The sequence below is a fragment of the Mesorhizobium opportunistum WSM2075 genome, from assembly GCF_000176035.2.
Taxonomy (GTDB): Bacteria; Pseudomonadota; Alphaproteobacteria; order Rhizobiales; family Rhizobiaceae; genus Mesorhizobium; species Mesorhizobium opportunistum.
Genome location: NC_015675.1, coordinates 399,492 through 849,293, shown reverse-complemented (window position 1 = coordinate 849,293; position 449,802 = coordinate 399,492). Strand labels below are relative to the sequence as shown.

The window sequence follows — 449,802 nt, the reverse complement described above, 5'->3', positions numbered from 1 at the left end:
CCGGTCGACCAGGAGCGCTTTGCCGCCGCCTTCGAGGCGGAACTGGCGACGATGCGCCAGCGCACCGGCCCGCGTGAGGTGACAAGCATCTTTTTCGGCGGCGGCACGCCCTCGTTGATGAAGCCGGAAACCGTGGCCAGGGTTCTGGACGCCGTGGCCAGGAACTGGACCGTGCCTGACGGCATCGAGGTGACGCTGGAGGCCAATCCGTCCTCGGTCGAGGCCGAACGGTTTCGCGGCTACCGGACGGCCGGCGTCAACCGCGTCTCGCTCGGCGTGCAGGCGCTGAACGACAAGGATTTGCGCTTCCTCGGACGCCTGCACAATGTCGAGGAAGCCTTGCACGCCATCGGGCTGGCGCGGGAAATATTCCCAAGGCTCTCCTTCGATCTCATTTACGCCCGGCCCGGCCAGACGCCGGAGGCCTGGGCATCCGAGCTCGAACAGGCGATCGGCCATGCTGCCGACCATCTGTCGCTCTACCAGCTGACGATCGAGGAAGGCACGCCCTTCCACGCGCTGCACGCGGCGAAGAAATTCATCATCCCCGACAACGACCACGCCGCCGACCTCTATGCGTTGACACAGGAGATCACCACGGCGCATGGTTTGCCGGCTTATGAGATTTCCAACCACGCCCGGCCGGGCGCCGAAAGCCGCCACAATTTGACCTACTGGCGCTACGGCGAATATGTCGGTGTCGGTCCCGGCGCGCATGGCCGCTTCGTCGAGCATGGCCGCCGCACGGTGACGATCGCCGAGCGGATGCCGGAGACCTGGGCCAATCTGGTCGAGGCCAAGGGCCACGGCATCACCGGCGGCGAGATCCTGACGCGCTCGGAGGAGGCCGACGAGTTCCTGCTGATGGGGCTGAGGCTGGCCGAAGGCATCGACCTGTCGCGCTACGAGGCGTTTTCCGGCCGCGGCCTGTCGAGCGCGCGGCTGTCGGTGTTGCAGGGCGAAGGACTGGTGGCGCCGATCGGCAATACGCGGCTGCGCGCCACACCGGCCGGCATGATCGTGCTCGACGCCGTGGTGGCGGATTTGGCGCGCTAACTTTGAAAAACGTCCTCTTCGTCTGCAGCCAGAACCGCTTGCGCAGTCCCACGGCCGAACAGGTGTTTTCCAAGCGCCAGGATATCGAAGTCGCGTCGGCGGGAACCAACCACGACGTCGATACGCCGCTGACGCATGAGCTGGTCGCCTGGGCCGACATCATCTTCGTCATGGAAAAGGTGCACCGCACCAAGCTGCAGAAGAAATTCAAGGCCAGCCTGACGAAGGCTCGGGTCATCTGCCTCGATATACCCGATAACTACGAGTTCATGGATCTGGAGTTGATCGAGCTTCTTAAGGCGCGCGTTTCACGCTATCTCGGTTGAAACCCTCACGCGCGAGGCCGCCCAAATGAACCTGACCTTCTCCTCCTGGCAATTATGGGCGCTGCTGTCCGCGGCTTTCGCGGCGCTGACGGCGATCTTCGCCAAGGTCGGCATCGAGAACATCAGTTCCGACTTCGCCACCTTCATCCGCACGGTCATCATCCTGGCCGTGCTCGGGGCGATCCTGCTGGCCAGCGGCCAGTTCCAATCTCCGGCCACGATCTCGGCAAAGACCTGGCTGTTCCTCGGCCTCTCCGGTCTGGCGACCGGGGCCTCCTGGCTCTGCTATTTCCGCGCGCTGAAGATCGGCAATGCGGCGCAGGTGGCGCCCATCGACAAGCTAAGCGTCGTGCTTGTGGCGGTGTTTGGCGCGATCTTTCTCGGCGAGCGCCTCTCCGGAGCGAACTGGCTTGGCGTCGCCCTTATCGCGGCGGGTGCTGTGCTGGTCGCCTATCGGGGGTAGCGGCACGCCATGGCGTGCGCTCTTCGTTTCAAGACGGGTGATGAAGATATCGAAGCGATTGGGCATCGTCCGGTCAGTGCTCCGTCGTGCTGTGGGGTTCGGTGTCGGAATGCCTGATGGTTGTCGGCACGGTGCTCATCGGCAAGCCGCGTGCGGGCCGCTTGGTCAGGCTGGCGTCGGTCTCGGCAGGCAGCCGCTTGTCCTTGGCCACGCAGTTGCGGCCGGCATAGTAGGGCTCGAAAGCATCCTGTATCTTAAGGCTGTCCATCATCTCCTCCCGGGGAATTAGGGACTAAATCTGCCAAACCCGGTTTCGTTCCCTACTGTGGCAAAGGAATGGCGATTGCCTTACATCGACGTGAGTTTTGCAAGCCCGCGCCAGCCATGCCAAACAAGGATTTGGCAGGCCAAACAGGGCCGAACGGAGAGTTGATCTGTGACCGGTGAGACGGGCAAGCGCAGCTATGTGGTCGGGCAGGCCGAGATCGCGGCCCGGCCGCTGGAGCCGGCGCTCTATCTGGTGGCGACGCCCATCGGCAATCTCGCCGACGTCACGCTGCGCGCGCTGGAGACGCTGGCCGCCGCCGACATCGTCGCCTGCGAGGACACGCGGGTGTCGCGCGTGCTGCTCGACCGCTACGGCATCCGCCGCCGCACCACGGCCTATCATGAGCACAATGCCGGCGAGGCCGGGCCGAAGCTGATATCGGCGCTTCAGGCCGGGCAGAGCGTGGCGCTGATTTCCGATGCCGGCACGCCACTGGTGTCCGATCCAGGCTACCGGCTGGTCGGCGAGGCGCTCGACCAGGGCATCCGCGTCGTGCCGATCCCCGGTCCGTCGGCACCGCTTGCCGCGCTGACGGCATCGGGCCTGCCGTCGGACGCCTTTTTGTTCGCGGGCTTTTTGCCGGTCAAATCAGGCCAGCGGCTGACACGGTTGGAAGCCTTGAAAGCGGTGCCGGCAACGTTGATCTTCTTTGAATCGCCGCGCCGGCTGGCTGAGTCGCTCGGCGCCATGGTTGAAGCCCTCGGCGGCGAACGCAAGGCCGCTATCGGCCGCGAATTGACCAAGACGTTCGAGGAGATGCGCACCGGCACGCTGCAAGCGCTGGCCGATTACTATGCGGCTGCCGATACGCCGAAGGGCGAGATCGTCGTCTGTATCGGCCCCGCCGAAGCCAAGGCGGACGAGCCCAAGGATATCGACCGTCTGCTGTTGTCGCTCGCCGCTGAAATGCCGGCCTCCAAGGCAGCGGCGGAGGCCGCGAAAATGACTGGCGGTCAGAAGCAGACGCTTTACCGGCGGCTGCTCGAACTCAAGGATGCCTCTGGAGAAGGCGACGGTGGCTGAGCGTCCGAGCGCCAGTCGCCAAAAAGCCTATCGGCGCGGCCATCGCGGCGAATGGCTGGCCGCAGTGGCGCTGATGCTGAAGGGCTACCGGATCCTGGCGCGCCGCCACCGCACCCGCTTCGGCGAGATCGACCTCATCGCGCGGCGCGGCGACCTCGTGCTGTTCGTCGAGGTCAAGGCGCGCCGCACGCTGATGGAGGCTATGGAGGCTATCGGCCACGAATCGGAGCGCCGCATCGAGGGGGCGGCCGACATCTGGCTGTCGCGGCAGGCGGATTATGGCAAGCTGTCGATGCGGTTTGACATGGTCGCCGTGCTGCCTTGGCGCTGGCCGGTGCATGTCGAGAACGTGTTTTATGGGAGGAGTTAGAGGGTTACTTGCCGGCGTTGCTCGCCCTTCGCGGGCTCAGGGCGTTCGTCGTTCGGAAAGCCAAGCAATTGGCTTTCCGTCCGCTACGCGGACCACTCCTCACCCCCAGATCATCAACGCCACCAGCCCGACGCCGCCGACCACCAGCCGCCACCAGCCGAACAGCGAGTAGCCGTTGCGTGAGACGTAATCGAGCAGGAAGCGCACCACGATGAGCGCCGTGACGAAGGCGGCGACGAAGCCGATGGCGATGATCGGCAGGTCGGCACTGCTCAGCACGTTGCGGTTCTTGAACAGGTCGAAGGCGAAGGCGCCGACCATGGTCGGGATGGCGAGGAAGAACGAAAATTCCGCCGCCGCCCGCTTGTCGACGCCCAAAAGCAGCGCGCCGACGATGGTCGAGCCCGAGCGCGAGGTGCCGGGGATCAGCGACAGGCACTGGAACAGGCCGATCTGCAGGTAAAGCCGGGTCGGAAACCGCTCGACGTCGCGATAGACCGGCTTGAGGTTCATGCGGTCCACCGCCAGCAGCACGATGCCGCCGATGATCAGCATGATGCAGATCAGCCTTGGCGATTCGAACAGCACCGTCTTGATGAAATCATGCGCCAGCGCGCCGATGATCGCCGCCGGCAGGAAGGCGATGAGGATGCCGATGACGAAATGCCTGGTCAGTCGGTCGTGCGGCAGTTCGAGCAGCATTTTCCAGAGGCGGCGGAAATAAACGCTGAGGATCGCCAGGATAGCGCCGAGCTGGATCAGGATCTCGAAGGCCTTGCCGGTCGAGTGGAAGCCGAGGAAATGGCCGGCGAGCAGGATATGGCCGGTCGAGGACACCGGTATGAACTCGGTCAGCCCCTCCAGCAGGCCGAGCAGCAGGGCTTCGACGAAGGTCTGGCTTTCCATGGCTACCTCGGCATTTGCGTGATGGCTGACAGAACGGCTTGCTTGTCATGGCTTGCAAGTCCCCCTATAGGTCGCAACACCCTGACGGCCCGCTAACCGGGCGGCCAAGACTTACCGGTGCGCCCTGCGATTCGCCAGTGTGGCAATCCGGAATTCGCCACAGCTGGGACGAGCGCGATGCGCGAATTCCGGATTCTGAGCCACACTGCCAACTTAAGTTCTGGTGTGGTTTGGATTTGAAGTTCCTGAACGCGGATGCCGTTGAGGGGACAGGAACTTCAAATCCGAACCACACCAGTGCGCTTTATCATCGCGGAACCATGCTGACGCTTTTCCACCATCCCATGTTCGCCACCTGCCGCTTTGTCCGCCTCGCCTTTGGCGAGTATGGCGAGGAGCTGGCGCTGATCGAGGAGAAGCCGTGGACCCGGCGCAAGGAGTTCCTGGCGCTGAACCCGGCCGGCACGCTGCCGATCCTTTTGGCCGAAGGCGACGTACCGATCGTCGGCGCAACGGTCATCTCGGAATATCTCGATGAGACGCGCGGGGTCTTGAAGCGCGACAAGCGGCTGTTCGCCGAGGATCCGATGCAGCGCGCCGAAATCCGCCGGCTGATCGACTGGTATCTCAACAAGGCCGAAAGCGAGGTCACAAGGCATCTGGTGCGCGAGCGCGTGCTGAAGCCGATCATGCCGGAAACGGCGGGCGGCGGCTCACCCGATTCAGGCGCGATCCGTGCCGCGCGCGCCAACATCCGCCAGCATATGAAATACACCAACTGGCTGGCCGGCACCCGCCATTGGCTGGCCGGCTCCAGGGTCACCTATGCCGATCTCGCCGCCGCCGCGACGCTGTCGGTGCTCGACTATCTCGGCGAGATCGACTGGCGCGAACATACTGCTGCGCGCGAGTGGTACACGCGGGTGAAGTCGCGGCCCTCCTTCCGGCCGCTTTTGACCGACCGAGTGCGCGGCCTGTCGCCGGTGTCGCATTATGCGGACCTCGACTTCTGACGCCGCGAAACTGCGCGCGCTGATCGACGCGGAGGCGCGTCGCGCCGGCTTCGACGCCGTCGCCGTCACCTCTCCCGATGCGATCCCGTTGGCACCGGCGCGGCTGGCCGAATTCGTCGCCGATGGTTTTCACGGCTCGATGGACTGGATCGCCGAGACGCTTGCGCGGCGCAGTGAGCCTTCCACGCTCTGGCCTGAAGTGCGCTCTATCATCGTGCTGGCGATGAACTACGGACCGGACCACGATCCGCGCGACCTGCTGGCCAGGCGCGACCGGGGCGCGATCTCGGTCTATGCGCAAAACCGCGACTATCACGAGGTGATGAAGGGGCGGCTGAAGGAGATCGCCGGCAAGATCGTCGCGCGCGCCGGCGGCGACGTCAAAGTCTTCGTCGACACAGCACCGGTCATGGAAAAGCCGCTGGCGGAAGCCGCGGGCCTGGGCTGGCAGGGAAAGCACACCAATCTGGTCAGCCGCGAACACGGTTCCTGGCTGTTCCTCGGCACCATCTTCACCACTGCGGAGCTTGTCCCCGACAGCGCCGAGATCGACCATTGCGGCTCTTGCCGCGCATGCCTCGATGCCTGCCCGACCGATGCCTTCCCGGCGCCCTATCGGCTCGATGCACGGCGCTGCATCTCCTATCTCACCATTGAGAACAAGGGGCCGATCCCGCATGAATTCCGCGAGGCGATAGGCAACCGCATCTATGGTTGCGACGATTGTCTGGCCGCTTGCCCCTGGAACAAGTTCGCCCGGGTGGCTTCCGAGGCAAAACTCGCCGCGCGCGACGATCTGCGCGAACCGGCGATCGCCGACCTGCTCGAACTGGACGATGCGGCCTTCCGTGCCTTCTTCTCGGGCTCGCCGATAAAGCGCATCGGCCGCGACCGCTTCGTCCGCAACGTGCTGATCGCAGCCGGCAATTCCGGCGATGCCGCGCTTGCCGGCGCCGTGCGTGGACTGCTGGACGATGCCTCGCCGCTGGTGCGGGGCGCGGCAATATGGGCGCTGGCGCGGCTTGTGCCCGAGACCGAATATGCCGAACGGGCCGCCATCGGCCTGGCAACCGAGAACGATGCGGCGGTGCGCGAGGAATGGCGCCTGGCGCGGCCAAACAGGGCACAGGCATGAGCGAAAGACAGGTCTTGATCTTCGGCGCCGGCTACTCTGGCAAGGCCTTTGCCCGCGCCAACAAGGATGCCACCGCGATCGTCGGCACCACGCGCTCTGAAGAAAAATTCGAGGCGCTGCGCCAGGCCGGCATTGAACCGCTGTTGTTCGACGGCGCGCTGACCGCTGAAGTCGGCGAGGCGCTGAAGAAAACGACGCATCTGGTGGTCTCGGTCGCCCCGGACGACGCCGGCGATCCCGTGCTGAATGCCGCCCGCGCGACGATCGCTCGCATGCCGGCGCTGGAATGGATCGGCTATCTCTCCACCGTCGGCGTCTATGGCGACTATGGCGGCGCCTGGGTCGATGAAACAGCCGAATGCCGGCCGGTGTCGAAGCGCTCGGTGATGCGGGTCGCGGCGGAACAGGATTGGCTGAAGCTCGGCCGGGACATCGACCGGCCGGTGGCGATCCTGCGGCTATCCGGCATTTACGGTCCGGGCCGCAACGCTTTGGTCAATCTGGAAAACGGCACGGCAAGGCGGCTGGTCAAGCCGGACCAGGTGTTCAACCGCATCCATTGCGACGACATTGCCGGTGCGCTCTGGCAGCTCATCGGGAGCAACAAAGGCGGCATCTTCAACGTCACCGACGATGAGCCGGCGCCGCCGCAGGATGTCGTCGCCTATGCCGCGTCGCTGATGGGCGTCGAGCCGCCGCCCGAAATTCCTTTCGACACCGCCCAACTTTCGCCCCTGGCGCGGTCTTTCTATGGCGAGAACAAACGGGTCGCCAACGCGGCGATCAAGGCAACGGGTTATCGCTTTCGCTTCCCGGATTACCGCACCGCCTTCGACCATATGTGGGCTGACGGCAACTGGCGCGACGGCGAGGCGCGCAGCCCGATGAAGCGCTGACTGTTGCGTGCTATGATTCGGTCTTGGGATTGCGTTGGGGATCCGGTTTCATGAACATGGCGATGCGGCTGGGCAAGAAATCACTGCTGGCGGCAGCATTTGGCCTGTTCGCTCTCGCCGCGCAGCCTGCAATGGCCGAGGAGCGGGCCAAGGACTTGTTCGGCGCCAAGAAACTGCCGGCGGCGACCGCGGCGCAGTCGATCGGCTTCTACTCCAAGGGCTGCTTTGCCGGCGGCGTCGCCATTCCCATGGACGGCCCGACCTGGGAGGTGATGCGCCCCTCGCGCAACCGCCGCTGGGGCCATCCGGCGATGATCGCGGTGATCGAAAAATTGTCGCGCGACGCTGCCGCCGATGGCTGGCCCGGCCTTTTGATCGGCGACATTTCGCAGCCGCGCGGCGGCCCGATGATGACCGGCCATGCCTCGCACCAGATCGGCCTCGACGCCGACATCTGGCTGACGCCGATGCCCAGCCGGCCGCTGTCGGCGGCGCAGCGCGAATCGATGAGCGCCACCTTGATGGTCGACGAGAAGACCCATCTGGTGAAGGACGCATTGTGGACGCCGCAGCATACGGCGCTTCTGAAACGGGCGGCGAGCTATCCACAAGTCGAGCGCATCCTGGTCAATCCGGGCATCAAGAAAAAGCTCTGCGACACCGTCAAGGGCGATCGAACCTGGCTGCGCAAGGTCAGGCCGTTCTGGGGCCACGACTATCATTTCCATATGCGCATCGGCTGCCAGCCGGGTTCGCCCAACTGCAAGGCGCAGGAGGCGACGCCGGATGATGATGGTTGCGGCAAGCCATTGGCCTGGTGGTTCACGCAGGAGCCGTGGCGGCCCAACAAGAACCCCGATGCGCCGAAAGCCCGCGACGTGATGACGATGGCGAACCTGCCCGGCGAATGCCGCGCCGTGCTCGATGCGCCGGGGCCGGCCTCGGCCGAAGCCGCGACCTACCATGGCGGCGCTGTGCCTGTCGCCGTCGTCGCGCCCGAACCGGAAGCGCCGGCACAGCCCGTCACCGCGGTCGGCGGCGCTGGCGATTTGCCAAGCGCGGCCAATGCGTTCGCGGCCACCCCCAGAATGGGCGCTCCGGTGCCGCGGCCACGACCGCCGGCAAACTGACTGCCGCGCACAATGACAGCGTCCCTCGCCCCGTTTACGGGGAGAGCATGCCGGCAGGCAGGTGAGGGGCGGCGTCAGCGCTTGAAAACTGGCACTGAAGCGGCTTTCCCTTTGCGGGACCATGCGCTAGTCAACGACGAGGCGGTGAGAAGCTGCCGAGAACGAGGCGGACGAAGAGCATGGCAGGCGATGACGACACTTTGCTGCGGTTTCCGATCCTGATCGGCGACATCGGCGGCACCAATGCGCGCTTTTCGATCGTGCTCGACGCCAATTCCGAACCTACCGAGCCGCAAATCGTCCAGACCGCCAACTACAACACCATCGACGAGGCGATCCAGGCGGCCGTGCTCGACCGCTCGTCGGTGCGGCCCAATTCGGCGGTGCTGGCGGTGGCCGGGCCAGTCGATGGCGACGAGATCGAACTCACCAACTGCCCCTGGGTGGTCAAGCCCAAGCAGATGTTCGCCAATCTTGGCCTGAGCGATATCGTCGTGCTCAACGATTTCGAGGCGCAGGCGCTGGCCGTCGTCGCGCTCGGCGAAGAGCACATGGAAAAGATCGGCGGCGGCACGCCGGAGCCCAATGCCGGGCGTGTGGTGCTCGGACCCGGGACCGGCCTCGGCGTTGCCGGGCTGGTCCATGCGCTGCGCCACTGGATCCCGGTGCCCGGCGAGGGCGGCCATATGGACATAGGCCCACGCACGCCACGCGATTTCGAGGTTTTCCCGCATATCGAGAAGCTCGAGGGCCGCATTTCGGGCGAACAGATCCTGTGCGGACGCGGTCTCGTCAACGTCTACCGGGCGGTGGCCAAGGCCGACGGCAAGCCCGCGCCGTTCACCACGCCGGCCGAGGTCACCGGCGCGGCATTGGCCAAGACCGATCCGGTGGCGCAGGAAGCGCTGGAAACCTTCGTCACCTGCCTCGGGCGCACCGCCGGCGACCTTGCCCTGGTGTTCATGAGCCGTGGCGGTGTGTTCCTCACCGGCGGCATCGCGCAGAAGATCGTGCCGGCGCTGAAGCAAGGCAATTTCCGCGCTGCCTTCGAGGACAAGGCACCGCACAGTGCGCTGATGCGCACCATGCCGGTCTATGTCATCACCCATCCGCTGGCCGCACTTCTGGGCCTTGCCGCCTATGCCAGGAACCCCTCGCTGTTCGGCGTCCAGACGGCAGGCCGGCGCTGGCAGGCCTGAAGCTCAGGGGTCGCGATCCGCTTGGGCGCCCGCGACGAAGTTAATCAGCCGCGGCCATAGGCAAGCCGGCCGCATGGCGCTAAGAGGGGTGCCGAATTTGCAGCCCGGTCCTACGAGGCGGAAAACCACGAAGCGCTCCCGATTTGACCCTTCAAGCCCCACACAAACAGAAAGTCCGGCCCAGCGAGGTCACGGCGGTGCTCCGCCGCATCCTCGCTGAAAACGGCAATGAGTATCGCTGGACCTATGTCGTTGCCGTCACCTGCCTGCTGATTGTTTCCGGCACCACTGCCTTCACGGCGTGGATCATGGCCCCGATGATCAACCAGATTTTCTACGAACGGCGCGGCGATATGATCGTCTGGATCTGCGCCGGTTTCATGGGCGCCTCCGTGCTGCGCGGCTTCGCCGGCTATGGCCAGGCCGTCGCGCTGGCCAAGATCGGCAACAATCTGGTCGCGCGCTACCAGAAGCGCAGCTTCGACCATCTGATGAAGCTCGGCGTCGACTTCTTCAACGATACGCGTTCCGGTCGGCTGGCGGCACAGGTCAACGAGAATGTCGGCGGCGTTCGCGATCTGCTGTCGCTGACACTGACCTCCATCAGCCGCGACGCGGTCACGCTGGTCGCTCTCGTCGGCGTTATGATCTACCAGGATCCGGTGTTGTCGCTCAGCTCGCTGCTGATCGGCCCGCCGCTGATCTGGGCCGTCGTCTACATCACCCGCCGGTTGCGGCGTATCAACCGGGAATCCGTGCTGATCAATTCGCGGCTGAACGGTTCCGTGCAGGAGGCCACGCAGGGCATCGCCATCGTCAAGGCCTTCACCCTGGAGGAGGAGCTGGCGCGCCGCATCGGCATCATGGCCGATACGGCCGAGCAGCGTAACAACAAGATCGCCCGCGTCTCGGAACGGCTGTCGCCGATTTCCGAGATTCTGGGCGGTCTCGCCATTACCTCCGTGCTTGCCTATTCCGGCTACCGGGCGTTGGTGCTGGGGCAACCGCCGGGCGCGGTGTTTTCCTTCATCACCGCGCTGATCATGGCCTACGACCCGGCAAGACGCCTGGCGCGCACACAGGTGGGCATGGAACGTGCGCTGGTCAACGCGCGCATGATCTACGAGCTGCTGGACCTGGAGCCGAAACAGGGCGACGCGCCCGATGCCGTCGAGGCCAGGGTCACCACCGGCGAGGTGCGCTTCGACAATGTGACGTTCGGCTACAGCGCCGACCTGCCGGTGCTAAGGGATCTGAGCTTTACCGCCGCCGCCGGCAAGGTGACGGCGATCGTCGGTGCGTCGGGCGCCGGCAAATCGACGCTGGTGGCGCTCCTGCAGCGCTTCTACGACGTCGACCAGGGCACCATCGAGGTCGATGGCCAGGATATCTCGAAGGTGACCAAGCATTCGCTGCGGCAGTCGATCGCCTATGTGGCGCAGGCACCCTATCTGTTCGAAGGCACGATCCGCGACAACATCCGCTATGGTCGTCTGTCGGCCACCGACGCCGAGATCGAGCAGGCGGCGAAACAGGCGGCGGCCGACGAGTTCATCCGCCAGCAGCCGCAAGGTTACGACACGCCGGTCGGCGAAGGCGGCTCGACCCTTTCCGGCGGCCAGCGCCAGCGCGTCTCGATCGCCCGCGCCATCGTGCGCCAGGCACCGATCCTGCTGCTCGACGAGGCGACCTCGGCCCTCGACAACGAGGCCGAGGCGCGCGTCCAGGAGGCGCTGACCCATGTCATGCAAGGGCGCACGACGATCGTCATCGCGCACCGGCTGTCGACGGTGATCAATGCCGACCACATCATCGTGCTGGAAGAGGGACGGCTGGTCGAGGAAGGCACGCACGCGACGCTGATGGCCGACCCGGACAGCATCTATGCCCGCTTCCACCGCATACAGGGCGTCAAGGGCCTGGGGCTTGTCGACGACAGCGCGCCGATCCAAACTTCGGGTCGAGACCTAGAGACGCAGAACATCGCCGGGAGCACGGCATGAGCGAGACATCGGCAACGACCGGCAAGCCTGCAAGCGATGGCGAGCCTACGAGCGATATGGGCCTCGTGGTGGTGGGCGCGGCCGGCCGCATGGGCCAGACGCTGATCCGCGCCATCCATACCATTCCGGGCGCGCGCGTCATCGGCGCCGTCGAGCGGGCGGATTCGCCGCATCTGGGCAAGGATGCCGGCGAGCTGGCGGGCATCGGCATCATCAATGTGCCGATATCAGACGATCCGCTGCCGGCCTTCGCCAAGGCCGACGGCGTGCTCGATTTCACCACGTCGGCCTCGACGGTCGAATTCGCCGGCTACGCGGCGCAGGCGCGCATCGTCCATGTCATCGGCACCACCGGCTGCTCGGCGCAAGACAATGCGAAAATCGCTGCCGCCGCGCGCCACGCGACGATCGTCAAGTCGGGCAATATGAGCCTCGGCGTCAACCTCCTGGCGGTGCTGGTCGAACAGGCGGCGCGCGCGCTCGATGCCGACGATTTCGACATCGAGATCCTCGAAATGCACCACAGGCACAAGGTCGACGCGCCCTCGGGCACGGCACTGCTGCTCGGCGAGGCCGCCGCCGCCGGACGCGATATCGCGTTGGCCGGCAATGACGTGCGTTCACGCGACGGCCACACAGGCGTGCGAAAAACCGGCTCGATCGGCTTTGCCACGCTGCGCGGCGGCTCTGTCGTCGGCGACCACAGCGTGATCCTGGCCGGCACTGGCGAGCGCATCACGCTGTCCCACCATGCCGAGGACCGTGCCATCTTCGCCCGCGGCGCCGTCAAGGCGGCGCTTTGGGCACGCGGCAAGAAGCCGGGGCTGTATTCGATGCGGGACGTGCTCGGCTTAAGCTGAGCCAGACCGTCACATCTAGTAGGGATTGTAGGGAGCAAACATGTCGAGAACCCTCGTGCTCGTGCGCCACGGCCAGAGCGAATGGAATTTGAAGAACCTGTTCACCGGCTGGCGCGATGTCGATCTGACCGAGCAGGGCCACGCCGAGGCCAAGGCGGCCGGCCAGAAACTCAAGGCGCGCGGCCTGAAGTTCGACATCGCCTTCACCTCCGCCCTGATCCGGGCGCAGAAGACCTGCCAGCACATTCTCGACGCCGTCGGCCAGAGCGACCTCGAGACCATCCGCGACCAGGCGCTCAACGAGCGCGACTATGGCGACCTTTCCGGCCTCAACAAGGACGATGCCCGCAAGAAGTGGGGCGAGGACCAGGTGCATGTCTGGCGCCGCTCCTACGACGTGCCGCCGCCCGGCGGCGAAAGCCTCAAGGACACTGGCGCGCGCGTCTGGCCCTATTACCTGCATGACATGCAGTCGCACGTGCTGCGCGGCGGCACAGTGCTGGTCGCCGCCCATGGCAACTCGCTGCGCGCGCTGATCATGGCGCTGGACGGCAAGTCGGGCGAGGAGATCGTCAAGCTGGAGCTCGGCACCGGCGTGCCTGTCATCTACCAGCTCAACGCCGATTCCACCGTCGCGTCGAAGGAAGTCCTGGAGGGCTGAGCCGGCAAGCAGCGAACCGCTTTGAAAAAAGCGCGTTGACAGCAATCACTTGCCCGCTTACATGAGCCCGCACCAGCCCAGATGGCGGAATTGGTAGACGCGCACGGTTCAGGTCCGTGTTCCGCAAGGAGTGGAGGTTCGAGTCCTCTTCTGGGCACCAAATTCCCGTTTCGAACCGTTTTGTATGGTTCAGACGTTTAGACAAAAAGCCCGGTTCGTCCGGGCTTTTTGTTATTCCGCGGCAGCAAGCTGTCGGCCCTGAGATGGGCGGTGAAGTTGTCGCGACCTGGTCGGTCCCCACGCGGATCGCTACTCCTTTCGATATCCAAAACCCGACGATCGCCGACAAACGGACGATGCCCCTAAGCCAATATAGGAGATAGGAGATGCCACTGGATATGTGGTCAGGCAGTGCCCCGCAATATACGCTCGCCTTCTTCTACTAGGATCTATCAGACTGATGTGGTGACAGACACAAGCGCGGCAAAGGAGGTTTTCAGATGGACGGGAACGACGGCAAAGAAGACCCGAATGCGCATTCGCAGTTGGCACGACGTGATTTCATCAAAGGAGTCGGAAAATTTTCGGTTCTGACACCTCCAGCAGTGACCTTGCTGCTGGATGTGAGCATGAATTCCCAAGCCGTGGCGGCGTCGGGAGGTCTCTCGGGTGGCAAGCCCGCTGAAACTGGGGGCAAGGCCGGGAGGGGCGGCTAGCCCGGGTCCAAAAAACTTCGCTTCGGCATCGACACCCCACAACCACCCGGGGGCCGGCACCGATAGAAAGAGCATCCGTGTTGACCGAAATCCAAAACATTGATGCACCCACCGCGGATGTCGGCCCAGTTTTCGAGACCTTACGATCGGGATCCAGTTTTCAACTTGTTTGCGCCGCTCTCACGGTCGGCATGGTGCATCCGCTCCAGTGGGATGCGGTTATCGTGGAAGCGAACCGGCACCTCATACTTCCAGCTTTGTATGTTTTCTTGCGGGATCGCGATCTCCTCCGTTTTGCTCCGACCGACGTGGAGAAGTATCTCGGTTTTATCCACCACCTGAACGAGTTGCGAAACCTTCGCTTGCGGCAACAAGTCTTGGAATTGGTCAAAGCGCTGAATAGCGTCGGCATCGAGCCACTTCTGATCAAGGGAGCAGCGCTTCTTCTGGCGCTCCCGGAGAGTCGCTTAGGTGCAAGGATGGTCAGTGACCTGGACGTTGTGGTTGACAATGAGGTTATCGAGACTTGCGTAGCGCAGCTTGTCAACCTCGGTTACAGGCCGCTTGCGGGTGACCCTGGTGTCCATGCCTACGGGAAATTCTATCGACCATCCGATGCAGGATCCTTGGACCTGCATCTACGACCGCCGGGGCCTGTGGCGCTCTTTTCTACAGATGGAGCCGTCCGCAGCCGGGTCGTTGAAGTGGCCGGGGCGCGGTTGAGGCTGCCTAGCCCGGAGGAATGGGTGACGCACCTTATTGTGCACGACATGATTCAAGACCGAAGGTTACGCACGGGTGAAGTCGATTTGAGGCGGTTGCTCGACTGCCGTGAACTCCTGGCTCTCGGTTACGATATCGATTGGAGTGCCGTTTGTCGAAGACTGCCCTCAGGGCGGCTAGCACTTGGCCGTGAAGTTTTCATGTTGAACCTACAACGCCTAATCGATGTGAAGATCGAGGGGCACGTCAGTGGCATCTTACCGCGAATTCTTTATCGCCGTCAGATCGCGATCAAGCACAACGTGTCATATCGACGATTGGATCGGCTCGGACTTTCTGTAGCTCGAAGTGCTTGGAGGATTATAAGGCTTCACAAGGTTCAGCGGCGGTGGGAACGCGCTTGACCTCACGGCGGGCGCTCGGTCCGTGGGTGGGGACCGTGCCCATTACTCCGGCGTTTGGCGCCGTGGCCCATAAGCTCGATTCCGACGTTGTCATGTTTTCGGAGTCGCAGCAGCGTATATACCGCCTGGACAAAGACTCTGGATCCGTCTGGTTTGACATTGTTGCTGGAACCCAGCCCGACACGGTGACACAAAATTTTGCGAGGCGGGTTAAATGTGCGCCTGACGAGGCGAGCGGCTATGTCTCGAATTGCGTGGCGCAATGGCTAGCCATGGGCTTCTTGTGCCACTGGCCACAACAAGGGTCGCTTCCATCCGTCCTGCCCCTCAGGCAAACCAGCGCAGCAAAGGCAGGGGATATTTACAGCATCGCAGGTGCTCGGATTGCGATTTCCTTTGCCGATGCGCGATCAAAAAAAGCCTGGGAAGCGCTCGCGGGTCATCTCCGAAAACAAGCGGCCGGTTCGTCCAAAACGCAAGTCGTGGAGGCCAATCTATCGGTCGACCAGTACCGAGACGGCTACAGGATACGAGGCCTATCAAGTGACTTTACTGAATATGCCGATCCTGCGGCGGTGGCTGTTGGACTGAAGGAAGCCGTGATGCACGTCGTACTTGATCGACAGCCGTATTGGATCGCGCTGCATTCGGCTGCGCTCCGTGCGGATGCAGGGGCGGTTCTGCTGGCCGGCGCTTCCGGCCGTGGCAAGACGACCTTGGCTGCGCTGCTAAACGCGTTAGGGATGTCGGCCTTCTCTGACGATGTCACCTTGGTGTCTTCGCGGCGGCCGCGCATATGGGGTATGCCCTTCAGTTTTGCCGTGAAACCAGGGAGCTGGGATCGGCTGCGGTCATCGGTTCCGTCCCTGGATCGGTTGCCTGAATTCCGGCGTCCGGACGGCCGCACGGTTAAATATCTGAAGCCATTTCGCCACTGCGAAACGGCCGATAAAGTCTCCGCCATCATCTTTCCGCACTTTTCTGGCGGGAGTTCTCTCCAGATCTCAACCTTACCCAAAATGACGGGGCTGCTTGCTCTCTTACAGGAGGCAATCAGTGGCAGTCGTCAGTTGAGTGCCGCTGTATTCGGTTCCATTTGCCAACTGCTGAACGACGCGGAAGTTATCGAAATGACCTATGGTGACGGCATTGCGGCCGCAGAATGGGTAACAATGCACTTCAAGCCCTGTTCTTAGCACCATGGTCGATGACTGCGCCTGCGGCCGGGTGGCTGAATGCCGGGTCGTCGGAACTTTGGCGGATCGGAGATGCACAGCCCCTTTGGCCTTGGGGTGAAGTGTCCAATCCGCGTGGGCTCTCTGCTCGGCGGCCAGCCAAATGTCAGCTGCAGCACGTTTTTCCATCAATTGCCGGTGCACAACATGAGGCGTTGGCCTTCTGTTGCTCCTCGAGCCATCGGTCGCGCGGCTTGCAGCTCGCTGGTCGCGGTGACAAGTCGACACGCACGGTGCCCGCGACTAGTTCGGGCACGGCCGCGCTGTAGAGTTGCATGGGCCGCACGCCGTCGCTGACCTCGAAGGTCAGCTTGGCCGAATGGTCGAGCCCGACATGCTCGGTTACCTTGCGGATGATGGCCGAGAACCTGGCCGCCGGCATATGCGTGCGCTCGGCCTCATCCACATCCAAAAGCTGCACAAAGATCTCCGACCAGGATTCGGGATTGGCACCGCAATCGAGGGCGGCGAACTGGCCGGCCTTCACCTCGGTCACGTGGTAGCCAGATCGCACCGCGCGTCCGTCATAGACAAACACCAGGGCCTTTTCCCCGTGGGCAGACAGGAACCCAAGCAAGCCGTCTATGGTGATGTCGGCCGAGCCGGGCGGCAGGACATGGTCAAATTCGGTGTTGTCAAATTCAGTGTTGTCAGGGGCGAGCATCTGCGATAAATCCTTATTTTGATATTTTTAGGATTATTGAAATATGGATGAACGTCAAGCCCTTTCCGCATTCGGGGCGCTGTCGCAGGAAACGCGTCTGAGGCTTTTGCGGCGGCTGGTCATTGCGGGACCAGAGGGCATCGCCGCCGGCGTCCTGGCAGAGCAGATGGAGGTCTCGCCCTCCAATGTCAGCTTTCACCTGAAGGAACTTGAACGCGCCGGCCTGGTTGCCGCGCGGCGAGATTCCAGGTCGATCGTCTATAGCGCCGAGTATGACGCGCTGACCGGCCTTATCCGGTTTTTGATGGAGGATTGCTGCTCCGGCCGGCCGGAAATCTGTTCGCCGGCGCTCAACCCGACATGCTGCGTCCCGAACAATGGAAGCCATGCCGATGCCTGAATACAGCGTGCCGCGCCGTGTCGCGGCCGAAGCGCTCGGTACTGCTTTCCTCGTCGCCACGGTGGTCGGCTCCGGCATCATGGCCGAGACGCTGACGCCGGACAAAGCTGTTGCGTTGCTCGGCAATACGCTGCCGACAGGCGCCATTCTTGTGGTCCTCATCACCATCCTGGCGCCCATCTGCAGAGCGCATTTCAATCCGGCGGTCACGCTGGTCTTCACGGTCCTGCGGCAGCTGCCGATGCGCTTGGCTGGACTGTACATCGTGGCCCAGACCCTCGGCGGCATTGCCGGCACGGTGACGGCGCACGCAATGTTCGGCCAGCCGTTCGTGCAGGCCTCAACGCACATACGCACCGGCGGCGCTCAATGGCTGTCTGAAGGTGTCGCGACCTTCGGCCTGGTCGCCGTCATCCTGGCGGGCGTGCGGTTCGAGCGGAAAGCCGTTCCCTGGCTGGTCGGTCTCTACATCACCGCCGCTTACTGGTTCACGGCATCGACGTCGTTCGCCAACCCCGCGGTTGCCGTGGCGCGTTCGCTGTCCAACAGCTTTTCCGGCATTCGGCCTGCCGACCTTCCCGGGTTCATCGTCGCCGAACTGGCCGGCGCACTCATCGCCGCCGGTACAATGAGCTGGCTGCTTTCGCCAGCCTCGACCGTCGCACACACCGAAAGGGCAGCGCCATGACTGTCACCATCTATCACAACCCGGCTTGCGGCACGTCACGCAACACGCTGGCTCTCATCGAAGCGAGCGGCGAAACGCCTGACGTCATAGAGTACCTGAAAAATCCACCCTCGCGCTCTCGCCTTGTCGGCCTGCTCAAGGCCATGGACATGCCCGCGCGGGCGCTGCTGCGTGAGAAGGGCACGCCCTATACCGAGTTGGGCCTCGCCGACGCAAAATGGAGCGAGGACGAGTTGATCGACCAGATGCTCGCTCATCCAATTCTTATGAACCGGCCGATTGTCGAGACACCGCGCGGCACGCGGCTTTGCCGGCCGTCGGAACTGGTGCTGGACTTGCTCGACCACCCTGTGGCCAGCTTCACCAAGGAGGATGGTGAAGCGGTGACCTATCCGGCCCGTTGATGAGCCGAGACCAATCGACGCCGGACCGTCGCGTCATCGTCACGACGCTCGGGCTCACGCAAATCATGGCGTGGGGCTCTTCCTACTACCTGCCGGCCGTGATTGGCCCCGCCGTGTCGGCTCGAACCGGCTGGCCGTTTCCCTGGGTGATCGGCAGCCTGTCGCTCGGGCTGCTGGTCGCGGGCCTGATATCGCCGCATGTCGGCGCGGCAATCGAACGCCATGGCGGCCGCATGACGCTCGCCTTCAGCGCCGTTTGCCTCGGCATCGGCCAGGCGGTGCTTGCCGCGTCGCCGAACCTGCCCGTCTTCGTCACCGGCTGGCTCATCATGGGTTTCGGAATGGGCGCCGGCCTTTACGATGCGGCCTTCGGCACGCTCGGACGGCTGTATGGGCGCGGCGCCCGTTCGACGATCACCAGCCTGACGCTGTTTGGCGGCTTCGCCAGCACGGTGTGCTGGCCGATTTCGGCGCTTCTGCTCGATGCGTTCGGCTGGCGCGGCGTGTGCCTGGCGTATGCGGCAATCCAGCTCCTGGTGGCATTGCCCGCCTATCTGCTCGTGCTGCCGCGTGGCGTTCCCGCCGAACCCCCGGTCGCGGCGGCCACCGGCCCGGAAGCCGGCCTGGCACCGCGCGGCCTGCCCCTGATGGCCACGCTGGCGGCAAGCATCACGCTGTCGGCGGTCATATCGTCGACATTGTCGGTGCATCTGCTGACCGTGCTGCAGTCGACTGGCCTCGCACTCGCTGCCGCGGTTGGCCTCGGCGCGCTGGTCGGCCCTTCGCAGGTCGGTGCCCGAGCCGTCGAGATGGCCATTGCCCGCTATCATCATCCGATATGGACCAAGCTGGCCTCGGTGACATTTGTGATCTTCGGCGTTGCCGCGCTGTGGACCGGACTGCCGATGCTGCCGGTCGCCCTTGCGCTCTACGGCGCCGGCATCGGTCTGGAATCCATCGCGCGTGGCACGTTGCCTCTGGCGCTGTTCGGCGCCCCCGGTTACGCGAAACTGATGGGACGGCTTGCCATGCCAAGCTTGATTGCCCAGGCTGCCGCGCCTTCGCTCGGCGCTCTCTTGCTGGAGCATGTCGGCGCGTCGGGCCTGCTGTCGGTGCTGCTTGGGCTCGCCCTTGTCAATGTCCTATTGGTCGCCGCCCTGCTCGCTTTTAAACGCAACTCCTCCCGACCTGTCCGAACCATCGTACCATCCTAGTCTAGATCGGATATACCGGTCGCGTACCACTATTGCACGATAGCATACCTTCACCGGCCGCTTTTTTTTGCTGGTCGGCAACGTATGTTGCTCGCCACGTTCAATATTGAGTCCATGGACAGGGTGGGAATGAGTGGTTTTCGCATCCGCATCGATTGGTTATCATCGTTTCGGACTCGGGCCGCGATCCCGCGATCTGTCTCTATTGGATGGCGATCCACGCACTGTTCTTCTCAATGAGCTGGATGAACCGGACATAGCCCTCCTTACTGGCGGAGATCTCCTGTCCGCCGCCGAAATCATCACGCAACGACATCGCCAGGACCGGCTTCCGCGCGGCTATCTCGCGGCGGCGATCCGCCGCCTCACCTTCTTCGTGCCGATCGATCGCCGGGTGCTCGAAGCGGAAGTCAGGGCCCGGATAGACCGCGCCCTGATTGCCAGGACAGGGCTCGCCGAGCGGCTGGTGACATTCTGGATGAACCATTTCGTCGTCGAAACCAGTGCCAATGGCACTGTCCGGCGCACCGCGGCGGCATTCGAGCGGGAAGCCATCCGGCCTTTCGTGCTCGGGCGGTTCGAAGACATGCTTGTCGCTGTAACCCGGCACCCGGCGATGCTTTCCTACTTCAACAGCGCCAATTCGGTCGGGCCGAATTCGGTGATCGGGCGCCGGTCCGGGCGCGGCTGCAATGAAAACCACGCGCGCGAGTTGCTGGAATTGCACACGGTCGGGGTCGAGGCGGGCTATTCGCAGGCAGATGTCAGCGCGCTGTCGAAAGTGCTGACCGGCTGGAGTTACAGGGGCGCCAGCGAGGACGATGAACTCGCCGATGATTATGGGCGCTTTTATTTCACCGCGGATGCACACGAGCCTGGCGGCCAGGTGGTCATGGATGTCGACTATCCGCAAACCGGCCTGGATCAGGGCGAAGCGGTTCTGTCCGCCCTGGCGGGCCATGAAGCAACGGCAAGGCGGATCGCCTGGAAGCTCGTCCGTCACTTCATCAACGATGATCCCGCGCCCGACATTGCCGAAACGATCGCGGCAATCTTCCTGGAGAGTGCCGGGGATCTCAAAGCGTGCGTACGAATGCTGCTTCTCCACGACAAGGCGTGGGGGCCGGCGGTGAAGATCAAGAGCCCCAGCGAATTCCTGTGGTCGGCTCTCAGGGCACTGGACCTGCGCATCGATGTCGCGCAGGTCGCGCGCGTGTTGAGTGCGCTTGGGCAGCCATTGTGGAATCCGAACGCCCCCAATGGCTTTCCTGATCACGCCGATAGCTGGCTGGCGGGCAATGCGATGACCGATCGCCTCGATTTCGCCGAAGAGCTGGCGGCGCGCGCCCGTGTCGACCTGGATCCGCTGGCCCTCGTCGATGCGGTGCTGGGCATGGCTTGTTCCGCAACCACGCGGGAGCATATCGCCCACGCCCGAAGCAGATCCCAGGCGCTGACTTTGTTGCTCATGAGCCCGGAGTTCCAACGCAGATGACGGGGATACCCCCCATGCCTGCCTCAAACGGCAGTTTCGTCGCCTGGTCGAGAATGCCACGCATGGCCCACGCGGCGCCGCGCGATCCACGGATGGTGGTCGTGATCCTGCGCGGAGCCTTGGATGGCCTGGCCGTTGCGCCACCCATCGGGGACCCGGATTACGCGCGGTTGCGGGGCGAGCTTGCGATTGGCGTGGCCGGCATCGGCCGGGTCCTGTCATTGGACGGGTTTTTCGGCTTGCATGATGCGATGCGGACATTGCACGACCACTACGTCGCCGGCGACACCCTGATCGTCCATGCCGCCGCCACGCCCTACAGGGATCGATCCCATTTCGACGGCCAGGATGTCCTGGAAAGCGGCATGCCAGGACCGAGAGATACAGCATCCGGCTGGCTCAATCGTGCGGTGCTGGAACTTCCGGTCGGCGACCGGATCGAGGTCGCCCGGCCGGTCGGGTTGGCCGTCAGTCCCACCGTTCCGCTGATTTTCCGCGGTGCCGCACCGACATTGACATGGACGCCGCCAAATTTCCGGTCGGCCTCCCCGGACACGCAAGATCGCCTTATGGGGCTTTATGGCGAAATCGATCCGGCGCTCTTGCGTGCCTTTATCGAGGGCCGCGAGATAGACAGCCTGTCCGGTCATGGCGGCGATCCGGTGCCGCGCACACAGATGGCAGCGCCTTCCTTTCGCGAGGCTGCGGAGGGCGCGGCGAAATTGCTTGCGGCCGAGTCCGGCCCGCGCATTGCCGCACTCAGCTTCGACGGCTGGGACACGCACGCGAAAGAGGGCGCCAAGGACGGGAAGCTGGCAAGGCTGCTGGCGGCCCTGGACAGCGCTTTGGAGGGTTTGGTCAGCGGCCTGAAGTCCGTCTGGCACGATACCGTGATCGTGGTCATCACCGAGTTCGGGCGCACGGCGCGGATCAACGGCAATGAGGGGACCGATCATGGTACCGCCACGACGGCCTTCCTGATGGGTGGCGCCGTCAAGGGCGGACGGGTGGTGGCGGACTGGCCGGGACTTGGAACCTCCCAATTGTATCAAGGCCGGGACCTGATGCCGACCACCGATCTTCGGGCGGTGCTGAAGGGCCTTCTGCGCGACCATCTCGGCATCTCGGAGCTCGCTTTGTCGCAGCGTGTATTCCCGTCCAGCATCGCCGTCAGGCCTTTGAACGGGCTGATCGGGTAGCGCGCTGAACATCTGCGCCCGACGCCGTCTCTCGGCACCTCGTGTCGCCAGCCTCGCCTCCCGGCTAGGCACCAAACAAACCGCTTCAAACCCGGCGCCCGCTTCGTTACGCTCAAAACCATGTCTCGATCCAGCATGTCTCAATCCAGCACCGCGATCTTCGGCGCCCGTCGCGACCAGGCCTTTCCGACGCTGGCCGAGGCGGACATAGACCGTATGCGCCGGTTCGGCGAGGCAAGCGCCTATGCCGCCGGCGAGCACATCATCAAGGCCGGCGATGTGGCGCCAGGCCTGATCCTCGTGCTGTCGGGCAAGGTCGATATCACACAGGATGGCGGGCTCGGCCGGCGCGAGACCATCGTCACCCATGGACCCGGCAGCTTCGTCGGCGAACTGGCGCAGCTTTCGGCCCGCCCCTCGCTGGTCAATGCTCAGGCCGCCGAGCCGGTCGAGGCGTTCGTCATCCCCTCGCAGCGTGTGCGCGACCTGATGGTGCAGGAGGCCAATCTCGGCGAGCGGATCATGCGGGCGCTGATCCTGCGCCGTGTCGGGCTCCTGGAAAGCGCCACCAGCGGGCCGATCATCATCGGACCATCAGACAATGCCGACGTGTTGCGGCTGCAGGGCTTCCTGGCCCGCAGCGGCCAGCCGCACCGCGTGCTCGATTCCGCCAGTGACCCCTGCGCGAAAACCCTGGTCGAGCGCTTCGACATCGATCCCCACCATCTGCCGGTCGTGCTGTGTCCGAACGGCAGGCTGTTGCGCAACCCCACCGAGAAGGACCTTGCCCGCTGCATCGGCCTGCTCAGGCCGATCGATGCCGATACGCTGTATGACGTCGCCATTGTCGGCGCCGGACCGGCCGGGCTGGCGGCCGCGGTCTATGCGGCGTCCGAAGGGCTGTCGACCATCGTGCTCGATTGCCGGGCCTTCGGCGGGCAGGCCGGCGCCTCCTCGCGCATCGAGAACTATCTCGGTTTCCCGACAGGCATTACCGGCATGGCGCTGATGGCGCGCGCCTACAACCAGGCGCAGAAATTCGGCGTCGAAATGGTGATTCCCGACGAGGCCAAGCTGTTGAGCGCCGCGACCGACAATTCAGGCGCCCGCTATTTGCTCGATGTCGGCGACGGCGAGATGGTGCGCACGCGCAGCGTGGTCATCGCCAGCGGCGCGCGCTATCGCCGCCTCGATGTCGCCAATTTGGCGCAGTTCGAGGGCACCTCCGTGCATTATTGGGCCTCGCCCATCGAAGGGCGGCTTTGCGCCGGCCAGGAAGTGGCGCTGGTCGGCGCCGGCAATTCGGCGGGCCAAGCGGCGGTTTACCTCGCCAGTCATGCGCACAAGGTGGTGCTCTTGGCGCGTGGTGGCAGCCTCGAAGCCTCGATGTCGCGCTATCTGGTCGAGCGCATCAGGGCGCAGCCGAACATCGAAGTGCTGACCGGGACCGAAATCGAGGCGCTGGAGGGCGAGGGCGGCAATCTTGCTACGGTGCGTTGGCGCAACGGCGTCAGCGGCGAGGAAACGACACGCCCGATCCGCCATCTCTTCCTGTTCATCGGCGCCGACCCCAACACCGACTGGCTCGCGCAGTGCAACGTGACGCTGGACGCCAAGGGGTTCATCCGCACCGGATCGGAGCTGGGACCGGCGCACGGCCTGATGGAGACCAGCCTCGGCGGCGTGTTTGCCATTGGCGACGTGCGCTGCGGCTCGGTCAAGCGCGTCGCGGCGGCTGTCGGCGAGGGTGCCCAGGTGGTCGCGGCATTGCATGCCTATCTTGCGCAAACGAAGAGTTGAGCCTCAACTGGAAGGGAGAGTGCGATGGCGGATGAATGCAAGCATGCGGCCGGGATCAAGGACGTGACCCCGAGCGCACTCGGCTGCGAGGAGTGCCTGAAGAGCGGCTCGTGGTGGGTGCATCTGCGGCTCTGCCGCACCTGCGGCCATGTCGGCTGCTGCGACGACTCGCCCAACCGCCATGCGACAAAACATTTTCATGCCACCAGCCACCCGGTCATCGAGGGCTACGATCCGCCGGAGGGCTGGGGATGGTGCTATGTCGACGAGGTCTTTCTCGACCTCGGCGACCGCACGACGCCGCAGAAGGGACCGATCCCGCGATTTTATTGAGCCGGCTTCGGCGGCGACGGTTCGGCCGGACCTATCGCACCGACCCGGTGACCGTCCGGTCGACATCGGGAACGGATTTGCGGTCGTTGCCGGCAAGGGCGGCGATGGCGAGCAGGCTGGCAACCACCGGAACGAACAGGATGGCGACGCGGGCCTGTACATAAAGAATGGCGCGCCATTCGCTGCGCTTGTCGGGGCTGTCGCTCATCATACTCACTTTGCCATGGACCCCCCTGGGCGTCACATAGCCATGAACGGTTAAACAACTCCTTCCGGCTTCGTTAACCGGTGGCGGCGCGCACGGCTTTCAGTTCAGGCCGATCCGCCTGGCGCCTTGCCGGAACAGCGCCTCGGCATCCGGCTCGAAGCGGAAGGTGCCGATGAAATCGTCGGCGCGGTAATCGGGCATTGTCTTGCGGATGGCGGCGGCGAAACCGTGCGCCTCGTCCAGTCGTCCGGCCAGCGCCAGGCAATGCGCAGCGATCGCCAGGATGATGGCATGGGCGTTGGGCCGCGCCGCCGCCTTCAGCGCCCATTCGGCCGCCTCCTCGAACTGGCCGAGCCGGACATGCGACATCGCCCGCGCGCCCAGCATGCCGAACAGCAGCGGGTCGAAGGGGCTGAGATGCCGCGAATGGTCGGACGAACTTATCGCTGCCTGCGGGTCGCCAGACTGGGAATGCACGAAGGACAGCGCGTAGTGGCCGAGCGCGAAATTCGGGCTGAGGTCGACCGCGCGTTCGAGTTCGGAGAGCGATCCGTCCTGCTCGCCGCGCAGCCACAGCGCCCGTCCCATCGCCCAGTGCGCGGCGGGATTGTGGTCGTCGACCAGCACGCTCTGGCCGGCGCTTTCGAAGGCCAGAGCGCTTTCGCGGTCGCGGTCGCCCCAGCGCTGGAAGGCGGCCTGCCAATGGGTGAAGGAAAGGCCGGCATGGGCGCGGGCAAAGGTCGGGTCGAGTTCGACGGCCGTGGCAAAGAAGTTCCGCGCCTGCTCGTTTTCCGCATGCGTGAAACGGTACATGTGCCAGAGGCCGCGATGATAGGCCTCCCAGGCATTGAGCGAATTGGGCGCCTTCAGCATGGCGCGGTTGCGCTCGACGGTTTCGATCTCGGCCGAGATCGACGAGACAATGCTGTCGCCGATATCGTCGAGCACGGCGAAAATGTCGTCGGGCCGGCGTTCGAAGGTCTCGGCCCAGACGATCCTGGCCGTGCGCACCTCGATGAGCTCGACGCTGACGATCAGGCGGCCGGCCTGGCTGCGCACCGTGCCGGTGGCGACATAGTCGACATTCAGTTTTCTGCCGGCTTCGTCCGGCGCGATGTTCATCTGCGCCAGCGCGAACACCGATCCGCGCGCGATGACGAAGAAATCCCTGAGCTTGGCGAGGCGGGTGATGATGTCGTGGGTGAAACCATCGGCAAGCCCACCGCGCGTGCCGCCGGCTTCCTCGATAAACGGCATCACCGCCAGCGAAGCGTGGCTTGGTTCGACCGCGCTGGCATCGCCCGATGGCGCCACCGGCTGCGACAGCGCGGGCACCGGCGGCGCCCGAAGCGAGACCGCCGGCGCCTGATCGCGGATCGTCCGCCAGGCGGCGCGAAGCGGTGCGAAATCCAGATCCTCCGACTGGAACAACTGTTGCGCCGCCGCCAGATGCCGCTCGGCCGCGCCGACCTCGCCGCGCCGGACCATGCTCGCCAGCAGCGCGGCGTGCGCGCGCCCGTCGAACGGCGCCAGCTCCACCCATTTGTCGAGATGGCCGATTGCCTCGTCGCAATCCGCAGGCAATCTTTCGACAAGCTGCTCCAGCACCGCCGCATGGCAAGCGCCGAGGCGGCGCCGCTGGGCGATCAGCCAACTGTCGAAAAGCGGGCTGCGCTCGAGCTCCAGCCCGTCGAGGAACGCGCCGGCGAACAGCCCGGCCAGCGTTCGCAACGGCTCCAATTCAAGCGTTTCGATCCCCTGTGTCGCGGCGTGGTTCACCTCCAGCGCGTCGACAGGACAATCGTCGAGATCGAGTGCGACCGTGTCGCCCTGCGTCAGGACCCGGCGCCGGTCCGGCGTGTCGAGCACGCCGCGCAGCTTGCTGAGGCACCAGCGCAATTCGCCACGCGGGTCGTTCGGCACATCCCACAGCATTTCGCACAGGCGACCGCGCCCGACCGGATGCGGCGCCAGTGCCAGATAGGCAAGCAATGCGCGCACCTTGCGCGACGCCGGCAGCACCACCGGCACGCCATCGCGCACGACCGCCAGCGATCCGAGCGTGCGCACGGAGAGGATCGGCATGGCGCGATCCAGTCTCGATGGTGCGGATTCCACGGCTCTTCCCACGCCTGCTCCCACGCTGGCCTGTCGGCCCCTGCTGTATCATCGAACACGATACGGCATCCGGCAGCGCGTTTTCGCGCCGGCTGCGGCATTGCCGCAGTGCCGTCAGGTCAGTCCTAGCGCGGCAAGGTCTCCAAACCTCGCCGCCCAAACCGCCGGTTTGTAACCAGCCTGTGAAGACAGACACGACGACGAGACACAACGATCGAGGAGAACAAGGATGTTGAACAAACAAAAGATCAGGACCACCGCCGGGCGCGGCCGCCTGTTCGACAGCATTCTGGATACCGTCGGCGACACGCCGGCGGTGCGCATCAACAATCTCGGACCGGCTCATGCGACCATCTACGTCAAGGCCGAGTTCTTCAACCCGGGCGCCTCGGTGAAGGACCGCCTGGCGCTCAACATCATCGAGGAAGGCGAACGCAGCGGCTCACTGAAGCCCGGCCAGACGGTGGTCGAGGCGACGAGCGGCAACACCGGCATCGGGCTCGCCATGGTCTGTGCGCAGAAAGGCTACCCGCTGGTCGTCACCATGGCCGATAGCTTTTCCGTCGAGCGCCGCAAGCTGATGCGCATGCTGGGCGCCAAGGTGGTGCTGACGCCGCGCGCCGAAAAAGGCTTCGGCATGTACAAGAAGGCGGTGGAACTGGCCGAGGCCAATGGCTGGTTCCTCGCCCGCCAGTTCGAGACGGCGGCCAACGCCGCCATCCACGAGGCGACCACCGCGCGCGAGATCATCAACGATTTCGCCGGCTCGCGGCTCGACGGCTTCGTCACCGGCTATGGCACCGGCGGCACCGTCGTCGGCGTGGCGCGCGTGCTGCGCCGCGAGCGGCCGGACACCCGCATCGTGCTCGCCGAACCGGCCAACGCGCAGCTCATCGGCAGCGGCAAGGCGCAGCAGCGCGGTGCCGACGGCGCGCCCGCCGCCAGCCATCCGGCCTTCGAGCCGCATCCGGTGCAAGGCTGGACGCCGGACTTCATCCCCAATGTCCTGCAGGAGGCGATCGACACCAGCCTCTATGACGAGGTGATGCCGATCGCCGGGCCCGAGGGCATCAAATGGGCCAAGGCGCTGGCACGCCAGGAAGGCATCTTCACCGGCATTTCCGGCGGCGCCACCTTCGCCGTGGCGCGTCAGGTCGCGGAGAATGCGGCGGCCGGCGCAGTGATCCTGTGCATGCTGCCCGACACCGGCGAACGCTACATGTCGACGCCGCTCTTCGACGGCATCGAGGCCGAGATGGACGCCGGCGAGACGGCGCTGTCGCATTCGACGCCGGGCTGCCAATTCCCCGTGGCTTGACGGGAGGAGGCTGTCATGGACGTCGCACCGGAAACCCTCGGCATGGTCGCCGAGGAAACGCTTGACCCCTTGGACTGGGCCGACGTCCAGGCCCTGTCGCATCGGGTCATCGACGAGGCCGTCGACTATCTGCGCGACGTGCGCGGCCGCCCGGTCTGGCGGGAGATGCCGGCTGATATGAGAGAGGCTTTCGCGGCACCCCTGCCGCGATCGCCGGTGCCGCTGGACGCGGTCTATGGCGAGGTCTCCCGCACGGTGATGTCCTATCCGATGGGCAACGTCCATCCGCGCTTCTGGGCCTGGTACATGGGGTCGAGCAATTTCACCGGCGCGCTTGGCGATTTCCTGGCGGCGATTCAGGGCTCCAATCTTGGCGGCGGCAACCATGCCGCCGGGCTGATGGATAACCAGGTGGTCAACTGGTGCAAGGAGATGCTGGGCTTCCCGGCTTCCGCCTCCGGCACGCTGGTCAGCGGTGGCTCGATGGCCAACATCGTCGGGCTGACGGTGGCGCGCAACACCAAGGCCGGCATCGACGTGCGCGAACACGGCGTCGCCGCCATTGAAAAGCCGCTGCGCTTCTATGGCTCGGACCAGATCCATTCCTGCCACCGCAAGGCGATGGAAGCGCTTGGCCTCGGCAATCGCGCGCTGCGACGGATCCCGTCCGACGCCGGGCTGCGCATCGACATATCGGCCTTGCGGGCAGCGATATCGGAAGACCGCACGGCCGGCTTCAAACCGGCCTGCGTGATCGGCAATGCCGGCACGGTGAACACCGGCGCGATCGATGACCTGCGGGCACTTGCCAAACTCGCGCATGAGGAAGACCTCTGGTTCCATGTCGATGGCTGCATCGGCGCGCTGATTGCGATTGCGCCGGACAATGCGCATCGCGTTGCCGGCATCGAATGGGCGGATTCGATCGCGCTCGACCCGCACAAATGGCTGCATGCGCCGTTCGAGGCCGGCTGTGCCTTGGTCAGGGATGCCATCGCGCATCGCCGGACTTTCGCGGTGACGCCGGAATATCTGGAATCGACGCCGCGCGGCCTTGCCTCGGGCGACTGGCTCCACGATTACGGCCTGCAGACCTCGCGTGGCTTTCGCGCGCTGAAAGTATGGATGGCGCTGAAACAGCACGGCATCGACAAGTTCGGCCGCCTGATCGACCAGAACATCGCACAGGCCTCCTATCTCGCCGGGCTGGTCGAGGCCGAGCCGTCGCTGCAACTGGCCATGGCGCCCACCATCAACATCGTCTGCTTCCGTTACCAGCCCGGCGTCAGCGGCGAGGCGTTGAAGGCGCTCAACACCGAGATCATGCTGCGGCTGCAGGAGCAGGGCATTGCCACCCTCTCCGACACCACGGTGCATGGCGAGCACTGGCTGCGCGTGGCGATCGCCAACCATCGCACAAGGCGCGACGACCTCGACCTTCTGGTGCGGGAAACAATACGGGTGGGACGGGAGATCGCGGGTTCAGCGTCTTCCTAGTTCCTGGCAGGCATGCGATTCTGCCGCGATGATTCGGGGAGGTCCGGCGGTGACGCTGTTTCGCATGGCAGCATTTGCGGCATTGGTCTTCGCCACTTCGGCGCAGGCCGCCGACATGGCCTTCTTCGTCAAGAACCTGCGCAAGGAAGCGGTTGCAGTCGAGCTGTTCAGCCGCGACCGCGAGACGGTCTGGCCGGGCAACGACAAGGTGTTCCTGATCGATCCGGGCTCGCAGAAATCGGTGCCGCTCACCTGCAATCAGGGTGAGCACATCTGCTACGGCGCCTGGGTCGACGGCAATGATCAGATCTCCGCCGGCGTCGGACCTGATAACGACCAACCTTGCGACAATTGCTGCTTCATCTGCGTGGAACACTCGACCGAAACGATCGATCTGGTGCCGTGACCGGCGCTTCTGAACCTGCACGGGAGATCGCGCCGGCGGATCAATCCGGAAGGCCGGCCTTGCGGAAGCCGTCGACGAAATGCTCGAGCATCGCGTCGTCGCGGAAAGGCTCGGTCCAGACCCAGTGGCTGGTCGTGAAATGCGGATTGCTGACGAGGAACAGTTCGACCTCGGCGCGCGCCTCGTCGAGCCGGCCGAGCTGGGCCAGGCTTGCCGCCAGGAAACGGCGTGAACTCGTGCGATAGGTCTCGTCCCGGCGCAGGGTCTCGACCGCGGCTTCGTAATCGCGCGCCGCATATTGCGCCTGGCCGAGGGTGAGATAGTACCAGTTTGCCGGAAACGGATTGAGCCGAAACGCCTTGCGGATATGCTCGAGGCCCTCCTCGACCCGCCCAGCCAGTGTAGCGATGTCGGCCAGTGTTGCCCAGGCGTCTGCCTCGTTCGGGTCGAGCTCGAAAGTCCTGGCGAATTCGGCATCCGCCTGTTCGAAACTGCGCTCATAGGCAAGCAGATTGCCGAGCACCCAGCGGCAGCCGGCATCATTGGGATCGATCGCCACGGCCTTGCGCGCCAGCTCCAGGGCGACGCGGCGGTTGGGCTCTACGGGTTCGCCCCAATGCACCCACCCCATCCAATGGTTCATGGCCAGCCAGCGGTAGGCTTCGGCATAGTCCGGATCGAGCGCAATCGCGCGCGTCAGCATCAGATGCGCTTCCCGCGCCGTCTGCGGCGTGTCGTCGATCAGCTTGCGCGCCCGCACGCAGAGATCGTAGGCCTCGAGACTGCTGGGCCGGTTGCGCGGCGGCGGCGCGCGCAGCCGGCCGAGCAGCGCCTCGACGATCTTGGCGATCACCTCGTCCTGTACGGCAAAGATATCGTCCATCCGGCGATCGAAGCGTTCCGCCCACAGGTGTTCGCCGCTCATCGCGTCGACCAGCTGGGCATTGATGCGCACGCGGTCCGCGGCGCGCCGTGCGCTGCCTTCCAGCAAATAGCGCACGCCAAGCTCCCTGGCGATCTCGCGCACGTCCATCGCCTTTCCCTTGTAGGCAAAGGTCGAGTTTCGCGCGATGACGAACAGGCCGGAGGCCCGCGACAGGTCGGTGATCAGGTCTTCGGTCAGCCCGTCCGCGAAGGCTTCCTGCCCGGGATCGTTGCTGAGATTGACGAAGGGAAGGACGGCGATCGATGGTTTGTCGGGCAGCGGCAAGAGTTTTCGCTTCGCGCCGGCAAGCTGTTCGATGGCCCCGGTAAAGCGGTAGCCGACGCGCGGAACCGTGGTGATCCATTCACCGCCATCGCTGGCCGGACCAAGCAGCTTGCGCAGCTGCGCGATCTGGACGGTGAGGTTGCCTTCCTCGACGGCCGTGCCCGGCCACGCTGCATCCATCAACGCCGCCTTGGCCAGGATTTCCCCCGGCCGTTCGACGAACGCCGCAAGCAGCTTCAGCCCGCGGTAGCCGACGGCAACGGGCTCGTCGTTCCGAAGCAGCGTCCCTGCGTCCGGATCAAGCACGAACGGACCGAAGGCAAAGCGCGATCCCTGCATGGAGCGCATCTATAGAGCAATTTCGGGAAAAGTACGAAGCGCTTTTCCGGGCGGAAGCGGGGTACATTTTCCCAGGGAGAACTGCATCGAAAACAAAGAGTTAGAGCCCGTTTGGAACTTTTGAGAACTATTTGGGAGGCTTTAATTACGGCGTCGTCCGTATCCTGCAGAATTCAACCTCATTCATTCAGGTCGAGGGTCTCCCAACCCTTGGAGCCCCCAACTCTTGGAACCCTATGGAGGTTGTCATGAACAATACCCTTGCATCGGTCCGGCATCAGGCAGCGCGGCCTGCCGGGCGGACGTCGCGCCGGCACTACAGCCTGGCGAGCCTGCGCAGCGCGATCGCGGCCTGGCGGAACCGAGCCCGCTTTCGCTGGGAGCTCAAGCAGATGTCGCTGGCCAATCCCCATTTGATCGACGACATCGGCCTGACGAAACGGCAAGCCGAGGCGGAGATCGCCAAGCTGCCCTTCTGGCAACGATGATAGCTGAAAGCATGAGGGATCCTTGAGGTCCGGGGTCGGATTATTGAAGGGATTGTCGCCGTCGTCCCTTTAGCGATCGCCCGCATCATGCCATGATCCCGGGGTCGGCCGTGGGGCCGATTCTTCATCGGGGGTTTTCATGTCTTTCACTTTCGCGCGCCGGTTCGCCGCCGCGTTTTCGCTTGCCGTCCTTGTCGCACCAGCCGCCCATGCCGGCGACGTCACCTTTGCCATCAAGAACAGCCATCCCAACGCCATGCGCGTCGAGCTCTACAGCCAGGACCGCGACTATATCTGGCCCGGCGGTGGCAAGGACTTCTATCTCGACGACGGCGAGACCAAGCAGCTGCCGATCTCCTGCAACGAGGGCGAATCGATCTGCTACGGCGCCTGGGTCGATGGCGACGAGGAGACCTACTGGGGCGTTGGCCCCGGCAACAAGGAAAAATGCGAGGATTGCTGCTACACCTGCAGCGGCGGCGAGACCGAGGAGATCAATCTGGTCCCCTGACCGGCTTGCCAGCTTGACGTTTTTCCCGCCGACGCCCTAGCCTGCGTCGAGACGATCACCCAGAGCGCGCCGTACAGCTCCCTTTTGAGATGTGGCGTGCTCCAGGCAGCAGGAGCACGGCAATGGCGGGCACAGTCGAGGGCGAGAAGATCGACGTCGGGTTCTCCGGCAAGCGCTGCATCCACTCACGCAACTGCGTGCTCGGCGATCCGCATGTCTTCGTGCCCAACGCGCCGGGCCAATGGATCCATCCCGAGGCGGCCAGCGTCGAGAAGATCGTCGCCATCGCCGAAAGCTGCCCGTCCGGCGCCATCACCTACACCAGGAAGGATGGCGGGCCGCAGGAACAGCCGCCGGTGGTCAACACCGTTCGGCTGCGCGAAAACGGCCCGCTCGCCGTTCACGCCGAGATCGTGCTCGCCGGCGAGACCTTCCACCGCGCCACGCTCTGCCGTTGCGGCGCTTCGGAAAACAAGCCGTTCTGCGACGGCAGCCATGCCAAGGCCGGATTCACCGCCACCGGCGAACCGGCGCTGAAGGATACGCCGGCGCTCGACGCGAGGAATGGTCCGCTGACGGTGACACCGACGACGAACGGCCCGCTCAAGCTCGAGGGCAATCTCGAGATCGTCACCGGCACCGGCCATACCGTCGACCGCACCCAACGCACCTTCCTCTGCCGCTGCGGCCATTCCGCCAACAAGCCGTTTTGCGATGGGTCGCATAAGAGGGTTGGGTTTGTGGGGTAGCCGTTTGGTCGGCAGGACAGAGGGGGGTGCTGGCCCGCCGACGTTGCTTGTTCGCCAACAACAATCTCTCTTCCTTGGCCCAGCGCTCGCGGCTTTATCGGCCGTCCACTATCGGCTAAGGGCAGGGCAAATAAATTCTGCCATCGGACCGCCACCAAAAATGACCGCCAAGACCAAGCCAAAACCGCTGTTCCTCGGGATCGATACCGGCGGCACTTATACCGATGCCGTGCTGTGGTCCGAGACCGAAGGCCCGCAGCAGGGGCCGAACAAGGGCAAGGTGCTGGCCAAGGCCAAGGCGCTGACCACGCGGCACGATCTTGCCGTCGGCATTTCCGGCGCCGTCGATGCGGTGCTACACAAGGCCGGCACCGATCCGGCTGCGATCAAACTGGTCTCGATGTCGACGACGCTCGCCACCAACGCGCTGGTCGAGGGGCAGGGCGGCCGGGTGGCGCTGGTCATGATCGGCTTTTCCGAGGCAGACCTTGCCCGCGACGGGCTGAAGGCCGCGCTCGGCACCGATCCGGTGGTGTTTTGTCCGGGCGGCCACGATGTCCACGGCAATGCCGCCAAGCTCGATCTTTCCGGGCTTGAGGCCGCCTTGCCGGAACTCGGCGCCTCGGTGTCCGGCTTTGCCGTCTGCGCCTATTTCGCCACCCGCAATCCGGCACATGAGGTCGCTGCCCGCGAGTTGATCCGGGAAAAAACCGGCCTGCCGGTCACATCGAGCCACGAGCTGTCGGCCAAGCTCGGCGGCCCACGCCGGGCGCTGACCACCTTGCTCAATGCCAGGCTTATCTCGATGATCGACCGGCTGGTGGCGGCAACCGAGGGCTTTCTCGCGGAGCGCAACATCGCCGCCCCCTTGATGGTGGTGCGCGGCGACGGCGCGCTGGTCTCGGCGGCATTCGCCCGCCAGCGGCCGATCGAGACGATCCTCTCCGGGCCTGCCGCCAGCCTGGTAGGTGCCCGCCACATGACCGGGCTCGACAATGCCGTGGTCTCCGACATCGGCGGCACCACCACCGACGTCGCCGTGCTCGATGGAGGTCGTCCACGCCTCGATCCGGAAGGCGCCACCGTCGGCGGCTTCCGCACCATGGTCGAGGCCGTCGCCATGCGCACCTTCGGCCTTGGCGGCGATTCCGAAGTGGCGCTGGAGGATGGCGCGCTCAACCCGAGGATCCTGCTCGGCCCGCGCCGCCTGGTGCCGCTGGCGCTGGCCGGCATGGCGCATGGTGACGCAGTGAGATCGGAACTCGAGCGACAGCTGCGCGCACCCAATACCGGCCGCATGGATGGCCGCTTCGCGGTGCGCACAGGCGTGCCGGACAGGCTCGCCGCCGGGCTGACCGCTCCGGAGGCGCGGCTTTACGAGGCGATCGGCGCGACCCCGCTTGCCCTCGACAGGCTGCTGACGTCGAATGCCCAGAACGCCACCTTGAACCGGCTGGTCTCGCGCGGGCTGGTGCACATTTGCGGCTTCACCCCCTCGGACGCGGCGCATGTGCAGGGCAAGCAGTCAAACTGGGATGCCGCCGCCGCCCGCCTCGGCGCCGAGCTGTTTGCCCGCAAGCGCGACGGTCGTGGCCAGCCCATCGCCGCGTCGCCCGAAGTGATCTCGGAGCGGGTGCTGGTGACACTGACGCGCTGGTCGGCCGAATACATTCTCGAAACCGCCTTTGCCGAGGACGGGCTCGACGGCGCGGCCACGGTCGCACATGCGCTGGTGCAGCGCGCCGTCGACGCGCATCCCGGCATCGCCCGCCTCAGCGTCGCGCTCGACCGTCCGGTCATCGGCCTCGGCGCCTCGGCGCCGCTGCACTATGCCGGCCTCGCGCCCCTGGTCGGCAATGAGTGCGTTGTGCCCGATGATACCGATGTCGCCAACGCGCTCGGCGCCGTCGTCGGTCAAGTCAGGGTCTCGGCCGAGGCGCGGGTCAGCCAGCCCAAGGAAGGGCTGTTTCGCCTTGCCTCGGGCGAAACCGTGCGCGATTTCCTCGACGAGGCGGCAGCGCTCGCGGCCGCCGAGGCCGATGTGCGCGCCATCGTCGCCCAGCGCGCCAGGGATGCCGGCACCGACAGCGCCGAGATCGACGTCGCAACAGAATTCAAGGTTTCCACAGTCGAAGCCCAGCGCATGTTCATCGAGGCGCACGTGGTCGCGGTGGCCTCGGGACGGCCAAGGATCGCGGTGTGAAGAGCGATCTCCCCCCTTGAGGGGGAGATGTCGCCGAAGGCGACAGAGGGGGTCGCCGGACATAAGGCGCTTGCCTCTTCTGTTCAAAGCAGGAGGTCGCATCCAGTCGAACCGACCCCCTCTGGCCTGCCGGCCATCTCCCCCCTCAAGGAGGGAGATCGGCAGCGTCACCGCTCGCCAAAACGCTCGCCTTCAACCTAAGCTGAATTGACCCTGCAACCCCAACATGTCAAACGCCCCGCAAAGCCTTTCATCTGGAGCAGCCTGATGACCGATCGCGTCGAAATCGCCGGATTGCGGATTGCCCGCGAGCTGCATGATTTTGTGGCTGGCGAGGCGTTGCCCGGCACCGGCATCGAAGCGGCGGCTTTCTGGAACGGTTTTTCTGCCATCGTCCACGACCTCGCGCCGAAGAACCGGGCGCTGCTGGCAAAACGCGACGCCATGCAGGAGAAGCTCGACGGCTGGTATCGCGACAACGGCGCCCCCATCGACATGGAGGCCTACAAGGGCTTCCTCAAGGAGATCGGCTATCTCGTGCCCGAGGGGCCGGCCTTCAGCGTGTCGACGGACAAAGTCGACCCCGAGATCGCCGTCGTCGCCGGTCCGCAGCTGGTCGTGCCGGTGATGAATGCCCGCTATGCGCTCAACGCCGCCAATGCGCGCTGGGGCTCGCTCTACGATGCGCTCTACGGCACCGATGCCATCCCCGAGACCGACGGCGCCGGGAAGGGCAAGGGCTTCAATCCCGCGCGCGGCGCCAAGGTCATCGCCTGGGCCAAGGACTTTCTCGACGAGTCCGCGCCGCTGACCACGGGAAAATGGGCTGGCGTCAACGGCCTCTCGGTGGCGCACGGCGCGCTGAAACTGGGTGAGGGCGCCGGCATCACCACGCTCGCCGATCCCAAGCAGTTCGTCGGCTATCGCGGCGACGCCGCCAACCCGCAAGCCGTGCTGCTGGTCAGGAACGGCCTGCATGTCGAGATCGTGATCGACCGCGACAATCAGATCGGCCGCACCGATCCGGCTGGCATTGCCGATGTCATGCTGGAGTCGGCGCTGACCACCATCCAGGACTGCGAGGATTCGGTCGCCGCGGTCGATGCCGAAGACAAGGTCGTGGTCTACCGCAACTGGCTCGGCCTGATGAAAGGCGATCTGGCCGAAGAGATCACCAAGGGCGGCAAGAGCTTTGTCCGCAAACTCAATCCGGATCGCTCTTACACCGCACCCGTCGGCGGCACGCTGACCGTGCCCGGCCGTTCGCTGATGCTGGTGCGCAACGTAGGTCACCTGATGACCAACCCGGCGATCCTGGACCGCGACGGCAACGAAGTGCCAGAAGGCATCATGGACGCCGCGATGACGGCGCTGATCGCGCTGCACGATGTCGGGCCGAGCGGGCGGCGGATGAATTCGCGCGCGGGCTCGATGTATGTGGTGAAGCCCAAAATGCACGGGCCGGAGGAAGTCGCCTTCGCCGTCGAGATTTTCGACCGCGTCGAAGCCCTGCTCGGCATGCCCGGGAATACCATCAAGATGGGCATCATGGACGAGGAGCGGCGTACCACCGTCAACCTCAGGGAAGCGATCCGCGCTGCGAAAGATCGGGTGGTGTTCATCAACACCGGTTTCCTCGACCGCACCGGCGACGAGATACACACCTCGATGGAAGCCGGCCCGATGATCCGCAAGGGCGACATGAAGCAGGCCGCCTGGATTTCCGCCTACGAGGCCTGGAATGTCGACACCGGGCTCGAATGCGGTCTGGCCGGCCACGCCCAGATCGGCAAGGGCATGTGGGCGATGCCGGACCTGATGGCGGCGATGCTGGCCGAGAAGATCGCCCATCCCAAGGCCGGCGCCAACACCGCCTGGGTGCCGTCGCCGACGGCGGCGACGCTGCATGCCACGCATTACCACAAGGTCGATGTCCACGCAGTGCAGGCGGCGCTGAAGAGCCGCCCGAAGGCGAAGCTCGACGACATCCTCTCGGTGCCGGTGGCCGTGCGTCCGAACTGGACGCCCGACGAGATCCAGCGCGAGCTCGACAACAACGCGCAGGGGATTCTGGGCTATGTCGTGCGCTGGATCGACCAGGGCGTCGGCTGCTCCAAAGTGCCCGACATCAACGATGTCGGCCTGATGGAAGACCGCGCCACGCTGCGCATCTCCTCGCAGCACATCGCCAACTGGTTGCGCCACAAGGTGTGCTCGCAAATCCAGGTGCGGGATTCGCTGCAACGCATGGCGGCCATCGTCGACCGCCAGAATGTAGGCGACCCGCTCTACCGGCCGATGGCGCCCGATTTCGACGGCTCGATCGCCTTCCAGGCCGCCTGCGACCTGGTGTTCAAGGGCACCAGCCAACCCAACGGCTACACCGAGCCGGTGCTGCACGCGCGGCGGCTAGAGCTGAAGGCAAAAGCGACGGCCTGAAAACGCACCCCGTTTCACGGAACGGCGAACCGCTCTATCTCCTTGTTCTAACGCAATTCCCAAGGGAAAGCGCTATATGCGCTTTTCCCGGGAAAACCGTTCCACACTTTTCCTGGAATTGCTCTACGCCGCCTGCGCCATCCGCTCCGAGCTCATGCGATAAGAAATCGCCTCGGCCAAATGGATGCGGCCGACGGTTTCGCTGGCGTCGAGGTCGGCGAGCGTGCGCGCCACTTTCAGCACCCGGTGGTAGGCGCGCGCCGAAAAGGCGAGCTTTTCGCTGGCGTCCTTGAGCAGCGACAGCCCGGCGGCATCCGGCATGGCGATCTCCTCGATCATCGCCGGCGCGCAATGCGCGTTGGTGGTGGCGCGGGTGGCGCCGAGCCGTTCGAAGCGTTCGCGCTGGATGGTGCGCGCCCGGGCAACGCGCAGTGCGACCGCCGCGCTTTTTTCCGCCCGGTCGGGCCGGATCAGGTCACTCGCCGAGACCGCCGGCACTTCGATCCTGAGATCGATGCGGTCGAGCAGCGGGCCCGAAATGCGCGCCTGGTAGTCGGTGCGGCAGCGTTCGCCGCGCAGGCAGCGATAGCCCGGCTCGCCGGCCATGCCGCAGCGGCACGGGTTCATCGCCGCCACCAGCTGGATGCGCGCCGGATAGGTGACGCGATGGTTGGCGCGCGCGATCATGCAGTCGCCGGTCTCCAGCGGCTGGCGCAGCGCATCGAGCGTCTGCGGCGTGAATTCCGGAAACTCGTCCAGGAACAGCACGCCGTGATGGGCCAGCGATACTTCGCCCGGCCGTGCGCGCATGCCGCCGCCGACCATCGCCGCCATCGACGCCGAATGATGCGGCGCGCGGAACGGCCGCCGGTCGGTCAGCTTGCCTTCGCCGAGTTCGCCCGCCACCGAGGCGATCATCGAGACTTCGAGCAATTCCTTCGGCGCCAGCGGCGGCAGGATCGACGGCAGCCGCTGCGCCAGCATCGATTTGCCCGATCCGGGCGGGCCGACCATCAGCAGATTGTGTCCGCCGGCCGCCGCCACCTCCAGCGCCCGCTTGGCGGTCTCCTGGCCCTTGATGTCGGCGAGGTCAGGCAGGTCCAGCGCCGAGGCGTGGATGCCGGCCTCCGGCCGCGACAGCACCTGCGTGCCGCGGAAATGGTTGGCGATGGCAATCAGGCTGCGCGGCGCCAGAATGTCGAATTCCCGCCCCGCCCAGGCGGCTTCCGGTCCGCAGGCGAACGGGCAGATCAGCCCCTTGCCCTCGGCATTGGCGCCGATCGCCGCCGGCAACGCACCGGCCACGGCGGTGATCGTGCCGTCGAGCGAGAGCTCGCCGAGCACGACATAGCCGGCCAGCATGTCGCCGGGAATAGCGCCAAGGGCGGCCATCAGGCCGAGCGCGATCGGCAGATCGTAATGGCTTCCTTCCTTGGGCAGGTCGGCGGGCGCCAGGTTGATGGTCACCTTCTTCGACGGCATCGACAGGCCGGACGCATGCAGCGCCGCCTGCACCCGCTCGCGGCTTTCGGCCACCGCCTTGTCGGGCAGACCGACGATGTGCATGTTGACCTTGCCAGGCGCGATCATCACCTGCACGTCGACCGGCACGGCCTCGATGCCCTGGAAAGCGACCGTGCGAACCCGCGCCACCATTTTCAAGCCCCCGGGCCGTAACCCCTGCGATTGGCCAAGAATGACCCCTCGCGGAGACAATCACAATTCTTCGGCCATATCAAGAACATTACGAGAACAGGCAAACGCTATGGTTGCAGGCGGATTGTGCCTGGCTGCAAAAGCGGAACATGGTTAAGACAAAATGAAAACGGCCGCTTCAGCTTGCCGTCTAAGCGGTGATGAAGGCATCGACCGCACCTGAAAGCGATCGATCGATTGCGATCTGGGGTGGAAGCCACTCCATGACAGGATATCGGAAAGGCCAAGGCATGGCGATCCGGCGCAAAGAGCCGCTTTCCAGGAGAATCTCATTTACAAGGTCTATGAACCGCCCGCGGTCCCGTTCAACTCGTTTCAAAGTTTGCGAACGAATATAGGTCCGGGGGATTCGTCGCTCCTTTAGCGCCAAGACAGCCTCCGCGATGGATCGAGGATCGGGTGGAACCGTAAGGCAATAGTCGTCATCCAGATAAAGGTCTCGGCCACCATGGTTCGGCGTCGTGACCACAGGAAGCCCCGCGAGAAGATATTCCGTGCTGGCGAACATTGGCCCCTCCACTTCGGAGAGACAAATTCCCACGGCTGCACGGTTTAGATGCATGTTCACTTGAGCCGGCGCCAATCGGACGGGCTTGCCGGTGCTGTCGAACTCATTGACAAACACGTGGCCCGGCGCGAGCTCCTTGTGCCGATTTATTCGTGCTCTTTCCGACTCCGCCGTGGATGACTCGATTGAATCGCGATAAAAGACAAATGCGCAACGCTGGATGCCAAGCGACAGGTCGTGGCGTTTCCACGAAGCCAGTTGCGCATTGTAGATTGCATCAAATTCCACAGCGATGTCGTCGAGCGGCCTGAATATGTATTCGGAGGTGGTCGAGGTCTTGTTGTGCAGGAAAGCGGCCTCACCGGACTGGTTCAACAGATCCACCTCGGCTTGTGTGTTGCACAGGAAGATCAGCGAGTGACGGGGGTTCCTAAGCCTATGCAGAACGGCATAGGTCCGGATCGCTTTGACGCTGGAATTGTTTTCGATGGACCAGGTTGGCGAGATGAGAAACCAGGCGCGATGGCTGCGTGGAAGGTGAGGCATATGACTTGCCAATCCGAGGGGCGTACCGGACATTCCCGAATAGGATATGAACGGATCGTCCGACAGCAAGCTTGCCTGAAGAGCAGGTTGCGCCTTCGCGGAAGGATGCCCTTTCCGGAGGTTGCGGCGATGGCGCAACATAGCTCCGACAATCTCGAATCCGGTAGGATGGCGATACCCGTGCTGTAGAGTCAACATGCGGCGATTACGCGGCCGACTTCCGCCGCTTCCCCTCGACGGCATCCCAGAACAGGCTGGCGATGTCGGCGCCGCCGAAGCGCTGCACTTCGCGTACGCCGGTCGGCGAGGTCACGTTGATCTCGGTCATGTAGTCGCCGATGACGTCGATGCCGACCAGGATGAAGCCGCGTTCCTTCAGCGACGGTCCGATGCGGGCGCAGATCTCGCGCTCGCGTTCGGTCAGTTCGGTCTTCTCGGCGCGGCCGCCGACATGCATGTTGGAGCGGGAATCGTGTTCCGCCGGCACGCGGTTGATGGCGCCGACCGGCTCGCCGTCGATCAGGATGATGCGCTTGTCGCCCTTGCGCACGTCCTTCAGGTAGCGCTGCACGATATAGGGTTCGCGGAACATCTGGCCGAACATTTCGAGCAGCGAGGCGAGGTTGCGGTCAGCCTCCAGCATGTGGAAGATGCCGGCGCCGCCATTGCCGTACAGCGGCTTGATGATGATGTCGCCGAACTCCTTGCGGAAGGCGGCGACTTCGAGCGGATCCTTGGTGATCAGCGTGTCCGGCATCAGGTCGGGAAACTCGGTGACGAAGATCTTTTCCGGACTGTTGCGCACCCAGGCCGGATCGTTGACGACCAGCGTCCCGGGGTGGATGCGTTCAAGGATGTGCGTGGTGGTGATGTAATTCATGTCGAAGGGCGGATCCTGGCGCAGCAGGATCACATCCATCTCCGAGAGGTCGGTGCGCACCTTCTCGCCCAGCGAATAGTGGTTGCCCTTCTCGTCGCGCACCTGCATCGCCTCGATGCGGGCAAACACCTTGCCGTCGCGCATCGACAGCCGGTCGGGCGTGTAGTGGAAAAGCTGGTGGCCACGCCGCTGCGCCTCCAGCGACAGCGCGAACGAGGTGTCGCCGGTGATCGACACGGTGGAGATGTGGTCCATCTGGACGGCGATTTTCAGCTTCATGGCAAGTCCCCAACACAGTCGACGAGAGCGATATAAGGGTCCCGGCGCCTTCTGCCAATCGTCACATCCGGAAGATCGGCAACAGCAAGACGCAAACCCAGCACGCCCGATTGCGACAAGGACCGCGACAGGTATCGCGACAAGGCAAGTGCCTGCGTCATCGTTTTCTTAAGCCTTCCCATACAAGATAGGCCTCGAATATCCCAACGGCAGGCGCCGGACGGGGATTCCCGATGGAACAACGACCATGAACGCGCTCACCGCCATCCGCGCCGCCTCGACCAAACAGCTTGAACTCACCATCCTGATGCCGTGCCTCAACGAGGCCGAGACATTGGCTGTCTGCATCGGGAAGGCCAGGGCCTTCCTCGACAAGGCCGGGATCCTGGGTGAGGTGCTGATAGCCGACAATGGCAGCACCGATGGTTCGCAGGAGATCGCGGCCCAAGGCGGCGCCCGTGTCGTACCGGTGACGCAGAAGGGCTATGGCGCCGCGCTTCTGGGCGGCATCGGCGCCGCCAGGGGGCGCTTCATCATCATGGGCGATGCCGACGACAGCTACGATTTCGGCGCGCTGGATGCCTTCATGGCGCGTTTGCGCGACGGCGCCGACCTGGTGATGGGCAATCGCTTCCAGGGCGGCATCGAAACCGGCGCCATGCCGCCGCTGCATCGTTATCTCGGCAATCCGGTGCTGAGCTTCGTCGGCCGCCTGTTTTTCCGCATCAGGACCGGTGACTTCCACTGCGGCCTGCGCGGTTTCAACGCCGACAGCATCCGCAAGCTCGACCTGCAGACCACGGGCATGGAATTCGCCAGCGAAATGGTGGTGCGCAGCGCGCTCGCCGGTCTGCGCATCGAGGAAGTGCCGACCACGCTCAAGCCCGACGGCCGCAGCCGGCCGCCGCACCTGAGGACCTGGCGTGACGGCTGGCGGCATCTCAAATTCCTGCTGGTCTACAATCCGCGCTGGATGTTCTTCATACCGGGCACGGTGCTCGCAAGCCTTGGGCTATTGTTTGCGGCTCTGCTGGTGTTCGGGCCGTTGCGGGTGATCAACAATCTCTCGCTCGACCTCAACACCTTCGTCGCCGCCTGCTTCATGATCATCACCGGTATCCAGCTCATCACCTTCGGCGCCATATCGCGATACTATGCCGAGATCACCGGCATCCTGCCGCGCAGCCGCGGCTCCGATTGGCTGACCAGGACCATCAGCACCGATCGTCTTGCCGCCAATGCCGGCATCTGCTTCGCCGGTGGCGTGCTGTTCGTCGGCTATGCCGTGCTGCGTTGGGCACATCTTGGCTTCGGCCCGCTGAACGATTCCGAAATCCCGCGCATCGTCGTGCTGGGCTTGAGCCTGATCGTCATTTCGTTCCAGGCCTTCTTTTCGGCATTCCTGCTCGGTGTCCTGGAGATCCCGGTCAAGCGGCTGAAAGCCGGCCAACCCACCGGATCAGGCGAATCCGTCGCGACTGCTGAAAAATGAACCAACTCCTGCGAAAATTCGCCGCGGTACGGCTTATCCGCTTCGCCGTCGTCGGCATTGGCGCCGCGCTGCTGTTCTTCGTACTGTCGTGGGCCCTGGTGTCGGCCGGCATGCCGCCGTTTGTCGGCAGCGTGATCGCCTATATGCTGGCCTTTGTCGTGGCCTATTCGGCACAGCGTGGCTGGACGTTCGAGGGACAGCACGACCATCGCCGTGCATTGCCACGTTACCTCGTCAGCCAGTTGGCCTGCGCAGTGTTTGCGGGCCTGTTGGCCCATGTCGCGGTGTCGGTATTTTCCGAGCCGCCGCTGGTGATGTCGGCCGTCATCACGGTCGCTGCGGGCGCGGCGAGCTATGTGCTTTCATCGGTTTGGGTTTTTCGCGACGAAAAAAGAGCCGCGTGAGAGCGTTCGATCGCGGTCCGCGCGTTAGAGCAATTCCAGGAAAAGTGTGAAACGGTTTTCTGGGGAAAAGCGCCTAGCGCTTTCCCTTGGGAATTGCGCCAAAACAAAGAGTTAAAGAGGTTCGACGTTTCCGTGAAACGGTGAACCGCTCTAGCGAAGCGACGCGACGAAGTGCAGGCCCCTGTCGAACAGCAGGTTTGCCGGAAACGGATACAGCGACAGGTTTTCTCGCCAGCTTTGGGCTTTGAGCCCGATCCCGCCGAAAATCGCGTCCCATTCCTGCCTGGACAGATAGTTGTAGGGCAGCCTCACATCGTGGCCCTTGTTTCCCACCCAGTCCATGAACCGGAGCGTGCCGTAGGCGAAGAGCCCGTCGCGCAGGTGATCCTTGATGACAACGCCCTTGCGGGCGACCCTTGCGGCTTCGGCGACAAGATGGCCGGGATTGTCCGTGTGGTGGAGGACGTCGACTATGGTCACCCAGTCGAACGATTTGGACGCGGCCGGAATCGTAACACCGTCGAAGATCTCTACGGGAATGGCCGTGCGCGGCCGGACAAAAACATCGATCCCGCGAAACGTCAGCCCCGGTTTCCGTTCCATCACCGCCTTGGCGAGCGAGCCATCGCCGCAGCCGAGGTCGAGAACGGTGCCGTCGGCGCCCAGCGCGGCGCCGATATGGTCGGAGAGGACCCGGATGCGGCGTTGAAACACCGCCCGGCCGTGGGCGGCATTCAGTATCTTTTTTTCGATCGCCACAACGCTCATGCCCAAGGTCCAGACCGAATTGCCCATTCATTCCCTGGTCCGGGACCATATTTGCGAATAACAAACAAAGCGTTTCGCGACATCGGGTTGCCGGTGCAACACCGGTTTAAGGTTTGCGCAGTGAGTTCGCGATAGGTTTCCTTCGCCAAAGAGAGCGCCAGAGGCCGTCCCGTGACTCCCGCCGACACCACGATTTCCGTCAAGGCCGCGCAGCCTGCGTCACGGCGCAACGACCTCGCGGTTGCGTTGATTGCCACGCTGGCGATGGTTGCCGTCAACGCGCTCGGCGGTTTCCCAGGCTTGACCGATACCGGCGGCGACAATGACAGTCTGCTGCGTCTGGTCGAGGTTCGGGATATGCTGGCAGGCCAGGGCTGGTTCGACCTGCATCAGTACCGGATGGGCGTTGAAGGCGGCTTCGTCATGCACTGGTCGCGACTGGTCGACGCGCCGCTCGCCGCCATCATCCTCGTGGCCTCGGCACTGACCGGCAGCATGGCCATGGCCGAGACCGTCGCCGAGGTGCTCTGGCCGGCGCTGCTCTTTTGCCTGGCTCTGCTCTTTACCGTCCGCGCGGCGCGCAGTTTTGCCGGCGCGGGCGCTGTGCTGCCGGCTGCCGTCATCGGTGCCGCGGCGTTGCACTTCATCGGCATCTTTTCGCCCGGCGCGCTCGATCACCACAATGTCCAGCTGACGCTGACCATGGCCAGCTTGAGCCTGCTGCTCGAGGCGCCCGTGCGGCGATGGGCCGCCCTACTTGCGGGCCTGTGCGCGGCGCTGACGCTGGCGGTCGGCATGGAAACGGCGCCCTATGTCGCCACCATCGGCGTCTGCGTCTCTCTGCTGTTTGTCGCCGACCCCAGCGGCGAGCGACAGATCGCCAGGGATTTCGGCCTCGGCTTTGCCGGCGTTTCAGCGCTGGTCTTCCTCACAACCATCGCCCCATCGGCCTGGGGCCAGCCGCAATGCGATGCCTTTTCGACCGTGCAGTTCGTGGTGGCCGCTCTCGCCGGATGCGGCCTCGCCGCCGCGGCCTCGCTCGACATGGCCAACTCCACGCTCCGCCGGCGCCTGATGGCGCTCGGCCTGCTTGCGCTCGTACTGGCGGCTGTCATGGTGTTCTTGTTCCCGCAATGCCTGGCTGCGCCCTATGCCGAGATCGACCCGCGCCTGAGCCAAATTTGGCTCGGCCATATCGAAGAGGCGCAATCGATCATCCAGCTTGTCTTGGATGATCCGGCCATGGTGGTGGCGCGTTTTGCCACGCCGCTTGTGGCGATCGTGCTGATGGCGCTTCACTTCAGCCATGGCGGCTGGCGGCGGCAGGACAGCCTCGTCGGCGCGCTGCTGGTTGTGGCGGTCCTGGTCAGTGCCTGGGAAGTGCGCGGCTCGACCTTCTCCATTGCCTTGGCGGTGATCCCGCTTTGTGCCTGGATCGCCAAGTGGCGGCAACGGGCCGAAGCCAGCCCGTCGCGCAACTCCGTGCTCAGGATGGCCGCGGCCTGGCTGATCTCGGTCAACGCGGTCTGGTCGGGCGCGGCCGGGGCGGCATCGAGCGCCTTCGAAACCGGGGCGGCGGCCAAGGACGCCGGCAGCGATGCGCTTTGCCATGGCAAGGCGTCGTTCGCTGCGCTCGGCCCCATGCCGGCGACCACGGTTCTCAGTATCTCCAATCTCGGCTCGCCGATCCTTGCCTTCACGGGCCATCGCGCGCTCGCCAGCCTCTATCACCGCAACGTCGCCGGCAACGTGCTCGCATTGGACGCCTTGCTGGGGTCGGAGGCCGAAGCGAAGGCCATCCTCCAAAGCCGGCATGTCGGCCTTGTCGCGCTCTGCCGTGGCAATCCGGAAAGCCGGCTTTTCGCGGCCACCGCGCCCGACGGCTTTCTCGGCGGGCTGATGCGCGGCAGCGTGCCGGATTGGCTGGAGCCGGTGGCGGAGACCCGTGGCGCCCCGCTGGAGCTCTATCGCGTCCGTCCCACCGATTGAGCCGGTTGAAAATCGGCGTGAAGAACCGATTGAAATCGGCGTGAAGAAAAGGCCTTTTCAAGCGCCACGGACACTTCGCGGAGGCAATGCATTTTAGCCGCGAAAAAATCGATTTTCAGGATACGTTTCCTAAAGGGTTTGCTGCCAGTCTCGAACATAAATTCCGACGTCGAGAAAACAGGGACACCGATGCAAACTCCGTTTGGCACCGGTCAGGCAAACAGGGAGAGCACGGATCTGGCATTTACAGATCCGTTGACCGGGCTTGGCAACCATCGCCGCTTCTTCGACAAGGTCGATCGCCTGATCAGCGACCGTGCCGACGATCCCGCGCCCTTCACCGTAGGCATCCTCGACCTTGATGGCTTCAAGCCGATCAACGATTTGTTCGGCCACAAGGCCGGTGACGACATCCTGATCCAGGTCGCGATGCGGCTGCGCGCCTCGATGGACGACCACTCGACGGTCTGCCGCATCGGTGCCGATGAATTCGCCTTCCTCTATCCGCTGGTGTTCTCGGAGGAAGCAGCGGCCGAGAAATCCCGCATGCTGATCGAGATCCTGTCGGCGCCCTACGATGTCGGCGAACGCACCGCCAGGCTGTCGGCCTCGGTCGGTTGCTCGCTGTTTTATTCGGGCGACGAGACTACCGAGATCCTGATCAACAAGGCCGAAACGGCGCTCTACCACGCCAAGCGGTCCGGCCGTGGCCGGGTCGTTGTCTACACCCGCGAGATGGAAGAGGCGGCCAAGCGCGTCACCCGCATCGAGCAGGCGCTGCGCCGTGCCGTCTCGGCCGGCGAGGTGGAGCCGCATTTCCAGCCCATCGTCGATCTCAACACGCGCCAGACCATCGGCTTCGAGACACTGGCGCGCTGGACCGACCGCGACCTCGGCGCGGTGCCGCCGACCGTCTTCATTCCCATCGCCGAGGAGCGCGGCATCATCGGCCCGCTTTCGCAGCTGGTGCTGCGCAAGGCGACGGAGGCGGCCCGCAGCTGGCCGAAGGACCTGTTCCTGTCGTTCAACCTGTCGCCTTCGCAGCTCGTCGACCAGAACACCGGCCTGCACATATTGGCGATCCTCGACCGCACCGGCTTCGACCCGCGCCGGCTGGAGATCGAGATCACCGAGACCGGCCTTATGAACGACCCGGCTTCGGCCGCGCAGATCGTCGAGGACCTGCGCCGCGTCGGCATCCGCGTCTCGCTCGACGATTTCGGCACCGGCCAGTCCTCGCTCGGGCGTCTGCGCGAATTCCATTTCGACAAGCTCAAGATCGACCGCGCCTTCGTCTCCTCCATTCTCGACGACCGGCCGTCCGAACACATCATCCGCGCCATTCTCGCCATGTGCGAGGGGCTCGGCATGGATGTGGTCGCCGAAGGCATCGAAGAGGAGGCGCAGGCCGACCGTCTGGTCCAGTTCGGCTGCGCCGGCGGGCAGGGCTATCTGTTCGGCAAGCCGGTCGACGCCGACGCCACGCTCGGCTATCTCCGCGATTCCTTCCGCGGCGCCTTGCGCGCCAAGGCGATCTGACCGGCGCTAGCGGCATTCCCACCATGCGACGATGCCGCTTCGCGGTCCCGTCGCCTTTTTGTCCGACATAAGCCCTTAAATCCGCCTTTTCGCCCTTGCCCACGCGACGTCTCTGGCTAGGATGCGCGCCGGTTGAGCGCGGAGAGAAAAGACATGATGCCATCGGCGGATTTTGCCGACCTCAAGGGCGCCTCGGTGCTGATCACCGGCGGCGGTTCCGGGATCGGCGCGGCCCTGACCGAGGGTTTCGTGCGCCAGGGCGCCAACGTCGCCTTCATCGACATCGCCGATGAGCCCAGCATCGCGCTTGCCGACCGTATCGAGAGGGATTTCGGCCGGCGGCCGCTCTATCTCAGGACCGACCTGCGCGATGTCGAGGCGCTGCGGGCTTCGGCTGCGCAGGCCGCGGACGCGCATGGCGATGTCACCGTGCTCATCAACAATGCCGCGTGGGACGAACGCCACGCCGTCGAAGACGTGACGGTGGAGTTCTGGGACAACAACCAGGCTATCAATCTCAGGCCGCATTTCTTCACCGCGCAGGCCGTGGCGCCGGGCATGAAGCGGGCCGGCGGCGGCTCGATCATCAACTTCACCTCGACATCCTATCTGATCAACCATCCCGACATGCCGGCCTACACCGCCGCCAAGGCGGGCATCCTCGGTCTCACCAAGGGCCTGGCCGGCAAGCTTGGGCCCGACCGCATCCGCGTCAACGCCGTCGCGCCCGGCTGGGTCATCACCGAGCGGCAGCAGCAGCGCTGGGTGACCGAAGAGGCGCTTGCCGCCCATGTCGCGAAGCAGTGCATCAAGGATGTCATGCGGCCTGACGACATGGTCGGCACCGTGCTGTTCCTGGCCTCGGATGCCTCGCGCATGCTGACCGCGCAAATGCTGATTGTCGATGGAGGTTTCCTGTGAGCCCGGAGTTTGTCGGCAACGCGCCGGCGGTAGCGGCGATCGATTGGGGCACGACCCGGCTTCGGGCATGGCTGATCGACGGCAGCGGCAAGCTGCTTGCAGAACGTCGCGGCGACGATGGGCTGATCACGGCGCGCGAAAAAGGGTTTTCGAACGTGCTGGAAGGCCACTTGGCCGCCATGGGCGCGCCCGACGCGCTGCCCGTCATCATCTGCGGCATGGCCGGCTCTCGCCAGGGCTGGATCGAAGCGTCCTATGTGAGCGTGCCCGCGCCGATCGGCGCCATCCTGCGCGGCGCGGCGCGCATCGAGGGCGAGCGCCGCGACATCCGCATCGTGCCGGGCCTTGCCCAGCGCCTGCCCGACGCGCCGGATGTCATGCGCGGCGAGGAAACACAGCTTGCCGGCGCCGGTTTTCCGGCAAAGGGGCGGCATCTCGCCTGCATGCCGGGCACGCACTCGAAATGGGTCGTGGTCGAGGATGGCGCCGTTGCCGGCTTCGGCACATGGCCGACCGGCGAGTTGTTCTCGGTGCTGGCCGCGCATTCGATCCTCAAGCATTCGCTGGGCGAGCATCCGGCTCCGGTGGCAGCGGACAGTCCGTTCTTCCGGCAATGGTGCGAACGGGCACTTGGCGAGGGCGGCGATGTCACTTCGAAACTGTTTGCCATCCGCGCCGCCGGGCTCCTGCAGGACCTGAAGTCGGAGGATGCGGCGGCCTGCCTGTCCGGGCTTTTGATCGGCGGCGAGATCGCCTCGGCGAAGCGACGCTATGGCTCCGGCGGTGCATCCGTCGTGCTGATCGCTTCCGGCGCGCTCGCTTCGCTTTATTCGGCTGCACTTGGGCTTGCAGGGCTTGCCTTCCGCGCCGTCGACGCCGACGAAGCTGTGCGCGCCGGCCTCATCGAAGCCGCACGCGAAAACGGCATGATCGCCAGAACCGGAGCCTTGGCATGACCGAGACCGCAGCCTTTCCAAAACTCAAGCGCGGGCTGGTCGCCATCCTGCGCGGCCTGAAACCGGCTGAAGCCATCGCCATGGGCCAGGCCCTGTTCGACGCCGGCATCGAGGCGATCGAGGTGCCGCTCAATTCGCCGCAGCCATTCTCGTCGATCGCCAGGATTGTCCAGGTGCTGCCGAAAACGGCCCTGGTCGGTGCCGGCACGGTGCTGACGCCGGCCGATGTCGACGGCCTGCACCAGGCCGGCGGGCAGCTGCTGGTCAGCCCCAACATCGATGCCGAGGTGATGGCGCGCGCGATGCATTACGGCATGGTCACCATGCCCGGCGTCTTCACGCCCACCGAGGCCTTCCAGGCGATCCGGCTGGGAGCTTCGGCGTTGAAATTCTTCCCGGCAAGCGTGCTGGGGGCCTCAGGCATTTCCGCGATCCGGGCGGTGCTGCCGGCGCAGACGCTGGTCGGCGCCGTCGGCGGCGTTTCGGAGAAGGACTTTGCCGGCTACAAGGCTGTCGGCGTGACGGTCTTCGGCCTCGGCTCCAGCCTGTTCAAGCCGGGCATGAGCGTCGACGAGGTGGCGGTGCGTGCGCATGCCGCGGTCGCGGCCTGGGACGCGGTGTTCGGAGACGCATGATGAGCGAAGCGATCGTTTCGGTTTTTTCCGATCACGTCTGCCAGCTCGGCGAAGGCCCGAGCTACGATCCCACCACCGACACGCTGTTCTGGTTCGACATCGTCAACGGCCAATTGCTGGAAAAGCGCCTGTCCGGTGGCGCGACCATCGTCCACCAGCTTGGCCAGATGGCCAGCGCCATCGCCATCATCGACGACAAGCGCCAGCTGATCGCCACCGAGACGGGCCTTCATGTCCGTGACGTCGCGACCGGCAAGCTGACGCTGCACACGCCGATTGAAGCCGACAATCCGGTCACCCGCTCCAACGATTCGCGGGTCCATCCCTGCGGTGCCTTGTGGATGGGCACGATGGGCAAGGGCGAGGAAAAGGGTGCTGGCTCCATATACTGGTTTTTCAAGGGCGATCTGCGCCGCCTGTTCTCGGACATCACCGTCACCAATTCGATCTGTTTTTCGCAAGATGGCGCGCTCGCCTATTACACGGACACCTCGACCGGATTGCTGATGCGCGTCGCCTGCGATCCGGCCACCGGCCTGCCTGCCGGCGAGCCGAAGATCTTCGTCGATCACCGCTCGGCCAAGGGCTATATCGACGGGTCGGTGCTCGATCGCGACGGCATCCTGTGGAACGCCTGCTGGGGCGGCAGCGTCGTCGAGGCCTATGGTCCCGACGGCAAGCTTGTCCGCACCGTCGCCATGCCGGTGACCCAGCCCTCCTGTCCGGCCTTCGTCGGCAAGAACGCCGACCGGCTGGCGGTCACCTCCGCCTGGTCGGGCAAGAGCGAGAAGCAGCGGCTGCTGGACCTGCAGGGCGGCATGACCTTCCTGCTCGACATTCCCGTCAACGGCCGTTTCGAGCCGCGCGTTCTGATCGCCTGAGCAAGCCCCGGCGATTGGGCGTTTGATTTCCACTGTCACCCAGGCGTCCGTCCCGGGTCGGTTTCGCGAAAGCCATTCGCGGCTGAAGTGCGATGGTGGGCGATCCTACCGCCGGGAAGCGTCCATCCTATGTCGAGCACCAAGCCCAAGTTGATCCTTGTCCATGAGCCGGAAAAGGCCTGCTTCGACCGCCTCGTTGCCGATGGTCATGCGAGCGAGCGCGCCGCCGAAATCGCTTCCTACCTGGCGCAGTCGACGGACCTTGGCCAGGAATTCGATGCGCTGGACGAGGCCTGCCGGGTGCGCGGCCTGTCCTTCACGCCGGTGCTGCTCGACGATACCGCGCATGTGCTTGCCGGCGAGGATCCCGCCACAACGCTGGTCTGGACGCTGACCGACGGCATCGCCTATTTTCGTGGCGGTGCCGCCCCCGCTTTGGCGAGGCTGGGCGGGTTCAAGACGATCGGCGCCGACGATGCCCTGTTCGCGCTCTGCCAGGACAAGTTCCGCTCCGGCGCCGTGCTTGGCGCGTTGGGCCTGCCGGTGCCGCAGGCCGGTCTCGCGCGTAATGGCCAATGGCTGGTCGAGCCGCCGGCTTCCGCCGCCGGTTGGTTCGTCAAGCCCAACCGGCTCGGCGCCAAGATCGGCATCTGGCCGGATTCGCGCAGCAGCGATCTCGGCCACGCGCTGGAGCTTAGCCGGCGTGTTTTCGCCGCCTATCGCGACGATGTCGTGGTCCAGCCCTATGTCGCCGGCCGCAACGTGCGCGCCTCCTTCCTCGGGCTGACGCCGGAAGTTGGCGTCGAGGCGCTCGGCATTGTCTTTGTCGATTCAGGCGCCGATTTCCAGACCATGGCGGACAGCCTGGCGCTTTACGGCGAAACCGGCGCGGCGGCGAAGGCGGCGGGGCTCTATGCCGAACCGGAACTCGTCGCCGTTGCCGACGTCCAGCCGGCTGCCGACGCCGGGATCCGTGCGATCGCCGCGCGGCTGATGAGCGGGCTCGGCCTGCGCGACGTCTTTTCCATCGACCTGCGGGTCGAGGCCGACGACACGCTCCACCTGATCGAATTCGAGGTCTGCCCCGGCCTGCCCTGCTTCGATTTCCGCGCCTATTGCCGGTCGCAATGGGGCCTGGGTCTTGCCGATGCCATGGCCGAAACCGCCGCCAGCCGGCTGGCCAGTTAGTATCTCAGCGCATGAGTTTGACGATCGCTTGGATTGACAGATCTCGTGCATTGGCGATTGGCAGAAACATCCATCGCTTCGTCATCCACGGGCGGAGCAAGGAGCGAAGCGACGCAGTGCAGACCCGAGGATCCATGCCGCGACTTCAAGGCGCCACCGCGGTGCAGAATTCCGCTCCGTAGCGCTTCACGACTAAGGTCCCGGCATGGATCCCAGGGTCTCCGCGACGGAGCTTTGCTCCTGCTTCGCCCAGGGATGACGAAGTTTAGAGGCTTCGGCCAATATCGAATGTCAGTGATTACACCGCTGAAAAGACCGATGAAGTCTTGCCGCCGACAGGCTCCTCCTGTGCGGCGCTGGTGGTTTACTTGGGCTCGGACGTCGATTGCTCGATAGGCCGCGCGCCGGCCATGTAGCGGATGTTGTCGAACGGCTCCGGCCGCTTGTCGGCAAGGCTCCACAGCTGCCGGCTGGTGCCCGGCAGATCGCCCAGATAGACGTGCAGGGCTCCGGAGCGGGTGCTGCCTGTATTGGCGACCGAGTGAATGGTGCTGGAAGGCATGTGCACCAGCGCCGGCGCCGAAAAATCCTGCCGCTCGGGCTCATCGACCCGGTCGCCGGCGAGCGGGTAGATGAAGTTGGTCTCGCCACCCCAATAGATGCCGACCAGCGCATCCATCAAATGATTGTGCGGCGGATACTGCACGCCGGGCGAAAGGGTGATGTGGTAGATCGTCAGCTTCGGACTCGCGTGCAGCAACAGCTCGTCGTCGTCCTCTTCGTGAACGAGCCCGCCGAGCGCGTGGAAGCGCTTGGTGTAGTCCCCGAGCACGGCCTTGACCTGACCGAAGGCATCGGCACCTGCCGCCGCGTTGACGATATCGCTGATGGCGGGGTAGAGAGAAGAGTCGGCGGATAGAGGCATTCCACAGCTCCTGTCTGAGATGCTCAGAAACAATAGCTAAGATGGTCTATCCGAGTCAATGCCGACGCGACGCGAGAAAAGCATGAAGCCGACCAAAGCCAAGCCACCGAAATCGATCTCACCGCCAAGCGGGGCAACTGCGCCGTCGACGGCGGATTTGCTGCGCAGCGAGCAGGCCTACGAGCAGTTGAAGAGCGACATCGTCGCTTGCGTCCTGTCGCCCGGCGAGGCGCTGACCGAGAAACAGATCGAGGCCCGCTACGGGATCAAGAAGGCGACGATCCGCTCGGCACTCGCCCGCCTCATGCAGGAAGGCTTGGTCAGGAGCGAGCCGCGCCGTGGCTATGTCATCACGACGCTGACCTTGCGCGACGTCAACGAGATCTTCGACGTCCGCGGCCTGATCGAACCCGAAGTGTTCCGGGTCGCCACCACGGGGATCACCGAGCGCGGGCTGGACGAGATCCGGCTGGCGGCCAGAAAAGTGCTGAAGCCCGAGACGCTGCGCAGCCCGGTTGCCTTCCTCGCCGCCGACCGCGCCTTTCGCCTGGCGATCGCCGAACTGTCGGGCAATTTGCGGCTGGCGCAGCTGCTCAGCCAGATTCTCGACCAGTCGGAACGAGCGCTCCATCTCGGCTTCAAGTCGCGCGATTTCATGCCGCTGATCATCGAACAGCAGAAACGGTTGCTGCAGGCTTGCGAGAAGAGCGACGTTCCGGGCATCGCCAAGCTTGCCCGTTCGCACTGCCTCGCCCTCAAGCACCAGCTGATCGGGGCCTTGCTCGGCGGGTCGAAGCTGCGGGAAGCGAACCTGCAGGACTTCGTCTGAGAAAGCGTCAGCTTCTGCTTCGCGACGCTCTCAGGCCCCTTCGACCAGCACGATCTCGCCGTCGGCGACCTTCTGGCGGATGGCGACCGCGCGCTGGTATTCCGGCGAGTGATAGCAGTCGTGCGCGGCCGCCAGCGATTCGAACTCGATGATGACGTTGCGAGCGCGGCCCGGCCCTTCGGCAAGCTCATGCGCCCCGCCACGCGCCAGGAATTTCGCCCCGAACCGCTCGAAGGCGGGTTTGGCGGCGGCGACATAGTCCTTGTAGCCTTCGGCGTCGCGCACATCGACGCGGGCGATCCAATATCCCTTGGGCATTCTTCTACTCCCTGCTTCTTGTGCCTAGAGCATTTCACCGTTTAACGGAAACGGCGAACCGCTCCATCTCTTTGTTTTTACGCAATTCCCAAGGGAAAGCGCTACGCGCTTTTCCCGGGAAAACCGTGTCACACTTTTCCTGGAATTGCTCTAGGCCGAGCGCATCTCTTCCAGAATGGCTTCCGCCGCCGCGCGCCTGTCGCCTGCCGCGACGATTGGCCTGCCGACGACGAGATGGCTGGAGCCATTGCGGATCGCCTGCGCCGGCGTCACGACGCGCTTCTGATCGCCATGTTCACTGCCCGCCGGCCGTATTCCCGGCGTCACCACCGCCATGTTGGGCCCGACGATGCGGCGCACCGCTTCAGCCTCTTCGGCCGAGCAGACGACGCCGCCCATGCCGGCATGCAGCGCCTGTTCGGCGCGCCTGAGCACCAGTGTGTGCGGGTCGTATTCATAGCCGGCGTCGATCACGTCCTGCTCGTCCATCGAGGTCAGCACGCTGACGGCGAGAAGACAAAGGTCACTGCCGCGTGCCGCTTCCACTGCCGCCTGCATCGCTTTGGGATAGGCGTGGATGGTCAGCATGGTCATGCCCATCCTGACGATGTTCTCGACACCCTTGGCCACCGTGTGGTCGATGTCGAGCAGCTTCATGTCGAGGAAGACTTTTGCCCCGCCGCTGGCCAGTTCCCTGGCGAAGTCGAGCCCGCCGGCGAAGGCCAGCTGATAGCCGATCTTGTAGAAGGAGACGACGCCATCCAGCTCGCGCACCGCCTGTTCGGCCTCTTTTAGCGTTGGCACGTCGAGGCCGACAATCAATCTTTCCTGAATGGATTTGGCCTGCATGGTTTTAGCCTGCATGGATACGGCGGTCACGCTTCGATCCGGGTGGACAGCATGCGCGAGGTTTCGATCAGCGTGCGGCATAGATGCTCCATCGATGTGTGCAGTCTTTCGTCACGGAAATGGCCGTCCTCGCCGAAGGCGTCGCCGCCCTCCGGCACCGAGCATTCCGGCGTCACCACCTCCATCTGGCAGCGCACCAGTACGGCGCGCAGATGGTTGATGCAGCGGATGCCGGCAAAATGACCATTGGACGACGAGCATAGGCCGACAACCTTGCCGGCAAGCGGCCTGACCGGCCGGCTATTGTCCCTGCGCACGCGGCTCACCCAGTCGATCGTGTTCTTGAGCAGCGGCGGGATAGAGCCGTTATATTCCGGCGTGGCGATCAGCAGCCCGTCATGCGCGATGATCAGGCGGCCGAGCCTGACGGCATTTTCGGGAACGCCCTTTTCCTTCTCCAGATCTTCGTCGAGGATCGGCAGGGGATAGTCGCCGAGCGAAATGCGCGTCACTTCGGCGCCCTGCACCGCAAGTTCCTTCTGCGCCACGTCGGCGGTCCTGCCGCTATAGGCGCCGCCGCGCACCGAGCCGGCGAAGACGAGAATTTTCGGGATCACTGCCATTGCTTCGCAAAGGGAGTAGGCAGTGGGGAATAGGCAGTAGGAGATGAGCAATTCCTGACTATTCCCTACTGCCTATTCCCCTATCCTTCCCTTCGGTAGATCCACAGCTGCGTCGGCGGGATGTTGCGGAAGATGAAATCGAAATGCTTGACCGTGTAGTCGCCACGCCCGGCCGGGATCGGCGACATCGGGCCGTAGGTCAGCTGCACGATCGGGCGGCCCGCCGGGATGCGGTCGAGCAGGCTCTCGATATAGGCGATGCGCTGGGCGACCGGGAAGTTGAGCAACGGCACGCCGGAAACGACGGAATCGAAGATCATCCCGCTCCTCTCGCCAAGCGTGGCGTTGAGGTTGAAGGCGTCACCCTCGATGACGTTGACCCCGGGATAGAGCTGGCGCAAATGGCGCACGAAATCGGTGGAATATTCGACCGCGTAGAGGTTTTCGGGACGCACGCCCTGGGCGAGGATGGCGCGGGTGATGACGCCGGTGCCTGGGCCGACCTCGAGCACCGGCAGGCCGGACTTGGGATTGACGATCGAGGCCATCTTGCGGGCGGTGATCGAACTGGTCGGAACGATCGAGCCGACCGTCTTCGGCTTGTCGATCCAGCCCTTGAAGAATTTGAGCTCGTCGTCGAACTTTTCGGCCAGCGCCTTCCGCAGTCCGGGACCACGTGTCATGCAAGCTCTCCTCAGCGCTTCCCTCGCAAGCTACTTAACACCTGAGCGGCGCAAGGCAAGGCGCCGCAACACGCATGGCGTGGATAAGATAGCTTTTGTCGCCTATCAACGCTCGCCGAAGGACTCGAAGAAATCCTTCATGCGGGCAAAAAAGCCGCTCGATTGGGGCGAATTGTCCTGCGAGGAGAGTTGTTCGAACTCCTCCAGCAGTTCGCGCTGGCGGCGCGACAGGTTCTGCGGCGTCTCGACCGCGGTCTGGATGTAGAGGTCGCCGACATTGGGCTGGCGCAGCACTGGCATGCCCTTGCCCTTGAGGCGGAATTGACGTCCGTTCTGGGTGCCTTCCGGCACCTTCACTTTGGTCTGCGTGCCGTCCAGCGTCGTCACTTCGAAGGAACCGCCAAGGGCGGCCGTCGTCATCGAGATCGGCACCTTGCAATAGAGATCGGCGCCGTCGCGCTGGAAGAACTCGTGCGGCTTCACCGCCAGGAAGATATAGAGGTCGCCGGACGGCCCGCCGCGCAAGCCGGCTTCGCCCTCATTGGCAAGGCGGATACGGGTGCCGTCCTCAATGCCGGCCGGGATGTTGACCGACAGCGACCGTTCCTCGGTGACGCGGCCCTGGCCGACGCATTTCGGGCACGGGTCCTTGATCGTCTGGCCACGCCCCTGGCATTGCGGGCAGGTGCGTTCGATCGAGAAGAAGCCTTGCGTGGCGCGCACCTTGCCGTGGCCGTTGCACATCGAGCAGGTGACGGGCTGGGTGCCCGGCTTGGCACCGCTGCCGGAGCATTCCGAACACGAGATCGAGGCCGGCACGCGAATCTGCGCCGTCTTTCCCGCGAAGGCTTCTTCCAGCGAGATTTCCATGTTGTAGCGCAGGTCGGCGCCACGCTCGCGGCCACCCGACGAGCGGCGCTGGCGGCCACCCATCATGTCGCCGAAAATGTCTTCGAAGATATCGGCGAAACCGCCGGCCCCAAAGCCTTGCGCCCCGCCATTCATGCCGCCCTGTTCGAAGGCGGCGTGGCCGAAGCGGTCGTAGGCCGCGCGCTTCTGCGGGTCCTTCAGCGTCTCGTAGGCTTCGTTGATTTCCTTGAACTTGTGCTCGCAGGAATGATCGCCGGGATTGCGGTCGGGATGGAACTGCATGGCGAGCTTGCGAAAAGCGCTCTTGAGTTCCTTCTCATCGGCGCCTTTCTGGACGCCCAGCGTTTCGTAGAAATCAGCTTTCATTTTTTCCCGCAGTCCGGATATTCAACGTCTTGAGGCATATGTTGCGTCGTTTGCCGGCACGTTGCCTCGATTTAGGAGCGGTGCTGCCCGGATGCTAGGGTCGGCGTGCGCCTGTCCGGGTTTTTCTGTCATTTTTTCAGCAGGGCCCCGCACTTTTTCAGCGAGGGTTGCAAAAAAGCCCGGCTTTGCGCCGGGCTTTCCGCATTATCTTGCCGTCAGGCGGCTCAGGCCGACTTCTTCTTGTCGTCGTCTTCGTCGATTTCCTCGAAATCGGCATCGACCACGTCACTGTCCTTGGCGGCATCCGCCTTGGCGTCGGCTTCCGCGGCTTCCTTCTGCGAAGCCTCGTACATGGCCTGGCCAAGCTTCATCGAAGCCTCGGCGAGCACTTGGCTCTTGGCCTCGATGTCGGCCGCGTCGTCGCCCTCGGCAGCGGTCTTCAGCGCCGCGATCGCGTCCGATATCGCCGTGCGTTCGGCTTCCGAGACCTTGTCGCCATATTCCTTCAGCGACTTCTCGGAAGAATGCACCAGCGCCTCGGCCTGGTTGCGGGCCTCGACCACGGCGCGACGCTTCTTGTCGGCATCGGCATTGGCCTCGGCGTCCTTCACCATCTTCTCGATGTCGGCGTCCGAAAGGCCACCCGAGGCCTGGATGCGGATCTGGTGCTCCTTGCCGGTGCCCTTGTCCTTGGCCGAAACGTTGACGATGCCGTTGGCGTCGATGTCGAAGGTGACCTCGATCTGCGGCACGCCGCGCGGGGCCGGCGGAATGCCGACCAGGTCGAACTGGCCGAGCGGCTTGTTGTCGGCGGCCATTTCACGCTCACCCTGGAAGACGCGGATGGTCACCGCCGACTGCGAATCCTCGGCGGTCGAGAACACCTGGCTCTTCTTGGTCGGGATCGTCGTGTTGCGTTCGATCAGCCGCGTGAACACGCCACCCAGCGTCTCGATGCCGAGCGACAGCGGCGTCACGTCGAGCAAGAGCACGTCCTTGACGTCGCCCTGCAGCACGCCGGCCTGGATGGCGGCGCCCAAGGCGACGACCTCATCCGGATTGACGCCCTTGTGCGGCTCCTTGCCGAAGAACTGCTTCACGATCTCCTGGATCTTGGGCATGCGGGTCATGCCGCCGACCAGGACCACTTCGTCGATCTCGCCAGCCTTCAGGCCGGCATCCTTGAGCGCCGCCTTGCAGGGCTCGATGGTGCGCTGAACGAGATCCTCGACCAGGCTTTCGAACTTGGCGCGGGTCAGCTTCAGCGTCAGGTGCTTCGGGCCGGTCGCGTCGGCGGTGATGAAGGGCAGGTTGATTTCGGTCTGCGTCGTCGACGACAGCTCGATCTTGGCCTTTTCAGCCGCCTCCTTGAGGCGCTGCAGGGCAAGCTTGTCGTTCTTCAGGTCGATGCCCTGTTCCTTCTTGAACTCGGCCGCCAGATATTCGACCAGCCGCATGTCGAAGTCCTCGCCGCCGAGGAAGGTGTCGCCGTTGGTCGACTTCACCTCGAACACGCCGTCGCCGATCTCGAGCACCGAAATGTCGAACGTGCCGCCGCCAAGGTCATAGACGGCAATGGTCTTGCCTTCCTTCTTGTCGAGGCCGTAGGCAAGTGCCGCGGCCGTAGGCTCGTTGATGATGCGCAGCACTTCGAGGCCGGCGATCTTGCCGGCGTCCTTGGTGGCCTGGCGCTGGGCGTCGTTGAAATAGGCCGGAACGGTGATGACCGCCTTCTCGACCTTCTCGCCGAGATAGGCTTCCGCCGTTTCCTTCATCTTCTGCAGGATCATGGCCGAGATCTGGCTGGGCGACTGCTTCTTGCCGCCGGCCTCGACCCAGGCATCGCCATTGTCGCCCTTGACGATCTTGTAGGGGACAAGCTTCTTGTCCTTCTCCGTCACCGGATCGTCATAGCGGCGGCCGATCAGGCGCTTGACCGCGAAGATGGTGTTTTCTGGATTGGTGACCGCCTGGCGCTTGGCCGGCTGGCCGACCAGACGTTCGCCGTCGCCCGAGATGGCGACGATGGAAGGCGTCGTGCGCGCGCCTTCCGCATTCTCGATTACCTTCGGCTCCTTGCCATCCATGATGGCGATGCAGGAGTTGGTGGTGCCGAGATCGATACCGATTACTTTTGCCATTTTTCTAGTCTCTCCGCTAAGCAGGCTCTCAGGACCCGGTAAGGCGTTCCGACGAAAGCCCCTGTTCACAAGAAATCCCGTTCCGGCAACCGGCATTCCGGCGCCGAACGGCTTGGCGCGTATATAAGAACAGGCAGCATCGCGCGCAAGCATTCTGCGCAAGGCTTCCACGATCGTCGCAGGCGGAGGCAAAACGATCGCCCCGGCCGGCCGGGAGCGGACACGGCGCGCCGCCCGTGTCGAAGGCCGCCGGGCCGAGGTCGCGCGCCCAACCGCCGATCGGCCCCGGCCGAGCCGGGCTCCCCGATTGCCGTGGGCTCAACCGCGCACGAATTCAATCAGCGCTTCGACCATGCGGTCGTTGAATTCCTGGCGGAATCGGTTCTTCTTCAGCCATTCCGGGTTGGAGCCGACCGTCTTGTTGGCGTCGACCACGATGCCCTTGCCGTCGACAATAAAATAGTCGATCGCGCCGAAATCGAGACGCAGCCGCTCCCTGACTGCCCTCACCTCGGGCGGAACGGCGCCGCCGACCTCATTGCTGATGATCTCCGATCCCTTGCAGAGAACGTCGTTATAGGTCTGCCGCATGTTCACTTCGGCACCGAGAAGGAACATGTAGCGGTGCTTGACGATCGGCAGGTCGAGGCTGTCGAAGGCGAATTTCTCGACCATCAGGCGCTCGTCCCCCCAGGCCTCGGGCGGAACCTGCGCCAAAGTGTCGTAGACGCGGTAGCGCGGGCACAGCCGTTCCTTGTAGCCGGGATCGGCGGTTTTGCGGACGAAATGCATCGCCCGCGTCCATCCGTTGCGATACTGCCGCCAGCGCAGTTCGGGCCGGCCCCTGCTGTTGAGAACGGTCTTGACGATGACCGGGCCGGAATGGCCGTCGCCGGCACGGATCCTGAGCGATGAATAGAGCTGCCGGTGGATGGACAGGGCATGGCCGTTGATGGTGCGCGCGTAGCGCCGCGCGATGTCGTGGTAAAGGCGTGGCACATCGGTCAGGTCGACGTGCAGCAGAGCCGCCGGCGCCAGATGCTCCCGTGCCGGACGATCGAGCACGCGCACCGTCATCCCTGCCTGCTCCAGGCGCGGCAGCAGCGACTGGATGGAATACTCCTCTCCCGAACGAAAATTGCCCAGGCTCTCCACATAGACATCGAGATCGGCGACATCGAGACCGGCTCGCATGGCTGCGCCGCTATTCGCTGATGTCGACATTCGAGAAGTCGTGATGGTCGAACGGGTCCATGACGTAACCCTGGACCCGTTCGCGCATCGGTATCGACACCACGGAATGGGCAATGACCACCCATGGCGTCTGTTCCCGGAAGATCCCCTGTGCCTGCGCATAGAGCTTCATGCGGGCATCGAGGTCGACGCTCCCGGCTGCCTGCCGGAGCAGATCGTCGAAGGCAGGAAAACACCAGTTGGCGCGGTTGGTGGCGCCGACACCGGCGCAGCCGAGCGGCACCGAGAGGAAATTGTCGGGGTCGCCATTGTCGCCGGTGAAACCGAACAGCATGGCGCCATCGCGGTCGACCGGTTTGGAGCGGGCAAGATATTCGGCCCATTCATAGGTCACGATATCCACGGTGACGCCGATCCGCGCCAGGTCCGACTGGATCATCTCCGCCATGCGCTGGGCATTGGGATTGTACGGGCGCTGCACCGGCATCGCCCAGACCTTCATGTGCAGATCCTTGATGCCGGCATCAGTCAATGCCTGCCTGGCGGCATCGGGATCGAAAACAGGATCTGGCGTGGTCTTGTCATAAGCCCAGGAGGTCGGCGGCAGCGGATTGCGCGCGATCTCACCGGTGCCCCGGAAGATGACGTCGACAAGCGCCTTCCTGTCGATGGCCATGTCGATCGCCTTTCTGACCCTGGGATCGTTGAACGGCTTCTGCAACGTGTTGAAGGCGAGGTATCCGGTGTTGAGGCCTTCCTGCTGCATGACCTTGATGCCGGGCGCCGTCTTGATCGCCGCCAGATCGGCCGGATTGGGATAGGGCATGACATCGCACTCGCCGGCGCGCAGCTTCTCCAGCCGGACGCTGGCATCGGTGGTGATGGCGAAGATGAGGTCGTCGATCCTCGGCCGGCCGCGCCAATAATCGGGATTGGCCTTGTAGCGGATGACCGCATCCTGCTGGTAGTCGACAAGCTGGAACGGACCCGTGCCGACCGGTTTCGTCGCCAGGTCGAGCGGCCGCTTTTCAGCCAGCAGCCTGTCGGCATATTCCCTGGAAACAACAGAGGCAAAGTCCATCGCCAGATTGGCAAGCATCGGCGCATGAGGCGCCTTGAGCGTCATGACGACGGTGTAGTTGTCGAGCTTGCGCCAACTGGCGACGAGGCGTGGCATGCCCATGCCGTCGAAATAGCCATAGGGGCGGCTGGCATAGTTGTGGAACGGGTTCTGCGCGTCTGCCTGGCGCTCGAAGGTGAACAGCACGTCGTCGGCATTGAAATCGCGGCTTGGCGTGAAGCCATCGACGGTGTGAAACTTCACGCCGTGCCTGAGGTGGAAGGTGTAGGTGAGGCTGTCGTCCGAAATCTCCCATTTCTCGGCCAGGCCAGGACGCACCTTGGTGGTGCCGGGTTCGAACTCGACAATGCGGTTGTAGAGCGCCGTGGCGGAGGCGTCACGGGTGCCGGAAGCGAGAGCCGGGTCGAACGTGTCCGGACTGGCCTCCGTGCAATAGACCAAGGTCTTGGCCATGGAATCATGAACTGGCAACGCGAAAAGAGAAAGCGTCGCCAGGAGCAGAACAGAGCGCTTGCTTGTCATGATGCCCCCCAAGGCATGCCCAAAGGGCTGGGCGGATGCTATCAGAAGACAGCAGCGCCGGTAAGCCGGCCCGCCGACGATGAACCTTTCCGCTTCCGCCCGCGACTGATGTCCAGGCGCCGCATGGTGCGGCCCGGAAAGGAAGCCTTCCATGACCAACAACCCCGAGGCTCCGAGGTCCGCGGGAACAACAGGAGCTCGGCGCGACCACCGCCTTCGGGATGGGGTCGATGCGCTGGGCTTCCCGCTGATTCCGTTGACCCCGCGTAAGAGCGGTAGTAACGTAACCGTGAGGAAAGCAGACAATTCGATCAGGGAAGAACGTGCCGGACCACCGCGCCTTGCCCTGATTTGCGCGGCAACGCCGGATGTTTCTCCCGTGGCTAACGGGGGTAGCTTCATGTCTCGCGTCCGCGGCACGCGCGTGTCTTCTTTGATGTATTCTCCTTTGACATATTCTCTTGAGGGCCGTTTGCGCCGCGCCATCCACGCAGGCGGCTTGCTGGCGCTGGCGCTCGGTGCGGGCCTATGGTTTGGCGGTGCCGCAAAAGCGCAGGAAACCCAGATCATCTATCCCGGTTCGATGGCGGTTACCGGATTTTCCGGCACCGTCATTCCCAATTTCGACCCCCCTGATTCCGAAAAAGGGGGCCTGCCGCCCGGCGTCGATCCCGTCGATGAAACCTTCATCGACACCACGCGCGCCACCTTGCGCGTGTTCGACGTTTCGCATCTCGGCGGGCCGGCTTCGGGCCAACTCGTCTTCACGCCGCCGCCTTTCGAGGTGACATCAGGCCAGATCGGCCAGGTGTTCGGCCTCACCTATGATGACGGCGTGCGCGATGGCGTCCCGTCGGGAATCCCGAACCTCTATGCCGGCGCCAGTTCGCTGCACGGCATCCGCATCGTCACGCCCGATGCCGACGAGGATGGCAGGCCGGAGCGGCAGCGCCGCGGCATGGCGGGCGCCACCTTCATGGAGGGCCAGTTCGGCGCCGAGAACGGCGGCGGGCCAGGCACCATCTGGAAGATCGACGGCATCACCGGCCAGGTCGCCAAATTCGCCGACATCGACACCAACAGCGGTCCCGGCATCGGCAATCTCACCTTCGATCCCAACCACCGCCAGTTCTTCGCCTCCGACCTCGATACCGGCCTCGTCCATCGCATCGACGCCGGTGGCAGGCTGATCGACACCTTCGACCATGGTGCCGCCGGGCGCCCCGCGCACGGGCTGGCTCCCGTCGCCGACGATGGCGCGGTGATGGACATACAAGGTGCCGCCTTCGACAGCGAAGACCCTGAAACCTGGGGCTACACGCAGGACGAACGCCGCGTCTGGGCCGTCTCCTATCATGGCGGTCGGCTCTACTACTCGGTTGGCGAAAAGGCCGAAATCTGGTCGGTGGGCATTGCCCGCGACGGCAGCTTCGCCGGCGACCCGCGCTGGGAACTGACGGTCAAGGCCGACAAGGACTACGCTGTCACCGACATCGCCTTCGACAACAGCGGCTTCATGTATCTGGCCCAGCGCGGCCCGGTCGAAAACCGCTACGATTACAGCCAGTTCGCCGATTCCGGCAAAGGCGAGGTCATCCGTTACTGGCGCGAAAACCCCGACGATCCGGGGACGGAATCGGTCTGGGTGGAAGCGCCGCGGGAATATGCGGTCGGTTTCCCACAGGCCAACCGGCAGTCCGCCGGCGGCCTCGACCTGCAATATGGCTATGACGCCGACGGCAATCTCGACACCTCGGTCTGCACCCAGACGCTGGTCAACACAGGCGACAAATTGCGCGACAATCCGGCCCTTGCCGAGAAACTCGCCGCAGGCGGACCGCTCGCCGTGCACGGCGTGCAGATCACGCCCAAGGAACTGGTCAAGCCGGCCAATGTGCCGCCCTTCGGCTCCTGGTTCGTCGACTTCGACGGCTATTTCGAGGATCCCGAAGTGGAAGGCCATGTCGGCGACGTCGCGGTCTGGCATCCTTGCGATGGCCGCGCCGGCTATTATGAGGAAATCCCGGGCGGCTACCTGCCCCCCTTCTATCCGCCGGACTTCCCACCGCCCGGCAACCTGCCTCCCTGTCTCGATGTCGAGGACGTGCAGTATTTCTGCACGCCGCGCGGGCTCGAGGCCGATCTCTATCTCCATGACCATGCCGGCTTCGGCGGCGATTCGATCAAGGCCCAATCCAGGACGCCGGGCGTCGGGGTGACATCACCCCAGTCGCATGCGCCGGGCAAGCCGTACACGATCGACATCACCGGCCATTATCCGGGCGACAGAGTGGATGTCGGGCTTTGCTTCTACAGGCAATCCGACAAGGACAAGGGTGGCTACTACCCTTGCTGCAAGATGACCTTGCCGCTCCGTACCCCAGCCGTCAGCTGCGAACGTTGAGGAGGGGAAGATGAACATTCTTGCCCCGTCCTCACCCGCGACCCCTCAAAAAACCGTCATGGAGACGATCATGAAACCCCTGTCACTCGCCAGGCGCGGTGCGCGCTGGCTGATGGCGGCCGGTATCGCGGTCGCCACCCTGACCCCGTTGCCCAGCCTTGCGGAAGACTCCGCCCCGATCACCCCGGAGTTGAGGCTCGACCTCGACAGTTCTCGCATCATCAATCCGCGGCCGGACCGGATCGTGCCCTTCTTCACCAAGACAGGCACGCAAAGAGGCTGCGACTATGTCGTCTATTCGCTGAGCTTCGGCTTGCGCGGCGATCCGCAGGGCTTTGCCGATCCAGGTCTCGCGGCCAGGCTGAGCAAGCTCAGGATCGAGTTCAAGGACCAGCTCCCGCACGGTCTCGCCATCGTCAACGTCAACGTGTCCGGCGACGGCACGGATTCCTCCGGCGGACCGCTGCCGGGCGCCACGATCAGCAATTCGGCGGGTCCCAACGACACGGCGACGGTTTCCGATTTCCGGATTTCCGCCTCCGACCTAGACGGCTCCGGCGCGCCGAATGAACGCGTCATCACCTTCAAGATCACGGCCAAGATCGACCATGCGGCGTTTCCTTCGCCGACCATCGTCGACAACCAGGGTCTGATCAAGGTGACCAACGGAACCGGCACCGGGACCATCATCCCGTCGCAGGATCCGGGCAAACCCGACGATGGCGACTACAAGACCGGCGCCAAGACGTCGATCAAGATCGATCTCACCAAATGCAACCCGCCACCGCCACCTCCCGGCAAGGAATGCTTCAAGGTGGAACGCGGCACGGTCGACTGCGTGCCCGGCGGCGGCGCCTTCATCTATCATATGCCGGTAGGCCCGGAGATGGGCGGCAAGTGGGTCCAGGTCTCGACGGCCACGCCCGGCATCACCATCATTCCCGATACGCAACTGGTGCCGGCGGGGGGCGGGGTGCTCAACTGGAAGATCGTCGGCGCATCGCCCGGCGACGTCATCCACCTCACCGTCACCGGCATCGAAACCTATGCCGGCCCGAAGGAGGGTTGGGGGCTGTGCTGCACGCAGACCATCGACATCGTCATTCCGCGTGACCAGAAGTGCCCGCCCAGGGACAAGGAGCCGGACCTCAAGGTCGAGAAACGCGCCGATGTGACCCGTTGCACGATGGGTGGCGGCTGCGACTTCACCATCAGGGTCACCAATGTCGGCACCGCGCCCTATAACGGCAAGATCGTGCTCGACGAGGTGACGCTGCCGGCCGGTTCGACGCTGAGTTCAGGGCCCAATCCGCCCTGGGTCTGCGCACCCGGCACCACCCCGATGATTTGCACCCATCCGGTGACCACGCTCAATCCGGGCGCCTCCGTCGATCTCAAGCTCGGCTTCAAGCCGGCTGGAGGCTGGCAAGGCAGCAGCTTACGCAACTGCGCCACCTACAATTATGGCGCCAGCGGCAAGCCGCTGTTCGGCAGCCAGTCGAACGACCGTGGCTGCGCCTCGATCCCGATCTGCCGCCGTGGCGATCGCGACCGCGACTGCCAGCCGCCGGTGGAGAAGAAGGTCGACCTGATCCTGAAGAAGCGTGCCCGCGTCCCGGTCTGCACGGCCGACGGCATCTGCTACTTCGTGATCGACATCATCAACAACGGCAGCGCCACCTACAATGGACCGCTGACGGTCATCGACAACTACCCAGGCGGCGCGCCGGCCTCCTCGACCTTCGGGCCGAGCCCGCCCTGGACATGCGGACCGAACGGTCCTGGCCAGTTCCGCTGCGACAATGCAGGCATCTCGCTGCCTCCAGGCGCCTCGACGCCGATCGTCGTCAAGGCGGTGATGCCGGCCGGTTACCAGTCGGACACGGTCGAGAACTGCGCGGCGGTAAAGCCCATCCCCGGTGAGGTCGACCTCACCAACAACAGGGCCTGCGCCAAGGAACGCTTCCGTCATCCCAATGGCGGCAAGCCGACCCTGCGCATCACCAAGGTCTGCAATGGCTCGCTCGCCGGTGCCGCGCTCGTCTCGTGCCGCATCACCGTCATCAGCCTTGGCACCGCTGCCCCCACCGGTCCGGTGCGGGTCAACGATGCCGCCACGCTGGTGGCGGGTGGCACGCCCGTCCAGATCCAGACCGTCACTCCCGACGGCGCGGAATGGGCATGCGGACCGGTGCCTGCCAATGCGCTGTACTGCAAGATTCCAGGTGCCGTCATGACACCCGGAACATCCAGGCACTTCGACGTGACGGTCTCGGCGAATGGCGAGTTCGAGAACTGCGCGCGCGGCTCCTACGGGCCGGCGCCCGGCGACGACGTCGTCTATCCGATCGGCCAAGCCTGCGCCAAGGGCGGCGGCTCTTCGACCATCCGCGTCGAAAAGACCGGCGACCGCGAATGCAGGCTCGGCCAGCCCTGCTCGTTCGACATCACCATATCAAATGATGGGACGAGCCCCTTCTCCGGTCCGGTCCGCATCGGTGATGCGATCGGCGTGGAAGGGCTCGGCCGGTTGGACGGTGTCGAGATCACCTCGATCGATCCGCCTTTCGGCTGTTCGCCCGAGCCGGCAACCTTGCCGCTGTCCTGCATCGCCAACCTGTCGCTCGGCGCCGGTGAAAGCCAGTCGCACCATGTCACCGTGGTCATTCCCGACGACGGCCGCCTGGCCAACCTGCAGGGCGACGTCAATGGCCAGAACTGCGTCGGCGTGCTGTCTCCCGACACGCGGGTTGAAGGCGGCGGCGACGTCTTGTCCAAGGATGCGGCCAATGCGCAGGGCGATCGCGGCAAGGCCTATGCGTGCCACCCCTTCATCATCACGCATGAGGTGAAGAAGGAGTGCTCGCCGGGCTTCGTCATGAACGATGCGGGCCGCTGCGTCTGCCCGGAAGGCACCACCTTCCGCAACGGCCAGTGCACCGGCGGCGGTACCAACGTTCTGCCGACGCCACCGCCGCCGAAGCGCTGCGTGCTGCTCGAAGGCCAGATCCGCACCGAGGACGGGCGTTGCGTCTGCCCGCGCGGCACGGCGCTCGAGAACGGAAAATGCGTCAGGATCGACAAGCCCGAGCAGTGCACCATCCGCGGCCAGGTCCACGACGCGGATGGAGACTGTGTCTGCCCGAGAGGGACCGAGGTACGCAATGGCGCCTGCCGTCCGATCCGGCCGAAGCCCGAGCAGTGCACCATCCGTGGCCAGGTCCACGATGCCGATGGCGACTGCGTCTGCCCGAGAGGAACCGAAGTGCGCAACGGTGCCTGCCGTCCGATCCGGCCGGAGCCCGAGCAGTGCACTATCCGTGGCCAGGTCCACGACGCCGACGGCAATTGTGTCTGCCCGCGGGGTACCGAGGTGCAAGGCAATGCCTGCCGGCGCAAGCAGCCGCAGTTGGAGCAGTGCGACATCCGCGGCCAGGTCCACAACAAGCGCGGCGAGTGCGTCTGTCCGCGAGGGACTGAGGTGATCGACGGTGCATGCCGCAAGCCCAGGCAACAGACGGAATGCGCGCCGGGCTCGCAGATGATCGATGGCCAGTGCCAACCGATCATCAGGCGGCGCTGCCCGGAAGGCACGATCGGGCGGTATCCGAACTGCCGGCCGATACGCGGGCAGCCGTCGCTGGAGCTCAACCCTGGACTTCTCCTGCAGCAGGTACTGCCACGGCTCAGGCCGCAGGCCGAACAGCAGCAGGATCCGGCTGCAAACAGGATCCTGAAACTCCAGCAGCAATAACCATCTGCTCGATGCCAGACCAGAAACCCGCCGGAGCGATCCGGCGGGTTTTTCGTCACGGCGCCGGGCAGCGGAAATTAGCCGTAACGCCACCCGAGCCCGTGGAGCCGCCGTGCCGGCACCCTCGACAAGTCGTCCGCCGCGCATTAGGCAGTCGATCCAGGGTGGCCGGCATGAAAAAAGGCGCCCGGAAAGGCCGCGAGATGAGCAAAAAGACCTTGATCGCACCTTCGGTGCTGGCTTCGGACTTTTCCAGGCTTGGCGACGAAGTCGAGGCCGTCGCGGCCGCTGGCGCCGACTGGATACATCTCGATGTCATGGATGGCCATTTCGTCCCCAACATCACCTTCGGCCCGCCGGTCATCAAGGCGATCCGCAGCCGCACCAAGGCCTTCTTCGACTGCCATCTGATGATCGCGCCGGCCGATCCCTATCTCGCCGCCTTCGCCGACGCCGGCTGTGACGGCATGACGGTGCACGCCGAGGCCGGGCCGCATCTCGACCGCTCGCTGCAGACCATCAGGAATCTCGGCAAGAAAGCCGGTGTCTCGCTCAACCCGGCGACGCCGGAAAGCGCTGTCGAATACGTGCTCGACCGTCTTGACCTGATCCTGATCATGACCGTCAATCCGGGTTTCGGCGGTCAGGCCTTCATTCCAGGGATCGTCGACAAGGTGAGACGAGTCAAGGCACTGATCGGCGATCGGCCGATCCGCATCGAGATCGACGGTGGCATTTCGGCTGAAACAGCGCCCCTGGTCACCGCTGCCGGCGCCGACGTGCTGGTCGCCGGCGCCGCCATCTTCAAGGGCGGCAGCGTCGAAGCCTACCGGGCCAACATCGAGGCGATCCGGACGGCGGCCGACAAGGCCGCCGGCTAAATGCGGCGCGATCATCCATTTCAATTGCAAAAGGCCGGCTAAGGAGCGTGCGGACGCCCTCCGGGTCCGGCCCGGCCGAATCAGTTTCGCCAAGGCCGCCCGATAGCTGCGCGCGCCTCGTTGTCTTTGCGCGCGACAGAAAAGATGCTCGCACAAGCACGCAGGAATAGATGATCCTGCGTGCATACAAAACATGTTAAGCTTCCACTGGTTGTAGCCGCGTGAAATCTGCACGATCCGGCGGCGGATTGGCGTATATTTCTTTGTTCTAAAGTACAATAACGCGATCTTCTGCTTGAGCGTCCAAAGGTAGGCGTTATAGGGTACATGTACGGAGAGGGACTGTTTCCGGACTCGAATTGCCCAAATTCAGAATTGGGGACAAAGGAGTCGTCTTTTGACCTACGGAGCTGCCAATCTGAACGACGACGGCACAGGATCCAAAAGCACGCTTGCCAGTACGGTCTATCATCAGCTGCGCGATGATCTTCTCGGCGGCGCTCTCGAAACTGAAAGCAAGCTGCGGGTCGAGTGGGTTGTTTCCAAGTATGGCGCCGGCGCCTCTCCGGTTCGGGAAGCCCTCAACCGCCTTGCCTCCGAAGGGCTTCTTGGCCGCCACGACCAGCGCGGCTTCTTCATCATGCCGGTCACCGCGACGGAGCTCGAGGAGCTGACGCGCACCCGCTGCTGGCTCGAGGAACGCGCCCTTCGCGAATCCATTGCCCACCGCACCGCCGAATGGGAAGAACAGCTGGTGCTGGCGCTGCATCGCCTGGGGCGCGCGTCACGGCATGATCTCCCGTCGATCAATCCGGATTGGGAGAAATTGCACCGCACCTTCCATCGGGTGCTGATCTCGGCCTGCCGGTCGCACTGGCTGGTGGGTTTCTGCGATCAGCTTTCCGATCACGCCTACCGCTACCGGCAAATGGCCAATGACGGCGAAGGCATCCAGCGCGACGGTTTCGCCGAACACCGGCTGATCGCCGAATGCGCGCTGGATGGCAATGCCGACGGTGCCGTCCAGGCACTGATCGATCACTACCAGCTGACCGCTTCCATGTGCATGGAGCGCTTCAAGCAGAACGAAACGGCCGCCGCCCCGGCCGAACGCGCCCGACGCTAGCGAGGCCTCGATCGTCGGGCCGCCGCCGATCATTCCAATCATTCGCGACCGACGTTGCGGGCGGGATCGCCGTTTGCGGTCTTGACGGCACGGCCAGGAAACGCGAACGCTTCGCCGCCGACGCATGCGGCCAGAAGCGTGTGCCCGGCGCCGCCATTGCCGTCACCGCAGGAAGAGTTCATGAGCAATCATCTGTTCGATGCGTTCCGGTCCCGGATGCCGGTGCCCGGGCATCTGTTGATGGAAACCGACGATGGCCGCTCGCTCACCCATGGCGACATGCTGGCGCGGTCGGGACAGCTCGCGCATGCGCTGCTGCAATTGGGTGTCGAGCCCGGCGATCGGGTGGCCGTGCAGGTCGAGAAGAGCCCGGAGGCGGTCCTGCTCTATCTCGCCTGCGTGCGCGCCGGTGCCGTCTTCCTGCCGCTCAACACCGCCTATACGCTGACCGAACTTGGCTATTTCTTCGACGACGCTGCACCTCGGGTCATCGTCTGCGATCCTGCAAGGGCTGCGGATGTCGCTGCGATGGTTGAGCCGTCCGGCGCCGTCGTGGTCACGCTCGACCGCAACGGCCAGGGATCGCTGGCGGACCAGGCATCGCGGCAATCGTCCGACTTCCATGATGTCGTGCGGGGCGGGGACGATCTTGCCGCGATCCTCTACACGTCGGGAACGACCGGTCGCTCGAAAGGCGCCATGCTCAGCCACGAAAATCTGGCCTCGAACGCTCGGGTGCTGGTCGATCAATGGCGCTTCACGGCGGACGATGTGCTGATCCACGCGCTGCCGATCTTCCACACCCATGGCCTGTTCGTCGCCACCAACGTTGTCCTGATGGCCGGCGCCTCGATGCTGTTCGAACAGAAATTCGACGCGGGCCGCATCGTCTCGCTGCTGTCGCGCGCAACAGTGCTGATGGGCGTGCCGACCTTCTACGTACGCCTGCTGCAGCAGGATGGCCTGGACCGCGAGGCGACGAAGACAATCCGCCTGTTCGTGTCGGGCTCGGCGCCGCTGCTGGCCGAGACGCACAGGGCCTGGCGCGAGCGCACCGGCCACGCCATCCTCGAACGCTACGGCATGACCGAAACCAACATGAACACGTCGAACCCGTATGAGGGCGAACGGCGCGCAGGCACCGTCGGTTTCCCCTTGCCCGGCGTGTCGCTGCGCATCGCCGATCCCGACAGCGGCAGGACGCTGGCCCAAAGCGAGGTCGGCATGATCGAGGTGAAGGGTCCAAACGTGTTCGGCGGCTACTGGCGCATGCCGGATAAGACCAAGGCGGAATTCCGTGCCGACGGCTTCTTCATCACAGGCGATCTCGGCATGATCGACGCCGACGGCTATGTCCACATTGTCGGCCGGGGCAAGGACCTGATCATTTCGGGCGGCTACAACATCTATCCGAAGGAACTCGAAAGCGAGATCGACGCGCTCGACGGGGTCTTGGAAAGCGCCGTCATCGGCGTCGCCCATCCAGATTTCGGCGAAGGCGTCACCGCGGTCGTCGTGCGGGCGCCGGCGTCGCGGATCACCGGCGCCGAAATCCTCCGCGCCATCGCCGGGCGCGTGGCGAAGTACAAGCATCCGAAGCAGGTGATCTTCGTCGACGAACTGCCGCGCAACACGATGGGCAAGGTCCAGAAGAATCTTCTGCGCGACGCCTACAAGGACCTCTACGCATCCTGATCAGGCCAGGCCTTTTTTCGGAAACAGGATGAACCGCTCTAACCACGGTTGGAAGCGCCGGAGCCGGAGCCCCACAAGGCACGCTTCAGCAAGCTGCGTTTGCGCTTGCGCGGGACGAGGTCGATATCGCTGACGAGCTTGGCGCCGCCCTCACGCCTTTCCAGGGTGATCTTGCGGCTGTGAAAGGCTTCGAGCTCCGCGCGATGCGCCACGCTGATGATGGTGACATCAGGCAGTTCGCGGATCACCGTCATCATCATCGTGTCCTGGCTCTTCTCGTCGAGCGCCGAGGTCGCCTCATCCAGCACCACGATATCGGGGCGATGCAGCAGCAGGCGCGCGAAGGCGAGGCGCTGCTTTTCGCCACCCGACAGCGTCTGGTCCCATGGCGCCTCTTCCTTGATCCTGTCGGTGAGATAGCCGAGCCCCACCTTGTCGAGGGCAGCCTTGATCTGCTTGATCGTCCACTTGTCCGCCGCCGCGGGATAGGCGACCGCGCGGCGAAGCGTGCCGGTGGGGATGTAGGGGCGTTGCGGCAGCATGAACAGGCGCCTGCCGGCGTGGAAATTGACGTTGCCACCGCCCCATGGCCACAGGCCCGCAACGGCCCGCACCAAGGTCGACTTGCCCGAACCGGATTCGCCGGCCACCAGCACCCGCTCTCCCGGTTCGATTTCGACCTTCGTTTCCTTGACCACGGAGGAGCCGTCGTCGAGCGTCACGGAGAGATTGTCGAGGCTGAGCATCGCGCCGTTGCCGGTCTCGCCACGCTTGATACGCCCCAGCTCGTCGCTCTGCTCGGCGCGCTCCAGCCCATCGAGCGACATCATCAGCGAGGCGATGCGGCGTGCGGAGGCGTTCCAGTCGGCAAGACGTGGATAATTGTCGACCAGCCACCCGAAGGCGCTCTGCACGATGGCGAAGGCCGAGGCCGCCTGCATGACCTGGCCGAGCGACATCGAGCCTTCGAGAAATTTTGGCGCGCACAGCAGCACCGGCACGACCGGCGCGAACAGGCTCGAGCCCTGCGAGACCAGTGCCGTGCGCATATGCTGTCCGGTCAGTTGTGCCCATCGCTTCAGCACGCCGGCAAAGGTCCTGTCGATGCCGCTGCGCTCCTCCTCCTCGCCGCCGAGCAAGGCAATGCTCTCGCCGTTTTCGCGCACGCGGGTCAGCACGTAGCGGAACTCGGCTTCCGACTGGTTCTTTTCCTCGGACAGCCGGACGAAATCGCGGCCGATGATGACCATCGAGGTGGAGGTGATCGCGGCATAGATCACGGCCGTGATGACGAGGAAACCGGGCACGGTGAAGGTCGAGCCTCCCAATGTGAAGCTCAAGGCTCCGCCGATCGTCCACAGCACCACGATGAAGGTCGAGGCCGACAGTGTGGCGATGATCACGCCGGAGATGAAATCGACGGGCGACTCGGTGGCGATCCGCAGATCCTCGGTGAGGCGGGCTTCGGGGTTCGAATGGTCGCCCGCGACGAGGTTCAACTGATAGTAGCGGCCATTGGTAAGCCAGCGCGCTATGACCGACGTCGTGAGCCAGGATCGCCAGCGGCGCTGCATCGTCATGCGCAGATAAACCTGCGCGATGACAAGGCTCGCGCTTCCGGCAACGAGGGGCAGGAATATAGCGCTGAGCACATAGACGGTGTGGACGTTGCGTTGCTCGATGGCGTCGAAGAACGCGCGGTTCCAGACGTTGATCCCGTACTGGAAGCCGACATTGATGACGATCAGGATCAACAGCCCGATTGTGAGCGGCCAGGCGAGCTTGTCGCCCTGCCGTCCCCAATAGCCGCGTCCGCCGATCCAGAAACGCCGCAGCAGGTATTTCTTGCGCGCCTGCTCGGCCTCCTCGGGCGTCAGCTGCGGATCGGGTTCGATAGCTTCCGGTGGCGGCCCCGCCTGGCCGTCGACCTCCGGCGCTGCGTCGGCGGGCGTTGGCTTTTCTTCGCCCGGCTCGCCTGACGTCTGGTCACGCGGCCCTTGCCGTCGCGACTTTCCTCGACGCGGCTTCGGGTTGCCGCGCGGTCTGATGCCGTCGGCCGGTGTCGATTTGGGTTTCGCCTCGGACATACGCTGCGACAACGGACTCAAAATCAAAAGGTTTCATGACGTCTGTTCGGGATGACAAACTCCCAACGGCACCGGTCATTCCGGGTACAGCAGCGCGACGACATGATCGGCGATCGCCAGGCTTGCCGTCAGGCCGGGGCTCTCTATGCCGAACAGGTTGACGATCCGGCCGAGGCCATGATCGCCCGGACCCTGGATCATGAAGTCGGCCGCCGGCTGGCCGGGACCCGACAGTTTCGGCCTGATGCCGGCATAGGCCGGTTGCAGGGCGCCATCGCCAAGGTCGGGCCAATAACGGCGGATCGCTTCGTAGAAGACGGCGCTCCGGCCTGGATCGACCGTGTAATCCACATGGTCGATCCATTCGACATCAGGCCCAAAGCGCGCGCTGCCGCTGAGATCGTGCGTCAGGTGGACACCGAGGCCGCCTTCGACCGGAACCGGGTAGATCAGCCGCGAAAACGGCGACCGGCCTGGAAGCGCGAAATAATTTCCGCGCGCCAGCCACTGCCGGGGGATGAGGCTTTGCGGGAACCCCTCGATCCGGCCGGCCATGGCCTGCGCGTCGAGGCCCGCGGCGTTGACGAAGGCGCGGGCCTCCAAAGCGAAGGTCTCGCCATCGGCATCGCGCGTGTCGACACGGATCCCGTCGGCGTCGATCGTCGCGCCGGCCACGCAGGTCAGGAAAGCGAAGGCCGCGCCGGCCGCCTCGGCGTCGCCGCGCAGCGACAGCATCAAGGCATGGCTGTCGACGATGCCGGTCGACGGCGACAGCAGCGCGCCGGCGCATGTCAGCGCCGGCTCCAGGCTTTCGGCTTCGCCGCGTGTCAAAAGCTCGAGATCCTCGACCCCGCAGCGGCGCGCATTGGCCTGGATCGTCCGCAACCCGTCCATCTGCCCTGGCTCGCTGGCGACGATCAGCTTGCCGGTCCGTGCATGGGCGACGCCGTGCTCGGCGCAGTAGGCGTAGAGGAGCCGGCGGCCTTCGACGCAGAGCCGGGCCTTCAGGCTGCCCGGCGCATAATGGAGCCCGGCGTGGATGACTTCGGAATTGCGCGAACTGGTGACGGTGCCGATCGCATCGGCTTGCTCGATGACCACCACCTCGCGGCCCGACAAGGCAAGCGCCCTGGCGACGGCAAGCCCGACGACGCCTGCTCCGGCGACAACACAGTCGATTGCCTGCATGGGCCCGCTTCCAGGATTACGCGCCGGCTGAAAAAACCTCGTCGCCGCCGATCCAGACGCTTCCTATGCCGAGATCGTCCGACAGCGCAACGATATCCGCCGCCGTGCCGTTGGCAAGGCGGCCAAGCCGGTGCGACTGGCCGATCGCCTGCGCCGGATAGAGCGAGGCCATACGCAAGGCTTCGGAAAGGTCGAGCCCGACGACGCGGTGCATGAACCGGATGGCCGAGATCATGTCGAGGTCGGCGCCGGCCAGCGTCCCGTCGGCAAGCCTGAGACTCCCGTCCTTGCGATAGATGGTGCGGCCGTTGAGCGTGAACGAGGTCGTGTCGGTGCCGATCGTCGCCATCGCGTCGGTGACCAGCACGATCTTGCCAGGCCCCTGCTTGGCCTCGAGTGCGATCCTGATGGTCGCCGGATGGACGTGGATACCGTCGGCGATCAGCCCCGCGGACAAGGTGCCGATGTCGATCGCCGTGCCCGCCAGCCCCGGCTCGCGGTTGCCGATCTGGCTCATCGCGTTGAACAGGTGGGTGACCACGCTGGCTCCCGCCTCGGCGAAGGCATTTGCCGTGGCATAGCCGGTGTCCGAATGGCCGAGGCTGACGATGATGCCGGCTCTGGTCAATGCCGTGACGCGGGCCGGCTCGACGGATTCGGGCGCTATCGTGGTGAGCAGCACCGGCAGCTTCCGCCGCGCCGCGATCAGCATCGCCTGGTCGGCGTCCGTCATCGGCCGGATCAGCGCCGGATCATGCGCGCCCTTGCGCGCGATCGACAGATGCGGCCCTTCGAGATGCAGGCCGAGGAAGCCCGGCACCTTCCGCAGCGTCGCTGCTTCGCCGGCGGCAATCGCTGCGGCGGTGATGTCAGGCGTGTCGGTGATCAGCGTCGGCAGCAGCGCGGTCGTGCCGAACGGCGCGTGCGCCCGGCATATGGTCTCGATCGAGGCGACGTCGGGGTGGTCGTTGAGCATGACGCCGCCGCCGCCATTGACCTGGATGTCGACGAAGCCCGGCACCAGCATGCCGCCGCCGGTGTCGACGACGCGGACGTCCGAAGGGATGGCGCCGGTGGGCAAAATAGCCTCGACGAGGCCGTCGCGCACGACGAGCGCCGCGCCTTCATGCCAGTCGTCGCCGTCGAAAATCCGGGCGCCAGTCAGGGCAAAACGATCGCTCATACGGTCTCCGTCACCTTGCGAAGGTTGCGCGGCGTGTCCGGATCGAGGCCGCGATGGCGCGCGAAGGCCTCGACGAACATGTAGAAGGAGACGATCAGCGTCAGCGGGTCGGTCAGCGGGTGGCCGGTGGCGACATGCGGCAGGCGCGTGGCACGGTTGGCAAGCGCGGAGGTGACGAACACCGGCGCGCCCTTGGCTGCCAGGCTGTCGGCGGCTTCGGCGACCGACGGTTCGGACGCATCGCGCGCGGCCAGCGCCAGCACCGGAAAATCCGGGCCGATCAGCGCCAGCGGGCCGTGCATGACTTCGGCCGCGCTGTAGGCCTCGGCATGCATGCCGCAGGTCTCCTTGAATTTCAGCGCCGCCTCGTTGGCCATCGCCGCGGACGGCCCGCGGCCGAGGATGAACAGCGACTTCTGCTTTTCGATCGTTTCGGCCAGCACGCTCATCCAGTCGCAGGCGATCGCCTTGCCGAAATGTTCGGGCAGGCGCGCAAGTGCGGCAAGCAGTGCGGCGTCGCCGGTGGAATGCGCCATCAAGGCGAGGCCGGCAACGGCGGAATTGATGAAGGTCTTGGTCGCCGCGACGCTGCGCTCGGGCCCGGCCAGGATGTCGATTGCATAATCCGAGGCCCGCGCCAGCGGCGAATCGGCGGTGTTGGTGATGGCGATGGTCAGGGCGCCGCCGGTCCGTGCGGTTTCGGCCATGGCGACGATGTCGGGGCTCTTGCCCGACTGCGAGATCGCCAGGCACGCCGATCCGGTGAGCCGGAGTTTGCGGCCATAGATCGAAGCGATGGAAGGGCCAACCGAGGCGACGGCAAGGCCCGCGGTCAGTTCGACGGCATATTTCATGAAGGTGGCGGCATGGTCGGACGAGCCGCGCGCCACGGTGACGACGAAATGCGGGTCGCGTCCCTTGATGCCGCGTCCGGCTTCCTCGATCACGGTGCCGGAGCCGTCGAGCAGGCGGGTGACGGCCTGCGGGATCTCCTCGATCTCGCGCCGCATATGGGTGATTTCAGTCATGGTCGGCCCTCTTCGCTCGGCCCTGTCAGCCGCAGTTCGGCGACGAAGTCGTAGGCGTCGCCCCGGTAGATCGAGCGGGTGAATTCGATCACCTTGCCGCTCGCCAGATAGGAAATACGTTCGATATGCAGGCCGGCAATGCCCGGCGGCACTTCGAGCAGGCGCGCGTCGCTGTCGCCGAGATTGGCGGCCGAAATGCGCTGCACAGCCCGCACCGGCCGGTTGCCCGTCATTTCCAGGGCGGCGTAGAGCGAGGAGCCTATGGCAGCCGGGTCGGGCAGCACGCTGGCCGACAGCGATGCGCGTTCGATCGCCAGCGGCGTGTCGTTGGCGATGCGCAGGCGCGCCACCCGCGCCACCAGTTCGCTCGACGACAGGCCAAGCACCATCATCTCGCCGGGCGAGGGCGCGTAGAGGCCGCGGTCGAGCCATGCCGAACGCACCGCCATGCCGCGCCGCGCCATGTCTTCGGTGAACGAGGTGAGCCGCGACAGCGACTGCTCGACGCGCTCCATGCGTGGCGCCACGAAGGTGCCGGAGCCATGGCGCTGCACCAGGATGCCGCCCTTGACCAGGTCCTGCACCGCCTTGCGCACGGTGACCCGCGAAATGTCGGCCTTGGTGGCGATGTCGCGCTCGGAAGGCAGCGCGTCGCCCGGCCCGATCAGGCCGCGGTTGACTGCGTCCTCGATGCTCTTGCGAAGCTGCAGATAGAGCGGCGCGCCGCTCTGCGCCGACTGCTTCAGCGTGGCGAAGATCTGGTCGGCGGCGTCGCTCATCGAGCCGGCCCCGCATGCCCTGCGAAAAGCCGCACCGCCATCTGCACGGCGCCGCCTAGCGCGCCGTCGAGCGGCGGCTTCAGCAGCGCCCGGTAACGCGCCGACAGGCGCGGCGCGTAAAGCGGCGCCAGGCCGCCGAGCAGACAGAGCGGCGCGCCTTCGGCGAGATCGAGCGCGCCAAGCGAGGCTTCGACATCGGCAACCGCCCTGTCCAGGATCCAATTGGCGACGCTGTCGCCTTTTTCGGCGTGTTCGAACACCTTGGGCGCGAAACCGCCGAAATCGCCGGGCTTGGCATTGGTGGTGAACTCGACCACGTCCTCCGGATTGTTGCGGAAAACCGCCATCATGCTGTCGGTCAGCGGCGAACCCTCGCGCACGCCGTCATAGGCAAGCAGCGTCTGTTCGAGCAGGTCGCGGCCGATGCGCGCGCCGCTGCCCTGGTCGCCGACCTGGAATCCCCAGCCGCCGATGGCGCGCGACTTGCCTTGTTTGCGCGCCATGTAGGCGGTGCCGGTGCCGAGGATCGCCATGGCGCCGTCGCCTGATCCGACGGCGCCTTCCAGCGCGATCTCGGCATCGGTCTCGACGCGGCTGACGCTGAACGGCAGAACCGCTTCGAGCTGCTGCCGGTAGGTGCCGACATTGGCGCCGGCAAGGCCCAGAATGGCCGGTGTCTGCGGGATCAACTCCGGGTCCTGCCCGGCGGCGATGAACGCCTGCCGCGCCGCCTCGACGATGTTCGACCGGGCGCCGGTAAGATCGGTGCGGATGTTGGCGGCGCCGCTTTTGGCACGGCCGAGGACCATGCCGTCCGCATTTGCCAGGGCGGCCCTGCAGCTGGTGCCACCGCCATCGATACCGAGCACGAAATTCACGTGATTTCTCCTCCGGCCGGATAATACCAATAAAATACCAATAGCCAAGGGTTAATTTCCGTTTCAAAAAGATTAAGGTGTATTTTATTGAAAATCCTGGGCATTTCGCCGGCTCAGCGATTTCCAGGCTGCGAATTCGTTAATGCTTGTGGACAAGTGGTATTTTTTTGGTATTGTTCTGGTATTGGAGGACCCGGGATGGCCGAAACGCGCACCGAAGCGCTTCACAGGAATGCCGAGGGGCTGGATATCCAGGCCCCGGAAGCCATCCTTGCTTCGCTGGCCGATGCGCAGGTCGAGGCCGCCAAGGCCGTCCGCAACGCCATTCCGTCCATCGCCAAGGCAGCCGAGATCATCGCCGACAGGCTGAATGGCGGCGGCAGGCTTGCCTATGCCGCGGCCGGCAGTTCCGGCCTGATGGCGCTGGCCGATGCGTTGGAATTGCCCGGCACCTTCGGCATAGAACGCGACCGTATCGCCATCCTGATCGCCGGCGGAGACGAGGCTTTCCACACGCTGGCCGGTGGACCCGAGGACGACACCGAGGAGGCCGCTGCGGCGGTCGCCAGTGCGGGCATCGGCAAGGGCGACTGCCTGATCGCCGTTTCGGCCAGCGGCACGACACCCTATGCCGTGCACGCCCTCCAGGAAGCGGCCCGCCGCGGAGCGGCCACCATCGGCATCGCCAACAACCGGAATTCGGCCCTGCTCCAGCAGGCTGGAACCGCCATCCTGCTCGAAACGCCACCGGAAGTGATCGCCGGCTCGACGCGCATGGGTGCTGGCACCGCCCAGAAGATCGCGCTCAACATGCTGTCGACCTTGACCGCCGTCCATCTCGGCCACGTGCATGACGGCTACATGGTCAACCTCATGGCCGACAACATCAAGCTGCGCGACCGCGCCGCGCGCATTGTCGCCGCCGTCAGCGGACGCGGCAGGGACGAAGCCGCCCAACTGCTCGAGAAGAGTGGCGGCGCGGTCAAGACCGCCATTCTGCTAGCCGCCGGCGCCGACAATGCCGATGCGGCGCGGAAGATACTGGAGGGGACCGGCCAGAAGCTGAGGCCAGCCCTTTCCGCGCTGGAGCATGATCCCGAAAAGTGGAACCCACTTTTCGGAAAAGATCGTGCTCGAACAAAGAAGTAGGGCTTGTTTCATCCCGATTTCCATCGGGGTGAAACGGGCTTACGAGGGGAGCAAGGGGTCAAAAGCCCCTGTTCTCATCAAAACCGAACCTGAAAAAGGTCAACAGGGAGACTGAGCATGACAACGAAACTACTGACGGCACTGCTTCTGGGCACCAGCATTCTCGGCTCGGCCGGGTTGGCTCACGCCGCCGACGTAACCCTCAACATCGAAAGCTGGCGCGGCGACGACCTTGCCATCTGGAAGGACAAGCTGATCCCGGCCTTCGAAGCCAAGAACCCAGGCATCAAGGTGGTGTTCGCGCCATCGGCTCCGACCGAGTATGACGCAGCACTCGGCGCCAAGCTCGCCGCCGGCTCGGCGGGCGACCTGATCACTTGCCGCCCGTTCGACAAGTCGCTCGAACTGTTCAAGAAGGGCAACCTCGCCGACCTCTCCGCGCTGCCCGGCATGGAGAATTTCTCGCCGGTGGCCAAGTCCGCCTGGCAGACCGATGACGGCAAGGCGAGCTTCTGCGTGCCGATGGCCTCGGTCATCCACGGCTTCATCTACAACAAGGACGCCTTCGACAAGCTCGGCATCAAGGTGCCGCAGACCCGCGACGAGTTCTTTGCAGCACTCGACAAGATCAAGGCCGACGGCACCTACATCCCGATGGCGATGGGCACCAAGGACCTCTGGGAAGCCGCGACCATGGGCTACCAGAACATCGGCCCCAACTACTGGAAGGGCGAAGACGGCCGTGCGGCGCTGATCAAGGGCGATCAGAAGCTGACCGACAAGGACTGGGTTGCCCCGTATGAGGAACTGGCCAAGTGGAAGCCGTATCTCGGCGACGGCTTCGAGGCGCAGACCTATCCGGACAGCCAGAACCTGTTCACGCTCGGCCGCGCCGCCATCTACCCGGCCGGCTCGTGGGAAATCGGCCTGTTCAACACCCAGGCCCAGTTCAAGATGGGCGCCTTCCCGCCGCCGGTCGAGAAGGCCGGCGACACCTGCTACATCTCGGACCATACCGATATCGGCATGGGCCTGAACGCAGCGTCGAAGAATGCCGATGCGGCCAAGACGTTCTTGTCCTGGGTCGCCTCGCCCGACTTCGCCACCATCTACGCCAACGCGCTGCCGGGCTTCTTCAGCCTGAACTCCGCGCCGGTGAAGATGGAAGACCCGCTGGCGCAGGAATTCGTCTCCTGGCGCGGCAAGTGCAAGTCGACGATCCGCTCGACCTACCAGATCCTGTCGCGCGGCACGCCGAACCTCGAGAACGAGACCTGGGTTGAATCGGCCAACGTCATCAACGGCACCGATACGCCCGAAGCAGCGGCCAAGAAGCTGCAGACCGGCCTCGACAGCTGGTACAAGCCGGCGAAGTAAGAGCTCAGGCAACGGAGCCGGTCGGGCGCAAGCCTGGCCGGTTCCGGATACCCCTGGTCTGCATCCGCAGAGATAGCGATTGTCGGCACCGCCTCGCGGCCTTACCCTTGCACGTCTTGGGGAAGGCTGGCTGATCAGTCGCAGGCCTTTGTTCTTGCCGCATCGGGCAAGAATGTCGGGCCATGCATCGAGGCATCATCTAGCATCGAGACGATTTGGAACCGAGAGACGGCGGGGACCGAACTCATGGCCGCAGAAATACGACCCAAAAGACCTGTTCGCTGGCACATCGGCATCTTCCTGGCGCCGGCGGTGCTCGTCTACACGGCGATCATGATCCTGCCGCTCGCCGGCACCTTGCAGCTGTCGCTGTTCCGCAACGTCAGCGAGTCCCAGGTCTTTGTCGGGTTGGAGAATTTCCGCACCCTGTTCGGCGATCCCAACTGGTCGGTGGGTTTCTGGAACGCACTCAGGAACAACACCTGGTTCTTCATCATCCACATGCTGGTGCAGAACCCGATCGGCGTCATGCTGGCGGCATTGCTGTCCAGCCCGCGACTGAGATTTGCCGCCTTCTACCGCACGGCGATCTTCGTGCCGACCATCCTGTCCTTTGTCATCGTCGGCTTCGCCTGGAAGCTCATCCTGTCGCCGTTGTGGGGCGTGGCGCCGCATATGATGGACCTGGTCGGCTTGAAAAGCCTGTTCACGCCCTGGCTCGGCAAGGAACAATATGCGCTGACCGCGCTCAGCCTGATTTCGGTATGGCAGTTCGTCGGCATCCCGATGATGCTGATCTACGCGGCGCTGCTGTCGATCCCCGAAGAGGTGATCGAGGCGGCTGAATGCGATGGCATCACCGGCCTGTCGCAGTTCTGGAAGATCAAGCTGCCGCTGATCCTGCCGTCGATCGGCATCATCTCGATCCTCACCTTCGTCGGCAATTTCAACGCCTTCGACCTGATCTACACCGCGCAGGGCGCGCTCGCTGGGCCGAACTATTCGACCGACATTCTCGGCACCTTCCTCTACCGCGCCTTCTTCGGCTTCCAGCTGCAAGTCGGCGACCCCAACATGGGCGCGGCGATCGCCACGATGATGTTCCTGATCATCCTAGGCGGCGTCTGCGTCTACCTCTTCCTCGTCCAGACGCGCCTGCGTCGCTATCAGTTCTGAGGGGTGGATATGTTACGGCTAAACACCCCCCTCTGGCCTGCCGGCCATCTCCCCCGCAAGGGGGGAGATCGGATGTCACGAAGGCTTTCGCCAATCTTCCACGTCGCAGGAGAAGCGCCGAGCCCGAAGCTGCCAATCTCCCCCCTTGCGGGGGAGATGGCCGGCAGGCCAGAGGGGGGTGCCTGGGCGCCATTGTTTGGAAGTGTGCGTCAGGAGACCTCCCAATGAGCACCGCCACCCGATCACTCCCCCGCACCATCGGCGCTCACGCGATCCTGTTGACCTACACGGCGATCGCGCTGTTTCCGGTGATCCTGGTCATCATGAATTCGTTCAAATCCCGCGCCGGCATCTTCGGCGCGCCGCTGACACCGCCGACGCCGAAAACCTTCGACCTGATCGGCTACACCACGGTCATCGGCCAGGGCGATTTCATCCACTATTTCCAGAACAGCCTCGTCGTCACCGTCGCTTCGCTGTTCTTCGTGCTGCTGTTCGGCGCCATGGCTGCTTTCGCGCTGTCGGAATACCGCTTCCGCGGCAATTCGCTGATGGGCCTCTACCTAGCGCTCGGCATCATGATCCCGATCCGCCTCGGCACCGTCGCCATCCTGCAATTGATGGTGGCGAGCGGGCTGGTCAACACGCTGACGGCGTTGATCCTGGTCTACACGGCGCAAGGCCTGCCGCTCGCTGTCTTCATCCTGTCGGAATTCATGAAGCAGGTGTCCGACGATTTGAAGAACGCCGGCCGCATCGACGGCCTGTCCGAATACACCATCTTCTTCCGCCTGGTGCTGCCGCTGGTCAGGCCATCGATGGCCACGGTCGCCGTCTTTACCATGATCCCGATCTGGAACGATCTGTGGTTCCCGCTGATCCTGGCGCCGTCGGAAGAGACCAAGACGGTGACGCTCGGTGCCCAGCTCTTCCTCGGCCAGTTCGTCACCAACTGGAACGCCATCCTCGCGGCGCTCTCGCTGGCGATCATGCCGGTGCTCATCCTCTACGTCATCTTCTCGCGGCAGCTGATCCGCGGCATCACGTCGGGAGCCGTCAAGTGAGCGGAGCCCTGCAATTCTCCGCCGGCGCCATCACCCCACCCGGCGCTTCGCGCCGACCTCCCCATCAAGGGGAGGTAGAAGGTCGCCGTTTCATTCGACGGGTCGGAGGTTCAATTCGGAGCAGCTGCGCCGACAGCGGGAAGTTCACGCCAACGCCCCACCTCCCCTCGATGGGGAGGTCGGCGCGCAGCGCCGGGTGGGGTGACACCCTCTCCGCGAGAGCAACCAAAACATTTGGAGTTGATTAGGTGAACTCTAAACCACCCCTTCGTGTCGTCGTCGCCGGCCTTGGCAATATGGGCCGCAGCCATGCGCTGGCCTACCATACCAATCCGGGTTTCCAGATCGCGGCCTTGGTCAATCGCTCCGACGTGCCGCTACCTGACGGACTGACGGGCTACGGCATCAGGCGTTCCTTCGACGAGGCGCTGCGCGACGAAAAACCCGATGTCGCCTGCATCGCCACCTATTCCGACAGCCATGCCGACTATGCGGTCAGGGCGTTCGAGGCCGGCTGCCATGTCTTTGTCGAAAAGCCGCTGGCAACGACGGTGGCCGATGCAAAACGCGTCGTCGCGGCCGCCAAGGCCAACGGTAGGAAACTGGTGATCGGCTACATCCTGCGGCATCATCCGTCCTGGATCAGGCTGATCGCCGAGGCGCGCAAGCTCGGCGGCCCTTACGTGTTCCGCATGAACCTCAACCAGCAATCCTCCGGCCATACCTGGGAGACGCACAAGCAGCTGATGCAGACGACGTCGCCGATCGTCGATTGCGGCGTCCACTATCTCGACGTCATGCTGCAGATCACCGACGCCAAACCGGTCGAGGTGCGCGGCATGGGCGTGCGGCTGACTGAGGAGGTGGCGCCGTCCATGTACAATTACGGGCACCTGCAGGTGCTGTTCGATGACGGTTCGGTCGGCTGGTACGAAGCCGGCTGGGGGCCGATGATTTCCGAGACCGCTTTCTTCGTGAAGGACGTCATCTCGCCCAACGGCTGCGTGTCGATCGTCATGAAGGAAGGTGTCAGGTCCGACGACATCGACACCCACACCAAGACCTCGACCATCCGCCTGCACAGTGCCGCGACCGGCGCTGACGGCAAGTTCGCCAAGCCTGACGAAATGCTGTCGATGGAAGGCGAACCCGGCCATCAGGATCTCTGCGATCTCGAGCAGGCCTTCGTCCTGAAAGCGATCCGCGAGGATCTGGATCTCACCAAACATATGGACGACGCAGTGAAATCGCTCGCCGTCTGCTTTGCCGCCGACGAGAGCGTGCGCAGCGGAAAGGCGGTGCGATTGTGACAAGGGCATTGTCGTCGGGGGTGGCGCTGGCGCCCACTCATCAATTTGGAGGATCGCCGTGGGCTCGCTGAAGATCGAGAATGTAAAGAAGGCCTTCGGGCCGGTCGAGGTGCTGAAGGGCATCGACCTCGAAGTGACCGATGGCGAATTCGTCGTCTTCGTCGGCCCATCGGGCTGCGGCAAGTCGACCTTGCTGCGGGTCATCGCCGGGCTGGAGGATTCGACCTCGGGCCGCGTGGTCATCGATGGTGCGGATGTTTCCGCCACGCCACCGGCCAAGCGCGGCATTGCCATGGTGTTCCAGACCTATGCGCTCTACCCGCATCTGACGGTGAAGAACAATATGGGTCTTGGCCTGAAGCAAGCCGGCACGCCGACGGCCGAGATCGACCGCCGCATCGGCATTGCGTCCTCGATGCTATCGCTGGAGCCCTATCTTGAAAGGCGGCCGGCCGAACTCTCCGGCGGCCAGCGCCAGCGTGTCGCCATCGGCCGCGCCGTGGTCCGCGAGCCAAAACTGTTCCTGTTCGATGAGCCGCTGTCGAACCTCGACGCGGCGCTGCGCGTCAACACGCGGCTGGAGATCGCGCAGCTGCATCGCCGTCTGAAGGCGACGATGATCTACGTCACCCACGACCAGGTCGAGGCGATGACGCTGGCCGACAAGATTGTGGTGCTGAACGCCGGCAGGATCGAACAGATCGGCGGCCCGATGGAGCTTTACAATTCGCCGGCCAACGAGTTCGTCGCCGGCTTCATCGGCTCACCGAAGATGAACTTCATCGACGGGGCGAGACTGGGCGATACGGCCAAGACCATCGGCGTGCGGCCGGAGCATCTGACGGTCGCCCCAAAGTCCGGCAGCTGGAAGGGCACGGTCGTGCATGCCGAGCATCTCGGCGCCGACACTAACCTCTATCTCGACTGCGAGAAAGCGGGGCTGATCACGGTGCGCATTTTCGGCGTGTATGACGCCGAGCCGGGTGCGACGCTTTACGCGACGCCGGATCCGGCGAAGACCTATCGGTTTGGCGCCGATGGGAAAGTGCTGAAGTAGCGCGGCACCGACGCTCCTTTCCTCTCCCTCCGGAGGGGGGAGAGGTGGCGCCGCGAAGCGGCGACGGAGTGGGGGAAGCCCGTGCCCCAAGCGCAGTCGCCGAAAAGCAGGCACGACCCAGTGAGCGTCTAGTCTTTCGTGGAGCAGTCGACCCCCACTCCGTCGAGCTTCGCTCGACACCTCTCCCCCGATCGACGGGGGAGAGGAAAGGCGCGAAACCGTCTCCTCCTTCCGAACGACCATAAGAAGAGGACGGAAAAGTCGGCGGCCTACTCGTCCGCCTTGAACGTCTGCTTCTGCTGGCCGAGCCCCTCGATGCCCAGTTCCACCACGTCACCAGCCTTCAGGAACACCGGCGGCTTCATGCCCAGCCCGACGCCGGGCGGGGTGCCTGTCGAAATAATGTCGCCGGGGTGCAGCGACATGAACTGGCTGAGATAGGCGACGAGGTAGGCGACGCCATAGACCATGGTCCTGGTCGAGCCGTTCTGCATCGTCTTGCCGTTGACGGTCAGCCACATTTTGAGGTTCTGCGGGTCGGCCACTTCGTCCTTGGTCACCAGCCATGGGCCGGTCGGACCGAACGTGTCGCAGCTCTTGCCCTTGGTCCACTGGCCCTGCCGCTCGGCCTGGAAGGCGCGTTCGGACACGTCGTGCGAGACGCAATAGCCGGCGACATAGTCGAGCGCATCGGCTTCGCTGACATATTTCGCGGTCTTGCCGATGACCACGCCGAGCTCGACTTCCCAGTCGGTCTTCTCGGAGCCGCGCGGGATCAGCACGTCGTCGTCGGGCCCGACAATGGCCGAGCTTGCCTTCATGAAGATGATCGGCTCCGGCGGCACGGTGGCGCCGGTCTCGGCGGCGTGGTCGGAATAGTTGAGGCCGATGCAGATGAATTTGCCGGTGCCGGCGACGCAGGCGCCGAGCCGAGGTTTGCCGGAAACCGCCGGTAGCGATTTCGCGTCGAGCTTAGCCAGCATGTCCAGCGAGGCCGGATGCAGCGTGGTGCCGGCAATGTCGGCGACATGGGCGGAGAGATCGCGGATCGTTCCATCCGCATCGAGCAGGCCGGGACGTTCGTTCCCAACCTCGCCATAGCGCAGCAGTTTCATTTAAACCCTTCTCCTGGTTGCGGCCGCATGGCCCTTTGCAAACTCTCCGCCGAGGCGACGGCGGACCCTACTGATCGACCTGGTTCCGGGCAAGCGCGAGACTCGTGCCGGGCAAGCCGGCGCGCCGGATTTTCAGACTTCACGATCTCCCGAACAAACGCGGCCAAGAATCCCGATCTTCCCGTCTGTCCCGATTTCAGAGCTTCAGATCGACCAGCCGCCATCGATATTATAGGCCTGCCCGGACGTGTAGGTGGCGCCGGCCAGGTAGACGGCGAGATCGGCGATTTCCTCCGGCGTGCCGAGCCGGCCCATCGGCTGGCGGGCGATGAAGGCGGCCCGTGCCGCTTCATAGTCGCCTTGCGCATGCATGCGGTCCTGCAGCGACGGGCTCTCGACCGTGCCGGGGCAGATGGCGTTGCAGCGTATGCCCTTGCCGACATAGTCGGCGGCGACCGCCTTGGTCAGGCCGATCACGGCAGCCTTGGTGACGCCATAGGCGAAACGGTTCGGCACGCCCTTGGTGGAGCTGGCCAGCGAGGCCATGTTGATGATCGACCCGTCGCCGCGCTCCAGCATGCCGGGCAGCACGGCGCGGATGGTGCGGATCATGGCGCGCACGTTGAGATTGAAGGCGAAATCGAGATCGCTATCCTTCATCTCGAGGATCGAGCCGGAATGGACGAAACCGGCGCAGTTGAACAGCACGTCGACGCGGCCGATCTCGGCAAAGGCGGTGTTGACCGCCTCGTCGTTGAGCACGTCCAGCCTGCGGGCCTTGATCCCCGTCATCTTGGCGAGTTCGGCGAGGAGCGTCTCGTTGATATCGGTGGCGTAGACCGTGGCTCCAGCCTTGGCGAAGGCCAGTGCGCTCGCCTTGCCGATGCCTTGCGCCGCTGCCGTGACGACAACGATCTTGCCTGTCAGATCCGCCATGCTCTTCTCCTCGTCCGCTAGGATCATCCGCCTTTATCGGCAGCCGGCCAAAGCGTCATGTGCCAGTCACGAGCCATCGTGCGGCCTGCGCCGTGTCGGTTCACAGATAAAAATGTTTTTTCTCGTTAAAGAACATAGGCCCGGGCGTCAAGCCCGAACACGATCACCATTGTGGCTGTCCAAAGGCTCAGTCGCCGTAGGGCACCCAGACATTCTTCACCTCGATGGCGCGGCGCAGCAAGGCATCGCCGGCCGCCTCGTCGGACGCCCAGTCCAGGCTGCGGCCATTGCCGCTCCAGACGCGCTTGAGGTTACCGATGGACGAGGCTTCTGCCTTGGCGCAGGTCTCGGCATCGGCGAACACCCAGAGCCCATCGACATCGTCATGCTTGGCGAGCACCCCGGCAAGTTCCGCCGTGCGGCCGGTGACGATGTTGATGGCGCCGGCCGGAACGTCGGAATATTCGATCACCTGGTAGAGATCGGTGGCGAGCAGCGGGTAGCGTTCGGACGGCACGGCAACCACTGTGTTGCCCATGGCAAGCGCCGGCGCGATGAGCGAGATCAGGCCAAGCAGCGGCGAAGCATCCGGCGCGACGATGCCGACGACGCCGACCGGCTCGTGTAGCGCCAGCGTCACGGCACGCGCCGGCGGCTGGTGCATGCGGCCTTCGAACTTGTCGGCGAGGCCGGCATAGAGGAACAGGCGTTCGATCGACTGGTCGACTTCTTCCCGTGCGGCCTTGGGCGTTGCGCCGGTCAATTCGGTCAGACGAGCCGCGAATTCGCTGGCGCGGCCGGAAAGGTTTTCGGCCAGATAGTAGAGCACTTGGCTGCGGTTGTAGGCGGTCGCCTCCGGCCATGCCTTGCACGCGCGGGCAGCCGACACGGCATCGCGGATATCCTTGCGGTTGCCAAAACCGACTTCGCCGGCGAGCTTGCCCTTGGCGGTGGCGACGGCCAACGAATAATTGCTGTCCGGGCGTACCTGTTTGCCGCCGATGAACAGCTTGGCCGTGCGGTCGATGGCCGAGCCATCGGCCTGCTCGACCGGTTGCGCCGAGATCGTCGCCGGCTTGATGGCCGGACCGAGCGGCAGTTTTGCCGCGAGATACTCGAACATGCCCTCACGCCCGCCCTCGCGGCCGAAGCCGCTTTCGCGGTAGCCTCCGAAGCCGCAGGCGGCGTCGAACATGTTGGTGCCATTGACCCAGACGACGCCGGCCTTCAATTGCGGCGCGACATGCAAAGCCAGGTTGACGTTCTCGCTCCACACGCTCGCCGCCAGCCCATAGCGCGTGTTGTTGGCAAGCTCGATCGCTTCCTCGGTGTTGCGGAAGGTCATGGTCGCCAGCACCGGACCGAACACCTCTTCCTGGGCAAGAATGTTAGCCGGCGAAACACCGGTGGCAAGTGTTGGCAGGTGATAGTAACCCGAGGACGGCAGCGCCGCGTCCGGCTGCCAGCAGACGGCGCCTTGTCTGGCGCCTTCGGCGACCAGTCCCTTGACCCGGTCGAGCTGCGTGGCGTCGACCAGCGGGCCGATATCGGTGTTCTTGTCGAGCGGGCTGCCGACGCGCAGCCGGCTCATCCGCGTCTTGACCTTGGCGATCAAGGCCTCGGCGATGCCTTCCTGCACCAGGAGCCGCGAGCCGGCGCAGCAGACCTGGCCCTGGTTGAACCAGATGCCATCGACCAGGCCTTCGACGGCGCTGTCGAGATCGGCATCCTCGAAAACGATGAAGGCCGACTTGCCGCCAAGCTCCAGCGATAGTTTCTTGCCCGAGCCGGCGGTTGCCTTGCGGATGATCTTGCCGACTTCCGAAGAGCCCGTGAAGGCGATCTTCTGGATACCGGGGTGGTTGACGATGGCTCCGCCCGCTTCCGGGCCGCCCTGGACGATGTTGACGACGCCCTTCGGCACGCCGGCGCGCTCGCAGATCTCGGCGAACAGGATTGACGTCAGCGGCGTGAACTCGGCCGGCTTCAGCACCACCGTGCAGCCGGCGGCAAGTGCGGGCGCGACCTTCCACGCCAGCATCAGCAGCGGGAAATTCCATGGGATGATCTGGCCGACGACGCCGACGCCCTTGTGGCCGGGAAAATCCTTGTCCAGCGCCTGCGCCCAGCCGGCGTGATGGATGAAGTGGCGGATCGCCAAGGGCACGTCGATGTCGCGGCTTTCGCGGATCGGCTTGCCATTGTCGATTGTCTCAAGCACCGCGAACAGGCGTTGGTGCCGCTGCATGGCGCGGCCAATGGCATAAAGTACTTTTGCGCGCTGGTAGCCCGAGGATGCCGACCATTTCGGCAGTGCCTTGGTGGCTGCGGCGACGGCTGCGTCGATATCGGCGGCTCCGGCATCGGAGATCTTGGCCAGCAGCTTGCCGGAAGACGGCTCGCTGGTCTCGAAGGTCTTGCCGCCGCCAGCCGCCTTCCAGGCTCCGTCGATGAACAGCGCCTTGGAAAAATCGCGCCCGGCAAGCCAAGCGTCGGCCTCGTTGCGCGCTTCCGGCGCCGGTCCGTATTCCATGGCGTGGTAGCGTTCGAGAATATTCATGGATGGCTCCAGATAATTGTCTCAGGAGGCGTTCTTTCGCGCCCCCCTCTGTCCTGCCGGACATCTCCCCCACAAGGGGGGAGATCGGATTTTACGTCTGTCAGCCGCCATTTTGCAGCGGTGGCGATTGGCGAAATCGCCGATGCCAGCCAATCTCCCCACAAGTGGGAGAGATGTCCGGCAGGACAGAGGGGGGCGCCGTAGAGCTCCACGTTCAAAAACCTAATCCGATCCTCAAGCCATTGCGTGGCGGTGATTGGCCGAATAGTGGCCGGTCAGGTGATGCTCGAGCTGGCGCTCGATGTCGGTCAAAAGGCTCGACGCGCCGAAGCGGAACAGCTCGGGCTCCAGCCAGGGCCGGCCGAGCTCTTCCTTCATCAGCACCAGCCAGTCGAGCGAGGCCTTTGCCGTGGAAATGCCGCCGGCCGGCTTGAAGCCAATAAGGTGGCCGGTCTCCTCGAAATAGGCCCTGATGGCGCGGACCATGGCCAACCCAACCGGCAGCGTCGCGTTGACACTCTCCTTGCCGGTCGAGGTCTTGATGAAGTCGGCACCCGCCATCATCGCCACCATCGAGGCCAGCATGACATTGCGCAGCGTGGCGAGGTCGCCGGTGCCGAGAATGACCTTCAGATGCGCATCGCCGCAGGCGGCGCGCATCGAGACGATCTCGTTATAGAGTTCCCGCCATTTGGCGCCGAACACCAGCCCGCGCGGGATGACGACGTCGATCTCGTCGGCGCCGTCGCGCACCGAGGCCTCGATTTCCTGCAGCCGGGTCGACAGCGGCGCAAGCCCGTGCGGAAAGGCGGTGGAGACGGCGGCGACATGGATGCCGGTGCCGCGCACGACGTCGACCGCCGTGGCGACGAAGGGATGGTAGACGCAGACCGCGGCCGGCCGGATGGTTTCGCCCGCAATGCCGAGCCCCTCGACGATGTCGCGCCGGAACGGGTTGATCGCCTTGGCGCAGAGCCGGCGCACGCGCTCCTCGGTGTCGTTGGAGTTCAGCGTCGTCAGATCCATGCAGGCCACCGCGCGCAGCAGCCAGGCCGCCTGATTGTCGGCCTTGATCGAGCGCCGCTTGGTCAGGCTGGCGACGCGCCGTTCCAGCGCCGAACGGTTGACGCTGCGCACCGATTCCATGAAGCCGAGATCGAGCTTCATGCCGGGATTGCGCGCGATACGATGGTCCAGCGGGACGGCGCTATTGGCGGCGGCACGCGCGGGCAGCGGCGTCACCTTGGTGCCAAGGTCGGCTTCGCGGATTGTGCTGCTCATCTCCTGCCCTTTCATTCAGCGACGCACGCTTATGTCTTGGTGCGTATTGTCTATCGTCGCCCAAACCGCTCGACTGTTAGGGCGACACGCACGAAGATAGCCCGCGAAGCCATGCTTCACGAGTCCTCAAGCAAGGGATAGCCGAAAAAGGCCGCGAAAGCAGCTAGTTTTTGACCGGAAGGTCAAAATCCGATTCTTGAAGCCCGATTTTGGCAGAGGTCTCAACCGACGAAGGCGCGCTCGACCACGAATGTCGCCGGATGGCTGAGCGAGCCTTCCTGGAACCCGAGGCTCTCGGCCAGCTCCTTGACGTCCTTGAGCATGTGCATCGAGCCGCAGATCATGATGCGGTCGGTCTCAGGATTGAGCTTTTCGATGCCGAGATCGCTGTAGAACTTGCCCGAGCCAATCAGCGCGGTGATGCGGCCCATGCAGGCAGACTCCTCGCGGGTCGTCGAATTGTAGAGCGTGACGCGCCCAGTGGTCAGTTCGCCGATCAGCGGATCGCTCTCCAGCGCCGCCACCAGTTCCTGGCCATAGGTCAATTCGGCAATGTCGCGGCAGGTGTGGGTCAGGATCAGCTGGTCGAATTTCTCGTAGGTGTCGGGGTCGCGCAGCAGGCTGGCGAAGGGCGCGATGCCGGTGCCTGTCGAAATCATGAACAGCCGCTTGGCCGGCGTCAGCGCGTCGACCACCAGCGTGCCGGTCGACTTCTGGCGCATGATGACGGTGTCGCCCACCTGGATCTTCTGCAGTTCCGAAGTCAGCGGGCCGTCCGGCACCTTGATCGAGAAGAATTCCAGCTCTTCGTCCCAGGCCGGGCTCGCCACCGAATAGGCGCGGTATACCGGCTTCTCGGCATTGGGCAGGCCGATCATGACGAACTCGCCGGAGCGGAAGCGCAGCGACTGCGGACGGGTGATGCGGAACGAGAACAGCCGGTCGGTGTAGTGCTTCACCGAGACGACGGTTTCGGCATAGACATTGGCCGGGATGGGGAACTGCAGAGGGCGGGCGCCGTCGGTGCTGAACGCGGATGTGGTGTTCATCAAATCCAACTTTCTGGCTCAATTCACGGACGCGGGCGCCAAACCTTTTCCTGCACGCCCGGACCGTTCAGGTCCCGGCGTGCTGCTCGCACACTCCGAGTTGGTAAGCTCTTGTGTCCGGAATTTATTAGTATACAAACGATATTTGCGTCAAGATGGTGCCGCGAAACACCTTTCCAAACTGTGACATATCCGTAGTCCCAGCATTTCGGGTTTCGACTATGAAAGAGAATTTTTCGGTGCAGCAGCCGGATTCCCTGGGCAGCGTGGTTGCCGGCATCGATGTCGGCGGAACCTTCACGGACCTACTTCTGATCGACGGCAAGGACGGCGGCAAGGTGCATATCGCCAAGACCCCGACCACGGTCGACAACCAGGCCTTCGGTGTGGTTTCGGCGCTCGGCGACACCGGCTTTCCGATCGACGGCATCGACCTCATCGTGCACGGCACGACCACCACCACCAACGCGGTGCTGGAACGCCGGCTGGCCAAGACCGGCATGATCACCACGCGCGGCTTTCGCGACGTGATCGAGCTTGGCCGGCGCACGCGGCCACAAGCCTATGGAATGACCGGCACCTTCGTGCCCGTCATTCCCCGCAATCTCAGGCTCGAAGTGTCGGAGCGCGTCGAGGCGTCGGGCACGGTGCGCACGCCGCTCGACGAGGCCGAGATGCGCGCGGCGGTGAAGGCGCTGATCGACGCCGGCTGCGAATCCCTGGTCATCCACTTCCTGCACTCCTACGCCAACCCTTTGCACGAGCGGCGCGCCGCCGAGATCGCCGCCGAGCTCTGGCCGAACGGCTACATCACCACGGGCCACGCGCTGCTGTCGGAGGCGCGCGAATTCGAGCGCGGCGTCACCGCCTCGGTCAACGCTTCCGTGCAGCCGATCCTCGAGCGCTATGTCGAGCGGCTGCGCAAGGAATTGGCGGACAAGGGCTATGCCCGCGACTTCCTGATCATGAACGGCAATGGCGGCATGATCTCGGCCCGCTTCGTCACACGTGAATCGGCCAAGACGGTGATGTCGGGCCCAGCCTCCGGCGTCATCGCCGCCGCCTATACGGGCAAGCGTGCCGGCTTCGAGAACCTCGTCACCTACGATATGGGCGGCACCTCGACCGACGTGGCGCTGATCCGCAACGCCGAGCCGGCGGTGTCGAACGAGATCGAGATCGAATATGCGATGCCCATCCATGTGCCGATGGTGGCCGTGCACACGGTCGGCGCCGGCGGCGGCTCGATCGCCCGCGTCGATGCGGCCGGCCTGATCCAGATCGGACCGGAAAGTGCCGGCGCCAATCCCGGCCCGATCTGCTACGGCCGCGGCGGCCTGGAGCCGACCATCACCGATGCCAATCTGGTGCTCGGCCGGCTGGCGCCGAAGAAGCTGCTGGCGGTCGAGAATCCGGTCACGTCAGAGCGTGTCACTGGCATCTTCGCGGACAGGATCGGCAAGGCCACCGGCCTCTCCGGCGTCGAGGCGGCGGGTGCGGTGCTCAGGCTCGGCAACATGAAGATGGCCGGCGCCATCCGCATGGTTTCGGTGTCGCGCGGCCATGACCCCCGCGATTTCGCGCTGTTCGCCTTCGGCGGCGCCGGGCCGCTGCATGCCACGGCATTGGCGCGCGAGCTCGGCCTGCCCAAGGTGCTGGTGCCGGCTCGGCCCGGCATCACCAACGCGCTCGGCTGCGTCGTCGCCGACCTGCGCCACGATTTCGTCAACACCGTCAACCAGCCGGTCGCCATTCTCGATGAAACCCAACTCCACGACCTATTGGAACGGCACCGAAACGAAGGCGAGGAGCTGATCGGCAAGGAAGCGGTGAAGCCGGAGACGATCCGGGTCACCCACTCCGCCGATATGCAGTTCGTCGGCCAGACCCATATCATCAACGTGCCCCTGCCATCCTCGTCGGTGACCCGGCAGGAATTGCAGGCGCTGTTCGAGAAAGCCTACTTTGCCCGCTTCAAGGTCGAGCTGCCGGAGATCCGCGCCAACCTTGTCAACCTCAACACCTCGGTCACCGGGGTGCGGCCGGCGATCGATCTGTCGCGCCTGATCGACCCGGCCGGACGGGCAAAAACGCTCGACGAGGCGCGGCGCGAGATCCGGCCGGTCTGGTACAGCGGCCGCTGGCACGACACGCCAGTCTACGTACGCGAAAAACTGCCGCTCGACGCCATCATCGAAGGGCCGGCGATCCTCGAACAGATGGATGCGACCACAGTGCTCGAACCCGGCGACCGCGCGCGCTCGGATGCCGACGGCAACATCATCATCGACATCGGCGAGGCCTGAGATGCCCAATATGGATATGGCAAAGCTCGACGCCATCACGCTCTCGGTTTTGCAGGCCGCCTTGCAGCAGGTCTGCGACGAGATGGACCTGACCTTCTCCCGCGCCGCCTTCTCGCCCGTCATCGCCGAGGCCAATGATCGCTCGGACGGCATCTATTCGGCGGTCGACGGCTCGCTGATCGCGCAGGGGTCGCAGGGCCTGCCGGTGTTCGTCGGCGTCATGCAATATTCGACCAGGACGGTGATCGGGATGATCGCCGACGGCCGCTGCCTGGCCCCGGAGCCGGGCGACATCTACATCGTCAACGACCCTTATCTCGGCGGCACGCATCTGATGGATGTGCGCTTCGTCATGCCTGTCTACCGGGCGGGAGAAATCTTCTGCTGGCTGTCCAACACCGGCCATTGGCCCGACATTGGCGGCTCCGTGCCCGGCGGCTTCTCGGCTTCGGCCACTGCCGTCGAACAGGAAGGCCTGCGGCTGCCGCCCGTAAAACTGTTCAAGAAAGGCGTGCTCGATCCCGAGATCTACGCCATCATTTGCTCCAACATCCGCGTCGCCGACCAGCGCATCGGCGACATCCGGGCCCAGGCCGCGGCATTGCTGATCGGCCAGGACCGGCTCAACGGAATCCTGGATCGTTACGGTGACGAAACCGTTGTCGAGGCGATCGCCGAGCTGCGCCGCCGTGCCGCCGAACAGATGCGCGCCAACATAGCGGCCATTCCCGACGGTACCTACCGCTCCAGGGCCTTCGTTGATTCTGATGGGGTGGTCAACGAACCGCTGACCATCGCGCTCGCGGTCGAGAAGAAGGGCGATACGCTGACCTTCGATTTCGCCGGCTCGTCACAGCCGTGCGCCGGGCCGATGAACAGCGTTCTGGCGACGACGTTGTCCTCGGTCTATCTCGCCATGCGCCACATTTTCCCCGACGTGCCGATCAGTGCCGGCGCCTTCGAGCCGCTGATCGTCAAGCGGCCGGAAGGCACCTTCCTCGACGCCAGATATCCGCGCCCCGTGTCGGGCTGTGCGGCCGAAGTGTCGCAGCGTATCGCCGAGGCAGTGTTCGCCGCCATGGTGCAGGCGCTGCCGGACAAGGTGACGGCGGCTCCCGCCGGCTCGAGCGGCAATTTCGCGCTCGGCGGCAACGACCCGGCACGCGGCCGCGACTACGTCATGTACCAGATCTCCGGCGGCGGCTATGGCGGCAATTCAGGCCATGACGGCCTGACCAATGGCTGCTCGACCATCGGCATTTCCAAGTCGCCTCCGGTCGAGATCATGGAACAGGCGTTTCCGGTGCTCTACCGCCACTATGCCTTGCGTGAAGGCTCGGGCGGCGCCGGCAAGCATCGCGGCGGTTTCGGCCTCGCCTATGAGGTCGAGATCCTGCGCGGCGACGCGCGCGCCTCCTTCGTCATGGATCACGGCCGTTTCGGCCCGCAAGGCGCGCTCGGCGGCAGCGACGGCGAGCCCAACACGGTAACCGTGTTCCGCAATGGCGAGGAACATGTGCCGCCGCATTTGTCCAAGGAGCAGGATATCCCGCTGAAGGCCGGTGACCGCGTGCGCGTCGGCACTCCGGGCGGTGGCGGCTATGGCGATCCATTCCAGCGCGACGCCGATCAGGTGCAACGCGATGTGGCGCTGGGATATTATACACCGAAGGAAGCCAGCCAAAAATTCGGCGTGGCGCTGTCGGCGAACGACCTTTCCGTTGACCGCAAGGCGACGGAAGCACAGCGCGCGGGCTAGCCAACCCAAAGCCTTCAGTCCTCGCGAGGACAGCCTGCCGCGCCGTGATCGCCGCATCAGATGTCGTTTCCGTCTCCGCCGCGCGCATGAAAGCCCGTAGACTTCGCCAGTCAACGGGGATCTGGACCATGCGTCTTTTCGGTCGTTTCGTGCTTGCCGCTTCCGTCGCTCTCACCCTCGCCGCGGGCGCCGCTTCCGCCCAGGACAACAAACTCAGGATCGGTACCGAGGGCGCCTATCCGCCCTTCAACTATGCCAATGCCGACGGCACGCTCGGCGGCTTCGACATCGATCTAGGCAAGGCGCTGTGCGCCGAGATGAAAGCCGATTGCGAATTCACGGTGCAGGATTTCGACGGCTCGATTCCCGCGCTCCAGGCCGGCAAGTTCGACGCCATCATCAACATCACCATCACGCCCGAGCGGGCCGAGAAGGTCGAGTTCACCCGCAAATACTACCAGACGCCGCCGGCCATCGCGGTGCCGAAGGATTCGCCCATCGCGGGCACCTCGCCCGAAGATCTGAGAGGCAAGGCGCTCGGCGTGCAGACCGCCACCATCCATCAGAAATTCGCCGAGCAGAAATACGCAGGCTCGACCGTCAAGGCCTATCCGACCGGCGACGACGCCCGCACCGACATGGCCAACGGCCGGCTCGACGCGATGATGGATGGCTCGATCATCCTGACCGAATGGCTGAAGAAGCCCGACGGCGCCTGCTGCAAGCTGCTCGGCACGCTGACAGCCGATCCGGCCATTCACGGACCCGGCGTCGGCATCGCGTTGCAGAAGGGCAACAAGGAGTTGGCCGACAAGTTCAATGCAGCCATCGACGCGCTGCGCGCCGCCGGAAAGTACAAGGAAATCAACGACAAGTACTTTTCGTTCGACGTCTACGGGAATTGAGGCTGACACCAAATGCGTTCCGGCAGCGCCGCTTGGCGCTGCCGTTTTCATGAATGGAGACTTTCTTGGCTGAGCGGCGCTCCCCCTTCTACAGCAGCATCGTCGGATTGGGCGCGACTATGGGTCGGGTCGGTGGCGATTTCATCTCGGCCAAATATTATTCCGGCATCGCCGACGAGCACCTGAACACACGCAAGAATGTCGGCGTGCAGGATCTCAGCACCATGGGCAAGATGGACATCAAGGGGCCGGACGCCGAGGCGCTGGTCAACCATGTCATCGTCAACGATGCCGCGGCCATGAAGCCGGGCCAGGTGCGCTACTCCACGGTCTGCCGCGAGGATGGCGGCATCCTGGACGACCTCACCGTGTTCCGACTGGGGACCGAGCATTTCATGCTGGTGACCGGCTCGGTCAACCGGTTGAAGATGCTGCCCTGGCTGCTGCATCATGCCGAAGGACGCAAGGCCTATGTCACCGATATCACCGCAGCGGTCCCCTTCCCGACTATCCAGGGCCCACGCTCACGCGACCTGTTGAAAGCGCTGGTTAGGGATGCCGATCTGGACGGGCTGAAGCGCTGGGCGTTCACCTCGGGGCGCGTCGGGGAGACCAAGGTGCTGATCTCGCGCACCGGAGTCACCGGCGAACTCGGCTTCGAACTCTTCGTGCCGGCCGACGAGGCGGCCTCGGTCTGGGAAAGGCTGATGCAGGCCGGGCGGGACTTCGGCCTGAAACCCTATGGCGTGCTGGCGATGTTCACGCTCGGTCTGGAAAAGGCCTATCCGGCGCATGGCATCGACATGGATGAGAGCCGCACGCCGTTCCATGTCGGCCTCGACCGCTGGATCAAGTTCGACAAGGGCGATTTCATCGGCCGCGAGGCCCTGCTCAAGGTCCGAGACAAGGGCCTCGACGAACGCTGGACCGGATTGGTCCTCGATGGGGATAAGCCAGCCACGACGGATGCCAGGGTGATGGCCGATGGCGAGGACGCCGGCATCGTCACCTACAGCGATCATGGCTATTCCCTCGGCAAGGTACTGGCGACGGCGCATCTGCGGCTGCCCTTCACCGCCATCGGCACCGAACTGAGCATCGAGATAGAGGGCAAGCCGACGCGCGCGGTGGTGGCGCCGATGCCTTTCTTCGATCCGGAAGGGGCGAGGCTGAGGGGCTAGTCCAACTTGCCACGGAAATCGCTTTGGCCCCCCTCCCAAGGTTGTGATACGATCTCGAAATGAAGTCTCCCAGTTCAAGAACCATCCGTTCGGCCAAGACCGGCCAGTTCGTTCTGACGAGCGGGCGCGGCGAGAAAATTAGCGCCGTCGAAGGCATGAAGCTGTCGCCCCGCATGGCTAAGGTACTAAACCACAGTGCGCGGCACGGACTATCCGGTGATGAGCGGCGTTCGCTCATCAAGGAAGAAATCGGCAAAAAGAAATAGACGTTGGCCTACGTCGCCGAGTTCGATCCGCTCTGCTATCCCGGCACGACGGTGCTCATCAATTTGCTGGACATTCGTGACCAGACCGAACTCGATGAGGTCGAGCTCGCTCCGTTCTTGACACGCGCTGACGAACCTCTTCCGGCAGGCGAACTGGACTATCCTCATTATCGCAGTCTGCACCGGCATCTGTTCCAGGACGTGTATGCCTGGGCCGGTCAGCCGCGCACCATCCGCATCGGAAAGGGCGGCAGCTGGTTCTGTTATCCCGAGCACATCGCGACTGAGATGGCGCGGGTGTTCGGCGAACTCGGCAATCCCGACCGTTTAGCCGACCTAGACAGCGTCGGCTTTTCCGGGCACGCCGCCCACATCGTCGCGGAGATCAATGCCGTGCATCCGTTTCGAAGGCAACGGCCGAACCCAACTCACCTTCCTCGCGATGCTCGCCGAGCACGCGGGCCTGACATTCAATGCAGACATCCTTGAACGGGATCGCGTCATTCAAGCCATGATCGACAGTTTCAGCGGTTCCGAAGCGCCCTTGCAAGCACTGATAGAAGACATCATCGCCTAGTTCGTCAGCCGGTCTCATCCCCGCCGATCCAGCCGCGCCACCAGCCGGTCGCCCGCCCACTGGATGCCGCATACCAGGATGATCAGCACGATGACCACGGCGATCATCACCGAAGTCTCGAACCGCTGGTAGCCGTAGCGGATAGCGAGGTCGCCGAGGCCGCCGGCACCGATGGCTCCGGCCATCGCCGAGGCGCCGATCAGCGTCACCAAGGTCACCGTGAAACCGGCGACGATGCCGGGCAGGGCTTCGGGCACCAGCACCTCGCGGATGATCGTCCAGCGGTTACCGCCCATGGCGCGGGCCGCCTCGATCAGGCCATGGTCGACTTCGCGCAGCGACACTTCGGCGATGCGCGCATAGTAGGGCGTGGCCGCGATCGACAGCGGCACGATGGCCGCCCATGTGCCGATCGAGGTGCCGACGATCAGCCGGGTCAGCGGGATCAGCGCCACCAGAAGGATGATGAAGGGCACCGAGCGGAAACCGTTGATGACGGCGCCGAGCACGCGGTTGACCCACAGGCTTTCGGCGAGGCCGCCGCGTTCGGTGGCGATCAAGGCCAGCCCCAGCGGCAGGCCGAACACCAGCGAGATCAGGCCGGAGGCGGCCGTCATCAGCACCGTCTCCCAGATCGACCGCAGCAGAAGCTCAAACAGGATCGGCGACATGGCCAAGCACCTCCACCCGCGCCTGGCGGGATTTCAGAAATGTGATCACCTCGGCGAGATGCCCTGCATCATTGCCGGGGACGGAAAGGAACAGCGTGCCGACGGGCTGCTGCTGGACATGGTCGATGCCGCCGTGGATAAGACGGAACGCACCTGGCACCGTTGCCGCGAGATCGGACAGCAACGGCCCGCGTGCGGCGTCGCCGGCGACATCGACGCGCAGGATGGTGTCGGCGCCGGCTGACGGAAGCAGTCGCGCTGCGAGTTCGGCCGGCAATTGCGGCCGGATCGCGCCAAGCAGGCTTCTTGTGATGTCCGAGCGCGGATCGGCGAACACCGACCAGACCGGCCCTTCCTCGACGATGCGCCCGGCGTCGATCACCGCCACGCGGTCGGCGATCGAGCGGATCACCTCCATCTCATGGGTGATCAAAAGGATGGTCAGGCCAAGCTGCCGGTTGATGTCCTTGAGCAGCGCGAGAATGGAGCGTGTCGTTTCCGGGTCGAGCGCCGAGGTGGCTTCGTCCGACAACAGCAGCGCCGGCCGTGCGGCCAGCGCCCGGGCGATGCCGACGCGCTGCTTCTGTCCGCCCGACAGCGACGCCGGATAGGCTTTGGCCTTTTCCGACAGGCCGACGAGGTCGAGCAGTTCGGCCGCTCGCGCGAGCCGTTCCGCTTTCGAGCGGCCCTCGATCTTCAGCGGCAGCGCGACATTGTCCTCGACGGTCTTGGCTGACAAAAGGTTGAAATGCTGGAAGATCATGCCGATACGCCGGCGCAGCGGCTGCAGGTCGCGCTCGCCGAGCCGGCTGATCTCGCGGCCTTCGATGAACACTTGACCGGAATCGGGCCGCTCCAGACCGTTCAGGCAGCGGATCAGTGTCGATTTGCCGGCGCCGCTGCGGCCGATGATGCCGAGGATCTCGCCCTTGCGTACCGTCAGTGAGATGCCGTCGAGCGCCGCCGTGGCACCGAAACGGCGCTTCAGGTCGACAAGACGCACCACGTCCTGCGGCGGTGCGCCAGGTCGATCCATGGCCTCGGTGGTTTCGGTGAAATGCTGGTTCATACGCGGATCCTGAAAATACGATTGCGGCCCGCGCAATGCGCGGACCGCCTTCCTGTCGGAGCTGATAAGTCAGTGCCCGATGGTGTCAATAAGCGCTGAGGCCGGTGCCCTTGTAGACCTTGTCGAACTCGGATTTCACGGCCTCGTTCTGGTAGGAGGCGACCAGCGTCTTCACCCAGGCCTCGTTCTCATTGCCGACCTTGACCGCGATGAAGTTGCGGTACGGGTTGTCGGCGATCGGCTCTTGCGCAATGCGGTTTTCCGGCGTCAGGCCGCTTTTCAGCGCCCAGTCGGTGTTGACCACGGCCGCGTCGAGATCCTCGACCGAGCGGCCGACGATGCCGGCGTCAAGCTCCTTGATCTCGACCTTCTTGGGGTTTTCCGCGATGTCGGCGGTGGTGGCGAGAATGCCGGTGCCGTCCTTCAGCTTGATCACGCCCTCGTTCTGCAGCACCCGCAGCGCGCGGCCTTCATTGGACGGGTCGTTCGGCACGCCGATGACCGCGCCTTCGGGCAGGTCGGCGACCGCTTTGTACTTCTTGGAATAAAGGCCGATCGGCCAGACGCCGGTATAGCCGACGCGCACGATATGGTAGCCCTGGGTCTTGATCTGGTTGTCGAGATAGGGCTGGTGCTGGAAGGCGTTGGCGTCGATCTCGCCGCGCTCCAGCGCCTCGTTGGGCTGGGTATAGTCGTTGAACACCACGGTCTCGATGGTGAGGCCCTTTTCGGCGGCCTGGGCGACGACGACGCGCCAGACATCCTCGTCCTCGCCGCTGATGATGCCGACCTTGATCGCCTTCTTGTCCTCGGCGAAGGAGGCATGGGGAGCCATCAGGCCGCCGATCGCCACCGCCGATGCGAACAGCAGAGCAAGGCCATTGCGCCGGTTGAGGGTTGACCAAGGGGAAGCTGGCGAAGTGTTGTTGACGTCGGACATGATTGATCTCTGCGATTGTGAAGTCATGGCAGCAAGGCGGATTGCCTAGGCTTGGTCACATCGTCACAAATTTATCGATCTTATCAACGAACGTGTTTCGCCGATCTCGCCGAAGCCGGGAATATTCTCTCAAAAATCCTGAGGTAGCGAGCACAAGACGCCGCCGGCCGGCCGCAGGGAATCGCGATGCGACCCTGAGCGCCGCTGCAGGCGCTCAGATTCTCAAGGAGAGCCGGCAGGATCTCAAAGCGCGATCCAGGCGGTCTTCAACTCGAGATATTTCTCCAGCGCGTGCAGCGACTTGTCGCGGCCGAAGCCGGATTGCTTGACGCCGCCGAGCGGTACGGTGATGTCGGCGCCGCCATAGGTGTTGACGTGGACGACGCCGGCATTGATGGCGCGCACCATGCGATGCGCGGTGGAAAGATTTGATGTCCACACGGCCGAGGCAAGCCCGTAGACGGTCGAATTGGCAAGCCGCACCGCCTCCTCCTCGGTCTCGAATCGCATCACGCCGAGCACCGGTCCGAACACTTCCTCGCGGGCAAGCTGCATGTCCTGTGTCACATTCTCGAAGATCGTCGGCGCCATGTAGCTGCCTCCGGTCTCGGTCAGTATGCGCTCGCCGCCGGTGACCAGCCGGGCGCCTTCTTCGGCGGCCTTGGCGACGAAGCCGAGGTTCTTGTCCAATTGCTCGGCGCTCGACACCGCGCCGACGTCGCTTGCGAGATCGAGCGGATCGCCGACCCTAAGCCGCGTGGTTGCCGAGAGAAGTTCGTCCATGAAGCGGTCATAGACCGACGCCTGGACGAGCAGGCGCGAGCCGGCGACGCACACCTGGCCGGAATTGCGGAAGATGCCGTTGGCAGAGACCACCGCCGCCTGTTTCAGGTCGGGGGCATCGGCAAAGACGATGTTGGGCGACTTGCCGCCGAGTTCGAGGAAGACACGCTTGAGGTTGGAACGGGCGGAATAGTCGAGCAGCCGCCGGCCGACCGGCCCGGAGCCGGTGAAGGCGATGGCGTCGACATCCATATGCAGGCCGAGCGCTTCGCCGGCAGCCGCGCCACGGCCGGTCACGACGTTGAGCACGCCGGCGGGCAAGCCGGCCTCGGCGGCCAGTTCCGCCAGCCGTAGCAGCGTCAGCGACGCGATCTCCGGCGGCTTGACCACCACGCAATTGCCGGCGGCGAGCGCCGGGGCGATCTTCCAGGCGCCGATCATCAGCGGGAAATTCCACGGCACGATGACACCGACGACGCCGAGCGGCTCCTTGTGGATCAGCCCCAGCACATTCTCGGCCGTCGGCGCGATCTCGCCATAGACCTTGTCGATCGCCTCGGCGTAATAGCGGATGGTCCCGGCCGCCGACAGCGGTTCGGCCTTGTAGGCCATGCCGATTTCGGTGCCATTGTCGCGCACGCCGAGCACAGCCAGTTCATCGATGTGCTTTTCGACCAGCTCGGCGAGCCTGGTCAGCACTTTCTTGCGAAAGGCGGGTGCCGCGCGCGACCAGGAGCCCTTCTCGAATGCTTTGCGCGCCGCCTGGACCGCGCGATCGACATCGGCGGCATTGCCGTCGGCGATGCTGGCAAAAGGCCGGCCGTCGATCGGCGATATCACGGGCAGGGTCGCGCCGCCTGTCGCCTCGGCCTGCGCGCCATCGATGAACAGGCCACGCGCGCCGATCTCGGCCTTGCGCAGGATATCGATGGCATTCTGGGTGATCATTTGGGACCGACTCCGAAACTGACATGCAATGTGGTGGGCGCCCGGAATTCCCAGCCGCGGAACACCGGCTCCTTGCCGGGCACCAGTCTGAGATCGGGAAAGCGCTCGAGCAGCAGCCGTACCGCAAGGCACATCTGCTCGCGCGCGAAAAACCGGCCGGAGCAGAAATGATGGCCGAAGCCGAAGGCGGCGTGGTTGCCTTCGTCGCGATCGATGTCGAAACGGTCGGGGTCGGCAAATCGCCTCTCGTCGCGGCTGGCCGAGGAGACAAGTGCCGCCACTGGTGCGCCGGCGGGGATAGTCGCTCCGCCGATCTCGACCGCGCGGGTCGTTTCGCGTGTCTGCGTGCCGATCGGCGCCACCCAGCGCAGGCCCTCGTCGACGGCCTTGGGCACGAAGGTCTCGGGATCGTCGAGCACCTTGCGCAACTGGTCGGGGCTCCTCAGCAGGCCGACAAGGATCGAGCCGGCGCCGTGGCCCGGCTCCTGCATGCCGCCGAGCAGGATCACCTTGACGGTCGGCATCAGGAACTCGATCGGTCGCGTTTTGCCTTCCGGCATGCCGTCATGCAGCATGTGCGACAACGCCGAATCGTCGGGCTCACGGACCAGCCTTTCCAGCGTCGGCGTCACGGCATCGCCGACCTCGGCGCCGATCGCATCGGCGATTTCCTGCCGCTTAGGGTCCTTCTCGAAATTGATGGCGCCTTGGGCGAGGCCGTAGAACCAGCGGCGCAGCGTCGGCATGTCGATGTCGGCAAGGCCGAGCGAGCGTGCCAGGCAGAGCGTCGACACAGGCTCGAAATAATCGGCCATCAGTTCGGCCGAACCTTGGCTGGCGATCCGGTCGAGATAAGGCTCGGCGATCGAGCGCACGAGATCGCCGGCATAGGAGGCGACGGTGCGTGGCCGGTATCTCGGGTCGACGCCCTGGCGAAGGTGCTTGTGGATCTCGCCGTCGGTGGTCAGGATCGTCGGCTTGCCGAAGGAGCGCTCGACCGGCGATACGCCGGCCTTGACGATTGCGGAGAAGATGTCGGGCGACTTCGCCACCAGTTCGACATCCTTCCAGCGGGTGACAAACCAGAGATTGACCGAGGGCACGAAGGCGACCGGCGCACTGCGCCTGAGCTCGGCATAGATCGGATAGGGATCGGCCTCCAGCGCCTCGACGGTGATGTTTTCGGCAAAGCTCAAGGCCGCCACTCCCTTTGTGGTGGAAGGGGCGGCGTCACGCCGCCCCGCTACGTCTCTCGATCCGGTCAATCCTTCAGGGGCAGACCGAGGCTTTCGAAGGCCACCGGATCGCGGCTCTTCAAGGCGCCGGCCAGCAGCAGGCCGACCACCGCGGCGATCAGCACCAGCCCCGGCAGGAACACGCCGAGAAAGCCGCCGGCTCCCGACAGGCTGCCGAAATTGATGACGATCAGATAGATGATGACGACGAAGGCGATGAAGGTCAGCCCGGGCAGGATGGTCGTCTTCAGGGCATTTTCCTGCGCCGACGGATTGGCGCGGAAATACATGACCACGGCGAGCGAGGCCACCGCCATCATCACGATGACGCCGAGCGTCGCGACATTGGTCAGCCAGGAAAACAGCGCCAGCACCGGATCGAGGCCGAGCACGGCGAACAGACCGACGACGACGGCCGCCAGCACGCTCTGGATCACCGAGGCGACATGCGGGCTCTGGTGCGCCGAATGCGTCACGCCGATCGACTGCGGCAAAAGCTTCTCGCGGCCCGAGACATAGATGTAGCGCGCGACCGCATTGTGAAACGCCAGCACGCCGGCGAACAGGCTCGACACGAACAGGATGCTCATCGCCTGCGACAGCATCGTGCCTGCGTAGCGGTCGGACAGGCCGAACAGGAACGTCGTCGGATCCTGCAAGCCCTGCAGTGCCGGCAGCAATTTGTCGACACCGGCGCCGACCGCCATCAGCCAGGCGGTCACCATGTAGAAGACGCCGATCAACACCACGGAGATATAGGTGGCGCGCGGTATCGTGACCTTGGGATCGCGTGCCTCCTCGGCATAGATCGTCGTTGCCTCGAAGCCGATGAACGCCGCGAAGCAGAACAGGATGGCGATCGCCGGCGCACCGCTGGTGATCTGGCTCCAGCTGAAGGGTGCGGCCGACAGTCCGCTGTCGCCGCCGGTCTTGAGGATAGCGATGTCGAGGATCAGCACCACGGCGTATTCGCAGAGAACCAGCACCGTCAGGATCTTGGCCGATAGGTCGACCTGGCGGTAACCGAGCACGGCGACGAGCGCGATGGCGATGAAGCTCCACACCCACCAGGGCAGGTTGATGCCCCAGCCGGCGAACAGTCCGGCGGTAGCGGCACCCAAAAGGCCCATGACGCCGATCTGCATGGCGTTGTAGGACAGGATCGCGATCAGCGCCGTGGCGCCGCCGGCATGGCCGCCGAGCCCGCGCGCCGCGTAGGCATAGAAGGCGCCGGCATTGCCGACATGCCGCGACATGGCGACATAGCCGACCGCGAACAACAACAGCAGCACCGTCACGATGAGATAGGTGCCGGCAAAGCCGGCGCCATTGCCCATCAGCATGCCGAGCGGCGTGCCGCCGGCCACCGCCGTGAGCGGAGCCGCCGCCGAAATCACCATGAAGGTGATGGCGCCCACGCCAAGGCTGTTCTTGCGCAGCCTGTTGGCTGGCGCCTGTTCCAAAACTGCTGTCATTGGTCCCTCCTGTTTGCAAACCAAGATCGGTTTGCTGGCCGCATGGCCTGTCCCATATCGCTCTGGCGGTTCGGTTCATTATTTGAACCATTATTTTGAATATAGACTTGCAAACAAACCGGCTTCCTGTCAAGTTAATTCACACGTTAAATGATTGCCTCTGAATGGATGGCAATGCCGGGAGGTAAATTTGGGTACGGTTGGAAAAGCGATCTCGCTTCTGGAGCTGTTCACCGTGGCGGAGCCCGAACTCGGCCTGTCCGATCTGGCGCGCCGGTCGGGCTTCGACAAGGCGACGACGCGGCGGCTGCTGGTTGCGCTGACCGCCCATGGCTTCGTCGAGCAGGATGGCGGTACGCGGCACTACCGCCTCGGCGCCGGCCTGTCGCGGCTGGCGCGCATCCGCGAGGCCCGCTTCCCCTTCCTCCAGACGGCTGTGCCGCTGGTGCGGGATCTGGCAAGTGCCACGGCGGAGACGGTGCATCTGTCGGAATTCGGCATCGACAGGCTGGTCACCGTCCATGTCGAGCATCCCACGCGGGCAAACCGGGTCAACGTCGATATCGGCCAGCTCCTGCCGCTTCATTCGACCGCCTCCGGCATCGCCTATCTGTCCTTCGCCAGGGAGGAGACCGTCAAGGCATGCCTGGCGGGTCCCCTCGAGGCGTTCACCGCGCACACGCTGACCGAGCCGGCCGCCATCTCCCGCTCCCTGGATGAGGCGCGCGGGCGCGGCTACTCGATCTGCGATCAGGGCCTGGAAGAAGGCGTCATCGGCGTGGCGGCGGCAATCCTCGCTGCGGACGGCTTCGCGCTCGGCACCATCGCGGTGGCCGCGCCGAAGGCCAGGACGACGGCAGCCGACATCGCGGCACGAGGGCTTGCGGCCGTCGCCGCGGCGCGGGAAATTTCGATGCGTCTCAATGGCGAGAATCTGCAAACCCTGAGGAGGCAGGCCTGATGCCCGTGGATCCCGCGCCCCGCATCCTGGTCATCGGCACCGGCGACACCAAGGCCGATGAGCTGCTGTTCATGAAAGCCTGCATCGAGGCATCGGGCGGCCGCGCCGTCATGATGGATGTCAGCGTGCTCGGCGATCCGCCCTACAGCCCCGATCACGACAAGCATGCCGTGGCCCGCGCTGTCGATGTGACGATCGCCGAGATCGTGTCGAGCGGCGACGAAAACACCGCCATGACACTGATGGCCGGTGGCGCGGTGCAACTGGTGCGCCAACTCCATCAGCGCGGCGAGATCGACGCCTTCATCGCCATCGGCGGTTCGATGGGCACCGATCTGGCGCTCGACGTCGCGCTCAGCCTGCCACTCGGCGTGCCCAAATTCGTCGTCTCGACCATCGCCTATTCGCACCTGATTCCACCCGAGCGCGTCGCGCCCGACCTGATGATGATCCTCTGGGCGGGAGGGCTCTACGGCCTCAACAACATCTGCAAGCTGGTCCTGTCGCAGGCCTGCGGCGCGGTCGTCGGCGCGGCCAGGATCGTGCTTGCGTCACGCGCGTCGGCGCCTGCACTCGGGCCGACCATCGGCATGACCTCGCTCGGCGGCAGTTGCCTGCGCTACATGAAGACGCTGAAACCGGCGCTGGAACGGCGCGGCTATGACGTCGCCGTCTTTCACACCACCGGAATGGGCGGCCGTGCCTTCGAATCGATTGCCGGCCAGGGTCATTTCTGCGCGGTATTCGACTTCAGCCTGCAGGAAATCACCAACCATCTTGCCGGCTCCGTCGTCAGCTCCGGCGCCGACCGGCTGGAGAACGCCGGCGCCCGTGGCATCCCGCAGATCGCGGCACCAGGCGCCGTGGATATGGTCGACCTGCCGACCTGGCAGGATTTGCCGGCAAAGTTTTCGCAGCGGCCGTTTCACGCCCATAACAGGCTGATTGCCTCCGTCACCGTCGATGCCGATGATCGCCGCCAGGTCGCCAGGACCATCGCCGCCAAGCTCGGCGCGTCGAAGGGCCGCTCCGCCTTCATCCTGCCATCCGGCGGCATCCAGGAGTGGGACATGCAGGGCGAACCGCTCTACGAACCCGAGGCCCTTGCCGCCTTCGTCGACGAAATGCGCAAGGCTATACCCGCCGGGGTCGAGTTCCACGAGATCGACGCCCACATCAATAGCGACGCCTTCGTCGGCAAGGCGCTCGAGATATTCGACCGCTGGGTCGAGGAAGGCGTTGTCCCGCGCGGTACCCCTGCCAAGGGAGTGGCCGCGTGAGCGCTGTCCTGGCAAAGGCGCTTGTCCTTGATTTCGGCGGCGTTGTCACGCGAACGCTGTTCGAAACCCATGCCTTGACCGAGCAGGCGCTCGGCCTGAAGCCCGGAACGCTGCAATGGCGCGGGCCGTTCGATCCGGCGAGTGATCCGCTGTGGCGTACGATGCAGGCCGACGAGATCAGCGAGCGCGATTATTGGCGCACCCGCACCAGCGAGGTCGGCCGGCTCGTCGGCGAGGACTGGCAGGCGATGGAAACTTTCGTCCAGCGCGCCCGCGGCGCCGAGCCGGAAAAGGTGGTGCGGCCCGAGGCCGACAGCGCCATCCGCGCCGTCCATGCGGCCGGCTTCCGCCTGGCGATCCTGTCCAACGAGCTCGATCTGTTCTATGGCGCCGGCTTCCGCCAAAAACTGCCGCTGCTCGGCTTGTTCGATGTGATCGTCGACGCCACCCATACCGGCATCCTCAAGCCCGACCCACGCGCCTATGCCTTCGTCACCGAAGCGCTCGGCCTGCCCGCCGGCGCTTGCGTATTCGTCGACGACCAGCAGCGCAATATCGATGGCGGCCGTGCCGCCGGCATGCGCACGGTTCATTTCGACGTTGCCCGGCCGGCATTTTCCTACGCCGAGGCACTCGGCCATTTCGACCTCGTCCCCGCCGTCTGAGAACCATTTTCGGAGCCTGTCATGCGCGACATCAATTTCCTCACCGAGACGAACGCCAAGCCGATCTGGCATCCGATGGCGCACCCGGCCGAGATGCGGGCCAATCCGCCAAAGGTGATCATGAAGGGCGAGGGCGTCACCGTCACCGACATCGACGGCAACAGCGTGCTCGATGCCGTCGGCGGCCTGTGGAACGTCAACCTCGGCTACAGCTGCGATCCCATCAAGAAGGCGATCGCCGACCAGCTCGGCGCGCTGCCCTACTATTCGGGCTTTCGCGGCACCTCGACCGGACCGTCTATCGAGCTCGCCTACGAACTCTCTGAATGGTTCGCGCCGGAAGGCATGGTGCGGACCTTCTTCACCTCGGGCGGTTCGGATTCGGTCGAGACGGCGCTGCGGCTCGCCCGGCAATACTGGAAGATCCGCGGCCAGGGCGACCGCACGAAATTCCTTGCCCTGAAGAAGGGCTATCACGGCACGCATTTCGGTGCCGCCTCGGTCAACGGCAATGCCAATTTCCGCCGCAACTACGAGCCGCTGCTGCCCGGCGTCTTCCACATTCCCGCACCCTGGACCTTCCGCAACCCGTTCGACGAGACCGATCCCGCACGGCTGGCGAAACTGTGCGCCAAGGCGCTGGAGGACGAGATCGCTTTCCAGGGCGGCGACACCATCGCCGCCTTCATCATGGAGCCGGTGCTCGGCGCCGGCGGCGTCATCGTTCCGCATGAGAGCTTCATGCCGTTGGTGCGCGAGATCTGCGACCGCCACGAAATCCTGCTGATCGCCGACGAGGTGGTCACCGGCTTCGGCCGCACCGGCGCCTGGGCGGGCTCGCGGCTGTCGGGCGTGAAGCCGGATTTCATGACCATCGCCAAGGCGATCACCTCAGGCTATTTCCCGCTCGGTGCCACGCTGATCGGTGGCAAGGTCGCCGATGTCTTCGAGGCCGACAAGACCAGCTTCGGCGCGATCGGCCACGGCTACACCTATTCCGGCCATCCTGTCGGCTGTGCGGCCGGACTGGCGGCGCTTGCCGAAACCAAACGGCTTCGCCTGAACGAGAACGCCGCAGCGCGCGGCGTCGAACTTGCGGCCGTGCTCGAAGGCCTGAAGGCGAAGCACGAGATCGTTGGCGATGTCAGGTACAAGGGCTTGATGGCAGCGGTCGAGCTGGTCTCGGATCGCGCGACGAAAAAGCCATCCGACAAGAAGACCATGGCCGTGGTCTCGGAGGCGGCCCATGAGGCCGGCGTCATGCTGCGCGTGTCCGGCAACAACATCATCCTGTCGCCGCCGCTGATCATCAGCGCCGCCGACGTCGCCAAAATCGGCGAGGCAATCGACGCAGGCCTGTCGAAGCTCTGACGGACAATTGCATACAACGAGGCTTTGGGACCGACAGATGACTCAATCGCAGAAGAAGATCACCGAGGAAACTTTGGTTGGCCGGCGCGGCCGCCTGCTCGGCGCCAAGTCGCAATTGTTCTACGACGAGCCCGTGCATCTCGTGCGCGGCGAAGGCGTCTGGCTCTACGACGCCGACGGCCGCAAATATCTCGATGCTTACAACAATGTCGCCCATGTCGGCCACTGCCACCCGCATGTTGTCGAGGCGCTGTGCCGGCAGGCGAGCCTGCTCAACACCCACAGCCGCTATCTGCACACCGCCATCCTCGATTATGTCGAGCGGTTGACGGCGACGTTCGATGCAAGCCTTTCCACCGCCATCCTGACCTGCACCGGCAGCGAGGCCAACGACATCGCGCTGCGCATGGCGCAGGCGGCATCGGGCCAGATGGGCATCATCGCCACCGACGCCACCTATCACGGCAACACCACGGCGGTTTCGCAGCTCTCGACCCGCATGCCGCCGGTCGGCGGCCGCGCCCGTCACGTCAGGCTGGTGCCGGCCCCCGACAGCTATCGCCATCCCGATACGATGGCTAACGGCAAGGCCTTTGGCGACGCGGTGCGTGAGGCCATTGCCTCACTGGCGAAGGACGGCATTGGCCTGTCCGGCATGATCCTGTGTCCATTGCTCGCCAATGAAGGCTTCCCGACACTGCCCAGCGGCTTTTTCGATGATGCCGTGGCGGCGGTGCGCGACGCCGGCGGCCTGGTCATCGCCGATGAAGTACAGCCCGGCTTCGGCCGCACCGGCAGCCATTTCTGGGGCCATCAGCGCGCCGGCTTCACCCCCGACATCGTCACCATGGGCAAGCCAATGGGCAACGGCCACCCGGTCGCCGCCGTTGTCACCACTGGGCAAATCCTTGCGACCTTCCGCGACGCCTTCCGTTACTTCAACACCTTTGGCGGCAATCCGGTTTCCTGCGCCGTGGCCAGCGCGGTGCTCGATGTCATCGAGCAGGAGAACCTCGTCGGCAATGCGTGCGACGTCGGCGCCCATGCACTCGGGCTGCTGCGCCCGCTGGCGGACCGCCGCGAATGCATCGGCGAGGTCAGGGGCGCGGGTCGTCTAATCGCTCGACCGTCAAGGGGGTGAGTGCAAGGCCGTCGTCCTTTCTGTCGATTCTCGTTCGTCCGAATGCCGGGTACAGGGTCGTCTACGCGGTCGACGCGATGATCGCCGCAGGATGAGTTTCGCAGGTGAGATCTTCCTATGTTCGTTGCGCAATCTGCTTACCGAGGCAGTTGCTTCCCGCTTCGCGGAATGATCTCAGCCACGTCCCGGCAGGGACAGCTTGATGCGTCTGTAAGAACGCTGTTGGTGGAATGGTATGGCGGAATCGTCGCAGGCGAGCGACCGAGGTATCAGACAGCGGCTTGCGTTCCTCCGTGCGGATCAAACAGCTCGCCCGTCCGAAGCATCGCATGCATGATCACCGCCAGCTTGCGCGCCAACGCTACGGCCGCTCGCTTGAAGCCGATCCGATCTTTCAGCTCCAACGCCCAGGTTCGCAGGCTGCTGGTATCCGTCGACCGGTTCAGGATAACCGCGGCCGCCTCATATAGCAGTCCGCGCAACTGATTGTCGCCACGGCGCGAGATATGACCATCATTATCGACCTCGCCGGACTGGTAGCGCCTCGGGGTCAGGCCTACCCATGCGCCCACGGCGCGCGAGTTCCTGAAGTTGGCCGGATCCTCCACCGCTGCGGCAAAGGCAGTGGCTGTGACGGTGCCTACACCGGGCACTGACATGAGCAGACGGCAGTGCTGGTCCTCACGCGCCGTCGCGGCCAGCTGCTTGCTCAGCTCTGCGATTTGGTATCGGATACCACTCCATGCCTGAAGCATTGGCACAACAATGCGCGCCAGCTTTTCTTCACCCTGCAGAAGGTCGCGAACGTTGCGTTCGAACACGCTTCCGGCGCCCTTGGGCACGACAAGGCCGAACGTCTTCATCAACCCACGGATTTGATTGGATATCTGCAAACGCATCTTAAGAAGTTGGCGCCGTGCGGTGATCAGCGTGCGGATCAGCATGCTGTCGAAACCTTTGACCCGGACCTCTCGGTAGAAGCCGACCTCGGCCAGATGTGCCAGGCCATCGGCATCGTTCGCATCGGTCTTGTTCGCGGCCATGTCGAGCGCGGCTTTGGCATGCCGCGCGTCGATGCAGATCACCGGCAGGCCCTCTGCCGTCAACGCATGGTAGAACCACACCGACAGCGGCCCCGTTTCGAACACGACCCGCCGGACATGCGGTGCGCGCTTGCGGATCACCGCCGCAAGCAGTTGCGGATCGGACGCGCACTTGCCCCGCCAAATCCTCTTACCGTTCTGCCGGATCGATATTGCCGTCTCTTTCATGGATACGTCGAGACCGATATAGTGTTCCATGGCTGTCCTCCGTTCGGTGGCTGGGCCCGGTGTCGATCGAGAGCCCGTTCTTCATCCTATCGGAGGACAGCCAGCCGGCCAGATGTTCGAACATCGCCGCCACATCTCAGGTGGCCACCGCTTCCGCGATTACTTCATGTTTGTTCTTCGGCGCCGAGCTGGTCCATGACCGTGAGACCCGCGAGCCCGCGCCTGACATTGCCGGGCGTGTCATCAACGCAATGCGCCATCGCGGCGTGCTGATGGGCAAGACCGGCATTCATGGCAATGTGCTGAAGATACGCCCGCCAATGCCGTTTTCGCGCGACAATGCCGATCTCTTGATCGCAACCCTGAACGAAGTGCTTGAAGAAGTCGGCGGGGTTACGGCGTGAGCGCTGTTTTCGCGCAATCGGAGCCCGAGACGGAAGCGGATGTCACCGCGCTTGCCAGGCGTGCGCTCGAACATTGGGGCGTTCGCGACGGTGAACCGGAACTGCTGAAATACCGCGAGAATGCGGTCTTCCGCATTCGCTTGCCCGATGGCCAGCCGGCCGCCATGCGCATCCACAGGCCGGGCTATCACTCGGATGCCGCGCTGTCTTCGGAATTGCAGTGGATGGGCTTCCTGCAATCGGCCGGGGTCGCCACGCCGTCCCCGGTGCCGACGTTGAACGGCGATCTGTTCGTGCCGGTCGGCACCGGCACAGCGGCGCCGCGTCAGGTCGATTGTCTGAGCTGGCTGGAAGGCCGCGCTGTCGGCGCGCGCGGCGTGCCGCTCGGCTATGCGCCCGAACAGGCAAGGCGGGTATTCACGGCCATCGGGCGAACCATCGCCCGCATGCACAATGCCGCCGCCGGCTGGGCGACGCCGCCGGGCTTTGCCCGTCACAGCTGGGATTTCGAAGGCTTTTTCGGTGCGACCCCCATATGGGGCCGTTTCGAAACCTGCCCGTTTCTCGACGATATCAGCCGCGAACTGGTGTTCCGTGCCCACGAGAAGGCGGTCGCGGCGCTATCGCGGCATGAGCGTAGCGCGCGCAATTTCGGCCTGATCCATGCCGATCTGGTGCGCGAGAACGTTCTGCTCGACGGCGACGCCATCCAGATCATCGACTTCGACGATTGCGGCCATGGCTGGCACGTCTACGATCTTGCCGTGGCACTCTACCAGAACCGCGACGAAGCGATCTATCCGCTGATCGAGGCGTCGCTGCTCGATGGCTACCGCCAGGAGCGAGACCTGACGCCAGAGGACATCGCGTCCTTGCCGCTGTTTTCAGCGCTACGCGCCTTTGCTTTCCTCGGCTGGGTGCAGAGCCGCGTCGAGGGTGACATCAACAGGAATGCCGGCATGCGCATCTCGACCATCGCCGCCGACGTGGTAGTGGCTTACCTGCGGGGCACGTGAGCGCTGCTGGCGACCGCGCCGTCAGCTCTTCGCGAAATGGATGCTGACCGTTCCCGAACTGCCGAAATCGGCAACGATGGTATCGCCGGGTCGCGCTTCGACCGGCCGCACGAACGAGCCCGACAGCACCACCTCGCCAGCGGCGATCGACATGCCGTAGCGGGCGAGCCGGTCCGCCAGCCAGGCGATGCCCATCGCCGGATGGTTGAGCACGCCGGCGCCAAGCCCGGTCTCCTCGACCTCGGCATTGCGCGAGACGATGGCGCCGATCCAGCGCATGTCGGCTTCATCGGGCCGCTGGGGCCGGCCGCCGATGACGATGCCGGCATTGGCGGCATTGTCGGAAATCGTGTCGAAAAAGGTGCGTACCTTCTTGGTCTCGGCATTGACACGCTCGATGCGCGTGTCGAGGATTTCGAGCGCCGGCGTGATGTAGTCGGTGGCGTTGAGTACGTCGAAGAGGGTCACGCCGGGCCCCTTCAGCGGCGCCTTCATGACGAAGGCGATCTCGGCCTCGACGCGCGGCTGGATGAAACGGCCGGCCGGAACCGCAGCGCCGTCGCTGAAGAACATATCGTCGAACAGCACGCCCGAATCCGGCGTGTCGATGGCCAGCGCATATTGCATCGCCTTGGAGGTCAGGCCGATCTTCCAGCCCTTCGGCTTCAGCCCGGCGCCGATCTTGCGCGCCACGAGCGCCGCCTGGACGCGGTAGGCGTCCTCCATCGTTGCCTCGGGAAAATCGAGGCTGAGTAGCCGCATCTGCCGGCGCGACCGCTCGGCCTCGAACAGCCGCGCCGCGGCGTCTTCGACTTGCTCGGGGGTCATACGCTTGCCTCGTCGACGACACCGTTGCGAAGCAGGCCGATACCGTCGGCCTCGACCTCGATCACATCGCCCGGCTTCAGCCAGATCGGCGGATCGAAACGGGCGCCGGCGCCGGTCGGCGTACCGGTGACGATGATATCGCCCGGCACCAGCGTGGTGAAGGTCGAGATGTAGTTGATGATCTTGCGGAAGGGAAAGATCATCCGGCTGGTTCGATCCTGCTGGCGGATCTCGCCATTGACGCGGGTGGAGAGCGCGATATCGGCGATCTGCGCCTCATCCGTGAACGGCACCAGCCATGGGCCGATCGAGCCCGTGCGGTCGAAATTCTTGCCTTGCGTGACGTTGAACTTGGCATGCCGCACCCAGTCGCGGATGGTGCCTTCATTGCACAGCGACAGCGCCGCAATGTGGCCGAGCGCATCGGTCTCGGCGATGCGCCGGCCGCCCTTGCCGATCACGATGACGATCTCGCCCTCATAGTCGAGTTGCGGCGATTCCGGCGGCCGTACCAGTGGCGCGTCATGGCCGACGAAGGAGCGCGGAAAGCGGATGAACAGCGAGGGGTTCGAAGGCGCCGCCTGGCCGTCCTTGTACTCCTCGTTGCGATCCGGATAATTGACGCCGACGCAGATGATCTTCTCCGGCGATGGGATCGGGATGTCGTAGGCGATGGCTTCGAGCGGGAAATCGACGGCGAACGCCTCGGCCTCTTCCGCCAGCCGCCGCAAGGCGCCGGTCTCGATCACTTCGCGCAATGTCGGCCACTGGGCGTAGCGGGCCGACAGGTCGACGACGCCCTGGCCGGTGACCGCGCCATAGCGCGTCTTGCCGTCGGCGGTGAAGGTGGCGAGCCGGGGCGGGGTCATGCTGCGGCTCCGGTGGTGGCGATGGATGTCTGCAGGGACAGAGTTCTACGGCGCCCCCCTCTGTCCTGCCGGACATCTCCCCCTCTTGGGGGGAGATTGGATTTTGTCACTGCTTTCGCCAACTTCCAGCGTTGCGAGAAGATCGCGGGCCGGAAGGCCAGCCAATCTCCCCCCTTGAGGGGGAGATGTCCGGCAGGACAGAGGGGGGCGCCGTAGAACTCTGACATCTCTAAAATCCCGTCACGGCGCGATGATCGGCGACGCCGTCAAATCCGGCTGGCGTGCCGCCGCGCCGGCGAAGGTGCTACCCTCCTCGAACCAGCTTTTCGGCGCCGGTGCGCCCCACAGCGTCTGGCGCTGCGGATCCTTGAGGTCCCACTTGATCGGCTCGAGATCGGGATCGACCGTCTGGTAGTCCGAGCAGTAGATCTCGATGCGGTGGTTGTCCGGGTCGCGGACATAGAGGAAAAACGCATTGGAAATGCCGTGGCGGCCGGGGCCGCGCTCGATGTTCGGCAGATAGCCGGTCGTCGCCATGAGGTCGAGCAGGTCGATGATGTTGAGCGGCGTCGGCACCCAGAAGGCGACGTGATGCAGGCGCGGGCCGATGCCATTGGTGAAGGCGATGTCGTGGACGCCGCCCTTGCGGTGCGTCCAGGCCGCCCACAGCTTCCCGGTTGCCGCATCCTCGGTGTATTCGGTGACCCGGAAGCCGAGCTCGTTGTAGAAGCCGACGGACTCGTCGACATTGGGCGAGAAACAATTGAAGTGGTCGATGCGCAGCGGCTTGACGCCCTTGTAGAGCGCATATTTCTGGTGGATCGGCGGCAGCCTTTCCATCTGGGCATAGAACTCCAGCGGAATGCCGTGCGGGTCGCGGGTGCGGAAGGTGCGCGACTGGTAGGGCCGCTCGACCCATTCCACCGGCAGGCCCTTGCCCTTGAAGAAATGCACCGCCTTGTCGAGATCCTCGTCGGAAAAGACCTTGAAGCCGAGATCGCGCGCTTCCGGCGTCGTCGCCTTGCGAAGCACGATGCAATGATGGCCACGCTCCTCCATGGCGCGCAGGTAGATGGCGCCCGATGTCTCGTCGGTGACCTGCAGGCCGAGCGTGTCGACATAGAACGCGCGCGATCTGGCGAGGTCAGTGACGGCCAGCTCGACATGGCTGAGGCGCACGATGTTGAAGGCGGGATAGAGGTTGGGCTTGGGCAAGGGCATCTGATTTCCTCCGTCAGCCGCCGAGTTTCTGGATCGCGTGCGCTGAAGTGGCGAAGGCGATGTTCTTCGTCTCCATGTAGAAATCGAAGGAATGGTCACCGCCGTCGCGGCCGATGCCGGAGTTCTTGACGCCGCCGAACGGCGTCGGCAGATGCCGCACATTCTCCGAATTGACCCAGATCATGCCGGCGTCCAGCGCATCGGTGAAGCGGAAGGCGCGGGTCACGTCCGAGGTCCAGAGATAGCCGGTCAGGCCGTACTGCGTGTCGTTGGCGAGCGCCAGCGCCTCCGCCTCGTCCTTGAAGGCGATTGCCGTCAGCACCGGCCCGAAAATCTCCTCCTGGGCGATGCGCATTGTGTTGGTGGCGCCGGTAAACAGCGTCGGGCTGACATAGCAGCCGCCACCCGGTCCGGCGAACTTGCCGCCGCCGGCGGCGACCACCGCGCCCTCCGATTTGCCGATCTCGATATAGGACAGCACCTTTTCCTCGTGCACCGGATGGATCAGCGGTCCGACAACGGTCTTGGGGTCGAGCGGATGGCCTATTGTGATGCGCTTTGCCTTTTCCGCCACCAGATCGGTGAACTTGTCGTACACGGAAGCTTCGACCAGCAGTCGTGACGACGAGGTGCAGCGCTCGCCGTTGAGCGAGTAGATCATGAACACCGCCGCATCCGCGGCACGTTCGAGATCGGCGTCGGCGAAGACGATCACCGGGTTCTTGCCGCCAAGTTCGAAATGCACGCGCTTCAGCGTGTCGGCGCCCTGTTTCATGATCATCGAGCCGGTGCGGCTTTCGCCGACGAAGCCGATCGCCTTGATGTCGGGATGCTCGGTCAGCGCCTTGCCGGCATGCTCGCCGAGGCCATTGACCAGGTTCCACACACCCTTCGGCAAGCCGGCCTCCTCGGCAATCTCGACCAGCAGCCGTGCGGTCAGCGGCGAAAACTCAGCCGGCTTATGAACGACGGTGCAGCCGGCGGCCAGCGCCGGCGCGATCTTCCAGGTCGACAGCATGAACGGCGTGTTCCACGGCGTGATGACGCCGACCGGACCGATCGGCACGCGCGTGGTGATGTTGACCTGGCCTGTCGTCCGCAGCGTCTCGCCGTCACGCGCTTCCGGCGCACGATCGGCGAAGAAGCGGAAGTTCTCCGCGCCGCGCAACGCTGCCTTGGCCATGAACTTCAGCGCCTGGCCGGTATCCATGCATTCGACGAGAGCGATCTCCTCGGCGCGTGCCTCGATGGCGTCGGCGATTTTGTGCAGCAGCTTCTTGCGCGCTTCGCCGGGCATGGCGGCCCAGGCTGGGAACGCAGCCTTCGCCGCCTTGGCGGCGCGGTCGATATCGGCGGCACTGCCGCGCGCGACCTTGGCCAGCGGCTTCAAATCGACCGGCGACATGGTCTCGAAGCTCGAGCCGTCGGCTGCCGGCACCGCCTCGCCGCCGATCTGGTTCAGCACACCGTCGCGCTTGAAGCGGGCCAGATAGGCTTCGGCCTTTTTCAGATTGCCTTCGAGATCGGACATATCAGCTTCCGTCACTTGCCGCGCAGCCGCGGGTGGATTGCGTTTTTCTTCCAGCTCAGCACTGGGTCGATTTCCCTGATCTCCAGCGACAAGGCGAAATGCGGGCTCTCGAACAGCACCGCCAGATATTCGCTTACGGCCGTGAAGACGGCCTCTCCCGTCCGTTTCTTGTCCTCGGCGCTCCGGCCGGTCCCGATGCGAAACGACATGTCGAGGAAGGCGTTTTCCGGCAGCCTGTCGGCAATGGCATACGCGTCGGCGCGAAAGGCCCGCACCCTCACGGCGCCGGTCTCGAACAGCCCGGTGTCCAGCAGCGTGCGCAACACCAGCCCGCATAATTCGCCCATATCGACCTTGGCATCGAGATTGGCCGAATACTCGATGGAGAAGTGAGGCACCGCGTCTCGTTCCCTGGAACATTGCTTTGTTATAATTAACGCGTTAATTACATGCGATCCCGCCGAAGTCAAGTCTTGCATCGGGCTTGGCACGACGATACGGGATGACGGTGACGGCGCTGAGGGCCAGCGCTGCTGGGCAAAGCCCGCTACCGATCGCAAGCCAGCGTTGGAGAGAATTTCACTTGCTGCCGGAAAATACTCGTCGCTCCCTGCCGATGGCATTGCTTCACGCCCGTGAAGTGGTGATGGCGCGGTTTCGTCCTATGCTTGCCGCCCATGACGTGACCGAACAGCAATGGCGCGTGCTGCGCGTGCTGAGCGAAGCCGGCCCGGTCGAGGCGACGGAGCTGGCCGACCGCGCCTCGGTGCTGCCGCCCAGCCTGACACGCATCATCAAGGCGCTCGAGGGACGCAAATTCATCACCCGCAACAAGGCGGAAGGCGACGGCCGCCGCGTCGTCCTGACCATCGCCCCGGCGGGTTCCGCCCTGATCGATGCTCTCTCGCCCGAACGCCGCGTCATTTACGACGACATCGAACGCCGCTTTGGCCATGAGCGGCTGGAGCAGCTGCTCGATCTCCTGGAAACCCTGATCGACGGCGAGAGCTGAGGCTCACCCGCCAAAACTGCCCAACCGCGTCGGCTGCGTGTAATTCCGGTCGACATAGAGCAGCGCCGAGCCGCCGCTGCCGTGCCTGACGTCGATGACGCGGCCGATCATCACATTGTGCGTGCCGACGATATGCACGTCCTCGATCTCGCAGTCGAAATTGACGATCGCGTCCGACAGCGCCGGCGTGCCCGACGTCAGCGTCTGCCAGCGCGCCGCCGAATAGCGTGCTTCCATGTCCTTGGTCGCGCCGGCGAACTTTCCCGCCAGATGCATATGGTCATGCGTCAGCACGTTGACGCAGAAGCGCCGGTTGGCGAGGAACATGGCGGCCTGCGCCGAACGTCCGTTCATGCACACCAGCAGCGTCGGCGGCTCGTCGGAGACGCTGCACATGGCGGTGGCGGTGAAGCCGCCGCGCCCCGCCGGGCCATCGGTGGTGACGATGTTGACCGGAGCGCAGACCCTTGCCATGGCGTCGCGGAAATCGGCCTTCGAAATCTGCGTGGCCATCGGCGTTCACCCGGCCGAGGCGGGAACCGGATTGAGCCAGGTATCGCCCGTCCAGCCGTTCTCGTCATAGTCGGCCATGCAGGTGTCGACCAGTTCCTCCATCGCCTTCAGCCGGCCTCCGCGTTCGGCGCCCTTCAGAACCTGCAGCCGCACCTCTTCCGGCGCGCCGGCATAGTTCAGCTCATAGAGCGCGTGGCGGCCGCCGAATTCGGTGCCGGTCGCGTCCCACAGCAGCTTCATGATCTTGATGCGCTCGACATGGCCCATGTCGTTGGAGCCGCGCACATACTGCGCCAGATATTTGTCGATCTCGGGATTGTTGAAGTCGCGCACCGACGACGGCAGGTAGATCAGCCCGGACGCGATCACCCGGCGCACGGTGTCGATGACGCGCGGATAAGCTTCCGACATGAAGGTGCGGTAGGCCAATGCGGCTTCCAGATTGGGCAGCACCGCGCCATTCGCCCACGGGATCGGATTGTAGGCCATGGCGTTGGAAAAGCTCCAGAACATGTGCCGGAGCGCGATAACCTCGCCCAGTGCCGCCTGGTTGCCGCGGAAGGCATCGCCGCCGGTGGCGCGCAGCGCCTTGGCCAGCAGGCCGGCGAGGAAGTCGAGCTTGACGGCAAAGCGCGTGCAGCCCTGGAAGCAGTAGCCATGCATGAAGCCCGACGCCGGATGGAACGATAGGATCTTTTGCGCGTCACGCAGCACCAGCACGTCCTCCCAGGGGATGAACACATTGTCGAGCACCAGGATCGCATCGTTTTCGTCGAAGCGCGACGACAGCGGATAGTCGAACGGTGCCGCCGCCGTGTTGGCCGTCTGCTCATAGGAGACGCGGCAGAACATCTTTATCCCCGGCGCGTTCATCGGCACGATGAACATCACCGACAGCGAAGGATCCTCGGTGACGGTCGCCGAGCTTTGCGCCAGGAAATTGTAATGTGTCAGCGCCGAGGACGTCGCCACCACCTTGGCGCCGGAGACGTAGATGCCGGCATCGGTCTCCTTGGTGATGTGGACGAAAACGTCCTTCACCTGCTCTGCCGGCTTGTGGCGGTCGATCGGCGGGTTGACGATGGCGTGGTTCATGAATAGCACGGCTTCCTGGGCTCTGCTGTGCCAGGCGAGCGCATTGGCCTTGAACGGTCCGTACCAGTCGGCATTGGCGCCGAGCGTGTTCATCAGCGCCGCCTTGTAGTCGGGCGTGCGGCCCATCCAGCCATAGGACATGCGCGACCACTCGGCGATCGCCGTCTGCTGGGCGGCGAGTTCGCCGGAGGATTTCGCGACACGGAAATATTTGTGGGTGTAGCCGCCCGATCCGGTGTCGGTGGCCGTGGTCAGCGTCTCGCGCCGCTTGGGGTCATGCAGCGCGTCGTAGAGGCGTGCCAGCGACCGCGCCGAGTTGCGCATCGCCGGATGCGTGGTGACGTCGGCGATGCGTTCGCCGTTGATAAAGACCTCACGGCCGTCGCGCAGGCTCTCCAGATATTCGGCGCCCGTGAACGGGCGCGCTCTGTCGGCACGGAAATCTTCTGACCGCATGATGTTCCTCCACTTGGTATGCGATCCTAGCGTCCGGGCCGAGGATCAGCTATGGACGGAACCGCAAAACCGATTGGACTTTTTCCGGCGCCATGAGCCAGAACTCCATCCCCGATTTCTTCGTCTATGGCGAGCCCGTGCGGCCGCTCGATGTCGGTTTCCTGCATGTCGAGACAGTGCTTGCGCGTAGCAATATCCATCTCGGCCAGGTCGCCGCGCACAAGCATCCGCAGATGGGCCAGATCACCTACTGGACCAGCGGCTCCGGCACCTATCGCATCGAGGACCAATCCTGGGACTTTTCGGCGCCAGCCGTCAGCTTCGTGCCGAGCAATGTCGTGCATGGCTTCTCGATCGGCCCCGGCACCGACGCGATCGTCGTTTCAGTCGCCGACGATGCGCTCGCGGCAATAGAAGCGCACAGCCTGCTGCCGCTGGACAGGCCGGTCTTCGCCGACGGCCTGCCGCAGCACGCCGCCTGGAAACGGCTGGCGGCGGTGCTGGACATGATCGCCGCCGAATACACCGAAGCGCAGGCCGGCAACGACAAGACCTTGCCGTCGCTGATCGCCGTCGCGCTCTCCCATATCGCGCGTCTCGGCCCCGAGGTGAAGGACGCCGCAGGCTCATCCGAAGCCTCGCTGGCGCAGGGCCTGCGCCGTCTCGTCGATGCCCATTTCCGCGACAACTGGCCGGTTGACCGCTACGTCGAAGCGCTGGCCACGACGCCGCATCTCCTCGACAAGGCCAGCCGCGCGGTGCTGGGCAGCGGCGTCAAGCGCGTCGTCGGCGAGCGGCGGCTGCTGGAGGCCAAGCGGCTGCTTCTGTTCACCGTCCGCACCGTCGAGGACATCACCTACGAGATCGGCTTCGACGATCCGGCCTACTTCTCACGCTTCTTCCGCGAACGGGTCGGCGAAGCGCCTGCCGCCTGGCGGCGGCGGCAGTTGCAGGGGCATTGATTTGGTGCGGCGCCACGTCTCGTGACGCGCAATCCTTGATGTTGCAGCCTCGGCCACTTTTTCGTGAAGCTGCACGGGTTGATCCGCTCGCCTGCTTGCCTAGGTAGAGGGAGCGGCCGGGCGCCACGCAAAATCCCACAACAGGGCAAATCCGAAAATCGGTATGACATTTTCCTGTATTAGAAAGCTTGCCCTTCCTATTCTTGTCGTCGGCGTCCAGTCATCCTGCGTCATTCCCGACGATACATCGCGCATCGCCAAGGTTGATCCCACGACGGCGGCGGCTCGCAAAGAGATGGTCGGCCTCAGCGAAGCCGATGTTCGAATGTGCGCGGGCTTTCCGACCGCCACCGCGGACGCTGGCGGGTCTGGCCAGATCTGGACCTACAAGCGCGTCGTTCAGCGCGGCAATCTCAGCATTGTCGTCCCAACACTGGCGCTAGGTGCGATCCCGACGGTCGGCGGCTCCGTCAATGTCGCTCCCGGCGGCTATTGCGACACGCAAATACGCATGGTCGACGGCCGCGTCGCCGAAGTCGCCTATGCCGGCGACAACAATTTGCCGAACAGTCGCGATGCGCTCTGTGTCAGCACGGTGGACGCCTGTGTGTCCTATGCCCGCCAACACAGCCAAAGAGCGACAGCCAGATAGCCGTCACGGCCGATTGGCGAGCCGTGGCGTTGCGTGTCGCGCTGGTAAGGGCTTGACTGACCCGCCGGACGGAATACGCTAAGGCGAAATACCGGCCCTGATCGCCGGGCGGCAAACATGCCTCGTATGCCTCGCCCTTCCGGGCGCAGGCTGCGGGGCATTGTCATTTCTGGGGTCCTGTTTGAAACGGCGCATCGAGATCGGCATCCTTTATTCCCGTTCGGGGAGCTACCAACTCGTCTCCGATGCGTGCCGCATGGGCGCCATGCGCGCCATAGCCGACATCAATGCGGATCGCGGCCATGGTATCGAGCTGGTGCCGATCGAGCGCGATCCGCAAAGCAATGCGGATCGCTACGCGACGCTCTGCGAGGACATCTTCAAGACCAGCAGCGCCCGCCATGTCGTCGGCTGCGTCACCTCCTGGAGCCGCAAGGAGACGATCCCGGTGCTCGAGAAGGCGGGCGGCATGCTCTGGTACGCCTGCCCCTATGAAGGGTTCGAGGCCAACGAGCATGTTGTCTACATGCACGCTTGCCCCAACCAGCATTTGGTGCCGCTGATGGCCCATGTCGCGCCGCGCTTCGGCGCCAACGGCTTCCTGCTCGGCTCGAACTACATCTGGGGCTGGGAGATGAACCGCGTCGCCCGCGACCTGATCGCGGATGCCGGCGGCAAGGTGCTGGGCGAACGCTATCTGCGCATCGGCGAGACCGACGTGACGCGCCTGATCGCGGAAATCCGGGCGACGCGGCCGAGCTTCATCCTCAACAATTTGATCGGCACCTCATCCTACGCCTTCCTGGCCGCCTATCGCGACTTGGGCAGGGACGATTCCGCCTTCAGTCCGGAAACCTGCCCCGTCATCTCCTGCAACCTCACCGAGGGCGAGCTGCCGGCGATCGGCGAATCCGGTAAGGGGCATCTGTCGGTCGGGCCCTATTTCGCGCCACGGCCGGCCGCCTTCGCCTCGTCCTTCGAGGCCTCCGCCTATGCCTCCGTGCAGGTGATGGCCGACGTGCTCTCGCGCGATCCCGACGCCGGTCCGGCGGAATTTTCCAAGGCCTTCGCCGAACGCCGCTTCTCCACCCGGCTCGGGCCGATTGCCATCGACGCCCATTCCCAGCACGCGACACTGCCGGTGATCATCGGGCGGATCGCGGACGGCTTCTTCGAGGTCGTCAGCCGCGAGGACGAGGTCGCACCGGACCCCTATCTGTCGCGCTACGACCCGGCAAAAACGTTCGGCCGCCCGCGCCTGAGGGTGGTGTCGTGACGAGAATCTCCCGCATCCCCAATCTCGGCGGCGCCAGGGCTTTCATCCTGCATCGCCCGCATCCGACTGTGCAGGCAATCACCAGGCAGTTGTCGGCAATCGGCCTGGTCACGCTGGACTGCTGGCCGGAACTGCCGCCCGAGGTGCTGGCCGCCGATTTTGTCTTCTTCGACGCCGATCTCGGCTTCGACGAGCAATTCCCGTGGAAACCGGGCGAAGCGTCGATGCCGCTGGTGGCGCTGATCGGCTCCGAGGCGCCAGGCCGCATCGAATGGGCTTTGTCGCACAACGCCGACGCGCAGCTCTTGAAGCCGGTCGGCAATGCCGGCGTCTACAGCGCGCTGCTGATTGCCCGCCAAAGTTTCGAGGCGCGCAAACACCTGGCCAGCGAGATTGCCTCGCTCCGCCAGCGTGTCGCCGAGCGCCAGACCATCGTGCGCGCGGTGGCGGCGCTGTCGAAAGGCACCGACGACGAGCGCGCCTATGCGCAGCTGCGTTCCCTGGCGATGAGCTGGCAGATCAGCGTCGAGGATGCCGCACGCCGCATCGTGGCGATGACAAGTGCCGAAGCAACGGGTGAGGAAGCAACAGACGAGGAAGGCGGCGATGACCAGTCCCATCGCGCCTGATCTTGCGGCCCCGTCGCGCATGCCGGCCAAGCCGCGTCCCGGCGTCTGGCGCCGGCTGGTCAAACGCCGTCTGGCGCTGCTCGGCCTGGTCATCGTTGCCGTCGTTGTTGCCGGCGCAGTGCTGGCGCCATGGCTGACCGGCTACGATCCCAACGAACAGATGTTCGACGGCCTGACCATCGAAGGCTCGCCCTTGCCGCCGGATGCCAAATTCTGGCTCGGAACCGACCTGCTCGGCCGCGATTTGTTGACCCGCATCCTCTACGGCGCCCGCACCTCGCTGATCATCGGCATCGTCGCCAATGGCGTGGCGCTGTTGATCGGCACTTTTGTCGGCGTCACCGCCGGCTATTTCCGCGGCTGGATCGGCGGCGCGCTGATGCGCTTCACCGACCTGATGATGGCCTTTCCGGCACTGCTGCTCGCCATTTGCCTGGCGGCGGTGTTCCAGCCCAGCCTGTGGATCGTCGCCATGGTCATCGCCCTGGTCAACTGGGTGCAGACCGCGCGCGTCATCTACACCGAAACCTCCTCGCTCGCCGAGCGTGAGTTCATCGATGCCGAACGCACCATCGGCGCCGGCGCGCCGCGCATCCTGTTCCGCCACATCCTGCCGCATCTGCTGCCGACCATTATCGTCTGGGGCACGCTCGGCATCTCCACCACCGTGCTGCTCGAGGCGACGCTCTCCTTCCTCGGCATCGGCGTCCAGCCGCCGACCGCGTCCTGGGGCAACATCATTTTCGAGAACCAGACCTACTTCCAGGCGGCACCCTGGCTGGTGTTCTTCCCCGGTGCCGCGATCCTGGCGCTGGCGCTCGCCTTCAACCTGATCGGTGACGCGCTGCGCGACATCCTCGATCCGACGCAAAGAGGCCGGGCATGATCGCCTATCTCGGCCGCCGCCTGATCCAGTCGCTGCTCATCCTGCTCGGCGTCTCGCTGATCACCTTCGCGCTGCTCTATCTCCTGCCGGCCGATCCGGTGCGCCAGATCGCCGGCCGCAGCGCCACGCCGCAGACGGTCGAGAACATCCGCCAGCAGCTCGGCCTCGACCAGCCCTTCGTCGTCCAGTACTGGCGCTATCTCACGAAGCTCGCCAGCGGCGATCTCGGCCGTTCCTACATCCAGCGCTCCGAGGTCACCGAGCTGATCGTCTCGCGGCTGCCGGCGAGCCTGCTTTTGATGGTCGGCGCCATCCTGTGCGAGCTGCTGATCGGGCTCTCCATGGGCCTGATCGCCGCCGTCAAGCGCGGCACCGCCGCCGACCAGACCTTGATGGTCGCTTCCTTCGTCGGCGTCTCGGCGCCGCAATTCGTCGTCGGCCTGTTGCTGCTCTACGTCTTTGCCGTGCGGCTAAGCTGGTTTCCGATCGGCGGCTACGGCACCTGGCGCCATCTCGTGCTGCCGTCGCTGACCATGGGCATCCTCGGCGCCGGCTGGTACGCCCGCATGATGCGCTCGTCGATGATCGACGTGCTGCGCCAGGATTATGTGCGCACCGCGCGTGCCAAGGGCCTGGCCCGCAGCGCCATCATCTTCCGCCATGCACTGCCCAACGCCATTCTGCCGGTCATCGCCATGATCGGCATCGACATCGGCATCTTCATGGGCGGCATCGTCGTCGTCGAAAGCGTGTTCGGCTGGCCCGGCATCGGCCAATTGGCATGGCAGGCCATCCAGCGCGTCGACATTCCGATCATCATGGGCGTCACGCTGGTGTCGGCCTTCGCCATCGTGCTCGGCAATCTCCTGGCCGACATCATCGCGCCCTTCATCGACCCCCGCATCAAGCTCGATTGACAATCAGGATATGACCGAAAACAAACAGAGAAAGGGAACATAACAATGAAAAAGTTTCTCGCATCCACGGTAGCGGCATCGGCCTTGGCGCTGATGCTCGGCATGACCAGCGTCCGCGCCGAGGACGCTGTCGATCCCAACGCCAAGCAGGGCGGCGCCATCACCATCACCTACAAGGACGACGTCGCCACCCTCGATCCGGCGATCGGCTACGACTGGCAGAACTGGTCGATGATCAAGAGCCTGTTCGACGGGCTGATGGACTATGAGCCCGGCACCACCAACCTCAAGCCCGACCTGGCCGAGAGCTACGAGATTTCGCCCGACGGCAAGACCTTCACCTTCAAGCTGCGCCACGGCGTGAAATTCCACAATGGCCGCGAGATGACGGCCGACGACGTGAAGTATTCGCTCGACCGCGTCACCAATCCGAAGACGCAGAGCCCCGGCGCCGGCTTCTTCGGCTCGATCAAGGGCTATGACGATGTCGCCGCCGGCAAGGCGACAAGCCTCTCCGGTATCACCGTGGTCGATCCCTATACCGTCAAGTTCGAACTGACCCGGCCCGACGCCACCTTCCTGCATGTCATGGCCATCAACTTCTCCCATGTCGTGCCGAAGGAAGAGGTCGAGAAATACGGTGCCGATTTCGGCAAGCATCCGGTCGGCACCGGCGCCTTCAAGCTGGCCGAATGGACGCTCGGCCAGCGCATCGTCTTCGAACGCAATGCGGATTATTGGCACAAGGGCCTGCCGCATCTGGACAAGATCACCTTCGAGATCGGCCAGGAGCCGATCGTGGCGTTGCTGCGCCTGCAGAAGGGCGAGATCGACGTGCCCGGCGACGGCATTCCGCCGGCCAAGTTCCAGGAGGTGATGGCCGATCCCGAGCAGAAGGCCCGCGTCGTCGAAGGCGGTCAGCTGCACACCGGCTATATCACCATGAACATCACCATGGCGCCGTTCGACAATGTGAAGGTGCGCCAGGCCGTCAACATGGCGATCAACAAGGCGCGCATCATCCAGATCATCAACGGCCGCGCCGTGCCGGCCAACCAGCCGCTGCCGCCGTCGATGCCGGGCTACGACAAGGAATACAAGGGCTATCCCTATGACGTCGCCAAGGCCAAGGCGCTGCTTGCCGAGGCCGGCCATCCCGACGGGTTCGAGACGCAGCTCTTCGCGATGAACACCGATCCCAACCCGCGCATCGCCCAGGCGATCCAGCAGGACCTGGCGGCGATCGGCATCAAGGCCGGCATCCAGTCGCTGGCGCAGGCCAATGTCATCGCCGCCGGCGGCGACAAGGCAGGCGCGCCGATGATCTGGTCCGGCGGCATGGCCTGGATCGCCGACTTCCCGGATCCCTCCAACTTCTACGGCCCGATCCTCGGCTGTGCCGGCGCCGTGCCGGGTGGCTGGAACTGGTCGTGGTATTGCAACAAGGACCTCGACGCCAAGGCGGCCGAGGCCGACTCGGTGGTCGATCCCGCCAAGGCTGCCGAGCGCGACAAGATGTGGAGCGCCATCTACGACAAGGTGATGGAGGACGCACCCTGGGCGCCGGTCTTCAACGAGCAGCGCTTCACCATGAAATCAGCCCGCATGGGCGGCGCCGACAACCTCTATGTCGACCCGGTCCATATCCCGATCAACTACGACAATGTGTATGTAAAAGATGTGCAATAACTGCGACTACACCATCCACGGGCGCCATCATCATTTCGGCTGGGACAATTCCTTTGTCCCGGCCGAGCGGGTGGCGCCCGGCTCGACCATCGAGTTCCAGTGCCTTGATGCCGGCGGCGGTCAGTTGCAGGCCGACAGCACCGTCGCCGATGTCGCCAGGATGGACTTCGCCAGGGTCAACCCGGTCACCGGTCCGATCTTCGTCGAGGGAGCCGAACCGGGCGACGCGCTGAAGGTGACGATCGAGCTGTTCAAACCGTCCGGCTTCGGCTGGACGGCCAACATTCCGGGTTTCGGCCTGCTCGCCGACGACTTCAAGGAGCCGGCGCTCAACATCTGGAAATACGATGCCGCCTCGCTGGAGCCGGCGCTGTTCGGCAAGAACGCCCGTGTGCCGCTGAAGCCGTTCGCCGGCACCATCGGCAACGCGCCTGCCGAGAAAGGCTTGCACTCGGTGGTGCCGCCACGGCGCGTCGGCGGCAATCTCGATATCCGCGACCTCGCCGCCGGCACCACGCTCTATCTGCCGGTGGAGGTGGCGGGCGCGCTGTTCTCGGTCGGCGACACGCATGCCGCGCAAGGCGACGGCGAGGTCTGCGGCACTGCGATCGAAAGCCCGATGGATGTCGCGCTCAAGCTCGACCTGGTCAAGGACGCCAGGCTGAAGACGCCGCGCTTCACCACGCCGGGCCCGGTGACGCGCCATCTCGACGCCAAGGGCTATGAGGTGACGACCGGAATTGGGCCGTACCTGATGGCGGGTGCCAGGGAGGCGGTCGCCCAGATGGTCGACCTGCTCGCCGGCCGCTACAGAATAGACCCCGTCGAGGCCTACATGCTGGCCTCCGTCTGCGGCGATCTCCGCATCAGCGAGATCGTCGACATACCGAACTGGGTGGTATCGTTCTACTTCCCGCGCTGCGTGTTTGAATGACGCTACGTCGGCGCCAAGGCACCCCCCTCTGTCCTGCCGGACATCTCCCCCGCAAGGGGGGAGATTGGCGGTTTGTCCGCTGCGCCTCTTCTCAAGCGGTGGTGATTGGCGAAAGCCGGAGTGATCATCGATCTCCCCCCTTGCGGGGGAGATGGCCGGCAGGCCAGAGGGGGGTGTGCCGGAGTAAATTCCTCCCCGGGCTACACTCCCAATGACCTCAAACCCCGAAATAATCCTCGACATCGCCAATCTCTCGGTCAGCGTGCGCGGCGAGGATGGCGAGCGCGACGTCGTCTCCAACCTGTCGCTGACGCTTTCGCGGGGCGAGACGCTGTGCATTGCCGGCGAATCCGGCTCCGGCAAATCGATGACCGCGCTGGCGATCATGCAGCTTTTGCCACAGCCTGCCGCGCGCATAGCGTCAGGCAAAATCCGGCTTCGTGGAGGGGATATGGGCGACACCGATCTTGCAACCCTCGACGAGCGCCAGATGCGCCGCATTCGTGGCGACCGCATCGCCATGATTTTCCAGGAGCCGATGACCTCGCTCAACCCGGTGCTGTCGATCGGCCGGCAGCTCACCGAATCCATCGAGGCGCACACCAGCCTGTCGCAGGCCGAGGCCCGCCAGCGCGCCGTCGAGGCGCTGAAGGCGGTGCGCATTTCGGAAGCCGAAAGCCGGCTAAAGCAATTTCCGCACGAGCTCTCCGGCGGCATGCGGCAGCGGGTGATGATCGCCATGGCGCTGGCGCTCGAGCCCGACGTGCTTATCGCCGACGAGCCGACGACGGCACTCGACGTCACCGTGCAGGGCGAGGTGCTGGAACTGCTGCGCGACCTGCAGCGACAGCATGGCACCAGCGTCATCCTGATCACCCACGACATGGGCGTGGTCGCCGAAATGGCCGACCGCGTCATCATCATGCGGCATGGCCGCATGGTCGAGGAGGGCAAGACATCGGACATCTTCGCCCGCCCGCAAGCCGACTACACGCGCGAGCTGCTCGCCGCCGTGCCGCGCATCGGCAGCGGTATCGGCCGCCAGCAATCCAGGGATGTCGAGGTGGCGAAGCCGGCCGACGTCGCTGTGGTCAACGACCTGCATGTCCGCTTCGATTTGCGCGGCGGGTTCTTCGGCCAGGTCACCCGTCGCGTTCATGCCGTCGAGGGCGTCAGCTTCTCGATCGCGCCCAACGAGACGCTGGCGCTGGTCGGCGAATCCGGCTGCGGCAAGTCGACCACCGCCAAGGCGCTGGCCGGGCTGGTGCCGTACAGCGGCGACATCGTCATTGGCGGGCGCAATCTGTCGGGCTTAGGCCGCGACGAGCGCAAGGCGGTGCGCCGCGACGTGCAGATGATCTTCCAGGATCCCTTCGCCTCGCTCGATCCGCGCATGCGTGTCGGCGATCTCGTCGCCGAGCCTCTTGTCATCCACGGCATAGCTTCGAAGGAAGAACGCCTGGACCGTGTGGCGGCGCTGTTCGAGCGCGTCGGCCTGTCATCAGATCAGATGGAGCTCTACCCGCATGAATTCTCGGGCGGCCAGCGCCAGCGTGTCTGCATTGCCCGGGCGCTCGCCTTGCGACCGAAACTGATCGTCGCCGACGAAAGCGTCTCGGCGCTCGACGTCTCGGTGCAGGCGCGTGTGCTCGACTTGTTGAAGGAGTTGCAGCGCGAATTCGGCGTCGCCTATCTCTTCATCTCGCACGACATGGCGGTGGTCGAGAATATCTCCGACCGCGTCGCCGTCATGTATCTCGGCCAGATCGTCGAAATGGGTACGCGCGACCAGGTCTTTTCCAACCCGCGCCACCCCTACACGAAACGGCTGATCGAAGCCGTGCCGGTGCCCGACCCGGCGCAGCGCAGAAGCCGCTTCGCCCGCCTCGACCAGGAAATCCCGAGCGCGACCCGCAAGATCGGCGAGGCGCCACGAAAACTGATCCTGAGCGACGTCGGTGGCGGACATCTTGTTGCCGCCGGAAGTTCGGATCGGTGAGTGAAATTGTCCTCGCCGGTCAATTCTTGACGAGACCCTCATAGGGCGGCGTATTCAGGATATAGGCCACCTCTGTCCGGTTCCGGGCGCGAAGTTTTTTCATGATATTGCGAACATGCACCTTGACCGTGCTCTCGCACATGTTGAGTTCATAGGCGATGATCTTGTTCGCTTTCCCGCGACGCAGCGCTTCGATGACCGAAATCTGGCGCGACGTGAAAAAATTGTCTTCTTGCGCCTGCGATTTGGTGGCCTGGTGGCCGTCCCTGGCGTTTTTCGCCGATTGGAAAAGCACACTTGGCGGGATGAAAATTCCCCCTGCCGCGACGAGATGAATTGCCTTGGCTGCGATTTGCAGGCTGACGCTCGTCGGAACATAGCCGCATGCGCCATTGTCGATCGCTTTGTGAACATCGTCGAAATTTTCGATATCGGCCAGGATGATGGTGCTCACCCAGGGTCTGGTAACCTTGAGGTGGGCGATCCGGGCAAGATGGTGGTCTGCCTCGGAGTTTGACCACACGGCGCACATCAGCACCGTCGAGATGCGTTGGGTCTCCTCCAGGTCTGCCGCGTCGAAGGTTTCGATGCTCGAGAAGTGCTGGAAACGAAATGCCGGTTCGATTTCCGCAAGACCTCTTGCCAGGCAGTCGCACATCAGCGATCGATCATCGATAATCGCGATCTCGATATCCGCCGCAACGAAGGCGGGTGGGCTGTCAGGATCGATATCAAAAGCACACAGGCTTGCCTGGGCCGCCTCAAATGTTTGAATTGCTGTCATAGCTGCTCCTCTTGCCCCCTCGCTCGCATCTGGGGCGTGGCTACTGCTCCACGGTTCTCAACTCCGCCTCAGTAATCCGTGGATTCGAGCCAGATGTATGTGAAGCACAGCACACGACGGAGTGAAGCCGATCTCGGCAACGGGCCATCGCGTCGTCGCCGAGGACTGAGGCGTTTGCCGATCCGGCGGCGGACACCCATGGCCGACCGGGGCTCCGGCAAACTGCCAGGCGGTTCACACGGTTGTGTTCCATCTCCGGCGCGCTCATGGGTGGCTTTTTGCCACCGAAGTGCGCCGCTTCGGACATGAAATCGGCAACGGCCCCTTGCCGATCATCCCATTTTCCTCATGTTTATTGCTTTGAAGATGATCGATCGTAGGGGGCGGCCGGATTCATCGTAATGGGAGGAAATACCATGAAGGCATGCTATTTCGTTTCTGCCGCATTTCTCGCCGCATCGGCGATCCCGGCCTCGGCCGCCGAAATTTCCGATGGCAAGGTCAAGATCGGCATCCTCAACGACCAGTCCGGCGTCTATGCCGATTTCGGCGGCAAGTGGTCGGTCGAGGCCGCCAAGATGGCGGTCGAGGATTTCGGCGGCAAGGTGCAGGGCGCACCGATCGAGATCATCAGCGCCGATCACCAGAACAAGCCGGACATCGCCTCCAACATCGCGCGGCAGTGGTATGACACCGAACAGGTCGATGCCATCATGGAGCTGACGACCTCTTCGGTCGCGCTCGCCGTCCAGGGCATTTCCAAGGAAAAGAAGAAGATCGACATCGTCACCGGCGCGGCGACCACCGAACTCACCGGCAAGCAGTGCTCGCCCTACGGTTTCCACTGGGCCTACGACACCCATTCGCAGGCGGTGGGAACCGGCGGCTCTCTGGTGCAGCAGGGCGGCGACAGCTGGTTCTTCGTCACCGTCGATTATGCCTTCGGCTATTCGCTCAAGGAGCAGACCGCCAAGTTCGTCGAAGCCCATGGCGGCAAGGTGTTGGGCGAAGTGCGCTATCCCCTGGGGGCGACCGACTATTCATCCTTCCTGCTGCAGGCGCAGTCTTCGGGCGCCAAGGTCATCGGACTGGCGAATGCCGGCCTCGACACCTCCAATTCCATCAAGCAGGCGGCCGAATTCGGCATCGTCCAGGGCGGCCAGCGCCTTGCGGCCCTTCTGTTCACGCTGGCCGAGGTGCATGGGCTGGGTCTCCAGGCCGCGCAGGGCGTCGTGCTGACCGAGGGCTACTACTGGGATCGCGACGACAAGAGCCGCGCGTTCGGGCAGCGCTTCTTCAAGCGCACCAACCGCATGCCGAACATGATCCAGGCCGCGACCTATTCGGCGGTGACGCAGTATCTGAAGGCGATCGACAAGGCCGGCACCGACGAGACCGAGGCCGTCGCCAAGCAATTGCATTCGTTGCCGGTGGACGACGCCGTGATGACCAATGGCAAGGTGCAGGCGGACGGCAACATGGTTCATGACATGTATCTCTACCAGGTCAAGGCGCCCAGCGAGAGCAGCAAGGACTGGGACTATTACAAATACCTCGCCACCATCCCCGGCAAGGAGGCCTTCCTGAGCGAGAAGGAAAGCGGCTGTCCAACGGCGGCCCAGTGATCGGCGCGGCCATGGCGCCGCCCGACCCCAACGGAAACGAGCCGCCTGTCGTGCTTTCCGCTCGCGGGCTGCGGCGCGATTTCGCCGGCTTCGTCGCCGTCAAGAACGTCGACCTCGATGTCCGCCATGGCAACATCCATGCCCTGATCGGACCCAACGGCGCCGGCAAGACCACCGTTTTCAACCTGCTGACCAAGTTCCTGGCGCCGACCAGCGGCAGGATCGAACTGCTCGGCCACGACATCACCCGCACCTCGCCGGCGAGAGTGGCGCGGATGGGGCTGGTGCGCTCGTTCCAGATATCGGCGATCTTTCCGCATCTCAGCGTGCTCGACAATGTGCGCGTCGCGCTGCAGCGGCCGGGTGGGCTTGGCGTCCAGTTCTGGCGCTCGCTGGCGGCACTCGACCGGTTGACGCCGCGTGCGATGGAGCTGTTGCGCTCCGTCGGTCTCGACGATGCCAAGAACAGGCTGGCCGGCGATCTCTCCTATGGCAGGAAACGCGTGCTCGAGATCGCCACGACGCTGGCGCTCGATCCGAAAGTGCTGCTGCTGGACGAGCCGATGGCCGGCATGGGGCATGAGGACGTGGCCACGGTTTCCGACCTCATCCGTTCGGTGGCGAGTGACCGCGCTGTGCTGATGGTCGAGCACAATCTGACGGTCGTGGCCGATCTCTGCGACTGGATAACCGTCATGCAGCGCGGCGAGGTGCTTGCGGCCGGCGACTACGCCACCGTCAGCCGCGACGAGCGGGTGAAGGTCGCCTATATGGGCACCGCCGATGACTAGTGCCGCACCCCTGCTTGCGGTCCGCGGCCTCAACGCCTGGTATGGCGAGGGCCATGCGCTGCACGGCGTCGATCTGGAAGTATTTGCCGGCGAGACGGTCACGCTGCTCGGCCGCAACGGCGTCGGCAAGACGACGACGCTGCGCGCCATCATGGGGCTGATCCGCAAGCGAACCGGCAAGGTCGTATTCGACGGCGCGGACCTGATGCGGCTGCCGCTCCACAAGACCGCGCATCAGGGCATCGGCTTCGTGCCGGAGGAGCGTGGCATCTTCGCCACGCTGACGGTCGACGAGAACCTGGTGCTGCCGCCGGTCGTTGCCAAGGGCGGCATGAGCGTCGAGGAGATATTCGATCTCTTCCCCAATCTGAAGGAGCGGCGCAACAGCCCCGGCACGCGGCTGTCGGGCGGCGAACAGCAGATGCTGGCGATCGCGCGCATGCTGCGAACCGGCGTGAAGATGCTGCTTCTCGACGAGCCGACCGAGGGCCTTGCTCCCGTCATCGTGCAGCGCATCGGCGAGCTGCTGGCGACGCTGAAAAAGCGCGGCATGACGATCCTGCTGGTCGAGCAGAATTTCCGCTTCGCCAGCCGTGTCGCGGATCGTTTCTACCTGATGGAGCACGGCAAGATCGTCGCCGGGTTCCCGACCGGCGAGCTGGCGGACCGCATGAGCCTGCTCCACGACGTTCTGGGTGTATGAGGACGCCATGACGATGATCTTCGGAATTCCCGTCCAGGCATTCCTCGGCCAATTGCTGGTCGGGCTGATCAACGGCTCCTTCTACGCCATGCTGAGCCTGGGGCTGGCTGTCATTTTCGGCCTGCTGCGCGTCATCAATTTCGCCCATGGCGCCCAGTACATGCTGGGCGCCTTCGTCGGCTATCTGCTGCTCACCTATCTCGGCGTCGGCTACTGGCCGGCCCTGGTCCTTGCACCGCTGATCGTCGGCGTCTTCGGCGTCGTCGTCGAACGCCTGGCGCTGTCGCGGCTTTACGACACCGATCCGCTCTATGGCCTGCTCTTCACCTTCGGCCTCGCGCTCGTGCTCGAAGGCATATTCCGCTACTACTACGGCGTGTCGGGAAATGCCTACGCCGTGCCGCCACTGCTTTCGGGAGGCACCAATCTCGGTTTCATGTTCCTGCCCAACTATCGCGGCTGGGTGGTCGTCGCCTCGCTGATCGTCTGCTTCGGAACCTGGGCGCTGATCGAGAAGACAAGGCTCGGCTCCTATCTGCGCGCGGCGACCGAGAATCCCCGTCTCGTCCAGGCCTTCGGCGTCAACGTGCCGCTGCTGCTGACCCTGACCTATGGCCTCGGCTCCGCCCTTGCCGGGCTTGCCGGAATTCTAGCCGCACCGATCTATCAGGTGAGCCCGCTGATGGGCTCGGATCTCATCATCGTCGTCTTCGCTGTGGTCGTGGTCGGCGGCATGGGATCGATCCTCGGCGCGATCGTCACCGGTTACATGCTTGGCCTTGCCGAGGGGCTGACCAAGGTCTTCTACCCCGAGGCCTCCAACCTCGTGGTCTTCGTCATCATGGCGATCGTGCTTCTGGTCCGACCGGCCGGCCTGTTCGGAAAGGACGCCTGACATGTGGAAGGGACATCCGAGATGGCCGAACTGACGCTTCGCGAGACATCGGCCGGAAAAACCCCGGCATGGCTCGAATGGACGCTGGTCGGGCTCGGCATACTGGGGCTGCTGGTGGCGCCCTTCCTCGTCTACCCGGTCTTCCTGATGAAGATGCTCTGCTTCGCGCTGTTTGCCTGCGCGTTCAATCTGCTGCTCGGCTACACCGGCCTGCTGTCGTTCGGCCACGCCACCTTCTTTGGCGGCGCCGCCTACTTCACCGCCCACGCCGTCAAGGTCTGGGGCTGGCCGCCGGAGGCGGGCATCCTGCTCGGCATGGCAGGCGCGGCGCTGCTTGGCCTCGTCATGGGGTTCTTCGCCATTCGAAGGCAAGGCATCTATTTCGCCATGATCACGCTGGCGCTGTCGCAGATGTTCTTCTTCTTCTGCGTGCAGGCGCCCTTCACCGAAGGTGAGGACGGCATTCAGGGCGTGCCGCGCGGCGTGCTGCTCGGCGTCCTCGACCTGAACGTCTCGCTGAACATGTATTACTTCGTGCTGGCGGTGTTTCTGGTCGGCGTCTTCTCCGTTTGGCGCATCGTCAATTCGCCCTTCGGCATGATCCTGCGCTCGATTCGCGAAAACGAGGGCCGCGCCATTTCGCTGGGCTATTCCGTCGCCAAGTACAAACTCGCCGCTTTCGTCATGTCTGCGGCGCTGGCCGGGCTGGCGGGCTCCCTCAAGGCCATCGTCTTCCAGTTCGCCACGCTTACCGACGTCACCTGGCAGATGTCGGGCGAGGTGATCCTGATGACGCTTCTGGGCGGCATCGGCACGATGGTTGGGCCGGTCATCGGCGCCAGCCTTGTGGTCGGACTGGAAAACACGCTTGCCACCTCCGGCTTCCCGGTGACCATCGCCACCGGGCTGATCTTCATGGTCTGCGTGCTGATTTTTCGGCGTGGTATTGTGGGAGAGCTCTATGCGCGGGGGCTCGGGCGGACCGGGAAGGGCTGAAGGGCACCAGATCGACCGCGCGCGATTGAACGGTCCGAGCAGCTGCGCTCGCCACGGCACATCCGTCCATTCCGCGTCGAAAAGACGTTCGGTCTCCTCAGAACTTAATTTACCAAGTCTATCGTCACATGCGCGAGTGCTGATAAATCAACCGCCCGTAAACCAACACTCGATCATATGCCGTATCAGTCGAGGGGCGGGTCATGGTCATCAATAAGTTCTGGCGGTCGGAAAGCGGCAATTTCGCGTTGCTGTTTGCGTTGGCGGCGCCTGCGATCCTGGCGGCCGTCGGTTTTGCAGCAGACGTATCCAGCGTCATGCGGGCAAAGGTCAACCTGCAGAACTCTTTGGACGCCGCGACCCTATCCTCGTCGCACCTGTCGGACGACGAAGCGGCCCGCAGACTTGCATTTGATGGCTATTTCCAGGCCAACGTCGCAAATCACCCGGAACTCACCAACGCGAAATTGACCCTGTCGGTCGACAAGGGTTTCAACTACGTCAAGACCAAGGCCATCGCTTCCGCGGACGTGAACCTCTATTTTGCTTTCCTGTTCGGCGACAACCAGCACATCGAAGTGGATGCCGGTGGTGTAGAAGCGACGAACAACCTCGAAGTCGTGCTCGTGCTGGACAATACGGGCTCGATGGCCGGTGCCAAAATCAAGGCTCTCAGGGACGCTACCAAGGTACTTCTTGATAATCTGGATGGAGCAAAGTCACCTGATCGGAAGGTGACCGCCGCGATTGTGCCATTCGTCACCGCTGTCAACATAAATGGCGATAAATTTGACCCTTCATGGATAGACATGGCAGGCAAATCGCCCAACAACGGCGCGAACTTTCCCCTGCTGCCAGATGGCAAGCGCGTAAACCACATGGACCTGTTCAGGGATCTGGCACAGGGAACCGGTTGGCAAGGGACGGGGTGGAAGGGCTGCGTCGAGGCGCGCCCTGGAAGCGCTGCCATTTCTGACGTAGCGCCGGATCAAGCTGACGCCAACACCTTGTTCGTGCCCTATTTCGCTCCAGATGACCCCGGTGATGCAACCGGTCCATCGGCGAGCTATGGCAACGACGCCAAGGTCTACAACAACTCCTATCTTTCCGATGACGTTCAGGACGGCACGGACACCAAGGGAAAAGATAAAAAGATCGCCAAGTATGAAAACCCCAAGGCGAAAAAGATCAACGACAAATATGCCCCTCTGACAGTCGGCCCCAACCGGGCCTGCCCGACTCCGGTCGTGCCGCTGACCGCTGACTTGGACAAGTTGCGGACGGCTGCTGCCCAGATGCAAGAGTGGAACGGGTCTGGCACCAATGTCTCCGAAGGGCTCTCCTGGGGCATGCGGGTGCTTTCACCGGCCCCGCCGTACACCGATGGCGCGCCCTGGAAGACTCCGAATACGAGCAAAATCGTCGTTCTGCTCACCGACGGCGAGAATGTCGTTTACGGAGCGAGCGCCGAACCGGAAAAGTCGGACTACACTTCCTATGGCTACCTTTCGTCTGGCCGGTTCGGGACGAGTAACCAGACAGACGCCGCACGCTCCGTGGATCGATGGACGCTCGACGTTTGCGATAAATTGAAGGCGCAGCAGGTTCAGATCTACACCATTACCCTGCAATCCGACACGGCCGCGAACCGGACACTTTACGGCAAATGCGCGACAAATCCGGCTGACTACTATGCTGTCAACGATCCCAGCAAATTGCCGAATGTGTTCCAAACCATCGCTGGAAAGTTCACGACACTCCAACTGGTTGATTAGTCCACCCCAAGGAAGGGGCGTTGCGATTGCGGGACAAAGGGCAATTGCCGCTCAAGGCTAACACAGTGTAGTGGTGGGACAGAACTGGTCCCCACAAAACATGCCCGCCCTCTCGGTCGTTCTTCCCGCCTACAACGAGCAAAGTAACCTCGCCGACGCCGTCGACGAGGTTCTGAAGCACGTGGCGTCTGTCGTGCCCGATCTGGAAATCATCGTCGTCAACGACGGGAGCACTGATCAAACCCAGACGATCCTGGCAGCTTTGGCGTCTCGGCACCCGGAGGTGGTTGCTGTGCACCAAGCCAACGCCGGTCATGGCCAGGCCCTGAGTAATGGCGTGAGAAAGGCAACCGGAGGCTACCTTCTCCTGCTCGACAGCGATCGACAGGTGTCGCTGGAGGATTTCGCAGTACACTGGCGGATGATGGCGGATTGCGACGTGCTCCTTGGATGCCGATGGCCGCGAGCAGATCCGCTGCATCGCATGATCGTATCGAACTCGTTGCGGTTGCTGCTGGCTGCCAAGTTCGGATTGGCTGCGAAGGATGCGAATGCCCCTTATAAGCTTCTCGGACGTCAGGTTTGGCACGAGGCTTTCGATAGGATGCGCACCGGATCCGTCATTCCGTCGGCATTGTTGGCCGCTCGTGCGCTGCAGCGAACTGATATTCGTGTCCTGCAAGTGAGTGTAGCGTACCGCGACCGTCCCCATGGCCCGTCCTCGTTGAACTTGAGGCGCCTTGCGAGCCTCTGTGCCAAAGCCGTCGCTGACATTTTCTTTTTCCGAACCAGCTCACGCGGCCATGCTTGATCCAGCGAGCTTGGAATCCCTTGTCGCAATGTGGCTCGCCATTTTGGTCACCGGTTTACTCGCTGTGCCGATTACAGGGCGACTTTTTCCCGGCGAGACCGCAACGCACTACTTCACGGGCAAGATTCTCGGTTGGTTGATCTGCACGTACATGGCCTGGCTCCTCAGCGCCTTCAAGCTGATCTCGTTTGAGCGCTCCGGCGTCGTTGTCGGCCTGGCTTCCTTGGCGGCAATTTCCGCTCTCTGTTCCCTTGGGAGCAAGACGATGCCAAGGCTACGCGACGTCCTGCGATGGGAGATGGTTTTCTTTCTTGTTTATTTTGCCGGCGTCACGCTGCGTGCAGAGAATCCCGATATCAGGAACCTGGAAAAGTTCATGGACTTCGGCTTCGTCAACGCCGCATTGCGAGCCGACTATATGCCTCCGCCCGACCCATGGTGGGCGGGCGAGCCGATCAATTACTACTACTTCGGCCATGTCGCGGCAGCCTGGCTGACAAAACTTTCCGGGGTACCATCCGACCACGGCTACAACCTCATGATCGGCGTGCTTTTCGCCTTCACTGCAATCATGGCGTTTTGCATCGTTCGGGACGGGCTGCGGCCGGCCAAGCCGGCAATCTCCATGGCATTAGCTGTTTCCGCAGCAGCGCTTGTCACCCTTGGGGGAAACTTCCACAGCGTTCTTTATGGTCCACTCCGCGGGCTCTCCCCGACGACACTAGGCAGGGAATTTCGCTTCCCCGATTCGACGCGCTATGTGGGTTTCGACCCTCCAACGACCGATAAGGTGTTTACGGAAATGCCCGCCTACGGTTTTACCGTGGGCGACCTGCATGCGCATTTGCTGAACCTGCCTGCCGGCTTGCTTATTCTCTTGATACTTTTTCGCCTTGTCGGGCGACGCCTCGCTGACCGATCCTCTGCAGGTGCCAGTCCAGCCGAGATATTGGCTCTCGGTTTCCTGTTCGCGGTCAGCGCCATGACAAATAGTTGGGACGCGGTCTCATATGGCATGCTGATGGGGCTCGCTGGTTTGTTCATATGGCTGCAGCCGAGCCAGATCGACGCAAAAAGTTTGACCTGGTTGGTGTTGCGAGGCGTCGCGGTGATTGCCATTGCTTGCCTATTGGCAAGTCCCTTTCTCGCCGCCTTCAAGCCGTTCGCCTCCAACCTTAGGCTCGCCAAAGCACATACACCGATTTGGCAACTCGCGATCGTCTACGGCCACGTGGCCGTCCCCTGCCTGGTACTTCTGATCGGGCTATTCCTTTGGGCGCGTGATGATGCGGCTTGGAAAAGTGCCGCAATGTTGGCCGCCCTGGCGTTGCTGCTGGTCGCCTTGCCTGAGCTAGTCTACGTCGAGGACATTTATGGCGGCGAATATGTTCGCGCAAACACCATGTTCAAATTCAGCTTCGCCGCCCAACCAGTGGCGATGCTGGCAAGCGTGCTTTTCATCGGACTTCTGCTGAGCAGGGGTGGCCTCAAGATGGGGGCCTTGGCAGCGGTCCTGGCCATTCCGCTATTCGCGACATTGTCCTACTTCTGGGCTACCCATGCTGGTATCGGCAAGGCTCTAGCCTCAAATGCGCTGACACTGGACGGCCTTGGCTCCATAGATCGAGATCGTGCCGCCGATCGGCCATTGCTGGATTGGCTGAGAGCTCAGGGAGCCGGTCAGCGGATCCTGCTTGTTGAAGCTTCGGGCGATAGCTACACCGACGCTGGCAGGCTCTCGGCTATGAGTGGTGTGCCCACTGTTATGGGTTGGCAAAATCACGAATGGCTCTGGCGCGGCGACTATGGTGCGACGGTCATTCGAGCCGAGGACGTTGCAAGCTTCTACTCGTCGAAAACGCCCGCCAATGCCTGCAGAATCTTGACAAAATACGGTATCACTCACATCGCCATCGGCACGGTGGAACGGGAGAAATATGCAGCATTAGATGAAAGCCTCTTTCGAGGGCTGGGAACTGTCATTGTTAATAGCGGACCTTCGATCCTGGTTCGTTTCGACGCATCAACCTGCCCAAATGGGAAGTCGACGGACAGGATGGACTGAGAATTAATGGTACATTGCGATAGGATGGGGCGGTGCTATCATCACCGCCGATATTTGGGGACGCCACGTGAAACGCACCTATGCCCGGCCCACGCTAGCTAAGTCACATATTTTGCCGCACCATTTGGCGGCGGCAACTGCTTTGTCACGTTCCCATGGAACGACGCCTCCAAGCCTGACTCCAACTCCAGCTCCGACATCAACACCAACGCCAACACCAACACCAACGCCGACGCCAACACCGACACCAACACCAACGCCGACGCCAACACCGACACCAACGCCAACGCCAACGCCGACACCAACTCCAACTCCGACACCGACTCCGACACCGACGCCAACGCCAACGCTGACACCAACTCCGACACCGACGCCGCCACCATAGGTTGCGGCTCGATCTATCCCCTGGCCAGCTGTCCCATCACTAGCTTTGATCGCTGTTCACAGTCTCAACAGTGGAGGTCGGTTTTGAGTTCAAGACGTGGCGGCTGATGCCATCACCGAAGCGGCCACCGTGCATCATCGTCAGACCCGTCGCGCCAATGCTCAACTCGCAAAAGCCGTCACCCATAACACCCGCGCTCCAACGCCAGCCGCCGCACCAGCGCCAGCACCGCGTCGACGGTCGGTGTCGGCTTGTCCGTTAGCCGGCCAAGCTCCTGCACCGCGCTTACCAGCGCGTCGATCTCCATCGGGCGGCCGCGCTCCAGATCCTGCAGCATCGACGTCTTGTGCTCGCCGACATCGCCCGCACCCTTGATGCGGCGGTCGACCCCGATCGGAAAGCGCACGCCGAGGCTTTCGCCGATCGCCTGCGCCTCCAGCATCATGGTGCGGGCAAGCGCGCGGGTGCCCTCGTCGGCGACGATCGCGGCCAGCGTGCTGCCGGTCAGCGCCGAGATCGGGTTGAAGGAGAGGTTGCCCCACAGCTTCACCCAGATTTCGCCGCGGATGTCGTCGCGCACCGGCGCCTGCAGCCCGGCCTTGACCATCTCCTCCGCCAGCTGCGTCACCCGTTCGCTGCGGTCGCCCGAGGGCTCGCCGAGCGAGAAGCGCTTGCCCTCGACATGGCGGATGAGACCGGGCGCGTCGACCTCGACGGCGGGATAGACGACCGCGCCGATGACGCGCTGCGGCCCGATCCGCTGCCAGATCGCACCGCCGGGATCGACCGCGTTCAGCCTGGTGCCCTCGAGCGGCCCCCTCACCCCATGGAAGTACCACCACGGCACGCCGTTCTGCATGGTGACGACCGATGTTTTCGGCCCAAGCAGCGGCGCGATCTGGTCCAGGGCAGGGGTCAGCGAATGGGCCTTCAAGGCCAGCACCACAGTATCCTGCACGCCGAGCTCCTCGGCCTTGGCGGCGGCCCGGACAGGCGCTAGCGTTTCTTGGCCATCCTCGATCAGGCGCAGGCCATCTGCCTTGATCGCTTCGAGATGGGCGCCGCGCGCGACGATCGACAGATCGGTGCGGCCGGCGATCGCCAGCTTGGCGGCGAGATAGCCGCCGATCGCGCCGGCGCCGAAGATGGTGATCTTCATCGTCAAAGCCCGAGCTTGGCGGCGAGGCCGATGCGCTGCAGCTTGCCGGTCGCGCCCTTGGGGATCTCGTCCAGGATCACGACCTTGCGCGGCACCTTGAAGTCGGCGAGCCGTGTCGCGGCATAGGTGCGGATATCGTTTTCGGTGGCGCCCATGCCTTCGCGCAGCACCACGGCCGCGGCCACCTCCTCGCCAAGCTTGTCATGCGGCATGGCGAAGGTGACCACCTGCGCCACCGCCGGATGATCCATCAGCACGTCGTCGACCTCGAGCGGCGAGATCTTCTCGCCGCCGCGGTTGATGATTTCCTTGAGCCGGCCGGTGACCCGGAGATAGCTATCCTCGTCGAGCACGCCCTGGTCGCCGGTGTGGAACCAGCCATGCGCGAAGGCCGTGGCGTTGGCCTCCGGGTTCTTCTCGTAGCCCGCCGTCACATTGGGTCCGCGAATGACGATCTCGCCGGTCTCGCCGGCCTTGAGCAGCCGGCCGTCCGGCGCCATCACTGCTACTTCCGGACCGGCGCCGGCGCCGACGCTGCCGGGCTTTCGCAGCCCCGGCGGCAGCCGGTTCGACGCCATCTGGTGCGCGGCCTCGGTCATTCCGTAGGATTCGATCACCGGACAGCCGAAGGTCGCTTCCAGTTCGGCCATCACTTGCGCCGGCAGCGATGCCGAGGACGAGCGGATGAAGCGCAGGCGCGCGCCCGCCAGCGCTTCGGTGTTGCGCGCCGCCCGGGCCAGGATCGCCTGGTGCATGGTCGGCACCGCCGTGTACCAGCTCGGCCGCGCCTCGCCCAGCCACTGGAAGAAGCGCAGCGCGTTGAAGCCTGGCGTGCAGTAGATGCTGCCGCCCGATGCCAGCGACGACAGCACGGCCGCGATCAGCCCATGAATGTGGAACAGTGGCATGATGTTGAGGCAGCGGTCGTCGGCTGTCAGGCCAAGCGTCGCCCCGATATGGGCTGCCGAGGCCGCGATATTGGCATGGCTGAGCGGCACCAGTTTTGGACGCGATGTCGTGCCCGACGTGTGCAGCAGAAGCGCGATGTCGCCATCCCCTGCTATATCGGGCGCCGCTTGCGGACCGACCGCCGCGCCCTCGATGGTGAAACTGCCGGCAGCCGGCGAAACGACAAGCCTGAGCACGCCGATGCCGAGCCGCTCGGCCACCGCAACCGCAGGGCCGGCCTCGTTTTCGGCAACAAGGATAGCCTTGGCGCCGATGTCGGTGAGATAAAAATCGAGCTCGTCCGCGCGATAGGCGGGATTGAGCGGCGCCGTCGAGGCGGTTGCGGCCACCGCGACGAAGGCTGTGGCCATCTCCGGCCCGTTAGGCAGCACGATCGCCATCCGGTCGCCGCGCCCGATGCCGAGCGCACGCAGCCGCTCGGCCGTGGCCTTGATCAGGCTGCGCAGCTCGCCATGGGTGAGTGTAGCCCTGTCCGGCGCCAGGATTGCCGGAGCATCATCGGTGCCGGCGACGAGGCGGCGGGAAAGGTCTTTTGAATTCGTGCTCATGGTCACCAACTATGTTTCAAACGACTGGTGATGGAAGCCCAACAGACGGTGGCGCCGCGACGGGGAGAAAGGGCTGGCCGCAACGCCGGTCTTTCTTTTCAACCTTGGCGATTGGCGAAACCATCGACAACAGCGCCCCTCTCCCCGTCACTATACGGGAGAGGATGCCGGCAGGCAGGTGGGGGGCAGCGCCAACTCTTGGAATGTGATTCTCCACCTCAATATCCAAGCGCCATCCCATCCTTACGCGGATCGGAGGCGCCGGTGAGCGTGCCTTTCTCCCAGTCGATCAGCACCGCCTGTCCGCCGCCAAGCGGATGCTGCGGCTCGGCTAAGCGATGGCCGCGCCGGCGCAACCCTTCGAGCGCCTCGGCCGGAACGTTGCGTTCAGCCTCCACCATGCCGTCATTATAGAACACCCTTGGCGCGTCGAGCGCCTGCTGCGGGTCCATGCCGAAATCGATCATGTTGGTCAAAAGATGCACATGCCCGAATGGCTGGTAGCCGCCGCCCATGACGCCGAACGGCATCACCACGCGGCCGTTCCTGGTCGCCATGCCGGGCATAATCGTGTGCATCGGCCGCTTGCCGGGCGCGATGGCGTTCGGATGCGTTGGGTCGAGGCGGAAGCTCGAGCCACGGTTCTGCAGCACGACCCCGCTCTTCGGACCGACGACGCCGCTGCCGAACGAATAATAGGTCGAGTTGATGAAGGAGACGGCGTTGCGGTCGCGGTCGACGATCGAGATGTAGACTGTGTCGCTGCCCGGCAGGTCCAGGCGCGGCAGATGCGTCATGGCGCGGTCCCGGTCGATCTCGGCGCGCAGCCGGTCGGCATAGGCGCCGGAAAGGAGCTGTTTTGTGGGCACATGAACCTGGTCCTGGTCGCCGACGTAGCGGTCGCGGTCCTGATAGGCGAGGCGCCCGGCCTCGATCTCCAGATGCAGCCGCTCGGCGCCATTGGGATCGAGCCCGCCGAGCTTGAAGCCCGACAGCACGTTCAGCATGAGCAGAGCCGTCAGCCCCTGGTTGTTCGGCGGCATCTGGTGGATATCGTAGCCGCCATAGGTGGTGCTGACCGGCGCCACATAGTCGCCCTTGGTCGCCGCGAAATCCTCGTACGAATGCAGCCCGCCCAGTTCATTGAGCCGGCGCACCATGTCGTCGGCGACCGCCCCTTCGTAGAAGCCGGCGCGGCCGTGCTTGGCGATTGTCCGCAAGGTGGCGGCGAGTTCCGGCTGGCGGTGGATGTCGCCGGGCCTCGGCGCCTTGCCGCCCGGCAGGAAGATGCGCGCGGCATGCTCGTCCGCCGATAGGTCGATCTCCGGCTCGGCCCAGTCGAAGGCGACGCGGTCATGCACGACATAGCCGTTTTCGGCATAGTGGATGGCCGGCGCCAGCGCCTCGGCCAGGCTTTTGCGGCCATGGTCTTCCAGGAGCCGGCTCCAGGCATCGACGGCGCCCGGCACGGTCACCGCGTGTGGTCCCTGCTTCGGAAGCTCGTCGAAGCCCTTGTCGAGATACCAGTCGACGGTGGCGCCCGCAGGGGCGCGGCCCGAACCGTTGAAGGCCAGCACGTCGCCTTGCCCCTTCGGGCAGTAGAGCACAAAGCAATCGCCGCCAATGCCGGTCGACTGCGGCTCGACCACGCCCTGCACGGCGGCTGCGCAGACGGCGGCGTCCATGGCATTGCCGCCGGCGCGCAGCATGTCGATCGCGGCAAGGGTCGCAAGCGGATGCGAGGTCGCGGCAACCGCTTGGGTGGCACGAACCGGTGAGCGGCCGGGAAACTGGAAATCACGCATTCTGTCTTTGTATCCCCTGGTCTGATGGATGCGACGCTGCCGCCATGACGTAGCACGACACCGCAACGGATCGCTTCGGCTTCTCGACACTGCGCATTTCGCCAATTCTCCTCGTTACGTCAGACGCGTATCAGGGTCGGACCCGATAAGGCGTGAGCCAGGTTTCCAGCGCGTTCAGTGCAGAGATGATCGTGAAATTGATGGTGAGATAGATCGCGCCCGCGGCCACGAAAACCTCTATGGCGCGATAAGTCTGAGAAATAAGCCCCTGGGCGATGCCGGTTACTTCCATCAGGGTGACGATCGATGCAAGCGACGTACCCTTCACCATGAGGATGATCTCGTTGCTGTAGCTCGGTATGGCTTGGCGCAGCGCCAAAGGCAGAACGACGAGGCGCAGGGTCTGGAGCCGTGTCATGCCGAAGGCAGAGGCCGCCTCGACAAGGCCGCGCGGCACACCCTGTATCGCACCCCGCAGGATTTCGCTGCCATAGGCGGCGGTATTGAGACTGAGCGCGATGATGGCGCACCAATAGGGCTCGCGAAACAGCCACCAGAGCCCAACTGACTGAAGTGTGGGGCGGAACTGGCCGAGGCCGTAATAGATGAGGAATATCTGGACGAGCAATGGCGTGCCGCGAAAGACGGCAACGAAGGAGCGTATGGGCCAGACCAGCATCCGATGGTTTCCCTGCTGCGCCAGTGCGAGCAACAGAGCCAAGGCAAAGCCTATTCCGATCGACAACCCCGCAAGTTGCAAGGTCAACGGCAAGCCGGAGAGAAGGGTGGGAATGATCTCTACAAAGAAGGCCAAGTCGATCATGCGTGGACCATGCCTCGCCACGCCCGTGCCTCGCCGTAGCGGAAGACCGATCCGGTCACGGCAGCGATGAGGAAATACAGCGTCGCGGCTGCTACGTAGAAGACGAAGGGCTCCCGCATCGATCCCGCGCCGATCTGAGATTGCCGCATCAATTCCACCAAGCCGATCACGGAGATCAAGGCCGAATCCTTGAGCACGAGCTGCCAGACATTTCCGAGGCCCGGCAGGGCGTGCCGCATCAGTTGAGGCACGATGACGAGACGCAGCGATTGGAACCGGGACAGGCCGAGCGCCTTGCTAGCCTCAAACTGGCCGAGATCGACGGCGAGATAGGCTCCGCGATAGACCTCGGCTTGATAGGCGCCCGAAATGATACCGATCGCCAGGACGCCGGTCGCAAATGTCGGCAGCCCGACGAAGCCTGCGCTGCCGAAGAATTTGCCGATCTCAGTCAATGCTATGCTGCCGCCGTAGTAGAGCAGGTAGATCGTCAACAGATCGGGTACACCCCTGAACACCGTGCCATAGCCCTTGGCGACCCAGGACGGTAAAGCTCTCGTGGAGAGCCGGCCTCCTGCTGCAACCGCGCCGAAGAGAGCGCCGAGCAGGAAGCCGAGGACTGACAGCGCAAATGTCACGCCAGCTGCCAGCAGCAAGGCTCCGCCCCAACCGCCCTTGCCCAGGGAAAGGATATGGAGTGTGTCCGTCATGTGAAACCTGATCGTTCAGCACGGCATCCGGCCGATCGGTTGATGCCAACCGGCCGGACAGAATACACGTGGCTACTTGACCGGCGTCACGTCCGTTTTCACCCATTTTTCCGAGATGCGTTTAATGGTCCCGTCGGCAATGGCGGCGCTGATCGCGTCGTTCAGCATTTCCTTGAGCTTGGCGTCTTCCTTCCTGAGTCCCGCACCCGTTCCGGCGCCGAACAAGCCGCCGACAAAGCCCGGACCTGCAACCGTGAAGCCCGAGAATTCGGGTTTTGCGAGCGTCGCGGCGAGTGCTGTCTTCTGAGCGAATATTGCATCGATGCGGCCTGCGGCCAGATCGAGATCGTGCTGCTCGGTCGTCTTGTACTCGCGGATCTCCACCGTGTCGCCGAAGTATTTCTTGACGAATTCGAGCATGGCCGTGGCCGCCTGGACACCGACCACCTTGCCCTTCAGCAGGGGCTTCAACTTGTCGACCGCGGCCTGGGAAGCAGCCTCATCGTCCAGTTTGAATTTCTCGGTCGAAGCGCCGAGCTTCCCGAGATCGCTATCCTTGGCGGCTGCGAACCCGCCCGGGTCGATCGCATAAGGCTGGGTGAAGTCGATGGTCTCGAGGCGTTTCGGCGTGATGAACATGCTGGCCATGATCACATCGAACTTGCCGACCTTCAGCGAAGGAATAAGTCCGTCCCAGTCCTGAGCGATGATGGTGCATTTGACCTTCATCCGCTCGCAAAGATTGTTGGCGAGTTCGATCTCCAGTCCGTCGAGCTTGCCGTCCGCGTTGGTGAAGTTCCACGGAGCGTAGGCACCCTCCGTGGCGATGGTTATGGCCTTGGGCGCGTCCTCGGCCAATGCGGTGTGCATGAAGCCGAACATGCTGAGTGCGGCCGCAACTGCGGCCAAACGACAAACTTTCATGTGGTTCCCCTTTTTTGATAGGCTGATCGAGCTGTTCCTACGTCCGGCCGCATTGCCGGTTCGAGGCCATTCCTGTCCGGCCGGCGTTCGTCACCGGCTCGGACTCACGCACTCGGCCAGCATCGGTGCTGTGCTGAGAATGTGATCCTGCATCACCTTTTCCGCTTGAAGTTCGTCGCCTGAACGCAAGGCCGCGATCACGGCGGCATGCTCCTCGCGCGCAGAATGCGGCTTGTCACAATCGTCGAACCAGATGCGCATGTAGGGCTCTATCACCACATGCAGCGCCGCTATCTGGTGGATAAGCTTGGGCCTCCGGCTTAGCGCACAGATACGGCCATGGAATTCCTGGTGGCGGACCACCCAGTCGCTGCTTCCGCTCTGGCCCGCGCGTTCCATGCGCTCGAGCAGGCGCTCGAATTCCTCGAACTCCTCCTCATCGATCCGGGGCATCGCCAGCCTCACGGCCAGTCCCTCCAGAACCGACCGAATTTCGAAAATCTCGTAAAGCTCATCGACCGTCAGGCCTGCGACCACGCATCCCCGATTGGGCCGCAAAACCACCAGCCCGTCGGAGGCCAGGCGCCGAAAGGCTTCCCGCACCGGCATTCGACTCATGCCGATCTCGGCGGCAATCTCCTCCGGAATAAGCCTGTCGCCCGGTTTGTAGCGGCCGAGGCGAAGGGCTCTCTGAACGTGCCTGTACGCCTCTTCCTCCGCGGTGGCGGGCATCTGTGGCTCTGCCGAAAAGGCTGCTGGCATGGGGGCACCTAGAAAGTATTTTTGTATCCACGTATCATAAAATCCGCATTTTATTGCATCGTCAATAGCCTGTGACGACGTTCAGGACGGAACAAGAGCTCGAAGTCGGCATCGACCTGCACCGCGTCATCGCCGAAATCAGCGGCAATGCGATGCTGCACGGCATGCTGTGCGGCATCCTCGACAAGTGCCAGCACTATGTCTGGACCGAGCTGTTGTGGCTCGACGAATGGAAGATCGCCCGCAACGAGCATGCCGAGATCGTCGAGGCGATCTGCGCCGGCGATGCCGCCCGAGCCGGCACGCTGGCCCGCGCCCACGTAAGGGGCTCGCGCGACAATGTACTGCGCCTGCTGCAGGCGAAATCGGACTACCAGAGTTTTCTGGCCAAGGCGTCCTGAGCGGCGCTGGTGGCGGCGTCAGATGGTCCGAGCGGCCATGGATATCGCTATCGACGGCACTACTATATGTCTCACGAACTGCGACGAGGACGGTCCAGTGCTTCCCTCGACAGGGCTCGATCGGTTGAGCGCATTTTCGGATGGCGTGTTCGCCGTCCTCATCACGGTGCTGGTCCTCGACTTGCGCCCGCCGGAGTTGCCGACGTTCAAGGCGCTTCTGGAGCTCTGGCCGACATGGCTGAGCTACAGCGTCAGCTATCTCTTCATCGCCATCGTCTGGGCGAACCATCATCATCTGTTACGCCACGCCAGGGAGGCGACAGCCAGCCTGATGTGGTACAATTTCGCGCATCTGTTCTCGGTTTCGCTGCTGCCGCTGGCGACCGCGTGGATGGCGGTCAGCGAGCTGGCGCCGCAGCCGGTCGCCTTCTATGCCGCCGTCTTCTTCCTGGTGAACCTGACCTACATTCTTCTGATCCGCGAACTCATCGACCCGATGCCGGAGAACGCGGTTCCGCTCGCGGTGCGCAAGCGCATGCGCATCCGGTCGCTCGCGACGCTCTGCCTATTCGCGCTGGCGGGGCTGGTCGCCCTGAAATATCCAGTCGCGGGCTTGGCGATCTGTTGCTGCTGCTTGGCCGTCTATCTCAGGCCGGAAGCGCCGGGGGCAGGCAAAAGCTCAGGCAAAGGCTGAATTCTCGCACCCGACGCGTTGGACGGCTTCAGCCCTTGCGCTCCTGCAGGCTGTTGCCGCCGTCGACCACCAGCAGGGCGCCGTTGACATAGCTGGCGCCTTCCGATGCCAGGAACGCGACCGCCGCAGCAACCTCATCGGGCCTTCCCGCCCGCGCCGGCGGCGTTTGCAGGGCCGCCATCCGCTCCATCTCGCTCGACGCGCCGGTTTCGATCCAGCCGGGAGCCACGGCATTGACGGTCACGCCGCTCTTCGCCACTTCGAGCGCTAGCGTGCGCATCAGGCCGACCATGCCGGCCTTGGCGGCGGAATAGGCAGATGTGCCCTCGAACGACACCACCGGCCCGGTGACCGACGCCACATTGACGATGCGCCCGTAACCCGCCTCGATCATCGCCGGCAGAAATGCGCGGGTGACCAGGAAGGCGGTCTTCAGGCTGACGTCGATGCCTCGGTCCCAGTCGGCTTCGGTCATGGCGAGAAACGCTTTGTCGACCGACGGCGATGCCAATGAGCCCATGCCGGCATTGTTGACCAGGATGTCGACCGCGCCGGCGGTTGCCCGCAGCCGCTCGACCTCCGCTGCGCTGGTGAGATCGGCGACCGCCGCGTTGGCGTCGATGCCCTCGGCGCGGAGCTCCGCCGCGCGATCGAGGACGCGTGCGCTGGCGCCGGTCAGGAACACGGCATGGCCAGCATGGCCGAGTTGCCGGGCAATGGCAAAGCCGATGCCGTCGGCGGCTCCGGCGCCGGTGACTAAAGCGCGCTTGATGTTGGTGGACGTCATGGCTCAATCAGCTCCGCTCGTTTCCGTCGCGCACAGCTGGACAGCAGTGGCCGCTAGCGCCGAACCATATAGTCCATGGAAAAAGATTTGGCGCCCAGAGCGGTGAGGATCGAGCTAACTCTCATTTCTTCTGCCGGAATTTCGAATGACAACCCGAACAATCCTGCAGGATGAGATGCAGCAAATGTTCCGCCGGCAGCTTGGCCGGATCGGCCTGCGCGGTGTCTGGCCGCTTGCCGAGCAGGCTGCCGCCATCCATCGGCAGACCCGCTCCCATCCGCATGTCATCGCTGATTTCGGCCGGGGCTTTGTCGGCTTTGGCCGCGAGTGCCGAGGCGAGCTTGCCGATGTGGCGGGCGAGCGCTTCGAATTCCGGCCTTGCCTGGTCGATCTCCACCCTGGCGCCAGACGGCGCGCCCAGCGTGCCGGCCGGGAATTCGGCGAACAGGGCAGGGCTGGTGTGGGCGCTGAGCGCATCGGCCGCCGCCTTGAACCCGCCGGCATTATACTCGCGCTTGCCGTCGAACATCTCGGCGATGGTTCTTGCCGCCCCCGCCATCGCCTTCATGGAGGCCTGGCGGGCGGCCACGGTCGCATCGCTCGAGGCCGGCGCCATGGATGAGCAGAGAACCATCCAGCCGGCAAGCGCCAGCGTCGCGGCTCCGGCCGGTATGCGGGTCTTCATGCCCGCACGTCGAGCACGCCCATCATGCCGAGTTGCTCGTGCTCGAGGATGTGGCAGTGATACATGCGCCGGCCGGGCTGCTCCTGGCGCAACAGAAGCCGCACCGTCTCGCCACGCGCCACGTTGACGGTGTCTTTCCACGCAACGAAGGGTGGCTTGGAGACCTTGCCGTCGCGCTCATGCTCGATCACCTGGAACTGCGTGCCGTGGACATGGAACGGATGGTCCATGTCGGCCTGATTGACGATTTCCCACAGCTCCGTCTCGCCGGCTTTTGCGACGATATCGATGCGCGCCATGTCGAAGGTCTTGCCGTTGATCAGGAAGCCCATCTCCATGCCGGTCGCGTTCGTCGCCATGATTTCGGTGAAGACGAGACGCCGGCTGACAGCAGGGGCGGAAAGCGGAGCGATCGGCCGCAATCGCGCGGGCAGCGGCGGCATCGCTGCTCCCGGCACTTCCGAGACATCGACCGTCAGCAACGTCAGACCAGCATCGGCCGGGCGGCCCGCGCCCATCCAGCCGCGATCATAGTCCAACGTGCCCAGGGTAGCGGGACCAGGCCTGTCGAAGGCGACGACCAGCTCGATCCGCTCGCCCGGGCTGAGCAGGATCTCGTCCACCGCCACCGGCGCCTCGATGAGCCCGCCATCCGTTCCCACGATTGTCATCGCCGCGCCTTCGAAGGCGAGCTTCAGGAAGCGCGCATTGGTGGCGTTGTAGAGGCGCAGGCGCCGCCTGTCGCCCTTTGCAACGGCAAGCCTCGGGTTCCTCTGGCCATTGACCAGCACCTGGTCTCCGACGCGGCCGTTCATCAGGTCGGTCATGGTGTTGCCGGGTATCGAGCCGTCGGCGGCCAGCCGCAGATCGGTCAACATCAGCACCGTGTCGCCATATTCGGCCGGAACAGGGTCGGCTTTCGATTTGACCACGAAGGCGCCGGCCAGGCCGCGATAGACCTGTTCGGCCGTCCTGCCGTGCGGATGGGGGTGATACCAGTAGGAGCCGGCGCTGCCTTCCGGCAGGTCGAAGGCGTAGACGCGATCGGCGCCCGCGGCCACCGGGTCCATAGGATTGCCGTCCTGGTCGGCCGGCACGGGCATGCCGTGCCAGTGGACGGTGCTTGCCTCGCTGTTGATTCGGTTGGCGAAGCTGACCTCGACCCGGTCGCCCTCGAAAGCCTCGATCAGCGGCCCCGGGCTCATCCCGTTATAAGCGAGGATGGGCGTTTCCAGCCCCTCGGCGAAGCGCGCAATAGTGGCCTCCGCCGTCAGCTTCGCCTTGAACACGCTGGGCCGGGCCGCCTCGTTTGCAAGCAGCGGCAGCGCACGCAACGCTTCGCCCTCCGGCAGCATGGTGGCGCCTTGCGTCACCGCGTCCATATTGTGGCCGCTCATCTCCATGCCGGGCATGGTGGACATGTCGTCCATTTTCATCTGCGCCAGCGCGCGCGGGCTCGCCAGGACCGTTGCCAGGCCTGCCGCCAGAAAACCGCGTCGATGCATTTTCGCTCCTCTATGTCGGGGGAAAGGGCCTCACCATACGACTTGCCGACGCTAAACGTTCCAGTGGCGGGAAGGTCAAGCGCGATCGACGCTTCGGCGTTGGAATTTGCAGCCGATGGATCGCAATGGCTTCGGCCGCGTTCACCCCAATGGCTGGTACAACCTGCCGTTTCATCGACAAGCGCGAGAAGCCCGACCATGCTCATCCAACCGATCGACTATTTTCTTGTCGCCTGGTTCACGCTCGCCCTGGCCTCGACCCTCTATGTCGGCTTCGACCAGTACCGCAACAATCCCGAGCCGGTGGTGATGAAATGGGGCTTCATCCTGGTGACGCTCTATATGGGTCCGCTCGGCCTGCTGCTCTATGTACTTGCCGACAAGGAGCCGCGACCCGGCGAGCACGAGGCCTTCACCCGCACGCTTTGGAAGCAGGGTGTCGGCTCGACCATCCATTGCGTCGCCGGCGATGCGACCGGCATCATTCTGGCCGCCGTCATCACGGCGGCACTCGGCCTGCCGATGTGGCTCGATCTCATCGTCGAATATCTCGCCGGCTTTGCCTTCGGTCTGTTCATCTTCCAGTCGCTGTTCATGAAGTCGATGATGGGTGGCAGCTATTGGGAGAATGTGAGGAAGAGCTTCCTGCCGGAATTCATCTCGATGAATTTCATGATGGCCGGCATGGCACCGGTCATGAGCTTCCTCATGATGGGCCGTGACATGCGCGCCATGGAGCCAACGGAGCTGCTGTTTTGGGGCGTGATGTCGATCGGCGTCATATCCGGCTTCGCGCTTGCCTATCCCGCCAATGTCTGGCTGGTCGCGCGCGGCCTGAAGCATGGCCTGATGACCGAGCGCCCAAATCAGGGCGCGGCTGGCGGGCACGAGCATCACCAGAAGGGACACAAATCGGCTTCCGGCAAGGGCAGCGCCGGCCATGGCATGCGCTCGGACGCCACCACTCCGCAAATTGCCGCGCTCGGCGTGGTGTCGGCGATCGCGTTGGCGCTTGGCATGGCCGCGCCGGCGAACTGGCTGAACCTGACATTATCGGCCCGCGATGTCGGCGGTGTGATCATGCCGCAAGGCATGATCATGGATCGCGACACGCCGGCGGACGCCATGCGCGATATGGCGGCGACCTCGCCGCGGCTCGTCACCGCTTCCCCGCCGACGAAGTGGCGGCGGACCATGACTATGTCATCGAACTCCAAGAGTGGCTGGTGCGGGAGGGGCTGACCTACCCGTCGATGCCGATGGATGGCGGCATGCCCAACTTCTTCACCATCAACGGCAAGGCCTATCCTTCGACCGACACGATCCGCATGAAGGTCGGCGAGACGCTCAAGGTGCGTTTCATCGGCACCAACAACGGCTTCATCCACCCGATGCACATCCATGGTGGACCGTTCGAGGTGGTCGCCCGGGACGGCGAGACTATCCCTCCCGCCGCACGCTTCCTTGCCGATACCATCAATGTCGGGCCCGGCCAGCGCTACGACGTGGTCTGGAGGGCGCAACGCCCCGGCAAATGGTTGATTCATTGCCATATCCCGCACCACACGACGAACAACAATGTCGAGGACAAGGGCGGCGGCGGACTGATGACCGTCATCGAGGTGAGCTGACGGGGGCTAACCGTAAGTCACAGATCGCCTCGGCCATGCCGCGATTTTTGGCGCCGCTCGAAAGGATCTTCGATGGGCCAGTCGTAGCCGCGTCGTCATATCGCTCAGCGCGACCCGTTGAGATGCGCAGACCATAGTCGAGGAGAGAGGGGCCGCCCTCCCTCCCCAAAGTTCCTAGGGACGAACGCGGACAACCGTCTTTCCCGCACGCCGCTCGGTCGAGTTGAAGGTGGCGACGGCGTCATCCAGGCTCGAGACCTTGCCGATATTCGTCCGCAGTCGTCCGTTCCGGATGCGCTGAACGATCTCCCAGAGCTGGCCTCGATCAGCCTCGACGACGAAGTCAACCGTCAGGCCATCTGCAGGTCGAATATCCGTCGGTCCGACGACTGTCACAAGCGTTCCTCCGGCCCGAATCAGGGCTGCAGACCGCTTCTGGATATCGCCGCCGATGACGTCGAACACCAGATCGACGCCGCCAACCTCCTCTAGTTTGTCGTTGTCGAGATCGACGAATTCATTCGCGCCGAAGTCGAGCGCCTTCTGGCGGTCGGCGGCGCGTCCGGTGCCGATGACATAGGCCCCGGCCTCCCTTGCAAGCTGCGTCACCATCGAACCGACGGCACCGGCCGCGCCGTGCGCGAGCACGCTTTGCCCCGCCTGAAGGCGGCCATGCTGGAACAGCCCCTGCCACGCGGTCAGGCCGGAGATCGGCAGGCTCGCACCCACCGTGAAGTCGACGTCGCCGGGCAGCGGCGCGAGATTGCGTGCCTCCATGGCGACATACTCGGCGAGCGTGCCGTCGCGATGCCAGTCGGCGAGGCCGAACACTCGTTGACCGATTGACAGTCCCGTGGTGCCGTAGCCGAGCGCAGTGACCACACCGGCTAGCTCATGGCCGAGGATCGATGGCGTCCGGTCACGGAAGGCTCGATCGGCCCAGGTCGAAGGCCACTCCAGTTCGGTGTTGACGAATCCCGCCGCATGAACCTCAACCACGACATCGTTTATTGCCGCCTGCGGCTCGGGCCGCTGCACCAGCTTCATGCCGGCCGTTCCTGCAGCCTGATCCGTCGCTACGATCGCTTTCATGGGAATTGTCTCCTCAGTGAGTTGTTGGTTCGGGGTAATTTATCGCTCTGGTTCCGGCCAGCCTACCGGTGATGATGAAGGTCACGGCCGCGTCGGTGATCGCGGACTGATTCCAGGCGATCGGACGCAGCCGTGCCTTGGCTTCCGGCGAGCGTACGGCGATGAAGCGCCAGTTCTGCAGGTGGAAGGATGTCGGCGCGGACGTACCGATGCGCACCAGATCGCGGATTTGATCAGTAAGCATTGCAGTGGGGTCGTAGTACTTGGCGGCACTGCGGCTCAGGATGTTTCGATGACGACGTTCGTCGCGAAAGTGTTTTCGCTCTTCCCGGTCTCCCGGAAGATTTCGGCGGCTACACGGGTCGCTGGTCCGGTGGTGGCGCGGCTGATGCAGTTCATTGGATGGCTCCCTTATCAAGTGATTGCGGAGCCTAATCTACGGGGGCGAGTGAGAATTGCGAGACTGAATTAGCTCAGTATAATGCGCAAAAGGATCATGATGGGCTTTTCAGATCCCAGGTCGCGCGTCTTGCTCGCCATTGTGCGCCAGTCGCCGCCATTCCCCCGGTGTCATCCCCATCCTCTCGGCAAACACACGCCGAAATGCCGAAACGGATTGATACCCGACCGTCTCGGCCACGGCCTCGGTGCTGATCGCTGGCTTCTTCAACTCGTTGGCGGCCAGACTCATGCGGAGATCGGTCAACAAATCGAGGGCGGAGCAACCTAGCCTGTCCCGAAAGTGCCTCATGAATGTGGCCCGCGACATGCCGCACATGCCCGCTAAATCAGGCAGTTTCCAAGACCGCGCTGGGTCGGCGAACATCGCCGCAATTGCTGGTGCCAACCGCGGATGACCGGCCAAGGCCAACAAGCCTTCGGGCGCTTTCTCGGCTTCGCTCGCCGAGCGCAGTACCAAGGTGAATAGGGCCGAAGAAAGTGCGTCGAGAATAGCCCGTCCTCCCGCTCTGTCTCCGGCGGACTCCATTCGCATCAGCCTCACCAGGCTGGCCAGTTGGTTGGAAGCGGAGCCGATGCTCTCGTCCCCATGGCCGTCCATAGACCGCGCCACAAGATTCGTGGGCAGGTAGTTACGGATCAATCGATCATGGGGTGGCGCGACGAAAAACCGCCCACACAGCAGATCGAGTTGCTCACCCTGGCCATCGTTCTCGCTCAACATCCATCCGGCAGAGCCTACGCTTTCGTGTGTACGGATGGGCGTTTGGCCGCTGCCGTCATGCAGCACATGCGCCGCACCGTGCGGCAGCAGAACGATGTCTCCGCTCTGCAGCTCCCTTGCTGTTCTCGTCTCCGGATCCTCTAAAATGGCCCTGCCCTTGACGATGACGTGGTAAGGGATCTCGTTCGCCGCTGCCCGGCCCCAGGTAACACGCCACGGCGCACCGTAGGCGCAGCGGACCTCGAGCTGGCCGGTAACGGTGATCATTTGCAAGAGATGGCTGAGCCAGTCCACTTCAGACATTGGACCTCGAAAACCGGAAATGGTGAAACATCCTATCGCAATTGTGCATCGGTTCTACTTGTCGACCACGTTTCCAAACCTGGCTTTCATACCGGGCCTAGATCGTGAGCGAGCCACCGAGCGCCCCATGACCGGAACAAGGGGCCTGTATCCCGTCGCGCAAAACCGTTTCAGATTGCCGATTTGAAACGGCGCAATTTGGTTAAGTCCTTGAGATAAATGGCGCGCCCGAAGAGATTCGAACTCCTGACCCCCAGATTCGTAGTCTGGTGCTCTATCCAGCTGAGCTACGGGCGCGCATCAGGCCGTGTTTTCAACGACCCAGCGATCCGATCCTGAGGACCGGCCGCGAATGTGTGCAGTTCCCTAGCGACTGAATTTGCGAAAAGCAAGTCGATCCGGCAAAAGTTTTGTCGCAGGCATGTCATCTGGCGATCGCGGCTCGGATCCCGACGCTCGAGGCAGCCGCGAAGTCGGTGCGATTCCGGGCTGGACGGAAAGTCTCGGGGAAGATCAGGGAAAGTGTCGGGCTCGAAAGGCAAGCGCCCCCCGGGGAAGGCAGTGCGGAAGACCTCAGGCCGGGCGACGCAGGCTGCCGCGGGCCTGGTCGAGCCGCACCGGCTGGTCGGGGATGGTGACCGAGAATGTCGTGCGTCCGCCGATCGACTCCACCAGTTCCACCGTGCCGCCATGCGCCCGGATCAGTTCGTGCGCGATGGCCAGGCCGAGCCCGGTGCCGCCGCTGCGCGCCGAGCCGCGGAACGCCGCGAACAGGTTCTCGCGCGCCTTCGGCGGCAGGCCGGGGCCGGTGTCGGTGACGACGATGCGGCTGACGCTGCCCATGCGTTCGGCCGAAACCGCCAGCCGGCGCACCACCGCGCTCTCGGTGTCCGCCGCCATCGCCTGCACCGAATTGCGGCAAAGATTGGTGAGCACCCGGAACAACTGGTCCGAATCGGCGTCCACCTCGAACGCCGCCTCGACGGCGTTGATGAACTCGATCCCCTGTCCGATGTCGAGCAGACCGTGCACGTCCTCGACCAGCTGGTACAGCCGCACCCTGCGGCGCGAAGGCGGCGGCTCTTGCGTGCGGCCATAAGCCAGCACGCCTTCGGAATAGGAGACGGCACGGTCGAGCGCGCGCAAAAGCTTCGGCGCGAAGGCCTGCACGGTTGGGTCCCTGACCTGGCGCAGGCGATCCGACATCAGCTGCGCCGAAGCCAGGATGTTGCGCATGTCATGGTTGATCTTCGACACGGCAAGGCCTAGGTCGGCAAGGTGCTTCTGCTCGGAGAGCATCTTTTGCAGCCGCTCCTGCATCTGCGACAGCTCGCGTTCGGCAACGCCGATCTCATCGGCGCGGGCGGCGGGGCGGATGATGCGCCCGGGATCGTCCGGAGCCTCGGAGAAGGACAGCATCGAGCGCGTCATGGTGCGGATCGGCCCGATCATGATCAGGTCGATGGCGGCGTAGACCAGCATGGCCGTGAACAGCGAGATCAGCAGCGAGACGAAAGCGACATTGCGCGAATATCTCAGCATCGCGTGGCGCAGGCTGTAGTCCGGCATGATCAGCTCGAATTCCTTGTCGCTGTCGCCGACCGGTCCGAAAACGCGAAGCATCCGGTCGCCGCCGAAGAACAGCGTGTCCAGCGCGCCGGTCATACCCTTGACCATGCCGACGCTGGCGAGGTCGATGTGCTCGTCCACCTGCGGCGGCATGTCGGCCACCACCAGGAGCCGCGAGACGCCGCCATCGCGCACCGCGATCGCCTTGGCGCCGATCGCCATCAGCACGTCGTTCTGGGCCGTACGCGACAGCGAGGTCGACTCGCCTTGCACCAGCACGATCGAGACGGCCGCGGCCGTGCTCAGCCGCTCCTTGAGCCAGTTCAGCCGGTAGCTGGCGATCCAGGGCAGGAAGATGAGCACTTCGGCCAGCAGCACGAAAACGATGGTCAAAAGCAGCAGTTTCGTCGACAGGCCGCGCGACAAAGGAACCGTGCGGACGGCGGCTGGCGCTGTTCCGGTCCCTTCTCCCGCTTGCGTGGCTTCGCTCATGTAACCCTGTCTTCACAATCACTTGATCGGCCAAGATTAGGCGATTAAGGCATTTTTGCCAATTTTATCCTTTGGTCGGAACATTAAATCGCCGTCATAAAGCCTGCGTCCTTGGCGCGGCGACCCGGATTGACTTCCAAAACCCTTCTTTCTATAAGCCCGCTCACGCTCGGGCCATTCGTCCCGGCGCGGTTTCGATCGCGCCAAAGCCGGCCCGGCAAAGCTCCTGTTACAGAGTGACAGAATCAAGAAGGGCCGCACCCCGCGGTATTAAAACAAATGAAGCGTACCTACCAACCGTCCAAACTCGTCCGCAAACGTCGGCACGGCTTTCGTGCCCGCATGGCCACCAAGGGTGGTCGTGGCGTCGTCGCAGCTCGCCGCAACCGCGGCCGCAAGCGGCTCAGCGCCTAAGCGAGACGAGATCGTTGCCCGCAACCGGCAAGCCAGTGGGGGTCAATCCCAAGCGGCTTCTGAAACGAGCGGAATTCCTGGCCGTCCGCCGTGGTGAAAAGCGCCGCGGGCGGTTTTTCCTCGTCGAGGTCCTCGACCGCGGCGACGGCGGCGTGCCGCGTGTCGGCTTCACCGTCACCAAGAAGGTCGGCAACGCTGTTGTGCGCAACCGCGTCAGGCGGCGGCTGAAAGAAGCCGTCCGCGTCCATGCCGCAGATGACATGATGCCCGGCAATGACTATGTCATCGTCGGGCGCGACGATGCGCTGCGCGCCCCGTTCGGCCAGTTGAAGGCCGAACTCTCCCGCCGACTTCGCGGAACACGATAGGCCAAGGGCTCTCGATGGAAAACAACCGGAACTTCTTCATCACCATCGCGCTGTCGGTGCTGATCCTGACTTTGTGGCAGGTTTTCTACATGAACCCGCGCGTCGAGCAGCAGCGCGAGGCGGCCAAGATCGAGCAGCAGCGCGTGGAGGAGCAGAAGAAGGCGGCCGAGGCCACCAATCCAGGTGCTGCGACACCGGCGCCGGCGCCGGGCACCATTCCCAACGCGCCCGGCGGCGACGCCGTCACCGCGGCCGGCCGTGATCAGGCGCTGGCCGCTTCGAAGCGCGTCAAGATCGATACGCCGAGCCTCGAGGGCTCGATCAACCTGACCGGCGCACGCCTCGACGACCTCAAGCTCAAGCACTACACCGAGACCGTCGACAAGAATTCGCCCGAGATCGAACTGCTCAACCCGCAGGCGCTGCCGACCGGCTACTTCGCCGAGATAGGCTTCGTCGGCAACGACAAGACCGGCGCGGTGCCGGGTTCGGACACGGTGTGGAGCGTGGAAGGCAATCCGACGCTGAGCCCGTCGACGCCGGTGACGCTTACCTACACCAACGACAAGGGCCTGACCTTCAAGCGCGTCTTCTCGGTCGACGCCAACTACATGTTCACGGTCACGGACACGGTGCAGAATTCTGGCGCCAGCGCGGTTTCGCTGTTCAATTACGGCCGCGTCACGCGCTACGACAAGCCGGCCGTCGCCAGCACCTATGTGCTGCATGAAGGCCTGATCGGCGTTACCGGCACCGAGGGCCTGGCCGAATACAAATACGCCAAGATCGAATCCGAAAAGCAGGTCACTCCGGGCAAGTCGACCGATGGCTGGCTCGGCATCACCGACAAATACTGGGCCGTCACGCTGGTGCCGACCGAGAAGCAGCCGTTCCAGCCGCGCTATGCCTTTTTCGAGGATGGCCGGCACCGCTACCAGTCCGACTTCCTCACCGATGCAATCAATGTCGATGCCGGCCAGTCCGCGACGGTCGAGACGGAGATCTTCGCCGGCGCCAAGGAAGTGGCCAAGATTAACGCCTACGAGGCGGACCGTCACATTCGCCAGTTCAACCTGGTGATCGACTGGGGCTGGTTCTATTTCATCACCAAGCCGATGTTCTGGCTGATCGACACGCTCTACAAATTCTTCGGCAATTTCGGCCTGGCGATCCTCGCCACCACCGTCATCGTCAAGGCGCTGTTTTTCCCGCTTGCCAACAAGTCCTACGCGTCGATGGCGAACATGAAGAAGGTGCAGCCCAAGATGCTCGAGATCCGCGAGAAATACGCGGACGACAAGATGAAGCAGCAGCAGGCTATGATGGAGCTGTACAAGACCGAGAAGATCAATCCGCTCGCCGGCTGCTGGCCGGTGGCGCTGCAGATCCCGGTCTTCTTCTCGCTCTACAAGGTGCTCTACATCACCATCGAGATGCGCCACGCGCCGTTCTTCGGCTGGATCCAGGATTTGGCCGCACCCGATCCGACCTCGATCTTCAACCTGTTCGGCCTCGTGCCGGTCACGCTGCCGCACATGCTGATGATCGGCGTCTGGCCGCTGATCATGGGCGTCACCATGTTCCTGCAGATGCGCATGAACCCGACGCCGCCGGATCCGACGCAGGCCGCGATCTTTACCTGGATGCCGGTCATCTTCACCTTCATGATGGCGGGTTTCCCGGCGGGTCTCGTCATCTACTGGGCCTGGAACAACACGCTGTCGATCCTCCAGCAGGGCCTGATCATGAAGCGCCAGGGTGCCAAGATCGAGCTGTGGGACAATCTGGTCGCGCTGTTCCGGAAGAAACCGTCGCCGGCTGAGTAGCCGGCCATCTTCCTACAAAAGGCGGAGTAGCCGGCCTTCTTCCTACAAAAGGCTGAATAGAAGATCTCTTCTCGAAAAGCCCGGTTCGTCCGGGCTTTTTCTTTGGGTGAATATCTGTTCACGTTCCCGTGATCGGCGAAACTGCAAGCGGTCGCGGGGCGTGACTGCGTGTGCATTTCCAAAGGCTATCAATTCCGATCAGCCCTCACCCGGAGGAAGACCACATGCGCTTGCCCTCATTCAGGATCATCGCCCTTTCCGCACTCGTCGCTGGCGCGGCAATTGCCGCCCCGGCCTATGCCAAGAACCCGACAGTCGGCGGCGCGCCGATGTACGCCACCAAGAACATCGTCGAGAACGCCGTCAACTCGAAGGATCACACCACTCTGGTCGCCGCCGTCAAAGCGGCCGGCCTTGTCGACACGCTGCAGGGCGCCGGCCCATTCACCGTCTTCGCGCCCACCAACGAAGCCTTCGCCGCGCTGCCGGCCGGCACGGTCGAAACGCTGCTCAAGCCCGAGAACAAGGACCAACTCACCAAGGTGCTCACCGCGCATGTCGTGGCCGGCAAGATCTCCGGCAAGGACATGATGGCCAAGGCCAAGGCGATGGGCGGCAAATATGAGATGAAGACCGTCTCGGGCGACACGCTCACCGCCGAGGTCAAGAAGGGCAAGCTCTACATCATGGATGAGTCCGGCGGGGAGGCCAAGGTGACGATCGCCGACGTCAACCAGTCGAACGGCGTCATTGATGTCGTCAACAAGGTGCTGTTGCCGAAGTAACGGCTTCCGGCAAAGGGGATCAGGCAGGTCCGTTGGGGCTTTCTCGGGCCTGCCGCCCCCACCTCATGACGAGGTGCCATGTTTATTGGGAAGCCATATCGGCAATGGGCCGGGGTCCTGCAGTCCCTCGCAGGGCTCCGGTTTCTTTTAAGAGCAATTCCAGGAAAAGTGTGACACGGTTTTCCCGGGAAAAGCGCGTAGCGCTTTCCCTTGGGAATTGCGTAACAACAAAGAGATAGAGCGGTTCGCCGTTTCCGTGAAACGGTGAAATGCTCTAGCGCGCGTCGGGCAGCTATCCGGTCCGGCTTCTCCCGGAATCCTCCGCCGCAAAAAAGATCACTCCATGACGGCGCTGTGGTCGACCTTGGCCGGTGTCGCGGGCTTGCGCAGCAGGAGAACCAGCGGGATGGCGGCAAGCGACAGGATCATCATCAGCTTGAAGTCGTTCATATAGCTGATGATCGTCGCCTGCAGCGTCACCACGCCGTCCAGCGCCGCGCGGCCGGCCGCGCTGTAGGGGTTCATCGCCTGGAAGATCGCCGGATTGCCGAACGCCTGGTTGAAGGGCGTCACATAGGTGGCGATGTTGGCGTGGTTGATCTGCACGTTCTGCGTCAAGAGCGCGGTGACCACCGAGATGCCGACGCTGGAACCGATGTTTCGCGACAAATTGTACAAGCCCGTGCCTTCCGCGCGCCGCTCCGGCGCCAGCGTGGCAAAGGTGATGGTGGTCAGCGGCACGAACAGGAAGCCAAGCCCGGCGCCCTGGACGAACCCGGTGCTGACGATTGTCCATTGCGAGACCTCGGGCGTCCAGCCGGTCATGTCGTACATCGCCCAGGCGGTGATCAGCAGGCCGATCAGCAGCAGCCAGCGCGTATCGACCTTGCCAATCAGTTTGCCGACCAGGAACATGCACGCCATGGTGCCGAGGCCACGCGGCCCCATGACGATGCCGGCGGTCACCACCGGATAGCCCATCAGCGTCTGCAGATAGGGCGTCATCAGCGCCAGCGAGGCCAGGTAGGTGATGCCGATGATGAAGATGAAGATCATGCCGACGGCGAAATTCCTGTCGAGAAACAGCCGCGGGTTCACGAAGGTGTTTTTGGCGGTGAAGGTGTGGACGAGGAAGATGTAGAAGGCCGACGCGCAGATCAACGCCTCGACGATGATCTCGGATGACGAGAACCAGTTGAGCTGCTCGCCGCGATCGAGAAACATCTGCAGCGCGGCAATGGTTACGCTGAGCATGCCGAAGCCCAGCCAGTCCAGCCTGGCCTTGATGTCCAGCTTGGTTTCCTGGACGAACATCGACACGCCCGCGAAAGCCAGCGCACCGATCGGCACGTTGATGTAGAACACCCAGCGCCAGGAAACATTCTCGGTCAGCCAGCCGCCGATGACCGGCCCCAGAACCGGTCCGACCATCACCGAGACGCCGAACAGCGCCATCGCCGAGCCGCGCTCCTCGACGCTGTAGATGTCGAGCAGGATGCTCTGCGACAGCGGCACCAGCGCCGCGCCGAACAGGCCCTGCAGCAGGCGGAAGCCAACGATCTGCGGCAGCGACTGCGCGAAGCCGCACAGCACCGAGGCGACCACGAAGCCGGTGATCGAGGTCAAAAGGATGCGCTTGCGGCCGAAGCGGTTGGCAAGGTAGCCCGAGGGCGGCGTCATCACGGCGGCCGCCACGATGTAGGAGGTTAGCACCCAGTTGATCTGGTCGGCGCTCGCCGAAACGCTGCCCTGTATATAGGGCAGCGCGACATTGGCGATGGTCGTGTCCAGCGCCTGCATGATGACGGCCAGGATGACGCAGGCGGTGATGGCGCCGCGATTGGCGACCACCGCTGTGGCACCTGTCGCGGACGCGCTGGTCATGACTTTTGTCCGAACCGGCCGATGAGGTCGGTGACGAAGTCCGGCAGCCCGCGCGCATGGCCTGTGTCGATGCCGACCACGACGCTCATTCCGCCACGCAGCGGCGGCTTGCCCTGGGGATCGTCCACCGTCACGCGCATCGGGATGCGCTGCACGACCTTGACCCAGTTGCCGGTGGTGTTCTGCGCCGGCAGCAGCGAGAAGCTCGACGACGAGGCGGGGCTGATCGAGGCCACCCTGCCGTGCCACACGGCGCCTGGATAGGTGTCGACGCTGATCGTCGCCGTCTGTCCCGGCCGCACATAGGTCAGCTCGGTCTCCTTCGGCTCCGCCTCGATCCACAGGTCCGTCTGCGAAATCAGGCTGAAGGCCGGCTGCGAAGCCGGCAGGTACTTTCCGACCTGCAGCGCGTCGACATTGGTGACGACACCGTCGAACGGCGCCTTGACGACGGAATCGGCGAGGTTGCGCTGGGCGTCGTCCACGCCCGACTGGGCCTGCAGATAGAAGGGGTTCTTCTCCACGGGCTGGTTGGCGTCGCCGCCAAGCTGGGCAAGCGTCGCCTGTGCCTGCGCCTTGGCGACGGACACTTTCTGGCGCGCGGCGACGAGGTCGTGCTGGGCGCTGTCGAAACTTGCCTTGGAGGCGGTCGAGGTCTTGAGCAGGTCCTGTTGGCGCTGGAAGGCGGACTCGTAATAGGGAATGTCGGCCTGCGCCTGCTCGATCAGCGACAGCGATTGCTGGTAGCTTGCCTGCAGGGTCAGCACCTGGTTGCGCACGGTTCCGAGCTGGGCCTGGGCGGCGGCGAGAGCGGTCTCGAAGGAGGCCGGCCTCAGGCGGTACAGCACGTCGCCCTTCTTCACCGTCTGGTTCTCGTGCACATCGATCTCCTGCACCGTGCCGGAGACGTCGGTGGACACGCCGAGCGACTGGGCCTGGATGTAGGCGTTGTCGGTCGTCATCACCTGGCCGCCGGTGACGTAGTAATAGCCGCCGACAACCAGCGCGACGGGAAGCAAGCCAAACAGGATCGGCCGCGTCAGGCCGCGCTTGGGCCTTGTCGGGGCCGGGGCCGGAGGCGCCACGGCGGCGGGCGCTTGCCGGGGTTGCGGTTCCTTCGCCGGAGCCTCCAGGGTTGCCGGTTCTGGGGCCACGGGCGCGTCCAACTCGTCATTCTCGATGACGACATTGGCTCGCCTCTGCTCGCGCTCGCTGTCCAGCTGGATGATCTGGTCGCGTGAACGATCGGTGGAAGGCTCGCCTTCGGCAGGCTTCTTGGGTGCGGTCGATTCAGCCATGTGTTTTCAGCCATGTATTTTCTCCCGGTCGACGGCAGGCTGGGTGCAAGCCGCGAGCAGATTGGATTTGATCAAGCTTAGGGTTTGCAGCAGTTGCTGCTGTGCATCCGACGAAAGCCCGTCGAAGGCCTCGTCACGCGTCTTCTGGCCATTGGCGCGCATGATCTCGAGCAGCGGATGGGCCAGAGGGGTCAGATAAAGCAGCCATGCCCGGCGGTCGGCGGGGTTGGGCCGGCTCTCGATGAAACCGCGCGCCTCCATCTTGTCGAGCAGCCGGGCAAGCGTGATCGGCACGATCTCGATGAGGTCGGCGAGCCTGTTCTGGTGAATGCCTTCATGCAGCGACAGATAAGCCAGCACCTGCCATTGCGCCCGGGTCAGCCCCGACGTCCGCGAACGCTGCTCGAACCGCTTTCGAAGCGGGCGCGCAACATCGTGCAGCACGAAGCTGATATTGGGCGAGATTGGCATGGGGAGGAATTCGGGTCTGCGAGCAACTTTTCGTGAGCATGCTTATTATCATCATGCACATAATCCTGCTGGACCCGATGCACAAGACGGGTTAAGCCGCGAAAAGGAAAAATTGCATGGGCCACGACAGCGAGGAGGCGCTTGGCGGTGGGAATTTGCCGGCAAGGATTTGACGAATGAATTGGATCAAGATCGCGGCTGTCGCGGGCCTCCTGGTGTGCCCCGGCATCGCAGTTGCAAAGGAAGCGGTGAGCTGCGGCGGCGCCGCCATGCTGGGCGGCGCGCAGTTGAATTGCAGCCATGTCGAACCCAAGGCACCGCCGCAATTCTGCACGTTCAGCTGGGCTCTCCACACGATGGCGGGCGATCAGAAAGTCGTCGAAGGTACGTTTCTGCTGCCGCCGGGAGCATCGAATTTCACCGTCTATCAGGGCAGCGGTTTCGACAGCGCGCTGTCCAATCCGATCGTGATCTGCCGCGGCAACAAATGAACGTCGCGACCAAGGAAGGCTCGCTCTCGGCCGATTGATGCTATAGGGCGGATCACGTTATTTTGACCAGGCGCATCCCGGAGTCCGGATGCGCCGACCAATCACTTCCTCGACGGATCTCGACATGGACGGACCCAACCCCGGCATCAAGCACCCGATCCCGATGCATACGCGCGTCGGCTTCCTGAAGCCGCTGGTGAGCGCGCCGAACATCGAGATCGGCGACTTCACCTACTATGACGACCCCGACGGACCGGACAAATTCGCCGACAAATGCGTGCTGCACCATTATCCTTTCATTGGCGACAAGCTGATCATCGGCAAGTTCTGCGCCATTGCCGAAGGCGCGCGCTTCATCATGAACGGCGCCAACCATGCCATGTCCGGCTTTTCGACCTATCCGTTCAACATCTTCGGCCATGGCTGGGAAAACGGTTTTGACCCGGCGACATGGTCGAAGGAAGTGCGAGGCGACACCGTGGTCGGCAGCGACGTCTGGATCGGCATGGAGGCGGTGATCCTGCCGGGCGTGCAAGTCGGCCCTGGCGCCATCATTGCGGCGAAGTCCGTGGTGACGCACGATGTCCCGCCCTACGCCATCGTCGCCGGCAACGCGGCCAAGGTGGTGAAGATGCGGTTCGACGACAGGACGATCCGGCGGCTGCTGGCGGTGGCATGGTGGGACTGGCCGGTCGACAAGATCGGCCGCAACCTCGACGCCATCAGGGGCGCCGATATTTCTCTTCTGGAGGCAGCAGCTTGAACGCTTTGAACAGCACCACGATCGGCACCGACCTTTTCACGCGCGGCTGGATCTTCATCCGCGGCGTGCCGGCCATGAAGTTCCTGCCGCCGGAAGGGCCGCCGGAAATCGCCTTTGCCGGCCGCTCCAACGTCGGCAAGTCGTCGCTGATCAACGCGCTGGTCAACCAGAAGGGGCTGGCTCGCACCTCCAACACGCCGGGGCGCACGCAGGAACTCAACTATTTCGTGCCGGATGGATTTTCGGGCGAGGGCGCCGACCTGCCGCCAATGGCGCTGGTCGACATGCCGGGCTACGGCTACGCCACCGCGCCGAAGGAGAAGGTCGACGAGTGGACCAAGCTGGTCTTCGACTATCTCAAGGGCCGCGTCACGCTGAAGCGCGTCTATGTGCTGATCGACGCCCGCCACGGCATCAAGGCCAAGGACGACGAAGTGCTGTCGCTGCTCGACAAGGCTGCGGTGTCCTATCAGATCGTGCTGACCAAGACCGACAAGATCAAGGTCGCGGGCGTGCCGCGGCTGATCGAGGAGACGCTGGCCAAGATCAAGAAGCGTCCGGCGGCGTTTCCATTCGTCCTGGCGACGTCATCGGAAAAGGGTGAGGGTCTCGAGGAATTGCAGGCCGCCATCGTGCTTGCCGCCAATGGCGGGTGACGGGGTTTCCCGTCAGGACTTTGCCTCGAGGGCAATCATCTGGTGGCGTTCTTCCTCGGCCAGGCTTGCGGTGCCATAGGCCTTCAGGAACATATCGACGCCCGACCGGACGATGTGCTCGATCTCCTCCTGGCTCGGCGCCTTGACGCGGTAGGCGAAGATGCATTGCCGGAAAAGACCGGCAAGGCAAAGATCGGTGAACTGATAGGCGGCAAGGTCGACGTCGTCGATGCGCAGCAGGCCGCGCTCGATGGCGGCGTTCAAGAAGGCCACCATCCTGTCATGGCCGCGTTTGGGGCCGCGCTCGTAAAACCGCGCGCCCATGTCGGGTATCCTGTCGGAGGCGCCGATCACGGTGCGCTGCGCCTGGATGACCCTGGCCGAGGTGATCTTCATCGACAGCACCTTGCCGAACTTCACCAGCGTCTGGCGCAGATCGTCGGAACGGTCGAGCAGGTCGTACATGTTCTTGAATATGCTGCCGCGCTCTTCCTCGATCAGCGCCTCGAACAGCTCTTCCTTATTGGCGAAGTATACATAGATGGTGCCCTTCGACACGCCGGCTTCGCGCGTGATGTCGTTCATCGAGGCGGCCTCGAAGCCCTTGTCGATGAAAACGCGGCGGGCGCCGTCGATGATCTGGCTGCGCTTGACCGGGTCCTGTCCGGCGGCCGGGCGGCCGCGGCGCAGGCTGTCCAGCAGATCCTCGCATTTGTCGTTTTCGGCGTCGGGCGTTGTGTCGGCCATAAAAGTCACACCTCGAAAATAATTCGAACCAAGCGGTTCGATTGCCTCTTGATATGGTCCTCTTTACGCGCTATGTCAACGTCCATCGAACCGAACGGTTCAGTCTATTATAATCTTTCCTAGAGAGATGTCATGTCCTCAAACGCGCCATCCACCGCCGAAGTCCGTCCGTTCCCCAGCGCCAAGGTTGCGCCGGCGACGGAAGCACCGGAAATTCCTGTCCAGCCGGCCGCCGCGCCGCCGCCGGCGGAAGCCCCCGCAAAGAAGAAGCGTTCGGTGCGCTCCTTCCTGCTGCCGATTATCGGCGTTGCCCTGCTCGGCGCCGGCGCCTGGTATGGCTATGACTATTGGATGACCGGCCGTTTCATGATCTCGACCGACGACGCTTACGTCCAGGCCGACATGGCGTTCGTCTCGCCGAAGATTTCCGGCTATGTCGATCAGGTCAAGGTGAGCGAGAACCAGCTGGTCAAGGCCGGCGACCCGCTGCTGACGATCGATGACGGCGACTACAAAATAGCTGTCGCCCAGGCTGACGCGCAGATCGCCACGCTGTCGAAGACGCTCGACCGTATCGACGCGCAGACCAAGGCCGCGCAGGCTTCCCTGCAGCAGGCGCAGGCGCAGAAGGTCGCCGACCAGGCCGCGGCCAGCAATGCCGCCCGTGCCCAGCAGCGCGCCGCGCAGCTGGTCAAGACCCATGTCGGCACGCAGGCGCAATTGGACGACGCCCAGACTGCGCTCGACCAGGCCAATGCCGCGCTGGTCGGTGCCGACGCGCAGATCGCCGCCGCACAGGCCAATATCGGTGTGCTCGAAGCGCAGCGCGCCGAGTCGGCGAGCACGCTCGCCTCCTTGCAGCTCAGCCGCGACAAGGCCGCGCGCGATCTTTCCTTCACAGTGCTCAAGGCGCCCTATGACGGCGTCGTCGGCAACCGCTCCGTCGAGCAGGGCGACCTCGTCAGCCCCGGCCAGAAGCTTGCCGTCGTCGTGCCGATGGACAAGCTTTACATCGTCGCCAACTTCAAGGAGACCCAGCTTGCCCGGCTGGTTCCCGGCGAAAAGGTCAACATCTCGGTCGACGCCATCGACGGCCAGCCCATCCAGGGAACCGTTTCGTCGCTCGCTCCGGCCTCAGGCGCGGTCTTCTCGCTGTTGCCGCCGGAAAATGCCACCGGCAACTTCACCAAGGTCGTGCAGCGCGTCCCGGTCCGCATCGACGTCCCGGCCGATGCCCTGAAGACCGGCAAGCTGCGCGCTGGCTTGAGCGTTGTCGTCAACGTCGACAGCCGCACCGCACCTGCCGCGACGACCAACTAAGCGCTTTTCGGAGGGCGGCTCGGGGGCTGATTAAGCACTGAGCCGCCCGGCCTGCCTCAAGGAGGCCCATGCAATGGCAACCGCAACAATCACCGCAGGATCGGCACGGCCGTCCGTCCCTGACACCATTTCCACACGCCGCATCATTGCCTTCCTGGCGATGGTGTTCGGCATGTTCATGGCGATCCTGGACATCCAGATCGTCTCCGCCTCGCTGGCCGAGATCCAGGCGGGCTTGAGCGCCAGCTCCGATGAGATTCCGTGGGTGCAGACGGCCTATCTGATCGCCGAGGTGGTCATGATCCCGCTGTCGGGCTTCCTCAGCCGCATGCTCTCGACGCGCGTGCTGTTCACCATCGCGGCGGCCGGCTTCACCGCCGCCAGCGCGCTCGCCGCGACCGCCACCAACATCGACCAGATGATCGTCTACCGCGCCGTGCAGGGTTTCATCGGCGGTGGCATGATCCCGAGTGTCTTTGCCGCGGCCTTCACCATCTTCCCGCCCTCGCGCCGCGCCATCGTCTCGCCGATGATCGGCCTGGTGGCGACGCTGGCGCCGACCATCGGCCCGACCGTCGGCGGCTATATCAGCCATGCCTTTTCATGGCACTGGCTGTTCCTGGTCAATGTCGTGCCCGGCATTCTGGTGGCGACCGCCGCCTGGTCGCTGATCGACTTCGACAAGCCCAATCTCAAGCTGTTCAGCAAGTTCGACTGGTGGGGTCTTGCCGGCATGGCGGCGTTCCTCGGCTGCATGGAATATGTGCTCGAGGAAGGCCCCAACAACGACTGGCTGCAGGATCATGCCGTGTTCATCTGCGCCATAATCATGACCATCGGCGCGGTGGTCTTCTTCTGGCGCGTCTTCACCGCCGAGGAGCCGATCGTCGACCTCCGGGCCTTCAGCAACATCAACTTTGCTTTCGGCTCGCTGTTCTCCTTCGTCATCGGCATCGGCCTCTACGGGCTTACCTATCTCTATCCGGTCTTCCTCGGCCGCATCCGCGGCTACGATTCGATGATGATCGGTGAGGCGCTGTTCGTTAGCGGCCTGGCCATGTTCGTCACCGCGCCGATCTCCGGCATCCTGTCGAGCAAGATGGATTTGCGGCTGATGATGATGATCGGCTTCTTCGGCTTCGCCACCGGCACGTGGTGGATGACGCACCTGACCGCCGACTGGGATTTCTATGAGCTGCTGATCCCGCAGATCCTGCGCGGCTGTTCGATGATGCTGTGCATGGTGCCGATCAACAACATCGCGCTCGGCACCTTGCCGCCCGACCGGCTGAAGAATGCGTCCGGCCTGTTCAACCTGACGCGCAACCTCGGTGGTGCCGTCGGCCTTGCCCTCATCAACACCGTGCTGATCGACCGCAATGCCTTCCACTATGCAAGGCTGTCTGAGCACGTGCAGTGGGGCAGTGCGGCCGCGCAGACCAAGCTGCAGAACATGACGCTCAATTTCGAGCAGACCACCGGCCTCGATGCCGCCAGTGCGGCGATCTCCAAGCTGTCGGGCATGGTCCAGCAGCAGGCGGCACTTCTGTCCTTCATGGACGTGTTCTACATGCTGACGGTGCTGTTCGCGACGCTTGGCCTGTTCACCATGCTGATCAACAAGCCGGCCGCGCCCGGTGGCGGCGGAGGCGGCGGCCACTAAACAAAAATACCATACGTGGGCAGCGGTTTCGGGAAGCTCCTCCAGTCCACGCCCGAAAAGCTCTGACCGCGCGAAAAACTCCGGGCCGCAAAGCCCGGAGTTTTTCGTTTGAAGCAGAATCTGTCAGGCCGTGGCGGGCTTGAAGGTCAGCGCCACGCCGTTGATGCAATGGCGCAGGCCGGTCGGCGCCGGGCCGTCGTCGAAGACATGGCCGAGATGGCCGCCGCAGCGGCGGCAATGCACCTCGGTGCGGGTCATGCCCAGCGACCGGTCCTCGGTCTTGCCTATGCCATTGGCGATCTCCTGCCAGAAGCTCGGCCAGCCGGTGCCGGAATCGAATTTCGTCTCCGAGGGATAGACCGGCAGGTCGCAGCCGGCACAGGCGAATATGCCCTTGCGGTGCTCGTTGAGCAGCGGGCTGGTGCCCGGATATTCGGTGCCTTCCTTGCGCAGCACGTCGAAGGCGGCCGGCGACAGGATGGCCTTCCATTCGTCGTCGGTCTTGGTGACCTCGAACTTCTCGGCGGCTTGAGCTGCCTGCGGGCTGCCCATGCGCAGCAAGGTGGCTGCGGCCCCGACGACACCAACGGCAGCGACGCCGCTCAAAAGAAAGTCGCGACGGTTCATGACCAGTTCCTCCGATTGTCTATTTTGCCAAACTATGCCGCCACGCGAAAGTCAAAAGCCGGTGACGGTTGCCCTCGACGAACTCCGCGCCGTTCCACGGGTGGATCCGTGGGCGGCGCGGAGCACGCGTGTCGCTTGCAGGTCCGGGAGCGAGACGATGCAATCGACGGAGGGCTCTTGCTGCAGGTTCGCCGCGGCAAGCCCTTTGTTACATTTTCGGGCCGATCACATCTTCGGGAGCAGGACCTTGTCGATGACGTGGATGACGCCGTTGGACTGCTCGACATCGGCGATCGTCACATTGGCGACATTGCCGTTCTCGTCGGTGACGGTGACCTTGCCGCCATCGGCCTTGAGCGACAGCTCGCAGCCGCCGGCGGTCTTGACCTTGTGGGTGCCGCCGTCGGCCTTGGCCATCGCGGCCACGTCGGCGCCCATCGCCTTGGCGCCGATGACATGGCAGGTCAGGATCTTGGCGAGCTTGTCCTTGTTCTCGGGCTTGAGCAGCGTGTCGACCGTGCCGGCCGGCAGGGCGGCAAAGGCTTCGTTGGTCGGCGCGAAAACGGTGAACGGACCGGCGCCCTGCAGGGTTTCGACCAGGCCGGCAGCCTTGACGGCCGCGACCAGCGTCGTGTGGTCCTTCGAATTGACGGCGTTTTCGACGATGGTCTTGTTGGCAAACATGGCGGCGCCGCCGACCATCGGGTTTTCGGCATAGGCGGCGGTGGCAAGCGCGGAAACGGCGATCGTACCGGCAAGCAAAAGGGTGGCGAATTTACGCATGATGTAGAACTCCTCGGGTTTTCTCTTCCCATTTTTGGGGACGCGAGGAGATACGGAACACAAGCGCCGGAGTTTCAGTATATTTTTCGTTTTTGAATTTATCTGAGCGCGGAAAGAAATTGTCCAAGCTGGTAGTTTGCCGGCTTGGCGGCATTTTAGACGTGCGTGATGAAGGATAGACTTGCTATCGCCTAAATCATGGTTACAAGCGCGAACGGTCGGGTTAGATGCTCTTCAAATTGCCCGCGGCAACCACCGGTCCGGTCGGCTGCCCAGTTGGCGAACCGCCTGACGGTTCGAGGCTGACGGCCAACACCGCGCCTTGCGCCAGCTTCTGCTGCGCCGACGGCGAGACGACGATATGCGCGGTCGCTCCGCTCGGGATGACACCCATCGAGACCGGCGCGTTCTTGCCTTCGATCATCCACAGTTCGAAGTCCTTGCCGGAAGCGCGCTCGCCGGAGACATGCGACAGGCTGACTTCATGGTGCGCGGCATCATAGACGGCGAGGTATTTGACGTCGCTGCCGTCGGCGGCCAGCGAGGCGACTAGCCGCGTCTGCGGCTGGACGGCCACCGGATTGACGTAGGGCACGGCAATGTAGAGCGCGAGCGCGGCAACCGCCGCCACCGCGAGGCCGCGCCAGAAGGCGAGGCTGGACCAGAGGCCTGCACGGGGTTCGGCGGGTGCGGCCGGGGTCGATGCAAACAGGCGTCGATCGACAGCCGCCTTCACCGATGCCGGTGGCTCGATTTCCGGATAGGCGTCAGCCAGTGGCGAGAGGCGAACCTCCCAGCCGTCGACAAGCCGCGCGAAATCGGTCTCGGAATCGATGCGCCTGGACGCGATCTGCCGCTCGTCCGCCGGCAGCACGCCGAGAACGTATTCGGCGGCGAACATGTCGTCGCCCCCACGTTCCGGTCCATTGTCCTCTGCGAGCGTCATCTCTCCAGGCATTCTCTGAGTTTCATCAGGCTGCGGCGCAGCCAGGTACGCATCGTGTTCAACGGCACGCCGTGGCGTTCCGCCAGTTCGGCATAGCTTTCGCCCTTGAGATAAGCGCCCCGGACGGCCGCCGCCCGGTCCTTCTCCAGCTCGTCGAGGCAATGATGGACGCGTTCGGTCTCGTCGCCCGCCATCGCCATCGCTTCAGGTCCCGGTGCCGGATCGGCCACGTCGAGCGCGGCATCGATATCGGCGGCAGGCTTGCGCCGCGCTCTGATGCGATCGATCGCATGATTGCGCGCGATCGCCACCAGCCAGGAGATCGGGCTCAGATCGGAGACAGCAAAACGGTCCGCCTTCGTCCATATCTTGACGAAGACTTCCTGCAGCGCTTCTTCAGCATCTCCCCGGTCGTTCAATACACGAAGGCATACGCCGAAAAGTTTCGCGCTAGTCTGCCGGTAGAGCAGATCGAACGCGGCCCGATCCTTCATCGAAGTCCGGACGATCAGCTTGGTGATGTCCTGCGGCGTCATGCCGAGCCAAATTAGGCAATTGCGTTGTATTTGCAACGACGGAAATATTCGATGCACCTAAAGTTCCGGCGTCCGGACGCAGGCTTCGATTGCCAAGGGAATCGCCGCTGGCTAGCTTGGCGGCAATGGGGGGACGCACATGTCGGTCGAACGGATCCTGTGGGAAGAAGACGCAACCGGCCTTGCCGGCCTGGTGCGCAAGGGCGAGCTGTCCGCGATCGAGCTGACCGAGGCGGCGATCGCACGCGCCGAGGCCACTAGGCCTGAAATCAATGCCACGGCCGAGCCGCTCTATGAGGCCGCACGGACGCGGGCGAAAACAATGGACCGTTCGTTGCCGCTGGCCGGCGTGCCCTTTGCCATCAAGGATCTCGGCATCGCCATCAAGGGCGTACCGTCGCATGGCGGCAGCCGCATTCCCGCCTGGCTGCCCGATGTCAATTCGGTGATGACCGAGCGCTACCTCGCCGCCGGACTGGTCCCGATCGTCACCTCGACATCGCCGGAACATGGGCTGCGGCTGATGACCGAATCCAAGGCCTTCGGCATCACTCGCAATCCCTGGAACACCGGACACACCACCGGCGGCTCGTCCGGCGGTGCGGCAGCGCTGGTCGCAGCCGGCGTCGTGCCGGTGGCGCATGCCTCGGATGGCGGCGGCTCGATCCGCGTGCCGTCCGCCTGCACCGGGCTGGTCGGCCTCAAGACCTCGCGCGGCCGCATCCCGCTGACGCCGCTGGTGAGCGAAAGCTGGTACGGCATGGTGGTCGACCATGCTGTCACCCGCTCGGTGCGCGATTGCGCGCTGCTGCTCGACCTCACCCACGGTCCCGACTCGCTGTCGCCCTATGCCGCGCTGCCGCCGAAGGGCACATTCGCCGCTGCCGCCGCGCGCGATCCCGGCAAGCTCAGCCTGGCGGTCTACCGCAAATCGCCGCTTGGCCTGCCGATTTCGGCCGAGACGATGAAAGCGCTGGACATCGCGGTGGCGCTTGCCCGCGAAGGCGGCCACACCGTCGAGGACATCGACCTGCCCTTCATCGGGCGTGATTTCTTCGCCGACTTCTGCAGGACGGTTGCCTCCGCCGTGGCCGGTACGCTGCGGGCGGAAGCGCAGCGCGTCGGCCGTGCCGTTACCGGCGACGTCGAGCGTGCCACGCGGGTGCTCGGCCGGTTGGGCGAGATGGTTTCGGCCGGCGAGACCTATGCCGCCCTGCAGCGGCTCCACGCCGCTTCGCGACAGCTGATCACGGAGACCGCGCAGTACGATGCCGTGCTGTTGCCTGTTATCGCCCACCCGCCGCTTGCCTGTGGCGCCATGGATCCGAGAGGCGCCGATGAACTGATCGAGAACCTGCTCGACAAGCTTCACCTCACGCCCTTGCTTAAGGTGAAGTCCGTGTTCGGCCAGCTGATGGACAAGAGCCTATGGTTCACCCACTGGCCGGCGATCCACAATGTCAGCGGCCAGCCGTCGATTGCGCTGCCCGTCCATGTCACCGATGCCGGCCTGCCGCTCGGCATCCAGGCCGCCGGCCGGCCGGGCGACGAAGAAACGCTTTTGTCCTTCGCCGCACAGATGGAGAAGATTTCGGGCTGGCTGAAGCGGCGGGCGCCGCTGATGATGCCCTGATAGTGACGAGGCCGTGAACCCGGCGAATATGACAACAATGACATTTGCGGGCAGAGCCAATTCCCGCTAAGACGCCGCCGGTCTTAACGGTGCACGTGCCCAGCGGTTTGGGGCAACGACATGCACAGATCAAAGCCAGGGAACCATGCCGATGACGGAGATAACCGCCACCGCCGAAATGCAGGCAGCCCTGCTGTCGCGGGCGCTGCCTTACATGCAGCGCTACGAGCACAAGACGGTCGTGGTGAAATATGGCGGCCACGCCATGGGCGATATCGAGCTCGGCAAGGCTTTCGCGCGCGACATCGCGCTGTTGAAACAATCCGGCGTCAACCCGATCGTCGTTCACGGCGGCGGGCCGCAGATCGGCGCCATGCTGGCCAAGATGGGCATCGAATCCAAGTTCGAGGGCGGCCTGCGCGTCACCGACCAGAAGACGGTCGAGATCGTCGAGATGGTGCTGGCCGGCTCGATCAACAAGGAGATCGTCGCCCTGATCAACGCCGAGGGCGAATGGGCGATCGGCCTGTGCGGCAAGGACGGCAACATGGTCTTCGCCGAAAAGGCGCGCAAGACCATGATCGACCCGGACTCCAACATCGAGCGCGTGCTCGATCTCGGTTTCGTCGGCGAGCCGGTCGAGGTCGACCGCACGCTGCTCGATCTCCTGGCGCGCTCCGAAATGATCCCGGTGCTGGCGCCGGTGGCGCCCGGCCGCGACGGCCACACCTACAACATCAACGCCGATACCTTCGCCGGCGCCATTGCCGGGGCTTGCAAGGCCACGCGCCTGCTGTTCCTCACCGACGTGCCCGGCGTGCTCGACAAGAACAAGAAGCTGATCGACGAATTGACCGTCGCCGAGGCGAGGGCACTGATCAAGGACGGCACCGTCTCGGGCGGCATGATCCCCAAGGTCGAGACCTGCATCGAGGCGATCGAGCGCGGGGTCGAAGGCGTCGTCATCCTCAACGGCAAGACGCCGCATTCGGTGCTGCTCGAACTTTTCACCGAACATGGCGCCGGCACGCTGATAGTGCCCTGACGGTCCGCGGCTGTGCCCGCCTGCGCGGCACGCACTAATCCGGCAGGGCCGCCACCGCCACGATCTCGATGACCAGATCGGGATGGGCAAGTGCAACCACTCCGATCACCTCCGATGGCGGCGGATTGTTGTAGCTGCAATGCTTTGGGCAATGCTCGGCAAAGAATTCATCCATCACGTCCAACCGGAAATTTGGCGAGCTCAAGGCCCCGCCGTCCGGAAACGGTCCCTTGACGTATTGAGTGATCTTGACGAGATGCTCGAGCGAACTGCCGAGCTCCTCCAAATCCGATTTGATGTTCGTCAGGATGGAGCGCCATTGCGTCGCCGCGTCACCAACGGCACCTCCCTTGCCACTCGACGGATCGTAGTTCTCGGCGGTGCCCGTATTTCCGGCAAGGAAGACGAACCCCTTGGCTCCCGTCACGACAGTGCCTTTCCCCCAGGGCATCAGCCGGTCACCTTTCATCTTCTTATGCGTGACCAGGTTCATCGCTTCCTCCTGCCGGTAACCAACGGTTCGATTGCAGAAAATTAGCGCACTGCCCGCCGGCCGCCAGGGCCAGCCTCGCGGCAGCGACACCTGGAGGAAGCGCCGCTCAGGCGGTGCGCGATTGCGCGACGGCGGACGCGGCCGGTTTTCGGGCTTGGCGCGCAAACACCATCGATTCCTCTTCGGCATCCTGCGGCGCGCCACAGAATTCGGCGAGCGTCGGCCCGTCTTTCACCCTGATGTCGCGCGCCAGAAAACCCCAGACTTCGCGGAACCAGACGCGGCGGCCCATCCGCGTATACCAGCGCATCGAATGCCGCTGCTCGGGATCGGGGTGGAACAGGATGCGCGCCAGTGCCTTTGGCCGCGACTGCACGGCGAGTTCGATCAGCTTGACCGAGAAGAACAGCATCCACGGCTTCAGCCGGGTCATGTGCAGCACCTGATGCTTGTAGTCCCACAGCCGGGCGTCCTGCTGGATCACCTTGCGGTCGCGGGCAATCCTGAAAAACGGCGTCCAGCGATGCGGCGTCACGTAAAGCGCCTGGATCTGGTCGGGGTCGTAGGCGATGAGCTGGCGAAAGCCGCGCCAGAGGTGGCGAAACCCCTCATCCTCGAAACCGGCCACCCAGGTCGCCATCGACAGGATGCCATGTTTTCGCAGCAGCCGGATCGCCTCGCGGTCGGATGAAATGCTGCCGCCCTTGCGGATCAATTGAAGCGTCTGCTCGTCGGTGTTCTCCATGCCGAGCAGCCAGCGGATGACACCGGCCTTGCGGTAGAGATGCAGGATATCTGCGTCGCGCACGATGTCGTCGGCCCGCGTCGAGCCGACGATCAGCACCGGTACATCCTCGGCGATCAGGGCGTCGAGAAAGGCGCGCCATGCCTTCTTCGATACGGTCGGGTTCTCGTCGGCGAGATTGATCAGTTCGACGCCGTGCTCGCGGTGTAGCCAGGCGATTTCCCGCGCGAATTTTTTGGGATCGCGGTGCCGCCAGCGGGTCCAGAAGCCGCGCTGGCCGCAATAGTTGCACAGATGTGGGCAGCCGCGCGAAAACTGCATGACCACGGCGCGCTTGCCGCCCCAGTAGCTGTAGCGGCTGTGGTCGATCAGCTCCCAGCCGACGCGGTAGGCATCGAGCTCGGCGACGGTCATCGCCGGCTGCGTGGCGAAGGGCCGGCGCAGATCGTCACGAAAGGCGATGCCGGCCACGCTTGCCGGCGGCTGGTGCATTTCAAGCGCCTCGACCAGCGCCACGTCGGTCGCCTCGCCCTCGCCGCGCACGATGAAGTCGAAGACATCGGTGGCGGCCAGGATGTCGCGCCAGTGATAGGTCGGGAAGACACCACCATAGATGACGATGGTCGCCGGCTCGCGTGCCTTGATCATCCCGGCGATCAAAAGGGCGGTCGGGTGCGCCGAGGTCGAGCCGGAATGGCCGATCAGGACGAAGTCCGGTCGATCGTCGAGTGCGCTGCGCACCACAATGTCGAGCGGCATCGGCCCGAATTCGGCGTCGACCAGCCGCACCTCATGGCCGGCGTCGATCAGCGGGCCGCCGATCGCCAGCAGGCCAAGCGGCGGCAGATGATCGTCCGGCACGCGGCTGCCGATGGCGGTGTGCGGCGGATTGATCAGGACGATTTTCATGGCGGACCTCCTGGAGGGATGATCCGCGCAAGCTGGCCGGCGATGTGGACCCCGGCTTGGCCTGTTTCAGCAGTTTGCGTGCAGCTTCTCCGCAGGAATGCGGAAGGATGGGCGATGTCATCGCTTCAGGTGCGCGAGCGGCACGTGGCCGGGCCCCTTGATGTTCTGCAGCACCAGCTGGGTGTGCACGTCGCGCACGCCGTCGAGCCGCATCAGCCGGTGCATGACGAAGGCGTTGAGTTCGTCGACCGACGGCACCATGACATGCAGCAGGAAATCGTGGTCGCCGGTCATCGTCCAGCATGACGACACCTCGTCCATGCGCTGCACGGCGGCAATGAAGCTTTCGGGCGAGCCGTCGCTGTGGCTGACCAGGCGCACCTGGATGAAAACCTCGACCATCAAGCCGACCGCGCGGCGGCTGATCACCGCGGCAAAGCCCTTGATGATGCCGGCATCCTGCAGCGCCTCGAAGCGGCGCGCGCACGGCGTCGTCGAAAGGCCGATCTCCTGCGCCAGCTCCGATACTGGCTTGCGGCCGTCGCGCTGCAGGACATCGAGCATCTTGATCTCGAAATCATCGAACTGAGGCATTTTCACTCCTATGGCGCAGATTGTGAGTGAATATTATCCACGATATCGCATTCGAGCTACCACAAAAGCCGATTTGCCCCGGCAAATCCGGTTAGCCTTTCGGCAGGTCACCATCGTGATTTGCAGGGAGAAAAACCATGACGACGATGAGCGTTGCCGAATATGCCCGCGACTGCGCGGCGCAAGGGTTGCGAGGCGACTATTCGGTCTGCCGTGCCGATTTCACCGTGGCGCAGGGCTATGACTACAGCGCCGAGGAACAGGCGGTGTGGCGCACATTGTGCGACCGCCAGACCAAGCTGACGCGCAAGCTCGCCCATCATTCCTATCTCGACGGTGTCGAGAAGCTCGGCCTGCTCGACCGCATCCCCGATTTCGGGGACGTCAGCGCCAAGCTGCGCAAGCTGACCGGCTGGGAGATTGTCGCCGTGCCGGGTCTCATACCGGCCGCCCCCTTCTTCGATCATCTCGCCAATCGCCGCTTCCCGGTCACCAACTGGCTGCGCACCAGGCAGGAACTCGACTACATCGTCGAGCCGGACATGTTCCACGATTTCTTCGGCCACGTGCCGGTGCTGTCGCAGCCGGTGTTCGCCGACTTCATGCAGATGTATGGCAAGAAGGCCGGCGACGTCATCGCGCTCGGCGGCGACGAGATGATCACCCGGCTCTACTGGTATACGGCCGAATACGGCTTGATGCAGGAGGCAGGCCAGCCGCTAAAGGCCTTTGGCGCCGGCCTGATGTCGTCCTTTACCGAATTGCAGTTCGCCGTCGAGAGCAAGGACGCCCATCACGTGCCCTTCGACCTCGAAACAGTAATGCGCACCGGCTACGAGATCGACAAGTTCCAGCGCGCCTATTTCGTGCTGCCGTCCTTCGATGCCCTGCGCGATGCCTTCCGGACCGCCGATTTCGAGGCGATCTTCACCCGCCGCAAGGGCCAGCCAGCACTCGACCCGGCGACGGTCTAGTGGATCCGGCTCCGGTGTTTAAGGCGCGTCGCGTGGATCCATTTCGACGCGACGCGCCTTGGGCGCTTTGATCTCGCCAGGCTATTGCATGGCAGACGGGTTCATCCACAGGAACTCCCAGACGTTTCCGTCTGGGTCTTCGATGTGACGGTTGAACATGAAACCGAGATCCTGCGCTGGATTGGGATCGGCGCGGCCGCCTGCCGCCACGCCCTTCTCGATTATGGCATTGACCTCGTCCCTGCTGTCGGTGGTGAGCGCGATCAGCATCTGGCTGTCACGCTTCTGCCGCGCTGTGAACTGGCTGTAATGCTGGTGCGTGAGCAACATGACACCAATGGAGTCCGAGAACATGATCGAGCTGGCCTGGTCGTTCGAGAACTGCGGATTAAGCGTGCCCCCGATCGCGAGATAAAAGTTTGTCGCTGCCTGCAGGTCGCGCACCGGCAGATTAAGGAAGATCATCTTGGTCATCGGTCTAGGCTCGCCTTCGTTGACAGGGTACTAGTCAGTCCAGTACCGTTTCAGAGCTATCATACGGGAACGGTACCGTCTAGTACCGGTCGAGAGGCGCCAATGGAAATCGAAGGTGAGACCAGATCGGCACGCAAGGATCGTGAAATCATCCAGGCGGCCACGGCGGCGTTCATCGGCAAGGGCTATGATGGAACCAGCATGGAGGAAATCGCCACAAGGGCGGGAGCTTCCAAGCAGACCATCTACAAGCATTTCACGGACAAAGAGACGCTTTTCGGCGAAGTCGTCCTATCAACCGCTACCCAGGTCAACGATGTCATAGAGTCCGTGACGACACTGCTTTCCGAGGCGAAATTCATGGAGGGCGGCCTGCAGCAGCTTGCTCGACGTTTGGTAACGATGCTCCTGGATGAAGAGTTGTTGAAGCTGCGGCGCCTGATTATCGCCAACGCGGATCGAATGCCGCAACTTGGCCGCAGCTGGTACGAAAAAGGTTTTGAGCGCATGCTTGCCTCAACGGCGTCCTGCTTTCAAAAACTCACCGATCGAGGACTGATGCAAACCAGTGATCCCCGTCTGGCAGCCAGCCATTTGTTTGGAATGCTTCTTTGGATTCCCATGAATGAAGCTATGTTCACGGGAAGCAATCCGCGCTCCAAGGCCGAACTTGAACGGCACGCGGATGCCTCGGTGGAGGCGTTTCTTGTCGCCTATGGGGTCCAGCCGAAATAGTCCGGCTCCCTGCCGGCGTTCGCGGTAACGCCGGCGAACACATGGCCCCTATCGCCCGGGAATGACCGGCCCCTCGGCCTTCAGCCGCGCAAGCTGGTCGCGCTGCAGGTCGAGCGCGGCGTTGACGAAGCGCGATATTGTGGCAAGTTCGGCGTCGCTGAAGGCGGCTATGACCTTTTCGCCTTCCCGCGCGATGGCGCCGTAATAGCGTGCCGACAGATCCCGCGTCGCCTCGGTTGCCTCGACCACCACCTTGCGCCTGTCCTCGAGGCTGCGCGTGCGTGTCAGCAGGCCACGCGCTTCCAGCCGGTCGATCAGCGCCGTCACCGCGGCCGGGGTGAGCCCGGTTGCGGTTGCGATCGCGCCGGCCGATTGCGGTCCGCCGTAAAGCAGTCCGAGGCAATGGCGCTCGGCCATGTTCAGCCCGAGCTTTACCCCGACCGCTTCGTCATAAGCCTGCGTCGCGTCCTGCCACTGCATGATGGCAAGGCCGATCTCGGCCGTCATTGCCTTGCGATTTCCACTTGACGAATTTATTTCGACCATCTAACTATCAATCTGTCTAACATTTAGACTATCGCAGCAATATGCGGCTGCGCCGAAGACATGGCAAGAGCCTGCCGCCGACAAGGAGTGAAAAATGAGCTTGATTCAACAGCGCGCGCCTCTCTCTCATGATGAGGAGTTCAAATACGCCAAGCTTGCAATGGAATGGTATGGCTGGGGCTCTCCCATCGGCCTCGGCATTCTGCTCGTATCCCTGGCCGCCGCAGCGGTGCTGGTGCGCATCGCCATCTACGGTTTTTGAGCCGATACCAAGCTTTGCCGGCGCCGTCTTCAGCGCCGGCAGAGATTGCAAGGGAGCTCAGACGGCAACCACCTTGGCCAAATGCTCACCCAGCCGGCAGGCCAGCGCGGTGATCGTCGTTGTCGGGTTGGCTTGCCCCGACGTGCAGAACACCGAAGAGCCGCCGACATAGAGATTGTCCATGCCATGCACCTTGCAATTGGCGTCGACCACGCTCTTGGTGACGTCGGTGCCCATGCGCGTGCCGCCCATATGGTGGTGGCCAGCCGTCTCGTCGTTGGTCGGATAGTCCTGGCCATTGGCGATCCAGTCGGCGATGCGCACCCGGCCGAGATTCTTCTTGATCAGCGTGGTGCCGAACAGCCTAAGCCCCTCGAGAAGGGTACGGCGTTCCAGGTCCGATTTCTTCCAGTGCAGTTCGATGCGCGGCACGCCGGCATGGTCGACATCGGTCTTCGACAGTTCGATCTGGTTGGAGGCCCGCGGCGCCTGTTCCCAGGCGACATAGAGCTGGGCCGCGCAACGCAGGTTCTGGCTCAGCTTGGAGGACATCCATTCCGCCATGTTGGGCGCCGTGCAGGCAAGATCGGCGATCAGGCTCTTGACCCCCGGATACGGCGTCTCGATCAGCCGGATACCGAAATTCATGATCTGCAGGCGCTCCATCGCGGCGAGCGTCGGCGAGAAGAAGGCCTCGTTGACGGCATCGACCTCGAACTCGCCGTAGTCGGCCAGGATGGCATTGCCGCCCTCGAAGGTCGGGTGCTCCATCCAGTAACGGCCGAGCGCCGCCGCATTCGGCACCACGCCGCCGTTCGAGCGCCGGTTCGACCACAAAAGCAGCCGTGAATTCTCCAGCCCGCCGGTGCAGACGATGAAATAATCAGCGCTGAAGAAGCCGGCATCCTGGCCGTCGGACCACAGCCTGGCACCGGTCACCCGTTTGCCGTCGCCGGCAAGTTCGGTGGCATAGGTGTTGAGCACGACCGCGATGTTGCCGCTCTTGTCGAGTTCGTCGCCGAATTTCTCGGCGAAACGCACCGCCGGGCTCTTGATCAGCTGTACCCAGCGAATGTCGTCCGATATCGGCACATCCGGCCGGAAATCGGGAAGGTCGAGGATGTCGTGCACCTCGTTCAGGTAGGGCTCGATATCGGCGCGGCGGATCGGCCAGCCGGTGTCGGGTGCCCAGGCTTTCGGCTCGAAATCCTGCTTGTCGAGCACGCGGCACCATCCGGCCCAGTGGTTGGAGCTGCCGCCCATGAACCGCAGCCGGGTGATGTCGAGGTCGAAATAGAAATCGCCGACGGTGGTGCCGCGGTAGAAATCCTGGGATTCGTCGCTGAAATCCCGCGCGCCGGCTTCCAGCACCACGACTGGAATGCCGGCGGCACCGAGCTTGCGGGCAATGGTGGTGCCGGCCGGACCGGAACCGAGGATGCAGACCTTGGGTTTGAAATTGGCGGCGCGATACGCCTCGTAACTGTCGAAGATCATGCCAGATCGCTCCGCTTCAGGATCCAGCCATTGGCCTCGACGATTTCGTTCGGGTCGGCCAGTGCATCGACCCGGGATGCGTCGGGAGGGGCGGCGTCGGCATCAGGCGATTTGCGGAACAGGGACAGGGCAGGCATTGCGATCAGCGCCTGCATGATCGTGCGGCGCGACATTTCTTTGAAGAAACTCATGACTGGTCTCTCGATGGGGCCTCGACTGCGCATGGCGTTCCCGGAACGGGACATGCATCGGGGAGGATGCCTGTTTCGTGCCAAACCTAACCATGGAGCCGTTTCAAACCGGATAATGGTGCGGCCGGCTGCAAACAAAGTTAGAAATCTCTTAACGGCGGCGCTGGCTTGAGTGGCCCATGGACCGGTCTCCCAGCCATTCGCCGGCGGCTCATGCGGCGGCCGAGATATCCGTGTCGAGGATCGACAGGTTGCGGCCCGCGTGCTTGGCTTGATAGAGGCGCCGGTCGGCGGCGCGCATCAGCTCCGATACATTGGCTTCCTCGCCGCAGACGGTGCCGCCGATGCTGACAGTCAGCGGAATGGTTCGTTCGTCGACGGGCCGGAAGCGGATCAGCTCGACCTCGCGGCGAATGCGCTCGGCGACACGCTTGGCCTCCTGCTCGGTGGCTCCGACCAGGAACGCGCCGAACTCCTCGCCGCCGATGCGGCCGAGCACGTCGCCGTGGCGCACGCCGCGCTCGATCGCGCTGGCGATCAGCAGCAGCGCATCGTCACCGGTCAAGTGACCGAAACTGTCGTTGATCTTCTTGAAATGATCGGCGTCGATGATCAGCAGCGCGCCGCGATCGGACTTGCGTCGGGAGCCATCCAGCGCGGCGAAGAAGCTCTCCCGGTTGAGCATGCCGGTCATGTCATCGCGGCTTGCCTTTTCCGCCAGGCGGCGATGCGCGGCGGCCAGCTGGGCGTGCGCCCGGGCAAGTTCGCGATGCGCATTCTTCAGCCTGTCGCTCTGCCAGAAGGTGCTGGCACAAGCAACCCAGGCGAGTACCAGCGGACAAACAGTCGAGGTCAGCCAGATCGTCCGGCTCATCGGAAATCCCATGGCCGGAACGATGATCAGGGTTAGCAGGAGAGAGATGGCGACTGAGGCGAAAGCGATGGCGGCGGACTTCAGAATTATGGTGTTCATCGCTGGCTCCCACAGGACTGTCTCTGTGCCAGCAAGCCCTGAATGCCACCTTTCCCGGATGCCTAAAATTTGAATCGTGAGCCTGTTTTTGCTACTCGGGTCGCGCGGAAGTTGTGGATAAAGTGCATTTCGGAATCCACGTTTCATGCCATAAGGGGCACATGACCACGCTCCCCGATCCCGCTCGCTTCGCTCATGTCACCGACTGGGTGTTCGATCTCGACAACACGCTCTATCCGCACCATTCGAATCTGTTCTCGCAGATCGACGTCAAGATGACCGCCTATATCGGCGAGTTGCTGGCGCTGCCGCGCGATGAGGCACGCAAGCTGCAGAAGGAGCTTTATCTCGAATATGGCACGACGCTGAACGGGCTGATGACGCGCCACGGCATCGACCCCGACGATTTCCTCGAGAAGGTCCACGACATCGATTATTCGTGGCTGGTGCCCGACCCGGTTCTCGGCACCGCCATCCGGCAGCTTCCCGGCCGCAAGTTCATCTTTACCAATGGCGACCGCAGGCACGCCGAGCGCACCGCGCGCCAGCTCGGCATCCTCGACCATTTCGACGACATCTTCGATATCATCGCCGCCGACCTCAATCCCAAGCCGGCGCGCCAGACCTACGAGAAGTTCGCCGAACTGCACGCCGTCACCGGCCACAATGCGGTGATGTTCGAGGATCTCGCCCGCAACCTTTCCGTGCCGAAATCACTGGGCATGACCACCGTCCTGGTGGTGCCGCGCAATTTCGAGCCGACCTTCTCCGAAATATGGGAGCGCGACCCCGCGCAAGAGGACGACGTCGACTTCGTCACCGACGATCTGGCGACGTTTCTCACGGCGATTGTGGAAGGGGTAGAGGAGTTGAAGAACTGAGGAGTTGAAGAACTGGGGAATTGAAGACTGGGGAACTGGGGGACGATCCGGCTCCCTTTTTCCCTCAGTTCTTCAGTTCCCCAATTCCCAGCCTACTCCCCCAGCTTGTAGAACCGGCTGATAATGCCCCAGGCCTCGTCGGCGGTGTCGACGAAATCGATGATGTCCTGGTCGCCGGGGCTGATCGTGCCCTGTTCGGCGAGGAAGTCGAGATCGATCGCCCTTTTCCAGAACGACTTGCCGAACAGGATCACCGGCACGCGTTCCATGCGTCCGGTCTGGATCAGGGTCAGCGTTTCGAAGAATTCGTCCATCGTGCCGAAGCCGCCGGGAAACACCGCTACCGCCTTGGCGCGCATGACGAAGTGCATCTTGCGGATGGCGAAATAGTGGAAGTTGAAGCACAGCTCCGGCGTCACATAAGCGTTCGGCGCCTGTTCGTGCGGCAAGACGATGTTGAGCCCGATCGACGGCGCCCCGACATCGTCGGCGCCGCGGTTGCCGGCCTCCATCACGCCTGGTCCGCCGCCGGTCACCACGACATATTCGCGGTAGTATGAGGTCGCCGACTGCTGCGAGCACAGCCGGGCGAATTTACGCGCCTCCTCGTAATATTTGCTGTTTTCCTCGAGGTTCTTTTTCTGCGTCTCGTTCTTGGCCGCCCAGGCTTCGCCGCCGGGCTCGGGCAAACGCGCGCCGCCGAACAGGATCACCGTGGAATGGATACCGCGCTCGGCCAGGATCATTTCCGGCTTCAGGAGTTCGAGCTGCAGCCGGACCGCGCGCAATTCGCGCCGCGTCATGAACTCGGGATCGTTCCAGGCCAGCCGGTAGGTCTCGGCCCGCGTCTGCGGCGTGTCCGGTACGCTTCTCGACCGCTCCAGATCCTCGTCCGAATGCGGCAGCGGCGTCCATCCCGCCTTTTCCATGGGAGTCATCGAATCCACCGTCCAATTCCCTTAACTGCGCCGTCCCGTGACGCACACGCGATTGACCCTCATACAGCCTTAACATAGGGTCCGCGCGACTTTTAAACAGGTTAAGGCTCAGGCCCTTAACAGCTTGGTAATGGAGCGAAATCATGTCGAAGCCCGATCTGGCAAGCCTCGAAAAGACCATCGAGAAGGCCTTCGAGGAGCGCGACACGATTTCGACCGCGACCCGTGGCGAGACGCGCGATGCCATCCAGTCGGCGCTCGACCTGCTCGACCGCGGCACGGTGCGCGTCGCCGAGCGGCAGGACGACGGCAAGTGGCACGTCAACCAGTGGCTGAAGAAGGCGGTGCTGCTCTCCTTCCGGCTCAACCCGATGGAGATCATCAAGGGCGGCCCCGGCCAGGCTGTGTGGTGGGACAAGGTGGCGTCCAAGTTCGACGGCTGGAGCGCCGTCGACTTCGAGAAGGCGGGCTTCCGCGCCGTGCCGGGATCGATCGTGCGCCGCTCCGCCTATGTCGCCCCGGGCGCGGTGCTGATGCCGTCCTTCGTCAATGTCGGCGCCTATATCGATACCGGCACCATGGTCGATACCTGGGTCGGGGTCGGCTCTTGCGCCCAGATCGGCAAGAATGTGCATCTTTCCGGCGGCGTCGGCATCGGCGGCGTGCTGGAGCCGATGCAGGCCGGTCCCACCATCATCGAGGACAATTGCTTTATCGGCGCGCGCTCGGAAGTGGTCGAGGGCTGCATCGTGCGCGAAGGCTCGGTGCTCGGCATGGGCGTCTTCATCGGCCAGTCGACCAAGATCGTCGACCGCGCCACCGGCGAGGTCTTCTACGGCGAGGTGCCGCCAAATTCCGTCGTCGTAGCCGGCTCGATGCCCGGCAAGCCGTTGCCGAACAACGAGCCCGGCCCCAGCCTCTACTGCGCCGTCATCGTCAAGCGTGTCGACGCCAAGACCCGGTCCAAGACCTCGATCAACGAGTTGCTACGCGATTGATCTTTCCGCCGGGTGGGCGCACCTTCCGCCGGCGCGGCAATCGGTCGCGCTGGTTCGACATGGAGGGGTGACATGGACTGGAAATATCTGCTGACCAGCTATGAGGGTCGCATCAACCGCGCGAAGTTCTGGGCCGGCGTCGGCATCATTTTCGTCGGCGCGGTAATCGCGATGATCCTCGACAACATACTGGGCACGACATTCAACCAGATGCCTTACGGCTTTATCTATTTGCTCTACTCGCTTGCCATGCTCTATTCGGTCTTCGCCTTCTACGCCAAACGCTGGCATGATCGTGGCAAGTCCGGTTGGTGGAGCCTGATCATCCTGGTGCCGTTCATCGGCGCGATCTGGTTTCTGGTGGAGTGCGGCATTCTCGAAGGCACCAAGGGTGCCAATCAATACGGACCGGACCCGCTTGCCTGAAAGTTCAAATCTTACCTGGCTTTTCTTCAAGACATCGGGCCGCGTCAGCCGCGCGGCCTATTTTCTTGGCGGGCTGCTCGTCGCCATCATCCAGGCGTTTCCGCTGTACCGTTTCACGCTGGTGCCGGAGGGTTCGGCCGAGAGCAACATGTGGTCGTTCATCTTCTTCGTCGCCTTCATCGCCTCGCTGTGGTCGAACATCGTGCTGGCGGTGAAGCGGCTGCACGACCTCGACAAACCGGGCATTGCCGCGCTGATCCTGTTCGTGCCGGTCGTCTCGATCGTCGCCTTCCTTGTGTTGTGCCTGTTTCCAGGGCAGCCTGGACCCAACCGCTATGGCCGGCGCACCAACGAGCCGGAACAACCCTGAGGATCGATCGGGCATGCGCTACCGTACGCTTGATCCGAAACTGATCGTCGAGACCGCCGAGCGGCTGGAGGGCCGCATCGCCGACCGTTTCCCCGATGCGGGACTGCGCGGCGTCGCCGCCGAACTGGTGTCGTTGTCGCGCGACCTGGCAAAGGCCGCCAAGGCGCTCGAGGCGCCGATCTGGTGGCTGCGCGGCATCATCGTTGCCGCGGTCGGCGCCGGCGCGCTGGTCTTCCTGTTCGTCGGCACCATCCTGCCCCTTATTCACATTTCCCAGGCCGACGACGCAGTGCAGTCGGTGCAAGGCATCGAAGCCACGATCAACATGATGATCCTCGCCGTGCTTGGCTTCCTGGCCCTGATCCGCACCGAGGAACGCATCAAGCGCAAGCAGGTGTTCCGCCAGTTGCACGGTCTGCGTTCGCTGATCCACGTCATCGACATGCATCAGTTGACCAAGGATCCGGCTGCGCTGTCGGCCAATTTCAAGCCCACCCTGCACTCGCCAGCCCGCATCATCAATGCCGCGGATCTGGCACGTTATCTCGACTATTGCTCGGAAATGCTGTCGATCACCGGCAAGATCGCCGCGCTGTTCGCCCAGTCGGTCAATGACGCCGTGGTCATCGACGGCGTCAACGACATCGAGAATCTGAGCTCCAACCTGTCACGCAAGATCTGGCAGAAGATCACGCTGATCGAGGGCCACCCGGCGCCAGAACCTGTTCCGGCGTCAGGCCCGGCGATCCAAGCCGCGCCGCTTCGGCCGCGCGCACCAAAGCGGTAACGCTTTTCAAGAGCGGCGCCGGTGTGCCTGTTTTTTCTGCGAGGCCGAGCACCGCACCTTGCAGCTCGCCGATCTCCGTCGGCCGGCCGCGCCGCAGATCGTCCCACATCGACGAGCGGGCCTCGGGGTCGATCGCCAGCATGCGTCGCGCCAAAAGCTTGAACAGCCAGTCCGGCAGCCTGAGCACCTTCGGCAGCAGCGCCGGCCGCAAGCCGGCGATACGGGCCGGCTCGATGCCGGAGGCTTTCATCGCCCGCAGCGCTTCGTCGATCTGGCCGGCCAGGATCAGCCGCCAGCGGCGATCGGCGAGTTCGCGCGCCAGCGGCAGGTCCGAAAGCGCCACCAGCGCGTTGTTCAAATTCATCAACAGCTTGCCCCACAGCACCGCCTTCATGTCGCCGTGGGTTTCGACCGCCAGCCCTTCGACATTCAGAAAACTGGCGACATCGAGGAGGCCGGCAAGACCGTCCTGGATCATCACCTTGCCGTCGCTGGCGCGGTGGACGCGCAGCGGCAATTCGCCGTCCGGCGGCTGCACGACATTGAACGGCACCATGCCGGCCAGCACCGTTCGTCCGTCAAGTCCGGCGCGCAGCCTGTCGGCGTTGTCGACGCCGTTCTGCAGGCTGACCGCGACGGCATCGGGGCGGGCGTGGGCCTGGATGAGGGCGGCCATCTCCTGCGTCGCGCCGCTCTTGACCGTCACCAGGATCACGTCGGCTTGCCGCAAGGCGGTGGCCGGATCCGCGGTGACCTCGAGCGCATCCGGCTTGACCAGGCGATCACGGCCTTCGAGGTCGCTGACGCGCAATCCGCTCTGGCGCAGTGCCGTCTCTATGCGCGGCCGGGCCAGCAGGATCACCTGGCGTCCGGCAAGAGCCAGGCAGCCGCCAGCGTAGCAGCCGATGCTGCCGGCACCGGCAATGACGATCTTCTTCCCGCCGTTTGTCATTCTGTCGTTCCGCCGCGGCCGCGACTATACGACATGAAAACCATAATGTCGGCGCTTTGTCAGGCCATTGGGCTGGCCCCTATGTCTGGCCGTGACAGGCCCTCAGCTTTCGACTATCGGTTTTGCCATGACGCTGCCGACCGACCCCGCCGCAAACCTCGCCACCCTTATCCGTTGCGCTTCGGTGACACCAGCCGAAGGCGGCGCGCTCGGCGCGCTGGAAACGATGCTGAAACCGCTCGGCTTCCTGGTCGAGCGGCCGGTGTTTTCCGAGGATGGCACGCCCGACATCGAGAACCTCTATGCAAGGCGTTCCGGCAATGGCCCGCATCTGATGTTTGCGGGTCATACCGATGTCGTGCCGGTCGGCGACGAAGCCGCCTGGACGCATCCGCCTTTCGCCGCCGAAATCGCCAATGGCGAGATGTATGGACGTGGCGCCGTCGACATGAAGGGCGGCATTGCCTGTTTCATCGCCGCCGTGGCGCGCCATGTCGAGGCAAATGGCGGCCCGAAAGGCTCGGTCTCGCTGCTGATCACCGGTGACGAGGAAGGACCCGCCATCAACGGCACGGTCAAGCTGCTCGAATGGGCGGCGTCCCGGGGCGAGAAGTGGGATGCCTCGATCGTCGGCGAGCCGACCAACCCGGATGCGCTCGGCGACATGATCAAGATCGGCCGGCGCGGCTCGATGTCGGGCGCCGTTACCGTCAATGGCCGCCAGGGCCATGCCGCCTATCCGCAGCTTGCCGACAATCCGGTGCGCGGGCTGATGAGCCTGGTCGACGCCTTGCTGCATCCCGTCTTCGACAAGGGAACCAGGGATTTCCAGCCGACCAATCTGGAAGTCACCTCAATCGATGTCGGCAACCCGGCCACCAACGTCATCCCGGCGAAGGCGGTCGCTGTCTTCAACATCCGCTTTAACGACACCTGGACGGCCGAAACCCTTCAGGCCGAAATCCACAACCGCCTCGACCAGGCGGCCGGCCGCAAGAAATATCGGCCGGGCAAGAAGACGCCGGTCGACTACGATCTCGTCTGGCGCGACCGTCCGAGCCACGTCTTCCTGACCCGTGACGACCGGCTGGTCGAAACGCTTGCCGGCTCGATCAAGTCGGCGGTTGGCAAGGAGCCGACGCTGTCGACCTCGGGCGGCACGTCGGACGCGCGCTTCATCAAGGACTATTGTCCGGTGGTCGAGTTCGGCTTGGTCGGCAAGACCATGCACATGGTCGATGAGCGCGTCGCCATTGCCGATCTCGAAACACTGACGCGGATCTACCAGCGCTTCATCGAAGACTGGTTCGGGCAGGGCTGAGCGGCATGCTTTCGGCGGACGAAACCCAAGCTTCGCTGACTGGCGCCTGGCGGCTGATGCTCGGCAAGGTCGACGGCCTGCGCCTGCTCGACCTGTCGGCCGACGGGTTCTGGAATTCCTTCTTCGCCATCATCGTTGCGGCGCCGGCGCTGATCGTCGGCTGGGTCGGTATCGCCAACGAGATCGGCGATCCCGACGCCTTCGCGGGTCGCTTCAGCATGCTGCTGCGGTTGGCGACCGTCGATATCGGCTCCTGGGTGCTGCCGCTGGTCGCGCTCGCCCTGGTGGCGCCGCGCGCTGGTATCGGTGGCCGTTTCGTCCACTATGTCGTTGCCAGCAACTGGGCCTCGGCGATCACCGCCTGGCTGATGCTGCCGTCGGCGCTGATCAGGCTCTTCCTGTCGTCGGCAAGCCAGGTCTCGAGCCTCGTATCGCTGCTGTTGTTCGCCCTGTCGATGGTGCTGACCTGGCGCATGACGAACGCCACGATCGGCAAGGGAGCGGCGGTCGGCACCGCCGTCTTCGTCGGCATGTTCATCGCGTCGCTGCTGGTGCTGTTCGGGCTGCAGATGTTGCTCGGCATCGCCGTGCCGGACGATGTCGGGGCTCAGAGCCTTTCCGGGCTCTATCCCGGATAGAGCCCCGTCTCTATCCCGGATAGAGCCTCCTGCCTCTATTCGGAATAGTCGACGCCAATGAGAAAAAGCCCGTCGGGCGGCGCCACCTGGCCGCAGGCGGCGCGGTCGCGCGCTTCGAGCGCCGCCTTGAAATCGTTGGCGCTCCAGCTGCCGTCGCCGACGCGCTTGAGCGAACCGACCATGGATCGCACCTGGTTGTGCAGGAAGGAGCGTGCCGAAGCCCGCACCTCGATCATGTCGCCCTGTCTGCTCACGTCGAGCTGCTCCAGCGTCCGGACCGGGCTGTTGGCCTGGCACTGCGTCGAGCGGAAGGTGGTGAAGTCGTGCCGCCCGAGCAGGATCTTGGCCGCTTCGTGCATGGCGCCGGCGTCGAGCCGCTTCGGCACCCACCACACCTTGCCCTTCTCCAGCGCCGAGGGCGCGCGTCGGTTGAGGATGCGGTAGAGATAGTGGCGGCCGGTGGCCGAGAATCGGGCGTCGAAATCGTCGGGGACGACGCCTGCCTTGAGGATGACAACGCGTGCGCCCGCCGCCTGCAGATGGGCGTTGACGGCATCGCGCACCTTGTCGCCAGGCCATGCCTTGACGAGGTCGACATGTGCGACCTGAGCCGTGGCGTGCACGCCCGCATCGGTGCGGCCGGCGGCGCGCAGTCGCACCGCCTCGCCGCAGAATTTTTCGATCGCCTCTTCGATCGCCTGCTGCACCGAAGGCTGATCGGCCTGGTGCTGCCAGCCGGCGAAAAGGCTGCCGTCATATTCGATGTCGAGGCGAAAACGCGGCATGCCGGGCAGCTATACGCTTTCGCCTAGGCGGCGAGAGCGGTGAAGGCGGAAGCATAGATCAGACTGCCGGTTTCCGGAGCGTCGCCCCAGGCCAGCGCCTGCAGCGCTTCGCCCTGGTATTCGCTCTCGAACTTTTCGGCCCGCGTATGGCTATAGCCGAAACGGCCGTAATAGGCCGGATCGCCCAGCACCACGGCCAGCGTCTCGCCGGTATCCTTGAGGCGGATATGCGCCTCGCGGATCAGCGCGCCGCCAATGCCGCTGCCATGGAAGGAGGGCTCCACCGCCAGCGGCGCGAGCGCCACGGCGGCGAAGCTCTTGCCGCCATTTTGGACGAACAGCCGGGAAAACAGGATGTGGCCGACCACTTGCCCATCTTCCTCCGCCACCAGTTCGACGACGGCATCGCCGCCGGTCACCAGCGCATCGACCAGCCCGGCTTCCGCCTGCTGGCCGAAAGCGTGTTCCTCGACGTCGCGAATGGCCTCGCGATCCCGCGGCGTCGCCGCGCGTATCGACATCATGCTCATGAGAACTTCATTCCTTTTTCGATCTTGGCCCCGCGCAGGAATTCCGGCGCGGCAGCAGGCCTTCCGCCCGCGCGTTGAACTTCGACCAGCCTGACCGCGCCTGTTCCGCAGGCTACCGTCAGCCGGTCATCGAGAATGCCTCCCGACTCGCCCAAATCATCCGAAAGCGGCAGGCCTTCGGACAGCGTCGAGCGAAGCAGTTTCAGCCGCTCCGGGCGGCCGCCAATGTCAATCTCGGACCAGGCGCCGGGAAAGGGCGACAGGCCGCGAATGGTGTTGTGGACCTCGGCCGCCGGCCGCGTCCAGTCCACATGCGTCTCGGATTTATCGATTTTTCTGGCGTAAGTCACCCCATCCACGGCCTGTGTGGTAAATCTCAGGGTGCTCTCTTCCAGCCGCGCCAGCGCTTCCACCATCAGGGCAGCACCGATGCTCATCAACCGATCATGCAGATCGCCGGCCGTCATATCGGGTTCGATGGCGCATTTTTCAACCAGTCCCACCGGCCCGGTGTCCAGGCCCTCTTCCATGCGCATCACCATCATGCCGGTTTCCAGGTCGCCCGCCATGATGGCGCGCTGGATGGGAGCCGCGCCCCGCCACCGCGGCAACAGTGACGCATGGCCGTTGATGCAGCCGAGCCGGGGCGCGTCGAGGACCGCCTTCGGCAATAGCAACCCATAGGCGACGACCACCGCGATATCCGCCCCCAGGGCATGCAAAGCGGCCTGCTCGGCTTCGCCTTTCAGCGATACGGGCATGCGCACCTCGACGCCCAGCCGCTCAGCCTCGCGCTGCACCGGCGACGGCGTCAGTTCCAGCCCGCGCCGTCCGGCGGCGCGCGGCGGCTGGGTATAGACGGCTGCAATCTGGTGTCCCGCTTCGGCAAGCGCGCGCAACGTCGGCACCGAAAACTCAGGCGTGCCCATGAAGATGACGCGAAGGGGCATTCCCTATCCCACCAGTTTGCCCGGCGCCTTGTCCTTGGCGAGCTTCTTGAACTTCTTCACCACCATGTCGCGCTTCAGCTTCGAGATGTGGTCGATGAACAGCACGCCGTTGAGGTGGTCGATCTCGTGCTGCAGGCAGGTCGCCATCAGCCCCTCGGCCTCCATCTCCTGCAGCTTGCCGTCGCGATCGAGGTATTTTACGCGCACCGAAGCGGGGCGTTCGACTTCGGCGTAATAGTCGGGGATGGATAGGCAGCCTTCCTCGTAGACCGAGCGGGCGTCGGCGCTTTCCAGGATTTCCGGATTGATGAAGACATGCGGCGCCGGCGTCTCGTCTTCCTTGGCGAGATCGATCACCAGCATGCGCAGGGGTTCGCCGATCTGGATCGCGGCCAGCCCGATGCCTGGCGCGTCATACATGGTGGCCAGCATGTCGTCGGCTAATCCGCGCAACGGCGCGTCGACGCGTTCCACCGGCTTGGAAACCTGGCGCAGGATGGGGTCGGGAAGGATGATGAGCGGCTTGATCGGCATGGCGTTCCACGTAAGACGTCCAGCGAAGAGCGTCAACCGGGGCGTCTGAGCCTCGTTCACGTTTTGATCTGTGTCGTCGGGCCGAATCGGCTATGCTGTCCACATGAATGACCTGAGCACCATCCTTTCGGAGCCCGTGGCACGGCTTGGCGCCTCCACGATCACGCTTGGCCACGCGCTGGCTTTCGGCGCATTGCTGTTTCTTGGCCTGTTCGTGGCGCTTGTCGTCGCGCTGTGGCGGTCGGCCAAGGCGCGCGCCGTGGCGGCTGCCGAAGCCGCCGACCATGCTCGCGACGCCGAAGCGCGGATGGCCGGCATTCTGCAATCCCAGGCCGAGATGCAGGGCCGCATGGGCGCCATCGCCGAAGTGTTCGGCGCGCGCCAGGCAGAGCTGACGCAATCGATCGGCCAGCGCCTCGACGCCATGACCGGCCGCATCGGCCAGACCATGACCGAACAGACCAAATCCACGCATGAGAGCCTGGCGAAGCTGCAGGAGCGGCTGGCGGTCATCGACACCGCGCAGGGCAACATCCAGTCGCTCGCCGGCCAGGTCGTGCAGTTGCAGGCGATCCTCTCCAACAAGCAGACGCGCGGCGCCTTCGGCCAGTCGCGCATGGAGGCCATCGTCGCCGACGGCCTGCCGCATGGCGCTTACGAGTTCCAGGCAACGCTGTCGAACGGCAGCCGGCCCGATTGCCTGGTGAAAATGCCGAATGGCGCGCCGTCGCTGGCGATCGACGCCAAGTTTCCGCTGGAGGCATGGAACGCCATCCGTGCCGCCGATGGCGCCGACCTGCAGAAGGTCGCCGCCCAGGCCTTCCGCCGCGACATCGAGATCCATGTCCGCGACATCTCGGAAAAATACCTGATCCAGGGCGAGACGCAGGACACCGCCTTCATGTTCGTGCCGTCGGAATCGGTGTTCGCCGAGATCCACGAGAATTTCGAGGCGATTGTCCACAAGGCGCATCGGGCGCGCGTCGTTATCGTTTCGCCGTCGCTGCTGATGCTGTCGATCCAGGTCATCCAGGCCATCCTCAAGGACGCCCGCATGCGCGAACAGGCGCATCTGATCCAGGGCGAGGTGATCCGGCTGATGGAGGATGTCGCGCGGGTCGACGAGCGGGTGCGCAAATTGCAGGTCCATTTCGGCCAGTCGGCCAAGGACATCGACGATATCCTGGTCTCGACATCGAAGGTCACCAAGCGCGGCCAGAAGATCGAGGCGCTGGAATTCGGCGCGCAGCCAGACGGCGATGCCGGCCCGGACGGAGCCTCACGCGCACCGGCCGCGAAGGCCGATGCAGGCCCCCGCGTCGCCGATTCGAAGACCGGGCAGCTCAGGCTGAGGGTCGTCGAAGGCGACGATTGAGGCGCAGCGCCGGACCCGGCGCTACTGCTCCTCCACCGTGGTCATGCCCTGAAATTCAGGCAGCCAGTGCAGCGCCGAGCGGTGCCATTTCTGCAGTGTCGGAACCAGATCCTGACGTTGCCGCGCGGTCCCCGCCCGAATTCCATAGACCTTCGGACCATCGCCGACCGACGTGGCGTAAAGGTGCGAGCCGCAGTCTGCGCAAAAGGCCTGGACGCGCTTGGCGCCGCTCGCCACGGTCTTGATGTAGATTTTCGGGGTGCCCCGCGTGATCCGGTAGTTGTTTTCCGGCGCCGGAACCGTCACGCGAAAGGCGGTGCCGGTCAGCTGCTGGCAATCCGTGCAATGGCAGATAGAGGTCTTTTCCGGGTCGACCTCCGCTTCATAGGTGATGGCGCCACAGTGGCATCCGCCGTCTATCTTCATCGTCGTTCCTCCTGCAATTCGGACCAATCTTAGCGGGGCAAGCCCGCGAGGCAACTTCGCTTTGCTAGTCCAAGGCCGGGTCGGACATGGCACCGATCAGCTTGCGCCGCTGCTCCCAGGTGCCAGTGGTCTGCGGCTTGACGAACAGCCGCGTGATCTCCGGCATCTCTGTATTCAGTCGTTTCTCGATGCGCTCCACGCACGCCTCGATCTCCGGCGCCGCCAGATGATCCTCGAACTCGATGCTCAGGGCGGCGACGATCTCTGCCGGTCCCATATGGACGGTCAGAACGCCGTTCGCCCGCTGTACCGCTGAATCCTGCTGGACGATCGCCAGCACCCTTTTCTGCACCTCGGGTGAAGCCGGCTCGCCGATGAGCAGGCCCTTGCTTTCGCGAGCCAGGAAGACCGCCGTCGCGCCGAGGATGAGGGCGATGCCGATGGAAGCGGCACCGTCGAGTTCCGGCATATCGAGCAATTCCGCCGCCAGGATGCCGGCAAAGGCGACGATCAGGCCGAGCAGGGCGGCGCTGTCCTCGAACAGCACGGTGTAGACGCTCGGGTCCTTGCTCGATTGCACGGCTTGCAGCCAGCCTTCCTGCCTGCCCTTCTGCCGGCGGAACTCCTTCAGCGCCACCAGCCAGGAGCTGCCTTCGAACAGGAAGGACAGGCCAAGGACGATGTAGTTCACCTTGACGTTGGCAACCGGTTCTGGCGCCATAATATGGATGATGCCCTCATAGAACGACACGCCGGCACCCAGAGCGAAGACCAGGAGAGCGACGATGAAGCTCCAGAAATAGAGTTCGCGGCCGTGGCCCAGCGGATGCGTGCGGTCGGCCGGACGCGCGGCACGATGCATGCCATAGAGCAGCAGGCTGCCATTGCCGGTGTCGACCAGCGAGTGCACGCCCTCCGACAGCATCGCCGAACTGCCGGTGAAGAAGGCGGCGGCGAATTTGGTCAGCGCGATGGCGAGATTGCCCGCCAGCGCCGCATAGATAACCGTTTTCGAGCCGCCATGCCCGGCCATGCAATGCTGTCTCCTTCAGGATACCCATCGTAGCTGCCCCGCCGCCGAAGCTCCACAGGCAGCACAACGCACGAACCGTCCCGATCGTTCAGGTCGTTGAAGGCTCCAGGGCTGGAACCTTCTATTCGACGATCTCGTCGGTCCACACCTTGAAGCCGGCAAGCGTGCCCGGTCCGAAAATATGGGTCAGCGGCACGTCCGCCGCGTCGCGGCCGGAGGCGATCAGGATGCGGCCGATGCGCGGCGCATTGTTTCGCGGATCGAAAGCATGCCAGCGACCGCCGAGGTAGACCTCCATCCAGGCGCAGAAATCCATGCTCGCCCAAGGCTTCGGCATGCCGATGTCGCTGATGTAGCCGGTGCAATAGCGCGTCGGGATGTTGAGCGCCCGGCAGAAGGTGACGGCAAGATGCGCGAAGTCGCGGCACACGCCGCTCTGCTCGCGATAGGCTTCGGCGGCGGTGCGCGTCGGCCGTGCATTGCCATAGTTGAAGACGATGTGATTGTGGACGAAATCGCACACCGCCTGCACGCGCGGGATGCCTGGTGGCGTATGGCCGAACAGCCGCCACGCTTCGCTTGCCAAAAGGTCGCTCTCGCAAAACCGGCTGGGCAGCAGGAACAGCAGCGTCTCCGCCGGCAGGTCGCGCCCCTCGTGCTGCCAGGCCATCAGCTCGCTCATCTCGAATGTACCGGGATCGCGGATTACCGCATCGGTACCGAAGGTAAAACGCCCGGGCGGCGCGACGAAGCGGTTGCACCAATTGCCGAAACTGTCGCGATAGCTCTCGATCGGCACCGGCGGGTTCGAGGTCAAAAAGTCAGGCCGCTCGAGATCGGAGGCACGGGAGTAGTGGACATTGAGCATCGCGATGAGCGGCGTTTCCTGCGGAAAGTCGAAGCTCATCTCGCAGCCGATGTGGATTCGCATCGTCGTCCTGACCGGCCTGCCTGGCAATCATCCAGCGAAAGCGCGGATCGATGCTGCAGTGCGAAGATGACCATGGCACGGACCGCCATGGTTTACGAGCAAATTAGAAAGCGGTTGAAAGCGGCCAGCCGGCGGCTGCGGCCGACTCAAGGCCCTTGCGGCAAAGCGTTTCTCTTGTTTCACTTGGCTTCCCGCAATTGGAGGAACGAATCATGGCTAAAGGTGCGATGAAGGCAGGCAAGGAAGCCCGCAAACCGAAGAAGGACGCCAAGAAGCCCGCGCCCGCGCCCGCCCTGAAGGCGCCGCCGGTCAAGGCGATGCGCATCAAGGAAAAGTAGGCTTCGGCACATCCCGCTCGGCGGGATTTGACCGGCGGCGTCGGACAATGCCGCCGGCGAGCGTTGATCGGACGTTTGGACGACCTTATATTGCTGGTGCGGGGACGACCCCGCGCCTCCCCCAAAATCCGGTCGGGACGACCCGCCCATCATTTATCGAGCATCTCGGGAGCGGATTCCGTTCCGGCCCGATGCTGGATGGAGCGTTGCGATGTCGTGGATTTTTCTATTTTTTGCCGGCCTTTTCGAAATCGGCTGGGCGATAGGCCTCAAATACACCGATGGATTCACCAGGCTTGTTCCGACGGTGCTGACGGTCGCGTCGATGGTCGTCAGCCTTACCCTGCTCGGCCTGGCGCTGAAGGCGCTGCCCGTCGGCACAGCCTATGCGGTGTGGACCGGCATCGGCACCGTCGGCACGGCATTGCTCGGCATCTGGCTGTTCGGCGAGCCCGCCACGGCGATCAGGCTCGCCTGCATCGCGTTGATCGTCTGCGGCATCATGGGGCTGAAGTTCGCGGCCTGATCGAGTCCAAGCGCTTCCCTCGGCTTGATCCGAGGGAGAGACCTCCTGAGGAAGACAGCCGTTGGGATGTCCTGCCCTAAGGGGCTCTAAAGCGTCGCTTCACGAAAACGCGTTCAGGGCCGCTGCGAGGCGACCCTGATACTGAATTCGAAGCTTGACCGCGAAGGCCGTTAGCGAGCCGAGAAGCCTGGAGGCGTTCTGCCGGTACGCTGCTTGCGTGCCGCATAGCGTGCGTCGCGTTTCGCCTTGCGTTCGGCTTCGTCGGCCAGCAAACGGGCGATGCGCTCGTTCTCTTCGGCTTCCTTGATCTTCGCTTCAGCCTGTGCCGCCTCTTCGGCCGCGACACGCGCCGCTTCGGCCGCTGCCTCGCGCTCGGCCTTCTCGACCGCTTCGCGTGCCAGCTTTTCCTGCTTCAGCCTGGCCTTCTCAGCTTCGCGTATCTCGCGAGCCTCGAGGATTGCCTTGCGTTCGGCCTGTCGCGCCAGCACTGCAGGATCATCCGCCGCCGGCTTTGACTTGAAGCGCTCCAAAAGCGCTTTCTTTGCCTCGTTCGCGGCATTGCGCCGCTCGAAAATGTCTTTTTCCCTGTAGATAGCCAAGTCCACTTCCCTGAAGTCAATTCGCGAGGCTTACATACGCGCGAATAGCGAGAGTTCAAGCGCCAAAACGGTATGCCAGCCATGAAATTCTGTGCTGTTGCCCACGGGAGACGCCTTTCTCATCCAAACCGACATGCACTGTTCACCGTCCGGCTCTCTGGTGGCGAGGCATGTTGGTCGCTACTTCCAGAGCGGTTCACCGTTTCGGTGAACCGCTCTTTCTCTTTTGTTTTGACGCAATTCCGGACGGAAAACCGTTTCACACTTTCCCTGGAATTTGCTTTAGCCGCAAAACCCAACATCAGGATGACATCAGATGGAACTCGGTCTCTACACCTTTGCCGACGTCAGCCCGCAGCCCGGCCCGGGCGCCATCGGCCCGCATGAGCGATTGCGCAACCTGATCGAGGAGGTCGAACTGGCCGATCAGGTCGGTCTCGACGTCTTTGGTCTCGGCGAGCACCACCGGCCCGACTATGCGGCCTCGGCACCGGTCGTGGCGCTAGCGGCGGCCGCCGAGCGCTCCAAGCGCATCAGGCTGACCAGCGCGGTCACCGTCCTCTCCTCCGACGATCCGGTTCGCGTCTTCCAGCAGTTCGCCACGCTCGACCTTCTCTCGGGCGGTCGTGCCGAGATCATGGCTGGACGCGGCTCGTTCATCGAGTCCTTTCCGCTGTTCGGCTACAATCTGGAGGATTATGACGAACTCTTCGCCGAAAAGCTCGATCTGCTGCTTGCCATCCGCGACCAGGTGAAAGTCACCTGGTCCGGCAATCTGCGCGCGCCGATCAACGATCGCGGCGTCTATCCCCGGCCGTTCCAGGACAGGTTGCCGGTCTGGATCGCTATTGGCGGCACGCCACAATCGGCGGCGCGCGCGGGCGCGCTCGGCCTGCCGCTGGCGCTTGCCATCATCGGCGGCGAGCCGGCACGCTTCGCGCCGCTGTTCGACCTCTACCGCGAGGCGGCCAAGCGCGCCGGCAGCGACCCGACGGGTCTCGCCACCAGCATCAACGTGCACGGCTTCATCGCCGGGACGACCGAACAGGCCGCCGATGACTTTTATGGCCCGCAAGCCGAGGTGATGAACCGCATCGGCCGCGAGCGCGGCTGGGGCCCGACATCGCGGGCGCATTTCGACCAGTCGCGCGGCCCGAATGGCGCCCTGTTCGTCGGCAATCCCGAGCAGGTCGCCGAAAAGATCGTCGCCCAGCACAAGATCTTCAACAATGACCGCTTCCTGCTGCAAATGGCGATCGGCACCATGCCGCACGCCAAGATCATGAATGCGATCGAACTCTACGGCACCAGGGTGGCCCCGATCGTGCGCAAGGAAACCGCGAAGTCCGCGCCGGCGCTGGCAACACCCGCCGCCTAAGCGGCGAGCGGGCTCGCCAGCCGCGCCCTCTCGCAAAGCCGGCTCATGGAACCTACAGCCTGAACTTCGCGTTTCCTGCAGGCAATTGCCGGCCGCGGAGAGGCGGACGGTTCGAGGGTGACCATGAAAACCGAACCCGCTGCCTTGGGCGCAGGCGCCGCCGCCGAGCCGGATCCGCGCGTTGAGGCGCGTGCCGACACGCATCTGATGCGGTTGCTGCTGGTCGGCATTTTCCTGTTCATGGCCATCTACGCGCTCTACTTCGCACGCGCCTTCTTCATGCCGGTCATCCTGGCTTTTCTGCTCGCCCTGACGCTCACCCCGATCGTGCGGATACTGCGCAAGCGCGGCATTCCCGAAGTGGCCTCTGCGACCCTTCTGGTGCTGCTGTCTATCTGCGTCTTCGCCAGCGCCGGCTACCTGCTCTCCAGCCCGGTCTTCGACCTCATCAACAACTCCTCGTCGATCGGCCAACAGCTTACCGAGCGGCTGGCGCAACTGCGGCGTCCGCTGGAAAAGATCATGCAGATTTCGCATCAGATCGAACAGCTGACCGAGACCTCGCAGGAGCCCGGCATCCAAAAAGTCGCGGTGGCGCAGTCCGGCATCCTGTCGGCGGCCGCCAGCAACATCCTGTCGGCGGGAACAAGCCTCACTATCATCTTCGTGCTGTCGCTGTTCCTGCTTGCCTCGGGGACGATGTTCTATGAGAAGATCATCCAGTCCTTCGCCAGCCTCAGCGAGAAGAAGCGGGCGCTGCGCGTAGTCTATGACGTCGAGCGCGAAATCTCGCACTATCTGCTTACCGTCACCATCATCAATGCCGGCCTCGGTACGGTCATCGGCCTTGGCCTGTGGGCGCTCGGCGTGCCCAACCCGCTGGTCTGGGGCGTGGCCGCCGCCCTGTTCAACTTCCTGCCCTATGTCGGGGCGCTCTTGACCATCGTGCTGGTCGCGGTGATTGCGCTGATCAGCTTCGACACCATTTCCTACGCGCTGTTGGCACCCGCCTTCGTGCTTTTGTGCGACGTCGTCGAAGGCCAGTTCGTGACGCCGATGGTGGTTGGTCGGCGCCTCGAGATCAACGCCGTGGCGATCTTCATCGCCATCGCCTTCTGGTCGTGGCTGTGGGGTTTCGTCGGCGCCCTGATGGCGGTGCCGTTGCTGGTCGTCATCAAGGTGTTCTGCGACCATTTCGACGGGCTCAGCCATGTCGGCAATTTTCTCGCCGCGCAGCACACCGCCGTGGTGGAAGAGGAACCAGCCGAGGAGAACGGCAAGGCTTCGGCGTGACCGGCTGGCCGTGTTTGCGGCGCCGGGATCGAATGCCTATATCCGGCCGATCAATGCCCGGTGCCCTTCCCGATGAGCGATGCTCCCTTCGACCTCGACGCCTATTTCGCCCGCATCGGCTATGCCGGTTCCAGGGATGCTTCGCTGGATACGCTGAAGACGCTTCATTTCCTGCATCCGCAGGCAATCCCCTTCGAGAACGTCGACCCGTTTCTCGGCCGCCCGGTCAGGCTCGACCTTGCCGCGCTGCAGGACAAGATCGTCGCTGACGGGCGCGGCGGTTATTGCTTCGAGCACAACCTTCTTTTCATGCATGTGCTGAAAGCGCTTGGCTTCGAGGTCGGCGGCCTCGCGGCGCGCGTGCTTTGGGGCCAGGCGGAAGATGCCATCACGGCGCGCAGCCACATGCTGCTGCGCGTCGAACTCGATGGCCGGACCTATATCGCCGATGTCGGTTTCGGCGGCCTGACCCTGACCGCGCCGCTGCTGCTGGAACCCGGCACGGAACAGAAAACCCCGCACGAGACCTTCCGCATCGTCGCGGCTGACGATCATTTCCGCCTGCAGGCCGCCATCGGCGGCGATTGGCGCTCGCTTTACCGCTTCGACCTGCAGCCGCAATACGAGGTCGACTATTCCATCGCCAGCTACTTCCTGTCGACCAACCCGATATCGCATTTCCTCACCTCCGTCCTTGCGGCGCGCGCCGCGCCCGACCGACGCTACGCGTTGCGCGGCAATCGGCTGTCGATCCATCACATCGGCGGCCGCACCGAGCAGAAGGACATAGCCACCGCCGCCGAACTTGCCGACACGCTGGAAGGCCAGTTCGGCATCATCATCCCAGACCGTGCCGGCTTCGAGGCCAGGGTGCGCGAGAAGAAGATCGTGGAGACCAACGCATGACCGAACTGTCCGTTCTAGACCTGTCGCCGATCGTCGAAGGCAGCGATGCCTCGCAGTCGCTGGCCAATTCGCTCGATCTCGCCCGCCATGCCGAGCGGTTGGGCTACAAGCGCTACTGGCTGGCCGAGCATCACAACATGCCGGGCATCGCCAGTGCCGCGACGGCCGTGGTCATCGCCCATGTCGCCGGCGGCACCAGGACCATTCGCGTCGGCGCCGGCGGCATCATGCTGCCCAACCATGCGCCGCTGGTGATTGCCGAGCAGTTCGGCACGCTGGCCGCCCTGTTTCCCGGCCGCATCGATCTCGGCCTCGGCCGCGCGCCCGGCACCGACATGAACACCGCGCGCGCCTTGCGCCGCAACCTCGAAGCCGGCGTCGACAATTTCCCGCAGGATGTCGTCGAGCTGATGGGCTATTTCCTGCCGGCCGAGGAGGGCCAGCGCCTGCGCGCCGTGCCCGGCGAAGGCCAGACCGTGCCGATCTGGATCCTCGGCTCCAGCCTCTATGGCGCGCAGCTCGCCGCCATGCTCGGCCTGCCCTATGCCTTCGCCTCGCATTTCGCGCCGGCCGAGCTCGACCACGCGCTGGACATCTACCGTTCGCGCTTCCAGCCGTCGGAACAGCTCGACAAGCCGCATGTCATGCTCGGGCTCAATGTCTTTGCCGCACCCACCGATGCCGAGGCGCGATTGCTGTTCACCTCGCTGCAGCAGGCCTTCGTCAACCTGCGCACCGGCCGGCCCGGCAGATTGCCGCCGCCGGTCGAGAATTATGATCGCGACCTCGACCCGATGGCCAAGACCATGCTGGGCCAGGCGCTGTCCTGCGCCGTCGTCGGCTCTCCCGAAACGGTTCGCCAGGGCATCGATGCCTTCGTGCGCCGCACCGGTGCCGACGAGCTGATGGTCACCGCGCAGATATCGGATCATGCCGCCCGGGTGCGATCGTTCGAGATTTTGGCGGAGGCCCACAAATCGCTGTCGCAGGCGGCCTGAGGCGGCGTGGCACGTGATCGTGCGAAAAAATGGGGCAGCGCAGCCTTACGCCAGCTTCACCAGCAGCCTCATGAAGGTGGCTGCCTCCTTGGCCGACAGTGGCGCCAGGGTTTCCGCGGTGATTTCGCGCGCCAGCGGGATCAGGCGTTCGATCGCTTCGCGCCCTTCGGCGGTCAGGTTGACCAGCAGCCGCCTTTTGTCGACCTCATGCTTGGAAAGCTCGACAAGGCCGCGCGCCTTCAGCCGGTCGACGACGCCCTTCACCGTCGCCGCATCCATGGCGATCAGCGTGCCGAGCTGGTTCTGCGAGGTTTCGCCGACATCGCGCAGTTTGGCGAGCGCGGCGAATTGCGGCGGCGTCAGGTCGCCGATATGCGCGGCGAAGATCGAGACATGGCGCTGGTGCGCCTTGCGCAGGATGAAGCCGACCTGCTCCTGCAGGAGGTAATCCTGATCGTCCGGCGCCTCGACCTCGACCAGCTTGAGCAGATTGTCCTCGCCGCTCACCGCAAGCCATCCCATGCCTTGATGTCGTCGGCCGCCAACCCGCCCATGCGATTATGGATGCGCGGACCGCAGGTCATGGCCAGGCAGAAGAGGATCTCGTCGGGGCGCGGGCCGTCGCTGATGCCGACCTCCATGGCGTCGAAATGGCTGCGCACATAGGCAGCGTTGATGTGGCCGAGCGGCACGTCGAGCTTCGAGCCGAAAGCGCCGACCTTCTTGGCCGACGGCACGATCGCCTTGGCGTCGCCGAGCCGCTCGCGCATGGCGTAGCCACCAGGCACATGCCAGAGCGCGCCATGCTCGAGCTCGCCCGCTATGCCGACAATGGCGCCCTTGCCGTAGCCGTCGATCTGCTTGACGTCGCCACCGAGTGCCGCGATCAGCCGGTCGGCGAGCAGCAGGCCGAGCGGTTTCAGATCGTCCATGGCGCTCTGCAGCTCCTCTGCATAACGTCCGGCGAACGGGTTTTTCACCAGCGCCATGGCGGCTGCGCGCCGGCGCGGCACTTCCGCGATCGGTCCGCCCTCGTGAAAGATCTCTTCGGTCAGGACAGCGATCTTGCGGATCGGAAACTCAGGCATGCGCAACTTCCTCCCTCGAATTCTTGTTGGGCGCCGCAAGCGCAACGGAGCCGCTGATGCGCGCCTCACCGCCTAGAAACAGCGCCGATCCGGCGATCAGGCCGCGCCTGCGAAAATCTTCGGCGACAGCAAGGCCGTTGTCCAGCGCTCGCGCCACTTCGCCAGGCGCAAGCGTGCCGACGCTTTGTGTCACCAGCCGCGGGCCGAGATCGCTGTCGGGGGACAATTCGCTTGCGGGAATGCGCTTGATGGCTGGATTGCCGGGCAGGTCCACGGCGTTGGCGATGAGCGTCGCCGCCGCATCGGCCTCGGCGCCAGTCCGCGCCAGCACGGTGACGGCGTCGGCAATGCCAAGTGAGAAGGAGCGGCCGCGCCAGCCGCTGGTTGCAACGCCACGCACGCCATCCTGCGCGCGGATCATGATCCGGTCGGCCATGTCGTGGCCCGTGCCGGCGATCGCCAGGTTCATCGAAAGGCCGTTGCCGATATGGAGTGCGCTGTCGCCGCCATTGTTGACATAGGCGCGGTCGAGCTTGCGACCGGTAAGCAGCGCGGTGAGCATTTCGTCGGCTACCGACCCGGCAACGGCGGCCATCGGCGTGATGAAGCATTCCGCCAACGGGATGACGGCCGCCTCCATGCGACGCGCCGTCGGGCCGTCAAATGCGCGCGGCGCCAGGAAGAATGCCGGCAGCCGCAATTCGGGAAGCTCCTTGACCAACTCGATCAGGATCGTCTGGAAGCGCGCGACGGCTTGTTCGTAGGCGGCACGGCACTCATCCGCCTCGCCAAAGGCTTCGACGATCAGGTCGATCGGCCCGTGGCTGAGGTGCAGCCGCTTGCCGTCCTGCAGCCAATGGACCTGCGGGCCTTGCATCATCCGGCCCCGTTCGCGGGCACACGGTGCAATTGCGCCAGCGGCGGCCACGGATTGCCGCCCGGCGCACCGGTACCGCGGCGCGCATTGAGGTATTCGCCGCCCTTGGCGACGATGTCGTGGACACTGCGGATTTCGGCCTCGTAGCCGCCCAGCCTGATGTAGTCGTCGCGGCGCAAGGTGAATTCGATCGGCGCCACCAGCGCCGGCGTCGGCACATAGCCGAAGGCGCCTTCGGGCACCCGCGTGACATCGACCATCAGCGTGATGCCGCCGCCCGGCCAGACATAGACCGGCGCGCCGCCGACCGTGACATAGGTCTTCAGGCCTTGCACGGAGCGTGTGAGATTGACCGGGTTTTCGGTGACGCCGGCGCGCAGCGAGCCGCCGGCGCCGCCGATGAACAGCACGGTGCACAAAGCCGGCTCGCAATTGTCCTCGATCAGACCGACCGACTTCTGCAGCCGCTCAGGGAACGGCTTTTCGACCGGCTTCAATTCGTCATCGAGCTCGTAATAGGCGAACTGTTCGCCGGTGGTCGAAACCATCAGCAGCGACAGGCCGGGCCGCGCGCCCTTCTTGGCGTTCCATTCGCCAAGGATCGACAGCGGGTCGGAAATCGAGGTGCCGCCCCAGCCAAGGCCGGGTTCGGAGACCTTGAAATAGCGTCCCGGCGTCGAACGGCGGCCGATGATCTTGATGCCCGTATCCTGCCAGCCCAGCACCTTCCCGGCCTGATGCTCGGAGACCACGCCGGTGATGTGATCGTCGACCACCACCACCTCGTCGACCAGCCCGCGCCATTGCGTGGCGAACATGCCGATGGTCGCCGAGCCGCAGCCGACGCGCATGCGGTGTTCCTGCTTGCCGTCGATGACCGGTGGTTTGCCGGCTTCGACGACAATGGTGGCGCCGCCATCGATGCCGAGTTCCACCGGCTTGCGGTTGCACAAATCGAGCAGCGCATCGCAGGTGGCGCGGCCCTCCGCCTTCGAGCCACCGGTCAAATGATGCACGCCGCCCAGCGACAGCATCTGCGAGCCATATTCGCCGGTCGTGACGTGGCCGATCGCCTCGCCTTGCGAGCGCACGACAGCCGTTTCGGGCCCGATATGACGGTCGGTGTCGATCTTCACCTTCACGCCGCAGTAGGAGAAAATGCCTTCGGTGACCACGGTCACCAGATCGACGCCCTCGACCTCCTGGCTGACGATGAACGGGGCCGGCTTGTAGTCGGGATAGGTGGTGCCGGCGCCAATTGCCGTGACGAAGCGGCGGCCGGTGTTGACCAGCTCGCCATCCCACGCTTCGCCCTCGGCGACGAAAGGCACCATCGTGGCGCCGGTCTCCGCCGCGTGGTCGAGGATGGTCAGCGGGTCCATGCGCACGATACGGCCGCCGACATTGCCGTAGCGGTCGCAGGCGCCGGTGCGGCCGTCGGCGATGTAGCACATCACCGGGCAGGCATCGCAGCGGATCTTCTCCGCCACCAGCTTCTCGCCGGGATCATGGGTCTCGAAGCGCTCGGCAAGCTCGCTCATGGGCGTGCCTCCTTTTCGCGGATGCCATCTTTTTCGCGGATGCCCGCGCGGATACGCGTCGGCGTCGCCGGGACCTTGGTGACCAGGACGCCGGTGGCGTGGCGGATGGCGTTGAGGATCGCCGGCGCCGTCGGGATCAGCACATGCTCGCCCAGGCCCTTGGCGCCGAACGGCCCTTCGGGATCGGGAACTTCGACCAGTATGGTCTCGATAGGCGGCACGTCGCCAATGGTCGGGATCAGATAGTCGTGCAGGTTTTCGGTGCGGCCCGGAATGTATTCTTCCATCAGCGCCATGCCGATCCCTTGCGCGATACCACCTTCGATCTGGCCCTCGACCAGCAGCGGGTTGATCGCCTTGCCGACATCGTGCGCGGCGGTGATCTTGATCAGCTTCACGGTGCCTAGCTTGAGATCGACTTCCAACTCGGCGATCTGCGCCCCATAGCCGTAGACGGCATAGGGCTTGCCCTGGCCCTTGGCATCGAGCGGCAGCGTCGGCGGATCATAAGTCTCCTCGGCGCGGAAGACCAAACCGTCGGCATTCGCGTCGAGCGAGGCGAGATCGATGCGGCGTGTGGCCTCGCCCTCGCCGATGACGATTGCCGAGCCATCGAGCTGCATGGAGGCTTTTTCGGAAACATTGGCAAAACGCAGGATCTTTTCGCGCAAGGCCCGCCCCGCCTTCTCGGCCGCCTTGCCGGTGACGAAAGTCTGGCGCGACGCCGAGGTCTTGCCGGCGTCCGGGCTGATCGCCGTATCGGCGCTCTTCAGCCGGAATTTGTCCAGTGGCAAGCCAAGCGCGTCGGCGCAGATCTGGGCGATGACGGTGTTGGAGCCCTGGCCGATATCGACGGCGCCCTGGTGCAGGATGACGTCGCCCGATGGCGAGATGCCGACCCGGATGGTCGACGGATTGGGCAGCGATGTGTTGCCGCAGCCATACCAGCACGAAGCCACGCCAACACCGCGTTTTCTGTCCACGCTGGCGCTGTTGAAGGCATCCGCGTCCGCCGTCGCACGTGCCCAATGCGGACGGAGCGACTCCAGGCACTCGGCAATGCCGACGCCGGACTCCAGCCTCTGTCCTGTAACCGTTTCGGAGCCGTTCCGGAGGCAGTTTTTCAAGCGAAAATCGAGCCGGTCGATACCGAGCTTGCCGGCCAGCTCGTCATAGAGCGTCTCCTGCATGATGGTCGCCTGCGGTACGCCGAAGCCGCGGAAAGCACCGGAAATCGGTCCATGCGTATGAATGGCGCGGCCCTCGGCGCGGTAGTTCGGCGTCGCATACGGGCCGGAGGCATGCACCGGCACGCGGTTGGCCACGGTCGGGCCCCAACTTGCATAGGCGCCGGTGTTGAAATCGCCTGAAAAAATCATGCCGGTGACATGGCCGTTGGCATCGGCGCCGATGGTCGCCTTCATCTGCGCGGGATGACGCTTGGTGGTCGAAATCATCGATTCATTGCGCGTGTAGGCAAGTGCCGCCGGCCGGCCGGTCTTCAGCGCCACCAGGCCGATCAGCGGCTGCAGCGAAACGTCGAGTTTCGAGCCGAAGCCGCCGCCGGTCGCCGTCGGCACGATCCGCACCTTGTCGACGGCAAGGCCGAGCACCTTCGCCGTCTCGTCACGGTCCATGTACGGCGCCTGGGTGCAGGCGACGACGACCAGCGTATCACCATCCATATAGGCATGGCCGGCTTCGGGCTCGATATAGGCGTGCTCGACATAGGAGGTGTCGATCGCACCGGAAACCGTGACGGCGGCACTGGCGAGCGCTGCCTCGGGATCGCCGCGCTCGACGAAGCCCTTGGTCAACAGGTTGGCCGGGCGCGCCTGATGGATCAGCGCAGCACCGTCGGCCTGCGCCTCGCCAGGCTGCAGAAAATGCGGCAATTCGGTCCAGCGGACTGGAAAATCCGACAAATCGAGATCGAGCATCGCCTCGCGCTCGCCGGCGACCAGCGCCACCGCCTCGCCGCGGAGCCGCGTAAACCCTTCGGCCAGCGCCGGCTGGTCGGCGAACGGGCCGATAACGCCGAAACAGTTCTTTCCCGGAATATCCGCCGCCGTGAACACGCCGACGATGCCGGGATGCGCCTTTGCCCAACTGTCGAGATCGCCGAAGGCAAAACTGGCGTGATAATGCGGCGAGCGGACCACCAGCACGGCAAGCGCATCGGCGGGGAAGGCATCGCCACCGAATTTCTCAGCCCCGGTGACTTTCGGCACGCCATCGAGCCGGATGGGGGAGGAGCCAATCGCTTGGCCGACTTGAGGCAAGCGGAAATCGAGGCTTGCTGTCTGCAAGGAGGCATCCATCACCGCCGCGATGATCTTCCGGTAGCCGGTGCAGCGGCACAGAATGCCGCCGAGCGCGTCCTGCACCTCGATCTCGGTCGGGCTCGTCTTCTTCTCCAGCAGCGCCGTCGCCGCGACCAGCAGGGCGGGCGTGCAGATGCCGCATTGCGCGGCGCCGTGGGCGAGGAAAGAGGCCTGCAACGCCGACAGCCGGCCATTGGCGAGGCCTTCGACCGTTGTCACCGATGCGCCGGCGGCGGAGGCCGCCGGCATCAGGCAGGCGCAGACGGGATCGCCGTCCACCAGCACCGTGCAGGCGCCGCAGTCGCCGGCGTCGCAACCGACCTTGGTGCCGGTCAGCTGCAATTCATCACGCAAAACCTGCGACAGCCGGCGCAGCGGCGGCACGTTGACCGAGACGGCGACGCCGTTGACCGCGAAGGCGATGTCGGCACGTTCGAGGCCAAGCGGAACGCCACCCAGATCGGGCAGAGCTTCACTCATTTCAGGCAGAACCTGGCTCATGCCGCCACCATGTGGTCGTTCATCGGTCCGGCGGCCGTCAGCAGGGCGCGGGCAACGATCTCGCCCGCCGCATCGAGCCGGTACTCGGCGCTGCCGCGCACATCGGCGATCGGCGACAGCTCGGCCATTGGCGCGGATTGGACCGCATCGGCGAGCCCGCAGTCCGCTGCCAGCCCCCGCAATGCCGCTTCGACACCGGCAAGCCGCTTGGCGACGGCCGAGCACGAGCCGACGGCTATCGCCGCGTCCGTGACAATGCCGCCCTCGACGACCAGGCGCGCCGCCACCATGGCGATGGAAATGACGAGGTAGCGCCGCGCACCGAGCTTGACGAAGGCGGACGTGCCCGCGGGCTTCGGCATGCGGATGGCCGTGACCATTTCGCCCGGCCGCAGGGCCGTGCGGCGGTTGCCGAGAATGAAATCCGGCAAGGGCAAGAGGCGCGTTGCCGCCGCCGAGCGCAGCTCGACCTCGGCATCGAGGATAAGTAGGGCAGGCACGCCGTCGGCGGCCGGCGAGGCGTTGCAGAGATTGCCGACGACCGAGGCGACATTCTGGATCTGCGCCGAGCCGACCTCGCGCGCTGCCTGTTTCAGTGCATCGAAGGCTGGCGGCAAGGGATGGCGGAGGAGGTCGGTCCATGTCGTGCGCGCGCCGATGACCCAATGGCTGTCGGTCTCGGCGATACCGCGCAGCGCCGTCAGGCCGTTGATGTCGAGGACATTGTCGCGGAACGGCTTGCTGCCCTGTGCCGGATAGAAATCCGTGCCGCCGGCCAGAATGCGCCAGGCGCCCTCGCCAAGCAAAGCGAGCGCCTCGTCGACCGTGGTGGGTTTCGCGTAACGGATCACGCTTTGCCTTCCCGAAAAGAGGCCTTCCAGAGCTGGTACTTCGAAAGATCCTTCCAGCGCAGGGGCCGGGAAATTCATTCGTATGCAAATGATATCAAGCCGGCAGGAATTGTCAAAGCCAGAGTTTGCGGCAGCTCCGCCTCCACGCATTTGTTACGCTTCCAGAGGTTGACGCAGGCGGCCATCTGGTCAAGTTTCTGCGTCCGGTCGCGTCAGCGGCATTTTCCACTGGAGCCTGCATACGGAAGAGGAAAGCCCCATGGCCGACGAAGCGCTTGTTGTCATCGACCTGCAGAACGACTTTTGCCCCGGCGGCGCGCTGGCGGTTGCCGGCGGCGACGAGATCGTGCCGCTGGTCAACGATATGATCCGCCATGCCGACCATGTCGTGCTGACGCAGGACTGGCATCCCGCCGGTCATTCGAGCTTTGCCTCCAGCCATCCGGGCGCGCAGCCTTTCACCATGATCGAGATGCCCTACGGCCAGCAGACCTTGTGGCCGGACCATTGCATCCAGGGCAGCCTCGGCTCGGATTTTCACTCCGGCCTCGCCTGGACCAAGGCCGAGCTCGTCATCCGCAAGGGGTTCCGCCCCGCCATCGACAGCTACTCGGCCTTCTTCGAGAACGATCATGCGACGCCGACCGGCCTCGCCGGCTATCTCAGGGAACGCGGCATCGACACGCTGACCCTGGTCGGGCTGGCGACCGATTTCTGCGTCGGCTTTTCGGCGCTCGACGCTGTCAGCCATGGCTTCAAGACCACGGTCCGGCTCGACGCCTGCCGCGGCATCGATCTCAACGGTTCGCTTGATGCCATGCTGCAGCGTATGCGCGACGCCGGCGTGACGCTTGAAGACCAGTTGTCGGACTGAACGGTGGGGCAGCGGGGGGCTTTTTGCGGATCACCATAGGCAAGATGGCAGGTGCGGCGATCGCTGTCGCGCTCCTGTTTCCAGGCGTGGCTTTCGCGGCAGAAGAACACGGCCTGCCCGGCGCCGCGATGTCGCTGTGGTGGGCGCTGCCGTTCGCCGGGCTGCTGCTGTCGATCGCCACCGGTCCGCTGCTGTTCCACCATGCATGGGAGCATCACTACGGCAAGATCACAGCCCTATGGGCGGCGCTGGTGATCGTGCCGTTGGCGTTGGCCTTCGGCATCCCCTCGGCGACCGAAGCGGTGCTGCATGCGCTGCTCACCGAATACATGTCGTTCATCATCCTTCTGTTCGCGCTCTACACGATCTCGGGCGGCATCCTGCTTGCCGGCAACATCCATGGCACGCCGCTGGTCAATGCCGGGCTGCTGCTTGCCGGTGCGATCCTGGCCTCGGTGATCGGCACCACCGGCGCCTCGATGATCCTGATCCGGCCGATCCTGCGCGCCAACGACAACAGGCCGTTCAACGCCCATGTCGTCATCTTCTTCATTTTCCTGGTTTCCAACATCGGCGGCTCGCTGACGCCGCTCGGCGACCCGCCTCTGTTCGTCGGCTTCCTGCGCGGTGTCGATTTCTTCTGGACAACGACCAATCTCTACCGGGAGACGCTTTTCGTCGGTCTCGTCGTGCTGGCGGTGTTCCTGGTCATCGACATCATCCTGCACAGGCGCGAGGCCGGCGCGCCGAAGATCAAGGATCCGACGCCGGATACGAAGGTGCGCCTGCGCGGCCTGGCCAACCTTCCGCTGCTGGCCGGCGTCATCGCTGCGATCCTTTTGTCGGCGGCCTGGAAGCCAGGCGTCAGCTTCTCCGTGTTCGGCGTCGGTCTCGAGTTGCAGAACCTGGTGCGCGACGCCATCATCCTGGCGCTGGCCCTGCTGTCGCTCCCCCTCTCCTACAAAAGCCACCGCGAAGCGAACGGCTTCAACTGGGGGCCGATCGCGGAGGTGGCGAAATTGTTTGCCGGCATCTTCATCTGCATCGTGCCGGTCATCGCCATCCTCAGGGCAAGCCATGAGGGGGCCTTGGCGCCGCTGGTGTCGCTGGTCAGTTCTCCTTCAGGCCAGCCCAACGACCTCGCCTATTTCTGGCTGACCGGGGCGCTGTCGTCCTTCCTCGACAATGCGCCGACCTATCTGGTGTTCTTCGAACTCGCCGGCGGCGACCCTCTGCATCTGATGACGGAGTTCGCCTCGACGCTTGCCGCGATCTCGGCGGGCGCCGTGTTCATGGGCGCCAACACCTATATCGGCAACGCACCCAACTTCATGGTCTATGCCATCGCCAGGCATCGCGGCGTCAAGATGCCGGGCTTCTTCGGCTACATGGCGTGGTCCGGCCTGGTGCTTATCCCGACGTTTTTGGTCGCGGGCTTTCTGTTCTTCGGGTGATCAACCGACGCCCACGTAGCGCCTGACCGCCGACGGGTCGGCGCGCAGGCCCTCGACATCCACGGTTTCGCGGTTGCGTCCGTTCTCGATGAAGCAAACCCTATCGGCGACCGACAGCACCGCGTCGACCCGTTGTTCGACAAGGATGGTCGAGACGCCCATGTCGCGCAGCTTGGCCACCGTCTCGCGGATCTTGGCGATCATCGACGGCATCAGCCCTTCGGTCGGCTCGTCGAGCAAAAGCACCTCCGGTTCGAGGCAAAGCGCGCGCGCCATGGCCAGCATCTGCTGTTCGCCGCCCGACAGGGTGCCGGAACGCTGCCGCAGCCGCTGGCGAAGCAGCGGGAAGAGGTCGAGGACATTTTCCCGCACGTCCTTGCCCTTGCCGCGCGCCATCAGCCCGATCTCGATGTTTTCGGCCACCGTCATCTCGGCGAACAGCCGCCGTCCCTGCGGCACATAGGCGACGCCGGCCTTCGGCACCTCATGCGCCGGCAGGCCGGTCAGTTCCTGGCCGCCGAGCTTGATCGAGCCGGTGCCGGCTGGGACAAGGCCCATGATCGCCTTCAGCGTCGTCGTCTTGCCGGCGCCGTTGCGGCCGAACAGGCACAACACCTCGCCCTTGTTCAGCACGAGGTCGAGACCATAGAGCACCTGGACCTCGCCATAGAAGCAGTCCAGTCCCGAGATCGCCAAGGCTTCCGGCTTGCCGGTCTGCGTCATCTTCGTTTCAATCATGGGGCCGTCCCCAGATAGGCTTCCTGCACCGCCGCGTTTTCGCGGATCGCCTCGGGCGTACCCTCGGCCAGGATCTTGCCGGCATTGAAAACGGTTATGCGGTCCGCCAACTGCATAACGACCGGCATGTTGTGCTCGATCAGGAGCACCGTCGCGCCGTTGGCTATGTCGCGCACAAGGGCGATAAAATTGTCGATCTCGCTGTCGGCCAGCCCCTGCGTCGGCTCGTCGAGGATCAGCAGGCGCGGCTTCAGCGCCAGGCCCATCGCCACCTCCAGCAGGCGCTGGTGGCCATACGACAATTGCCCGGCCGGCATATGGGCGCGGTCGGCCAGTCCCGTGCGTTCGAGCGCCGACATCACCCCGGCACGCACGGCGCCCTTCGAGCGGCCGTCGCTCAGCGTGCGCTGCACCGGCAGCGCGACATTGTCGTAGGCGCTGAGATTGGCGAAGACGCTGGTGATCTGGAACGTGTAGGCGATGCCCTGGCGGACCCGGACATAGGCCGGCAGACCGGTGATGTCGGTGCCATCGAAGACGATCGCTCCGGAAGTCGGTTGGATGCGGCCGCTGACCAGGCTGACGAAGGTGGTTTTCCCAGCTCCGTTGGGGCCGATCACGGCGCGGATCTCGCCCGGCATCAGGGTGAAATCGACACTGTCGACCGCACGCAGACCGCCAAAACTGCGCGACAGGCCTTTCGTCGTCAGAAGCGGCGTCATGGCAGCCATCCGAGCCAGCGCTGGCGGATGCTGCCCAGAACGCCCTTCGGGAAGAACAGCACCAGCAGGATCAGCGCGATGCCGACGATCAGCAGGTAGGCCGAGGTGTAGCCGCTGGTGACATCGATGACATAGTACATGAACAGCGTGCCGATCAGCGGTCCAAGCGTCGTAGCGGCGCCGCCGAGCAGCACCCACAGCAGCGGCAGGATCGAATACTGCACCGAGGCGAAGCTCGAGCCGATATAGCCGAACAGCAGAGCGTAGGCGGCGCCCGACGCCGCGCAGATCGCGCCGGAGACGACGACGGCGGCGAGCTTGTTGGAGAAAGTGTCGTAGCCCAGCATCTTCGCCCGCTCCTCGTTCTCGCGGATGGCGACGAGCACGCGGCCATGGCGGGATCGGACGATGGCCAGCGTGATCATGAGCACGAGCGAGAACAGCGCCAGCGCACTCATGTAGCGCACCGTCGGATTGGTGAGGTCGAGCGAGGTCGCACCGAGATTGAGGACGCGTGCCGGCTGCGGCACGACCTGGCCCTGGTCGCCGCCGGTCCACACGGCGAAATAGAGGATGAGCAGATAAAACACCTGCGCGAACATCATGGTGACGATCATGAAGGCGACGCCGGTGGTGCGCAGCGCCAGAAGGCCGATCGCCAGCGCCAGTACGGCGCCGCAGGCAATTCCGGCGGCGAAGGCCAGCGGCACGTTCCAGCCGAGCTGGATGACGGCGAGGCCAGCGCCATAGAGACCGGCAGCGAAGAACATCGCATGGCCGAGGCTGAGCAGGCCGACATAGCCGAACAGCAAATTGTAGCCCATGGCAAACACCGCCAGCACCAGGATGCGGGCGAGCAGGCCGTGATAGTAGTCGGGCAGCACGAAGCTAAGCACGAACAGCAGCGCGATCACGCCGAGGTGGAGCGCATAGGCTTTTGCCGGCGAAGCTTCACTCATCGCGAGGCCGTCCCGAACAAACCCTGCGGCCGGAACACCAGCACCATGGCGACCAGCAGCGTGGCGATGATCTTGGCCAGCGTCGGCGAGAAGAACATCGAGATGATGCCGTCCGACATGCCGATCAGCACGGCGGCGACGACCGTGCCGCGCAACGAGCCGAGGCCGCCGATGATGACGACGATGAAGGACAACAGCAGCGGATCCTGTCCCATCAGGTAATGCGCCTGGCTGATCGGCACGATCAACACCGCGGCGATGGCCGCCAGCATGGCGCCGAGCGCGAAGACGCCGCCATAGACGCGGCCGACAGGAATGCCGAAGGCTTGCGCCGTCTCGCTGTCATACTGCGTGGCGCGCATGACGAGGCCGGCCTTGGTGCGCGTCAGCACCAGCCAGGTCGCGATCAGCAAGAGCGCGGAAGCAGCGACGACAGACAGCTTGTAGCCTGAATAGCCAAACCACGGCAAAAGGATGCGGTGGTTGAAGGGCGGCTCCACCGGCCGCGCCTCCGGACCGTAGAAGGTCAGTGCCAGCTGCTGGATGATGTAGAGCATGCCGATGGTGGCAACGATCGTGGCTTCCGGATTGTAGTTGAGCCGGCGCAGCACCAGCCGCTCGGCGATGAGCGCAATGGCACCGACGATCAGCGGCGCGATCACCAGTGCCGCCAGGAAGCCAAGCGCCGGATGGCTGCCGACCGCTGTCGAGATCGCCCAGGCGAGCACCGCGCCGAGCATGAAGAACTCGCCATGCGCGACATTGACGACACGCATGACGCCGAACACCAGCGACAGCCCAAGCGCGGTCAGCGCCAGCACGGCGGAGGTGACGAGGCCTTCGAGGGCGGCGAGGAGGAGATGAGGTCCGAAGTGCATCGGCTAGACACCAGCGGATGCGCGAGGCACCCCCCTCTGCCCTGCCGGGCATCTCCCCCGCAAGGGGGGAGATTGGATGTCGTCGATGGTTTCGCCAATTATCAAGGCCGGCAGATAGGCGCCGCCGCATAAGCTGCCGATCTCCCCCCTTGCGGGGGAGATGTCCGGCAGGACAGAGGGGGGTGCCTTGGCACTCACGCTGGCTAAAGCAGCCTACAGCGCCTGCGTCGTATAATCCCCCTCGGCCTCGTAAAGCCCGTCCTCGATCTTGGTCTTGTGGACGACCTTCAGCTTGCCGCCCTCGACCTTGGAGATGTTCTGGATGCCGAAACACTGGTGGATCTTGCCGTTGAAGGTTTTCGGCCCCTGCGGGTGCTCCGGGCCTTCGGCGAAGGCGGTCAGCGCCTCGGTTGCCTCGACCAGCTTGGCGCGGTCCTCCGGTCCCTTGTAGCCGGCGTCTTCCATCGCCTTCTTGACGACATAGAGCGTTTCCCAGCAGCCGAACATGTGCGCGGCGGTGGAGACGTCCTTGGGGTCGCCGACGGCCGCCCCATTGTCGTCGATGCCGACAGCGGCGCGATAGGCCTTCTGCGCTTCGCTGTCATCGGGCTGCGCGTAGCGTGGCGACCCTTCCCAGAAATGGCTGCCGTCGAGGAATTCCAGGCCGGGGCTGTTGATGTCGGTGGCCTCGAGCGAATCGATGAAGCCGAACAGCTGCGGCCGGTTGGAGCCGTAGAATTCGCCGAGTTCCTTGACGAAGGTGAGCACCGCCGGGCCGACCATGACGTGGTAGATCACTTCGGTCTCGGCCGGGATCTGCGGGAAATATTTGGTGAAGGACGATTCCGTCGGCGGGATGGCGATCTGCGCGATGACCTCGGCGCCTTGCGCCTTCAGCGCCGGCGGCAGGTAGTCGCGATGATCGTAGCCGAAGGCGAAATCGGGGAATATCTGCGTCACCTTCTTGCCGGCATTGGCCGCGATCCAAGGCGCCATCGACTGGATCTGGCTCTTCACGTCGGTGATGCCGGGCTGGAAGACATAGCGGTTGAGCTTGGTCGAGGCGACGTGGTGGCCTTCGCTGACCACGAAATAGGGCATCTTGTTTTCGCCGGCGGCGGGCGCCGAGCCGATGACGACATGCGAGAACAGCGTGCCGAAGACGATGTCGGTCTTGTGCTGGGTGGCGAATTTGCCGACCACTTCCGCACCACGGCCGGGATCGGTGCCGTCATCCTCGATGATCACCTCGACCTGGCGGCCGTTGATGCCGCCGGCGGCGTTGATCGCCTTGATAGCGGCGGCCGTGGTCTTCTCGTACCAGCGGCCATAGGCGGCACCGATGCCGGTGCGGTGCGACTGGAAGCCGATCTTGATCGGCGCAGAGCTCTGCGCCTGGGAGTAGCGGACGAAGCCGGGAGCGAGCGTCAAGCCGGCGCCGGCGGCGAGGCCCTTCAGCGCCGTGCGGCGAGAGAGCGTGGTTTTGGAGAGATCGAAAAACCCATTCTTGTCAGTCACGGCAGTTCCCCTGTTTTTTGAGTTTTGACCAATGGCTGTAGCGCGGCGGGCCGCCCTATCGGAGGGCCGAAATTGCATGTGTACAAACTAAATCACCAAAGTCGGGACACGGCAATGCTGGTTCCCTAGGCGAATCCCGGTTTATTTTCCAGTGCAGACGGCTCATCCAACTGTCGGCGTGGCAAGCAGCCAGAGGCCGAAGACGGTGTAGGCGATCATCAGCAGCGTGAGCGGAAACTGGCTGAGCGCGGCGCGGCCAGGCTGCGGATGCAGGCGCCAGGCAAGCCCGTGGGCGACGAGGACGGCGAGCACATGGCCAAGGATGATGGCGCCGGCCTGGATGTTCCACAGCCACCAGGCCGAGCCGGCTCCGGCAACGATGCCGGCCTCGATCTGCATGTCGGCTGTGCCGAACAGGTTCCAGCCCAGTGCGAACGGGTCGGACAGGGAGGCCAACGTATACTGGCCGTCGACCAGCAGCGCCGTCAGGTAGTGTGCGACATGATAGGCGAGCGCGATCGGCACGATCGACCAGACCAGCAGTCCCGCGGCGTGACGAAGAGGCTGATCGCTGCCGGCAACGCGTTGGCCGAGCCAGACGGCAAACAGGAAAACCACCGCCAGCAGCAGGAATGTCAGGACGAGCCCGAAAGTGCCGCTGCCGATCACTGCGGTGCGGCCCGGGAATTCGAGCGGATTGATGCCGAACAGGCCGAGCCAGAAGAAGGTTTTCGACAGGCCGTCGAAGGACACTGACGACAGCGCAAGCAGCAAGAAGGCGATGCCGCTGGGCGGCAACGGCTCGGCGGCGAGCAGCTTGGCGCCCGGCCAGCAGAGCGCAAGCCGGCCGGCGTCGTTGCGCTCGACGGGCGCGAAACGCGCCACCATCGAGAAGAAGACCGTCAGGAATTCTCCGCCGCGGCTCCAGCCGCGATAGCCGAATGCCAGCATGGCCAGGAAGGTGAGCAGCCAATAGACACCGGCGGCAACGGCAAGCCGTGCGGGATCGTCGGGAGCCGGATCGATGAGTTCGAACCAGGCAAAGGCGAAAAACAGGATGACGGCTGGCCAGCAGCCGAGCCATCGGGGAAGCAGCAGTATCCCTTCATCGCCCGCGCGCAAGAGACGTGAGATCAGACGCCAGGGCCCGTACCAGGGATTGAGCCATGACCAGAGGTCGCCGAAGACGCCCTGCAGCAGCGTGAGGCCGGCCCACATCAGCGTCCAGATCAGCAGCGGCAGCGGATTGGAGAGCGGGTCGCGGCTGCCGAACAGGCCAGCGGCAATGAGAATTGCAAAGCCGGCAAAGGATGTCAGGCTGACGGCGGTGCGCGCGCCGTCGCTGACGGTGAAGAATTGCAAGCGCCGACGCCAGAATTTGTCGAGAGCCACGGGCGGCAGCAGGGCCAGCACGAGGAAGCTGACGGCCACTGCGAAAGCGCCGCCGGCGAGATAATAGCCGGTCGGCAAGAGCAGGACGTGGCCGCGGTCGGAGGCGTGGGCGAAGGCTTGGGTGGGGAGGAGGGCCAGCAGCGCCGCAGATAATAACGCCAACAGCAGATAGTAGCGCTCTACGGCGCCCCCCTCTGTCCTCCCGGACATCTCCCCCTCAAGGGAAGAGATCGGCTGAACGGTCTGTTGGCGCCATTCTTCAAGCGTTGGAGATTGGCGAAAGCAGAGACCAAGTCCAATCTCCCCCCTTGAGGGGGAGATGTCCGGCAGGACAGAGGGGGGCGCCAAGGAACCCGGCCTATCCAAGATTGCGATCTTGGCTGGCGTAGCCACCCCTTCACACCTTGACCAGCTGCTCCACGCGATCCTTCTCGCCAAAAATCCTGATATAGCGCTCGATCTCTTTCTCGTCGCCGGTCGCCTTGGCCGGGTTGTCGGAAAGCTTCACCGCGGGCCTGCCATTGGCCTCGGTGACCTTGCAGACCAGCGATATGGCGTCCAGCCTGTTGGTTTCGATCGGTGCGCAGTCCTCGAAATCATTGGTCAGGTTGGTGCCCCAGCCGAAGGACATGCGCACCTTGCCCTTGAAGTGGCGGTAGGTCTCCTCGATGGTCTCGACCTCGAGCCCGTCGGAGAAGATCAAAAGCTTCTGCTTGGGATCCTTGCCCTTCTCGCGCCACCAGGACAGGATCTTCTCGCCGCCCTCGATCGGCGGCGCGCTGTCGGGGCGGAAGCCGGTCCAGTCTGCGACCCAGTCCGGCGCATCGCGCAGGAACGAGGCGGTGCCGAAGGCATCGGGCAGCACGATCAGCAAATTGCCGCCATAGTAGCGCTGCCAGTCCTGCAGCACCTTGTAGGGCGACACTCTCAGCTCTTTTTCCGAGTTGGCAAGGGCGGCAAACACCATAGGCAGCTCATGCGCGTTGGTGCCGAGCGCCTCGAGATCGTTGTCCATGGCGAGCAGCACGTTGGAGGTACCGGTGAAGGCCTCGCCGATGCCTTCCTTCAACGCTTCGACGCACCAGCGCTGCCACAGGAAGGAATGCCGCCGGCGCGTGCCGAAGTCGGAAATGCGGATGCCGGGCAGCGCCTTCAGCCGCTCGGTCTTGGCCCACATCTTGGCCTTGGCGCGGGCATAGAGCACATCGAGCGCGAAGGGGCCGAAGGCCCGCATGGCGGCGCGAGACCGAAGCTCGTTGATGATGGCGAGCGCCGGGATCTCCCACAGCGTGGTGTACATCCATGGCCCGCTGAAGGTCAGCTCATACTGGCCATCACGCTTCGACAGCTCGTAGTCGGGCAGCCGGAAACCTTCCAGCCAGGCAAGGAACTCCGGCTCGAAGATCTGCTTGCGGCCGTAGAAAGTGTTGCCGCCGAGCCAGATCATCTCCTTCTTGGAGAAGCGCAAGGTACGGGCATGGTCGAGCTGTTCGCGCAGCTCGCCTTCGTCGATCTCGTCGGCGAGCCGCACCGAAGTCGTACGATTGATCAGCGAGAAGGTAGTGTCGACCTTGGGGTACATGCCCCAGATCATCTGCAGCATCAAAAGCTTGTAGAAATCCGTGTCGAGCAGGCTGCGCACGATCGGATCGAGCTTCCAGGTGTGGTTGTAGACGCGCCGCGCTATATCGGTTTTTGCCATGCTCGCTGCCGCCTTCGCTGCCTGCCATCCACAATCGCGACAGGCCTCATAGCATCGAATTGGCCAAAACGCTGCCCGCTTTCAGGCTGGCCCGACAAAAAGAACGGCCTGCGTATGGCCATCCGCAGCCGGCTCAACCCGCGGTCTTTGCGCCGATGACCTTGAGCGCCGGGCGCTTGCGGCGGCTGATGATACGGCCGGCGACCGGGGCGTCGGCGCGGCCGTCATCTCCGGCCTTCTCGGCGAACAGCCAGTCGATGAACACCTGCACGATCGGCGTCGCCCGCATTTCATTGCGGCAGACGACATAGAAATCATCGACCGCCGGTACCGACAGGCTGAACGGCGCGACCAGCATGCCCCTGGCCAGCAGCGCGCTTGCCGTGACGGAATCGCCCAGCGCCACGCCATGGCCGTGCACCGCGGCCTCGGTCGCCATGCGGGCATCGCCGAGATGATGGCGGCGGCCACGTTCGAGGTCCAATGCGTCGGCGGCGGCCAGCCAGGTGTGCCACTCGCGGCCGTCGTCGCCATGCAGGAAGACATGATCGGCGAGGTCCCTGACGCTGCGGATCGGACGGTTGTTGATCAAGGTCGGACTGACCACCGGGAACAGTTCGAGGCCCGACCATTTGCGCATCCAGCAATCCGTCCAGGTTCCGTTGCCATAGTGCACGCAGACATCGATATGCGGCGCACGGATATCCCTGGCGTCGTTGGAGGGGATGAGCGTCAGCTGGATGTCGGGATATTGCGCGGTGAAGCTGCCCAGCCTCGGCGTCATCCACAAAAGCAGCAGTGCCGGCACGCAGGACACCGACAGCGCGCCGCTGCTTGCCGGCCGCGTCAGCCGCTGCGTGGCGGCGGCGATGCCGTCGAAAGCGGTCGATACCGCCGGCAGGAGTTCCGCACCATGCGGCGTCAGCTTGACCCGCTGGCCGACCCGCTCGAACAGCTTGACGCCGAGCGATTGCTCCAGCGCCTTGATCTGGTGGCTGACGGCGCCATGCGTGACATTGAGCTCACTCGCCGCCTTGGTCAGCGAGCCATGGCGCGCCGTTGCCTCGAAGGCGCGCAGCGGGTTCAGGGGCGGCAGGCGCTTGGCCATCATGGAACTCGTTGTTTGTGAGTTTTTCTCACAGAAAAGACCCTAACAATATCAATTGCTTTTTCAAGGCGGCTGCCGGACACTTTGGCACGGAATAGCACCAAGACATCAAATCTGCAGGCAGCCAGCGGGACAGCGACCCGGCCGGACGACGGTCAGTTCGCATCGGATCGTCGACGGGCCGCACTGCATCAGCCCAGGAGGAGCGGATATGGGTTACGATCGCGGCAAGCTCGACGCGCTGCGTCGCAAATATGGCGAGAGCCATGGCGGCGAGATGTTCGACCCGAAATTCCGCAAGGTCGCCGACAAGATCTTTTCCAAGAGCGGCACGCGGCTTGCGCCCTATGCCGGCATCCCGACCTTCCTCGCTGCGCCCTACCGCGAGATAGCGGCGGAGAATCCGGATTTCGGCGATTTGCAGGTGGCGATGATCGGCGTGCCGATGGACCTCGGCGTCACCAACCGGCCGGGCTCGCGCTTCGGGCCGAGGGCGCTGCGCGCCATCGAACGCATCGGCCCCTACAATCACGTGCTGGAATGCGCGCCGACGCATGAACTCAGGGTCGCCGACATCGGCGATACGCCCTTCCGCAGCCGTTATCGGCTCGAGACCAGCCATGAGGACATCGAACGCCGCACCAACCAGATCGTCGATGCCGGCGTCATTCCCTTGTCGGTCGGCGGCGACCATTCGATCAGCCATCCGATCCTGAAAGCCGTCGGCAAGAAAGCGCCGGTCGGCCTGATCCACATCGATGCCCATTGCGACACCAGCGGCCTGTTCGACATGACCAAGTTCCACCACGGCGGGCCGTTCCGCAACGCGGTGCTCGACGGCGTGCTCGACCCGACCCGCACCATCCAGATAGGCATCCGCGGCTCGGCCGAGTATCTGTGGGAGTTCACCTACGAGTCCGGCATGACGGTCGTTCATGCCGAGGAGGTGACCGGGCTCGGCCTCCCGGCCATCATCGAGAAAGCGCGCAAGATCGTCGGCGACGGTCCAACCTATGTGTCCTTCGATATCGACAGCGTCGATCCGGCCTTCGCGCCGGGCACCGGCACGCCGGAAGTCGGCGGTCTGACGACGCGCGAAGTGCTTGAACTGCTGCGCGGCCTCAAAGGGCTCAACATTGTCGGCGGCGACGTCGTCGAGGTGGCGCCGCAATATGACGCCACCACCAACACCGCCCATGCCGCCGCCCAAGTGCTGTTCGAGATATTGAGTCTGATGGTGTTCAGCCCCGCAATTACTGGCAAGGGTGCCTGACGTTCGAAAAAGCAAAGGCGGCCGCCGCGCTGGAGCCGGCGGCCGACCCAACAATCAAAAGCTTCCAGACAGGGGAATGACAATGACAATCCGCACGACACTCAGATCATCCATCGCCGCCGTCCTGGTGCTCGGCGCCGCCGGTATGGGCTCCGCCACGCAGGCCGCCAACGCCGACGCGCTGGCCGATATCACCAAGGCCGGCAGCATCAATGTCGGCGTCTTCGCCGACTTCCCGCCCTTCTCCTCGGCCAGCGCCGACATGAGCCTCAAGGGCTACGACATGGACGTCGCGCAATACATCGCCGACACGCTTAAGGTGAAGCTCAATCCGGTCGCCGTCACCGGCCAGAACCGCATCCCCTATCTGAACGATCATCGCGTCGATATCCTGATGAGCGTCGGCTATTCGAAGGAGCGTGAGCAGGTCATCGACTTCGCCGCCGCCTACGCGCCCTATTACATTGCGGTGATCGGGCCGGCCGCGATGGCGGTCAAAGGCAAGGAAGATCTTGCCGACAAGTCGATCGCCGTCAATCGCGGTACGCTCGAAGACACCTCGCTGACCGAAGCCGCGCCCGCCTCGGCCGACATCAAGCGTTTCGACAATTACAATTCGGTGATCCAGGCCTTTATCTCTGGCCAGACCCAGCTGATGGTCGTCGGCAACGATGTCGGCGCCCAGGTGCTGGCCAAGCAGGACGCGCTGAAGCCGGAGCAGAAATTCCAGCTTCTGACCTCGCCCTCGCATATCGGCCTCAACAAGAATGAGGACGCCCTCAAGAAGGCGGTCAACGACGCCATCGCCAAGATGCTGGCCGACGGCAAGCTCGACGAAAGCTCGAAAGCCTGGCTGAAGACGCCGCTCAACCCCGACAACCTCAAGGATTGAGTTTCCGTGGCCTTCGGCTGGCTCCCAGGTGCCGTGGGCGACATTGCCCACGGCGCCGCCACGACGATCCTATTGATCGCCGTCACAACGCTGGCCGGAACGCTGCTCAGCATCCTTGGCGCTGCGGGGCGGCGGAACGGTCCCGTTGCGCTCAAACGGGCCATCGCCTGCTATGTCGAGGTGATGCGCAACACGCCGTTCCTGGTGCAGCTGTTCTTCATCTTCTTCGGCCTGCCGAGCCTCGGCATCAGGCTCGATCCGATCCTGGCCGCCATGCTGGCGATGACGCTCAACATGGCGGCTTACACCATCGAGATCGTCGGCGCCGGGCTCGACGCGGTGCCGGGCGGGCAGACGGAAGCAGCCCTTGCGCTCGGGCTGCGGCCGCGCCAGGTGTTCATCAAGATCGTGCTGCCGCAGGCGCTCAAGATCATCTATCCGGCGCTCACCAGCCAGATCGTCATCATGATGCTGGAGTCGGCCGTGGTGTCGCAGATCGCCGTGCGCGAGCTGACCTACGAGGCCGACATGCTGCAGGCGCGCACCTTCCGCTCCTTCGAGACCTATTTTGTCGTGACGCTGGTCTATCTTCTCCTGTCGATGGCCCTACGCCGGCTCCTGGTCACAGGCGGGCGCCAGGTTCTGGGGGCTGGCGTGTCATGATCGAGTTCACGCTTTGGGACATCATTCGCAACCTTCTGCTCGCCGCCCGCTGGACGGTGTTGTTGTCGCTGGCCGCCTTCATCGGCGGCGCGATTGTCGGCATGATTGTGCTGTTCTTCAGGATATCCAAGAACACATGGAGCCGGCGCATCGCCTCGGGCTACATCGCGCTCTTCCAGGGAACGCCGCTGCTGATGCAGCTCTTCCTCATGTTCTTCGGCCTGCCGATGCTCGGTCTGCGTATCGAACCCTGGACGGCCGCCGTAATAGGCCTGACCTTCTTCGCCAGCGCCTATCTCGCCGAGATATGGCGCTCCGGTGTCGACGCGCTGCCGTTGGGCCAATGGGACGCCGGCGCCAGCCTTGGCCTGCACTATCTGCAGGAGCTCAGGCTGATCATCCTGCCGCAGGCGTTCTCGATCACCCGCGCGCCGACGGTCGGCTTCCTGGTGCAGCTGATCAAATCGACGGCGCTGACCTCGATCATCGGCTTCGAGGAGTTGGTCAGGACATCCAACGCCATCAACAACGCGACCTTCGAACCGTTCAAGGTCTACGGCCTGGTGGCGCTGATCTTCTTCGTCATGTGCTTTCCACTGACGCAGTACGCCCGCCGTCTGGAGAAGCACGCGTCAGCGCACTGAGCCACGAGCACGTTGTGTTGACCGGCATCGACGGCGGCTACATTGATTGATTTCGGTGGTGAAGGCGGCCACACGAGGAAGCCGGTTGGCAGCAGCGCTTTACATTTGCGGCCTGGCACCTAGTTTTAGAGTTTCGCGCCGTGCACCTCAGTGCGTGGATGATCGAAAACGGGACCGCGACCTCTGGCCGGTCCCCTCAAAAGCTCCCAAAAGGATGACTGCCATGACACAGGCCAAGAATGGCGACACCGTGCGCATCAATTATACTGGACGTCTGGCCGACGGCACTCAATTCGACGCTTCCGGCGGCGAACCGTTGCAATTCACCTTGGGTGAAGGGCAGGTGATCGCCGGTCTTGAAACCCATGTCGAGGGCATGGAGGTCGGCGCGAAAAGCACCGTCACCGTTCCCGCCGAAGCCGCCTATGGCCCCCACCGCCCCGAAGCGGTCATGACCATCGACCGCGCCCGCGTGCCGGATAACATCAATGTCGATATCGGTACTCGATTGCAGGTCAGAACCAGCGAGGGGCGCCCCATGCCAGTGACGGTCGTCGGCGTGAACGACGCCAGCGTCAAGCTGGACGGCAATCATCCGTTGGCCGGAAAGGACCTGGTGTTCGACGTTGAATTGGTCGAGATCGTCCAGGCAGCGTAGTTCCGGCGTCAACGGGATGAATCCCGGCTGAAAGTTCGGTGGCGGTCAACCGGCGACGGTCTGCCTCAATGCCCGAACACCAGCGGCGGTGCGATCCTGTCGCGCCGCAGCCAGCGCGCCAGAAGCAGCGCCGCCACCACGGCCAGTCCCGACGACAGCCCGATCCAGATGCCGACGCCGTGGAAACCGAAATGGAAGGCGAGCAGCACGCCGAGCGGCAGGCCGACGCCCCAATAGCCGATCGCTGCATAGATCATCGGCACCTTGGTGTCGTGCAGGCCGCGCAGCATGCCGGCGGCAACGGCTTGCGCGCCGTCGAACACTTGGAACAGGGCAGCAAATACCAGGAACGACACGGCAAGCGCGATCACCCTGGCATTGGCCGGATTGGTGAGATCGATGAACGCGCTGATCAAAAGGTGCGGCCACAACACCATCACCAATCCCATCAGCGCCATGAACGAGACGCCGATGACGAAGGCGGTCCAACCGGCGCGCGACACGCCTTCCGGATTGCCGGCGCCATGGGCAAGACCAACGCGCACCGTCACCGCCTGGTTGAGGCCAAGCGGCACCATGAAGGAGATCGAGGCGATCTGGATGGCGATGGCGTGCGCGGCAAGCGAGTCGGCGTCGATCAGGCCCATCAGCAGCGCCGCCGCATTGAAGATCGTCACCTCGAAGGCAAGGATGCCGGCGATCGGCAGGCCGAGCCGCAGCAGGCCCTTGAAGCGCGGCCAGTCGGACCGCCAGAAGCGGCCGAACAGGCGGTAGCGCCGGAACTTCTTCTCCAGCATCACCACCACGGCCATGCCGGTGAACATCAGCGTCGAGGACAGCGAGGTGGCAAGGCCCGAGCCGGCGATGCCCATCGACGGCACGCCGAGATTGCCGAACATGAACACCCAGTTGAAGAAGGCGTTGCAGGCGACGGCGACGAAGACGATGACCAGCGCCCAGCCCGGCCGCTCCAGCGCCGAGATGAACGAGCGCAGCACGATATAGCCATAGAAGGGCAGCACCGCCCATTCGAGCCAGCGCAGGTAAATGCCGGCCTGATGCGCCAGGGCCGGTTCCTGACCCATGGCCAAAAGGATGGCCTCGCCATGCCAAAGCACCAGCCAGATCGGGATCGAGATCAGGATCGCCAGCCACAGGCCCTGGCGCACCGTGCGGCGCAGGTCGCGCACCGAATGGCGGCGACGGCCAAGTTCGGTCGCGATCATCGGCGAGGTCGCCAGCATCAGGCCGAGGCCGAAGATCAGCGGCATGAAATAGAGGTTGGCGCCAAGCGCGCCGCTGGCCAGCGTGTCCGGCCCCAAACGCCCCATCATCATGACGTCGGTCGCCGTCATCGCGGTCTGGCCGAGATTGGTCAGCACCATCGGCCAGGCGAGCGCCAGCGTCGCCCTGATTTCCTGACGCCAAAGGTTTTCCGGCGCGCGAGCGCCGGCTTCGATCGCAGACATTGTTCCGCTCTTTCCAGATACGGCACGTCGGCATTAAAGCCGGAAGCCGCATATCAAACGGCAAAACCTTCGGTTTCGCGGCGTTTACGCCAGCTTTTGGACGAAACGCGACATGAAGGCAAGGGAGGAGGGGCGGGAACAGATTGAGCCAGCGCCGCCCCAGGGGTGGCGTTGCCTCGTTCCCTTGCCGGCCACGGGCTGTTACGGATTGCCTCCGAGATAGGCAGCCGGCGAACCCGCCGGGAGGAACGGATGGCGTTCAGACAGCGAAAAAACCCGGTTGCGACGCTGCGCACGGCGCCGGCCTTCGAACATATCGTCACCGAGGCGAGCGACAGTTTCCTGTGGCGGCTCGACGACTATCCGTGGGAGCGCAATGTCTGGAACTTCCATCCGGAATACGAAATCCACCTGCTGCGGAAATCTTCCGGCGTGGTCCTGGTCGGCGATCATATCGGCGAGTTCGGGCCGGGTTACCTGACCATCGTGGGCGGCGGGCTGCCGCACGACTGGGTAACGGCGGTGCAGCCGGGCGAACTGATCGAGGGCCGCGACATCGTCCTGCAGTTCGATGCGCAGAGGCTGCGCGGCTCGGCCGGTCTGTTGCCTGAATTGCGCGAACTGGAGCCGTTCCTCGAGCGGTCGGCGCGCGGCATGGTCTTCCATGGCCGCACCGCGCTGGAAGGCGCCGCGCTTATGGAGCGGATGGGAACCGTGCATGGGCTCGCCCGCCTCTGCCTGTTCCTCGAACTGGTCGATCTCCTCGCCAGGACCGACGAATACGAACTGCTCTCGTCGCCGGATTTCTCGCCGGTCCTGGATGCCGCCTCGCTGGACATCATCCAGCGCGCGCTGACCTATCTCTTCCAGCATTTCGCCGAGGACCTGAAGCTGCCGGAAGTGGCGGACCTCGCGGGGATGACCGAGAGCACATTCTCGCGCTTCTTCCAGAAGAACACCGGCAACTCCTTCAGCGACCACCTTGCCAAGCTCCGGCTCTGGCAGGCCTGCAAGCTGTTGGCCGACACCGATATTCCGATCACCGACATCTGTTTCCAGGTCGGCTACATGAACATCTCGAACTTCAACCGCGCGTTCATGCGCAAGCACAAGATGACGCCGTCGTCCTATCGCAAGCTGTCGCGGCAGCGGCTGACGATGCGCGCATAAATCGCCATTTCAGGTGCAATCGGTACTCACGTGAATGGCGCCCTGGATGCGCGCCCTTTTTTGCGCTGCACAATGCATAAAAGTACAGGTCTGCTGCAACGGAGCTTCTAGCACGAGCCGCCGCAACTCCGCATTTTGGCGATGGGTGGCATGTCGCTCGGGCGATGGTGAGGATCGCTGAACCGAGGACTTTGCGCTTCCTGCGAAGTGTACCTGGAGGAGAAAGACCATGAGACCAGTTCGGCTCGCTGCCAGCCTTGGCGCAGCTTTTTTGCTTTCCGCTACCGTTTCCACCCTTGCGCTCGCGCAGGCACCGGTCTGCTCGGCGCCGGTCAAGGTGCTGGCTCAGCCACGCGATGGCCTGACCCTTCTGGAGGACTCCAAGGCCGAGTTCGAGAAGCTTGCCGGCGCCGGTTTCCAGATCGATTATCTGAACGAGAACGACCGCCGGGCCAAATCGCGCGCCGATGCGTCCACCGTCGGCAACTACAATGTCTATTATGTCGACGAAGCCAACGTCGCGTTGTTTGCCTCCTCGAAATGGATCGTGCCGCTGACCGATTACTATCCCGCGGACTATGACTACGCCGACTTCGATCCTGGCCGCCAGAAGGTCGCGACCTATGACGGCAAGGTGTGGTTTGCGCCGCTGACCGGCGGCGGCGACCTGATGGTCTACCGCAAGGACGTGCTTGAAGCCGCCGGCATCCAGCCGCCGAAGACGCTGGACGAGCTGATCGCCGATGTGCCGAAGCTGACCAATCCGGACAAGGGCATGTATGGCATCGCGCTGCGCGGCGCACGCGGCTCGGGCGCCAATGTCTGGCGCTGGATGCCGTTCTTCAAGGCCTATGGCGGCCAGTGGTTCGACGGCGACAAGCCAGCCTTCAATTCGGACGCGGCCGTCAAGGCAACAGAGACCTATCTGAAACTGTTCAAGGATTCGGCACCCGGCACGCAGACCGGCAGCTGGGACGAATCGACCGGCGCCTTCCTGTCGGGCCAGGTCGCCATCCTCGTCGAATCGACGCCGCTGTCGGGCATGGCGGTCGACCCGAAAACCTCGCAAGTGGTCGGCAAGATCGGCTTCCTGCCGCCGCCCTCGCCGCTCACCGGCGGCGGCTATGGCCATGGCCTCGCCATCGCCGCGAAGGCCAATGCCGACGATGCCTCGAAGAAATGCGCCGGCCTGTTCATTGCCTGGGCGACTTCGAAGGAAAACGAGAAGCGCCGGCTCGATGCCCACCAGTTCGGTGAGCTGAACCGCACCAGCGTCCTGTCCAGCAAGGAATTCGCCGATATCTACGGCGCCGATCTCGGACAGGCGCTGGCTGAAACCGGCAAGGTCACGGCGGTCAACTTCTGGCAGGATCCGCGCTGGCCGGATCTCGGCGACCGCTGGGGCATCATCCTCGAGGAACTGGTCACCGGCACCCGCACCGACATCAAGGGTGGCCTCAACGAGCTCGAGGCCTATGCCAACGATCTGGTGAAGAAATAAGCCATCCTCCCCCTGCGGCGCACGGTCCACGGCATTCAAGCGGATGTCGGGACCTGTGCGCCGCGGGTACCCATCATTGCCGTTCGAGCCAGCCATAGCGAAAAGGCCCAGCCATGCTCAATCGATCGAGACGCAGCCAGGGATAGACAGATGCCACGACGCTCTTCCTTGCCGGTCACGTTTGTGGTGCCGACGCTCGTCATTCTCTTGATCCTGTCGATGGTGCCGACATTCTATGCCATTGTCATCGCCCTGCAGAACCGTGAGCTCTCCTCGACAGCATATTCCTATGTCTGGCTCTCGAATTTCGCCGACCTGTTCGCCGACCGGCGTTTTCTCAACGCCGTCTGGGTGTCGGTGAAATGGGAGTTCGTCACCGTTGTCGCGACGATGGTTGTGGCCATTGGCCTCGGCGTCCTGATGTTCGAGGTCGCCAGCCCACGCCTGCGCAATGTCTACTGCCTGCTGTTCATCATCCCGGTGCTGCTGCCGCGCGTTTCGGCCGCCTTCGTCTGGAAGTTCGCCTATCACCCGCTCTACGGCATCGCCACCTACCCTTGTCGCCTGCTGACCGGCGGGCTGATCTTCGACCCACTGTCCAAGCCGGCGACGGCGTTGTTCGCCGTCGCGTCGGTCGATGTCTGGCAATGGGGCCTGTTCTTCGCCGTCATCGTCCTGAAGCTCCTGGAAACGCTGCCGCCGCAGCCGATCGAGGCCGCGCGGCTCGACCATGCCAGGCGCTGGCAGATCCATGGCTATGTGACCTTGCCGATGCTCAAGGCGCCGCTGATCAGCCTGATGTTCGTCAAGATGATCGAGTCGCTGCGCTCCTTCGACCTGATCTATGTCATGACCCGCGGCGGTCCGGGCGTGGCCACCGAAACGCTCGACATGTACGCCTTCTCGCAAGGCTTCATCGAATCCGGCAAGGTGTCCTACGCCTCGGCGATGGCCGTGCTGATGATGATCGCCACCGTCATCACCTTCACCATGCTGTGGAAGCGGGTGCAGGCATGAGGCCGGGCAGGCTCATAGGCAAGGCCGTGCTGGCATTTGCCGGCTTCATTGCCGTGTTTCCGCTGCTGTGGACAGCGCTCAATTCGCTGAAGAACAATGTCGACATCATCACCCGCGTGCCGCGCCTGGTGTTCACGCCGACCCTTGCCAACATCAGCTACATCATCGGCCGCGACAGCGTCATGACCGGTCTCTACAACTCCGTCATCGCCTGCGGGGCCGCGGTGCTGATCGGCGTCGTGCTCGGCCTGCCGGCCGCCTACGCCGTCGCGCGCTATCCCAACCGCTGGGCCGGCGACATCCAGTTCTTCGTGCTGTCGCTGCGCTTCCTGCCGCCGGTGGCGGTCGCCATTCCGCTGATGGTGATCTGGCTTCAGCTCGGGCTTTACGATACGCTTGCCGCGCTGATCGTCACCTATTCGCTGCTCACCATCTCGGTGATCATGTGGCTGGCCATCCCCGCCTTCCAGGCCGTGCCGAAGGAGGTCGAGGAAGCCGCCTTCGTCGATGGCTACGGCGCCTATTCGGTGTTCTGGCGGATCGCACTGCCCGTGGCTGCCCGCTCCCTGATCGGTGCGGTCGCCTTCAGCTTCGTGCTGGTCTGGAACGAGTTCCTGATCGCGCTGATGCTGTCCAGCTCCAACGCCAAGACCTTGCCGATCGTCGCTTCGGAACTGTCCCAGCAAGGCATGAACGTGCCGTGGGGCATCCTCAACGCCTCGGTCGTGCTTTTGTCGCTGCCGCCGCTTTTGTTTCTCGGCGTGCTCAGCGGCTTCCTGAATTCCGTTTTCCGGCAAAAAAAGACTTGAAGCGAGGACGATACGATGCGGGCACTGGTGCTTGAGAAGAAGGGTGAGCTGGCCTTGCGCGAGATCGCGTTGCCGCTCGATGTCGGGCCGGACGACGTCAGGATCGCCATCCACACGGTCGGTGTCTGCGGCAGCGACGTGCATTACTACACCCATGGCGCCATCGGCAGCTATGTCGTGCGCGCGCCGATGGTGCTCGGCCACGAAGCGTCCGGAACGATCCTCGAAATCGGCGCCAATGTCAGGACCCTGAAGGTCGGCGACCGCGTCTGCATGGAGCCGGGCGTGCCGAACCTGTCGTCGCGCGCGACAAAGCTCGGCATCTACAATGTCGACCCGGACGTGACTTTCTGGGCGACGCCGCCGGTGCATGGCATTCTCGCGCCTGAAGCCGTCCATCCGGCGGCGTTCACCTACAGGCTGCCGGACAATGTCTCCTTCGCCGAAGGCGCGATGGTCGAACCTTTCGCCATCGGCATGCAGGCGGCCGCCCGCGCGCGCATCGTTCCGGGCGACGTCGCCGTCGTCGTCGGCTGCGGCCCGATCGGCATCATGATCGCGTTGGCGGCTCTCGCCGGCGGTTGCTCGAAAGTGCTGATTTCCGACTTCTCCGCCCCCAAGCTCGAAATCGCGGCGCGCTATCCCGGTATCGTCCCGGTCAACATCGGCGAACGGTCGCTGGCCGATGCGGTGGCGGCGGCAACCGACAATTGGGGAGCCGATATCGTCTTCGAGGCCAGCGGCAGCCCAAAGGCGTTCACCGATTTGTTCGACGTCGTGCGCCCCGGCGGCGCGGTGGTCCTGGTCGGCCTGCCGGTGGAGCCTGTGTTGCTCAACGTGCCGGCGGCCATATCGAAGGAAGTGCGCATCGAGACGGTGTTCCGCTACGCCAACATCTTCGACCGCGCCCTGCAGCTCATCGCATCGGGCAAGGTCGACCTCAATCCGCTGATCACCGGCACCTATGATTTCTCCGATAGCATCGCGGCGTTCGAGCGGGCAGCGGCGGGCAAGCCGGAAGACGTCAAGCTGCAGATCCTGATTTCGAGCGAGAAGGCCTGACCAGACCATGTCCGCGATCGTCTGTTCCCATGTCGACAAATCCTACGGCGCCACGTCAGTCATCCGCGACCTGAACCTCGCCATCGAGGATCACGAGTTCGTCGTTTTCCTCGGCCCATCCGGTTGCGGCAAGTCGACCCTGCTCAGGATGCTGGCCGGCCTGGAGGACATCAGCGGCGGCGAGGTCTCGATCGGCGGCAAGGTGGTCAACGACCTCGATCCCGGCGATCGCGGCATCGCCATGGTGTTCCAGAACTACGCGCTCTACCCGCATATGACGATCTTCGACAACATCGCCTTCGGCCTGAAGCGGCAGAAGGTGCCGAAGGCCGAGATACAGAAGCGCGTCGAGGCGGTCTCGAAGACCCTGGGTCTCGACCCCTATCTCGGCCGCAAGCCCGCCGAACTGTCCGGCGGCCAGCAGCAGCGCGTCGCCATTGCCCGTGCCATGATCAAGACGCCGAAGGTGTTCCTGTTCGACGAGCCGCTGTCCAATCTCGATGCCAAGCTGCGCAACCACATGCGCGTCGAGATCGCCCGGCTGCACCAGTCGTTGAACACCACCACCGTCTACGTCACCCATGACCAGCTGGAGGCAATGACGCTCGCCGACCGTATCGTGCTGCTGCGCGACGGCAGGATCGAGCAGATCGGCTCGCCAGCGGAAATCTACGAGCGGCCGGGCAATCTGTTCGTTGCCGGCTTCATCGGAACGCCGAACATGAATTTCATCGATGTGACGGTGGGCCGGAAAGGCAATGGCTGGACGCTGACCAATGGCGCGACTGTCTTCACCGTCGATGGCTCGCGCTTCAAGCTTCAGCACGGCGAGAAGGCGGTGCTTGGGATCCGGCCTCCAGATCTGAGGATCGCGGCAGCCGACCGCTCCGAAAATGTCCTGGCCGGAACCGCCGATCTCATCGAATTCCACGGCAATGATGCGCTGGTGACGTTCGTTCTCGGCGGCAAGGAGATCAGCGCGCTGGTGTCAAGCCGTGCCTGTCCCGTTGTCCGCAGCGATGTCCGCTATACGTTCGACGAATCGAACATGCATCTGTTCGATGCCAAATCCGGCCTGTCCTTGCTGGCACGGTAGGGCGCGTTCTACCGGATCGCGTCGAGCGCCTGCCGCTGCCGATGCATCTCGAGGAAGATCCGGTAATCGCGATCGAAACGGGCGCCGGCGGCCGGGTTGGCGGCACGCGTCTTGCCGCCTTGCTGCATGGCGAGGCAGGCGGCGTTGAGGTCGGGGAAAAGCCCGGCGGCGGTCGCCGCCACCATGCCGGTGCCGAGCAGCACCGCCTCGTCGGCCAACGGCTCGACCACCGTGCAGCCGGTGGCGTCGGCATAGAGCTCCATCAGGAGCGGGTTCTTGGTGTGGCCGCCGGTGACATGCAGCGTGTCGATCAGATAGCCGTTCTCGTTCAGCGCCTCCAGCACATGGCGCACGCCAAGCGCGATCCCGACGGCTGTGCGCCAATAGAGCTTGCACAGGCTGTCGAAGGAGGAATCCAGTGTCAGCCCGCTGACGACGCCAACGGCGTGCGGATCTGCAAGCGGCGAGCGGTTGCCGTGAAAGTCCGGCAGCACGTGCAGCCTTGCGGCAAGATTGTCACCTTCGGCGGCACGCAGTTCGGCGACACGCTTGGCGATCCTGGCATGCATGGCTGCGTCCGGTTCGCCGCCGGCGCCATGCCAGCGGATGATGTGGTCGAGCAGGGCGCCGGTGGCCGACTGGCCGCCTTCCGACAGCCACAGCTTCGGCAGCGCCGCGCCGTAGTAAGGCCCCCAGACGCCCGCGAAAGGCTGCGGGTCGGGCGACATCGCCATGACGCAGGAGGATGTGCCGGCGATCAGCGCCAGATGCCGGCCGATATTGTGCTCGTCGCCGGCAAAGCCGCCGAGCACGCCAAGCGCGCCGGCATAGGCATCGATGACCCCGGCGCCGACCCGGCATTTTTCGGTGAGGCCGAGCTCGTCCGCGGCTTGTGCCGTCAACGGGCCGATGTAGCCGCCGACGGGGCTCGCCCGCTCGGGCAGATTGCCGTGCTCGAATAGGTCATCAAGGCCGACGAGCGCAAAGAAATCGCGCTGCCAGCCTATTTCCTCATGTGCCAGATAAGTCCACTTGGCCGTCAGCGTGCATTGCGATCGGGCCAGGGATGCCGTCGCTTGCCAGGTCAGGAAGTCGGTGAGGTCGAATAGATAGCCGGCTTCGTTCCATGTCCTCGGCAGATTGCGCTTCAGCCACATAAGCTTCGGCGTCGCCATTTCCGGCGACATGACGCCACCGATATAGTTGAGCACTTCGTGGCCGCTCGCCGTGCATTCGTCGGCTTCGGCGATGGCGCGGTGGTCGAGCCAGACGATGGTGTCCCAACGCTTGTCGCCGGTGGTCGAAACGCTGAGCTGACCGCCCTGCCGGTCGCGCACCACCAGCGAACAGGTGGCGTCAAAGGAGATGCCGACAATATCCTCAGCGGCGACGCCGGCCTTTTCGCGCGCCGCACGCACGGCGGCGCAGACGGCCGACCAGATATCGCGCGAATCGTGCTCGGCGTGATCGGCCTTCGGCTGGTTCATGGCGATCGGCCGCTCGGCGCGGCCGAGCAAGGTGCCACTGGTGTCGAGAATGCCCGCGCGGGCGCTCCCGGTGCCGACATCGACCGCGCAAACAAACTGTTTCGTCAAGATGCTCTAACTCTCGCTCCCAGGCCTGCAATCAGATCGGGCAATTGCAGCATGTCAGCGAATATAAAGTCCGGTTCACTCGACGCAAGCCGCGCTTTCAGTGCAGGGTTGCCCGCATGCGAGCCGCCGGTGAAGGCAAACACGCGCATGCCCGCCGCCCGCGCTGCCGCGATGCCCGCCGGACTGTCCTCGATGACCAGGCATTTGCGCGGATGCGCCCGCATGCTGGCGGCGGCATGCAGGAAAAGGTCGGGCGCCGGCTTTCCCTTGGCCACCATGGCGGCGCTGAACAGATGCGGCTCCAACAGCCCGAGCAGGCCGGTGACGTCGAGCGCGTAGCGGATGCGTTCTAGCGTGCCGGAAGAGGCGACGCAGAACGGCAGGCCGAGCTTCGGAAGCACCTCGCTGATGCCGGGGATCGGCTTCAGCTCCTCACGGAATTTTCGCATCAGGTCGACGCGCATGGCGGTGAGGTGCTGGTCGCTGATCTCCAGGCCGAAGTCGCGGCCGAGGATCTCGCGCACGCTTTTCATGCTCTTGCCCAGGAAATGCTCGTAGGCGGCGTCCTCGCCGACATTGCCGCCGGCCAGTGCGATCATGCCGAGCAGCGCCGAAACGGAGAGTGCCTCGCTGTCGACCAGCACGCCATCGCAGTCGAAAATGACCAATTCAGGCGTCATGGCGTCGAATGGTTCTCAGAGCTTGCCGGCGATGTAGCGTGTCAGCGTGGCGCGCGCGCCATTCGCCCACAGCAGGTTGAGCGCATGGGCAAAGGCCTCGACGAACGCCGTCGCGCGGCCGACATCGCCATAGATGTCCTCCATGGCAAGCCAGGCGGCGGGCGCGTCCTTTGCCGCCTTGGCCGTTGCCTGCATCCGGTCCCAGCTCGGGTCGTTGGGCTCGATGACGGCGCCGCTGTCCGACGTGCCGAAGCAGTAACGGCACCAAAGCGCCGATTCCAGCGCCAGACCCGCGACGCCCTTTCCGGCCTTCAGCCGGTCGGCGATGGTCGGGATGATGAATTTCGGCTGGCGGTTTGAGCCATCGAGGCAGAGCCTGCGCACCGTGTCGCCGATCTTCGGGTTGGAGAAGCGCTTCTCGATGAGCTGGTAATAGTCCTCCAGCACCGTGTCCGGCACCGGCGGCACGGTAGGAATGATTTCGTCGTGCTCGAGTTTGTCGAGAAAGCCGCGCACCAGCGGCTCCTGCATCGCCTCATGGACGAAATGGATGTCCATCAGCCCGGCCGGATAGGCGATGGTGGCGTGACCGCCATTGAGGATGCGGATCTTCATCAGCTCGTAGGGCGCGACATCCCTGACGAACTGCACGCCGACCTTTTCCAGCGGCGGACGGCCATCGGTGAAATGGTCTTCCAGCACCCACTGCCGGAACGGCTCGCAGAACACCGGCCAGCTGTCCTTGACGCCAAAATCCTTGGCCAGGATGCCGCGCTCGCGATCGGTGGTGGCGGGCGTGATGCGGTCGACCATGCCGTTCGGGAAGGCGACATGCTCGCTGACCCAGGCCGCCAGATCCTCGTCGATCAGGCGGGCCAGGCCAATGACGCCATCCGACGTGACGTGGCCATTGTGGGGGATGTTGTCGCAAGACATCACGGTGAACGGCACGATGCCGTCGTCGCGGCGGCGCATCAGGCCGGCGAGGATGATGCCGAACACCGTCTTCGGCGTGGCGCCCGGTTGCGCGTCGGCGACGATGTCGGGATGGGCCGGGTTGAAGACGCCGGACGCCGGGTCGATGAAATAGCCGCCTTCGGTGATGGTCAGTGAAACGATCTTGATCGCCGGGTCGGCCAGCTTCTCGATGATGCCGGCCGCGTCGCCCGGCACCAGGAAGTCGATCATGGCGCCGGTGACGCGGGCGCTCATGTGACCTTCATCCTGCTCGACCACCGTGGTCAGCCAGTCCTGCTCTTCCAGCTTGCCGCGGCCGATTTTCTCGCCGTCGAACACGCCGGCGCCGACCAGCGCCCAGTCATGGCCGATGCCCGCATTGAACAAATCGTCGAGATAGACGGCCTGATGCGAGCGATGGAAATTGCCGACGCCGAAATGCACGATGCCGGCCTTGAGCTTCGAGCGGTCGTATTTCGGTCCGGCGACGTTGGCCGGAAGCCTGGCGAGATTGGAGGAAGAGAGTTTCACGGTCATCTGCTTTACCCTTTGGCCGGGCTCCGGCCTTCGTTACGCTCCTCTCCCCGTCTTCTACGGGGAGGGCAAAGGCGAGGGCGGCGCATCATCGGATGAAGGCTCGCCTCTCACCGGACTGTCGGCCTCCTCTCCCCGCGGAGGTACGGGAAGAAGAGGCCGTCCCCCCTCAACTCATCCACTGGCCGCCATCGACATTGTAGGTCTGGGCGACGATGTATTCGGCCTCGTCGCTGGCTAGGAACACGGCCATGCCGGCGAGATCCTCCGGTCTGCCCATGCGGCCGTATGGCACGCCTTCGCCGACCAGTCTCTTTTTCTCGCCCTTGGGCCGGTTCTCGTATTTGGCGAACAACGCATCGACCTGGTCCCACATATCGCTGTCGACGACGCCAGGCGCGATGCCGTTGACGTTGATGCGGTGCTTGATCAAGTCGAGCCCGGCCGACTGGGTCAGCGAGATGACGGCGGCCTTGGTGGCGCAATAGACGCCGACAAGGGCCTCGCCGCGCCGCCCGGCCTGGCTCGCCATGTTGATGATCCTGCCGCCCTTGCCCCGCGCGATCATCGAGCGGGCCGCCGCCTGCAGCATGAACAGCGTGCCGGCGACATTGACGGAGAACAGTTTCTCGTAGCTTGCCCGCGATATCTCGACGATCGGTGCCAGATCGAACAATGCGGCGTTGTTGATCAGGATATCGAGGCCGCCGGTCCTGGTCTCGACGGCTTTCACCGCCGCGTCGATGGAGGACTGGTCCGTGACATCGAGTTTCACGGCGTAGGCTTTGGCACCGATCTCGGCGGCTGTCTTCTCGGCAGCTTCCAGGTTGATGTCGGCAATCGCCACGACAGCGCCTTCGCGCGCATAGGCTTCGGCGAAGGCCCTGCCGATGCCACGGGCCGAACCCGTGATCAGCGCCGATTTGCCGTTCAACCTCACTGCACCATTGCCTTTCCGTCGGCGCCGAAGCGATGCAGCTTGGCCTTGTCGGGCGTGAGATAGATGGTGTCGCCGTGGTGAACCGCCAGCTCGCCCTCGGCGCGCACCGTCAGCGGGCCGACGCCATCGGCCTGGACATGCAGGAACGTGTCGGATCCCAGATGCTCGGCGACGCCGACGGTCGCCTTCCATTCGCCCGCCGTGGTCGAGATTTCCATGTGCTCGGGACGGATGCCGACGGTCTTGGCGCCATGTTTGGCCGCCGGTGCGCCTTCGATGAGGTTCATCTTCGGCGAGCCGATGAAGCCGGCGACGAACAGGTTGCGCGGCGTCTTGTAGAGCTCCATCGGCGAGCCGACCTGCTCGATGTTGCCGGCGTTGAGCACGACGATCTTGTCGGCCATGGTCATGGCTTCGACCTGGTCGTGGGTGACATAGATCATCGTGGTCTTGAGCTGATGATGCAGTTCGCTGATCTCCAGCCGCATCGTGCCGCGCAGTGCCGCGTCGAGGTTGGACAGCGGCTCGTCGAACAGGAAGGCCGATGGCTGGCGCACGATGGCGCGGCCGATGGCAACGCGCTGGCGCTGGCCGCCCGAGAGCTGGCCGGGCCTGCGTTCGAGATAGTTGGTGAGGTTGAGCACGCGCGCCGCGTCCTTCACCTTCTTGTCGATGGTGGCCTGGTCCTCGCCCGCCATCTTCAGCGGGAAGGCGATGTTCTTGGCCACCGTCATATGCGGGTAGAGCGCGTAGGACTGGAACACCATGGCGAGCTTGCGCTTGGCCGGCGCCTCGCCGGTGACATCACGGCCATCGATGTTGATGGTACCGCCGCTGGTGTCTTCGAGACCAGCGATCAGCCTCAGCAGCGTGGACTTGCCGCAACCGGACGGACCGACGAAGACGACGAACTCGCCATTCTCGATGACCAGGTCGAGGCCGGGGATGATGGACGTCGATCCGAAGGATTTGGAGACGTTCTTGAGCGTGATGTTTCCCATGGTTTCCTCCCCGGGGGGTTATTTTCCTGCCGGTTGCTTCAGGCAAATCCAGTTATTTAACCGCATCGCCATTATTTGACGGCGCCAAATGTCAGGCCGCGCACCAGCTGCTTCTGGCTGAACCAGCCCATGATCAGGATCGGCGCGATGGCCAGCGTCGAGGCCGCCGAAAGCTTGGCCCAGAACAGGCCTTGCGGACTGGAGAAGGAACTGATGAACGCGGTCAGCGGAGCTGCGTCCGTGGTGGTCAGCCGGATCGTCCAGAACGCCTCGTTCCAGGCCAGGATGATGTTGAGCAGCATGGTCGAGGCAATGCCGGGCACCGCCATCGGGGTCAGAACATAGACGATCTCGTTCCATAGCGACGCGCCGTCCATGCGTGCCGCTTCCAGGATCTCGCCGGGGATTTCGCGGAAATAGGTGTAGAGCATCCACACCACGATCGGCAGGTTGATCAGCATCAGCATGACCATCAGGCCGATACGGCTGTCGAGCAGTCCGAGATTGCGGAAGATCAGGTAGATCGGGAACAGCACTGCGACCGCCGGCATCATCTTGGTGGACAGCATCCACATCAATATGTCCTTGGTCCGCTTGGTCGGCGAGAAAGCCATCGACCATGCAGCCGGAATGGCGACCAGCAAGGCCAGGATGGTCGAACCGACCGAGAGCAGCACCGAGTTGAAGAAGAATTTGAAGTAGCCGCTCTGCGCCTGGACCTCGGTATAGCTCTCGAATGTTCCTGATGGGATCAGGTTGAAGCCCTGGATCGCCTCCTGTTCCGACTTGAACGAGGTGATGATCGTATAGAGGATCGGGAAGAAGATCAGCAGGGCGACAATCCAGGCCGCAACGGTCGCGATCGTCTTGTGCTGGGTGGTGACTGAGCGTGCCATCGTATCCTCCCTTATTTGTCCAGGTTCTTGCCGACGGCGCGCATGGCGAAGAAGGCAACGATGTTGGCGAGAATGACGGCGATCACACCGCCCGCGGATGCCTGGCCGATTTTGAATTCCAGCAACGCCTTCTGGTAGACCAGGAAGGGCAGGTTGGTGGAAGCGTATCCCGGGCCGCCATTGGTGGTGACCAGGATCTCGGCATAGACCGACAAAAGGAAGATCGTCTGGATCAGGATGACGACGGTAATGGCGCGCGACATGTGCGGCAGCGTCAGATAGATGAAGCGGCTGATGAAGCCGGCGCCGTCCATCTCGGCGGCTTCCTTCTGCTCGCCGTCGAGCGACTGCAGGGCGGTCAGCAAGATCAGCGTCGCGAAAGGCAGCCATTGCCAGGCAACAATGATGATGATCGCCGTCATCGGATGCTGCCCGAACCAGTCGATCGGCTGAGCCCCGAAGAATCGCGCTATATCGGCGAACACCCCGTATTGCGGATGCATGATCATATTCTTCCAGACCAATGCGGCCACCGGCGGCATGACGAAGAACGGCGAGATGACGAGGATGCGCACAATCCCTTGCCCCCACATCGGCTGGTCGATCAGCAGCGCCAAAAGGATGCCGCCGATCACCGTGATCAGCAGCACGCTGATCACCAGGACGAGCGTGTTGAGGATCGACTGTAGGAAGGCTGGATTGGAATAGAACAGCGCGTAGTTGGAGACACCGACGAACCCGTCGCGGATCGGATTGAGCGGATTGTACTGCTGGAAGGAGAACCACAGCGTGAGCGCCAGTGGGACAACCATCCAGACCAGGAGCAGGACGACAGATGGCGCCATCATGAAACGGGCAAGCGAACGGGTCTGCTGAGTAGCCATGACGGTCACCCTCCAAAGGTCAGCTGGATTTTAGAGTTGCGCCAGAAATTCCAGGATTTTGAAGATGGCCGCCCGAACTGGGACTCGGGCGGCCATTGCCGGTCATGATGCGCGACCGGCATTCGGCACCGGGAGGAGCCTACTTGATATAACCGCCTTCGGTCATTGTCGCCGTGGCGGCGTCCTGGGCCTGCTTCAGGGCATCGTCGACGCTCGACTGGCCGGCGAGAGCCGCCGAGAACAGCTGGCCGACAGTGGTGCCAAGGCCCTGGAATTCAGGGATGGCGACGAACTGCACGCCGACATAGGGCACCGGCTTGACGGTCGGATGCGTCGGGTCGGCCGCGTTGATCGAGTCCAGCGTCATCTTGGCGAACGGAGCCGCTTTCTGGTAGTCGGCGTTGGCATAGAGCGACGAGCGCGTTCCGGGAGGAGCATTGGCCCAGCCTTCCTTCGATGCGACGAGCTCGGCATAGTGCTTGCTGGTCGCCCAGGAGACGAACTTCTCGGCGGCGTCAGCCTTCTGCGTACCGGCGGGAATGGCCAGCGACCAGGCCCACAGCCAGTTGCCGCGCTTGCCCAGCCCATTGTCCGGGGCCAGCGCATAGCCGACCTTGTCGGCGACCTGCGAGGCCTTTGGATCGGAGACGAAGGACGCGGCGACCGTGGCGTCGATCCACATGCCGCACTTGCCCTGCTGGAACAGCGCCAGATTTTCGTTGAAGCCGTTGGAGGACGCGCCCTCGGGGCCGTCGGCCTTCATCAGGTCGACATAGAACTGCAGCGTGTTCTTCCATTCGGGCTGATCGAATTGCGGCTTCCAGTTCTCGTCGAACCAGCGGGCGCCGAAGGAGTTCGACATGGCGGTCAGGAAGGCCATGTTCTCGCCCCAGCCGGCCTTGCCGCGCAGGCACACGCCGTTCACGCCATTGGCGCGGTCGGTCATCTTGTCGGCGGCCTGCTTGATGAAGTCCCAGGTCGGCGCGTCGGGCATCTTCAGCCCGGCCTTGTCCATCAGGTCCTTGCGGTACATGACGAAGGAGCTTTCGCCGTAGAAGGGCGCGGCATAGAGCTTGCCGTCGACCGACAGGCCGCCGGCGATGGCCGGGATGATGTCCTTGGCGTCGTAGTCGTCGCCGAGCTTGTCGAGCGGCAACAGCCAGCTCTGCTTGGCCCAGATCGGAACCTCGTAGGTGCCGATCGTCATCACGTCGTACTGGCCGCCCTTGGTGGCGATGTCTGTGGTGACGCGCTCGCGCAGCACGTTTTCCTCGAGCGTCACCCAGTTGAGCTGGATGTCGGGGTTTGCCTTGGTGAAGTCGTCGGTCAGCTTCTGCATGCGGACCATATCGCCATTGTTGACGGTGGCGATGGTGATGGATTCGGCGTGCGCAGCGAACGCCAGCGCGCTGGTCGAGCACAAGCCCAGGATGAGCGTACGAAGTTTCATCAAATTCCTCCCATGGACCAAGATGAGCATTTGCCTTGGCTGTGAGCAATTACTCATTAAGTTCCATATTATGTCAAGCCAGATTCGATGCTGCAGCGCAGCACTCGACGACGCTGGCCGGATATGGAGTGGAGGAAATAGCCGGGCAGGCTGCCTGCTGCCTCTCATAATTCAGAGGTCGCGCAGCCCGATCGGATCCGGAGGCCAAAACGACCGGCATTTTGAACGGCATGCATGAAGACGCGTCGCGGAACTTCGCTTCGAAGCGATGCACCTTGCCAGTCAGCAGGCTATTTCGGCCAGCAGCCAGTCGCGGAAGGCGCGGATCTTCGGCACGTTGCGCCGTGCCTCCGGATAGACCAGCCAGTAGGCGTGGCCATCGTCGCCGACGAGGTCGAAGGGTTGGATCAGGCGGCCGTCGGCGAGTTCCGCCTTGAACAGCGCCCGGGTCAGGATCGCCACGCCATGACCGGCGATCGCGGCATTGGCCTCATAGGCCTGTGCGCCCATGCTGCTGCCGGGCCGCTTGGCGAGATCGTGCGAGTGCACGCCGGCAGCCTCGAACCATTGCGTCCACCAGATGTCGCCGGGATCGAGGATCGGCAGCCGCAACAGGTCCGCCGGTTCCCTGACGCCGCCGATGCTTGCCGCGAGCTTCGGGCTCAGCATCGGCGTGAAATCGGCATCGAGCAGCTTGTAGGCTTCCAGCCCCGGCCATTTGCCGCCGCCCGACCGGATGGCGAGGTCGACATCCTCGCGGGCGAAATCCGTCAGCCGGCTCGACGTTTCGAGCCGCACGGCGAGCGAAGGATGAGCGATCTGGAACGAGCCCAGATGGTGCGCCAGCCAGTTCGAGGCGAAGGTCAGCACGGTGGTGACGCACAGCACGCCATCCGCGCCGCCGCGCGCCGCGGCATAGGCCTGGCCAAGAATGGCGAAGGCCTCGCTGACCGCCGGCGCGAGGCGCTGGCCGGCCTCGGTGAGTGCGATCTGGCGCGGCCGCCGCAGGAAAAGCGGCGCGCCGACCCGCTCCTCCAGCACCTTGATCTGATAGCTGACCGCTGCTTGCGTCATGGCGAGCTCCTCGGCCGCCTTGGTGAAGGAAAGGTGCCGCGCCACCGCTTCGAACACCCGGATCGCCTGCAGAGGCGGGAGCTGCGAAACCTGCCGCGAGCTGAGGTCCGGCATAAAGCCTCCTTATGGGTCCTTATCGACGTTCGATTGGCCAAGGCGGCCGGCAAGACCGACATTCAGCGTCAACCCGTCATTCGGGTCCAGGATAGCGAAGGTTGACGATCATGACCATGGCACAGCAAAAATGCACTCCCGCCCCCGATCATCGCTGGATTTCGTGGCTCGCGGACGGATTCGGCTGGTTTGCGAGCCGAAAAAAGGCACATCTCGACATCAGGGACCTGTCGCCGCATCTGCAGCGCGACCTCGGTTTCCTTGACGGCAACGACCCTTTCGGGCGGCACGGATAGCATTGCTCTCTTTATCGCAAATCGCTCGCGGCGGGTTCCAGTCAGATGCTGGCCAGCAGCGCAGCTGCCGTCCGCTCGTCGGTGATGAGCCCGTTGACCAGCCGGCGGTTCACGGCCGCCAGGATACCCGGCAGCTTGCGCTCGCCCATGGCCAGCGCAATGACCAGCGATTTCTCGCGCGACGGCAGCGATGCCGACGACACCCGGTCATTGGTGATGCCCTCGATCATGCGCCCTTCGCGATCGAACACCCAGCCGACGATCTCGGCGATGCCTCCCGCCTTCTGCAGGGCTTTCAGCTCGCTTTCTGAAATGAAGCCGTCCTCGTAGAGCGGCGCCTTCGGGCCGAGATCGCCGATGCCGATGAAGGTGACGTCGGCCTCGGCTGCCAGCGCCAGCGTCGGCTGGATCATCGGCTGGTTGAGCAGCATCTCGCGCTCCTGCGGCGAGGAGGCGATGACCGGCAGCGGCATTGGAAAGGAGCGCGCCTTGACCCTGTCGGCCATGGTGAAGATGACGTTGTAGAAGGCGGCCGAGCCGTCCGGCGAGATGTTGCCGGTCAACGACACCACCTTGTGCTGCGGGCATTCCATCGGCGGCAGCTGTTCGATTGCCGCCTTCAGCGTGCGCCCGGTGCCGATCCCCATGACGATCGGCGTCGGTGACCGCAGCCGGCGCTCGATCTCGGCGGCGGCCGCCTCGGCGATACCGATGGTGGTGGAGGATGAATTCGGGTCGCTCGGCACCACCTCGACCAGGTCGAGCGCGAAACGCGACTTGAGCCGGGCCGCGAGGTCCAGGCAGTTGGCGATCGGATGGTCGACGCGCACCTTGATCAGCCCTTCCGACACCGCCAGCGACACCAGCCGCTGCGCGGTCTGCCGCGATATGCCGAGCGTCGCGGCGATCTGGTCCTGTGTGTTGCCGGCAACATAGTAAAGCCACCCGGCGCGCGCCGCGTCGTCCAGCCTGTTGTTGCCGCCATCCTGCCGCGTATTCACGTCCTGCCTCCCCGAGGCCGCCGGTCATCGAGGCGGTCCATGCCTAGTTTCGCAGGGAACTGCCTGCTGTGCAATTGTCAATCTCAAGGGCAAATGCTTGCGTCTGTCCAACCCGGATTTTGCATCCACCAATGTCTGGTCGGAGAAGCAATGCGGCGTCGGTTGCCGGCCGGAGCCGCGTTCTGCGGTCGCGAAGGTTTATCTCCCGGCGCAAACCCTTTAAGGGATCGAAAAAAGGAGCGCTGCATGACACCGAAAGCGGTTTTCTGGGACATGGACGGCACGCTGGTCGACAGCGAACCGCTGCATGAGGCAGCCCTCGTGGCGGCGATGCGCAATGCCGGTCTGATACCGCCTGATGATTTGCATGAGCGGGTGCTCGGCGTTGCCGCCTGGCCGGTCTACGAGATGATGCGCGACGAGTTCGGCCTGGACCTGCCCTTCGACGAATGGATCGTCCACAAATACGAACACTATCTGCCGCTTGTCGAAAGCTTGCAGCCGCGCCCCGGCGCGATCGAGATTTTCAACGAGTTGCGGGCAAAGGGCGTGGCGCAGGCCGTGGTGTCCAATTCGGACCGGATGATCGTCGATGCCAATCTGCGCATGGTCGGGCTGACCTATCCGGGCATGAAGACGATCAGCCGCAACGACGTGCGCGAAGGCAAGCCGCACGCCGAACCCTTCCTGCGCGCCGCCTATCTCGCCGATGTCGATCCCGCGCACGCCGTGGCGATCGACGACAGCTGGCCCGGCGCCCTGGCAGGGCTGGCGGCGGGCATGAAGACGATCTTCTGGCCGGAGAAGCCGATGGAAGGACCGCCCGGCGCCACGGTCATCAACAGCGCCGAGGAGTTGCGCGGAGAGCTTGGGCTCTGAGTTCCCGGAAGCTCAGTTCCGGTAGACCGGTTCCTGCTCGTCGAGGATCGCCTTCAGTTCGCTGAGATGGCGCTCGGCCTGGCCGGGATAGTCGTCCATTTCGCTGGCCGTCTTCTCGGCGATCGGGTCGGACAGCGTGCGCAGCGGCCGGCCGGTCCAAAGTGCCTTGATGTAGGTTTCGGCGGCGCGCTCGAAATAGAACATGCGGTTGAACGCATCGGCGACCGTATCGCCGATGACCAGCACGCCATGATTGCCCATCACCATCACCTTGACCTTGGGGTCGGTCAGAAGCTGCGAGCAGCGTTCGCCCTCTTCCTCGAAGGCCAGTCCGCCATAATGGGCGTCGACGACATGGCGGTTGAAGAACATTGCCGAATTCTGGTCGATCGGCGGCAGGCGGGAATCGGCGAGCGAGGCCAGCACCGTGGCGTGGATCGAATGGACATGCATGACGCAGCGCGCGTGGCGGACATTGCGATGGATGGCGCCGTGCAGTCCCCAGGCCGTCGGGTCGGGCGCGTTCGGCCCCGTGAGCGTGTCGGGATCGTTAGCGTCGATCATCAAAAGGTCGCTCGCCTTGATACGCGAGAAATGCACCTGGTTGGGGTTCATCAGGAATTGCGTGCCGTCCTCGTTGACCGCCAGCGAGAAATGGTTGGCCACCGCTTCATGCATGTTGAGCCGCGCCGTCCAGCGGAAGGCGCAGGCAAGATCGACGCGCTCTTCGTAGAACGGCAGGTTGGTCAGCGTTTCCTTCTGCAGGCGGGCGATGCTCATCGAAAATCCTCCGGTTTTGGCAAGAATGCCGCGACCCACGTCCGCCCGCAACGGGTTTCGGTTGGTGCAGGAAGAGGCGGCTGCCGGTCAGGCCGCCGTGCTGGCGGCAATGCCGGCCCTCAGCCCGCCATGCTCGACGATGAAATCGATGACCTCCTGCAGCCCTTTGCCGCGCGACAGGTCGGTGAAGCCGAACGGGCGCTTGCCGCGCATGCGGCCGGCATCGCTCTCCATCACGTCGAGGTTGACGTTCACATAGGGCGCCAGGTCGCTCTTGTTGATGATGAGGAAGTCCGAGCGGGTGATCGCCGGTCCGCCTTTCCGCGGGATTTCTTCGCCCTGGCAGACCGAGATGACGTACAGCGTCAGGTCGGCAAGGTCCGGCGAGAAGGTGGCGGCAAGGTTGTCGCCGCCCGATTCGATGAAGATGATGTCGAGATCGGGGAACTTCCGGTTGAGTTCGGCGATCGCCTGCAGATTGATCGAGGCATCCTCGCGGATCGCGGTGTGCGGGCAGCCGCCAGTCTCGACACCGACGATGCGGTCCTCCGGCAGCGCCTGTAGCCGCGCCAGCATCATGGCGTCTTCCCTGGTGTAGATGTCGTTGGTGACGACCGCGATGGAGAATTCATCGCGCAGCGCCTTGCAGAGTTTTTCGGTGAGCGTCGTCTTGCCCGAGCCGACGGGGCCGCCAATACCGATGCGAAGGGGACCGTTAGCCTGGGTCATGTCGGGAACTCCGTGATGGCAAGGACTGCGAAGCCGAGCCCGATCAACAGGCACAGCGGCGAATAATAGCTTATATCGAGCCGGGCGAAGGGCTGCTCGGGGGTCAGCCGGCGCCACCAGGGCGTGAAGCCGGCAATGCCGCGCCCGAGAAACACCAGCCCGATGAGCAGCGCGGTGGCGGCGAGGCCTTCCCTGGGGAAGGGCGATGCAAAAAAGCCGATCAGCGCCAGTGGCCACAACGTTGCCAGGGCGAGACAGGCGGCAACCGCGAAGCTGGCAAACGGCGTCGGCATTTCATCGATGCCGCGAAAACCGACGACGGCATGGGCGCATGACTTGGCATCCCTGCCCGGCCAGATGCCGCCAATGCCCCAATAGACATGCAGCGCCGTGATCAGCAGCAGGACGAATGAAAGGACGAAGGCGAGGGCGATCATGAGCGGAACAGCCGCGAATATTGGGTTTCGTGCTTCATCGCCATGACATCGGAGACGAAGGCACAGCCGCCGAGATCGTCGAGCGAGGAACTGGCGGCGCGGGCAGCGGTTGCCAGGGCCAGCGGCTCGAAGCCGGCAAGCAGCACTGTTGCTTCCGACTGGCCGACGACACCCAACCTGATCGCCGCCTGGACAAGGTTGGAGAAGAAGGCTTGCAGGAAGGCGGACAGCGCGTCCCGCAGCGCAATGCCATTGCCGCCGGCGATGGTCCCGACAGCGATGCAATAGGCGCATTCGGCCGGCAAGCGCTCCAGCACGGGATTGGGCCAGGCCGATGCGGCCTTGATGAAGGCGGTACCTTGCAGCATGGTCTCGGTGTGGCGTTCGCGCGAACCGGCGAGCGCCTCGGCGAGCGCGGCCACTTCGACGAGATCGCCGGCGTTGTGGGCGCGGCGCCAGCTCTCGGCGAACAGCACGGCATCGTTCCAGCCCGAACCCATTTCGACCAGCGTTTCCAGCCATCCAGCGAGGCTTGCGGCATCGGCCACCAGCCCGTCATGCACCGCGCGCTCCAGACCGTGGCTGTAGGCAAAGCCACCGACCGGAAAGGCCGGCGACAGCCACGCCATCAGCCGCAGCAGGGCGATGTTGGAAAGCTGGTCAGTCATGGTCGTGGTGGTGACCGTCGTGGGAATGGCTGTGGGAATGGGAATGCTGTTCGCCGTGTGCGTGCGAATGCGCCTCCGAGTGGCTGTGAGTATGCGCCTCCGCGTGATGGCCGTGATCGTGACCATGGGCACCACTGTGGGCTGAATAGGCGCCGCGCACCGGCTTGAACGGCTCGGAGACCTCGCGCACGGTGGCGCCGAGCCCCTCCAGCATCACCTTGATGACGTGATCGCTAAGGATGACGATGCGGTCCGCCTCGATGCCCGCCGCGAGGTGACGGTTGCCGATATGCCAGGCAAGCTCGGTCAGATGCACGGCGTCGCGGGCGCGGACGTCATAGACGTCCTCCGGTGCCGCGACGATTTCGATATGACCGCCATCCTCCAGCACCAGCCGGTCGCCGTCGTTGAGAGCGACAGGCTCGGGCAGGTCCACCAGCACCTTGCTGCCGTCGGCAAGTTCGATGGCGCGGCGGCGCAGATGACGCTCGTCATGGGCTAGAACCGCACGGCCCGATGGTGCAGTGGTTCCGGCCATGCCGGCAAGCAGCACCGAGACGGCACGTGGGAATTTGGTGAAATCGGTGTTGAGATTGAGCTTCATTTCATGGAGCCTCCATTAGCTTGCGCCTTTGCACGGGCAGGGCGCGCCAAGACACGGTCGAAATAGGCGTTGACGCGCTCGGATTCGATCGGGAATTTTCCGGCGCGGGCCCAGCCGCCCATATCGCCCAACATCACGTCGACGGCGGAAAACCGGTCGCCGAGCGCGAAGGGCTTGTCGCCAAGCCGGCGATCCAGCGCCTGAAGCTCCGAGATGAAATCATAGGTCGCGGCGGGGCCGACATCGACCCGAACTTCCTTCGGCAGCAGGAAGCGATGGCGCAGCTTGTTCCACAGCGGCGCCTCGAACTCGCTCTGCGCGAAATGCATCCAGGAATCCATTTCGGCACGGCCGGCAATGCCCGGATTGGCGCCCATGCCCTTGTCCGCGTGTTTGTCGGCCAGATAGACGCAGATCGCGGCCGAATCCGTCACCGTCAATTCGCCATCGATCAGGATCGGCACCTTGCCCGAGGGGTTGAGTGCATAGGCTTCCGGCGAGCGCAGATGAACCGCGACGAATTCATAGGGCTCCCCGAGCTCCTCAAGCATCCAGAGAACGCGGCTGACCCGGGATCCGCGCGATCCGACGGCCTTGTACATGGTTGGATCCTGCCTTTCGCTGGACTCTAGACCATCCGCTTTGGTCATACGATCGTGTCGAAGAGCCGCAGGATGAACGATATCTGATAGATCAACGCTGCCGTGACGAAGGCGATGTGGAAGCGGCGGTCGCGCACCAGGATCGCGGCGATGCAAAACGCGACGAAGACCGGCGTGCGGAACAGATATTCGTTGCCGAAGCGGGCGAAATGCTCCGGTCCCTTCAGCAGCGTATCGATCACGTCGAGCAGATAGGTCGCCGCCAGCAGGCCGAAGAACCAGGCGCGGCGCGAATAGAAGAAATCCTCGTAGCTGGTGTAGTCCAGCATCGAATCCGGGAACAGCAGCGCGCACAGCAGGAACAGCGTGATCGCGTAGAAGATGATGAACAGGTATTTGCCGAAGGTCCACGTTTCGATGGCGTAGAGGCCGAACTCCCACCACCAGAAATGCACCAGCATCAACAGCACCGAAGCGACCCAGGCCAGATGCACGGGATAAAGCCGGTATTGGCCCGGATGCTGGACGATGCGCGCCACGCCCGACAGCAGGCGGGCGACGCCAAGCCCGATCACCATGCCCATGACGATGCGGATATGCGGGAAGATGTCGTGGGGAGAGGCTATTTCGGTGGCCATCGGCGGATAATAACAATGCTCACGACGGGATGAAATATTTGCGACGGGCCACTTCGCGGCTACTCGCGAATAAGTTTATCCGAAGACCACGGCCTGCCTGGAAAATAGCCATGGTCCAGAATTTTCCTGATTGTAAATGGGCAATCAACAGGAAAATCGCGATCGCTCAAGCCGGTTTCGTCCAGCGCCTTTAACCTTGCTATCTTGAACTCTCGTCCAAGCATCTGCGCCGGATACGCTTTCAGACTCGGACTTTCATCGAGCAGATTTTCAATCCGATATCGCTGTTCACGGATTGTGAGCAGCCATCCGGTTTTGCGCTGCTCGGGCTGAAACTCCCATTTGAGCAAATGCAGGATCAAGGTGCCAAGCCTGCTCGCAATTTCCCTTTTGTCGCTCCGCCCCAAGCTCTCGATCTCCTCGGCGAGATTCTCGCGATCAAGATCGGACAGACGACCTTCGCGCAACAGCGCGCCTTGCTCGGCGCACCACTGAGCATAGTCCGCCTCGTAGGGCGTCAATTGCTGTTTGCGAAAAATCTTGTTCATGCAGCCTATATTGCTCCAATGGCCCCGAATTTCCAAGTTGGAAGCAGGGGGCACGGATGCGATTGGCAATCTGACGAAACATCTTGGCTTCGCACTGGACATAGCGCGTGCGCTTTTGCGCATCACACTACGCGCTGTGGATTCAGACGCAATTCACCAAGTTCATGACTTTCAACCAAAACCGCTGACATCAAAACAGAAAATACCGTTGCGCCATCGGCAGCACCGTTGCCGGCTCGCAGGTCAGCAATTCACCATCGGCCCGGACCTCGTAGGTTTCCGGGTCGACCTCGATATGCGGCGTGGCGTCGTTGAGCACCATCGAATGCTTGCCGATGCCGCCGCGGGTGTTTTCCACCGCGACGAACTGCTTGTCGACGCCGAGCCGGCCATGCAGGCCCGACCCGAGCGCCGCCTTGGAAACGAAGGTCACCGACGAGTTGGTCCTGGCCTTGCCATAGGCGCCGAACATCGGCCGGTAATGCATAGGCTGCGGCGTCGGGATCGAGGCATTGGGGTCGCCCATCGGGGCGGCGGCAATCATGCCGCCGATCAGCACCATGTCCGGCTTCACCCCGAAGAATGCCGGGTTCCACAGCACCAGGTCGGCGCGTTTGCCCACCGCGATCGAGCCGATCTCCTTCGACAGGCCATGTGCGATGGCCGGGTTGATCGTGTATTTGGCGATGTAGCGGCGGACGCGGAAATTGTCGTTGTTGCCGGTCTCCTGCGGCAGTGAACCGCGCTGGCGCTTCATCTTGTCGGCAGTCTGCCAGGTGCGGATCGCCACCTCGCCGACGCGGCCCATGGCCTGGCTGTCGGACGAGATGATCGAGAAGGCGCCGATATCGTGCAGGATGTCCTCGGCGGCGATCGTCTCCTTGCGGATGCGGCTTTCGGCAAAGGCGATGTCCTCGGGAATCGACGGCGACAGATGATGGCAGACCATCAGCATGTCGAGATGCTCGGCCAGCGTGTTGACCGTGTAGGGCCGCGTCGGATTGGTCGAGGACGGGATGACGTTGGGCAGGCCGCAGACCTTGATGATGTCGGGTGCGTGGCCGCCGCCCGCACCTTCGGTGTGGAAGGCGTGGATGGTGCGGCCCTTGATCGCCGCCACGGTGTTTTCGACAAAGCCGGATTCGTTCAGTGTGTCGGTGTGGATCATCACCTGCACGTCATGATCATCGGCCACCGACAGGCAGCAGTCGATGGCCGCCGGCGTCGTGCCCCAGTCCTCGTGCAGTTTCAGCGAGCAGGCACCGCCTAGCACCATTTCTTCCAATGCCGCCGGCAGCGAGGCGTTACCCTTGCCGGACAGGCCGATATTCATCGGAAAGGCGTCGAAGGACTGGATCATGCGGGCCATGTGCCAGGGTCCCGGCGTGCAGGTGGTGGCCAGCGTGCCGTGCGCGGGGCCGGTGCCGCCGCCGAGCATGGTGGTGATGCCTGACATCAGCGCTTCCTCGATCTGCTGCGGGCAGATGAAATGGATATGCGCGTCGAAGCCGCCGGCGGTCAGGATCTTGCCCTCGCCGGCGATGATTTCGGTGCCGGGGCCGATGATGATGGTGACCCCATCTTGCGTGTCGGGATTGCCGGCCTTGCCGATCGCGGCGATGCGGCCGTCCCGGAGGCCGATATCGGCCTTGAAGATGCCGGCGCTGGCGTCGATCACCAGCGCGTTGGTGACGACCGTGTCGACCGCGCCCTGGGCGCGGGAAACCTGGCTCTGGCCCATGCCGTCGCGGATGACCTTGCCGCCGCCGAATTTCACCTCCTCGCCATGGATGGTGAAATCCTTCTCGACCTCGATGAAGAGTTCGGTGTCGGCAAGCCGCACCCGGTCGCCGACGGTCGGGCCATACATCTGCGCATAGGCGGCACGGGTGATTCTGGCCATCAGCGATTGCTCCCGAATTGCGGTGCGGTTGAAGCCGGCTTGCACATTATCGCCATCCAATGGTCATGCAATGACCCGCTGGGCGACACCTTCTGATCCCATTTGGCGGTTGAGGTTGGGGGGTCACCCCAAAACGACCGTTTGCCAAATCGATGGAAGGAAGATCCATGCGCAAAGCGATAGTTCTTGCAGCCGCCGCCACCCTGACGCTGGCGGGCGCCGCCAGTGCCCAGCAGCAACCTGCGCAACAGCCCGCCCAGGCGCCGGCCGCGCCGGCTCCTGGCGGTCAGCAGGCCGCGCCGGCGATCCAGAGCGTCAACATCGTCGACATCACCGAGTTGCCGAAGGACACCCAGACGCAGGTCAACCAGGTGATCGCCCAGCGCGGCGATGACGGCCTGAAGAAACTGCGCAGCTCGATCGATGCCACGCCCAAGGTCAAATCCGCGCTGGAGGCCAAGGGAATGACCTCGGCGCAAGTGGTCGCGGCCAGTATGGAGCCCAATGGCGCGCTGACCCTGATCACCAAGAAAGCCAGCTGACGATCCGGCCTGGCGGGCCGGCATCCGGTCCGCCGGGCGCATCGTGAAGGAAACCGTGAAGGGAACCGTGGCAAGGCTGGAAGCGTTTCGTTTCCCAGAGGTTGGAACGAACCACGAAAGCGAGCGATGACCGTCACGATACTGCCCGATGCCAGATGGCCACATGCGTTTGCGGCGGCGGCCTTTCTCGCGGCAAGCATCCCCCAGGCGGTGCTGAACGCGCAGAGCCTCGAAAGCCCGGAGACCGTCGACAGGATCGTCGGGTCGCAGGTCAATCAGGAAGAGGCCAAGGCCACCGCGGAAATTGGAAAAGTCAGTTCGGCGATCGACCGCACGCGTGAGAACATCAGCACCGTGCGCAAGACGTCCAAGCTCGACAGGGTCGACATCGTCTTCCTCACCGATGCGGCGCGCAGCGAAGGCGGCCCGCCGCCGGTCATCGAGAACAAGGTTCGGCAGCATCAGGACGATGTGGCGGAGCTGCGCAAGGAGATCGAGGCCAACGCCCTGCTCTTCAATGCTATCGATTCGCGGCGCGTGCTGGCCGAGGACGTCCTTGCCGTCGAGTTCGACGATCCCGGAAAGATCGTCATCTACGCGGCCGCCAAACCGCCCGGCTGAAAGCACCGTGCGCTCTCACGCTTGCCCCAAAGCCTGTCGCCGTCTTGGCGCACCACGCATGAGATCCCACCGATCTCACAGCTTGCCCATCACCTTCTGCTGGAATCCATAGACCTCGCGCTTGCCGCCGAGCGGCACCAGCGTGACGTCGCGTTCCTGGCCCGGTTCGAAGCGCATGGCGGTGCCGGCGGCGATGTCGAGGCGCATGCCGCGTGCCCGTTCGCGGTCGAACTTCAGCCCTTCATTGGTTTCGAAGAAATGATAGTGGCTGCCGACCTGGACTGGCCGGTCGCCGCTGTTGGCGACTTTCAGGGTGACGGTCGCCAAGCCCTTGTTGAGTTCGATGTCGCCTTGTGCGGGGATGATTTCGCCGGGGATCATTGGACCTCACACCACGCCGAAGGCAAGGCCGACGCCGATCGCCGCGCAGGCCGCGCCCGCGATGCGGGCCAGGCCGCGCAACCTCTGGCCAAGGCTGAGGCCGGCGGCAATGCCGGTGGCATGGAGCAGCACGGTGGCGACGGCAAATCCGGCCATGTATTCAAGCCCGCCGGCATTCTCCGGCACTTCGGTGCCATGGGCATGGCCGTGAAACAGCGCGAACAGGGCGAGGATGGTGGCACCCGTGGACACCGGGAGATCGGTCGCCAGCGCCACCAGCAGCCCAAGCGCCACGACCGACGCCAATATGCCCGGCTCGACGAACGGCAGCGGCATGTGCAGCATGCCGAGTGCGCCGCCCACCAGCATGACGCCGGCAAAAGCCGCCGGCCAGGCCCAGATCGCCTTGCCGCCCTTGAGTGCCGCCCATAGTCCGACCGCGATCATCGCCGTCATGTGATCAAGGCCGGAGAGCGGATGCATGAAGCCGGCGGTGAAGGAGGATGTCGTGCCGATGCCGACATGGGCATAGGCCGGCATGGCGGCGGCCATCAACAGGATCGCCGAGAGGCACAGGCGTTTGGCGGGGATCATTCTACTTGCCTTTCGTTTGCGGTGTCGCAGGGGTCACGCGGCCTTGCGCGGGCCGCAGCCCTCGGCCTTGAGGACGCGCTTGGTCGAAGCCGGGTATTTCTTCAGCATCGCGGCGGGACGGATCGGCCGGGCGGAAAAATTGCCGCCGCAATTCGGGCAGACGCCACCCAGCACGCCTTCCGCGCAGTCGGCGCAGAAGGTGCACTCGAAGGTGCAGATCAACGCGTCCGTCGCCTCCGGCGGAAGGTCCTTGTCGCAGCATTCGCAGTTTGGACGCAGATCCAGCATTCCGGTCTCCTCACCTGATGGGTTCGTGCACGGTCACCAGTTTCGTGCCGTCGGGGAAGGTCGCCTCCACCTGCACGTCATGGATCATCTCGGCGATGCCTTCCATGACCTGGGCGCGGCTGACGACATGGGCGCCCGCCTCCATCAGCTCGGCGACCGGGCGGCCGTCACGGGCGCCTTCGACGACGAAATCGGTGATCAGCGCGATCGCTTCCGGATGGTTGAGCCTGACACCGCGCTCCAGTCGCTTGCGTGCCACGATTGCCGCCATGGCGATCAGCAGCTTGTCCTTTTCCCTTGGCGTTAGGTTCATGCGTTTGCCTGAAATGATGCGAACAGAATCACAGTGACCATAATTTGGGCAGTCCCGCCTCTCCATTGAGCAATCCGACGAGCGGAACCAGCCGCTGGCGCAACTGGTAGCCGTCCTCGGCGTAAAGCCTCGCAAGAAGCTTGCCAGATGTCCCTACGCTCCAGATGCTGGCGCCACCCTGGTCGCCGATGATCTCCCGGACCGGATCGAGCAGCGCCTCTGCCCGTGGCGACACCAGCAGCAGCGTTGCCACCGCGATCGCGCCGCCGGCGACGGCCGGACGGCCCAGGATCGCGGCGATGTCGGGTCCGATGCGGAAATCCTCGGCATGGATGAGGGACCCATTGCCACGGACGCGCCAGCGGTCGTGGAAATTGCCGTGCGCGGCACGTTCGCCCATTGCCAGGCGGCCAAAGACCGTCGCCTCCACCAGCAGCGCCTCGGTCCCTGCGGCAAGTTCGACATCCAATGTCCTGGCAAAGGCCGCCCGGTCGAAGACGATGGTTTCCTGCGGCAACCATGCAATACGGCCGTTTTCGCCGACGGTCAGCTTGATCGACACCTCGGCGCGGTCGGACGCGGCGCGATAGACCTTCTCGCAGGCCTGGGTGGTTATCGCAGCGCTGGCATTTGCGCCGACATCCACGTCCCATCCGAGGCGGTCGCCGCCGGTCAGCCCGCCGGCGGTGTTGATCAGCACTGCTTCCAGCGGTCCGGCCGAAACCGCCGGCAGCCTTATCTTGGCGGAGCCGTCCTGATAGAGGCGGCGCAGCCGCGTGCGGCCGTCGATACTGGCGCAGCCAAGCTGGGCCAGGCCGGCGGCGCGCTGGGCCGGTTGGCCTGAAAACTTCGTATATTCGATCGTGTCCACGCCGCCAGGTTAAGCACTGCGGCGGTTTTGTCGACATATAGCTTGTTGCTTGATAGCGTTTCCGTTTCTATAGAGGGAGCCACCTTGGTGCGGTCATGCGATGCTTGGCGGGGGTAGAAGGCGACAATCGCGGCCTGATATCGAGGACAAAAAGGCGCTGTTCAGTTGGCGTCGGGAAACGAAAAAGTGGGGAAGAAACCGAATGGCCGACCAACTGGCAACGGAAATCATCGAAAAGATCAAGGCCCATGCCGAGCCGGGCGGTGAGGAAATCACCACCGCCACCGAATTGACGGCGCTCGGCATCCATTCGCTGGAGCTGACGGAGATCATCTTCGATCTCGAGGAGCAATATGGCATCGAGATCGAGATGAACACGGTCGACGCCTGGAGCAATCTGAAGAACGTTGGCGACATGGTCGAGGCCGTTCGCGCGCTGATCGCGAAAAAAGCCTGACCGAATGCTGAAACGCGTCGTCATCACCGGCCTTGGCGGCATATGCGGGCTCGGCACCAATGCGCCGGCAATCTGGGGCGAGATGCGCGCCGGCCGCTCGGCGATAGGCCCGATCGAAAATCATTCCCTGCACGACCTGAAGGTCAGGACGGGCTGCGAGGTCAAGGCGCTGCCCGATCACGGCATCGAGCGCAAGCAACTGGTGTCGATGGACCGTTTCAGCCTGCTGGCGGTGATCGCGGCGCGCGAAGCCCTGCAACAGTCCGGATTGGCCGCGCATGCCGACAACACCTATCGCATGGGAACCATTGTCGGCGTCGGCGTCTGCGGGTTCGAGACGGTCGAGGAGAACTATCGCGCCATCCTGGTCGAGGGCAAGAATCGCGCCGGCATTTTCACCGTGCCCCGGGTCATGCCGGGCGCCGCCGCCGGCCAGGTCAGCATGCACCTTGGCCTGCGTGGGCCCGTGTTCGGCGTCACTTCGGCCTGCTCGTCGGCCAACCACGCCATCGCCTCGGCGGTGGACCAGATCAGGCTCGGCCGCGCCGATGTCATGGTGGCCGGCGGCACTGATGCGCCGCTGGTCTGGGGCGTGCTGAAGGGCTGGGAGGCATTGCGCGTGCTGTCGCCCGACACGTGCCGGCCGTTCTCGGCCGATCGCCAAGGGCTGGTGCTGGGCGAGGGTGCCGGCATGGCTGTCCTGGAAAGCTATGAACATGCGACGGCGCGCGGCGCCACCATCCTCGCCGAAATCGCCGGCACCGGCCTGTCGGCCGACGCGTCCGACATCGTCGCGCCGACCATCGAGGGCCCGGAAGCCGCGATGCGCTTCTGCCTGGCCGATGCCGGGCTCAATCCCGAGGACATCGACTATCTCAACGCGCATGGCACCGGCACCAAGGCCAACGACCAGATCGAGACCACCGCCATCAAGCGCGTCTTCGGCGAGCACGCCTACAAGCTGTCGGTCTCCTCGACCAAGTCGATGCACGCCCATTGCCTAGGCGCCTCTGGCGGACTGGAAATGATCGCCTGCGTCATGGCGATCCGCGAAGGCGTCGTGCCGCCGACGGCGAATTTCCGCGAGGCCGATCCCGATTGCGACCTCGACGTGACGCCGAATGTGGCCCGCGAACGCAAGGTGCGCGCCGCGATCAGCAACGGCTTTGCCTTTGGCGGCACCAACGCGGTGCTGGCCTTCAAGGCTGTTTGACCCCTGCGGTCACCACCGCATCCCTGCGGTCACGACTGCCGATGATTCGGAATGCCACCGGCGGTGGCGCTCCGTCCGGTCTGGTTGACGGTCCGTCATGGCGAAACCGTCGCCGCCATATTGATCACACCCGGCCGCGCGCCTAATTCTTTGCGGACCCGCCAGCACCGCGCTTTTGCGCATCCCCATTCAGGAGTTCACGATGGCCGACCTGTCCGCCTTTCCAATCACCGCGCGCTGGCCGGCCAAGCACCCGGACCAGATCCAGCTCTATTCGGCAACGACGCCGAATGGAGTGAAGATATCGATCGCCCTGGAAGAGATCGGCCTGCCCTACGAACCGCATTGGATCAATATCGGCCAGAACGAAAGCTGGACGCCGGAATTCCTGTCGCTCAACCCCAACGGCAAGATACCGGCGATCATCGATCCCAATGGCCCGGACGGCAAACCGATCGGCCTGTTCGAATCCGGCGCCATCCTGCTCTATCTCGCCGAAAAGACCGGCCTGCTCATGCCCGTGGACGCCGCGCGCCGCTATGAGACGATCCAGTGGGTGTTCTTCCAGATGGCTTCGGTCGGGCCGATGTTCGGCCAGGTCGGTTTCTTCCACAAATTCGCCGGCCGCGAGATCGCCGACAAGCGCCCGCTGGAGCGCTATCGTGACGAATCGCGGCGGCTGCTCGGTGTGCTCGACGGCAGGCTGAAGGGCCGCAAATGGATCATGGCCAACGACTACACCATCGCCGACATCTCGCTGCTCGGCTGGGTGCGCAACCTGATCGGCTTCTACGAAGCCCGCGACCTCGTCGGTTTCGATGATTTTGGCAATGTAGCGGCATGGCTGGAGCGCGGCCTGGCACGGCCGGCGGTTCAAAAGGGCCTGACCATTCCGGCAAAGGCCTGAGGCGGACTGCCGCCCTGCTGCCTGCTACTTCGCTTTCGCCTTCGAACTGCCCCTGCCGATCACGGAGGCGGCAAGCGAGGCGGCCCCGCGGGCGGTTGCAACCACCGCACCTGCGGCGACATTCGCCGCGGTTCGAACGGCACCGGCTTTGTTCGGCGCCGCTTTGCGCGGGCTGGCCGTCTTCGCGGCCGGGACTACTTTTCTGGGTGCCGCCTTGCCGAAAGCGCCTTTGGCGTCTTTTGAGCGTTCGGCTACCGCGGGGCCAGCACCGGCTTTCGCTTGCGTTGCCTTCGCGGGTTTCGTCTTTGCGGGTTTTCTAGCCTTGGTTGCCATGCAAAATCCCTCACGCCACACAAACTGGTTCTGAGGCATAACGGCGCGAAACTCTTAAGGTTCCCGTCCAAGAATACCGAAAATTAAGCAGGTTAACCAATGACCAGGTCGGCCGCCCGGCGCCGTGCCAGCACGCGTTCGATGTTCGGCATGTCGTTGGAGGCGATCCAGGCGCGCGCATCGGCGTCGGAACGGCCATGCTCGTGCCAGCGCTCCATCAGGCGGCGCTCGAGCTCGTTGCGCGGCACGTCGACGAAGATCGAGTAGTCGAACAGCGGCGCCAGCCGCGACCACGGCTCCTCGTCGAGCAAAAGGTAATTGCCTTCGACCAGGATGAACTTGGTTTCGGTGCCGACGATCGCCGCTGCGGCGCGCGACAGCTCCAAGCCGCGGTCAAAGACGGGGATCGCGATCTCGGCCTCGCCGGCCCGGATGCGCTTCAGCAGGGCTTCGAAGCCGGCGAAGTCGAAGGTTTCCGGCGCGCCCTTGCGTGCGCGCAGGCCGCGCGCGTTGAGCACGATGTCGTCATAGTGGAAGCCGTCCATCGGCACGACTTCCACGGCTCCTTCTGGCAACAGGTCATGCAGGCTCGCCGACAATGTCGACTTGCCCGCTCCCGGCGGCCCCGCAATGGCGACGATGAAGCGCTTTGCCTTGCCGGCGCGCTTGAAGATAGTGGCGGCGAGGTGCGCGATTTCGGACATGGGAGCCTCACTTGCCCTGATGGTCGGCCCAGATAGTCGGCCTAGATGGCCGGCCCTGATGATGCACGACAATTTCGCCGCATCTTGGCGGCAGTCGGGCGAAATTTCAAATCCGCCATTGCGCGATCTCGTGCCTATGCCGCGGCAGGCTGGCCGATGCGCAGGAAATCGCTGTCGAACGGCACGTCCCATGTCGAGCCGCCGGCCGACAGCCGCATGCGGCCATCCGCCGTGACAACCTCCTGCGGCGGTTCGCCACCCGGCAGCGGCAGGGCGCCGATGACATGGCGAAACGAGAAGCGGTCGCCGAGCGCAAAGGCGGTCGCCACGCCCTCTCGTTTCAGCCAGTTGTCGCCGATCGAGGCGGCGTGGCCGACAGCGGCGCGCCCATCCTCGATGCCGAGCACGCCCAGATGGCGGCCGCTCCACGGCGCGTAGTCGCGGCCGCCATTGCTCAGCCACAGCATGGTTACAGGCAGTTCAGCCGGGTTCTTCAACACCAGCACCAGATCGTCCTCGGCCTTGCGGGCAAGTGCTGTCCAGCCCGGCCCGCCATGGTCGGCCTCGATCAGGGTGACGAAATCCTCGCGCCGGTCATCCATGCGGTAGTCCGTCAGGTCGCGCGTGCCGCCGGCGGCGGCAGGAAAATGGCCGAGGTCGGCCGACCGCGCCGGATAGGCCAGCATGAAGCGGCCGCGTGCGGAATCGGGCTCCAGCGGGTCGGCCGGCGTCGCGGCAAAGCGCTTCGGCGAAAAGGCCAGCCGGCCGCCGCCCTTCATCGCCGTCATCGGGTGATGGGCGACGGAAATCGCGCCATGGCCGCCGGAAAACACGTGCTCCTGGTAGAGGAAGGGATGGCCGTCGATGAGGGTGAGGATCTTGTCGACGCTGGCGCCCATGACCTTGTGCCGCAGCCGGAAAACGGCGCGCCAGCCACCGTCCGTGGCGCTGCTTTCGGTGATGTCCCAGGCGCTGTTGGCCGGCCAGCCATGCAGCGGCGCGTCCTCGACATCGCTGCGCGAAAACGGCGCGCAGAGGAAATCCCCCGACAGGCGAACCGTGCCTTGCGGCAGGTCCATCGGCAAGGTCTCGCCGGCGTCGACCCAGGGCGCGCGATGCAGCGGCTTCAACTGGCGTCCGTCGCCGTCGACGGTCATGTCGGCGATGTGGCCGACGGTGAGATCGAGCGAAACAGAAATGCCCCTGGCCTTGATCGTGCTGATGTCCATTGCGCGCTCACCCGATTCTGAAGGCGCAACCAGAACCCGTTCGGCGCGGCTTGCGCAAGCGTGATGTCGGGCATTTCGCATCACGCTGCCTCACCCTCCCCACAGGGAACACAAGGGGCAGGGTAAGCAGACCTACTGCCGCTTGTATTCCCGCACCGGTGATTTTGTGCTGTCGGTGTAGGTGACCTGCACCGACATCGATTTCACGCTGTCGGCGACCTTGAAATAGGGCTGGTAGTCGTAGGGGATGGCATAAGGATCTTTCTTGTCGCAGGGCGGCATCTTGATCTGCTTGTCGAGTGCCGCGCCGTTCAGGCTGTAGCGGACTTCCTTGATGGCGCAGCGGTAGGACAGCATCTGCGTGAAATAGACCAGCCCATGATTGCCGCCGGCATCGAAGGCGATCCATGACGTCCAGAATTGGTCGAGGATCTGCTTGTCGCCTTGCTGAAGCGCCGCATCGGGATCGAAGCGGATGTCGAACGGACCGGTCTCTCGGCCCCGGATGTCGAGATATTTTATCGCGATGGTGGTCGCGGCCGTGCTGTCCGGCAACTCGAAGCTCGGATTGGGCATCGGCTTGCCGGTGCGCTGGTCGTTGAGTGCCAGCACGCCAGTATCGGTAAAGGCGCCGCTGTCGCCGATACGCCAGGAAATCGCGGTCGCCGGCTCCGGCAGCGAGATGGTCATCGACCAGCCCTGGTTGGAGCGCATCGGCGTCAGCGACGGCGCGAAGCGGGCGGGGTCGAGCACGTCGCCAAGCGCTGTCAGCCGGCTGCGGCTGCGGTCCAGCCAGTCGGCCAGCTGGGTCTGGTCGACGAAATATTTGAGCAGCCCGCCATCCTTCTCGTAAGCGACGAATTTCGTCAGCGCCTGGGCTTCGCCGCGCTTGTCGGCCAGCGTCTGGCTACCGAGGCGGTCTTCCGAAAACTCCTGCGCCAGGAGGTAATAGGCGGGCGCGTAGCCGGGATTGGCGGCGATGAACGCATTGAGCTTGTCGACCCGCTGGGCGTCGTCGAACTGCAGCAGGTGGACGAGCTTGATCGACGGCGACTTGGCCTTCTCCGCAATCTGGCCGAACACTTCGCGCGCGCCGGCCTTGCCGTCCTGCACCCGAAGCAGCGTGGCGAAGCGCGTATAGGGGTCGATGGCGTCGACATCGAAGCCGGCAAAGGCAAGGTAGGCGCGCCGCGCGTTGAGCATGTCGCCCGACAGTTCGTAGACGCGGGCATTGTGGTAGAACTCGTCCGGCCGTTTTGGCTCGGCGATCGCCCCGCCCTGGGCCGCCAATTGGGCAAACCCCTTGGCGATGGTGTCGATCGAGACGGCGATCTGTTCGGTCGTCGCCTGCAATTTCTCCGCCTGGGCCTGCTGCTGTTGCTGGCCGGCGGCAAGCGTGTCGGTGGTCTGCTTGACCGCCTCGACGGTCTTTTGCGTCTCGGCGCCCTGCTGCGTTTGCTGCTGCTGGGCGGACGCGATCTGATCGGCCTTCTGCGCCACCGTGTCGGTCGATTTCTTGACCTCTTCGACGGTCTTCTGCGTTTGCGTGACCGTCTGCTCGATCTTCGCCACCTTTTCGGAGACGATGCCGATCGACTGCTGCAGTCTCGCGACCGCCGGCACAAGGCTGGCGATGATGCCGTTCTGCGAGCTGGTCTCCTTCTGCACGGCATAGACGCCGCCCGCGACCGCCGCCGCACTGGTGGCGAACACCAGCGCCGGCAGCGCCTTGGCCGCCAGCACGAGCCGCAGGACGATGGCAATGGCGATGATGACCGCCGCGATCGATGCGACCAGCGCGATATAGGCGGCGAACGGCGCCAGCGGATTGAGGATGTCGGAAACCGCGCCGCCGATAAATGCGATGCTGCCGGCCCATTTGCCGGTGCGGCTGAGAGATGCCCTGATAAGCGAGGGCGCTGCGCCCCCGGCCCCGATATTCGTCATGCCACCCCCAAGCCGCCAGATGCCGCGCCCCTTCCCACAGGAAACGCGATTCTGGCACAGAAAGATAGGAACGGGGCTATTTCGGGGCGGCCTTCGCAACCTCTTCCTCTCCCCACTCCGCAGGGCGATCGCATATCACCGACCCCTCGGTTAGGGAGAGGAACCCAGGTCTCCGATGGCCACCATATTCCTGGGGCTAACCATCATTAACCAAATGGACGCACCAATCGCGTTACGTTAGCTTCGCCGCATCTCGAGCAACGGCCTACCAAGAACAGACCTGCCCCTTGTCCCACCTGCATCCCCTTTCGTTCGTCCACAAAGTTCTCGCGGCATTTGCCTTGCTGGTGCTGCTGGCCGGCTGCTCGACCACGACGCCGCCGGATTCGGTTCTGGCCGTGCCCGCGCCGCCGCAGAAATATGCCGCCATTGTCGTCGACGCACAGACCGGAAAGCAGCTGTTCGAGGTCAACTCGACCGCGCAGCGCTACCCGGCCTCGCTGACCAAGATGATGACGCTCTATCTGCTGTTCGAGGCGATGGACTCCGGCCGCGTCACCAAGGAAACGCAGATCCCGGTCTCCGACCACGCCGCCTCGCAACCGCCGACCAAGATGCGCTTCCGGCGTGGCGAAACGATCGACGTCGATTCCGCCATCCGCGCCATCGTCGTCAAGTCGGCCAATGACGTGGCGGTGGCGGTCGGCGAATATCTCGGCGGCTCGGAGGATCAGTTCGCCGCCATGATGACCTCCAAGGCGCGCCAGCTCGGCATGACCAGCACCACCTTCCGCAACGCATCCGGCTTGCCCGACGACAGCCAGATGACGACGGCGCGCGACATGGCGCTGCTCGGCATGGCGCTGCATTCCCGCTTTCCCCAGCATTTCCACTATTTCTCCGAGAGCGACTTCATGTTCCGCGGCCGGCTGGTGCGCGGCCACAACGACATGCTCGGCCGCGTGCGTGGCGTCGACGGCATCAAGACCGGCTACATCAGGGCCTCCGGCTTCAACATCGTCACCTCCTACAATGCCGACGGCCGCCGCCTGATCGTGGTGGTGATGGGCGCCGACTCGGCCCGCCAGCGCAACGACCATGTCGAGGCGCTGATCCAGCGCAGCCTGTCGCCCATGGTGGCCGACACCAAGACCCGGCTGATGTTCGCCGAACAGCAGTGAGGGCACGGAGCCCGTCGCCGCTAGGAGCCGCGAAACACCCACAGCCGGCTATCGTTTCACGAATGTCACACAATCGTGCGGAAGCCGTGGCATAGGCTGCGGAATCCGGCGGTGGCCATGCCCCGTCGCCTCGGCGTATCCTAGACCACCAGCGCCACAGCAGGAGCCAGCACCATGAGCACCGTTCCCAAGGCATCCGAGCAGAAGGCGGCGGACAATGAGAACGACAGCGGCGGCGAATATTTCGAAGCGCCGACCATCGAAGAGGACCTGCACGGGGTTTCCGACGAGCATTTCGACACGCCCGAGGTTCCGGACTCCGAACCTTCAGGTACTGGCGCGTCGCGGTTCAAGCCGAAGAAAAAACCGTCGGCGATCTCGGGCCGCAAATTCCGCAAGCGCGACCTGGTGCGCATCGACACGCTGCGCCCGAGCCTCGCCGACCGCATCCACGCGGATCATCCGGACCTGCCCAAGGGCGCCCGCATCAGCCGCGAGGAGCTCGGCCGCTACCGCATGCGCTACATGGAGGAGCTGCTGCAGCAGGAGCACGGCGAATTCTCCGAGCTCGACCGCCAGGTGGTGGAATCGATCGCCCGGCAGGACACGATTTCCGAAAACTCGGAAGAAGAATTCGAGGAGCACCGCTCCTTCGCCGACCGTGTCTCCGACAACATGGCGGCCTTCGGCGGCAGCTGGTGGTTCCTGATCTCGTTTGGCAGCGTGCTTTTGATCTGGATCGGCATCAACCTGATCGCCGGCATGAGCAGCGCCTTCGACCCCTATCCCTTCATCCTGCTCAACCTCCTGCTCTCCTGCATCGCCGCCATCCAAGCGCCGATCATCATGATGAGCCAGAGACGGACGGAGGCCAAGGACCGCCTGCGCTCCTTCAACGACTACCGCGTCAACCTCAAAGCCGAGCTCGAAGTGCGCCATCTGCACGAAAAGCTGGACTACCTCATCTCGCGCCAATGGACGCGCCTGGCGGAGATGCAGCAGATGCAGCTGGATGCCATGCATGAGCTGACCGGTGCGAAGAAGGCGAAGCGGGCGGTGCGCGGGGTAAGGCGGACAGTGAAGGGGGAGGGTGAGGCGTGATCCGCGAAGCGGACGAAAAGCCAATTGCTTGGCTTTTCGAACGACGAACGGTGAAGACCCGGTCCGCCTTCGGGCGGATCAAAAGGTCCAGTGGACCTTTTGAAGGGGTTGAACGCCCGAAGGGCAGGGAGCCTGCGAAGGGCAGGCCGTGTAGCCAATCGCCGATTGCCCGTTGAAGCCCGCCCCGGCTTCCGCTAAGAAGCCGTGACTTGCCGGTTCACCGGATGTTTCGTTTTCCGGTTCCCGGGAAGCACCCGTAGCTCAGCTGGATAGAGCGCTGCCCTCCGAAGGCAGAGGTCACAGGTTCGAATCCTGTCGGGTGCGCCAATATTTGCCTGCACGGCCCGGAGACATGAGTTACGGTTTATACCGGAGGGTAACGCTTTGTAGCGCGAGGATCTTGTAATCAGTCCTGCGCGATATCGAACCCTCGGCCCAGCGCCACCATCTTCCATCGCCAGCAGCCGGGCGACGAACTTCAGCCGCTCCTCCATGACGCTACACTCCTTCCAAGGCACCTTGCTCTCCCTGCAAAGGGCCGAAAGTGTAACCCATCTATCCAGACTGAGATGTCACCCATCTCTCGGGGGCAAGTGAAGAAATCAGTTGGTTAACTTTAGTCACTCAAGCACTGGCTTGCGCGACCATTTCTCCGTCAAAACGATAGCGGAGCCGATGACAACACCGAGGACAACACCAACAGGAAGGCCATATACGGCGCCGCCGCTGGCTAGCCCAAGCAGGTTGTTCGCGTTGATTTCGAGATAGAGTTTAACTGCATCAACCACGCCAAACATATATAATGGTCCGAAAACAATGCAGGCAGCGACCCCGCCCAAGGCGAGCGCCGCGACTGCCGCGCCTGCGCTAGTTCGCACGCGGCGCGCGCTCAGCCGCTCAAAGTCAAAATTCACGATCGAAAAAATGATGATCGAAGCTCCGAGGATCGATCCGGGAAGCAAAAGGCCTGGCGTCATTTCCGGCCGATCGTGAATCTTGCCAAAATACATCGTTATCAGTGGTGCGGCGATCACCCCAGCCAGTGCTCCGCCGCAAGTGGCGCCGATTACCATACGGCGCGGCGAGCGGTCATCTGTCACATAGAAACCACTCCAACCTATCGAGGCACGTGCGAAAAAAAGGCCAAGCGCACCGAGCAGGCAAGCCGTCAATGCCGTAGCAATGGTAATTTCGAGCAACAACGCTCCAAACGGTTCCGTAGGCCAATCCCAGCCTCGATAATAGAGCAGGCTTAGGAGTAGCGATGCGGCGGATGAGCCGAGATAGCCGCCGAGCAAACCCTTCTGGGCAGCGGTCCTGAGATGCTCCACGATGGTATGAGGCGCATTGGAATCGCCTTCAAAACGTCCTCGCAACCGCGAATAGACTGTCTGTGCACCGAAGAGCAAGATGCCCAAGGATATCATAGGAAGAGCGGACGCGATCATCAGCCATGGCCATGTGCGGTTCGGCCAGGCCAGAATGAGCGAGTAAGGGATGAGTGAAAGAAATAGACCGACGAGAGCCATTAGGTTGCCTGTGAAAAGGAGGAGGCTGCCCGGATTGAAATAGAAAGGTGCCATCAGCGACGACTGGTCCCACGTGCGCTGGTTCCCGTCGGTGTGATTGAGGACATCCTGACGAATTCGACTCGTCAGGTTGGAGATCGGAAGGTCAACCGCATCGAGATACCTGACGAAACTCGCCGAGAACGGACTAAGGAGGTCGCCGGGCGATCCATCATAGGCTACCTGCCCTGGCGCGGCTGCGAAAGCGATGAACGTGTTGGTTGCGGCTTGCATCGAAGCAAGCCCGGTCGCCGGTATGGGCTGGTTGTCGATGAGTATTTCTTTGCCGACCTTGATGCCCTTGCCGCCAACAAAAACACGAGCATCTGTGTTGTTGCGGCAAGCATCTAGCAATACGATGCGTACGGCTGTTTTGCTCGTCATTTTCTCAACGATCGATTGCACGCTGACGAGTTGTGCGATTTTCTGTTCTGCGAATTGATCGAAATCAATTGGTACCATGTAGTTCTGATCGTCGATCTGAAGGCCATGGCCAGAATAATAAAGCAGAGAAACGGTCGTGGTAGGCTCATTTACCAGTGCTACGAACTTTTCGATCTGGGCCAGTGTCGTTTCAAAACTCAGATTAATACCAAGCGTCACTTGGAAGCCGAGCTCGCCAAGCGTACGACCGACCTCGGTCGCATCATTCGGTGGGCAAGCAAGCTTAAGATTGGGCGCATATGCGCCGTTGCCAATCACCAGTGCCTGGCTCATCGCGATCATCGGCATCCTCCAAAACGAACTGGACGCATAGAGCACTATTCAGGAGTGAAAACGTTCGGCTGCTGCTTCCATTGGTTCCATGTCGTCGCGACATCAGAGGGATATTTGCAGAGAACCCTGCGTTCACCGGCGTCGCGCATAGTTGCGTTAGCGTCCCAAGCTCTTCCGCCGCCCAACCGCACTGCTTGATAGATGATGAAAGCCGTGGCCGAGGACACTTTCATATCTGCCATAGCTGCCTTAAGGACTCCGTCGGCCTCTTCTCGCTTGCATGGCTGGAACCAATACAAATAATCGTGGACGATCGCCGGATAAGAATAGCGCGCCGCAGGAGGTAATCCGCTCCAGAATTCCGGCGGAATGCTGGCAAGATCTGTAACAAAGCCGGCGGGAACGCTGACCGCGACCGGTTCCATCGCGATGCCTTTATCTGCGCGCCATTCAAGTGACTTGGTCGTGTAATAATAGTCCCAATCAGCGAAGGGCACTATAGGCACCGGGGGCGATATAATATCACGAGTCGGCGTAAGCGCAATTTTCATGAACGACTTCTTGTCGGCCACTGACTTATCTCCCTATGCCGCTACCCGCCGTCCTCCAAAAAGGACTAGGCCGAATGCTCTCCACCAAATTCATCAAGAATCGACACCGAGACGCACGATTTATTGCCTCCACGCTGTGTCAGGAGAGCAATTGCGCGAGGTGGATACCTGATGGCATGGACTGTATGCTTAAATAACGAGAATACATTGTAGAAAAATATTTTGCCAGCGCAATTCGATCGAGGTATCGTGGCATCAGATATAGATCCTATCCTTGCCAAATGGGGGGATTGGCAAGCTGGTTTGCCGGTGTCTATGTGGGCCAAACCTCAGAATGCCGTGTCATCCTTTCTGGCCGGCTTTCTGGCGGGTGGTTTGGGACAGCGCCGGCCCATCGGCCGGTCGCCATATGGGTCGATGTCGTTAGCGCTGGGAAGAGGCAGACAAGGAAACATCCGGCAGCAGGTCGGCTACTTCAGCGCGTTGCGGCAGTCGATCGCGGTTTGTCGCTCTCGCAGAAATCGTGGCGATCGGTGCCATATCGCCTGATCCGTTGCGCGTCGCGCTCTAAACCCACCAAGCACGTTCATCGGAAAGGGTGAAGCGGCCTTTTCGCCAACTTCCGCCTTGCCGAGCGCCCCTTTTGTAGGATTGAGTCCAACTTGAATGGACACCGGCTTCGCCTCTTAGCGGCTGTCATGAGAAGCTGCAAAAAAGCCGAGAGCGCAAAGGTCGAACATTGGCGTCATGGCCTTAACCTACCTTTCGCCTGCTTGACTGTCCCTTGCGGATTGTCCGCGGCAAATCCGGCCAGGCTTGCATAGCCACGCACGACCCGCTGGCGTTCCTCGTAGGATGCGACGGTCTCGATGTCGTCGAAGCCGTCGGGCGCTCGGCTTTCCACGAGGTCGATCACGCCTTCCGGCCCGCCCTTGCGGTTGGAGTGGACGATTTGCGCCGTGTTGGGACGGCGTTCCGCGTCGTATGCCGCGAGCGCGGCCTCCACCGATCCCTGGGTCCGCAGATGTTCCGCCAGGGAGCTCGCATCGAGGATGGCCTGGCTCGCTCCGTTCGAGCCCACGGGATACATGGGGTGGGCGGCGTCGCCCAACAGCGCGACGCGTCCGAACGACCAGCGCGGCAGCGGTTCGCGGTCGCAGTTGGGATATTCATGAAACGCGCCGGTGGCGCGGATGATCTCGGCCGGATCGACGTAATCCAGGTGGAAGCGGTCGCGCACGAACGGCAAGACCTCGTCGAGCTTGCCGGGCCGGCTCCAGTCGCCAAGGGTGAGCGTTCGGCTGGTTGCTTGGCGGCTTCTGGCCCTCACGGCCCAGTTGGTCAGACGCATGCCTGGATTGTCGGGATCCTTTCCGATCGGATAGAAGACGAACTTGGCATGGTTGCCGCCAGCGATCGCAATGGTGCGGCCGTCCCGCCATGTCGGCCACCACGTGGCGCCGCGCCAGAGCATGACGCCGTTCCAGATCGGCGGCCCCTCGTCGGGATAGAGGTTTGCGCGCACGGTGGAGTGAATCCCGTCGGCACCGACCAGCAGATCGCCGCTCGCCTGCAAGGACTTCCCGGCTTCCGAGAGGTAAACCGTGGCCCGGCGCCCCTCCTGTTCGAAGCCGGTCACGGCGCAATTCGTGCGGATGGCGCCCGGCCCCAACCGGTCGATCACAGCCCGATGAATCAAGCCCAGCAGCGTGCCGCGATGGATGCTGAATTGCGGCACGGCATGGCCTGCCTCGATGCCGCGCAGCTCCCGCCAGACGATCTGGCCGAACCGGTTCGCATAGATCAGTTCGCGCGTGCGGATTGCGGCCGCGTCGAGTGCCGCCATCAGCCCGAGTTCGGCCAGCAGGCCGACAGCGTGCGGCAGCATGTTGATGCCGACGCCGAGTTCGCGCACCGCCTCGGCGCGCTCGAAGATCTCCACCTCGATGCCGGCCCGGTGCAGGAAGAGCGCGGTCGTTAGCCCACCGATGCCGGCGCCGGCGATCAGCGCCTTCATCGTCCCGCTCCGTATTGCGGGTATTCGAGCTGCGTCCTCAGCCAAAGGCCGAGGCCTGCCGCCGGCAGGGCGATGAGGGCTAATCCAGCCCAGATGAGATTGCGCATGGGCATCCCCGATCGAGCGTAGCTCCCCTCGTCACGGTATCGAGCGCACCCTCTGGCGGGAATGACATAAACATGGCATTTTCTGCCAATGCATCATGTCACCTTCGCCGTCTATCCCGGCTTCGAGCTCCTCGACACGTCGGGGCCGATCTCGGTGTTCACCAGCGCCAATCGATCTCTGGGGTTGCGTGAGAAACCACCGTTTTATGCTATCGACCTCGTCTCGGCCGCGGGCGGGTCGGTGGCGAGCAGCAGCGGCATCGCCGTCGAGACGCGAAGCCTGGAAGAACGCGCCCGCAAGGCGGTCGATACGCTCCTTGTCGCCGGCGCGGAGCGCGAGCACCTGCTGCCGGTCCTTGCGCATTCCGCCTGGGCAGCATCGCTCCGGAAGCTGGCGGGCAAGGCGCAACGGCTTGGCTCCGTCTGTTCAGGCGCGATCATCCTCGCAAGGCTCGGACTGCTCGACGGGCATCGTGTCGCCACACACTGGGATGCCTGCGCGCCGCTTGGCGCCGCCTTTCCATCCATCACCGTCGATCCGGATTCGCTCTACGTGGTCGATGGGCGGCTGTGGACCTCAGCCGGGGTTACCACCGGCATCGACATGGCGCTCGCCATGGTCGCGCACGATCTGTCCGCCGAGATTGCCGGCGAGGTCGCCAAACGGCTCGTGCTTTATGCGCGACGCCCCGGCTACCAGTCCCAGTTCAGCCCGTTGCTTCAGGCGCAAGTGAAGGCCGATAGTCCTTTCGCCGAGCTGATCGCCTGGATACTGGCGAACCTCGGCGCATCGCTGGAAGTTCCTGTGCTGGCCGATCGCGCCGGCCTCAGCGAGCGGACGTTTCATCGCAAGTTCGTCGCGGCCACCGGCGAAACGCCGGCCCGGTTTGTCGAGACAGCGCGCCTCGATGCCGCCCGCATGCTGCTGTGCCGCGGGCTTTCGCTGAAGTCGGTCGCGGCCGAGATCGGCTTGTCCCCGGCGACGCGCTTCTCCGAAGCCTTCGAGCGCCGCTTCGGCGTCTCGCCGCGCCTGTTTCGCAAAATGCATGCTGAATTCTGACGATGATCGCCGGGGAGAAAACGCGCGATGCCACTGACCGTACACAAGTTCCAAGTCGTCGAAGATCAGGAATGGATATTCCCGGCTGATGACGACGATTATGAGACCTTTTTCGCGCTGGACGGACGCGTCATTCAGGATTGGATCGCCCCTGTCATGAAACTGGATACGGCAGGTCGGACCTACTCCGATTTCCCGTGGCTGGGCGAACACGCGCCGATCTTGAAGAAGCCCGCCGTCGAAGCACTGGCGCCGGTTCTTGTCGAGCACGGGCAGCTTCTGCCCATAAAGGGGGAAGCGGTCTGGCTTTTCAACGCCACGACAGTCCTCGACGCCCTCGATCATGAGCGGTCGCGCATCGCCTATTTCGACAATGGAGACATCCTCGACATCGAGCGTCATGTCTTCAGGACAGAGAGAATTGGCGCCGCAGAGCTCTTCAGACTGCCGATGCGGGCCTCGGCCGTCTACGTCACCGGCAGTTTCGTTGAGAAGGTCCGGAACGCCGGTCTTCGCGGTGTCGAGTTCGCCCATGTGTGGACGTCTGCGGAGAAATGAGCAGGCCGCCGATTTCCCGAACCACCCGCTAAACCCACCCAGCCTTCTCGAAAAACCCCGGCACGTCATCCAGCCCATGCGCAATCGCGTCCGGCTCATAGTCCGCCGGCGGCCGTCGCCCGGTGCCGCGATCGACCCACACGGCGCGAAAGCCGAGGTCGCGTGCGGCGGTCAGGTCGAGATGCGGGCTGGCGCAGATGTGCACCAGGTCTTCCCTGGTCACGCCAAGGGCCCGCCAGGCATGTTCGAAAATCTGCCGCGACGGCTTGTAGGCTTGCGCCTGCTGCGCCGTGATGACCCGGTCTATTGCGCCGCCCAACTGCGCGACATTGCCGGCGATGATCGCATCGTCGGTGTTCGAGATGATCGCCAGCTTGAAGCCGGCTTGCTTCAGCCGGCGCAACGTCGCGACAACTTCCGGGAAAGGCGGCATCCGCCCGATCGAAGACGTCAGCAATTCAGCGTCGCCGGCATCCGCATCCAGCGAAAAATCGCGCATCGCCAGCTGCAAGGCTTTTGCCGTGACGTCGGCGAAGGAGAGATGCGGCTTGGTATGCTCCAGCTGGTGTTCATGCCGGTCGTAGACGGGAATGAATTCTTCCGCCCCGATCTTGCGGCCCTTGCGCGACAGGATCGTCTCCATCGCCGCCATCAGCCCTTCATCCCACTGGATCAGCGTTCCGTAGCAGTCGAAGGTAAGCCAGGTCGGGCGGGGACCGTTGAGTGCCATGTCAGGGACCTTTCCGAAAACCGGCTGGGCAATCATCCCGGCTGGTCAATCATATTTGAGTAGCCTGTCGAGGAATGAAATATTCCAAACCCGCCTTTTATCCAGTCCATGGCGCTCGGTGCCTGTTCGCCAACAAGTTGCCGTCAGCCGGCATTCACCGCCTCACACGCTCCCGCTCCACAGGCGGCCACTCCAGCTTGAAGGCGAGCCGGGAACATTATCTCCCACGGATGCGTTCATAACCCTGCAAGGGACGGATTCTTTCCGGAGGCTGGATATGCACAGCTTCGAAATGATCGATCTGCTTTGCGTGGTCGAGGCGTGCAAGCGCGATCCCGCGGTTGGGAATTTCGTCTCGATGGCCGAAGGGGTGGAAGAGTTGCGGGTGTTGACCGGCGATTTCGTGTCATCGGACCACGCGGTGGCAAATGCGCTTTCGAAGGTGGCGCTTGCGCGGGGGTGCTCGGTTCTGTTCGACGAACAGGCGGGCGCTGAAATCCCCTTCTGAGGCCTGAACGGCCAAATCCTTGCGGGGAGAAGCCAGCCGTCTAGCCGCCCTTCACCGCCCTCACGCTGTCCCGTTCCACCAGCGGACACTCCAGCTTGGTGATCGGGTAGCGTCCCCGTCCAGGCGCCGGCGGTGCCTCCAGCTGTTCGATCGCCCACTGGCCCATCGCCATGTGCGGCAGGATCGAGGTGGTCAGCGGCGGGAACAGGTGGCGGGCGATTTCCTCGTCGTCGTAGCCGACCACGGAGATGTCCTGCGGAATGTGCAGGCCGGCCTCCTTCAGCGCTTCGTAGCAGCCGATCGCGGTACGGTCGTTCTGGCAGAAGATGGCGGTCGGGCGGTCTTTTAGCGCGAGCAACTTGACGGTCGCGGCATAGCCGGCACTGGCCGACCAGTCGCCCTCGACCACCAGTTCGGGATCGAACGGGATGTCGGCGGTGGCGAGCGCGCGGCGGTAGCCTTTCAGCCGGTCCTGCGCGGCCTGCATCCAGGGTTCGCCGGTGATGGTGGCGATGCGGCGGTGCCCGTGGCTTATCAGGTGGCGGGTGGAACTCTGGCCGCCGGCGATCTCGGAGGGCACCACAGCCGGGAAAGCATAGTCCGCCGTGTAGCAGTTGAGCAGGATCACCGGGATGTCGAGGCCATAGAGATAGTCTGGCGCGGTGATCTCGCGGGTGAAGATGGTCATGTAGATCAGTGCCGAAATGCCCCGCCTGGTCAGCGCCTGGATGGCGCGCGGCTCCATCACGGCGTCGCCCATGGTCTGCGCCACCAGAAGCACGTTGCCGGCGTTCCACGAGGCCTGGCGGGCGCCCTCGATGGCGACCACCGCTTCCGGGCTGGTCGCCAACTGGTCGACGGCAAAGCCGATCACCCCGTCAAGTCCATCGAAGACCGGTCCTTCGAAGACTCGCCCCTCGAAGGCGGCAATCGGCGTCTTCAGCGCCGAGAAGGCGGGCGCGCTGTAGCCGAGCGCGCGGGCGGCCTCGATCACCCGTTCGCGCGTTTGCTGCGACAGTTTTATCCCCGGCGAATTGTTGAGCACGAAGGAAACCGTCGCTTGCGAACAGCCGGCGGCCCTGGCGATGTCGGTCATGGTGACCCGGCCCTTTGGCTTCGCCGCCGCCTTGCGGCGCCGCGCCGTTTCGATAGGGCCGTCCGTCGTCTCGCTCATTGCATTCGTGTCCCCAGATCCCCGGCCTGTCCTAGCGGCGGCCTTGCCGTCCGGCAAGACGGCGCGGCGTCGCCGGCTTATAGGAATCGTCGCTGCGTTTATATCTATTAGTAGACTGTCCGTCCATCGCCATGTGACGATGTGCATCCCGGAACGGCAGGAACAGAAAGGCGTAAGCGCCCGCGCGCCAACACAGCGGTTTGTCGGCAAAGCAGCCGCGATGTCGCAACGATGGGCGCCCCAGCAAGGTCAAACTAATACTGTTTACTAATACAAAAATGCGCTGTAACGTCGATCTGCGCGTCCAGGTCCGGTTGGATCCGGAGCGGCGGGAGGTGCATGTGAACGGCCCGATGGCGAGCGGATAGTGCCCCCCGCGAAGCTTTGTCTCGGACATGTGATATGTCAGACAAATCGGACTATTTACGAATGAGGGATGAGTCTCTAAAGTCCGTGCTCGTGGCTGGAACGACGTCATTCTTTCAGTGCCGGGTACCCTTGAGGAGGAGGGGCGTCCAAGCCGCAAGCGGCATATTCAGGTGAGCAAGCAATTCTAGTGACTAAGACCGGTCAGCCGAATGGCTGCACCAAAACGGGAGGTTGAACATGAAATCCTTGATACGCAATGCATCCGTGGCCACCGCAGCGCTGCTGCTTGGCCTCACGGCGACAGCCATCGCGCGCGCCGATGACAAGCCGACGCTGGCCTTCGTCGTCAACGGCGCTTCCGATTTCTGGAAGGCGGCCGAAGCCGGCGTCAAGAAGGCGCAGGGCGAACTGCCCGACTACACGCTCGAGCTCAAATATCCGGAACAGTCCTCGGTCGCCATCCAGCAGCGGCTGATGGACGATCTGGTGACGGCCGGCGTCAAGGGCATCATGGTCTCGGCCGTCGATCCCAAGACCTCGACCGACGGCCTGAACAAGATCGCCTCGGAGACGGCGCTGTTCACCACCGACAGTGACGCCCCGCAGACCAAGCGCGTCGCCTATATCGGTTCGTCCAACGTCGATGCCGGCAAGCAGGCTGCCGAGATCGCCAAGAAGGCGATGCCCAATGGCGGCAAGTGCTTGGGCTTCGTCGGCCTGCTCGGCGCCGACAATGCCAAGGAGCGTATCCAGGGCATGAAGGATGGTCTGGCCGGCACCAAGATCGAGCTCGTCGACGTGCGCGGCGACGACATCGATCAGGCGCGCGCCAAGAAGAATGTCGAGGACGCGCTGGTCGCCAGCCCCGACGTCACCTGCATGGTCGGCTTCTATTCCTACAACACGCCGCGCATCTATGAAGCGCTGCGCGACGCCGGCAAGCTCGGCTCGATCACCGTCGTCGGTTTCGATGACGATCCGATCACGCTGGGCGGCGTCAAGGAAGGCACCATCGCCGCCACCGTCGTGCAGCAGCCCTTCGAATGGGCCTATCAGGGCATGAAGCTGATGGCCGCCTATCTCAAGGGCGACAAGTCGGGCATCCCGGAGGGCAATTTGATCATCATCCCGACCAAGATCATCGGCAAGGATGACGTCGACGCATACGCCGCCAATCTGAAGGCGATGTCTGGAAACTAAGCCCAAAGGCAGTTCAGCCGGCTCAAGTCGCTTGAGCCGGCTGTTCGCATTGACGAACCCTTCGAGGACCGTCAGTCTGCCGGGAGGCCGGCCCGCCAACTGCTGTCAGGCATGATGAATTATTCCGACACATCCATCGCCGCGAGCACCCCGTTTCTCAGCCTCGAGAACGTGCGCAAGACCTATCCGGGCGTCGTCGCGCTCGATGGTTTTTCCATGGAGGTGAGGCCGGGCGAGGTCATCGGCCTCGTCGGCGAGAACGGCGCCGGCAAATCCACCTTGATGAAGATCCTCGGCGGCGTCACCACGCCGGACACCGGTACCATCACCGTCGACGGCACCGCCCACAACAGCCTGACCGTCGAAGGCAGCCTGGGTTCGGGCATCGCCTTCGTCCACCAGGAACTCAATTTGTTCGACAATCTCGATGTCGCCGCCAACATCTTCTTCGGCCGCGAGCCGCTGCGCGCCGGGCCGCTCAGGCTCGTCGACCGCGCCCGGCTGCGCGCCATGGTGGCGCCGCTGCTCAAGCGCGTTGGCGCCAATTTCTCCGCAGACATGCAGGTTGCCGACCTGTCGCTCGCCCAGCAGCAGATGGTCGAGATCGCCAAGGCGCTGTCGATCAAGGCGCGGCTGGTCATCCTCGACGAGCCGACATCGAGCCTGCCGATCGCCGAGACCGACAAATTGCTCGACGTCATCAAGGCGCTGAAGGCCGACGGCATCAGCGTCATCTTCATTTCGCACCGCCTGCACGAGATCGAGCGCGTCGCCGACCGTGTCGTCGTGCTGCGCGACGGCATGCTGGCCGGCACGCTTCAGAAACGCGACATCAACCACGACCAGATGGTCAAGCTGATGATCGGCCGCATGCTGAAGGAACGCGAGAAGGCCTCCGAAGCAGCCCGGGCGCCCGGCGCCGTCGCCCTTGCGGCCAAGGCGGTGCGCACCCCCACCTATCCCGGCCGGCCTGTCGACCTCGACGTCAGGCGCGGCGAAATCCTCGGCCTTGCCGGTCTTGTCGGCTCCGGCCGCACCGAACTGGCGCGGGTGTTCTTCGGCATCGAAGGCAGCCTTGGCGGCACGCTCGAACTCGACGGCAAACCGCTTGTGCTGGGCTCGGCCGCCGACGCCGTCGCGCACGGCATTTTCCTGGTCCCGGAAGACCGCAAGCTGACCGGCATCCTGCTCGACCTGTCGATCGCGCAGAACATTTCGCTGCCCAATCTGCCGGCGCATGCGAAGCGTTCCCTGGTCTCGGCAAGTGCGGAAACCGCCACCGCCGAGAAGCAGAAGAAAGATCTCGGCATCAAGGCGCCTTCGGTGCAGACGCGCACCGGCACGCTGTCGGGCGGCAACCAGCAGAAGGTGGTGCTCGGCAAATGGCTGGCCATGAACCCCAAGGTGATGATCCTCGACGAGCCGACGCGCGGCATCGACATCGGCGCCAAGGCCGAGATCTACGGGCTGATGCGGGCGCTCGCCGATGCCGGCGTCGCCGTGCTGATGATCTCCAGCGACATGGAGGAGGTGATCGGCGTGTCCGACCGTATCGCCGTCATGCATGAGGGCCAGATATCCGGCATTCTCGACAAGGACCAGTTCAGCCAGGAAAACGTACTGCTGCTGGCGGTGGGCAAGCAGCCGAAATAGTTTTTGCCGCGGCGTCGCCAGTAGAGCGCGCGGGCAGGCATTGGGGAGAAGACGATGAGCAAGAAAGATCTCGGCCTGCTGATCCTGATCCTGGTGGTCGGGGCGATCGTGGCCATCATCAACCCGCGCTTCCTCTTGCCGATCAATCTTGCCAACACCTCGAACCTGATCGGCCTGTTCGGCATCCTGTCGATCGGCCAGGCCTTCGTCATCATCACCGGCGGCATCGAACTGTCGGTCGGCTCGGTGGTCGCGCTGCTCGGCACGCTGTTCATCGACTTAATCGCCGTGCGCGATCTGGACTGGCCGCTGGCCTTCGTGCTGATCATCGCGCTCGGCGCCATCATCGGCCTCGTGCATGGCTGGCTGATCACGCGGCTCAAGCTGCAGCCTTTCGTGGTGACCTTGTGCGGCCTTCTGATCTATCGCGGCGTCGCCCGCTTCTACACCGCCGACGGCACCGCCGGTTTTGCCTTCGGCCAGAATTTCCCGGAACTGGAATTCCTCACCGCCGGCCGCTCCTGGGGCGTGCCGAACTCCTTCATCGCGCTGATCGTCATCGCCATCGTCATGTGGGTGGTGCTGCACCGCTCAGTGTTCGGCCGCTATCTCTACGCCATCGGCAAGAACGAGGAGGCGGCGAAATATTCGGGCATCCGCACCGGCCGCATCGTCATGGCGGCCTATGTCATCTGCGGCGTGCTGACGGCCTTGTCGGCGATCTATTTCGCCATGTACACGCGCTCGATCTCGCCCGCCAGCCACGGCCAGTTCTACGAGCTCTACGCCATCGCGGCGGCAGTGCTGGGCGGCTTTTCGCTGCGCGGCGGCGAAGGCTCGCTGATCGGCGTCGTTCTCGGCACCGTGCTGCTGCAGGAGCTGCAGAACCTCGTCAACCTGCTCGGCATTCCGTCCTCCCTCAACTTCGCGGTGATGGGCGGCGTCATCCTCATCGGCGTGCTGGTCGACCAGCAATGGGGCGTGTTCAGGGCACGGCGGCTGATGGTCGAGGCCGCCCGCAAGAACGTCGCCGGCGCGCCGGCGGAATAAGCACGCGGAGCGATACCGCTGCTTGCCCGGCCCTTGAAGATATTATAATAGCATAACCCAATGTGACTTGAGGACGGACGGGGCATGCGCTGCGATTTGCGAGGCAAGGTAGCGCTGGTGACGGGGGCGGCAGGGGCGATCGGCAGCTCCATCGCCAGGCGCCTGTCCGACAATGGCGCCGCGGTCGTCGTCGCCGACATCGATGGCGAGGGCGCAAGCCAGGTCGCGGCCGGTTTGAGCAATGCGATGGCCTGCACCACCGACATCCGTGACATCGCCTCGGTCGACGGCGCGGTCGCCGCGATCTTGGAGCGGCACGGCCGTCTCGACATCCTCGTCAACAATGCCGGTGTCAACACGCTGGCGCATCGCGTCACATTGGATGAATTTCCATCGCAGGAATGGGATCGCATCACCGGCATCGACCTCGACGGCCTCTACATCATGAGCCGGGCGGCATTGGCGCCCATGCTTGCCACCGGCAGGGGCGGGCGCATCGTCAACATCGCCTCGGTCGTCGGCCTCGCCGCCATGCGGCTGCAGAGCCCGTTCGTCGCCGCCAAGGCAGCCATCATCCATTTGACGCGCTCGATGGCGATCGAGTTGGGCGCCAAGGGCATCCTGACCAACGCCGTTGCCCCGGGCTCTGTGATGACGGCGCTGACGGCAAAACTGTTCTACGGCGACGACGGCAAGTTCGCCGGCCGCACGCAGGAATTCCTCGCCCATGTGCCGCTCGGCCGGCCCGCCGAGCCGCGGGAGATCGCCGAGGCGGTGCTGTTCCTGGCCTCGCCGGCCGCCAGTTACGTCAACGGCCAGGTGCTGGCCGTCGATGGCGGCTGGACGGCGGGATACATGATGTGAGCGGCGCCATGGACATCGAACTCGCGGGCGCCACTGTCGCACTGGACGGTGAAACCAACCCCATCGTCGATGCGGTGCTCGCCGCGTTGCGCGCCTGTGGCGGCACCATCGTCGAAGCAACGCAACCCGCCGACATCCTGCTGATCTCCAATCCGCTGCGTCCGGGAACGACGGCGCAGGATCCGCGCTTCCTGCATGCCGATGCGCGCAAGGCGGCGGTGGCCATGGCCGAGCGCGGCGGCCGCATCGTCTTCCTGGTCTCCGCGGTCGCCGGCATGCCGATGCGCCGCCATCCGCGTTTTTCCATGGAAAATGCCTCTATCCTGGCAGGCATGCGCACTCTGGCCATGGAGTTCGGGCCGAAGGTGCTGGTCAACGCCGTCGGTTTCGGCGCCATCGAGGACGCCACCATCATCTCCGGCGACAAGGCGATGCTCAGCCACACCCCGGTCGGCCGCGCCGGCAGCATCGAGGAAGCGGTTGCGGCCGTGCTGTTCTTCTGCGATCCAATGAACACCTATACGACGGGCCAGATGCTGGGTGTCGATGGTGGATGGATGGCAGGCTATGGGCGCAATTTCTGAACCGCTGACGCTGAAAGCCGGGGCGCTCGAGGTCGGGCTCGTGCCGCATATCGGCGGCTCCGTGAGTGCGCTGCGCTGGCGCGGCATCGATCTCATGCGTCGGCTATCGAATGCGGATCTTGATGCCGGCAACGTGCTTGGCGTCGCCATGTTTCCGATGACGCCCTACGCCAACCGCATCGCCGGAAATACCTTCGAATTCGGGGGAAAACGCTGGCAGGTCCTTCCCAACAATCCGCCCGAAAAATTCAACGTCCATGGCAGCGGCTGGCAACATGCCTGGACGGTCACCGAGGCGGGGACCGCCGACGCCACCCTGTCGCTGGACATCGCCGCTGGAGCCGACCCCTATTCCTACCGCGCGACGCAGGCATTCTCGGTTTCCGAGGAAGGCCTCGGCGTGACCATGACAATGACCAACACCGGACCGGTTCCCCTGCCGTTCGGCTTTGGTCTGCATCCCTGGTTCGATCGCGATCCGGACGTAACATTGCAATTCGAGGGCAAGCGCTTCTACCTTGAAGAGCCGGACGGCATTTCAGGCGACCCGGTCACGCTGCCGCCCGAACTCGACTTCGCCGAGGCGCGGCCTTTGCCGGGCGGCTGGCGCAACAACGACTATGGCGGCTGGGGCGGCGAGGCGACGATCCGCTTTCCCGGCAGAGGCGCAGGCCTGTGCATCAAGGCCGACCCGGTCTTCAAGCATTTGATGCTCTATGCCGATCCGGCCAAACCCTATTTCTGCGTCGAGCCGCAAACCAACGCTTCGGGTGCGTTCAACCGGGGTCGGTGGGACGATCCCGATGAGGGCGTGATCGTGCTGGCTCCGGGCGAAAGTGCCGCCGGCACGGTTAGATTCGCACCCTTTGCACTTGAGCCCTAAAGCAGCCGTGCCAGCAGGCCGCCATCCACTTGCATGGCGCTGCCGGTGACGAAGGAAGCGGCGTCGGAGATCAGGAAGCCGATCGCCGTGGCAATCTCTGATGGATTGGCAATGCGGGCGATCCGGTTGGGCTCGAACGAAAGGCCCAGCGCTTCCGCGCCGCCGGCCGCCTCCAGCCCGTCCAGCGTCATCCTCGTGGCGACGGAACCGACCAGCACGGCGTTGACGCGGATGCGGTCGACGGCATAGTCGAGCGCCATCTGCCGCGACAGGCCGACCACCGCCGTCTTCGTTGCGGCATAGGCGGGCACGCCGGGAACCGTGGCGTCGGCATGCACCGAGGCGATGTTGACGATCGAGCCGCCGCCGGCCGCGCGCAGCAGCGGCAAGGTTGCCCGGCAAACGCGGAAGATGGCCGTCAGGTTGACGGCGATCGTCCTGTCCCAGTCCTCGTCGGAAAGTTCTTCGAGCCGCTTGCCGGTGGGGTAGATGCCGGCGCAATTGACGACCGCGTCGAGCCCGCCAAACCGCTCTTTCGCCGCCGCAACGGCCGCCTGGACATCGTCCTCGCGGGTGAGGTCGCTCTCGCGGAAGCTCAATTGGCTTTCAGCGTGACGGGCGGCAAGCGCCTTTCCCTCCTCGCCGTCCAGCCCGGCGCCGAACACCTTGGCGCCTTCCGCGACCAGATACTCCGCCGTCGCCCGGCCGATCCCGGTCGCCGCACCGGTGACGAAAACGCGTTTGCCGGCAAACATCATGGTGAGCCCCGTGCGGCCATGGCGTGGCGTTCCGCTTGCGCTGCCGTCACCGCGCGCAGCACGCGGTCCTCGCCGCCTTCACCGCGGCTGAATTCGTCGACGATGCTGCCGTCGGCGACGACCAAGCAGCGGTCGCAAAGGCCGATCAGCTCTTCGAGTTCCGACGCAACGATGATGAGGGCGACTCCCTTCTCGGCCAGCTCGACCACGAGCTTGTAGATTTCGTGCCGGGTTGCGGCGTCGACGCCCTTGGTCGGCTCGTCGAGCAGCAGCACTTTCGGCGCCCGCATCAGCACGCGGGCAAACAGCAGCTTCTGCTGGTTGCCGCCCGACAGATGGGTGACAGCGGCCTGGGGCGATGACGCCTTGACGTTGAGCGCGCGCATGGCCGCGAGGATCGAACCGCGCTCGAGCCCGCCGCGCAACATGCCGTGCCGCGACAGGGGCGCAAGGTTGCCGATGGTGATGTTGGCGCCGACCGGCAGGTTGAACAGCAGGCCGTCACGCTTGCGGTCTTCGGTCAGCAGCGCGATGCCAGCCGCGCGGGCGTCGCTTGGCGACCTGATCGATACGGCTTGTCCGGCGACGCGGATTTCGCCCTCGGCGGGCACGCGGCCGTAGATGCCATGCAGGATCTCGCTGCGGCCGGAACCAAGCAGCCCCGCCAGCCCGACGATCTCGCCGGCGGCCACCGAGAGGGCGATATCCCTCGCGCCGTGAACGGCGCCGCTGTGACCGGCGACAGTAAGACTGCGAACCTCAAGCGCGGTCGGCGCGCCCATGGGCGCCGCGTGCTCTGGAAACAGCCGCTGCAACCGCTGGCCCGACATCGAGAAGATGAAGGTCTCGGCATCAAAGTCTTCCCTTGCGATCCGCACCGCCACTTGCCCGTCGCGCAGCACGGTGGCGCGGTCGCAGATGGCGAGCACCTCGGGCAAGCGATGGGTGATGTAGATCATCGCCACGCCTTGCGCTTTCAGGGGGCGCAGCACGCTGAACAGGGCATCGACTTCCGTGCCCGACAGCGAGGCGGTCGGCTCGTCCAGCATCAGCACGCGCGGCTTCAGTACGATGGCGCGTGCAATCATCACCAGATGGCGCTGCGCCGAAGTCAGAGACGCGACATAGGCCGTGGGATTGATGGCGATGCCGAGGTCGGCAAAGATTTCGCCCGCCCGCTTTTCCAGCTTGCGCTGGTGGACCAGCACGCCGTCGCCGAGGCCGGTGCGGCCGGCAAAGACGTTCTCTGCGACCGAGAGCTGTTCGAGCACCTCGATCTCCTGCGGCACGTAGCCGACGCCGTTCGACCGCGCATCGGCGGGCGAGGCAAAATTGACCGCCTGGCCGTCGAGCTTGATAATGCCTGAGTAGGAGCCGGCCGGATGCACGCCATTGAGGATTTTGACCAGCGTCGACTTGCCGGCGCCGTTCTGGCCGAGCAAGGCATGAATCTCGCCCGGGACGACATCGAAATCGACGCCGCGCAACGCCTGCACGCCGCCAAAATTCTTGGCGATGGCGGTGGCTGAAAACAGCGGTTCTTGGCTGGCGTCGGACAATGACGATCCCCCTGGAAGGTGCCGGGCCCGCAGGGCAGGCCCGGCGGCAGGCGTTACTGGCCGGCGCTGTCCAGCATCTTGTAATAGGGTTCGAGGTCGCCTGATGTGATCACCTTCGCCGGCAACGGATTGCTGTAGGGCACGGTCTTGCCCTGGGCGAGGTCGCCGAGCAGTTCGGCGACCTTGGCGCTTTCTTCGTAGAGCGGCTGCGCGACAATGCCGTAGGCGGCGCCCGACTTCACCAGATCGAGGTTCTGCCTGATGTAATCCATGCCGATGATGACGACGTCGCGCCCGGCCTTGCGGGCGGCGCCCGACCAGGTCTGGATGCTGTTGCCGGTGGTGCCGAAGGCGGCGGTCACGTCAGGATTGCCTTGCAGGATCGCAACGGCCTTGGCCTCCGCCGCCGAGGGCTCGAAACCCTCCATCTGGGTGTCCAGGACCTTGATGCCGGGATACTTCGCCGCGATGGTCTTGCGGAAGGCATCCGACATGGCGTTCTCGGTGTCGTTGGAAGCGCCCTGCGTCAGCGCCACGGTGCCCTTGCCGCCAAGCTTGTCGCCGATGGCGATCGCGGCATTGGTTCCGGCCTCGGCGATGTTCTCGCCGGTTGCCGCCTTCAGGCCGTTGACGGTGCCTTCCGGCGGCAGGACGTGCCAGGTGACGATCGGGAAGCCTTCCTTGGCAAGTTTGGAGATGTAGGAATAGATTGCCGGATCCGGGCCGTAGACGCCGATGGCATCGTATTTGGTGCGGGCCAGGGCGGCTTCGGCAAGCGGCAAGGTCGCTGGAATGTCCCAGTTGGTGGCGCTCGGATCACCGACCACCTCGCAGGTGTAGCCGAGTTCCTTGCACTTGTTCAGGAAGCCCGCCTGCATCAGCCGGTGTACGGGATGATCCTTCATCGCCTGCACCCAGAGCAGGTGGACGTCCGCCGCCCGGGCCAGGCCCGCTGAGCCCAGCGACGTGGCAACGGCCGCCGCCACCAATGCGGCGCCGACCAGCCCTTTTTTCAAGTCGATTTTCATGTCCTTCCTCCCTTCGTCGGCCGGCGTTTTTGCCGGCGCAATATGTCTGCTTTCTCTTGCGGCCTTCAGGCGCCGGCAATGAAATAGCGGCGGCGCACGATGTCGAGGCCGACGGCCATGACCATGATCACGCCGACCGCGATCTGCTGCCAGTTGGAGTTGACGCCGATGACGACGAGGCCGCTCTGCACCACCTTCAGCATCAGGATGCCGACGACGCCGCCGGCCACCGTGCCGGCCCCGCCGAACAGGCTGACGCCGCCAACCACGACGCCGGCGATGACGGTCAGTTCCCAGCCGCTGCCGATCGAGGTGCCGCCGCTGCCGAGGTCGGCCATGACGAACATGCCGGCGATCGCCGACAGCGCGCCGACCGTGATGAAGGCGCCGATCTTGTAGGCATTGGTGTTGATGCCGACGAGATGCGCCACTTCCTTGTTGCCGCCGGTGGCATACATGTTGCGCCCGAGCACGGTGCGCCGCAGCACGAAGTCGGCGGCGATGGCGGCGATGATGAAGAAGGCAAAGCTCCAGCCGAGCCCGAAGGCGAGATCGGTGCCGCCGATCGTGTTGATCGCTTCCGGCAGCGGGTAGACCGGATAGCCGCCGGTCACCACCTGGATCAGCCCCTGGCCGATGAACAGCATGCCGAGCGTCTGGATGAAGGCGGGGATGCCGAGCCTGACGACGATGAGGCCATTGAGAAGGCCGATCAGCGCGCCGACAGCGATGCCGCCGAGGATGCCTGTTGTCACCGGCAGGGCGGCCGCGGTCATCAGCTTGGCGGCGACCACGGCGGACAGCCCGGCCACCGAACCGACGGACAGGTCGAACTCGCCGGCGACCAGCAGAATGGTCTGGCCGATGGCGATGATGCCGACGAACGACACGACGTTGAGAATAGCGCGGATGTTGCGCTCGGACAGGAAAGCCGGTTCCAGCAGCCAGAAGAACGCGATCAGCAACGCCATCGCCGCCAGCACGCCGACCTCGCCGACGGCAATGAAGCCGATCAATCGCCGCCGGAATGATTGCGCATCCCGGGGCGGCGAGCTCACGTCAGCCGCGCTGTTCATCCTGACCTCCCTCGCGGCGCTTGTTGCCGGCTCTCTCGGCCGGCTCCACTCACCCGCGCCGTTGCCGACGCTCTCCTCTTGGCCATTAAGATTATAATATTATAACTTGTCAACGTCGAAGTTTTGGATCGCGGGGATAGCGCTGCCCGTCGCTGGAAAGCAGCCGCCGCAACCGCTATGAATGGGCCGATGCCGCGCCACCGTTGGGACATTGTCTTGCCGGGTCGCGCCCTCTTGGAGCACGGTGATGACCGATAGACCGCCGGCGGGCGAAAAGAAGCCGCAGCGCCTCGGCGTCCGCGAGATCGCCAAGCGCGTCGGCGTGGCACCGATGACGGTATCGCGCGCGCTGTCCAATCCCGACATGGTCTCGCCGGAGACGCGCGCCAAGGTCCTCGAGGCTATCGAGGAGGCCGGTTTCGTGCCCAACCGGCTGGCCTCCAGCATGCGCGGGAATGGCCGCATGATCGGCACCGTAGTGCCGCCGCTGATCAATTCGGGCATCGCCGAGCAGGTGCAAGGCATGTCCGACGAATGCCACGAGAGCGGCTATTCTATGCTCCTGGTCCAGGGCGAGTTCACGCAGGAAGCCGAGGAGAAATCGATCCGCAATCTGCTTGGCTGGCGCCCGGTCGGCATGATCCTGCAAAGCTTCGTGCAGAGCGAGGCTGCCCGCGCATTGCTGAAGACCAGCGGCGCCCCGGTGGTCGAAATATCCGAGATCAAGGGCCGCAAGCCCATCGACATGGTGGTCGGCGTCTCCAATTTCGAGACCGCCTACGCCATGACCATGCATTTGGCCGCCAAGGGCTACAAGCGCATCGGCTTCGTCTCGACGCCGATCCACGGCAATGACCGCCTGCAGCAGCGCCGCACCGGCTACCATGCGGCACTCACCGAGCTTGGTTTCAAGAACCATGCCGACATGGAGGTCGAGGTGCCGATCACCGCGCAGGGCGGTGCCGAGGCCTTGATCACATTGACCTCCCGCCACAGGGATATCGACGCCATTTTCTTTTCCAGCGACACGCTGGCGGTTGGCGCCGTGCAGGAATGCCACCGGCGACGCTGGGCGGTGCCGGGCAAGATCGCGATTGCCGGCTATGGTGACATGGATCTGGCGGCCCAGCTCTATCCGCCGCTGACCACGGTCAAGGTCAATCGCTACGAGATGGGCCGGCGCGCCGTGCGGCAATTGCTGGCAAGGCTCGGCGGCGACACCAAGGTGCCGACCATCACCAGCCTCGGCTTCGAGATCGTCGACCGCGAGAGTGCTTGATCAGGGCTTCTCTTCCCGCCGCCCAAGCCGTTTCTCCCAGCCTTCGGCATGGACGTTGAGATAGGCGTCGGGATCGTAGGGATGATCCTTGATCGCCTCGATGTTGAGATCGATGCCGAGCCCTGGCGCGTCCGGCAGCGACAGATGGCCATTGTCGGGATTGACGGTCGGGTGCCAGGTCACGAGGTCGCGCGTCCAAGGATCGTTGAAGGCATCGAAATGTTCCTGGATGAGGAAGTTCGGCACCGCCGCCGCAAGCTGCAGGCACACCGCTGTCGCCACCGGGCCGCCGCTCTGGTGCGGGGCGATATGGCTGCCATGGGCGAGCGCCAAATTGGCAACCTGCATCGACGGCCCGATGCCGCCGAGCGACATCGGCTCGGGCTGGAAGATGTTGACGCCGCCGCCGGCGGCCAGCGTGTAGAACTGCCCGACCGTGTCGTACATCTCGCCGGTCGCCACCGGGATCGGCGAGCGATGCGCCACTTCGTGCACCGTCTCCTGCCGGTCGCGCGAGGTCGGCTCCTCCCACCAGTAGATGTCGAGATCGGCGAACCTCTGCGCCGCCTGCAGCGCGGCGATCTCGGTGAAGCGCGCATGGACGTCGATCAGGATCAGCGTGTCCTTGGGCAGCCTGTCGCGCAGTGTCCGGCAGATCGCGTAGGAAAGCTCCAGTTCCTCGCGTGAGATAAAACCTTGCGCGGTGCCGAACGGGTCGAGCTTGAACGCCTTGAAGCCTTTCGCCAGCACCGCCTTCGCAGCTTCGAGAAAGGCTTCGGGCGAGCGCTCGGTCCGGTACCAGCCATTGGCGTATCCAAGCACGCTGTCACGCACCTGCCCGCCAAGCAGTTGATGGATCGGCACGCCGAGGCTCTTGCCCAGAATATCCCAGCAGGCGACTTCGATCGCCGCGATCACCGTCCGGTGGATATGGCCGCCGTCAAGCGAGACACTGTCCAGCATGCGCTTGGCCAGCACGTTGATGCGGCGCGGATCCTGGCCGATTGCGAGATGCTTTAGCTCGTGCACGCCGGCTTCCGTGGTCTTGATGAAACCGTTCAGCGTGCCTTCGCCGATCCCGTGGACGCCCTTGTCGGTATGGACTTTGACGAAGAGCCAGTTCTTCCAGCCGGCGCCGACGGCGAAGGTTTCGATCTCGGTGATCTTCATTGCGAAACTCTAGCTATCTTTTGTTTTGACCATGATCTTATCCTAAAACCGGCTCCCACTTTTCGGGATCATGGTAGCGCAGTGATTGTCGCGAGGACGGCCTCCGTGGTCAGGCCATACTTCGCCTGCAAGGTCGGCACGGCGCCGCATTCGATATAGCGGTCGGGCAGGCCGATGCGCGTCACCCTTTTCGCAATGCCGGCATCGAACAGGGTCTCGACGACAAGGCTTGCCAGCCCGCCGACCACGACATGGTTTTCCGCCGTGACAACACGATCGACTGAGCCGGCAAATTCGGCAACCGCCCCGGCGTCGAACGGTTTGATCGTCGGCACGTGCAGCACGCCGGTGGAGATGCCTTGTCCTTGCAGGGCATCGGCTGCGTCCAGCGCCCGTTCGGTCATGAAGCCGGTCGAGATGATGCCGACGTCGGACCCTTCGCGCAGGCGCCGCGCCTTGCCGATCTCGAAACGATAGCCGGGTTCGAACACGACAGGCACGCTGCCGCGCAGCAGCCGCATGTAGACCGGCCCTTTATGCTCGGCGATCGCCGCCGTCGCCGACTCGATCTCGGTCGCGTCGCAGGGGTCGATGATGGTGAGACCCGGAATCATGCGCATCAGCGCAAGATCTTCGATCGCCTGATGGGTGCCGCCATAGCCGGTCGTCAGCCCGGGCAGGCCGGCGACGATCTTGACGTCGAGGTTTGAATGGGCAAGCGCGATGGCGACGAAATCATAGGCGCGCCGCGTCGCGAACACGCCATAGGTGGTGGCGAACGGCACCTTGCCGGTGCGCGCCAGTCCGGCGGCGACGGCGACCAGGTTCTGCTCGGCCATGCCGACATTGAAGAAGCGGTCCGGGAAGGCGTCGCGGAACGGCAATATGTCGGTGTATTTGCCGAGGTCGGCGGTCAGCCCGACAATCTCGGGCCGGCTCTGGCCAAGCCTGGCCAGCGCCCGGCCGAAGGGCGCTTCGACACTTTGCCGGCCGCCGCCAGCCGCCTCGTCCTGGCCCATGGCCAGCGTACGCCCGGCCTCCATCGCCGCTCCGCTCATTGGGCTGCTCCCGTGCTCTTGTCGAACTCGGCGATGATGCCGTCCCATTGCGCCACGTCGACGCGGAAGAAATGCGATTTCTCTGAGGTCTCGATGCGCGGCACGCCCTTGCCGGGCAGCGTGCGCAGCACGATCGCCTTCGGCTTGCTATTACGCTGACGTGCATCGGCCAGCGCGCCGATTATCGCTCTCATGTCGTTGCCGTCGATCTCCAACGTTTGCCAGCCGAAGGCGCGCCATTTGTCGGCCACCGGCTCCATGTCGAGCACCACGGGGCCGTCGGCCTGGATGCCGTTGCAGTCGATCAGCGCCACCAGCCCGTCGAGCTTGAAATGGCTGGCCGACATCGCCGCTTCCCAGGTCGAGCCTTCCTGCATTTCGCCATCCGACAGTTCGACGAAGACGCGCGCATCGGAGCGATCGACGCGCAAGCCGAGCGCCTGGCCGACGCCCTGTCCCAGGCCATGGCCGAGCGAGCCGCCGATCATCTCGACGCCGGGCGTGGTGTCGAGCGTCGACATCTCCAGCCGGCTGTTGTCGGCGCCGTAGGTGGCGAGTTCCTCGACCGGAAGGATGCCGGCCTCGGCAAAAGCCGCCCACAGCGCGATCGAATAATGTCCTGTCGAGAGCAGGAAACGATCGCGATCGGGCCAGTCGAGATTGTGCGGATCGTAGCGCAGTTCGTGGAAATAGAGCGCCGCCAGCGCGTCGGCGATGCCGAGGCCCTGGCCGATATAGCCCTGGCCCTGACCGCGCGCCATGGTCAGCATATGGCGGCGCAGCAGCTTTGCCTTGCGTTCGAGCGCGCCGATATCGGCGCCGCCGGGAGGAGAGTTTCGCAGCATTGGATCAGTCCTTGTCGAGCCCGCCCGACATGTTGAGCCGCTCGGCTGTCATGTATTTGGGCGAATCGAGGCAGAGCCAGACGACCGCCTCGGCGACCTCGGAAATCTCGGCGCGGCGGCCGAGCGGAATGCGGCGCGTGCGTTCGTCGAGGAAGGCCTGCAAATCGTTGCGGCCATTGGCGCGGGCAAGATCGGCCTCGGTGGAACGCTGCATTTCGGTGTCCATCATGCCGGGCGCCAGGCTGTTGACCAGCACGCCATAGGGCGCCAGCGCCACGGCCGCGGCGCGGGTGATGGAATCGACCCCGGCCTTGCTCGCCGTGTAGGCGGTATAATCGGGCAGCGCCATGCGCGAACCGGGCGAGGTGATGTTGACGATGCGCCCGGAGCGCTGCTCGCGCATCACCCGTCCCGCCGCCTTGCAGGCCATGGCAAGGGCAGTGACGTTGAGCGCCAGCGTGCGCGTCCAGGCCTTGTAGCTGGCGTCGAGGAACGGCTCGATCACACCATAGCCGGCATTGTTGACCAGTATGTCGATGCCACCCCAGCGCGCGACCACTTTCCCCACCGCCGCCTCCGGCGCGCCCTCCAGGGTGAAATCGCTTGTCATGATTTCGGTTGCCGCGCCGGTGCCGATTTGCCGGGCCGTTTCGGCCAATCCTTCGCCGTTGATGTCGGTGATCGCGACGACACAACCGCGCCGGGCGAGCTGGATCGCCACCTCGCGGCCGAGGCCGCCGGCCGCACCCGTGACCAGGGCTCTCCCCGGCGCTGCGTTCTGATTTTCGGCAGTCAAGCGAGCACCCTCCCGGTGGCCATCTTGACGCGATTGATACCGGTACCATAAATGGCTGTCAACGACGATGTGCTATTGTCAGTTGGCCAAGTGATCGCCGCAGCCGGGAGGAAGAAATGAAGATCGTCGCGCTCGAAACGCTGCAGCTGGCGGAGTTTCCGTTCCTGTTCTGGCTGCGCGTTCACACCGATGCCGGCATCGTCGGCACCGGCGAGACCTTCTGGGCACCGGGGCCGGTCGCTTCCTATGTCCATGACAATGTCGCCGCCTACCTGCTGGGCAGGGATCCCCGCGACATCGAGCTGCATGACCGCACGCTCGGTAGCGTCTATGTCGGCGCGCGCGATTCCGGCGCCGAGGTGCGCGGCAATTCCGCCGTCAACATCGCACTGTGGGACATCTACGGCCAGGCGCTCGGCGAGCCGGTCTGGCGCCTGCTCGGCGGGCGCACCCAGCAAAGCGTGCCGATCTACAACACTTGCGCCGGCTACAAGCATGTCCGCGCCACCAAGAAGAACGCGCTGTTCGAGCGCGGCGAGGACTGGTCGCTCAAGGCAGGCGATTCGAACGAAGGCCCGTATGAGGATCTGCTTGCCTGGCGCTACAATGCAGGCGACCTCGCCAAAAGCCTGAAGTCGGAAGGCATCGGCGCCATGAAGATCTGGCCGTTCGACATCGCCGCCGAGGCATCGAACGGCACCCGCATCTCGCTTGCCGACCTCGACAAGGCGCTGGAGCCGTTCGGCAAGATCCGCGACGCCGTCGGTCGCGACATGGAGATCATGGTCGAGCTGCATGGCCTGTGGACCTTGCCGCCGGTGCTGCGCATTGCCGAGGCGCTGAAATCTTATGACGTCGCCTGGCTGGAGGAGCCGGTCCGCTACAACGAGCTCGACGCCATGGCCGAGCTTGCCCGCCATACGTCGATACCGATCGCCGCCAGCGAGCGGCTGGCCTCGCGGCAGATGTTCAAGCAGTTGATCGCCAAGCGCGCCGCTTCGGTGATCATGATCGACCTCGCCTGGTGCGGCGGGCTTTCGGAAGCGCGCAAGATCGCCAACATGGCGGAGGCCAGCGAATTGCCCGTCACCTTGCACGACTGCACCGGGCCGATCGTCTATGCCGCCAGCTGCGCGCTGTCGGCGACCTTGCCGAACGTCAACTACCAGGAAGCGGTGCGCGCCTATTTCACCGGCTGGTACACCGAAATCGTCGCCGACATTCCGCAGGTCAAGGATGGCCATGTCGCGCCGCTCGAAGGTCCTGGGCTGGGCCTCAGCCTGCGGCCGGAGCTGTTCCAGCGGCCCGACGCCACGGTGCGCATCACCAAAATTTAGCCGTCGCATTGCTCCTCTCAGAGCCAGTAGACATTATGCTATTATAATCTATGATGCGCCGAAGCGAGCGGCCAACAAGCTCGCCGCCGGCGCTCTGCCGCTTGGCGCCAGACGGATTCAGGGAGGCTTCGGTGGCAATTTCCGCGGCGCGGGCGCGCGACGATTTCAAGAGCGCTCCAAACCTGCCCGACAAGCAGGTCCTGCTCGACCTATTCGAGCGCATGGTGCTGCTGCGCCGCTTCGAAAGCATCGCCCAGATCGCTTGCCGCAAGGGCGAAACACCTGGCTTCCTGCATCTCTATATCGGCGAGGAGGCAACGGGCGTCGGCGTCTGCGCCCATCTGCGGCCGACCGACTGGGTGACATCGACCCATCGCGGCCATGGCCACGCTCTGGCCAAGGGCGCCAATCCGGGCCGGGTGATGGCCGAGCTGTTCGGCAAGGCCGACGGCATCTGCGGCGGCCGTGGCGGCACCATGCATCTCTACGACCGCTCGGTCGGCCTGTTCGGCACCAACGGCATCGTCGCCGCCGGCATCGGCCATGCCGTCGGCATCGGCATGAGCGCGCGCCAGCAGGGCCGCGACGACATCGGCGTCGCCTTCTTCGGCGACGGCGCCGCCAACCATGGCGGGTTCCACGAGGCGCTCAATTTCGCCGCCGTGCAGCGCGCGCCGGCCGTCTTCATCTGCGAGAACAACCTCTACGCCACCGCGACACCGCTGAAATCGATCACACTTAATCCCGAGATTGCCACCAAAGCGGCGTCCTATGGCATGCCCGGCGTGGCGGTGGACGGCAACGACGTCTTCGCCGTCTGGCTGGCGATGAAGGAAGCCACCGAGCGCGCCCGTTCCGGCAAGGGACCGACGCTGATCGAGGCCAAGACCTATCGCACCGTCGGTCACCACGAGGGCGATCCGGTCATCGGCACCTACCGCACGCAGGAGGAACTCGATGCCTGGATCAAGCGCGATCCCATCGACATGTTCCGTAAGAAGCTGGTCGAGGATTACGGCATCGCCGATGCCGAAGCGCTCGCGGCAATCGAGGCGCGGATCGAGAAGGTGGTCGATGAGGCGCTGGCCTTCGCCCGCAATTCGCCCGAGCCGGATCCGGCATCGATGCGGCTGCACGTCTTTGCCGATCCGATCAATCCGCCTGCCGCCTTGGCCACGCGCGCCCTCGGTGAGACGCGCACGCAAGGCTGGCTGGAAGCGGTGCGCGACGGCATTGCCGAGGAGATGCGGGACAACCCGGCGATCCTCTATTTCGGCGAGGGCACCGGCGAGCGTGGCGGCAGCTTCGCCCACACCAAGAACCTCTGGCAGGAGTTCGGCGCCGAGCGCATGGTCGACACGCCGATCTCCGAACAGGGCTTTACCGCTGCCGCCGTCGGCGCCTCGGCCACCGGCGCGCGCACCGTCTCGGACCTGATGTTCGCCGATTTCGCGTTCGAGACCGCTGGGCAGATCTTCCTGCAGGCGGCCAAGCTGCGCTACATGACCAGCGGCCGGATGAGCGCGCCGATGGTGGTGCGCGTCGGCGCCGGCGCGCTGCGCAGTTCCGGCCCGCACCACAGCGGCATTTACCATCCGGTCTTCGCCCATATGCCGGGGCTGATCGTCTGCGTGCCCTCGACCCCGGCCGATGCCAAGGGGCTGATGAAGACGGCGCTGCGGGCCGGCGACCCCGTCATCATGCTCGAGCCCAAGGCGCTGTTCGCCTCCAAGGGCGAGGTGCCCACGGGCGAACATTATGTGCCGTTCGGCGTCGCGCGGATCGCAAGGGCGGGAACCGACATCACCATCGTTGCCGCTGGCCAGATGGTGCAGCGCGCGCTGGAGGCTGCGGAAGCGCTGGCAGCCGAAGGCATCGAGGCCGAGGTGATCGATCCGCGCACCATCATGCCGCTCGACATCGACACCATCGTCGCCAGCGTGAGCAAAACCCACCGCCTGCTCATCGTCGACGAAGCCTGGGCGATGTGCGGCCTGGGCGGCGAGATTGCACAGGCTATCAACGAGCTCGCCTTCGACGAACTCGACGCACCGCCCGGCAGGCTGCACGCCGCGCCGACCTCACACCCTTTCGCGCCTGTGCTGGAGCGCGCCATGCTGGTCGACGCCGCACGCATCGTCCAGGGCGTGCGCGACGTCATCGCTGGCAAGCCGCCGGTGCCGGACCATTGGTACACGGTCGGCCTGAAAAGTGCTGCGCCGGCCAATCCGGTTCCTGCCGCGGTCAAGCTGCAACCCGCCGCACCAGCGGTTGCCGCTCCAGCCGCGGGCGACGACGAGCCGATCACGATGCCGTTCGGCGATCTCACCGTTAGCGAAGGCACGGTCATAAAATGGCTGAAGGCGGTCGGTGACGCGGTGAACGAGGGCGAACTGATCGCCGAGATCGAAACCGACAAGGCCGTGGTCGAGATCGAGGCGCCGATCGGCGGCACGCTGAGCGCGATCGATCAGCCGGTCGGCGCCGTGGTGCCGATGGGCGGCCGCATCGGCGGCATCAAGAAATAATCACCCTATCCGAGAGACCCGAAGGACTGGCATGAAGATCCTGTGCGCCAACTGGCAAGCCGCCGACGAGGCCGAACTCGAACGGCAGCATTATCCCGACATCGAGTTCATTCTCGCCCGCTCCACCAACGACAAGGCCGCCGAGCTCGATCCGGCCGTCTGTGAGGCGGTCGACGCCGTCATCAACTATTCGCCCACCCACAATGTCGCCGCCGCACCGACGTCCTTTCCCAAGGCCAGGATCGCGGTGCGCTCCGGTGTCGGCTTCGACAATATCGACACGGCGGGCTGGGGCGCGCGCAGGATCCCGGCCTGTAATGTTCCGGACTATGGCACAACCGAGGTCGCCGACCATGCCATCGGCCTGATGCTGGCGCTGACGCGTGGCACCTCCGCCTATGGCGCCGAGCTCTCCGGCCATGGCGCCATAGGCTGGCATTTCTCTAGGGCGCCGCTGGTGCGCCGGCACAAGAGCGCCACCTTCGGCATTGTCGGGCTCGGCCGCATCGGACTGGCGACCGCACGCCGCGCCGCCGCCTTCGACATGAAGGTGGTGTTCTACGACCCGCATCTGCTCTCCGGCGTCGACCTGTCGACCGGTTACGAGCGCGTTCATTCGCTTGGTGAATTGATGGCACGGGCGGATGTCGTCAGCGTCCACGCGCCGCTGAGCGAGGACACCCGCAAGCTGCTCGGCGCGGCCGCTTTCGCCGCCGCCAGGCCCGGCCTTGTGCTGGTCAACACCGCGCGCGGCCCGATCGTTGATCTCGACGCGCTCGAATCCGCGATGCGCAACGGCACCATTGCCGGCGCCGGGCTCGACGTGCTGCCGAACGAGCCCGGAGACCTCGACCATCCGCTGCTGGCGGCATGGCGGCGACGCGAGCCATGGATCGCCAATCGACTGATCGTCACCCCGCACGCCGCCTTCTACAGCCCGGCATCGATGCGCGACCTCAGGCTGAAATCGATCGAGGTCGTGTACGCCTATCTCGCCGAGGGCCGGCTGACCAACTGCGTCAATTCAGAGCATCTGAAATGAACATGGCCGCGACGCAGGCTCCGCGGCTGGCGGTCTCCCCATATGCCCGCCGCCTGGCGCGCGAGCGCGCGCTGCCGCTCGAAACGCTTCGCGGCAGCGGCCCGGGCGGCCGCATCCTGGCCGCCGATGTCATCGGTTTCGTCCCGCTTGTCGTGCCCGTCAATTTCCCCGATGTCGTGGCCCCGGCGGCAGCGCCCTCCATTGGCGCGTCCCGCATCGCCGCCTTTGCTACCTCGATCGCACTGGAGGGCTTGAGAGACCTGCTAGCCGCGCTGGCGAATTCAGGAACTGTATTCGATATCGACGACCTGCTGCTGCGCGCTGCCGGTCGTGCATTCGCGGAGGCTCCTGAAATCGTCAAAGGCGCCGACGTGGCCGTGGCGTTGGAACTGACGAGCCGACAAGCCGTGTTCGCGGCAAGCCCGGAAATGTCACTGACATCGCTTCGCGCCTTGCGGCTGGCGGCGTTGGCCGACAATCATGACGACGCTGACAAACCGGCGATGCTGTCGCTGCGGCTGCTGCCGGCCAGCGACATCAGGCCGGTGATGATGCCGCTCCTGCCCGGCCGCGCCATGCGCCTGACGGTCTCGCTCAACAGCGCAGGCGGCCAGGCCGAATGCCTGCTGACGGCCGATGCGAACAACGTCGATGAGGTGATCGCGTCCGCATGGCTTTCGGCCCTGAAATCGGCGATCGAAAACCCACTTCGGCTCTTCGTCTGAGCGGTTGGTGATCGCCGGCCTTGATTTTTGGTTTAGGCATGTCGTTATCCCAAGACCGGATCCACTTTTGGGCGACATGCGATAGCCTCTTGCGAAGGAAGCTATTATAAAAGCTTCGACACAGGCGCGACGAGGCACATGGATCATCCCACCATCGACAGTCTTCCCAGGCGCACGCTCGGCCGCGCCAACGGCCCGCTTTACCGCCAGCTCGCCGACATATTGCGCGAGCCGATCGGCAACGGCACCTTTCCCGTCGGCGGCGAACTGCCGAAGGAAGCGACCATCGCCGAGCATTTCGGCGTCAGCCTGATCACCGTACGCCAGGCCTTGCGCGATCTCGAGGCCGACGGCCTGATCAGGAAGCGCTCGGCCAAGCCCGCCGTGGTCGCGGCGCGCAGCCCCTCGGTCAATCTGAGCTGGAAGTTTAAGAATTTCGCCGACATGGCGGCCTTCACCAAGGACGCCGAGCTGACGGTGAAGTCCTACCGCAAGGAAGTCTCGCCAGTGCTCCAGCGCCATTTCGGCATGGCCAAGGACGAGGCCGGCTATTGCCTGCGCAGCGTGCTGTCGATCGGCGAACAGCGCAAGGCGCAGATCACCACCTACTTTCCGCCCGACATCGGCGCCCGCATGAAGCGCGAGGACTTTTCCGACGTGCTGATCTTCCGTTCAGTGCAGAAACATCTCGGCCTGCGGCTCGACGTGGCGCATGTCACGGTGCGCGCCGAAATCGCCGACGAGGCGGTTGCCGGCGACCTCGGCATTGCGCTGGGCAGTCCGGTGCTGACGGTGGAGATGCTCTATCAGTCGGCGGACCAGCGCAGCATCGAATTCTCCGTCGCCCGCCATCCAGCCGATATTTTCAGCATCACCTACGACGCGCCCAACGATCTGTCTTGAACCAGATCGGCGGCATTGGCGCGCCGATTTCCTGGTCTCGGTCATGGACAGCCTTATAAAATTATAATAGCATCATAGCTAGGATGAAGGCTGCGCGGAGGACCACGGTCGCACGTGGGCGCAAAGCCACTTCCGACGCTGAGCATTTGCCCGGTCCATGTCACTCAACCGGCATGTCACCCAAGATGCGCGGCGGTTCTGGGGTAACGGCATGCACAACAACAAAGTCTGTCCATAAGGGGGCTGTGCCTCGAAGGCGTAGATGGGGCGGCGGCGTTCGCGCGGCTGACAACAAACACGGGAGGAGAAAGTCATGAAAGCGGGCGTATTTTTCGCCGGCCTTGCGGTGATCGCGGCGACGTTGCTGTCGGTCGACACCGTGCCGGCCAATGCACAGGACAAGAAGCCATACACCATTTATCTCTCGAACAATTTCGTCGGCAACGACTGGCGCCAGCAGATGCTGCGCAGCGCCGATATCGCGGTGAAGAAACCGCCGCTTGCCGGCCGGGTCGACCTCAAGGTCGAGGTGGTCGAGACCACGGTCCAGGCCCAGATCAATTCCCTCAACAACATCATCCGCAACAAGCCCGACGCCATCGTGATCGATGCTGGCTCCGGCGAGGCCCTTAACCCAACGATCGAGAAGGCCTGCAAGGCAGGCATCGTGGTCATCGCCTTCGATCAGATCGTCAGCGCGCCATGCGCTTATACGATGGAGTCCGACTGGGGCCGGGCGCCGCGCGTGGAGGCCGAGTGGCTGGTCAAGAAGCTCGGCGGCAAGGGCAAGATCCTGGTCGACCGCGGACTTGCCGGCGCTCCGATCTCCGCCCAGCTGCAGGGTGGGTTCGAGGAAGTCATCAAGAAATCTCCCGGCATCGAGGTGGTCGGCTATTTCAATGGCGACTATGCGCTCGGGCCGGAACAGGCCGGCGTCGCCAGCCTGCTGGCGGCCCACCCGCAAGTCGACGCGATCTTCGTTCAGGGTTACGGCGCCGGAGCAATCAAGGCGCTGCAGGATGCCGGTCGTCCGATCGTCCCCATCACCGGCAGCCCCTTCAACCTGACGACGACGACCTGTGCCCAGACGAAAGGCGCCCAGTGCATCCTTGCACCCAACCCCGCCTATCTGTCGGCCGAGGCCTTGAAGCTTGCAGTCGAGATACTCGACGGCAAGAAGCCGGCGCAGAAGAAGATCCTGCTGCGCAATGCCTTCCTCACCACCGATCCGGTTCCGTCGGAACTCTATCCCGATGCGGCCATGCAGAAGATAGAGGTCGGCACGAATGCCTTTCCGGACATGGCTCCCGGTCTGTTCCTTCCGGCCAGCCCGGACTGGGTTGAGATTACCCCTGCCGAGGCCGCTGGTTCGAAATGAGCGACGTCTGCAAATCGCGGCGAGGGCCGCCCCGATGCGCCTTGGCTTAAATTGACAAGGCGCATTGGTACCGGTATCAATTTGCGTGCAGCACCCACAAAGATGGCGAAGTCCGTCACCGGCTGATGCAGGAAACACCAAGGAGGAGAGACCATGAAACTGAAGACAGTTTGCGGTGGATTGGCGGCTCTTGCCATGTCCGCAATCGCGGTGGGCACAGCGCCGAGCCATGCCGAGGACAAGAAGCCCTACACCATCTATCTCTCAAACAATTTCGTCGGCAATGACTGGCGCCAGCAGATGGAGCGTGTCGCCACGGTGTCGGTGAACAAGGGGCCGCTGAAAGGCCGCGTCGACCTCAAGATCGAGAATGTCGAGAACACCGTCCAGGCGCAGATCAACTCGCTGAACAACATCATCCGCCAGAAGCCGGACGCCATCCTCGTCGACGCCGGTTCGGATTCGGCGCTCAACCCGACCATCAAGAAGGCCTGTGATGCCGGCATCGTCGTCATCTCTTTCGACCAGGTGGTGACCGAGCCCTGTGCGTTCGCCGTCGCCTCGGACTGGGACCGCATCCCCTCGGTGATGGCCGAGTGGATGGCCACGCAGCTTGGCGGCAAGGGCAACATCATCCTCGACCGTGGCCTTGCCGGCGCGCCGATCTCGGCGCAACTCCAGCAAGGCTATGAGAAGGTGCTGGCCAAATATCCCGACATCAAGGTCGTCGGCTACTACAACGGCAACTATGCGCTCGGTCCGGAACAATCCGGTGTCGCGGCTCTGCTTGCCGCCAATCCGCAGATCGACGGCATCATGACGCAAGGCTATGGCTCGGGCGCCATCCAGGCGCTCAAGGACGCCGGGCGGCCGATCGTGCCGGTCGTTGGCTTCTCCTACAATGTCGCCGCCGTCACCTGCGCGCAGACGCAAGGCGCCAAGTGCATCCTCGGCTCCAACCCGGCCTATCTCTCTTCCGAAGCGATCAAGCTGGCGGTCGACATCCTCGACACCGGCAAGAAGCCCGCCGAGCGTTCCGTTTCGGTCAAGGGTGACTTCGTCACCACCGATCCCTTCGAGTCCAAGCTCTATCCGGGCACCAAGATGATCAAGATCGCGGTTGGCGAAAATGCCTTCCCCGACCAGGCGCCCGGCCTGACGCTGCCGATCACGCCCGACTGGGTCGAGATCACCGCTGCGGAAGCCGCCGGCAGCAAGTAAGATCGGGAACCACGACCCTGTCTCCCGGCATCGCGAGATGTCGGGAGAGCTTTTCGAAAGCGCATTCATGGACCTCGTCACCGTCAAAGGCTTGTCCAAACGCTATGGCGGCATCGTCGCGCTGAGCGAGGCGACATTCAGTGCCCGCGCCGGCGAAGTGCATGCGCTGCTCGGCGAGAACGGTGCGGGCAAGAGCACCTTCATCCAGATCCTGTCGGGGGCGGTGCGTCACGATGGCGGCTCGATCCTGGTCGACGGGCAGGACTATCGCCCGGCCAATCCGGATGCGGCCCAGGCGCGCGGCATCGCCGCCGTCTTCCAGGAGCTGTCGCTGATCCCCGATCTCAGCGTCGAACAGAACATCTGGTTCCGCCACGAACCGCGAACATTGCTGCGCACCGTCAACCGCGCGGAGATGCGCCGCAAGACGCTGGCGCTGCTCGAAAAGTACAATTTCCCGCCACTGCGCCCCGATCGGGAATTGCGGCGGCTGACGCTGGCCGAGCGGCAGGTCGTCGAGATCGCCAAGGGCCTGGCCAAGGATCCCCGCATCCTGATCCTCGACGAAGCGACCTCGGCACTGCCCGCGCGCGAAGCCGAATGGCTGCTCAAGCTTACACGGCAACTGGCGACCGAAGGCCGGCTGGTCATCTTCATCTCGCACCGCATGGCGGAAGTGCGCGCCATCGCCGACCGGCTGACCATCTTCCGCAACGGCAGTACGGTCGCCGCTCATGAGGCCAATGCCGTCTCCGACAACGAGATCGTCACCCAGATGATCGGCCGGCATCTCGACCGGCTCTATCCCGAGCGCATTGCCACGGCGACCGATCGCGTGGCACTCAGGGTCAAGGGGTTTTCCAGCGGCAGCCGGCTCTCCGGCGTCGACTTCGCGCTGCGCGAAGGCGAGGTGCTCGGCGTCGGCGGCCTGCAGGGCCATGGCCAGCGCGAACTGTTCCAGGCGCTGTTCGGCGCCACCAGGGCCAGCGGCGCGATCGAACTCTGGGGCAAGCCGGTCTCGATCGGCAATCCGCGCCAGGCGCTGACCGGCAAGGATGGTATCGCCTTGGTGCCGGAAGACCGGCGCGGGCAGGGCCTGCTCTTGACCAAAAGCGTGCGCGAGAACCTGACCCTGTCGGTCATCAAGCGCTTCACCGAAAACGGCTTGCTGAGCCGGCAAAAGGAGGCGGCGCTGGTCAAGGAGATGGTCGATTTCCTGCGCATCAAGGCCGGCACCCCGGAACAGCTCGCCGGCACGCTGTCTGGCGGCAACCAGCAGAAGGTGATCTTCGGCAAGATGCTGTTGACCGAGGCGCGCGTGCTGTTGCTCTACGATCCGACGCGCGGTGTCGATGTCGGCACCAAGGGCGAGATTTTTCAGCTGATGCGCGACCTCGCCGCCAAAGGCTACGCGATCCTGTTCCATTCCAGCGATATGCCGGAACTCGTCCATGTCGCCGACCGCGTGCTGGTCATGCGCAATGGCCGCATCGCCGCGACGCTCGAAGGCGACCGTATCTCGGAGGCGGGCATCTTGCGCGCCGCCATGCTTGAAAGCGAGGCGGCTTGAGGCATGTCCGTGGAGCAAGCTGTTGAAATGGCACAGATGCCGGCCAAGATGAAATCAGGCACACCAGCCGTCGACTGGCGCGGCCGCGCACTCGACCGCGCGCCGTTCCTGGTCGCCTGCCTGATGCTGGCGTTGATCGTTGCCGTCTATGGCAGCCTGCAGTCCGGTGTCTTCACGCTGGACGAGATCAACCTCGACACGGCGGCGGCAATGACGCTGATGCTGGCGGCGACCGGCCAGACCATCGTGCTGGTGCGTGGCGGCATCGACCTGTCGATCGGTGGCATGATCAGCCTCGGCACGGTGATCGCCGCGACGCGCTTCACCGACGATCCGTCGACCACCGCACTTTGGGCGCTGATCATCCTGGCGCTCGGCTTCGCCGTCGGCGCGCTCAACGGTCTGCTGATCTCGGTGCTCAAACTGCAGCCCTTCCTCGTCACCCTCGCCACCTGGTCGATCCTCAACGGCGTCGCCATGATCATCCTGCCGACCGATGGCGGCAGCGTTCCTTCCTGGTGGGTCGGCTTCGCCTCGGCACAGATGTTCAGCCTGACCAGTCCGGTCTGGATGCTGCTGGCGTTGCTCGTGTTCTGGTGGTGGTTCCGCGCCACGCGTGTCGGCATAGCCATCCAGGCGACCGGCTCCAACGAAAAATCGGCCTTCCTGTCGGGTGTTTCGATCACCCGCGTCAACCTCGTCACCTATGGTCTCTCAGGCCTGTTCGCGGCCGGCGCCGCACTGTTCCTGGTGACGCAGACCGGTGCCGGCTCGCCTACCATCGGCAAGGACTATATCCTGCCTTCGGTGGCGGCGGCGGTCATCGGCGGCGTCAGCCTGTTCGGCGGCCGTGGCCATCTCGCCGGCACGCTGATCGGCGCCTTCGTGCTGACGCTGATCGGCAATCTCGTCTTCGTCCTGCATGTGTCGAGCTACTGGCAGCCGGTTGTTTCCGGCGTCATCCTGCTGCTCTCGGTGCTGGCCAGTTCCGTCGCCGAGAAGGCCGCAAGGAACCGTGTCCAATGAGCGCCTTCCTCGCCCGCAACCGCCTCATCGTGCTTGCCTATGCCGGCATGGTCGTGCTGCTCCTGGTCACGGCGCTGTTTTCGCCGGGATTCCTGTCGGTTTCCAACATGCGCTCGACCGTCGTGCTGGCGGCCTTCGTCGGCATCGTCGCGCTCGGCCAGACCTTCGTCATCATCGGCGGCGGCATCGACCTGTCGGTGCCATGGGTGCTGAATTCGGCCGCCATCGTCATGGCGCTGTTGTGCGGCGGCCAGGACCTGCCGCTGGTCTGGGTGATGCCGCTGCTGCTCGCCGGCGGCGCCTTCATCGGCCTGATCAACGGCGTCGGCGTCGCTCAGTTCGGCGTGCCGCCGATCATCATGACCTTGGCCACCAACGTCATCCTGCAAGGCCTGATCCTTGTGCTGACCGGCGGCTCGCCCACCCCTTCGGCGCCGGCCTTGATCCAGTTCCTGTCGGTCGGCCGCCTCGGCGGCTTCCCGGTCATCGCGCTGATCTGGCTCGGGCTGACGCTGGTGGCGACGCTGCTGCTCTCCAAGGCGGCGTTCGGCCGTCACCTCTATGCGCTCGGCACCAGCGCCACGGTCGCCGAATTCTCCGGCGTGCCGACGGCGCGCACCACCATCCTCACCTATGTCCTGTCAGGCCTCACGGCAGCCTTCGCCGGCATGCTTTTGACCGGCTATTCCGGCCAGGCCTATCTCGGCATGGGCGACGCCTATCTGTTCACCTCGATCGCCGCTGTCGCCATCGGCGGCGCCTCGATCCTCGGCGGCAGCGGCCATTATCTCGGCACCGTCGCCGGCGCCATGGTGCTGACCATCCTCACCGGTCTTTTGCCGGCTCTGAACCTGTCGAGCGGCGCGCTGCTCATCGTCTATGGCGCGGTGATCCTGCTCACCGTGTCGATCGGCAGCGAAACCTTCGCCGGTCTCGGCGGCAAGCTGCGCGGAAAAGAGGGCTGACCATGGTCGAAATCACCTGTGTCGTCGATGCCGGCGCCGAACTCGGCGAAGGCACGCTCTGGGACCCCAAGGCCGGCGTGCTCTGGTGGATCGACATCTGGAAGAAGCTGATCCACCGCTACGATCCCGCGACCGGCAAGGACGATGTTTTCGAGACACCCGAATATCTCGGCTGCCTCGGCCTGCGCGAGAAGGGCGGCCTGGTGCTGACCATGACCGACGGCTTCCATTTCTTCGATCCCGCCACCGGCAAATTCGAGGCGATCGTCGATCCGGAAGCGCATATGCCGAAGACCCGCTTCAACGACGGCAAGCCGGACCGCCAGGGCCGCTTCTGGTCGGGCACCATGTTCGAGGTGCAGGGCAAGCCGATCGAATTCATCGGCGCGCTCTATAGGCTAGATCCCGACCTGTCCGTCCACAAGATGGTCGACGGCATCGGTTGCTCCAACGGGCTGGCCTGGAGCCCGGATTCCAGGACCATGTATTTCTCCGACAGCCACGCCGGCGCGGTCTGGGCCTATGATTTCGACCCGGCCACCGGCGACATCGAAAACCGCCGCACCTTCATCGACATGACGGTGACGGGCGGCGTCGCCGATGGCGCCACGGTGGACGCCGAGGGCTGCTACTGGGTCACCATCCCGGTCACCGGCAAGGTCTGCCGCTACGACCCCGACGGCCGCCTGATGCAGACCGTGCTGTTGCCGACCGACCTGCCAACCTGCTGCGAATTCGGCGGCAAGGATCTCGATATCCTCTATGTCACCTCCGCCGTGCTCAGGCGCCCGGCCGGTCATTTCGTTGGACAGAAGAACCCGGGCGGATTGTTCGCGCTCGATGTCGGCGTCAAGGGCCTGGCCTTGCCGGCGTTCAAGGGCTGACCGGTTAAACGGCCGACATGACCAGCGGCGTCTCGACCTTGCGGACCGTTCCGGTAGCGAAACGACGCTCGAGATAGCCGGCATAGAGCGACAGCGGCCAGCACAGCGCGAAGTAGATGATCGACACCGTGCCGAACACCATCACCGGCTGGAAGGTCACGGTGTTGACCTGCGTGGCGGCGCGGGCAAGCTCGGTCAGCCCGATCAGCGAGGCGATCGATGTCGTCTTGACGATCTGCACCATGAAGCCGACGGTCGGCGGCAGCATCAGCCGCACCGCTTGCGGGATGATCACCAGCCGCAGCGTCCTGACGAAACGGAAGCCGAGCGCAGTGGCCGCCTCCCATTGCCCCTTCGGGATCGCCTCGATGGCGCCGCGGAAGATCTCGCCGAAGAAGGCGCCGCCATTGAGCGAGAAGGTCACGGCGGCCGCCACCCACGGATCCGGTCGATAGCCGAGGAACGAAGAGCCGTAATAGGCCATGAACAGCTGGATCAGGATCGGCGTGCCCATGAAGAACTGGATGTAGCCGGCGGCAAGCCAGCGCAATGGCCGTGCCGGCGCCACGCGTATCGCCGCCACCACCAGGCCGATCAGCCCGCCGCCGGCAAAAGCGATCAGGGCCAGCAGGATCGTCCAGCGCGTCGCGAGCAGCAGGAACATCAGTTCGTTGGGGCCGAAGTCGCGCAGGCTCATCGCTCAGGCCTTCCAGCGGAACATGAGTTTGCCGATGCCGGCGAAGAGCAGGCTGGCGGTCTGCACCAGCACGAAATAGATGATGGCGATGACGATGTAGACCTCGAAGCTCCTGAAGGTCTGCATGACCAGATTGTTGGCGACCGCCGTCAGCTCTTCCGCCGCGATCGCGCCGACGATCGAGGTGCCCATGATCTGCAGGATGAACTGCGCCGACAGCGACGGGTAGACTGCCCGCGCCGCCGGCACCAGCACGACATGGCGGATAATGCGGTAGCGGCCGAGGCCAAGCGATTTTGCCGCCTCGATCTGTCCCTCTGGGATGGCTTCGATGCCGGCGCGCAGGATCTCGGTCGCATAGGCGCCGAGATGGATCGACAGCGCGACGACGGCCGCCATGTTGCTCGACAGTTTGAAGCCGAACAGCGGCAGCGAGAAGAACACGAAATAGAGCTGGATCAGGAGCGGCGTGTTGCGGATCAGTTCGACATAGGCGGCGATCGTCCAAGACAGAAAGCGCGGCCCGAAGCTGCGGCCGACGGCGCCGAGGATACCGATGGCGGTGCCGAACAGGATCGACAGCGCCGCCAGCTGGATGGTCTTCTCCAGGCCGCGCAGCAAGAGGTCGAGATGGACAAGGATCGGGCCGAATTGCAGGGCGGTTTGCATGGGCATCCCGTCACGAAAAGCGGGGCCCAGAAAGGCCCCGCTGCTTCATGGAAGTGCGATCAGAAAACCGGCAGCACCGGCAGCGGCTGGTTGCGGTACTTCATCGACAGCGCATCCAGCGTGCCGTCGGTCTTCATGGCGAACAGCCAGGTGTTGATCCACTGCCGCAGATTGTCGTTGCCTTTGGCGACGCCGATGCCGAAGTAGAAGGTCTTCAGCACGTATTTCTGTTCGAACGCGTCGCCGTTCTGCGCCTTCTTCAGATAGATCTCGCCATAGTCGCCGCCGCCCATGGCGTCGATCTGGCCCGACACCATCGCCTGCAGCAGCGAGGAATAGTCGTCGAAGCGCAGGATCTCGATGCCCGGATTGGCCTCCGCGGCCTTGGTCAGCAGCCCGTCCTCGCCGGTGCCGCGCGTCAGGCCGACCTTCTTGCCGACCAGGTCGGCGACGCCCTTGATGCTGGTGCTCTTCGGCGCGATCACCACCGCCGACTGTCCGGCATAGGGGATCGAATAGTCGATCTGGATGGCCCGTGCCGGGGTGATCGAGAAGATCGAGATCACCGCGTCGACCTGCTTGGTCAGCAGCGCCGGAATGCGGCCGGGCGAGGTGACGGTGACGAATTCGACGGGCACGCCGAGTGCTTCGCCCATCTTGTTGGCGACCTCGATGTCGAAGCCGGTCGGCTTCAGGTTGGCGTCGAGAAAGCCGTAGGGCGGCGTCGTGGTGTCGATGGCGACGACCAGCTTGCCGCGCGAGATGATATCCTCGACCGACTGCGCCGAAGCGATCGACGGCAACAGCGCCGAAAGCGCCAGCACAAAGCCGGCCAGCAAGGCACCGGCCCCTCCCAGGAAAGTCCGCATGTTTTCCTCCCATGCATTTTTTGAGCGCCTCGTGTCGGCATCGCTCATGCGGGGCGCAGGCCGCGCGACGACGTAAATTCTTGCTCGCTTCGCTGACATCCCCTTGCAAAACCGGGGCGCAGCGCTCCTCCGCAGATATAATGGTATGCTATTATAATATTTAAGACCTGTCCATGACCGCTTCAGCCGACTTCGGATCGATATATGGTAACGGTACCACACTGCATCGTGCTGATGCGTCCAGTCAACCGCTCGTGAGCCCATAGGAAGGTCTGCACGGCAGTCAGCCATGTTGGAAGCGATGAAAACTAGATCAGGCCCGACATATCGGAAAAGGCCATGGCCTTGCGCAACAGCTCGGCGAAGCGTTCGCCGGCCACTTCGCGCGCGCCGCTGTTGTCGATCGAGGTGACGCCAGGACCGGACAGGGTGACATTGGCGCTGCGTGCCAGCCGCGCCAGCACTTCGCCGCGCGACTCGCGGCCGCGCATCGCCAGCCGCTCGGCCAGCACATTCGGCGATGCGGTGATTTCGACTATGGCCAGGTTGGCGTAGCGCTCGCGCAACACCGGAATGACCGCGCGCGACACATTCGCCACCGCGACACGGCCGTTGGCCACCGACCAGTCGACATCGGCGGGCAGGCCATAGCGCAGGCCATGCGCCTCCCAGGAGATGGCGAAGGCGCCGTCGGCCTCGGCTTCGACGAAGGCGGCGTCGGCCAGCGTGTCGTGATCCTCGCTCGCCGCATCGCACGGCCTGGTGATGACGCGGCGGACGAACTCCAGCCGGGTCTCATCGGTGAACAGCGCGCGGGCGTAGCCGATCACCGTGTCCTTGCCGGCGCCGCTTGGGCCGACGACGGCGACAAAGACGCCATGGCGGATCGGAAACGTTTCGGCGGACAGTTCACGCTCGATCAAGGCCGACACCATCATGCAACCCGCAGTCCCTGCCGCCAGACGGTACGCACCACCGGAACATGGTCGTCGACGCGCACGCGCACCAGGTCGGCGCGCCGGCCCTGCTCGATGATGCCGCGGTCATTGAGGCCAACCGCTTCGGCCGGGTTCTTCGAAACCATGGCGACCGCCTGCGGCAGCGAGATGCCTTCGACCACGTCGCCGAGGAAGAAGGCGGACTGGATCAGGCTGAAGGGAATATAGTCGGATGACAGGATGTCGAGCAGGCCGTCGCTCGCCAGCGTGCGGGCCGAGACATTGCCCGAATGCGAGGCGCCGCGCATGACGTTGGGCGCGCCCATCAGCACGCCGAGCCCGGCTTCTTTCGAAGCGCGCGCGGCTTCTTGCGTGGTCGGGAACTCGGCGACGCGCACGCCCTGTTCGATCGCCTCGCCGACATGGCCGATGGTTGCATCGTCATGGCTGGCCAGCACGATCCCGCGCTCCTGGCAGGCGGCGGCGATATGCACCCGGTTCGGCCTCGAATTGAGCGCCGACTCGCTCATCCGCTTCTCGCAGAATTTCTGGAAGTCGCGGTCCGTCAGCTTCAGCTTGCGCTGGTAGTAATAGGCATAGGTTTCCAGATTGACGAACTGGCGCTGTCCCGGGGCATGGTCCATCAGCGATGCCAGCTTGACCCGCTCGTCGCCGTCGAAATTGGCGAAAGCCTTGAGGCAGTCCGGCGCCGAAACCTCGCAGCGCAGGTGGATGAAATGGTCGGCCCGCAGCCGGTCCTGCTGCACACTGTCCTCGATGGCATCGGCCAGCTTGCGGATGTCGGCGGAGGTGAGATCGGCGTCCTCGTCCATGCCGACGCGCAGGGCGTCGAGCACGGTGGTGATGCCGGCGGTCGCCACCTGCGCGTCATGGGCAAGCACGGCGGCGATCGGGTTCCAGCGCACCTTCGGCCGTGGCGCGTAATGGCCCTCGAGATGGTCGGTGTGGAGTTCGACCAGCCCGGGAATGATGTAATCGCCGCCCATGTCCTCGCCGGCCATATTCCCGCCGGTTTGGCCAGTGCCCGCATCGATGCCGGCGATGAGCCCGTCGCGCAGCACCAGCGAACCCTCGACGATCTCGTCGGCAAGCACGATGCGGGCATTGGAAAGAACGGTCTCGGCGGTCATTTCAGGCAATCCTTGGTTCTTCCGGTCGGAACTGTTCCGGCTCAGGCGGTCTTTCTGGCCGGGCGGCGCCCAAGCGCGTGATGGGAAAGCACCATGAACGGTGCCCCCGGTTCGAGTTCGACGAACAGCGTCAGCGCATCCACCAGCACCGGCTGCGAAAGCACCTCCGCGAACAGGCTGTCGATTGCTGCGCGCAGACGTGGGCTTTCCTGTGGCCCGGCCCGGCCGGACAGCGTCATGTGGAAGCGGAAGGTCTCGAAGACATAAGGGTAACCCCACTGGCAGAGGTTGCGAAACTCGGCTGGCTTCAGCGAATCCGGGCTGCGCCGCTCGATCTCGGCCTCGGTCAGCGGCGCACGGAAGCGGTCGAAATCGCGCACGACGTCATCGGCGAAACGGTTGAGCGGCGGCAATGGTCCTTCCGGCACGAGCGCGAAGAAACTGTCGATCTGGCTGACGACAAGACGCGGGATCGTCACCACCGGCGTTGCTTCGGCAAAATGGTCGAGTGCCGCGCGCAGCGAGGCCTCGGTCTCGTTGGCCGCCAGGCGGAAGGGCGCCTTCAGCGTCGCGTGGAAGCCGTAGCGGCGCGCCGAAGCGGTGTGGAAGGCGACTTCCGCCGCCGACAGGTCAGCCACCGCCTCGACGGGCTTCGTCGCGGCGCCGAACGGGTCGCGGCCCAGCCAGTTGGCTGCGATCCGCGCCAGCGGCTCGTCCTGCCGGGGGGTGAAATAGATGGCGTAGCGCATGAAAAATCCTCGTCAGTCTCGCTGCCATAGGTGATTTCCATGACGGATTGACGAAGCTTTGAAGGGTTTTCGATGGCAAATCGACCCCTGTCGGTCCTTAGCCGACGATTTTTCCGAGCTGGACCAGTGGCTTCGGCCGAAAACCCGGAACGGTCAGGCCTTCATCAACCATTCGTGCTCGGGCGCATTGTGGAATTTCCACGTCCGCTTCGGTCCGGCCATGACGTTGAGATAATAGAGATCATAGCCATGGCAGGCGGCGCAGGGATGGTAGCCCTCGGGCACCAGCACGACATCGCCGTCCTCGATCGCCATCGCCTCGTCGAGCGCGCGATGGCCGCTCTTGTCGGCGTCGGTATAGACGCGCTGGAAGGCAAAGCCCTGCGGCGGGTTGAGGCGGTGGTAGTAGGTTTCCTCGAGATAGGATTCGGCGGGCAGATTGTCCTGGTCATGCTTGTGCGGCGGATAGCTCGACGTGTGGCCGCCGGGCGTGATGACCTCGACCACCAGCAGCGAGTCCGCCGGCTGGCCTTCCGGCAGGATGTTGGTGACGTAGCGCGTGTTGGTGCCCTTGCCGCGCACCTCTTGGCCGAGATCGTCGGGTCCGATCACCCGGACCGGCAGGCCGCCGCCGAGGCCCGGCGCCGAGCAGACGGCGAGTTCCAGTTCGGTGTCCGCGGTCACGGACCAGTCCGATCCCTGCGGCACATAGACCGACCATGGCTTGCCCTCGAAGGGCGACATACGTTCGCCGAGCAGGCCGAGGTCCTTGCCGCCGGCTTTCGCCTTGCCCTTGCCGGTGACGAAGACCAGGCAGATTTCGCGGTCGTCAGTCTTTCCGGAAGCCGTTTCGCCCGGCTTCAGCCGATGCAGGTCGAAACCGACATAGGTCCAGCCGGCGCTTTCCGGCGTCACATGAGCGACGCGGCCATGGCCCTTGTCGGCTTTGACGAGCAGCTTCGACATTTTTTGTCTCCTATCGCAGATATTCGAGGTGCGCCGAGGCCCCGCCTTCGTCATCCTGGGGTCTGCGCCGCGCCGCGTCGCTCCTTGCTCCGCCCCAGGATGACGAGGCGGGAGGCGTTTCAGGCAATCTCCAACGCACGCGACCCGTTCGGCGCCCAACGGCCCCTCTATTCCTTCGGTTCGGCCTCGGCCGGCGCCTTGCTCTCATCGACCGGCTTGTAGAGGTAGAAAAACTGCCAAACGCCGTAGCCGGCGAAGCCGAGCGCGATGACGCCCCAGAACGGGGTGCCGGTGGCGAACTCGATGATCGACCAGATGACGCAGACCGCGACGACGGCGACACGCCGCCAAAGCGGGCGGAAGAAGGGGTGCTCGGAATCTTTCATCGCGCCAATCTACAGCAACCTGCTTCGCCGTGAACCCATCGCGTCAGGCATTCGGAAAACCCTGGGTTTCGACCGTATAGCCGGCGGCGGTCATCACTCGCATCAGCTCCTTGTGGCCAAGCTGCGCCATCTTCAGCGGGGGGTTCTTCTTCGGGTCCTGCTCGGCCTCGACCACGAACCAGCCCTCATAGCCATGGTCGGCGAAGCGCTGCACGATGGCGCCGAAATCCAGCGAGCCGTCGCCCGGCACGGTGAAGGCGCCGAGCGCCACCGCGTCGAGGAACGATTGCTTGGTGCGATCGAGCTTGTCGATCACCCCCATGCGCACATCCTTCACATGCACATGGCTGATCCGCTTGTGGTGGTTGTCGATGGCGCGCAGCACATCGCCGCCGGCGAAGGCCAGATGTCCGGCGTCGAGCAGCAGCGGAATGCCTTCGCCGGAATGGCGCATGAAGGCATTGAGCTCCGGCTCGGTCTCGACCACGGCCGCCATGTGGTGGTGATAGGACAGCGGCATGCCTTGCCCGGCACACCATTCGCCGAAAGCGGTCACGCGCTTGGCATAGGCCTTCATCTCATCGTCCGAGAGTTTCGGCTTGGTGGCCAGCGGCTTGGAGCGGTCGCCCTGAATCGAGCGGCCGACCTCGCCATAGACGATGCAGGGCGCGTTGACCGCCTTGAACAGGTCGATCATCGGCTGGATACGATCCTGGTTCTTCGCCATCTCCTCGTCGACCAGCGTGCCGGAAAACCAGCCGCCGCACAGCGTCACGTCAGCCTTCTTCAGGATCGGCAGCATGACAGCGGGGTCGTTGGGAAAACGCCGGCCCATCTCCATGCCGGTGAAGCCGGCCGAACGCGACTGGCGCAGGCATTCTTCCAGCGACACGTCATCGCTGAGTTCGGCAAGATCGTCGTTCCACCATGCAATGGGGGACATGCCCAGTTTGGCTTTCAAGTTTTAGCTCCGGTTTCTTGTTCACCCTCCCCCTTGTGGGGAGGGTCGCTGCGCAGCAGCGGGGTGGGGGTCAGCGCCGATATCAATCGCCAACGCTCTGCATCTGCCGCTTCTCGTCATAGGCCTTGCGCGCCGCGTTGACCTGGGGCCGCGCCGACACTTCCGGCACCGCCACATCCCACCAATGGCCGCCGGCATCGGTGGAGACAAGCGGGTCGGTGTCGATGACCAGCACCGTGGTGCGGTCGTTTGCCTTGGCCTTTTGCAGCGCATTTTCCAGCCCGGCGATCGACGGCACTTTTTCGGCGATCGCGCCCAGGCTCGCCGCGTGCGCGGCGAAGTCGATGTCGGGCAGGATCTCGTGGCGCGAGTCCTTCAGGAGGTTGTTGAAGTTGGCGCCGCCGGTGGCCATCTGCAGCCGGTTGATGCAGCCATAACCCCTGTTGTCGAGCACCACGATGGTGAGCTTCAGGCCGAGCATCACCGATGTGGCGATTTCGGAATTCATCATGAGGTAGGAGCCGTCGCCGACCATGACGACGATCTCCCGGTCGGGCTTGGCCATCTTGGCGCCGAGCCCGCCGGCAATCTCGTAGCCCATGGTCGAGAAGCCATATTCGCCATGGTACGAGCCGGGCGCTCCCGCCTGCCAGAGTTTATGCAGTTCACCCGGCAGGCCGCCCGACGCGTTCAGCAAAATCACGCCTGACCCCATTGCACGCTGCACGGCGCCGATCACCTGCGCATCCGAGGGGAAGGCAGCGTTGGTCGACGCCGTCACCTTGGAGGCGTCAACCTGCCAGGCCTTCTTCCCGGCAGCGGAATTGTCGGTCCAGGCGGCAGGCGCTTTCCAGCCCTTGAGCGCGGCACCCAGTTCGGCGAGTCCTTCGGCCGCGTCGGCGACCAGCGGCAGCGCGCGGTGCTTGCCGGCATCGAAAGGCTGCACGTTGAGCCCGATGATGGTCTTGCCGGAGTTCTTGAACAGCGCCCACGAGCCGGTGGTGAAATCCTGCAGGCGCGTGCCGATGGCCAGCACCACATCGGCCTCTTCGGCGAGCCTGTTGGCGGCCGAGGTGCCGGTGACGCCGACCGCCGCCATGTTGAGCGGATGATTGTCCGGCAGCGAGGATTTGCCGCCTTGCGTCTCGCACACAGGAATGCCGGCACCTTCCACGAATTTCGCCAGTTCATCGGAAGCCTGCGAATAAAGCACGCCGCCGCCGGCGATGATCAGCGGCTTCTTCGCGCTTTTCAGCGCCGCCACCGCCGCTGCCAGTTCGCCGCGATCCGGACGCGGCCGGCGCTGGTGCCAGACCCGCTCGGCGAAAAAGCTCTCGGGATAGTCGTAGGCCTCGGCCTGTACGTCCTGGCAGAGCGACAGCGTTACCGGGCCGCATTCGGCCGGATCGGTCAACACCTGCATCGCGCGGCTCAGCGCCGGGATGATCTGTTCGGGCCGGGTGATGCGGTCGAAATAGCGCGACACAGGCTTAAAGCAGTCATTGACCGTCGCCGTGCCATCGGAAAAGTCCTCGGCCTGCTGCAGCACCGGATCGGGAATGCGGTTGGCGAAGACATCGCCTGGCAAAAACAGGACGGGCAACCTGTTTACGTGCGCCAGTGCCGCAGCCGTCACCATGTTGAGCGCGCCCGGGCCGATCGAAGAGGTCGCGGCCATGAAGCGGCGGCGGAAATTGGCCTTGCCATAGGCGATCGCCGCATGCGCCATCGCCTGTTCGTTATGGGCGCGAAAGGTCGGCAATTCCTGCCGAACCTGGTACAGCGCCTCGCCGATGCCGGCGACATTGCCGTGGCCGAAGATCGCCCAGACGCCGCCGAAAATAGGCACTTTCTGGCCGTCGATCTCGGCCATCTGGCGGCTGAGAAAGCGGATCAGCGCCTGCGCCATCGTCAGGCGGATTGTCTTGCTCATGGTGTTTTCCTCCGCGGTCCTGCGTCGCGTCTTGTTAAGCTGCGCTCTTCTTATGCTGCTTTGCGGCCGCGTGCGGCAAGCCACGCTTCGGTCAGCTGTTCGAAGCGCGATGCCATGTCGGCGACGGCCTCGTCATCCGACATCTTGCCGGCCAACCATTGTTCGGCCGCGTGGACGAAGATGGTCCGGCCGACGGCAAAACCTTTCACGATCGGCGCCTTGGCGGTAGCGGCGAAGGCCGCTTCCAGCTCGTCCTGCGGTGCTTCCAGCCCAAGCAGCACGATGCCGCGGCACCAGGGATCGTGTTTCAGGATGACGGCTTCGATCCTGGCCCAGGCGCCGCTCGACGCCTGCGGTTCGAGCTTCCACCAGTCCGGCTTGATGCCGAGCGCATAGAGTTCCTCCAGCGCGCGCGGGATCGTCGTGTCGTCGAGCTTGCCATGCTTGCCGGCGATGATCTCGATGAGAAGCTCCCGGCCGACTTTCCGCGCCGCCTCGAACAGCGCGCGCAGCTTCTGCTGCTGCTCTTCCTTGAGCGCCGCCGGGTCGTCCGGGTGGTAGAAGCACAGGCACTTGATGCAGTGATCGACAGGCCATTCGGTGAGCTGCGAGCCGATGTCCTGCGAGAATTCGAAGCGCAGCGGCCGCGAACCGGGCAATTCGACCGGCCGGCCGAGCCAGGCGAAGGGATGGCGGGCGAATTCGAACATCGCCTCGCGGCCATGTTTCTCATCGATCAGCATGCCATAGCCGTCGCGCCCGGCGGCGACCTTGGCCGCCGCCTTGACCGCCAGCACCTTGAAATCGCGGATGCGCGCCGGATCGGCGCCGGCCTTCGCGGCGACATCCTCGAGCTGGATGCGATGGTCGCAGGCCAGCGCCATCAGCGAGGGAACGTCGCGCCGGCGGGTTGTCGCCCAATGGATGTGGTTGATCGCCTCGTCCTTGCGCAGCGCCCGATGCTTGCTGCCGTTCTTGAGGAAGAACTGCAGCTCCTCGAAGGTCGGATATTCCGGCGCGCACAGCAGCCGCGAGACGGCGAAGGCGCCGCAGGCATTGGCCCAGGTCGCCGCCGTCGCATGGTCTTCGCCGCCGAGCCAGCCGCGCAGAAAGCCAGACATGAAGGCGTCGCCGGCGCCGAGCACATTGTAGATCTCGATCGGAAAACCCTTGCCGACGATGCCGTCTTCCAGATCGTCGCTGATCGGCCCGTCATAGACGATGCAGCCCATGGCGCCGCGCTTGAGCACGATGGTCGCCGAAGACAGCGCGCGGATCGTCTTCAGCGCGCTCAGGCAGTCGTCGGCGCCGGACGCGATCATGATCTCTTCCTCGGTGCCGACGATGAGATCGCAATCGGGCAGCACCGTCTTCAACTGGGCCGAGACCCGATCGGACTTCACATAGCGCTCGAAGCCCTCGGCATGGCCGGCGAGGCCCCACAGGTTCGGCCGGTAGTCGATGTCGAAGACCACCTTGCCGCCCTTGGCTTTCATGATGCGGATCGCCTTGCGCTGGGCGGCATCGCTGTTGGGGCGCGAAAAATGCGTGCCGGTGACGACGATCGCGCGCGCCGAGGAGATGAACGCTTCGTCGATATCCTCCTCGGCCAGCGCCATGTCGGCGCAGTCCGAGCGGTAGAAGATCATCGGCGAAACGCCCTCATCCTCGACCGAAAGCAGCACCAGCGCGGTCAGCCGTTCCTTGTCGGTCTTCAACCCGTCGGTGTTGACGCCTTCGCGCTTCAACTGCTCGCGGATGAAGCGGCCCATCTGCTCGTCCCCGACGCGCGTCAGCAGCGCCGAGCGCAGGCCGAGCCTGGCCGTGCCGACCGAGATGTTGGCCGGGCAGCCGCCGACCGACTTGGCGAAGGAGGTGATGTCCTCCAGCCGCGAGCCGATCTGCTGGCCATAGAGGTCGACCGAGGCACGACCGATGGTGATGACGTCGAGCGGCGCCTGTCTTGCGTCCACGGCTTCGCTCATTGGAACCTCCCGTCGGTCTTGTTGTCATGAACAACATTGTTTGGGTAACACGCGCGAGCGGCAGCGTGGTGCCGGCAATATGAAATAATAATTCCAATCCATAGTCAATATGGAATGAGCATTCCCAGGCTGAAAAGTACGGAAGCATGATCCCCGACCGAAGCCGCGGCAAGCGATCGGCTGGGTCCGGTTTCTGGCCCGGCCGCGTCGCGTCAGGACAGGCTCAGGCCTTGCGCTTGCGGCTGACGTCGCGCCGTTTCTCGCCGACGCCGACGGTCAGCGCCATGGCCAGCGCCATCGTTGCCGACAGCGAACGGAAGCCGGCGAAATCCGCCTCGGCAACCTCGAACCACACGCTGGCGAACTGGGCAAGCGGCGAAAACGAGCTGTCGGTGATGGCCACGATCGGCACGCCCTGCTCGGAAATGGCGCGGGCTTCCTCGATGGTGGCCGGCGCATAGGGCGAGAAGCTGATGGCGATGACGGCGTCCGCCGGCGTGGCGAAGGAGACCATCTCGGCGTTCAGGCCGGCTGCCGATTCGATCAGCTGGTTGCGGATCTTCAACTTGCCCAGCGCATAAGCGATATAGCTCGCCACCGGGTAGGAGCGCCGCTTGGCCAGCACATAGATGGTCTGAGCCTTCGCCAGCAGCGAAATCGCATCTTCAAGGTGCGCGTCGTCAAGCGTGCGGGAAATGTCGTTGAGCGAGGTGCTGGCGGCGGCAATGAAACCGTCGAAGATCGCCCGGTGGCCGGCGCCGGCATCGGCCTTGGCGCGCAGCGCCTGCAACCGCTCGTCATAGGACGAATTGCGCTCGCGCAGCCGCTCGCGAAACACCTGCTGCAGGCTGGTGAAGCCGTCGAAGCCAAGCTGCTGGGCAAAGCGGATGAGGGTGGAGGGCTGCACGCCGGCCGAGGCGGCGATGCTGGCCGCGGTGCCGAAGGCGATGTCGTCGGGATTGTCGAGCGCATAGGCGGCGATCTGGGCGATACGCTTGGGCAGGCTTTCGCGCCGATCGAGGATCGTGGCGCGCAGCGTCTCGAAGTCGCGAGGTACCCGTTCGTCCATCGTCGGCCCGTCCAAGCTTGTCCAAAGCGCGTCACGTCGAAGCGGTTTCAGCGGCGCGCTTTAGGCCGTTTGATCCCATGCATGCCGTTGTTCCAAAAACGCAGGGCGCTTTTGGGCGGCATGCACTGGAAGCATCCTCTCTGCCCCATCATAGCGAGCCTGCGCAAGAACACCATAAAAAATGAGGCAGACATTCCATTCCCGATAAAAATGGACTAATTCATCCACGCAACCTTTCTATCAGTGGAGGAACAAGGAAAGATGGTCGGCGTAGGTCTTATCGGCACGGGCTTCATGGGCAAATGCCACGCCATCGCGTGGAGCGCCGTCGGTGCCGTCTTTCCAGGCGTGGCCAAGCCACGGCTTGTCCATCTCGGCGAGGTCAATGAGGACTTGGCCCAGCGCAAGGCCGGCGAATTCGGCTTCGAGAAAGCGTCCGGCGACTGGCGCGCCGTCGTCAACGATCCGGAGGTCGATATCGTCTCGCTGACCACGCCCAACCAGTACCATCCGGAAATGGCCATCGCGGTCCTGGAGGCCGGCAAACATCTGTGGTGCGAAAAGCCGATGGCGCCAAGCTTCGCCGAGGCCGAGGCGATGGCGGCAGCGGCCAGGAAGTCAGGCAAGGTCGCCGCGCTTGGCTACAACTACATCCAGAGCCCGGCCATCCGTCACATCGGCGCGCTGCTCGACGAGAAGATCATCGGCGAGGTCAACCATCTGCGCATCGAGATGGACGAGGATTTCATGGCCGACCCGGAAGCGCTGTTCTTCTGGAAGCACGAGGCCGCTTCCGGCTATGGCGCGCTCGACGATTTCGCCGTGCATCCGCTGTCTCTGGTCTCGGCGCTGTTCGGCCGCGTCGCCAGCGTCATCTGCGACATGGCCAAACCCTATGCCGACCGCAAGCTGGCGGCGGGCGGACGCCGCGCGGTCGAGACCTATGATATCGCCAGCGTCTTGATGCATCTGGAAAACGGCATTGCCGGCACGCTGCTGGTCAACCGCTCGGCCTGGGGCCGCAAGGGCCGCATCGCCATCCAGATATTCGGCTCGAAAGGGTCGATCCTGTTCGACCAGGAGCGGATGAACGAGTTCCAGCTCTATCTCACGTCCGATCGCCCGACCGAACAGGGCTATCGGACCATCCTGGTGGCGCCGCAGCACAAGCCCTACGATCTTTTCGTGCCGGCGCCCGGCCACAGCCTGGGCTTCAACGATCTCAAGATCATCGAGTGCCACGAACTGTTGACGCGGCTTGCCGGCAAGCCGGCGCGGCTCATCGAGTTCGGTGAAGGGCTGGAGATCGAACGCACCGTGCATGCAATGGCGCGCTCCTTCGAGGAAAAGCGCTGGGTCGACGTGAGGTAAGGCGGCGGCTTCCCTTCTCCCCCTGTGGGAGAAGGTGTCGCCGAAGGCGACGGACGAGGGGTGTTCCAGGGAACGCCAGCGTCTCATTCCGCTGGAACACCCCTCAACCGTCTCGGCGCTAACGCGCCGATCCACCTTCTCCCACAAGGGGGAGAAGGGAAATCGCGTCAGCTGCCAACCGCCGCATTCGCCTCCCAGCCGTTGACCCAGACCTGACGCAAGCGGTCGCCTTCGCCCTTGAAGCGCAGCCCGGTCGGCTGGCAATCCGCGATCCGGTCGCTGCGGAAATTGCGGATCGCCTGGCGCAGCTCGCACCAGGCGACGATGTTGGCGGTTTCGGCGTAATAGATGAGCGCGATCGGCCGGACGAGGCGCTCGGAGGCGCGGCCCATCTCGTCGCGGTAGGAAAGGTCGAGCTTCTCCTCGTCGCGGATGGCGCGGCGCACCAGCGCCAGGTCGATGGTGCCGGCCGAGGGCGCGGCGAAACCCCACGCATGCAGCGCATTGGCGTCGAGCGTCTGCCGCAACGGCGGCGGCACCGCACCGGCGATCTTGGCGCCGACACGCTTGGCCGCCTGCTTGAGCTCGTCGTCTCCCGTGCGCTCCAGCAGCGCCAGCGACAGGACGATCGCCTCCATCTCCTCGATCGAAAACATCAGCGGCGGCAGGTCGAAGCCGGGACGCAATATATAACCGATGCCGCGTCCGCCCTCGATCGGCACGCGCATCGCCTGCAGCGCTGCAATGTCGCGGTAGATGGAACGCACAGTCACTTCCAGCTGCGCGGCGATCGTTGCCGCCGTCACCGGCTGCCTTGCCAGCCGCAGGATCTGGATGATCTCGAACAGCCGCGACGCCTTGCGCATTTTCTCACCCACTCCGATCGCAACTGACACACCATCGTCAGTTGGGTTGACCTATAGGACTGCCTATCGGCTTGAAAATCAACAAATTCTTCTGCGGCACGCTGGCAGGAGGCGACGGGCAACTGACATGAATTATGCGGAAAATCCATGAATTATGCGGAAAATCTTTGGCTCTTCTTTATCCTCCTGTTCGGCATCATCGCCGTTCCGGGCATGGACATGCTGTTCGTGCTGGCCAATGCGCTGACCGGCGGACGCGACCGAGGTCTTGCAGCAACCGGCGGCATCATGGTCGGCGGCATGGTGCACACGCTGAACGGCGCGATCGGCGTCGGCCTGCTCATGCATTTCGTGCCGATCCTGTTCACGCCGCTGCTGATTGCCGGCGCCGCCTACATGGCCTTCATCGGCATCACGCTGATGCGCAGTTCGATCACCGTCGGTGATGGCGGGCCCGCCGGCAGCCGCTCCGCATGGAAGGCGTTTCGCCAGGGTTTCGTAACCTGCCTGATCAACCCGAAGGCCTACCTCTTCGTGCTGGCCGTCTACCCGCAATTCCTGAAGCCGGATTATGGTCCGATCTGGATGCAGGCGACCATCATGGGCCTGATGACGGTCCTGACCCAGGCCGCGATCTATGGCGGGCTCGCAATATCAGCCGGCCGCAGCCGCAAGCTTCTGATCGCCAATCCGCGAGCGACCGTTCTCGCCGGCCGGGCGGCCGGCTTGCTGTTGTTTGCGGTCTCGGTGTTCACCGCGTGGGAAGGGCTGAGGACGGCGTGATCCCCAGCTAAATCGGGAACCGCCGCCCTGCCTTGTGCCCGGCCAGATCAAGCAGCGCCCGGCCGGCTCTCCATCATGGCGCGGCGTGCCGACCGGCGCCATTCGACGGCACCGGCAAGGCCGTGCAGCACGGTCTCGGTGGTTGCCCAGTCGATGCAGCCATCGGTGATGCTCTGGCCATAGACGAGCGGCTTGCCTGCCACCACGTCCTGGCGGCCGGCGACGAGATTGCTCTCGATCATGACGCCGACGATGCGCTCGTCACCCGCCGCCACCTGGCCCGCGACGTCGGCCGCCACCTTGGGCTGGTTCTCCGGCTTCTTCGAGCTGTTGGCGTGGCTGACATCGATCATCAGCCTGGGTGCGACGCCGATGCGGGCGAGTTCCACGCTAGCCGCCTCGACGCTCACCGCGTCATAGTTGGGCTGAACACCGCCGCGCAGGATGACATGGCAGTCCTCATTGCCGGTGGTGGTCGCGATGCCGCTGCGGCCGCCCTTGGTCACCGCCATGAAATGATGCGGCTGGGCGGCGGATTTCACCGCCTCGGCGGCGATCCTGAGATTGCCGTCGGTGCCGTTCTTGAAACCGACCGGGCAGGAGAGGCCCGATGCCAGTTCGCGGTGGATCTGGCTCTCGGTCGTGCGCGCGCCGATCGCGCCCCAGGCGACGAGGTCGGCAATGTATTGCGGGGTGGTCATGTCGAGGAATTCGGTTGCCGCCGGCAGGCCGAGATTGTTGACGGCGGAAAGCACATTGCGCGCCATCCGCAGCCCCTTGTCGATGTTGAAGCTGCCGTCGAGGTCGGGATCGTTGATCAGGCCCTTCCAGCCGACCGTCGTGCGCGGCTTTTCGAAATAGACCCGCATGACGATCTCCAACCGGTCGGACAGGGCCTCGCGCAGCGCCGCCAGACGGCTGGCATAGTCGACCGCAGCGACCGGATCGTGGATCGAACAGGGGCCGACGACGACGAGCAGCCGGTCGTCGGTCCCGTTCAGGATGGCGTGGATGGCGTTGCGTGAGGCGCTGACGGTGCGCGTCGCCGTCAGCGTGCGCGGGATCTCCCGCATCACCTGGTCGGGTGTGCTCAGTTCTCGGATTTCCTTGACCCGAAGGTCGTCTGTGGTGGTCAACACGGCTTTCTGCTCCTTTTTGGGAACCTGCCGGCTGATACAAAAAAGCCGCCAGGTCTGGCGGCTGTTCGGATGTTGTTGCTGCAATCTTCAGATCGAGCGCAATCCTCCCGCCGCCAGCGAGCTGCTAAAGTACCAATAGGTGGCGGTCAGGTGGATCATGCGGCTCATATAGTCGAAGCGGAGGCGTTTGTCACGTGCCGTAGATGAGTTGGCGAAATCGCTGGCGAGAGCGCCCCTCTCCCCGTCACTATACGGGGAGAGGATGCCGGCAGGCAGGTGAGGGGCGGCGCGTGCGTCAACGGATAGGACGGGGGCGAAAAGCACCGGCTTCAATCGAACCATGTAACTATCAAAGTCGGCGCTGCCCCTCATTGCCCTGCCGGGCATTTCTCCCCGTATAGTGACGGGAGAAAGGGGGCCGGCCGCGGCGCTGGCTCGTTACTCCGGCGACGCCCCCGCGACGCTCTGGTCGTAATCGACCAGCGAGCCGGTCATGACACCCGACTGCGGGCTGACCATGTAGCTGACCAGACGGGCAAGCTGGTCGGGCTTCACCAGCTGGCCCATCGGCTGCGTAGCTTCGGCCTTCGCCAGCCAATCATCCGGCGCGTCGTGCCATTTCTTCTGCACGATGTCCTCGCCCTCGGTGTCCATCCAGCCGGGCAGCACGGCGTTGCAGCGGATGCGGTTGAAGCGATAGGCGTTGGCGACGTTCTTGGTCAGCGTCATCAGCGCGCCCTTGCTGGTCGAATAGGGCGTCAGGAACGACTGGCCGGTATGCGCCGACATCGACAGCACGTTGACGATCGAGCCAGGCGCCTTCTTCTCCAGGAGATGCGCCACCACGCCCTGCATCAGGAAAAACGGGCCGCGCACATTGGTGTCGAAGATCGTGTCGAACAGCTCTTCCGAGGTTTCGACCAGCGAGCCCCGTGCGGAAGTGGCGGCGGCGTTGACCAGTGCGTTGATGGTGCCGAAATGCGAGAGCGCGGCGGCGACCGCGCGCTTGCAGTCGGCCACATCAGAAACGTCGGCGCTGATGAAGATCGCGTCGACGCCGGACTTCTTGAGCGCGGCGACCGCCTTGTCGCCCTTCTCCTGCGAGCGGCCGATGAGCGCCAGCGCCCGGCAGCCTTCGTCGGCCAGTGCCGTGGCGACGGCAAAGCCGATGCCTTGCGCCCCGCCGGTGACGATGGCGCGTGTGTTCGAATTGCGATCGGCTGATGCGCTCATCGCTTTGCTCCTGTGGCTTGGGTCCGGGTTCTTACTTGTCGAGGCGAACGGTCTTGCCTGATGTCGCCGACTTCAGCGCCGCATCGGCGAGCTTCAGCGCCACCAGCCCGTCCGCACCGCTCGGCGACGCCTTCTTGCCCGAGGTCGCGGCGGCAATGAACGCGGCAATCTCGATGGCATAGGCGTCGAGATAGCGGGTCATGAAGAAGTCGTGCAGCGGCGGGCGGGTATAGCCCTTGTCGTTGGCGACTTCGATCGACACCGGCCGCTGGTTCTCGGCGGCCACCATGCCTTTCGAGCCATGCACCTCGATGCGCTGGTCGTAGCCATAGGTGGCGCGGCGCGAGTTGGAGATGACGGCCTGCTTGCCTGACGCGGTTTCGAGGATGACGCTGACCGAGTCGAAATCGCCGGCCTCGCCGATCTTCTTGTCCACTAGCACCGAGGCATGCGCGCTGACCGCCACCGGTTCCTCGCCGAGCAGGAAGCGCGCCATGTCGAAATCATGGATGGTCATGTCGCGAAAAATGCCACCCGAGCGCTTGATGTAATCGATCGGCGGCGCGCCCGGATCGCGCGAGGTGATGGTGACCATCTCGACGGTGCCGACGGCGCCATCGTCGATCGCCTTGCGCACGGCCGCGAAATGCGGGTCGAAACGCCGGTTGAAGCCGACCATCAGCGTCGCCTTGGCCTTATCGACCACGGCCAGGCACTTCTCGACGCGCTTGACGTCGAGGTCGATCGGCTTTTCGCAGAAGATCGCCTTGCCGGCCTTGGCGAAGCGCTCGATCAGATCGGCATGGGTGTCGGTCGGCGTGCAGATGACGACGGCGTCGATATCCCCGGCTTTCTCGATCGCATCGATGCTGCGTACCTCGGCGCCGTAGGCGCTCGCCAGCTCGGTCGCCGCCTTCTCGAAGGCATCGGCGACGGCCACCAGTTTGGCCTGCGGGTTGGAGCCGACGGCGCGCGCGTGGACCTTGCCGATGCGGCCGGCACCGAGGAGAGCGAAACGAACAGTCATGGATATTTCCTCTAGGGGGATGGGGTTCGAGAGAATTGTGTCTCCACCTTCCCGTCGGGAAAAGGTGGCAAGTTGTTTCCGAGCGCCGCGGATCGTCCCGGAACCGGGTGATCGCCCTGTTTTAGGCCGCGAGTTCCGCCTCTCCGGTCTTGGCCCCGGTGATGTAGGAGACGATGTCCTGCCCGTCCGTGTTCTCCTTGCGCAGATTGGCGACGATGCGGCCGCGCCGGAAGACGACGATGCGGTCGCAGAGGTCGAACACCTGGCGCATGTTGTGGCTGATCAGGATCAGCGGCTCGCCATTGTCCTTCAGCGTGCGGATGATGTTTTCGACCTGTGCGGTCTCCTGCACGCCGAGCGCCGCCGTCGGCTCGTCCATGATGATCAGCTTCGAGGCGAAGGTCGCGGTCCGGGCGATCGCCACGCATTGCCGCTGGCCGCCCGACATATGGCGGATGGTGTTGGACAGATTGGGGATCTTTACGGCGGTGCGGATCAGCGCAGCTTCGGTCGCCTTGCGCATGTATTTGCGGTCGAGGATCGAGAACGGGCCGAGATTGAACAGCACCTTTTCGCGGCCGAGGAACAGGTTCGACGGCACGTCGAGGTCGTCGGCCAGCGCCAGGTTCTGGAACACGGTCTCGATGCCCGCCGTGCGAGCCTCGATCGGCCCGGCAAAATTCACTTCCTTGCCGTCGAACCAGACCTGGCCGCTGGTGCGCTGTTCGACGGCGGTGATCTGGCGCACGAAGGTCGACTTGCCGGCGCCGTTGTCACCCATGATGGCGACATGCTCGCCTTTGCGCAGCTCGAAATTGGCGCCTTCCAGCGCATGCACGCCGCCATAGCGCTTGGTCAGGTTTTCGGTCTTCAGGACGATGTCTGTCGTGGAGATATCTGGCATGATCAAGCCCTCAATGCCCGCATACGCTGGCGCCATTGGTCGAGAACGACGGCGCCGACGATGATCACGCCCTTGACCATCTCCTGGTAATAGGCGTCGAGGCGCAGGAAGGTGAAGCCGGAGATGATGACGCCGAAGATCAGCGAGCCGATCACCGTGCCGATGATCGAGCCGCGGCCGCCCGACAGCGAGACGCCGCCGATGACCGCCATGGCGATGGCGTCGAGCTCGTACATCACGCCCATGCCGGACTGCGCGGTGAGGTTCTTGGAAGAGAGCACCACGGCGGCGAGCGCGGCGAGAATGCCGGCGATGACGTAGACCAGGATCTTGTGGTTGGCGATCTTGATGCCGGACATGCGCGCGGCGTCCTCGTTGGAACCGATCGCGTAACAATGCTTGCCATACCTGGTGTAGGTCATGATCAGCTGGAACAGGATGGCCAGCGACAGGAAGATGATGACCGGCATCAAGCCCTTGCCGATCGCCGCGAAACTTTCGGTGGGAAACGAGATCGGCTGGCCCTTGGACCACCATTTGGCGATGCCGCGCGCGGTGACCATCATGCCGAGCGTGGCGATGAACGGCGGAATGCGCGTGTAGGCGATCAGTGCGCCGTTGACCAGGCCGGCGAACAGGCCGCAGCCGATCGCCACCAGCACCGGCACGATGACCGGCAGGTCGGTCCAGCCTTGCGCCAAAAACATCGCCTTGGGGTTGGGGTTGCCGTTGACGGTCGCCACCTGGGCGAAGCTCATGGCGATCATGGCGGTCGCGCCGACGATCGAGCCCGAGGACAGGTCGATGCCGCCGGTGATGATCACTTGCGTCACGCCGATGGCGATGATGCCGACGATCGACACCTGCAGGATGATGATCTGCAGGCGTGCCTCGTTGAAGAGACCGCCGACGTCGCTGCGGGTGTTGAACAGGAAACTGTCGCCGAGAAAGATACGGCCGATCAGTTCGAAGATGACGACCAGGATGACGAGCGCCAGGAAGACGTTGAATTCGGCCGGCCAGTTGCGCTTCTTCGCGTCATAGCTGACCCCGCCGACGCCGTGAGATGTCTGTGCCAATCTTCTATCCTCCATCAGCCACGGTCGTCCTCGGCACCCGAAGGCGCCGGGGGAAGAGGAGCGGCGCTGTCTTTGCGCGAGAGCGCCGCTCCGTGGATCCGTTGCTCAGTTCTTCTTCAGGAACTTGTCGATGTTGGCCGGCGTCACCAGCTGGAAGGGCACGTAGACCTTGTGCTCGACCTTCTCGCCCTTGGCGAGCTTCAGTGCCGCATCCAGCGCACCGGCGCCCTGGCCGGCAGCATCCTGGAACACGGTTGCGTCAAGGTCGCCGGCCTGCATGGCCGCCAGCGCATCCTGGGTGGCATCGACGCCTCCGACAACGACCGACTTCATGTCGATGTTGGCGGCCTTCATCGCCTGGATGGCGCCGATGGCGCTTTCGTCATTGTTGGCGATGACGCCGTCGAACGGCTTGCCGGTCGACAGCCAGTTGGTCATCAGGTTCTGCGCTTCGTCGCGGTTCCAGTTCGACGTCTGTTTGTCGATGATCTTGATGAAGCTGCAGTCCGGCGTGGCGATGACCTCTTCGATGTCTTTGGTGCGCTGCACGGCGGCCTGGTTGGAAAGCTCGCCCATGATGACATAGACATTGGCTTCCTTCTTGCCGGCTTCCTTGAACAGGCGGCAGACTTCCTTGGTTTCGAGCGTGCCGGAATCGGCCTCGTTCGAGGCGACGAAGGCCTGGTTGTCCGGCAGCGTGTTCACATTGACCGGCTCCCGGTTGACGTAGACCAGCGGGATCTTGGCGGCCGCGGCGGCGTCCGACATGGCCTGCGTGGCCGAGGTGTCGACCGGATTGACGATGATGGCGTCGACGCCCGAAGCCGCGAAGTTCTTGATCTGGTCGAGCTGCTTGGCAACGTCGTTCTGCGCGTCTTCGACCTGCAGTTCGACGCCGCTCATGCCCTTGGCCTGCTCGATCATGCCGTTGCGCAGCACGGTCAGGAAATTGTCGTCGAACTTGGCCATCGACACGCCGATCTTGGCGGCAAAAGCCGATGAACTCATCAGCGCCGCGAAGGCGACGCCCAAAAGCAGTTTCTTCATTGTAATCTCTCCTCCACTTTTGGTGTCCGGTTGCACCGATCTATCCGGAATCCCCGATCTCCCCGGGGAATCTCTCCCTGATGTCGTCTCGATCCGCGCGACGTTTCCTGCATCGGCTGGAACGCCAAACCGCCTGTTTGAAACAGATAATCAGACCGGAACGAAAGAACCAAAATACACAGCTAGTGAAATATTTATTCCATTTCACATCAGGGCGTCAAGGGCCATTCCAAAACCGGATGCGCGATTTTGAGGTCGAGGCGCACAGGCCGTGATGAGCCGGCGGAGAGCGAACGCCGATTACGTCGGCGATGCGGATTAGCCGGACGCTCGGCTGCGGCCAGCGAGTAGGCCAGTGAGTAGGCCAGCGAGTAGGCATGAGCGTTTTGAGGGAAGCTTGCCGTTGGGCCAGCGTTCAGAAATGCCAGATGCCTCTTTGCAGCAAGAGGTCCAGCGGCCCCCGCCAGACTCTGTATGCGGCCGCCTGCTTGCGCAGTTGTGCGGCGTCGAGATTGCCATTGGCCTCGAAGAAAGCGTCGATCCGCCTTCGGGCGAATAGCTTTCTTCCCCGGGTGTTGTAATTGCGGATAGGCAGCCGGTGTCGGCGGATTTTCCGCCCGTCGTTTGACAGCGCCACGCCGATACAGAATTGTTCCGTGGTATGGGCTCTCACGACGCCGATCATTTGTTCCATGGCATGGTAGGCCTCGGTCAGCGCCGGTATGTTGGCGTTGTGAACGCCCAGGACGCCGCTGTTCCACATAGGCTCGCGCCCGGTCAGCCTGTGGTTTCCGAGCAGAAATCCCTTGTCTTCGATTTCGCGGTAGGCAGGCTTGGGCGTTCCTTCGCATTTTCTCATGGTTGAAAGCGATGAGGAAATGCCATCGAAGCAATGCGAGATATCGCCGGTCGGATACATGTCCGTATCCATGAAGAACAGGCGTTCGCATCGCCTCAACATCTCGATAATGCCGGCTGCCTTGATGCCAAATAGATACCGGTTGCCAAAAGACATCTCGGCTTTTGTGTCGGGGGTGAGTTCGATGGTTTCGATGGAGTAGCCGTCGAAAACGGACGGCCTGTCGGTCAGGACGGTAATCTTGGCGCCCGGGCAATAGTGCTGCAGTCGAAGAGCGCTGAAGAGCGCGCCCCGAGCATAAAGCTCATCCTTGCCAAACGCGATGTACCCAAACCTGTCCTCGCCCATCAGCGGTCTATATTGACGGCCGGATTCGGCGTCAACTCAACCGGCGATGCCTGCAAAGGCAGCGCTAGATATTTTCGGGCAGGTAGATCTCGAACGGCAGGAAGGTCTGGCCCGGCGCGTTCGCCGCGCCGGCCTCGATGGCATGCGCCACGAGATCGACCAGTTCGCGGCAAAGGGCGGCCAGCGGCGTCGAGATCACCATCGTCAGCACACCGTCGGCCAGGGCCGAGCGCGAGACCGCCGTGATCTCGTTGCAGACGACAGCCGGCATCTCGGCCGGCCTGGCTTGCCGCAGCGCCGCGACCGCGCCTTCCATGCCGCCGCCGGCGACGTAGCAGCCGACGAGATCGGGGTGGCGGTGGAGAAGCTCGAGCAGCGTGTCCTGCGTGATCTGGTTGGCTTCGAGATTGACCAGCGTTTCAAGCAGCGTGAATTCCTGCGCCTGTTCGCGGAAGAAGGAGCGAAAGCCGATCTCGCGCAGCTCGTGCCCGTGGAAGCGATGGCTGCCGACGAACAGCGCGACCTTGCCCGGCCGTTTCGCCGCCTTCGAGATCATCCAGGCCGCGGTGCGGCCGACCTTGCGGTTGTCGAGGCCGACATAGCCCTCGCGAATGCCGGCCGCGAAGTCGGATAGCAGCGAGAAGACCGGCAATCCCCTGGCCTTCATCTCCTCGACCGCGACTGTCAGCGTCGGGTGGTCCGGCCCGACCAGGGCGATGGCGTTGCATCTGGCCGCCAGCCTGTGCGTGCGCTCGACGATCTCGTCCGGCGTCAGTGAACTGGTGAAGTCGATGATCGCGACGCCGCGGAAGCGCTGCGATTGCGATACGGCGAGTTCGAGCTGCCGCGCGAACTCCGAGTAGAAGACGTCATTGCCTCTCAAAAGCAGGAAGCCGAGCCGGTATTCGGGCAGTTCATGGCGCATGCGCTGCTTGATCAGGCCGGCCGCGTGATAGCCGATCTCGGTCGCGGTCTGATAGACGCGGCGCGCGGTTTCCTCGCGCACCGGCAGGCGATTGTTGAGCACGCGGTCCACCGTGGCGACGCTGACACCGGAGATGCGCGCCAGGTCGGTGATGGTCGGCCGTTTCGCCATGATCGCCTCGTTCGATTGCCAAATAATGATACATCACTCTGATAGGAAATGATAGAAACTATCTTTGTGACATTGAGTCTATCATGACTCGGCGGTATTTTCAGGCTCGAAGATTGGAATGTTCGGCATTCGCCTGGCCAATGCCCTGCCGAGGGAGGCAACCATGACCATAGCGCCGTCCCGGCGTGACTACAGCCTGATCGGCCGCGACGCCAAGCTCGCCGTGGAGAACGGCCTGTCGGCGGCCGAGTGGTATCACACCGACATTCCGCGCAAGCAGATGAAGGAGCTGATGCAGCGCTCCGACGGTCCGGCGATCCGCGATACCGCGATCTGGATTGCAGCGCTCGTCGTCAGCGGCGCCGGCGGCGCCTGGTTCTGGGGCAGCTGGTGGTGCTTGCCGTTCTTCTTCGTCTATGGCGTGCTCTACGGCTCTTCGACCGATTCACGCTGGCACGAATGCGGCCATGGCACGGCCTTCCGCACGCAGTGGATGAACGACATCGTCTACCAGATCGCCTGCTTCATGATCATGCGCAATCCGGTGACCTGGCGCTGGAGCCACACGCGCCACCACACCGACACCATCATCGTCGGCCGCGACCCGGAAATCTCCGTCATGCGGCCGCCGGACCTGGTGCGCGCCATTCTCGGCTTTGTCGGCGTGCTCGATGCCTGGCATGCGATGTCAGACATGCTGCGCAACGCCGCCGGCAACATCAGCGCCGCCGAAAAGACCTTCATTCCGGAGCAGGAACAGGGCAAGGCGATCCGCATTGCCCGCATCTGGACCGCCATCTATGCCGCGACCATCGCGCTGGCGCTCTATTCCGGCTCGTTCCTGCCCTTGATGCTGGTCGGCCTGCCCAGGCTCTATGGCGCCTGGCACCATGTCATGGTCGGCCTGCTGCAGCATGGCGGCCTGGCCGACAATGTCACCGACCATAGGCTGAACAGCCGCACCGTCTACATGAACCCGATCAGCCGCTTCATCTACTGGAACATGAACTATCACGTGGAGCATCACATGTTCCCGATGGTGCCCTACCATGCGCTGCCGAAGCTGCATGCGCTGATCAAGCACGATTTGCCGGCGCCGACGCCGTCGATCCTGGCCGGCTACCGCGAGATGATACCGGTCTTCCTGCGCCAGCTGCGCAATGAGGATTATTTCCTCAAGCGCGAACTGCCGCCGACCGCCAGGCCCTATCGCGAGGAATTCCACAGCGACGCCGTCGCCGCCGCGGCGGAATGACAATGCGATTTTTGCGGAGGAACAAATGAGCCACTGGGTCGAGGCCTGCGCCGCCGGCGATATCGACGAAGAGGACGTGATGCGCTTCGATCATGGCGGCCGCACCTTCGCCATCTATCGCTCGCCGGATGACGAGTACTTCGCCACCGACGGGCTCTGCTCGCATGAGAAGGTGCATCTCGCCGACGGGCTGGTGATGGACGACATCATCGAATGCCCCAAGCACAATGGCCGCTTCAACTACAAGACGGGTGCGGCCAGGGGCGCGCCGGTCTGCGTCAACTTGAAAACCTATCCGGTCAAGGTCGACGCCGGCAAAGTCCTGGTTCAGATCGGGTGATGGATATGGCGCGCGGCATGATCATCATCGGCGCCGGCGAATGCGGCGGGCGGGCAGCGCTCGCGCTGCGCGATCTCGGCTATGACGGGCCGGTGACGCTGGTCGGCGACGAACCGCATCTGCCCTATGAAAGGCCGCCTTTGTCCAAGGACGCGATGGCCAGCGACGCGCCGGAAATCAAGGCGATCGCCAGCGACGAGATGCTGGCTGAAAAGTCGATCCGCCATATCCATTCCGTCCAGGCCGTGGGGATCGATCGCGCGGCACATGCGGTGCGCCTGTCGGATGGCTCGGTGCTGCCCTACGACAAGCTTCTGCTGGCCACCGGCTCGATCCCGCGCAAGCTGCCGATGCCCGGCCTTGGCGCGCGCTGCGTCTATCTCAGAACCTTCGCCGATGCGCTGGCCATCCGCGCCCATCTCAGCGCCGGCAACCGCATCGCCGTCATCGGCGGCGGCTTCATCGGCCTGGAACTCGCCGCCGCGGCTCGCAAGCTCGGCGCCTCGGTCACCGTCATCGAGGCGCAGCCGCGCATCCTGATGCGCGGCGTGCCGGCCGAGATCGCCGAAATCATCCATCAGGCGCACAGTGCCGAAGGCGTCGACATACTCTGCGGCGACGGCATTGCGTCGATTGCGGACGACGGCAGGCAAGTTCGCATCGCCCTTGCCGGCGGACATCAGGTATCGGCCGATCTCGCCATCATCGGCATCGGTGCCATGCCGGTGACCGCGCTGGCCGCCGAAGCCGGCCTGGCGATCGAAAACGGCATTGCAGTGGACGAGCAACTGCGCAGCAGCGATGCCGACATCTTTGCCGCCGGCGACTGCTGTTCGTTCCCGCTCGCCGTCTATGGCGGCCGTCGCGTGCGGCTGGAAGCCTGGCGCAACGCCCAGGAACAGGGCGCGCTGGCGGCCAGAAACATGCTGGGCGCCGGCGAGGCTCATGCGGCGGTGCCATGGTTCTGGTCGGATCAGTATGGCCTGTCGCTGCAGATCGCCGGGCTCTCGGACGAAGGCCGGAGCACGGTGCGCCGCGATCTCGGCGACAGCGCCTTCATCCTGTTCCATTTGGCGGAGGACGGCAGGCTGGTGGCGGCGAGCGGCATCGGCCCCGGCAATGCGGTCGCCCGCGACATCAGGCTGGCCGAAATGCTGATCGGCAAGCGGGCAAAGCCCGCGCCGGAAGCGCTGGGATCGCAGGACGTCAAGCTGAAGTCGTTGCTGGCGGCGTAGAGAGGCTGGCCCACCCTCCCCCTTGTGGGGAGGGTCGCTGCGAAGCAGCGGGGTGGGGGTGCGCGCCAGACCCCCACCCCTACCTCCCCACAAGGGGGAGGTAGGGGGCCGCCCTAAAACAGCGCCTTCAGCTCCGACAATTTGTCGTTGACCAGCCAGCCGTAATAATTCTCTTCCGGCAGTTTCGCCGGTTCGCCGGCGGCGCGGCGCTTGTCGTTTTCGGCCCTCAGCGCATAGGCGCGCTGCTCCGGATTGCCGACATTGTAGAGCGTGGCGGTTAGTCCCGGATTGCCCGAAATGTCGAAGCCGGCGATGCTCTTGTAGGCGTCGATCGATTTGCGGATCGTCGCCGCCACGTAGGGCAATGTCAGGTCTGGATCCATGATGGTCTTGTAGACAGCATTGGGGTCGGCGACGTCGAGCTCCGGCAGTCCGGACACCTTGTGCACGAGATCGCTCATCTGCAGGGCTGTCAGCGGGTTCAACTGGCCGAGCCCGAAAGTCTGGCCGGCATAGTAGGGCTGGAAGAAGGTGGCGCCGAAACGGTCGTTGGGGAAGCTTGTCCCGCCAACGGTCTTGCCGCGAAAGGAGCGGTTCCACACCTGCTCGCGGCATTCCCACAAATCGTAGCTGTCCGACATTCCGGCGCATTTCCTGAATTCCGGCCGCTGCACGAAATCGGTGATGTCCTCGCCGTCATAGGCGAAGGACAGCTTGCTGGAGAGGTAGGAGATCGCCTTGACGTAGTAGGTCTGCAGCCGGTCGTAGGCATCGACATTGTAGGTGTGCTCGCCGACGATGGCACCGACGATGTGCATCGGATCGATGCCGTAGGCGGAAGCCGCCTTCTTGATCTTGGCGCGCAGGTCGGCGTCATTCTGCAGCAAAGCGTAGACCTTGCGGTATTTCGCCTGGAAGGTGGTGTTGGTCGCCTGCGTGCGCCGGCTCGAGGCGCCCGGAATGTCCGGCTGCTCGGCATTGCGGTTTCCCGGCGGCACCAATGTCGCCGCCTGCGCGCCGAACAGCGTCGCCGCCAGCGTCAGGCCGAGAAGGACCAGGATGAGTTTTTTCATGCGCCGCCGCTGCCCAGGCAATTCCAGGAAAGTGTGAAACGGTTTCCCGTCCGGAATTGCGTCAAACCAAGAGATCGAGAATGCCGCGCAAACTAGGTAAAGCTCTTGGTCGAGTCGAGAGCGCCCCTGCACACGGCAAGACGAAAGGTGGCCAGATGGTACCATCTGGCCACACATGATGCTTTTGCCGGGACGTGTTGCCTGAACCGGCGCCGGATGAACCGGCGCCGCCTTTTAAAGGATGAATCGCGACAAATCCGTGTTTCGCGAGAGATCGCCGACATGCTTTTCGACATAGGCAGCGTCGATGGTCACCGATGTGCCGTTGCGGTCGGGCGCGTCGTAGGAAATCTCGTCCAGCACCCGCTCCATCACCGTCTGCAACCGCCGGGCGCCGATATTCTCGACGCTGGCATTGAGGTCGACGGCGATGCCGGCGAGTGAATCGATGGCATCGTCGGTGAAGGTCAGCTCGACGCCCTCGGTCTTCATCAGCGCGATATACTGCTTGATCAGGCTCGCTTCCGTCTCGGTCAGGATGCGGACGAAATCCTCCTTTTCCAGCGCGCGCAGTTCGACGCGGATCGGCAGGCGGCCCTGCAGCTCCGGCAAAAGGTCGGACGGCTTCGAGACGTGGAACGCGCCGGAAGCGATGAACAGGATGTGATCCGTCTTCAACGGCCCGTATTTGGTCGCCACCGTGGTGCCTTCGACCAGCGGCAGCAGGTCCCGCTGCACGCCTTCGCGCGAAGGCCCGCCGGAAATGTCGGATCTCGCCGCGATCTTGTCGATCTCGTCGAGAAAGACGATGCCGTCATTTTCCGCGGCATCGAGCGCCCGGCGCACCACCTCGTCCTGGTCGAGCAGCTTGTCGGACTCGTCGTTGACCAGGAGGTCGTAGGATTCCTTCACCGTCGTCTTGCGCAATTTGGTCTTCTTGCCGCCCATCGCCTTCGACAGCATGTCGTTGATGTTGAGCACGCCGATATTGGCGCCCGGCATGCCGGGGATCTCGAAACCGGGCATGCCGCCAGTGCCGGTATCGGCCACCTCGATCTCGATCTCCTTGTCGTCGAGTTCGCCGTCGCGCAGCTTCTTGCGGAAACTGTCGCGCGTGGCCGGGCTTGCCGTCTTGCCGACCAGCGCTTCCAGCACGCGTTCCTCGGCGTTGACATGGGCGCGCGCCTTGACGTCCTCGCGCATCTTCTCGCGCACCAGGCCGATGGCGATCTCGACCAGATCGCGGATGATCTGCTCGACATCGCGGCCGACATAGCCGACTTCGGTGAACTTGGTGGCCTCGACCTTGACGAAAGGCGCCCCGGCCAGCCGCGCCAGGCGGCGCGAGATCTCGGTCTTGCCGACACCGGTCGGCCCGATCATCAGGATGTTCTTCGGCATCACCTCTTCGCGCATCTGGCCTTCCAGCTGCTGGCGGCGCCAGCGGTTGCGCAAGGCGATGGCCACGGCGCGCTTGGCATCCTTCTGGCCGATGATGAAGCGGTCGAGTTCCGAAACGATTTCGCGGGGTGAGAAGGTGCTCATATCACTAAATTCCACTTTGCCACTGCTTGATGGCCTCGAACGGATGCAGCAGCATGATCACGTTGAGTGTCAGATTGTCCCGGATGAGATAGCCGGTGCCCAGTTCGAAGAGGACGGCGAGGCTGACGATCACCCATATAGGTAGCTTTCGCGCCATCACAAATCCCAGCACCATGGCCAGTGTGTCGGACACCGAATTGATGATGCTGTCGCCATAATAGTCGAGCGAGATGGTGCCCGCGCGGTACCGCTCGATGATGAACGGGCTGTTCTCGAGCAGCTCCCAGCCGCCCTCGATGAAGACGGCGAAAGCCAGCTTCAGGCCGATCGGCGAACGCGGGAACAGGAACTGGGCCAGCGCATAGAACAGGAAGCCGTGGATGATGTGCGAGAAGGTGTACCAGTCCGAGATATGCTGGGAGTTCTCCGAACTGTTCACCACGCCATGCCAGAGCTTGACGTAGCCACACGTGCATATCGGCGGATGGCCCATTCCGTAGAGGGCTCCGGCCTGGAAGATGAGCAGCCCAAGGACGAGCAGAAGACCCATGCGCCAGCTGTCTTCATAGGCCGAATAGCGCTCGTTAACGCCGGGTGTGCTCATTTGGTTATTCCCCCTCTTGTTCATCGTCGGCATCGATCGCCATCAGCACGGCGTCGCCATAGACCGATTGCCTGCGATCAATGGCCCGGAATCCGGCTCTTTCATAGGCCCGGATGGCCCTGAGATTGGCCGGATCGGGGTCGATGATGACGCGCGGCACACCTTCCTCGAACAATTGCTCGACGAACTGGCGCACGATCGCCGAGCCATGGCCGAGGCCGACCAGTTCCGGCCGGCCGATCGACACGTCGATGCCGAGCGTGCCGAACGGCTGGTCGGCATAGGGATGATCGTCTTCCAGATGCGGGTCGTAGCTCTGCAGATAGGCGATCGGAATGCCGTCGAGTTCGACGATCAGCGGCTCGACGGAAATACTGTCGATGTGCTCGCGGATCTCGGCGATTTCGGTCTCCGGATCGTCCCACCATTGCGCGACATGCGGCTCGGCGAGCCAGCCGGCGATCATCGGCAGATCTTTCTCCGTCACCGGCCGAAAATCATAGAGCACGCCTGATTCAGCCGGCATCGAGCGTTTCGACGACGAAATTGTTGTTGGTGTAGACGCAGATATCGGATGCGATCTGCATCGCCTTGCGGGCGATCTCCTCGGCATCCTTGTCGGTGTCCATCAGCGCGCGTGCGGCGGCCAGTGCATAATTGCCGCCCGAACCAATGGCCATGACGCCATGTTCGGGTTCGAGCACGTCGCCGGTGCCGGTCAGTGCCAGCGAGACCGACTTGTCGGCAACCAGCATCATGGCCTCCAGCCGGCGCAGATAGCGGTCGGTGCGCCAGTCCTTGGCAAGCTCGACGCAGGCGCGCGTCAGCTGGTCGGGATATTGTTCGAGCTTGGCTTCCAGCCGCTCCAGCAGGGTGAAGGCGTCGGCGGTGGCGCCGGCGAAACCCGCAATCACATTGCCGCCCTTGCCGATGCGGCGGACTTTGCGGGCATTGCCCTTCATGATGGTCTGGCCAAGGCTGACCTGGCCGTCGCCGGCGATCACTACCTTGTTGCCCTTGCGCACCGTCACGATGGTCGTGGCGTGCATGGTCAGATTATCAGACATTTTTAGCTCCGATTCGCGCGATCCCAAAAGGCGATTGGCGCGGTACGAGTGATTTTATCGGCCATATGTATGCATGGGACCAATGATTGCAAACGGCTGGATAGCGGCGGGGATCGCAACTGGCAATCGCCGGATCATGCTGATAGAAGGCTTTCGTTTTCAAGCCCGCGAGCGCTTGAGGCCCGTGAACCGGTCACCATGTGAACCAATGGGACAAGGATACAGCAATGGCGCCCCGTTCCGCCGAAGCCAACCGCAAGACCAGGGAAACCGACATCTCGGTGTCGGTCCATGTCGACGGTTCGGGAAAATCCGATATCGCCACCGGCGTCGGCTTCTTCGACCATATGCTGGACCAGCTTTCTCGCCATTCGCTGATCGACATGACGGTCAAGGCCAAGGGCGATCTGCACATCGACGACCACCACACCGTCGAGGATACCGGCATCGCGCTTGGCCAAGCCTTGACCAAGGCGCTGGGTGAGCGGCGCGGCATCATGCGCTATGCCTCGATCGACCTTGCCATGGACGAGACGCTGACGCGCGCGGCGATCGACGTCTCCGGCCGTCCCTTCCTGGTCTGGAACGTTTCCTTCTCGTCGCCGAAGATCGGCACCTTCGACACCGAACTGGTGCGTGAATTCTTCCAGGCGCTGGCGCAGAACGCCGGCATCACGCTGCATGTCATCAACCACTATGGCGCCAACAACCATCATATCGCCGAGACCTGCTTCAAGGCGGTGGCGCGCGCGCTGCGCGCCGCACTGGAACGCGATCCGCGCCAGCCGGACGCGGTTCCCTCCACCAAGGGATCTTTGAAGGGATAGCGTCATGGCCAGCTATGTCGTGATGGAACCACCCGGCCGCAGCGAGAGAGCCGGCGCAACGGTCTTTGTCCGTGACGGCTTCACCTGGCTTGGCCTGCTGGTGCCGCCACTATGGTTCGCCTGGCATCGGCTGTGGATCGAGGCGGCGCTGACCTTCGTCGTCATGGGCCTGCTTTCGATGCTTGGTGAGAAGCTCGGCCTTGGCCTTGCCGGTTCACTGCTGTCGCTGCTCGTCTCGCTCTATGTCGGCCTGGAAGGGCAGGGGCTGCGCATCGCTGCGCTCCGCCGCCGCGGCTGGCATGAATGGGGCGTGGTCCAGGCCGGCTGGCTGGATGATGCCGACGTCCGCTATGCGCTGGAAGCCGAGGCGCATGCGGACGAAGCCGTAGCTGCACCGCGCATGGTTCCGGATGCCGCCTTGGCGCGCCCGGCGCAGCCGGGCATGGCGCTGGGACTGACCCACATTCCGGGACGGCGCTGACATGCGGGTAGCAATTATCGATTATGGTTCGGGCAATCTGCGCTCAGCCACCAAGGCATTCGAGCGCGCCGCGCGCGAAACCGGCATATCCGCGGAAATCGATCTGACGGCCGATGCCGAGCGGGTGCGCACCGCCGACCGCATCGTCCTGCCGGGCGTCGGCGCCTATGCCGACTGCGCGGCCGGTTTGCGCGCCGTCGAGGGCATGTGGGAAGCGGTCGAGGACGTCGCCATTGCCAGGGGCCGACCTTTCCTCGGCATCTGCGTCGGCATGCAGCTGATGTCGCAGCGCGGTCTCGAAAAGACCGTCACCAACGGCTTTGGCTGGATTGCCGGCGACGTCAAGGAGATCACGCCGGCCGATCCGGCGCTGAAGATCCCGCAGATCGGCTGGAACACCATCGAGCTGAGGCGACAGCACCCGCTGTTTTCAGGCATTCCCACCGGGCCAGAAGGGTTGCACGCCTATTTCGTCCATTCCTACCATCTCGATGCGCGCAAGGCGGACGAGGTCCTGGCGGTCGCCGACTACGGCGGTCCGGTGACGGCCGCCGTCGCCCGCGACAATCTCGCCGGCACGCAGTTCCATCCCGAGAAGAGCCAGGCGCTCGGCCTGGCGCTGATCACCAACTTCCTGCGTTGGAGGCCCTGACGAGCATGAGCAAACTTGCCGCCTCATCAGGTCATTTCGTCATCGTCGAGGCGCCTAGATGATCCTTTTTCCTGCCATCGACCTCAAGGACGGCAAATGCGTGCGCCTGAAGCACGGCGATATGGCCACCGCGACCATCTACAACGATGATCCGGCCGCACAGGCGCGAGCCTTCGAGGAACAAGGCTTCGAGTGGCTGCACGTCGTCGACCTCAACGGCGCCTTCAAGGGCCAGAGCGTGAATAGTGCCGCCGTCGGCGCCATTCTCAAGGCGACGAAGAACCCGGTACAGCTTGGCGGCGGCATCCGCACACTGGAGCAGATCGAGGATTGGCTCGCCCGCGGCCTCGCCCGCGTCATCCTTGGCACGGTGGCCGTGCGCGATCCCGATCTGGTCAGGCAGGCCTGCAAGGCTTTCCCGGGCAAGGTCGCCGTCGGCATCGACGCCAAGGGCGGCAAGGTCGCCGTCGAAGGCTGGGCCGAGGCGTCGAGCCTCGGCGTCATCGAGCTGGCCAGGAAATTCGAAGGCGCCGGCGTCGCCGCCATCATCTACACCGACATCGACCGCGACGGCGTGCTGACCGGCATCAACTGGGACGCCACCATCGACCTCGCCGAGGCGGTTTCGATCCCGGTCATCGCTTCGGGTGGCCTCGCCTCGATCGCCGACATCGTACGCATGACCATGCCGGACGCGCAAAAACTGGAAGGCGCCATTTCGGGCCGCGCGCTCTATGACGGCCGCATCGATCCGACCGAGGCGCTGGCGATCCTGCGGGGCAAGCCGGCAATGGAGGCGCGGTCGTGAAGCTCACCATCATCCTGGCCTCCTATGACAGCGGCCATTATCATGGCGGCATGGGCCAGGGCCCCGATGCGCTGATCGCAGGCGGCCTCGTCGACGCCCTGACCATGGCCGGCCACGACGTGACCGTGGAGGATATCGGCAGGGTCGGCGATGCCCAGGAACGCGAGATCGCCACCGGCTTTGCCGTCTGCAATGCCGTCTCAGGCGAGGTTCGCATTGCCATCGACAGGGGCCGGTTCCCCATTGTGCTGGCCGGAAATTGCCTGACATCAGCCGGTGCGGTCGCAGGCGAGGGTGCCGATGCGATCATCTGGGCAGACCAGCATGGCGATCTCAACACGCCCGAGACATCCACATACGGCTTTCTCGACGGCATGGCGCTGGCGACGGTGCTCGGCCTTTGCTGGCGTCCGATGGCGGGCGCCATTCCGGGCTTCAAGCCGATCGATCCCTCGCGCTGCGTGCTCGTCAACGCGCGCGATCTCGATCCGGACGAGGAAAAACTTGTCGAGACGCTGCCGATCATCCGCACGGAATGCCCCGGCGTGGCACAAGCGACGGCAAAGCTGAAGGCTGCCGGCGCCGAACGCGTGCACATGCATCTCGATCTCGACGTGCACGATCCCGAGGAGCTGCAGGCCAACCGCTACGTTACCCCCGGCGGGCCGGACCCGGAACAATTGCGCGACGCGGCTTGCGCCATCGCGCTTGCCGTGCCGGTCGTCGGCATCACCGTTTCCGCTTACGATCCGGCCTTCGACGCCCAGGCCGACGTGCCGCCGCTGGTCGGCCAGCTGCTCAACGATCTTATCGCCACGATAGAGGGCCGCTGATGCTGAAAGCCCGCGTCATCCCTTGCCTCGACGTCAAGAACGGCCGTGTCGTCAAGGGCGTCAACTTCGTCGATCTCATCGATGCCGGCGATCCGGTCGAGGCGGCCAAGGCCTATGACGCGGCCGGCGCCGACGAGCTTTGTTTTCTCGACATCACCGCTTCGTCGGACAATCGCGAGACCATTTTCGACGTCGTCGCCCGCACCGCCGAGCAATGCTTCATGCCGTTGACCGTCGGCGGCGGCGTGCGCCAGGTCGCCGACATCCGGAAATTGCTGCTGGCCGGTGCCGACAAGGTGTCGATCAACACGGCAGCGGTGACGAACCCGGATTTCGTCGCCGAGGCCGCCGACAAGTTCGGCAATCAATGCATCGTCGTCGCCATCGACGCCAAGAAAGTGTCGGGCGACGGCGAAGCCGACCGCTGGGAGATCTTCACCCATGGCGGGCGCGAGAAGACCGGCATCGACGCGGTCGAATTCGCCCGTAAAATGGTCGATCGCGGCGCCGGCGAGATCCTTTTGACCTCGATGGACCGCGACGGCACCAAGGCCGGCTACGACATCGCGCTCACCCGCGCGGTCGCCGACGCGGTGCGCGCGCCGGTTATCGCTTCGGGCGGCGTCGGCACGCTCGATCACATGGTCGAAGGCATCCGCGACGGCCATGCCGGCGCCGTGCTGGCGGCGTCCATCTTCCATTTCGGCACCTACACCATAGCCCAGGCCAAGGCGCACATGGCCGCGGCCGGGCTGCCGATGCGGCTGGACTCCTCGGGCGATCGGTCCTAGAGCAATTCGGAATTGCGTAAAAACAAAGAGATAGAGCGGTTCGCCGTTTCCGTGAAACGGTGAAATGCTCTAGAGGCTTTCCGGCTAAGAAAAGGGGCCTCAGGCGCCATGGCTGAATTTTCGCTGTCCGATCTGGAAAAAATCGTCCACGAGCGCGCCCATTCCGGTGACCCCGACTCGTGGACGGCGAAACTGTTCGCCCGCGGCATCGACAAGGCGGCGCAGAAGCTCGGCGAAGAGGCGGTCGAGACGGTGATTGCCGCCGTCAAGGGCGACAAGCAGGGCCTCGTTTCCGAAAGTGCCGATCTTATATATCATTGGCTCGTCGTTCTCGGCCTCTCGGGTGTTCCGTTGAGCGACGTGCTCAAGGAGCTCGAAAGCCGCACCGGGCGTTCGGGCATCGCCGAGAAGGCGTCACGGCCCAAGGGCTGATCGCGAGGAAGGGCAGGTATCTCGATGGATCAGCTCGCGCCAACCGAGAAATATTCCCCGTTTCGTTTCTTCTCCGCCGAGCAATGGTCGCAATTCCGCGCCGACACGCCGCTGACGCTGAGCGAGGACGAGTTCCGCCGCCTGCGTTCGCTGAACGACCCGGTCGACCTCGCGGAGGTCTCGCGCATCTATCTGTCGCTGTCGCGGCTGCTGTCCGCCCATGTCGAGGCGAGCCAGCTTCTGTTCCGGCAGCGCCAGGCTTTCTTCAACGCCGTCGATATCGTCAAGACGCCGTTCATCATCGGCATTGCCGGCTCCGTCGCGGTCGGCAAATCGACCACGGCGCGCGTGCTGAAGGAGCTTCTGGCCCGCTGGCCGTCGAGCCCCAAGGTCGACCTCATCACCACCGACGGTTTTCTGCTGCCCAACGAGGTGCTGCGCCGCGAAAACCTGATGGAACGCAAGGGCTTCCCCGACAGCTACGATGTCGGCGCGCTGCTGCGCTTCCTCTCCGGCATCAAGTCGGCGCTGCCCGATGTCCGTGCGCCTGTTTATTCGCACCTGACCTATGACGTCATTCCCGGCGAGTTCGTCACCATCGACCGGCCGGATATCCTGATCTTCGAAGGCATCAACGTGCTGCAGCCGGGCAAGCTGCCGCAGGACGGCAAGATCGTGCCCTTCCTGTCGGACTTCTTCGACTTCGCCATCTACATCGACGCCGACGAGAAGCTGATCCACGAGTGGTATATTTCTCGCTTCATGCGGCTGCGCGAGACCGCTTTCCGCAATCCGGACTCCTTCTTCCACCGCTATTCCCAGCTCTCGGAGGATTCGGCGCGGGCCATCGCCGAAGGCCTGTGGACCAACATCAACCTGAAGAATTTGCGCGAGAACATCCTGCCGACGCGTGCCCGCGCCGACCTCATCCTGCGCAAGGGCGCCGACCACCTGGTCGAGGAAGTGGCGTTGCGCAAACTGTAGCTGGCGGTGGCCGCAAGGCTGGAATGCATGGCGGCTCGTCGTCGACAAGCCGCCACGCCGTTATTCAGGCCAGCATCACGTCTCAGCCATTGGCGAACGGCACGGCGACATAGATCTGGCTGCCGCCGCGTTCGACCAGCAACAGCACCGACTTGCGCCCTGATTTGCCTGCCTGGGCAACCGCCTGGGTCACCTGTTTGGCGCTCTTCACCGGAACCTGGTTGACGGCGACGATGATGTCGCCCGGCTGGATGCCGGCAGCGGCCGCTGCCTTGTCGGGATTGACGCGCGCAACCACCGCGCCGCGCTCGTTGTCGGCGAGGTTCATCTGCTGGCGAATGTCGGGCGTGATGTCCATCAGGCCGAGGCCGAGCGCTGGCGCACCGGAGCCCTGCTCGGCGCCCGGCGCGCCGGAGCCGCCGGTCGATGCCGTCTTCGCATCGTCGCTGTTGCGTCCGACATCGACTGAGATCTTCATGGCCTTGCCCTTGCGCCAGACGTCGAGCGTTTCCCTGGTGCCAGGGGCGACGTCAGCGACGGCCCGCGACAGATCCTTGGGATCCTTCACGTCCTGCCCGGCGAAGCCGGTGATAACGTCGCCGGTTTCGACGCCGGCAAGGGCCGCCGGGGAGCCGTCATTGACCTGGGAAACCAGCGCGCCGCCGGGATGATCGAGCCCCATGGCGCTGGCAACGTCCGGCGTCACCGGCTGGATATCGACGCCGAGATAGCCGTACTGGATGGAGCCGCCCTTCTCCAGCTTGGCGACCACCTTCTGGGCCTGGTCGGAGGGAATGGCGAAGCCGACGCCGACGCTGCCGCCATTGGGCGAATAGATCGCCGTGTTGATGCCGATGACATTGCCGTTCACATCCACCAGCGGACCGCCGGAATTGCCATGGTTGATCGGCGCGTCGATCTGGATGAAGTCGTCGAACGGCCCGCTGTGCAGGTCGCGGCCGCGCGCCGAGACGATGCCCGCGCTAACCGTGGTGCCGATGCCGAACGGATTGCCGATCGCCAGCACCTGGTCGCCGGTCATCAACCTGTCGGAATCGCCCCATTTGACCGTCGGCAAGGGCTTGCTGGCCTTGATCTTGAGCACGGCGAGATCGTTCTTGGCATCGCTGCCGACGACCTTGGCCGGGAGCTCCGTGCCGTCGTCGAGCGTCACCTTGATCGAGGAGGCGCCGTCGACGACATGGTTGTTGGTGACGATGGTGCCGTCGGCACCGACGATGAAGCCGGAGCCCAGGGCCTCGGTTCGCGGCGCCTGCTGTTGTGGCGGGGTCCTGGGCATGGGCATGCCCTGGTCGCCGAAGAACTGCCGGAAATAGTCGTCGAACGGGGAATTGTCCTGGAAGGGCGACGCCTCGTTCATGGCTTCCGGTTGTGCCTTCATGACCGTCGTTACCGTCACGACGGCCGGTTTGGTCGCGGCCACGACCGGCGCGAACGAACCGTTCGGCGCCGATATTCCGGGTACCGGGGTCTGGGTGGTCGCGACGATCTTGGCGATGCCGTTCGTGTTCTGGGCGAATGAAACGACAACAGGGGAGATAATCAGCGCGGCGCCCAGCAGGGCGGCGACGCGATGTCTTCGAAGGATGCCTAGAGGTGACATGGTCGTTCTGTCCGGGCGAGAGTTGATCCGGCGCCGCGAGCGTGCCTGGGCAGCGCCCCTCGGCGCGTCGAGGACCGGGAGTGCCTGTCTCGCCGTACATGGCGTCCGGCCGGATCGACAACCAACTATCTAGGGCGCGGATCGGTCCGATTTAGGGTTTTTGACCGACCTTACGAAGATTTAATTCAGCGAGCGCTCACAGACCGGCATGCGAGCGCAGATAGGCCGTTGCAATCGCACGCATGCGCTCGCCGTCGAAGCTTGGGCCGTGGCCGCCATGGCCGATGCGGATCGGCAGGTCGAGCAGGCGCCGCATGGTGCCGATATAGGCGGCGCGGTCGGAATCCGGCAGGCTGTCGATCAGCGTGTCGTCGTAGATGGCGTCGCCGCTGAAGAACAGGCCGTCGGCCTCGTCGAACAGCGCGATCGAATCCGGCGAATGCCCGGGCAGGTGCAACACTCGGAATTGCCGGTCGCCGAGATCGATCACGTCGCCTTCGTCGAGGGTCCGCGTCAGCGGCGCCGACGGGATCTTGTAGTCGGCGGTTTTCCAGCCCGGCTCGGGCAGTTTCGAAACGGCGCCTTCGAGATCGTGGAACATGTAAGCGTAGGTCGCCGCCTCATCCATGCTTTCGAATTGCGCCGCACTCATCCTGGGTCCCGCTCGCCATGGAAATTCGTGCAGCGAGCCGACATGGTCGAGATGGATATGGGTGGCGACGACCAGCAGCGGCTTTCCACGGGGCGTTTCGATCTCCGGCGCCAGCGGACGGATGCCCATGCCGGTGTCGACTAACAGGTCGGCATCGCGCCCATGCAGGTGCCAGATGTTGGCGCGCACATAGTCATGCACGAACGGCTCGGTCAGCATCGTCGTCCTGTCGTCGACGATGCTCCTGCTGAACCATTCCATCAGACGAACGGCTTCCCGACCTTGTACTTTTCCGGCACCAGCCGCTTGAGGTAGGCCATACCGGCCTCGGACAGCTGGTTGACGTCGGGCTGCATGAAATTGTCGGGCATGTGGCGGGTCTTGCCGGCGACGTTCTTCAGCGGCACCTTCTTCAGCACCGTTTTAGCGCCGTCATACTGCAGCGCCACCGAGCCGCCGCCTTGTTCGGCGACGGAGACGGCGAAGGCGCCGGCATCGAAGGCCTCTTGCGCGTCGACGGCGCTGATGGCGCCGACATAGCCGCGCGGCATGTAGCCGAGTGCATCGACCCGGGCGCGCTTGCCCGGCAGGCCTTCGGCCAGAGCCCGCTCGAGCGCCGCCGGCAGGTCGCTGCCCGACAGCTTGACGTTGCCATGCGCGTCACGCTCGAGCTTGTTCGGCGGCACCAGGCTTTCGACCAGCGCCTTGCCGTCGGCGGTGCTGACGCCTTCCGACACGGCGACGATGCAGCGTTTGTGGCGGTCTAGCGTGGCGCGCACGTCATCGATGAAGCCGGCGGCCGAGAATGGCCGTTCCGGCACGTAGACCAGATGCGGGCCGCTACCGGGATCGAGCTGCCAGGCGGCGGCGGCCGCGGTCAGGAAGCCTGCATGCCGGCCCATGACGATGCCGACATAGATGCCGGGCAGCGCGCGGAAATCCAGATCGACGGACAGGAAGGCGCCGGCGACGAACTCGGCGGCCGAGATGAACCCCGGCGTGTGGTCGTTTTCCTCGAGGTCATTGTCGATGGTTTTCGGCGCATGGACGAAAGCGATGCTGCCGCCGGCCGCATCGGTCAGGATTTGCTGCGTCCCCGATGTGTCGTTGCCGCCAATATAGATGAAGGCGTCGGCGCCGGCCTTCTTCAGGCCGTTGAGGATGATTTCGCAATAGGCGGCATCCGGCTTGTCGCGCGTCGAGCCCAGTGCAGCGCTTGGCGTTCCGGCGATCAGCCGCAGGCGGTCTTCGGGAATGGCCGAGAGGTCGACATAGTTGCCATCACGAATGCCGCGCACGCCGTGGATGGAGCCCAGCACCTTGGCGCCCGGATGCCGCTTGCGGATCTCCAGCGTCGCACCGACCACCGTTTGGTTGATGACGGCGGTCGGGCCGCCACCCTGCGCGATGACAAAAGTTCCGGTCATTCCTGGCGTCTCCCGAAGCGATGATTTTCAAGGCACCTTGGCCTGTCTTTCCGCATCGCGCAACGGGAGAGTCCGGGGCAGGGCCCCGAACCGAAGGACCGCGTAACCGAAAAGCGGACCGGTTTCGGAGAAGGTCCCGCTCAAAAATAGGACGGCCGCAAGCGGCGGCCACGATCACATGACGACGACCGGGTTTTTCTTCGAAACGCGGCTGTAGAGGTCGATGATGTCCTGGTTGATCAGGCGCACGCAGCCAGACGACATCGCCTGGCCGATGCTCCACCATTCGGGCGAGCCGTGGATGCGATAGCCGGTGTCCTTGCCGTCCTGGTAGATGTAGAGCGCACGCGCCCCGAGCGGATTGGTCAGGCCGCCGGGCTGGCCGCCCTGCCATTTCACCAGTTCCGGCTTGCGCTGGATCATCTCGGGCGGCGGCGTCCAGGTCGGCCATTCCCTGCCATACTGGATGTTTGCGCGGCCGGACCAGCGGAAGCCGTCCTTGCCGATGCCGACGCCGTAGCGGATGGCATCGCCTCCCGGCTGGACGAGGTAGAGCATGCGCTCCTTGAGATGTACGACGATGGTGCCGGGCGCCTCGCCTGTGGTGTCGACGACGATCTGGCGGCGGAATTCCGGCTTGACCTTCAGGTACGGCACTTCAGGCACGTTGAAGCCGTTGTCGGTCAAGGCGGCGTACATGACATCGGCGCCGGTGATGTTCTTGTCGACGCTGATCGCAGGCCGCATCGGCGGCACCGAGCCGGTGACCGTATTGTCGAGTTGGAGCACCGGCATACCGCCGTCCCCGGAAGTCGAGCAGCCGGCGGCGCTGAGCAGCGCCAGCGCGCCTGCCCCGGTCAGGACGGCGCGGCGGGAAAGATGAAGATCGATATCGACTGCGCCGCCGTTTCGTGGCGGCGTCGGACCTTGCGGCAACTCACGCATGTACCCAAACCCTACGCTGTCGGCGGGAAGCACGGTCCGGCCGGATAGCGGGCATTTTCGTCATTCATGGTTGATAAAGCGTGAACGCCTTGTGTCGCCTGCGTTTGCGCGTTCCCCTGACGCCGTTCGGCTGTCCGCAATGAACGCCAACCGGGAGGCTCCTCAATAAAATCACCTCGGCCGGGTGTCTCCTGGCCGATATCGTGAGCGCGCTGAGCGGCGCGAACCGACGACGAACTGCCGCCGGCGCACTGACAGCGTGGCAATTCCCAAGAGAGCGATTTGCGTAAAACAAAAATCAGGCCTCTTTACATTCTCCCAGGGCTCAGGATTTATCCTTCTCTTTAACCCTAGGGAGACAAGCATGTCCTTCGAAAACTGGGCCGCTTTCGCCGCCGCGTCGAGCATCCTCCTCATCATTCCGGGTCCGACGATCCTGCTGGTGGTGTCCTATGCGCTAGGCCAGGGCTGGCGCACCGCCTTGCCGATGGCGGTCGGCGTGGCGCTCGGCGATTTCACCGCCATGACACTGTCGATGCTGGGCATTGGCGCCCTGCTTGCGGCCTCGGCGACCATCTTCACCGTCCTGAAGCTGATCGGCGCCGGCTATCTGATCTATCTCGGCGTAAAGCTGTTCCGCGCCGGCGGCGCGCTAAGGGCCGAGCCGCGCACCGATGCAGTGTCGGCGGCCAAGATGATGGCGCATACCTGGCTGGTCACCGCTCTCAACCCGAAAAGCATCACCTTCTTCGTCGCCTTCCTGCCGCAGTTCCTCGACCGGCATGCCAATTTCTGGACGCAGATGCTGGTCTTCGAGACGACCTTCCTGGCGCTCGCCTTCGCCAACGCCTTTGGTTATGCGCTGGTCGCGGCGCGCGCCCGCAATGTCGTGCGCAATCCCAAGGCGATCCGCATCTTCAACCGCACCGGCGGCACGCTGCTGGTCGGCGCCGGCATCGCCACGGTGGCGATGCGCTCGGGCAATTGAGGCAAGGTAAGTTCAAGGAGTCGCGGCACCGCGAGCCCCGAAGGGACGCGCGGTGCTGCCGGGTCACAGGCGTTACCATTTGACGCTGAAGCCGAGATTGCCCTCGAGGATGCGGCGCTTGTCGCCGCCGAGATTGGTGGTGTAGTCGCCGGTAGCGAAGATGCTGACCTTGTCGTTCACCTTGGCCACAACGCCGCCGCCGAATTCGAACGAGGTCGATCGGCCCTCGGTCGCGATATCGGTGGTGTCGAAGCTGACGGTGTCGGTGCCGCCGAAATCGTGCCAGAAATTGGCTTTGAGATAAGGCTGCACGGCCAAGCCGTTGATCGTTGTCTCGCCTTGCAGCCTCGCGCCCAGCCGGCCGGTGACGCTGCTGTCGGTGCCGAACGAAACCGACGAGAAGCGGTCCTCGGTATCGTCCAGCGACAAATGCTGCCAGACCAGTTGCGCCTGCGGCTCAAGCGTCCAGCCCTGTCCCAGCGCTATGGGATAGCCGCCTTCCAGCGAGGCCGTGACACCGGTGCCATCGACATCGATGCCGACGCCGCGCGACGACGTCGCGTCGCCACCGAAGAACGTGGCCATCAGGACGCCGTCGAGGTACCAGCCGCCCTGGCCGATGCGGGTCCAGTAACCACCGACACTGGTGCCGTTGACGTCGAGCTTGCCGACCGACAGATCGTTTTGTCCCAGCGCCTGGCCGCTCACGTCGCCCTTCATGCTGCCATAGGCGACGAACAGGCCGGCGCGATGGATTCCACCTGAAGCGGTCTCGCGTCCGAACACGTCGAAGCCTGCCTGAAGCCCGAACAGCGTGCCGTCGAAGGAGGGCGACACCGTTCCCGACCAGCCCATCTTGGCGTCCTGGCCGAAAATGCGGCCCCAGGCGGGCGACATCTCCGTATCCGACAGCAGGCTCTGTTCGCCGCGCCGCTCGTGGAAGGTGCCGAGTGTCGTCATCGCCAGATGTTCGGCCACCGGCGGCAAGGCCGAATAGACCGGCACCTCGATGCGATAGAGCAGGATCTGCTCACCCGGTGCCGGGGTTGGCAGGTCAGGCACGACGGTAGGCACAACAGGGGGGGGCGGCGGTGGATCCGCGGGCGGTGCCGGTGGTGGTGGCGGCGGCGACTCGGGTTTCGGGTCAGCGGCCTGCACCGGCGGCGTCGGGTCGACCGGCGGGTTGTTGATGTCGCCCTCGGTCGGCACAGGCACCGGTGGCAGATTCGACGGCGGTGGCGGTGGAGGCTCGGCCGCGGGCGGTTCGGGTTGGAGATTTGGCGCGGGTTCCAGCGCAGACGGCGCCGCCGCCGGCGATGTCGGCGTTATCAGCGTCGAGCGCAGATACCAGTTTTCCCCGCTACCGGCGCTGACGCCGCCCTTGAACAGATAATATTCGAAGGCGCCTGCCGCGACCGGCGCGTCGAGGGCAAAGGCACTGGCGCTGGATGTGGCACCGTTGATCGCCTGGACGACCATGATGCCGTCCGCGGTGGTCTCGGCGCCTGCGCCGCCGACATTGATCACCCCGATGCCGGTCGAGCCGGACGCCGTTCCTCCCGACAGGATCAGCCTGTCGGAAGCGGACGTGTCATCGCCAAGTTCGGTCTGGATGAGCAGCAGCCCGCCGAGTCCGGTATAGTTGCCTGATATCGTCAGCTGGTCGGTGGCGCCGGTTGTGCCGTTGGTCAGGTCGATACGGCCGGCATTGACGACATTGGCCAACTGGCCGGATGTGAAGGCTTGGATCGCCGAGTTGAAGCCGCCGCCATAGAGCGTGCTTGCCTGATCGACATTGAGCGATCCGGTGCCCGTGCCGCTGTCGCCGAGCACGAGATTGCCGTCCAACATCAATTGGGTGTCGTTGGTGGCGTTGATCGTCTCCCAGTTCTGGACCCTGGCGATCCCCTCCAGCTTGACGTTGTCGAAGGTGAGCGTGTCGGTGCCTGCACCGGCCGTGATCGCCTTGGTGTCGCCGAGATTGCCATTGGTGAGGTTGCTGAGCTTGGCGGTATCGTTGTCGCCGCCCAGATCGACGGAACCATAGATGATGCCGCCGCCGTTCCACACGAAATTGTCGGAACCAACACTCATCAGCACATCGCCGCCGACCGTGCCGCCGGTAACCGTCACGCTGTCGGCGCCGCCGCTGACACTGATGTTGCCGCCGATTATGCCGCCCGACAGGATGATGGTGTCCTTGTCGAAACCGGTGACAAGGTTGCGGTCGATGATGCCGCCTGACATGTTGAAATAGTTCTGGTCGAGCTTCATGTTGACACGGCCGATGCGCCCGCCGGTCATCACGGCACGATCGCCGTCGTCGAAGAAATCGACGATGCGCCCACCGGTCATGGTGAACGTGTCCAGCCCGTCGCCCTGGTTGAGCGAGCCGATCAGGCCGTCGCTCATGTTGAAGTCGTCGATGCCGGCGCCCTGCTGCACATTGCCGGCGACAGTGCCGGCGCCAATGGTGAAGAAATCCGTGCCGTCGCCCTGGTCGACCGTGCCGGTGATGGTGCCGGACTGCATGTTGATGCGGTCCGTACCGATGCCGAAGGTGACATTGCCCGATATCTGCCCGGTTCCACCGGCGGGGAAGTTCAGCGTGTTGTTGCCATCGGTATCGGTGAGGCTTCCGCCCGAATCGCCGCTATCGCAGGTGTAGACGGTATTCCCCGCGGTTGGGCCCAGCATGCATGCCGCGAAGGCCGCGGAATTGGGCAGCAACGTCAGTGCTGTAGTTGCAAGAAAGCTAATAAGCCGTGGGTTGGTTCGTTTCGGCCCTTGCTGCAACAAAGCAACCGATTCGCTGGGGCACTCCGAACGACAGTTCGGAAGCTGTATTTCACTATGCCGCATCGCGTCCCCTCTCAGATCGCGATTTCAAGCCCGCCGCCGCGCCGCAATGAAGACACAATTCGTTCGATTTTACAAAGCCTAATCTGCACCGCATGGTTGATGAACTGCAAAAACTACTGGAACGGACCTGCGCGACATGCGGTTGGCGCGCCCGTGGCCCATGCGTTAAGATCGCTTTGGACCGAGGGGCAGCGTCCCCATGACGGTCCGATCGAGGGATTTCGCATGGCGATCAGGGATGGATTTGGCCTGGCATTTTCGGGCGCTACGGAAGCCGGGCTCACGCCTTACAGCCAGGCGGTGCGCGAATTGCAGTGCTTCATCGGCGATCCCGTAGCCTCGGTCGACCGCGCTATCGCGGAAAATCCCGGTTTCGTCATGGCCCATGTCTTCAAGGGCTATCTGTTTGGCCTTGCCACCGAGCAGGAGGCGACGGCGGTGGCCAGGGCCTGCCACGAGGCGGCACTGCCGCTTGCCGCGACAACACGCGAGCAGGCGCATGTCCTGGCCCTCGGCCACCTCGCCAACGGGCGCTGGCATGATGCCGCCGGCATTCTCGAGGACATCGCCATCGACTTCCCGCTCGACGCCGTGGCATTGCAGGTCGGTCACCAGGTCGACTTCTTCACCGGCAATGCCCGCATGCTGCGCGACCGCATCGCCCGCGCCCTGCCATCGTGGCAAAGCGGCATGCCCGGCTACCATGCCGTCCTCGGCATGCAGGCGTTCGGGCTGGAGGAGATGGGCGACTATGGCAGGGCCGAAAGGCTCGGCCGCGCGGCGGTCGAGATCGAGCCGCGCGACGGCTGGGCGCAGCACGCGGTTGCCCATGTCATGGAAATGCAAAGCCGGCAAAGGGACGGCATTGCCTGGATGCGCGCCGATCCCGAGGCGTGGACGCGGGAAAGCTTCCTGCAGGTGCACAATTGGTGGCACCTGGCGCTGTTTCACTACGATCTCGGCGAGACCGACGAGGTGCTGGCGCTCTATGACGGGCCGATCTACGGCACGCCGTCGGCAATGGCGCTGAACATGGTCGATGCGTCGGCGATCCTGTGGCGGCTTTATCTCGGCGGCGTCGATGTCGGCGATCGCTGGGCCGCGCTCGCCGCCAACTGGCCCAAGGTCGGCGCCGGCAACTATGCCTTCAACGACGCACACGCGATGATGGCTTCTGTCGGAGCCGGTCTCGACGCGGCAGCCCTTGGCTTGCTCGATGCGCAGCGCGAGGCCATGCATGGCAGCGACGACAATGCGGCTTTCACCCGCGATGTCGGCCATCCGCTGACGCGGGCGATCAAGGCATTCGGCGAGGGCAACTATACCGAGGCTATACGTTTGATCAGGCCGATCCGGGCGATCGCGCATCGTTTCGGCGGCAGCCACGCACAGCGCGACGTCATCGACCTGACGCTGATCGAAGCCGCCTTGCGAGCTGGTGACGCCGCGCTTGCCAGGGCGCTCACGGCCGAGCGTTCGGCGGCACGCCCGGACAGTCCGCTGTCGGTGCTGTTTTCGCGACGCGCCGCCGATTTGTCGGAGAATTGACCCGAAGCGGATCTTGCCTTAAAAACTGGCTCGGCCAGATTTTTTCGAGATCCGAAAAAAATAATGGCATGGGAGGATAACATGTATCTCGGCCTCGACCTGGGCACGTCGGGCGTCAAGGCGCTGCTGATCGATGCCGGACAATCCGTCATCGGCTCCGGCCATGGTTCGCTTGACGTCTCGCGGCCGCATCCCGGCTGGTCCGAACAGGATCCGTCGCACTGGATACGCGCCTGCGAAGAGGCGATCGCCGAACTGAAAGCTTCCCATCCCCGCCAGTTCGCGGCGGTGAAAGGCATCGGCCTGTCGGGCCAGATGCATGGCGCGACCTTGCTCGATGCGGCTGACGGGGTGCTACGCCCCTGCATCCTGTGGAACGACACGCGCAGTCATGTCGAGGCGGCAGCGCTGGACGCCGATCCGCGTTTCCGCGCACTCACCGGCAACATCGTCTTTCCTGGCTTCACCGCGCCGAAGCTCGCCTGGGTGAAGAACAACGAGCCCGCGGTCTTCGCCAAAGTGGCCAAGGTGCTGCTGCCGAAGGATTTCCTGCGGCTTTGGCTGACCGGCGAACACATTTCGGAAATGTCTGATGCGGCCGGCACGGCCTGGCTCGATGTCGGCAAGCGCCGCTGGTCCGGGGATCTGCTCGCCGCCACGTCGCTCGACGAGACGCAGATGCCGTCCCTTGTCGAGGGCACCGGGAAGGCCGGCGGATTGCGCGCCGAATTGGCGTCGAAATGGGGCGTCGAGGCGGGCATCCCGGTTGCCGGCGGCGCCGGCGACAATGCGGCTTCGGCCTGCGGCATGGGCACGGTCGGTGCCGGCCATGCCTTTGTTTCACTGGGCACGTCGGGCGTGCTGTTTGCCGCCAACGCATCCTATCTGCCCAACCCGGCAAGCGCGGTCCATACTTTCTGCCACGCGCTGCCCAACACCTGGCATCAGATGGGCGTGATCCTGTCGGCGACCGATTCGCTCAACTGGCTATCGGAGATCACGGGCAAGGGCGCGGGCGAGCTGACAACGGAACTCGGCGATGCGTTGAAAGCGCCGAGCGGCGTGTCGTTCCTGCCCTACCTTTCGGGCGAGCGCACACCGCACAATGATTCCGCCATTCGCGGCTCCTTCACCGGGCTGGCGCATGAATCGAGCCGTGCGGTGCTGACCCAGGCGGTGCTCGAAGGCGTCGCCTTTGCCTTCCGCGACAGTCTCGAAGCCCTGAAGACAGCCGGTACCGTGCTGACGCGCGCGACGGCGATCGGCGGCGGTTCGCGCTCGCGCTACTGGCTGAAGGCGATCGCCACCGCGCTGCAGCTGCCGGTGGATATTCCCGCCGACGGCGATTTCGGCGCCGCCTTTGGCGCCGCCAGGCTCGGCCTGATCGCGGCGACCGGCGCGGATCCGCTGGCGGTGTGCACGGCGCCGAAGACGGACGCCACGATCGAACCGGATGCAGCACTTGGCGGAGCATATGCTGACGCCTATCAGCGCTACCGGGCGCTGTATCCGGCGATCAGGGCCGTAACCGCGTGAGTCAGTGCGAGGCGCCCTCCTCTGCCCTGCCGGGCATCTCCCCCTCAAGGGGGGAGATCGGCAGCTTTGGCGGCTTTGCTCGTCTTGCAAGGTTGATAATTAGCGAAGGCGGGAAAGACAGCCAATCTCCCCCCCTGAGGGGGAGATGGCCGGCAGGCCGGAGGGGGGCGCCTCGCACCTGCCTTACCCAGAAACCCTCACTGCGCCGGCACCTTGTCGAGGAAGCCGGTAATGCTCTTCAGGCGTCCGTTCTCGATAATGCCGATATCCGTGCCTTCGATGACCGAAGGGACACCCTCCGGGCCAAGGTTCCAGGAGAAGCGGATCTTGTCGGCAAACCCGTCCGGCGTGCCCTTCAGCGAGAACCGGAAGCCGGCAAAGCGCTGCTGCACGCCGTCGATCAGGGCTGCGACGCCTTCGTGTCCGTCGCCCTGCATGATCGGATCGCGATAGCTGACGTCTTCGGTGAAGGTGGCCTTCAGCAATTCGGCGCGGCGGCTGGCATCGCTTTCGTTCCAGGCGGTGATGTAGCCCTCGGCGATTGTGTTGAGGTCGGTCATGGTCTGTCTCCTTTGCTTGACGGCTTTGACATGAGCCTTTTCGACCACCGCGGACCCGAAACCAATTACGCCTGAGGTAATCAAGGCGAATTACCCGAGACCTATTCGAGAGAGGACAGAAATCATGAGCAGCGGATTTTTCGGCGACATCCAGAAGATCAAATACGAGGGACCGGATTCGACCAATCCGCTGGCCTATCGGTTCTACAACCCTGATGAGGTGGTGGCGGGCAAGCGGCTGGAAGACCATTTGCGCTTCGCCGTCGCCTACTGGCATTCCTTCGCCTGGCCGGGCGGCGATCCGTTCGGCGGCCAGACTTTCGACCGCCCGTGGTTCCCCAAGGCCGGTGGCGTCGACACGATGGAACTGGCCAAGCTGAAGGCGGACGTCGCCTTCGAGATGTTCTCGCTGCTCGGTGCGCCCTATTTCTGCTTCCACGACGCCGATGTGCGGCCCGAGGGCAAGGATTTCTCCGAGAGCGCCGCCCGGCTGGACGAAATCGCCGATTATTTCGCGGGCAAGATGAAGCAGAGCGGCGTCAAGCTTTTGTGGGGCACGGCGAACCTGTTTTCCAACCGCCGCTTCATGTCGGGCGCCGCCACCAATCCCGATCCGGATGTGTTCGCCTACGCGGCGGCGACGGTGAAAAGCTGCATCGACGTCACCAAGCGGCTGAAGGGCGAGAACTACGTGCTGTGGGGCGGCCGCGAAGGCTATGAGACGCTGCTCAACACCGATCTTGCCCGCGAGCAGGAGCAGGCCGGCCGTTTCCTCAGCCTCGTCGTCGACTACAAGCACAAGATCGGCTTCAAGGGCACCATCCTGATCGAGCCGAAGCCGCAGGAGCCGACCAAGCACCAGTACGATTACGACGTCGCCACCGTTTACGGCTTCCTCAAGCGGTTCGGCCTGGAGAAGGAGGTCAAGCTCAACATCGAGCAGGGCCATGCCATCCTGGCCGGCCATTCCTTCGAGCACGAACTGGCGCTGGCCAATGCGCTCGGCGTGTTCGGCTCGATCGACATGAACCGCAACGACTACCAGTCGGGCTGGGACACCGACCAATTCCCCAACAATGTGCCGGAGATGGCGCTGGCCTATTATCAGGTCCTGCAGGCCGGCGGCTTCAAGACCGGCGGCACCAACTTCGATGCCAAGCTGCGCCGCCAGTCGCTCGACCCGCAGGATCTGCTGATCGGCCATATCGGCGGCATGGACGCCTGCGCACGCGGCCTGAAGGCCGCCGCCCGCATGGTCGAGGACAAGGCACTGTCCGCGCCGCTCGCCGAGCGCTATGCCGGCTGGAACAGTGCCGAGGCCAAGGCGATGCTGTCGGGCGAGCGCACGCTGGAGGATATCGCAGAGCGCGTGGTGAAGAAGAAGATTGAGCCGCAGCCGCGCTCCGGCCGCCAGGAACTGCTGGAAAATATCGTCAACCGCTACGTCTGAGATCGTTAGGCCGATTCGTATTGCTTGAGGGCGGCTGGATAACATTCCCGCCGCCCTGGAACGGGCTTGCGCCAACGCCCGTCCGTCGACAAGCTTTTGCCCCCAGACGCCGCTCAATGGCCTCGCTCTTGCCTTCAAACTGCCGTCACGTATCTCGTATAAGAATGACCTGTGGCGGGTGAAAAGGAAGGAGGCGAACCGATATGCAGCACGAACGCGAAATCGACGCCCTACTGGCATCCGGCGAGACCGGATCGATCATCGACCGGCTGATGGCGCTGCCGAGGCCGACCGACGACGTGAAGAACCAATGGGATCGCGCCGTCAGCAACCGTTTTGAGGTCCGGCTGGCAAGACAGATGCGCTCGCAGATCGACGCTGGCGGCGACCGTCAGAACGCCGCATAATCTCCCCGAACTGAAACTATCCTCGGCGCAGCCTGACCGGTGCTTCGCCGAAAGCTCTTGAAAACGCTCTGGAAAATGCCGCGGCGGACGAGAACCCTGTCCGCCCGGCAATATCCGCCATGGCCACCCGCGTGTCGACCACCAGCCGGCGCGCCGCAGCCAGCCGCAGCCTGAGATAATAGGCGCCCGGCGTCTCTCCGATCGATCTGCGAAAAATGCTTTCCAGCGTGCGCGCCGTCACCCCGGCGCGCTTGGCCACCGCTTCGATGGTCAGCGGCTGGTCGACATGCGATTCCATCAGCCGGATAGCCTGCGCCAGGCGCGGATCGTAGCCGTCGAGCCGGCCGAGCGAGACCAATGGCTGTGCGTCGGTCGCGGCACGGGCCTGGTCGTAGATGAAGACGCTGGCGACATCGAGCGCCACCGCCATGCCGAGCCGCGTGCGAATCAAATGCAGCATCAGGTCGAAGGTCGGCGAGGCGCCGCCCGAGGTGAACACCGGCCCGTCGATGACATAGCGGTCCGGGCGGACATCGACGCCGGGAAAGGCCGACGAGAAATCCTCCATGTCTTCCCAGTGGGTGGTGGCGCTGCGCCCCTCCAAAAGGCCGGCGCGGGCGACCAGCCAGGTGCCGGCCTCGACGCCGCCGCATGCGCGGGCCGCGCGAGCCGCTCGCCGCAGCCCTGACAGCAGCGCTGTCGTGGCATAATTCTGGGTGCCGAAACCGGCGACGACGACGAGAACGTCGGTTGGCGCGGCCGCGTCGAAGCGCCCGCTGACCGCCACCGGCAGCCCGCATGTGGTGACCGGAGCCTCGCCGGTCACCGAGACCAGCTTGAAATCGAACAGGGTCTCGCCGGAGATGCGGTTGGCGGCGCGCAGCGGATCGACGGCCGAGGCCACGCACATGATCGACGAGCCGGAAAACACCAGCAGCGTCACCTTGAGCGGCGAGCGCTCGGCGCGAAAGATCGTCGGTTTTTCGCTTTTGGTCATGGAAGCTTCGTAAAACGCAAAACAGTTTCCGGCAAGTCGGGCATTGTTGGGGTCTGTATCTATGGGAGGAGAGTTCCATGCCGCTTGCGATGAACCGTGAGGTCTTCATTACCTGTGCCGTGACCGGGTCCGGCGGCTCGCAGGATCGCAGCCCGCATGTGCCGCGCTCGCCCAAGCAGATCGCCGATTCGGCCATCGATGCCGCCAAGGCAGGGGCTGCCATCGTCCACTGCCATGTGCGCGACCCCGAAACCGGCAAGCCCAGGCGCGACGTGCATCTCTACCGCGAAGTCACCGAGCGCATCCGCGAAGCCAATGTCGATGTCGTGCTCAACCTGACCGCAGGTATGGGTGGCGACATGGTGTTCGGCTCGCCCGAAGCGCCGCTGCCGCTCAACGAAAAGGGCACCGACATGGGCGGCGCCACCAACCGCATGGAACATGTGCGTCAGTGCCTGCCGGAGATCTGCACGCTGGATTGCGGCACCATGAACTTCGCCGAGGCAGACTACGTCATGACCAACACGCCCGGCATGCTGCGCGCCATGGGCGGCATGATGACGGCGCTCGGCGTCAAGCCTGAGATCGAGGCCTTCGACACCGGCCATCTCTGGTTCGCCAAGCAACTGGTCGAGGAGAAGGTGCTCAACCCCGATGCGCTGGTGCAGCTCTGCATGGGCGTGCCGTGGGGCGCGCCTGACGACCTCAACACCTTCATGGCCATGGTCAACAATGTGCCGTCGACCTGGAATTGGTCGGCCTTTGCCATCGGCCGCAACCAGATGGCCTATGCCGCCGCGGCAGTGCTGGCCGGCGGCAATGTCCGCGTCGGGCTGGAAGACAATCTCTGGCTCGACAAGGGCGTGCTGGCCACCAACGCGCAACTGGTCGAGCGCGCCGCCAGCATCGTCACCAATCTCGGCGCCAGGATCCTTGGCCCGGAAGAAGTGCGCAAGAAGCTGAACCTGACCAAGCGGGCACCGATCGCGGCATAGCTTGGAGGGCCTCGAACATGACAACCGTCAAATTCACCGCGATGAAGGATGGCGACAGGGACGATTACGAGTTCCTGACCGCCCATGAGATCGACTACGCCGCCAAGACCGGCGAGCGGCTGCTCGACGCGCTGGTTCAGCTCGACGAGGGCCTGTCCGGCTACAAGATCACCCGGCTCGGCCATTCGCTGCGGGCGGCGACGCGCGCCTGGCGCGACGGCGCCGACACCGACTGGATCGCCTGCGCGGTGCTGCACGACATCGGCGACATCTACGCGCCCTATAATCACGATGAATACGCCGCTTCGATCCTGAAGCCCTTCGTGCGCGAGCAATGCACGTGGGTGGTGGAAAAGCACGGCGATTTCCAGCGCCTCTATTATGCCCATCATCTGGGCGGCAATCGCCATGCCCGCGACCGCTTCGCCGGCCACGCCTATTTCGACGATTGCGACCAGTTTTGCGAACGCTGGGACCAGTCGAGCTTCGACCCCGACTACGACACGCTGCCGATCGAGTTTTTCCGGCCCTTCGTGCTCGAGGTCTTTGCCCGCAAGGCCTACGACCCCTCGGTCATTCGCGCCGGCGAGCGCGTGCCCCTCATCGACCTCGAAACAGCCAAGACAAGAACCGGAGCATCCGCATGAGCATCGTCAACAAGGCAGCCGCCATCGGCGGCGGTGTCATCGGCGCCGGCTGGGTGGCGCGCCTGCTCTTGAACGGCATCGACGTGTCGATCTTCGACCCCGATCCCGAGGCTTCGCGCAAGGTTTCGGAAGTGATGAAGGGCGCGCGGCGCGCCTACAAGCAGATGGTTCCCGGCGGCCTGCCGAAAGAGGGCAAGCTGACTTTCGCCAAGACCATCGCCGAAGCGGTCGCCGATGCCGATTTCATCCAGGAGAGCGTGCCGGAACGGCTCGACCTCAAGCACCGCGTGCTGGCCGAGATCGACACCCATGCGCCGGCCAACGCCATCGTCGGCTCGTCCACCTCTGGCATCAAGCCGACCGACATGCAGGTTGCGATGAAGAAGCATCCGGAGCGGTTGGTCGTCGGCCACCCGTTCAACCCGGTCTACCTCCTGCCGCTGGTCGAGATCGTCGGCGGCGAGCAGACCTTTCCCGAGGCGATCGAGGTCGCCAGGGAGATCTATGCCTCGATCGGCATGAAGCCTGTCGTCATCCGCAAGGAGATCGAAGCTTTCGTCGGCGACCGCCTGCTCGAAGCAGCATGGCGCGAGGCGCTGTGGCTGATCAAGGACGGTATCTGCACCGTCGAGGAACTCGACGACATCATGCGCTATGGCTTCGGCCTGCGCTGGGCGCAGATGGGCATGTTCCAGGTCTATCGCGTTGCCGGCGGCGAGGCCGGCATGCGCCACTTCATGGCGCAGTTCGGGCCTTGCCTGAAATGGCCGTGGACCAAGCTGATGGACGTGCCGGAGTTCAACGACGAACTGGTCGACCTGATCGCCACGCAATCGGACGACCAGGCCCACGGCCTGTCGATCCGCGAGCTGGAAAAGATCCGCGACGACAATCTGGTCGCGATCATGGATGCGTTGTCGAAGCAGAACAAGGGCAAGGGCTGGGGCGCAGGCGCGCTGCACAAGGACTATACCAGGCAACTGGCCAAGCTGGCGGCGAAGAAGCCGGCGGCCTCCAAGGCGGCCGAGAAGGCGAAGGCATCGAAGCCGGTGAAGAAGGCGGAAAAGCCGAAGAAAAAGAAGAAGGGCTGAGGTTATGGATTTCGGTCTGTCGGAGGAACAGAAGCTCATCGTCGAGACGACGCGCGCTTTCGTCGAGAACGAGCTTTACCCGCATGAGCGCGAGGTCGAACGCACCGGCGTGCTGCGCCGCGAGCTGATCGAGGAGATCAAGGCCAAGGCGATCGAAGCCGGTCTTTATGCCGCCAACATGCCCGCCGATGTCGGTGGCGCGGGCCTCGATACGGTGACCTGGCTGCTCTACGAGAAGGAGCTCGGCCGCGCCAACTATGCGTTGCACTGGACCTGCGTGGCGCGCCCCTCCAACATCCTGCTCGCCGGCACGCCCGAACAACGCGAAAAATACCTGTTCCCTTGCATCCGTGGCGAGAAATGGGACTGCCTGGCGATGACCGAGCCGGGCGCCGGCTCGGACCTGCGCGGCATGAAGGCGACCGCCGTGCAGGATGGTGACGACTGGGTGCTGAACGGCACCAAGCATTTCATCTCCCACGCCGACCTTGCCGATTTCGCGATTTGTTTCATGGCCTCGGGAGAGGAAGAAACGGCGCGCGGCAAACGCAAGAAGATCACCGCCTTCTTCGTCGACAAGGGCACCAAGGGTTTCACGGTGCGCGATGGCTACCGCAACGTCTCGCATCGCGGCTACACCAACGCCATTCTCGAATTCGACGATTGCCGTCTGCCCGCAAGCCAGGTCCTCGGCGAAGTCCACAAGGGCTTTGACGTCGCCAATTCCTGGCTCGGCGCCACCCGCCTGCAGGTCGGCGCCACCTGTCTCGGCCGCGCCGAGCGGGCGCTCGGCCATGCCATCGAATATTCCGCGCAGCGCCAGCAGTTCGGCCAGCAGATCGGCAAGTTCCAGGGCGTGTCGTTCAAGCTCGCCGACATGGCGACTGAACTCAAGGCTGCCGACCTGATGGTGTTCGAAGCCGGCTGGAAGTACGATCAAGGCACAGTCACCGACCAGGACATGGCCATGGCCAAGCTGAAGGCCACCGAAATGCTCGCTTTCGTCGCTGACGAGGCCATCCAGATCCATGGCGGCATGGGGTTGATGGACGACCTGCCGCTGGAACGCATCTGGCGTGACGCCCGCGTCGAACGCATCTGGGAAGGCACGTCGGAAATCCAGCGTCACATCATTTCGCGGGCGCTGCTGCGCCCGTTCGGGGCATGACATATGCATAAGCTTGAGCGCCTTTTACGCCCGAAATCGATCGCCGTGTTCGGCGGCGTGCAGGCCGCCGCCGTCGTGGCGCAATCGATCAAGATGGGCTTTGCCGGCGAAATCTGGCCGGTGCACCCCGCCAAGGACGAGGTTGCCGGACGCAAGGCCTATCGGTCCGTGGCGGATCTGCCCGGCGCGCCGGATGCCGCCTTTGTCGGCGTCAACCGGCATTTGACCATCGAGGTCGTCAAGGCGCTGGCCGAGCGGGGTGCCGGCGGCGCCGTCTGCTTTGCCGCCGGCTTCCTCGAGACCGAGGCCTATGACGACGATGGCGAGCGGCTGCAGGCAGAGCTGGTGGCGGCGGCGGGCGAGATGCCGATCATCGGCCCGAATTGCTACGGACTGATCAATTATGCCGATGGCGCGCTGCTGTGGCCCGACCAGCATGGCGGTATCCGGCTGGAACAAGGCGGCAAAGGCGTCGCCATCATCACCCAGTCCTCCAACATCGCCATCAACATGACGATGCAGAAGCGCGGCCTGCCGATCGCCTTCCTGATGACCGCCGGCAACCAGGCGCAGACCGGCCTGTCCGAAATGGCGCTGGGCCTGATCGAGGACGAGCGGGTGACATCGCTCGGCCTGCACATCGAGGCCTTCGATTCGGTAGCCGGCTTTGAAAGACTGGCCGCGCGTGCCCGCGAGCTGAAAAAGCCGATCATCGCCATGAAGGTCGGCCGCTCCGAGCAGGCGCGGCAAGCGACGGTCTCGCACACCGCGTCGCTCGCCGGCTCGGACGCGGCCTCGGGCGCCTTCCTCAGGCGGCTCGGCATCGCTCGTGTCGATTCCATTCCAGCCTTCATCGAAGCGCTGAAGCTGCTGCACATCACCGGCCCGCTGCCCGGCTATCGCCTGTCGTCGATGAGCTGTTCGGGTGGCGAAGCCTCGGTCATGGCCGACAGCGCCGAAGGCCGCTGGGTCAATTTCCCGGTTCTCACCGACAGACATCGCGCCCATGTCAAATCGACGCTCGGGCCGCTAGTCGCGGTCGCCAACCCGCTCGACTACCACACTTTCATCTGGAACAACGAGCCGGCGATGACGGCCACCTTCACCGCCATGGTGTCGGGCGGCTTCGACCTCAACATGCTGGTGCTCGACTTTCCGCGCCCGGACCGCTGCTCGGTCACCGACTGGTGGGCGACGCTGCGCGCCTTCGAATCGGCGCTGAAGACCAACAAGGCGCACGGCGCCATCGTCTCCTCGCTGCCGGAAAACCTGCCTGAGGAATACACCGCCGAGCTGATGGCGCGGGGCATGGTGCCGCTGTTCGGCATTTCCGAGGCGATGGACGCCGCCCAGGCGGCGGCCTTCATCGGCTGGGCCTGGCACGAGCCGCAGGCGCAGCCGGTCGACACCTCCGCCTCGGGTGCCGCCGGTGGCGAGCATGTCACGCCTGACGAGGCGCAAGCCAAGGCGCGGCTGATCATGGCCGGCTTGCCGGTGCCGAAGGGCGAGCGTGCCGGCAATGCCGTCGAGGCGGTGATCTCGTCGATGGCACTCGGCTTTCCCGTCGCCCTGAAGGCGCTGGGCGTCACCCATAAGTCCGAGGTCGGCGCTGTCAGGCTGAACCTCAAGGACGCGGAATCGGTCAGCACGGCGGCGCATGATCTGCTGCCGCTCGGCACCGGGCTCTATGTCGAGCGCATGGTGCGCGACGGCGTCGCCGAACTGATCGTCGGCTTCACCCGCGATCCGATGTTCGGTGCGGTGATGACGTTGGGCACCGGCGGCGTGCTGGTCGAATTGCTGCGCGACAGCGTCACGCTGATGCTGCCGGCAACGCGCGACGACATTGAGGCCGCACTGCGCGGCCTCAAGCTGTTCCCGCTGCTCGAAGGCTATCGCGGCCGGCCGAAGGCCGATGTCCAGGCAGCCATCGACGCCATCGCGGGCATCGCCGCCTTCGTGCAGACGAATGCCGGCGAGATCGAGGAACTCGACATCAACCCGCTGATCGTCTGCGCCGAAGGCAAGGGCGCCTGGATCGCCGACGCGCTGCTGGTGCTGGGAGAGAACAAGAATGCCTGACGTCATTTCGACCCGCCGCGAGGGCACCATCCTCGAGGTCACCCTCGACCGGCCTAAGGCCAACGCCATCGACCTGAAGACGTCACGGCTGATGGGCGAGACGTTCAAGGCGTTCCGCGACGATCCGGAGCTGCGCGTCGCCATCGTCAAGACCGCCGGCGACAAGTTCTTCTGCGCCGGCTGGGACCTGAAGGCGGCTGCCGGCGGCGACGCGGTCGACGGCGATTATGGCGTCGGCGGCTTTGCCGGCCTCCAGGAGCTGCGCGACCTCAACAAGCCGGTCATTGCTTGCGTTAACGGCATGGCGGTCGGCGGCGGCTTCGAGCTGGCGCTGTCCTGCGACCTCATCTACGCCTCCGACCATTCCTCCTTCGCGCTGCCCGAAATCCGCGCCGGTACGCTTGCCGACGCCGCGACGATCAAGCTGCCGAAGCGCATTCCCTACCATGTCGCCATGGACCTTCTGCTCACCGGCCGCTGGATGGACGTCGCCGAGGCGCATCGCTGGGGGCTGGTCAACGAAGTGCTGCCCAAGGACAAGCTCGAGGACCGCGTCTGGGAGATCGCAAGGCTGCTCGCCGGCGGCCCGCCGCTGGTCTTCGCCGCGATCAAGGAGACAGCGCGCGTGGCCGAGGCGCTGACCTTCCAGGACGCCATGAACAAGGTCACGCGCCGCCAGTTGGCGACGGTCGATGCGCTCTACGGCTCCGAGGACAACATGGAAGGCTTTCGCGCCTTTGCCGAGAAGCGCGACCCGGTGTGGAAGGGGAAGTGACGGTAGTTTGGAAATGATGGCGTTCCGTCACACCCCCCACTGTCCTGCCGGACATCTCCCCCGCAAGGGGGGAGATCGGATGTTACTTTCGCTTTCGCCAATCACGAGCGCTGCTAGAAAAGCGTTGCAACCGAAGCTGCCAATCTCCCCCCTTGCGGGGGAGATGGCCGGCAGGCCAGAGGGGGGTGCCCGGGCTCAGCCTTTGCAGTCGGCGCGGCCAGCATGACCGACTACAGCACCCTCATCGACGCCGAGACCTGGGCCTTCATCGAGCGCACCAATTCCTATTACCCGCCAGATACGATCGATTATACGATCGCCGAACAGCGCGCGATCTACGACCGCATGTGCCGGGAATTCTTTGCCGGCTATCCCGAGGGCGTTGCGGTCGAAACCTCCGCCATAGCGACATCGACGCACAACATCCCGATCCGCTCCTATCGAAGCGCGCGCCAGGCAGCGGCGACGGTGCTCTATATCCATGGCGGCGGCTTCATCCTTGGCGGGCTGGACAGCCATGACGATGTCTGCGCCGAACTCTGCGCCCGCACCGGCTATGAGGTGGTCTCGGTCGACTACCGGCTGGCGCCGGAGCATCTGCATCCGGCAGCCTTCGACGATGCCATGAGTGCCTTCGAATGGGTTGCCGCAAATCGCGACCATCCCATCGTGCTTTGCGGCGACAGCGCCGGCGGCAATCTCTGCGCCGCCGTCAGCCATGCCACGCGCGGCCATGCGAAAAGGCCGTTTGGCCAGGTGCTGATCTATCCCGGCCTCGGTAGCGACCGCTCGCGCGGCTCTTATGTGACGCATGCCGAGGCGCCGATGCTGACGGCGCGCGATATAGAATTCTACAAGCATGTCCGTACCGGCGGGTTGGACCAGACCGGCGACATAACGCTGTCGCCGCTCGCCGACGCCGATTTCGCCAACCTGCCGCCGACGGTGCTGATTACAGCCGAGTGCGATCCGCTGTCGTCGGACGGCGAGGCCTACCGCGACCGCATCGTCGCCGCCGGCGGACGAGCGTATTGGTTAGAGGAACCAGGGCTGGTGCACGGCTATCTCCGGGCCAGGCACACGGTTGGCCGCGCCCGCGCCAGCTTCACCCGGATCGTCGACGCCGTGGCCGCCCTCGGCCAGGGCGCCTGGCTCTGGTGAGCGCAGGCTGGCCGGCCCAAGTCTATAATATAGCCGCGGCCGCCGCCCGGCCTGCGCCGCGGCCGGAAAAGATGCAGCCGCCGAGGAAGGTGCCTTCCAGCGCGGCATAGCCATGCACGCCGCCGCCGCCGAAACCGGCGGCCTCGCCAACGGCATAGAGCCCCGGCACCGGCTGGCCATCCTCACCCAGCACGCGGCTGTCGAGATCGGTCTGCAGGCCACCCAGCGTCTTGCGGGTCAGGATGTTGAGACGCACCGCGATCAGCGGGCCATTCGCTGGGTCGAGCATCTTGTGCGGCTTGGCCGTGCGGATCAGCCGGTCGCCGAGATAGGCCCGCGCGCCACGCAGCGCGGTGATCTGCATGTCTTTGGAGAACGGGTTGTCGAGCTGCCGGTCGCGGGCGCGGATTTCGCGCTCGACCTGGGCAAGTTCGAGCAGCGGCTCGCCGCCGGCCAGCGCGTTCATGCGGGTGACCAGCTTCGAAAGATCGGCCTCGACGATGAAATCCTCGCCCTTCTCCATGAAGGCTTTCACCGGTCCCGGTATGCCTGAGGTGGCACGCCCCAGCACCTGACGCCAGCTCTTGCCGGTCAGGTCCGGGTTCTGTTCGGAGCCCGACAGGGCGAACTCCTTCTGGATGATTTTCCTGGTCAGGATGAACCAGGAATAGTCGAAGCCGGTGCCCATGATATGGCTGAGCGTGCCCAGCGTGTCGAAGCCGGGATAGAGCGGTACCGGCAGGCGTTTGCCCCGCGCATCGAGCCACAGCGACGACGGGCCAGGCAGGATACGGATCGCGTGGTCGGTCCAGATCGGCGCCCAGTTCTTGATGCCCTCGACATAGTGCCACATGCGGTCTCGGTTGATGATCGAACCGCCGGCCTGCTCCGTGATCGCCAGCATGCGGCCGTCGACATGGTCGGGCACGCCAGTGATCATGCGCTTCGGCGCCGCGCCAAGCCGCTTGGGCCAATTTTCCCGGACAAGCTGATGGTTGGCGCCGATGCCGCCGGAAGCGACGATCACCGCTTGTGCATGAAGTTCGAAATCGCCTGATATTTCGCGCGAGCTCTTATGGCCGCGCTCGACCGTGCTCGGCTCAAGGATATCGCCGCGAACACCGGTGACGGCAGCGCCCGTCCGCGTCAGTTCGTTGACGCGGTGACGAAATCTGAAGCTGATCGATCCGCGCTTTTGCGCCTCGCGTACGCGCAGGACGAAAGGTTCGAGCACACCCGGGCCGGTACCCCAGGTGATGTGGAAGCGCGGCACGGAATTGCCGTGACCGATGGCATTGCCGCCGCCGCGCTCGGCCCAGCCGACGACCGGAAAGAACTTCAGACCGCGCTCCATCAGCCAGGAGCGCTTCTCGCCGGCGGCGAAGCCGACATAGGCTTCCGCCCATTTGCGTGGCCAGTCATCTTCCGGCCGGTCGAAAGCGGCGGTGCCCAGCCAGTCCTCGAGCGCCAGATCGTGCGAATCGCGGATGCGCATGCGCCGCTGCTCGGGTGAATCGACGAGGAAAAGCCCGCCGAACGACCAGAACGCCTGACCGCCCAGCGACTGCTCCGGCTCCTGGTCGACGATGATGATCTTCTTGCCGGCCTCTGCCAACTCGGCGGCGGCAACCAGCCCTGCAAGGCCGGCGCCCACAATGATCACGTCCGCATCGTCAGCCATTGCCCCTCCCAGAATTAGCCGGCTATTTTAATGCAAGCAGCTAGACAGACTCCCAGCCGTCCTTGCCGCCGGCGCGGAAGATGGCGTCGATGACCTTCTGGTTGAGCACGGACTCCTCCAGTGTGAAGACGCGCTCCTTGCCGCCCGCCGCTGCCCGCGCGAAGGTCTCGACCTCCAGCCGGTATTGCTGCGTGCCCGGAAAGCGGAACACCTGCGCCTCGGTGTGGTTCTGGTTGTGCAGTTCGACGCGGTGATGATCGTAGAGGCCGGCATTGAACGGAGAAAAAACCTCGATGAAACCCTTCTCGCCGTGGAACACCATCACCTGCCGCGCCGCCATCTGCGTCGACAAATAGAAGGACAGTTCGAAGTCGCCGAAATCGGCGCGGATCGAGGAGTAGATATCGGTGCCGAATTTCTTGTCGCGCTCGATCGTCGCCTGCACGCGCAGCGGCTCCTTGCCGGTCGAAAAGCGCGTCGACACGGTCGGGTAGACGCCGATGTCGGGCAGCGCGCCACCGCCGAGATCGAGCTGGTTGCGCATGTTGTTGGGGTCGACATTGTAATAGGAAAACGCGCCCTGCACGTGGCGCAGCCGGCCGATGGCGCCGCTGGCGATGAGATCGCGCACCTTGATCCACTGCGGATGATAGATGACCATGAACGCCTCGCAGACCAGCACCTTCTTCTGGTCGCGCAGCTGGATCAGCGGCGGGATGTCCTTGGCGTCGAGCGCCAGCGGCTTTTCCACCAGCACATGCTTGCCGGCTTCGATGGCCTTCGCCGTCCATTCGACATGCTGCGAGGTCGGCAGCGGGATGTAGACGCCGTCAATGTCCTTGGAGGCAAGCAGTTCCTCATAGGAGCCGAAGGCATGGCGTGCGCCGAAGCGCTCGGCCAATGCCTTGGCCTTCGACAGGTCGCGGCTGGCGATCGCCGACAGCACGCCGTTCTCCGCCTCGACAATTGCCGGCAACAACTGCTCGCGGCCGATCTTGGCCGTCGACAACACACCCCATCGGAACATCACGCTTCTCCATGCCGATTTTTACAGGCGACGAGGTTTGCCTGAAATCGCCGGAAAAGCCAATGCGATGTGCCGTAGCAACTAACCCCGCTTACCCCAAGGTCAGCCCCGCTTACCCCCGGGTCAGCCCCGCTTACCCGTCAGCGACATGTCGAAGTCGACGATATTGGAATAGAGCGGCGTGCCGACATCCATGCCGTAACGCGACCTCAACACCTTGCCAGTGACATGGAATTTGATCGTGCCGCCCTTCGATCCGTCGAACTCGGCGGTGAACTTTTCCGCAAACGTCTTGCCGCGCGCCGTCAGCCGGCCGGTGACAAGGGCTGATGTGTCGCCGGTGCGGGTCACGCTGGTCGAACGAAACTGGATCTCCGGGCTGTTGGCAGCGTCGAACACCGCGTCGGAGCGCAGGAAGGCATCGATGCGGCCCTGGCCGGTGCCGACGCTTTCCGGATAGATGGTAAAGTCGACCTTGGAGCGCCCGACATCGGAATTGTCGATGCGGATCGTGCCCTTGAAGCGGCCGAAGGCGCCGTCGAAGCCCCCGCCACCGGCCTTGCCGATGGTGAAACGGATGCTGGAGGCCGCCGGATTGATCGTATAGCTGCCGGCAGCCTCGCCAAGCGAAATGGCCGCTGAAACAGGCATGGCAAGGCAAGCGGTAACCGCCGCAAATCCGAAGATGCGTGCATACATGGGGAGTAATCCTTTTTGGAGGCAACGCTGGTCGCGTCCTCGCCCCATCAACGAACCAACTGCCGGTTCTATTCCCGGCCAGATCTATTCCCGGCCAGGTCTATTCCCGGCCTGACGAAGGCGTGATCATGCGCGTGAGCACGCTGTCGCGCAGCAGGAAGTGATGGCGCAACGCGGCAGCGACATGCAGCGCGACGAGCGCGATGCCGGCATAGGCGAGGTACCAGTGCACAGATGCCCAGAGGCTTTCGGCAAGGTCGGACTCGGCGAGCGGCAGGTTGGGCATCACGAACAGGTTGAACGGCATGGTCGGGATTTCCAGCGTCGACACCGACACCAGTGCCCAGCCTGACAAGGGCAGGGCGATCTGGAACGCATAGAGCGCCAGATGCGCGAGCGGTGCTGAACGCCGCTCCAGGGCGCCAACCGAGGCCGGCAGGGGCGGCGCCGCATTGCCGAGCCGCCAGGCGATACGCAGGATGATCAGGCCAAACAGCAGGAAGCCCAGGGATTTGTGCAGTTGGATCAGCTCGAAGGCAGCGCGCTGGCTGGTGAGCCGCACCATGACGAAGCCGAGCCCAAACTGGCCGATGAAGATGATCCCGATCAGCCAGTGAATAAGAATGGTTGCCCAGCCGTAGCGGGTTCGGGTGTTGGTGATTGACGCCTGCATGGGAGGCGAACGAACGGCAGGGCAGGTTTCTTCCGACGCTCTTCACCCTCCCCCTTGTGGGCAGGGGAATCGCACATGAGTACAAACGTACTCTTGTGCGATGTGTGGAAATCGATTCTGAGGGGACCTCTGGATGATCGGAGGTCGGCATGGTGTTCCTGGATGTATTCGGCGAGGTTCCGGACCCGCGGGACTTGACCGCGCAGCATCCGTTGCCGGAGATTTTGTTCGTCGCGCTTGCGGCGGTACTTTGCGGGGCGACGCACTGCACGGAGATGGAGCTGTTTGCCAGGAGCCGGCTCGATTTGTTGCGCCAGTTCATCCCGCTCGAGCGTGGCGCGCCCAGCCACGACACCTTCAGCCGGGTGCTGGCGGCTCTCGATCCTGTCGCCCTCAACGAGGCCTTCATGCGCTTCATGGCCGCGTTCGGCGAGCAGGCGCGCATCGATGCGCCGAAAGGCCAGGTCGCCGTCGACGGCAAGAGCCTCAGGCGCGCCTATGCCAAGGGCCGCTCGCATATGCCGCCGCTGGTGGTGACCGTCTTTGGCTGCGACACCTTCATGAGCTTGGCCCAGACCGTGGCGCAGGAGGGCGGCGAGGTGCAGGCCGCGATTGCGGCGCTCGAATTGTTGTCGCTCAAAGGCTTGACCGTCACCGCCGACGCCTTGCACTGCCATCGCCGCATGACCAAGACCGTGCGCGACGGCGGTGGCCATTACGTGATCGCCATCAAAGGCAACCAGTCGAAGCTGGCCGCCGAAGCCAACACCGCCCTCGACAAGGCGGCGGCGGGCAAAGCAACCAAGTTCCATCAGACCGAAGAGGACGCGCATGGCCGTCACGAGGTGCGGCGTGCCTTCGTCATTCCCTTCGCGCAGACGCCGGGCAAGAATGCACTCGTCGACCTTTGCGCCATCGGCCGTGTCGAAAGCTGGCGCACCGTCGAGGGCAAGACCACACACAAGGTCCGATGCTATGCGCTGTCGCGCAAAATGCCGGCACACGAACTGCTGGCCACAGTACGCCGCCACTGGAGCATCGAGAATGACCTGCACTGGCAACTCGACGTCCTGCTCGGCGAAGATCACATCAGAGGCCGCAAGAACAACACAGCCGCCAACCATGCCATACTTCGGCGCCTCACCCTCAATGTTCTCAGAGCTGACCCCGAAAAAATCCCGCTCAGCCACAAACGACTCAAAGCACGATGGGCCGATCAAGACCTGCTCAGCCTCTTTACTCATATGCGATAGCCCTACCCTTGTGGGGAGGGTCGATCCGCGTAGCGGATCGGGGTGGGGTCTCGTAGGGCGCATCCCTCCCGGCTCGCAATCTCCGCTTCGCTCCGACTGCGAGCCGACCCTCCCCACAAGAGGGAAGGTAAAGCGCGCCTCATGCGCTCACCTTGAAGAAATCGACGAAAGCCCTGAGTGCCGGACGCATCTGGCGGCGGCTCGGATAGTAAACGAAGAACCCGTCGAAGGACGGGCACCAGTCCTCCAGCACGCGGATCAGCCTGCCGTCGGCGAGCGGCGCGCGGACATAGGGCTCGAAAACGAAGGCCAGCCCGGCGCCGTCGACCGCGGCCTGCGCGATCAGATGGTCCTCGTCGAGGATAAGCGGTCCTTCCACCGCCATCTCGATCGCCTCGCGCCCCTTCTCGAATTCCCAGCGATAGAGGATGCCGCTGGAAAAGCGGAAACGGATGCAGCGATGATCGGCAAGGTCGCGCGGATGGCGCGGGATCGGCATCGCTTCGAAATAGGACGGCGCGCCGACCACCGCACCGCGAATATCCGGCCCGATGCGCACCGCGATCATGTCGCGCTGCAGGCTCTCACCCAGTCGCACGCCGGCATCGAAGCCACCTTCCACCACGTCGGTGAAGCGATCCTCGACGACGATCTCAAGCACGATGTCGGGGTAGGCTGCCGCAAAAGCGCCCAGCCTTGGCGTCAGCACCAGATGCGCTGCCGTGCGCGGCACGCTGAGGCGCAGATTGCCGGCTGGCCGGTCGCGCGCCTCGACCGCCGTCTCCAGCGCCAGGTCGATCTCGGACAGCGCCGGCCGCAGCCGTTCCAGCAGCCGCGCACCTTCTTCGGTGGGCGCGACACTGCGTGTGCTGCGCGACAGGAGGCGAACACCAAGCCGGGCTTCCAGGCTGGACACCGCGTGGCTGACCGCCGACGGCGCGATCGCCAACTCCTTGGCGGCGCCGCGGAAGCTGCCGCATTGGGCGACGGTTGCGAGCACGGCCAGTTGGGAAAGGTTCGCTCGGTTCATTGATCTATATTCTAGAACAGCCCGTGCGAATGAGAGCCGATTATCGAACACAAGGCAAGACGCTATTTATCCCGCATTGCAACAAGGAGACGCGTTATGCAAACCCGCAAGCTAGGAACTGAATTGAACGTCTACCCCGTCGGCCTCGGCTGCATGGGCATGAGCTTCGCCTATGGCGGCCAGCCGGAGGCTGAAGCGATCGCCACATTGCGCCGCGCCGTCGACATCGGCGTCAATTTCTTCGACACGGCGGAGGTCTACGGCCCCTATGAGAACGAGGTTCTGGTCGGCAAGGCGCTGAAGCCGGTGCGCGACAAGGTGACCATCGCCACCAAATTCGGCTTCAAGATCCTGGAGGAAGGCACGGGCACCGACCGCATGGCCGGCGTCGACAGCCGCCCCGAGCACGTCAAGGCTGTCGCCGAGGCGTCGCTGAAGCGACTGGGCACTGATGTGATCGACCTCTACTACCAGCATCGCGTCGACCCCAACGTGCCGATCGAGGACACGGTCGGCGCCATGGCCGAACTGGTGCGCGAGGGCAAGGTACGGGCGCTCGGTCTGTCGGAAGCGAGTGCCGCGACCATCCGCTGGGCGCACGCCGTGCATCCGATCGCGGCCGTGCAGAGCGAATATTCGCTGTGGAGCCGCGACCCGGAAGACGAGGTGTTCGCCGTCTGCCGCGAACTCGGCATCGGCTTCGTTCCCTACAGCCCGCTGGGTCGTGGCCTGCTGACCGGTACGATCGCCAAGCCCGAGGCCTTGAGCGACGATGACTGGCGCCGCACCTTGCCGCGTTTCCAGACCAACGCCATGGAAGCCAATGCCAAAATTGTCGCCACGCTGGAAAAGCTGGCGGCGGAAAAAGGCGTCACCTCGGCGCAGCTGGCGCTCGCCTGGGTGCTGCACCAGGGCGATTTCATCGTGCCGATCCCCGGCGCAAGAAAGATACGTCATCTGGAGCAGAACACGGCGGCGGCCGGGATCGAGCTGAGCGCGGCCGAGGTGGCGGCGATCGGTGACGCGCTGTCGCCCGATAAGGTGGTCGGCAAGCGTTACACGGAGGAGTTGCTGGCGCTGGTGAATGGGTGAGGAGCGCTTCGGCGCTCCTTCTTCAATGCCGCGCGATACAAATGACTGGGAAAAATTGGCGCGAGGCACCCCCCTCTGCCCTGCCGGGCATCTCCCCCGCAAGGGGGGAGATCGGCAACTTCCCGGTCCCGCCTCGCCTTCTGCGCCGAAGATTGGCGAAAGCCTGGATCAGGGCCGATCTCCCCCCTTGCGGGGGAGATGCCCGGCAGGGCAGAGGGGGGTGCCTCGCACCGGCATCTCTTATCCCTGCCTGTCACCAAGGCACCACCGCAATCTCCGGCCAACATTCCCTCGCCCGCGCCCCCTTCGCATCATGCGTGCGCTGGTTGTCCATCACCCGGTTCGGTGTGATGCGAAACGAAAAGATATCGTCGACCCCGAACGGCGCCACCAACTCCAATTGCCCGTCACCCCCGTATCGCACCCCGACCGCATGGGTCTTCGAGGCAAAATGCCCAACCGAGTCGCTGGAACTCGTATAGCGCGGGCAGGGCTGTCCGAACTTCTGCGGGTACCACAGATGCACCCGCGCCTGGTTGCGCACCTCGACCGGCAATGCCAGCCCTTCGAAATGCTGTGCCGCCCGGCGAATGATGGCGTCCTCGGCTTCGTAGGATAAATCCGCATCATCGAAATAGAACAAGTCGACATCCTTGATGCCGTAGCTCGAAGGCTTGCCGGTCAGATGGTTCCAGACGCTGTTGTAGAGCGCACCGGAAACCACCAGCCAGTCCGGCAGGTCGAGCGAGTGCGCCCGCACCAGCGCGTCCTGGACCAGCGGGTCCGCCGAGACGATATCGAGAAACACCGCTCGTTGTGCTTCGAACGGCAGCCCGGAATAGCGCAGATGGTCCATCGCCCTTTTTGAGGGCGATTCGCCATCGCTCCGCAAGTTCTAGCCGCGCAGAACACCACCGGTCTGCTTGCCGACATTCTCGACGATGCGTTTGGCGAGCGCCTCGAAATCCTCGTCGGTCAGCGTCTTTTCGACCGGCTGGATCGACACTTCGATGGCGATCGATTTCTTGTCGGCGCCGAGCGATGCACCCTCGAAGATGTCGAAGACCGAGACACCAGTGATCAGCTTCTTGTCGGCGGCAAGGGCGGCGCGCACCAGCGTGCCGGCCTCGACGGATCTATCGACGACGAAGGCGAAGTCGCGCTTCACCGCCTGGAAGGCGGAAAGCTCCAGCTTCGGCTTGGTCTTCGTCGGCTTGGCCTTCGGCTCGGGCACGGCGTCGACGAACACTTCGAAGCCGCACAGCGGTCCGGAGACGTCGAGCCCTTCCAGCGTCTTCGGGTGGAACTCGCCGAAGGTGCCCAGCACCGTTTTCGGCCCGAGCTTGATCGTGCCGGAGCGGCCGGGATGGTACCAGGCCGGACCGCCGGGCTCGATCTGCAGCCGGTCGACCGGCGCGCCGCAGGCTTCGAGCGCCGCGATCGCATCGGCCTTGGCGTCGAACACGCCAACCGCGCCGGAATTGCCGGCCCAGTTGCGGCCTGAGCCGTCGAGCTTGGCGGTGCCGCGGCGCACGCCGGCGGCGACGCGGCGCTGCTGGTCGGCGCCGTCGCCCTCATAGGTGCCCGAGACTTCGAACAGTGCCACGTCGCCGATGCCCTTGTCGGCATTGCGCTGGGCAGCGGCGATCAGCCCCGGAAGCAGCGAGGGCCGCATGTCGGACATGTCGGCGGCGATCGGGTTGGCGAGCTTGAGCGCTGTCTGGCCGCCGCCGAACAATTCGGCATGCCTGGCCGGGATGAACGACCATGTGACGGCCTCCATCATGCCGCGCACTGCCAATGCGCGCTTGGCCGTGCGGGTGCGCACCTGCAGCGTGGTGAGGATCTTTGCATTGACCGCGTCATGCGCGCCGAGCGGCTGCGGCGCGATGTTGTCGACGCCGTGGATGCGCATCACCTCCTCGACCAGGTCGGCCTTGCCGTCGACATCGGGGCGCCACGAGGGCACCGTGACGTTGACGACATCGCCCGATCCGTCCGCCGTGAAACCGAGGCGCGAGAGAATGTCCAGGCTTTCCGCTCTCGGCACCTCGATCCCGGTCAGGCGCCTAATGTCCGACAGCGGGAAGGAGACCATCTTGGGCTGGTGGCCGCCATAGCCGGCCACTTCGATCTCCGTCGGCGTGCCGCCGCAGAAATCGAGCACCAGTTTCGTCGCCAGTTCCACGCCTGGCACCATGAATTCGGGATCGACGCCGCGTTCGAAGCGGTAGCGCGCATCGGTGATGATGCCGAGCGTGCGGCCGGTGCGGGCGGTGGTGATCGGGTCCCAAAGCGCGGATTCGACCAGCACGTCGGTGGTGTTCTCGTCGCAGCCGGAATGCTCGCCGCCCATGATGCCGGCGATCGACTCGACGCCATCGTCGTCAGCGATGACGCACATCTCCGGCGTCAGCGTGTATTCGCGGCCGTCGAGCGCCAGCACCTTCTCGCCATTGCGCGCGCGGCGCACGACGAGGTTGCCGGCGACCTTCCTGGCATCGAACACATGCAGCGGCCGGCCACGATCGAAGGTGACGTAATTGGTGATGTCGACCAGCGCGCTGATCGGCCGAAGGCCAATGGCGATCAGCCGCTGCTGCAGCCATTTCGGCGACGGGCCGTTCTTCACGCCCTTGACCAGCCTGAGCGCGAAGCCGGGACAGAGCTCCGGCGCCACGATCTTCACCTTGACGGGGCACATGCCGCTGCCGGCATGGGGCATGATCGCGCCACCGACGAGGCGGCCAAGTCCGCTCGCCGCCAGGTCCCTGGCGATGCCGTAGACGCTGGTCGCATCAGGCCGGTTCGGCGTCAGATTGATCTCGATGACCGGATCGTCGAGATGCGCATAGGTCGCGAAGCTGGTGCCGACCGGCGCATCGGCGGGCAGGTCGATGATGCCGTTATGCTCGTCGGAAAGCTCCAGTTCGCGCTCGGAGCACATCATGCCATGGCTTTCGACGCCCCGGATCTTGCCGACCGTCAGCGTCACGTCGATGCCGGGCACATAGGTGCCGGGCGCGGCAAAGGCGCCGATCAGGCCCGCGCGGGCGTTCGGCGCTCCACACACCACCTGCACGGGTGGCTTGCCGTCGCCGGTATCGACGGTCAGCACCCGCAGCCGGTCGGCATCGGGGTGCTGCACCGCCGTCAGCACCTTGGCGATGACGAAGGGTTTCAGGCTCGACTTGTCGTCGACATGCTCGACTTCGAGGCCGATCGAGGTCAGCCGCTCGACGATCTCAGCGAGCGTGGCGTCGGTCTCGAGATGGTCCTTGAGCCAGGAGAGGGTGAATTTCATTGGATTGTTCCGTCTGGTCTTTTGACGCTTGTTTTCAAATGTCTTGGCAGGTCGTCGGACATATGCAGGAAAGGAAGCTGCTCGCTCACATAGGCATGCTGTGTCGGCTTGAAATCGGCCGGCCTGTCCATGGCGCCGAGCACGAAGTAGATGTCGTCTTCGAGCCGGTCATCGACATAGGCGATCGGCGAGCCGCAGATGCCGCAGAACGAACGCGTCACCGGTCCGTTCTCGTACATCTTCAACGCCTTGCCCGTAAACGCCACCTTGTCGACCGGGAAGCCGACAAAGGCCGATACGGGCGCGCCGCTGGCCCGTCGGCAATCGCCGCAGTGGCAATAGCTGACGTGATGCGGTTCGACGGAGACCTCGAACCGCACGGCACCGCAGCGGCAGCCGCCGGTGTGGGCTTCTGTCACGCGCTCAGGCCCCCGAACAGGGTCGGCATGTCGAGCGGCCGGAAGCCGTAATGCGACAGCCAGCGGACATCGGCATCGAAGAAGGCGCGCAGGTCCGGCATGCCGTATTTCAGCATGGCGATGCGGTCGATGCCCATGCCCCAGGCAAAGCCCTGGTATTCGTCGGGATCAAGCCCGCCGGCACGCAGCACGTTGGGGTGCACCATGCCGCAGCCGAGGATCTCCATCCAGTCGGAGCCTTCGCCGAAGCGCACTTCGCCTGGCCGCGAGCGGTCGCACTGGATGTCGACCTCGAGGCTTGGCTCGGTGAACGGGAAGAAGGACGGCCGGAAGCGCATCTTGACCGAGGGCACCTCGAAGAAGGCCTTGCAGAACTCCTCCAGCACCCACTTCATGTTGGCGACATTGGCCGACTTGTCGATCACCAGTCCTTCGACCTGATGGAACATCGGCGAGTGGGTGGCGTCGGAATCCTGGCGGTAGGTCTTGCCCGGAATGACGATGCGGATCGGCGGCTTCTGCTTCTCCATGGTGCGGATCTGCACCGGGGAGGTGTGCGTGCGCAAAAGCTTGCGCTCGCCCTTCTCGTCCGGCTGGAAGAAGAAAGTGTCGTGCATCTCGCGCGCCGGGTGGCCTTCCGGGAAATTCAGCGCGGTGAAATTGTAATAGTCGGTCTCGATATCCGGCCCTTCGGCGATCGCGAAGCCGAGGTCACCGAAGATCGCCGCGATCTCGTCGATGACCTGGCTGATCGGATGGATGCGGCCGCGCTCGGCCGGCGATTGCCGCACCGGCAGCGTCACGTCGACCTTCTCGGCGGCCAGCCGCGCGGCGATCGCCACGTCCTTCAACTCGGCCTTGCGGGCGGTCAGCGCCTCGGTGACACGGTTCTTGAGGCCATTAATGGCAGGGCCTTTGACCTGGCGCTCCCCGGGGGTCATGGCGCCCAGCGTTTTCAGCATCTCGGACACGGTGCCCTTCTTGCCGAAGGCAGCGATGCGCACGGCCTCGATCGCCGGCTCATCGGCCGCCGACGCGATGTCGGCCAGAAGCGAATCTTCTAGGGCTTCAAGATTTCCAGCGGTGGCGTTCACGGCGAAACTCTCTTGATCGGGCGACCGACACCATTTTGGTTTCGTTGTCACCATTTTGGTTGCATCAGGGTCAAAAAAGAACCCGCGCCAGCCGAGCCAGCGCGGGTTCCCCAAATCAGAATTGCGAATGCTTGGGAAGCGCTGGTCTTAGGCGACAGCGCTTTCAAAAGCGTTCGGCGTGGTGTTCTTCAGATATTCGAGCGCGACCTTGGCCTTGGCGACCAGCGCGGCGAAAGCCTGCGGCTCGTGGATGGCCATGTCGGACAGGATCTTGCGATCGATCTCGATGCCGGCCTTGTTGAGACCGTCGATGAAGCGGCCATAGGTCAGGCCGTGCTCGTGGGTCGCGGCGTTGATGCGCTGGATCCACAGCGCGCGGAACGAGCGCTTGCGGTTCTTGCGGTCGCGGTAAGCGTACTGCAGCGACTTTTCCACCGCCTGCTTGGCGATGCGGATGGTGTTCTTGCGGCGGCCGTAGAAGCCTTTGGCGGCTTTCAGGACCTTCTTGTGCTTGGCGTGCGAGGTGACGCCTCTCTTTACGCGTGCCATGTCATGATCTCCTTAAAAGCAATTCCAGGAAAAGTGTGTTGCGGTTTTCCGTTCGGAATTGCGTAAAACAAACGCTGTCCAGACCGAATGCCTCAGAGGCCGTTCGGCAGAAAATTCTTGATGACCTTCTTGCCATCCGGTTCAGCCAGAACCATCGTGCCGCGGGCATTTCGAATGAACTTGTTGGAACGCTTGATCATGCCGTGACGCTTGCCGGCCGCAGCCGACAGGACTTTACCCGTACCTGTGATCTTGAACCGCTTCTTGGCGGCCGACTTGGTCTTCATCTTGGGCATTTTGCTACTCCGTCTCGTTGGCGCACTATCGCGCTTCTTGTTCGCTTCGGGCCGACCAAAGCCCGAAAAGCAAATGAAACCGCCACGGCATGCCCTGCCGGGCGGTTTTCTTGAACGGCGGTCCTATACGTCAAAGCGGGCCTGTGTGCAACACCCACCGCGCTGCGCCTTTGCGGTCTCGGTCAGGGCAGCGTGAACCACACCGGCAGCATGCCCGACTGCTGGGCGCCGTCGATCAGTTCGAAGGCCGGCAGTGCAACGAGGAACACCAGGCCGTCGAGCAGCGTGGTCAACAGCAGACGCGGCTTGAAGCTTCCGGTATCGCCTTCCTGGTAGAGGGAAAGGTTCGGGAAGAAGCGCGGCACCCGCGCCAGATAGGCGGCATAGGGTGCGCCGAGCGCTTCCTTGAGGAATTTCTCCTCGCGCAGGATAACGATATGGAAGGCACCCGCGCACAGCAGCGCGAACAGGATGATGCCGGAGAACGAGCCGATCTGCGCGCCGACGCCGGCCGCGGCCAGTGTCGAGAACACATAGAGCGGGTTGCGGGTGATCGAATAGGGTCCGCCCGTCACTACTTCGGACGATTTGCGCCCGCCTATATAGAGCGTCGCCCAGAGGCGGCCGACGATGCCGAGGAAGATCAGCAGCACGCCGAACATCTCGATCGTCTCATGCACCGGCGTGTCGGGTGGGAAGGTCGACTGACCAAACAGCAGTGCCAGAAACAGCACCACCACGAGCACGGCAAGCACGAGCCGGCGCATCTGCTGGTAATTGCCCAGCCCGTATTTGAGTTCGTTGTCCAAGGGATGTCCGATCGTCGAGGAGCTTAGCCGGCGATCGCGGCTTTAGCCGAGAAACAGGCGTCCCGCCGATCGCCGGGACGCTCTGCAAGACAATTCAGGCGGATTTGAAGCGCTGGCCACGCCTGACTTTATCGTGATCTCAGATGTTCAGCACACCTTAGCGCGGCGCCAGCACCATCATCATCTGGCGGCCTTCGAGCTTCGGCTCGGCCTCGACCTTGGCGATGGTAGCCACTTCTTCGCGCACCTTGTTCAGAAGCTGCATGCCGAGCTCCATATGCGCCATCTCGCGGCCACGGAAGCGCAGCGTCAGCTTGACCTTGTCGCCTTCCTCGAAAAAGCGGCGAACCGCCTTCATCTTGGTCTCGTAGTCGTGGCTGTCGATGTTCGGGCGCATCTTGATCTCCTTGATCTCGATGACCTTCTGATTCTTGCGCGCCTCGGCCGCCTTCTTCTGGTTGGCGTATTTCAACTTGCCGAGATCGAGGATTTTTACGACGGGAGGAACCGCGTTGGGCGATATTTCGACGAGATCGAGCCCAGCCTCTTCGGCGAGCAGCAATGCGTCGTTGATGGAAACATCACCGCGGTTCTGGCCTTCTGCGTCGATAAGCTGGACCCGGGGAACCCGGATATCACGGTTGGAGCGCGGCCCATCCTTGGTCGGCGCCGCTGCTTTGAAAGGTCTGCGAATGGTCGTGGTCTCCTTGGCCGTTTCGTTCCGGGTTTTGTCGGTCTGATGTGTGGACGCGTCAATGTGGTGAGCGCGCGGGCGGAGTCAATAGCACAGCATTGACAGAAAATCACCCTGATCGCGGGCCTGCACCAAACAAAGAGCATCGTGAGCACTTTTCGCCACGCCTGTGGCTGTGTCACAAGAACCCCGCGCCGAAAAAGGGCCCGAGGAAAAGCCATGACCGCCACGCCGCCAATCTTCCTGGATGTTGATGGATCGCGCATCGCGGTGCGCCATTCGACGGGTTCCACGCCGGGTATTGTCTGGCTCGGCGGCTACAAGTCGGACATGCTGGGCACGAAGGCTGAGACGCTGTCGGACTGGGCCGCGAGCGAAAGCCGGGCTTTCCTGCGCCATGACTATTCGGGCCATGGCGAATCCGGCGGCGCCTTTGCCGACGGCACGATTTCGACATGGCTGTCGCAGAGCCTTGCCGTGTTCCGCCATTTCACAAGGGGCAATCAGATCCTGGTCGGCTCCTCGATGGGCGCCTGGATCGCGCTGCGCATGGTGCAGGAATTGCGCAAGGCGGGCGACGCAAGCGTCGTCGGCCTGGTGCTGCTGGCGCCGGCGCCGGATTTTACCGCCGAACTGGTCGAACCGGTGCTGACCAAGGCGCAGAAACGCGACCTCGCAAAAAAGGGGTTCTTCGCCAAGCCGTCGGATTATTCCCAGGAACCCTACATCTACACGCGCGCCTTGATCGAGGACGGGCGCGACAACCGGGTGATGACGGGCCCGATCGACACCCATTGCCCGGTTCACATCCTGCAGGGCCTGGCCGATGCGGATGTGCCGTCGAGCCACGCGCTGAAGCTGGTCAGCCTGCTGCCGGCCGACGATGTCACATTGTCGCTCATTCCTGACGGCGACCACCGCCTGTCGCGGCCGCAGGATCTCGACATGCTGGTGCGGTCGGTCGGTGACATGGCCAAGCGGGGCTGATGAGCATGCGCCTTTCCATCCCGATCTCAGCCTTTGTCGCGGCCATTGTCGGCTTTGGCGGCACACTGGCCATCGTCATTGCCGCCGCCCATGCGGTCGGCGCGACGCAAATCCAGACGGCGAGCTGGGTGACGACCATTTGCCTTGCCATGGCCATCGAGAGCCTGTGGCTGTCTTGGCGCACGAAAATGCCCGTCATCACCGCCTGGTCGACGCCGGGCCTGGCGCTGATGGCGGCGTCGAGCGGTTTTTCGATCGGCGAGGCCGTCGCCGCCTTCATCGTCACTGCCATCCTGTTGATCGCCACCGGCCTGTTCAAGCCGTTGACGCAGCTGATCTCCAGGATACCGCCCTCGGTCGCCTCCGGCATGCTGGCCGGCATCGTCGTCACCTTCGCGCTCAACGCGGTCAAGACCGTTCCCGTCGACCCCTGGCTGATCCTGCCGTTGATCGCGGCCTTCTTCATCATCCGCCTGTTCAACCCGGCGCTGTCGGTGCTGGCGGTGCTGATCGGTGGCGGTCTGGCCGCCTTCTTGACCGGCCGTGTCGGCGGCCTGCCGACACCGGAACTGTCGACGCTGACGCTGATCGCGCCCGATTTCACCGCCAAGGCGATGATCGGCCTGGCGCTGCCGCTCTATCTCGTCACCATGGCCTCGCAGAACCTGTCGGGCCTCGCCGTGCTGCGCGCCGCCGGCTACCACCCGGAGCCCGGCCCGCTGATTGGCGTCACCGGTCTCTTCTCGCTGCTGTCGGCGCCGTTTGGCGGCTCGACCACCAATCTGGCGGCGATCTCGGCGGCGATCTGCACCGGGCCGGACGTCCATCCTGATCCGGCCGAGCGCTGGAAGACCGGGCCGTTCTATGCGCTCGCCTATCTCATCTTCGCGATTTTCGGCGCCTCGCTGGTGGCGATCTTCGCCGTCCTGCCGCAGAGCCTGATCGTGCTGGTGGCAGGGCTCGCCCTGATGGCATCGCTCGCCAACGCGCTGGCCATCGCGCTCAAGGACGAGGGACAGCGCATGGCCGCCACGGTCACTTTTGTCGTCACCGCCTCGGGGCTTACGCTGTTCGGCGTCGGCGCCGCATTCTGGGGGCTGATTGCCGGCCTGGTCGTGCTTTTCCTCGATACGCTCAAAAAGCGATAATCATTTCAGACCTTTGTCCGGTTTTGGCGGACATTGTCTTGAATCGCCGTTTTTGCCTTCCCATTTCGATTCCACACAGCCGGTCCTGGCTGTCTCCAACCGAAGGAATGGGAGAAAATGAACACATCTGCATTGATCCGCCCGGCCTGGACGCCGGCAACCATCGCGTTGATGGTGATCGGCTTCATGGTGTTCTGGCCGCTCGGCTTCGCCATGCTCGCCTACATCATCTGGGGCGACCGGCTCGACGGCTTCAAGCGTGACGTCAACCGCGCGACCGACGGCATCTTCGCCGGCTGCCGCCGTGGTTCCGACAAGGCCGCGCGCTGGGGTCACGGCTCCGCCCGCACCGGCAACGTCGCTTTCGACGACTGGCGCGAAAAGGAACTTGAGCGCTTGAACGAAGAGCGTCGCAAGCTCGACGAGATGCTGACGCAGTTCGACGAGTATGCCCGCGAATTGCGCCGCGCCAAGGATCAGGACGAGTTCGATCGCTTCATGGCGAACCGCAACAAGTCGACTGCCCCGACGAAGACCGATCCGAGCACCGGAACGACCACCACCAAGCGTGGCAAAGGTTCGAACCTGCTTGACGACTGAGGCCTAGCGACAGGGCCAAGGTATGATGACGGCGTCGCGTGAGCGGCGCCGTTTCTTTTTTGTTCTATTCGTTTTTCTCGAATCGCGTATCGTCCCGCCATGACCATCGGATTCTTTCGCAATCTGACGAAGCCCAAGCCCACGCCCGCCGTCGAGCGGGAATATTGTGTCGCCGGCCGCACGCTGCCGCTCAAGATCGTCGAGAGCGCCAGGGCGCGGCGCCTGACGCTGCGCATCGATTCCGGCGGCCAGGGCCTGCGCATCACCGTTCCGCCGGGCCTGCGCCGCGGCGAGGTGGACCGGTTCCTCGAGCGCCATCAGGACTGGCTGGAGCAGCGGCTGGCCAAGGTGCCGACCCGGCCCCAGGTGCGGCCCGGCATCAGGATCCCGATACGCGGCGTGCCGCACCGCATCGTCCATGAGCCGTCGAAGCGCGGCACCGTCACGGTGTCGCGCGACGAGCGTGGCCCGCTGCTGATCGTGCATGGCGACCGGATCCACCTGCCGCGCCGCATCGCCGATTTCTTGAAGCGCGAGGCCAAGAAGGAGATCGAGAAGCTGGTGGTCAAGCACACCGGGGCGCTCGGCAAGCGCGCTAAGGCGATCCGCTACAAGGACACCTCCAGCCGCTGGGGTTCATGCACCTCGGAGGGCAACCTGTCCTTCTCGTGGCGCATCATGATGGCCCCGCAGCCCGTCATAAACTATCTCGTCGCGCACGAGGTGGCGCATCTCAAGGAGATGAACCACGGTCCGAAATTCTGGAAATTATGCGAGAAACTCTGCCCCGACACCGACCGTTGCAAGGATTGGCTGAAGCGCAATGGCGGGGCCCTGCAGGCGATCATGTTCGAGTAGGCTGCTCGGCTACGCGGACCTCGCCAATCACGCCGAATGCGCGAGCGGTATGTCCTGCCGGATAGGGTCCAGGCCGAAATGTGAGCGAAGGGTCGTTCCTTCGTAATCCTCGCGGAACAGTCCACGTTTGCGCAGGATCGGCACCACCTCCGTCGCGAACAGCTCGAATTGCTTATGCACGATCGGCGGCATGACGTTGAAGCCGTCGGCCGCGCCGGAGTGGAACCAGTCCGCAACGATGTCGGCGACTTGCTCGGGCGTTCCCGTCGCCGTGAAATGTCCACGCGCCCCAGCCAGCTTCTGCAGCAATTGGCGGAGGGTCAGCCCCTCCTTGAGCGCGACGTCGATGTACCCGGTCGCCCGGCTTCTGGACGCCTCCACCTGGGAAGGGTCGGGAAAATCCCCGCGGGTCAGCGGCCGGTCAAGCGGAATACCGGAGAAATCATGGCCGCCGAACCGCGCCGAAAGGCGGACCAGCCCGATTTGCGGGCTTGTCAGCGCGTCGAGTTCTTCCCAGACCTGTTTCGCCTCGTGGGTCGTCGATCCGATTGCAGCGCTTATGCCGGGCAGAACCACGATATCCTGCGGGCGACGGCCGAAAGCGGCGGCTCGACCCTTCACGTCCGCGTAGAACGATTGCGCGGTTTCCTTGGCAAGGTGCGCCGTGAAAATGGCCTCCGCCCATCGCGCCGCAAAGGCCCGCCCGGTTTCCGATTGTCCCGCCTGCACATATACCGGTCGCCCTTGCGGGCTGCTTGGCACGTTGAGCGGTCCGTGCGTGCGGAAATGGCTGCCCCGATAGTTTGCCGGCTGTATCAGCCTGGGATCGAGATACTGCCCGGCGTCCCGGTCATCCACGATGGCCTCTGCGGGAAAGCTACGCCACAGGGCATCGACCGCCTCCACGAATTCGTCCGCAAGCGCGTAGCGGTCGCCATGGGCGACATCCTGCTCCAGGCCGTAGTTGGCGCCCGCCTGGGGCGCCCAGGAGGTGACGATGTTCCAGCCTGCGCGTCCCCCGGACAGATGGTCGAGGGAAGCGAACTGGCGCGCATGCGTGAAAGGCAGGCTGTAGGTGGTGGATGCCGTGCCGATGAGGCCGATCTGGCTGGTGCGGGCCGCGAGGGCTGAAAGCAGCGTGATCGGCTCGAGAGCGCCCGTCGCCACCAGGCCACCATTGTTGGGCGCGACCAGAACGTCCGCGAGGAATACGGCGTCGAATTTCGCCGCTTCTGCGATCCGGGCGGCCTCGACATAGAGCTCCAGGTCGGTAAGGGCGCGTCGCGTTGAATCCGGATGACGCCAGGCGCCCTCATGGTGTCCGCGCGGCATGAGGAAGAGGTTGAAATGCATTTTACGCGCCATGGAGCTTTCCCTCACATTAGATTGGTTTCAACGCCGAGACTGCGCAGCAGGGTCTGCCGAAGTTCGACAAACGTCTGGTCGCCTGGGCTTCGCGGGTGCGGCAGGGCGACTTGATGGTCTTCGGCGATCCGGCCGTCTTTCAGAACAAGGATCCGATCGGACAGGAGCAGGGCTTCGTCGACGTCATGCGTAACGAGGACGACCGTCGGCTTGTGTTGTTCGACCAGACGGAACAACAGGCCATGCATGCGCATGCGGGTCAGGGCATCGAGCGCGCCGAACGGCTCGTCGGCGAGCAGCAGTTCCGGCTGGCGAAGCAGGGAACGGGCCAGCGCCGCCCGCTGCTTCTGGCCGCCGGACAGCGTGGCCGGCCAGACATCCGCCTTGTCGGCGAGCCCCACGGAATCCAGCATGGCGGATGCCGCGGCCCTTGCATCGGATCTTCTCAGGCCGAGCGTCAGGTTGTCGATGACGCTCATCCAGGGCAGAAGCCTTGCATCCTGAAACAGAACGGAAGTGTTTCGGGGCGTGCGGAAGTCGCCTTGCGTCACGGCATCGTCGTCGAGACCGGCAAGCGCACGCAAAAGGGTCGTTTTTCCGGAGCCGGATTCGCCGAGTAGCGCAACGAACTGGCCCCTTGGTATTTCGAGCGTTATGTCGTTCAGGATCGTCTTTTGTCCGAAACCTCTGGACAAGTTGCGCAACAACACCGGCCCGAACGAGGCAGTGTGAACGTTCATGTTCCCAGAGCCCTCCGGTAGGCGAGCGTCCGCGCTTCGATCAGCCGAACCAGGGCGTCGGAGACGAGGCCAAGAATTGCGTAGATGAATATCCCGACCACGATCACGTCGGTCTGGCCCCAGTCGCGGGCGCGGTTCATCAGGTAACCGATGCCGGTCTGGGTGTTGATCAGCTCAAGAACGACCAGCGTCGTCCAGCAGATCGTGACGGCAAGACGCAACGACACGAATAGGCCGGGCAGAGCGCCGGGAAGTGCGACCTTGCGTATGAATTCGGAGCGCGTCAGGCCAAGGGTTCGCGCCAGTTCGACATGGCCGATGTCGATGCCTTTGATGGCCGCATGGGTGTTGATGTAGACAGGCACGAGAACGGCCGTGAAGATCAGGAATATCTTCATGGCCTCGCCGATCCCCAGCCAGATGATGACGAGAGGGATCAGTGCCAGTGTCGGGACGGCGCGTTTTATCTGCACAACCCCGTCGATAAGCGCCTCGCCGCTCCGGGTCAGGCCGGAAAGAAGCGCCAGGATGACGCCGACCGTGACGCCGAGGAAAAGCCCTGCATAGGCACGACCGGCCGAGGCCAGCAGATGCGGCAGCAAGCTGCCGTCCGCCAACAGTTCGTAACCCGTCACGACGGCCGTGGACGGTGCTGTCAGCGTATAGGGGGAAAGAATGCCCATGCGGGACGCGGCCTCCCAAACCAGGACCACGAGAGCGGGACCAAGCAATCTCGCACCCGGAGGAAGCCGAGACGGCGCGAGGCGTATGCTTCCCGAGGTTCTGGCTTCGCGGCCGCCGCCTGCCGACGCCTTGCGAACATGTGTTGGAAAGGGACGGTCCGAAATGAACTCTGTCACGGTTCCTCCTGTCTATCTTCCGATGCGTCTCAGCGTTCGGCCGACACGATCGAATCGTAGGTGTCGACAAAAAAGCTCTTCGCGTCGAAGCGCTCCTTGAGCAATCCGGCCTGGTAGAGGATGTCGATCAGCTTCTGATGATGGGGAATTGCCTCTGCAGCGGTCTGCAGCACGAGCGGAGATTCGCCCGCAACGACAGCGGCGGTGTCGTCCGGGGTGAGCCGCTGGAAGTCGGTATAATAATGTTTCGCCCAAGCTTGCTTGTTCGCATTGGCCCATTTGGCCGCGCGTGCGAAGGCGCCAAGGAAGCTCCCGATGGCCGCCGCCTTCTGGGGATCGGTCAGAACTTCGGGCCGGGCATAGAAATAGCTGGTGCTGGGCAGGATCTGACGTTCCAGAGGGTCGAGGACTGGGGAGGCCCCGACCTGTTTGACAAGACGCGTCACATGGGGCTCCGTAAGCACGGCGACATCAACCGCCCCGGATCGAACAGCATCCGGCAGATCCGCAACGCGAAGGTTTACGAGCTCGACATCCTTCAGCGAGACGCCCGCGCGGTTCAGCGCCTCGATCAGGAAGACCTGGCGTCCGGAGCCTTCGACATAGCTCAGCTTCTTGCCCTTCAGCTCCGCCAACTTGTGGATGACCAGTCCCGGACGGCTGATGAGGTGGTATTGCGCGACCTGACGCGTAAACGTGCCGACGATGGGCAGCAGCGTACCGGCCGCTCGCGCCTGGATCGGCGGCGTATCGCCGACATAGGCGATGTCCAGAGCACCCGCGCGGATCGCTTCGAGAATGGCCGGCCCGCCTGCAAAGTTTGGAAAACTTCCCTTGAAGCCGAGCTTCGGCGCCTCGCCGCTGGCCTCGAGGAGGTTCCGCACGAATTCGCTCTGGTCAGCGACGGCAAGCGTTGTGTCCGGATCGACTGTCAACGCGGCCCTTGCCGGGGGCCCAAAGGCGAGCCCGAGCGAGAATGTGGAGGCAAAGGAGAGAAACCTGCGTCTGTCCATGATGATGCGATCCCGGCTTGCGTCATGCGGCGCTTGAACGCCCGCCGGGTTAAAGTGCATAAAAAATATAGATTTAATAAGGAATCAGATTTTGTGTATTCGGCGAAAGTGAGATTTCTGTTCCGGCGAGAACGGTTCCGAGCAGGATCGGACTACCTTTCGCAACGATCGGAGCTATCCGGCGTCAAGGTCCTGCACTGTCGGATGTCACGGCATTCGCCTGCCATTCAATCGTCGTTCGCCGCATTGAGCTCATCCGGCCGCAGCCCCTCGTCGGCATGATGCGGCCAGGGCAGGAAATTGCGGTCGAAGGCGTCGCTGCCGAAATAATCCAGCACCCGGTGCGCCTCGGCGCCGTTGAAGGCGGCCTTGTCCATCAGGTGGGCGATGACCTCGCGCGCCTGCACGATCTTCTGCCTCAATTCGGCAACGGTTCTGTCGGCCATGATTGTGCTCCCGCCTGGCATTCACTCCACCCATAGGTAGCGCCTTTGGCGTTGCCGGCAAACAGCATGCTTTTTCTCGACTCTTGGCGCGTTTCATGCCAATTCCCGCGTCATGGCGCTCGACATCAAGATCTGCGGCTTGAAGACCGACCAGGCAATGGCTGCGGCCCTTGCCGGCGGCGCCAGCCATGTCGGCTTCATTTTCTTTACCAAGAGCCCGCGCTATCTCGAACCGGCCGAGGCCGGGCGTCTGCGCGAAGTTGCGCGCGGCAAGGCCTTGGCCGTCGCGGTGACGGTTGACGCCGGCGACGCCTTCCTGGACGAGATCGTCGCCAAAATGCAGCCCGACATGCTGCAGCTGCACGGTTCGGAAACGCCCGAGAGGGTGGCCGAGGTCAAGGCCCGCCATAGCCTGCCGGTGATGAAGGCGCTGCCGCTCAGCGAGGCCGCCGATCTCGACCGGATAAGGCCGTTCATCGGCGTCGCCGACCGGTTCCTGTTCGACGCCAAGCGGCCAAAGGGTTCCGAGCTGCCGGGCGGCAACGGCGTCACCTTCGACTGGCGCATTCTCGCCGGCCTTGACGCCGGCGTCGATTACATGCTTTCCGGTGGGCTCAACGCCGCCAACATCGGCGATGCCATTCGCCTTGCCAATCCGCCCGCAATAGACATTTCCTCGGGCGTGGAAAGCGCGCCGGGCGTCAAGGATCCGGCGCTGATCGAGCAGTTTTTCCGGGCCGTCAGGGCAGCACGCGACGATCGCGCCGCCTGAACAACTCTTTCAAACCAGGAGATCGGCGATGAACAAGCCGGCGACACCCAATTCCTTCCGCACCGGACCCGACGAGCAGGGCATGTTCGGCATTTTCGGCGGTCGTTTCGTCGCCGAAACGTTGATGCCGCTGATCCTCGACCTCGAACGGCACTGGAACGAGGTCAAGGACGATCCGGAGTTCAGGGCTGAACTGACGGATCTTTCGACCCACTATGCCGGCCGGCCCTCGAAACTCTATTTCGCCGAAGGCCTGACCAGGCATCTTCGCGAGGTTTCCGCGGCGAAGGGCCTGGGGGGCGGCGCAAAGGTCTATTTCAAGCGCGAGGACCTGAACCACACCGGTTCGCACAAGATCAACAACTGCCTCGGCCAGATCCTGCTCGCCAAGCGCATGGGCAAGAAGCGCATCATCGCCGAGACCGGCGCCGGCCAGCACGGCGTGGCGTCCGCCACCGTCGCCGCCCGCTTCGGCTTTCCCTGCGTCGTCTATATGGGCGCCACCGACGTCGCCCGCCAAAGCCCCAACGTCTTTCGCATGAAGCTGCTCGGGGCCGAAGTGCGGCCGGTGACAGCCGGCCACGGCACCTTGAAGGACGCCATGAACGAGGCCCTTCGCGATTGGGTGACCAATGTCGAGGATACCTACTACCTGATCGGTACCGCCGCCGGCCCGCATCCCTATCCGGAACTGGTGCGCGACTTCCAGTCGGTCATCGGCACGGAGGCGCGCGCGCAGATCCTCGAGCAGGAAGGCCGGTTGCCGGATACCATCATCGCGGCTGTCGGCGGCGGCTCCAATGCCATCGGCCTGTTCCATCCCTTCCTTGACGACAAGGAGGTCCGCATCATCGGCATAGAAGCCGGCGGGCGCGGCCTCGACGGCATCGAGCATTGCGCCTCGATGAACGCAGGCGCGCCGGGCGTGCTGCACGGCAACCGCACCTACCTCCTGCAGAATGCCGACGGCCAGATCATGGACGGCCATTCGATCTCGGCCGGTCTCGACTATCCCGGCGTCGGCCCCGAGCACTCCTGGCTGCGCGACTCCGGCCGCGTCGACTATGTGCCGATCCTCGACGACGAGGCGCTGGAGGCCTTCAAGCTGACGACCCGCGTCGAAGGCATTATCCCAGCGCTGGAATCCGCCCACGCCATTGCCCACGCGGTGAAGATCGTGCCCGCCATGGACAAGGACCAGATCGTCATCGTCAACCTGTCCGGCCGAGGCGACAAGGACGTGCATACGGTTGCCTCGATGCTGGGCATGGAGATCTGATCATGGTGACCCGCATCGACCGCCGCATGGCAAAACTGAAAGCCGAAGGCCGCCCGGCGCTCGTCACCTATTTCATGGGCGGCGATCCCGACTACGACACCTCCTTGTCGATCATGAAGGCGCTGCCCAAGGCCGGCGCCGACGTCATCGAGCTCGGCATGCCGTTTTCCGATCCGATGGCCGACGGCCCGGCGATCCAGGCGGCAGGCCTGCGCGCGCTGAAAGGCGGCCAGACGCTGGTCAAGACGCTGAAGATGGCGTCGGACTTCCGCTCCGGTGACAATGAAACGCCGATCGTGCTGATGGGCTATTACAACCCGATCTACATCTACGGCGTCGACCGGTTCCTCAAGGACGCCATCGCCAGCGGCATCGATGGGCTGATCGTCGTCGACCTGCCGCCGGAAATGGACGAGGAACTCTGCATTCCGGCGCTGAAAGCCGGCATCAACTTCATCCGCCTGGCGACGCCGACCACCGACGACAAGCGCCTGCCCAAGGTGCTGCAGAACACGTCGGGTTTCGTCTACTACGTGTCGATGACCGGCATCACCGGCTCGGCGCTCGCCGACACCGGCAAGGTGGCGGCGGCGGTCCAGCGCATCAAGGGCCACACCGACCTGCCGGTCTGTGTCGGCTTCGGCGTCAAGACCGCCGAGCAGGCGCGCGTGATCGGTGCCAACGCCGATGGCGTCGTCGTCGGCACGGCGATCGTCAATGCGGTCGCCAATGTGCTGGGGCCGAAGGGCGAGAAGACCGCCGACCCGGCCGAGGCTGTCGCCACGCTGGTCAGCGGGCTGGCGCAAGGCGTGCGCTCGGCTCGCCTTGCTGCTGCCGAATAGTTTCCCTACCTCTGGTCTTGTGCATGTCGTTCTCCCGCGTGGCCTGCACTAACTCTTCGTCAGGACAGGAGCCGAAGCGATGAACTGGATCACCAATTACGTTCGCCCGAAGATCAATTCGATGCTCGGCCGGCGTACCGACATGCCCGAGAATCTCTGGATCAAGGATCCCGAGACCGGTGAGATGGTGTTCCACAAGGACCTGGAATCCAACCAGTTCGTCATCCCGTCCTCCGGCCACCACATGAAGATCTCGGCCAAGGAGCGGCTGAAATACTTCCTCGACGACGGCAAGTACGAGCAGCTCGAAAACCCCAAGGTCGTGCAGGACCCGCTGAAGTTCCGCGACGAGAAGCGCTACACCGACCGGTTGAAGGACGCCAAGGCCAAGACCGGCCTGGAAGATGCGATCGTCAACGCGCTGGGCACCGTCGAGGGCCTGCCGGTGGTGGTGACGGTGCAGGACTTCGCCTTCATGGGCGGCTCGCTCGGCATGGCGGCGGGCGACGCCATCGTGCACGCTTTCGAGGTCGCCTTGCAGCGCAAGCGGCCGCTGATCCTGTTTGCCGCCTCCGGCGGCGCCCGCATGCAGGAAGGCATTTTGTCCCTCATGCAATTGCCGCGCACCACGGTCGGTGTCGACCGGCTGAAGGAAGCCGGCCTTCCCTACATCGTCGTGCTGACCAATCCGACCACCGGTGGTGTCACTGCTTCCTACGCCATGCTGGGCGACGTGCACATCGCCGAACCCGGCGCCCTGATCGGCTTTGCCGGGCCGCGCGTCATCGAACAGACCATCCGCGAGAAACTGCCGGACGGCTTCCAGCGCTCCGAATATCTGATGGAGCACGGCATGGTCGATATGGTGGTGTCGCGACTGGAACTGCGCCAGACCATCTCACGGCTGTTGAAGATGCTGCTCAAGATGCCGGAAGAGCAAAAGCCGCTACAGCCGGAAATCTTGCCGCCGGCGGTGGTCTCCGCCGAGGCACGGCCGCAGGCCTGACGCGACACGACACGCCGCGACCGTGATTGCACGAGGGCAGTCGCGCGCTGTAGCCTTTTGATTGCCATGGCCATTCCGGAATCGTTTCTGGTTCTCAGGCCATGCTCAGGGAATCTGTCATGACGACGCTCGCCGCCGACCGCGAAATCGAAGCCCTGATGGCGCTTCACCCGAAAGGCTTCGACCTTTCGCTCGACCGCATCACGCGGCTTTTGGAGCGGCTGGGCAACCCGCAGGATCTGCTGCCGCCGGTCATCCATATCGCCGGTACCAACGGCAAGGGCTCCTGCGCCGCCTTCGCGCGGGCGCTGCTTGAGGCTTCCGGCCGCCTCGTCCACGTCCACACCTCGCCGCATCTGGTCAGCTGGCACGAGCGCTACCGGCTTGCCGCCGAGGGTGGCGGCAGGCTGGTCGACGACGATATCTTCGCCGAAGCCATCGCCCGCGTCGCCAAGGCCAATGACGGCCAGAAGATCACCGTCTTCGAGATACTCACCGCCGTCACCTTCATCCTGTTTTCCGAACATCCGGCGGAAGCCGCCATCATCGAGGTCGGCCTCGGCGGCCGCTTCGACGCCACCAATGTCGTGGAGAGGCCCGCCGTGTCGGTGATCATGCCGGTGTCGATGGACCATGAGGCCTATCTCGGCGACCGGGTCGAGCTGATCGCCGCCGAAAAGGCCGGCATCATGAAGCGCGGTTGCCCCGTGGTCATCGGCTCGCAGGAAAGCGAGACAGCGCTGCAGGTGCTGATCGAAACCGCCGAGCGGCTGGAATGCCCGACCTTCGTCTACGGCCAGGATTTCCTCGCCTTCGAGGAAAACGGCCGCATGGTCTACCAGGACGAGGACGGGCTGATGGACCTGCCGCTGCCGCGCCTGCCCGGGCGCCACCAGGTCGCCAACGCGGCTGCGGCGATCGCCGCGGTCAAGGCAGCCGGCTTCGAGATCAGCCACCGCGCCGCCGAAAAGGCGATGACCAATGTCGCCTGGCCCGGCCGCATGCAGAAACTGGCGCAGGGCCGGCTGGCGGACCTGGCGCCAAGGGGCGCCGACATCTGGCTCGACGGCGGTCACAATCCGGGCGCCGGCGTGGTCGTTGCCGAGGCACTGGCCGAACAGGAAGAAAAGAACCCGCGTCCGCTGTTTCTCATCTCGGGCATGATCAACACCAAGGACCAGAGCGGCTATTTCCGTGCCTTCAAGGGCCTCGTCCGGCATGTCTACACCGTGCCGGTGAATACGAGCGATGCCGGCGTGCCGAATGACGAACTGGCGATCCGCGCCACGGAGGCCGGGTTGACGGCCGAGCCGATGAGTTCCGTCGCCAACGCCCTGATGCTGCTGCGCGACACCTGGGACGGCCCGCCGCCGCGTATCCTGATCGGCGGCTCGCTCTATTTGGCCGGCGCGGTGTTGGACGAGAACGGCACGCCACCGACCTGAGGCCATTCACTGCAAGGAGCCGGTCATGATCAAGGTCAAGCAGCTCGCCCATGTCTGCATCTTCGCGCATGACCTGGAAGCGACGCGAGCCTTTTATCGCGACGTGCTCGGCCTCGACACGCAGTTCAATTTCGTGCGCGACGGCAAGGTGTTCGGCTTCTATCTCAATTGCGGCGGCCGCAGCCATGTCGAGGTGTTCCAGAAGGATGGCACTGCATATAGCGAGCAGAACCAGATCAACCACTTCTGCCTTGAGGTGGAAAACATCGATGCGGCGATTGCCCATATCAAGTCGAAGGACATCGAGGTTACGGCCAAGAAACACGCCTGCGACAGCACCTACCAAGCCTGGATCCGCGATCCCAACGGGGTGAAGATCGAGCTGTTCGAATACACCGACGAAAGCGCGCAATTCGTCGGTGGCGACCGCATCGCCGACTGGTGATCGCTCAGCGGTGCGACCGGCTTATTTCAGCTCGACCTCGATAAACGCGTATTCGCCCTCATTGGCGTTGATGACGTCGTGTTCGACACCCTCCTTGCGGAAATAGGGCGAGCCCTTCTTCATTTCGGCGAAGGTCTCGCCATCCTTGGTCACCAGTTTCACCTTGCCGTCCATCAGCGGCACCACGACATAGTCGTGGCCATGGCGGTGCCAGCCGGTATTGTCGCCCGGCTGGAAGCGGTATTCGGTGACGATGACGCGCTCATTGTCGATGAAGACGGTGGCCCTGGCGGATCCGGTCATGACGTTCTCCCTCTATCTGCTGCCAACAGAAGACATGGAGTGCCCGGACGTGAGGGCCAGAGAAGCCCAGCGATGACGCCAACAAAAAGCCCGGCGCGAGGCCGGGCTTTTCAATCCGAATTTTTCCGGGGGTCAGGCGAGGCTGCCATTGATCCAGTGCGAGAGCGCGGTCTTGGGCGCGGCACCAACCTTCATGTCGGCCACTTCGCCGCCCTTGAAGATCATCAGCGTCGGGATCGAACGCACGCCGAACTGTGCGGCGAGTTCGGGGTTCTCGTCGATGTTCAGCTTGGCGATCTTCACCTTCGCGCCAAGTTCGGTGGCGATGTCTTCGAGCGCCGGGGCGATCATCTTGCAGGGACCGCACCATTCCGCCCAGAAATCGACGACGACCGGTACGTTGGCGTTAAGCACATCGGCCTGGAAATTGCTCTTGTCGACCTTGACCGTGGTCATGCGGAAAATCCTTTCGAAAGTTTTCGTCGCACCACATGTGGTGGTTCTCGCGCCCTTCTTCAAGCAGGTCTTGTGTCACGCTCCCGTGAGTCGGGCAAGGGCGTCATCCATGGCCCCGGCCGGCAGTTCGATCAGCCGTGGCGCTTCGGTGAACAGCAGGGCCGCCTTGACCTCGCGCCCGGGATAAAGCGGCTGCAGCAGGGCGCGATAAAGCGCGAGCTGCAGCAGATAGGCCGGCGGAACCTCGGCCAGACCGGCTGGCGCCGGCCGGTTGGTCTTGTAGTCGACGATCGAGACCGCGTCCGGGGTCACCGCCAGCCGGTCGATCTTGCCGGAAATCGAGCGGTTTTTTCCCCTTACCTCCAGGCTGCCCATGATCGCGACCTCCGCGCGCGAGGATGGCGCAAACAGCTGGCCGAGATAGGGGTCGGCTAGGATGGCGATGACCGAGGCCAGGGCTTTTTCGCGCTCTGCCGGCGGCCATTCCGCACCCGTTCGCGCGAGGTAGCGTGCCGCCGCGCCCTCCCGTTGGTCCTCGGCAATGCCGGGCAGCATTTGCAGCAATTTATGCAGCGCGAGCCCGCGCAGCACGGCAAATCCTGGCTCGGCATCGGCATCGAGCACCGGCGAAGCTTTGTCGACCACCGTTTCCTTGCCTTCTTCGATCAGCGCCGAGGCGCCGGATGGCGAGAGCGGCCGCGGCAGATCCTCGAAGGGCGGCAAGGGTCGAAACAGGTTCGTCGGCAACGGGCCGAAAGCGTCCGTTTGCCTCGCTTGCTCTGCCGTGGCGAGCGCCACTGGCGGCAGCTCGGTGACATGGAAACGATACACCGGCTCGCCGCCGGCAGGATGCGCACGCTGTTCGCTCTCCGGCGCCCCGATCAGCGCACGGCTGACGATCGAATGCCAGGTGCCGGTGTTCGGCGCCCGCTTGCCGTGATAGCCGCAGACGATCAGCCGGTCCTCGGCGCGGGTCATGCCGACATAGAGCAGCCGGCGGTATTCGTCGTCGGCGAGTTCGCGGGCTCGCGCCGCCGCCGCCTTCGAGAAGCCGTTCGCGACATCGCTGGCCGAACGCCAGAGATAACCCTTGCCGACCCAGCCCGAGCCGTCGAATGGCATCAGGCGTGGCAAATGCTGGTCGCTGAACGGGGCGGAGCCGCCGTCGACCAGGAACACGACAGGCGCTTCCAGGCCCTTGGCGGCATGCACGGTCATGACGCGGACCTCGTCGCGGGTCTGGTCCATCTCACGCTTGATCTCGGGCCCGGCGTTTTCCAGCGTCGACAGGAAGGCTTCCAGCCCGGGCAGGCCGGTTCGTTCCTCGGCAAGGCAGAAACTCAGGAACTCATCGAGGATGTCGCCGGCTTCCGGGCCGAGCCGCGCGATCATCTTGCGGCGCACGCCATCGCGGGCCAGAAGGCCGGCATAGAATTCGAACACCGGCTTGAAGGCGGCCTCATCGGTCCAGATGTCGAGTTGGGCGACGACTATCGCCAGCGCTTCGCTTTCGCCGGCATGCTGGCGCAGCGACGTGGCCAGCGACAGGCCGGGCGCTCGTTGCGCGGCGAGCGCAAAAAGCGTCTCCTCCGGCAGGTCGAAGATCGGGCTGCGCAGCACGGCGGCGAGCGACAAATCGTCCTGCGGCTGGATCAGCAGGCGGCCGAGCGCGATCAGGTCCTTGACCGCGATGTGGCCCGGCAGGCTCAGCCGGTCGGCGCCGGCGACCGGAATGTCACGGCGCTTGAGCGCCCGCGTCAGCGCGTGGACGAAGCTGTCGCGCTTGCGCACCAGCACCAGCACGTCGCCCGGCCGCAGCCGCTTGCCGCGGCCCTCGATGATCTCTCCGTTGCCGATCCAGCCGGCAATGGTCGTCGCCACATTCTCGGCAACCCGCACCGCCGGCGCATGGGCGTGGTCGATCGCCTGCGTCCAGTCGTCGGGCTCGTCGACGATATCGGCACCGATCGACGGCCACACCTCGACATAGCCCGGCGCGTCGGTGCGGATCGCCTTATGGCTCAGCGGGTCGGGATCGTGGCTGATGCCGCGCCGCACGACAGGATCGGCAAAGACGCGGTCGACGGCGGAAAGCACATCGTCGGTCGAGCGGAACGACCAGGTCAGCTTGAGGTCGGCGAAAGATGCCTCGGCGTCGCGCACCCTGCTTGAAAACAGCAGCCGGCTGTCGGCGAAGGAATCCGGGGCCGCGCCTTGGAAGGAATAGATCGACTGCTTCTCGTCGCCGACGGCGAAGACCGTGCGGTGGACACGGTCGCGGGCACCGAAGCCGGCGAAAAATTCTTCCGCCAGCCGCTTCACCACTTCCCATTGATCCGGGCTGGTGTCCTGCGCCTCGTCGAGCAGGATGTGATCGATGCCCTGGTCGAGCTTGTACTGCACCCAGGGGCCGGCATCTGGCCGCGCCAGGAGGTTGACTGTGCGGGTGATCAAATCGTTGAAGTCAAGAAAGCCGCGGCCGCGCTTCAAGACCTCGTAGCGGGCGATCAGCCAGTCGGCGATGGTCAGCGCGGCAGCCGTGCCTTCCAGCATCCGGAACAGCGCCAGCCGGTCGACGGTCTCGATGATGGCGCTGGATGCCGACAGGTAGCGGTCGGCCAGATCCGGCAGCCGGTCGGTCAGCGCTTTCTTGAAAGCCTTTGCCGGATCGTAGGGATCGCCATCGGTCTTGAGGAAGGCCCTTGCAAGCTGCTGCAGGCGGCGAACGGGATCGCTCTCGGCGAAGGCCCGGCGCGCATAGGGCAGGATGTTGTTGAGCACCGACCTGGCGTCGGTGGATTCGGCGGCCTGGGCAAAGCCGGTGAAATAGTCCGGCAGGAAGCCGGGCAACGGCCAGGCCGAGGCCGCTATGCCCTCGGCGGTCTGGCCAGGACGGAAATGGAATTCATCGAACAAGGGCTGGAAGCTGTCACGCCCGACCGCATCGAGGAAATAACGCAAGCCGTCGCGCTTGCGCACGATCTCGCCCAGCAAGGCATCGAGCCCGGCCTCGCCGCCGCGTTCCAGCACGGTGGCGAAGGCCTCGGTCAAATCCGCGTCACCGGCGGCCGAAATCATCTCCCGGCGCGCGGCGGCAAAGAGCGACGCTTCCATCTGGCTGTCCAGCATCTCGAAATGGGACGGGATGTTGGCTTCCAGCGGGAACTGGTGGAGCACGGATTCGCAGAAGGCGTGGATGGTCTGGATCTTCAGCCCGCCCGGCGTCTCCAGCGCCTCGGCGAACAGGCGCCGCGCGCGGCGCATGGTGTCGCGGTCGGGCCGGCGGCCTTCCAGCGCTTCGATCCTGGCGGCGAGATCCGCGTCACCAAGGGATGTCCATTCCGACAGCGTCGAGAACACCCGGTTCGACATGTTGGCGGCCGCGGCGCGCGTATAGGTCAGGCACAGGATCTTCGACGGATCGGTGCCGTTGAGCAGCAGCCGGATGACACGCTGGGCCAGCACATGGGTCTTGCCGGAGCCGGCATTGGCCGACACCCAGGCGGAGTTCTGGGGATCGGCCGCGCGGGCTTGGCTGGTCGCCGTGTCGCTCGGGATGGGATAGGCCTTCTTCATGCCTCCCCTCCCTCGTCACCGGCATCGCCGCCGGCCGACCATTCGAGCACGCGGGCGAGATGGTCGTAATCGCCATCGGTCTCGCCTTCGCGAAACGGCAGCGCCCGCGACAGATAGCCGGTCTTCGGGTCGGCATAATGGATCAGCAGCTTTTCCAGCCGTGCCCAGGCTTCTTCCGCCAGATCGGAAGCGGTTCGCGGCTGGCGATTGTGCTCGAGAATGGACTCTTCGAACACCTCGCCGTTCGGCTTCAGCCTGATGAAGGCCAGTTGCGAGGGCTCGCATGCGCCCAGATCCTTGAAGGCACCGCGCCTGAGCAGTGCGCCTTCGAGCGCCAGCTGCGGGGCCAGCAGCGTGTGTGCCTGTGCCTTGGAGGGCGAGGAGCCGGTCTTGTAGTCCAGTATGTCGGCCATGCCGCCGGCCAGCAGGTCGACGCGGTCGGCATAACCGGACAGCGTCACGCCGGACTGGCCGACGACGGTTTTTCCGGCGCGCTCCTCGGCATGCCGCCGTATCACCGCGTCGGCGCGGGTGCGTTCCCATTCGACGATGTTGGCGGCGAGTTTTTCGAAGCGCGGCCACCACACCGCCTCGACATCGGGCGGCAGGGCGGCCTCGGCAAAACAGGCGCGCCCGGCAGCGATAAGGCCGGCAAGCGCGTCTGGCGCGCGCGGGTCGGCCACGCTGGAGGAGAACAGGTGGAGAATGGCGTGGAACAGCGTGCCGCGCTCGGCCGCACCGGGATCGCGGATGAGCGGCTCAAGCGGCATCAGGCCGAGGATCCGCCTGGCATAGACGGCGTAGGGGTCGCGGCGCAGGGTCTCGATCTCGGTGACGGAGAAGTGCGTCGGGCGCACCGACAGCGGCGGCTTGGGCTGCGGCCGTGGTGCGAAATCTTGCTTAGGGCCGGTATCCAGCGCACGCGCCCAGGCGAGCAGCTCGTCGCCTCGCCGGCGCAGTGTTGCCGCCTGGTCGTTGCCGATGAAGGTCAGCAGCCGCTGCAGCCAGCGTGACGGGACCGCCGGTGCGTCGCCGGAACGCGCCGAGCGCGCCAACAGCACCTTCCCCGCGCCCATCGCCATCTGGAAATCATGAGCGGCAAGGCCGATGCGCCGTTCGGGCGGCTCGAGGTCGATGCCGGTCTTCATCAGCCGCGACATGAAGCGGTCGCTCTCGGGCTTGCGCGGCCACACGCCTTCGTTGAGCCCGCCGATGACCAGCGTGTCGACATCCTGCAGCCGTGCTTCCAGCGCGCCCCAGATGGCGATGTTCCGGTCGGTGCCTTGTGCCGGCTTGACCGTTTCGGGTGCGATCAGCGCATCCATCACGTCGGGCCACTCGTTCGCCGCGAACGACAGCGTTGCCGGAGCCGCGACCAGCCCGCGCAGCAATTCGGCGAGTTTTTCGCCGGCATCGCCGGCGTAGAGTTCGCCAAGCCCGCCATCGGCGGCACGGCCGAGAACCTCCAACGCCACCACGCTGGCTTCGACCAGCGCGGCAAGGTCGGCGGTCGCCTGGCCGCGAAACGCTGCAAGCGGCGCCAGCGCTCGGTTGAGACGTTCGAGCAAATCCCGCGCGCTTTCAATGGCGCGCACGGTCAGCCGCGCAACCCAGAAGGGCGGCCGGCTGCCTTCGTCGAAGCCAGTGAGGCGGGTTTCGAACAAGTCCGGCAGCGAAGCGATGTCGGGGCGGCCGGTGCCTCCGCGCAGCGCCACCAGTTCGACCAGTTCCGCCGCATGGCGCACGTCGGCTCTCCCCAGACCCAGACAGAGCAGCGGATGCTTGAGCAGGGACAAGAGACCGACCGGATCGCCTGGCCGGAACACCGCTTCGAGCGCCAGCCTGAGCAGGCTTGCCGCCGGGCTGTTGGCGAGCGGCGTGCCGCCGGAATCATCGGCGACGACGCCGAAGCGCTTGAGTTCGACCGAGACGCGTCGCGCCAGCGCACGGTCGCCGGTGACGAGAGCAGCCCTTTGGCCCGGTTCTTCGACCGCTCGCTTGAGCGCGACGGCGATGGCGACGGCCTCGTCGCGCTCGCTGGCGGCTTCGAGCAGCGTCACGTCGGCGAAGGCAGCGGCAATGTCCGGCGCGGAAAATGCGTTACGCGTCTCGGCCCACAATTCGGTGGTTTCGGCCGGCCGCAGCGCCTCGCCGACAAGGGCCGCGCGGAGCGCCAGCCGGGGTTCGGCCACGCCGATCTCCTCGACATCGCCGCGCAGCACGCCGATCTTGCCGATCAGCCTGGCCAGGCCGTATTGCGGATGGCCGAGCACGGCCGGCCGCGCGCCGGGTGCGACAAGCGCCTGGAAGGACGCTTCGTCCAAAGTCCGGTCGAGCCCGGGCAGCACGATGGCGCCGCCGGGCAAGCGGGCAATCGCGGCAAGCAGTTCAGCCGTCGCGGGTATCGAGCCGGTCGACCCGGCGGCGATCACCGGCCCGGCGGGCGGATTGCGCCGCAGCCGCGCGGCTTCAGCCCTAATCAGCGCGCTGCGATGCGCGGCCGGATTGGACCGGTCTTGCTCTTCGAGGAATTTCGGCCAGGCATCGGTGACGATGCCGAGGAACTCAAGCGTCACCTGCCACCATCCGGCAAGATTGCCGGTCACCAGGCCTTCAAGCTTCGCCCAGTCCGTGCCTTCCGTCTCGATCTCGTCCATCAGCCCCGCGAGATCGCGCGCCAGCCAGATCGCGTCGGCGGTCGAGGCCGGGATGACGATCTCCTCGGCGAAGAGTTTGGCCACATGGGCCGGCAGCCGGCGTTTCCAGGCGCGCACCAGCGGCGTCAGCAGCAACAGGCGTTCGGTCGCCCCGATCGGTGGCGCAAGATCGATTGCCGCCGACGGCTCTGCCTCGAAAGCGGCTTCGTCCTCGTCGAATTCCCCGAGCGGCCGGATGACGGGCAGGATCGCCGAACCGCCGCCGCCACGCGCCTTCAGGCTGTCGACGAAGACGCCGCGCAAGGCCCGCGCCGCGCGGCGCGTCGGCACATAGATGGTGACGTCGGCCAAAGCGAGCGGATCGCCGTCGAAGCGAAAGCCTGGAACCAGTCGGCCGGCAAGCAGCGCCTCGGCCAGCGTCGGCAGAAACGGCGCTCCGGAGGGAATGGAGAAAACGCGGCTTGGGCCGCTCATTGCGACTCGTATAGCGCGCCGGCGACTGCCGCTTCGGCGAGCGGGATGGCATCGGGCGTGCCGACGGTGATCCAGTGGCCGTGCATCGGCATGCCGTACAGGCGGCCGGCTGCAATGGCTTTGTCGAAATAGGCGTTGAGCGAATGCGGTTCGGCGGATGCGTCCGCGAACAGGCGCGGATGGATGATCGCCGCGCCGGCATAGATCAGGCCCGCCGGGTCTCCATTCGAACGCCGCAAGGCGCCGTCCGGCGCCACCAGGAAATCGGTGGAGCCGCAATGTCCGGTCGCCTGATGGAGATCCGCCAGCATCAGCAGAATATCCATTTTCGCTGCGTTCCATGCAAGGGCGAGGCGGCCGAGATTGAGCGGACCATGGTCGATCCAGAACGTGTCGGCGTTGAGGATGTAGAAGGGTTGCGCACCCAGTTCCGGCAGCGCCTTGACGATTCCGCCCGCGGAATCGAGCAGTCGCTCGCTTTCATCGGAAATGATGACGCGCGGCACATGGCGCTGGGCGACATGGGAGACGATCTGTTCGGGGAGATAGTGGACGTTGACCACGGCCTTGCCGACACCGGCGGCGGCCAGGCTGTCGAGACCCCAGTCGAGCAAGGTCTTGCCGGCGACCCGGACCAGCGGCTTGGGGATGGTGTCGGTGATCGGCCGCATGCGCTTGCCGAGCCCGGCGGCGAGTACAATGGCTGTGTCTGGTCTCGCTGTCACAGCGCACGTTCCTCCAGCAGCCCGTGCGCATCGTAGAACTCCCGCAGGCTGCCGAGCGCGGGGTGGGACAGCGCCCGGCGCAGATAGTCGCGGATGCGCGGCAGGTGCTTCAGATAATAGGGTTTGCCGTCGCGCTTTTCGAGCCGCACGAAAATGCCGAGGATCTTGGAATTGCGCTGCGCGGCCATGATTGCATAGGATTCCAGGAAACTCGCCTCGTCGAAGGCGCCCGCCTTATGGCGCGCCGCGATATAGGCATCGAGTGTCCGTCTCTCGATCCCGGGCGATATGGTGACGCGGGCATCCATGGCAAGCGACGCCAGATCATAGGCTGAAGGCCCGATCAGCGCATCCTGGAAATCGACGATGCCCAGCCGGTCATGGCCGGAGCGGTCGCCGCGCCAGATGATGTTGGGCGAATGGAAGTCGCGCAGCATCAGCGTGTATTCACTGGCCCGCAGCCGGTCGAAAAGCGCGTTCCACTCCCTGGTATAGCCGGCGCGCAAATCGTCGCTTGGCGGACCGCCCGATATCGCCGGCACGTACCAGTCGACCAGCAGGTCGGCCTCGATCATCATCGCGGCGCGGTCGAATGGCGGTACGGTATGGAACCTGCCCGGCCCGGCTTCGAGGCGACGCGGCCAGGTCTTGCCATGCATCATGGCCAGCAGTTCGGCGGCCGCCGCGTAGCGCTCCGCCAGCGGCTCGCCATCCCCGCCGAGAAACCCTTCCGAGCCGAGATGTTCGATGAGCAGGAATCCCTGCTCCTGGTCCTCGGCATGGATATCGGGAACGCTGACGCCGCCGGCCTTCAAGGCATGGTCGATGGCGACGAAGGCCGACACCGACTGGGCGGTGTGGGCAATCACCGCATAGGGCTTGCCGTCGCGCACCGGCGGGCCGAGCACCAATCGTGGCGAGTTCATCAGCACCCGCGGCTCCCGGCCGGCAAGCGACACGACCTCATAGGAGCGGGCAGAGGCATCGCCGATGAAATGGCGACGTTGTGCCTCGCCCCAGCCGACGCTTTCCAGAAAATCGCGCATGGCCAGCGACCGTGCGGCGCGGTCGAAGGTTGCCCCTTGCCCCGACAATCGTGCCTGCCGCCCTTCGCCATGCTGCACAAGCTCGATCAACAGCGATGCCTTCGGCAGATAACCCTCGGCCCGTTCAGGCCATTCGACCAGGGCCGCTCCTTGCGTCAGCGCTTCGTCGAAACCGAGTTCGTCGAGTTCGGCCGCCGAGGACAGGCGGTAGAGATCGAAATGATGGACCGGAATGCGCGTGTCGTAGCTTTGCACCAGGGTGAAGGTCGGGCTCGGCACGTCGAGACCGGCATCGTCCGCCAGCGTCCGGATCAGGGCCCGCGCCAGCGTCGACTTGCCGGCGCCGAGGTCGCCCTTGAGCGCCAGCACGTCACCCGCGCGCAGCGCCAGCGCCAGGTCCTCGCCCAACCGCGCCGTCTCTGTCTCGTCAGCGAGCAAACGCTCCAGCACCAGGGCCGTCATCGAAGCGCGCTACTCGGCCGCGGCGCGGATGCCGGGCATGTCGGGGAAAGTGCAGATGACGGTCGTGCCCTTGTCCTTGCCGGTTTCGATGCGGACGCCGCCGCCATGCAGCTCGACGAAGCTCTTGACGATCGACAGGCCGAGGCCGGCGCCACGCCGGCGGCCGCCATTGGCGCGCGGCTCGAAGCGGCGGAACACCGAATCGAGCACATCGGGCGGCATGCCGGGCCCATCGTCATGAACCGAGAATTCCACGCCGTCCGCCAGATGGCGGCAGGCGAGCCGGATGGTGCTGGCTTCCGGCGCGTAGTTGGCGGCGTTGCTGAGCAGATTGTAGAGGATCTGGCGGATGCGGGTCTCGTCGCCGTGGAACGTCTTGGGCGCAGCCTTGGCATCGACCTCGAGCCGGATCGAATGTTCCTGCAACCGGTCGGCAACCAGTTCGGCGGCCGCCGCGATGGTGCGGTCGACATGCACCTCGGAAATGTCGAGCTGCATGATGCCGGCATCCACCGTCGCGAGGTCCAGTATGTCGTTGACGATGGTCAGCAGCACCGAGGACGAAGAACCGACATGCTCGACATATTCGCGCTGCTTCTGCGTCAAGGGCCCGGTCGTCGGTAGCGAGAGCAATTCGGTGAAGCCGATGATATTGGTCAGCGGCGAACGCAGCTCGTAGGATACGTGCTGGACGAAGTCGTTCTTGAGCTGGTCGGACTTTTCCAGCGCCTCGTTCTTGTCCTTCAGCGCGCGTTCGACACGGACGCCGTCGGTGACGTCGACGAAAGTCATCATCACCTGCCCGTTGGGCAACGGGATCATGGCGTAGCGCAGCACGGTGCCGTTGTTGAGTTCGGTCTGGCCGTGGCGGTCGCGGCGTTCGTCGTCGAAGCCGGTGATGGCGGCGACGAAGCTGGGCCAGGGGCTGTCCACCGCTTGCCGGTCGCAAAGGTCACGTATGGTGGAGACGTGCACATTCGGCTTGGTCGCTTCGGCATCCAGCCCCCACAGCGTTGCGAAGGCCGGATTCGACAGCCGAAGCTTGCCATCGGGACCGAACACGGCCACGCCCTCGGCGAGATTGTCGAGCGTTTCGCCCTGGACACGCACGGCTGTCCGGTAGCGACTTTCGAGATCCATTTTCTCGGTCAGGTTCTCGAACACCCAGGTGACGCCGCCCTTGGGTTGCGGGTTGGCGACGACGCGGATGGTCTTGCCATCCGGCAGGTGCCACCAGTGCTCCTGCGATTCGACCGCGCGGTAGGCGCCCAGCAGGCCTTCCTTCCAGCGGCGCCATTCGGGCTGCTCGGCGATCTTGCCTTCGCTGCGCAGCCGGTCGAGCAAAAGAGCGTTGTCGGGCGCGCTGTGCAGGAAGCCACTGTCCAGCCCCCACAGTTTCTGGAAGGCCTGGTTGAAGAAGCGCAGTTTCTCGTCGGTGTCGAAGATGGCGACCGCGGTGTTGAGCTGGTCGAGCGTGTCGGCGTGGCTTCGCACGGTGCGTTCATACTCGCCGCGAATGGACTCGATGGCGCTGGTGTCGCAGGCAAGGCCGGCCGAACCGTCGGCGCTGGCGAAGTCGGTCACCGCGAACACCCGGCGGTCGCCTTCGATCACCGTGGAGAGCGACTGCTCGAAAACCGGATGCAGTTTGTGCTGGGCCTCGATCGCCTCGCGCGCCTGGCCGCCGAGGAATTCCTTGGCGTCGCGCACGGCGGCTTCCGCACTCTCGGCTTCGACCGCGTCGGCATAGGCGCGGTTGACCCATTTCAGGCGCCCATGCTCGTCGCGCAGCCACGCCGGCATTTTCAACGCTTCGAGCAGGCCGATCATCGTGTCGTGGTCGGCGGCCAGCCGGTGGTTCTCGATCTTCAGCCGCGCCTGGCTGCGCTGTGTTTCGGAAAGCGACACAAACCGCACCAGCACATGCGCTGCGCTCTTGCGGCCATGCACTTCGAGCGGGGCACCCGCCTGCGATTCGATGACGAGGTCGAAGGGCCTGGCCTTTTCGCGCAACGCGGCAATGGCATGTTCGAGCGCCGCCGCCGAGCGCGGCATCAGCCAGCGGCCGAAGGCGAGGAACGCCGCCCGTTCCTCCGGTGCGCCGCTTTCGACCGGCAATATGCCGACGAGCTCGGGTTTCTTGTTTTCCGAGGCCCAGACGATCACGCGCTGGTCGCGCAGATTGAGCAGCGCCTCCGAACGGCGCAGCGCCGCGTTGACGTCGGCGACGCGGCTTCTCAGTTCGACATTCTCCGCCGAGGTGCGCGCGCGCTCGCGGATCAGGACGATAGCCGACAGAAATGCCGTGCCTGTCACGCCGACGAACACGGCAAGCTGCATGACCTCGATCGTGCTGATCGAAAGACCGGCCGTCGATACACCGGCAGCTTGGGCACGCGCCGCCGCGCCAAACAGCGGGCCGGCAAGCATGGAGCCGGCAAGCAGCAGCCCCGCGCGGCCACGCCATGAAAGACGCTCGCGCCGGGTTGCGGAGCCAGTGGTCCCCGAATCGTCATGGCCGCCGGAAACGGCCTGTCCCGCTCCGTGCGGGTATTGCCCCGGCATGTCTTGGTCCTCTCCGCCGACTGAATGCAAGACCGCCCTGATACGCGCCTCTCTTGATCCCCTCTCGGGCCGGAAGCGTCGCGAATCACCTGACAATAAACCCTCGCCGAATCGCCGTGAAGGCTGATCGCGCGCAAAAATAAAGCCGGGCGAAAGTCAATCGCCCGGCGTCAATATCTGGTAGTAAATTTAGCTTTGGTTAATAGCGGTAGTGTTCCGGCTTGAAAGGACCCTGCGGCGTGACGCCGATATAGGCGGCTTGTTCGCCCGACAGTTCGGTCAGGCGGGCGCCGAGCTTGTCGAGATGCAGGCGCGCGACCTTCTCGTCGAGGTGCTTGGGCAGGACATAGACCTGGTTCTGGTACTGCTCGCCCTTGGTGAACAGCTCGATCTGCGCCAGCACCTGGTTGGTGAAGGATGCCGACATGACGAAGCTCGGATGGCCGGTCGCGTTGCCGAGATTGAGCAGGCGGCCTTCCGACAGAAGGATCATCCGCTTGCCGTCCGGGAAAGTGATCATGTCGACCTGCGGCTTGACGTTGGTCCACTTCAGGTTGCGCAGCGACGCCACCTGGATCTCGTTGTCGAAATGGCCGATGTTGCCGACGATCACCATGTCCTTCATCGAGCGCATGTGGTCGAGGGTGACGACATCCTTGTTGCCGGTGGTGGTGATGACGATGTCGGCGGTTGGCGCCGCGTCTTCGAGCGTGACGACTTCAAAGCCGTCCATCGCCGCCTGCAGTGCGCAGATCGGATCGACCTCGGTGACCTTGACGCGGGCGCCGGCGCCCTTGAGCGAGGCCGACGAGCCCTTGCCGACGTCGCCATAGCCGCAGACGACCGCGACCTTGCCGGCCATCATCGTGTCGGTGCCGCGGCGGATACCGTCGACCAGCGATTCCTTGCAGCCATACTTGTTGTCGAACTTCGACTTGGTGACCGAGTCGTTGACGTTGATGGCCGGGAAGGGCAGCAGGCCCTTCTTCTGCAACTGGTAGAGCCGGTTGACGCCGGTGGTCGTCTCTTCGGTGACGCCGCGGATCGCCGCCTTCTGCTTGGTGAAGAAGCCGGGCGAGGCCTTCAGGCGCTTCTTGATCTGCGCGTAGAAATATTCCTCTTCCTCGCTCTGCGGGTTGGACAGCACGTCCTCGCCGGCTTCGGCGCGGGCGCCGATCAGGATGTACATGGTGGCGTCGCCGCCATCATCGAGGATCATGTTGGAGAGGCCGCCATCGGTCCACTGGAAGACCCGGTCGGTGTAGTCCCAGTACTGCTCCAGGCTCTCGCCCTTGACGGCGAACACCGGAATGCCGGCTTCGGCGATGGCCGCGGCCGCGTGGTCCTGGGTCGAGAAGATGTTGCAGGACGCCCAGCGGATATCGGCGCCGAGCGCCTTCAGCGTCTCGATCAGCACCGCGGTCTGGATGGTCATGTGCAGCGAGCCGGTGATGCGCGCGCCCTTGAGCGGCTTCTTGGCGCCGAATTCCTCGCGGCAGGCCATCAGGCCCGGCATTTCGGTTTCGGCGATATCCAGTTCCTTGCGGCCCCAGCCGGCAAGCGAGATGTCGGCGACCACATAGTCCTTGCTACCCGTCATGGCAGTGCTCCGTGCGAAGTGTTGTGCGTGCGAATTGGTTGCGGATGCGCCCGCGTTGGTTGGCGCGTGGAAGGGCGCGAATTGCCGGCCTGACTAGCAGATCGGCGCCAAGACGACAATGGGATATAAAGAAATCTTTATCCCTGCATGTCCCTAGAGGCTGCTTAGGCTGGGCCTTCGGGTCAGCTTTCCTCGCCGAAGCGGGAGGCGACGAGCTGCTCCAGCGCGTCCATGACCTCAAGCGCTTCCGGGCCGCTGGCGGTGACGCGGATCGAGTATCCAGGACTGGCCGCAAGCATCATCAGGCCCATGATCGACGTGCCGCCGACCTTGACGCCGTCCTTCTCGACATGGACGGAGGCGTCGAAACCGCTGGCGAGCTGGACGAACTTCGCCGAGGCGCGCGCATGCAGGCCGCGCTGGTTGACGATCGGAAACTCCCGGACAATCTGGTCTTTTTCCGGGGATAGTGCGTTCATTTGCTGCTCAGAAGCTGGCTGGCGACGTTGATGTATTTGCGGCCGGCGGCCTGCGCCTCGTCGAGCGCTGCGGCCATGTTGTCGCCCTTGCGGATCGATGACAGCTTGATCAGCATCGGCAGGTTCATGCCGGCGATCACTTCGGTGCGGCCGGACTCCATCACCGAGATGGCAAGGTTCGACGGCGTGCCGCCGAACATGTCGGTCAGCACGATCACGCCCGCCCCCGTGTCGACGCGGGCCACGGCGTCGATGATGTCGCGGCGACGCTGCTCCATATCGTCGTCGGCACCGATCGCCACGGTTTCGAAATTGTCTTGTGGCCCGACGACATGTTCGACGGCATGTCTGAACTCGGTGGCCAGTTGACCGTGCGTTACAAGCACGAGTCCGATCATTCTTTGGTGGCTCCCGTCATCGCCGCTTCACAGGCGCATTTTATGCTCGCCAGCCATTCCAGGCGGCGGGAGCGCTATCTTGTCGACGCGAGGCCCGTTGACAAGCCCAAAATTGCGCCGGCCCATGCCATTTTGACGCATTGCAGCAAAAAACCGGGGGTGGATCATAGAAAAGGCATGATCGACAGCCGCGCCATCACGGCCGGCAAGGCAGCCTGGACATTGCGCTCGGCAAGATCGATCCGCGGTACCGCGCAGCCGGCGATGTCGTCGCTGGCGTCCTCCTGGAAGCGGGCGATTTCACCAGCCGGCAGCAGGCGCACATGCAGGTCGACGACGCAGGCAGGTTCGAACGCCAGCGGCCGCGGCCCAAGTCCCGGCACCTCGGCGAGACCTTCTATGGTGGCGGGCGCGCGGCACACCAGCCGCCCCGCATGCGCCTCGGCGAAAAGCTGATCGTCGCCGATGAGCCGTGAGAACAGGCCGCGCTGGCGGCAATGGTCGACCAGCGCCAGCGCCAGCGTCGTCTTGCCCGAACCCGAAGTCCCGCTGACGAGAATGCCGCGCTCGCCGATCAGCAAGCCCGTAGCGTGAATGTTTTCAGGCCGCACGACTGGACCAGCAATCACGCATCGGCCGGCAGCGTCACGACGAAGCGCGCGCCCTTGATCTCGCCGGGCTTGGTGCCGGGGATGTTTTCGGCGGTCAGCGTGCCGCCATGGGCCTCGACGATCTGCCTGGAGATCGACAGGCCAAGGCCCGAATTCTGGCCAAACGCCTCGCCGGCCGGCCGGTCGGTGTAGAAGCGTTCGAAGATGCGGTCGATGTTGTCGGCGCGGATGCCGGGACCGTTGTCGTCGATGGTGAGGATGTTGAACTTGCCGGCACGCGCCAGCGACAGGCTGATATGGCCATGGTCCTCGGGAACGAAGGAGCGGGCGTTTTCGATCAGATTGGTGATGACCTGGCCGATGCGCAGATCGTGGCCGACGACGAAATAGCCTTTGACGCCTTGCGGCAGCTTGGCGACCTTGAACTCGATCTCGACGGCCTTCTTGTTGCGCGTTGCCTCGCGCGACACGGCGACGAGGTCGGTGATGAATTTCTTCAGGTCCACCGTTCCGGCGTCTTCGCGCGCGAGCTCGGCGTCGAGACGCGAGGCGTCGGAAATGTCGGTGATGAGCCGGTCCAGCCGCCTGACGTCATGCTGGATGATCTCCATCAGCCGGCTGCGCGAATTGTCGTTCTTGGCCAGCGGCAAGGTTTCCACCGCGCTGCGCAGCGAGGTCAGCGGGTTCTTCAATTCATGTGAAACATCGGCGGCGAAGCTCTCGATCGCCTCGATGCGCGCATAGAGCGCGTTGGTCATGTCGCGCACGGCGATCGACAGATTGCCGATCTCGTCCTGGCGGTCGGAGAAATCCGGGATCTCCTCGCGGCTCTTGACGCCGCGCCTGACCCGCACCGCCGCGGCAGACAGCCGGCGTAGCGGGTTGGCGATGGTGGAAGCCAAAAGCATCGACAGGATGGCGGTGACCAGAGCCGCGATGCCGAACACGCGCAGGATCGCCTTGCGCTCCGCGGCGACGATCTTGTCGATGTCGCCGCCTTCGGTCGACAGCATCAGCACGCCTAGGACGGCGCGGAAGCGCTGGATCGGCACCGCCACCGAAACGATCTGCTCACCCTGTTCCGAGACGCGCACGATGGTCGACGGGCTGCCGGTCAGCGCCTTGACCACTTCCGGGAAGGCAGCGCCATTGCCGCCCGGCTGCTCGCGATAGACCGGCAGGTCGGTGTTGCGGAAGAAGTCGAAGATGAACTTCTGGATGCGCTCGACAAGGTCGGGCTCCTCCTCCTCGACCGGCGGCAGGTCGTAGCGCAGGATCTGGCCGCGCGAATAGAGATGGCGCGAATCGAGCAGCAAATTGGCGTCGCGGTCATAGATGCGGGCCCGCGTCCGCGTCGGCGAGATCAGCCGCCGCAGCACCGGCGCGACACGCTCCGGATTGATCGGAAAGTCCAGATTGTCGAGCTGGTCCGAACCAGGCCCGAGGCTCTCGCCGGCCTGCAGCTCAAGCAGCTTTTCCGGGTCGATGCTGATCGAATCGGTCTCGACCGTCGCCGACGCCGCGATCGCGCCGGCGATGATCTCGCCCTGCGTCATCAGGCTTTCGACGCGGGCGTCGATCAGCCCGTCGCGGAAAGTGTTGAGGTAGAGGATGCCGGTGACCAGAACAGCCAGTCCGGCAAGGTTGAGGAACAGGATGCGTCGCGTCAGGCTGGAAAAGATGTGGTGGCCGAGGAAGCGGCGCATCGGCACCGTGATCTTCGAAACGAAGGACGGCATGATGCGCGACGGCCGCCTGGCGGCGCCCGTCGGCCTGCTTCGCTGTGCTTCCACTGCCATCGAATAGCAGCTCCCGCCTAATTAGTGAGTAGTGAGCAGGCAGTAGGGAATAGAGAAGTGGTTGAGATCGTGGCCATGTGTGAGTGGCCGCTCGCACCATTCAAAAACGGACTACTGACTATTCCCTACTGCCTACTGCCTACTGCCTATTCACGCCTCGCGGAACCGGTATCCGACTCCGTAAAGGGTTTCGATCATCTCGAAGTCGTCGTCGACAGCCTTGAACTTCTTGCGCAGCCGCTTGATGTGGCTGTCGATCGTACGGTCATCGACATAGACCTGTTCATCATAGGCCGAATCCATCAGCGCATCACGGCTTTTTACCACACCGGGGCGCTGCGCCAGCGAATGCAGGATCAGGAATTCGGTGACGGTGAGCGTCACCGGCTCGCCCTTCCAGGTGCAGGTGTGGCGTTCCTGGTCCATGACGAGTTGGCCGCGCTCGAGCGAACGGGCCTGCTGGCTGGGCGCTTTTGCCGCGGCCTCGCGGGCGCTGGCTCGGCGCAGGACGGCCCGTACCCGCTCGACCAGCAGGCGCTGCGAGAACGGTTTGCGGATGAAGTCGTCGGCGCCCATCTTGAGGCCGAACAATTCGTCGATCTCGTCGTCCTTGGAGGTCAGGAAGATCACCGGCAGGTCGGACTTCTGGCGCATTCGGCGCAGAAGCTCCATGCCGTCCATGCGCGGCATCTTGATGTCGAGGATGGCAAGATTCGGCGGGCGCGCCGCCAGGCCTTCCAGCGCGGACGCACCATCCGTATAGGTCTCGACGCGATATCCCTCGGATTCGAGGGCGATCGACACCGACGTCAGAATGTTGCGGTCGTCATCGACAAGCGCGATTGTTGCCATTTCAAGCGGCTCCCTCATGAGCTGTCCCTTCTTTAGTAGAGAAGGGGCTTTTGCAGGACAAATTAGGTACAAAATGTGGCATAGGCCTTGTCCGCTGTCACGCGCGGGGTGCCGCCGGCCACAATCCAACCTCGACATGGATTGGACGAACGAACATCGCCAATCCTTTGGGCAACCGTGAAACTTTTCGCATATATAAACGATTTAAACAACTTTCAAAATATTTAAATCGATTAATGATTTGATATCATTTGGCTTTTCTGGTTCTGACCATATTAGCCTGCGTAGTGGGCATGCCGGAAATGCGCCGGCAAAGATGCGGAAAATCTAAGAAGGGACACCCATGTCGGAAGTCGGCACACGCAATCCTGCTTGCGCGATCGATCGTATCGGCCTGAAAACCTCTGGCGTGGTGCGCTACAATTTCGGTGCGGCTGCCCTTTATGAGGAATCGATCCGGCGCAATGAGGCCCGGCTGACCGCGCATGGCGCGCTGGTCGCCGAGACCGGCCAGCACACAGGCCGTTCTCCCAAGGACAAGTTCGTGGTCCGCGACGCTGCCACCGAGCCGCATGTTTGGTGGGACAACAACAGGGCGATCTCGCCAGCCCAGTTCGAAACGCTGCTCGCCGATTTCCGCGCCCACGCCGCGGACAAGGATCTTTATGTACAGGACCTGGTCGGCGGCGCCGATGCCGAGCTGAAGCTGCCCACCAGGGTGATCACCGAATTCGCCTGGCACTCGCTGTTCATCCGCAATCTTCTGATCCGTCCGGGCAAGGCGGAACTCGAGCAGTTCCTGCCCGAGATGACGATTATCGACCTGCCGTCCTTCCGCGCCGATCCCGCCCGCCACGGCAGCCGCACCGAAACGGTGATCGCCGTCGACCTGACCCGCAAGATCGTGCTGATCGGCGGCACCTCCTATGCCGGCGAGATGAAGAAGTCGGTGTTCACCATGCTCAACTATCTGTTGCCGGAAAAAGGCGTGATGCCGATGCACTGCTCGGCCAATGAAGGTGCCGGCGGCGACGCCGCCATCTTCTTCGGCCTGTCGGGCACCGGCAAGACCACGTTGTCGGCCGATCCGTCGCGCACGCTGATCGGCGACGACGAGCATGGCTGGGGGCCGCACGGCATCTTCAATTTCGAAGGCGGCTGCTACGCCAAGACGATCAAGCTGTCGGCCGAAGCCGAGCCGGAGATCTTCGCCACCACGCAGCGCTTCGGCACCGTGCTGGAAAATGTCATCCTCGACGCCGATGGCGCGCCGGATTTCAACGACGGCCGGCTGACCGAGAACACGCGCTGCGCCTACCCGCTCGACTTCATACCCAATGCCTCGAAGACCGGGCGCGCCAGCCATCCCAAGAACATCATCATGCTGACCGCCGACGCTTTCGGCGTGATGCCGCCGATCGCGCGGCTGACGCCGGCGCAGGCGATGTATCACTTCCTGTCCGGCTACACCGCCAAGGTGGCCGGAACCGAAAAGGGCGTCACCGAGCCCGAGGCGACGTTCTCGACCTGCTTCGGTGCGCCGTTCATGCCGCGCCATCCGTCGGAATACGGCAATCTGCTGCGCGAGCTCATCGCCCTTCACGGCGCCGATTGCTGGCTGGTCAACACCGGCTGGACCGGCGGCGCCTACGGCACCGGCAAGCGCATGCCGATCAAGGCGACGCGCGCGCTGCTTGCCGCCGCTCTCGATGGCTCGTTGAAGGCAACCGAATTCCGCACCGACGCCAATTTCGGCTTCGAGGTGCCGGTGACCGTGCCTGGCGTCGACAGCGCCATTCTCGATCCGCGCTCGACGTGGGCCGACAAGGCTGGCTATGACCGGCAGGCAGCAAGGCTGGTCGGCATGTTCGCCGTCAACTTCGAGAAATTCGAAAGCCATGTCGATGCCGTCGTACTGGGTGCGGCACCCCGTATGCAGGAAGCGGCGGAATAATCGTCCAATCGCTTGGCATCCCAAGCCGTTGGCACATTGCCAGCACCATTGAAGGTCCGGTTTCGATCGCCAGCCCTTAACTGAAATGTGGACGTCATTTTGAGGCTTTCGCGGAACCCCATAAGTCGCAAGGCTTTATGGGGTTTTCTCTTACTGGAAAAATCTGAAACAGGCGAAAATCCAACTCTATCCAGTCGCTGCGGATTGACGTCCGCGGCTTCCTCGATAATTATACGGCGTATAATTATCGAGGTGTGGGATGATCAAAGGTCATGTATTCATTGCAACCAGCCTTGACGGATTCATCGCCAGGGACGACGGCGAAATCGAATGGCTGCTCGAACGCGACGATCCGTCTGAAAACCACGGCATGGACGATTTCATTGAAAAGGTCGACGCAGTCATCATGGGGCGCGGCACTTTCGAAGCCGTCCGAGACGTGAGGCCCTGGTTTTATAGGCGTCCGGTTCTTGTTCTCTCAGCCACGCTCGCGGATCAGCCGGTTCCTGATGAGCTTGAAGGCAGAGTCCGTTTTTCTGGAAAGTCCCCTGAGCAGGCAATGACGATGCTGGAGGCCGAGGGATGCCGCCACGTCTATGTAGACGGTGGGCTGGTTATCCAGTCCTTCCTGCAACTAGGTTTGATCGACGACATGACAATCACGCGGGTGCCGATCCTGCTCGGTAGCGGCCGCTCCTTGTTCGGTCCGACAGCATCGGACATTTGCCTGATCCACGAAGAGACCCGATCGTTTCCTTCTGGGCTCGTTCAATCGCGTTATCGGTTGGCAGCGTGACCGCACGGCAGCGCGGACGACCACCCCGTGATCAGGTAGGCGTCACCCCCGGGGCGATGCTTTCCACGGCACTTGAGATTCTGGACGGTGAAGGTGCCGAAGCGCTGACCATGCGTGCCCTGGCCAAGAGGTCGGGGATCAATCCGATGACCATCTACCACCACTTTGGCGATCGAGACGGGCTGATCAGGGCGCTGTCGGAAAGGGTCTATGCGGGTGTCGCCGCTCCACAGAAAGGAAGTGCTCGAACGCGGCTGGAGGAGCTCTTGCAGTCCTATCAATCGCAGGTGGTGCAACACCCCGGCCTGACGCTCACTATTTTCAGCAGACCATCCGTCTTTCCCGATCAAGCGAAGCGCATCACCGAAGACCTGAGGACACTGCTACGCGAACTTGGCCTACCGCCGTCGCGATCACAGCTATGGGTGAGCATTCTCGTCGACTTCACGCATGGCGCAGCGCTCGCCACCGCTATGAGTCGGCGATCCGAAAATGAGGACGGCCAAAAAACGAGTATCGGGGACAAGGAATATGCGAGCGCCTTGGCTGAACTGTTGGATAGTCTCGACAGATCAAACTGATCAGGCCCGGCTTGCCTGCTCCACGACGCTTCCCAACATCTCAAGCAATCGTCGCAAAGTGGACGCATGTCCCAGCTTTGCGACCACATTTTGGTTAGGGGGCTGGGTTTCGATCGGGCCTTTTCTTTTTCGGCCCGCCGCGCCATGACTGCGGCATGCCGATCGACGACGACATCATCATATCCGGCGAAGCCGTGATCCATCCGGGCGACCTGCACGAGGATTTCATCCGCTCGTCGGGTCCCGGCGGCCAGAACGTCAACAAGGTGGCCACGGCGGTGCAGCTGCGCTTCGATGCGCAAAACGCCGCGGGCCTGTCGGAACGCGTGCGGGCCCGCACCATCAAACTTGCCGGCCAGCGCGCCACCAAGGACGGCGTCATCGTCATCGAGGCCGGACGCTTCCGCACCCAGGAACAGAACCGCGCCGATGCGCGCGCAAGGCTGACCGCACTGGTCGCCAAGGCCGCCGAGCCGCCACCGCCGCCACGCAAGAAGACGCGGCCCTCGAAAGGCGCGGTGGAACGGCGGCTGAAGAGCAAGGCCGGTCGCGGCACGATCAAGAAGCTGCGCGGCCGGGTAGAGAACGATTAAGCACCGCGAAAGCTGCAGGGCGCGGGCGGCTTCCAATTCTGGGTTGCAGGTGGCAAGCTGCGGTCACCCACCACAGCAACGGAGACCAACGATGGGCATGTTCGATTTCGTCAAGAGCGTCGGCAAGAAACTGGGCATCGGCGGCGACGACGAAACCGCACCCACGGCCGACACCCTCAAAAAGGAACTCGATTCGCACAAGCTCGGCACCGATGGCGTGCAAGTCGTCGTTCAAGGCGATACGGCGGTGCTGAAAGGCGTCGTCAAGGACCAGTCGATCTTCGAAAAGGCGGTCATCGCCGTCGGCAACACGCTGGGCGTCTCCAAGGTGCAGGCCGACGAGCTGCAGGTCGCACCGGACGCCGGCAAGTCGGCCGCCCCCGCCAAGGAGCCGACCTTCTACACCGTGCAGAAGGGCGACAACCTCTGGAAGATCGCCGAGAAAAGCTACGGCAAGGGCCAGGGCGCCAAGAACACCGTCATCTTCGAGGCCAACAAGCCGATGCTGACCCATCCCGACAAGATCTACCCGGGCCAGGTCCTGCGCATCCCCTGACGCGACCACCAGGTCGCGCCGTTTCGAGACGGCGAAATCAAGCGCCGCGTACATGACCGGCGGCAAGCAGCGCCGACAGGCACGTCGTGGCGACAAGCCCGCCGTGATACCAGGCCCGGTCGCGAGAACCCCCCTTAAATCCCTGATGAAACGCCACTTTGATATGCCTCATTCCACTGTTCGCAGCAGGCGGTCACTTCCGCCGCCCGCATTCGAATTGTTGTCTGAAACACTCAAGTTCAAATGTTGACTATTGGAGTCATGTTTCCTAGTCAACCGTCGGCGCTACAAATCGGCAGATGAATTCGACGCCAGTTCCCCGGCATGTGGCCTGCCGGCCGATCGGCGGCTTTCGGGTCGCCGTTTGCGTTCGATAGTGGCATGTTGGGGCGACGAACCATCGCCATGCGAGGCAATCCCATGCTCGTCCTGCCCAAGGGCGTCCGCCATATGCCGGCCTATCTGCCGCGCGCCGCCCAGGAGGCGCTGGTCGAGGATGTGAGAAGCATCGTCCAGCAGGCTCCGCTGTTCGTGCCGGCGATGCCGCGCACCGGCAAGGAGATGAGCGTGCGGATGACCAATTGCGGCCCGCTTGGCTGGGTCACCGACAAGGAACGAGGCTATCGCTACCAGCCGACGCATCCGGTGACCGGGATGCCGTGGCCTCCTTTCCCTGACCGTCTGCTCGACCTGTGGCGGCAGGTCTCCGGCTATCGGCATCCGCCGGAAGCCTGCCTGATCAATTTCTACACGGCCGAAGCGAAGATGGGCCTGCACCAGGACCGCGACGAGGTGGATTTCTCGGCGCCGGTCGTCTCCGTTTCGCTGGGCGACGATTGCCTGTTCAGGGTCGGCCAGACGACGCGTGACGGCGGCACCAAATCCTTCAGGTTGAAGAGCGGCGACGTTGTCGTGCTCGGCGGCGAGGGCCGTCTCGCCTTCCACGGCGTCGACCGCATCTACCCGTCGACCTCGGCACTGCTGAAAAACGGTGGGCGGATCAATTTGACATTGCGGCGGGTGACCAAGCCGGACGAGGGTGCCGCATGAGCCATACTGGAGGGGCTTCTGCCGCGGGACATCCTCGTTACCATGGAGCCAGGTGACGGCGCAGCGTTTCTGTCAGCGCAGCGGCGAAAATGTCGCCGAGATCAGCTGGAACGGCAGCGCGCCATAGGTGGCGACGGTCTCCGCATCGTCCCACCGGCGAAATTGCCGGGAGGGTCGCGCCTCCAGCGTCATGGCCTGCCGTTCGCCGTCAAGCGTCACCTTGCCGCGAAAACGCAGAACCCTTTCTCCACCGGATCGGCTGATGGCCATGGCGCGCAGGCGCGCGACATGGTCGTCATCGGCATTGATCTCCATCTCGATGCGGCGCCGGACCGGTGGCACACTGATCCTGACGGTGATGTCCAGCATCATGTCCCCCGCCGTTCGCGGACAGGGTATGGCCTGGGAGAACGCCGGTGGCGACGATGCATTCAGCGGTTCGGGGCGGCCCGGCTTGCTCCGCCAGGCCTTGGCGGGCGGTTCCTGCCGCAGGCGGCCGCTCTTGCGGCGCAGCCGCAATTGCTTGGCAAGGCCGCGCGACAGCCAGACCAGCCTGCCGAAATCGGTTCGTGGCTTGGCCTGCAGCACGCCGGACCAGCGCGAGGGGCCGGCGCTGTCGGCCATCTCCAGCACATGGGCCAGCACCCTGTCCGGCGCCGCCACGCCAATTTCAAGCGCGAGGTAGGAGAGCGCCACCGCCGCGGCAACGGCAAGGCCGCGCCTGGCCACGAGATCGAGGAACACGTCCCAATCGACATCGCCGCCGCGAATGGCCACGGTGCAATCGACCAGCCAGTCGCTGTGCGTGTGGGCGTCGAGCCCGCCATGCGCGATGGCAAGCGCGATCCGGTCGGCGGGCGACGGCACCAGCACGCCGACGCCGCTGAAAATGGCGGTATCCGCCCGTCGCCAGATGGCGATGTCGTCTTCATCGCTTTGCTGCGAACCGTCATAGGCAAGCTGGTGCAGGTCGATGTCGCCAAAATTGCCCTTGAAGAAGTTCATCGAGCGCAGCGAGGCCAGTCTTGTCCTCAGATATTGCGGGCTGACGCCGGTGGCGATCTGCCACTCGCGGTCGCGCAGCACGTCGAAGGCTGTTTGCATGTCCTGCGGCCGCACCAGTATGTCGATGTCGTGCGCCACCCGGCCGCGCTGCGCCGCCGCGTCGAGGGCAATTCGGCTGGCGCCCTTGATGAGCATCACCATGCATCCGGCATCCGCCATCGCCTTCAGTGCCGGTTCGGCTTCGCGCATCGCCATCCGCGACTTGGTCCACAGCATCTTCTGCAGGCCCACGAGCCGTGGGAAGGCGGCATGGCCAGCCAATTTCCTGCCGAATCGGTCCGAAATGGCGGCCAGCAGCCGGTGTTCGCGGAAGGAGACGAGATCGATGTCGTTCGCGGCCAACCAGTGCATCGCGCATTGGCTTGCCGCTTCCTCGTCATCGAGCAGTGCCGCCTTGAGCAACTGGTCGAGACCCCCGGTCGGCCAGGACCAGCCATAGTCGGGAAACCGGCGGGTGATGCGGCGGACAGCCTTGGCCATCAGCCGCCACCCGCTCTGCCTTGTGCGCGCCTTTTCATGGCCAGCCTTGCGACTTCGAGATAGCCGCGATCGCGCGCCGGGTCGCGTCCATAGGAGAGGCTGCCGGGCCTGATGCGGCGCAAGGCCAGCACGTCGTCGAGCATGGCAAGGACAAAGCCTGCCTCGCGAACCCGGGCGATCCAGTCGATCATCTCGCCGCGGCCGCCTTGTGGGTCGACAATGGGGCCGACGGCCGTCACCGCCTCCTGGCGGATCATCATCGTCGTGCGCGACCAGCCTGCCACGCTGGTCGTCTCGGGCAAATCGGGCCTGTCGCCGCGAAATGTCCGCCAGTGCGCAAAGACGCCCGCTGTTCCGGGATCACGGTCGAGGCAGGCCAGCTGTTTTTCGATCTTGTCCGGCAGCCACAGATCGTCGGCGTCGAGCGTCGCGACGAACGGGGTCGAGAGCGCGTCAAAACCCCTGGTGGTGGCGCTTCCGGGGCCTGCATTCTCTTGCCGCAGCACCGTCACCGGCAGGTTCATCGCCTCGATCACGGCAACCGTATCGTCGGTCGAACCGTCATCGACCACGACGATGGCTTCCGCCTTGATCGTCTGGGCCAGAACGGAGTCCAGCGCCGCGCCGATGGTTGCGGCCGCGTTGAATGCCGGAATGACGACGCCGTAGCCCGCCATTACAGGAACCGCCACTGCGCGAGATCCTTGAAGTCGAATATCCCCTCGACCCGACGCAAGCCGGGGTCTGCCTTGCGGCGCTTCATCGACTTGTGGATGGCGCGCATGAACTCGCGAAAGGGCACATCGGCTTCCTTGGTCATGTTGCCGGGATGACGCCTGTAATAGAGAGCCACCGTATCGGGCATAATGTATTTTGCCTGGCTCTCGAAGATGCGCAACAGATAGTCGGTGTCCTCCGCCTGCCTGAAGTCCTCGTCGAAGCCGCCGGTGCGCTCGATGAGGTCCCGTGCAAAAATCCCGGCTGACAGGTGGATCCCCCGCACAGTGATGGCGTGGCTGTCGGCGGCCGGCTCCAGCGTCTCGCCATCGATCTTGTCGACCAGCGTCATGCGCGAATAGGTCAGGTCGAGGCCAGGATCCTCTTCGAAGCAGGCGATATCCGCCGCGAAGCGCCCTATCGGCGAGATGTCGTCGGAATCGAGAAACGATACCAGCCGCGTCTGCGCCAGCAATTGTTTCAGCCCGGCATTGCGCGCCCTGGTGACCCCGCCATTGGCCTGCTGGAAAAGACGTATGCACGGCGCCTGGTCCACCAATGACCGCACGACGGCCGCCGTGCCGTCGGTCGACCCATCGTCGATGACGATAATGTCGAGATCGACGTTTTCGCGTTGCCTGAGCAGCGAGCGCAGCGCGAGGCCAACGAACTGTTCGCGATTGTGGACCGGCATGATCACGCTCAGCTTCATGTGTCGCCCCGGATCATGAATTCGCCGCCCGACATATCACATGAACCGCCAGTCGGCGGAGTCTTTCAGGTCGAAAATGCCGTCGACCGTATGCAGCGAGGGATCCGCCTTGCGCCGCTTCATCGACTTGTGGATCGCACGCATGTACTCGCGAAGCGGTACGCCGGGCTCCCTGGTCATGTTGCCGGGGTGGCGTCTGTAGTAGAGCGCAATGGTGTCTGGCATCACGAATCTGGGGCCGCTCTCAAAGACGCGCAGCAGGTAATCTGTATCTTCGGCCTGACGGAATGCCTCGTCAAAGCTGCCGATCCGGTCGATAAGCCTCCTGCTGAATGTTCCTGCCGCCAAGGAAAGCCCTCGGGCGATCTTGCGGCGGCTGCCAGGGGTCGGCTCCAGCATCTCGTCGTCGAGATCTTCGACCATCATCATCAGGGAATAGGTCAGGTCCAGGCTCGGATCGGCTTTGAAATGGACGAGGTCGGCCTTGAAGCGTCCGGCTGGCGAGATGTCATCGGAGTCCAGGAACGATACGAATTGCGTCTGCGGCTGCAATTGGCCAAGGCCGGTGTTGCGCGCACTTGCCACACCCTGGTGGGCCTGGCGGAAAAGCCGGATGCACGATGCTTCCCGCATGACGGCGCGGACGGTGTCCGCGGTGCCATCCGTCGACCCGTCATCGACGACGATGACATCGAGCTCGGCATCGTCCCGCTGCCTGAGCAGCGATCGCAAGGCCGCAACGACATAGTGCTCGCGGTTGTAGACGGGCATGATGACGCTTAATCTCACGCGCTGCTCCGCATGATGAAATCCGAAATCGTGCCGGCGATTTCCTGTGGGCGCGTCCCCAGCGAGAGCTGGTAGCATGGCAGCTGCCGGGTGAGGTCGCTGAAAAAGCGAAAGCCGCTCTCGCGCTCGCCAGGCATTTGCGAGATGCCGGACGGTGCCAGTGCAATCATTGCGTCCTTGCGCGACACGGGCATGATCGAGCTTGCCTCGCCCCCACTGATATGAGGCACCATCAACGCGACGATGTCCAGCCGCGCGGGTATTGGCCGTGCCGTGATATCATCGATGCGGAACTGGTGCTTGCCTTGCCAGTTGAGCGGACCATAGGATTTCAGCCGGTGTTTCAAGCCCAGCCGCCCGAAACCTTCGGGATCTTGTTTGAGCGTGGCAAACAACGGGTGCGCGGTCGGCCCGCCGGCAAGGTCGATCAGCACATAGTCGTCACCGACGCTGTCGAGCCCGTTGAGCAGGCCGGCGACAACCGTTCCCGATTTGCCGGCGCCGCCTGCTCCGGCGAGGAGAATGCCCTTGCCGCCGACACCCAGCGTGCCCGCATGGGCCAGCCGCATGCCGCGCGCCGCATATTCCCAATGCAGGAAGGGGCGGAGCGGCGCCCCCGGCTCCCAAGGCGGGAACCTGTCATCGGCCGTCATCAGTTGCACGCCCAGACGGCGATCAGGGTCGTAGAACTGCCAGAAATCCAGGTCGTGGAAATGGTTGCCGCGCAGTCCGGCTTCCGCCAGCCGGCTGGCGAAGGCATGCTCCGTGAAGGGTCCCTGACCCCAACTGGCCGGCGCTGCGATGCCGTCCATGCCGGGATGTGCGACGAAGATACGGCAGGTGTCGGCAGCCGCTCGGGTGCTCGGGGCTGCGACAAAGCCATGAACGACGGCATCCGCCAACGCGCCGGCGCTCAGATGCGTGGTCAGCTCCAGATGCGGCAGGCCCACCGTGCGCGTCAGCGGATAATGCGCGGCGCTGCTTTCGGCCTGCGCCAGTACATGACGTGCGTAGTCCGCCAGGTTCTCGAGAGTGACTTTCGGCATGGTTTGCCTGTTCCGACGCCGTCCAGCGACGAGAGTGCCTGACGCGCGTGCCTCAGTTGGCCTGCTTCACCGCGGGCCAACCGAGGGGTTCCTCGACCTCGTGGATGGGGTCAACGACGATGAGATCGGCAAGGTCGTCATGGATATCGACCTTGAGGGGCTCGCTGGCACCCGCAAGCTGAGCCAGCAATTCGCTGGGAACCGGTCTTGCCGCGGCATCGGTCACGGCCGCCAGCAAGCCGAATTCGAGCAATTGTGAAACAAAGCCGTCAATCTCGGCGGCACCCAGCGCGCCGGCTGCCGTTGCGGCGCCGACCAGTTCGGAGGCAGGCACGCCGGACGACAGCGCATCCCAAAGCCTGCTGCCTGAATCCGAGAAGCCGAAATATTTGCCCGTCGTCAGGTCGAGAACGACGGCTTCGCCGTCGAAGGATTCAAAGACGATGTCCTTGCTCGCTATGGCATAGATGCCGGATTGTCTCATGTTTGCTCCCCGCCGAAGCAGGCCGCGCAGATGATCGTCGGCCCTCACGGTCAACCCTACCGTTGTAGAGGCGTCTAACCATTTGCAGGGTTTTTGGCAAGATGCCCGCAGGCCCGGCGAGCGCGACCGCAGGCCCTGCCTGCCGACTACGCCTCGATTTCCAGTGCCGACAGCGGCTTGGAGCAACAGGCCAGGATGAAGCCGTCGTCGATCTCATGATCGAGGATGCCGCCATTGTGGCTCATCTCGACATGGCCGGAGACCTTCTTCACCTTGCAGGTTCCGCACAGGCCGAATTCGCAGGCGGCGGGAATCCGCACGCCCGAAGCGCGCGCCGTCTGCAGCACCGTCTGGCCGGCGACGCATTCGGCGTCGACCTCCGAAAGCGAGAAGCGGATTGGCGTTGCCGCTCCGAACGGAACAACCGTGCCGCCTTCCGCGGGCGCCGCGAACGGCGCCGGGACCTCCTCCACGGCAGGGGCCGCAAAGCTCTCCTGATGGTATTGCGTCATGTCGAAGCCGGCGGCTTCAAGCATGCCGCGCACGGCGCGCATGAAGGGATCGGGGCCGCAGCAGAAGATTTCGCGCTCGCGGAAATCCGGCGCCAGCAATGGCAGCCGGATCGCGTCGATGCGGCCCATATGGCCGTACCAGCCCTCGCGGCTCGACCGCTCCTCGATCATGAAGCCGAGCGACAGGCCGGGCATATGGCCGCCGAGCAGTTCGAGCTCCTTGCGGAAGATGATCTCTTCCGCGCGCCGCGCGCAATTGACGAAGCCGACATCGGTCCAGGGCGCGCAGTCGTTCAGCCAGCGCAGCATCGACATCATCGGTGTCACGCCCGAACCGGCCGAGATGAATAGATATTTGGCCGCCGGATGGCTGTGCAGCGAGAAATCGCCTGCCGGCCCATAGGCCTTGACGTGCGAGCCGGGCACCAGATGATCGAACATCCAGCGCGTGCCGATGCTGCCGGCCTGCGCCTTTACCGTCACCGCGATCGAGAATGGCCGCGACGGTGACGATGACAGCGTGTAGGTGCGCATCAGCGGCCCGTCCGAAGTCGGCAGCTCCAGCGTCACGAACTGGCCCGGCTTGTAGCGGAACCAGGTCTGGTTGTCGGACCGGAAGGTGAAGGTCTTCACGTCGGGCGCCTCATCGCTGACGCCGATCACTTCCAGCACCTGGAGCCGGTCGTTCCACGGCGCCATCTGGTCGAGATGGCGATAGAGGCCAAGATCGGTCATCGCATTCATCCTCTGGTCCTTCTTGCCCGGCTCATGTCGTGTTTGGGCAACATGAGCTCACGCGACGCTGCGCAGCGCCGGCTTGCCGTCTTCGGCAAGGCGCGGACCGATGAAGCGGGCGTACCAGTCGACGAACTGGATGACGCCTCCCTCGTGCAACTCCGAATAAGGGCCGGGCTCATAGGCTGGTGACAGGATGCCGAAGGCGTTCTCTTCGACGATGCGGCGGTCCTGGTCGTTGGTCTCGGTCCACACATGGGTGAGTTCGGCGAGATCGTAGTCGACGCCCTCGACCGCATCCTTGTGGACCAGCCATTTGGTCGTCACGGCGGTTTCCGTGGCGCTGATCGGCAGCACGCGGAAGGTCACGGCATGGTCGATGAGGATATGGTTCCATGTCGTCGGGTAGTGATAGTGCATCAAGGTGCCGATGCGGTCGGCCGAGACGCTGTCGGAGAGGTTCTTCCTCACCGCCCGCTTGCCGTTCATCGTGTAGCTGACGGCATCGCGCAGCAGCGGCGCACGGGTGGCGCGATACTGTCCGGCCGGATCGATGCGGAACTTGCTCGGCAGGCCGGCCGCCTCGCATTTCGCCCAGTGCGCCAGCATCTCCGGATCGCTGTCGGCGCCCTGCACGCCGGTCACGGTCGGTGCTTCCGGGAATGTCTTGCACAATTCCGGGTGATTGCCCGCGCAATGATAGCACTCGCGGTTGTTTTCCCAGACGAGCTTCCAGTTGCCCTTCTCGATGATCGTGCTCTCGAAGGCGATCTTCGCCTCGCCGAGCCGGTGCGGCTTGAGGTAGGGTTCGATCATCGCCCGCATCGGCGCGAAGTCGGCCGGCTCCTTCGCCAGGCAGATGAAGATATAGCCGGCGACGCTTTCGCAGGCGACCGGCTTCAGCCCGAACTGGCTCTTGTCGAAACCCTCGGCCATCTGGCGGGCGAACAGCAGGCGGCCATCCAGCTCATAGGTCCACTGGTGGTAGGGGCAGACCAGTTTGGCGGCCATGCCCTTGTCGGTATTGCAGACGCGGCTGCCGCGATGGCGGCAGGAATTGTGGAAGGCGTTGATCTTGCCCTGCTGATCGCGCACCAGCACGACCGGATAGTCGCCGATCTGCACGGTGATGAAGCTGCCTGGCCTGGGCAACTCGCAATCATGGCCGATGAACAGCCAGTCGCGATACCAGATCAGCTCCATGTCGAGCTTGAAGTAGTCCGGATCGGTGTAAAAGGGCTGTTCCAGCGAAAAGCCCTGTCTGCGGCTGTTCAAGAGCCTCAGCATGTCGTTGCGAGCATCCATGTCCTGTCCTCATACCCAAGGACTGAACTGGTGGTGATGGAGGAAGGATCGGACGCAGGCCGGCGACAACCGGGCATGCATCATCCGCCCCTTGACCGCCCACCGCGATCAGTCGAGTTCTAGCAATCTCGGGCTGGTTTCCGGGCTCTGGAGTCGTCCTTGCGGACCATCGCGACACCTTCCCAGGCTTTCGCCCAGTGGTCTCCCGTTGCGACTTGAACTCCACCACCGTTGCGGGGGCAGCGCCGGATTCTGACCGGCTTCCCAATTCTCCACTCCGTCGTCACGAAGCGGCACCTGAGATGGCGTGATCTAATCACGGCACGCATCGCGGCGTCGGCATGAAAACGACATCGCATCCATGCGGCGCGACACGCATGCAAGTCGTCTGGACAAGGATCGCGACCTTTGAAACCGGCTCGTCGCCAGCACGCCAAACGTTGTTTTTTGATCCTTGGCCGGAGCCGAAAAAGGTTAACAGTTTCGAAAAGTGACTATTAGCGGAGTCTAAAATCGAACCGAACGGTTCGTTTCTGTTGACGGTGCGTGCAGGACGTTGTGAACGCTGGACCTCCGACACAGTTGGTGATGGCTCCCTTGGTCTTATCTAATCGATTGATATCAAAAAGAAAAAAATTGATGTGGAAGCCGGTGGTACAATTTCAAGTGGTGGATTCATGGTCCACGCGGAACAACTTCGTGATTGGAAACGACCATCTGGCTTTCCCACATCGGGGCTGTCCGAACGACGCGATTTCATCCCAAGACACGCCGCTAGACGGACGGAAAAATACTGGAGTACCCAAAATGAAAAAGATCATTCTCACTGCCGCCGCCCTTCTGGCCATTTCCGGCAGCGCCTTCGCTGGTAGCGACCATTATAGTTCGGACCATTACGGTTCGAATGCGACCCCTGCAGCCACTGCCGTCGACAGCTCGTACACCGCTTCGGTCAAGAAGTCGGAACCGGCTGCTCAGACGCCTGTCCAGGGTGCCGACCACAACCTCTTCGGTAACCACTAACGGCTGATCGCCAGTTGACGGCGGCTTGCCCGCCGTCCTGGCGAACTCAAAAATTCATCAAAATTCAGGAGACTTGAAATGAAGAAGATCATCCTTGCTGCCGCCGCCGTCCTGGCCGTTTCCGGCGGCGCTTTCGCCGGCAGCGACAACTATGGCTCCAATGGCGCCAACCAGCCTGCCGTGACTTCGACCGACAACTCGTACACGGCTTCGACCAAGAAGTCGGAACCGGCTGACCAGAAGCCTGTCTTCGGCGCCGACCACAACCTCTTCGGCAACAACTAACAGCCGACCCGGCAACGGCGGGTTTGCCCGCCGCTGCCGCGGAATTCGAGACTTCAGGAGACTTGAAATGAAGAAGATCATCCTTGCTGCCGCCGCCGTCCTGGCCGTTTCCGGCGGCGCCTTCGCCGGCAGCGACAACTATGGCTCCAATGGCGCCAACCAGCCTGCCGTGACTTCGACCGACAATTCGTACACGGCTTCGACCAACAAGAAGTCGGAACCGGCTGACCAGAAGCCTGTCTTCGGCGCCGACCACAACCTCTTCGGCAACAACTAACAGCCGACCTGGCAACGGCGGGTTTGCCCGCCGCTGCCATGGAATTCGAGACTTCAGGAGACGTGAAATGAAGAAGATCATCCTTGCTGCCGCCGCCGTCCTGGCCATTTCCGGCAGCGCTGTCGCCGGCAGCGACAATTATGGCTCCAACGGCGCCAACCAGCCTGCCGTGACTTCGACCGATGTGGACGCGTCGCATACCGGTTCGATCCGCGACAGCGGCTCGCCTGTCTACAAGCTGCTCAATTCGTCGGGCAACGTGCAGAAGCCGACCCCCCAGAGCAATGACCGGGACCACTTCGGCAATCACTAACAAATCGAAGTCGGTTTAACAAAGAGCGGCGGGCCATGCCCGCCGCTCTTTTTTGTCGTTACAGTTGGCTTTTAGCTCAAGCCGCCTTTGCTTCCGCCTCGTGCAGCGCGAAGGACCGGCCATCCGCGTCGAAGATATGCAGGTCCTCGGCATTGGCGCTCAGCCGCAATGTCGAGCCGCGCTTGACCTCGACATTGCCGGGCAGCTTGGTCACCAGCGGCAGGTCGGCGCGACCGATGTCGACATAGACCAGCTGGACCTCGCCGAGCTGTTCGACATAATCCACCGTGCCTTCGAACAGATAGTCCGTGCCGCTGGCGATGATCAGATCCTCTGGCCGCACACCGAAGCTTACCGCCGCGCCCTTCGCCGAAGCCGGTGTCGCGATCGGCACCGTCGCCTTGCGGCCGCCGACATGGCTGACGATTGTCGGGTTTCCGGTCTTGTCGATGGTCGCCGGCAGGATGTTCATGGCCGGCGAGCCGATGAACTGGGCGACGAACAGATTTCCGGGCTTCTTGTAGAGCTCCATCGGCGTGCCGACCTGTTCGATATGGCCTTCCTTGAGCACGACGATGCGATCGGCCAGCGTCATTGCCTCGACCTGGTCGTGGGTGACGTAGATCATGGTCGTGTTGGGCATCGATTCCTTGAGCTTGGCGATCTCGATGCGGGTGGCGACGCGGAGCGCCGCGTCGAGGTTCGACAGCGGCTCGTCGAACAGGAACACTTTCGGGTTGCGCACGATGGCGCGGCCGATGGCGACGCGCTGGCGCTGACCGCCCGACATCGCCTTGGGCAGCCGGTCGAGATATTTGGTCAGCTGTAGGATCTCCGCTGCCTGGCGCACGCGACGGTCGATCTCGGCCTTGTTCTCTTTGCCGATCTTCATCGAGAACGCCATGTTGTCGTAGACGGTCATGTGCGGATAGAGCGCGTAGGACTGGAACACCATGGCGATGCCCCGCTTCGACGGTGGCACGTCATTGACCACCTCGCCATCGATCTTGAGCTCGCCTGAAGTGATTTCCTCGAGCCCGGCTATGGAGCGCAGCAAGGTCGACTTGCCGCAGCCCGACGGACCCACGAAGACGATGAACTCGCCCGATTTGATATCGAGGTCGATGCCGTGGAGAATGTTGAGATTGCCGTAGGACTTCTTCACTTGCCTCAAATTGACATCGGCCATTGGTTCCTCCAGTGATTCCTCAAAAAATTGAGTCGATTCCTCAAAATTCAGTCGATGCGTCCGAACCAGGCGCCGTAGCCGCCGAGTTCGACCGAACCGGTGCTCGCCTGCCCGGAAAACCCGTGTCCCGGCAAAGGGTGCAGTGATCGGCCGCTAAGGTCAACCTTGGCCGGCTTGGCGCCAAGGTTGAAGACACAGACGATCTGCTCGTTGCCGGCTCGACGGGTGAAGGCGACGGTGTCGCCCTGGCTTTCGATGAAGGCGATATCGCCCTTGGCCAGCGCGGGGTGGGCGCGGCGGAAGGTGAGAAAGCGCCGGTAGTGCTCGAGCAGGGAAGTCTCGTCGCCCTGCTGCACATTGACGGCCTGCGACAAATGCTTGGCCGGCACCGGCAACCAGGGCTTTGCCTGGGAGAAGCCTCCGTTCTTGGCATTGCCGTCCCACACCATGGGCGTGCGGCAGCCGTCGCGGCCCTTGAATTCCGGCCAGAAGCGGATGCCGTAGGGATCCTGCAGATCCTCGAAGCGCAATTCGGCCTCGCCGAGGCCTAGCTCTTCGCCCTGGTAGATGCAGACCGAGCCGCGCAGCGACATCAGCAATGCCGAGATCACCTTGAGATAGGCGGTCGGATCGGCTTCGCCAGCCGCCCAGCGCGAGGCCGGGCGCATCACGTCATGGTTGGAGAACGCCCAGCATGACCAGCCGTCGGTGGCGACCTTGCCGAAGGTTTCCAGCACCGAGCGGACCTTGGCTGCGCTGATCTTTTCGGGCGCCAGGAAGTCGAAGGAATAGCACATGTGCACGCGTTTGCCGCCGGCCGTATAGGCTGCCACCACATCAAGCCCACGCTGCGAATCGCCGACTTCGCCGACAGCGGCGGTTGCCGGATACTCGTCGAGCAGGGCGCGGAAACGTTCGAGGAAGCCGAGGTTCTCCGGCCGGCTCTTGTCGTAGATATGGTCCTGATAGTTGTAGGGGTTGACCGCGGGGGCAGTCTGGTCGTTGCGCTCCTCGGGCGCCAGCGGCGGATTGTTTTCCAGGCCCTGGCTGTGGAAGTAGAAATTGATGGTGTCGAGCCTGAAGCCGTCGACGCCGCGCTCCAGCCAGAAACGGGTGACGTCGAGCAGGGCGTCCTGGACCTCGCGGCTGTGGAAGTTCAGGTCAGGCTGCTCGGCCAGGAAATTATGCAGGTAATATTGCTGGCGGCTGGTGTCCCATTGCCAGGCCGATCCGCCGAAGATCGACAGCCAGTTGTTGGGCGGCGTGCCGTCGGGCCTGGCGTCCGCCCAGACATACCAGTCCGCCTTGGGATTGGTGCGGCTCGACCGGCTTTCCTTGAACCAGGGATGGATGTCGGCGGTGTGCGACAGCACCTCGTCGATCATCACCTTGAGACCCAACCGGTGCGCTTCCGCCGTCAGCGCATCGAAATCGGCCAGCGTGCCGAACATCGGGTCGACATCGCAATAATCCGAGACGTCGTAGCCGAAATCCTTCATCGGTGACGTGAAGAAAGGCGAAATCCAGATGGCGTCCGCGCCGAGTGCGGCAATATAAGGCAGCCGCTGGATGATGCCCTTGAGGTCGCCGATGCCGTCGCCGTTCGAATCCTGATAGCTGCGCGGATAGATCTGGTAGATCACCGCACCGCGCCACCAGTCGCGATCGATGGCGAGGTCAGGTTTCGAACTGGCTTTCAAAGCGGACTGCATGGTCTCAGCCTCCTTTCACCGAGCCGGCAAGCAGCCCGCGGACGAAATAGCGCTGCAGCGAGAAGAACACGATCAGCGGCACGATGATGGTCACGAACGCCGATGTCGTCAGGATCTCCCAATCGCCGCCGCGTGAACCAAGCAGCGCATTGAGCTTGGCCGTCAGCACGATCTGGTCTGCTTCCGTACCGAGGAAAACCATCGCCACCAGAAGATCGTTCCATACCCACAGGAACTGGAAGATGGCAAACGAGGCCAGCACCGGGAACGACAGCGGCAACACGATCTTGACGAAGATCTCGAAATCGCTGGCGCCGTCGATGCGCGCCGATTCCATGATTTCGCGCGGCAGGCCGGCTATGTAGCTGCGTACGAGATAGATGGCGAAGGGCAGGCCGAAGCCGGTATGCGCCAGCCAGATGCCGAGATAGGTTTTCGACGGCACGCCGAAGAACGAGCCGACGCCGTTGTAGAGTTTCAGCAGCGGGATCAGCGACATCTGCAGCGGCACCACCAGGAGGCCGATGATGACCGCGATCAGCAGCGCCCGGCCGGGAAAGCGCATCCAGGCCAGCGCATAGGCCGCGAACGCCGCGATCAGGATCGGGATCACCGTCGCCGGGATGGTGACGGTGAGCGAGTTCATGAACGAGCGGCCGATGCCTTCCGAAAACAGCACGGACCGGTAGTTGTCGGTGGTGAATTTCGGTGGCGCCGACGAGGCGTAATAGAGGCGCTGGCCGCGGTCGCCCTCGAAAGCCTTGGGCGAGGTCATGACGAAGCTGCCGTCGGCATTGACCTGCAGGGTCACGCCGTCGCCGAGATCAGCCGATGTGCCGGCCGCATATTGCGTCGGTGCCGCCGACTTGACGCCAAAGGCGCTGATGTCGCGCTTGGCGCCGTCGCCGAAGATGTTGCCTTCCAGAACGAACTTGCCGTCCTTCTGAACCTGTGCCGAGGCGGGCGGCAGGCGGCCGGCCTCGGTCTGGGTCGAACTGGCGAACGAATTCCACCAGCCCGAGGCGATGATCTGGTCCTTGTCGCGCAGCGAGGAGACCAGGATGCCGAGCGTTGGAATGGTCCAGATTGTCACGAAGACCAGCACCGCGATGTGAACGCCGAAGCGGCTGGCGAAGGAGTTTCCGGTCGCGACGGCCATCTCAGTGCCCTCCCGTCTCTTTGTTGGCCTGGCGGATGTTCCAGACCATGATCGGGATGACCGCGATCATGATGATGATGGCTATCGTCGCGCCGCGGCCGAAATCGCCGCCGCCGCGGAACATCCAGTCGAACATCAAATTGGCCAGCACTTGGCTGTTCCACTGGCCGTTGGTCATGGTCAGCACGATGTCGAACACCTTGAGCACCAGAATGGTGATCGTGGTCCAGACCACGGCGATGGTGCCCCAGATCTGCGGCACCATGATCTTCCAGAAGATCTGGAACGGGTTGGCGCCGTCGATGACGGCGGCTTCCAGCGTTTCCTCGGGAATGCCGCGCAGCGCCGACGACAGGATGACCATGGCAAAACCGGTCTGGATCCAGATCAGGATGACCATCAGGAAGAAATTGTTCCAGAACGGCAGCGATATCCAGACCTGCGGCTGGCCGCCGAAATGCTGGATGATGGCATTGAGGATGCCGATCTGTACCTGGCCCTCGCCGCGATACTCGTAGATGAATTTCCAGATCACGCTGGCGCCGACGAAGGAGATCGCCAGCGGCAGGAAGATCAGGCTCTTGGCGATCGTGCCCCACCAGATCTTGTCGGTGAGCACGGCAATGATCAGGCCGAGGAAAGTGCAGGCGGCGGGCACCACGGCCAGCCACAACACGTTGTTGAGGATCGAGTTGCGGAAGTCGCGGTCGCCGAACGCCCACTGATAGTTGGCCAGCCCGACAAAATTGACGCCGCCGCGATCGAGGAACGAAAGCCGTAGCGTCTCGATGACGGGATAGATCAGATAGATGGTCAGGATGATCATCGCCGGACCGACGAACAGCCACGGCCGCACCAGTCCCTGCCGGCGCAGATTGTCGATGGCCGCCGCGCCAGAGACGCCGCGCGACGGGAATATCAGGTCGACCAGTCTGTTGGCGCCCCAAAAATAGGCGACGCAGCCTCCGACGCCGATGATGATGACGAAAATAGCCGAGAAAATCTGAGCCGCCATGGGTCCCTCTCCCTGCGCATGATCGACCAGGCAATGCTGGCGATCGGATGCGCCGACTTTCAGTCATTCGGAACAATTGAAATGCGAAGGTTTCCGGCGGAAGCCGCCGGTCGGACCGGGCCGAAGCCCGGATCCAGCATTGGGAGGACGACATGCATGAAACGAAGACCTAAAGCGCGTCGCGTGAATCCGTTTCGACGCGACGCGTTTTTAGGCTGCGGTCACCGCCGGTTGCCTATTTGATCCCGTCCCAGCTCTTCTGGATGTCGGTGGCGACATCCTGGGCGGACTTGCCGCCGACCAGGTCGATCATGCCGGTCCAGAATGAGCCGGCGCCGATCTTGCCGGGCATCAGGTCGGACCCGTCGAAGCGCACTGTCGTCGCGCCGACCAGGATCTCGCCCTGCTTCTTCAGCGCGTCGCTGCCATAGGCGTCCTTGTTGGCTCCCTTGAACGGGGTCACGAAGCTCTTTTGCGCCATCCACAATTCATGCGCGAGCGGCATCTCCAGGAACTTGATGAACTCGTGGGATGCCTTGGAATCCTTGGTGATCATCACCAATGTTCCGGCCACTTCCAGCGGCGTGCCCAGTTCCGGCTTGGAAGCGTAAGGCGGATAGTTGAAGAAGTCCGCATCCTGGCCGAGCTTTACGCCCTCCGGGAAGAAGGAGGGGATGAACGATGCCTGGTGGTGCATGTAGCATTTCGGTGGCACGCTGAAGAGGCCCTTCGGGCTATCGCGGAAGTCCGTCGCGGCGACCGCCTTGGCGCCGCCGTCGACCATCTTGTCGTCGGTGGCGATCTTGCCGAAAATGTCGATGGCGTTGACCACCGCCGGATCGGTGAACGGAATCTCGTTCTTCACCCACTTGTCGTAGACTTCCGGCGGCTGCGTCCTCAGCATGATGTCCTCGACCCAGTCGGTCGCCGGCCATCCGGTGGCACCGCCGGAGCCAAGCCCGATGCACCAGGGCTTGCCGCCATCGGCAATGATCTTCTTTTCGAGCTCGGCAAGTTCCTCCTGCGTCTTCGGCACCTTGTAGCCGGCTTCCTCGAAATTATCGGGCGAGTACCAGACCAGACCCTTCACGTCGATCTTGTAGGGAAGCGCATAGAAGCCTGGCTTGCCGTCCTTTCCTGCGAAAGTGCCGAGCTTGGCCCAGGAATCGCCAGCCGCGTAGTTCTCCTTGACCCATGCGGCGACGTCGTCGCCCAACGGGGTCAGCACGCCCTTGGAGGCAAGGTCCTGGATCAGGCCCGGCTGCGGCAGGATCGCGATGTTCGGCGGGCTGCCCGCCTGCGTGTCGATGACGATCTGCTGCTCGTAGTTTTCGGACGAGGAATATTTGATCTCGGCGCCGGTGGCTTCCGCGAAATAGTCGAGTACCGAACGGGCAAGCGCCTCGTCCTCACCGCGCCACGGACCAAAGATCGTCAGCGTCTCGCCCTTGAGGTCAACCTTCTTGAGTTCGTCGAAGTTGGCCCAGTGGAACCGCGCGTCCTCGCCTGGCTTGAACTTCAGTTCGGCATGCGCGGGCGCGTTCAGGGCGAGCGTGGCGAACGCGGCACCCAGCAAAAGCATTTTCTTCATCGGTATTCCCTCCCAGTGGGTCAAACACACCGGACGGAACCTCCATTCCGTCCGCCGACGCCGCAGGACTGTGACTCAGTCGCAAGGGAACCGCAACCTTTCGAAGAGTCTTCCAAAGCGCTTTGGCTTTGGTGATCTCGCCATTGAATCGATCAGGAGTCAAGAGGGTGACGCACTAATCGATTTAATTAGAGGCGTTCAGGACCAAAAAAGTGCGCTGCAGCATAGTTTTTTGGCGGTGCAGCAGCAATTTTTGTTTCAAACTCACCCCGGGCACGCTTATGGTCACAGTACCATGGCCGCATCTTTATGGTGCTTGGGTCGATTCAATCTAAAGCGCTTTGGGGATGGAGCCCTTTCGTGAACCTCAAGCAGCTCGCGCATATGCTGGCGCTTTCGCAGACCACGGTAAGCCGGGCGCTGAACGGTTATCCGGAGGTCAACGAGGAAACGCGAAGGCGCGTCATGGACGCCGCCAAGCGCCACGGCTACCGCCCCAATCCAAGCGCGCGGCGGCTGGCGACCGGCAAGTCCGGCATGATCGGCTATGTCCTGCCGACAGGTGCCGCCGTCGATATCGACCCACATTTCGTCGAATTCCTATCCGGCCTTGGCGACTATGCGCGTTCGCACGAACTCGACCTCGTGCTGTCGCCGGCCGACGCCGACGACCAGGAGACGACCTACCGGCGCATCGTCGCCAACCGCCAGGTCGATGCCGTCTATATCTCCTCTCCCAAGCCGCAGGACAATCGGGTGGCGCTGGTCAACACGCTCGGCATTCCCTTCATCGTCCATGGCCGCAGCGAAGGCTTCGATTTCGACTATCCCTATCTCGACATCGACAATGAGGGCGCCTTCCACGAGGCGGCGCGGCTGCTGGTCCAGCTCGGCCACCGGCGGCTGGCGCTGATCAACGGCGACGACGGCGAGACCTTCGCTATCCATCGCGAGCGCGGCGTGCGTCGTGCGCTCGCCGCGAGCGGGCTGGCCCTGGGCGAACGCCATGTCTGCTCCGTGGTCATGACCGAGGAGAACGGCTATCGCGCCACCAGGCGCCTGCTGGAGGCGAGCGACGCGCCGACGGCAATCGTCTGCTCCAGCCTGATCATGGCGCTGGGCGTCGTGCGCGCGGTGCGCGACCTCAGCCTAAGCATTCCGGGCGACGTCTCGCTGATCGCCCATGACGATGTCTTTCCCTGGCTGCGGCCGGAGAATTTTTCGGTGCCGCTGTCTACGACGCGCTCGTCCATCCGTCTCGCCGGCGCCCGGGTCGCCGAGCGTCTGGCGGCGCGGATATCGGGACTGGAAGAGGGGGCGCGTGGCGAGATCTGGCCGGTCGACCTGGTGATCAGGGGATCGGTCGCCGGAGCGCCGGCTTAGGTCGTGCCGGCGATTGGCGAAGGCGGCGAAGCGAGTAATCTCCCCCCCTTGCGGGGGAGATGTCCGGCAGGACAGAGGGGGGTGCTGTCCTGCCAACGTCACAGGTCTGAGGGAACCTATTCCTTCCCCGCCCCAGCCGCCTTGATATCCAGCAGCCCGTAACCAAAATCGTTGTCGCGCCCCTTGGGGCCGAGATCCCTGGCCGTAGCGGCCAGCGCTTTCTCGATGTCGTCGGCCGAGCGGTCGGGCGCTGCGTGGATCAGATTGGCGATGGCGCCGCTGACGATCGCCGCGGCGAACGAGGTGCCGGTGACGACATCCGTACCGGCGCCGCTCGGTGCCACCATCTCGACGCCGGGCGCCGAGATGAAGACATAGGCGCCGCGATTGGCCTGCGGCATCAGCCCATCCTTGGCGTCGGTTGCGGTCACCGCGATGACGCCGTCGAAGGCGGCCGGGTAGCCATAGGGCGCCTTCGGCCCGTTGTTGCCGGCGGCGGCGATCAGCACGATGCCCAGCGCGCGGGCATTTCTGCAGGCGACGCCGAGCAGGTCGTTCTTGGGCCCGACGAAGCTCATGTTGATGATGCGCACGTCCTGTTCGGCTGCCCAGTCGAGTGCGGAGAGAATGACGTCCATGGTCGACTTGCCGCCTTCGAAGGCGCGCGCGTGGTAGATCCTGGCGCCCGGCGCCATGCCTTCCAGCGCACCGACACCGGCGATCAGCCCATCGACCGAGGTGCCGTGATCGCGCTTTTCGATCGGCACGTCGGGCATGGCGTCGAACTGCCCGGCGATCACCCCGGCCAGCGCCGGATTGGTGTCGTCGATGCCGGTGTCGATCACCGCGACGCGGACATTCTCGCCGCTGGCCTGTTTGGCGTCGAGCGCGATGCGCTCGAAGGCATAGTTGACGATGCCGGCCGCCTGCTGCAGCGAATAGATGTGGTTGGGCTCGCGCCGCTGCGTGCGGCCGTCGGCGGCCAGCTGCGCCAGCACGATGCCGACCGGACGGCCGTCGGGAATGCCGAAGCGCACCAAAGTGGTGCCGAGCAGCCTGGACTGACGCTGCGAGCGCACCTCGAGGCCGAACGAGGCGGCGATCTGCTGCACGGCGCCGGCATCGCCGTCGACGGTCACCAGCACCTCGTCGGGCACGAAATCGCCGGCCACGGCGCGCGGCGGCTGAACGGCGATGAGATCGGTCGGCGAGACGATCGGCCCGCCGGCCGAGGCTCCAGCCTGTGTATCGGCGGGAACGGCCGGTGAGGTGCCCGGGTCCTGGCGTGGAGCGGGTGTCGGCACGGGAACCGGACGTTCGGCCGGATTGGGGAAGAGGTCGACGATCAAAGCAGGCAGAAAGACCGCGCCGGGTTGCCCGGCACCCGAACCGCCCTTTTCACCGCCATTGTCCTTGGCACAGTCGGCTGCCGTGGCATTGGCCGCGTTGTTGCAATCGATTTTCGTCCGGCCGGGACTGGTGGCGTTGGTCTGCGCCGACGCGGGCACGGCGGCGATTGTGATCGCCGCCGCAAGGATCGCCGCAAATCGAATGACCGCCTCAGCCGCCATCTGCCGGTTTCCTTCCCTCTATCACGGTGTCGGTGAAGGGCTGGGCGGCAATAAGGCCGATTTGCCTGGTGTAGTCGGTCGCATTGGCGGCCGGAATGCCGAGCCGGAACACGCCGTCGGCGGTCGGTCCGCCGATCACCTTCAGCCCGTTGCCACCGAGGAAGCCCGAAATATCGGACATCCTGGCGTCGGGCTTGAACTTGACCAGCGCGAACGGCATCTTGGCGAGATCGTCTTCCGTGCCGGCAATCTCGAAATTGCCGCCCTTGCCGCCAGGTTGCACCAACGACTGCACCATGATCAGCGCCAACAGAACCGCGGCCGCCGCCCAGGCGACGCCGGCGGGTAGCGCCACGAAGCGGCCCCAGGCCTGCGCCAGCCAGGACGAGCCTGCCGGCGCCCGCACCGGTCCTGCCTCGGCGTCGAACGCCCTGGCGAAGCGGCTGAGCGCATCGGCCGGCGGGCGGATCGCCTCGTTGGCCGCCGATGCGCCGGAAAATTCGGCCTCGGCCTCGCCAAGGGCGGCCAGTGCCGAGGGATCGTTGGCCAGCCATTCCTCGACGGCTTCAAGGTCCGAGCCTTCCAGCGAGCCGTTCAGGTAGAACGGCAGCAGCGTTTCCATTTCGTCGCGGCGCGACATCTTTTCAGCGGCGCTCATGGCCACCCCCTGTCGTAACCGGCGGCCTTGAGGGCCTCGCCGAGTTTCTTGCGGGCGTAGAACATCCGGGTTTTGACGGTCGCAACCGGGATGCCGAGCACCTCGCCGATCTCGGTCACCGACTGTCCGTGGTAATAGGCAAGGTCGATCACCGTGCGGTGCTCTTCGGGCAAGGCGTCGATGAGGCGGCGCAAGGCAGCGGCCTTGTCCTCCTTCATGGTGACGACCTCGGGCGTGTCGGCGCTGTCGGGCACCGCGGCGGCGGCCTCGTCGTCGATCCAGTCTTCCTTTTTCTTGCGCAGCAGCGACAGCGCCTTGAACCGGGCGATGCCGAGCAGCCATGTCGAAACTTCGGAGCGACCCTCGAAGCCCGGCGCCTGGCGCCACAGTTCGAGAAACACCTCGTTCGCGATATCGTCCGCCATCAATTCCGATCCCGTCTGGCGCACCACGAAGCGGTAGACCCGCGCGTGATGACGCATGAACAGCAGCCGCACGGCGGCACGGTCGCCCTTCGCGACCCGGTCGACAAGCGCGCGATCGGTCTCCGTCGCTGCCGTCATGGCCGGTCGAGCCGCCTGGCTCCTGTCTGCTCTGTCGCTGATCGGTCCAAAAAGGTTCATCCTCCGCCAAGGAATTTGCGGAGGCTAACCGAAGAAAGGGGAGGTTGCCAGAGCATCCCTTCTCCCCGTCACTATACGGGGAGAAGGTGCCGGCAGGCGGATGAGGGGCAGCGCTGGCCTTGCGGGATCATATTCGATGTTGGCGCTGCCCCTCACCCTTACCCTCTCCCCGCAAAGAACGGGGAGAGGGGAGAAGTCAACGTCGCGGCCACCCGCTCACCCCAAAAACGCCTTCGCCTTCATCGTCGCCGGCACCGGCACGCCCAGCCGGCTCAGCACCGTCGGCGCCAGCTGCAGCTGGTCGAGCAGCGTGTTCGCATCCGGCCCTTTCCCCGACCCGAAATAATACAGCGCGAAATCCTGCATCTCGTCGTCGTGGCCGCCGTGATGGCCGCGATCGGTCTGGCCGTGGTCGGCGGTGACCATCACCTCATAGCCGGCCGCGATCCAGCCCGGCAGGAACCCCGCCAGCATGGCGTCCATGGCATAGACGGCATGGTCCATCTCATGGCAGTCGTGGCCGAAGCGATGGCCCATCGAGTCCAGCGTGCAGGTGTGCAGGATGCCGTAGTCGATGCCGTGGCGTTTGGTCAGCATCGTCAGCGTCGCGAACAGATCGACATCGCTCGGCGTCATCTGGTTGCGCAGATTGTAGCCGGTCATGGTGTGGAAGCGGCCATGCGTGATCGGCCCGCCTGGCTCGTCGAATTCCATGTCCTCGACCAGATCGAACGGATAGGACCGGAAGAACTCCGACCAGTAGGAATGGGTAACCGCGCCGGTCTTGCCGCCGGCCTTGCTGACTTCGGAGAAGATGTCGGGCTGCCCGACGCGGAAGCGGTTCTCGTTGGAGAGGATGCCATGCACCTGCGGCGACACCCCGGTGTGGATCGAGGCATAGCAGCAGGCCGAGGTCGACGGCAGCACGGAGCGCATCTTCCAGACCCGTGCCTCGCCCGATTGCACCCAACCCTCGAGGTTGCCCATCAGCCGGCGCCAGTTGCGGTAGGGAACGCCATCGAGGACGATCAGCAGAAGCTTGGATTTGAGCGCCATGGCTATTCCTCGCGATTGTCCGTTGAAACGAGTGCGCCGCGTGTCGCACGGACACGCGGCGCCTGTCAGGGTCAGCGCAGTGCTAGGCGTTCAGCCAGCATTCATTCAGTGCGTAGCCGTCCATCATCTCGCCATTCGGGTTCTTGACCCAGCCGCTGATCTTGTTGGTGGCCGCAGCGTCGATGAACTGGTTGAAGAACGGCACGATCAGCCCGCCTTCGTCGCGCATCAGCACCGCCATGTCATGATAGATCGCCTTGCGCTTGGCTTGGTCGAGTTCGGCGCGGGCTGTGAACAGCATCTTGTCGAACTCCGGCCGCTTGAAGCGCGTGTCGTTCCAGTCGGCGGTCGAGACATAGCCGGTGGAATACATCTGGTCCTGCGTGGCGCGACCACCCCAGTAGGAGAGCGAGAAGGGCTGCTTGTTCCAGACCTCCGACCAGTAGCCGTCGCCCGGTTCGCGCTTGATCTCGATCTTGATGCCGGCCTTGGCGGCGCTCTGCTGGTAGAGCTGCGCAGCATCGACGGCGCCCGGGAAGGCGACGTCGGAGGTGCGCAGCACGATCGAGCCACTGTGGCCGGACTTCTTGTATGCCGCTGCCGCCTTTTCCGGATCGAACTTGCGCTGTTCGATATCGGCTGAAAACAGCGGGTAGGCTTCGTTGATCGGGAAGTCATTGCCCACCGAGCCATAGCCGCGCAGGATTTTTTCGAGCAGTTCCTCGCGGTCCATGGCGAGCTTCAGCGCCATGCGCAGATCGTTGCTGTCGAAGGGTGCGGTGTCGCAGAACATGTTGAACGGATAGTAGCCGCGGCCGGAGACGTTTTCGATGGTGACGCCGGGAATGCGCTTGACCAGCTCGACGACCTTCGGCTCAACACGGTTGATCAGCTGCACCTGGCCACCTTGCAAGGCAGCCAGCCGCGCCGTCGCGTCATTGATGACGACGATCTCGATCTGGTCGGCATGGCCGGCCTTGTCGCCACGCCAGTAGTTGGCGAAACGCTCGCCGCCATGGCGCACGCCCGGCTGGTTGACGGTGACCTTGTAGGGACCGGCGCTGACGCCGGCATTTGGATTGTCCTTGCCGCCATTCGGCTGGATGACGAGGTGATAGTCGGCCATCAGATAGGGGAAATCGGCGTCGGCGTTGCCGAGCGTGACGATGACTTCCTTGCCGCTTGCCTTGACGCCCTTGATGTTCTTGAGGATGCCGAGCGCGCCGGACTTGGACTTTTCGTCGGCATGGCGCTCGATGGTGGCGGCGACGTCTTCCGCCGCGACCGTCTTGCCATTGTGGAACTCGATGCCGTCGCGGACCTTGATCGTCCAGGTCTTGGCGTCGGCTGAGGCGCCAATCTCTTCGGCAATGAGGTTCTCAACGCCGCCGTCGGGCTTGAGGCGGACCAGGAATTCGCCCCACTGCTTGCAGAAGCTGAAAGTGACCTGGCTGAGGTTCAGCGCCGGATCGAGGCTGTTGGTCGATTCACCGCCCTGCAGGCCGGCCTTGAGGATGCCGCCCTTGGCCGGCGTCTGCGCGAAGGCCTTGCCGGCCAATGTCGTTGCCAGCGCCGCCGACACGCCCAATGCCGCCGTGCGGCCGAGGAAGTCGCGACGCGATATCCGGCCCTGGCCGGCGAGTTCAGCGAGATGGTCGAGTTCGGTCTTCATGTCCTACCCCTTTTGAAAACAACGTCACACCAGCGGCGCCCGTCCAAAGGACGTGTGGCGCCCTAGTGTTGCATCTGGATGACGACAGTCGCCCGTGACCGGCGGCTAATTCCCCGCGCTGGCCATACGGCGGCCCTTGATCGCCTTTTCCAGCCAGCCGATCTCCATCTCGGGAACCGACGACAGCAAAAGGTCGGTATAGGCATCGAAGGGCGGCGTCAGCACCGTGCTCTTCGAGCCGTAGCGCACCACTTCGCCGCGATACATCACCGCGATCGAATCGGCGATAGACTTCACCGTCGCGAGGTCATGGGTGATGAACAGGTATGCGACGTTCTCCTCCTTTTGCAGTTCGAGCAAAAGCTTGAGGATGCCGTTGGCCACCAGCGGGTCGAGCGCCGAGGTCACCTCGTCGCAGATGATCAGCTTGGGCTTGGCGGCGAGCGAGCGGGCGATGCAGACGCGTTGCTTCTGGCCGCCGGAAAGCTCGGCCGGGTAACGGTCGGCAAAACCCTTACCCATCTCGATCTTGTCGAGCAGTTCGGTCACGCGGGCGTCGCGCTGCCTGCCGCGCATGCCGAAATAGAACTCCAGCGGCCGGCCGATGATGGTGCCGACGGTCTGGCGCGGGTTCATCGCCACATCGGCCATCTGGTAGATCATCTGCAACTGGCGCAGATCCTCCTTCGGCCGATCGGCAAGCCGGTTGGCCAGCGGCCGCCCGTCGAAGGTCACCGTTCCCTGTTCTGGCGGCAAGAGGCCGGTGATGGCCCGCGCCAGGGTGGACTTGCCGGAGCCGGACTCGCCGACGACGGCCAGCGTCTGACCCGGGTAGATATCGACCGAGACGTTCTTCAGCACCTTCACATGGCCGCCAGCATAAGCGGCGGTGACGTTCTTGACCGACAGGAACGGTGTCGTGCCGGGCTTCTGCTCGGCGTGCTCGATCTCATGCACCGAGACCAGCGCGTTGGTGTATTCCTGGCGCGGCTCCTTGATGATCTGGCGCGTGCCGCCCCATTCGACCAGCCTTCCATGGCGCAGCACCATGATCTCGTCGGAGACCTGGGCGACGACGGCAAGATCGTGGGTGATATAGAGCGCCGCCACGTGCGTATCGCGGATGGCGTCCTTGATTGCCGCCAGAACGTCGATCTGCGTCGTCACGTCGAGCGCCGTCGTCGGCTCGTCGAAGACGATCAGGTCCGGCTCGGAACACAGCGCCATCGCCGTCATCACACGCTGCAGCTGGCCGCCCGAGACCTGGTGCGGGAAGCGCTCGCCGATGGTTTCGGGGTTCGGCAGGCTGAGCTTCTTGAAGAGCGCGATCGCCCGCTTCTCGGCCTCGGCCCGTGTCGCGGTGCCATGCAGCAAGGTGGCTTCCACCACCTGGTCCATCAGCCGGTGCGCCGGGTTGAAGGCGGCCGCCGCCGACTGCGCGACATAGCAGACCTCGCGGCCGCGCAATTTGCGGAACCCTTCCTTGCCGCCCTTCAGGATATCGCGGCCGTTGAGCAAAACCTCGCCGCCGGTGATGCGCACGCCGCCACGGCCATAACCCATGGACGACAGGCCGATGGTCGACTTGCCGGCGCCGGATTCGCCGATGAGGCCGAGCACCTTGCCCTTTTCCAGGGTCAGCGAGACATCGTGCACCAGCACGATATTTTTTGGCGCTTCGCCCGGCGGGTACACCGTCGCCTCGATGCGCAAATTGCGGATATCGAGCAGCACGCCTGGTTTTCCCTGTCCGGGCTTCGCTTTGGTCTCGGCCATCACCCGCGTCCTCCCTTCAGGCTTGTCGTGCGGTTGAGGATCCAGTCGGCGACAAGGTTTACCGAGATGGCAAGCGCCGCGATCGCGCCTGCCGGGATGAGCGCCGCGGCGATGCCGAAGACGATGCCGTCCTTGTTCTCCTTGACCATGCCGCCCCAGTCGGCGTCCGGCGGCTGCACGCCAAGGCCGAGGAAGGACAAGGTCGACAGGAACAGCACGGCATAGATGAAGCGCAGGCCGAGTTCCGAGACCAGCGGCGACAGCGCGTTGGGCAGGATCTCGCGGAAGATGATCCAGCCACTGCCTTCGCCGCGCAGTTTGGCGGCTTCGACATAGTCCATGACGTTGATGTCGACGGCGACCGCGCGCGACAGGCGGTAGACGCGGGTCGAATCGAGAATGCCCATCACCAGGATCAGCGTCACCAGGTTCGTCGGCAGCACCGAAAGCACGACCAGGCCCATGATAAGCGTCGGGATCGACATCAGGAGATCGACGAGGCGCGACAGGATGGTGTCGAACCAGCCGCCGAACACCGCCGCCGAGAAACCAAGAATGGCGCCGAGCGAGAAGGACAGCGCGGTGGCAAGCACGGCGATGAACAGCGTGATGCGCGCGCCGTAGATCATGCGTGACAACAGATCGCGGCCGAGATTGTCGGTACCCAGAAAATGCGCCGCCGACATCGGTTCCCATACGTCGCCGACGATCTCGGCATTGTCGTGCGGCGAGATCCACGGTGCGAAGATCGCCGCCAGAACGAACAGCGCGGTCAGCACCAGGCCGATCAGAGCGGGAATGGGGATGCGTCTTATGTCAAGCATGCCCGCCCCTCACTTTGGATGTCTGAGACGCGGATTGGCGATGATCGCCGCTATGTCCGCGATGATGTTGAGGCTGATGTAGACTGCCGCGAAGATCAGGCCGACCGCCTGCACCACCGGCACGTCGCGCTTGGTGACGTGATCGACCAGATACTGCCCCATGCCGGGATAGACGAAGATCACCTCGACCACGACGACGCCGACAATGAGATAGGCGAGGTTGAGCATGACGACGTTGATGATCGGCGCGATGGCATTCGGAAAGGCGTGTCTGCGGATGACCGCGAAGGCCGAAAGCCCCTTGAGCTCAGCCGTCTCGACATAGGCCGACTGCATGACGTTGAGGATCGCCGCGCGCGTCATGCGCATCATATGGGCAAGTACCACCAGCGTCAGTGCAGTCGCCGGCAAGGCGATAGCCTGCATACGTTCGCCAAAGGGCATGCCGTCATAGACGGTCGAGATGGCGGGGAAGATCTGCCATTTCACGGCGAAGAAATAGACCAGGAGATAGCCGATGAAGAACTCCGGGAAGGAGGTCGAGGCCAGGGCCAGCCCGGAGATCAGCTTGTCGACCCAGCCATTGCGGTAGCGCACCGCGATCAGGCCGAGGATGATCGCCAGCGGCACGGCCACGATCGCCGCCCAGAAGGCGAGGAACAGCGTGTTCCACAGCCGGCCCTTGATCGATGTCGCGATATCCTGGCCGCTCGACATGGCGGTGCCCAGATCGCCGGTCAGCACCCCGCCGAGCCAGTGGAAATACCTGACATAGGCCGGGTCGTTGAGCCCGAGCTGCTCGCGCAGATTGGCGAGCGACTCCGGCGTCGCCGATTGTCCGAGAATGGCTTGCGCGACGTCGCCGGGCAGAATCTGGGTGCCGGCGAAGATCAGGACCGAAATGGCCAACAGAAGGAGGATGCCCAGCGCAATGCGCTGGGCAATCAGTTTCAGGATGGGTGAAGACATATCCGCAAAGCCGGATTCAGGCCTGCAGCCAGCACTTCGCCAAGGCGTAGCCGTTCATCAGCTCCTGATGCGGATCGTCAACCC

At 64.0% G+C, this 449,802-nt stretch carries 432 protein-coding genes, 3 tRNA genes, 3 pseudogenes and 1 riboswitch (2 of these 439 running past the window's edge); of the genes and pseudogenes, 208 read left to right on the top strand and 230 right to left on the bottom strand.

What is annotated here, in order from left to right:
- The 3 genes in view from hemW to MESOP_RS03945 are tightly spaced (at most 25 nt apart) and all read left to right on the top strand, a layout consistent with a single transcriptional unit that may run on beyond the window.
- Nucleotides 1–1,056, top strand: partial view of a radical SAM family heme chaperone HemW gene (hemW, locus tag MESOP_RS03955; RefSeq protein WP_041163988.1) — the 3' portion only. 108 nt of this gene lie to the left of the window's left edge; 1,056 of the gene's 1,164 nt are visible here — the last part of the coding sequence; its start codon lies off the left edge, out of view; it ends in the stop codon at nt 1,054–1,056.
- Nucleotides 1,057–1,058: 2 nt separating this feature from the next.
- Nucleotides 1,059–1,382 (top strand): low molecular weight protein tyrosine phosphatase family protein, encoded by a 324-nt coding sequence (locus tag MESOP_RS03950; RefSeq protein WP_013892030.1) that lies wholly within the window; start codon nt 1,059–1,061, stop codon nt 1,380–1,382.
- Nucleotides 1,383–1,407: 25 nt separating this feature from the next.
- The gene (locus MESOP_RS03945; RefSeq protein WP_013892029.1) at nt 1,408–1,845 is read left to right on the top strand and encodes an EamA family transporter; all 438 of its coding nucleotides are present in this window, start codon (nt 1,408–1,410) and stop codon (nt 1,843–1,845) included.
- 73 nt (nt 1,846–1,918) lie between these two features.
- On the opposite strand, the gene MESOP_RS03940 is transcribed toward MESOP_RS03945, so the two are convergent.
- Complete coding sequence (locus MESOP_RS03940; protein WP_013892028.1) at nt 1,919–2,113, bottom strand: hypothetical protein; 195 nt, start codon at nt 2,111–2,113, stop codon at nt 1,919–1,921.
- 168 nt (nt 2,114–2,281) lie between these two features.
- Here MESOP_RS03940 and rsmI point away from each other — a divergent pair, with 168 nt between their 5' ends.
- Nucleotides 2,282–3,196 (top strand): 16S rRNA (cytidine(1402)-2'-O)-methyltransferase, encoded by a 915-nt coding sequence (rsmI, locus tag MESOP_RS03935; protein ID WP_013892027.1) that lies wholly within the window; start codon nt 2,282–2,284, stop codon nt 3,194–3,196.
- Nucleotides 3,189–3,566, top strand: coding sequence for a YraN family protein (locus MESOP_RS03930; protein WP_013892026.1), 378 nt, complete (start codon nt 3,189–3,191; stop codon nt 3,564–3,566). Before rsmI ends, MESOP_RS03930 begins: the two co-directional genes overlap by 8 nt.
- A 99-nt stretch (nt 3,567–3,665) precedes the next feature.
- Here the strand turns inward: MESOP_RS03930 and MESOP_RS03925 are convergent, their stop codons facing one another.
- Complete coding sequence (locus MESOP_RS03925; protein ID WP_013892025.1) at nt 3,666–4,472, bottom strand: undecaprenyl-diphosphate phosphatase; 807 nt, start codon at nt 4,470–4,472, stop codon at nt 3,666–3,668.
- 320 nt (nt 4,473–4,792) lie between these two features.
- On the opposite strand from MESOP_RS03925, the gene MESOP_RS03920 reads away from it, so the two are divergent.
- The 12 genes from MESOP_RS03920 to MESOP_RS32930 all read left to right on the top strand — a co-directional run bounded on the left by MESOP_RS03920 (nt 4,793) and on the right by MESOP_RS32930 (nt 16,408).
- On the top strand, nt 4,793–5,485 hold the full coding sequence (locus MESOP_RS03920; RefSeq protein WP_013892024.1) for a glutathione S-transferase family protein: 693 nt from the start codon (nt 4,793–4,795) through the stop codon (nt 5,483–5,485).
- Nucleotides 5,466–6,620 carry a tRNA epoxyqueuosine(34) reductase QueG gene (gene queG, locus MESOP_RS03915; protein WP_013892023.1) on the top strand — a complete coding sequence of 385 codons (1,155 nt, stop codon included), beginning with the start codon at nt 5,466–5,468 and terminating at the stop codon, nt 6,618–6,620. Before MESOP_RS03920 ends, queG begins: the two co-directional genes overlap by 20 nt.
- Complete coding sequence (locus MESOP_RS03910) at nt 6,617–7,516, top strand: SDR family oxidoreductase (protein WP_013892022.1); 900 nt, start codon at nt 6,617–6,619, stop codon at nt 7,514–7,516. The genes queG and MESOP_RS03910 overlap by 4 nt, the downstream gene beginning before the upstream one ends.
- A gap of 50 nt (nt 7,517–7,566) precedes the next feature.
- A complete protein-coding gene (gene mepA / locus MESOP_RS03905) occupies nt 7,567–8,646 on the top strand; it encodes a penicillin-insensitive murein endopeptidase (protein WP_013892021.1) in 1,080 nt (359 codons plus the stop codon).
- Nucleotides 8,647–8,825: 179 nt separating this feature from the next.
- Complete coding sequence (locus MESOP_RS03900) at nt 8,826–9,845, top strand: glucokinase (protein ID WP_013892020.1); 1,020 nt, start codon at nt 8,826–8,828, stop codon at nt 9,843–9,845.
- 143 nt (nt 9,846–9,988) lie between these two features.
- Entirely contained in the window at nt 9,989–11,848 is a 1,860-nt protein-coding gene (locus MESOP_RS03895; protein ID WP_013892019.1) for an ABC transporter ATP-binding protein, read from the top strand.
- Entirely contained in the window at nt 11,845–12,708 is an 864-nt protein-coding gene (gene dapB / locus MESOP_RS03890) for a 4-hydroxy-tetrahydrodipicolinate reductase (RefSeq protein ID WP_013892018.1), read from the top strand. Before MESOP_RS03895 ends, dapB begins: the two co-directional genes overlap by 4 nt.
- Before the next feature lie 40 nt (nt 12,709–12,748).
- The gene (locus MESOP_RS03885) at nt 12,749–13,369 is read left to right on the top strand and encodes a 2,3-bisphosphoglycerate-dependent phosphoglycerate mutase (RefSeq protein ID WP_013892017.1); all 621 of its coding nucleotides are present in this window, start codon (nt 12,749–12,751) and stop codon (nt 13,367–13,369) included.
- 75 nt (nt 13,370–13,444) lie between these two features.
- A tRNA-Leu gene (locus MESOP_RS03880) sits at nt 13,445–13,529 on the top strand.
- Between the two features lie 340 nt (nt 13,530–13,869).
- The gene (locus MESOP_RS34830; RefSeq protein WP_013892016.1) at nt 13,870–14,085 is read left to right on the top strand and encodes a hypothetical protein; all 216 of its coding nucleotides are present in this window, start codon (nt 13,870–13,872) and stop codon (nt 14,083–14,085) included.
- 80 nt (nt 14,086–14,165) lie between these two features.
- Nucleotides 14,166–15,212, top strand: a complete 1,047-nt coding sequence (locus MESOP_RS03875; RefSeq protein ID WP_140572366.1) for a nucleotidyltransferase family protein — start codon at nt 14,166–14,168, stop codon at nt 15,210–15,212.
- Nucleotides 15,213–15,247: 35 nt separating this feature from the next.
- Nucleotides 15,248–16,408 carry a hypothetical protein gene (locus tag MESOP_RS32930; RefSeq protein WP_140572367.1) on the top strand — a complete coding sequence of 387 codons (1,161 nt, stop codon included), beginning with the start codon at nt 15,248–15,250 and terminating at the stop codon, nt 16,406–16,408.
- A 145-nt stretch (nt 16,409–16,553) separates the two neighbouring features.
- Here the strand turns inward: MESOP_RS32930 and MESOP_RS03865 are convergent, their stop codons facing one another.
- Nucleotides 16,554–17,111 carry a DUF6428 family protein gene (locus MESOP_RS03865; protein ID WP_013892013.1) on the bottom strand — a complete coding sequence of 186 codons (558 nt, stop codon included), beginning with the start codon at nt 17,109–17,111 and terminating at the stop codon, nt 16,554–16,556.
- 43 nt (nt 17,112–17,154) lie between these two features.
- On the opposite strand from MESOP_RS03865, the gene MESOP_RS03860 reads away from it, so the two are divergent.
- The 8 genes from MESOP_RS03860 to MESOP_RS03825 all read left to right on the top strand — a co-directional run bounded on the left by MESOP_RS03860 (nt 17,155) and on the right by MESOP_RS03825 (nt 24,644).
- Nucleotides 17,155–17,511, top strand: coding sequence for an ArsR/SmtB family transcription factor (locus MESOP_RS03860; protein WP_013892012.1), 357 nt, complete (start codon nt 17,155–17,157; stop codon nt 17,509–17,511).
- Nucleotides 17,504–18,199: an aquaporin gene (locus tag MESOP_RS03855; RefSeq protein WP_013892011.1), complete on the top strand. Its 696-nt coding sequence runs from the start codon at nt 17,504–17,506 to the stop codon at nt 18,197–18,199. The genes MESOP_RS03860 and MESOP_RS03855 overlap by 8 nt, the downstream gene beginning before the upstream one ends.
- Complete coding sequence (gene arsC / locus MESOP_RS03850; protein ID WP_013892010.1) at nt 18,196–18,603, top strand: arsenate reductase (glutaredoxin); 408 nt, start codon at nt 18,196–18,198, stop codon at nt 18,601–18,603. Before MESOP_RS03855 ends, arsC begins: the two co-directional genes overlap by 4 nt.
- Nucleotides 18,603–19,817 (top strand): MFS transporter, encoded by a 1,215-nt coding sequence (locus MESOP_RS03845; protein ID WP_013892009.1) that lies wholly within the window; start codon nt 18,603–18,605, stop codon nt 19,815–19,817. Before arsC ends, MESOP_RS03845 begins: the two co-directional genes overlap by 1 nt.
- A gap of 133 nt (nt 19,818–19,950) precedes the next feature.
- On the top strand, nt 19,951–21,312 hold the full coding sequence (locus tag MESOP_RS03840) for a DUF1800 domain-containing protein (RefSeq protein ID WP_013892008.1): 1,362 nt from the start codon (nt 19,951–19,953) through the stop codon (nt 21,310–21,312).
- A 14-nt stretch (nt 21,313–21,326) separates the two neighbouring features.
- Complete coding sequence (locus MESOP_RS03835; RefSeq protein ID WP_013892007.1) at nt 21,327–22,511, top strand: DUF1501 domain-containing protein; 1,185 nt, start codon at nt 21,327–21,329, stop codon at nt 22,509–22,511.
- A gap of 135 nt (nt 22,512–22,646) precedes the next feature.
- A complete protein-coding gene (locus tag MESOP_RS03830) occupies nt 22,647–24,311 on the top strand; it encodes an FAD-dependent oxidoreductase (protein WP_013892006.1) in 1,665 nt (554 codons plus the stop codon).
- 24 nt (nt 24,312–24,335) lie between these two features.
- Complete coding sequence (locus tag MESOP_RS03825) at nt 24,336–24,644, top strand: UBP-type zinc finger domain-containing protein (RefSeq protein ID WP_013892005.1); 309 nt, start codon at nt 24,336–24,338, stop codon at nt 24,642–24,644.
- Between the two features lie 31 nt (nt 24,645–24,675).
- On the opposite strand, the gene MESOP_RS03820 is transcribed toward MESOP_RS03825, so the two are convergent.
- Nucleotides 24,676–24,852, bottom strand: coding sequence for a hypothetical protein (locus tag MESOP_RS03820; protein WP_013892004.1), 177 nt, complete (start codon nt 24,850–24,852; stop codon nt 24,676–24,678).
- A 99-nt stretch (nt 24,853–24,951) separates the two neighbouring features.
- Nucleotides 24,952–26,937 (bottom strand): BTAD domain-containing putative transcriptional regulator, encoded by a 1,986-nt coding sequence (locus MESOP_RS03815; protein ID WP_013892003.1) that lies wholly within the window; start codon nt 26,935–26,937, stop codon nt 24,952–24,954.
- Between the two features lie 262 nt (nt 26,938–27,199).
- Here MESOP_RS03815 and MESOP_RS03810 point away from each other — a divergent pair, with 262 nt between their 5' ends.
- From MESOP_RS03810 to MESOP_RS03800, 3 genes are read left to right on the top strand one after another with little or no spacing between them, the layout of a single operon-like run.
- Nucleotides 27,200–28,288 (top strand): PLP-dependent cysteine synthase family protein, encoded by a 1,089-nt coding sequence (locus tag MESOP_RS03810; protein ID WP_013892002.1) that lies wholly within the window; start codon nt 27,200–27,202, stop codon nt 28,286–28,288.
- A 15-nt stretch (nt 28,289–28,303) separates the two neighbouring features.
- Nucleotides 28,304–29,785, top strand: coding sequence for a pyridoxal phosphate-dependent decarboxylase family protein (locus MESOP_RS03805; protein WP_013892001.1), 1,482 nt, complete (start codon nt 28,304–28,306; stop codon nt 29,783–29,785).
- A gap of 49 nt (nt 29,786–29,834) precedes the next feature.
- Nucleotides 29,835–30,191, top strand: coding sequence for a hypothetical protein (locus tag MESOP_RS03800; protein ID WP_013892000.1), 357 nt, complete (start codon nt 29,835–29,837; stop codon nt 30,189–30,191).
- A 40-nt stretch (nt 30,192–30,231) separates the two neighbouring features.
- On the opposite strand, the gene MESOP_RS03795 is transcribed toward MESOP_RS03800, so the two are convergent.
- Nucleotides 30,232–31,740, bottom strand: a complete 1,509-nt coding sequence (locus MESOP_RS03795; RefSeq protein ID WP_013891999.1) for a winged helix-turn-helix domain-containing tetratricopeptide repeat protein — start codon at nt 31,738–31,740, stop codon at nt 30,232–30,234.
- A 248-nt stretch (nt 31,741–31,988) separates the two neighbouring features.
- Here MESOP_RS03795 and MESOP_RS03790 point away from each other — a divergent pair, with 248 nt between their 5' ends.
- From MESOP_RS03790 to MESOP_RS03770, 5 genes are all read left to right on the top strand, one after another.
- Nucleotides 31,989–32,228, top strand: coding sequence for a DUF1127 domain-containing protein (locus tag MESOP_RS03790; protein WP_013891998.1), 240 nt, complete (start codon nt 31,989–31,991; stop codon nt 32,226–32,228).
- A gap of 139 nt (nt 32,229–32,367) precedes the next feature.
- Nucleotides 32,368–32,739: a hypothetical protein gene (locus MESOP_RS03785; RefSeq protein WP_013891997.1), complete on the top strand. Its 372-nt coding sequence runs from the start codon at nt 32,368–32,370 to the stop codon at nt 32,737–32,739.
- 122 nt (nt 32,740–32,861) lie between these two features.
- Nucleotides 32,862–33,488: a CDGSH iron-sulfur domain-containing protein gene (locus MESOP_RS03780; RefSeq protein WP_013891996.1), complete on the top strand. Its 627-nt coding sequence runs from the start codon at nt 32,862–32,864 to the stop codon at nt 33,486–33,488.
- Nucleotides 33,489–33,648: 160 nt separating this feature from the next.
- Nucleotides 33,649–35,691 carry a hydantoinase/oxoprolinase family protein gene (locus MESOP_RS03775; RefSeq protein ID WP_013891995.1) on the top strand — a complete coding sequence of 681 codons (2,043 nt, stop codon included), beginning with the start codon at nt 33,649–33,651 and terminating at the stop codon, nt 35,689–35,691.
- A gap of 267 nt (nt 35,692–35,958) precedes the next feature.
- Complete coding sequence (locus tag MESOP_RS03770) at nt 35,959–38,130, top strand: malate synthase G (protein WP_013891994.1); 2,172 nt, start codon at nt 35,959–35,961, stop codon at nt 38,128–38,130.
- A gap of 123 nt (nt 38,131–38,253) precedes the next feature.
- Here MESOP_RS03770 and MESOP_RS03765 read toward each other — a convergent pair whose 3' ends face one another.
- The 3 genes from MESOP_RS03765 to gshB form a co-directional block, all read right to left on the bottom strand.
- The gene (locus MESOP_RS03765; RefSeq protein ID WP_013891993.1) at nt 38,254–39,786 is read right to left on the bottom strand and encodes a YifB family Mg chelatase-like AAA ATPase; all 1,533 of its coding nucleotides are present in this window, start codon (nt 39,784–39,786) and stop codon (nt 38,254–38,256) included.
- Between the two features lie 190 nt (nt 39,787–39,976).
- Nucleotides 39,977–41,038 carry a glycosyltransferase gene (locus tag MESOP_RS03760; RefSeq protein WP_167313539.1) on the bottom strand — a complete coding sequence of 354 codons (1,062 nt, stop codon included), beginning with the start codon at nt 41,036–41,038 and terminating at the stop codon, nt 39,977–39,979.
- A gap of 67 nt (nt 41,039–41,105) precedes the next feature.
- Nucleotides 41,106–42,059 (bottom strand): glutathione synthase, encoded by a 954-nt coding sequence (gshB, locus tag MESOP_RS03755; protein ID WP_013891991.1) that lies wholly within the window; start codon nt 42,057–42,059, stop codon nt 41,106–41,108.
- A gap of 247 nt (nt 42,060–42,306) precedes the next feature.
- On the opposite strand from gshB, the gene MESOP_RS03750 reads away from it, so the two are divergent.
- Nucleotides 42,307–43,551, top strand: a complete 1,245-nt coding sequence (locus tag MESOP_RS03750; RefSeq protein ID WP_013891990.1) for a glycosyltransferase family 2 protein — start codon at nt 42,307–42,309, stop codon at nt 43,549–43,551.
- Nucleotides 43,548–43,955 (top strand): GtrA family protein, encoded by a 408-nt coding sequence (locus MESOP_RS03745; protein ID WP_013891989.1) that lies wholly within the window; start codon nt 43,548–43,550, stop codon nt 43,953–43,955. The genes MESOP_RS03750 and MESOP_RS03745 overlap by 4 nt, the downstream gene beginning before the upstream one ends.
- A gap of 150 nt (nt 43,956–44,105) precedes the next feature.
- Here the strand turns inward: MESOP_RS03745 and MESOP_RS03740 are convergent, their stop codons facing one another.
- A complete protein-coding gene (locus MESOP_RS03740) occupies nt 44,106–44,750 on the bottom strand; it encodes a class I SAM-dependent methyltransferase (RefSeq protein ID WP_013891988.1) in 645 nt (214 codons plus the stop codon).
- A 144-nt stretch (nt 44,751–44,894) separates the two neighbouring features.
- On the opposite strand from MESOP_RS03740, the gene MESOP_RS03735 reads away from it, so the two are divergent.
- From MESOP_RS03735 to MESOP_RS03705, 7 genes are all read left to right on the top strand, one after another.
- Complete coding sequence (locus MESOP_RS03735; protein ID WP_013891987.1) at nt 44,895–46,712, top strand: hypothetical protein; 1,818 nt, start codon at nt 44,895–44,897, stop codon at nt 46,710–46,712.
- Nucleotides 46,713–46,901: 189 nt separating this feature from the next.
- Complete coding sequence (locus MESOP_RS03730; RefSeq protein WP_013891986.1) at nt 46,902–48,251, top strand: putative bifunctional diguanylate cyclase/phosphodiesterase; 1,350 nt, start codon at nt 46,902–46,904, stop codon at nt 48,249–48,251.
- A 153-nt stretch (nt 48,252–48,404) separates the two neighbouring features.
- Nucleotides 48,405–49,172 (top strand): SDR family NAD(P)-dependent oxidoreductase, encoded by a 768-nt coding sequence (locus MESOP_RS03725; protein ID WP_013891985.1) that lies wholly within the window; start codon nt 48,405–48,407, stop codon nt 49,170–49,172.
- Entirely contained in the window at nt 49,169–50,128 is a 960-nt protein-coding gene (locus MESOP_RS03720) for a 2-dehydro-3-deoxygalactonokinase (protein WP_013891984.1), read from the top strand. The genes MESOP_RS03725 and MESOP_RS03720 overlap by 4 nt, the downstream gene beginning before the upstream one ends.
- Entirely contained in the window at nt 50,125–50,763 is a 639-nt protein-coding gene (locus tag MESOP_RS03715) for a 2-dehydro-3-deoxy-6-phosphogalactonate aldolase (RefSeq protein WP_013891983.1), read from the top strand. The genes MESOP_RS03720 and MESOP_RS03715 overlap by 4 nt, the downstream gene beginning before the upstream one ends.
- Entirely contained in the window at nt 50,763–51,644 is an 882-nt protein-coding gene (locus tag MESOP_RS03710; protein WP_013891982.1) for an SMP-30/gluconolactonase/LRE family protein, read from the top strand. The genes MESOP_RS03715 and MESOP_RS03710 overlap by 1 nt, the downstream gene beginning before the upstream one ends.
- A 129-nt stretch (nt 51,645–51,773) precedes the next feature.
- Nucleotides 51,774–52,832, top strand: a complete 1,059-nt coding sequence (locus MESOP_RS03705) for a D-alanine--D-alanine ligase family protein (protein WP_013891981.1) — start codon at nt 51,774–51,776, stop codon at nt 52,830–52,832.
- A gap of 364 nt (nt 52,833–53,196) precedes the next feature.
- Here the strand turns inward: MESOP_RS03705 and MESOP_RS03700 are convergent, their stop codons facing one another.
- Nucleotides 53,197–53,757 carry an autotransporter gene (locus MESOP_RS03700; protein ID WP_013891980.1) on the bottom strand — a complete coding sequence of 187 codons (561 nt, stop codon included), beginning with the start codon at nt 53,755–53,757 and terminating at the stop codon, nt 53,197–53,199.
- 82 nt (nt 53,758–53,839) lie between these two features.
- On the opposite strand from MESOP_RS03700, the gene MESOP_RS03695 reads away from it, so the two are divergent.
- The gene (locus MESOP_RS03695) at nt 53,840–54,586 is read left to right on the top strand and encodes a GntR family transcriptional regulator (protein ID WP_013891979.1); all 747 of its coding nucleotides are present in this window, start codon (nt 53,840–53,842) and stop codon (nt 54,584–54,586) included.
- 30 nt (nt 54,587–54,616) lie between these two features.
- Here MESOP_RS03695 and MESOP_RS03690 read toward each other — a convergent pair whose 3' ends face one another.
- From MESOP_RS03690 to MESOP_RS03655, 8 genes are all read right to left on the bottom strand, one after another.
- Nucleotides 54,617–54,904 carry a DUF1330 domain-containing protein gene (locus tag MESOP_RS03690; protein ID WP_013891978.1) on the bottom strand — a complete coding sequence of 96 codons (288 nt, stop codon included), beginning with the start codon at nt 54,902–54,904 and terminating at the stop codon, nt 54,617–54,619.
- Between the two features lie 150 nt (nt 54,905–55,054).
- A complete protein-coding gene (gene pyrF, locus MESOP_RS03685) occupies nt 55,055–55,768 on the bottom strand; it encodes an orotidine-5'-phosphate decarboxylase (protein ID WP_013891977.1) in 714 nt (237 codons plus the stop codon).
- A gap of 11 nt (nt 55,769–55,779) precedes the next feature.
- On the bottom strand, nt 55,780–56,376 hold the full coding sequence (locus MESOP_RS03680; RefSeq protein WP_041163985.1) for an NADPH-dependent FMN reductase: 597 nt from the start codon (nt 56,374–56,376) through the stop codon (nt 55,780–55,782).
- A gap of 80 nt (nt 56,377–56,456) precedes the next feature.
- Nucleotides 56,457–57,059 (bottom strand): phospholipid N-methyltransferase PmtA, encoded by a 603-nt coding sequence (gene pmtA, locus MESOP_RS03675; protein WP_013891975.1) that lies wholly within the window; start codon nt 57,057–57,059, stop codon nt 56,457–56,459.
- Between the two features lie 105 nt (nt 57,060–57,164).
- Nucleotides 57,165–58,295 (bottom strand): molecular chaperone DnaJ, encoded by a 1,131-nt coding sequence (dnaJ, locus tag MESOP_RS03670; protein WP_013891974.1) that lies wholly within the window; start codon nt 58,293–58,295, stop codon nt 57,165–57,167.
- A 224-nt stretch (nt 58,296–58,519) separates the two neighbouring features.
- Complete coding sequence (gene dnaK, locus MESOP_RS03665) at nt 58,520–60,436, bottom strand: molecular chaperone DnaK (protein ID WP_013891973.1); 1,917 nt, start codon at nt 60,434–60,436, stop codon at nt 58,520–58,522.
- Between the two features lie 318 nt (nt 60,437–60,754).
- Nucleotides 60,755–61,630 carry a hypothetical protein gene (locus MESOP_RS03660; protein ID WP_013891972.1) on the bottom strand — a complete coding sequence of 292 codons (876 nt, stop codon included), beginning with the start codon at nt 61,628–61,630 and terminating at the stop codon, nt 60,755–60,757.
- 10 nt (nt 61,631–61,640) lie between these two features.
- Nucleotides 61,641–63,233 (bottom strand): ABC transporter substrate-binding protein, encoded by a 1,593-nt coding sequence (locus tag MESOP_RS03655; RefSeq protein WP_013891971.1) that lies wholly within the window; start codon nt 63,231–63,233, stop codon nt 61,641–61,643.
- A 436-nt stretch (nt 63,234–63,669) separates the two neighbouring features.
- Between MESOP_RS03655 and MESOP_RS03650 the strand changes: the two genes are divergently transcribed.
- From MESOP_RS03650 to MESOP_RS03635, 4 genes are all read left to right on the top strand, one after another.
- Nucleotides 63,670–65,637, top strand: a complete 1,968-nt coding sequence (locus MESOP_RS03650; protein ID WP_425339701.1) for an NHL repeat-containing protein — start codon at nt 63,670–63,672, stop codon at nt 65,635–65,637.
- 10 nt (nt 65,638–65,647) lie between these two features.
- Complete coding sequence (locus MESOP_RS03645) at nt 65,648–69,391, top strand: DUF7929 domain-containing protein (RefSeq protein WP_013891969.1); 3,744 nt, start codon at nt 65,648–65,650, stop codon at nt 69,389–69,391.
- 203 nt (nt 69,392–69,594) lie between these two features.
- On the top strand, nt 69,595–70,272 hold the full coding sequence (gene rpe, locus MESOP_RS03640; protein ID WP_041164503.1) for a ribulose-phosphate 3-epimerase: 678 nt from the start codon (nt 69,595–69,597) through the stop codon (nt 70,270–70,272).
- 397 nt (nt 70,273–70,669) lie between these two features.
- Complete coding sequence (locus MESOP_RS03635; RefSeq protein ID WP_013891967.1) at nt 70,670–71,398, top strand: GntR family transcriptional regulator; 729 nt, start codon at nt 70,670–70,672, stop codon at nt 71,396–71,398.
- Nucleotides 71,399–71,436: 38 nt separating this feature from the next.
- Here MESOP_RS03635 and MESOP_RS35520 read toward each other — a convergent pair whose 3' ends face one another.
- Nucleotides 71,437–71,580 (bottom strand): hypothetical protein, encoded by a 144-nt coding sequence (locus MESOP_RS35520; protein ID WP_167313538.1) that lies wholly within the window; start codon nt 71,578–71,580, stop codon nt 71,437–71,439.
- Here MESOP_RS35520 and MESOP_RS03630 point away from each other — a divergent pair.
- A complete protein-coding gene (locus MESOP_RS03630; protein WP_013891966.1) occupies nt 71,579–73,093 on the top strand; it encodes a malonate--CoA ligase in 1,515 nt (504 codons plus the stop codon). The two genes, MESOP_RS35520 and MESOP_RS03630, sit on opposite strands and share 2 nt — an antisense overlap.
- Before the next feature lie 38 nt (nt 73,094–73,131).
- Here MESOP_RS03630 and MESOP_RS03625 read toward each other — a convergent pair whose 3' ends face one another.
- The 6 genes from MESOP_RS03625 to MESOP_RS03600 form a co-directional block, all read right to left on the bottom strand.
- The gene (locus tag MESOP_RS03625; protein ID WP_013891965.1) at nt 73,132–75,180 is read right to left on the bottom strand and encodes an ABC transporter ATP-binding protein/permease; all 2,049 of its coding nucleotides are present in this window, start codon (nt 75,178–75,180) and stop codon (nt 73,132–73,134) included.
- A gap of 75 nt (nt 75,181–75,255) precedes the next feature.
- Complete coding sequence (locus tag MESOP_RS03620) at nt 75,256–76,368, bottom strand: NAD(P)/FAD-dependent oxidoreductase (protein WP_013891964.1); 1,113 nt, start codon at nt 76,366–76,368, stop codon at nt 75,256–75,258.
- A gap of 16 nt (nt 76,369–76,384) precedes the next feature.
- Nucleotides 76,385–77,551 carry an N-acetylglucosamine-6-phosphate deacetylase gene (gene nagA / locus MESOP_RS03615; protein ID WP_013891963.1) on the bottom strand — a complete coding sequence of 389 codons (1,167 nt, stop codon included), beginning with the start codon at nt 77,549–77,551 and terminating at the stop codon, nt 76,385–76,387.
- Complete coding sequence (locus MESOP_RS03610; protein ID WP_013891962.1) at nt 77,548–78,579, bottom strand: SIS domain-containing protein; 1,032 nt, start codon at nt 78,577–78,579, stop codon at nt 77,548–77,550. The genes nagA and MESOP_RS03610 overlap by 4 nt, the downstream gene beginning before the upstream one ends.
- Nucleotides 78,576–79,358, bottom strand: a complete 783-nt coding sequence (locus MESOP_RS03605; protein ID WP_013891961.1) for a GntR family transcriptional regulator — start codon at nt 79,356–79,358, stop codon at nt 78,576–78,578. The genes MESOP_RS03610 and MESOP_RS03605 overlap by 4 nt, the downstream gene beginning before the upstream one ends.
- Nucleotides 79,355–80,236 carry a glucosamine kinase nucleotide-binding domain-containing protein gene (locus MESOP_RS03600; RefSeq protein WP_013891960.1) on the bottom strand — a complete coding sequence of 294 codons (882 nt, stop codon included), beginning with the start codon at nt 80,234–80,236 and terminating at the stop codon, nt 79,355–79,357. The genes MESOP_RS03605 and MESOP_RS03600 overlap by 4 nt, the downstream gene beginning before the upstream one ends.
- A 198-nt stretch (nt 80,237–80,434) precedes the next feature.
- On the opposite strand from MESOP_RS03600, the gene MESOP_RS03595 reads away from it, so the two are divergent.
- The 6 genes from MESOP_RS03595 (at nt 80,435) to MESOP_RS03570 (ending at nt 87,369) form a co-directional block, all read left to right on the top strand.
- Entirely contained in the window at nt 80,435–81,385 is a 951-nt protein-coding gene (locus tag MESOP_RS03595) for an N-acetylmuramic acid 6-phosphate etherase (RefSeq protein WP_013891959.1), read from the top strand.
- 117 nt (nt 81,386–81,502) lie between these two features.
- On the top strand, nt 81,503–82,762 hold the full coding sequence (locus MESOP_RS03590; RefSeq protein ID WP_013891958.1) for an ABC transporter substrate-binding protein: 1,260 nt from the start codon (nt 81,503–81,505) through the stop codon (nt 82,760–82,762).
- 246 nt (nt 82,763–83,008) lie between these two features.
- Nucleotides 83,009–83,938, top strand: coding sequence for a carbohydrate ABC transporter permease (locus tag MESOP_RS03585; RefSeq protein ID WP_013891957.1), 930 nt, complete (start codon nt 83,009–83,011; stop codon nt 83,936–83,938).
- Between the two features lie 224 nt (nt 83,939–84,162).
- The gene (locus MESOP_RS03580) at nt 84,163–85,002 is read left to right on the top strand and encodes a carbohydrate ABC transporter permease (protein WP_010912697.1); all 840 of its coding nucleotides are present in this window, start codon (nt 84,163–84,165) and stop codon (nt 85,000–85,002) included.
- Between the two features lie 248 nt (nt 85,003–85,250).
- The gene (locus tag MESOP_RS03575) at nt 85,251–86,312 is read left to right on the top strand and encodes a Gfo/Idh/MocA family protein (RefSeq protein ID WP_013891956.1); all 1,062 of its coding nucleotides are present in this window, start codon (nt 85,251–85,253) and stop codon (nt 86,310–86,312) included.
- 58 nt (nt 86,313–86,370) lie between these two features.
- The gene (locus MESOP_RS03570; protein ID WP_013891955.1) at nt 86,371–87,369 is read left to right on the top strand and encodes an ABC transporter ATP-binding protein; all 999 of its coding nucleotides are present in this window, start codon (nt 86,371–86,373) and stop codon (nt 87,367–87,369) included.
- Nucleotides 87,370–87,638: 269 nt separating this feature from the next.
- Here MESOP_RS03570 and MESOP_RS03565 read toward each other — a convergent pair whose 3' ends face one another.
- The 5 genes from MESOP_RS03565 to MESOP_RS03545 all read right to left on the bottom strand — a co-directional run bounded on the left by MESOP_RS03565 (nt 87,639) and on the right by MESOP_RS03545 (nt 94,310).
- A complete protein-coding gene (locus MESOP_RS03565; protein ID WP_013891954.1) occupies nt 87,639–88,484 on the bottom strand; it encodes a fumarylacetoacetate hydrolase family protein in 846 nt (281 codons plus the stop codon).
- A 204-nt stretch (nt 88,485–88,688) separates the two neighbouring features.
- Nucleotides 88,689–89,420: an SDR family oxidoreductase gene (locus MESOP_RS03560; RefSeq protein ID WP_013891953.1), complete on the bottom strand. Its 732-nt coding sequence runs from the start codon at nt 89,418–89,420 to the stop codon at nt 88,689–88,691.
- Nucleotides 89,421–89,607: 187 nt separating this feature from the next.
- Entirely contained in the window at nt 89,608–91,980 is a 2,373-nt protein-coding gene (locus MESOP_RS03555; RefSeq protein ID WP_013891952.1) for an aldehyde dehydrogenase family protein, read from the bottom strand.
- A gap of 234 nt (nt 91,981–92,214) precedes the next feature.
- Entirely contained in the window at nt 92,215–93,261 is a 1,047-nt protein-coding gene (gene deoC, locus MESOP_RS03550; protein ID WP_013891951.1) for a deoxyribose-phosphate aldolase, read from the bottom strand.
- A gap of 221 nt (nt 93,262–93,482) precedes the next feature.
- Nucleotides 93,483–94,310: a ferredoxin--NADP reductase gene (locus MESOP_RS03545; RefSeq protein WP_013891950.1), complete on the bottom strand. Its 828-nt coding sequence runs from the start codon at nt 94,308–94,310 to the stop codon at nt 93,483–93,485.
- A 221-nt stretch (nt 94,311–94,531) separates the two neighbouring features.
- Between MESOP_RS03545 and MESOP_RS03540 the strand changes: the two genes are divergently transcribed.
- From MESOP_RS03540 to MESOP_RS03515, 6 genes are all read left to right on the top strand, one after another.
- Nucleotides 94,532–96,616 carry a hydantoinase/oxoprolinase family protein gene (locus tag MESOP_RS03540; protein ID WP_013891949.1) on the top strand — a complete coding sequence of 695 codons (2,085 nt, stop codon included), beginning with the start codon at nt 94,532–94,534 and terminating at the stop codon, nt 96,614–96,616.
- 16 nt (nt 96,617–96,632) lie between these two features.
- Nucleotides 96,633–98,375, top strand: a complete 1,743-nt coding sequence (locus tag MESOP_RS03535) for a hydantoinase B/oxoprolinase family protein (RefSeq protein WP_041164501.1) — start codon at nt 96,633–96,635, stop codon at nt 98,373–98,375.
- Nucleotides 98,376–98,503: 128 nt separating this feature from the next.
- On the top strand, nt 98,504–99,280 hold the full coding sequence (locus tag MESOP_RS03530) for an ABC transporter substrate-binding protein (RefSeq protein WP_013891947.1): 777 nt from the start codon (nt 98,504–98,506) through the stop codon (nt 99,278–99,280).
- A 65-nt stretch (nt 99,281–99,345) separates the two neighbouring features.
- Nucleotides 99,346–100,461: an aminomethyl transferase family protein gene (locus tag MESOP_RS03525; RefSeq protein WP_013891946.1), complete on the top strand. Its 1,116-nt coding sequence runs from the start codon at nt 99,346–99,348 to the stop codon at nt 100,459–100,461.
- A gap of 59 nt (nt 100,462–100,520) precedes the next feature.
- Complete coding sequence (locus MESOP_RS03520; protein ID WP_041163982.1) at nt 100,521–100,727, top strand: hypothetical protein; 207 nt, start codon at nt 100,521–100,523, stop codon at nt 100,725–100,727.
- Nucleotides 100,728–100,730: 3 nt separating this feature from the next.
- A complete protein-coding gene (locus MESOP_RS03515; RefSeq protein WP_013891945.1) occupies nt 100,731–101,216 on the top strand; it encodes a Fic/DOC family protein in 486 nt (161 codons plus the stop codon).
- Between the two features lie 102 nt (nt 101,217–101,318).
- Here the strand turns inward: MESOP_RS03515 and MESOP_RS03510 are convergent, their stop codons facing one another.
- The 6 genes from MESOP_RS03510 to MESOP_RS03485 all read right to left on the bottom strand — a co-directional run bounded on the left by MESOP_RS03510 (nt 101,319) and on the right by MESOP_RS03485 (nt 108,425).
- A complete protein-coding gene (locus tag MESOP_RS03510; RefSeq protein ID WP_013891943.1) occupies nt 101,319–101,975 on the bottom strand; it encodes a methionine ABC transporter permease in 657 nt (218 codons plus the stop codon).
- Nucleotides 101,956–103,044 carry a methionine ABC transporter ATP-binding protein gene (locus MESOP_RS03505; protein ID WP_013891942.1) on the bottom strand — a complete coding sequence of 363 codons (1,089 nt, stop codon included), beginning with the start codon at nt 103,042–103,044 and terminating at the stop codon, nt 101,956–101,958. Before MESOP_RS03505 ends, MESOP_RS03510 begins: the two co-directional genes overlap by 20 nt.
- 85 nt (nt 103,045–103,129) lie before the next feature.
- Entirely contained in the window at nt 103,130–103,984 is an 855-nt protein-coding gene (locus MESOP_RS03500; RefSeq protein ID WP_013891941.1) for a MetQ/NlpA family lipoprotein, read from the bottom strand.
- A 243-nt stretch (nt 103,985–104,227) separates the two neighbouring features.
- Nucleotides 104,228–105,715, bottom strand: a complete 1,488-nt coding sequence (locus MESOP_RS03495; RefSeq protein WP_013891940.1) for an aldehyde dehydrogenase — start codon at nt 105,713–105,715, stop codon at nt 104,228–104,230.
- Nucleotides 105,712–106,920, bottom strand: coding sequence for a cytochrome P450 (locus MESOP_RS03490; protein ID WP_041163981.1), 1,209 nt, complete (start codon nt 106,918–106,920; stop codon nt 105,712–105,714). Before MESOP_RS03490 ends, MESOP_RS03495 begins: the two co-directional genes overlap by 4 nt.
- Nucleotides 106,921–106,976: 56 nt before the next feature.
- Nucleotides 106,977–108,425 carry an APC family permease gene (locus MESOP_RS03485; protein WP_013891938.1) on the bottom strand — a complete coding sequence of 483 codons (1,449 nt, stop codon included), beginning with the start codon at nt 108,423–108,425 and terminating at the stop codon, nt 106,977–106,979.
- 190 nt (nt 108,426–108,615) lie between these two features.
- Here MESOP_RS03485 and MESOP_RS03480 point away from each other — a divergent pair, with 190 nt between their 5' ends.
- From MESOP_RS03480 to MESOP_RS03460, 5 genes are read left to right on the top strand one after another with little or no spacing between them, the layout of a single operon-like run.
- The gene (locus MESOP_RS03480; protein ID WP_013891937.1) at nt 108,616–109,386 is read left to right on the top strand and encodes an IclR family transcriptional regulator; all 771 of its coding nucleotides are present in this window, start codon (nt 108,616–108,618) and stop codon (nt 109,384–109,386) included.
- Nucleotides 109,386–110,666: a Tm-1-like ATP-binding domain-containing protein gene (locus MESOP_RS03475; protein ID WP_013891936.1), complete on the top strand. Its 1,281-nt coding sequence runs from the start codon at nt 109,386–109,388 to the stop codon at nt 110,664–110,666. The genes MESOP_RS03480 and MESOP_RS03475 overlap by 1 nt, the downstream gene beginning before the upstream one ends.
- Before the next feature lie 8 nt (nt 110,667–110,674).
- Nucleotides 110,675–111,331 carry an HAD family hydrolase gene (locus tag MESOP_RS03470; RefSeq protein WP_210160836.1) on the top strand — a complete coding sequence of 219 codons (657 nt, stop codon included), beginning with the start codon at nt 110,675–110,677 and terminating at the stop codon, nt 111,329–111,331.
- 21 nt (nt 111,332–111,352) lie between these two features.
- Nucleotides 111,353–112,702 carry an aminotransferase class III-fold pyridoxal phosphate-dependent enzyme gene (locus tag MESOP_RS03465; RefSeq protein ID WP_013891934.1) on the top strand — a complete coding sequence of 450 codons (1,350 nt, stop codon included), beginning with the start codon at nt 111,353–111,355 and terminating at the stop codon, nt 112,700–112,702.
- A 37-nt stretch (nt 112,703–112,739) separates the two neighbouring features.
- Nucleotides 112,740–113,843, top strand: a complete 1,104-nt coding sequence (locus MESOP_RS03460) for an aminotransferase class III-fold pyridoxal phosphate-dependent enzyme (protein ID WP_083833201.1) — start codon at nt 112,740–112,742, stop codon at nt 113,841–113,843.
- Nucleotides 113,844–114,112: 269 nt separating this feature from the next.
- On the opposite strand, the gene MESOP_RS03455 is transcribed toward MESOP_RS03460, so the two are convergent.
- Entirely contained in the window at nt 114,113–115,144 is a 1,032-nt protein-coding gene (locus tag MESOP_RS03455) for an IS110 family RNA-guided transposase (RefSeq protein WP_013891550.1), read from the bottom strand.
- 134 nt (nt 115,145–115,278) lie between these two features.
- Between MESOP_RS03455 and MESOP_RS03450 the strand changes: the two are divergent.
- Both MESOP_RS03450 and MESOP_RS03445 read left to right on the top strand, forming a co-directional pair.
- Nucleotides 115,279–115,518, top strand: a pseudogene (locus MESOP_RS03450) (aspartate aminotransferase family protein); the annotation flags it as partial.
- The gene (locus MESOP_RS03445) at nt 115,515–116,534 is read left to right on the top strand and encodes a phosphotransferase enzyme family protein (RefSeq protein ID WP_013891933.1); all 1,020 of its coding nucleotides are present in this window, start codon (nt 115,515–115,517) and stop codon (nt 116,532–116,534) included. The pseudogene MESOP_RS03450 and the gene MESOP_RS03445, both read left to right, overlap by 4 nt.
- Before the next feature lie 21 nt (nt 116,535–116,555).
- Here MESOP_RS03445 and hpaH read toward each other — a convergent pair whose 3' ends face one another.
- The 5 genes from hpaH to MESOP_RS03420 form a co-directional block, all read right to left on the bottom strand.
- Nucleotides 116,556–117,362, bottom strand: coding sequence for a 2-oxo-hept-4-ene-1,7-dioate hydratase (hpaH, locus tag MESOP_RS03440; RefSeq protein WP_013891932.1), 807 nt, complete (start codon nt 117,360–117,362; stop codon nt 116,556–116,558).
- Nucleotides 117,359–118,231, bottom strand: coding sequence for a fumarylacetoacetate hydrolase family protein (locus MESOP_RS03435; protein WP_013891931.1), 873 nt, complete (start codon nt 118,229–118,231; stop codon nt 117,359–117,361). Before MESOP_RS03435 ends, hpaH begins: the two co-directional genes overlap by 4 nt.
- Nucleotides 118,232–118,471: 240 nt before the next feature.
- Nucleotides 118,472–119,452, bottom strand: coding sequence for a 3,4-dihydroxyphenylacetate 2,3-dioxygenase (gene hpaD / locus MESOP_RS03430; RefSeq protein ID WP_013891930.1), 981 nt, complete (start codon nt 119,450–119,452; stop codon nt 118,472–118,474).
- A 13-nt stretch (nt 119,453–119,465) separates the two neighbouring features.
- Nucleotides 119,466–120,983, bottom strand: a complete 1,518-nt coding sequence (hpaE, locus tag MESOP_RS03425) for a 5-carboxymethyl-2-hydroxymuconate semialdehyde dehydrogenase (protein WP_013891929.1) — start codon at nt 120,981–120,983, stop codon at nt 119,466–119,468.
- Nucleotides 120,984–120,994: 11 nt separating this feature from the next.
- A complete protein-coding gene (locus tag MESOP_RS03420) occupies nt 120,995–121,381 on the bottom strand; it encodes a 5-carboxymethyl-2-hydroxymuconate Delta-isomerase (RefSeq protein ID WP_013891928.1) in 387 nt (128 codons plus the stop codon).
- Nucleotides 121,382–121,485: 104 nt separating this feature from the next.
- Here MESOP_RS03420 and hpaR point away from each other — a divergent pair, with 104 nt between their 5' ends.
- Nucleotides 121,486–121,995 carry a homoprotocatechuate degradation operon regulator HpaR gene (hpaR, locus tag MESOP_RS03415; RefSeq protein ID WP_425339700.1) on the top strand — a complete coding sequence of 170 codons (510 nt, stop codon included), beginning with the start codon at nt 121,486–121,488 and terminating at the stop codon, nt 121,993–121,995.
- A 3-nt stretch (nt 121,996–121,998) separates the two neighbouring features.
- Here the strand turns inward: hpaR and MESOP_RS03410 are convergent, their stop codons facing one another.
- Nucleotides 121,999–122,508 carry a flavin reductase gene (locus MESOP_RS03410; RefSeq protein ID WP_013891926.1) on the bottom strand — a complete coding sequence of 170 codons (510 nt, stop codon included), beginning with the start codon at nt 122,506–122,508 and terminating at the stop codon, nt 121,999–122,001.
- Between the two features lie 6 nt (nt 122,509–122,514).
- Entirely contained in the window at nt 122,515–124,059 is a 1,545-nt protein-coding gene (locus tag MESOP_RS03405) for a 4-hydroxyphenylacetate 3-hydroxylase N-terminal domain-containing protein (protein WP_013891925.1), read from the bottom strand.
- 92 nt (nt 124,060–124,151) lie between these two features.
- Here MESOP_RS03405 and MESOP_RS03400 point away from each other — a divergent pair, with 92 nt between their 5' ends.
- The 9 genes from MESOP_RS03400 (at nt 124,152) to MESOP_RS03360 (ending at nt 134,003) form a co-directional block, all read left to right on the top strand.
- Nucleotides 124,152–125,021 carry a helix-turn-helix domain-containing protein gene (locus MESOP_RS03400; protein WP_013891924.1) on the top strand — a complete coding sequence of 290 codons (870 nt, stop codon included), beginning with the start codon at nt 124,152–124,154 and terminating at the stop codon, nt 125,019–125,021.
- 163 nt (nt 125,022–125,184) lie between these two features.
- Complete coding sequence (locus MESOP_RS03395; protein ID WP_013891923.1) at nt 125,185–125,673, top strand: hypothetical protein; 489 nt, start codon at nt 125,185–125,187, stop codon at nt 125,671–125,673.
- A gap of 181 nt (nt 125,674–125,854) precedes the next feature.
- Nucleotides 125,855–126,949 (top strand): transporter substrate-binding protein, encoded by a 1,095-nt coding sequence (locus MESOP_RS03390; RefSeq protein WP_041163979.1) that lies wholly within the window; start codon nt 125,855–125,857, stop codon nt 126,947–126,949.
- Nucleotides 126,946–127,578, top strand: coding sequence for an ANTAR domain-containing response regulator (locus MESOP_RS03385; RefSeq protein WP_013891921.1), 633 nt, complete (start codon nt 126,946–126,948; stop codon nt 127,576–127,578). The genes MESOP_RS03390 and MESOP_RS03385 overlap by 4 nt, the downstream gene beginning before the upstream one ends.
- Entirely contained in the window at nt 127,556–128,464 is a 909-nt protein-coding gene (locus tag MESOP_RS03380) for an ABC transporter permease (protein ID WP_013891920.1), read from the top strand. Before MESOP_RS03385 ends, MESOP_RS03380 begins: the two co-directional genes overlap by 23 nt.
- Nucleotides 128,461–129,381, top strand: a complete 921-nt coding sequence (locus tag MESOP_RS03375; protein ID WP_013891919.1) for an ABC transporter permease — start codon at nt 128,461–128,463, stop codon at nt 129,379–129,381. The genes MESOP_RS03380 and MESOP_RS03375 overlap by 4 nt, the downstream gene beginning before the upstream one ends.
- 45 nt (nt 129,382–129,426) lie before the next feature.
- Complete coding sequence (locus MESOP_RS03370; protein WP_013891918.1) at nt 129,427–131,070, top strand: ABC transporter substrate-binding protein; 1,644 nt, start codon at nt 129,427–129,429, stop codon at nt 131,068–131,070.
- Nucleotides 131,060–132,004 (top strand): acetamidase/formamidase family protein, encoded by a 945-nt coding sequence (locus tag MESOP_RS03365; RefSeq protein WP_013891917.1) that lies wholly within the window; start codon nt 131,060–131,062, stop codon nt 132,002–132,004. Before MESOP_RS03370 ends, MESOP_RS03365 begins: the two co-directional genes overlap by 11 nt.
- Nucleotides 132,005–132,215: 211 nt before the next feature.
- A complete protein-coding gene (locus tag MESOP_RS03360; RefSeq protein ID WP_013891916.1) occupies nt 132,216–134,003 on the top strand; it encodes an ABC transporter ATP-binding protein in 1,788 nt (595 codons plus the stop codon).
- 19 nt (nt 134,004–134,022) lie between these two features.
- On the opposite strand, the gene MESOP_RS03355 is transcribed toward MESOP_RS03360, so the two are convergent.
- The gene (locus tag MESOP_RS03355) at nt 134,023–134,787 is read right to left on the bottom strand and encodes a LuxR C-terminal-related transcriptional regulator (RefSeq protein WP_013891915.1); all 765 of its coding nucleotides are present in this window, start codon (nt 134,785–134,787) and stop codon (nt 134,023–134,025) included.
- Between the two features lie 416 nt (nt 134,788–135,203).
- Here MESOP_RS03355 and MESOP_RS03350 point away from each other — a divergent pair, with 416 nt between their 5' ends.
- The 8 genes from MESOP_RS03350 to MESOP_RS03315 all read left to right on the top strand — a co-directional run bounded on the left by MESOP_RS03350 (nt 135,204) and on the right by MESOP_RS03315 (nt 144,448).
- A complete protein-coding gene (locus tag MESOP_RS03350; protein WP_013891914.1) occupies nt 135,204–136,412 on the top strand; it encodes an ABC transporter substrate-binding protein in 1,209 nt (402 codons plus the stop codon).
- 11 nt (nt 136,413–136,423) lie between these two features.
- The gene (locus tag MESOP_RS03345; RefSeq protein WP_013891913.1) at nt 136,424–137,203 is read left to right on the top strand and encodes an ABC transporter ATP-binding protein; all 780 of its coding nucleotides are present in this window, start codon (nt 136,424–136,426) and stop codon (nt 137,201–137,203) included.
- The gene (locus tag MESOP_RS03340) at nt 137,196–137,906 is read left to right on the top strand and encodes an ABC transporter ATP-binding protein (RefSeq protein ID WP_013891912.1); all 711 of its coding nucleotides are present in this window, start codon (nt 137,196–137,198) and stop codon (nt 137,904–137,906) included. Before MESOP_RS03345 ends, MESOP_RS03340 begins: the two co-directional genes overlap by 8 nt.
- A gap of 7 nt (nt 137,907–137,913) precedes the next feature.
- Entirely contained in the window at nt 137,914–138,801 is an 888-nt protein-coding gene (locus MESOP_RS03335) for a branched-chain amino acid ABC transporter permease (protein WP_013891911.1), read from the top strand.
- A gap of 21 nt (nt 138,802–138,822) precedes the next feature.
- Nucleotides 138,823–139,797, top strand: coding sequence for a branched-chain amino acid ABC transporter permease (locus MESOP_RS03330; RefSeq protein WP_013891910.1), 975 nt, complete (start codon nt 138,823–138,825; stop codon nt 139,795–139,797).
- Between the two features lie 203 nt (nt 139,798–140,000).
- Nucleotides 140,001–141,572 carry a pilus assembly protein gene (locus tag MESOP_RS03325; protein ID WP_013891909.1) on the top strand — a complete coding sequence of 524 codons (1,572 nt, stop codon included), beginning with the start codon at nt 140,001–140,003 and terminating at the stop codon, nt 141,570–141,572.
- Between the two features lie 73 nt (nt 141,573–141,645).
- Entirely contained in the window at nt 141,646–142,383 is a 738-nt protein-coding gene (locus MESOP_RS03320) for a glycosyltransferase family 2 protein (protein ID WP_150111170.1), read from the top strand.
- 28 nt (nt 142,384–142,411) lie between these two features.
- Nucleotides 142,412–144,448 carry a DUF2298 domain-containing protein gene (locus MESOP_RS03315; protein WP_013891907.1) on the top strand — a complete coding sequence of 679 codons (2,037 nt, stop codon included), beginning with the start codon at nt 142,412–142,414 and terminating at the stop codon, nt 144,446–144,448.
- A 98-nt stretch (nt 144,449–144,546) separates the two neighbouring features.
- Here MESOP_RS03315 and MESOP_RS36010 read toward each other — a convergent pair whose 3' ends face one another.
- From MESOP_RS36010 to MESOP_RS03275, 8 genes are all read right to left on the bottom strand, one after another.
- Nucleotides 144,547–144,831, bottom strand: a complete 285-nt coding sequence (locus MESOP_RS36010) for a hypothetical protein (protein WP_013891906.1) — start codon at nt 144,829–144,831, stop codon at nt 144,547–144,549.
- A 180-nt stretch (nt 144,832–145,011) separates the two neighbouring features.
- Nucleotides 145,012–145,992, bottom strand: a complete 981-nt coding sequence (locus MESOP_RS03305; RefSeq protein ID WP_013891905.1) for a 2-dehydropantoate 2-reductase — start codon at nt 145,990–145,992, stop codon at nt 145,012–145,014.
- Nucleotides 145,993–145,994: 2 nt separating this feature from the next.
- Nucleotides 145,995–147,509: an acyl--CoA ligase gene (locus tag MESOP_RS03300; RefSeq protein WP_013891904.1), complete on the bottom strand. Its 1,515-nt coding sequence runs from the start codon at nt 147,507–147,509 to the stop codon at nt 145,995–145,997.
- 218 nt (nt 147,510–147,727) lie between these two features.
- A complete protein-coding gene (ggt, locus tag MESOP_RS03295) occupies nt 147,728–149,314 on the bottom strand; it encodes a gamma-glutamyltransferase (RefSeq protein ID WP_013891903.1) in 1,587 nt (528 codons plus the stop codon).
- A 130-nt stretch (nt 149,315–149,444) separates the two neighbouring features.
- The gene (locus MESOP_RS03290; RefSeq protein WP_013891902.1) at nt 149,445–150,137 is read right to left on the bottom strand and encodes an ABC transporter permease; all 693 of its coding nucleotides are present in this window, start codon (nt 150,135–150,137) and stop codon (nt 149,445–149,447) included.
- On the bottom strand, nt 150,134–150,847 hold the full coding sequence (locus MESOP_RS03285; protein ID WP_013891901.1) for an ABC transporter permease: 714 nt from the start codon (nt 150,845–150,847) through the stop codon (nt 150,134–150,136). Before MESOP_RS03285 ends, MESOP_RS03290 begins: the two co-directional genes overlap by 4 nt.
- Nucleotides 150,848–150,919: 72 nt before the next feature.
- Nucleotides 150,920–151,771 (bottom strand): transporter substrate-binding domain-containing protein, encoded by an 852-nt coding sequence (locus tag MESOP_RS03280; protein WP_013891900.1) that lies wholly within the window; start codon nt 151,769–151,771, stop codon nt 150,920–150,922.
- A gap of 90 nt (nt 151,772–151,861) precedes the next feature.
- The gene (locus MESOP_RS03275; RefSeq protein WP_245265047.1) at nt 151,862–152,503 is read right to left on the bottom strand and encodes a GntR family transcriptional regulator; all 642 of its coding nucleotides are present in this window, start codon (nt 152,501–152,503) and stop codon (nt 151,862–151,864) included.
- Between the two features lie 101 nt (nt 152,504–152,604).
- Between MESOP_RS03275 and MESOP_RS03270 the strand changes: the two genes are divergently transcribed.
- Together MESOP_RS03270 and MESOP_RS03265 are read left to right on the top strand one after the other, a co-directional pair.
- Nucleotides 152,605–152,934, top strand: a complete 330-nt coding sequence (locus tag MESOP_RS03270) for a FadR/GntR family transcriptional regulator (RefSeq protein ID WP_013891898.1) — start codon at nt 152,605–152,607, stop codon at nt 152,932–152,934.
- Nucleotides 152,935–152,971: 37 nt separating this feature from the next.
- Complete coding sequence (locus MESOP_RS03265; RefSeq protein WP_013891897.1) at nt 152,972–153,628, top strand: TMEM175 family protein; 657 nt, start codon at nt 152,972–152,974, stop codon at nt 153,626–153,628.
- A gap of 28 nt (nt 153,629–153,656) precedes the next feature.
- On the opposite strand, the gene MESOP_RS03260 is transcribed toward MESOP_RS03265, so the two are convergent.
- The 3 genes from MESOP_RS03260 to MESOP_RS03250 all read right to left on the bottom strand — a co-directional run bounded on the left by MESOP_RS03260 (nt 153,657) and on the right by MESOP_RS03250 (nt 156,605).
- The gene (locus MESOP_RS03260) at nt 153,657–154,415 is read right to left on the bottom strand and encodes an SDR family oxidoreductase (RefSeq protein WP_013891896.1); all 759 of its coding nucleotides are present in this window, start codon (nt 154,413–154,415) and stop codon (nt 153,657–153,659) included.
- 121 nt (nt 154,416–154,536) lie between these two features.
- Complete coding sequence (locus tag MESOP_RS03255) at nt 154,537–155,100, bottom strand: cytochrome c (protein WP_013891895.1); 564 nt, start codon at nt 155,098–155,100, stop codon at nt 154,537–154,539.
- Complete coding sequence (locus MESOP_RS03250; RefSeq protein WP_013891894.1) at nt 155,097–156,605, bottom strand: multicopper oxidase family protein; 1,509 nt, start codon at nt 156,603–156,605, stop codon at nt 155,097–155,099. The genes MESOP_RS03255 and MESOP_RS03250 overlap by 4 nt, the downstream gene beginning before the upstream one ends.
- Before the next feature lie 198 nt (nt 156,606–156,803).
- Here MESOP_RS03250 and MESOP_RS03245 point away from each other — a divergent pair.
- Nucleotides 156,804–158,236: pseudogene (locus tag MESOP_RS03245) on the top strand (DUF4396 domain-containing protein).
- A gap of 174 nt (nt 158,237–158,410) precedes the next feature.
- Here the strand turns inward: MESOP_RS03245 and MESOP_RS03240 are convergent.
- From MESOP_RS03240 to MESOP_RS03220, 5 genes and pseudogenes are all read right to left on the bottom strand, one after another.
- Nucleotides 158,411–159,328, bottom strand: coding sequence for an NADP-dependent oxidoreductase (locus tag MESOP_RS03240; RefSeq protein WP_013891891.1), 918 nt, complete (start codon nt 159,326–159,328; stop codon nt 158,411–158,413).
- A gap of 40 nt (nt 159,329–159,368) precedes the next feature.
- Nucleotides 159,369–159,727, bottom strand: a pseudogene (locus tag MESOP_RS03235) (nitroreductase family protein); the annotation flags it as partial.
- Nucleotides 159,728–159,836: 109 nt separating this feature from the next.
- Nucleotides 159,837–160,814 (bottom strand): AraC family transcriptional regulator, encoded by a 978-nt coding sequence (locus MESOP_RS03230; RefSeq protein WP_013891890.1) that lies wholly within the window; start codon nt 160,812–160,814, stop codon nt 159,837–159,839.
- A 220-nt stretch (nt 160,815–161,034) separates the two neighbouring features.
- Nucleotides 161,035–161,111 (bottom strand) — tRNA-Arg (locus MESOP_RS03225).
- 276 nt (nt 161,112–161,387) lie between these two features.
- A complete protein-coding gene (locus MESOP_RS03220) occupies nt 161,388–162,875 on the bottom strand; it encodes an ATP-binding protein (RefSeq protein ID WP_013891889.1) in 1,488 nt (495 codons plus the stop codon).
- 279 nt (nt 162,876–163,154) lie between these two features.
- Here MESOP_RS03220 and rpmH point away from each other — a divergent pair, with 279 nt between their 5' ends.
- From rpmH to MESOP_RS03200, 4 genes are all read left to right on the top strand, one after another.
- A complete protein-coding gene (gene rpmH, locus MESOP_RS03215; protein WP_008833937.1) occupies nt 163,155–163,289 on the top strand; it encodes a 50S ribosomal protein L34 in 135 nt (44 codons plus the stop codon).
- Between the two features lie 14 nt (nt 163,290–163,303).
- Nucleotides 163,304–163,657 (top strand): ribonuclease P protein component, encoded by a 354-nt coding sequence (gene rnpA, locus MESOP_RS03210; RefSeq protein WP_013891888.1) that lies wholly within the window; start codon nt 163,304–163,306, stop codon nt 163,655–163,657.
- A 14-nt stretch (nt 163,658–163,671) separates the two neighbouring features.
- On the top strand, nt 163,672–165,483 hold the full coding sequence (yidC, locus tag MESOP_RS03205; RefSeq protein WP_013891887.1) for a membrane protein insertase YidC: 1,812 nt from the start codon (nt 163,672–163,674) through the stop codon (nt 165,481–165,483).
- Between the two features lie 224 nt (nt 165,484–165,707).
- Nucleotides 165,708–166,268, top strand: a complete 561-nt coding sequence (locus tag MESOP_RS03200) for a fasciclin domain-containing protein (protein WP_013891886.1) — start codon at nt 165,708–165,710, stop codon at nt 166,266–166,268.
- A gap of 336 nt (nt 166,269–166,604) precedes the next feature.
- Here the strand turns inward: MESOP_RS03200 and MESOP_RS03195 are convergent, their stop codons facing one another.
- The 3 genes from MESOP_RS03195 to MESOP_RS03185 are packed head-to-tail and all read right to left on the bottom strand — an operon-like array spanning nt 166,605 to nt 169,921.
- The gene (locus MESOP_RS03195) at nt 166,605–168,152 is read right to left on the bottom strand and encodes a DHA2 family efflux MFS transporter permease subunit (RefSeq protein WP_013891885.1); all 1,548 of its coding nucleotides are present in this window, start codon (nt 168,150–168,152) and stop codon (nt 166,605–166,607) included.
- Nucleotides 168,149–169,450: an HlyD family secretion protein gene (locus MESOP_RS03190; protein ID WP_013891884.1), complete on the bottom strand. Its 1,302-nt coding sequence runs from the start codon at nt 169,448–169,450 to the stop codon at nt 168,149–168,151. The genes MESOP_RS03195 and MESOP_RS03190 overlap by 4 nt, the downstream gene beginning before the upstream one ends.
- Nucleotides 169,451–169,456: 6 nt before the next feature.
- Complete coding sequence (locus MESOP_RS03185; RefSeq protein WP_013891883.1) at nt 169,457–169,921, bottom strand: MarR family winged helix-turn-helix transcriptional regulator; 465 nt, start codon at nt 169,919–169,921, stop codon at nt 169,457–169,459.
- Nucleotides 169,922–170,097: 176 nt separating this feature from the next.
- Here MESOP_RS03185 and MESOP_RS03180 point away from each other — a divergent pair, with 176 nt between their 5' ends.
- The 3 genes from MESOP_RS03180 (at nt 170,098) to yihA (ending at nt 171,831) form a co-directional block, all read left to right on the top strand.
- On the top strand, nt 170,098–170,412 hold the full coding sequence (locus tag MESOP_RS03180; protein ID WP_013891882.1) for a hypothetical protein: 315 nt from the start codon (nt 170,098–170,100) through the stop codon (nt 170,410–170,412).
- A gap of 124 nt (nt 170,413–170,536) precedes the next feature.
- On the top strand, nt 170,537–171,175 hold the full coding sequence (locus MESOP_RS03175) for a CatB-related O-acetyltransferase (RefSeq protein WP_041163976.1): 639 nt from the start codon (nt 170,537–170,539) through the stop codon (nt 171,173–171,175).
- The gene (gene yihA, locus MESOP_RS03170) at nt 171,172–171,831 is read left to right on the top strand and encodes a ribosome biogenesis GTP-binding protein YihA/YsxC (RefSeq protein WP_013891880.1); all 660 of its coding nucleotides are present in this window, start codon (nt 171,172–171,174) and stop codon (nt 171,829–171,831) included. Before MESOP_RS03175 ends, yihA begins: the two co-directional genes overlap by 4 nt.
- A 12-nt stretch (nt 171,832–171,843) precedes the next feature.
- Here the strand turns inward: yihA and MESOP_RS03165 are convergent, their stop codons facing one another.
- A complete protein-coding gene (locus tag MESOP_RS03165; protein WP_013891879.1) occupies nt 171,844–172,578 on the bottom strand; it encodes a TetR/AcrR family transcriptional regulator in 735 nt (244 codons plus the stop codon).
- A 132-nt stretch (nt 172,579–172,710) separates the two neighbouring features.
- Between MESOP_RS03165 and MESOP_RS03160 the strand changes: the two genes are divergently transcribed.
- Together MESOP_RS03160 and MESOP_RS03155 are read left to right on the top strand one after the other, a co-directional pair.
- Nucleotides 172,711–173,898 (top strand): HlyD family secretion protein, encoded by a 1,188-nt coding sequence (locus MESOP_RS03160; protein ID WP_013891878.1) that lies wholly within the window; start codon nt 172,711–172,713, stop codon nt 173,896–173,898.
- 73 nt (nt 173,899–173,971) lie between these two features.
- Nucleotides 173,972–175,561 carry a DHA2 family efflux MFS transporter permease subunit gene (locus MESOP_RS03155; protein ID WP_013891877.1) on the top strand — a complete coding sequence of 530 codons (1,590 nt, stop codon included), beginning with the start codon at nt 173,972–173,974 and terminating at the stop codon, nt 175,559–175,561.
- Nucleotides 175,562–175,684: 123 nt separating this feature from the next.
- On the opposite strand, the gene msrB is transcribed toward MESOP_RS03155, so the two are convergent.
- From msrB to MESOP_RS03135, 4 genes are all read right to left on the bottom strand, one after another.
- Nucleotides 175,685–176,188: a peptide-methionine (R)-S-oxide reductase MsrB gene (msrB, locus tag MESOP_RS03150; RefSeq protein WP_013891876.1), complete on the bottom strand. Its 504-nt coding sequence runs from the start codon at nt 176,186–176,188 to the stop codon at nt 175,685–175,687.
- Nucleotides 176,189–176,413: 225 nt separating this feature from the next.
- Nucleotides 176,414–176,971, bottom strand: a complete 558-nt coding sequence (locus tag MESOP_RS03145; RefSeq protein ID WP_013891875.1) for a fasciclin domain-containing protein — start codon at nt 176,969–176,971, stop codon at nt 176,414–176,416.
- Nucleotides 176,972–177,194: 223 nt separating this feature from the next.
- Nucleotides 177,195–177,917: an anti-sigma factor gene (locus MESOP_RS03140; protein ID WP_013891874.1), complete on the bottom strand. Its 723-nt coding sequence runs from the start codon at nt 177,915–177,917 to the stop codon at nt 177,195–177,197.
- Nucleotides 177,914–178,453: a sigma-70 family RNA polymerase sigma factor gene (locus tag MESOP_RS03135; RefSeq protein WP_013891873.1), complete on the bottom strand. Its 540-nt coding sequence runs from the start codon at nt 178,451–178,453 to the stop codon at nt 177,914–177,916. Before MESOP_RS03135 ends, MESOP_RS03140 begins: the two co-directional genes overlap by 4 nt.
- Before the next feature lie 139 nt (nt 178,454–178,592).
- Here MESOP_RS03135 and MESOP_RS03130 point away from each other — a divergent pair, with 139 nt between their 5' ends.
- Together MESOP_RS03130 and argB are read left to right on the top strand one after the other, a co-directional pair.
- Nucleotides 178,593–180,086, top strand: coding sequence for an amidase (locus MESOP_RS03130; protein ID WP_013891872.1), 1,494 nt, complete (start codon nt 178,593–178,595; stop codon nt 180,084–180,086).
- 151 nt (nt 180,087–180,237) lie between these two features.
- Nucleotides 180,238–181,131 (top strand): acetylglutamate kinase, encoded by an 894-nt coding sequence (argB, locus tag MESOP_RS03125; protein ID WP_041164491.1) that lies wholly within the window; start codon nt 180,238–180,240, stop codon nt 181,129–181,131.
- 34 nt (nt 181,132–181,165) lie between these two features.
- On the opposite strand, the gene MESOP_RS03120 is transcribed toward argB, so the two are convergent.
- From MESOP_RS03120 to MESOP_RS03110, 3 genes are all read right to left on the bottom strand, one after another.
- Nucleotides 181,166–181,789, bottom strand: coding sequence for a RidA family protein (locus MESOP_RS03120; RefSeq protein ID WP_245265046.1), 624 nt, complete (start codon nt 181,787–181,789; stop codon nt 181,166–181,168).
- Nucleotides 181,731–183,278 (bottom strand): magnesium-protoporphyrin IX monomethyl ester anaerobic oxidative cyclase, encoded by a 1,548-nt coding sequence (bchE, locus tag MESOP_RS03115; RefSeq protein WP_013891869.1) that lies wholly within the window; start codon nt 183,276–183,278, stop codon nt 181,731–181,733. Before bchE ends, MESOP_RS03120 begins: the two co-directional genes overlap by 59 nt.
- 117 nt (nt 183,279–183,395) lie before the next feature.
- The gene (locus MESOP_RS03110; RefSeq protein WP_013891868.1) at nt 183,396–183,872 is read right to left on the bottom strand and encodes an Lrp/AsnC family transcriptional regulator; all 477 of its coding nucleotides are present in this window, start codon (nt 183,870–183,872) and stop codon (nt 183,396–183,398) included.
- Nucleotides 183,873–184,009: 137 nt separating this feature from the next.
- Here MESOP_RS03110 and phhA point away from each other — a divergent pair, with 137 nt between their 5' ends.
- Complete coding sequence (phhA, locus tag MESOP_RS03105) at nt 184,010–184,846, top strand: phenylalanine 4-monooxygenase (RefSeq protein ID WP_013891867.1); 837 nt, start codon at nt 184,010–184,012, stop codon at nt 184,844–184,846.
- A gap of 81 nt (nt 184,847–184,927) precedes the next feature.
- Here the strand turns inward: phhA and MESOP_RS03100 are convergent, their stop codons facing one another.
- Complete coding sequence (locus tag MESOP_RS03100; RefSeq protein ID WP_013891866.1) at nt 184,928–185,320, bottom strand: VOC family protein; 393 nt, start codon at nt 185,318–185,320, stop codon at nt 184,928–184,930.
- 102 nt (nt 185,321–185,422) lie between these two features.
- Here MESOP_RS03100 and MESOP_RS03095 point away from each other — a divergent pair, with 102 nt between their 5' ends.
- A complete protein-coding gene (locus MESOP_RS03095; protein ID WP_013891865.1) occupies nt 185,423–186,055 on the top strand; it encodes a TetR/AcrR family transcriptional regulator in 633 nt (210 codons plus the stop codon).
- A gap of 48 nt (nt 186,056–186,103) precedes the next feature.
- On the opposite strand, the gene MESOP_RS03090 is transcribed toward MESOP_RS03095, so the two are convergent.
- Complete coding sequence (locus MESOP_RS03090) at nt 186,104–186,601, bottom strand: MarR family winged helix-turn-helix transcriptional regulator (protein ID WP_041163973.1); 498 nt, start codon at nt 186,599–186,601, stop codon at nt 186,104–186,106.
- Between the two features lie 94 nt (nt 186,602–186,695).
- Here MESOP_RS03090 and MESOP_RS35515 point away from each other — a divergent pair, with 94 nt between their 5' ends.
- Nucleotides 186,696–186,863 (top strand): hypothetical protein, encoded by a 168-nt coding sequence (locus MESOP_RS35515; RefSeq protein ID WP_013891863.1) that lies wholly within the window; start codon nt 186,696–186,698, stop codon nt 186,861–186,863.
- Nucleotides 186,864–186,920: 57 nt separating this feature from the next.
- Here the strand turns inward: MESOP_RS35515 and MESOP_RS03085 are convergent, their stop codons facing one another.
- The 3 genes from MESOP_RS03085 to MESOP_RS03075 form a co-directional block, all read right to left on the bottom strand.
- Nucleotides 186,921–188,360 carry a GMC oxidoreductase gene (locus MESOP_RS03085; RefSeq protein WP_013891862.1) on the bottom strand — a complete coding sequence of 480 codons (1,440 nt, stop codon included), beginning with the start codon at nt 188,358–188,360 and terminating at the stop codon, nt 186,921–186,923.
- The gene (locus tag MESOP_RS03080; protein ID WP_013891861.1) at nt 188,357–188,551 is read right to left on the bottom strand and encodes a hypothetical protein; all 195 of its coding nucleotides are present in this window, start codon (nt 188,549–188,551) and stop codon (nt 188,357–188,359) included. Before MESOP_RS03080 ends, MESOP_RS03085 begins: the two co-directional genes overlap by 4 nt.
- Nucleotides 188,552–188,762: 211 nt before the next feature.
- Nucleotides 188,763–189,524: a GGDEF domain-containing protein gene (locus MESOP_RS03075; RefSeq protein WP_013891860.1), complete on the bottom strand. Its 762-nt coding sequence runs from the start codon at nt 189,522–189,524 to the stop codon at nt 188,763–188,765.
- Nucleotides 189,525–189,685: 161 nt separating this feature from the next.
- On the opposite strand from MESOP_RS03075, the gene MESOP_RS03070 reads away from it, so the two are divergent.
- Complete coding sequence (locus tag MESOP_RS03070; RefSeq protein WP_013891859.1) at nt 189,686–190,405, top strand: pyrimidine 5'-nucleotidase; 720 nt, start codon at nt 189,686–189,688, stop codon at nt 190,403–190,405.
- Nucleotides 190,406–190,497: 92 nt separating this feature from the next.
- Here the strand turns inward: MESOP_RS03070 and MESOP_RS03065 are convergent, their stop codons facing one another.
- The gene (locus tag MESOP_RS03065) at nt 190,498–191,343 is read right to left on the bottom strand and encodes an LOG family protein (RefSeq protein WP_013891858.1); all 846 of its coding nucleotides are present in this window, start codon (nt 191,341–191,343) and stop codon (nt 190,498–190,500) included.
- A gap of 143 nt (nt 191,344–191,486) precedes the next feature.
- Here MESOP_RS03065 and dapD point away from each other — a divergent pair, with 143 nt between their 5' ends.
- From dapD to MESOP_RS03045, 4 genes are all read left to right on the top strand, one after another.
- A complete protein-coding gene (gene dapD, locus MESOP_RS03060; protein ID WP_013891857.1) occupies nt 191,487–192,341 on the top strand; it encodes a 2,3,4,5-tetrahydropyridine-2,6-dicarboxylate N-succinyltransferase in 855 nt (284 codons plus the stop codon).
- A 72-nt stretch (nt 192,342–192,413) separates the two neighbouring features.
- Nucleotides 192,414–192,767 carry a DUF805 domain-containing protein gene (locus MESOP_RS03055; RefSeq protein WP_013891856.1) on the top strand — a complete coding sequence of 118 codons (354 nt, stop codon included), beginning with the start codon at nt 192,414–192,416 and terminating at the stop codon, nt 192,765–192,767.
- On the top strand, nt 192,760–193,137 hold the full coding sequence (locus tag MESOP_RS03050) for a DUF805 domain-containing protein (protein ID WP_013891855.1): 378 nt from the start codon (nt 192,760–192,762) through the stop codon (nt 193,135–193,137). Before MESOP_RS03055 ends, MESOP_RS03050 begins: the two co-directional genes overlap by 8 nt.
- 13 nt (nt 193,138–193,150) lie before the next feature.
- A complete protein-coding gene (locus MESOP_RS03045) occupies nt 193,151–193,924 on the top strand; it encodes a hypothetical protein (protein WP_013891854.1) in 774 nt (257 codons plus the stop codon).
- Here MESOP_RS03045 and MESOP_RS03040 read toward each other — a convergent pair.
- Nucleotides 193,827–194,876 (bottom strand): 2-dehydropantoate 2-reductase, encoded by a 1,050-nt coding sequence (locus MESOP_RS03040; protein ID WP_013891853.1) that lies wholly within the window; start codon nt 194,874–194,876, stop codon nt 193,827–193,829. The two genes, MESOP_RS03045 and MESOP_RS03040, sit on opposite strands and share 98 nt — an antisense overlap.
- A 127-nt stretch (nt 194,877–195,003) precedes the next feature.
- Between MESOP_RS03040 and dapE the strand changes: the two genes are divergently transcribed.
- Together dapE and MESOP_RS03030 are read left to right on the top strand one after the other, a co-directional pair.
- Nucleotides 195,004–196,197: a succinyl-diaminopimelate desuccinylase gene (gene dapE / locus MESOP_RS03035; protein ID WP_013891852.1), complete on the top strand. Its 1,194-nt coding sequence runs from the start codon at nt 195,004–195,006 to the stop codon at nt 196,195–196,197.
- A 5-nt stretch (nt 196,198–196,202) separates the two neighbouring features.
- Nucleotides 196,203–196,835 carry a hypothetical protein gene (locus MESOP_RS03030; protein ID WP_013891851.1) on the top strand — a complete coding sequence of 211 codons (633 nt, stop codon included), beginning with the start codon at nt 196,203–196,205 and terminating at the stop codon, nt 196,833–196,835.
- 35 nt (nt 196,836–196,870) lie between these two features.
- Here MESOP_RS03030 and truA read toward each other — a convergent pair whose 3' ends face one another.
- Genes truA through def form a run of 4 tightly spaced genes read right to left on the bottom strand, consistent with a single transcriptional unit; the run spans nt 196,871 to nt 199,634 of the window.
- On the bottom strand, nt 196,871–197,620 hold the full coding sequence (gene truA, locus MESOP_RS03025) for a tRNA pseudouridine(38-40) synthase TruA (RefSeq protein ID WP_013891850.1): 750 nt from the start codon (nt 197,618–197,620) through the stop codon (nt 196,871–196,873).
- A 23-nt stretch (nt 197,621–197,643) separates the two neighbouring features.
- Complete coding sequence (locus MESOP_RS03020) at nt 197,644–198,150, bottom strand: GNAT family N-acetyltransferase (RefSeq protein WP_013891849.1); 507 nt, start codon at nt 198,148–198,150, stop codon at nt 197,644–197,646.
- Nucleotides 198,147–199,100, bottom strand: coding sequence for a methionyl-tRNA formyltransferase (gene fmt / locus MESOP_RS03015; protein WP_013891848.1), 954 nt, complete (start codon nt 199,098–199,100; stop codon nt 198,147–198,149). Before fmt ends, MESOP_RS03020 begins: the two co-directional genes overlap by 4 nt.
- A 3-nt stretch (nt 199,101–199,103) precedes the next feature.
- Complete coding sequence (gene def, locus MESOP_RS03010) at nt 199,104–199,634, bottom strand: peptide deformylase (protein ID WP_013891847.1); 531 nt, start codon at nt 199,632–199,634, stop codon at nt 199,104–199,106.
- Between the two features lie 103 nt (nt 199,635–199,737).
- On the opposite strand from def, the gene MESOP_RS03005 reads away from it, so the two are divergent.
- Complete coding sequence (locus tag MESOP_RS03005) at nt 199,738–201,009, top strand: DNA recombination protein RmuC (protein ID WP_013891846.1); 1,272 nt, start codon at nt 199,738–199,740, stop codon at nt 201,007–201,009.
- A gap of 21 nt (nt 201,010–201,030) precedes the next feature.
- On the opposite strand, the gene MESOP_RS03000 is transcribed toward MESOP_RS03005, so the two are convergent.
- The 3 genes from MESOP_RS03000 to MESOP_RS02990 all read right to left on the bottom strand — a co-directional run bounded on the left by MESOP_RS03000 (nt 201,031) and on the right by MESOP_RS02990 (nt 203,399).
- Nucleotides 201,031–201,435, bottom strand: a complete 405-nt coding sequence (locus MESOP_RS03000) for a GFA family protein (RefSeq protein ID WP_013891845.1) — start codon at nt 201,433–201,435, stop codon at nt 201,031–201,033.
- A gap of 64 nt (nt 201,436–201,499) precedes the next feature.
- On the bottom strand, nt 201,500–202,468 hold the full coding sequence (locus tag MESOP_RS02995; protein ID WP_013891844.1) for a cation diffusion facilitator family transporter: 969 nt from the start codon (nt 202,466–202,468) through the stop codon (nt 201,500–201,502).
- 121 nt (nt 202,469–202,589) lie between these two features.
- Complete coding sequence (locus tag MESOP_RS02990; protein ID WP_013891843.1) at nt 202,590–203,399, bottom strand: transglutaminase-like domain-containing protein; 810 nt, start codon at nt 203,397–203,399, stop codon at nt 202,590–202,592.
- 212 nt (nt 203,400–203,611) lie between these two features.
- Between MESOP_RS02990 and MESOP_RS36525 the strand changes: the two genes are divergently transcribed.
- Together MESOP_RS36525 and sugE are read left to right on the top strand one after the other, a co-directional pair.
- Nucleotides 203,612–203,737 (top strand): hypothetical protein, encoded by a 126-nt coding sequence (locus MESOP_RS36525; protein ID WP_013891842.1) that lies wholly within the window; start codon nt 203,612–203,614, stop codon nt 203,735–203,737.
- A gap of 211 nt (nt 203,738–203,948) precedes the next feature.
- A complete protein-coding gene (sugE, locus tag MESOP_RS02985; RefSeq protein ID WP_013891841.1) occupies nt 203,949–204,263 on the top strand; it encodes a quaternary ammonium compound efflux SMR transporter SugE in 315 nt (104 codons plus the stop codon).
- A 170-nt stretch (nt 204,264–204,433) separates the two neighbouring features.
- Here the strand turns inward: sugE and MESOP_RS02980 are convergent, their stop codons facing one another.
- A complete protein-coding gene (locus tag MESOP_RS02980; protein WP_013891840.1) occupies nt 204,434–204,862 on the bottom strand; it encodes a DUF6481 family protein in 429 nt (142 codons plus the stop codon).
- A 316-nt stretch (nt 204,863–205,178) separates the two neighbouring features.
- Here MESOP_RS02980 and MESOP_RS02975 point away from each other — a divergent pair, with 316 nt between their 5' ends.
- The 4 genes from MESOP_RS02975 (at nt 205,179) to MESOP_RS02960 (ending at nt 209,437) form a co-directional block, all read left to right on the top strand.
- Nucleotides 205,179–206,240 (top strand): LLM class flavin-dependent oxidoreductase, encoded by a 1,062-nt coding sequence (locus MESOP_RS02975; protein ID WP_013891839.1) that lies wholly within the window; start codon nt 205,179–205,181, stop codon nt 206,238–206,240.
- A 123-nt stretch (nt 206,241–206,363) separates the two neighbouring features.
- Nucleotides 206,364–207,533 carry an AI-2E family transporter gene (locus tag MESOP_RS02970; RefSeq protein ID WP_013891838.1) on the top strand — a complete coding sequence of 390 codons (1,170 nt, stop codon included), beginning with the start codon at nt 206,364–206,366 and terminating at the stop codon, nt 207,531–207,533.
- A 72-nt stretch (nt 207,534–207,605) separates the two neighbouring features.
- The gene (locus MESOP_RS02965) at nt 207,606–208,439 is read left to right on the top strand and encodes an arylamine N-acetyltransferase family protein (protein ID WP_013891837.1); all 834 of its coding nucleotides are present in this window, start codon (nt 207,606–207,608) and stop codon (nt 208,437–208,439) included.
- Nucleotides 208,436–209,437: an LLM class flavin-dependent oxidoreductase gene (locus MESOP_RS02960; protein ID WP_013891836.1), complete on the top strand. Its 1,002-nt coding sequence runs from the start codon at nt 208,436–208,438 to the stop codon at nt 209,435–209,437. The genes MESOP_RS02965 and MESOP_RS02960 overlap by 4 nt, the downstream gene beginning before the upstream one ends.
- 45 nt (nt 209,438–209,482) lie before the next feature.
- Here the strand turns inward: MESOP_RS02960 and MESOP_RS02955 are convergent, their stop codons facing one another.
- From MESOP_RS02955 to MESOP_RS02930, 6 genes are read right to left on the bottom strand one after another with little or no spacing between them, the layout of a single operon-like run.
- Complete coding sequence (locus MESOP_RS02955; RefSeq protein WP_013891835.1) at nt 209,483–209,944, bottom strand: MarR family winged helix-turn-helix transcriptional regulator; 462 nt, start codon at nt 209,942–209,944, stop codon at nt 209,483–209,485.
- On the bottom strand, nt 209,941–210,525 hold the full coding sequence (locus MESOP_RS02950; RefSeq protein ID WP_013891834.1) for an amino acid synthesis family protein: 585 nt from the start codon (nt 210,523–210,525) through the stop codon (nt 209,941–209,943). Before MESOP_RS02950 ends, MESOP_RS02955 begins: the two co-directional genes overlap by 4 nt.
- Nucleotides 210,518–211,402 carry a UPF0280 family protein gene (locus MESOP_RS02945; RefSeq protein WP_041164490.1) on the bottom strand — a complete coding sequence of 295 codons (885 nt, stop codon included), beginning with the start codon at nt 211,400–211,402 and terminating at the stop codon, nt 210,518–210,520. The genes MESOP_RS02950 and MESOP_RS02945 overlap by 8 nt, the downstream gene beginning before the upstream one ends.
- Nucleotides 211,402–212,943 carry a hypothetical protein gene (locus MESOP_RS02940; RefSeq protein WP_013891832.1) on the bottom strand — a complete coding sequence of 514 codons (1,542 nt, stop codon included), beginning with the start codon at nt 212,941–212,943 and terminating at the stop codon, nt 211,402–211,404. The genes MESOP_RS02945 and MESOP_RS02940 overlap by 1 nt, the downstream gene beginning before the upstream one ends.
- Nucleotides 212,940–215,747 carry a molybdopterin-dependent oxidoreductase gene (locus tag MESOP_RS02935; RefSeq protein WP_167313537.1) on the bottom strand — a complete coding sequence of 936 codons (2,808 nt, stop codon included), beginning with the start codon at nt 215,745–215,747 and terminating at the stop codon, nt 212,940–212,942. The genes MESOP_RS02940 and MESOP_RS02935 overlap by 4 nt, the downstream gene beginning before the upstream one ends.
- Before the next feature lie 17 nt (nt 215,748–215,764).
- On the bottom strand, nt 215,765–216,619 hold the full coding sequence (locus tag MESOP_RS02930; RefSeq protein ID WP_041164488.1) for an FAD binding domain-containing protein: 855 nt from the start codon (nt 216,617–216,619) through the stop codon (nt 215,765–215,767).
- Nucleotides 216,620–216,878: 259 nt separating this feature from the next.
- Between MESOP_RS02930 and pncA the strand changes: the two genes are divergently transcribed.
- Together pncA and MESOP_RS02920 are read left to right on the top strand one after the other, a co-directional pair.
- Nucleotides 216,879–217,493 (top strand): bifunctional nicotinamidase/pyrazinamidase, encoded by a 615-nt coding sequence (gene pncA / locus MESOP_RS02925; RefSeq protein WP_013891829.1) that lies wholly within the window; start codon nt 216,879–216,881, stop codon nt 217,491–217,493.
- Between the two features lie 44 nt (nt 217,494–217,537).
- On the top strand, nt 217,538–218,947 hold the full coding sequence (locus MESOP_RS02920) for a sodium:proton antiporter (RefSeq protein WP_013891828.1): 1,410 nt from the start codon (nt 217,538–217,540) through the stop codon (nt 218,945–218,947).
- Here the strand turns inward: MESOP_RS02920 and MESOP_RS02915 are convergent, their stop codons facing one another.
- The 8 genes from MESOP_RS02915 to gcvA (MESOP_RS02880) all read right to left on the bottom strand — a co-directional run bounded on the left by MESOP_RS02915 (nt 218,948) and on the right by gcvA (MESOP_RS02880) (nt 227,964).
- Nucleotides 218,948–219,670 carry an ABC transporter ATP-binding protein gene (locus MESOP_RS02915; protein WP_041164486.1) on the bottom strand — a complete coding sequence of 241 codons (723 nt, stop codon included), beginning with the start codon at nt 219,668–219,670 and terminating at the stop codon, nt 218,948–218,950.
- An 11-nt stretch (nt 219,671–219,681) separates the two neighbouring features.
- Nucleotides 219,682–220,407 (bottom strand): ABC transporter ATP-binding protein, encoded by a 726-nt coding sequence (locus MESOP_RS02910; protein WP_013891826.1) that lies wholly within the window; start codon nt 220,405–220,407, stop codon nt 219,682–219,684.
- On the bottom strand, nt 220,404–221,366 hold the full coding sequence (locus MESOP_RS02905) for a branched-chain amino acid ABC transporter permease (RefSeq protein ID WP_013891825.1): 963 nt from the start codon (nt 221,364–221,366) through the stop codon (nt 220,404–220,406). Before MESOP_RS02905 ends, MESOP_RS02910 begins: the two co-directional genes overlap by 4 nt.
- Nucleotides 221,363–222,244, bottom strand: coding sequence for a branched-chain amino acid ABC transporter permease (locus tag MESOP_RS02900; RefSeq protein ID WP_013891824.1), 882 nt, complete (start codon nt 222,242–222,244; stop codon nt 221,363–221,365). The genes MESOP_RS02905 and MESOP_RS02900 overlap by 4 nt, the downstream gene beginning before the upstream one ends.
- A 213-nt stretch (nt 222,245–222,457) precedes the next feature.
- Nucleotides 222,458–223,762 (bottom strand): ABC transporter substrate-binding protein, encoded by a 1,305-nt coding sequence (locus tag MESOP_RS02895; RefSeq protein WP_013891823.1) that lies wholly within the window; start codon nt 223,760–223,762, stop codon nt 222,458–222,460.
- Nucleotides 223,763–223,924: 162 nt separating this feature from the next.
- Nucleotides 223,925–225,364 (bottom strand): hypothetical protein, encoded by a 1,440-nt coding sequence (locus MESOP_RS02890; RefSeq protein ID WP_013891822.1) that lies wholly within the window; start codon nt 225,362–225,364, stop codon nt 223,925–223,927.
- Between the two features lie 187 nt (nt 225,365–225,551).
- Nucleotides 225,552–226,856, bottom strand: a complete 1,305-nt coding sequence (gene pncB / locus MESOP_RS02885; RefSeq protein WP_013891821.1) for a nicotinate phosphoribosyltransferase — start codon at nt 226,854–226,856, stop codon at nt 225,552–225,554.
- A 133-nt stretch (nt 226,857–226,989) separates the two neighbouring features.
- Nucleotides 226,990–227,964 carry a transcriptional regulator GcvA gene (gcvA, locus tag MESOP_RS02880; protein WP_013891820.1) on the bottom strand — a complete coding sequence of 325 codons (975 nt, stop codon included), beginning with the start codon at nt 227,962–227,964 and terminating at the stop codon, nt 226,990–226,992.
- A 211-nt stretch (nt 227,965–228,175) separates the two neighbouring features.
- Between gcvA (MESOP_RS02880) and speB the strand changes: the two genes are divergently transcribed.
- The 5 genes from speB to MESOP_RS02855 all read left to right on the top strand — a co-directional run bounded on the left by speB (nt 228,176) and on the right by MESOP_RS02855 (nt 232,094).
- The gene (gene speB, locus MESOP_RS02875) at nt 228,176–229,237 is read left to right on the top strand and encodes an agmatinase (RefSeq protein ID WP_013891819.1); all 1,062 of its coding nucleotides are present in this window, start codon (nt 228,176–228,178) and stop codon (nt 229,235–229,237) included.
- 82 nt (nt 229,238–229,319) lie between these two features.
- Entirely contained in the window at nt 229,320–230,129 is an 810-nt protein-coding gene (locus MESOP_RS02870) for a transporter substrate-binding domain-containing protein (protein WP_013891818.1), read from the top strand.
- Nucleotides 230,130–230,135: 6 nt separating this feature from the next.
- Nucleotides 230,136–230,792 carry an amino acid ABC transporter permease gene (locus MESOP_RS02865; protein ID WP_013891817.1) on the top strand — a complete coding sequence of 219 codons (657 nt, stop codon included), beginning with the start codon at nt 230,136–230,138 and terminating at the stop codon, nt 230,790–230,792.
- The gene (locus MESOP_RS02860) at nt 230,789–231,436 is read left to right on the top strand and encodes an amino acid ABC transporter permease (RefSeq protein ID WP_013891816.1); all 648 of its coding nucleotides are present in this window, start codon (nt 230,789–230,791) and stop codon (nt 231,434–231,436) included. The genes MESOP_RS02865 and MESOP_RS02860 overlap by 4 nt, the downstream gene beginning before the upstream one ends.
- 223 nt (nt 231,437–231,659) lie before the next feature.
- A complete protein-coding gene (locus tag MESOP_RS02855; RefSeq protein WP_013891815.1) occupies nt 231,660–232,094 on the top strand; it encodes an FKBP-type peptidyl-prolyl cis-trans isomerase in 435 nt (144 codons plus the stop codon).
- A 65-nt stretch (nt 232,095–232,159) separates the two neighbouring features.
- Here the strand turns inward: MESOP_RS02855 and MESOP_RS02850 are convergent, their stop codons facing one another.
- On the bottom strand, nt 232,160–233,563 hold the full coding sequence (locus MESOP_RS02850) for an MATE family efflux transporter (RefSeq protein WP_013891814.1): 1,404 nt from the start codon (nt 233,561–233,563) through the stop codon (nt 232,160–232,162).
- A gap of 252 nt (nt 233,564–233,815) precedes the next feature.
- On the opposite strand from MESOP_RS02850, the gene MESOP_RS02845 reads away from it, so the two are divergent.
- The 6 genes from MESOP_RS02845 (at nt 233,816) to MESOP_RS02820 (ending at nt 240,218) form a co-directional block, all read left to right on the top strand.
- The gene (locus MESOP_RS02845; RefSeq protein ID WP_013891813.1) at nt 233,816–234,733 is read left to right on the top strand and encodes an AraC family transcriptional regulator; all 918 of its coding nucleotides are present in this window, start codon (nt 233,816–233,818) and stop codon (nt 234,731–234,733) included.
- Nucleotides 234,734–234,962: 229 nt separating this feature from the next.
- Complete coding sequence (locus tag MESOP_RS02840) at nt 234,963–236,234, top strand: ABC transporter substrate-binding protein (RefSeq protein ID WP_013891812.1); 1,272 nt, start codon at nt 234,963–234,965, stop codon at nt 236,232–236,234.
- 150 nt (nt 236,235–236,384) lie between these two features.
- Nucleotides 236,385–237,251 (top strand): carbohydrate ABC transporter permease, encoded by an 867-nt coding sequence (locus MESOP_RS02835; RefSeq protein ID WP_013891811.1) that lies wholly within the window; start codon nt 236,385–236,387, stop codon nt 237,249–237,251.
- Nucleotides 237,248–238,060, top strand: a complete 813-nt coding sequence (locus MESOP_RS02830) for a carbohydrate ABC transporter permease (RefSeq protein ID WP_013891810.1) — start codon at nt 237,248–237,250, stop codon at nt 238,058–238,060. The genes MESOP_RS02835 and MESOP_RS02830 overlap by 4 nt, the downstream gene beginning before the upstream one ends.
- A 15-nt stretch (nt 238,061–238,075) precedes the next feature.
- Nucleotides 238,076–239,122, top strand: coding sequence for an NAD(P)-dependent alcohol dehydrogenase (locus MESOP_RS02825; RefSeq protein ID WP_013891809.1), 1,047 nt, complete (start codon nt 238,076–238,078; stop codon nt 239,120–239,122).
- Between the two features lie 7 nt (nt 239,123–239,129).
- A complete protein-coding gene (locus tag MESOP_RS02820; protein WP_013891808.1) occupies nt 239,130–240,218 on the top strand; it encodes an ABC transporter ATP-binding protein in 1,089 nt (362 codons plus the stop codon).
- Nucleotides 240,219–240,226: 8 nt separating this feature from the next.
- On the opposite strand, the gene MESOP_RS02815 is transcribed toward MESOP_RS02820, so the two are convergent.
- The 9 genes from MESOP_RS02815 to gcvA (MESOP_RS02775) all read right to left on the bottom strand — a co-directional run bounded on the left by MESOP_RS02815 (nt 240,227) and on the right by gcvA (MESOP_RS02775) (nt 250,343).
- Entirely contained in the window at nt 240,227–241,813 is a 1,587-nt protein-coding gene (locus tag MESOP_RS02815; protein WP_013891807.1) for an FGGY-family carbohydrate kinase, read from the bottom strand.
- Nucleotides 241,810–242,493, bottom strand: a complete 684-nt coding sequence (locus tag MESOP_RS02810; RefSeq protein WP_013891806.1) for an HAD family hydrolase — start codon at nt 242,491–242,493, stop codon at nt 241,810–241,812. The genes MESOP_RS02815 and MESOP_RS02810 overlap by 4 nt, the downstream gene beginning before the upstream one ends.
- 15 nt (nt 242,494–242,508) lie before the next feature.
- Nucleotides 242,509–243,987, bottom strand: a complete 1,479-nt coding sequence (locus MESOP_RS02805) for a mannitol dehydrogenase family protein (RefSeq protein WP_013891805.1) — start codon at nt 243,985–243,987, stop codon at nt 242,509–242,511.
- 166 nt (nt 243,988–244,153) lie between these two features.
- Complete coding sequence (locus tag MESOP_RS02800; RefSeq protein ID WP_013891804.1) at nt 244,154–244,924, bottom strand: L-iditol 2-dehydrogenase; 771 nt, start codon at nt 244,922–244,924, stop codon at nt 244,154–244,156.
- On the bottom strand, nt 244,921–245,925 hold the full coding sequence (locus MESOP_RS02795; protein WP_013891803.1) for an ABC transporter ATP-binding protein: 1,005 nt from the start codon (nt 245,923–245,925) through the stop codon (nt 244,921–244,923). The genes MESOP_RS02800 and MESOP_RS02795 overlap by 4 nt, the downstream gene beginning before the upstream one ends.
- Nucleotides 245,926–245,996: 71 nt before the next feature.
- The gene (locus MESOP_RS02790; RefSeq protein ID WP_013891802.1) at nt 245,997–246,821 is read right to left on the bottom strand and encodes a carbohydrate ABC transporter permease; all 825 of its coding nucleotides are present in this window, start codon (nt 246,819–246,821) and stop codon (nt 245,997–245,999) included.
- A gap of 11 nt (nt 246,822–246,832) precedes the next feature.
- Nucleotides 246,833–247,705: a carbohydrate ABC transporter permease gene (locus tag MESOP_RS02785; protein WP_013891801.1), complete on the bottom strand. Its 873-nt coding sequence runs from the start codon at nt 247,703–247,705 to the stop codon at nt 246,833–246,835.
- Between the two features lie 139 nt (nt 247,706–247,844).
- Nucleotides 247,845–249,155, bottom strand: a complete 1,311-nt coding sequence (locus MESOP_RS02780) for an ABC transporter substrate-binding protein (protein ID WP_013891800.1) — start codon at nt 249,153–249,155, stop codon at nt 247,845–247,847.
- A gap of 282 nt (nt 249,156–249,437) precedes the next feature.
- Nucleotides 249,438–250,343, bottom strand: a complete 906-nt coding sequence (gene gcvA, locus MESOP_RS02775; RefSeq protein ID WP_013891799.1) for a transcriptional regulator GcvA — start codon at nt 250,341–250,343, stop codon at nt 249,438–249,440.
- Nucleotides 250,344–250,453: 110 nt separating this feature from the next.
- Between gcvA (MESOP_RS02775) and MESOP_RS02770 the strand changes: the two genes are divergently transcribed.
- Nucleotides 250,454–250,639: a hypothetical protein gene (locus MESOP_RS02770; protein WP_013891798.1), complete on the top strand. Its 186-nt coding sequence runs from the start codon at nt 250,454–250,456 to the stop codon at nt 250,637–250,639.
- 41 nt (nt 250,640–250,680) lie between these two features.
- Here MESOP_RS02770 and MESOP_RS02765 read toward each other — a convergent pair whose 3' ends face one another.
- Nucleotides 250,681–251,640 (bottom strand): sugar-binding transcriptional regulator, encoded by a 960-nt coding sequence (locus MESOP_RS02765; protein ID WP_013891797.1) that lies wholly within the window; start codon nt 251,638–251,640, stop codon nt 250,681–250,683.
- Nucleotides 251,641–251,886: 246 nt separating this feature from the next.
- Between MESOP_RS02765 and MESOP_RS02760 the strand changes: the two genes are divergently transcribed.
- Nucleotides 251,887–252,519: an HAD family hydrolase gene (locus MESOP_RS02760; RefSeq protein WP_013891796.1), complete on the top strand. Its 633-nt coding sequence runs from the start codon at nt 251,887–251,889 to the stop codon at nt 252,517–252,519.
- 12 nt (nt 252,520–252,531) lie between these two features.
- Here MESOP_RS02760 and MESOP_RS02755 read toward each other — a convergent pair whose 3' ends face one another.
- The 9 genes from MESOP_RS02755 to ureC all read right to left on the bottom strand — a co-directional run bounded on the left by MESOP_RS02755 (nt 252,532) and on the right by ureC (nt 259,428).
- Nucleotides 252,532–253,299 (bottom strand): class II aldolase and adducin N-terminal domain-containing protein, encoded by a 768-nt coding sequence (locus MESOP_RS02755; RefSeq protein ID WP_013891795.1) that lies wholly within the window; start codon nt 253,297–253,299, stop codon nt 252,532–252,534.
- A gap of 87 nt (nt 253,300–253,386) precedes the next feature.
- Complete coding sequence (gene ureG / locus MESOP_RS02750) at nt 253,387–254,028, bottom strand: urease accessory protein UreG (RefSeq protein ID WP_013891794.1); 642 nt, start codon at nt 254,026–254,028, stop codon at nt 253,387–253,389.
- Nucleotides 254,025–254,465 (bottom strand): DUF3995 domain-containing protein, encoded by a 441-nt coding sequence (locus MESOP_RS02745; protein ID WP_013891793.1) that lies wholly within the window; start codon nt 254,463–254,465, stop codon nt 254,025–254,027. Before MESOP_RS02745 ends, ureG begins: the two co-directional genes overlap by 4 nt.
- Entirely contained in the window at nt 254,462–255,133 is a 672-nt protein-coding gene (locus MESOP_RS02740; protein WP_013891792.1) for an urease accessory protein UreF, read from the bottom strand. Before MESOP_RS02740 ends, MESOP_RS02745 begins: the two co-directional genes overlap by 4 nt.
- The gene (locus MESOP_RS02735) at nt 255,126–255,737 is read right to left on the bottom strand and encodes an urease accessory protein UreE (protein ID WP_013891791.1); all 612 of its coding nucleotides are present in this window, start codon (nt 255,735–255,737) and stop codon (nt 255,126–255,128) included. Before MESOP_RS02735 ends, MESOP_RS02740 begins: the two co-directional genes overlap by 8 nt.
- On the bottom strand, nt 255,734–256,339 hold the full coding sequence (locus tag MESOP_RS02730; RefSeq protein WP_013891790.1) for a glutathione S-transferase family protein: 606 nt from the start codon (nt 256,337–256,339) through the stop codon (nt 255,734–255,736). Before MESOP_RS02730 ends, MESOP_RS02735 begins: the two co-directional genes overlap by 4 nt.
- Before the next feature lie 44 nt (nt 256,340–256,383).
- Nucleotides 256,384–256,977 carry a hypothetical protein gene (locus MESOP_RS02725; RefSeq protein ID WP_013891789.1) on the bottom strand — a complete coding sequence of 198 codons (594 nt, stop codon included), beginning with the start codon at nt 256,975–256,977 and terminating at the stop codon, nt 256,384–256,386.
- A 59-nt stretch (nt 256,978–257,036) separates the two neighbouring features.
- Entirely contained in the window at nt 257,037–257,525 is a 489-nt protein-coding gene (locus MESOP_RS02720) for a DUF29 domain-containing protein (protein WP_013891788.1), read from the bottom strand.
- A 190-nt stretch (nt 257,526–257,715) separates the two neighbouring features.
- The gene (gene ureC / locus MESOP_RS02715) at nt 257,716–259,428 is read right to left on the bottom strand and encodes an urease subunit alpha (protein WP_013891787.1); all 1,713 of its coding nucleotides are present in this window, start codon (nt 259,426–259,428) and stop codon (nt 257,716–257,718) included.
- Nucleotides 259,429–259,595: 167 nt separating this feature from the next.
- On the opposite strand from ureC, the gene MESOP_RS02710 reads away from it, so the two are divergent.
- The gene (locus tag MESOP_RS02710; RefSeq protein WP_013891786.1) at nt 259,596–259,970 is read left to right on the top strand and encodes a hypothetical protein; all 375 of its coding nucleotides are present in this window, start codon (nt 259,596–259,598) and stop codon (nt 259,968–259,970) included.
- Between the two features lie 126 nt (nt 259,971–260,096).
- Entirely contained in the window at nt 260,097–260,591 is a 495-nt protein-coding gene (locus MESOP_RS02705) for a hypothetical protein (protein ID WP_013891785.1), read from the top strand.
- A gap of 75 nt (nt 260,592–260,666) precedes the next feature.
- On the opposite strand, the gene MESOP_RS02700 is transcribed toward MESOP_RS02705, so the two are convergent.
- The 5 genes from MESOP_RS02700 to MESOP_RS02680 are packed head-to-tail and all read right to left on the bottom strand — an operon-like array spanning nt 260,667 to nt 263,038.
- On the bottom strand, nt 260,667–260,972 hold the full coding sequence (locus tag MESOP_RS02700) for an urease subunit beta (RefSeq protein ID WP_013891784.1): 306 nt from the start codon (nt 260,970–260,972) through the stop codon (nt 260,667–260,669).
- 6 nt (nt 260,973–260,978) lie between these two features.
- Nucleotides 260,979–261,566, bottom strand: a complete 588-nt coding sequence (locus MESOP_RS02695; protein ID WP_013891783.1) for a HupE/UreJ family protein — start codon at nt 261,564–261,566, stop codon at nt 260,979–260,981.
- Between the two features lie 33 nt (nt 261,567–261,599).
- A complete protein-coding gene (locus tag MESOP_RS02690; RefSeq protein ID WP_013891782.1) occupies nt 261,600–261,854 on the bottom strand; it encodes a DUF1272 domain-containing protein in 255 nt (84 codons plus the stop codon).
- 10 nt (nt 261,855–261,864) lie between these two features.
- The gene (locus MESOP_RS02685) at nt 261,865–262,167 is read right to left on the bottom strand and encodes an urease subunit gamma (protein WP_013891781.1); all 303 of its coding nucleotides are present in this window, start codon (nt 262,165–262,167) and stop codon (nt 261,865–261,867) included.
- Nucleotides 262,168–262,195: 28 nt separating this feature from the next.
- Entirely contained in the window at nt 262,196–263,038 is an 843-nt protein-coding gene (locus MESOP_RS02680; protein WP_013891780.1) for an urease accessory protein UreD, read from the bottom strand.
- A 202-nt stretch (nt 263,039–263,240) separates the two neighbouring features.
- Here MESOP_RS02680 and MESOP_RS02675 point away from each other — a divergent pair, with 202 nt between their 5' ends.
- From MESOP_RS02675 to MESOP_RS02665, 3 genes are all read left to right on the top strand, one after another.
- Entirely contained in the window at nt 263,241–263,495 is a 255-nt protein-coding gene (locus tag MESOP_RS02675; RefSeq protein WP_013891779.1) for an acyl carrier protein, read from the top strand.
- A gap of 4 nt (nt 263,496–263,499) precedes the next feature.
- Nucleotides 263,500–264,708, top strand: coding sequence for a beta-ketoacyl-[acyl-carrier-protein] synthase family protein (locus MESOP_RS02670; RefSeq protein WP_013891778.1), 1,209 nt, complete (start codon nt 263,500–263,502; stop codon nt 264,706–264,708).
- A gap of 202 nt (nt 264,709–264,910) precedes the next feature.
- Nucleotides 264,911–265,615, top strand: coding sequence for a glutathione S-transferase family protein (locus MESOP_RS02665; RefSeq protein WP_013891777.1), 705 nt, complete (start codon nt 264,911–264,913; stop codon nt 265,613–265,615).
- A 24-nt stretch (nt 265,616–265,639) separates the two neighbouring features.
- On the opposite strand, the gene MESOP_RS36660 is transcribed toward MESOP_RS02665, so the two are convergent.
- The 4 genes from MESOP_RS36660 to MESOP_RS02645 form a co-directional block, all read right to left on the bottom strand.
- Nucleotides 265,640–265,948 carry a hypothetical protein gene (locus MESOP_RS36660; RefSeq protein WP_013891776.1) on the bottom strand — a complete coding sequence of 103 codons (309 nt, stop codon included), beginning with the start codon at nt 265,946–265,948 and terminating at the stop codon, nt 265,640–265,642.
- Between the two features lie 92 nt (nt 265,949–266,040).
- The gene (locus MESOP_RS02655) at nt 266,041–266,652 is read right to left on the bottom strand and encodes a nucleoside triphosphate hydrolase (RefSeq protein ID WP_013891775.1); all 612 of its coding nucleotides are present in this window, start codon (nt 266,650–266,652) and stop codon (nt 266,041–266,043) included.
- Between the two features lie 134 nt (nt 266,653–266,786).
- Complete coding sequence (locus tag MESOP_RS02650) at nt 266,787–267,881, bottom strand: hypothetical protein (RefSeq protein ID WP_013891774.1); 1,095 nt, start codon at nt 267,879–267,881, stop codon at nt 266,787–266,789.
- Nucleotides 267,882–268,013: 132 nt separating this feature from the next.
- The gene (locus MESOP_RS02645) at nt 268,014–269,828 is read right to left on the bottom strand and encodes a hypothetical protein (protein ID WP_013891773.1); all 1,815 of its coding nucleotides are present in this window, start codon (nt 269,826–269,828) and stop codon (nt 268,014–268,016) included.
- 287 nt (nt 269,829–270,115) lie between these two features.
- Here MESOP_RS02645 and MESOP_RS02640 point away from each other — a divergent pair, with 287 nt between their 5' ends.
- The 3 genes from MESOP_RS02640 (at nt 270,116) to MESOP_RS02630 (ending at nt 272,437) form a co-directional block, all read left to right on the top strand.
- Nucleotides 270,116–271,009: a D-alanyl-D-alanine carboxypeptidase family protein gene (locus tag MESOP_RS02640; protein WP_013891772.1), complete on the top strand. Its 894-nt coding sequence runs from the start codon at nt 270,116–270,118 to the stop codon at nt 271,007–271,009.
- 174 nt (nt 271,010–271,183) lie between these two features.
- A complete protein-coding gene (locus tag MESOP_RS02635) occupies nt 271,184–272,110 on the top strand; it encodes a DUF1003 domain-containing protein (RefSeq protein ID WP_013891771.1) in 927 nt (308 codons plus the stop codon).
- A gap of 250 nt (nt 272,111–272,360) precedes the next feature.
- Nucleotides 272,361–272,437: transfer RNA gene (locus MESOP_RS02630), tRNA-Arg, on the top strand.
- Between the two features lie 293 nt (nt 272,438–272,730).
- Here the strand turns inward: MESOP_RS02630 and MESOP_RS02625 are convergent.
- The 3 genes from MESOP_RS02625 to MESOP_RS02615 form a co-directional block, all read right to left on the bottom strand.
- Nucleotides 272,731–274,404, bottom strand: coding sequence for a caspase family protein (locus MESOP_RS02625; protein WP_013891770.1), 1,674 nt, complete (start codon nt 274,402–274,404; stop codon nt 272,731–272,733).
- Between the two features lie 35 nt (nt 274,405–274,439).
- A complete protein-coding gene (locus MESOP_RS02620) occupies nt 274,440–274,967 on the bottom strand; it encodes a DUF1353 domain-containing protein (protein WP_013891769.1) in 528 nt (175 codons plus the stop codon).
- Nucleotides 274,968–275,691: 724 nt separating this feature from the next.
- Nucleotides 275,692–276,963: a flavin-dependent oxidoreductase gene (locus MESOP_RS02615; protein ID WP_013891768.1), complete on the bottom strand. Its 1,272-nt coding sequence runs from the start codon at nt 276,961–276,963 to the stop codon at nt 275,692–275,694.
- A gap of 195 nt (nt 276,964–277,158) precedes the next feature.
- Between MESOP_RS02615 and MESOP_RS02610 the strand changes: the two genes are divergently transcribed.
- Nucleotides 277,159–278,130, top strand: a complete 972-nt coding sequence (locus tag MESOP_RS02610; protein ID WP_013891766.1) for a GlxA family transcriptional regulator — start codon at nt 277,159–277,161, stop codon at nt 278,128–278,130.
- Nucleotides 278,131–278,157: 27 nt separating this feature from the next.
- A complete protein-coding gene (locus MESOP_RS02605; RefSeq protein ID WP_013891765.1) occupies nt 278,158–278,688 on the top strand; it encodes an imm11 family protein in 531 nt (176 codons plus the stop codon).
- A 28-nt stretch (nt 278,689–278,716) separates the two neighbouring features.
- Here the strand turns inward: MESOP_RS02605 and MESOP_RS02600 are convergent, their stop codons facing one another.
- Nucleotides 278,717–279,418: a haloacid dehalogenase type II gene (locus tag MESOP_RS02600; protein ID WP_013891764.1), complete on the bottom strand. Its 702-nt coding sequence runs from the start codon at nt 279,416–279,418 to the stop codon at nt 278,717–278,719.
- Nucleotides 279,419–279,695: 277 nt separating this feature from the next.
- Between MESOP_RS02600 and MESOP_RS02595 the strand changes: the two genes are divergently transcribed.
- Entirely contained in the window at nt 279,696–279,926 is a 231-nt protein-coding gene (locus MESOP_RS02595; protein WP_013891763.1) for a hypothetical protein, read from the top strand.
- Nucleotides 279,927–279,966: 40 nt separating this feature from the next.
- Here the strand turns inward: MESOP_RS02595 and MESOP_RS02590 are convergent, their stop codons facing one another.
- On the bottom strand, nt 279,967–281,100 hold the full coding sequence (locus tag MESOP_RS02590) for a LacI family DNA-binding transcriptional regulator (protein WP_013891762.1): 1,134 nt from the start codon (nt 281,098–281,100) through the stop codon (nt 279,967–279,969).
- Between the two features lie 606 nt (nt 281,101–281,706).
- Between MESOP_RS02590 and MESOP_RS02585 the strand changes: the two genes are divergently transcribed.
- The 6 genes from MESOP_RS02585 to MESOP_RS02560 all read left to right on the top strand — a co-directional run bounded on the left by MESOP_RS02585 (nt 281,707) and on the right by MESOP_RS02560 (nt 287,703).
- Nucleotides 281,707–282,669: a sugar-binding protein gene (locus tag MESOP_RS02585; RefSeq protein ID WP_013891761.1), complete on the top strand. Its 963-nt coding sequence runs from the start codon at nt 281,707–281,709 to the stop codon at nt 282,667–282,669.
- 114 nt (nt 282,670–282,783) lie between these two features.
- A complete protein-coding gene (locus tag MESOP_RS02580; protein WP_013891760.1) occupies nt 282,784–284,322 on the top strand; it encodes a sugar ABC transporter ATP-binding protein in 1,539 nt (512 codons plus the stop codon).
- A 54-nt stretch (nt 284,323–284,376) separates the two neighbouring features.
- A complete protein-coding gene (locus MESOP_RS02575; RefSeq protein WP_013891759.1) occupies nt 284,377–285,372 on the top strand; it encodes an ABC transporter permease in 996 nt (331 codons plus the stop codon).
- An 84-nt stretch (nt 285,373–285,456) separates the two neighbouring features.
- A complete protein-coding gene (locus MESOP_RS02570) occupies nt 285,457–286,236 on the top strand; it encodes an SDR family NAD(P)-dependent oxidoreductase (RefSeq protein ID WP_013891758.1) in 780 nt (259 codons plus the stop codon).
- A gap of 8 nt (nt 286,237–286,244) precedes the next feature.
- A complete protein-coding gene (locus MESOP_RS02565; protein ID WP_013891757.1) occupies nt 286,245–286,820 on the top strand; it encodes an SDR family oxidoreductase in 576 nt (191 codons plus the stop codon).
- Nucleotides 286,804–287,703, top strand: a complete 900-nt coding sequence (locus MESOP_RS02560; RefSeq protein ID WP_013891756.1) for an aldose 1-epimerase — start codon at nt 286,804–286,806, stop codon at nt 287,701–287,703. The genes MESOP_RS02565 and MESOP_RS02560 overlap by 17 nt, the downstream gene beginning before the upstream one ends.
- Here MESOP_RS02560 and MESOP_RS02555 read toward each other — a convergent pair.
- From MESOP_RS02555 to MESOP_RS02540, 4 genes are all read right to left on the bottom strand, one after another.
- Nucleotides 287,700–288,461, bottom strand: coding sequence for an SDR family NAD(P)-dependent oxidoreductase (locus MESOP_RS02555; protein ID WP_013891755.1), 762 nt, complete (start codon nt 288,459–288,461; stop codon nt 287,700–287,702). The genes MESOP_RS02560 and MESOP_RS02555 overlap by 4 nt on opposite strands.
- Complete coding sequence (locus MESOP_RS02550; protein ID WP_013891754.1) at nt 288,458–290,020, bottom strand: sugar ABC transporter ATP-binding protein; 1,563 nt, start codon at nt 290,018–290,020, stop codon at nt 288,458–288,460. Before MESOP_RS02550 ends, MESOP_RS02555 begins: the two co-directional genes overlap by 4 nt.
- Nucleotides 290,021–290,073: 53 nt before the next feature.
- Nucleotides 290,074–291,048 (bottom strand): sugar ABC transporter substrate-binding protein, encoded by a 975-nt coding sequence (locus MESOP_RS02545; protein ID WP_013891753.1) that lies wholly within the window; start codon nt 291,046–291,048, stop codon nt 290,074–290,076.
- Nucleotides 291,049–291,113: 65 nt separating this feature from the next.
- Nucleotides 291,114–292,124: an ABC transporter permease gene (locus MESOP_RS02540; RefSeq protein ID WP_013891752.1), complete on the bottom strand. Its 1,011-nt coding sequence runs from the start codon at nt 292,122–292,124 to the stop codon at nt 291,114–291,116.
- Between the two features lie 247 nt (nt 292,125–292,371).
- Between MESOP_RS02540 and MESOP_RS02535 the strand changes: the two genes are divergently transcribed.
- Entirely contained in the window at nt 292,372–293,403 is a 1,032-nt protein-coding gene (locus tag MESOP_RS02535) for a LacI family DNA-binding transcriptional regulator (protein WP_013891751.1), read from the top strand.
- On the opposite strand, the gene MESOP_RS02530 is transcribed toward MESOP_RS02535, so the two are convergent.
- The 4 genes from MESOP_RS02530 to MESOP_RS02515 form a co-directional block, all read right to left on the bottom strand.
- Nucleotides 293,404–294,573, bottom strand: a complete 1,170-nt coding sequence (locus MESOP_RS02530) for a mandelate racemase/muconate lactonizing enzyme family protein (RefSeq protein WP_013891750.1) — start codon at nt 294,571–294,573, stop codon at nt 293,404–293,406.
- A 68-nt stretch (nt 294,574–294,641) separates the two neighbouring features.
- On the bottom strand, nt 294,642–295,631 hold the full coding sequence (locus tag MESOP_RS02525) for a transketolase family protein (protein ID WP_013891749.1): 990 nt from the start codon (nt 295,629–295,631) through the stop codon (nt 294,642–294,644).
- Complete coding sequence (locus tag MESOP_RS02520; RefSeq protein ID WP_013891748.1) at nt 295,628–296,476, bottom strand: transketolase; 849 nt, start codon at nt 296,474–296,476, stop codon at nt 295,628–295,630. The genes MESOP_RS02525 and MESOP_RS02520 overlap by 4 nt, the downstream gene beginning before the upstream one ends.
- A 4-nt stretch (nt 296,477–296,480) precedes the next feature.
- Nucleotides 296,481–297,272 (bottom strand): SDR family NAD(P)-dependent oxidoreductase, encoded by a 792-nt coding sequence (locus MESOP_RS02515; protein WP_013891747.1) that lies wholly within the window; start codon nt 297,270–297,272, stop codon nt 296,481–296,483.
- A gap of 116 nt (nt 297,273–297,388) precedes the next feature.
- Here MESOP_RS02515 and MESOP_RS02510 point away from each other — a divergent pair, with 116 nt between their 5' ends.
- The 11 genes from MESOP_RS02510 (at nt 297,389) to MESOP_RS02460 (ending at nt 310,851) form a co-directional block, all read left to right on the top strand.
- On the top strand, nt 297,389–298,609 hold the full coding sequence (locus MESOP_RS02510; protein WP_013891746.1) for a mandelate racemase/muconate lactonizing enzyme family protein: 1,221 nt from the start codon (nt 297,389–297,391) through the stop codon (nt 298,607–298,609).
- A 131-nt stretch (nt 298,610–298,740) separates the two neighbouring features.
- Entirely contained in the window at nt 298,741–301,137 is a 2,397-nt protein-coding gene (locus MESOP_RS02505; RefSeq protein WP_013891745.1) for a thiamine pyrophosphate-dependent enzyme, read from the top strand.
- Nucleotides 301,138–301,168: 31 nt separating this feature from the next.
- The gene (locus MESOP_RS02500) at nt 301,169–302,179 is read left to right on the top strand and encodes a C-terminal binding protein (RefSeq protein ID WP_013891744.1); all 1,011 of its coding nucleotides are present in this window, start codon (nt 301,169–301,171) and stop codon (nt 302,177–302,179) included.
- Nucleotides 302,176–302,904: an E3 binding domain-containing protein gene (locus MESOP_RS02495; protein WP_013891743.1), complete on the top strand. Its 729-nt coding sequence runs from the start codon at nt 302,176–302,178 to the stop codon at nt 302,902–302,904. Before MESOP_RS02500 ends, MESOP_RS02495 begins: the two co-directional genes overlap by 4 nt.
- Nucleotides 302,905–303,042: 138 nt before the next feature.
- Nucleotides 303,043–303,807 (top strand): GntR family transcriptional regulator, encoded by a 765-nt coding sequence (locus tag MESOP_RS02490; protein WP_013891742.1) that lies wholly within the window; start codon nt 303,043–303,045, stop codon nt 303,805–303,807.
- Between the two features lie 313 nt (nt 303,808–304,120).
- Complete coding sequence (locus MESOP_RS02485) at nt 304,121–305,185, top strand: sugar ABC transporter substrate-binding protein (protein ID WP_013891741.1); 1,065 nt, start codon at nt 304,121–304,123, stop codon at nt 305,183–305,185.
- A gap of 153 nt (nt 305,186–305,338) precedes the next feature.
- Nucleotides 305,339–306,406, top strand: a complete 1,068-nt coding sequence (locus MESOP_RS02480) for a substrate-binding domain-containing protein (RefSeq protein ID WP_013891740.1) — start codon at nt 305,339–305,341, stop codon at nt 306,404–306,406.
- Between the two features lie 67 nt (nt 306,407–306,473).
- Nucleotides 306,474–307,976: a sugar ABC transporter ATP-binding protein gene (locus MESOP_RS02475; protein ID WP_041164483.1), complete on the top strand. Its 1,503-nt coding sequence runs from the start codon at nt 306,474–306,476 to the stop codon at nt 307,974–307,976.
- Nucleotides 307,977–308,003: 27 nt separating this feature from the next.
- Nucleotides 308,004–309,002 carry an ABC transporter permease gene (locus MESOP_RS02470; RefSeq protein ID WP_245265044.1) on the top strand — a complete coding sequence of 333 codons (999 nt, stop codon included), beginning with the start codon at nt 308,004–308,006 and terminating at the stop codon, nt 309,000–309,002.
- Nucleotides 308,999–309,967: an ABC transporter permease gene (locus tag MESOP_RS02465; protein ID WP_013891737.1), complete on the top strand. Its 969-nt coding sequence runs from the start codon at nt 308,999–309,001 to the stop codon at nt 309,965–309,967. Before MESOP_RS02470 ends, MESOP_RS02465 begins: the two co-directional genes overlap by 4 nt.
- A gap of 2 nt (nt 309,968–309,969) precedes the next feature.
- Nucleotides 309,970–310,851 (top strand): SMP-30/gluconolactonase/LRE family protein, encoded by an 882-nt coding sequence (locus MESOP_RS02460; RefSeq protein ID WP_013891736.1) that lies wholly within the window; start codon nt 309,970–309,972, stop codon nt 310,849–310,851.
- 4 nt (nt 310,852–310,855) lie between these two features.
- Here MESOP_RS02460 and MESOP_RS02455 read toward each other — a convergent pair whose 3' ends face one another.
- From MESOP_RS02455 to MESOP_RS02400, 12 genes are all read right to left on the bottom strand, one after another.
- Entirely contained in the window at nt 310,856–311,548 is a 693-nt protein-coding gene (locus MESOP_RS02455) for an amino acid ABC transporter permease (protein ID WP_013891735.1), read from the bottom strand.
- Between the two features lie 3 nt (nt 311,549–311,551).
- A complete protein-coding gene (locus MESOP_RS02450) occupies nt 311,552–312,217 on the bottom strand; it encodes an amino acid ABC transporter permease (RefSeq protein ID WP_013891734.1) in 666 nt (221 codons plus the stop codon).
- Between the two features lie 59 nt (nt 312,218–312,276).
- Entirely contained in the window at nt 312,277–313,086 is an 810-nt protein-coding gene (locus MESOP_RS02445) for a transporter substrate-binding domain-containing protein (RefSeq protein WP_013891733.1), read from the bottom strand.
- Between the two features lie 308 nt (nt 313,087–313,394).
- The gene (phnN, locus tag MESOP_RS02440; protein WP_013891732.1) at nt 313,395–314,024 is read right to left on the bottom strand and encodes a phosphonate metabolism protein/1,5-bisphosphokinase (PRPP-forming) PhnN; all 630 of its coding nucleotides are present in this window, start codon (nt 314,022–314,024) and stop codon (nt 313,395–313,397) included.
- Entirely contained in the window at nt 314,021–315,175 is a 1,155-nt protein-coding gene (locus tag MESOP_RS02435) for an alpha-D-ribose 1-methylphosphonate 5-triphosphate diphosphatase (RefSeq protein WP_013891731.1), read from the bottom strand. Before MESOP_RS02435 ends, phnN begins: the two co-directional genes overlap by 4 nt.
- 41 nt (nt 315,176–315,216) lie before the next feature.
- Entirely contained in the window at nt 315,217–315,924 is a 708-nt protein-coding gene (locus MESOP_RS02430; protein WP_013891730.1) for a DUF1045 domain-containing protein, read from the bottom strand.
- A 153-nt stretch (nt 315,925–316,077) separates the two neighbouring features.
- Nucleotides 316,078–316,890, bottom strand: coding sequence for a 5-deoxy-glucuronate isomerase (iolB, locus tag MESOP_RS02425; RefSeq protein ID WP_013891729.1), 813 nt, complete (start codon nt 316,888–316,890; stop codon nt 316,078–316,080).
- Between the two features lie 167 nt (nt 316,891–317,057).
- Nucleotides 317,058–317,276 carry a hypothetical protein gene (locus tag MESOP_RS02420; RefSeq protein WP_013891728.1) on the bottom strand — a complete coding sequence of 73 codons (219 nt, stop codon included), beginning with the start codon at nt 317,274–317,276 and terminating at the stop codon, nt 317,058–317,060.
- Between the two features lie 43 nt (nt 317,277–317,319).
- A complete protein-coding gene (gene iolE / locus MESOP_RS02415) occupies nt 317,320–318,237 on the bottom strand; it encodes a myo-inosose-2 dehydratase (RefSeq protein ID WP_013891727.1) in 918 nt (305 codons plus the stop codon).
- Nucleotides 318,238–318,319: 82 nt separating this feature from the next.
- Entirely contained in the window at nt 318,320–320,170 is a 1,851-nt protein-coding gene (gene iolD / locus MESOP_RS02410; protein ID WP_013891726.1) for a 3D-(3,5/4)-trihydroxycyclohexane-1,2-dione acylhydrolase (decyclizing), read from the bottom strand.
- 50 nt (nt 320,171–320,220) lie between these two features.
- A complete protein-coding gene (locus MESOP_RS02405) occupies nt 320,221–322,155 on the bottom strand; it encodes a bifunctional 5-dehydro-2-deoxygluconokinase/5-dehydro-2-deoxyphosphogluconate aldolase (RefSeq protein WP_013891725.1) in 1,935 nt (644 codons plus the stop codon).
- 223 nt (nt 322,156–322,378) lie between these two features.
- Entirely contained in the window at nt 322,379–323,224 is an 846-nt protein-coding gene (locus MESOP_RS02400) for a MurR/RpiR family transcriptional regulator (protein WP_013891724.1), read from the bottom strand.
- 261 nt (nt 323,225–323,485) lie between these two features.
- On the opposite strand from MESOP_RS02400, the gene MESOP_RS02395 reads away from it, so the two are divergent.
- Complete coding sequence (locus tag MESOP_RS02395) at nt 323,486–324,595, top strand: Gfo/Idh/MocA family protein (protein ID WP_013891723.1); 1,110 nt, start codon at nt 323,486–323,488, stop codon at nt 324,593–324,595.
- Between the two features lie 167 nt (nt 324,596–324,762).
- On the opposite strand, the gene MESOP_RS02390 is transcribed toward MESOP_RS02395, so the two are convergent.
- Entirely contained in the window at nt 324,763–325,461 is a 699-nt protein-coding gene (locus MESOP_RS02390) for a helix-turn-helix transcriptional regulator (protein WP_013891722.1), read from the bottom strand.
- A gap of 147 nt (nt 325,462–325,608) precedes the next feature.
- On the opposite strand from MESOP_RS02390, the gene MESOP_RS02385 reads away from it, so the two are divergent.
- The gene (locus tag MESOP_RS02385; RefSeq protein ID WP_013891721.1) at nt 325,609–326,244 is read left to right on the top strand and encodes a LysE family translocator; all 636 of its coding nucleotides are present in this window, start codon (nt 325,609–325,611) and stop codon (nt 326,242–326,244) included.
- A 47-nt stretch (nt 326,245–326,291) separates the two neighbouring features.
- On the opposite strand, the gene MESOP_RS02380 is transcribed toward MESOP_RS02385, so the two are convergent.
- The 8 genes from MESOP_RS02380 to MESOP_RS02340 all read right to left on the bottom strand — a co-directional run bounded on the left by MESOP_RS02380 (nt 326,292) and on the right by MESOP_RS02340 (nt 334,976).
- Nucleotides 326,292–327,383, bottom strand: a complete 1,092-nt coding sequence (locus tag MESOP_RS02380) for a 3-deoxy-7-phosphoheptulonate synthase (protein ID WP_013891720.1) — start codon at nt 327,381–327,383, stop codon at nt 326,292–326,294.
- Between the two features lie 438 nt (nt 327,384–327,821).
- Nucleotides 327,822–328,616: an SDR family oxidoreductase gene (locus MESOP_RS02370; RefSeq protein WP_013891718.1), complete on the bottom strand. Its 795-nt coding sequence runs from the start codon at nt 328,614–328,616 to the stop codon at nt 327,822–327,824.
- A 31-nt stretch (nt 328,617–328,647) separates the two neighbouring features.
- Entirely contained in the window at nt 328,648–329,643 is a 996-nt protein-coding gene (iolG, locus tag MESOP_RS02365) for an inositol 2-dehydrogenase (protein WP_013891717.1), read from the bottom strand.
- Between the two features lie 121 nt (nt 329,644–329,764).
- Nucleotides 329,765–330,547, bottom strand: a complete 783-nt coding sequence (locus tag MESOP_RS02360) for an ATP-binding cassette domain-containing protein (protein ID WP_013891716.1) — start codon at nt 330,545–330,547, stop codon at nt 329,765–329,767.
- 2 nt (nt 330,548–330,549) lie between these two features.
- Nucleotides 330,550–331,626 (bottom strand): ABC transporter permease, encoded by a 1,077-nt coding sequence (locus MESOP_RS02355; RefSeq protein ID WP_023765674.1) that lies wholly within the window; start codon nt 331,624–331,626, stop codon nt 330,550–330,552.
- Between the two features lie 105 nt (nt 331,627–331,731).
- Entirely contained in the window at nt 331,732–332,673 is a 942-nt protein-coding gene (locus MESOP_RS02350; RefSeq protein ID WP_013891714.1) for a sugar ABC transporter substrate-binding protein, read from the bottom strand.
- Nucleotides 332,674–333,088: 415 nt separating this feature from the next.
- On the bottom strand, nt 333,089–333,880 hold the full coding sequence (locus tag MESOP_RS02345; RefSeq protein WP_013891713.1) for a hypothetical protein: 792 nt from the start codon (nt 333,878–333,880) through the stop codon (nt 333,089–333,091).
- Between the two features lie 64 nt (nt 333,881–333,944).
- The gene (locus MESOP_RS02340; protein ID WP_013891712.1) at nt 333,945–334,976 is read right to left on the bottom strand and encodes a LacI family DNA-binding transcriptional regulator; all 1,032 of its coding nucleotides are present in this window, start codon (nt 334,974–334,976) and stop codon (nt 333,945–333,947) included.
- Between the two features lie 163 nt (nt 334,977–335,139).
- On the opposite strand from MESOP_RS02340, the gene MESOP_RS02335 reads away from it, so the two are divergent.
- Genes MESOP_RS02335 through MESOP_RS02325 form a run of 3 tightly spaced genes read left to right on the top strand, consistent with a single transcriptional unit; the run spans nt 335,140 to nt 337,806 of the window.
- On the top strand, nt 335,140–336,231 hold the full coding sequence (locus MESOP_RS02335; protein ID WP_013891711.1) for a fatty acid desaturase family protein: 1,092 nt from the start codon (nt 335,140–335,142) through the stop codon (nt 336,229–336,231).
- A gap of 25 nt (nt 336,232–336,256) precedes the next feature.
- Nucleotides 336,257–336,571 (top strand): Rieske (2Fe-2S) protein, encoded by a 315-nt coding sequence (locus MESOP_RS02330; protein WP_013891710.1) that lies wholly within the window; start codon nt 336,257–336,259, stop codon nt 336,569–336,571.
- Nucleotides 336,571–337,806, top strand: coding sequence for an NAD(P)/FAD-dependent oxidoreductase (locus tag MESOP_RS02325; RefSeq protein ID WP_013891709.1), 1,236 nt, complete (start codon nt 336,571–336,573; stop codon nt 337,804–337,806). Before MESOP_RS02330 ends, MESOP_RS02325 begins: the two co-directional genes overlap by 1 nt.
- 113 nt (nt 337,807–337,919) lie before the next feature.
- On the opposite strand, the gene MESOP_RS02320 is transcribed toward MESOP_RS02325, so the two are convergent.
- The 5 genes from MESOP_RS02320 to hslV all read right to left on the bottom strand — a co-directional run bounded on the left by MESOP_RS02320 (nt 337,920) and on the right by hslV (nt 342,095).
- The gene (locus MESOP_RS02320) at nt 337,920–338,879 is read right to left on the bottom strand and encodes a DUF1402 family protein (protein WP_013891708.1); all 960 of its coding nucleotides are present in this window, start codon (nt 338,877–338,879) and stop codon (nt 337,920–337,922) included.
- Between the two features lie 234 nt (nt 338,880–339,113).
- Nucleotides 339,114–340,424 carry an ATP-dependent protease ATPase subunit HslU gene (gene hslU, locus MESOP_RS02315; RefSeq protein WP_013891707.1) on the bottom strand — a complete coding sequence of 437 codons (1,311 nt, stop codon included), beginning with the start codon at nt 340,422–340,424 and terminating at the stop codon, nt 339,114–339,116.
- Nucleotides 340,425–340,428: 4 nt separating this feature from the next.
- Complete coding sequence (locus MESOP_RS02310; protein WP_013891706.1) at nt 340,429–341,028, bottom strand: DUF2585 domain-containing protein; 600 nt, start codon at nt 341,026–341,028, stop codon at nt 340,429–340,431.
- A gap of 4 nt (nt 341,029–341,032) precedes the next feature.
- Nucleotides 341,033–341,554, bottom strand: a complete 522-nt coding sequence (locus MESOP_RS02305) for a GNAT family N-acetyltransferase (protein WP_013891705.1) — start codon at nt 341,552–341,554, stop codon at nt 341,033–341,035.
- On the bottom strand, nt 341,544–342,095 hold the full coding sequence (hslV, locus tag MESOP_RS02300) for an ATP-dependent protease subunit HslV (protein ID WP_013891704.1): 552 nt from the start codon (nt 342,093–342,095) through the stop codon (nt 341,544–341,546). Before hslV ends, MESOP_RS02305 begins: the two co-directional genes overlap by 11 nt.
- Before the next feature lie 227 nt (nt 342,096–342,322).
- Here hslV and hisB point away from each other — a divergent pair, with 227 nt between their 5' ends.
- The 8 genes from hisB to coaA all read left to right on the top strand — a co-directional run bounded on the left by hisB (nt 342,323) and on the right by coaA (nt 347,903).
- Nucleotides 342,323–342,922 carry an imidazoleglycerol-phosphate dehydratase HisB gene (gene hisB / locus MESOP_RS02295; RefSeq protein WP_013891703.1) on the top strand — a complete coding sequence of 200 codons (600 nt, stop codon included), beginning with the start codon at nt 342,323–342,325 and terminating at the stop codon, nt 342,920–342,922.
- 4 nt (nt 342,923–342,926) lie between these two features.
- Nucleotides 342,927–343,403 (top strand): DUF2628 domain-containing protein, encoded by a 477-nt coding sequence (locus MESOP_RS02290; RefSeq protein WP_013891702.1) that lies wholly within the window; start codon nt 342,927–342,929, stop codon nt 343,401–343,403.
- 1 nt (nt 343,404) lies between these two features.
- Nucleotides 343,405–344,055, top strand: a complete 651-nt coding sequence (gene hisH / locus MESOP_RS02285; RefSeq protein ID WP_013891701.1) for an imidazole glycerol phosphate synthase subunit HisH — start codon at nt 343,405–343,407, stop codon at nt 344,053–344,055.
- A gap of 58 nt (nt 344,056–344,113) precedes the next feature.
- On the top strand, nt 344,114–344,863 hold the full coding sequence (gene hisA, locus MESOP_RS02280) for a 1-(5-phosphoribosyl)-5-[(5-phosphoribosylamino)methylideneamino]imidazole-4-carboxamide isomerase (protein ID WP_013891700.1): 750 nt from the start codon (nt 344,114–344,116) through the stop codon (nt 344,861–344,863).
- The gene (locus tag MESOP_RS02275; RefSeq protein WP_013891699.1) at nt 344,860–345,696 is read left to right on the top strand and encodes an arginase family protein; all 837 of its coding nucleotides are present in this window, start codon (nt 344,860–344,862) and stop codon (nt 345,694–345,696) included. Before hisA ends, MESOP_RS02275 begins: the two co-directional genes overlap by 4 nt.
- Nucleotides 345,696–346,487 (top strand): imidazole glycerol phosphate synthase subunit HisF, encoded by a 792-nt coding sequence (gene hisF, locus MESOP_RS02270; protein ID WP_013891698.1) that lies wholly within the window; start codon nt 345,696–345,698, stop codon nt 346,485–346,487. Before MESOP_RS02275 ends, hisF begins: the two co-directional genes overlap by 1 nt.
- A 108-nt stretch (nt 346,488–346,595) precedes the next feature.
- Nucleotides 346,596–346,919 carry a phosphoribosyl-ATP diphosphatase gene (locus tag MESOP_RS02265; protein ID WP_013891697.1) on the top strand — a complete coding sequence of 108 codons (324 nt, stop codon included), beginning with the start codon at nt 346,596–346,598 and terminating at the stop codon, nt 346,917–346,919.
- Between the two features lie 24 nt (nt 346,920–346,943).
- Entirely contained in the window at nt 346,944–347,903 is a 960-nt protein-coding gene (gene coaA, locus MESOP_RS02260; protein WP_013891696.1) for a type I pantothenate kinase, read from the top strand.
- A gap of 82 nt (nt 347,904–347,985) precedes the next feature.
- Here coaA and MESOP_RS02255 read toward each other — a convergent pair whose 3' ends face one another.
- The 4 genes from MESOP_RS02255 to MESOP_RS02240 all read right to left on the bottom strand — a co-directional run bounded on the left by MESOP_RS02255 (nt 347,986) and on the right by MESOP_RS02240 (nt 352,551).
- Nucleotides 347,986–349,527 carry a DegQ family serine endoprotease gene (locus tag MESOP_RS02255; RefSeq protein WP_013891695.1) on the bottom strand — a complete coding sequence of 514 codons (1,542 nt, stop codon included), beginning with the start codon at nt 349,525–349,527 and terminating at the stop codon, nt 347,986–347,988.
- Nucleotides 349,528–349,723: 196 nt separating this feature from the next.
- Entirely contained in the window at nt 349,724–350,440 is a 717-nt protein-coding gene (locus MESOP_RS02250; RefSeq protein ID WP_013891694.1) for an MBL fold metallo-hydrolase, read from the bottom strand.
- The gene (locus MESOP_RS02245) at nt 350,440–351,606 is read right to left on the bottom strand and encodes a diphosphate--fructose-6-phosphate 1-phosphotransferase (RefSeq protein WP_013891693.1); all 1,167 of its coding nucleotides are present in this window, start codon (nt 351,604–351,606) and stop codon (nt 350,440–350,442) included. Before MESOP_RS02245 ends, MESOP_RS02250 begins: the two co-directional genes overlap by 1 nt.
- 174 nt (nt 351,607–351,780) lie before the next feature.
- Nucleotides 351,781–352,551 (bottom strand): L,D-transpeptidase, encoded by a 771-nt coding sequence (locus MESOP_RS02240; RefSeq protein ID WP_013891692.1) that lies wholly within the window; start codon nt 352,549–352,551, stop codon nt 351,781–351,783.
- 364 nt (nt 352,552–352,915) lie between these two features.
- On the opposite strand from MESOP_RS02240, the gene MESOP_RS02235 reads away from it, so the two are divergent.
- Nucleotides 352,916–353,539, top strand: a complete 624-nt coding sequence (locus MESOP_RS02235) for a LysE family translocator (protein WP_013891691.1) — start codon at nt 352,916–352,918, stop codon at nt 353,537–353,539.
- A gap of 72 nt (nt 353,540–353,611) precedes the next feature.
- On the opposite strand, the gene MESOP_RS02230 is transcribed toward MESOP_RS02235, so the two are convergent.
- Entirely contained in the window at nt 353,612–356,401 is a 2,790-nt protein-coding gene (locus MESOP_RS02230; RefSeq protein WP_013891690.1) for an autotransporter family protein, read from the bottom strand.
- A gap of 225 nt (nt 356,402–356,626) precedes the next feature.
- Between MESOP_RS02230 and MESOP_RS02225 the strand changes: the two genes are divergently transcribed.
- A complete protein-coding gene (locus tag MESOP_RS02225; protein WP_013891689.1) occupies nt 356,627–357,949 on the top strand; it encodes a tetratricopeptide repeat protein in 1,323 nt (440 codons plus the stop codon).
- Between the two features lie 81 nt (nt 357,950–358,030).
- Complete coding sequence (xylB, locus tag MESOP_RS02220) at nt 358,031–359,485, top strand: xylulokinase (RefSeq protein WP_013891688.1); 1,455 nt, start codon at nt 358,031–358,033, stop codon at nt 359,483–359,485.
- Between the two features lie 197 nt (nt 359,486–359,682).
- Here the strand turns inward: xylB and MESOP_RS02215 are convergent, their stop codons facing one another.
- On the bottom strand, nt 359,683–360,045 hold the full coding sequence (locus MESOP_RS02215; RefSeq protein WP_013891687.1) for a nuclear transport factor 2 family protein: 363 nt from the start codon (nt 360,043–360,045) through the stop codon (nt 359,683–359,685).
- A gap of 124 nt (nt 360,046–360,169) precedes the next feature.
- On the opposite strand from MESOP_RS02215, the gene xylA reads away from it, so the two are divergent.
- Both xylA and MESOP_RS02205 read left to right on the top strand, forming a co-directional pair.
- Nucleotides 360,170–361,495, top strand: a complete 1,326-nt coding sequence (gene xylA, locus MESOP_RS02210) for a xylose isomerase (RefSeq protein ID WP_013891686.1) — start codon at nt 360,170–360,172, stop codon at nt 361,493–361,495.
- Between the two features lie 203 nt (nt 361,496–361,698).
- Nucleotides 361,699–361,902, top strand: coding sequence for a hypothetical protein (locus MESOP_RS02205; protein WP_013891685.1), 204 nt, complete (start codon nt 361,699–361,701; stop codon nt 361,900–361,902).
- 16 nt (nt 361,903–361,918) lie between these two features.
- Here MESOP_RS02205 and MESOP_RS02200 read toward each other — a convergent pair whose 3' ends face one another.
- Nucleotides 361,919–362,899 (bottom strand): GlxA family transcriptional regulator, encoded by a 981-nt coding sequence (locus MESOP_RS02200; RefSeq protein WP_013891684.1) that lies wholly within the window; start codon nt 362,897–362,899, stop codon nt 361,919–361,921.
- Between the two features lie 77 nt (nt 362,900–362,976).
- On the opposite strand from MESOP_RS02200, the gene bcoG reads away from it, so the two are divergent.
- The 7 genes from bcoG to MESOP_RS02165 all read left to right on the top strand — a co-directional run bounded on the left by bcoG (nt 362,977) and on the right by MESOP_RS02165 (nt 370,818).
- Nucleotides 362,977–363,894 carry a 3-dehydrocarnitine:acetyl-CoA trimethylamine transferase BcoG gene (gene bcoG / locus MESOP_RS02195; RefSeq protein ID WP_013891683.1) on the top strand — a complete coding sequence of 306 codons (918 nt, stop codon included), beginning with the start codon at nt 362,977–362,979 and terminating at the stop codon, nt 363,892–363,894.
- Between the two features lie 17 nt (nt 363,895–363,911).
- The gene (locus MESOP_RS02190; protein WP_013891682.1) at nt 363,912–364,541 is read left to right on the top strand and encodes an HD domain-containing protein; all 630 of its coding nucleotides are present in this window, start codon (nt 363,912–363,914) and stop codon (nt 364,539–364,541) included.
- Nucleotides 364,538–365,632, top strand: coding sequence for a carnitine 3-dehydrogenase (locus tag MESOP_RS02185; RefSeq protein WP_013891681.1), 1,095 nt, complete (start codon nt 364,538–364,540; stop codon nt 365,630–365,632). Before MESOP_RS02190 ends, MESOP_RS02185 begins: the two co-directional genes overlap by 4 nt.
- Before the next feature lie 4 nt (nt 365,633–365,636).
- Nucleotides 365,637–366,800 (top strand): acyl-CoA dehydrogenase family protein, encoded by a 1,164-nt coding sequence (locus MESOP_RS02180; protein ID WP_013891680.1) that lies wholly within the window; start codon nt 365,637–365,639, stop codon nt 366,798–366,800.
- A gap of 3 nt (nt 366,801–366,803) precedes the next feature.
- Nucleotides 366,804–368,882: an acetate--CoA ligase family protein gene (locus MESOP_RS02175; protein ID WP_013891679.1), complete on the top strand. Its 2,079-nt coding sequence runs from the start codon at nt 366,804–366,806 to the stop codon at nt 368,880–368,882.
- Nucleotides 368,875–369,657, top strand: coding sequence for a carnitinyl-CoA dehydratase (locus MESOP_RS02170; protein ID WP_013891678.1), 783 nt, complete (start codon nt 368,875–368,877; stop codon nt 369,655–369,657). The genes MESOP_RS02175 and MESOP_RS02170 overlap by 8 nt, the downstream gene beginning before the upstream one ends.
- A 222-nt stretch (nt 369,658–369,879) precedes the next feature.
- Entirely contained in the window at nt 369,880–370,818 is a 939-nt protein-coding gene (locus tag MESOP_RS02165; RefSeq protein ID WP_013891677.1) for an alpha/beta hydrolase, read from the top strand.
- A 22-nt stretch (nt 370,819–370,840) separates the two neighbouring features.
- On the opposite strand, the gene MESOP_RS02160 is transcribed toward MESOP_RS02165, so the two are convergent.
- The 4 genes from MESOP_RS02160 to MESOP_RS02145 form a co-directional block, all read right to left on the bottom strand.
- Nucleotides 370,841–372,499 carry an FAD-binding dehydrogenase gene (locus tag MESOP_RS02160; protein WP_013891676.1) on the bottom strand — a complete coding sequence of 553 codons (1,659 nt, stop codon included), beginning with the start codon at nt 372,497–372,499 and terminating at the stop codon, nt 370,841–370,843.
- 40 nt (nt 372,500–372,539) lie between these two features.
- Entirely contained in the window at nt 372,540–373,526 is a 987-nt protein-coding gene (locus MESOP_RS02155) for a Gfo/Idh/MocA family protein (protein WP_013891675.1), read from the bottom strand.
- 123 nt (nt 373,527–373,649) lie between these two features.
- Nucleotides 373,650–374,225 carry a YceI family protein gene (locus MESOP_RS02150; RefSeq protein ID WP_013891674.1) on the bottom strand — a complete coding sequence of 192 codons (576 nt, stop codon included), beginning with the start codon at nt 374,223–374,225 and terminating at the stop codon, nt 373,650–373,652.
- 100 nt (nt 374,226–374,325) lie between these two features.
- Nucleotides 374,326–374,898, bottom strand: coding sequence for a cytochrome b (locus MESOP_RS02145; RefSeq protein WP_013891673.1), 573 nt, complete (start codon nt 374,896–374,898; stop codon nt 374,326–374,328).
- 149 nt (nt 374,899–375,047) lie between these two features.
- Here MESOP_RS02145 and MESOP_RS02140 point away from each other — a divergent pair, with 149 nt between their 5' ends.
- Nucleotides 375,048–376,151, top strand: a complete 1,104-nt coding sequence (locus MESOP_RS02140; protein ID WP_013891672.1) for an ISAs1 family transposase — start codon at nt 375,048–375,050, stop codon at nt 376,149–376,151.
- A 139-nt stretch (nt 376,152–376,290) separates the two neighbouring features.
- On the opposite strand, the gene MESOP_RS02135 is transcribed toward MESOP_RS02140, so the two are convergent.
- Nucleotides 376,291–377,181: a LysR family transcriptional regulator gene (locus tag MESOP_RS02135; protein ID WP_013891671.1), complete on the bottom strand. Its 891-nt coding sequence runs from the start codon at nt 377,179–377,181 to the stop codon at nt 376,291–376,293.
- Between the two features lie 96 nt (nt 377,182–377,277).
- Here MESOP_RS02135 and MESOP_RS02130 point away from each other — a divergent pair, with 96 nt between their 5' ends.
- Nucleotides 377,278–378,273, top strand: coding sequence for an aldo/keto reductase (locus tag MESOP_RS02130; RefSeq protein WP_013891670.1), 996 nt, complete (start codon nt 377,278–377,280; stop codon nt 378,271–378,273).
- A gap of 253 nt (nt 378,274–378,526) precedes the next feature.
- On the opposite strand, the gene MESOP_RS02125 is transcribed toward MESOP_RS02130, so the two are convergent.
- The 8 genes from MESOP_RS02125 to infC form a co-directional block, all read right to left on the bottom strand.
- Nucleotides 378,527–379,129 (bottom strand): nucleotidyltransferase family protein, encoded by a 603-nt coding sequence (locus tag MESOP_RS02125; RefSeq protein ID WP_013891669.1) that lies wholly within the window; start codon nt 379,127–379,129, stop codon nt 378,527–378,529.
- A 39-nt stretch (nt 379,130–379,168) separates the two neighbouring features.
- Nucleotides 379,169–381,577, bottom strand: a complete 2,409-nt coding sequence (gene pheT, locus MESOP_RS02120) for a phenylalanine--tRNA ligase subunit beta (RefSeq protein WP_013891668.1) — start codon at nt 381,575–381,577, stop codon at nt 379,169–379,171.
- Entirely contained in the window at nt 381,574–381,996 is a 423-nt protein-coding gene (locus tag MESOP_RS02115) for a GFA family protein (protein ID WP_013891667.1), read from the bottom strand. The genes pheT and MESOP_RS02115 overlap by 4 nt, the downstream gene beginning before the upstream one ends.
- Entirely contained in the window at nt 381,993–383,090 is a 1,098-nt protein-coding gene (pheS, locus tag MESOP_RS02110; RefSeq protein ID WP_013891666.1) for a phenylalanine--tRNA ligase subunit alpha, read from the bottom strand. The genes MESOP_RS02115 and pheS overlap by 4 nt, the downstream gene beginning before the upstream one ends.
- Before the next feature lie 147 nt (nt 383,091–383,237).
- On the bottom strand, nt 383,238–383,639 hold the full coding sequence (gene rplT / locus MESOP_RS02105; RefSeq protein ID WP_006201247.1) for a 50S ribosomal protein L20: 402 nt from the start codon (nt 383,637–383,639) through the stop codon (nt 383,238–383,240).
- A 92-nt stretch (nt 383,640–383,731) separates the two neighbouring features.
- Entirely contained in the window at nt 383,732–383,935 is a 204-nt protein-coding gene (gene rpmI / locus MESOP_RS02100; protein ID WP_006201248.1) for a 50S ribosomal protein L35, read from the bottom strand.
- A gap of 182 nt (nt 383,936–384,117) precedes the next feature.
- The gene (locus tag MESOP_RS02095; RefSeq protein ID WP_013891665.1) at nt 384,118–384,744 is read right to left on the bottom strand and encodes a methyltransferase family protein; all 627 of its coding nucleotides are present in this window, start codon (nt 384,742–384,744) and stop codon (nt 384,118–384,120) included.
- 157 nt (nt 384,745–384,901) lie between these two features.
- Entirely contained in the window at nt 384,902–385,438 is a 537-nt protein-coding gene (gene infC / locus MESOP_RS02090; RefSeq protein WP_010912915.1) for a translation initiation factor IF-3, read from the bottom strand.
- A gap of 219 nt (nt 385,439–385,657) precedes the next feature.
- Here infC and MESOP_RS02085 point away from each other — a divergent pair, with 219 nt between their 5' ends.
- The 4 genes from MESOP_RS02085 to MESOP_RS02070 all read left to right on the top strand — a co-directional run bounded on the left by MESOP_RS02085 (nt 385,658) and on the right by MESOP_RS02070 (nt 389,031).
- The gene (locus tag MESOP_RS02085; protein ID WP_013891664.1) at nt 385,658–386,425 is read left to right on the top strand and encodes an alpha/beta hydrolase; all 768 of its coding nucleotides are present in this window, start codon (nt 385,658–385,660) and stop codon (nt 386,423–386,425) included.
- 5 nt (nt 386,426–386,430) lie between these two features.
- A complete protein-coding gene (locus tag MESOP_RS02080) occupies nt 386,431–387,573 on the top strand; it encodes a benzoate/H(+) symporter BenE family transporter (RefSeq protein WP_023765625.1) in 1,143 nt (380 codons plus the stop codon).
- Between the two features lie 117 nt (nt 387,574–387,690).
- Entirely contained in the window at nt 387,691–388,173 is a 483-nt protein-coding gene (locus MESOP_RS02075) for a DUF2852 domain-containing protein (protein ID WP_013891662.1), read from the top strand.
- Between the two features lie 99 nt (nt 388,174–388,272).
- Nucleotides 388,273–389,031, top strand: a complete 759-nt coding sequence (locus MESOP_RS02070; RefSeq protein ID WP_013891661.1) for a M48 family metallopeptidase — start codon at nt 388,273–388,275, stop codon at nt 389,029–389,031.
- A 27-nt stretch (nt 389,032–389,058) separates the two neighbouring features.
- Here MESOP_RS02070 and MESOP_RS02065 read toward each other — a convergent pair whose 3' ends face one another.
- From MESOP_RS02065 to MESOP_RS02045, 5 genes are all read right to left on the bottom strand, one after another.
- Nucleotides 389,059–390,396 (bottom strand): LLM class flavin-dependent oxidoreductase, encoded by a 1,338-nt coding sequence (locus MESOP_RS02065; RefSeq protein ID WP_013891660.1) that lies wholly within the window; start codon nt 390,394–390,396, stop codon nt 389,059–389,061.
- Nucleotides 390,397–390,407: 11 nt separating this feature from the next.
- Complete coding sequence (locus tag MESOP_RS02060; protein ID WP_013891659.1) at nt 390,408–391,136, bottom strand: ABC transporter ATP-binding protein; 729 nt, start codon at nt 391,134–391,136, stop codon at nt 390,408–390,410.
- Nucleotides 391,133–391,819, bottom strand: a complete 687-nt coding sequence (locus MESOP_RS02055; RefSeq protein ID WP_083833196.1) for an ABC transporter permease — start codon at nt 391,817–391,819, stop codon at nt 391,133–391,135. Before MESOP_RS02055 ends, MESOP_RS02060 begins: the two co-directional genes overlap by 4 nt.
- A 206-nt stretch (nt 391,820–392,025) precedes the next feature.
- A complete protein-coding gene (locus MESOP_RS02050; protein WP_013891657.1) occupies nt 392,026–393,009 on the bottom strand; it encodes an ABC transporter substrate-binding protein in 984 nt (327 codons plus the stop codon).
- Nucleotides 393,010–393,236: 227 nt separating this feature from the next.
- A complete protein-coding gene (locus MESOP_RS02045) occupies nt 393,237–393,455 on the bottom strand; it encodes a hypothetical protein (protein ID WP_013891656.1) in 219 nt (72 codons plus the stop codon).
- Nucleotides 393,456–393,567: 112 nt separating this feature from the next.
- Here MESOP_RS02045 and MESOP_RS02040 point away from each other — a divergent pair, with 112 nt between their 5' ends.
- From MESOP_RS02040 to MESOP_RS02015, 6 genes are all read left to right on the top strand, one after another.
- Nucleotides 393,568–394,227, top strand: coding sequence for a phosphoribosylanthranilate isomerase (locus tag MESOP_RS02040; protein ID WP_013891655.1), 660 nt, complete (start codon nt 393,568–393,570; stop codon nt 394,225–394,227).
- A gap of 28 nt (nt 394,228–394,255) precedes the next feature.
- Nucleotides 394,256–395,506: a tryptophan synthase subunit beta gene (gene trpB / locus MESOP_RS02035; RefSeq protein ID WP_013891654.1), complete on the top strand. Its 1,251-nt coding sequence runs from the start codon at nt 394,256–394,258 to the stop codon at nt 395,504–395,506.
- 2 nt (nt 395,507–395,508) lie between these two features.
- A complete protein-coding gene (gene trpA / locus MESOP_RS02030) occupies nt 395,509–396,348 on the top strand; it encodes a tryptophan synthase subunit alpha (RefSeq protein WP_013891653.1) in 840 nt (279 codons plus the stop codon).
- Between the two features lie 79 nt (nt 396,349–396,427).
- Complete coding sequence (gene accD, locus MESOP_RS02025; RefSeq protein WP_013891652.1) at nt 396,428–397,354, top strand: acetyl-CoA carboxylase, carboxyltransferase subunit beta; 927 nt, start codon at nt 396,428–396,430, stop codon at nt 397,352–397,354.
- Nucleotides 397,355–397,473: 119 nt separating this feature from the next.
- The gene (locus MESOP_RS02020; RefSeq protein ID WP_013891651.1) at nt 397,474–398,799 is read left to right on the top strand and encodes a bifunctional folylpolyglutamate synthase/dihydrofolate synthase; all 1,326 of its coding nucleotides are present in this window, start codon (nt 397,474–397,476) and stop codon (nt 398,797–398,799) included.
- Between the two features lie 25 nt (nt 398,800–398,824).
- Nucleotides 398,825–399,244 carry a VOC family protein gene (locus MESOP_RS02015; protein WP_013891650.1) on the top strand — a complete coding sequence of 140 codons (420 nt, stop codon included), beginning with the start codon at nt 398,825–398,827 and terminating at the stop codon, nt 399,242–399,244.
- A gap of 21 nt (nt 399,245–399,265) precedes the next feature.
- Here MESOP_RS02015 and MESOP_RS02010 read toward each other — a convergent pair whose 3' ends face one another.
- The 13 genes from MESOP_RS02010 to MESOP_RS01950 all read right to left on the bottom strand — a co-directional run bounded on the left by MESOP_RS02010 (nt 399,266) and on the right by MESOP_RS01950 (nt 417,247).
- A complete protein-coding gene (locus MESOP_RS02010) occupies nt 399,266–399,547 on the bottom strand; it encodes a cupin domain-containing protein (RefSeq protein WP_013891649.1) in 282 nt (93 codons plus the stop codon).
- Nucleotides 399,548–399,679: 132 nt separating this feature from the next.
- A complete protein-coding gene (trxA, locus tag MESOP_RS02005) occupies nt 399,680–400,003 on the bottom strand; it encodes a thioredoxin (protein ID WP_013891648.1) in 324 nt (107 codons plus the stop codon).
- Nucleotides 400,004–400,078: 75 nt separating this feature from the next.
- Nucleotides 400,079–403,579: a double-strand break repair helicase AddA gene (gene addA, locus MESOP_RS02000; protein ID WP_013891647.1), complete on the bottom strand. Its 3,501-nt coding sequence runs from the start codon at nt 403,577–403,579 to the stop codon at nt 400,079–400,081.
- A complete protein-coding gene (gene addB / locus MESOP_RS01995; RefSeq protein WP_013891646.1) occupies nt 403,576–406,710 on the bottom strand; it encodes a double-strand break repair protein AddB in 3,135 nt (1,044 codons plus the stop codon). Before addB ends, addA begins: the two co-directional genes overlap by 4 nt.
- Nucleotides 406,707–407,435: a nucleotidyltransferase family protein gene (locus tag MESOP_RS01990; RefSeq protein ID WP_013891645.1), complete on the bottom strand. Its 729-nt coding sequence runs from the start codon at nt 407,433–407,435 to the stop codon at nt 406,707–406,709. The genes addB and MESOP_RS01990 overlap by 4 nt, the downstream gene beginning before the upstream one ends.
- On the bottom strand, nt 407,432–408,943 hold the full coding sequence (locus tag MESOP_RS01985; protein ID WP_013891644.1) for a bifunctional tRNA (adenosine(37)-N6)-threonylcarbamoyltransferase complex ATPase subunit type 1 TsaE/phosphotransferase: 1,512 nt from the start codon (nt 408,941–408,943) through the stop codon (nt 407,432–407,434). Before MESOP_RS01985 ends, MESOP_RS01990 begins: the two co-directional genes overlap by 4 nt.
- A gap of 9 nt (nt 408,944–408,952) precedes the next feature.
- Nucleotides 408,953–411,508, bottom strand: coding sequence for a sensor histidine kinase (locus MESOP_RS01980; protein WP_013891643.1), 2,556 nt, complete (start codon nt 411,506–411,508; stop codon nt 408,953–408,955).
- 199 nt (nt 411,509–411,707) lie between these two features.
- Complete coding sequence (gene ahcY, locus MESOP_RS01975; protein ID WP_013891642.1) at nt 411,708–413,108, bottom strand: adenosylhomocysteinase; 1,401 nt, start codon at nt 413,106–413,108, stop codon at nt 411,708–411,710.
- Between the two features lie 182 nt (nt 413,109–413,290).
- Nucleotides 413,291–413,587 (bottom strand): HPr family phosphocarrier protein, encoded by a 297-nt coding sequence (locus MESOP_RS01970; protein WP_013891641.1) that lies wholly within the window; start codon nt 413,585–413,587, stop codon nt 413,291–413,293.
- Nucleotides 413,584–413,985: a PTS sugar transporter subunit IIA gene (locus MESOP_RS01965; protein WP_013891640.1), complete on the bottom strand. Its 402-nt coding sequence runs from the start codon at nt 413,983–413,985 to the stop codon at nt 413,584–413,586. The genes MESOP_RS01970 and MESOP_RS01965 overlap by 4 nt, the downstream gene beginning before the upstream one ends.
- A 164-nt stretch (nt 413,986–414,149) precedes the next feature.
- Entirely contained in the window at nt 414,150–414,614 is a 465-nt protein-coding gene (locus MESOP_RS01960; RefSeq protein ID WP_013891639.1) for an HPr kinase/phosphorylase, read from the bottom strand.
- Nucleotides 414,611–416,395 carry a sensor histidine kinase gene (locus MESOP_RS01955; RefSeq protein WP_013891638.1) on the bottom strand — a complete coding sequence of 595 codons (1,785 nt, stop codon included), beginning with the start codon at nt 416,393–416,395 and terminating at the stop codon, nt 414,611–414,613. The genes MESOP_RS01960 and MESOP_RS01955 overlap by 4 nt, the downstream gene beginning before the upstream one ends.
- A gap of 150 nt (nt 416,396–416,545) precedes the next feature.
- The gene (locus MESOP_RS01950; protein ID WP_010912942.1) at nt 416,546–417,247 is read right to left on the bottom strand and encodes a response regulator transcription factor; all 702 of its coding nucleotides are present in this window, start codon (nt 417,245–417,247) and stop codon (nt 416,546–416,548) included.
- Nucleotides 417,248–417,590: 343 nt separating this feature from the next.
- On the opposite strand from MESOP_RS01950, the gene MESOP_RS01945 reads away from it, so the two are divergent.
- The 6 genes from MESOP_RS01945 to MESOP_RS01920 all read left to right on the top strand — a co-directional run bounded on the left by MESOP_RS01945 (nt 417,591) and on the right by MESOP_RS01920 (nt 422,777).
- Nucleotides 417,591–419,201: a phosphoenolpyruvate carboxykinase gene (locus tag MESOP_RS01945; RefSeq protein WP_013891637.1), complete on the top strand. Its 1,611-nt coding sequence runs from the start codon at nt 417,591–417,593 to the stop codon at nt 419,199–419,201.
- 259 nt (nt 419,202–419,460) lie between these two features.
- Complete coding sequence (locus MESOP_RS01940; RefSeq protein WP_013891636.1) at nt 419,461–419,997, top strand: dihydrofolate reductase family protein; 537 nt, start codon at nt 419,461–419,463, stop codon at nt 419,995–419,997.
- The gene (locus MESOP_RS01935) at nt 419,994–420,578 is read left to right on the top strand and encodes a TetR/AcrR family transcriptional regulator (protein ID WP_013891635.1); all 585 of its coding nucleotides are present in this window, start codon (nt 419,994–419,996) and stop codon (nt 420,576–420,578) included. Before MESOP_RS01940 ends, MESOP_RS01935 begins: the two co-directional genes overlap by 4 nt.
- Before the next feature lie 155 nt (nt 420,579–420,733).
- Nucleotides 420,734–421,171, top strand: coding sequence for an alternative ribosome rescue aminoacyl-tRNA hydrolase ArfB (gene arfB, locus MESOP_RS01930; protein WP_013891634.1), 438 nt, complete (start codon nt 420,734–420,736; stop codon nt 421,169–421,171).
- Nucleotides 421,172–421,262: 91 nt separating this feature from the next.
- Nucleotides 421,263–421,727 (top strand): peptidoglycan-binding protein LysM, encoded by a 465-nt coding sequence (lysM, locus tag MESOP_RS01925; RefSeq protein ID WP_013891633.1) that lies wholly within the window; start codon nt 421,263–421,265, stop codon nt 421,725–421,727.
- A 420-nt stretch (nt 421,728–422,147) separates the two neighbouring features.
- Complete coding sequence (locus MESOP_RS01920) at nt 422,148–422,777, top strand: alpha-ketoglutarate-dependent dioxygenase AlkB family protein (protein ID WP_013891632.1); 630 nt, start codon at nt 422,148–422,150, stop codon at nt 422,775–422,777.
- 72 nt (nt 422,778–422,849) lie between these two features.
- Here MESOP_RS01920 and MESOP_RS01915 read toward each other — a convergent pair whose 3' ends face one another.
- From MESOP_RS01915 to MESOP_RS01880, 8 genes are all read right to left on the bottom strand, one after another.
- The gene (locus tag MESOP_RS01915; RefSeq protein WP_013891631.1) at nt 422,850–424,322 is read right to left on the bottom strand and encodes a nucleotidyltransferase family protein; all 1,473 of its coding nucleotides are present in this window, start codon (nt 424,320–424,322) and stop codon (nt 422,850–422,852) included.
- Entirely contained in the window at nt 424,322–425,014 is a 693-nt protein-coding gene (locus MESOP_RS01910) for a glycosyltransferase family 2 protein (RefSeq protein WP_245265043.1), read from the bottom strand. The genes MESOP_RS01915 and MESOP_RS01910 overlap by 1 nt, the downstream gene beginning before the upstream one ends.
- Entirely contained in the window at nt 424,999–425,751 is a 753-nt protein-coding gene (locus tag MESOP_RS01905; protein WP_041163969.1) for a glycosyltransferase family 2 protein, read from the bottom strand. Before MESOP_RS01905 ends, MESOP_RS01910 begins: the two co-directional genes overlap by 16 nt.
- Before the next feature lie 36 nt (nt 425,752–425,787).
- Nucleotides 425,788–426,540, bottom strand: a complete 753-nt coding sequence (locus MESOP_RS01900; protein WP_013891628.1) for a glycosyltransferase family 2 protein — start codon at nt 426,538–426,540, stop codon at nt 425,788–425,790.
- On the bottom strand, nt 426,537–427,586 hold the full coding sequence (locus MESOP_RS01895; protein WP_013891627.1) for a hypothetical protein: 1,050 nt from the start codon (nt 427,584–427,586) through the stop codon (nt 426,537–426,539). Before MESOP_RS01895 ends, MESOP_RS01900 begins: the two co-directional genes overlap by 4 nt.
- Before the next feature lie 52 nt (nt 427,587–427,638).
- Nucleotides 427,639–428,070: a PqqD family peptide modification chaperone gene (locus MESOP_RS01890; RefSeq protein WP_013891626.1), complete on the bottom strand. Its 432-nt coding sequence runs from the start codon at nt 428,068–428,070 to the stop codon at nt 427,639–427,641.
- A 146-nt stretch (nt 428,071–428,216) separates the two neighbouring features.
- Nucleotides 428,217–429,317 (bottom strand): FAD-binding oxidoreductase, encoded by a 1,101-nt coding sequence (locus MESOP_RS01885; RefSeq protein ID WP_013891625.1) that lies wholly within the window; start codon nt 429,315–429,317, stop codon nt 428,217–428,219.
- Nucleotides 429,318–429,374: 57 nt separating this feature from the next.
- On the bottom strand, nt 429,375–430,622 hold the full coding sequence (locus MESOP_RS01880) for an aromatic ring-hydroxylating oxygenase subunit alpha (RefSeq protein ID WP_013891624.1): 1,248 nt from the start codon (nt 430,620–430,622) through the stop codon (nt 429,375–429,377).
- Nucleotides 430,623–430,736: 114 nt separating this feature from the next.
- Nucleotides 430,737–430,938: riboswitch (cobalamin riboswitch) on the bottom strand.
- A 491-nt stretch (nt 430,939–431,429) separates the two neighbouring features.
- Here MESOP_RS01880 and MESOP_RS01875 point away from each other — a divergent pair.
- The 4 genes from MESOP_RS01875 to MESOP_RS01860 all read left to right on the top strand — a co-directional run bounded on the left by MESOP_RS01875 (nt 431,430) and on the right by MESOP_RS01860 (nt 432,520).
- Nucleotides 431,430–431,645, top strand: a complete 216-nt coding sequence (locus MESOP_RS01875; protein WP_013891623.1) for a DUF680 domain-containing protein — start codon at nt 431,430–431,432, stop codon at nt 431,643–431,645.
- Between the two features lie 78 nt (nt 431,646–431,723).
- Nucleotides 431,724–431,930: a DUF680 domain-containing protein gene (locus tag MESOP_RS01870; protein WP_013891622.1), complete on the top strand. Its 207-nt coding sequence runs from the start codon at nt 431,724–431,726 to the stop codon at nt 431,928–431,930.
- 67 nt (nt 431,931–431,997) lie between these two features.
- Nucleotides 431,998–432,207, top strand: coding sequence for a DUF680 domain-containing protein (locus MESOP_RS01865; protein ID WP_013891621.1), 210 nt, complete (start codon nt 431,998–432,000; stop codon nt 432,205–432,207).
- 67 nt (nt 432,208–432,274) lie between these two features.
- Nucleotides 432,275–432,520, top strand: coding sequence for a DUF680 domain-containing protein (locus MESOP_RS01860; RefSeq protein ID WP_013891620.1), 246 nt, complete (start codon nt 432,275–432,277; stop codon nt 432,518–432,520).
- A 76-nt stretch (nt 432,521–432,596) separates the two neighbouring features.
- On the opposite strand, the gene MESOP_RS01855 is transcribed toward MESOP_RS01860, so the two are convergent.
- From MESOP_RS01855 to MESOP_RS01835, 5 genes are all read right to left on the bottom strand, one after another.
- The gene (locus tag MESOP_RS01855) at nt 432,597–433,709 is read right to left on the bottom strand and encodes an ABC transporter ATP-binding protein (RefSeq protein WP_013891619.1); all 1,113 of its coding nucleotides are present in this window, start codon (nt 433,707–433,709) and stop codon (nt 432,597–432,599) included.
- A 47-nt stretch (nt 433,710–433,756) separates the two neighbouring features.
- A complete protein-coding gene (bglA, locus tag MESOP_RS01850) occupies nt 433,757–435,421 on the bottom strand; it encodes a beta-galactosidase BglA (RefSeq protein WP_013891618.1) in 1,665 nt (554 codons plus the stop codon).
- 4 nt (nt 435,422–435,425) lie between these two features.
- Entirely contained in the window at nt 435,426–436,580 is a 1,155-nt protein-coding gene (locus MESOP_RS01845; RefSeq protein WP_013891617.1) for a carbohydrate ABC transporter permease, read from the bottom strand.
- Between the two features lies 1 nt (nt 436,581).
- Nucleotides 436,582–437,595: a carbohydrate ABC transporter permease gene (locus MESOP_RS01840; protein ID WP_013891616.1), complete on the bottom strand. Its 1,014-nt coding sequence runs from the start codon at nt 437,593–437,595 to the stop codon at nt 436,582–436,584.
- A gap of 235 nt (nt 437,596–437,830) precedes the next feature.
- The gene (locus MESOP_RS01835) at nt 437,831–439,186 is read right to left on the bottom strand and encodes an ABC transporter substrate-binding protein (protein ID WP_013891615.1); all 1,356 of its coding nucleotides are present in this window, start codon (nt 439,184–439,186) and stop codon (nt 437,831–437,833) included.
- 360 nt (nt 439,187–439,546) lie between these two features.
- On the opposite strand from MESOP_RS01835, the gene MESOP_RS01830 reads away from it, so the two are divergent.
- On the top strand, nt 439,547–440,569 hold the full coding sequence (locus tag MESOP_RS01830; protein ID WP_013891614.1) for a substrate-binding domain-containing protein: 1,023 nt from the start codon (nt 439,547–439,549) through the stop codon (nt 440,567–440,569).
- A 116-nt stretch (nt 440,570–440,685) separates the two neighbouring features.
- Here MESOP_RS01830 and MESOP_RS01825 read toward each other — a convergent pair whose 3' ends face one another.
- The 9 genes from MESOP_RS01825 to MESOP_RS01785 all read right to left on the bottom strand — a co-directional run.
- Nucleotides 440,686–442,140 (bottom strand): S8 family serine peptidase, encoded by a 1,455-nt coding sequence (locus tag MESOP_RS01825; RefSeq protein WP_013891613.1) that lies wholly within the window; start codon nt 442,138–442,140, stop codon nt 440,686–440,688.
- Entirely contained in the window at nt 442,130–442,798 is a 669-nt protein-coding gene (locus MESOP_RS01820) for a hypothetical protein (protein WP_013891612.1), read from the bottom strand. The genes MESOP_RS01825 and MESOP_RS01820 overlap by 11 nt, the downstream gene beginning before the upstream one ends.
- Nucleotides 442,795–443,361, bottom strand: coding sequence for a sigma-70 family RNA polymerase sigma factor (locus MESOP_RS01815; protein WP_013891611.1), 567 nt, complete (start codon nt 443,359–443,361; stop codon nt 442,795–442,797). Before MESOP_RS01815 ends, MESOP_RS01820 begins: the two co-directional genes overlap by 4 nt.
- 276 nt (nt 443,362–443,637) lie before the next feature.
- A complete protein-coding gene (locus MESOP_RS01810) occupies nt 443,638–444,477 on the bottom strand; it encodes an alkaline phosphatase family protein (protein ID WP_013891610.1) in 840 nt (279 codons plus the stop codon).
- Between the two features lie 82 nt (nt 444,478–444,559).
- Entirely contained in the window at nt 444,560–446,149 is a 1,590-nt protein-coding gene (locus tag MESOP_RS01805; protein ID WP_013891609.1) for an ABC transporter substrate-binding protein, read from the bottom strand.
- A 105-nt stretch (nt 446,150–446,254) separates the two neighbouring features.
- A complete protein-coding gene (locus MESOP_RS01800; protein WP_013891608.1) occupies nt 446,255–447,925 on the bottom strand; it encodes an ABC transporter ATP-binding protein in 1,671 nt (556 codons plus the stop codon).
- Nucleotides 447,925–448,749, bottom strand: coding sequence for an ABC transporter permease (locus MESOP_RS01795; protein ID WP_013891607.1), 825 nt, complete (start codon nt 448,747–448,749; stop codon nt 447,925–447,927). The genes MESOP_RS01800 and MESOP_RS01795 overlap by 1 nt, the downstream gene beginning before the upstream one ends.
- Nucleotides 448,750–448,758: 9 nt before the next feature.
- Entirely contained in the window at nt 448,759–449,718 is a 960-nt protein-coding gene (locus tag MESOP_RS01790) for an ABC transporter permease (RefSeq protein WP_013891606.1), read from the bottom strand.
- Nucleotides 449,719–449,734: 16 nt separating this feature from the next.
- Nucleotides 449,735–449,802 carry the 3' portion of an ABC transporter substrate-binding protein gene (locus MESOP_RS01785; RefSeq protein ID WP_013891605.1) on the bottom strand. Its footprint extends 1,519 nt past the window's final position, so 68 of the gene's 1,587 nt are visible here — the last part of the coding sequence; its start codon lies off the right edge, out of view; it ends in the stop codon at nt 449,735–449,737.

What these genes read in the sequence shown, in the direction of transcription:
- MESOP_RS03945 (WP_013892029.1), top strand. Translation starts at nt 1,408, where the DNA reads ATGAACCTGACCTTCTCCTCCTGGCAATTATGGGCGCTGCTGTCCGCG.
- MESOP_RS03940 (WP_013892028.1), bottom strand. Translation starts at nt 2,113, where the DNA reads ATGGACAGCCTTAAGATACAGGATGCTTTCGAGCCCTACTATGCCGGC.
- MESOP_RS03925 (WP_013892025.1), bottom strand. Translation starts at nt 4,472, where the DNA reads ATGGAAAGCCAGACCTTCGTCGAAGCCCTGCTGCTCGGCCTGCTGGAG.
- MESOP_RS03920 (WP_013892024.1), top strand. Translation starts at nt 4,793, where the DNA reads ATGCTGACGCTTTTCCACCATCCCATGTTCGCCACCTGCCGCTTTGTC.
- queG (WP_013892023.1), top strand. Translation starts at nt 5,466, where the DNA reads ATGCGGACCTCGACTTCTGACGCCGCGAAACTGCGCGCGCTGATCGAC.
- MESOP_RS03910 (WP_013892022.1), top strand. Translation starts at nt 6,617, where the DNA reads ATGAGCGAAAGACAGGTCTTGATCTTCGGCGCCGGCTACTCTGGCAAG.
- mepA (WP_013892021.1), top strand. Translation starts at nt 7,567, where the DNA reads ATGAACATGGCGATGCGGCTGGGCAAGAAATCACTGCTGGCGGCAGCA.
- MESOP_RS03900 (WP_013892020.1), top strand. Translation starts at nt 8,826, where the DNA reads ATGGCAGGCGATGACGACACTTTGCTGCGGTTTCCGATCCTGATCGGC.
- dapB (WP_013892018.1), top strand. Translation starts at nt 11,845, where the DNA reads ATGAGCGAGACATCGGCAACGACCGGCAAGCCTGCAAGCGATGGCGAG.
- MESOP_RS03885 (WP_013892017.1), top strand. Translation starts at nt 12,749, where the DNA reads ATGTCGAGAACCCTCGTGCTCGTGCGCCACGGCCAGAGCGAATGGAAT.
- MESOP_RS34830 (WP_013892016.1), top strand. Translation starts at nt 13,870, where the DNA reads ATGGACGGGAACGACGGCAAAGAAGACCCGAATGCGCATTCGCAGTTG.
- MESOP_RS03865 (WP_013892013.1), bottom strand. Translation starts at nt 17,111, where the DNA reads ATGCTCGCCCCTGACAACACTGAATTTGACAACACCGAATTTGACCAT.
- MESOP_RS03860 (WP_013892012.1), top strand. Translation starts at nt 17,155, where the DNA reads ATGGATGAACGTCAAGCCCTTTCCGCATTCGGGGCGCTGTCGCAGGAA.
- MESOP_RS03855 (WP_013892011.1), top strand. Translation starts at nt 17,504, where the DNA reads ATGCCTGAATACAGCGTGCCGCGCCGTGTCGCGGCCGAAGCGCTCGGT.
- arsC (WP_013892010.1), top strand. Translation starts at nt 18,196, where the DNA reads ATGACTGTCACCATCTATCACAACCCGGCTTGCGGCACGTCACGCAAC.
- MESOP_RS03845 (WP_013892009.1), top strand. Translation starts at nt 18,603, where the DNA reads ATGAGCCGAGACCAATCGACGCCGGACCGTCGCGTCATCGTCACGACG.
- MESOP_RS03835 (WP_013892007.1), top strand. Translation starts at nt 21,327, where the DNA reads ATGCCTGCCTCAAACGGCAGTTTCGTCGCCTGGTCGAGAATGCCACGC.
- MESOP_RS03830 (WP_013892006.1), top strand. Translation starts at nt 22,647, where the DNA reads ATGTCTCAATCCAGCACCGCGATCTTCGGCGCCCGTCGCGACCAGGCC.
- MESOP_RS03825 (WP_013892005.1), top strand. Translation starts at nt 24,336, where the DNA reads ATGGCGGATGAATGCAAGCATGCGGCCGGGATCAAGGACGTGACCCCG.
- MESOP_RS03820 (WP_013892004.1), bottom strand. Translation starts at nt 24,852, where the DNA reads ATGAGCGACAGCCCCGACAAGCGCAGCGAATGGCGCGCCATTCTTTAT.
- MESOP_RS03815 (WP_013892003.1), bottom strand. Translation starts at nt 26,937, where the DNA reads ATGCCGATCCTCTCCGTGCGCACGCTCGGATCGCTGGCGGTCGTGCGC.
- MESOP_RS03810 (WP_013892002.1), top strand. Translation starts at nt 27,200, where the DNA reads ATGTTGAACAAACAAAAGATCAGGACCACCGCCGGGCGCGGCCGCCTG.
- MESOP_RS03805 (WP_013892001.1), top strand. Translation starts at nt 28,304, where the DNA reads ATGGACGTCGCACCGGAAACCCTCGGCATGGTCGCCGAGGAAACGCTT.
- MESOP_RS03795 (WP_013891999.1), bottom strand. Translation starts at nt 31,740, where the DNA reads ATGCAGGGATCGCGCTTTGCCTTCGGTCCGTTCGTGCTTGATCCGGAC.
- MESOP_RS03790 (WP_013891998.1), top strand. Translation starts at nt 31,989, where the DNA reads ATGAACAATACCCTTGCATCGGTCCGGCATCAGGCAGCGCGGCCTGCC.
- MESOP_RS03785 (WP_013891997.1), top strand. Translation starts at nt 32,368, where the DNA reads ATGTCTTTCACTTTCGCGCGCCGGTTCGCCGCCGCGTTTTCGCTTGCC.
- MESOP_RS03780 (WP_013891996.1), top strand. Translation starts at nt 32,862, where the DNA reads ATGGCGGGCACAGTCGAGGGCGAGAAGATCGACGTCGGGTTCTCCGGC.
- MESOP_RS03775 (WP_013891995.1), top strand. Translation starts at nt 33,649, where the DNA reads ATGACCGCCAAGACCAAGCCAAAACCGCTGTTCCTCGGGATCGATACC.
- MESOP_RS03770 (WP_013891994.1), top strand. Translation starts at nt 35,959, where the DNA reads ATGACCGATCGCGTCGAAATCGCCGGATTGCGGATTGCCCGCGAGCTG.
- MESOP_RS03765 (WP_013891993.1), bottom strand. Translation starts at nt 39,786, where the DNA reads ATGGTGGCGCGGGTTCGCACGGTCGCTTTCCAGGGCATCGAGGCCGTG.
- gshB (WP_013891991.1), bottom strand. Translation starts at nt 42,059, where the DNA reads ATGAAGCTGAAAATCGCCGTCCAGATGGACCACATCTCCACCGTGTCG.
- MESOP_RS03750 (WP_013891990.1), top strand. Translation starts at nt 42,307, where the DNA reads ATGAACGCGCTCACCGCCATCCGCGCCGCCTCGACCAAACAGCTTGAA.
- MESOP_RS03745 (WP_013891989.1), top strand. Translation starts at nt 43,548, where the DNA reads ATGAACCAACTCCTGCGAAAATTCGCCGCGGTACGGCTTATCCGCTTC.
- MESOP_RS03740 (WP_013891988.1), bottom strand. Translation starts at nt 44,750, where the DNA reads ATGGGCAATTCGGTCTGGACCTTGGGCATGAGCGTTGTGGCGATCGAA.
- MESOP_RS03730 (WP_013891986.1), top strand. Translation starts at nt 46,902, where the DNA reads ATGCAAACTCCGTTTGGCACCGGTCAGGCAAACAGGGAGAGCACGGAT.
- MESOP_RS03725 (WP_013891985.1), top strand. Translation starts at nt 48,405, where the DNA reads ATGATGCCATCGGCGGATTTTGCCGACCTCAAGGGCGCCTCGGTGCTG.
- MESOP_RS03715 (WP_013891983.1), top strand. Translation starts at nt 50,125, where the DNA reads ATGACCGAGACCGCAGCCTTTCCAAAACTCAAGCGCGGGCTGGTCGCC.
- MESOP_RS03710 (WP_013891982.1), top strand. Translation starts at nt 50,763, where the DNA reads ATGAGCGAAGCGATCGTTTCGGTTTTTTCCGATCACGTCTGCCAGCTC.
- MESOP_RS03705 (WP_013891981.1), top strand. Translation starts at nt 51,774, where the DNA reads ATGTCGAGCACCAAGCCCAAGTTGATCCTTGTCCATGAGCCGGAAAAG.
- MESOP_RS03700 (WP_013891980.1), bottom strand. Translation starts at nt 53,757, where the DNA reads ATGCCTCTATCCGCCGACTCTTCTCTCTACCCCGCCATCAGCGATATC.
- MESOP_RS03695 (WP_013891979.1), top strand. Translation starts at nt 53,840, where the DNA reads ATGAAGCCGACCAAAGCCAAGCCACCGAAATCGATCTCACCGCCAAGC.
- MESOP_RS03690 (WP_013891978.1), bottom strand. Translation starts at nt 54,904, where the DNA reads ATGCCCAAGGGATATTGGATCGCCCGCGTCGATGTGCGCGACGCCGAA.
- pyrF (WP_013891977.1), bottom strand. Translation starts at nt 55,768, where the DNA reads ATGCAGGCTAAAACCATGCAGGCCAAATCCATTCAGGAAAGATTGATT.
- MESOP_RS03680 (WP_041163985.1), bottom strand. Translation starts at nt 56,376, where the DNA reads ATGGCAGTGATCCCGAAAATTCTCGTCTTCGCCGGCTCGGTGCGCGGC.
- pmtA (WP_013891975.1), bottom strand. Translation starts at nt 57,059, where the DNA reads ATGACACGTGGTCCCGGACTGCGGAAGGCGCTGGCCGAAAAGTTCGAC.
- dnaJ (WP_013891974.1), bottom strand. Translation starts at nt 58,295, where the DNA reads ATGAAAGCTGATTTCTACGAAACGCTGGGCGTCCAGAAAGGCGCCGAT.
- dnaK (WP_013891973.1), bottom strand. Translation starts at nt 60,436, where the DNA reads ATGGCAAAAGTAATCGGTATCGATCTCGGCACCACCAACTCCTGCATC.
- MESOP_RS03660 (WP_013891972.1), bottom strand. Translation starts at nt 61,630, where the DNA reads ATGCGAGCCGGTCTCGATGTCGCCGATCTCGATGTCTATGTGGAGAGC.
- MESOP_RS03655 (WP_013891971.1), bottom strand. Translation starts at nt 63,233, where the DNA reads ATGACAAGCAAGCGCTCTGTTCTGCTCCTGGCGACGCTTTCTCTTTTC.
- MESOP_RS03650 (WP_425339701.1), top strand. Translation starts at nt 63,670, where the DNA reads ATGTATTCTCCTTTGACATATTCTCTTGAGGGCCGTTTGCGCCGCGCC.
- MESOP_RS03645 (WP_013891969.1), top strand. Translation starts at nt 65,648, where the DNA reads ATGAACATTCTTGCCCCGTCCTCACCCGCGACCCCTCAAAAAACCGTC.
- rpe (WP_041164503.1), top strand. Translation starts at nt 69,595, where the DNA reads ATGAGCAAAAAGACCTTGATCGCACCTTCGGTGCTGGCTTCGGACTTT.
- MESOP_RS03630 (WP_013891966.1), top strand. Translation starts at nt 71,579, where the DNA reads ATGAGCAATCATCTGTTCGATGCGTTCCGGTCCCGGATGCCGGTGCCC.
- MESOP_RS35520 (WP_167313538.1), bottom strand. Translation starts at nt 71,580, where the DNA reads ATGAACTCTTCCTGCGGTGACGGCAATGGCGGCGCCGGGCACACGCTT.
- MESOP_RS03625 (WP_013891965.1), bottom strand. Translation starts at nt 75,180, where the DNA reads ATGTCCGAGGCGAAACCCAAATCGACACCGGCCGACGGCATCAGACCG.
- MESOP_RS03620 (WP_013891964.1), bottom strand. Translation starts at nt 76,368, where the DNA reads ATGCAGGCAATCGACTGTGTTGTCGCCGGAGCAGGCGTCGTCGGGCTT.
- nagA (WP_013891963.1), bottom strand. Translation starts at nt 77,551, where the DNA reads ATGAGCGATCGTTTTGCCCTGACTGGCGCCCGGATTTTCGACGGCGAC.
- MESOP_RS03610 (WP_013891962.1), bottom strand. Translation starts at nt 78,579, where the DNA reads ATGACTGAAATCACCCATATGCGGCGCGAGATCGAGGAGATCCCGCAG.
- MESOP_RS03605 (WP_013891961.1), bottom strand. Translation starts at nt 79,358, where the DNA reads ATGAGCGACGCCGCCGACCAGATCTTCGCCACGCTGAAGCAGTCGGCG.
- MESOP_RS03595 (WP_013891959.1), top strand. Translation starts at nt 80,435, where the DNA reads ATGGCCGAAACGCGCACCGAAGCGCTTCACAGGAATGCCGAGGGGCTG.
- MESOP_RS03590 (WP_013891958.1), top strand. Translation starts at nt 81,503, where the DNA reads ATGACAACGAAACTACTGACGGCACTGCTTCTGGGCACCAGCATTCTC.
- MESOP_RS03585 (WP_013891957.1), top strand. Translation starts at nt 83,009, where the DNA reads ATGGCCGCAGAAATACGACCCAAAAGACCTGTTCGCTGGCACATCGGC.
- MESOP_RS03580 (WP_010912697.1), top strand. Translation starts at nt 84,163, where the DNA reads ATGAGCACCGCCACCCGATCACTCCCCCGCACCATCGGCGCTCACGCG.
- MESOP_RS03565 (WP_013891954.1), bottom strand. Translation starts at nt 88,484, where the DNA reads ATGAAACTGCTGCGCTATGGCGAGGTTGGGAACGAACGTCCCGGCCTG.
- MESOP_RS03560 (WP_013891953.1), bottom strand. Translation starts at nt 89,420, where the DNA reads ATGGCGGATCTGACAGGCAAGATCGTTGTCGTCACGGCAGCGGCGCAA.
- MESOP_RS03555 (WP_013891952.1), bottom strand. Translation starts at nt 91,980, where the DNA reads ATGAATATTCTCGAACGCTACCACGCCATGGAATACGGACCGGCGCCG.
- deoC (WP_013891951.1), bottom strand. Translation starts at nt 93,261, where the DNA reads ATGAGCAGCACAATCCGCGAAGCCGACCTTGGCACCAAGGTGACGCCG.
- MESOP_RS03545 (WP_013891950.1), bottom strand. Translation starts at nt 94,310, where the DNA reads ATGAACACCACATCCGCGTTCAGCACCGACGGCGCCCGCCCTCTGCAG.
- MESOP_RS03540 (WP_013891949.1), top strand. Translation starts at nt 94,532, where the DNA reads ATGAAAGAGAATTTTTCGGTGCAGCAGCCGGATTCCCTGGGCAGCGTG.
- MESOP_RS03535 (WP_041164501.1), top strand. Translation starts at nt 96,633, where the DNA reads ATGGCAAAGCTCGACGCCATCACGCTCTCGGTTTTGCAGGCCGCCTTG.
- MESOP_RS03530 (WP_013891947.1), top strand. Translation starts at nt 98,504, where the DNA reads ATGCGTCTTTTCGGTCGTTTCGTGCTTGCCGCTTCCGTCGCTCTCACC.
- MESOP_RS03520 (WP_041163982.1), top strand. Translation starts at nt 100,521, where the DNA reads ATGAAGTCTCCCAGTTCAAGAACCATCCGTTCGGCCAAGACCGGCCAG.
- MESOP_RS03510 (WP_013891943.1), bottom strand. Translation starts at nt 101,975, where the DNA reads ATGTCGCCGATCCTGTTTGAGCTTCTGCTGCGGTCGATCTGGGAGACG.
- MESOP_RS03505 (WP_013891942.1), bottom strand. Translation starts at nt 103,044, where the DNA reads ATGAACCAGCATTTCACCGAAACCACCGAGGCCATGGATCGACCTGGC.
- MESOP_RS03500 (WP_013891941.1), bottom strand. Translation starts at nt 103,984, where the DNA reads ATGTCCGACGTCAACAACACTTCGCCAGCTTCCCCTTGGTCAACCCTC.
- MESOP_RS03495 (WP_013891940.1), bottom strand. Translation starts at nt 105,715, where the DNA reads ATGATCACCCAGAATGCCATCGATATCCTGCGCAAGGCCGAGATCGGC.
- MESOP_RS03485 (WP_013891938.1), bottom strand. Translation starts at nt 108,425, where the DNA reads ATGACAGCAGTTTTGGAACAGGCGCCAGCCAACAGGCTGCGCAAGAAC.
- MESOP_RS03475 (WP_013891936.1), top strand. Translation starts at nt 109,386, where the DNA reads ATGCCCGTGGATCCCGCGCCCCGCATCCTGGTCATCGGCACCGGCGAC.
- MESOP_RS03465 (WP_013891934.1), top strand. Translation starts at nt 111,353, where the DNA reads ATGCGCGACATCAATTTCCTCACCGAGACGAACGCCAAGCCGATCTGG.
- MESOP_RS03460 (WP_083833201.1), top strand. Translation starts at nt 112,740, where the DNA reads ATGACTCAATCGCAGAAGAAGATCACCGAGGAAACTTTGGTTGGCCGG.
- MESOP_RS03455 (WP_013891550.1), bottom strand. Translation starts at nt 115,144, where the DNA reads ATGGAACACTATATCGGTCTCGACGTATCCATGAAAGAGACGGCAATA.
- hpaH (WP_013891932.1), bottom strand. Translation starts at nt 117,362, where the DNA reads ATGACCCCCGAGCAAGTCGAAGACGCCGCGGCGCGGCTGTTCGAGGCC.
- MESOP_RS03435 (WP_013891931.1), bottom strand. Translation starts at nt 118,231, where the DNA reads ATGACCCCGCCCCGGCTCGCCACCTTCACCGCCGACGGCAAGACGCGC.
- hpaD (WP_013891930.1), bottom strand. Translation starts at nt 119,452, where the DNA reads ATGCCCTTGCCCAAGCCCAACCTCTATCCCGCCTTCAACATCGTGCGC.
- hpaE (WP_013891929.1), bottom strand. Translation starts at nt 120,983, where the DNA reads ATGTCCGATCTCGAAGGCAATCTGAAAAAGGCCGAAGCCTATCTGGCC.
- hpaR (WP_425339700.1), top strand. Translation starts at nt 121,486, where the DNA reads ATGACGGTGACGGCGCTGAGGGCCAGCGCTGCTGGGCAAAGCCCGCTA.
- MESOP_RS03410 (WP_013891926.1), bottom strand. Translation starts at nt 122,508, where the DNA reads ATGGCCACGCAGATTTCGAAGGCCGATTTCCGCGACGCCATGGCAAGG.
- MESOP_RS03405 (WP_013891925.1), bottom strand. Translation starts at nt 124,059, where the DNA reads ATGCGGTCAGAAGATTTCCGTGCCGACAGAGCGCGCCCGTTCACGGGC.
- MESOP_RS03400 (WP_013891924.1), top strand. Translation starts at nt 124,152, where the DNA reads ATGAGCCAGAACTCCATCCCCGATTTCTTCGTCTATGGCGAGCCCGTG.
- MESOP_RS03395 (WP_013891923.1), top strand. Translation starts at nt 125,185, where the DNA reads ATGACATTTTCCTGTATTAGAAAGCTTGCCCTTCCTATTCTTGTCGTC.
- MESOP_RS03380 (WP_013891920.1), top strand. Translation starts at nt 127,556, where the DNA reads ATGACCAGTCCCATCGCGCCTGATCTTGCGGCCCCGTCGCGCATGCCG.
- MESOP_RS03375 (WP_013891919.1), top strand. Translation starts at nt 128,461, where the DNA reads ATGATCGCCTATCTCGGCCGCCGCCTGATCCAGTCGCTGCTCATCCTG.
- MESOP_RS03370 (WP_013891918.1), top strand. Translation starts at nt 129,427, where the DNA reads ATGAAAAAGTTTCTCGCATCCACGGTAGCGGCATCGGCCTTGGCGCTG.
- MESOP_RS03365 (WP_013891917.1), top strand. Translation starts at nt 131,060, where the DNA reads ATGTGCAATAACTGCGACTACACCATCCACGGGCGCCATCATCATTTC.
- MESOP_RS03360 (WP_013891916.1), top strand. Translation starts at nt 132,216, where the DNA reads ATGACCTCAAACCCCGAAATAATCCTCGACATCGCCAATCTCTCGGTC.
- MESOP_RS03355 (WP_013891915.1), bottom strand. Translation starts at nt 134,787, where the DNA reads ATGACAGCAATTCAAACATTTGAGGCGGCCCAGGCAAGCCTGTGTGCT.
- MESOP_RS03350 (WP_013891914.1), top strand. Translation starts at nt 135,204, where the DNA reads ATGAAGGCATGCTATTTCGTTTCTGCCGCATTTCTCGCCGCATCGGCG.
- MESOP_RS03345 (WP_013891913.1), top strand. Translation starts at nt 136,424, where the DNA reads ATGGCGCCGCCCGACCCCAACGGAAACGAGCCGCCTGTCGTGCTTTCC.
- MESOP_RS03340 (WP_013891912.1), top strand. Translation starts at nt 137,196, where the DNA reads ATGACTAGTGCCGCACCCCTGCTTGCGGTCCGCGGCCTCAACGCCTGG.
- MESOP_RS03335 (WP_013891911.1), top strand. Translation starts at nt 137,914, where the DNA reads ATGACGATGATCTTCGGAATTCCCGTCCAGGCATTCCTCGGCCAATTG.
- MESOP_RS03330 (WP_013891910.1), top strand. Translation starts at nt 138,823, where the DNA reads ATGGCCGAACTGACGCTTCGCGAGACATCGGCCGGAAAAACCCCGGCA.
- MESOP_RS03325 (WP_013891909.1), top strand. Translation starts at nt 140,001, where the DNA reads ATGGTCATCAATAAGTTCTGGCGGTCGGAAAGCGGCAATTTCGCGTTG.
- MESOP_RS03315 (WP_013891907.1), top strand. Translation starts at nt 142,412, where the DNA reads ATGTGGCTCGCCATTTTGGTCACCGGTTTACTCGCTGTGCCGATTACA.
- MESOP_RS36010 (WP_013891906.1), bottom strand. Translation starts at nt 144,831, where the DNA reads ATGGTGGCGGCGTCGGTGTCGGAGTTGGTGTCAGCGTTGGCGTTGGCG.
- MESOP_RS03305 (WP_013891905.1), bottom strand. Translation starts at nt 145,992, where the DNA reads ATGAAGATCACCATCTTCGGCGCCGGCGCGATCGGCGGCTATCTCGCC.
- MESOP_RS03300 (WP_013891904.1), bottom strand. Translation starts at nt 147,509, where the DNA reads ATGAGCACGAATTCAAAAGACCTTTCCCGCCGCCTCGTCGCCGGCACC.
- ggt (WP_013891903.1), bottom strand. Translation starts at nt 149,314, where the DNA reads ATGCGTGATTTCCAGTTTCCCGGCCGCTCACCGGTTCGTGCCACCCAA.
- MESOP_RS03290 (WP_013891902.1), bottom strand. Translation starts at nt 150,137, where the DNA reads ATGATCGACTTGGCCTTCTTTGTAGAGATCATTCCCACCCTTCTCTCC.
- MESOP_RS03285 (WP_013891901.1), bottom strand. Translation starts at nt 150,847, where the DNA reads ATGACGGACACACTCCATATCCTTTCCCTGGGCAAGGGCGGTTGGGGC.
- MESOP_RS03280 (WP_013891900.1), bottom strand. Translation starts at nt 151,771, where the DNA reads ATGAAAGTTTGTCGTTTGGCCGCAGTTGCGGCCGCACTCAGCATGTTC.
- MESOP_RS03275 (WP_245265047.1), bottom strand. Translation starts at nt 152,503, where the DNA reads ATGCCCGCCACCGCGGAGGAAGAGGCGTACAGGCACGTTCAGAGAGCC.
- MESOP_RS03265 (WP_013891897.1), top strand. Translation starts at nt 152,972, where the DNA reads ATGGATATCGCTATCGACGGCACTACTATATGTCTCACGAACTGCGAC.
- MESOP_RS03260 (WP_013891896.1), bottom strand. Translation starts at nt 154,415, where the DNA reads ATGACGTCCACCAACATCAAGCGCGCTTTAGTCACCGGCGCCGGAGCC.
- MESOP_RS03255 (WP_013891895.1), bottom strand. Translation starts at nt 155,100, where the DNA reads ATGAAGACCCGCATACCGGCCGGAGCCGCGACGCTGGCGCTTGCCGGC.
- MESOP_RS03250 (WP_013891894.1), bottom strand. Translation starts at nt 156,605, where the DNA reads ATGCATCGACGCGGTTTTCTGGCGGCAGGCCTGGCAACGGTCCTGGCG.
- MESOP_RS03240 (WP_013891891.1), bottom strand. Translation starts at nt 159,328, where the DNA reads ATGAAAGCGATCGTAGCGACGGATCAGGCTGCAGGAACGGCCGGCATG.
- MESOP_RS03230 (WP_013891890.1), bottom strand. Translation starts at nt 160,814, where the DNA reads ATGTCTGAAGTGGACTGGCTCAGCCATCTCTTGCAAATGATCACCGTT.
- MESOP_RS03220 (WP_013891889.1), bottom strand. Translation starts at nt 162,875, where the DNA reads ATGAGCGAAGCCACGCAAGCGGGAGAAGGGACCGGAACAGCGCCAGCC.
- rpmH (WP_008833937.1), top strand. Translation starts at nt 163,155, where the DNA reads ATGAAGCGTACCTACCAACCGTCCAAACTCGTCCGCAAACGTCGGCAC.
- yidC (WP_013891887.1), top strand. Translation starts at nt 163,672, where the DNA reads ATGGAAAACAACCGGAACTTCTTCATCACCATCGCGCTGTCGGTGCTG.
- MESOP_RS03200 (WP_013891886.1), top strand. Translation starts at nt 165,708, where the DNA reads ATGCGCTTGCCCTCATTCAGGATCATCGCCCTTTCCGCACTCGTCGCT.
- MESOP_RS03195 (WP_013891885.1), bottom strand. Translation starts at nt 168,152, where the DNA reads ATGACCAGCGCGTCCGCGACAGGTGCCACAGCGGTGGTCGCCAATCGC.
- MESOP_RS03190 (WP_013891884.1), bottom strand. Translation starts at nt 169,450, where the DNA reads ATGGCTGAATCGACCGCACCCAAGAAGCCTGCCGAAGGCGAGCCTTCC.
- MESOP_RS03185 (WP_013891883.1), bottom strand. Translation starts at nt 169,921, where the DNA reads ATGCCAATCTCGCCCAATATCAGCTTCGTGCTGCACGATGTTGCGCGC.
- MESOP_RS03180 (WP_013891882.1), top strand. Translation starts at nt 170,098, where the DNA reads ATGAATTGGATCAAGATCGCGGCTGTCGCGGGCCTCCTGGTGTGCCCC.
- MESOP_RS03175 (WP_041163976.1), top strand. Translation starts at nt 170,537, where the DNA reads ATGGACGGACCCAACCCCGGCATCAAGCACCCGATCCCGATGCATACG.
- MESOP_RS03165 (WP_013891879.1), bottom strand. Translation starts at nt 172,578, where the DNA reads ATGGCCGACACAACGCCCGACGCCGAAAACGACAAATGCGAGGATCTG.
- MESOP_RS03160 (WP_013891878.1), top strand. Translation starts at nt 172,711, where the DNA reads ATGTCCTCAAACGCGCCATCCACCGCCGAAGTCCGTCCGTTCCCCAGC.
- MESOP_RS03155 (WP_013891877.1), top strand. Translation starts at nt 173,972, where the DNA reads ATGGCAACCGCAACAATCACCGCAGGATCGGCACGGCCGTCCGTCCCT.
- msrB (WP_013891876.1), bottom strand. Translation starts at nt 176,188, where the DNA reads ATGAACCGTCGCGACTTTCTTTTGAGCGGCGTCGCTGCCGTTGGTGTC.
- MESOP_RS03145 (WP_013891875.1), bottom strand. Translation starts at nt 176,971, where the DNA reads ATGCGTAAATTCGCCACCCTTTTGCTTGCCGGTACGATCGCCGTTTCC.
- MESOP_RS03140 (WP_013891874.1), bottom strand. Translation starts at nt 177,917, where the DNA reads ATGACGCTCGCAGAGGACAATGGACCGGAACGTGGGGGCGACGACATG.
- MESOP_RS03135 (WP_013891873.1), bottom strand. Translation starts at nt 178,453, where the DNA reads ATGACGCCGCAGGACATCACCAAGCTGATCGTCCGGACTTCGATGAAG.
- MESOP_RS03130 (WP_013891872.1), top strand. Translation starts at nt 178,593, where the DNA reads ATGTCGGTCGAACGGATCCTGTGGGAAGAAGACGCAACCGGCCTTGCC.
- argB (WP_041164491.1), top strand. Translation starts at nt 180,238, where the DNA reads ATGACGGAGATAACCGCCACCGCCGAAATGCAGGCAGCCCTGCTGTCG.
- bchE (WP_013891869.1), bottom strand. Translation starts at nt 183,278, where the DNA reads ATGAAAATCGTCCTGATCAATCCGCCGCACACCGCCATCGGCAGCCGC.
- MESOP_RS03110 (WP_013891868.1), bottom strand. Translation starts at nt 183,872, where the DNA reads ATGCCTCAGTTCGATGATTTCGAGATCAAGATGCTCGATGTCCTGCAG.
- phhA (WP_013891867.1), top strand. Translation starts at nt 184,010, where the DNA reads ATGACGACGATGAGCGTTGCCGAATATGCCCGCGACTGCGCGGCGCAA.
- MESOP_RS03100 (WP_013891866.1), bottom strand. Translation starts at nt 185,320, where the DNA reads ATGACCAAGATGATCTTCCTTAATCTGCCGGTGCGCGACCTGCAGGCA.
- MESOP_RS03095 (WP_013891865.1), top strand. Translation starts at nt 185,423, where the DNA reads ATGGAAATCGAAGGTGAGACCAGATCGGCACGCAAGGATCGTGAAATC.
- MESOP_RS03090 (WP_041163973.1), bottom strand. Translation starts at nt 186,601, where the DNA reads ATGGTCGAAATAAATTCGTCAAGTGGAAATCGCAAGGCAATGACGGCC.
- MESOP_RS35515 (WP_013891863.1), top strand. Translation starts at nt 186,696, where the DNA reads ATGAGCTTGATTCAACAGCGCGCGCCTCTCTCTCATGATGAGGAGTTC.
- MESOP_RS03085 (WP_013891862.1), bottom strand. Translation starts at nt 188,360, where the DNA reads ATGATCTTCGACAGTTACGAGGCGTATCGCGCCGCCAATTTCAAACCC.
- MESOP_RS03080 (WP_013891861.1), bottom strand. Translation starts at nt 188,551, where the DNA reads ATGAGTTTCTTCAAAGAAATGTCGCGCCGCACGATCATGCAGGCGCTG.
- MESOP_RS03075 (WP_013891860.1), bottom strand. Translation starts at nt 189,524, where the DNA reads ATGAACACCATAATTCTGAAGTCCGCCGCCATCGCTTTCGCCTCAGTC.
- MESOP_RS03070 (WP_013891859.1), top strand. Translation starts at nt 189,686, where the DNA reads ATGACCACGCTCCCCGATCCCGCTCGCTTCGCTCATGTCACCGACTGG.
- MESOP_RS03065 (WP_013891858.1), bottom strand. Translation starts at nt 191,343, where the DNA reads ATGACTCCCATGGAAAAGGCGGGATGGACGCCGCTGCCGCATTCGGAC.
- dapD (WP_013891857.1), top strand. Translation starts at nt 191,487, where the DNA reads ATGTCGAAGCCCGATCTGGCAAGCCTCGAAAAGACCATCGAGAAGGCC.
- MESOP_RS03055 (WP_013891856.1), top strand. Translation starts at nt 192,414, where the DNA reads ATGGACTGGAAATATCTGCTGACCAGCTATGAGGGTCGCATCAACCGC.
- MESOP_RS03045 (WP_013891854.1), top strand. Translation starts at nt 193,151, where the DNA reads ATGCGCTACCGTACGCTTGATCCGAAACTGATCGTCGAGACCGCCGAG.
- MESOP_RS03040 (WP_013891853.1), bottom strand. Translation starts at nt 194,876, where the DNA reads ATGACAAACGGCGGGAAGAAGATCGTCATTGCCGGTGCCGGCAGCATC.
- dapE (WP_013891852.1), top strand. Translation starts at nt 195,004, where the DNA reads ATGACGCTGCCGACCGACCCCGCCGCAAACCTCGCCACCCTTATCCGT.
- MESOP_RS03030 (WP_013891851.1), top strand. Translation starts at nt 196,203, where the DNA reads ATGCTTTCGGCGGACGAAACCCAAGCTTCGCTGACTGGCGCCTGGCGG.
- truA (WP_013891850.1), bottom strand. Translation starts at nt 197,620, where the DNA reads ATGCCGCGTTTTCGCCTCGACATCGAATATGACGGCAGCCTTTTCGCC.
- MESOP_RS03020 (WP_013891849.1), bottom strand. Translation starts at nt 198,150, where the DNA reads ATGAGCATGATGTCGATACGCGCGGCGACGCCGCGGGATCGCGAGGCC.
- fmt (WP_013891848.1), bottom strand. Translation starts at nt 199,100, where the DNA reads ATGCCCCTTCGCGTCATCTTCATGGGCACGCCTGAGTTTTCGGTGCCG.
- def (WP_013891847.1), bottom strand. Translation starts at nt 199,634, where the DNA reads ATGCCGATCAAGCCGCTCATCATCCTTCCCGACCCCATCCTGCGCCAG.
- MESOP_RS03005 (WP_013891846.1), top strand. Translation starts at nt 199,738, where the DNA reads ATGAATGACCTGAGCACCATCCTTTCGGAGCCCGTGGCACGGCTTGGC.
- MESOP_RS03000 (WP_013891845.1), bottom strand. Translation starts at nt 201,435, where the DNA reads ATGAAGATAGACGGCGGATGCCACTGTGGCGCCATCACCTATGAAGCG.
- MESOP_RS02995 (WP_013891844.1), bottom strand. Translation starts at nt 202,468, where the DNA reads ATGGCCGGGCATGGCGGCTCGAAAACGGTTATCTATGCGGCGCTGGCG.
- MESOP_RS02990 (WP_013891843.1), bottom strand. Translation starts at nt 203,399, where the DNA reads ATGCGAATCCACATCGGCTGCGAGATGAGCTTCGACTTTCCGCAGGAA.
- MESOP_RS36525 (WP_013891842.1), top strand. Translation starts at nt 203,612, where the DNA reads ATGGCTAAAGGTGCGATGAAGGCAGGCAAGGAAGCCCGCAAACCGAAG.
- sugE (WP_013891841.1), top strand. Translation starts at nt 203,949, where the DNA reads ATGTCGTGGATTTTTCTATTTTTTGCCGGCCTTTTCGAAATCGGCTGG.
- MESOP_RS02975 (WP_013891839.1), top strand. Translation starts at nt 205,179, where the DNA reads ATGGAACTCGGTCTCTACACCTTTGCCGACGTCAGCCCGCAGCCCGGC.
- MESOP_RS02970 (WP_013891838.1), top strand. Translation starts at nt 206,364, where the DNA reads ATGAAAACCGAACCCGCTGCCTTGGGCGCAGGCGCCGCCGCCGAGCCG.
- MESOP_RS02965 (WP_013891837.1), top strand. Translation starts at nt 207,606, where the DNA reads ATGAGCGATGCTCCCTTCGACCTCGACGCCTATTTCGCCCGCATCGGC.
- MESOP_RS02960 (WP_013891836.1), top strand. Translation starts at nt 208,436, where the DNA reads ATGACCGAACTGTCCGTTCTAGACCTGTCGCCGATCGTCGAAGGCAGC.
- MESOP_RS02950 (WP_013891834.1), bottom strand. Translation starts at nt 210,525, where the DNA reads ATGCCTGAGTTTCCGATCCGCAAGATCGCTGTCCTGACCGAAGAGATC.
- MESOP_RS02945 (WP_041164490.1), bottom strand. Translation starts at nt 211,402, where the DNA reads ATGCAAGGCCCGCAGGTCCATTGGCTGCAGGACGGCAAGCGGCTGCAC.
- MESOP_RS02940 (WP_013891832.1), bottom strand. Translation starts at nt 212,943, where the DNA reads ATGAGCGAGCTTGCCGAGCGCTTCGAGACCCATGATCCCGGCGAGAAG.
- MESOP_RS02935 (WP_167313537.1), bottom strand. Translation starts at nt 215,747, where the DNA reads ATGAGTGAAGCTCTGCCCGATCTGGGTGGCGTTCCGCTTGGCCTCGAA.
- pncA (WP_013891829.1), top strand. Translation starts at nt 216,879, where the DNA reads ATGGCCGACGAAGCGCTTGTTGTCATCGACCTGCAGAACGACTTTTGC.
- MESOP_RS02920 (WP_013891828.1), top strand. Translation starts at nt 217,538, where the DNA reads ATGGCAGGTGCGGCGATCGCTGTCGCGCTCCTGTTTCCAGGCGTGGCT.
- MESOP_RS02915 (WP_041164486.1), bottom strand. Translation starts at nt 219,670, where the DNA reads ATGACGCAGACCGGCAAGCCGGAAGCCTTGGCGATCTCGGGACTGGAC.
- MESOP_RS02910 (WP_013891826.1), bottom strand. Translation starts at nt 220,407, where the DNA reads ATGACGCCGCTTCTGACGACGAAAGGCCTGTCGCGCAGTTTTGGCGGT.
- MESOP_RS02905 (WP_013891825.1), bottom strand. Translation starts at nt 221,366, where the DNA reads ATGAGTGAAGCTTCGCCGGCAAAAGCCTATGCGCTCCACCTCGGCGTG.
- MESOP_RS02900 (WP_013891824.1), bottom strand. Translation starts at nt 222,244, where the DNA reads ATGCACTTCGGACCTCATCTCCTCCTCGCCGCCCTCGAAGGCCTCGTC.
- MESOP_RS02890 (WP_013891822.1), bottom strand. Translation starts at nt 225,364, where the DNA reads ATGTCCGGGAGGACAGAGGGGGGCGCCGTAGAGCGCTACTATCTGCTG.
- pncB (WP_013891821.1), bottom strand. Translation starts at nt 226,856, where the DNA reads ATGGCAAAAACCGATATAGCGCGGCGCGTCTACAACCACACCTGGAAG.
- gcvA (WP_013891820.1), bottom strand. Translation starts at nt 227,964, where the DNA reads ATGGCCAAGCGCCTGCCGCCCCTGAACCCGCTGCGCGCCTTCGAGGCA.
- speB (WP_013891819.1), top strand. Translation starts at nt 228,176, where the DNA reads ATGGGTTACGATCGCGGCAAGCTCGACGCGCTGCGTCGCAAATATGGC.
- MESOP_RS02870 (WP_013891818.1), top strand. Translation starts at nt 229,320, where the DNA reads ATGACAATCCGCACGACACTCAGATCATCCATCGCCGCCGTCCTGGTG.
- MESOP_RS02860 (WP_013891816.1), top strand. Translation starts at nt 230,789, where the DNA reads ATGATCGAGTTCACGCTTTGGGACATCATTCGCAACCTTCTGCTCGCC.
- MESOP_RS02855 (WP_013891815.1), top strand. Translation starts at nt 231,660, where the DNA reads ATGACACAGGCCAAGAATGGCGACACCGTGCGCATCAATTATACTGGA.
- MESOP_RS02850 (WP_013891814.1), bottom strand. Translation starts at nt 233,563, where the DNA reads ATGTCTGCGATCGAAGCCGGCGCTCGCGCGCCGGAAAACCTTTGGCGT.
- MESOP_RS02845 (WP_013891813.1), top strand. Translation starts at nt 233,816, where the DNA reads ATGGCGTTCAGACAGCGAAAAAACCCGGTTGCGACGCTGCGCACGGCG.
- MESOP_RS02840 (WP_013891812.1), top strand. Translation starts at nt 234,963, where the DNA reads ATGAGACCAGTTCGGCTCGCTGCCAGCCTTGGCGCAGCTTTTTTGCTT.
- MESOP_RS02835 (WP_013891811.1), top strand. Translation starts at nt 236,385, where the DNA reads ATGCCACGACGCTCTTCCTTGCCGGTCACGTTTGTGGTGCCGACGCTC.
- MESOP_RS02830 (WP_013891810.1), top strand. Translation starts at nt 237,248, where the DNA reads ATGAGGCCGGGCAGGCTCATAGGCAAGGCCGTGCTGGCATTTGCCGGC.
- MESOP_RS02825 (WP_013891809.1), top strand. Translation starts at nt 238,076, where the DNA reads ATGCGGGCACTGGTGCTTGAGAAGAAGGGTGAGCTGGCCTTGCGCGAG.
- MESOP_RS02820 (WP_013891808.1), top strand. Translation starts at nt 239,130, where the DNA reads ATGTCCGCGATCGTCTGTTCCCATGTCGACAAATCCTACGGCGCCACG.
- MESOP_RS02810 (WP_013891806.1), bottom strand. Translation starts at nt 242,493, where the DNA reads ATGACGCCTGAATTGGTCATTTTCGACTGCGATGGCGTGCTGGTCGAC.
- MESOP_RS02805 (WP_013891805.1), bottom strand. Translation starts at nt 243,987, where the DNA reads ATGACCGTGAAACTCTCTTCCTCCAATCTCGCCAGGCTTCCGGCCAAC.
- MESOP_RS02795 (WP_013891803.1), bottom strand. Translation starts at nt 245,925, where the DNA reads ATGGGAAACATCACGCTCAAGAACGTCTCCAAATCCTTCGGATCGACG.
- MESOP_RS02790 (WP_013891802.1), bottom strand. Translation starts at nt 246,821, where the DNA reads ATGGCACGCTCAGTCACCACCCAGCACAAGACGATCGCGACCGTTGCG.
- MESOP_RS02785 (WP_013891801.1), bottom strand. Translation starts at nt 247,705, where the DNA reads ATGGCTACTCAGCAGACCCGTTCGCTTGCCCGTTTCATGATGGCGCCA.
- MESOP_RS02780 (WP_013891800.1), bottom strand. Translation starts at nt 249,155, where the DNA reads ATGAAACTTCGTACGCTCATCCTGGGCTTGTGCTCGACCAGCGCGCTG.
- gcvA (WP_013891799.1), bottom strand. Translation starts at nt 250,343, where the DNA reads ATGCCGGACCTCAGCTCGCGGCAGGTTTCGCAGCTCCCGCCTCTGCAG.
- MESOP_RS02770 (WP_013891798.1), top strand. Translation starts at nt 250,454, where the DNA reads ATGACCATGGCACAGCAAAAATGCACTCCCGCCCCCGATCATCGCTGG.
- MESOP_RS02760 (WP_013891796.1), top strand. Translation starts at nt 251,887, where the DNA reads ATGACACCGAAAGCGGTTTTCTGGGACATGGACGGCACGCTGGTCGAC.
- MESOP_RS02755 (WP_013891795.1), bottom strand. Translation starts at nt 253,299, where the DNA reads ATGAGCATCGCCCGCCTGCAGAAGGAAACGCTGACCAACCTGCCGTTC.
- ureG (WP_013891794.1), bottom strand. Translation starts at nt 254,028, where the DNA reads ATGACCCAGGCTAACGGTCCCCTTCGCATCGGTATTGGCGGCCCCGTC.
- MESOP_RS02745 (WP_013891793.1), bottom strand. Translation starts at nt 254,465, where the DNA reads ATGATCGCCCTCGCCTTCGTCCTTTCATTCGTCCTGCTGCTGATCACG.
- MESOP_RS02740 (WP_013891792.1), bottom strand. Translation starts at nt 255,133, where the DNA reads ATGACTGACCAGCTTTCCAACATCGCCCTGCTGCGGCTGATGGCGTGG.
- MESOP_RS02735 (WP_013891791.1), bottom strand. Translation starts at nt 255,737, where the DNA reads ATGAAGCTCAATCTCAACACCGATTTCACCAAATTCCCACGTGCCGTC.
- MESOP_RS02730 (WP_013891790.1), bottom strand. Translation starts at nt 256,339, where the DNA reads ATGTACAAGGCCGTCGGATCGCGCGGATCCCGGGTCAGCCGCGTTCTC.
- MESOP_RS02725 (WP_013891789.1), bottom strand. Translation starts at nt 256,977, where the DNA reads ATGGCCACCGAAATAGCCTCTCCCCACGACATCTTCCCGCATATCCGC.
- MESOP_RS02720 (WP_013891788.1), bottom strand. Translation starts at nt 257,525, where the DNA reads ATGAACAAGATTTTTCGCAAACAGCAATTGACGCCCTACGAGGCGGAC.
- ureC (WP_013891787.1), bottom strand. Translation starts at nt 259,428, where the DNA reads ATGGCCAGAATCACCCGTGCCGCCTATGCGCAGATGTATGGCCCGACC.
- MESOP_RS02710 (WP_013891786.1), top strand. Translation starts at nt 259,596, where the DNA reads ATGCGCAAAGCGATAGTTCTTGCAGCCGCCGCCACCCTGACGCTGGCG.
- MESOP_RS02705 (WP_013891785.1), top strand. Translation starts at nt 260,097, where the DNA reads ATGACCGTCACGATACTGCCCGATGCCAGATGGCCACATGCGTTTGCG.
- MESOP_RS02700 (WP_013891784.1), bottom strand. Translation starts at nt 260,972, where the DNA reads ATGATCCCCGGCGAAATCATCCCCGCACAAGGCGACATCGAACTCAAC.
- MESOP_RS02695 (WP_013891783.1), bottom strand. Translation starts at nt 261,566, where the DNA reads ATGATCCCCGCCAAACGCCTGTGCCTCTCGGCGATCCTGTTGATGGCC.
- MESOP_RS02690 (WP_013891782.1), bottom strand. Translation starts at nt 261,854, where the DNA reads ATGCTGGATCTGCGTCCAAACTGCGAATGCTGCGACAAGGACCTTCCG.
- MESOP_RS02685 (WP_013891781.1), bottom strand. Translation starts at nt 262,167, where the DNA reads ATGAACCTAACGCCAAGGGAAAAGGACAAGCTGCTGATCGCCATGGCG.
- MESOP_RS02675 (WP_013891779.1), top strand. Translation starts at nt 263,241, where the DNA reads ATGGCCGACCAACTGGCAACGGAAATCATCGAAAAGATCAAGGCCCAT.
- MESOP_RS02670 (WP_013891778.1), top strand. Translation starts at nt 263,500, where the DNA reads ATGCTGAAACGCGTCGTCATCACCGGCCTTGGCGGCATATGCGGGCTC.
- MESOP_RS02665 (WP_013891777.1), top strand. Translation starts at nt 264,911, where the DNA reads ATGGCCGACCTGTCCGCCTTTCCAATCACCGCGCGCTGGCCGGCCAAG.
- MESOP_RS36660 (WP_013891776.1), bottom strand. Translation starts at nt 265,948, where the DNA reads ATGGCAACCAAGGCTAGAAAACCCGCAAAGACGAAACCCGCGAAGGCA.
- MESOP_RS02655 (WP_013891775.1), bottom strand. Translation starts at nt 266,652, where the DNA reads ATGTCCGAAATCGCGCACCTCGCCGCCACTATCTTCAAGCGCGCCGGC.
- MESOP_RS02650 (WP_013891774.1), bottom strand. Translation starts at nt 267,881, where the DNA reads ATGGACATCAGCACGATCAAGGCCAGGGGCATTTCTGTTTCGCTCGAT.
- MESOP_RS02645 (WP_013891773.1), bottom strand. Translation starts at nt 269,828, where the DNA reads ATGACGAATATCGGGGCCGGGGGCGCAGCGCCCTCGCTTATCAGGGCA.
- MESOP_RS02635 (WP_013891771.1), top strand. Translation starts at nt 271,184, where the DNA reads ATGAGCACCGTTCCCAAGGCATCCGAGCAGAAGGCGGCGGACAATGAG.
- MESOP_RS02625 (WP_013891770.1), bottom strand. Translation starts at nt 274,404, where the DNA reads ATGATCGCGATGAGCCAGGCACTGGTGATTGGCAACGGCGCATATGCG.
- MESOP_RS02615 (WP_013891768.1), bottom strand. Translation starts at nt 276,963, where the DNA reads ATGAAGGCGCTGATCGCCGGCGCCGGCATCGGTGGGCTAACGACCGCG.
- MESOP_RS02610 (WP_013891766.1), top strand. Translation starts at nt 277,159, where the DNA reads ATGCATCATGTCACCTTCGCCGTCTATCCCGGCTTCGAGCTCCTCGAC.
- MESOP_RS02605 (WP_013891765.1), top strand. Translation starts at nt 278,158, where the DNA reads ATGCCACTGACCGTACACAAGTTCCAAGTCGTCGAAGATCAGGAATGG.
- MESOP_RS02600 (WP_013891764.1), bottom strand. Translation starts at nt 279,418, where the DNA reads ATGGCACTCAACGGTCCCCGCCCGACCTGGCTTACCTTCGACTGCTAC.
- MESOP_RS02595 (WP_013891763.1), top strand. Translation starts at nt 279,696, where the DNA reads ATGCACAGCTTCGAAATGATCGATCTGCTTTGCGTGGTCGAGGCGTGC.
- MESOP_RS02590 (WP_013891762.1), bottom strand. Translation starts at nt 281,100, where the DNA reads ATGAGCGAGACGACGGACGGCCCTATCGAAACGGCGCGGCGCCGCAAG.
- MESOP_RS02585 (WP_013891761.1), top strand. Translation starts at nt 281,707, where the DNA reads ATGAAATCCTTGATACGCAATGCATCCGTGGCCACCGCAGCGCTGCTG.
- MESOP_RS02580 (WP_013891760.1), top strand. Translation starts at nt 282,784, where the DNA reads ATGAATTATTCCGACACATCCATCGCCGCGAGCACCCCGTTTCTCAGC.
- MESOP_RS02575 (WP_013891759.1), top strand. Translation starts at nt 284,377, where the DNA reads ATGAGCAAGAAAGATCTCGGCCTGCTGATCCTGATCCTGGTGGTCGGG.
- MESOP_RS02570 (WP_013891758.1), top strand. Translation starts at nt 285,457, where the DNA reads ATGCGCTGCGATTTGCGAGGCAAGGTAGCGCTGGTGACGGGGGCGGCA.
- MESOP_RS02565 (WP_013891757.1), top strand. Translation starts at nt 286,245, where the DNA reads ATGGACATCGAACTCGCGGGCGCCACTGTCGCACTGGACGGTGAAACC.
- MESOP_RS02560 (WP_013891756.1), top strand. Translation starts at nt 286,804, where the DNA reads ATGGGCGCAATTTCTGAACCGCTGACGCTGAAAGCCGGGGCGCTCGAG.
- MESOP_RS02555 (WP_013891755.1), bottom strand. Translation starts at nt 288,461, where the DNA reads ATGATGTTTGCCGGCAAACGCGTTTTCGTCACCGGTGCGGCGACCGGG.
- MESOP_RS02545 (WP_013891753.1), bottom strand. Translation starts at nt 291,048, where the DNA reads ATGAAAATCGACTTGAAAAAAGGGCTGGTCGGCGCCGCATTGGTGGCG.
- MESOP_RS02540 (WP_013891752.1), bottom strand. Translation starts at nt 292,124, where the DNA reads ATGAACAGCGCGGCTGACGTGAGCTCGCCGCCCCGGGATGCGCAATCA.
- MESOP_RS02535 (WP_013891751.1), top strand. Translation starts at nt 292,372, where the DNA reads ATGACCGATAGACCGCCGGCGGGCGAAAAGAAGCCGCAGCGCCTCGGC.
- MESOP_RS02530 (WP_013891750.1), bottom strand. Translation starts at nt 294,573, where the DNA reads ATGAAGATCACCGAGATCGAAACCTTCGCCGTCGGCGCCGGCTGGAAG.
- MESOP_RS02525 (WP_013891749.1), bottom strand. Translation starts at nt 295,631, where the DNA reads ATGAGCGGAGCGGCGATGGAGGCCGGGCGTACGCTGGCCATGGGCCAG.
- MESOP_RS02520 (WP_013891748.1), bottom strand. Translation starts at nt 296,476, where the DNA reads ATGCTGCGAAACTCTCCTCCCGGCGGCGCCGATATCGGCGCGCTCGAA.
- MESOP_RS02510 (WP_013891746.1), top strand. Translation starts at nt 297,389, where the DNA reads ATGAAGATCGTCGCGCTCGAAACGCTGCAGCTGGCGGAGTTTCCGTTC.
- MESOP_RS02500 (WP_013891744.1), top strand. Translation starts at nt 301,169, where the DNA reads ATGAAGATCCTGTGCGCCAACTGGCAAGCCGCCGACGAGGCCGAACTC.
- MESOP_RS02495 (WP_013891743.1), top strand. Translation starts at nt 302,176, where the DNA reads ATGAACATGGCCGCGACGCAGGCTCCGCGGCTGGCGGTCTCCCCATAT.
- MESOP_RS02490 (WP_013891742.1), top strand. Translation starts at nt 303,043, where the DNA reads ATGGATCATCCCACCATCGACAGTCTTCCCAGGCGCACGCTCGGCCGC.
- MESOP_RS02485 (WP_013891741.1), top strand. Translation starts at nt 304,121, where the DNA reads ATGAAAGCGGGCGTATTTTTCGCCGGCCTTGCGGTGATCGCGGCGACG.
- MESOP_RS02480 (WP_013891740.1), top strand. Translation starts at nt 305,339, where the DNA reads ATGAAACTGAAGACAGTTTGCGGTGGATTGGCGGCTCTTGCCATGTCC.
- MESOP_RS02475 (WP_041164483.1), top strand. Translation starts at nt 306,474, where the DNA reads ATGGACCTCGTCACCGTCAAAGGCTTGTCCAAACGCTATGGCGGCATC.
- MESOP_RS02470 (WP_245265044.1), top strand. Translation starts at nt 308,004, where the DNA reads ATGGCACAGATGCCGGCCAAGATGAAATCAGGCACACCAGCCGTCGAC.
- MESOP_RS02465 (WP_013891737.1), top strand. Translation starts at nt 308,999, where the DNA reads ATGAGCGCCTTCCTCGCCCGCAACCGCCTCATCGTGCTTGCCTATGCC.
- MESOP_RS02460 (WP_013891736.1), top strand. Translation starts at nt 309,970, where the DNA reads ATGGTCGAAATCACCTGTGTCGTCGATGCCGGCGCCGAACTCGGCGAA.
- MESOP_RS02455 (WP_013891735.1), bottom strand. Translation starts at nt 311,548, where the DNA reads ATGAGCCTGCGCGACTTCGGCCCCAACGAACTGATGTTCCTGCTGCTC.
- MESOP_RS02450 (WP_013891734.1), bottom strand. Translation starts at nt 312,217, where the DNA reads ATGCAAACCGCCCTGCAATTCGGCCCGATCCTTGTCCATCTCGACCTC.
- MESOP_RS02445 (WP_013891733.1), bottom strand. Translation starts at nt 313,086, where the DNA reads ATGCGGACTTTCCTGGGAGGGGCCGGTGCCTTGCTGGCCGGCTTTGTG.
- phnN (WP_013891732.1), bottom strand. Translation starts at nt 314,024, where the DNA reads ATGATGGTGTCGGCCTTGATCGAGCGTGAACTGTCCGCCGAAACGTTT.
- MESOP_RS02435 (WP_013891731.1), bottom strand. Translation starts at nt 315,175, where the DNA reads ATGACCGCCGAGACCGTTCTTTCCAATGCCCGCATCGTGCTTGCCGAC.
- MESOP_RS02430 (WP_013891730.1), bottom strand. Translation starts at nt 315,924, where the DNA reads ATGCGCTACGCCATCTATTTCACCCCCCGGCAGGACGAGCCGCTGGCG.
- iolB (WP_013891729.1), bottom strand. Translation starts at nt 316,890, where the DNA reads ATGTCGAAGCTGCTCGTCAAAGCCGACAAGGGCCATGGCCGCGTCGCT.
- MESOP_RS02420 (WP_013891728.1), bottom strand. Translation starts at nt 317,276, where the DNA reads ATGAAAGATTCCGAGCACCCCTTCTTCCGCCCGCTTTGGCGGCGTGTC.
- iolD (WP_013891726.1), bottom strand. Translation starts at nt 320,170, where the DNA reads ATGAGCAAGACAATCCGCCTGACGATGGCGCAGGCGCTGATCCGCTTT.
- MESOP_RS02405 (WP_013891725.1), bottom strand. Translation starts at nt 322,155, where the DNA reads ATGAGCGAAGCCGTGGACGCAAGACAGGCGCCGCTCGACGTCATCACC.
- MESOP_RS02400 (WP_013891724.1), bottom strand. Translation starts at nt 323,224, where the DNA reads ATGGACGAACGGGTACCTCGCGACTTCGAGACGCTGCGCGCCACGATC.
- MESOP_RS02395 (WP_013891723.1), top strand. Translation starts at nt 323,486, where the DNA reads ATGGTCGGCGTAGGTCTTATCGGCACGGGCTTCATGGGCAAATGCCAC.
- MESOP_RS02390 (WP_013891722.1), bottom strand. Translation starts at nt 325,461, where the DNA reads ATGCGCAAGGCGTCGCGGCTGTTCGAGATCATCCAGATCCTGCGGCTG.
- MESOP_RS02385 (WP_013891721.1), top strand. Translation starts at nt 325,609, where the DNA reads ATGAATTATGCGGAAAATCTTTGGCTCTTCTTTATCCTCCTGTTCGGC.
- MESOP_RS02370 (WP_013891718.1), bottom strand. Translation starts at nt 328,616, where the DNA reads ATGAGCGCATCAGCCGATCGCAATTCGAACACACGCGCCATCGTCACC.
- iolG (WP_013891717.1), bottom strand. Translation starts at nt 329,643, where the DNA reads ATGACTGTTCGTTTCGCTCTCCTCGGTGCCGGCCGCATCGGCAAGGTC.
- MESOP_RS02360 (WP_013891716.1), bottom strand. Translation starts at nt 330,547, where the DNA reads ATGCCAGATATCTCCACGACAGACATCGTCCTGAAGACCGAAAACCTG.
- MESOP_RS02350 (WP_013891714.1), bottom strand. Translation starts at nt 332,673, where the DNA reads ATGAAGAAACTGCTTTTGGGCGTCGCCTTCGCGGCGCTGATGAGTTCA.
- MESOP_RS02345 (WP_013891713.1), bottom strand. Translation starts at nt 333,880, where the DNA reads ATGGGCGAGGACAGGTTTGGGTACATCGCGTTTGGCAAGGATGAGCTT.
- MESOP_RS02340 (WP_013891712.1), bottom strand. Translation starts at nt 334,976, where the DNA reads ATGGCGAAACGGCCGACCATCACCGACCTGGCGCGCATCTCCGGTGTC.
- MESOP_RS02335 (WP_013891711.1), top strand. Translation starts at nt 335,140, where the DNA reads ATGACCATAGCGCCGTCCCGGCGTGACTACAGCCTGATCGGCCGCGAC.
- MESOP_RS02330 (WP_013891710.1), top strand. Translation starts at nt 336,257, where the DNA reads ATGAGCCACTGGGTCGAGGCCTGCGCCGCCGGCGATATCGACGAAGAG.
- MESOP_RS02325 (WP_013891709.1), top strand. Translation starts at nt 336,571, where the DNA reads ATGGATATGGCGCGCGGCATGATCATCATCGGCGCCGGCGAATGCGGC.
- MESOP_RS02320 (WP_013891708.1), bottom strand. Translation starts at nt 338,879, where the DNA reads ATGAAAAAACTCATCCTGGTCCTTCTCGGCCTGACGCTGGCGGCGACG.
- hslU (WP_013891707.1), bottom strand. Translation starts at nt 340,424, where the DNA reads ATGAGCACCTTCTCACCCCGCGAAATCGTTTCGGAACTCGACCGCTTC.
- MESOP_RS02310 (WP_013891706.1), bottom strand. Translation starts at nt 341,028, where the DNA reads ATGAGCACACCCGGCGTTAACGAGCGCTATTCGGCCTATGAAGACAGC.
- MESOP_RS02305 (WP_013891705.1), bottom strand. Translation starts at nt 341,554, where the DNA reads ATGCCGGCTGAATCAGGCGTGCTCTATGATTTTCGGCCGGTGACGGAG.
- hslV (WP_013891704.1), bottom strand. Translation starts at nt 342,095, where the DNA reads ATGTCTGATAATCTGACCATGCACGCCACGACCATCGTGACGGTGCGC.
- hisB (WP_013891703.1), top strand. Translation starts at nt 342,323, where the DNA reads ATGGCGCCCCGTTCCGCCGAAGCCAACCGCAAGACCAGGGAAACCGAC.
- MESOP_RS02290 (WP_013891702.1), top strand. Translation starts at nt 342,927, where the DNA reads ATGGCCAGCTATGTCGTGATGGAACCACCCGGCCGCAGCGAGAGAGCC.
- hisH (WP_013891701.1), top strand. Translation starts at nt 343,405, where the DNA reads ATGCGGGTAGCAATTATCGATTATGGTTCGGGCAATCTGCGCTCAGCC.
- hisA (WP_013891700.1), top strand. Translation starts at nt 344,114, where the DNA reads ATGATCCTTTTTCCTGCCATCGACCTCAAGGACGGCAAATGCGTGCGC.
- hisF (WP_013891698.1), top strand. Translation starts at nt 345,696, where the DNA reads ATGCTGAAAGCCCGCGTCATCCCTTGCCTCGACGTCAAGAACGGCCGT.
- MESOP_RS02265 (WP_013891697.1), top strand. Translation starts at nt 346,596, where the DNA reads ATGGCTGAATTTTCGCTGTCCGATCTGGAAAAAATCGTCCACGAGCGC.
- coaA (WP_013891696.1), top strand. Translation starts at nt 346,944, where the DNA reads ATGGATCAGCTCGCGCCAACCGAGAAATATTCCCCGTTTCGTTTCTTC.
- MESOP_RS02255 (WP_013891695.1), bottom strand. Translation starts at nt 349,527, where the DNA reads ATGTCACCTCTAGGCATCCTTCGAAGACATCGCGTCGCCGCCCTGCTG.
- MESOP_RS02250 (WP_013891694.1), bottom strand. Translation starts at nt 350,440, where the DNA reads ATGGAATGGTTCAGCAGGAGCATCGTCGACGACAGGACGACGATGCTG.
- MESOP_RS02245 (WP_013891693.1), bottom strand. Translation starts at nt 351,606, where the DNA reads ATGACCGGAACTTTTGTCATCGCGCAGGGTGGCGGCCCGACCGCCGTC.
- MESOP_RS02240 (WP_013891692.1), bottom strand. Translation starts at nt 352,551, where the DNA reads ATGCGTGAGTTGCCGCAAGGTCCGACGCCGCCACGAAACGGCGGCGCA.
- MESOP_RS02235 (WP_013891691.1), top strand. Translation starts at nt 352,916, where the DNA reads ATGTCCTTCGAAAACTGGGCCGCTTTCGCCGCCGCGTCGAGCATCCTC.
- MESOP_RS02230 (WP_013891690.1), bottom strand. Translation starts at nt 356,401, where the DNA reads ATGCGGCATAGTGAAATACAGCTTCCGAACTGTCGTTCGGAGTGCCCC.
- MESOP_RS02225 (WP_013891689.1), top strand. Translation starts at nt 356,627, where the DNA reads ATGGCGATCAGGGATGGATTTGGCCTGGCATTTTCGGGCGCTACGGAA.
- xylB (WP_013891688.1), top strand. Translation starts at nt 358,031, where the DNA reads ATGTATCTCGGCCTCGACCTGGGCACGTCGGGCGTCAAGGCGCTGCTG.
- MESOP_RS02215 (WP_013891687.1), bottom strand. Translation starts at nt 360,045, where the DNA reads ATGACCGACCTCAACACAATCGCCGAGGGCTACATCACCGCCTGGAAC.
- xylA (WP_013891686.1), top strand. Translation starts at nt 360,170, where the DNA reads ATGAGCAGCGGATTTTTCGGCGACATCCAGAAGATCAAATACGAGGGA.
- MESOP_RS02205 (WP_013891685.1), top strand. Translation starts at nt 361,699, where the DNA reads ATGCAGCACGAACGCGAAATCGACGCCCTACTGGCATCCGGCGAGACC.
- MESOP_RS02200 (WP_013891684.1), bottom strand. Translation starts at nt 362,899, where the DNA reads ATGACCAAAAGCGAAAAACCGACGATCTTTCGCGCCGAGCGCTCGCCG.
- bcoG (WP_013891683.1), top strand. Translation starts at nt 362,977, where the DNA reads ATGCCGCTTGCGATGAACCGTGAGGTCTTCATTACCTGTGCCGTGACC.
- MESOP_RS02190 (WP_013891682.1), top strand. Translation starts at nt 363,912, where the DNA reads ATGACAACCGTCAAATTCACCGCGATGAAGGATGGCGACAGGGACGAT.
- MESOP_RS02185 (WP_013891681.1), top strand. Translation starts at nt 364,538, where the DNA reads ATGAGCATCGTCAACAAGGCAGCCGCCATCGGCGGCGGTGTCATCGGC.
- MESOP_RS02180 (WP_013891680.1), top strand. Translation starts at nt 365,637, where the DNA reads ATGGATTTCGGTCTGTCGGAGGAACAGAAGCTCATCGTCGAGACGACG.
- MESOP_RS02175 (WP_013891679.1), top strand. Translation starts at nt 366,804, where the DNA reads ATGCATAAGCTTGAGCGCCTTTTACGCCCGAAATCGATCGCCGTGTTC.
- MESOP_RS02170 (WP_013891678.1), top strand. Translation starts at nt 368,875, where the DNA reads ATGCCTGACGTCATTTCGACCCGCCGCGAGGGCACCATCCTCGAGGTC.
- MESOP_RS02165 (WP_013891677.1), top strand. Translation starts at nt 369,880, where the DNA reads ATGACCGACTACAGCACCCTCATCGACGCCGAGACCTGGGCCTTCATC.
- MESOP_RS02160 (WP_013891676.1), bottom strand. Translation starts at nt 372,499, where the DNA reads ATGGCTGACGATGCGGACGTGATCATTGTGGGCGCCGGCCTTGCAGGG.
- MESOP_RS02155 (WP_013891675.1), bottom strand. Translation starts at nt 373,526, where the DNA reads ATGTTCCGATGGGGTGTGTTGTCGACGGCCAAGATCGGCCGCGAGCAG.
- MESOP_RS02150 (WP_013891674.1), bottom strand. Translation starts at nt 374,225, where the DNA reads ATGTATGCACGCATCTTCGGATTTGCGGCGGTTACCGCTTGCCTTGCC.
- MESOP_RS02145 (WP_013891673.1), bottom strand. Translation starts at nt 374,898, where the DNA reads ATGCAGGCGTCAATCACCAACACCCGAACCCGCTACGGCTGGGCAACC.
- MESOP_RS02140 (WP_013891672.1), top strand. Translation starts at nt 375,048, where the DNA reads ATGGTGTTCCTGGATGTATTCGGCGAGGTTCCGGACCCGCGGGACTTG.
- MESOP_RS02135 (WP_013891671.1), bottom strand. Translation starts at nt 377,181, where the DNA reads ATGAACCGAGCGAACCTTTCCCAACTGGCCGTGCTCGCAACCGTCGCC.
- MESOP_RS02130 (WP_013891670.1), top strand. Translation starts at nt 377,278, where the DNA reads ATGCAAACCCGCAAGCTAGGAACTGAATTGAACGTCTACCCCGTCGGC.
- MESOP_RS02125 (WP_013891669.1), bottom strand. Translation starts at nt 379,129, where the DNA reads ATGGACCATCTGCGCTATTCCGGGCTGCCGTTCGAAGCACAACGAGCG.
- pheT (WP_013891668.1), bottom strand. Translation starts at nt 381,577, where the DNA reads ATGAAATTCACCCTCTCCTGGCTCAAGGACCATCTCGAGACCGACGCC.
- rplT (WP_006201247.1), bottom strand. Translation starts at nt 383,639, where the DNA reads ATGGCACGCGTAAAGAGAGGCGTCACCTCGCACGCCAAGCACAAGAAG.
- rpmI (WP_006201248.1), bottom strand. Translation starts at nt 383,935, where the DNA reads ATGCCCAAGATGAAGACCAAGTCGGCCGCCAAGAAGCGGTTCAAGATC.
- MESOP_RS02085 (WP_013891664.1), top strand. Translation starts at nt 385,658, where the DNA reads ATGACCGCCACGCCGCCAATCTTCCTGGATGTTGATGGATCGCGCATC.
- MESOP_RS02080 (WP_023765625.1), top strand. Translation starts at nt 386,431, where the DNA reads ATGCGCCTTTCCATCCCGATCTCAGCCTTTGTCGCGGCCATTGTCGGC.
- MESOP_RS02075 (WP_013891662.1), top strand. Translation starts at nt 387,691, where the DNA reads ATGAACACATCTGCATTGATCCGCCCGGCCTGGACGCCGGCAACCATC.
- MESOP_RS02070 (WP_013891661.1), top strand. Translation starts at nt 388,273, where the DNA reads ATGACCATCGGATTCTTTCGCAATCTGACGAAGCCCAAGCCCACGCCC.
- MESOP_RS02065 (WP_013891660.1), bottom strand. Translation starts at nt 390,396, where the DNA reads ATGGCGCGTAAAATGCATTTCAACCTCTTCCTCATGCCGCGCGGACAC.
- MESOP_RS02060 (WP_013891659.1), bottom strand. Translation starts at nt 391,136, where the DNA reads ATGAACGTTCACACTGCCTCGTTCGGGCCGGTGTTGTTGCGCAACTTG.
- MESOP_RS02055 (WP_083833196.1), bottom strand. Translation starts at nt 391,819, where the DNA reads ATGGGCATTCTTTCCCCCTATACGCTGACAGCACCGTCCACGGCCGTC.
- MESOP_RS02050 (WP_013891657.1), bottom strand. Translation starts at nt 393,009, where the DNA reads ATGGACAGACGCAGGTTTCTCTCCTTTGCCTCCACATTCTCGCTCGGG.
- MESOP_RS02045 (WP_013891656.1), bottom strand. Translation starts at nt 393,455, where the DNA reads ATGGCCGACAGAACCGTTGCCGAATTGAGGCAGAAGATCGTGCAGGCG.
- MESOP_RS02040 (WP_013891655.1), top strand. Translation starts at nt 393,568, where the DNA reads ATGGCGCTCGACATCAAGATCTGCGGCTTGAAGACCGACCAGGCAATG.
- trpB (WP_013891654.1), top strand. Translation starts at nt 394,256, where the DNA reads ATGAACAAGCCGGCGACACCCAATTCCTTCCGCACCGGACCCGACGAG.
- trpA (WP_013891653.1), top strand. Translation starts at nt 395,509, where the DNA reads ATGGTGACCCGCATCGACCGCCGCATGGCAAAACTGAAAGCCGAAGGC.
- accD (WP_013891652.1), top strand. Translation starts at nt 396,428, where the DNA reads ATGAACTGGATCACCAATTACGTTCGCCCGAAGATCAATTCGATGCTC.
- MESOP_RS02020 (WP_013891651.1), top strand. Translation starts at nt 397,474, where the DNA reads ATGACGACGCTCGCCGCCGACCGCGAAATCGAAGCCCTGATGGCGCTT.
- MESOP_RS02015 (WP_013891650.1), top strand. Translation starts at nt 398,825, where the DNA reads ATGATCAAGGTCAAGCAGCTCGCCCATGTCTGCATCTTCGCGCATGAC.
- MESOP_RS02010 (WP_013891649.1), bottom strand. Translation starts at nt 399,547, where the DNA reads ATGACCGGATCCGCCAGGGCCACCGTCTTCATCGACAATGAGCGCGTC.
- trxA (WP_013891648.1), bottom strand. Translation starts at nt 400,003, where the DNA reads ATGACCACGGTCAAGGTCGACAAGAGCAATTTCCAGGCCGATGTGCTT.
- addA (WP_013891647.1), bottom strand. Translation starts at nt 403,579, where the DNA reads ATGAAGAAGGCCTATCCCATCCCGAGCGACACGGCGACCAGCCAAGCC.
- addB (WP_013891646.1), bottom strand. Translation starts at nt 406,710, where the DNA reads ATGAGCGGCCCAAGCCGCGTTTTCTCCATTCCCTCCGGAGCGCCGTTT.
- MESOP_RS01985 (WP_013891644.1), bottom strand. Translation starts at nt 408,943, where the DNA reads ATGACGGCCCTGGTGCTGGAGCGTTTGCTCGCTGACGAGACAGAGACG.
- MESOP_RS01980 (WP_013891643.1), bottom strand. Translation starts at nt 411,508, where the DNA reads ATGCCGGGGCAATACCCGCACGGAGCGGGACAGGCCGTTTCCGGCGGC.
- ahcY (WP_013891642.1), bottom strand. Translation starts at nt 413,108, where the DNA reads ATGACGGGTAGCAAGGACTATGTGGTCGCCGACATCTCGCTTGCCGGC.
- MESOP_RS01970 (WP_013891641.1), bottom strand. Translation starts at nt 413,587, where the DNA reads ATGAACGCACTATCCCCGGAAAAAGACCAGATTGTCCGGGAGTTTCCG.
- MESOP_RS01965 (WP_013891640.1), bottom strand. Translation starts at nt 413,985, where the DNA reads ATGATCGGACTCGTGCTTGTAACGCACGGTCAACTGGCCACCGAGTTC.
- MESOP_RS01955 (WP_013891638.1), bottom strand. Translation starts at nt 416,395, where the DNA reads ATGGCAGTGGAAGCACAGCGAAGCAGGCCGACGGGCGCCGCCAGGCGG.
- MESOP_RS01950 (WP_010912942.1), bottom strand. Translation starts at nt 417,247, where the DNA reads ATGGCAACAATCGCGCTTGTCGATGACGACCGCAACATTCTGACGTCG.
- MESOP_RS01945 (WP_013891637.1), top strand. Translation starts at nt 417,591, where the DNA reads ATGTCGGAAGTCGGCACACGCAATCCTGCTTGCGCGATCGATCGTATC.
- MESOP_RS01940 (WP_013891636.1), top strand. Translation starts at nt 419,461, where the DNA reads ATGATCAAAGGTCATGTATTCATTGCAACCAGCCTTGACGGATTCATC.
- arfB (WP_013891634.1), top strand. Translation starts at nt 420,734, where the DNA reads ATGCCGATCGACGACGACATCATCATATCCGGCGAAGCCGTGATCCAT.
- lysM (WP_013891633.1), top strand. Translation starts at nt 421,263, where the DNA reads ATGGGCATGTTCGATTTCGTCAAGAGCGTCGGCAAGAAACTGGGCATC.
- MESOP_RS01920 (WP_013891632.1), top strand. Translation starts at nt 422,148, where the DNA reads ATGCTCGTCCTGCCCAAGGGCGTCCGCCATATGCCGGCCTATCTGCCG.
- MESOP_RS01915 (WP_013891631.1), bottom strand. Translation starts at nt 424,322, where the DNA reads ATGGCCAAGGCTGTCCGCCGCATCACCCGCCGGTTTCCCGACTATGGC.
- MESOP_RS01905 (WP_041163969.1), bottom strand. Translation starts at nt 425,751, where the DNA reads ATGAAGCTGAGCGTGATCATGCCGGTCCACAATCGCGAACAGTTCGTT.
- MESOP_RS01895 (WP_013891627.1), bottom strand. Translation starts at nt 427,586, where the DNA reads ATGCCGAAAGTCACTCTCGAGAACCTGGCGGACTACGCACGTCATGTA.
- MESOP_RS01890 (WP_013891626.1), bottom strand. Translation starts at nt 428,070, where the DNA reads ATGAGACAATCCGGCATCTATGCCATAGCGAGCAAGGACATCGTCTTT.
- MESOP_RS01885 (WP_013891625.1), bottom strand. Translation starts at nt 429,317, where the DNA reads ATGACCGATCTTGGCCTCTATCGCCATCTCGACCAGATGGCGCCGTGG.
- MESOP_RS01880 (WP_013891624.1), bottom strand. Translation starts at nt 430,622, where the DNA reads ATGGATGCTCGCAACGACATGCTGAGGCTCTTGAACAGCCGCAGACAG.
- MESOP_RS01875 (WP_013891623.1), top strand. Translation starts at nt 431,430, where the DNA reads ATGAAAAAGATCATTCTCACTGCCGCCGCCCTTCTGGCCATTTCCGGC.
- MESOP_RS01870 (WP_013891622.1), top strand. Translation starts at nt 431,724, where the DNA reads ATGAAGAAGATCATCCTTGCTGCCGCCGCCGTCCTGGCCGTTTCCGGC.
- MESOP_RS01865 (WP_013891621.1), top strand. Translation starts at nt 431,998, where the DNA reads ATGAAGAAGATCATCCTTGCTGCCGCCGCCGTCCTGGCCGTTTCCGGC.
- MESOP_RS01860 (WP_013891620.1), top strand. Translation starts at nt 432,275, where the DNA reads ATGAAGAAGATCATCCTTGCTGCCGCCGCCGTCCTGGCCATTTCCGGC.
- MESOP_RS01855 (WP_013891619.1), bottom strand. Translation starts at nt 433,709, where the DNA reads ATGGCCGATGTCAATTTGAGGCAAGTGAAGAAGTCCTACGGCAATCTC.
- bglA (WP_013891618.1), bottom strand. Translation starts at nt 435,421, where the DNA reads ATGCAGTCCGCTTTGAAAGCCAGTTCGAAACCTGACCTCGCCATCGAT.
- MESOP_RS01845 (WP_013891617.1), bottom strand. Translation starts at nt 436,580, where the DNA reads ATGGCCGTCGCGACCGGAAACTCCTTCGCCAGCCGCTTCGGCGTTCAC.
- MESOP_RS01840 (WP_013891616.1), bottom strand. Translation starts at nt 437,595, where the DNA reads ATGGCGGCTCAGATTTTCTCGGCTATTTTCGTCATCATCATCGGCGTC.
- MESOP_RS01835 (WP_013891615.1), bottom strand. Translation starts at nt 439,186, where the DNA reads ATGAAGAAAATGCTTTTGCTGGGTGCCGCGTTCGCCACGCTCGCCCTG.
- MESOP_RS01825 (WP_013891613.1), bottom strand. Translation starts at nt 442,140, where the DNA reads ATGGCGGCTGAGGCGGTCATTCGATTTGCGGCGATCCTTGCGGCGGCG.
- MESOP_RS01820 (WP_013891612.1), bottom strand. Translation starts at nt 442,798, where the DNA reads ATGAGCGCCGCTGAAAAGATGTCGCGCCGCGACGAAATGGAAACGCTG.
- MESOP_RS01815 (WP_013891611.1), bottom strand. Translation starts at nt 443,361, where the DNA reads ATGACGGCAGCGACGGAGACCGATCGCGCGCTTGTCGACCGGGTCGCG.
- MESOP_RS01810 (WP_013891610.1), bottom strand. Translation starts at nt 444,477, where the DNA reads ATGGCGCTCAAATCCAAGCTTCTGCTGATCGTCCTCGATGGCGTTCCC.
- MESOP_RS01805 (WP_013891609.1), bottom strand. Translation starts at nt 446,149, where the DNA reads ATGAAGACCGAACTCGACCATCTCGCTGAACTCGCCGGCCAGGGCCGG.
- MESOP_RS01800 (WP_013891608.1), bottom strand. Translation starts at nt 447,925, where the DNA reads ATGGCCGAGACCAAAGCGAAGCCCGGACAGGGAAAACCAGGCGTGCTG.
- MESOP_RS01795 (WP_013891607.1), bottom strand. Translation starts at nt 448,749, where the DNA reads ATGCTTGACATAAGACGCATCCCCATTCCCGCTCTGATCGGCCTGGTG.
- MESOP_RS01790 (WP_013891606.1), bottom strand. Translation starts at nt 449,718, where the DNA reads ATGTCTTCACCCATCCTGAAACTGATTGCCCAGCGCATTGCGCTGGGC.